Below are 461,373 nucleotides of genomic sequence, written 5' to 3'. Positions count from 1 at the left end.
AGCGCCACCCCACTAGAAGCCCTAAATCAATTATATAAATGGCAAAAAGAAATTAAATGAGTGCTGATTAAGCCGGGAGTCGCTGAGTATAGCCTAAAATCGAGAATTATGGCCGGACTCAGCCATAATTTTTGATTTGTAGCTAGACGGAGGCGGCTGGCTTAGAAGCACGTTAAAGATAGAAGTGCTGATTGAGTTGGTCAGGCTTTGAGGATTAACGGTAGAAAATTAATTATGGTTGGGTTTATAACCATGATTGAGTTTTTATTGTTAACCGGAAAAGGCTACTCAAGAAGCACGTTAAGAATAGAAGTGTTAACTAAGCCGGGTATTCGTTGTCTATCGAATCAAAAAGGAGGACCTGTTGATGGCCAAAATTCATGAACTATCCGAAATATTAAGTAATCAAATTGCCGCTGGTGAAGTGATTGAACGGCCAGCATCGGTCGTCAAAGAATTGGCCGAAAATGCGATTGATGCCAATAGTACTCAGATTGACGTGGTGATTGAACAAGCTGGCTTGCAGTTAATTCAAGTCATCGATAATGGTGACGGGATTGAACCGGAAGACGTCCCGACGGCGTTTAAACGGCATGCGACTAGTAAGATTGCAACGCGTCAAGATTTGTTTAAAATTCAATCACTCGGTTTTCGGGGTGAAGCGTTAGCCAGTATTGCTTCCGTTTCTGATTTAACGATTGAAACGGCTACGGCGGATTCGCTAGGAACGTTTGCTCATTTCAAAGGTGGCGTCTTAGAGAGTCAAAAGACGAACCCGATTCGACCGGGGACAGCGGTAACTGTCCGCGATTTATTTTTTAATACACCAGCACGCTTGAAATACATTAAGACCTTTCAAACTGAATTAGCCAACGTGATTGATATTGTCAATCGCTTGGCGATGAGTCATCCGCAAATTGCGTTTACGTTAACCAACGATGACCATCTATTATTAAAAACGGCCGGCAATAACGATTTACAACAAACGATTGCTGGCATTTACGGTGTTTCAATGGCTAAAAAATTGTTGCCCATCAGTGATCATGATTTAGATTTTAAATTGACGGGTTATGTCTCATTACCTGAATTAACGCGTGCCACCCGCAATTATTTATCAATCCTGATTAACGGGCGCTACATTAAGAATTACCAATTAAATAAAGCGATTATTAAAGGGTATGGTTCGAAATTAATGGTGGGCCGGTATCCCGTCGCGGTCTTAAATATTAAGATGGATCCGTTGTTAATCGACGTCAACGTTCATCCGACTAAGCAGGAAGTCCGGTTAAGTAAAGAACCGGCTTTGATGACCTTGATTGAACGTGCGATTCGCAAACGATTGAGTACCGAAAATTTGATTCCAGATGCGGTCAAGAATCTGAAACAAACGTCAACGGTGGATATCGATCAACTACAATTAAATCTCAACCAAGCCTCTAAAACGCGGCTACCGGTTGATCCGACTGAAAAAACAGTTGAGACAGAGACCGCGACTGCCGCTGAAATTGCGGAAACTGCCGTCGCTTTACCGGTCACCGATAAACTAGCGAATAGTCAGCTGCCGATTTTTGAACATCCGGCGCAATTAGCTGATTGGGATCAGAAGTATACGACTGAAGCGGTTGGGACTCCGTTTGGAGATGACCCCACAACTGAGACCACAACGGCTGATTTACCCCGTTTTCCGACACTACGATTCATTGGGCAACTGCATGATACGTTCCTGTTAGCGGAAGGCGAAGACGGTTTTTACATTGTTGACCAACACGCAGCGCAAGAACGGATTAAATATGAATATTACCGTGAAGCAATCGGTCAAGTCAGCTCGGACGCCCAGAATTTATTGGTGCCCTTAGTGTTGGAATACCCGAATAGTGACGCGGTTAAGATCCAGGCTAAAGCTGATTTATTAGCGCAGGTCGGAATTCAGTTAGAATCGTTCGGTCAGAATAGTTTTGTAGTCCATAGTCATCCGACTTGGATTGAAGTGGGTCAAGAAGAAGTCACGATTCGCAATATGATTGATGATCTTTTAAAAGACGGCCAGATTAAGATTGCTCAGTTCCGTGAAAAAACAGCAATCATGATGAGCTGTAAACAAGCGATTAAAGCGCACCATCATCTAGATGCTGCGCAAGCCAAAGCGTTATTGGTTGATTTGGCGCAAGCTGAAAATCCGTTTAACTGTCCGCATGGCCGTCCAGTTTTAATTCACTACACGCAAAAAGATTTAGAAAAAATGTTTAAACGCATTCAAGAACCACATCATAGTTGGGAGGGTGAATAATGTTCATCTTAGCATCGCAATCACCAAGACGAAAAGCATTATTGAAACAAATTGTGCCAGAATTTATCACGATTCCGGCTCAAATTAATGAACGCGAAACACCGTTTACTAAACCCCCCGACTACGTGCAAACACTAGCACGGCGTAAAGGGGAACAAGTCGCGGCTCAAAATCCAACGGCCACGGTTTTAAGTGCCGATACGGTGGTTAGTTTTCAAGAGACGATTTACGGTAAACCCCAAGATCGCCAAGATGCAGCCGCCGTTTTACGACAACTAAGTGGACAGACGCACCAAGCTTATACGGGTGTTTGGTTAACGAAGGGTGGTCAGGTACAACAAACAGTGGTGAAGACCGATGTCACTTTTTGGTCGTTAAGCGATCAGATGATTGAAACCTATTTAGACCAGAATGAGTATCAGGATAAAGCTGGCGCGTACGGGATTCAAGGAGCCGGTAACTTATTAGTTGAAAAAATTAACGGCGATTTTTACAATGTTGTCGGCTTACCAATTAGTACGATTGCTAGAATGTTGTAGGGGGGATGAACCAATGGTCAATGTGGCAGTTTATTGTGGGGCCAGCATGGGGAACAAACCAATCTATGCTGAAGCAGCCAAAGCGTTAGGGACTTGGTTAGTCCAACGAGGCGACCGGTTAATCTATGGTGGTGGTCAGGTTGGGCTAATGGGCACGATTGCCGATACTGTCTTGCAACAAGGCGGGCAAGTGACCGGCATTATGCCGGCCTTTTTGAATCAACGTGAATTGATGCATACGGGGTTAACCGAAACGCTAATTGTGGCCGATATGGCGACGCGCAAGCATCGCATGATTGAACTTGCCGAGGTGTTTATCGCGTTGCCAGGTGGTCCGGGAACGTTAGAAGAAATGAGCGAAGTGATTTCGTGGGCGCGAATTGGGCAACAAGATGGGCCGTGTATCTTCTATAACGTGGCCGGCTATTACGATTTATTGCAACAATTTTTGGCCAAGATGGTCAGTGAGGGCTTTTTAACCCAAGTTGATTTTGACAAGTATTTATTTACCACGGATTTGACCGAGATGGCGACCTTCATCACGGGGTATCAGCCACCAAAAATTCGCCAATACTAAACCGGTAATTGAGTGCAACACCGGCGCGCTTTTGTGTTACAATTTAAAAAGCAAATATACGTTCTCATAAAGTAGGTAAAAGTATGTATGAATATTTAAAAGGGCTCGTGACGGCCGTCAATCCGTATTACGTGGTCTTGGAGGTTCAAGGCGTCGGGTATCAATTACAGGTCGCCAATCCTTATCGGTACACTGAATCCAACGATGAAATTGTGCAAATCTATGTCTACCAAGCCGTGCGCGATACGGATATCACGCTATTTGGTTTCTATGATTTAGATGAAAAGCAGATTTTTCAAAAGCTAATCAGTGTGTCTGGTATTGGGCCCAAGAGTGGCTTAGCGATTTTAGCCAACAGTGATCATTCTGGTTTGATTCAAGCCATCATGAATGACGACATTAGTTATTTAACGAAGTTCCCAGGCGTGGGTAAGAAGACGGCGCAACAAATTGTTCTTGATTTAAAAAATAAATTAGGCGATTTGGAACAAACCGAGAAATTAACCGGGCAAACCGTGATTGATTTAGGGGTACCAGGTGCTTCACCTGAATTAACCGATGCACTAGAAGCGTTAACGGCGCTCGGTTATTCGGCCCGCGAAGTTAAAAGTATCACTAAAATATTGACGGATTTCAGTGCGCAAACGACTGATCAGTATTTACGTGAAGGGTTACGGTTATTGATGAAAAAATAAAGGAGGACTTTAAATGGCAGAAGAACGAATTGTTTCCGCTGAGAATACTGATTTTGCGGAAGCAAGTATTGAAAAAACGTTGCGGCCACAAGTCCTCGCGCAATACATCGGTCAAGACCGGGTTAAAAATGAATTAACGGTTTATATTGCGGCCGCCAAAAAACGGGAAGAGTCACTGGATCATGTGTTGCTATATGGGCCACCAGGTCTGGGTAAAACAACTTTAGCGATGGTGATTGCCAATGAATTACAAGTCCAAATTCGCACGACCAGTGGGCCCGCAATTGAACGCCCCGGTGATTTAGTGGCCATTTTGAATGAGTTACAACCGGGTGATGTCTTATTTATTGATGAAATTCACCGCTTACCTAAAATTGTGGAAGAATTATTGTATTCTGCGATGGAAGATTTCTACATCGATATCATCGTTGGCCAAGGACCAACGGCGCACCCGGTTCATTTTCCGTTGCCACCGTTTACGTTGATTGGCGCAACAACCCGCGCGGGCTTATTGTCCGCGCCATTGCGTGATCGGTTTGGGATTGTCGAACACATGGCCTATTACGAGGAAGCAGATTTAGTCGACATCGTTGAACGGTCGGCTGGTGTCTTTAACATGGCGATTGTCCCGGACGGCGCGTTAGAAATTGCCCGCCGTTCTCGGGGAACGCCGCGGATTGCCAATCGGTTGTTAAAACGGATTCGAGATTACGCGCAAGTCGCTAATCAAGCAGCGATTGATCAAGCGATTGCTGATCATGCGCTAAAACAATTGCAGATTGATATCCGGGGTCTTGATAGTATTGATCGTAAGATTTTGAAAATGATGATTGACTACTATCAGGGTGGTCCAGTCGGGTTAAAAACCATTGCGGCCAATATCGGTGAAGAAATTGAAACCGTTGAAGAAGTTTATGAACCTTATCTGTTACAAATTGGTTTTTTAAAACGAACACCGCGTGGCCGGGTGGTCACATTGGCCGCCTACACGCATTTAGGTTTACCTTATCCAGAAAATTAGAAAGAAGGCTCCCCATGGTTTCTACAGAAGATTTTGATTATGTATTACCCGAAGAATTAATTGCCCAAACACCGATGACTGAACGGGCCGCATCACGTATGTTAGTGATGGACAGTAAAACTGGCGCGTTAGAAGATAAAGTTTTCTACGATGTGATTGATGAATTAAATCCTGGCGATGCCGTTGTAATGAACAACACCCGCGTCTTGCCTGCCCGGTTATACGGCGTTAAACCCGATACCGGTGGTCATGAAGAAGTATTGTTGTTAAATAACACGCATGACGATGAATGGGAAGTCTTGATGAAACCCGCTAAGCGGGCCAAAGTCGGGACTGAAGTTGTATTTGGCGACGGTCAATTGAAAGCCGTTGTAACGAAAGAATTAGAACATGGTGGCCGGATGATTGAATTCCAATATGATGGGATTTTCATGCAAATTCTTGAAGAATTAGGCGAAATGCCATTGCCACCTTACATCAAAGAAAAATTAGATGATCCAGAAATGTACCAAACAGTCTACGCTAAAGAACCCGGTTCAGCAGCGGCACCAACTGCTGGGTTTCATTGGACGGAAGAATTATTACAAAAAGTCCAAGACAAAGGGATTAAATTAGTTTATTTAACCTTGCACGTTGGCCTGGGCACGTTTAGACCCGTTTCTGAAGACAATGTTGAAGATCACAAAATGCACAGTGAATTCTACCGATTAACCGAAGAAGCCGCTGCGACGTTAAATGAAGTTCATCAAAATGGTGGCCGGGTGATTGCGACTGGGACGACCAGTATTCGGACCCTTGAAACGATTGCGACGAAGTTTAATGGTGAATTAAAAGCGGATAGTGGTTGGACGGAAATCTTTATTAAACCCGGTTATCAATGGAAAGTGGTTGATGGTTTCATCACGAACTTCCATTTACCAAAATCAACTTTAGTGATGTTAGTGGCTTCCTTTACCGGTCGTGAACATATTTTAAATGCTTATAAACATGCGGTCGACGAAAAGTATCGGTTCTTTAGCTTTGGCGATGCGATGTTTATCAAGTAATTGCCTTTTGGGGAGGACGTTCAATGTATTTACGAAAAGCGCATTTTAACGATTTACCCGCAATACTAGCGATTATTGAAGAGGCTAGAGCCACTTTAAAGCAGCATGATATCAATCAATGGCAAGCCACCGAACCGAGTCAGAGCCAATTTGAAAATGAAATTCGACAAGAACTATGTGTTGTTTTAATCGTTGACGGACAAGTCGTGGGGGTCGCGTCAATTGTTGAAACTGAAGATGCTGGCTATGAAGCCATCACTAACGGTCAGTGGCAGACGGTGGACTCACCCTATTATTCAATTCATCGGGTGGCGTTAACCAGTCGATTACACGGCCAGCATTTGGCCAGTCAATTCATGACATTGTTAATCACTGCGGCTAGCCTACGTGGCGCTAAGGACCTCAGAATTGATACGCATCCGGACAACTTAACGATGCAACACGTGATTCAAAAGGCTGGGTTTACGTATTGCGGGGACATTCTGATTGCGAATGATCCTTCCCCTAAACGGTACGCTTATCAGGTGATATTAAAATAGATTAAAAGTATTTATCTCAAATTTTTGAGATAAATACTTTTTTTTTACAAAAAAATAAAACCCTATTAAATCAGCCACCATTGTAAAGTTAAGGGCCTAAATGTGAGAATGATAACATTTAGGCTGTTAAAATCCCCCTGAAAGCGCTTTAAACACGTTGTATAGTTGGTCTTGTAAACAAAGGAGGTTTTTTTGAATGACAAGTCCAATTCATGTAAATTCCGAAATCGGGAAATTAAAAACGGTGCTACTAAAGCGTCCAGGTAAAGAAGTTGAAAATATTACGCCTGATATTATGTACCGGTTATTATTCGATGATATTCCTTATTTGCCAACAATCCAAAAGGAACACGATGCTTTTGCACAAGCTTTGCGCGATAACGGTGTCGAAGTCCTCTATTTAGAAAATCTAGCAGCAGAAGCAATTGATGCTGGAGAGGTTAAAGAGGCTTTCTTAGATCAAATGTTAGCTGAATCAAATATTAAATCAGACCAAGTTAGAACGGCACTCAAAGAATATTTGATTAGCATGGCAACGTTAGACATGGTTGAAAAAATCATGGCCGGCGTCCGCACGAACGAAATTGATGTTCAATCACGAGCGTTAATCGATATCAGTGCGGATGATGAATATCCATTCTATATGGATCCAATGCCTAACCTATATTTCACACGTGATCCAGCAGCTTCAATGGGCGACGGCTTAACCATTAATAAAATGACTTTCGAAGCCCGTCAACGTGAATCAATGTTCATGGAAGTGATTATGCAACACCATCCTCGCTTTGCCAATCAAGGCGCACAAGTTTGGCGTGACCGTAATCAACAAGATCGACTAGAAGGTGGCGACGAATTAATCCTGAGCGATAAGGTATTAGCTATCGGGATTTCACAACGGACATCAGCCCAATCAATCGAAGAATTAGCCGTAGAATTATTTGCTAAACATAGCGGCTTTGAAAAAGTTTTAGCGATTAAGATTCCACATAACCACGCGATGATGCATTTAGATACGGTCTTCACGATGATTGATTATGATAAATTTACCATTCATCCCGGTATTCAAGGCCAAGGCGGCATGGTTGATACTTACATCGTAGAACCAGATGGCCATCAAGGTGTTAAGATGACCCACCAAACTGATTTAGAAAAAGTATTAAGAGAAGCATTAGATGTCCCTGAATTAGCAATGATTCCATGTGGGGGCGGCGATGCAATTGTGGCACCACGTGAACAATGGAACGACGGTTCAAATACATTGGCAATCGCACCAGGTGTGGTGATTACTTATGATCGCAACTATGTATCAAATGAAAATTTACGGAGTTATGGCATTAAAGTGATTGAAGTGCCTTCAAGTGAATTATCACGCGGTCGTGGGGGTCCACGTTGTATGAGTATGCCACTCGTAAGAGAAGATTTGAAAAAATAATAAGTGAGGTTGATTGAGATGACAAATAGCGTATTCCAAGGTAGAAGTTTATTAGCAGAAAAGGACTTTACAAGAGAAGAACTCGAATATTTAATTGATTTTTCATTACATTTAAAGGATTTAAAGAAAAAAGGGATTCCGCATCACTATTTAGAAGGTAAAAACATTGCCTTACTTTTCGAAAAGAATTCAACGCGGACACGTTCTGCATTTACAACGGCCGCTGTTGATTTAGGCGCTCACCCTGAATTCTTAGGCAAAAATGATATTCAATTAGGTAAAAAAGAATCTGTTGAAGATACTGGTAAAGTATTGGGCAGCATGTTCGATGCGATTGAATTCCGCGGGTTCAGCCAAAAAGTGGTTGAAGATTTAGCAAAATATTCAGGCGTACCCGTTTGGAACGGTTTAACAGATGAATGGCATCCAACGCAAATGATTGCCGACTTCATGACAGTTAAAGAAAACTTCGGTAAATTAGCTGGCGTCACTTTGACTTATGTCGGTGATGGTCGCAATAACATGGCGAATAGTTTGTTAGTGACCGGCTCAATGTTAGGCGTTAACATCCATATCGTTGCACCTGATTCATTACAACCTACTCAAGAAGTTCGTGACTTAGCAGCAGGTTATGCGAAAGAAACGGGTAGCCAAAACTTGATCACTTCAGACGTTGCCACTGGTGTTAAAGGATCCGATGTTTTATACACCGATGTTTGGGTATCAATGGGTGAAGAAGACAAGTTTGAAGAACGTGTTAATTTGTTGAAACCATATCAAATTAACATGAACATGATTCAACAAACTGGTAATGAAGACATGATTATCATGCATTGTTTACCAGCATTCCACGATATCGAAACTGAATTTGGCAAGAAGATTTACGACCAATTCGGCATGACTGAAATGGAAATTACGGATGATGCTTTCAGAAGTTCACATGCGCGCCAATTTGAAGAAGCTGAAAATCGGATGCATTCGATTAAAGCTATTATGGCAGCAACTTTAGGCAATCTATTTATTCCGCACGCTTAATCAAGTTGTCAAAAGAGGCCAGCAAGCAAAACATTGTTTTGCCCTGGCCTCTTTTTAATTAAAATGAAGGTAGGTTACATCATGACAAAACGTAAAATCGTCGTTGCATTGGGTGGTAATGCCATTCTTTCAAGCGATGCTTCAGCAGCAGCTCAAATCAAAGCCGTTAAAGAAACGGTTCAACAATTAGTCGCTTTTGTACAACAAGGTGATCAATTGATTATTTCACACGGCAACGGTCCCCAAGTCGGCAACTTGTTAATCCAACAAGCGGCTAGCGATTCAAAACAAACACCAGCGATGCCCCTTGATACGACGGGTGCGATGTCACAAGGTGAAATTGGCTATTGGATGCAAAATGCCTTTAATGAAGTCTTAGCGGAAGCGGGCCTTGATTTAGACGTTGCGACGATTGTGACACAAACGATTGTCGACGCACAAGATCCTGCGTTCAAAACGCCGACTAAACCAATCGGACCATTCTACGCACAAGCTGAAGTTCAACAACAACAAGCTAATAATCCAGAAGCGCAGTTTGTCGAAGATGCTGGTCGCGGCTGGCGGCGAGTGGTGCCATCACCTAAACCAATCGGCATTCAAGAAGCCAATGTGATTAAGAAAATGGTTGAAGCTAACGTGATTACAATTTCAGCTGGTGGCGGTGGGGTCCCAGTTGTCAAGGAAGGTCATCGATTACGTGGGGTTGAAGCCGTCATTGATAAAGACTTCGCTTCTGAAAAATTGGCAGAATTAGTTGATGCCGATATGCTCATTATTTTAACGGCCGTTGATAATGTCTATGTGAATTTCAATCAACCCGATCAAAAGAAATTGACCAACGTGACAACGGCAGAATTAGAACAGTATATTGCAGATGATCAATTTGCTAAAGGGAGTATGTTGCCTAAGATTCAAGCAGCCGTTGAATACGTGAACCAACGTCCGGATAGTAAAGCGGTCATCACGTCATTAGCGAACGTTAAAAACTTGTTGGCGAACGATGCTGGCACAATCATCACAAAATAGAGGTGATTTCAATTGGATATTGCAAATTTTGGTGTTGAAGAATGGCTCAATGTGTATGAGACACAAGCTAAAACAGATATTGCACAGAGTACAATTGCTTCTTTAAGCATGACCGAATTGATGGCCTTTTCAGCTGATCAAGGCCAGGACTTTTATCAAACGCTTAATCAACAAAAAATGAATTACGGTGCCATCGAGGGCTCAGCGGCTTTCAAACAAGCAGTTAGCCAACTATATCAGAACGTCTCAAGTGAGCAGGTACTGCAGACTAATGGCGCAACAGGGGCCAATTTATTGGCCTTGTACGCTTTGGTGAAACCTGATGATCATGTGATTACCATGTTTCCGACGTATCAACAACTGTACGAGATTCCTAAATCACTGGGCGCGGAAGTTTCCTATTGGCATTTAGATAGCACGAATCAATGGTTGCCATCAATTACAGCATTAGAAGCGTTGATTCGCCCTAATACGAAATTAATTTGTTTGAATAACGCCAATAACCCAACCGGGACCGTCATCTCAACTGAATTAATGCAGGCAATCGTAGCCGTTGCTGAATCTGTAGGGGCTTACGTGTTGGTCGATGAAGTTTATCTACCGCTAGACGAGACTGTCGATGTCACTTCGATTGTCGATTTGTACGATCGTGGGATTGCGACAAATAGCTTATCTAAAACGTATTCGATTCCAGGGATTCGGGTTGGTTGGATTGTTGCCAATGAGACGTTGACTAATCTATTTCGAAAGTACCGTGATTATACAATGATTTGTTCGGGTGTCTTTAGCGATCAATTGGCGGTATACGCGTTTGAACATCGTGACCAAATTTTAGCGCGCAATCGACAAATCGTTCAACGGAATTTAACGATTTTAGAACAATGGGCTGCAACAGAACCCTTGGTGGATGTGGTCTTACCGCAATCCGTTTCGACATCGTTTATTCATTTTAAAAAAATTCAGGATGATGAAGCATTTTGTCAATTCTTGTTAACTGAATACGGTGTGCTACTGGTACCAGGCAGTCGGTTTGAAATGCCCGGCTATGCCCGCCTAGGTTACTGTGCACCAGAATCCATCTTACGAACGGGCTTAACCGAACTATCTAAAGCATTGCATGCTTATTGAGATAGTCGATTCAAGAAATCTAGGAGTGGTCTAAATGACAGAAGAAAAACCGGTAAAAAAAATTGGCTTGTTTGCACTAATCGCTTTAGTAATTAGCTCATCAATTGGGAGTGGTGTTTTCGGCTTAACCTCTGATTTAGCGAGTGCTTCGGCGCCCGGCCCCGTTTTAATTGCGTGGGTCATTGTAGGTTTTGGGATTTTAATGTTGGCTCTATCATTGAACAATCTATTGATTAAGGAGCCCGAATTGGAAGGGATCTTCTCATATGCCGAAAAAGGTTTCGGACCGTTTGCCGGCTTTATTAGCGGTTGGGGGTATTGGTTATCCGCCTGGTTAGGTAATGTTGCTTTCGCGACGATTTTGATGAGTGCTTTTGGTTACTTTTTTCCGATTTTTAAATCGGGTCAAAATTTACCGGCAATCTTAGTAGCGAGTGTCTTTTCCTGGGGGTTAACGTATTTTGTTAATCGAGGAATTGAAGGCGCTGCCGTCATTAATATGATTGTCACAGTTTGCAAGTTGATCCCGTTGTTTGTGTTTATCATCTTTGGCATCGTGCTCTTCAAAGGTCATGTTTTCACCCATGCTTTTTGGAATAATATGGGTAACAGTTTTGTTGGCGGCGATGTTTTGGGCCAGATTAAGAACTGTATGATGGTGATGATGTGGGTCTTTGTTGGGATTGAAGGAGCGTCAATGCTCTCAGCTAGAGCTGAAAAGAAATCGGATGCTGGTAAAGCGACAATCTTAGGGCTAATCAGTTTGTTGGTTATTTATATCTTGGCATCGGTTTTACCTTACGGTTATTTAACGCAAGGCGAATTGGCCAGCATTAAACAACCTGCAATGCTTTATATTTTCGAACAAATGGTCGGTACTTGGGGGGGCTATTTCATCGGCGTGGGGTTGATTATTTCGATTTTAGGAGCGTGGCTTTCATGGACCATGCTTCCCGCTGAAACGATGTTATTAATGGCTGAGCAAAAACTGTTACCTGCATATTTTGGCAAAGTAAATGCCAAAAAAGCGCCGACATTTGCATTGGTTGTTACAGCTGCCTTAATTCAAATCTTTTTGTTCACCTTATTATTCACAACTAAAGCGTATAATTTCGCCTATTCATTATGTACGGCTTCAATTATTATTTGTTATATCTTAGTGGCCGCTTATCAAATTAAGTATTCATGGCAACACATTACTGAAAAAGGGAATCGTCGACAATTAATGATTGGTGTTTTGGCGTTAATCTTTGAAGTGGCCGGGATTTTAATGGCCGGTGTTAGCTATCTATTGCTCTGTTTTATTGCCTATATTCCGGGGGTCTACTTTTATGGGCGCGCACGGAAGAATAATGGCGCTAAGAATTTCTTATCAAAAGGTGAGTGGATAACAACATTAATTATCTTGATTGGCGCATTAATTGGTATTGGTCTTGTCGTTAGCGGTAAAATAGCCATTTAGTGTGTTATATTAGAACTTTGGTTACTTTAAATCGAAAGTAATAATCGAGAATAATGTGGGAGCGAATGAGATGATTACCGCAAACGAATATCCAAGATATATTCAATATTTAAAAACACGACCTGAGTTCAGTGATTTTTCGAATGAAGAGATGAATATTTTGATGAACAATATGCGGGTCAAAGATTTTCAAAAGGGCCAGGTATTGTTTGATCAAATAGATGAACGCAATCGTTTTTACTTTGTTGTTAGCGGGCTAGTACGTGCTGAACGAGATGATGAGGAAGATCAGTTTACGTTTTATACGTATATCAAGAAGGATCTGGCATTTCCGTATCGGGGGATGTTTGTGGATCGCTACTATTCATATACGGCACGGGCGTTAACTGATATTGAGATTATTTATTTTCCCATGGCGACCTTTGAACAATTATTGCGGAAAAATACGGCGGCGATTGTTAAAGTGGTCCAGGAAATGGGCAAAATTATCAGTGATTCTGAAAATCAAATTCAGCAAGTTGTCACATCAAGTGCGCGTCAACGCGTTATTCAGTCGTTAAAAATATTTGAAATTAATTTGGGGAATCGACGGCAAAATGGTAGTTCGTACATCCCATATCCATTAACCGTTAAAGAATTAGCAACCATGAGTGGAACGACCCGTGAAACAGCAGGTCAAATTGTCAAACAATTGACGGAACAGAAATTAATTCAATATGAGCATAAAAAATTTGTTTTTGAGAAATCTTTTTTCAAAATACCGTTAGAAGTTTAATGGTTGAAGCGACAAAAAAGCACTTCGCTTAAACGAAGTGCTTTTTTGCTAGTGATAGACATGATTAAGCCACCAGGTCTTCTCGTCAGAACCTGGTGGCTTTGCAGTGCAGAAGGGGAAAATCAAGATTTGTGAATCAACAACTTGTAAAGATCTAGGGAGCTTTTGGTTTTTGAGACACACACTTCTAAAATGGTTCAGTCTTATTTAATGGATGAGCATTTTGGAGGACGAACTCTACAAGTCTCAACGACGAGTAAATGACTAACAAACCCCAACGATTAGCTGGGTCCATACTACGAGAAGTTCACTTGATTTTCTACCTCCCTTCGATAACCTTAATATAACATCTCTGATGAGGTGAACCAAGTTATTTGCTTATCGGCTTTTCTTGCTTAATCGGGGAAGTCTGCTAAAATAAAGCAAGAATAAATACTAGAATTGGAGTCGATTAAATGGAACCAGCGATTAAATATCGTTTAATCAAAAAAGAGAAACACACAGGTGCCCGGTTAGGTGAAATTATCACCCCACATGGTACTTTTAAAACCCCGATGTTTATGCCAGTGGGTACTCAGGCCAGCGTTAAAACGATGGCCCCCGAAGATTTGAAAGAAATGGGCGCCGGCATTATTTTGTCGAATACCTATCATCTTTGGTTGCGACCTGGTGAAGACATCGTTGAAAAAGCGGGTGGCTTGCATAAATTTATGAATTGGGACCGCGGCGTTTTAACCGATTCCGGTGGTTTCCAAGTCTTTTCGTTAGCCAAGTTACGGGATATCAGTGAAGATGGCGTGGCCTTTAGAAGTCATCTAAGTGGTGAAAAATTATTTTTATCCCCTGAAAAAGCGATTCAAGTTGAAAACGCATTGGGTGCGGACATCATGATGAGTTTTGATGAATGTCCACCGTTTTTCGAAAGTTATGATTACGTCAAGAAATCCGTTGAACGGACATCACGTTGGGCAGAACGGGGTTTAATTGCCCATCAAAATCCCGCAACACAAGGCTTATTTGGGATTGTCCAGGGGGCGGGTTTTGAAGATTTACGTAAGCAAAGTGCCCGTGATTTAGTGGGGATGGACTTTCCTGGTTATTCAATCGGTGGTCTATCAGTTGGTGAATCAAAGGGTGAAATGAATCGGGTCTTAGATTTTACAACGCCAATGTTACCAGAAGAAAAACCACGTTATTTAATGGGCGTTGGGTCACCAGATGCTTTAATTGATGGCGTCATTCGCGGAATCGATATGTTCGATTGCGTTTTACCAACCCGGATTGCAAGAAACGGGACAACGATGACGTCGCAAGGCCGCTTAGTCGTTAAAAATGCGAAGTATTCTGAAGATTTCAGACCATTGGATCCAAAATGTAATTGTTATGTTTGCAAAAATTATACGCGGGCGTACATTCGTCATTTGATTAAAGCAGATGAAACATTTGGGATTCATTTAACGAGTTATCATAATCTGTATTTCTTGATTAATTTAATGCACCAAGTCCAAGATGCGATTGAACAGGATAATTTATTAGAGTTCCGCGCAGCCTTTTTTGAAGAATATGGTTACAACGATGACAATGGTCGTAATTTCTAGCGAATAAACTGGAAGTTAGCCGTTAATTTTGCTACAGTTAAAGATAGTTAATAATGAAAAGGGGTATTTTTGATGACAAGTTTAGTATTAGGTGCCGGTGGTGCTTTTGGCGGTTCAAGTTTCTTTATTATTTTAATTTTGATGATGGCGATGATGTATTTCATGGTCATGCGTCCACAAAAGAAACAACAACAAAAACACCAAGAAATGGTTAACCAAATGAAAAAAGGTGATGCCGTTATTACAATTGGTGGCTTACACGGTGTGATTGATTCAGTGAACACTGAAGCTAAAACCGTTGTCTTAGATTGCGATGGCGTTTACTTGAAGTTTAATTTAAGTGCTGTTCGTAACGTAACACCAGAAGCAACGACTGAAGAAACACCCGTTGTTGAAGAAAAAGTCACTGAAGCAACGACTGAAGACGTGACAACTGACGATTCAAAAGACGACACAAAATAGATTATTAAAAAAGTAAGTGTGTTGAGTTGCGGGTAGCAACTGAGCATTAACTAAAAATCCCCCGATTATCTTGAGTTTAAGATAATTGGGGGATTTTTAGTTAAGCGGAAGTTGTTGCAATTCAAAAGCACGTTAAAAATTGAAGTGCCTGATTCAACCGGTTAGCTTCTGAGTATAGCCTAAAATCGGGAATTATGACTGGGTTTGGTCATGATTCCCGATTTGTAGCTAGACGGAAGAAGCTGGTTGAGAAGCACGTTAAAAATTGAGGTGCCTGATTCAACCGGTTAGCTTCTGAGTATAGCCTCTTTTTTTAATGGGTCAAAAGCCAGTAGTGTCTAAGGATAAGTGATTTAATCCACAATGTTATCCGATTAATTACGATATAAACGATATAGCTGAAATGGAATCGTTTTATTTTCTGTTAAAAAAATCACAAAAAGTGTTTACAATGATTCGAATATGCGGTACAATTTCTTTGTTAAATAAATCACAATAATTTTTAAATTAGCGGAGGCAAACAGATGGTCAAGAAAGAAACAGTTAAAGAAGTTGTTAAAACACAATCAAATATTGATAAAATGGTGACTGATTTAGTTGAACGCGCTCATAAAGCATTGGCAATTCTAGAAACATTCGATCAAGCAAAGATTGATCATATCGTGCACCAAATGGCAATTGCGGGCTTAGACCATCATATGGAACTTGCTAAGATGGCTGTCGAAGAAACTGGCCGTGGGATTTATGAAGATAAAGCCATCAAAAATATGTTTGCTACCGAAGAAATTTGGCATGCGATTAAAGATAATAAAACAGTTGGTGTGATTGAAGAAGATCCTGAACACGGGATTACGAAGATTGCGGAACCCGTCGGCGTCATTGCCGGGGTAACACCAGTCACCAACCCAACGTCAACAACGATTTTTAAATCAGAAATTGCGATTAAAACGCGGAATCCAATTATTTTTGCTTTCCATCCAAACGCTCAAAAATGTTCCGTTCGCGCTTTAGAAGTGATTAAAGAGGAAGCCGTTAAAGCTGGTTTACCAGCGGATGCGTTACTTTATATTGAACAACCAAGCATTGAAGCCACGCAAGCTTTGATGAATCATGTTGGCATTGCGACGGTCCTAGCAACTGGTGGACCTGGCATGGTTAAAGCCGCTTATTCAACTGGGAAACCAGCATTAGGCGTCGGGGCCGGTAATGCGCCAGCCTACATCGAAGAATCAGCCAACATCAAACAAGCCGTTAATGATTTGATTTTATCGAAATCATTTGATAACGGGATGATCTGTGCGTCAGAACAAGCAGTGATTGTTGATGCTAAAATTTATGATGACGTTAAAAAAGAATTTAAAGCGCAAGGGGTTTACTTCGCGAAATCAAGTGAATTACCAGCCTTGAATGAAGCTATCATTGATCCTGCTAAGAATGCGGTTCGCCCACCAATCGTTGGTCAATCAGCGGCTAAGATTGCTAAGATGGCTGGAATTGACATTCCAGAAGATACACCCGTTTTAATTGCTGAAATTAAGGGTGTCGGCCATCAATATCCATTGTCACATGAAAAATTATCACCTGTTTTGGCGATGATTAAAGCGAAAGACCGTGAAGACGGTTTGGACTTGTGTGAAGCAATGTTAGATTTAGGTGGCTTAGGTCATACGGCATCATTGCATACGACTGACCAAGAATTACCACTTCAATTTGCCAAACGCATGAAGGCTTGTCGGATTTTGGTTAACACACCATCTGCACAAGGCGGTATTGGTGATTTGTACAACGAAATGATTCCATCATTAACTTTAGGCTGCGGATCATACGGCCATAATTCAATCTCACATAACGTGTCAACGATTGATTTATTGAACGTTAAGACGTTAACGAAACGGCGGAATAATATGCAATGGGTTAAATTACCAAGTAAAATTTATTTTGAAAAGAATTCGATTAACTATCTTGAAAAAATGGACGGTTTAAACAAAGTCTTTATCGTCGCCGATCAAGGGATGGTCAACTTAGGTTATGTTCGGATTGTCGAAGAAGTTCTTGCTAAACGGGCGAATGAAGTTCAAATGCAAGTCTTCTCAGATGTTGAACCCGATCCATCAACCAACACCGTTTACAAGGGTGCCGAAGCAATGCGTAGTTTCGAACCAGACGCGATTATTGCAATTGGTGGGGGCTCCGTCATGGATGCTGCCAAGGGTATGTGGTTATTCTATGATTCAGCCGATGCTAATTTCTTTGGTGCCAAACAAAAATTCTTGGATATCCGGAAACGGACTTACAAGTTCCCTAAATTGAACAAGACTAAGTTAATCTGTGTCCCAACCACTTCTGGGACAGGGTCTGAAGTGACACCATTTGCGGTCATCACGGATAGCGAAACGCACATTAAATACCCATTGGCAGATTATGCATTGACGCCAGACGTTGCGATTGTCGATAGTCAATTCGTTGAAAGTGTCCCACCACGCGTTGTTGCTAATACTGGGATTGATGTTTTATGCCACGCCACTGAAAGTTATGTGTCAACGATGGCTTCGAACTATACAAAGGGCCTTAGTTTACAAGCGATTAAATTAGTGTTTGATAACTTACAAAATAGTTACGCTGGCGACATTGAAGCCAAAGGTAATATGCACGATGCTTCAACGATGGCCGGGATGGCATTTGCCAACGCCTTGTTAGGCATTAACCATTCGATCGCACATAAATTAGGCGGCGCATTCAACTTGCCTCACGGCTTGATGATTGCCATCACGATGCCACACGTGATTCGTTATAACGCGAAAACACCAACCAAACGGGCACTATGGGCTAAGTATAGCTATTTCAGAGCCGATGAAGATTACGCTGAAATCGCGCGTTACCTTGGCTTGAAAGGCAATACAACGGCTGAATTAGTTGAAGCTTACGCACAAGCTGTGACGAAATTGTCTGAAAGTGTCGGTATTCAAATGAGCCTACATGAAAACGGCGTCAAGAAAGCTGATTTCGACAAACATGTCGATGGTTTAGCCGAATTAGCGTACGAAGATAACTGTACGGTAACGAATCCAAAAGAACCGTTAATCAAAGAATTAAAGGCAATATTGGAAGCAGAATTTTAGAGCGCTGACTCAGCCGATTAGCTTTTGAGTATAGCCTAAAATGGCGCATAATGACTGATTTTAGTCATTATGCGCCATTTGTAGCTAGACGGAAGAAGCTGGCTGAGAAGCGCGTTTCAACGAAGAGTGCGACGCCGCACGGTAGATTCTGAGCATTAACAAAAAATAGCGTATTATGACGATTTTCAGTCATGATACGCTATTTAAATTAAGCAGAAGTTGTTGGAATGATGAGCGGTCTCTTGCTCATGATTCCTGTTTTATCGTTAACCGGAAAAGGCTACTTGAGAAGCACGTTTCAGAGCAGAGTGCGTTGGTTGCGGTCAGCAATTGAGTACTAATAAATAATCACCACTTAGCCAGAACTTAGGTTAAGTGGCGATTATTAGATTAGACGGAAATTGTTGCAACCAAAAGCACGTTTCAAGGCAGAGTACGTTGAGTGACGGTCAGCAACTGAGCATTAATAAAAAAGAATCAATAATCTAGGTTTTAAGATTAATGATTCATTTAGATTAAGCGGAAGTTGTTGTCACTCAAAAGTATGTTTCAAAGTAGTTCCCCCTCAAATCGATGTCAGCCATTTCGAAACTGAAATGGCTGGCGTTTTTGATTATTTCGATTCATCAGTGGTTTGAGTAGTCCGTGATTTTGTTCGATAAATTTGACACTTGAGAGTGTTAATATTCGGCAAAATAAGGCATAATAGAAAGTAGACATTCATTTGGTTAAAGGATGACTAAGAAAAGTTTGTCGTCAAATTAAACAAGGATCGGGATTGTTATGACACCAAATAAAGAAGATTATTTAAAAATCATTTTTGAATTGGGTGGCGACACTAAAAAAGTAACGAATAAAGAAATATTGGCGGGGTTGAGCGTTTCGGCAGCTTCTGTAACTGAAATGGTTAATAAGCTGGTTAAGGAAAACTACGTGACCCATACGCCCTATCAAGGCATTCAATTAACGAAAGAAGGCGCTGTGGAAGCGGCTTTATTAGTGCGCAATCATCGGTTGTGGGAAGTCTTTTTAGTGGACAAGTTGGATTATCAATTTAATAATGTTCATCCAGAGGCAGAACAATTGGAACATGTGACGAACCCTGGTTTGGCTGAACGGCTAGCGGATTTCTTGGGTCATCCAACGCGCTGCCCACATGGTGGCATCATTCCTAATGCACGTGGTGAGTTTGAAAAACAAAGTAATCGTGCGCTAGTGGCAATGGAATTGGGCGAGACAGCCGTTTTAGAACGGGTTCTAGACGATAACGAACTGTTGCAATATACGATTGAAATCGGGCTATCCGTTGGCGACAAGGTGACTTTGAAAAAAGTTGGGTTATTCGAAAGCCCATTGACGCTGTACGATGAAACGACTGCAAGTGAAATACAAGTCGGAATCAAAGCGGCCCAACATATTTTTGTGAGATAAACTTAATTAATGAGTGAAAGTGGTGGCAATATGCGTACGGATTTAGCAGCATTATTTATTATTTTTGGTGGTTCAGGGGATTTAGCGCAACGTAAATTGTATCCGGCTTTATTTAATCTCTACCAAAAGGGTTATTTAAAAGAACATTTTGCAGTCATTGGAACGGCACGTCGGCCTTGGAGTGACGAACATTATCACGAGATTATTATGACTTCGTTAGCCGGTTTTGAGGCTGATGAAACGGTTAAACAAACTTTTGCGAGCCATTTCTACTATCAATCACACGATGTGACCGATGCCCAACATTACGAAACGTTGAAACAATTGGCCGCTAAATTGGATGACCAATATCAACTACAACAAAATCGCATTTACTATATGGCGATGTCACCACGTTTCTTCGGAACCATTGCCAGCCATTTAGGGTCAGAGGCGTTGTTGACGGCTGATGGTTTTAACCGTCTAATTATTGAAAAACCATTTGGCCGTGATTACGATAGTGCTAAAATTTTAAATGATGAATTAACGCAAACTTTTGAAGAAGATCAAATTTACCGCATCGATCATTATTTGGGTAAAGAAATGATTCAAAATATTATGGCGCTCCGTTTTGGTAATGGGTTATTGGGGGCCGTTTGGAATAAACAATTTATCGACAACGTCCAAATTACCCTTGCTGAATCAGTGGGTGTTGAAGATCGGGCTGGTTATTACGAAACATCCGGTGCTTTGCGTGATATGCTGCAAAATCATATTATGCAAGTGATTGGGATGCTAGCAATGGAAATGCCAGTTAGTTTCTCAGCGGAAGATGTTCAACGAGAAAAGACCCGCCTATTCAAGAGTATTCAACCCTACACGCCGGCCGAAATTAAAGCTAATTTTGTCCGGGCCCAATATGGCGAAACGCCGGTTGAGGGTCAAACGCAACCCGGGTATCGGCAAGAAACGAACGTCGCACCGGAGTCGCAAACCGAAACGTTTGTCGCTGGTAAAGTCTTGATTGACAACGAACGTTGGTGTGGTGTGCCATTTTACGTTCGGACCGGGAAACGATTAGCCCGTAAAGAAACGCAAATTAATATCGTCTTCAAAAAGACGGGCGTTAATATTTTTGCACCTGATAAAAATGATCAATCAGCAGTCGCACCCGATGTTTTAACGATTTTTGTCGAACCTGAACAAGGTTTTGCGTTAACGTTAAACGGTAAAAAAGTGGGACAAGGTTTTGAATTAGTCCCTAATCAACTGGCTTATCAATATAATCAACAAATGTTAGCTGACAGTCCGGAAGCTTACGAACGTTTAATTTTGGAAGCTTTGAACGGCGATGGCACTAACTTTACTCACTGGCGTGAATTAGCGGCTTCATGGCAGTTCGTTGATGCGATTCGGAAAGTTTGGGATGCTGATCAAACGGCTTTACCAACCTATCCAATCGGTTCAATGGGCCCCAAAGAAGCGACTGAGCTTGTCCAATCAACGGGTGCGGAATGGATTTTCGATCCAACGCAATCTAAATAAGTGAATTTTATCGAGCCTGCGTGTGAAGCGTAGGCTTTTCTTTTTGAGGGGAGGGACCACTATGGCGGAATTGTTTAAAATACCATTGCGCAATGATACGAGTCGCAAGATTGTGCATATCGATATGGACGCTTTTTATGCGTCGATTGAGGAACGTGAACAACCCGAATTACGCCGACAGCCATTGATTATCGCCCGTAATCCAAGCGATACGGGGGGCAAAGGGGTCGTGACGACTGCCAATTATGTGGCGCGTCAATACGGTGTTCATTCGGCGATGAGCGCGCAAAAGGCCGCCGAGTTGATTCCGAAACATCAGGCGGTGTTCAAAACGCCTAATTTTCCATTATACCGGTCCGTCTCAGAACAAATTCATGAAATATTTCACACGGTCACCGATAAAATTGAACCGATTGCGTTCGATGAAGCGTATCTAGATGTCACTGAGAACAAGTTGGGTTTTACGCATACGATTGAAGTTGTCGCCTACTTGCAAAAGGCAATTCTGGAAGAAACCCAACTGGTCAGTTCTGCTGGGATTTCCTATAATAAATTTCTGGCGAAGATGGCGTCTGATTACCGTAAACCGGCGGGTCGAACGATAGTCTTACCGGAACAAGCCGTTCCGTTTCTAACGCGCTTACCGATTGAAAAATTTCGCGGGGTTGGTCAAAAAACGGCCGTCAAAATGCAAGAGTTGGGCATCGAAACGGGCGCCGATCTATTGGCACAATCCGAAATGATGTTGATGCAAAATTTCGGCAAACTTGGTTATGGGCTTTATCGTCATGTGCGTGGCGTCGATAATCGGCCTGTTGAATATCAACGTGAACGTAAATCAATTGGCAACGAGCACACCTACGGGCAACCATTGATTAGCGAAGAACAAGTTCAAACCCAATTGAAAATGATTGCCGAAGAGGTCGCCGTCCGAATGCGTAAAAATCAAAAACACGGCCAAACGGTGGTCGTTAAAGTTCGTAATCGCCAGTTTGAAACGATTACGAAACGCAAAACGTTGGGTGAATACGTTGGCAGTGCACAAGAATTGGAGGCTGTTGCTTGGCAAATTTGGTCGAGCATCGGACACGCTGAAGTCGGGATTCGTCTGTTAGGGATTACCGTCACAAACTTGGCACCGCAAACTTTTGAAAATATCACGCTGCCACTTTATGATTGGGAAAATGATTGACGAGTTTACTTTGTTTTTAGTGATGAAAACCGATATACTATAAATAAGTATGCCGATTATTAAATAATTGAAAGGCGGTGGCTTTTGAGTGACAACTAAACATGATCAGATCTTAACGTACATCGATAATTTACCAATTGGGGATAAGATCTCGGTGCGCTCAATTGCCAAAACGCTGGATGTTAGTGAGGGCACGGCTTATCGGGCGATTAAGGCGGCTGAAAACAACGGATTAGTCAGCACGATTGAACGGGTTGGGACTATTCGGATTGAACAGAAATTAAAAGGCAAGATTGAAAATCTAACCTTCGCTGAAATTGTGCAAGTGATTGATGGTGAAGTGTTAGGTGGCAAAGCTGGCCTGAATAAATTATTGGATAAATTTGTGATTGGTGCGATGCAACTTGAAGCGATGAAACGCTACATCACCCCTAAATCGTTGATGATTGTCGGTGATCGCGAGGACGTTCAACGACTAGCGCTTGAAAATGGCGCGGCCGTGTTGATTACCGGTGGGTTACAAACATCGCCGGAGGTTGTCGCGCTAGCTGATGAATTGGCTTTGCCGATTCTACTGACAACGTATGATACTTATACCGTCGGAACGTTAATTAATCGGGCTTTGACCGATCAATTAATTAAAAAGGAAATCACGACAGTTGCTGACATCTACCATCCCTTGGCGGATACTTATTCGTTATTGGCGACCGAAACCGTGGGCGATTATAAGCAGTTGAGCGCAGCCGTCAACATGTCGCGTTTTCCAGTCGTCAATGAACATGGCCGGTTAGTTGGGATTGTCACGATTAAGGATATCTTGGACAAACCAACGACGATGCAACTGGATAAGGTCATGACGAAGAATCCGTCGAGTGTTAAGAAGTATATGAGCGTCGCCAGTGTCGGGCATTCAATGACTTGGAATAGTTTAGAAATGATGCCGGTAGTGGCTGACAATCTTGAATTAGAAGGGATTATCACCCGGCAAGACGTGATGGCCAATATGCAGACGGCGCAACGCCAACCGCAAGTGGCTGAAACCTTTTATGATCAAATTGTCGAATTAATCCAACCAGATGATCTTGATTCCGAATTTTATTCGGCGGCGTACCAGTTTGAAGTCAGTCCACAAATGACTAATAATTTAGGGACGATTTCGTTTGGTGTTTTAAGCGAAACCGTCTCGGCTGCCTGTCAACGGATGTTACAGACTCAGTATAAACGCCACTCGATGATTGAACAGGTTAATTTACATTATTTACGTTTAATTCAAATTGAAAGTCAAATCAAAATTTTGCCCCGATTATTAGACATTGGGCGTCGTTCAGCTAAAGTAGATGTGGACATTTATGCGAACCATGTTATGGTTGCTAAAGCGATTGTGACTTGTCAGATTTTAGAAAGAGGTTAACCATGACAATTCCAGAACAAATTATGGCCAAAATTGAAGCCTATGACACGATTATTATTCATCGGCATGTTCATCCGGATCCCGATGCGATTGGGTCACAAGTTGGATTGGCGGAAGTCATTCGGAATAGTTTTCCAACTAAAAAAGTCTATCAAGTGGGTAGTGATACCGGCGATTTGGCTTGGTTGGCAAACGTTCAAAGTATCGATGAAGCGACCTATCAAGGCGCTTTAGTGATTACGACCGATGCAGCCAATTCACCGCGGATTAGCGGTGATCATTATCAAGATGGCGCGTACCTGATTAAGATTGACCACCATCCAAATGATGATCCGTATGGTGATTTGAATTGGGTCTTACCCGAGGCCTCCAGTACTTCCGAAATTATCATCGACATCGTTAATGATAGTCAGGGTCGTTTGCAATTCAACGATGCTGCCGCTCGTGTTCTATACGCCGGTATGGTCGGTGATACGGGGCGTTTCATGTTTGATTCAACCAGCCCGCATACGATGAATTGTGCCGCTCAAATGATGACGTTTGATATCCAACATGCTAAGATTAATCAACGCATGAATGAAATCACGTTGGAACAGGCCAAGTTGCAAGGCTACTTGTTTGACCAATTACAGGTCAATCAACACCACGTTGCCTATCTCGTTGTTAGCCAAGCGACTCAAGCACGGCTACACGTGTCAGCCCAACAGGTCCATTCGATTGTCGGGACACCCGGCCGGTTACGGGGGGTCTTAACTTGGGTGACGTTTGTCGAACAAGACGACGGCGCTTATCGCGTTCATTTTCGGTCAAAAGGACCGGTCATTAACGAATTAGCGAAACAACATGCTGGCGGGGGTCATCCAATGGCCAGTGGCGCCAATGCAGCGGATCAAGCCGAAATTGAACAGATTATTGCAGAATTATCAGCGCTTGCGGATGCGTACCAAGCAGCCCAGTAGCGCGGTTAAAATAGAAAGTAGGATTTTATGGAAAATCAATTTATCCAATTTAATTTAAAGCCAGAAATTATTGAAGCTTTAGATGAAATTCATTTCACCAAACCAACAGCGGTTCAACGGCGCGTCATGCCCGTCATCAATGCTGGTAAAAGTGTGATTGGTCAATCACAAACTGGGAGTGGTAAAACCCACGCCTTCTTATTACCAATCTTCAACAAAATTGTCGCTGAAAAAGATGAAGTACAAGCCGTCATCACAGCGCCTAGTCGTGAATTAGCGTACCAAATTTACACGGCGGCTGAACAAATTGCCAAACATAGTTCAGTTGAAATTCGGATTGGTCGCTATGTCGGTGGGACCGATAAACACCGCCAAATCGAAAAACTAAAACAACACCAACCCCAAATTATTATCGGGACGCCTGGTCGGATTTTAGATTTAATCGAAAGCAAAGCCTTAAAGATTTACACGGCTAAGATTCTAGTCGTCGATGAAGCGGATATGACGCTTGATATGGGCTTCTTGAAACCCGTCGATCAAATTGCTAGTCGTTTACCAGAAGACCTACAAATGATGGTCTTTTCAGCGACGATTCCTGATAAGTTACAACCATTTTTACAAAAATACATGCACAATCCGGTGATCGAAGAAGTTAAGAACGAATCTGTGATTAGCCCCACGATTGAAAACTGGTTATTGCCAACTAAGGGCAAGGCTGTTAATCAAACAATCTATACGTTGATTACGATGGGCCATCCATTCTTAGTGTTGATCTTTGCTAATACGAAGAGTCGCGTTGATGATATTCACCATTACTTACAATCACAAGGGTTGAAAGTTGCTAAGATTCATGGCGATTTACCACCACGTCAACGTAAGCGCGTTATGAAAGAAGTTCATAATTTAGATTATCAATACGTCGTGGCCACTGATTTAGCAGCCCGGGGGATTGATATCGAAGGGGTCAGCATGGTCATTAATGCTGAAATTCCAACCGAAGATTTAGAATTCTTTATTCATCGAGTGGGTCGGACGGGCCGGAACGGTTTAGCCGGAACAGCCATCACGTTATACGGTCCAGAAGATGAAAATGCCGTTGCGCAGATTGAAAATATGGGCATCAAGTTTACACCGAAAGTATTAAAAGATGGCGAATTAGTCACTTCTTACGATCGTAATCGTCGGAAGAAACGGACGGCTAGCACCCATGAATTAGACGTTGGTTTAAAAGGGATGGTCAAAAAGGCCAAACTAAAACGTAAACCAGGTTATAAGAAAAAGATTAAAGAAGCAATCCAAAAAGACGCGCGTCAAAAACGGCGGGTTGAACAACGGGTTGAACTCCGTGAGAAAAAACGGGAAACCAAAGCTCGTAACAAACGCTAGTCAAATTATGATTGGGGTGGCATAAATGCATGAATTCGATTTGCAATTAAGTCAATGGCAACAATTATCGGAAGCCGATCGGCGGGCTAATTTTGGCCAAGTTTTACGCTATTTTGTTAGTCCGCTAGTGGCGGTCGATTGGATTGAACCGGTAAAAGTTGACTACCAACAGACGGTTTTGAAGACCTATAGTGTCTGGTTGTTGGGCGAACAGTTTTTGTTTATTCCAGGGCAACCCGCTGTCCAATTAGGTTGGTCCTCGGGGGCGACGAAACTAACGCCCAACGAATGGTTTGCACAATCAAATCGACCACTTAAAGCCGATGAGGGGATTGTGTTAACGAACCAAGAGGCGGTTTCTGATTACGTTAATGAACTGACTTCAGACAACCGGACGGTTAACATGCCCGCGTTATTGGTCGCACAAGCTGCCCAACCGATTGACTGGTTAGCGCAAGGCATTTATACCTTGGTTAATGGTCAGTTTAGCGGGAATCAATTGTTTTATCGGCAGTATCAAGCCGAACTCCAAAATTTGCTTTACCGCCAATCAGAAAGTCAGACGGCCTATTTTGAGAGTCGCCATTTAATTGTTAAACCATTAATGCAGCACCAAGCCTATCAAGTGTTTGAAAAGATTAGTTTGTCAGAATTAGCGCTTAAACAGACGTTGCATCAACAAGGATTCGATTTTGTGAGTCCGGATCAATATGAATGGCTTAAAGGTGCGGGCACAACTAGTTTGTGGGTTGCGGGGAATCATTTGCCAACCGCCAATCAATTGATGCACCAGTCATTTGGCCTTGATTTTGGTGGTCAACGACGCTACGAATTGACCAATGATCCGTTAGTCTATAAGGGTGGCCCGTGTGTCACCGGTGGCCGGTACCAACTGGAGCAGGTGTTGCCGACGTCGCCATTTTATGAATCGGGACTGGCAACGCAAGTCATTGAAGACGTACAAGTGCCTCGTCAATATCGACGGACGATTCCAATCGTGCTCGAGTAGTTGACAATCTCGTGATTATTTTTTATACTTTGGAGGTGTTGGGATATACCTCATCAGCAATGTAGACAGGGATGCTTTGGATTAATTGAGAGAAAGCAACGGCGTCGATGAGCGTGCTCCCCAACCGTCAACAATTCAATAAACTCATAAAGAGGTTAACGACTAACATCGTTGCAATCAAGGTGGTACCGCGCTTATGCGTCCTTGAATTTGCAGCGGTGTTTTATTATTTTGAAGGAGAATTTAGATGAAAAAATTAACGAGCGCCCAAGTACGCCAAATGTTTTTAGAGTTCTTTAAGGAAAAAGGGCATGATGTTGAACCGAGTGCACCATTAATTCCGGACGATGATCCAACACTATTGTGGATTAATTCTGGGGTCGCAACGCTTAAAAAGTATTTTGATGGCCGCGTGGTACCCGAAAATCCTCGGATTACCAACGCCCAAAAGAGTATCCGGACTAACGATATTGAAAATGTTGGGAAGACTGCGCGTCACCATACTTTCTTTGAAATGTTAGGCAATTTCTCAGTCGGTGATTACTTTAAGGAAGACGCGATTCCTTGGGCTTGGGAATTCTTAACGAGCGATAAGTGGATTGGTTTAGATCCCGCCAAATTATACGTGACGGTTTACCCTAAAGATCAAGAAGCGCACCGCATTTGGCTTGAAAAAGTCGGGTTGTCGGCTGAGCACGTCATCGAAGTTGAAGATAATTTCTGGGATATCGGTGAAGGCCCCTGTGGTCCCGACTCAGAAATCTTTTACGATCGTGGCCAATCATTCAACAATGTGGCTGAAGACGATCCAGAGAACTATCCTGGCGGCGAGAACGAACGTTACTTGGAAGTCTGGAACATTGTCTTCTCAGAATTCAATCATTTACCAAATGGCGAATATGTTGAACAACCCCATAAAAATATTGATACGGGGATGGGTCTTGAACGCCTGGTTTCAGTTATCCAAGAAGCCCCAACGAACTTTGAAACAGATCTATTTATGCCACTGATTGAAGCCACAGCGAAATTGAGTGATCATAAACAATACGGCAAAAACGCAGCTGACGATATTTCGTTCAAAATTATTGCCGATCACGCCCGTGCAGTGACGTTTGCGATTGGTGACGGTGCGATGCCATCTAATGAAGGTCGCGGTTATGTGTTACGGCGCTTAATTCGGCGGGCGATTTTGAATGGTAAGAAGTTAGGGATTAACGACGCGTTTATGTATCAATTAGTGCCAATCGTGGGTGACATCATGGTTAGCTATTATCCTGATGTTTTAGCGCAAAAAGACTTTATCGAAAAAGTCATTCGTTCAGAAGAAGATCGTTTCCGCGAAACGTTAAATGATGGGTTGCGGTTATTGAACGAAACGATTGCGGACGTTAAAGCCGCTGGTCAAACTGAAATTACGGGTGCCGCAGCGTTTAAATTATTCGATACGTTTGGCTTCCCAATCGAATTAACAACTGAATATGCGCAAGATGAAGGTCTAACGATTGACCAAGCCGGTTTTGAAGCCGAAATGGCGCAACAAAAAGCCCGGGCGCGGAATGCGCGTAGCGACGAACAATCAATGGGGACTCAAAATGAATTGCTATTGGACATTAAGGTCGCTAGTGAATTTACGGGTTATACTGAATTGACAACCGACAGTAAATTGGCCGTTATCATTCAAGATAACGCGAAACAAACGATGATTAGCGAAGGCCAAGCGCAACTGATTTTTGACCAAACGCCATTTTATGCTGAAATGGGTGGGCAAGTCGCAGACCAAGGGATTGTTAAAAACTTGGCAGGCCAAGTGGTCGCTAAAGTCACTGATGTGCAATACGCACCAAACGGCCAACCATTGCATACCGTCACAGTCCTAGATGAAATGTTAAGTGGCGTGCATTATACGCTAGCGGTTGATCCAACTTTCCGGGGTGGGATCATCAAGAATCATACGGCCACTCATTTATTGGATCAAGCTTTACGCGACGTCTTGGGCGAACATACACATCAAGCTGGTTCATTAGTTGAACCTGACTATTTACGGTTTGATTTTACTAACCTGGGTCAAGTAACCACTGAACAATTGGCTGAGGTCGAACAAATCGTCAACGACCAAATTTGGGCAGCACTGCCCGTTAACACGGTTGAAACGGATATCGAATCCGCTAAAGCGATGGGGGCGATTGCCCTCTTTACCGAAAAATATGGTAAGACCGTGCGTGTGGTTAAAATCGGTGACTATTCAATGGAACTTTGTGGTGGGACGCATGCCCGCAACACGTCTGATTTAGGCCTCTTCAAGATTACAAGTGAATCTGGGATTGGTGCTGGTACTCGACGGATTGAAGCCGTGACGTCGAAAGCTGCGTTTGCTTATCTCAATGACAAACAAGCGTTATTGAATCAATTAGCGAGTGGTTTAAAGGTCGCTCAAGTCAAAGATTTGCCAAAGAAAATTCAACAATTACAAAGTGATTTAAAAGCAGAACAAAAAGAAAATGAACATTTAAAAGCGAAGTTTGCACAACAACAAGCCAGCAACGTCTTTGAAAACGTGGTTGAAGCGGGTCAATGGCGCATAGTGGCTGCTGACGCTAAAGTGGCGGGGATGAATGAACTCCGTCAATTGGCCGATCAATGGCAACAAAAGGCCATCTCAGACGTCTTAGTTTTGGCAACGGTAGCGGGCGACAAGGTCAGCTTAATCGTCGCTGTTGCTCCGGCTGCAATTAAAGCCGGCATCAAAGCGGGCGATTTAATCAAACACATTGCACCCCTTGTTGGTGGCGGTGGCGGTGGTCGGCCAGATATGGCCCAAGCCGGTGGTAAGAACCCAGCCGGGATTCCAGCCGCATTGACAGCTGCGCAAGAATTTTTAACGAAATAGGTCAAAAATTGAGGCCAGCATTATTTTAAAGGGATCTAAATTAAATGACGGTTGTGCTTCAACGCGCGCCATAACGCATCAATTTCCGTTCAAATCGAAAAATGGTCTATCCTTGAAGGTCAGGATAGGCCATTTTTCTGACTTGATACTCGATTGATAACCGTGTTCTGTCACAGCTTACTTTTTTTATGGTATAGTAACTCTTTACAAAGTTGTTACAGGATAATCGTGTTGGTTGTACTTTAGGCTATTTTCGAGTAGAATATGGTTGTATAAGTAGCGAAAAGTTGAGGTGTTGAGAGATGAATCTAGATAAGACAGTCCATTTTGATTTCGGTAAGAATAGCCCGAAAAATGTGCATGAAACATTAGAAACGGTCTATCAGACGTTAGAAGAAAAGGGCTATAATCCAATTAACCAGATTGTTGGATACCTGTTATCAGGGGATCCAGCATACATTCCACGCTATAACGATGCGCGTAATTTGATTCGCAAACATGAACGCGATGAAATTATTGAAGAACTGGTCAAAAATTACCTTGATAAAGGAAATACGAAATAATGCGGTTAATGGGATTTGATGTTGGTTCACGTACGGTGGGAATTGCCGTCAGTGATTTGTTCGGTTGGACAGCACAGGGCGTTGAAATTATTCGAATTAACGAAGATGAAGCTGAATTTGGGTTAGACCGGGTTAAAGAACTGGTCAAAGAACACCAAGTCACCGGCTTTGTTTTGGGTTTACCCAAGAACATGAATAATTCAATTGGTCCGCGGGCGATTAAAGCCCAAGAGTACGGCGAAATGCTCCAACAACTTTTTCCAGAAATACCGGTTGACTTTATTGATGAACGATTGACGACGGTTCAAGCCGAACGAATGTTAGTTGAACAAGCCGATACCTCACGCAAAAAGCGCAAAAAAGTCATTGATAAGCTCGCAGCTGTCATGATTTTACAAAATTATTTGGATGCGCATGGTCGCTTAACGAAATTGTAAACACTAAATGGTCGACGAGACGCATTTAAATATAATCACTAGGGAGTTTTGATGAATGACTGACGAAAATAAGAACATCCACCAAGATGCAGAACAAGAAATTACATTAATTGATGATCAAGGTAACGAAGAATTATACCAAGTGCTCTTCACATTTGATTCAGAAGATTACGGTAAGTCATACGTGTTACTATACCCAGCAAGCGCACAAGATGATGAAGAAGTTGATATCCAAGCTTTTGCATTCACTTCTGATGGCGAAGGTGACGCAAGCCAAGGCGACTTATTCCCAATCGAAGACGATGAAGAATGGGAAATGGTTGAAGAAGTCCTAAACACATTCTTAGCAGACGATAACATGCAATAGAGTGCTGACTCAAGCGGGTTAGCCTTGAGCATAACCTAAGAAGGGCAATTATGGTGAACTGACCATGATTGTCCTTCTGTCGTTAGGCGGAGAGGCTTGCTTGAGAAGCACATTTTGGATAGAGTGCTCAACCCCACGGGAGCTTTCGAGCATTAGCCTAGTCTAGTGAATAAAGATCGTTTTTTGGTCTTTGTTTGCTAGACGTCGCTAGGCTAATGCTCGGAATCAAAGCGTGGGTTCCAGCACTTCTGCCATAACGTGCTTCTCAGCCAACTTCTTCCGTTTAGCTACGAATCGCAAATCATGACTAAAACCAGTCATAATTCACAATTCTAGGCTATACTCAGAAGTTCCCGGCCGAGTCAGCACTCAGATCATAACGTGCTTCTCGAGCAATCTTCTCCGCTTAACTACGAAATGCCAATCATGGTTAAGTTCGACCATAATTGGCATTTCTAGGTTATGCTCGAAGATTAACCGCTCGAGTCAGCACTTATATGATAACGTGCTTGCACCCACTGATTCTTGTGCTTAGCTACGTTTCGTAAACAAAGTCCAAAAGGCGGCCTTTATTCACGAAACTAGGCTAATGTTCGGAATCAAGCCGTGGGTTCCAACACTCATTTTAATAACGTGCTTCTCAAGTAGCCTTTTCTGGTTAACTACAAAATCAGCGTTATGATTCAGAATACAAATCATAACGCTGATTTTTAGGTTAATCCTCAAAGCCTGACCAACTTGAGTCAGCACTCATTTTAATAATCCTTGTGCTTTTTTTGTGTTGCTGAAATGCAACTTGGCGAATTGGCCTAGATAGTCGAGGCCACCTTGGGCGAGTAAATCGGCGGCGATTTGGTCCACGACTTTATGGCTACCGACCGGGATTGTCCGGCCCGCTAATTGTGAGAGTTCTTGCATCGCAACGTTGGCGCGGTGGCGGGCGATGATTGATGCTGCCGCAACCGCTAGATGGAATTGTTCCGCTTTAGTTGAGAAATAAACATTTTCGCGGACGACTAAGGGTTCTTTTTGCAAGTAGCGGTAATAAATATCGCGTGGTTCAAATTGATCAATCAAAATCCCGGCTGGTTTGTCTGGTTGAATCTGTTTTAAAACTTTTAATAAGGCAAAATTATGACTGATCGCCTTCATTTTTTCGATGTTCATCTTTTCGTGAACTTCGTTGTATTTGGCCGGCATAATATTGACGATGTGGTGGGGCAGGCGGTCCATCATCTGGATGGCCATTCGATCAATTTGCTGATCGGTTAATGTTTTAGAATCGGCGACGCCTAAACCTCTGACGAAATCGAGGTTGGCTTGACTGACGTAAACCGCGGCAATCGTTAGGGGACCGAAATAACTACCGTTGCCGACTTCATCAGAACCGAGCACGGCCCAACTGGCAAAATCGGGTGGAAGTTGATCGCCTTTGGCCTTTTTAGTTTTTGGGGTGGTTGTCCCTGATTTAGCCGGGGCAACTGAGCCCCACTGTTGAGCGGCTTGTTGGGCACCAGTCCCTTGAAAAAGGACTTTGCCGGAACGATAGCCGGTCACACTGAGACTGCCAGCCTTGTGGGCAAAAACCGCACCAGGGGGTAATTGACGATTAGTCGGATATTGTGCTTGAATTGCTTTTAATTGGGTGGGACTCACTTGAATCACAGCTTGCATAATGGCCTCCAGGTCTGAATAATGACAGATAAATGGGTAAGATTGTCACTTTTGCTTATTTCATGATAAAATAGTTCAGTTGAACTAGCAAATTTTTATTGTGCTAGATAGTCGGTAATTAAAAATGATGAATGTCTTTAAGGGGATCATATGTTAAGTTTAATAATTATTTTAATGATGTTATATGCCGTTTATACGGGGGTTCGCCGGGGCTTTGTATTACAAATGGTCTACACGGTCGGGTATTTTATCGTCTTTTGGATTGCCCAAACACTTAGTCATACACTGGGCCCTCAGCTCAGTTTGTTAGTGCCGTACCCTTCTGCAACGGAAGATAGTTACTTTGCCTTTTTCCAAAAGAGCACGGGATTATCGTTGGATAAAGCTTTTTACGTCGGGGTTGCCTTTTTAATCGTGATGTTTATTGGTGGCTTATTGGTTCGCTTAGTCGGATTATTAGCCAACTCGTTGACCTATTTACCGCTATTAAAACAGTTTAACAAATTGTTGGGTGGTTTATTGAGTTTAGTGGTCGTTTACATCGGTATTTTTCTATTCTTATACGTATTAGCATTGGTCCCAATCGATGGCTTGCAAAATACATTAGCCCACTCGTGGGTGGCTAAAACGATGGTCTTGAAGACCCCGATTTTAACCTCACAGATTACGCAGTGGTGGGTCGCTGGTTAGTAAACGAGTCTGACGATTAAGGTCAGACTTTTTTTAAAGGAGTTGGATTAGAATGAATCAAAAAATATTAAAAACATTAGAATATCAGCAAATCAAAAAAATGTTACAGGAACACGTTTTGACCGCTTTTGGTCAGGAAAAAGTGGCGCAACTCGCGCCAATCAATGATGCCGAATTGATTCAAGTCATGTTGAATCAAACCAAAGACGGTGTCGATATTGAACGGTTAAAGGGTGGCATTCCGTTACCTCAACTGGAAAACGTGCGGCCCCATTTAAAACGAATCGAAATTGGAGCGATGTTAAATGGTCGCGAACTGGCTCAACTGGGTCGGATCTTGCGCGCAACCTCCGCAACGGTCCGCTTTTTTGAAGAGCTCGCTAAAAGTGAAATGCCCTTACAGGCACTGCCCGAATTGGTCGATCAATTAGTCACACTACCGCAGTTGACGGAACGTATTCGGAGTTCAGTCGCTGATGATGGCGCGGTCTTAGATACCGCTTCAACGAAGTTACGGGGCTTGCGGTCTGGCTTGAAACAATTGGAAGGTCAAATTCGCAGCCGGATGGATAGCTATACGCACGGTAGCAAGGCGAAGTATTTGAGTGATCCGATTGTGACGATTCGTAACGACCGCTACGTGATCCCGGTTAAACAAGAATACCGCGGTCAATTTGGTGGGGTTGTCCATGATCAAAGTGCCAGTGGTCAGACGTTATTTATGGAACCACAAGCGATTATGGATTTAAATAACCGTCTACGTCAATTACAGATTGAAGAACAACAAGAAATTGAACGGATTTTAGCTGAATTATCTGAAGCGATTATGCCAGAACGCCACCAAATTTTGGCGAATGCTGAATTATTAGGTGAACTGGATTTCGTCAACGCCAAAGCGCAATTAGCCAAAACGCTCAAAGCGACTGAACCGTTGATTAATCTTGAGAACCACGTTGATTTAAAACAAGCACGCCATCCACTAATTGCGGCGGAGAAAATTGTGGCTAATGACATTACCATTGGAGCGGACTATCAAGCGATTGTGGTAACGGGTCCGAATACCGGTGGGAAAACCATCACGTTAAAAACGTTAGGCCTACTCCAAATTATGGCGCAGTCCGGCTTATTTATCCCGGCGCGCGAAGAAAGTCAAGTTGGCGTTTTCTCGGATATTTTTGCCGATATCGGTGATGAACAATCGATTGAACAAAACTTGAGTACCTTCTCGGCACACATGGAAAATATTATTCAGATTCTGGATCAAATTGATGACCATAGTTTAGTCCTATTGGATGAATTGGGGGCCGGCACTGATCCGCAAGAAGGGGCCGCTTTAGCGATTGCCATCTTGGATCAAATCGGGATTGTCGGGGCCAATGTGGTCGCTTCAACCCATTATCCAGAATTAAAAATTTACGGGTATAATCGGCCTCAAACCATTAATGCGAGTATGGAATTCGACGTGGCCACCTTGCAACCAACTTACCGGTTGTTAATCGGGGTACCAGGCCGCAGTAATGCGTTTGATATTTCAACGCGTCTTGGGTTGCCAGAAAGCATCGTCGATCAGGCCAAACAGTTGATGACTGATGACAGCCAAGATTTGAATAACATGATTACCGATTTGGAAAATCAACGTAAAGCCGCTGAAACGGAGTACCAAGCATTGCGGTATGAAGTCACAGAAGCGACCGATTTACACCAACAGTTAAGCACCGCTTATCAACAGTTCTTTGAAGATCGGGAAACCGAAATGACGAAGGCTAAAGAAAAAGCCAACCAAATTGTGGAAAAGGCTGAAGAAAAGGCCGATAAGGTGATTACTAATTTACGCCAGATGCAGTTGAATCAGGGCGCACAAATCAAAGAAAACCAATTGATTGATGCTAAAACAACCTTGAATGAGTTGCACCAAGAAACAGCCTTGAAGAAAAATAAGGTCTTACAACGCGCTAAACGCCAGCAGACGCTCAAAGAAGGCGATGAAGTCTTAGTCACATCATACGGTCAACGCGGGACACTATTGCGTCAAATTGATGCGCACAATTGGGAAGTCCAAATGGGCATCATTAAGATGAAGATTGATAGTGCCGATATTGAGAAACAAAAAGTGGTCGAAGATCAACGGCCACAACGCCAAGTCACAACCGTCAATAGTGGCGGTATGCGCCACATTAAAGCGCAACTTGACCTACGAGGCAAACGGTATGAAGAAGCAATGGGTGAAGTTGATCAATACATCGATGCCGCTTTGTTAGCCAATTATCAACAAGTGACGATTGTTCATGGTAAAGGGACGGGTGCGATTCGTCAAGGTGTTCAAGAGTATCTACAGGGCAACCGTCAAGTTAAAAAATACGAATATGCACCGTCTAATGCGGGCGGCAACGGGGCCACGATTGTCACTTTCAAATAATGCTGATTTTTTGTAAGCACATTAGTTGTTATTCAGAACTACAACGTGTAGACTAGCATTATGTGATAATAGGTTTTGAACAATCTAAATGAGGTGATCGTATGGTTGAAGCATTAACAGATAAGAATTTTGAAGCTGAAACAAATGAAGGGGTTGTTTTAACTGACTTTTGGGCAACTTGGTGTGGTCCTTGTCGGATGCAATCCCCAGTCATCGAAGAATTAGCGCAAACCAACGACAAAGTAAAATTTGTTAAGATGGATGTTGACGCTAATCCAGAAACACCCGCTAAGTTTGGCATTATGGCCATTCCAACGTTGATTGTTAAAAAAGATGGCAAAGTCGTTGAAACAATTACCGGCTTCCATAATAAAGAACAATTGAACCAAACTTTAGCACAATATATCGATTAATTTTAAAGTAGCCTTTTCGAAATGAGTTCATTTTGAAAAGGCTGCTTTTTTGCTATATTACATTCGTGTGACAAAACTGTTAGTGGTTGTTGATAATGGGTTGTGGTAACTTTATCTACATAGTAATAGTAATGAAAACAGCACAATTAGAGAAGGAAATGGTGAAAATGGGACAAAAACTTCTTAATTTTTGGCAGAAGCCAATTGTCAATTTTATCGGTAGGACAATCATTTATTTTGTGATTTTTTTAATCCTACTCTATTTATACGACTATAGCGGTATCGGTAGTCCTAAATTTATCTATAACGAATTTTAGTCTGATCAAGGAGGCCTTAAATGATGAGGACACATATTATTGAACAAATCGACACAATTGCAATTAATCAACCACAAACCGTGGCTTATCAATATGGCGCAGAACAACACACGTATGCGGATTTAAAAACCGCATCTGATCGCATTGCGCATTTCATCCAAGCCCAAGCATTACCAGCGGGGGCACCCGTGATTGTCTTTGGCGGACAACAATTCGAGATGGTCGCGACTTTCTTAGGGGCCGTTAAAGCCGGTCACGCTTATATTCCGGTTGAACAGCATTCGGATGCCGAACGGATTCAACAGATTGAATCGGTCGCGCAACCAGCCGCCGTTTTATCTTGGGTCCCAGAAGCCCAATTGACCGTTAAGGGGCCGGTTTATTCGGCAACAACCTTAGCCGAGACCATCACGACTGGTGCCACTGATTACGATCAGAGCCAACAGGTCAGCGGGGATGCCAATTTCTACATCATCTTTACATCGGGTACAACTGGCTTGCCAAAAGGGGTTCAAATCAGTGAAAACAACCTTTTGAGCTTCGTTCAATGGGCGAACCCGACTTTCGGAGTCGCTGATAATAGCCGAGTGTTAATTCAAGCGCCGTATTCATTTGATTTATCGGTCATGGATTTATACCCCGGTTTGTGCTCAGGTGCAACCTTAGTCATTCTTGAAAAAGAAGTCACCAATAACTTTAAGCAATTATTTGAAGTCTTACCGACTTTGAAAGTCAACGAATGGGTGTCAACACCATCGTTTGTTGAGATTTGTTTATTAGCACCGACTTTCGATAGTCAACACTATCCAGAATTAACGCAATTCGTCTTCTGTGGTGAAGAGTTGACGCACCAAACCGCGCTGAAGTTATTAGAACGATTCCCAGAAACGAAGATTTTTAATACCTATGGCCCCACAGAAGCGACGGTCGCAATGACCAGCATCGAAATCACAGCGGATATCTTGGCGCAATATGACCGATTACCAATCGGTTACACTAAGTCTGATACGAAGACGTTAGTGGTTGACGAACAAAACCAAGTGGTCGCAGCTGACCAACCCGGCGAATTGTTAATCAGTGGGCTAAGTGTCTCGAAAGGGTATTTAAACAACCCAGACAAGACAACGGCGGCTTTCTTTGAAAAAGACGGCCAACGCTTCTACCATTCCGGCGATTTGGTCACGCAAGATCAATCAGGTTTAATCTTCTACAAAGGCCGGACCGACTTCCAAGTTAAAATGCACGGTTACCGGATTGAACTGGAAGAAATTGATCATCATCTTGGACAACTCCCACAAGTCAAACAAGCTTGCACGGTACCGCGTTACAACAAAGCACATCAAGTCACGCAATTGATTGCGTATGTCGTGCCCAATGCAGATCAAACTGGGGATGCGACTTTAACGAAGACGTTAAAAGCAGCCTTAGCTGAAAACACAATGGATTACATGATTCCCCAACGGTTTGTTTATCAAACGCAATTACCATTATCCGTCAATGGTAAGGTTGATCGGAAAGCTTTGATCACCGAGGTTAACGGCAATGCCTAATTTACAGCCGTACGCGAATCCGACTTATTTCTTAATTTTAGGAGCAGCTTTAATCCCGTTGATCATTGGTTTTTTGAATGGTAAACGGTGGCACTTCTACGAAACACTTGTTTCATTAATCTTTTTAATCTTAATTTTTGACGGAGATAAGATTGAACAAGGTTACGCACTGATTGGTTATGTCTTGTTCGAAGGGGCATTGATCTGGGGATACACTGTTTATCGCCAGAAGAAAAACAGCACGTTACTCTTTAACTTAGCCGTTGTATTGGCGATTATGCCGTTAGTGATTGTTAAGTTTGTGCCGTTCCTCAATCCGGGCAGTAATTCAATCATCGGTTTCTTGGGGATTAGTTATCTGACCTTCAAAGCGGTCGGGATGATTATGGAAACGCGGGATGGCAGTATTAAAAAATTTGAACCTTGGTTGTTCTTACAATTTATGCTATTCTTTCCAACGATTTCATCCGGTCCGATTGATCGTTACCGACGCTTTAAGAAAGACTATCTGAAGATTCCGGATCGGGATCATTATATCGAAATGCTCGGTAAAGCGGTCCACAATCTAATGCTTGGGTTTGTGTATAAGTTTATTTTAGGCTATTTCTTCGGCACATTGCTCTTGCCAAGACTGGCGCATTTAGCGCTGGCTAGTCGTGGAGGCTTCTTAGACCTTTCGTGGGGCGTTGTGGGCTACATGTACGTCTACAGCCTGTATCTCTTCTTTGATTTTGCGGGTTATAGTTTATTCGCTATCGGGACCAGTTACATCATGGGCGTCGAAACACCAATTAACTTTAATAAACCATTTGCATCACCGAACATTAAGGAATTCTGGAATCGTTGGCACATGACGTTATCATTCTGGTTCCGCGATTACATCTACATGCGCTTAGTCTTCTTCTTGATGAAACATAAGGTCACCAAGAATCGCGTGTTAATCGCTAATCTCGGTTACTTAACCCTATTCCTATTGATGGGCTTCTGGCACGGCTTAACGTGGTATTACATCGCTTACGGGCTATTCCACGCCATCTGGATCATTTTAACCGATGTCTGGTTACGGTTTAAGAAGAAGCACAAAGATCAGATTATCAGCAATCGTTGGACCAACTACCTAGCGATTTTCGCAACGTTCAATACCGTTTGCTTTAGTTTCTTGATTTTCTCAGGATTCTTAGACAAACTCTGGTTCCACTAAAACTAATTTAATATAAAAGGGGTAATCATCATGGATATCGAAAACACAGTATTAGACATTTTAACGGACTTAACGGGTAATGACGATTTAAAAGACACGATGGATTTAGATTTATTTGAAACTGGCATATTAGATTCAATGGCAACGGTCCAAATGTTGTTGGAATTACAAGGTCAATTAGACATCGAAGTCCCCGTTTCTGAATTTGAACGGACTGAATGGGCAACACCCAATAAAATTATCGCTAAAGTAAAGGAACTTCAATAACATGTTTAAAAAGTTATGGCACATATTTGGACCAGTACTGGTTGCTGCGTTAGGTTTAATGGTTTTATTATTATCACCATTGCGTTTTGGCCGTCCAAGTGCCAAAACGTTATCAACGGCGGCGACTTCGATGTCGGCCAACGTGATTAAAGGTGAAGCGATTAAGGATGCCGCTTTTGATGCGAATTATATTCCGGTGATTGGTTCATCAGAATTATCGCGGATGGATCCTTTGCATCCGTCAGTCATGGCTACTAAATATAATTGGCAGAACAAGCCCTTTTTAATTGGCGCGCCGGGTACGCAATCCTTAACGCATTTCTTATCACTCCAAGCCAGCGGCAATCATTTGAATGGTAAGAAAGCCGTGGTGATTGTTTCGCCACAATGGTTTGTCCCTAAAGGGGTCAAAGCCAATATGTTCGATTTCTTCTATTCACCGTTGCAAACATCGTATTTCTTGTTGCACGCCAAGAACACGGCGGCCACACGTTATACGGCGACACGAATCTTACAATTAACGAGTGACACCACGAGTGGCGTTGTGCGGGATGCGTTGAAGAATAAGGCGTTGGGTTTACCATTAACGCAACCCCAAAAAGTCTACATCGCTAACGTTAAACGACCAGCACTCCAACATCAAGATCAATTATTTAGTCAATTATTCATTCACGGTCGGGAAAAATTTGTCCAAAAGGGCATTCAAAAATTACCGGCACAAGCGGATGATGTGCAGCTGAATACGGTGGCAACGACGCTGGGTCAACAAGCAACTGGCGATAATCCGTTTGGCATTAAAGATGATTTCTACAAAAAACGGGTATTACCACACGAAGCCCAATTAAAGGGTGTTCAACGGAATTTTAATTACGAAAGTTCACCAGAATTTGCGGATTTCCAATTAATGTTGACCTATTTTGCAGAACATAAAATGGACGTCCAATTCGTGATTCCACCAGTCAATGCACGCTGGGCTTCTTACACTGGGTTGTCACAAGGGATGTTGAATCGTTTTGATCAGAAAGTTCGTTACCAACTGCAGTCGCAAGGCTTTAATCATATTACAGATATGACAAATGATGGTAATCAACCTTACTTCATGCAAGATACCATTCATTTAGGCTGGCGTGGTTGGTTAAAAGTCGATCAAGCTTTGAAACCATTCATGGCAACGAAAAAAGCCGGTAAAGTGAAGTACGATATCAATAACGACTTCCTAAGCCGAGCATGGCAAAATGTAGGCGGAGACCAAGTAGAAGACTTTGATTAGAGTGCTTATGGTTGCGGTTAGCAACTGAGCATTAATTAAAAATAACGAATGATGATTGGTTTTGAATCATCATTCGTTATTTTAGATTAAGCGGAAGTTGTTGCAACCAGAAGCACGTTTTGACCAGAGTGCTGACTTGAGCGTTTAAACTTTGAGCATAACCTAAAAATATCCCGGATGGTTGTTTTTTAACCATTCGGGATATTTTGTAGCTAAACGGAAAAGTTTGCTCAAGAAGCACGTTTTAAAAACCAGAGTCTTTGTTGCCGTGGTCAGTTTCTAACCTCAAACTAAAAAGGGCTGTGACATAAGTCGTAGTATTCTAATATTAAACGAACATTATTTATTAACGCGCGCCAGAACTCATCAATTTCCGTTCAAATCAAAAATGCTGGTTATCCTTAGTTCGGGATAACCAGCATTTTCAACTTGATACTCAATTGATAACCGAGTTCTGTCACAGCTTGATTTTATATTATTGAATGTCCTTAAGCACTGATTTCGTCATTTCGGTATAGGCAATTGGGCCTTTGTACATCCAACTTGTTTTGGGACCGTAGCTGAAGAGTTTTTGATTCTTAACGGCCTTTAAATTTTGCCAGATGGGTTCATTGAACATCGCGGCACTCTTGTCACTGTTGACGAGGAAAATGTAATCGGCATCGAGTTCCGTTAATTTTTCAAGTGAGATTGGCGACCAGTCAGCGGTTGCTTTTTTAGAAATGGATTGGACTAGTGCGGGTTCTTTTAAGCCTAATTCTTGGTATAACAAGGCACCACTCGCGGCGTGGTCGTTGACGATGAAGGCTGAATTGTTAGTCACCCACAAGACAGCAGCCGATTGATTGGGCGCTTTTTGTTGGACCGTTTTACGGGCTTTAGCGCGTTGTTGATCGTATTTCTTGAGCACTTGTTTCGCCTTAGCCGTCTTGTTGACCGCCTTAGCGACGTCCATTAATTGGGTACGCCAGCTGACGGTATCGCCATTTTTAACGACGTAAGTAGGGGCTAACTTGTTGTATTGGGCGTATTTGCCACCTTGCACGGTGCTGCTAGTGCCGACTAGTACTAAATCAGGTTTGGCCTTAGCGATTGATTCGTAAGGTAAATCGTAATTGATCAATGGCACATCTTTTAGGTATTTAGCGAGATAGTCTTGGCGGCTCGTGCCGTTTTTAACGGACCATTGGCGGACTGGTTGAATATCGAGTGAGACTAAGTAATCCTCGAGATACGAACCAATCACGCGTTTCGGATGCGTTGGCACTTTAACCTTGTGTTGCATGCTATCGGTTAAAGTCCGGGTCGTCGCCGTTTTGGTCGCGGCTTTATTTTGACAACCAGCTAATAATAAGCCGGTGAAGGTAATCGTTAATAGACTGAAGAAGCGCGTACTTTTTTTCATAAACCCTCCAAAGGTAAAAAAATATTTATTGAGAACAATTCTCATTATCAATGGTGATAGACCTTGTTGTCAAGGGCTTTTTACCAAATTGAGAGCGCTAACGGGTTAATGGCGAGGGATTGTCAACGCGCGCGCCATTTCTTATAATGAATTAGTACCGTTAAAAAACGGAAAGCGAGTCTTCAGCATGTCGATATTAAAGACTGAACAAGTCAGTGTGGGTTACCAACAACACTTAATTTTAAAAGCATTATCCATTCAAATTCCCAAAGGTCAAATCACGACGTTAATTGGTCCCAACGGCAGCGGCAAATCGACGTTAATTCGGACGATTGCCCGCTTATTGAAGCCCGCCAGTGGCACGGTCTTGCTCAACGACCAAAATTTGGCCGAACAAAATCCTAAAGCCCTCGCCCAATCAATGGCGGTCTTACCGCAAACGGGGGAATTAATGAGCGACCTAACCGTGACGGATTTAGTGGCGTTTGGCCGGATTCCATACCGCAAACCACTGATGCCGCTGTCGGCCAACGATCAACGTAAAATTGATTGGGCGATTGAACGGACGGGGTTAGTCGGTTTTGAGAACCGGTTCATCAGTACCTTATCAGGCGGTCAACGTCAACGGGCCTGGATTGCGATGGCGCTTGCACAAGATACCGAAATTTTAATCTTAGATGAACCAACGACTTATTTAGATTTAACGCACCAATTAGAAATCATGTTATTGATTCAAGATTTGAATCAAAACGAAGGCCGGACGATTATCATGGCGCTCCACGATTTGAACCACGCCGCCCGCTTTTCAGATCAACTGATTGCCTTAAAAGACGGTCAATTACAAGTCAGTGGCAGCGTTCAAGAGGTCATGACGCAGACCAACTTACGGCAGATTTTTAACATTGATGCGACTTTAGTTGAACACGATGGTCGGCCGTTAATTCTGACGTATGATCGCTGGAACGGGGCCGAAACAGATGAATAAACGCCATTTTAAAATTATTTTGCTAGGTAGTTTGCTTTTGTTAGGCGTTACTTTAGTGTTAGGCATTTGTTTGGGCGCGGCAACCGTACCGTTACAAACGGTCTGGCAAACGTTAGTCGATTATCACGCCAGTTCCTTAACTCAAGCAATCGTGCACACCATTCGGTTACCACGCGTGCTCGGCGCGGCGTTGATTGGGGCCAGTTTAGCGGGGAGTGGGGTCATTATGCAGGATTTAACGCATAATCCGTTAGCTGATTCTGGCTTACTCGGTATCAACGCTGGTGCGGGGTTATTGTTAACGGTCAGTTTTATTTTCTTCCCGAAGATGGGTCCGGTTGGCACGGCGTTATTCTCGTTCACCGGAGCATTATTCGCGGCGTTATTAGTCGTGGCCATTAGTCGGACTAAAAAAGGCAGTCAAACGACGACGGTGGTGTTAGCCGGAATGGCCATTAGTAGTTGCTTAGTCGCATTGAGTGAAGGCCTCGCGCTAGTGATGCAACTCAAACAGGATTTAGCCTTCTGGCATTTTGGTGGCGTAGCGGCGATTAACTGGGCACAACTCAGCGGATTAGGCCCATGGCTAGTCTGTGGCTTGTTAATCAGTCTCTTATTAGCCCCACAGCTACACTTATTACAATTGGGGGATGAATTAGTCCTCAGTTTAGGCCGGAAGACCGGTTGGATTCGCTTAATCGGGTTTGGTTGTGTTGTGATTCTAGCGGGCGCATCGGTGGCTCTAGTCGGCTCAGTCGGGTTTATCGGGTTAATGATTCCGCACATTGCGCGCTTTTTAATTGGGCCGGATACGCGTAAAGTTATGCCGATTAGCTTATTATTGGGCGCGAGCCTAGTCGTCTTAGCCGATTTAGTCGCGCGGACGATTAACGCGCCACAAGAGATACCATTCGGGATTATCATCGCGATTATCGGGGTGCCGTTCTTTATTTATTTAGCACGACGGGAGGGACGCCAACATGGTTAAACAACAGACGAAACGCTTTACTGGTTGGTTAATCGGTCTCAGTCTATTGATCGTCGTCGTTAGTCTGATTAGTTTGCAAACGGGCGAATTAACGATTGGCTGGCAAGCGATTGGACAACTAATCCGCGGTCAAGGTAGCGCGCAAGACGCCTTAATCTTGGTCGATTTTCGCTTACCGCGAATTGTGGTCGCGATTCTAGTCGGCTTTGCCTTAGCGCTAGCCGGTGAAGTGTTACAAAGTACCACGCAAAACGCGTTGGCTGATACCGGCTTCTTAGGGATTAATGCCGGCGCGGGGATTGCGGTCATGTTATTCATCGCTTTTGCGGCCAATCAGAGCAGTCAGCTATTTCTACTACCGATTCTGGCATTAGGTGGCGCGCTCATCAGTGCGGCGATTATCTTTCTGGGTGCGTATCAAAAAGGACGGGGGATTACGCCTAATCGGTTATTGCTAACCGGGGTCGCACTGTCCACCTGTTTTTCGGCATTAATGGTCTTGTTGACCTTGAAGTTATCACCGGATAATTATCAATTCGTGATGACCTGGTTGGCCGGCAGTATCTGGGGCACGAGTTGGCCGTTTGTCTGGGCGCTATTACCGTGGTTACTGTTATTAATCCCGTTCATCATGAGCAAACAACGGCTCTTAGACGTCTTAGTCCTGGGTGATGATAGCGTGCAATCGCTCGGGATCCAACTCCAAAAAGAACGACTATTATTAATTGGCGCCGCTGTGATGTTAGCGGGTGCGAGTGTGTCAATCAGTGGTGGAATTGGTTTTATCGGCTTAATCACCCCCCACATTGCGCGGCGGATTATCGGCCCACAACATCGCTATCAGCTGTGGTTAACCGGTTTATTAGGGAGTAGCTTCTTATTGATTGCCGATACACTCGGTAAGGTGCTCAGTCCAACGACTGAATTACCCGCCGGCGTGTTAGTCGCGTTGATTGGTGCCCCGTATTTTATTTATCTATTAATTAAAACCGACAGATGAGGAGACTTTAGATGGTATACGATGTAACGATTATCGGGGGCGGGCCCGCCGGCTTATATGCGGCGTTTCAAGCTGGTTTATATGGGTTAAAAGCGCAATTACTAGAAGCGAGTCCCGCTTTGGGCGGTAAAGTTGTGACCTACTCAGAACGTGTGATTCACGATATCGGGGGTCAGCCGAGCATCAGTGGGCACCAGTTGATTCAAAATCTACAAGAACAAGCGCAACTTTATCCGCTGCCATTGCGGACCGCAACCCTCGTGACGGATGTCAGTTATGATGCGACTGCGGCGATTTACAACGTGCAGACTGCCGAAAACACGTATCAAACGAAAGCGTTGGTGCTCGCGATTGGTGGCGGGATGGTCCGCCATAAACCTTGGCCGTTATTAGCAGAACAGACTTACACCAACGTTAGTTATGTACCACAGAATCCAGTTGCTTATCGTGATCAGTCGGTTTTATTAGTTGGACCGGGCTATAATTTGATGGCTTTAGCGCCCCATTTGATCGCAACTGCCAAAGCAGTGCATTGGATTGTCGCCAAGCGACCGTTTGCAACCGAAGCAGAGGAACAAGACTTCTTAACAACTTATCCACAAATCGATTACCAAGTCCAACCGATTCTAAGTTATCAACAGGCTAATGGGCAATTGACGGCCGTTACTTTAGCTAATCAACAAACCGTGGCCGTCGATACAGTCGTGGCGAGCTTTGGTTACCGGCGCTCATTGGACACGCACACCGATTGGCAATTAACACCAGACCAACTAGCGACGCCTTTAGTCCAACCAATTGGGCAGCAAGTCGGCGCTAAGATTGGGGTTAGTTTAATTGTCAATGCCTTCCAAGAAGGCACAGTGGCGATGGCGACGATTGCCCAACAACTGCACCCCACCGCGAAAGCCCCGATGGTCACCACCCATAATCAGGACTTTGACCAGATTAATGCGGCTTATTGGACGGCGGATTAAAGGTCAAGGAATCTTTTAAAAACAAAAACAGCCTCTCCTAATTTTCAGGAGAGGTTGTTTTTGTTTTATTTGAATTAAGGAATGCTTCATTCGCCAAGACGATAAATCTAAACTATCGAAATATCAGATTCTTAATTATTTGGTTTCGTTATAAATCATATCTTTTTTAAAGAGCGTTGAGGCAATCGTCAGTAGGCCGACTATTATAAATAGTAAATCAAACCACCAACTCCAAGAAGTGACGTTAAATTTAAAAAAAGAAAGACTGGGGACTAACAAAAGAATCCCTGAATAAAAGGCAATTGATTTATAAAAATTGGGGTTAAAGTGGCGGCTTTGATGATCCGTGGGTCGACCTGTTGATGCGTTATTTGTCATAATGCTGACCTCCAAAAGTAAGTTATGCTACAAATCAATTGTGAGACAAACGATACGGTAATCTAGAATTTTCAAAATAAAAAAATAGCTATTAAATTGTTGAAGATATGCAAGATAATCGGTACGCTGATTTTTTTGTAATAAATAAAATTAATTGAAAAAATAACCGACATGATCATATAGGGGAATATTTCTAAAGAAAAAGTTTGAAGATGTGGTAGCGTAAAAATAAGTGTGTTGATAACAATCATTAGTATCAATGATTGCCATCTAATCTGCCTAGGATTGAGGTTTACCAACAATGATTTGTAAAAAAGGCCTCTAAAGATGAGTTCTTCTAAAATTGGTGCAATTACAAGACCAAAAGCTAACATAAAAGTCGGATTATGATTAAGCGCCGTTAAGTTTTCAGATTGGTTTTGCGTGCTTGAAAGAATACCGTGGGCGATTAAAGAAGAATTGCCCCACTGGAATAATAACAATAATAGTATCGAAACCGTAAAAACGACATAATTGGATTTACTTTTAACGAAGGCACCTTGCCAATAAGCAATTTTATTAACATATTTAAAAGTATAGCTAATAAACATAATTACAAGGACTAGTGTAATCAATGTTAATAATGAGGTTACTATCTTATTATTTAACGCCATTAACAGAATTTCTGGCATCAAAAGTAATTGATAAATAATAAAAAATCCAATGACTGTCCAGATGATTGAATAGTCTAGTTTTACTTTCATATAAAATTCGCCAACCTTATGCTTATTATGGGAGTCTGTCAAAACTAATACTAGTTGGCCTAATTCAACGGTCCAAAAGTAAAGTGGGTCGCAATTAAACCGTAACCTAGATTTAAATCCCGTAACCGTTTTTGATCAGTGTTTTTTAAAGTTTGTTCAATGAATTGATACAGACTGCGATTGGCAGCTGGGAGGCTCATGGGCACAATAAAGGTGTTGTGGCAGACCTGATAGAGATCAGCGCAGACTGTAACTTCATCAGTACCGGCCATCAATGCCTCGGCGCTTTTTAGGAGTGCTTGACGATACGCTGCCGGTTGATTCGATAATTCTTCTTGATAAGCACTGTCGATTAAAGCGAATAATTGATTGTTTTCCAATGATTAACACCACCTTTATTTAGTAGCCGTATCTAATATTTGAGAGCGCCTGTAGTTGGTTTAACTTTTCGGTTTGTTGTGCATTCAAAGTCATTTGATTGCTTCGAATCGTATTGGCAATTGAAATATTCATACGACTTAAAATAAAAGGCACCGCTGATTCTTGCTTGATTAATTCGTGTTCGTATTTATTAAGAACAACTAATAATGGCGCGTTTTGTGCGTCAGTCCCCAAGGCGTTTAATAGTGCCGCAATCAATTTAATTGCTTCCGCAGAACGGTCAGTACCGCCTGAAAACCATTTTAATAATCCCATTGCTTGATACTCCTTTTTAGTGATTAATCAGCTATCCGCCTGAAGTTTAACCGAATCCATCAGTCGCAAGTTTTTATCTGGAGATAACGTGCTAACGCCCACTGATTCCTATGCTTAGCGCTCAATATTTGATCTTTAGCTTAATCAGGATCACCGTGGTCACAATGATTAATGCATCTATCGTTTTAGGATACCAATGGTTGCCTTTAAGAAATACCAGAATAATACAGCCGATTAATACCGGAAAGGCGACAAATGGTAGCATTTTTTTGAGGGTTAGCATAATGAATTATCCTTTCATATAAAATAATGACTGCCAGCAATTTTTAGTGATTTAATAAAAGTAAATATTTTTCATATTGATTGGCTTGCGGCACTAGAAAAACAAAATACAGTTTATTGTGCTTGGCGTGCATCATTTCTGTAGGAATATTAAATAAAAGGTTGGTCGAAATCGTTTGCCCCTGAGCGAAATTTTGAATGTCTTTTTTCAATTCGGTAATATTTGAGCCATTACTGACTGTCGGCATATTCCCTAAGTAGGGACAATCAACCCACATATTATCGGTGAAGAAATCATTATTTTTTTTAAAGCCATAATTGCTGACACCGGTTTTGGTTAGTTGAACGGTGATCTTTGCCTGAAAATCATTGCCATGGGGGACTAACGCGTATTTTTCGATTTTAAAGTTAACGTTAGATGTATGAACCAGTTGGTTTTTCTGAATGATGATTTCTTGCTTAACACCGGCATTAGTGACGTGCTGATTGACCTGGATATATCTAAACATCATCAAAACACAAACAACGACGATAATCGGGATTAGAAACAAGCGGCGTTTAGCATTCATGAACGACACCTTCCTTTACTGAAAAACGTTTATTCGATACGCGTTTGACAAAGGATTGATCGTGAGATGCAATGATAAACGTTGTGCCTTGCTGATTAACGGATTGAATTAACTGGACTAAATCATCAATACTCGTTTCATCTAAGGCGTTAGTGGGTTCATCCAAAACAATCAAGGGGGTGTTTGCCTAAAAAGGCTTGGGCAATACCCAATTTTTGACGCATACCCAGCGAGAAGTTTTTAACTTTTTGTTTGGGAAAACGGTCTATTTTGAAAAAGGCTAACAGTTCATCAATCTCTTGTTCAGGGACTTCTGGTTCCAATTGGCGCAAAACTTCTAAATTATGATGAGCCGTAAAGTTTTCAATCAAACTAGGGTTCTCAATCATGATGCCGGCTTTAATGGGATAAGCATTTAATGGATCAACAATTTGATTATTGATGGTAATCTGACCCGAAGTTTTTATTAAGCCTAAGAGTGCTTCGAGAACCAACGTTTTTCCTGAGCCATTAATGCCCTCCAAGGTGGCAATACTTCCTTTGGAAATTTGAATGGCAACCTGATTGAGTAATTGGCGTTGCTTGACCTGTTTAGAAACATTTTTTAATTCAATGAATGGCATACAAGTTACTCCTTACTAACGATTAGTTAAGATCTTGGTGTCTGTAGATATGAATGTAGAGGCTGACGAGCAAACTGATAAGCAATAAAAAGATAAAAGTATCCTGTCTAAAGGTATGCGGCAGAATTCGGGATAGCATCGTGCTGTTGATGGGATTGTAGCGCCAATTCTTAAAAACAGTGATGATTAAAATCAGAACGGGGAGGGTAATACCGATTATCGGATGTATCAAATTAAGAATGGCCTGTAATAATAATAAAGAGGCGATACATAGTAATAAGGTGGTTAGAAAGGGTAGTGATAGTTTTGCCAAATGACCGGATATGCTGGTCATTTCTTTGGCGATTTGTATTTTTGAAGTAGCCATTAACGCCAGTACCGAAATGAATTCATATAATAAACTGATTAAAAGGATGAGCAGACAATGCGTTGAAGCGAGTTTAATTTTTGAAAATTGTAATCCCCATAATTGCTGACTGTGGTACTTTGTTAATTCTTGCAAAGCATTTAACAGAATCAGATGGGGCACTAATAAATAAAAAAACCAGAGTGGCGGGATACTGACGTGACCAGCACTAATTTCTGATGCGCTAACCCCGTAAAAGAAAAGGGTATTGAGATTAACCCGCGGATTATACCGATATTGGAGACCGGTCAGCGCCATAATCAGAATGAGCAGTAATAACCAAAAGAAAAATCGTTTACGAATAATTTGCCAAAAATACCGACTTTGATTCAGTAATAAAATCATAGGATATCCTTTCGCAATATGACATTTTCAATGATTACGCCGACCAAAACAATCATCCCGAATAACATTAGCATGTGAGCACTATACTGGCCGATAGGTTCTAAAAGGACAAAATCATAAATCAGAGTGGGATAGTGTGAGATGGCTAAATAAAATAGCAGCGTATTCGCCATAAAAAAGCCTAGAAAAGCAATTATTTTATTTTGAAATAAGGTAAATAGTAGTACGGCTAGGGCGGCTAATCCGATTAAATCGAATAAGATATTGATTGTGGCTATTAATACGAGCGGCAATAAGAAGATTAGCTTCAGCCTGATTAATAAAAGAATCGAGGCAAGTAACCATGAAGTACCGAGCATTGTCGAAATCAATATGATTTGAATCGATAATTGGAGCGTTACGATATGTCTGGTTCGAGCGATTAGAATATCTAGAGTCCGGTATTTAAGGACGGATAAGCCAACAATCACATTAATCGGGAACAAGGTTAGAAAGATGATATAGCGGTTGAATATCGTGCCCCATGCGACTTGAGGTTCGACGTTAGCGCCGGTAAAAAGACTTTCTTTCAATAAACCAATCAAAAAGGCAAGCCCCATACCGAGTAAGATGATTCTCTTTTGCGACAATAATAGTAAAGATTGTTGTCGAATCGTTTTACGCAACAATTTTCTTGAACCCTCCCCAATAAATCAATAGGCTACTAATAACGAACAAGGCAATTGAGCTGAGGCCTAAGACGGCGAGATTAATATTGGCAGAAGCCGATTCTCTTAAGAAATCCATTGGCGATAAACTAATCTGATTGGGTAACCGAATAAAGCTATTCAAAATAAAAAGAATGATTTGTAGAAATAAACTACTACAAAGGGCAACAAAATTATTTTTAATTAATAACGAGGCTGCAAAGGTAAATAGTGCAAATAAGCCACCCCACAAGCTGGTGACGACAATCGACAGCAGTGCGTGTATGAATGGATGCTGGTAGTATAGTGCGACCAATAGGGTGTTCCGACTAGTAATCAACAGATTATTATTAATGATATCGTCGGGTTTAACGTTCGGTAAAATTAAAAAGAGGCTTAGAAAATTGGCCAATAAAATGATGGCAATCGTAAGCGCTCCGGTTAAAAAAGCGGTCAACGCATATTGCTTCAAAATTGTCGGTAAAGCTTTTCTAATCGTTAATTGTTTGAAAAAATGGTTGTTGATGTCCTGACGTAGTAAAGTCGCGGCTGGAATACTGGCAATTAGTGGGATTAGAATAAATAAAGAAACCGATGTGAAGGAGAATGGATCGATGCTAATCCACTTCGTATAAGGGGATTCAGCAAAAATATTATCGCGAGTCATTGGATTTAAGAAGACTTGCGTCAGATGACAGATACTGATTAAAAAACCGATTGACAGTGCTAGTAGGATCATTTTCTTTGATAAACGTGCTTTAAAAAAGGCCATATTAATTTCTCCAATTCTATATCAGAAAGTTGCGGGTCGACGGACTAGGTAATTGACTGTTAGTGCCTAGGAATTTGCTCATTCCAATTATAAAATTGTGATTTATCGGAAGTATCGCCGTATTCATTACCATTCCAACTAGCTTTTTGGCCAATCGCAGATAGGTTGATGATTAAGGTTTCCTGATCTTTAGGGAAATTAAGACGGCCTTTAATCGCCGTACTTCTAATGAAATTGACCAACCGGTTGACGAGTGCTTCGGGATGTTTAGAATCGTCTATATTTTGGTAGACTTGACCAAGAACGTCTAATATATCTAATAACTCCGGAGATTGATCGTCACGGTTATTTAACAGTGAATATAATTCATGAATATCTGATTTAATTGAATCATAAACTGCTTTATTTTCTGATTGATTGAAAAACAAAAAAAGACCTCATTTCGTAAATTCGTATTATTATTTAAGTGAAGTGTAACCTAAGTGAGTGGCTTGTGGTTAAAGGCTTCTTGAATGCTAGCGAAACCATTCTTGAACGTGTAATTTATTAAACTAACTATTTATAATATTTTTTACTTTTCAAAAAATGTGCGACGTTTCTTTATCTGCTATACTGCTAGTGGGAGGGGGAGTAATGTGATTACAATCGATACAAAAGCATACATATTAAGATTTTTTGTCGATATTATTTTATTCTACTTACTATTTTTTGCGTTAAATAAACAAGGGACTAAAATGAGGCGGTTAGTATTAGCGCTGTTTTTTATACCAATCACATTTTTTGTCGGGTTATACACAAGTGTTTCGGATGTCATTCCGATAATAGCCAGCTATCTCTTGTTAAAAAGAAAAGGGGAAAAGGACTACTTTCTTTTAAGTAACCTGATATTATGTGAGCTAGTGATCGACAGTGTTAATATTTTAAGTTCAACCGTGATGGTTTCAGTTTTGTCTAAAGAGCATGTTATTGGCTTTTTGGAGATTTCGTTGCAAATTGGTTTAAAAATAATACTCCTTAGTCTTTTTATCTGGGGTTATAAAAAATATCGGATTCAGCGTTTATTTGAAAAGCTTAATGCAGAATGGCTGGCATTGTTACTAATGTACTTATTTCTGATAATCTCAATAGTGACCTACGCTGCGCATTATTATCAAGTTTTTGATCAGTTTGTCGTTGGGATTATTGTGTTTATCGTTATTCAAATGTTATTTGTCATTTTTTTGTTCAGCCGAGCACTCAAGCAACAAAAAACAAGGTTTGAGGAAAAAATGGTCGAGCAAGAGATGGTGCATTTGAAAAAATACACGACAACTTTAGAGCAACAGGAACAACAAATGATTAAATTTAAAAGCGACTATCAAAAACGATTATGTGATTTTAAAGAGGCCAGTAACACTGAACAGAACAGTCAATTAACCGAACAAATTCAAGCACTTGAATACTATTCAGACAAGTGCCTCTTGAAGGATAAATTTGATGACCAAGTGAAACAAGGAGGTGTTTGATTGTTAATCGACACAAAAGCGTACATTTTAAGATCATTTATTGATGACACTTTTTTTTACGTTTTATTTTTTTTAATCAGTCAACGGGGCACGAAAAAACGGCGGGCAGCATTTATCTCAATTTTTTTGATAATGACCTTTTTAGTTGAATTATATAGTGGCTTATCAGACATTATTCCAATTCTAGCCGGTTACTTTATTTTAAAAGTCAAAGGGAAAAAAGATTATGTCTTATTAAATGAGTTACTTTTAAGCATACTGATTCTTTACGACGTTACTATTTTTAGTTCGACGATTATGATGCAAATTCTGCCTAAAAAACAAATTGTTGGGTTTTCAGGCGTGTTTTTACAATTATTGATTGAAGTCGTTGTCATTAGTAGCATTCTTTTTTACTACAAACGAAAGAATCTGCATAGACTGATTGAAAAATATAGTTCCGAAGTGACCGCATTTTTGTTGGTGTATCTAGCATTAGTCACTATGCTGATTGCATATACCGCTCACTATTATGATGCCTATGATCAATTTGTCGTGGGGATTGTTGGGTTTGTTACTATCCAGACTTTATTTGTCACCTTTTTATTTACCCGAGCACTTAATCAACAAAAAGTAAGATATGAGGAAAAAATGGCCAAGCAAGAGATGGCTTATTTAAAAAAATACACGGCAACTTTAGAGCAACAGGAACAACAAATGATTAAATTTAAAAGCGACTATCAAAAACGATTATGTGATTTTAAAGAGGCCAGTAGCACTGAACAGAACAGTCACTTAACTGAACAAATTGAGGCACTTGAACATTACTCAGACGAGTACCTTATGAAAGATAAATTTGATGATCAGTTGAAATAGGGAGGATATTATTGTTAGTCGATACAAAGGCATTTATTCTAAAGGCGCTGATAGACGAGATATTATTTTATGTATTATTTTTTATGATTAATAAGCAAGGAACAAAAAAAAGACGATTAATATTAATCGTTGTTTTTTTGCCGATTACATTTTTTGCCGATTTATATAGCAACTTATCAGATATTATCCCAATTCTGGCAGGTTATATGATGTTAAAAACAAAAAAGAAAAAAGATTATCTACTTTTTAGTGAATTGCTACTTTGTGTATTAATCATCAATGGGGTCATTGTTTTCAGCTCAACTGTCATGCTGCAAATACTACCTAGAAATCAGGTGATTGGCTTTACTCAAATTTTTATACAATTACTGATTGAAATGCTGGTCATTAGTATTATTCTTTTTTATTATCAAAAAAAGAATCTGCATATATTAAGTGAAAGATATAGTTCTGAAGCGACTTCGTTTTTAATGATGTATTTATTCCTGGTCATGTTGTTGATTACATACGCCGCTCATTATTACAATGCCTATGATCATTTTGTGATTGGGATTGATGTTTTCTTGATTATTCAAACCCTATTTGTTATCTTCCTATTTACGCGAGTCCTCAATCAACAAAAAGAAAAATATGAAACACAAATCGCTAAAAAAGAACTCGATCATTTAAAGGCGTATACGGAAGTTTTAGAAAAAAATCAACAACAAATTGCTAAATTTAGACACGATTATAAAAACCTGTTATTGAGTTTTAAGGAAGCGAGTAGCACCGGCCAAAACGCTAAGTTGACCGAACAAATTGAAACACTTGAAGACTATTCGAATCAAAGTCTGCCGCAAGATGAGTTTGATTACAAAGCGCTCTATAATGTCCAAAATAGTTTTATCAAAAGTCTCTTAATTGCGAAGCTCCATCGAGCAAAGGGATTGAAAATTCAATGTCATTTTGAATGTCAAAAACCAATCGATACGTTGCCAATGCCGATTTTTGACGGTGTCCGAATGCTGGGAATTCTATTGGATAATGCGCTAGAAGCCGCTGCCGAAAGTCGGGATAAAGTGATTGATATTATGATTTATCAAGATGACTCGCAAATTGAATTTCTAATTAAGAATACTTATGAAGATGCCAGTCTGGCACTTGATCAGTTACAACAAAAGGGCCACTCAACTAAAGCGGGCCATTCAGGACTTGGCCTGAATACGGTTCAGGAATTCAAACAAAAATACACTAATCTATTCGTTCAATATCAACGATTAGGTTTAGTATTCTCAACCCAAGTTATCTTAATGAAAGATTGAAGGCGAACAGATGTCCTATCCCATTATTCTTTGCGAAGACCAAATTGTGCAATTGAATCAATTAGAAACCATTATTCAGAACTATATCCTTTTTCATACAGATTTATTTAAAATCCAATTAAAAACGCAGAGCCCATTGGAAGTCCTTAAATATCTAGAAAAATTTAATCCGAAACAGGGGACTTATTTCTTAGATATTGATTTGGCGAGCTCACTGGATGGCATCGACTTGGCTGAACGGATTCGAGCAAGTGATGTCCAGGCCAAGATTATCTTTGTGACCACCCACGATGAAATGATGCCGTTGACGCTACGACGGCGGGTTGAAGCACTGGGGTTTGTGACCAAGGATCAACCACTAGATGATTATCGAGCTGAAATTGTTGAATTGTTAACATTGGCGCAACAGCGAATTGATGCGACTAGAGAGAGTCAATCACAGGCCTTTACGTTTTCGATTGGTTCTCAAACTTTTTCAATTGATAAACAGGAGATTGAGCTAATCGAACCGTCAGACTTACCGCATCGGGTGCTGTTGAATACCAAGAATGGGCATTACGAATTCTACGGTAATTTAAATGAACTAGGGGAGAAATATCCCTATTTATTTAGAATCAATCGGAATTGTCTAGTGAATCTGAACAACATGACAGAGATTGATTTTAAGTCACGTGAGATTCATTTTGGCGCTGAGTTATCAAGACAGTTTTCGATTGGCAAGGCTAAAAAGATTAAGGCACAGTTAAAGCTGTAGTTGGTGACTACGTTGTGCTAGAGCATATAAAAAATAAAAAGCCCACAAATTGTGGGCTTTTTACATGGTGTCAATTATGACACGTCAGATTTCGTTGTAAATTCCAGATAACAATGCTATTACTGATAACCATTAATAAAAGCAACCAGTAAATAAGTCCGGTATATTCTTGAGTAGAAAAGGCCGGTAGGAATAACAGAATGACTAATAAGGCATTGGTGATTTGAGCGGTAATTAAGGTGATTCGTTTAGGGATTAAAGGCACTACTGACACACTCCTAAATATAATTTAAAGTATTGTTCAATTATACTTTAACAATGATTATTTGATTGCGGTTCAAGTCTTCCTGCACCATATTAAAAATCTTCTTGAACTTGATAATTTGTAGGTTTTACCATTCATGAAGTTTTTGGGTAGGGTTCAGGAATGGTTTTACTAGCGGGTTGCAAAATATGGCATATTGGATTTATCAAAAAAGGAGTTGGAATCATCAAAAATTTAGAACAAATCAAGCCGACACAATATCTTAGCGGGTTAGCAATTACGATCTTAGGTTATTTTATAAGTTTGCTGAATTTAAACTTTAGCGATTTTAATCTATCGATATTAATCACCTTAGCGTGTGCAGTGATGGGGGTATTTATCATTTTTGGTTCAAAAAAATTGAAAATATTATTGGCCCCAATGTCTGGTCATAAAGGATTAATATTAGTCACTTCAATTAGTATTACCTTTTTGATTACCGTTATTGTAGGGCTATTAATCACCATTTTTACTAAAAATAGCTATTTTGGTTCGAATGGTAATGTTGTACTTTTAAAGTCGTTACACCACGGTGATGAGCTAGCACTGTTTCTGTTATTGGCAGTGGCTGCAATTATTTTTGAAGAACTATTGATGGCCAACATCATATTACCATTACAAATCTATTTGAAACGATTTCGGGCCCATTGGTTAATCGCTAATTTGGTTGGTTGTATCGTGTTCAGCTTGCTCCATTTACAGGTCTATAACTATCATATTTGGCCGTGTATCATGGTTGGATTCAGTCGATACGGTTTTTCAGTCGCTTGGCGGCAGTCAAATTCACTAAGAGGCGGGATATACGCGCATCTATTGTATGACGGCTTATTATTAGGCGTCAATTTGCTCCCCTGATAGGCTGTAAAATAGTTGGTGTCAAAAAGGACTACAATTATGCAACATTAAGTTGCTGATAATCGTGGCCCTTTTTAGGTGTTTATTTAATGTTTCTTGCGGTGCAATTCACGTCGACTTGGTAGGTCACTGACGCTTTGCGTGGGTGTTGTTTCGGGTTCGGCCGGTTGCGTCGTGGTTGGTGTTGGTTGTTCAACGGGTGGTTCAGGTTGGACTGGTGTGGGTGTTTCGTCAACGGGCTGGTTGGCAGCGACCGTTGGTGGTGCGGGTGCGTCAGTGATCGTAATCGGCTCGGGTGTTACTTCCGTTTCAATCGGGGCTTTTGAATCAGTTTGGACAAAGATTGTCACGTTTTTGTGATTATCAATCGTTGCTTTGGCTTCGGTCACCACTTGGAGTTGGGTTTCGACTGTTTGGGCAATAAAGCCGGCTTCCAATTGGAAATCGGGTTCATCGAAATCGTTGAGGCGATCAGTTACGATTTGACCGGTTAGTGTAAAGAAGTAAGTTTCTTTTTTATGTTTGGTTAATGTTAATTGACCGAAGTTAATCTGTGCGAAAAATGTGCATAAGTCGTCAACCGAGGCGAGCGGGAATTGGGTTGCGAGTTGTTTACCGGCCCAATAACTGATTTCCGAATTTTCGTTGCCCAGAATTGCGGGTAATAGGACGTCGCGTAAGGTGGCTTGGTTTAAATAAGCAGCTGGTTGGTCGTTGTGCGTTAGTTGTGAATAAAGTGAATGAGTCACGGTGGCACTCCTTTAAGGAACAATTTTTTAATAAGTTATGGTCATTATACCGCGAAATGCAATTATTTTTTAGTATTTAAAGGCTAGTCGGTTGAATTTTAATGAAAAAAAAGAGAAAATAGAGTTTACGAATGAATTCTGAGATGAAAAGAGATTTGCGGCATGAAAAAACAACCGATTGGTTTTATGGATTCAGGGGTTGGCGGGCTGACTGTGTTAAAAGAAGCCAAGCGCCAACTCCCCAATGAAGATCTCATTTTTATTGGCGACCAAGCGCGCCTACCATATGGTGAAAAGCCTGCAGAAATCGTTAAAGGTTTTGCTTGGCAGATGACCAACTTTTTAGTGCGCCATGAAATCAAGGCATTGGTCGTAGCTTGCAATACAGCGACGGCTGCGGCTTTGCCCGATTTACAAGCGCAATTAGCCATTCCAGTGATTGGTGTGATTGCGCCGGGCAGTCAGTTGGCTAGTACGGTCACCAAGAATCAACAAGTGGGCGTGATTGCGACGACCGGTACGATTCAAAGCGGAGCTTATTCGCAACAGTTAAAAGCGCTAGTGCCAGAAATAATAGTCAACGGGTTGGCCGTTCCTGATTTTGTGATGATGATTGAAGCCAATCAGCGTTACGGGGCTGCGGTCCAACAAAAGGTTAATCAGTTATTGGCACCGTTAAAGACGCGTCAAATTGATACGTTAATCTTGGGTTGTACCCATTTTCCATTATTAGCAACGGCGATCCAAACGGCAGTCGGTCCAGATGTGACGTTAGTCGACCCAGCGAAAGCGGCGGTTGCCGATTTAGTGCAGGTGCTGACGGACAGACAAGCATTGGCCGACACGCAACAAGCTGGTCGACTTCAAACATTTACGACGGGGCAAGTCACCGATTTCACACCGATTGCCCGTCAATGGTTGGACTTACCTGATTTAAACGCCCAACAAGCCACAATTCAAGGAGAAAAAAATGATGGTCCGAACTGATAATCGAGCAGTCAATGATGTCCGACCGCTGCAAGTGCAGTGGCGTTATTTAACGCAACAACCGGCTTCTGTTTTATGGCAACGGGGAATTACTAAAATAATGGTTGCTGCTTATTGGCAAACTAAGGCTGCCGGTTTAGTGGTCACGGGGACAGGCCTGACTGCTGGCCAAATAGACTGGTTACAAGCGGCGCTATTACCGTTAGTCTCTGCGGAGGCTTTGACGCAACAACAATTAGTGGTCACTATCACAACTTTAGAAAACGATGGCGGTCAATTGGCTGAAGCCTTTAATGCCACGCTTGGTGCCTTACGATTGTTACCAGATGCGTTGATGGACCAACAAGTGCCGTGTGCGGTCAGTGTTGGCGTGACGGCGGATCAAACGACACTGGTTGATTTAACCTTAGCCGAAGAAGAAATTGCCATCAGTCAAATGACGATGGTCGCCACAGCGCAGGAACAAGTTGGCGCGTTGACGTTAAGTGGACAACCTGTGGATAGCAGTCTGTTTAATGAATTAATTCTACGCGCGAGTCAAGGTTGTACGCGGACGACCGCCCAATTCCAAGCTAGTTTTCAACAAGCCGTTCAACCGGTTATGGCAGCGGGCACGCCGGATGTCGGGACGATTGTGATTGCGACTAAGAATCCAGGGAAAGCGCGCGAATTCGAAGCGGTCTTTGCAAAGGATGGGCTCAAGGTTAAAACTTTGTTGGATTATCCTGAATTACCCGAGATTGATGAAACCGGTCAGACTTTTGAAGCCAATGCGCGCTTAAAAGCCGATCAAATCGCCGCCATTTTGAAATTGCCAGTGCTGGCGGATGATTCTGGCTTAATGGTCGATGCCCTTGATGGTCGGCCCGGGATTTATTCGGCCCGCTTTGCCGGTGACCATAACGATGCGGGCAATAATGCGAAGTTATTGTTTGAATTAACCGGTGTCCCAACTGAGAAACGGACCGCCACGTTCCATTCAACTTTGGTCTTTGCTAAACCGGATCGACCGAACGAAGATTTGGTTGTTAAAGGCAATGTTGTCGGGCGAATACTTGGGATTCCCCGGGGCGATAATGGCTTTGGTTATGACCCGTTGTTTTACGTTCCTGAATTAGACGCCAGTATGGCGGAATTATCGTTAGCTCAAAAAAATCAAGTCAGTCATCGGGCGCGGGCCATTGCGAATTTGGAACCCGTTTGGCGCGATTGGTTAGCAGATTAATTAAAGGAGGCTTTTTGATGCGTTTAGTAGTCGTTAGTGATAGTCATGGTGATCGGGATATTTTGGTGCAGCTACAAGCCCATTATCAAGGCCAAGACGTGACCTTTTTACATTGTGGCGATTCAGAATTAAGACAAGATGATGCGGTCTTCGAACGGATGGCCGGTGTTGAAGGTAATATGGATTGGCACGATCAGTTTCCGGATAAAGTGATGTTATCAATTGAACAACAACGGATTCTAATGACGCATGGCCATTTATATGGCGTTAATTTCGGCTTAACCAACTTATTATTGGCGGGTCAAGCCGAAGACGCTAATCTGATTTTTTACGGCCACACGCATCAATTAGCGTGCGCTACCCATGAAGGTATTTTGATATTAAACCCGGGGAGCATTTCGCAGCCACGCGGTCAATTCCAGAAAATCGGCGGGACATACGCCGTGGTTGACGTTTCCGCGCAAGCGTATCAAGTGCAATATTATAACCGCGACTTTGAAGCGGTCGAACGTCTAAAATTTAAATTTAACCGTTAAAGGTAAAGACTATCCAAAGATTATAGCAAATGGATAGTCTTTTTTTGATTCAGTTTGATACAATAACAAGGTAAAGTGGTCCAATGGAGGTTAGTGATGATAGCAGATGCATTTCAAAATTTATTATTAGAAAACAAAGAACATTTCTTGATTCCCGGTGAAGTGGTTGCCAGCGTTCAAGAAAACAATTCACTAGAACACGCGTTTATTCTATTAACGACGGTTAAATATTCGAGTATTCCGGTGCTCGATAATCATTCGAAGTTCAAAGGGATGTTGACGATGCCGCTGATTACCGAAACGATGTTGGGACTCGATCATCTGAGTTTTGATAATCTACGCAAAATGACCGTCAAAGACGTCATGCAAACCGACGTCGTAACGATTAAAGATCCCTACGATATCGAAGAAACTTTGCACCTATTAGTCGATCACCCGTATTTACCGGTTATCTCAGACGAAGGCGACTTCACCGGCATCGTCACCCGCCGCGAAATGATGAAAAGTTTTAATCGGGTGGCTCACAATATCGAAAAAGAATACAAAATAGAAGAGCGCTAACTCGAGCGGTTAATCTTCGAGCATAACCTAAAAATGCCAATTATGGTTGAACTTAACCATGGTTGGCATTTTGTAGTTAGGCGGAGAAGATTGCTCGAGAAGCGCGTTTAAAAGAAGAGCTCTGATTCGAGTTGGTCAGGCTTCGAGGATTAACCTAAGGATACGGATTATGGTCGGGTTTAACCATAATTTGTATCCTGTAGTTAACCGGAGAAGGCTACTCGAGAAGCGCGTTTAAAGCGCTGAGTGCGTTGGGTTGCGGTCAGCAACTGAGCATTAATAAAAAATGCTAATTATAATCGAATCCGCTAAAAAAGGTCTATTAGCTGTCTCATGTGAGACTAACTAATAGACCTTTTTTTATGGCATGTTAGATAATGTGTTTCCCAGTCAGCGCTCACTTCAAGTAACGTTTACGTAGTTTGACCGAGATAAATTCTAAGCAGGCGGTGACGGCTAAGCAGAGGTAGATAATGACGCCGATTTCGTGGAAGTCGAAGTAGAAGCTGCTGGCCGTGAAGAGTTGGTAACCAATCCCACCGGCACCGGCTGCTGCGCCGACCGCAATCGCGTTGGTAAAGTTAATCTCGAAACGAATGAAGGTCCAAGATAACAACATCGGTAAGCTACTTGGCAAGACCGCTTGGAAGACGATTTGCCACCAGTTGGCACCAGTCGCCTTCAAGGCTTCGATGGCTTCTGGATTGAGATCTTCAAAACTTTCAGCGTAGGCTTTCGTCAGATAGGCGATGCTGTGAAAGCTCAAGCCAATCACAGCGGCGTCTGCGCCAAGGCCAATTACGATGGAAAAAATGAGCACCCACAGAATGGTAGGAATGGCGCGAATCATTGCCATCACGGTTTTAATCAGGAGGCCAATTTTGCGATTTGCGAGGTTGCTCGCGGCGAAGAGGGCGATAAAGAAGGAAACAATTGCGCCTAACAGCGTAGTTAACGTCGCCAAAGCGGCACTAGTAGCGAGTGCACTCAACAGTGAACCAAAGCTATCAGTCCCCGATAATCCCGGTTGGAGAAAAATCAATTGCGCGTTTTTGAAAAAGGCGATAGTCGCCGGCCAGAAATGGACGTTCGCGGATGAAATCGTGGCTAATTGATAGACGGTTACCAGGCCAAGGACTGCAAAGGTGGCGGTCATCGTTTTCTGACGACGATTCCATAGATGGACGCGAATTGGGGGCTTTTTGGCGGTATTGGTCAGGTCAGTGATCGGTTCAATCATCGGATTAACCTCCTAATTTGATTGGCTAATAATTCGAGACAAACGACGGCGACAATAATCGTTACGGTGGTCATGCCGGCTAAGTCGAACCGGAAACTTTTGTAATACAGATCGAATAAGAAACCAATCCCAGTCCCGGTTAGAATCCCAACTAAGGTCGCATCGCGGATGTTATTTTCAATCATGTATAACAACCAACTGAGTAATGGCGCTGAAATACTGGGGATAATCCCGCGTAAGACGACTTGTAAATAACTAGCGCCGGTTGTACTGAGTGCTTCGTAAATCGCGGTGGCATCGGATTCAATCAGTTCCATGAACGAACGGGTCAGATAACCAAATGAACCGAAGAAAAGGGCTAGAAAACCGGTGAAGTCACTTTGTTTAAACGAGAGCAATAAGATCATCGCCCAAGCGACCAATGGAATATTGCGACAAATCGATGCGATGACCCGCGCTAACAATTGGGTCGCACGATTCAGACCGGTGGTGCTCGAACCGACAATCGCTAACGCCAGCGCGAGAATTGCCGCAATGACGGTCGCGGTGATTGATAAGATGATGGTTTGTCCGAGTTTGGTCAGAATCAAAGGTAAGAAGGCCATCGAGCGGGTGGTTGGCATAAAGTTGGTGGCTAACCAAGCAAAGGCCGCTGGAATCGCTTGAAAGGAGTTTAACAGATGATAATCGACTAAGGTTGCCGCCCCGTAATATAAGGCGCTAAAGAAGAGCAAGCCGAATAAAAAACGACTGCGGCGCCGGTGAAAGAAGGTTTGAACGGTCATGAGTGTTGGACCTCCCGCTTACCTTGATAAAGTTGTTCCAAAGCATCGTCGGATAATTGATCCGGGGTGCCTTCGAAAACCACTTGGCCTTGATTAATCCCTAAAATCCGATCAGCGTATTCACGGGCGGCGTCAACTTGGTGCAGGTTGACGATGCAGGTGATGTGGCGTTGTTTGGCCAGAAAGTGGAGGTAATCCATGACGACTTTCGCCGATTTCGGATCGAGTGAAGCAATCGGTTCGTCACACAAGAGGATTTTGGGGTCTTGCATTAAGGCCCGGGCAATCCCGACCCGTTGCATTTGACCGCCACTGAGTTCATCGCAACGGTGATACATAAAATCGGCTAAACCGACTTGGGTTAATAAATCAACGGCGGTTTCTTTTTCGGCGGTCGTGTAACGGCCGAGAATTCCGGCTAGAGTGGATTGATACCCTAGGCGACCGTGTAAGACGTTTTCGAGGACGGTTAGATGGCCCACTAAATTAGCATTTTGAAAAATCATCCCAATCTGTCGGCGAATATGACGTAATTGTGATTTAGAAGCGTGGCGAATATCTTGGTCGGCTAGGGTGATTTCACCAGAATCATCGGTGATTAATTGGTTGATACTTCTGAGAATGGTGGATTTACCGGCACCCGATGGCCCGATAATCACTAGGAATTCGCCAGCTTGGGCGTCAAAAGAAACGTCGGTTAGGGCTTGTTGTCCCGTCGCAAAAGTTTTATTGAGATGTTTAACGGATAGCATAATGGACCGCCTTTCAAATTTAGTTATCTTGAACGAGTTGGTGCGTTGGTTTGTACCAGTCATCAGTGACTTTCAATAATTTGGTTTTAGTCGATTCTTTTTTCCAGATAGCGGGGACTTTAGCGTTAACTGGCGATAGAATCTTCGTATTCGCCGTCATTTCTTTGCTGGTAAAGGCGGCCGTGATTTTCTTTTGATCAGCAGCACTCAAGACTTTCGTGTTAGCGACAAAGGGCCCATTTTGGACGGGGTTAACGGCAATCGAAACACTTTCAAGACCGCGAACATCGGTGAACGGTGCTGTGGCGTTGGCTTTGACCTTGAAGGTTGAACCGACTTTAGACCAGCTGCCTTGTTCGACATCGATGTAAGCACTCGTATCGATATCATCGAAGACGGCGACATCGGCATCGCCTTTAAAGAGGTTGACGGCCGAACCTTGGTGCGAATTACCGAATAAAACGGATTTGAAGAAATGGCCGCTTTGCGATAATTCATCGGTCGATTTGAGTTTGAATTGTTGTTTGATGGTCGCGACCGGAATCATGTAACCTGATGTGGAGCTGACGGAGACAAACGAAATTTTTTTGCCTTTAATATTGTCAATTGAATACTGGCCGTCCTTTTGATAATCAGCGGCCTTGTCTTTCGGCACCATGAAATACGAACGGTAACTAGCATCTTTGAGCGTGCCAGATGCGCCAGAGAGGGCGACTAAGGGTTGAACGGCCTTGTTGCGGTTATTAGCTTGGACATAGCCTTCAGGTCCCATAAAAGCGAGTTGGGCTTTGCCAGAAGTAATCGCTTCGATGGCGACGTTATAATCGGTCGTCGTTTGAATTTTGACTTTTTTGCCGGTTGCTTTTTCGATTTGGTGTTGAATTTCGGCCCGTGAGGCGTTGAAATTCTTAGCGGATTCGTTCGGATAGAAAACCATGGTTAACGTTTTTTGACTCGTCGATTGGGCGTTTTGCTTGGCACAACCGATTAAACCGGCTGAAATCGCCAATAGACAAAATAGGCTGGTTAGAATTGTTTTCTTTTTCACGAGATGAAACTCCTTAGTGGGTTAATTTTTGGGTGCTTTCAATTGCGGCTAATAATGCTGAAATTTCAGGTTGATCGACGACGCCAATCGTGCCGATCCGAAACGAAGGTGCGACGGTTGTTTTACCGGGATAAATTACGAACTGTCGGTCTTTTAATGCTTGGTAGAAACGGTTGAAATCAAAATCGGGATTCGGGGTTTTAAACGTAGTAATAATCGGTGATTGCACCGCAGTCGGCAACAACGCTTGGTAACCAAGGGCTTGCATGCCATTAACCAGTTGACGTTGATTGGCAGTGTAACGTTGGTAACGTTGCGCCACGCCACCTTCAGCGATTAGTTCACTTAAGGCTTGATCGAACGCCAAGACGGTATGGGTTGGGGAAGTGAAGCGCCATTTACCGGGATGCATTTTGAAACTCATGTGTTGGTCATAAAGGTCGAGCGATAGAGAGGTCGACCGACCTTGGCAAGTTTCGAGAATCGCACAATTGGCCATCACGAAGGCGAATCCGGGCACCCCTTGAATACATTTATTGGCGCTACTGATTAGAAAATCAATTTTTAAATCAAGTAAGTTGATGGGGATGCCGCCGAAACTACTCATTGCATCGACAATCGTGATAATCCCACGGTCTTTCACTTGGGGTAGAATCGTTTCAATCGGATTTAAAATGCCGGTCGTTGTCTCACAATGAATCATTGCAAAATGGGTGACTTCGGGGTGTTGGTCTAAAAAGGCGGTGACTAATGCCGCGGTGACGGGTTTTGTTTCAGGGACGATTAAATCGACGTGGTTAATTTGGAGTCGATCGGCCATCTCCGCAATGCGAGCACCGTAAGCGCCGTTGCTAGCGACCATCAGGCAGGCGTCTTTTGATTGTTTGGGTAAGAGGGTATTCAAGACGGCTTCGACGCCGTAACTGCCACTACCTTGCAATAAAACGGCTGAGTAATCGGGCGCACTCACACCGGCTAAGGTTAAGAGTTGGCTGCGAATCCGTTCGGTAATCGCCAGATAATCGCTATCCCAAGTGCTGAGATCGACTTGCATGGCGGCTTTGACGGTGTCGGAGGTGCTCAGTGGTCCGGGCGTTAATAGTAAGTAAGGTTGTGGCATTTTATTGGACCTCCCGAACGGCTGTGTTTTGGTAGCTGGCAATCAGTGGTGCTAATTCGCTGAGATTGAGAATCACAGCGTCTGCGCCGTTAGCTAATAAGGTTTGTTTGGCTTGGTCGAGTAAGACGGTTCGTTGGTCAGGGGATAAGGCCGCTAATTCGTCTACCGAAAGGCCAACTAAACTACTACTTTCGAGTACGCCGACCGTAATGACACCGGCATTTTGACCTTCAAGCATGTCAACGACGGTATCGCCGACTTTAATGACTGATTGCGGATCGGGCAGTTGCAAGGTTTGGCGAATGTGGTTAATCATGGCGGGACTAGGCCGGCCTTGTGCGACATCTTCTTTAGAGCACATTAAGTCTGGTTGGTAACCTAATTTAGCCGCTTGTTGTGCGACTAAGGTTAACATCGGCCGTGTGTAACCGGTGGTCGTCGCTATTTGAATGTGTTGTTGGCGTAAATTAGCCTGCGTTTCTAAAACGAAGGGGGTTAATTGGGTTTGTTCTGAGAGGCGTTTCAATAAAGCCGTTTCGAAATCGTTGAAGAGGGTTTGTTGATCCTCAATTGTCGGCAAACGGTGGTAACGTGTTTGCCAAGCGGTTTGGATGGCTGGTTGTTGGCAGAGTTGCGCGATGTGTTCGTGTTTTTCAATCCCCATATCTTGGCGAATCGCGGCACTACTAACCGGGATACCCGCTTTTTCAAACGCTGCTTGGAAAGCCATGACGGGATCTAGGCTACCGAAATCGACAGTCGTTCCGGCCCAATCGAATATGACGCATTTAATCTGTGACATTGAATGATCTCCTTTTAAGTCAGTCTCATCGAACAATTTCTAGTATGCAATAGCATTGTAAAAACCGTGGGTAATTTGCGTAAAGCTTTTGTAATGTTATTGAAAATACTAGTTAAGGGCATCAAAAAAGACCAATCCGTTATGAACGAATTGGTCTTTGGGGCTGTTATTACCGTTTGTCAGAATTACCGTGAATGCCAGCACCTAAGCCCGATCAAAGTAAATCGTTGCGATCGCGCCTACGATAATCATTACTAAGATTAACAAAATGATTCCGATGAGTGACAATATTGTTAAGCCGATGGGCCATGCAGGTGCGACGCCAGTTTCAGCGAGAATCCAGATGGCCGCTAATACGACGCCTAAGACGCCTGCATAAACGTGTTCCGCATAATGCGCTAATAAGTAGTGCATGAGCTTAGCGACGATGATGGTCCCGATTAAGGCCCCAATCATGAATGGTAACAATAACAAGACACTTTGACCGGCTTGTTGTGCTTGCGCCCACCGTCCGGTCACGAGGTACACCAGTAGATCGAGCAATTGACTGACCGCGTGGTAAACGGTCCCGTATTGTTTAATAATCATCAACATGATAGAACCTGAAATACCGGGAATCAGCATTAATGATACGGAGAAGAAACCGGCGAAGAGTAAGGTGCCAAAATCGGCGAGTGAACTTAATTGGCGAATCGCGATGTCGGATTCACTTTGATGACCACCGATTTTAGTCAGGAGCAACATAATTAGTGCCGCACCGATTAGAATCGCAATTTTTGAAAAATTGAAACCGTGAATTTTGCGCCAGATGAATGGTAGGCTGCCAATCACGAGACCGATAAAGAAACTATAAGCGGCCAGTGGATAAGCGGTGCATAACCATAAAACAATCTTGGTCGATAATAAAATCCCGATGCCGGCACCGATGCCGATTGGGCCTAAGAAGATGATTGCCTTGTGCCAATCCTTTTTGAATTGGGCAATGGCGGCTAGTAATGGTTCATAGAGACCGACGATCACGGCGAAGATACTACCAGATAAACCAGGAATGACGAGGGCGACGCCGATTAGCGCGCCTTTAATTAGATTAATGATGGGCATAAGTGTTGCTCCTTTTTTTGAGTGTTAGTTCGTTAGTGTTAGCGGACTAGCAGGCAAAGTAACACCGGCTGCTTGCAAAGCTTCGAGGTACGCTTGTAAAAAGAGACGTTGAATCGTTGTTTGCGATCCGTTGAGGGTGTGCATGACCACTTGATAGGTTAAGAGCCCGTTTTTCAAAGTGGTGACGCCCAGATTGGTGGGACCATCCTTGATTTCGGGATGTTCGGGGACTAAACGCTCGTTGACTGTTTGCATCACCTCAACGAGTTGTTGTAAATCAGTTTCGGGCGTAATTCGAATTTCGATTAACACGCGCATGTTGTAACGGGAGAGATTGCTGACAATCGAAATGTTGCGGTTAGGGATAAAATTTAAGGTACCGTCTAAACTTTGGACTTGCGTGGTTCGCAAGCCAATCGCAGTCACGGTGCCTTCGACCAAACCGATTTTAACAATATCACCGACATCGAATTGTTGTTCGGCTAAGATGAAGAAGCCGGTCACGATATCGTTGACGAAGCCTTGGGCCCCCAAGCCAATCGCTAAACTGAAAATCCCGGCCCCGGCAATTAACGTACCAACGGGAACGCCAAGAACGCTGAGTAGCGCATACAGATAAAAGAAAATCAGTAAGTAGGAAAATGCGTTAATCGTCAACGTGAAAATAGTGTTCATCCGGTTACTGGCCAAATTATCTGATTGGCGGTATTTACGAAAAGTCCGGCGAATCGCAAATTTACCAATCCGGTTAATTAAATAAAATAAAACCGATAAGAAGATAATTTGTAAAAGCCCGGTGACAAAAGTGCTTAACAGATGATCCCAATCGATACTGGTCATGTAGCGAATCAGAATATTCGATTGCCGTTGAACAGCGGCTACCGGTGTCGCAGTTAATAAATAGATGGGCATTTTGTGCAGACTCCTTTATTGAACATAGTTCTAGTTTAGCAAATGTTTTAAAATAATGACATCAAAATAAGGTCGATAATTGAAGGTTGTTTTAATTAATGCTATTCTATAGATTGAGAACCGAGATAATAGATGACAAAAATAGGAGGAACAAATCAATGACGGGTGGTCAAATTGCTGCGTTAATCGCAGCAGGGGCTTTTGCAGTTTTAGTTGTTTTTCTCATTGTGATGTTATTAAAAATCACAAAGGTCCTGACGCAGGTAACGCAAACTGTGGCAGAAGCCAATAAAAGTGTCACAGTTATTACTGAAGACGTGGATATATTAGCAAAAGAAGTTGAAGGCTTATTAAACAAAGCCAATGTATTGTTAGATGATGTGAACGGCAAAGTGGCTAACTTAGATCCTGTTTTTAAAGCGGCCGGTGATTTAGGCGAAAGTGTCGCAGATTTAAACGCGGCTAGTCGGAATTTAACCACGAAGGTCTCTAGCGTGGGCAAGACCGCTGCTAAAGCGACCATGGCTTCTAAAATTAGTGCGAGCGCGTTAAAGTTTTATCAAAATAAAAAACAAACAACGGATAAGGAGTCATAATTATGGCAAAAAAAGGACATTTTCTATTAGGTGTTTTAGTAGGTGGCGCAGCAGCCATTGGTGCAACATTATTGTTAACGCCCAAGACTGGCAAGGAATTACAAGCTAAGTTAGCCGATTTAGGTGACGACTTAGCCGACCGTGCCCAAGATTACTATTATTTAATGAGTGAGACTGCCGAAGATTTAAAAAACGGGGCCAAGGTTCACGTAAACCGCGCGCAAGATTACGCAAATGACTGGCAAGATAATGCCATCGACATTAAGGAACAAGCCAAAGCGCATTTCGATGAAAAAACGGCTGATTTAAAATCACAATTTGGGAGTAGTTTAGACCCAACTAAAGATGATTTTGATGACATCGTAATCGACGGTAAGAGTGCTTTTGGACAGGCCAAAGATGATTTAGTGGAAACTGCTGAAACAGTGGCAGAAGAAGCAACTCAACCAGCTGAAGCAACCGAAACAGTTGAACCAACAGATAAATAAGCGATATGTTAAAAAGCCGAATCAAATTTTGATTAGGCTTTTTTTGCTGTCTAGCCTAAAAAATAGCGAATCATGACTAAAAATCAGTCATAATTCGCTATTTTAGGCTAATGCTCAGAACCTACCATGAGGTCCAAGCACTCTAGTCAGCACTCCTCCCAAAACGTGCTTCTTGAGCAGACTTTTCCGCCTAACTACAAAATATCCCAGATGGTTAAAAAGCAACCATCCGGGATATTTTTAGGTTATGCTCAAAGTTTAAGCGCTCAAGTCAGCACTCTAGTCGAAACGTGCTTCTCAAGTAGTCTTTTCCGGTTAACTACAAAACAGGCATCATGAGCAAAAAACCGCTCATAATGCCTGTTTTTAGGTTAATCCTCAAAGCCTAACCAACTTGAGTCAGCGCTCTTTCAAAACGTGCATGGGCTCACAGGTTCCTGCGCCTAGCTACAAATAGCGAATCATGACTAAAAATCAGTCATAATTCGCTATTTTAGGCTAATGCTCAGAACCTACCGTGAGGCCCAAGCACTCTTAGAATGTTTGTAGTTCTTTTGTCATGTGGGTGAATGATTCTGAGCCTGTTTCTGTGACGTGGATGCAGTCTTCAATTCGGACGCCAGCGACACCTGGGATGTAGATACCAGGTTCAACTGAGAAGCACATGCCAGGTTTGATCAGCATGTCGTTGCCTTCCATGATTGATGGGAATTCATGTTCTGAAGTCCCAATCCCGTGGCCTAAACGGTGAATGAAGTATTCGCCGTAGCCGGCTTTGGCAATCACGTCACGGGCAATTTTATCCAATTGAGCGGCTGTGACGCCGGGTTTAATCGCTGCTTGGGCGGTTAAGTTGGCCTCAAGACAAACCTTATGGATTTCCAATGATTTTGCATCTGGTTTGCCAAAAGCGACAGTCCGAGAAGCGTCACTCATGTAACCTTTATGCAATGTCCCAAGATCGAATAAGACGAGGGCGTCAGGGGTTAAGATGTTGGCTTCAGGGCCACCATGTGGGTTAGCGGCGTTAATGCCTGATTGAACGATGGTGTCAAAACTCATGTGCATGACGCCTTTACGCATCATCGCATATTCGATTTCAGCAACAATGTCTTGTTCCGTTCTACCAGCTTTTAAGGCGTTAAAGCCGACTTCAAAAGCATAATCGGCTTCACGGCCGGCTGCTTCCATTAAAGCAATTTCTGCCGGCGTTTTAATTAATTTTAAGTTTTCTAAGAAGCGTGAGGCGTTGCCAGGGAAAGTGGCATCTGGGAATTGGCCTAAAATCGCTTCATAGCGTTGAACGGGTAGGTCATCTTTTTCAAGTGCCCAACGAGTGGGATTTGCCACGCGTTTTTTAATTTGGTCGGCAATGATGGCGTATGGGTCTTCATGATCGAGATAACCATAGACGTCCATGGTCCAACCCGCTTTTTTAGCGGATTCAACTTCAAGTTGTGGTGTAAATAGGAATGGGTCTTTGTCCGCGAATACGAATAACGCTAAAACACGTTCGGCCGGGTCGCTTTCAAAACCTGTGAAATAGAGGATGTCGGTCGGATTACTGATGTAAGCGACATCTAAGTTCTGTTCGACAACCCAATTTTGTAATTGAGCTAATTGATTGTTCATCTAAAGCACGTCCTTTACAATTGATAAAATTAGTATATCACAGTTAATGTAAACGGTAATGTAAACGTCAAATGAAAACAAAAATGTAAATTTCATGAAAAAAGTTGTTAACCGCTTGCATTTGCTTTAAAACTTTGTTAAGTTAGTCAAGAAGAATAATGAAAACAATGAAAATATTATATTTTTTAATTTCATCAAATGAAAGGAATCATTTATCATGGAAAAACAAACAATTACAATCTACGACGTCGCTCGTGAAGCCGACGTTTCAATGGCAACCGTCTCTCGTGTTGTCAATGGCAATCCAAATGTGAAACCAGCAACGCGTAAAAAAGTTTTAGAGGTTATCGACCGTTTAGATTACCGTCCAAATGCCGTTGCCCGAGGCTTGGCTAGTAAGAAAACAACGACAGTCGGGGTCATTATCCCGGATGTTAGTGATATTTATTTTGCATCTCTTGCTCGTGGGATTGACGATGTGGCAACGATGTACAAATACAACATCATTTTAGCGAACTCAGACGAAAACAACCAAAAAGAAGTGCAAGTGTTAAATACGCTATTGGCAAAACAAGTTGATGGTTTAATTTACATGGGCCACAGTATTTCAGATGAAATCCGGGCCGAATTCTCACGTTCTAAAACACCAATCGTCCTTGCTGGTTCAATCGATCCAGACGAACAAGTTGGTAGTGTGAATATTGATTACGTTGATGCTGTTAAGGATGCAACGTTGAAATTAATCAATAACGGTAATAAGAAGGTCGCCTTCATTTGTGGTAACCTCCAATTCCCAATCAACAGTAAATATCGTTTACATGGCTATAAAGAAGCTTTGAACGAAGCTGGGATTGCCTATGACGAAAGTTTAATCTTCGAAACGGAATACAGCTACAATGCTGGCGAAGCATTATTTGCTAAAGTTCAAGCGGCTGGCGCAACTGCAGCGGTCGTTAGTGATGACGAATTAGCCGTTGGTGTGCTTGACGGCGCCGTTGATGCGGGCGTTCAAATTCCAGCTGATTTCGAATTAATTACCAGTAACAATACGAAGTTAACTGAAATGTTACGGCCACAAATGACGTCAATTTCACAACCATTATATGATATGGGTGCGGTAGCGATGCGTCTCTTAACGAAGATGATGAACAAAGAAGAAATTACGGATAAGACGATTCTATTGCCATACAGCATTGTTGATCGTCAATCAACGAAACATTAAGCAACTTAAAAAGAACATCCCTGATAGCCAGTATTGGTTATCAGGGATGTTCTTTTTTTCTGTCTTAATTTGATTAATCAGAAGTTGAACTGCTTGAGCTAGCGGTTGTCTTATTATCCGCCGTTGGATCGAGTTCATCTGCGGTACTATAAGTAATTGAACCGTAGCCGTTGTTATAGCCTAAATAGTGGTTCCAGAACGTTTGATAATTCTTAGTCGAACCGCCAACTCCGAACTCATAAGTTGTTGCCGGTGGTGTCCAATTATTATAAAGCGAAGTTGTCGTGGTGCCATCTAGGGCTTTAGTTGTGCCGTTGAGTGAAACTGATCCCGGTAATTGACCGGTTAATTTGAGGACCTTACTTGAAATCACGGTACTAGGTTTTTCACGGTCGTTTTCGAGTTTCATTGAATCTGGATCGAGTTGATAAACGCTATTGGCTAATTTAGCCCAATATTGTTCGTTGATGCTGCTGGCACTATCGGTTAAATTCCGACCAGTACTGTCATAGCCCATCCAAGACGCGAGCGTAATCCCTGGGGTGCTCCCGATAAACCAAATATCACGGTTATCGTTAGAAGTCCCGGTTTTACCAACCAAATTATTTGTGTTGAAGTAGAGTTGATCAGACAACGTTGAGGCCGTCCCATCGGTCAATACGCCAGATAACATTTGATTCATGATATATGAAGTGGCCTTTGAAAAGACTTTCGTTTTCTTGGTCTTGTGTTGATAAACAACGTTACCAGCGGGATCGGTAATTTTATCAATGACGTAAGCGTCGACGTGTTGGCCTTGATCAGCAAACGTTGAAAAGGCGCTGGCTTGGTCTAAGACGCTGACCCCGTCGCTTGTGCCACCAAGGGCAAGTCCGAGTTGTGTATAGTCATTAGCGGGCAAGTTGAGGCCCATCTTACTCATATATTCAGACGGATCACTTGTTTTACGAAGTTCGTTGTACAAATTAACGGTCGGAATATTGAGTGATTGGGCTAATGCCGTATCGGCTGGGATGAATTTATTCTGAATTGTGCCACCGTAATCGGTCGGCGCATAAGTTTTAAAGTTGGTTTTAAAATCGGCGAGCATGGTTTTAGAACCAATCAATTTTTGATCAATTGCAGGACCATAAACCAATAATGGTTTAATGGTTGATCCAGGGGAGCGCTTCGTTAACATGTAATTAGTTTGTTTCAATGAGAAATCACGACCACCGACAAACGAGATGACTTTCCCAGTTTGATTGTCCAACAAGACACTCCCATTTTGAACGGGGGAGGAGACTTGTTGTTGCAAACCAGTTACGGCGTCAGTTTCAGTATCGGTATAGGTATAGCCAAAAGTACTACTTTGCTCTTTAACAATATTTTGCATTGAATCATAAATATCTTTGTCGATCGTACTATGGATTTGATACCCCTTGGTACTTAATAGTTCCGTTGCTTGTGTTTGATATTGTTGGTATAACGTATTGTCGCTGTTAAGTTTCTGCGTTGAAATATTAGCTTCTTTAGCTAATTGTTTCGTCATAATATCAGTCGCTTGTGATTCAAGTAAATTATAGACGTAGCCGTAACGCTTCGAAGTTGATTCGGGTTCCGTTTTTGCTTGGAACTCTGAGGTTAAATCAACTTTTTTAGCAGCTTTGTATTCGGTGTTGGTAATTCGGTGATCACGATACATCCGGAATAAAACAGTGTCTTTCCGGTCTAGTCCGTATTTTAAATATTCGGGATCTTTTAAAGTCCCATCTTGATCATAAGGGGTGTAAACTGAAGGACTTTGGGGTAAGCCAGCGATAAACGCTGATTCTGCTAACGATAAGTCTTTAGCATTTTTACCGAATAAGCCTTGCGCTGCCTCTTGGACGCCGGCAATATTTTGGCCTTTATTATTGCGACCTAAAGTAGCGACGTTTAAATAATCTTGTAAAATTTCTTTTTTAGTGAAATATTTGTCCACACGTAGCGCAAGGAGAACTTCAGTCGCTTTTCGTTTGAAAGTCACCTGTGAGGTTAAGACTTGCATCTTAATCAATTGTTGCGTTAGCGTCGACCCGCCGGTTTGTGAACCAAAGCCAGTGACTTCGGAAATAACCGCACGTAAGAGGGCTTTAGGCACGACTCCGGAATGTTGATAGAAGTCTTCATCTTCCGTTGCGACAATCGCATCGGTTAAATAAGGGGACATCTGATCAATTTTAACGGGTGTCCGAACTAAATCGGTTTTAATCGAACCGAATTTAACGTTTTGGTCGAAGTATAGGCCAGCCGCCTGATCGGTGTTATCGAGTTGTTGTTTCAAGACTTGATAACTGGGGATTGGTTCAGATTTCATCAATGCTGCGAAGTAACCAGAACCGATTCCGGCGACTAAGGCAAATAGAATTAAGCCGATTGAAATCCCATAAAGGATGATACTTTTAATGGCTGCCAGACCGACGTTAATCTTAAATAACCAACTGGATTGGCTAAGTGATTGAATATAGTCTCTTTTTTGCGCTTTGGTTTGTTGACTGCGACTTGGTTTAGACGGTACATGAAAAATTCGCTGTAATTTAGCTTTAGCCTTCTGGCTGAAGTGATTGACTTTAGTGCGGCTCACTGCGAGAAACTTGCGTGCTCGTTGCTGCCATTGGTCAGAACGCTGCTTTGGCTCTTTCAAATAATACGCCACCTTTTTCTCATACTGTCCAATATTATATAATAGTTCATCTCATTATCATACCCGATTTTCAATTTGTAAGATAAATGAAAAATTTGACGAGGCATCAGTTGCCAAAAATTGGGGATTATTGAGAAAACGCTAACTCCCAGGTATACCAATTTATCCGCCGTTTTTTAGTATAAAAAAGCTTGCATTTTAAAATAGGGGCGTTTATAATTGGACTATACCAATGGTTCTTTGAATTCAGAACAAAGGGAGAATATAATGATGAAAATTATTAAAGTAAAAGATCAAGTTGAAGGCGCTCAAAAAGGCTTTGAAATTTTTAAAGCAGGTTTGGCTAACGATGCCAAAGTTTTCGGTTTAGCAACAGGGAGTTCACCAATTGCTTTCTACCAAAAAGTGGTTGCTAGCGATTTAGATTTCACAGAATGTACATCAGTTAACTTAGATGAATATGTTGGCTTGCCAGCTGAAAATGATCAAAGTTATCATTATTTCATGAAAGAAAACTTATTTAACAAGAAACCATTTGCTAAATCATACGTACCAAACGGTCTTGCAAGTGATATTCCTGCCGAATTAAAACGTTATGATCAAGTGATTGCTGATAACCCAGTTGACATCCAAATCTTGGGTATTGGTCAAAATGGGCATATCGGTTTTAACGAACCCGGCTCATCATTTGATAGCAACACACAAGAAGTTCAATTAACAGAATCAACGATTAAAGCTAACGCACGTTTCTTCGAAAACGAAGCTGACGTACCCACTAAAGCAATTTCAATGGGCATTGGCTCAATCTTAAAAGCTAAGAAAATTGTCCTATTCGCTTACGGCGAATCTAAAGCTGAAGCCATCAAAGGCACAGTCGAAGGCCCACAAACAACAGACGTACCAGCAAGTGCCCTTCAATTACACGATGACGTTACAATCATCGTAGACGAAGCGGCAGCAAGCTTATTAAGCAAATAAGAGTGCTTTTGGAAAGAGTGCTTGGGCCTCGCGGTAGGTTCTGAGCATTAGCCTAAAATAGCGAATTATGACTGATTTTTAGTCATGATTCGCTATTTGTAGCTAGGCGCAGGAACCTGCGAGCCCATGCACGTTTCGGTTAGAGTGTGATTTTTCATAATCAGCCTCTGAGCATTAACCTAAAATAAAAAACGATCTTGACTAGTCCTTTTAGTCAGGGTCGTTTTTTATTACTGATTTTTGTAGTGATTAAGCTAAATAAGATGTTTATAGAAATGAGATATAAATAAAAACTAGTAAATTAAGCATTGATAGGATCCAGCTAATATAGCTAATCCAAATTCGAACTTTATATTGTTTCGTGCTGACAACTGGATAATCAGGATGTTGTTTCATAAAATCGACGAGTTGTTCAGTTTTTGCAACGGCGGTATTTTTAGTCAAAAGAAAGTAGTTTAATGCGGTATAAAGAACAATTGCCAACAAACAAACGATTGCATAAATATTGGCTTCAGGAGGATAAGAGAACTGGTAAACACTACCAGCACCAAGCGTTAGACAGAATAATCCCAGAATGACTACCCGCATTATTGTTGAAATGGTGTATAACCGAGAGTAATTTGGTACATGATTATTAAGTAGGGCTAAATAGTCAATCGTCATGATTTGTCTTTTTAGTTTAGGGATGATTCTTAGCTGCTTTTGTTGTTCTCGTTCAGTAAAAAATATAATGTAGCGGAGAATAAACGGGACTGAAATCATAATATAAAATAGATTGAAAACAATTGTTTGAGACATAGGAACTCCTTTTACGCTTAAATGATTAACTAATTTTAACATATAAAAATTGATATAAAGATTCAGCAACTTAGGTTATTTAAAATTGTTCAGCGTCGCGTCGTGGCTAGGCAATAAACTTGTCGCTGCTTTTAGCAATTTTGTACACTGAAGATAGTACAACGGATTTTGATATTGATTAAAGGAGGGGATTCAATTGCCAAAAATTGCCATCTTATCAGCAGCCAATCAGGAATATGTACCTTTTTTAAGAGTCATGCTAACTTCGACAATCACAACGATTGCGCCGAAGACCCAGATTGTTTTTTACATTATTGATGATCATTTAACGCCAGTTGCTAAACAACAATTGCAATCTTTAGTTGAAAACGCAGGCCACCAATTGACGTTTATCAACGTAGATGCCGAATTATTTGTCAATTGCCCCGAAAGTGATCATATTAATCAAACGGCTTATTACCGGATTGTCGCCCCTAAGATTTTAGCAAAACAGGATTGGCACCGGGTATTATACTTAGATGCGGATACGTTCATTCAAACTGATGTGACCCCATTAGCGCTAAGTTCGCTACACCGCAACATTATTGGTGCGGTGATTGATCCGGGTCAGGCGTTGACATTGGAAAGGCTCGGGTATTCTAAAACTGAAGCGCGGCAAGCACTGTATTTTAATTCTGGCGTGATGGTGATTGATATTGATCGGTGGGAGGATGCACAAGTCAGTGAGCGGACATTAGATTACATTAATCAATTTCCAGAACGGATTGTCTACCATGATCAAGACGCCTTGAATGCGATTTTAGCCAGCAGTACTGCGATGCTTGAACCCCGATGGAACGTCCAAACATCGTTAATATTTCAACGCCATCAACCGATTAATCAACAGTATGCGCAGTGGTATCAAGCGGCCATTCAGCAACCGGCGATTGTCCATTTTACCGGACACGATAAACCGTGGAATACGCTTAAAGGTCATCCCTATACCAGTCGTTATTTAGCGGTATTAAATCAAGATGATAGTCAGCCAAAAATTCAAATGAATCCGACGATTCGAGTAATTTCAGCGACTAATTCTGAATTTGTGCCCCATCTAGCGACCCTGTGGTGTTCGATTATGACTCACAATACTGGACGACACCAATACCAATTTTATGTGATGGAAGATCATTTGACGATGGCTGATCGACAACTGTTAGAACGAGTGGCGCGTCGTTATCAAGTGCCGGTGACGTTTGTCCAAGTTGATGAACAATTATTGGCACAAGCCGTTGAAAGTGCGCGGATTACGAAAACGGCTTATTATCGGATCTTAATTCCGACAATCATCACTGATCCGGCGATTGACCGGATTTTGTATCTGGACTGTGACTTCTTATGTCAGACGGATTTAGGTGCGTTATGGCAAACGGCGTTAGGCGACCATTATTTGGCGGCCGTCGAGGATGCCGGTTTCCATAATCGCTTGGCGCAGATGCAAGTCGATTATCAAAGCGATCGGTATTTTAATTCCGGAATGTTATTGATTGATTTAGCGAAGTGGCGGGCGGCTAATATTAGCCAGCAAGTAATCGATTATATTAATCAAAATCCTGAAAAATTACGATTCCACGATCAAGACGCGTTAAATGCCGTATTGCACGATCGCTGGTTGGCGGTACATCCTAAATGGAATGCCCAGACCTATATGATGCTTAACGAAGTGCCGCATCCTGAAGTGGCAGGGGCCCAAGCCTATATTGAAGCGCGTCAATCCCCAGGGTTAATTCATTTCTGTGGTCATGCCAAGCCGTGGCAAGGTCAGTCGAATCATCCGTTTGCACCGGCGTATCGCTATACGCAACAGTTATGGCAACAACAAAATTATCCACGGTATCGCGCAATGCGCCACCGTGAAAATCAAGGTGAATAACGAAAAAAGCTGAGTGTGTTGAGTTGCAACAACTTCCGCTTAACCTAAGAGCCCCAATTATCTTAAGTTCAAGATAACTGGGGCTCTTCTGTTAATGCTCAGTTGCTACCCGCAACTCAACGCACTTAGTTTTTTAACGTTGCGACTGCTTTGGCAATCACTTGTTGTTGATATTGTTGGGCGGCCTTTTTAGCCACCGCTTGTTGTTGCGCAGTCGTCATGGTTGGTGTTTGTTGCATAGCGGCCAGCACTGCTTTTTGAGCATAGGCGGTCGCCGCTGTTTTAAGACTTGCTTGTTGGTTCTTAAGTGTTTTAGCTAACTTTTTAGATTGAACATCACTGAGTGTTAACCAGTTTTGGCCAATGTCGAATTGATTGTGCCGGCTGACGAATTGATGATTATTGCCAGCTAAGCCAAACCAGAATTTTGCTTGGCTATTTTTGTAGACCCGGTATTTCGTTGTTGTGACTAATTTAGGACTGGTGCTGACCACTTTGACCGTATTGGTGGTTTTAGTCGTCTGCGTTGTTTTCGGTTGGCTTTGGTGAATGTCAGTCCGATAAAGATAGACTTTTTCAGTGCCGTTACCAAGTGGATGGTAGAGGAGCATTGAAGGACCTTGGCTGTCGGCGGTGGAGACTAGCGACGTTGTTTTCGTTTCGGTGACGGTTTTCATGCCGAAATGATTGTAATCGTTTTGCACGATGAAAAAGATTGAAGCGATGAACCCTAAACCGAAGACGGTCATTAAAACCCCGCGGGAAAGGCCGTTACTAAAGACGGAAGCCAGAAATAAACCGAGGGTACAAAGAATTAAGGTGATGATAATCATGCTTGAGTCCCCCCTTGAATAGTTGATTTTTTAGACGTTAAGAAGAACGTGATGATGAAGCCGATGACACAGAAAATTACGGCAACGATGAACGCCGCGTGGTAACCTGAAAGTGTGGCATCAATCGCTTTATCGCGGAACGCCAATGGTAATGTTTTAAGCATGTGATTTGATGGCACGTTATTCTTCGTCACACTTGAAAGCACACTGATTAAAACGGCGGTCCCAATTGAGCTTGCGACTTGACGGAACGTATTGTTGACGGCGGTTCCGTGACTGATTAAGTTCATTGGTAAAGCGTTCATCCCAGAAGTCGTAACCGGCATCATGACCATTGAAATCCCAAACATCCGGACGGCGTATAAAACGACGATGTAGATGATTGGTGTTTGGGCGGTTAAGAAGATGAACGGTGCAGTTGCGGTCATTAACAGGAACATCCCGGTCATGGCTAAACGTTTAGCCCCGTATTTATCGAAAATTCGACCGGTGATGGGCATCATAATCCCCATCATTAATGAACCGGCTAACAAGGTTAAACCGGAATGGAAAGCCGATTCGCCCCGGATATTTTGGATGTATAAAGGTAAGACCATTTCAGCGCCGACCATCGCCATATTGGTGACACCACTTAAGATGGTTGCAATCGTGAAGACGGGTGATTTGAATACCCGCAGTTCTAAGAACGGATTGGTCATGGTTAATTGACGCCAAATGAATAAGCCAATTACGATAACCCCGATGGCTAAAGTGGCCAAGACGAGCGGATCACCCCAACCTTTATCGCCGACTGCTGAGAATCCGTAGAGTAAACTCCCGAATCCGATGGTCGAAAGAATAATCGATAACATATCAATCTTAGGTTTAGATAATTCGATGACACTCTTCATTTGGAAACTAGCAAGGATTAAGACCAAGATGACGATTGGAATAATCATCCCGAATAGCACGCGCCAGTTGTAAGAATCGATGATCCAACCAGAGAGGGTGGGTCCTAGGGCGGGTGCTAGTCCGATGACAATCCCGGACATCCCCATGGCAGTGCCCCGTTTTTCGGGTGGGAAAATCGTTAACATAATCGTTTGCAAGATTGGCATCGAAATCCCGACACCAGCAGCTTGGATTAAACGGCCGATTAAGAGGACCGCAAATGAACTCGTTGGTGCGATGTAGCAGATGATGGTCCCTAATAAGAACACACTCATGGCTGACATGTAGAGAATTTTAGAATTGAAACGGTTGATTAACCAAGCGCTGATCGGAATCATAATCCCGTTGACCAGTAAGAACCCGGTTGTTAACCACTGAACGGAAGACGTCGAAACATCGAAAGCTTTCATTAAAGTGGGAAAAGCGGTGGATAAAATAGTTTGATTAAGGACTGTACAGAAAGTCCCAATTAATAAGACTAAGACTAGGACGGTCCGATTATACGGTTTACCGTGGATGTCTAATGGTTGCGAATTAGCCAAGATAAAAATCTCCTTTACGTTTAGTGATTCGATTTTAAAGTTTAGACTTTTCAGAAAACATTGTCAAGTAAGTTGACAAGAATGTCATAAGACTTGACAAAAGTAATCAGTTTCATATAATGTGTTTAGAAGTAAGAACGGAGCTGGTGATGTGCAAAAAGATTTCTTTCTCAAATTAATAAGTACCGAACAATTGATATTTGGGATTAGCGAAGTTTGTAAGATGGCAAAGGTGACGCCCCGCCAATTGCGCTATTGGGAACAAAAAGGTTATTTACAATCACGCGAAACGGCTAATCAAAAGGCGCGTGAATACGATGCGCACGCAACGATTAAAGCAATTCTAATTAAACATTTTTTGGATGAAGGGTATACGTTAGCGGTTGCGGTCCAAAAAATTCAAAAACATATGACGAATATGGAATTGGTGAAATCCGTCGTGCGGGACCATTTTGAAGGAATTGAAGAAATCGACGGAGACACTGCCGTTAATTTGGGTTATTTCGATGATACGAAACGCCAAATTTTATACGCAATCGTCAAAGACGGGCAATCGACTTTTAAATTAGTCGACGTTGTGCAAGATTAAGGTGCAAATAAAAAGCGGTGCTGACTTCCTAAGATTAGGAAATCAACACCGCTTATTTTTTAAAGTTAAATTAACGTGTTAAACGGTAGAATGCATCTGCATAGATGGCAATTGCGTTCATGATATCTTCGATGTACATGTATTCGTTAGCTTGGTGCATCACGTTTTCACGTTCTTCAGGAAGGGCACCAAAGGCAACCCCGCGTTCAAGAATCCGACCGTATGTGCCGCCACCGATTACTTGTTCATGACCTTTAAGACCCGTTTGATCTTCAAAGACTTGGAGTAAAGTTTTGACCAATGGATCATCGCCAGCCACGTAATGAGGTTCTTCAGCATGACCGTCAATTGTAACGGTAGCAAGGTTGGCTAATGATGTTGCCAATGATTCGCAAGTACTTTCAGCAGTCACACCTTGTGGATAACGAACGTTCAATAGAACGGTTGAAACACCACCTTGTGTATAATCGAAAACAGCGGGGCAAATGGTTAAATCGCCCATTAAATCATCAGTGTAGTTGACGTTCAACAAGTGACCACGTGAATCTTTGTGCATTAAGCGGGCGATGGTGCCAACATAGTTGCCACCTTGCGTGTCGAATGCAAAGTCAGCTAAGAAAGTTGCTAGATAAGTAGCCGCATTCACGCCAGCTTTTGGTTCTTGGGCGTGTGAGCCTTTACCGATTAAGTTAATCTTAGTATTGGCACCTTCAGCAGTGATTGAACCTTGGAGCTTGTGTTCTGCCAAGTAAGCGTCAAATTGTGCTTCGAAGTCGGCAGGTAATGTTCCAGCAACAACTGCTTGAGCTGTTTGAGGTACCATGTTAGCGCGTAAACCAGATTTGAAACTGATTAATGTGATGTCGCCATCCGCACCAGCAACTGGATTGAAGGTTGCAATATATGACACAATTCCTTTTTCGCCATTGATGATTGGGAAGTTAGCGTCTGGAGAAATTGCGAAATCAGGTTTTGGTTCAACTTCTAGATAACGGTCGATACCAACCCATTCGCTTTCTTCATCAGTCCCAATAATGAAATGGACGGTTTTATTTAATTCGATATTGTTGTCTTTTAATAATTTAAGGGCATAGTAAGCTGCAATTGAAGGGCCTTTGTCATCTGATGATCCGCGGGCGTAAATTTTACCATCTTTAATCACGGGTTCAAATGGGTTTGTTTCCCAGCCTTCACCGGCAGGAACAACATCCATGTGGCCTAAAATACCGAAGATTTCGTCGCCATGACCAGCTTCAATGCGGCCAGCAACATTTTCAATATTCTTAGTGGTAAAACCATCACGATCTGCGATTGCAAGTATTTGTAATAGGGCATCACGTGGTCCAGGGCCTAGTGGTGCATCGTCAGTTTTATGTTCAACGTCGCGCGCACTATCAATCTTTAATAAAGTGGTTAGGTCAGCTAGCATTTGGTCTTTATACTTAGCTGCTTCTTGTTGCCAATTCAATGTCATTGGAGTCCCAGCTTTCTTTGATAGAATTTAACCATGGTTTGGTTAATATAAAATGAAACTACCTTAATTTTAGCATATCAAACCGAATATAAACAGTCCTTTGAAATGAAAATAAGTATGAAAAAAGCCTAATTTAATAGGCTTTTTTTACTTATTTTTTCATAATTCGGAGGGCGTTTAAAATCGCAATTAATGTCACACCGACATCGGCAAAAACGGCTTCCCACATCGTTGCAATCCCCAAGGCACCTAATAATAGGAAGAGTCCTTTGACGGCAAGGGCGAAGATAATGTTTTGCCAAACGATTTTACGGGTAAAACGGGCGATTGAAATCGCGGTGGCGAGTTTAGTTGGTTCATCCGACATTAAAACAATATCGGCGGCTTCGATTGCGGCGTCTGAACCTAAACCGCCCATTGCGACCCCAACATCGGCGCGGGCTAGTACTGGTGTGTCGTTAATCCCATCGCCAACGAAGGCAATTTTGCCGTTGGTGGCGCGGTCGTCGGTGAGCGCAGCGACGGTAGCAACCTTATCTTGTGGGAGCAGTTCACTTTCGACGTGATCAATCCCTAGTTGTTGGCTGACCGTCGTTGCAACGACCTGGTTGTCACCGGTCAACATGATGGTTTGGCGAATGCCAGCTGTTTTTAATTGTTGAATCGCAGTTTTGGCATCGGGTTTCAGCGTGTCGGCGATCACTAAGTAACCTAAGTATTGTCCGGCGTAGGCTAAATGGATACTCGTGCCAACCTCAGCTGGTTCAAGTGGTGTTAAACCACTTTCAGTTAACCAACTGGCTTTACCGGCTTGTAATAATTGGTCGTCAAGTTGACCTTGAACTCCGTGGCCGGCAATTTCGCGAACCGCACTGATTGATTCTGTCAGTGGGGACTGATTAGCCGCCAGGATTGATTGGGCAATCGGATGGTTCGAATTTTGTTCGACCAAGGCTGCTAAATGCAATAAATGATCGCTAGTCACGCCAATCGGATGGATTGCGGTGACCGTAAACGTCCCCTTTGTTAACGTGCCGGTTTTATCAAAGACGACGGTTTGAACGTCGTTTAAGGCTTCAAGGTAGTTACTGCCTTTGACCAGAATCCCATTTTTAGAAGCCGTGCCAATCCCGGCGAAGAAACCTAACGGGATTGAAATCACTAATGCACAAGGACACGAGATAACTAAGAAAATGAGTGCGCGGTATAACCAATCAGCGAAAACCCCACCGAAAAATAGGGGTGGGACAATGGCAAGTAGGAGTGCGAAACCGACGACAATTGGCGTATAAACTTTAGCAAACCGCGTAATGAAGTTTTCGGTAGGCGCTTTTTGACTGCTAGCATTTTCAACGAGATCTAAGATTTTAGCGACGGTTGAATCCGCGTAAGGTTTAGTGACCTCGATACTGAGTAAACCAGACTGATTAATGCCACCGCTTAAGATGTCATCGCCGGCTTTGAAAGCGCGTGGCACTGATTCGCCAGTAATCGCGGCTGTATTGACGAAGCTAGTGCCATCAATGACAATCCCGTCTAAGGGCACCTTTTCACCGGGTTTGACCACGATTGTGTCCCCAACTTGAACGGATTCTGGGGCGACGCGTTGTAGACCGGTGGTTGTTTTTTGATTGGCAAAGGCCGGTTTGATGGCTACTAGGCTAGCGATTGATTGACGCGAATGGTTAATCGCCAACGTTTGGAAATATTCACCAACTTGATAGAAAAGCATGACGCCGACCGCTTCAGCGTATTGACCAATTCCGAAGGCCCCGATGGTTGCAACTGACATTAAAAAGTTTTCATCGAACCATTGGCCGTGGAAAATATTAAAAATGGCTTTCCAGATAATATCGTAGCCGATGATTAAAAAGGCGCTTAGTAGCAATAAAACCTGTCCAGTTGTGTGGACTGCTGGCAGATAAGAAAGACCAAGGAGCAGTGCACTAGCGATTATTCGGATTAAATTAGTATTAAACGACCATTTTTGAGGTGTCGGTTCGGGTTGATTAGCCGATTGGACCGTCACATCGGGTTCCGTTTTTTTGAGTAAGTCCGCTAGCTCGGTTTCAAAAGTGGTTGCCGCTTGCTTACCGGTTAATTCATAATTTAATTTCTGGGTGGCGAAGTTGACTGAACAACTTTTAACGTTAGGCAATCGTTTGACGTTACTTTCGATCTTAATGGCACAGGCTGCGCAATCGATGCCCGTTAATTGAACTTGTTTCATAATAGAAACCTCCTTATTGGTTTAAGACAACCGTTAATTCGGATGAATGTTTTAAATGGACATATGAGCATATATTCATACGTTACCTAAAAGATAACACCAAAATGCTTAGAATGCAAGACTAATGTCGATTAATTATAACGTTGATTGCCACCAAAAGAAAAGCACCCAGCGCAAGCCTTTGAGAGGCTTACGCTGGGTGCTTTTTGACGCTTAATGTTCATTAACGTGGGCGATGACTTGCGAGAAGATATTGATCACGTGATTATCCGCTAAAGAATAGTAGACTTCTTTACCCTCTTTACGACTTTTAACTAATTTCGCTTGTTTTAAGACGCGTAACTGGTGAGAAATAGAGGATTGCGACATTTCTAATACGTTGACGATATCGTAGACCCGTAATTCTGATTGAAATAGTGCGTAGAGAATTTTCGCGCGGGTTTTATCACCAAGTATTTTGAAAAGGGTTGAGATGTGATCCAACGTGTCTTCTTTAGGAAGTGTCTTTTGGACAGAGCGAATCAGTTGATCGTGATCAATTGTCATAGGGAGAGCCTCCGTTAGGATTTAATAGTAGGATTTGACCAAGCGGTTGCAAATTGAAGCAACGGTTTGGGAGTCAGATCTGATTTAACCGGGTTTAAAAAGGTCAGGGGTGTCGGCAGGATGGTTAAGTTTGTTTGCCGTAATTGTGCGGGCAGTTGTCGATAGAAATACCAAACAAGTTGGCTTTGATCAGTACTGGGCGCTAAATTAATTTGCGTTTGTTGGCTCTTAATCCAGCCGTCTTTAACCTTAAACCAAACACGGTTGCCGACGTAGCGGACTGCCAGAATTTGATGGTGACTGTTGGCGATTAAATGGCCGGTCATTTGAGTGGGATGAATCGGGCTATTCCAAGTTGGAATGCTTAGGGGTTGATTTTTAACTTGAATTGATTTACCCACTAAAAGTGCTGCTGCTTGTGCAGTTTGTCCAACGTTAATTGTATCACTTAAAACGAAACGATTGGTACCAATCCGATAGTAAGTTTGATCGTCAATCGTAATGGTTTGGGTGATTTGATAGGTATGCCCCGCTTTCGCCGGGTTTTTAGCGGTGGTTAATTCGTAAGGGTTTTCGATGGTCGGGAGACTCGTTAAACTATTAACTTGCCCCGTTGTATCGAGATTTTTAATATCGGCTTGATCCTGGGCGGCTTGGTAATGGCGGCCAAGCGCAGGATAATTGGTGACGACCCCATCAACGTTTAGATTGACCAACCAATTCCAAGTCGTTTGATTTTCGGCCATTTCATTCCAAACATAAACTTTTTGATGAAGATAGTGGAGTTGTTTAATGATGGTGGGGGTGACTAATTCAGATGAGATATTAATACCGTCGGCGTATTTAAAACTTTCAAATGAAATTCGTTTAAGACTGCCGACGATAAAAATACGCGGAATCTGCGGCATTAATTTTTGCATGTTCATCAGACTCTTAATTGAGAAAGAATGAACCATAATTCGGTCTTGCATATGATATTGTTGAATCAATCTAACCAATTCGGCTTCCATATTTTTCGGATTGCCTTTTTTAGTTTTTTTAGTTTCAATTAAGAATTTAGCATTCGGATTATTTTGATAATGTTCAAAAAGTTGTCCGACACTATGGACAGATTCGCCGTTACTCATTTTAAGCGTGCTGAGTTTGGTGAATGTATTTTGCGAAACAATCGTATCAACGCCGGTTACCCGTTGTAAATTGCGGTCATGAGAGATAACTAAGACACCATCTTGGGATTCATGTAAGTCGAGTTCGACGTAATTAGCACCTTGCGAAAAGGCCATGTCAATACTCTGAAACGTTTCTTCGGGCGCATTGATGGGATCGCCACGATGGCCGATGACGGTAAAACCTGATAATAAGAAAAAACAAGTGAAACAGAAGGCTAATAGCCAACGATGCTGATTATTTTTAAGCAAATCAGCAACCTCCTAACATTTTAAAGCTAGTTAATAAGATACCATTATTCTGAAAAAAAGCCCAGATGAGGAGATTAATTTAAGTGAAAGGTAAAAAATTGAAAATATATTTGACAACGCTTACATTAAGCGGTATATTATGTTCGTAAGGTACTTATGCAATTACCTTTTTATCAATTCTCTTTCTCTCTTATGCCAACCACTGTCTACGGATAGTGGTTTTTTTGTGTACATATTGGTAAAATAAACATAGTTTAAGACGGATAAGAATAGGAAGTAATGATATGGCGGAGAAGTACCAGGTATTTGACATCATCGAAGAAATCACACGGATAGATGGGTCAACGTATTATGAATTGGCTAATATTTTCATGAATGGTCGGGGCGAATTGGCTGCTAATCGGGGTTTGATTAAAGAAGTTCGCATTCTACAATTGAATATTCCTCATTCAAATGCGGTTCAGACTTATGAACGGTATATTAATGACACTTACACGATGCCGACCGTTGATTTTGATCGGTGGGAAGAATGGCTTAAGACGGACGGATTGATTCAACAGGCGTTTAATGAGATATTAAAAGCAAACCATATTGGCTAGGGGGTATGTCTGGTGCTTTATTTCACGGCGGATACGCATTTTTTTCACGAAGCGTTATTAGGCGATAATGATTTTGCACCACGCCTGTTTACGTCAGTTGATCAAATGAATCAGACTATCATTACGAATTGGAATCAGCGGGTGCAAGCGACTGATCGGGTTTATTTATTGGGAGATATTGCATTTGTGCCGAACAAACCGACAGCGTTTGCGCAGGTCAATCAATTGTTGACGCAACTTAACGGACAATTGATTATGATTAAAGGTAACCATGATAATCGGGCATTTCTGAAATATTTAGCGCAACATAATCAACCGTTACCGGATGGTCGATGGCATTACCAGTTTGAATCAGTGGGAGCGTTAATAAAGGTCAATCATCATCAGTATTTTTTAACGCATTATCCGTTATTATTAGGGCGTGTTAAGCAAACATTTAATTTACACGGTCACATTCATCATTCGATGTTACCAATTGCGGAAAATATTAATGTCGGGTTAGATGCGCCTGAACGGGATCTATTACCGAAGTCACCCGCTTTTGGGACGCCGTTATCAGTTGCTGAGATTGAATTGATTTTTGAACGGAAACAAGCGGTATTAGCACAAGACGAGCAGCGTTAAACACTAAGAGGGTAATCAGATGGAAACAATTCATATTCTACACACGAATGATTTACATTCACATTTTGAAAACTGGCCGAGAATGCGCCGTTTCCTATTAGAAAAGCAACAAACCTATCGTCAACAAAACGAGACTGTCTATACGTTTGATATTGGGGATGCGATGGATCGCAGTCATCCTTTAACGGAAGCGACTAATGGTCAAATCAATACCGAATTGTTGAATCAGATTGGTTACGATGGGGTCACCATCGGTAATAACGAAGGCATTGGCAACAGTCATGCTGATTTAGAACATCTGTATGATCACGCAAACTTTCCAGTCTTGTTGGCTAATTTATTCGAACAATCCGATGAACAATTAGCTGAATTTGCGCAACCATATCAAATTATGACGACGGAAGCTGGGACGCGAGTGGCCGTGATTGGGCTGACCGCACCGTTTTTCTTAACGTATCGGCCGAACGGTTGGGATCCCGTGACGATTAGTGAAGAAATGCCCAAGTTATTGGCGACTTTAGAAGGCCAATATGATATCTTGATTTTATTGTCGCATTTAGGGATTACGACGGATAATTGGTTAGCCCAACAGTTTCCAGAAATCGACGTCATTTGTGGCGCACACACCCATCATCTATTGAAAGACGGCTTGGTGGTCAATCAGACTTTGTTAACTGCGGCTGAAAAGTACGGCCATTACATCGGCGACATTACGTTGACGCTAGAAGACCATCGGATTATCGACCAAGTGGCCCGCACCGTTTTAACCGCGGATTTACCAGTTGAAAAGACTGATAAAGCTGAAATCGAAGGTTATCTGACGCGGGGCCATGCGTTGCTGAAGGCCCAGACAGTGGCTGATTTACCAGAAATTTTACCGATCAAAGCGGTCGGGGAATCGCCGATGATGACGACTGGACTTAAAGCGTTGGAAACAGCGACCGAGACGGATGCGGCCATCTTAAACACCGGGTTATTTTTAACGGATTTGCCGGCGGGCGTCATCACCAAAGATGACGTCCAAACGCAGTTGCCCCATCCGATGCACCTGATTAAAGTCACGCTCAAAGGTTATGATTTATGGCGAATGGTGCTCGAAATGGAAAAGAATCGGTTGTTTTTACGTAAGTTTCCGATTAAAGGGATGAGTTTTCGTGGTAAAATATTTGGAGACGTTGTTTATGACGGGATTGCAGTTGATCTGAATTTACGCCGGGTCTTTTGGCACGGTCAAGAAGTGCAACCCGATCAGACGTACACGTTTGCAACGGTCGATCACTATTTATTCATTCCGTTTTTCCCGACGATTGAGATTGTCGGCGAAACTGAATTTGTCTTTCCTGATTTTTTAAGAAACGCAGTTGCTCATTATTTAGCACAAGAATACCCCGTACAACGGGAAAAGGAGGACCAAGGTGACAGAAACCAAACCAAATCCTAAATTGACTAAAAAAGTCACACAAGCGTTGGCCAAGGAAACGGAAAGTGCGCCAGTCGAAAAACAACCAGAAGTCCCACAACATGTCGTGGTTAAAAGTGAAACGACGTTAGAAATTGATAAATGTGCCTATGAAGTGGTGGTTGATTACCGCGACGGTTACCAACCAGATAAATTAAATGAACGCTATAACGATGTGTTAGCCAAATATGATTATATTGTGGCTGATTGGGGTTTTGAACAACTCCGGTTACGCGGATTCTATAAGACAACAAACCGGCGGGCTAATAAAGATCAATTGATTGATACGTTGGAAGACTATCTTTATGAATATTGTAATTTTGGCTGTCCCTACTTCGTCATTGAACGCCAAGGTAAACCAATCATTAAAAATGAAAACCGGCGCCACAACAACCGCCAACGGAATTCACAAAAGCGGCGGCGTCAACAGAAACCAGCTTTCACGGAACGCCAAGTCGTTGACAGCCAAAAGGTGGTTAAAGAAGAACCTAAAAAGGCCGTCACCACGAATAAAAAATCCGTTAATAAGCGCCATTTTAAGATTCGACCACTAGAAAGTGACACTAAAAAGTAAATTGGAGCGTTTAAAAACAGATGACAGATAATAAATATGCAGGTTATTTAATTGATTTAGATGGCACGATGTACCGTGGCAAAGAACGGATTCCAGAAGCGAAGGCCTTTATTGAACAATTGCAGGCGAAGCATTTAGATTTCATGTTCTTAACCAATAACACGACTAAGTCACCAGAAGCAGTCGTTCAAAATTTGGCAGACAACCACGATATTCACGCAACCGCTGACCAAGTTTACACACCATCGTTAGCGACTGCCCGCTATTTATTGAACTTAAACGGCGGTCAAGCTAACGGCAAAACAGCGTATGTGATTGGTGAAATTGGGTTGAAACAAGCGATTTTAGATGCTGGGTTTAGAACCAATGAATACGATCCTGACTATGTGATTGTTGGCTTAGACTATGACGTGACCTACCATAAGTTTGAATTAGCGACACTGGCGATTAAACGCGGCGCACTTTTCATCGGGACCAATGCTGATACCAATTTACCGAACGAACGCGGTTTAGTGCCAGGCGCGGGTTCAGTGATTGCCTTAGTGGAACGTTCGACACAACGTTCAGCCTTATACATTGGTAAACCCGAAACGATTATTATGGATATGGCGTTAGAACAGTTCGGCTTAACCAAAGAACAAGTCGTGATGGTCGGGGATAACTATAATACGGATATTAAAGCCGGCATTAATTCTGGGATGGCCACTTTATTGGTTTACACGGGGGTTTCAACACCAGCCGACGTGGCTAAAGAAGCAGCCCAACCGACGCACATTATTAATAGTCTAGCTGAATGGCAAGCTTAAAACGGCGCGTTGTTTCAGTGAGCGGTTGGCTCGTGACTTGGTTAGCGTTACTGAGCGGGGCGGTCGTCTTGACGTGTTTATTGAGTTGGCTGATTTATCCACTAGTCAGTAGTAGTGGTCATTTAGCGGCCAATCAACAGCTTAGTCAACCGCAATTGCTCAAGAATTTTAATCAATTAATGCGTTATCTATTATTACCGGGTGGTCAGTTGCGACTACCTGATTTTCCGATGTCAGCCAACGGTTACCAACATTTTGTTGAGGTGAAACGGCTCTTTTTATTGGCGGAAGTTGTCTGGCTTGTGACGATTGGACCGGCGATTTGGCAATGGCGACGGCGACAACAACAGGCAAAATTATGGCAATACATCGCACCGATGCAAATCGCGTTAGTGTTACCACTCGTACTCGGCTTTATCGCGAGTATGAATTTTGAACGCTTTTTTATTGCCTTTCATCAATTGCTATTCCGTAATTTGGATTGGCAGTTTGATCCGGCGGTCGACCCGATCATCCTCGTGTTACCCGCGAGCTATTTTGCCATCTGTTTTGGGCTGTTTTTTATCCTGATTGAAGGTAGCTTTGGCTGGTTATTATGGCGGGGCAAACGGTCGTTGCGTTAAACCAACTTTTTTATTAAGAAAGCCTAAAAAAGATTGCTTTGGCTGGCCGATTCGGTATGCTAGAGAAGTTAGTGTTAAATGAAAAAGAGTATAGGAGTGTCAACATGACGCAGTTAATTGATTTTGTTTTACATATTGATGCGCATCTGGTCAATATCGTCAACCAATTTGGCAATTGGACATATGTCATTTTGTTTGCCATTATCTTCATTGAAACCGGGGCGGTCATTTTGCCGTTTCTACCGGGCGATTCATTATTATTTGCCGCAGCAGCATTAGCGGCGCGGACCGATAATGATTTGAATATTTGGTTGTTTGCCGCGTTATTCTTAATTGCGGCGATTGCGGGCGATTCATTAAATGAACAAATCGGTCAACGTTTAGGACTGGCCGCTACGAAAAATCGGTTCTTTGGTAAATTTATCAACACTGAGAAAATTGCAGAGGCCCAGGTCTTCTTCGACAAATACGGTGGCAAGACGATTACGATTGGTCGGTTTATGCCGATTATCAGAACGTTTGTCCCGTTTGTGGCTGGTGGGAGTCAAATGCCATTTAAACGGTTCTTCCGTTACGATGTAATGGGTAGTGTGCTCTGGGTAGTGCTCTGTTGCGGCGCGGGTTACTTCTTTGGTAATATCGCAGTCGTTAAGGAACATTTTTCATTAGTCGTGCTCGGGATTATCGCAGTGTCATTGATTCCGATGGTTGTCACGGCCGTTAAAGGGCAACTGAATAAAAGAAAAGTGAATTCTTAAATAAGTGCGTTGAGTTGCGGGTAGCAACCGAGCATTAACAGAAAATCCCCCAATTATCTTGATTTTAAGATAACTGGGGGATTTTAGGTTAAGCGGAGATTATTGCGACTAAAAAGCACGTTTCAGAAAAGAGTGTTGACTGAACTGGTCAGCTTCTGAGTATAGCCTAGATTAGTGAATTATGACCGGATTTTGGGCATAGTTTGCTAATCGTAGCTAGACGGAAGAGGCTAGTTCAAAAGCACGTTTCAGAAAAGCGTGTACTTCTTTGACGCGCACCAGAAGACATCAATTTCTGTCACAGCTTGTTTAAATTACATGATTGACGTACTGTGCAACGGTTGACGCTTTTCAGGGAACAGACTGGTTAATAATTCGGTGACTGCAATTGGGGCTTCACCAAAACCGCTGGCGATTAGTTTAACTTTACCAGGATAAGTGACAATGTCGCCAATTGCATAGATGTTCGGGATGTTAGTCGCCATCTGTTGGTTAACGCTGACTTGATGGTGGTCCAAGGTTAAGTTCCAATCACGTAGAATTTTAGTGTCGGAGATGAAGCCGTAGTTGACGAGTAGCTTATCAACGGTCAAGGTTTCTTGGTCAGTTGATTTCATCTTTTTAAGATTTAACGTTAATTGTTGCTCAGTTTCGGTTAAAGCATCAATTAAAAATGGGGTTTTAATCTTAATTGATGAGGTTTTGAGGGCGTCGACACTGCTTTCTAAACCGCGAAACTGATCACGTCGATGGACTAAATAGACTTGCTTTGCGACTTTTTCGAGCATTAAGGCCCATTCAATCGCGGAATCACCACCACCAGCAACGGCAACGACTTGGTCTTTGAATTGGTCCATCTGTTTGGCGAAATAGTGGACATAATGATTATCCCAATTAGGGTTATAGTCGACTGCCAGTTTGCGTGGAGTGAAGGCGCCGTTACCGATGGCGACAATCACACCGCGAGTGTGCGTCTTGCCGTTAGTGGTTTCAAGGATAAAAGTGCCATCAGCTTGGGGCTGAATATTTTTGACGGCAGTTGATAGTTGAATTGTGGGTTTGAACAGGTTTAATTGCTCGATTAAATTAGCGGTCAGTTGGGCACCGGTGATGCCGGTGAAACCAGCGACGTCGAAAATTTGTTTTTCCGGATACAGGGTTGCGACTTGCCCCCCCAATTCTGGGAGACTTTCAATAATTTGGACATCGGCTTTACGCATGCCGGCGTAATAGGCGGCAAAGATGCCAACGGGGCCGCCACCAATAATGGTGATATCAAATAAATGGTTTGAATCGAGCATATTATAACTTCCTTACTCTTATATAGTAGACTTCCTAAGCTAGTATACTAAAAAGAAATTAGGAAAGCACAATAAAAGCAATAAATATTAATAGTAATTTAAGGCACAATTCGCTATGATATAAATTGAATTAAAAACTTGGAGGTAGATTAATATGGCATATCCACAATTAGATTTAGAAAACTATGCAGGTCCAACGGCAACTTTTGATACTAACCACGGTGAATTTACAGTCGCATTATTCCCAGAACAAGCCCCTAAAACCGTTGAAAACTTTATCGGTTTAGCTGAAAAAGATTATTATGACGGGATTGTTTTTCATCGGGTCATCAATGATTTCATGATTCAAGGTGGTGATCCAACTGGGACTGGGATGGGTGGCGAAAGTCTCTGGGGTCAAGCATTTGCTGATGAATTCAACCCAGAAGTATTCAATTTGAACGGGGCATTATCAATGGCTAATGCCGGTCCTAACACGAATGGTAGCCAATTCTTCATCGTGACTAATGAACATATTAACCAAAACATGTTGTCACAATTATCAGGTGCTGGCTATCCTGAAGAAGTCATCACGGCTTATCAAAAGGGTGGTACACCTTGGTTAGACTTTAAACATACTGTTTTTGGTCAAGTAATGAGCGGCATGGCAATCGTTAATGAAATTAACGCGACTGAAACAGGGATGCAAGACAAACCGGTTGAACCAGTAGTCATCAATCACATTACAATCAAACATTAAATTTAGTAACTAGCTGTGACAGAACTCGGTTATTAATTGAGTATCAAGTTGGAAATGCTGGTTATCCCAAACTAAGGATAACCAGCATTTTTGATTTGAACGGAAATTGATGAGTTCTGGCGCGCGTCAAAAAATAATGTCCGTTTAATATCAGAGTACGACGACTTATGTCATAACCTTTTTTTGATAACATAGAAGTCTTGCCTTTTAGGATCGATAAGGCTTAAAATAGATAGGATAATAATATGTGGAGGACAGTATGGACTATCGAATTGGACAAAAAGTGACTGGCGTTGTGACTGGGATTCAACCTTACGGCGTCTTTGTTTCATTAGACGAAACAGTACAAGGCTTAATTCACATTTCTGAGTGTGGGCATGGCTTTGTAAAGAACCTAGAAGAACAATTTACGCTAGGCCAACCAATTAAAGTGATTATTTTAGATGTTGATGAATATACACATAAGGTTAGTTTGTCTTTGCGGGCATTAGCACCAGAGCCTAACTTGTTAGTACAACGGGCTAAAAAACATTATTGGACCAACCGGCGAGTGCAAACGGGTTTTCAACCTATCGCAGATCGATTAGCAGATTGGACGCAAGCGGCATTAGATGATTTAGATAAGGGTGAGTATTGATGAGTGCAAAAGTAGCGGGAACAATCATGTACAAAACTGAAGCGGGCCAATACGTCTTTTTGGTCGAACCACAAACAAAAGAAACGTTTCAAATGTTATCCACTGAAAAAAATGAGCAACAAACACCACTTGCGGCGGTTTTAATTGCGTTGCAAGCAAAGCTGAATATTGATGTTAACCAGTTGCGATTAACGAATTTAGCCAATATTAAGTTAGATTCTGAGAATGTTTCCTTTTTTGTTTTCCAATGGAGTGAACATACGCCTGAATTTTATACCGAACAATTGGCTTTAATTAGTGAAGCGGGTTTCCAATTCAAGACCCCCAGTGAGTTCACGGCATTATTGGATAAATTAGAGGTGACCAGTGTTCCGCATTTAAATTAATTCGGACGATTGATGTATATCTATTCAATATTGTCCGCGTTTTAAATTATTTTAAGATTAATTAAAAAAAATATGAATAATTGCTTGACGGTCTAAGCTAATGTTGGTATAGTAGTCTATGTTGTCAGCGAGACAAACGGTTATCAATTTTAAAAATGTATAAGCAATCCATAAGTTGAATATTTATTCAAAAAATATTTAAAAAAAGGATTGACAAGCATTTTGGAAACATGATATACTAATCTAGCTGTTTCAACAACAGTAGATCTTTGAAAACTGAACAAAGTTTCGACAAATCAAATGTGTAGGGTCGCCCTTCGGGGCACAACATATTTGCGAAGTCAATTCGCTAGCAAATAAATTAAGTAACAAAAACAAGAGCTACAAACTTTTAATTGAGAGTTTGATCCTGGCTCAGGACGAACGCTGGCGGCGTGCCTAATACATGCAAGTCGAACGCACTCTGGAACTGATTGAAGAAGCTTGCTTCTGATTGAAGCTCATTTGAGTGAGTGGCGGACGGGTGAGTAACACGTGGGTAACCTGCCCTAAAGTGGGGGATAACATTTGGAAACAGATGCTAATACCGCATAAAACCTAGCACCGCATGGTGCAAGGTTGAAAGATGGTTTCGGCTATCACTTTAGGATGGACCCGCGGTGCATTAGTTAGTTGGTGAGGTAAAGGCCCACCAAGACTGTGATGCATAGCCGACCTGAGAGGGTAATCGGCCACACTGGGACTGAGACACGGCCCAGACTCCTACGGGAGGCAGCAGTAGGGAATCTTCCACAATGGACGAAAGTCTGATGGAGCAACGCCGCGTGAGTGAAGAAGGTTTTCGGATCGTAAAACTCTGTTGTTGGAGAAGAATGTATCTGATAGTAACTGATCAGGTAGTGACGGTATCCAACCAGAAAGCCACGGCTAACTACGTGCCAGCAGCCGCGGTAATACGTAGGTGGCAAGCGTTGTCCGGATTTATTGGGCGTAAAGCGAGCGCAGGCGGTTTTTTAAGTCTGATGTGAAAGCCTTCGGCTCAACCGAAGAAGTGCATCGGAAACTGGGAAACTTGAGTGCAGAAGAGGACAGTGGAACTCCATGTGTAGCGGTGAAATGCGTAGATATATGGAAGAACACCAGTGGCGAAGGCGGCTGTCTGGTCTGTAACTGACGCTGAGGCTCGAAAGCATGGGTAGCAAACAGGATTAGATACCCTGGTAGTCCATGCCGTAAACGATGAGTGCTAGGTGTTGGAGGGTTTCCGCCCTTCAGTGCCGCAGCTAACGCATTAAGCACTCCGCCTGGGGAGTACGATCGCAAGATTGAAACTCAAAGGAATTGACGGGGGCCCGCACAAGCGGTGGAGCATGTGGTTTAATTCGAAGCAACGCGAAGAACCTTACCAGGTCTTGACATCTTCTGAAAATCTTAGAGATAAGACGTTCCCTTCGGGGACAGAATGACAGGTGGTGCATGGTTGTCGTCAGCTCGTGTCGTGAGATGTTGGGTTAAGTCCCGCAACGAGCGCAACCCTTATTACTAGTTGCCAGCATTTAGTTGGGCACTCTAGTGAGACTGCCGGTGACAAACCGGAGGAAGGTGGGGACGACGTCAAATCATCATGCCCCTTATGACCTGGGCTACACACGTGCTACAATGGATGGTACAACGAGTCGCAAAACCGCGAGGTTAAGCTAATCTCTTAAAACCATTCTCAGTTCGGATTGTAGGCTGCAACTCGCCTACATGAAGCCGGAATCGCTAGTAATCGCGGATCAGCATGCCGCGGTGAATACGTTCCCGGGCCTTGTACACACCGCCCGTCACACCATGAGAGTTTGTAACACCCAAAGCCGGTGAGGTAACCTTCTGGAGCCAGCCGTCTAAGGTGGGACAGATGATTAGGGTGAAGTCGTAACAAGGTAGCCGTAGGAGAACCTGCGGCTGGATCACCTCCTTTCTAAGGAATAATACGGAAAACCTTGTACATTTGTTAGCGTCGAAACTTTGTTTAGTTTTGAGAGGTCTACTCTCAATAAACACGTTTTTTGGGCCTATAGCTCAGCTGGTTAGAGCGCACGCCTGATAAGCGTGAGGTCGATGGTTCGAGTCCATTTAGGCCCATTGTACCAAGAATTAGATAGTTACAACACGGGGGATTAGCTCAGCTGGGAGAGCGCCTGCTTTGCACGCAGGAGGTCATCGGTTCGATCCCGTTATCCTCCATAGATGGCAATAGTCATCGAAACTTTGTTCTTTGAAAACTGGATAATAAGTAATATTAGATTTAAAAGCCGAGAAAAACATTGCGTTTTAAAGAGTTTTTTAATAGAAGTATGAATTAGTTCATATCGCTAAACTCAAATAATAACCCTTTACCGTAGGTAAAGATAGGTTAAGTTATAAAGGGCGCACGGTGGATGCCTTGGCACTAGGAGCCGATGAAGGACGGTACTAACACCGATATGCTTCGGGGAGCTGTAAGTAAGCTTTGATCCGGAGATTTCCGAATGGGGGAACCCAATACCTTTAGTCGGGTATTATCATTAAGTGAATACATAGCTTAATGAAGGTAGACGCGGGGAACTGAAACATCTAAGTACCTGCAGGAAGAGAAAGAAAAATCGATTCCCTAAGTAGCGGCGAGCGAACGGGGAAAAGCCCAAACCAAGAAGCTTGCTTCTTGGGGTTGTAGGACAGAACATTGGAGTTACCAAGTTAAGTTGTAATCGAATCAGCTGGGAAGCTGAGTCAAAGAGTGTGATAACCACGTAGATTAAACAACTTAACCTCCGTTCTGGATCCTGAGTACGGCGGAACACGTGAAATTCCGTCGGAATCCGGGAGGACCATCTCCCAAGGCTAAATACTCCCTAGTGACCGATAGTGAACAAGTACCGTGAGGGAAAGGTGAAAAGCACCCCGGAAGGGGAGTGAAATAGATCCTGAAACCGTGTGCCTACAATTAGTCAAAGCTCGTTAATGAGTGATGGCGTGCCTTTTGTAGAATGAACCGGCGAGTTACGTTTATATGCGAGGTTAAAGTGAAAAGCTGGAGCCGTAGCGAAAGCGAGTCTGAAATGGGCGAGTGAGTATATAGATGTAGACCCGAAACCAAGTGACCTACCCATGTCCAGGTTGAAGGTGTGGTAAAACACACTGGAGGACCGAACCCACGTCAGTTGAAAATGGCGGGGATGAGGTGTGGGTAGCGGTGAAATTCCAAACGAACTTGGAGATAGCTGGTTCTCTCCGAAATAGCTTTAGGGCTAGCCTCGGAATATTGGATCATGGAGGTAGAGCACTGTTTGGACTAGGGGCCCGTCTTGGGTTACTGAATTCAGATAAACTCCGAATACCATTGATTTAGTTCCGGGAGTCAGACTGCGAGTGATAAGATCCGTAGTCGAAAGGGAAACAGCCCAGATCACCAGTTAAGGTCCCAAAATTTATGTTAAGTGGAAAAGGATGTGGCGGTGCACAGACAACTAGGATGTTGGCTCAGAAGCAGCCACCATTTAAAGAGTGCGTAATAGCTCACTAGTCGAGTGCCGCTGCGCCGAAAATGTACCGGGGCTAAACATAATACCGAAACTGTGGGTGGACACGTAAGTGTCCGCGGTAGGAGAGCGTTCTAAGGGCAATGAAGCTAGATCGTAAGGACTAGTGGAGCGCTTAGAAGTGAGAATGCCGGCATGAGTAGCGAAAGATCAGTGAGAATCTGATCCACCGTATGACTAAGGTTTCCTGGGGAAGGCTCGTCCTCCCAGGGTTAGTCGGGACCTAAGGCGAGGCCGAGAGGCGTAGTCGATGGCCAACAGGTTGATATTCCTGTACTAGTTTATTTTGTTTGAACGATGGAGGGACGCAGGAAGCTAAGGAAAGCACACGACTGGAAATGTGTGTCCAAGCAACGAGTCTTGAGTTGAGTGAAATGCTTGATTCTTTAAGGACAAGTTGTGATGGGGAGCGAAATTAAGTAGCGAAGTTCCTGATGTTACACTGCCGAGAAAAGCTTCTAGTGAGAAATAAACTACCCGTACCGTAAACCGACACAGGTGGTCGAGGAGAATATCCTAAGGTGAGCGAGTGAACTCTCGTTAAGGAACTCGGCAAAATGACCCCGTAACTTCGGGAGAAGGGGTGCTGACCGTCAGGTCAGCCGCAGTGAATAGGCCCAAACAACTGTTTATCAAAAACACAGGTCTCTGCAAAATCGTAAGATGACGTATAGGGGCTGACGCCTGCCCGGTGCTGGAAGGTTAAGAGGATGAGTTAGCGCAAGCGAAGCCCAGAATTGAAGCCCCAGTAAACGGCGGCCGTAACTATAACGGTCCTAAGGTAGCGAAATTCCTTGTCGGGTAAGTTCCGACCCGCACGAAAGGCGTAATGATTTGGGCACTGTCTCAACGAGAGACTCGGTGAAATTATAATACCCGTGAAGATGCGGGTTACCCGCGACAGGACGGAAAGACCCCATGGAGCTTTACTGTAGCTTGATATTGAGTGTTTGTATAGTTTGTACAGGATAGGTAGGAGCCGTAGAGATCGGAACGCTAGTTTCGATGGAGGCGTTGGTGGGATACTACCCCAACTGTATGACCACTCTAACCCGCGTCACTTAGCGTGACGGGAGACAGTGTCAGGTGGGCAGTTTGACTGGGGCGGTCGCCTCCTAAAGTGTAACGGAGGCGCTCAAAGGTTCTCTCAGAATGGTTGGAAATCATTCGTAGAGTGTAAAGGTATAAGAGAGCTTGACTGTGAGATTGACAAATCGAGCAGGGACGAAAGTCGGACTTAGTGATCCGGTGGTTCCGTATGGAAGGGCCATCGCTCAACGGATAAAAGCTACCCTGGGGATAACAGGCTTATCTCCCCCAAGAGTCCACATCGACGGGGAGGTTTGGCACCTCGATGTCGGCTCATCGCATCCTGGGGCTGTAGTCGGTCCCAAGGGTTGGGCTGTTCGCCCATTAAAGCGGTACGCGAGCTGGGTTCAGAACGTCGTGAGACAGTTCGGTCCCTATCCGTCGCGGGCGCAGGAAATTTGAGAGGAGCTGTCCTTAGTACGAGAGGACCGGGATGGACATACCTCTGGTGTACCAGTTGTTCCGCCAGGAGCATCGCTGGGTAGCTATGTATGGAAGGGATAAACGCTGAAAGCATCTAAGTGTGAAGCCCCCCTCGAGATGAGATTTCCCATTCCTTTATGGAAGTAAGACCCCTGAAAGATGATCAGGTAGATAGGCTAGGAGTGGAAGTACAGCGATGTATGGAGCGGACTAGTACTAATCGGTCGAGGACTTAACCAAAGGTGCAATGTTTTAGGCTTTTGAGATGATATTACTTATTATGCAGTTTTGAGAGAACGAAGTTCTTCTCAGTGCGAATAGCACAAATAGTGTGGTGGCGATAGCAAGAAGGATACACCTGTTCCCATGTCGAACACAGAAGTTAAGCTTCTTAGCGCCGATAGTAGTTGGTGGGAAACTACCTGCGAGGATAGGACGTTGCCACGCTATATTTGATGGAGGTTTAGCTCAGCTGGGAGAGCATCTGCCTTACAAGCAGAGGGTCACAGGTTCGAGCCCTGTAACCTCCATTGAGTCGTTAGCTCAGTTGGTAGAGCATCTGACTTTTAATCAGAGGGTCGACAGTTCGAGCCTGTCACGACTCATCGGCCAAAGTTACACGCCAAGAAAATGCGGGTGTGGCGGAATTGGCAGACGCGCTAGATTTAGGTTCTAGTGTCTATATAGACGTGGGGGTTCAAGTCCCTTCACCCGCATACAATTGAATAGTTTTTTTAATGAAAGCAATTTTTTTTGCCGACTTAGCTCAGTTGGTAGAGCATCTGATTTGTAATCAGAGGGTCGGGCGTTCGAATCGTCTAGTCGGCATTAAGATGCGGAAGTAGTTCAGTGGTAGAACATCACCTTGCCATGGTGGGGGTCGCGAGTTCGAATCTCGTCTTCCGCTTTCATTATGATATCGCCGGGGTGGCGGAACTGGCAGACGCACAGGACTTAAAATCCTGCGGTAGGTGACTACCGTACCGGTTCGATTCCGGTCCTCGGCATCATAATGAAAAATGCACCCATAGCGCAACTGGATAGAGTGTCTGACTACGAATCAGAAGGTTGTAGGTTCGACTCCTACTGGGTGCATAGAACGGGAAATAGCTCAGCTTGGTAGAGCACCTGGTTTGGGACCAGGGGGTCGCAGGTTCGAATCCTGTTTTCCCGATTGCAACAATATATATTTTTTGGCGGTGTAGCTCAGCTGGCTAGAGCGTCCGGTTCATACCCGGGAGGTCGGGGGTTCGATCCCCTTCGCCGCTATTGTTTTAAAGTGCTTGGACCTTTAGCTCAGTTGGTTAGAGCAGACGGCTCATAACCGTCCGGTCGTAGGTTCGAGTCCTACAAGGTCCATCATCACATTTGGTGAGATTTTGTAGTTGTATTATCTTATATATATTATCGCGGGATGGAGCAGTCTGGTAGCTCGTCGGGCTCATAACCCGAAGGTCGTAGGTTCAAACCCTACTCCCGCAATTTGGTCGCATGGTCTAGCTGGTTAGGACGCCTGCCTGTCACGCAGGAGATCACGGGTTCGAGTCCCGTTGTGACCGTTTAAATGGCTCAGTAGCTCAGTTGGTAGAGCAATGGATTGAAGCTCCATGTGTCGGCAGTTCGATTCTGTCCTGCGCCATATCATCATGAATATGCGGGTGTAGTTTAGTGGTAAAACCACAGCCTTCCAAGCTGTTGTCGCGAGTCCGATTCTCGTCACCCGCTTTTCATGGGCCTATAGCTCAGCTGGTTAGAGCGCACGCCTGATAAGCGTGAGGTCGATGGTTCGAGTCCATTTAGGCCCATTATCTAAATATTGGAGAAGTACTCAAGTGGCTGAAGAGGCGCCCCTGCTAAGGGTGTAGGTCGGGAAACTGGCGCGAGGGTTCAAATCCCTCCTTCTCCGTTTTGTATGGCCCGTTGGTCAAGTGGTTAAGACACCGCCCTTTCACGGCGGTATCATGGGTTCAAATCCCGTACGGGTCATTGTAACAGGTATTACTTTTTTATAGCTTATGGAGAATTACCCAAGTCTGGCTGAAGGGAACGGTCTTGAAAACCGTCAGGTGGGTCAAACCACGCGAGAGTTCGAATCTCTCATTCTCCTTTATATTATCGCGGGATGGAGCAGTCTGGTAGCTCGTCGGGCTCATAACCCGAAGGTCGTAGGTTCAAACCCTACTCCCGCAATTTGGTCGCATGGTCTAGCTGGTTAGGACGCCTGCCTGTCACGCAGGAGATCACGGGTTCGAGTCCCGTTGTGACCGTTTAAATGGCTCAGTAGCTCAGTTGGTAGAGCAATGGATTGAAGCTCCATGTGTCGGCAGTTCGATTCTGTCCTGCGCCATTTATGGAGGAGTAGCGAAGAGGCTAAACGCGGCGGACTGTAAATCCGCTCCTTCGGGTTCGGTGGTTCGAATCCACTCTCCTCCATTTTTTATAGGGATATAGTTTAAAGGTAGAACTACGGTCTCCAAAACCGTCAGTGTGGGTTCAATTCCTACTATCCCTGTTTATATGATATCTTGCATGAATATGCAGAATATGGTATAATATTACATGTTATGGCGGTATTGGTGAAGTGGTTAACACATCGGTTTGTGGATCCGACACACATGGGTTCGATTCCCATATACCGCCCTTTCATTGGGCTATGGCCAAGCGGTAAGGCAACAGGTTTTGATCCTGTCATGCGCTGGTTCGAATCCAGCTAGCCCAATTTTTTAATTTAGAACAGGATTTGTTCTTGTATGGCGGTATAGCCAAGTGGTAAGGCAGAGGTCTGCAAAACCTTCATCACCGGTTCAAATCCGGTTACCGCCTTTGCGTTTAGGCGCTAACTAAATGTTCATCAATATGCCGGTGTGGCGGAATTGGCAGACGCGCGGGATTCAAAATCCCGTTTCCTCACGGAAGTATCGGTTCGACCCCGATCACCGGTATTAATTATTATAACGGTAACTCAGTAATCATAAAGATTACTGAGTTTTTTTGTGGTTTCTAACTAAAATTGAATATATATACATAATATAATGGCATCATGGGCTATAATGACTTTAATGTGCAAAAACATTCAAGAATAAGTATAACAAATTTGGGTTTCCGTGTTAGAATAGTGCTTATACACGAACAATCTTTTTGGTCGGATGATAAGGAGTGGTATCGATGAAGAAAAAAATGAGTTCTTGCACAACGGTATTAGTCGGGAAAAAGGCATCATATGATGGTTCAACGATGATTGCGCGTAATGAGGATGGCTACGGGCGACCTAATCCGCAGAAGTTTGTGGTAGTTCAACCTGAGGCACAACCGGCAGTCTTTCGGTCAGAAGCGAGTGGTGTTGAGGTTCCTTTACCAACTTCATCATTACGATGTACATTAACACCGGACGTTGATCCAGCCTATGGCATCTGGGGTGGTTCTGGGATTAACAGCCAAAATGTCGCCATGACAGCTTGTGAGACGATTACGACTAATCCGGAAATTCTGGCAATTGATCCGTTTGTAGATGAGGGGATTGGCGAAGCTGACTTTTTAAGCATTACATTACCATATTGTCAGACTGCGCGCGAAGGGGTTAGTCGGTTAGGACAGCTATTAGAGACTTATGGGACCTATGAACCGAATGGGATTGCCTTTGCCGATCACGACGAGGTGTGGTATCTTGAAACGATTGGGGGCCATCATTGGGCCGCGATTCGGATTCCTGATGATGCGTATGTGATTGCACCGAATCGTTTTAACATTGATTACTTTGATTTTGAATCAGGGGATACGTTATTTGCTGCCGATTTACCCGCGATGATTGATCAGTTCCATTTGAATCCAGACAGCGACCAAGTTAATCTACGTCATATTTTTGGGAGTGCAACTGAAAAAGATTGTGCCTATAATAATCCGCGGGCATGGTACATCCAACAACACTTCAGTCTTAACCCTAGTGGACAGCCGACAGATCAGGATTTGCCATTTATCTGTCAGCCGAATAAGCAATTAACGATTGCCGACGTTAAATGGATGTTAAGTGCTCATTATCAAAACACGCCGTTTGATCCGTACGGTCAGGGGACGCCAGAAGAACAGCACCGTTACCGGCCAATTGGGTTGAATCGGAATGAAGAAGTCCATATTTTGCAGATTCGAAACGATGTGCCGGCTGAATTAGCGGGTATTCATTGGTTGGCGTATGGACCGAATCCGTTTAATGGCTTGGTACCATTTTATGCGGCGGTTGATCAGACGCCAACGGTTTATCGGCAAACGACAGTTGATTTTGATCCGAATAATATTTATTGGCTAAGCCGGTTAGTCGCCGTGTTAGGGGATACTAACTATAATCATTATCGGGAATTAACGACTAACTTTGAAGCTGATTTATTGGCACAATGTCGCCAACAACAAATTAATTTTGAACAAAAGCAGGTTCTTGCTTCCGCTGACTTAGCCCTTTATAATGAAACAGTAGCACAATTAGCTTTTAAGTTGACCAATCAATTATTAGGACAGATGGTGGCTTTGGGGCGTTAAATACTGGAGACTAGTATGCAACCACGTTTTCTAAACACCTATCGCATGAGTATCCTGGCGATATTAACAGCATTATTATTGATTCAAGGTTTCGTCCCGATGGTCGGGAATTTAACGTTGATTCCGGGGCTGCCGGCCATTACGACGATTCATTTAACGGTCATTATCGGTGCGATTATCCTGGGACCACGAGATGGTGCGATTTTAGGTACAATTTGGGGAATCACCTCACTAATTCGGGCCTATGTGATGCCGACCGATCCGTTAGCAATTCTGATTTTTCGTAATCCAATCATTGCGATTTTACCGCGGTTATTGGTCGGACTGATTGCGGGCAGCTTAGCGGTCAAATTACCTAAGGCGCCGACTAAAAAGACGCTTACCATGAGTCTGATCGCCATCATCAGTACGATGGTCAATACCGTCTTAGTAATTGGTTTGACGTGGTTGTTCTATCAACACCAAGCAGCCGGATTGTACCACACATCGGCCAATCAGTTAATCTGGGTGATGTTATCAGCCTTTACGATCAATGCGACGTTGGAAATTATCGCTGCGGCGATTCTAGTGCCCGCCATCGCAACCCCGTTATTAAGATTCAAACGAACGACTTCAAAATAAAAACTAGCCTAAGGCGGACAATTGTCTGCCTTTAGGCTAGTTTTTTTAGTGGGTTGAATCGAGGCGGTAGTCCCGCGCGATTTGAATGAAACTGTCTAATAAAGCTTGTTGGGTTTCAGAGAAACGCTGGCTTTTCCGGTAGGCCAATGAGATGTAGAAGGTTGGCTGTGGTTCATCAGTTAAATCGAGGCTAACGAGGTCATCGGCGGTGGTGACCCCGGTTTCGGTTAGAAAGCCAATCCCAGCACCCGCATGGACCATACTTTTAAGAATACTGGCATCAGACGTTCGATAAACGACCTTGGGGTGAATCCGATTGACTTTGGAAAGGGCTTTGAAGACGTGTGGATGGACAAAACCTTCAGCGAGCATGATGAATTGTTGATCCTTGAGTTCGGCAAATCCGATTTGTCGGCGGTCAGCCAACGGTGAATTCGGACTGACGATAATCTTAAAGCGGTGTTGTTCGATAATGTCCGCTTGAATGGTATCCGTACTAAGTGGGCTCGCCGATCCAAGTAAAGCCGCATCAATCCGACCGGCTTCCAAATCCGCCAATAATTCTGAAGAACCGGCTTCAATCGTTTCGAATTGATTAATAACCCCCGTTTGAACGAGTTTGGGGGCTAATTTTGAGAAATAGTATGTGCCAATAATCGGGGGTAAGCCGAATTTAAGTTTAGTCGCCGCAATTCGAGCCATATCTTTATCAGTTAAGGCGATTTCCTTGAGGATCGTTTGGGCGTGTCGATAGAGCTGTTCACCACTGGGTGTGATGATAATCCCTTGGTGTGATTGATCGCGGACAATCAGCTCAGTCTCAAATTCCGCCTCAAGTCGTTTAATGGCATAAGTAATCGTTGGTTGACTCACCGAAAAATGATTAGCGACCGCTGTAAAATTTTTTAAATTAATTAATTGCGTAAAATAGTCTAAATCTTTAATTTTCATGAAAAGCTCCTAGTATCATTGACTTTTAACCGGTCATATAAATCTATTTTATCATAGATCGAGGTTTTGACTATCAAATATGGGCTGCTCTATACTAAGCAATATTAACAAAGACAAAGGGGATTTTTGATATGAAGGAAACCGCACAACAAATTTTAAATGACCCATTTTTAAACAAAGGCACGGCTTTTACTAAGGCAGAACGCGCCCAATTTGGTTTAACGGGGATGTTACCACCCCACGTTCAAACATTGGCTGATCAAGTTAAACAAGCTTACGCCCAATATCAAACTAAAATGACTATGTTAGAACAACGCATTTTCCTGATGACTTTATTTAACGAAAATCGGATTTTATTCTACAAACTATTCAGTCAACACGTTGCTGAATTCATGCCAGTCGTTTACGATCCAACGATTGCCGATACAATTGAAAACTACAGTGCGTTATACGTGAACCCACAAAATGCGGCTTTCTTATCCATCGACGACCCAGATTCAATGAAGACGACTTTAACGAACGCTGCTGATGGGCGTGAAATTAAGTTAATCGTTGTGACGGATGGTGAAGGAATCTTGGGCATTGGCGACTGGGGGACACAAGGTGTGGATATCTCAGTTGGAAAGTTGATGGTTTATACGGCCGCTGCAGGGATTGATCCTAGCCAAGTTTTACCCGTTGTTTTAGACGCTGGGACCAACCGCGATAGTTTACTGAATGATGACCTTTATTTAGGTAATCGTCATGAACGGGTTCGTGGGGATCGTTATTATGCTTTCGTAGATCAATTCGTCCAAACTGCTGAAGCATTATTCCCTAATCTGTATTTACATTTTGAAGATTTTGGTCGGAGCAATGCGGCTAACCTCTTAAACAAATATAAGGATCAAATCGTGACTTTCAACGATGACATTCAAGGGACTGGGATTATCACATTAGCCGGGATTATGGGTGCGCTAAATATTTCAGGGGCTAAGATGACCAATCAAGTTTATATGAGTTTTGGTGCTGGGACCGCTGGTGCCGGGATTACACATCGGATTTTTGAAGAAATGCAACAAGCTGGTTTGTCAGAAGCCGAAGCACGTAGCCGTTTTTACATGGTTGATAAACAAGGGTTGTTGTTTGATGACGATCCAGAATTAACACCTGAACAAAAACCATTTGCCCGTAAACGCAGTGAATTCGCGAATGCTGCTGAATTAACGACATTAGAAGCGGCTGTTAAAGCGATCCACCCAACTATTTTAGTGGGGACTTCAACGCAACCAGGGGCTTTCACTGAAAACATTGTCAAAGAAATGGCCGCCCATACTGAACGGCCAATTATCTTCCCATTGTCTAATCCCACTAAGTTAGCTGAAGCGACTGCGGAAGATTTGATTAAATGGACTGACGGTCAAGCACTAGTAGCGACTGGGATTCCGGCTGCACCAGTTGACTATCAAGGTGTCACATATGAAATTGGTCAAGCGAACAACGCGTTAGTTTACCCCGGTTTAGGTTTAGGCACGATCGCATCAACCGCGAAAGTTTTAAATGATGAAATGATTAGTGCCGCTGCCCATTCATTGGGTGGGATTGTAGATCCAACTGAAGCAGGGGCTGCTGTCTTGCCACCAGTGACTAAACTAGATATTTTCTCACAAACGGTTGCGAACGCTGTTGCCGAAAGTGCAATGGCACAAGGCATCAACAAAGAACCAATTGCGGATATTAAACAAGCCGTTGCTGATTTAAAATGGGTACCAGAATACAAAACGGTTCAGTAAATTTGGGCATAAATAATCAATAGGAGTGTGAAAGAGTTGGACGCATTTTTAACATCTTTATCAAGCGTGATCGAAATTGTGGTCGTGATCGCATTGGGGTTCTGGTTACGGAGTTCGAAGAAATTTGATGACAATTTTAAGGGTAGCATTTCATTTTTAATTATGAACGTCGCGTTACCGTTATCGATTTTCGTTTCGGTTTTGGATAACTTAACCCGTGAAAAATTAGTCGGTTTATCCGGCGGTTTAATCTATGTCTTAATCAGTTTTGCTTTAGGTTACTTAGTCGCATGGCTTTTAACCAAAATCTTCCGGATTCGTCCGGGCCGGCGGGGAACGTTTATCAATATGTTTGTTAATGCCAATACAATCTTTATTGGATTACCATTGAACCTCGCTTTGTTTGGCGATAAGAGTTTACCTTATTTCTTGATTTATTACGTGGCCAATACGGTTTCAACTTGGGCGATTGGGGTCTTCTTCATTTCAAGTGATGATCCTACTAAAGAAAAGGGCGCTGCTAAAGGCAAGTTTAACTGGCGTAAATTATTACCCGCACCCCTCATTGGCTTCCTAGCAGCCTTAATCTATCTATTAACCGGTCTGCCATTACCAAACTTGGTTGATAAAACATTCTCAATGGTAGGTGGCATTGTGACACCCATGTCATTAATCTACATTGGGATTATCTTGGCTGACGCTGGGTTGAAGTCGATTCACTTCGACCGCGATACAGTGCTCGCTTTATTGGGGCGCTTTGTCGTGGCGCCAGCCATTATGATGGGCATCATGCTCTTCTTCAAGAATACGGCGACAATCCCGACGGTTGAACAAAGTACATTAATCATTCAAGCCGCAACACCAGGATTAGCCGTCTTACCAATTCTTGTGGGTCAAGCGCATGGCGATGTTGAATACGCGACCAATGTGGTGACGACCAGTACAGTTCTATTCGTAGTCGTCGTGCCAATCTTGATGCAAATTATCCAACATATCTAATTAATTATTATGAAAAGACGTTGGCCAATCGACAACGTCTTTTTTGTGCAATAAAAGAATAGTGGATACAGTAATTTTGCGGATGAATATTTCCCGGGTTACTTTAACGATTAATCAGGTTGAATGAGCATAATCATTGTAATTTCCGGTAAGCGCAGTAGAATTAGGTTGTACAAAATCTTTTTTCGGGAAGTGGCGACGATGACGGAACACTTAACAACCAATGAAGGCCAACCTTGGTCGGACAACCAACATTCACAAACAGCCGGCCAACGCGGACCGGTTTTAATTCAAGACTATCAATTATTGGAAAAATTAGCGCATTTTAACCGGGAACGAATTCCTGAACGGGTGGTCCACGCTAAAGGCGCTGGCGCCAAGGGTTATTTCAAAGTGACGCGCGATATGAGTGCTTATACTAAAGCCGCGGTCTTTAGTGGTGTTGGCAAACAAACGCCGTTAATCACCCGGTTTTCACAGGTGGCGGGTGAAGCCGGTTATCCAGATACTTATCGGGATGTGCGGGGGTTTGCGGTCAAGTTTTATACTGAAGCAGGTAACTACGATATTGTTGGGAATAATACGCCCGTCTTTTTTGTGAATGATCCGTTGAAGTTTCCCGATTTCATTCATTCCCAAAAAAGAGATCCACGGACCCACGCTCGCAGTCAGGATATGCAATGGGATTTCTGGTCATTATCGCCAGAATCAGTCCATCAAGTGACGATTTTGATGAGTGACCGTGGGATTCCAGCCAGTTATCGGATGATGCATGGCTATGGGAGTCATACCTTTAAATGGGTCAATGCCGCCGGCGAACAATTTTGGGTCAAGTATCATTTTAAGACGAATCAGGGTGTGCATAATTTAAGCAATGAATTGGCCGCTAAACTGGCTGGTCAAGATACCGATTATTTACAAAATGATTTGTTCAACGCCATCGAGCAAAAGGATAATCCTAGTTGGACGGTGGCCGTTCAAATCGTGCCATACGATGAAGGCCTTAATTATAAGTACGATATTTTTGACGTGACGAAGGTCATCTCACAAAAAGATTATCCGTTGATTGAAATTGGTCAGATGGTGCTCGATGAGAATCCAACGAATAATTTTGAAGACATTGAAGAATTGGCGTTTTCACCCGCTAATCTAGTACCTGGAATTGAAGCTTCACCCGATAAATTGTTGCAAGGTCGGTTATTCGGGTATAAAGATGCTGAACGTTATCGGTTAGGCGCCAACTATGAACAACTACCCGTTAATCGGCCGCAGGTGGCGGTGCATAATTACGCACGCGATGGCGCGATGGCCCAAAATCAAGATGGCAGTATCAATTATGAACCCAATAGTAGTGACGGCCCAACAGAAGTACCGACCGCTCAAATCCATGGCGATCAATTAACGGGTAAAACGGGTCATTATGCGGTTAATGATGATTACTACACGGCAGCGGGACGTCTTTATCGGTTGTTGTCGGCGGAGGAACAAACGCGGTTGATTGACAATATTGTCATGAATTTAGGCCAAGTGACTAAACCGGCCATTCAAATCCGAGAAGTTCGTCAGTTCTATCAAGCAGATCCAGAATATGGGCAACGGGTTGCAAGTGGCCTTGGATTGGCTTTAGAGCAGATTAAAATTTAATGAGTTGATTGGGTTAGGATGACGCAATCGACGAGTCATTAACTGATTAGTTTTCTGAAAATGAAAAAGCTTGGGCAACCAAGCTTTTTTTGTGCTTTCAAGCAATTAAAGTTCGTGTTTTTTGCTTTTAATTAATAATTTACTGGAAATTACAAAGCAAATCACGTATAATTATTTGAAATAAGTGAGAAAAGGGGCGAATAAATTGATTTCAACTAAAACAACGTTAGCAGGTTTTGAATTTGATAACTGTTTGATGAATGCAGCCGGTGTTTATTGTTATGACGTAGCTGAATTAGATCAAATGCAAGCATCGAAAGCGGGCACGTTTGTCACCAAAAGTGCGACATTACAAGCACGAACGGGGAATCCAGAACCGCGCTATTTGGCAACACCATTGGGCAGCATCAATTCGATGGGGTTACCTAATCACGGTTTACCTTATTATTTAGATTATGTCAGTCAGCAACAAATTGCAGTTCCGAACAAAATCTATTTTCAATCGATTACTGGTTTTAATATTGATGAAGATGAACAGCTATTAGCGCAGATTACCGCTTCCGATTTTAAAGGCATTGTTGAATTAAATTTATCGTGTCCCAACGTACCAGGTAAACCACAAACCGGTTATGATTTTGAAACGGTTGAACGGATTTTAACGCGCGTATTTGAAGTCTATCAAGGCCCATTAGGCATTAAATTGCCACCTTATTTTGACATCGTGCATTTTGACCAAATGGCCGCTATTTTAAACCAATTCCCATTAGCGTTTGTCAATTGTGTCAACAGTATTGGCAACGGGTTATTCATTGATGCGGCGACTGAGACGGTTACGATTAAACCTAAAAATGGTTTTGGCGGAATTGGTGGCGATTATCTAAAACCGACGGCACTAGCCAATGTGCACGCTTTTTACCAACGCTTGAAACCTGAAATTCAAATTATCGGTACCGGTGGGGTCAAATCCGGCCAAGACGTCTTTGAACACCTATTATGCGGGGCCAGCATGGTCCAGGTCGGAACGGCACTTCAAAAAGAAGGTCCGCTGATTTTCGACCGGTTAACGGCAGAATTAAAAACAATTATGCAACAAAAAGGTTATACACAAATAGCCGATTTCCAAGGACAATTAAAACATTTAGATTAGGATGGCGTTTTAACATGAAATACCGGTATTTATTTTTTGACATGGACAATACATTATTTGATTTTGATGCCGATGAAGATCAGGCATTAACGCAATTATTTGAAAAGCAACAGGTAGCTTTGACACCCACGCTCAAAGCTGATTACCAAGCGTTTAACCAGACGTTGTGGGTGCAATACGAACAAGGGACGCTTAAACGGGAAGCATTATTGAATACCCGCTTCGCGACTTTTTTTAAACAAGCTTTGAATTTAACCGTGGATGGGCCTACTTTATCGCACCAGTATTTAGCGAGTCTGGCACTCGGTCACGATTTAATGCCACAATCGCAACAGTTGATGACGGCCTTGGCGCAAACGGATGCTGAATTGTACGTGACGACTAATGGTGTGGCGCATACGCAATATCAACGGTTAATTGATTCGCAATTTAAATCTTATTTTAAAGGTATTTTCATCTCAGAGGAATTAGGTTATCAGAAACCCGATCCCGCCTATTTTGAGAAGGTCTTCCAACAAATTGAGGACATTGATTTAACCCAAGCATTAATTGTCGGAGATTCGTTGACTTCCGATGTTCAAGGGGGGCAAAACGTGGGCGTGGACACAGCTTGGTACAATCCGAACGGTGCCGTTAACACGAGCTCGACGATTAAACCCACGCATGAAATTAAGGAACTACTCGCACTATTGGCAATGTAAGCTTAAAAATTGGAGTGATAGACTGTGCAACATTATCGGTATTTTAGAATTAGTTTAGGTTGGCGGATTTTATTTGGGATTGCCTTGGGGTTAGTGGTAGGTGGCATTTTCTATCAGAATAAGGTCGCCATTGCAACGCTACAATCAATTGGCACGATTTTTATTAACTTAATCAAGATGATTGTCTTACCGATTGTTGTTTCGTGTTTGGTTGTCGGTATTGCGAAGATGGGGGACATTAAGAAGTTAGGCCGAATCGGTGGTAAAACGTTATTGTATTTTGAAATGATGACGACCATTGCGATTGCCCTAGGCCTATTAGTCGGTAATTTGACCAAACCGGGTCGGTTGATTGATATCCATAGTTTGAGTAAAGGTTCAATCGGTCAATATACAGCGGCCGCTAAGAGCGTTGGTAATCACGGCCTCGGGGATGTGGTGATGGGGATTGTGCCCACCAACATCTTCAAAGCGTTGACGGATGGCGAAATGATTCCGATTATCTTTTTCGTTGTTTTGTTCGGTCTGGGTTTAGCAACCTTTGGTAAACGCGCAGAACCGTTAATCAACGCGTTCGAAATGATTTCACAAGTCATGTTTAAACTGACCAACTGGATCATGCAACTGGCACCGATTGGGGTTTTCGCTTTAATTGGGGTCACGATTGCGCAGTTTGGCTTCAGTGCTTTAAAACCACTCGTTTTCTTCTTGGTGGTCTGTTACGCAACGATGATTTTCTTCGTCGTGGTGGTCGCGGGGCTAGTTGCCCGGATCTGGCACGTTAATATTCTCGAACTATTGAAGGTCTTTAAGGAAGAATTAGTTTTGGCCTTTTCAACGGCTAGTTCTGAAGCAGCGTTACCAAAAGTGATGGAAAAAATCCAAGATTACGGGGTGAGCCAAGGGATTGCCTCGTTTGTGATTCCAACTGGTTATTCGTTTAATCTGGATGGTTCGGCAATTTATCAATCACTAGCCGCACTATTTCTGGCGCAGGCTTACCACATTCATTTAAGCTTGGCACAACAGTTAACCTTATTGGTAGTCTTGATGATTACTTCTAAAGGGATGGCAGGCGTTCCCGGCGCGTCGTTCATTGTGTTACTCGCAACGATTACGACAATTGGGGTGCCCGCATCAGGGGTCGCCTTCATTGCCGGAATTGACCGGTTAGTCGATATGGGGCGGACCGCTGTTAACGTCATGGGCAATTCATTGGCGGCAGTGATCATTGCCAAATCAGAAAAAGAATTTGATGAAGCCAAACGTGATCAATATTTGGCTCAAATGAAATCATAAGCGTGACGACGATTAAATAAAAGCTAGGTTAGCCAATTATTGGGGGCTAACCTAGCTTTTTTGATTGGTTTAAAACGGGGGTGATAGTGTACACCGTTAAGCGTTAGCATCGGGTATATTTAGACTAATTCAATTTAATTGTTCAGTTACTTTTAGACTGCATTTTATGTGAAAAGAACAACAAAATGCGATGACCGCTGCTATCAAGACAATCTAGACCAATTTTAACAATAATGTAAAAATAATTAGACAGATTAGAAATTTGTGGTAAAATATATTCAGTAAAGCGTTTTAAGTGAAACGCTTTTAGCGTCAAGTTGATGATTAAAACGGCTAATGCCATTATATTTTTATTTTAAGTTGATAGCGTTTTATTATTAGCTCAACGCAACTATTTCTTATAAGGAGGTTTTGTTAATGGTTGGAATCGTTATTGCGAGCCATGGTGAGTTTGCCAAGGGCATCATGCAATCTGGTTCAATGATTTTTGGCGAACAAGAAAAGGTCCAAGCAGTTACTTTTATGCCGAGCGAAGGTCCCGATGATCTGAAAGCGCATTTAGAAGCAGCTGTTGCCAGTTTTGGTGAAGATGATGAAGTCTTGTTCTTAGTTGATTTATGGGGTGGGTCACCATTCAATCAAGCCAATGGTTTGTTTGAAGCTCATCAAGATAAGTGGGCAATTGTCACTGGTTTGAATTTACCAATGTTAATCGAAGCTTATGCCTCACGTTTATCAATGACTTCTGCTCATGAAATTGCTGCTCATATTCTTGGGGAAGCAAAAGCAGGCGTTCGGGTTAGACCTGAAGCATTGGAACCAGAAGAAGCACCAAAAGCGGCGGCTAAACCAGCCGTTTCAAATGCTGGGACACCTGGCAAAATGGAATACGCTTTAGCACGGATTGATTCACGTTTATTACATGGTCAAGTGGCAACCGCTTGGTCTAAATCAGTTAATCCTAGTCGGATCATCGTTGTTTCTGACGCCGTTGCTAAAGATGATTTACGGAAAAAATTAATCGAACAAGCGGCACCCGTTGGGATTAAAGCTCACGTTGTGCCAATCGATCAAATGATTAAATTAGCTAAAGATGATCAACATTTTGGTGGTCAAAAAGCATTGTTATTGTTTGAATCACCACAAGATGCGTTACGCGCAATCAAGGGTGGCGTGCCATTGAAGAGCTTGAACGTTGGTTCAATGGCTCATTCAACTGGTAAGGTTCAACCGAATAAAGTGCTTGCTTTTGATCAAGATGATATTGATACGTTCGAAGCTTTGAAAGAAGTTGGCGTTGAATTTGACGTTCGTAAAGTACCAACGGATTCAAAAGGCAACATGGCAGATATTCTTAAAAAAGCACAAAATGAATTAAACGGTAAATAAGACGTTTACTAAACGTCACTATCAGAAGAAAATGGAGGATTAATCATCATGGAATTGAATTTTATTCAAGTGATATTGGTCATGTTAATTGCATTTTTAGCTGGTGTTGAAGGTATTTTGGATCAATTCCATTTCCATCAACCCGTTATTGCATGTACATTAATCGGCCTTGTAACAGGTAACCTAATCCCATGCCTAATTTTAGGTGGGACACTTCAAATGATTGCTTTAGGTTGGGCAAATATTGGTGCCGCTGTTGCACCCGATGCCGCTTTAGCATCAATCGCATCTGCAATTATTTTAGTATTAGGTGGTCAAGGTAAAGCCGGCGTTTCTTCAGCAATCGCCATTGCCGTACCTTTGGCTGTCGCTGGTTTATTATTAACAATCATCGTTCGGACATTGGCAACAGGGATCGTTCATATTATGGATGCTGCTGCTAAAGAAGGTAACTTCCGCAAGATTGAATTGTGGCAATGGATTGCAATCGGTATGCAAGGTTTACGGATTGCCATTCCTGCAGGTTTAATCTTAGCTGTCGGTGCTGGCCCCGTTAAAGATATGTTGACAGCAATGCCAGCATGGTTAACAGACGGTTTAGCAATCGGTGGTGGTATGGTTGTTGCCGTTGGTTATGCAATGGTTATCAACATGATGGCGACTAAAGAAGTATGGCCTTTCTTCGCGATTGGTTTTGTTTTAGCAACTATTACTCAAATCACATTAATCGGACTTGGTGCAATTGGTTTAGCGCTTGCTCTTATCTATCTTGCTTTATCAAAACAAGGCAATTCAGGTAACGGCAATGGCGGCGGTGGTAACACTGGCGATCCAGTTGGCGACATCATAGACAACTACTAAGAAGGAGGTTCACAAAAATGGCAGAACAAATTAAATTAACTAAAAAAGATCGTATTTCTGTTTGGTGGCGTTCAACTTTCCTTCAAGGTTCTTGGAATTATGAACGTATGCAAAATGGTGGCTGGGCTTATTCAATGATTCCAGCAATTAAGAAATTATACAAAACTAAAGAAGACCGTTCGGCAGCACTTGTTCGTCACATGGAATTCTTTAATACTCATCCTTACGTGGCTTCACCAATCATCGGGGTTACTTTAGCACTTGAAGAAGAACGTGCTAATGGTGCACCCGTTGATGATGTGACTATCCAAGGGGTTAAAGTTGGGATGATGGGACCTTTAGCTGGTATCGGCGATCCCGTCTTCTGGTTTACTGTTAAACCAATTATCGGGGCATTGGCCGCTTCATTAGCCATGACTGGTAATATTCTTGGACCAATCATTTACTTCCTTGCATGGAACATCATCCGGATGTTATTCATGTGGTACACACAAGAACTTGGTTATAAAGCCGGTTCTAAGATTACTGAAGATTTATCTGGTGGGATCTTACAAGATATCACTAAGGGTGCTTCAATCCTTGGGATGTTCATCTTAGGGTCATTAGTTAACCGTTGGGTATCTGTTAAATTTACACCAACCGTTTCATCAGTTAAGTTAGACAAAGGTGCTTTCATTGAATGGGCTAAATTACCTGGTGGTGCTAAAGGCATCCAATCTGCTTTACAACAACAAGCTCAAGGTTTGTCTTTGACACCTGAAAAAGTAACGACTTTACAAGATAACTTAGATAGCTTAATTCCTGGTTTAGCAGGTTTGGCTTTAACATTATTCTGTATGTGGTTATTGAAGAAAAAGGTATCACCAATCGTTATTATTCTTGGCTTATTCGTAGTCGGAATTGTCTTCCATTTATTACAATTAATGTAAGCGAGTTTCGCTTTGACGACGCAGGAGACTGCGTCGTTTTTAATTAGGTAGAAATGCGAATTCGGCGTATAATAATGGCTGATACAGTATGGGAGAGGTGATCAAGTGGTAGAATCAATCAATAAAAAAGTGGAACTCGTTATTAAAGCCACGGCCTTTACGGGGTTAACCGATTATGGTCAAATTATGATCGGGGACCAAGGTTTTGAATTTTACAACGAACGGGATGCACGTAAATTTATTCAGATTCCGTGGAAAGATGTCGATTACGTGATTGCTTCAATCATGTTTAAAGGCAGGTGGATTCCGCGCTATGCGCTTAAAACAAAACAGAATGGTACGTTTACCTTTGCTTCTAAAGAACCTAAAAAGGTGCTACGGGCGGTTCGTGAACACGTACCAGCGGACCACATTGTCCAATCGTTAAGTTTTATGGACGTGGTTAAACGGGCGTTACATTTTAAACGAAAAAATAAATAAGTGTGTTGAGTTGCGGGTAGCAACTGAGCATTAATGATAAATAACCGATAATCTTGGTCTTAAGATTATCGGTTGTTTTAGATTAAGCGGAGGTTGTTGCAACTCAAAAGCACGTTAAGATCGAAGTGTGTTGAGTTGCGGGTAGCAACTGAGCATTAATGATAAATAACCGGTAATCTTGGTCTTAAGATTATCGGTTGTTTTAGATTAAGCGGAAGTTGTTGTAACTCAAAAGCTAATTTGTGACCGATAGTCTGACATGCTACAATAAAGCCAATATACGGGTTAGTTGATTGTAGACTGATTTGAGCTTGAATCAAGGTTAGAGGGGATTGGAATAAAATGCAACAGATTATATTATTATTGGCAGTGGGCGTGATTGCCGGGATTTTAGGGGCCATCTTAGGGATTGGTGGCGGGATTATTCTGACACCGGTTTTAACGTTGGCGATTGGGTTAGACATTAAATACGCGATTGGCGCCAGTATCATTTCGGTGATTGCGACGAGTTCGGGTGCGACGATTGCCTATTTGAAAGATGACATGTTGAATCTGCGGGTCGCGATGTTTCTAGAAATTGCGACCACGGTTGGGGCGATTGTCGGGGCTTTATTGACCGGCGTCGTGCCAACCGGGTTCTTATTTATTTTATTTGGAGCCTTCCTACTTTTTTCAACGTACAATATGGTTCAAAAATTACGGGGTAGAGCGGCTGAGAGTCAAAAAGGGACCACCGATCAATGGGCTAAAAAGCTGAATTTAAATGGCACTTATTACGATAAAGCCAACCAAGCACAAGTTGATTACGAAGTTGAAAAAGTCCCTGCCGGTTTTGCGATGATGTTTGGCGCCGGTATTGCATCGGGTTTGTTGGGCATTGGGAGTGGCGTGTTTAAAGTCACCGCGATGGATACGATTATGAAGATGCCCCTCAAACCATCGAGTGCCACCAGCAATTTAATGATGGGCGTTACGGCCGCCGCCTCAGCAACGGTTTATTTCTTTAGTGGGGCGATTTTACCGAATATTGCGGCACCGCTCGCGTTAGGGATTTTAGCCGGCGCAACGGTTGGTTCACGAATTATGCAATACTTACAACCGAAGTGGATTCGACTCATCTTTATTCCAATTCTCTTCTACATGGGCTTACAAATGGTCTTAAAAGGATTCGGGGTGCAAATCTAATGACGGATAGAAAAGCCGAAATGGCTGAAATTGAATTAGTGATTGGTAAAATTCTACGAATTGGCGTAATTGTTTCAGCGACGATTTTAATCATTGGGTTAGGTTTAATGATGGTTCACGGTGGGACGGGTTACGGTGAATATCAATTTCCAACAACCTTTACTGCGATTTTTCAAGGAATCGGGGCGTTAAAAGCCGGGGCCGTCATCATGCTAGGGTTATTTTGTTTAATCTTAACACCGGTGTTACGGGTCGTGGTGTCAATTTACGCCTTCGCCAAGGAACAAGATTATCTGTACGTTTGGATTACGGTCGTCGTCTTGGTGATTCTATTAATCGGGATGGCCATTGGGTTCATTAAACGCTAAATAGGTCAAAAAAGACGAATCAACCTTATTTTTTAGGCTGACTCGTCTTTTTTAATCTTCTAATTTTAAAATGCGTCGCTTCTTTTCTTCGAATTCTTCTTCGGTCATTAGTCCTTCATCGCGCATCTTGAGGTAGGCCATAATCAGTTCACCGGTTTTAACGTAACTCAAATCTTCTTCCGCAGGGCGTTCAAGGTAGTCGGCTAAAACCGTATAAATCCGGCGCAATTCGAGATTATCGTCAGTGTCAAAATCAATCACCACTTTTTCGAGGGCGTGATTCGGTTTTTGATAGAGGACTTGTAGATGACCGTGACGATAGGTCGCTTCGAAAAAACGGACCGATTTAATTTTGCTAAACGGAATTTCACGGTCTTCATTCTGCTTTTTCTTAAAAAGACTCGGGTAATGTAGGGCTAATATTTGTTCATCGTAAGTAATTTCTAGTTTTTGTGGTTTTTTAATCAGATAGGTCTGCATCAGCAAGCTCCTTTTAATAAAACTTAAGTAAAAGCAAGTCAGTTCTTAACAATCATCGACTAAACTTGTCTCTATCATAGTAGAGAAGGTCAGTAAATGGCAAGCGATTAAGCTAATTTACTGAAATTGGTGAGCAAATGAAATTTTTTACGGGCGTCCGTAACGGCCTATTATTGGCGTTACCACTGTGGAGTCTATTAGGATTATTGGTATATTACGGATTGCATTAAGTGGTTTAAGGTCAGAAAAGGTGATTTGCAATCGCCTTTTCTGATTTTTGTGGTGTTTATCGGTCTAAAGTCGGTTTTTTATGCTAGTATGAATAGACTACAATAAAGGACGATAATTGCATCTATCCGGTTAAATTATTATAATATAAACAACTGTCCAAAGATAAGGAGGAGGAACATTTGAATATTGGGATATTCACGGACACCTACTTTCCACAAGTGAGCGGTGTCGCAACCTCCATTAAAACGTTGAAAATGGCACTGGAAGAAAAGGGTCATTCAGTTTACATATTTACAACAACCGATCCACACGTCGATAAAGACGCGGTGGAACCAAATATTTTCCGCTTTGCGAGTGTGCCGTTTGTGTCATTTACTGATCGGCGAATTGCCGTGCGGGGTTTATTTCACGCGTACCAAGTTGCTAAGGAATTAGATTTAGATATCGTCCACACGCAGACTGAATTTTCGATGGGCTATATTGGTAAATTCGTGGCGAAGAATCTAAAAATTCCGTGTCTCCACACTTACCACACAATGTATGAAGATTATTTGCATTACGTGCTAAACGGTAAATTACTACGGCCTTACCACGTTAAACAGATGAGCAAAGCTTTTCTATACCACATGTCTGGGATTGTGGCGCCTTCGGAACGGGTATCGGGGACGTTGAATCGCTATGGGGTTAAAGCGCCGATTCGGATTATTCCGACGGGTGTTGATATTAGCCGTTATGAACAACAGGTGACCGTCGATGTTCGGGCGGCGCTCGGGATTAGACCGGAACAACCCGTCTTATTATCACTCAGTCGGGTCGCTTACGAAAAACGGATTGATATTTTAATCGATGCCTTACCAAAATTAGTCGCACAAAAGCCAAACTTGATGTTGGTCATTGTCGGTGAAGGGCCAGCGCGTGAAGATTTAGAAGCGCAAGTCGCTAGACTGCAGATGACCGATCACGTGATTTTCACTGGGATGGTTGATAATGATGACGTCACGAATTATTACCACATGGCTGATTTATTTGTATCGGCGAGTGATTCTGAATCACAAGGTCTTACGTATATCGAAGCGATGGCGGCGCAACGTAAGATTGTGGTCATGACGAGTCCGTATGCCGGTGATTTATTAACGGATCCATCGATTGGGACGACGTTTACGACGGAAACGGAAATGATTCATCAAGTGCTTAATTATTTGAACCATCCAACGGCTTTTGATGATCCAGCGCCGCGCCAGCAGAAGCTTTATACAATTTCTGCGGATTATTTTGCCCAACAGATGATTGCTTTTTATAAGCAATCCCAAGTGATGTATGATGAATTTCATTTGGACCAGGATGATTTGATGGAATTAGAAGATTTAGATTCTAAGAAATAAAGCCGGTTGTGGCTAAACTGTTGATTGTGGAATCAGCAGTTTTTTATTGAGTTAATCTGGCCAACAATCAGAAAAAAGGGTCGTTTATGAGTAGAGTAAATAAAATTGTGTTTGTCGTGATGTTAGCAATTGGCTGTGGCATCTTTGCTTACGAAAGTCGTAGTCTCAATTTCAACCAGTTGGTGGGGGATGTTAGCCGGTTAAAATGGGGTTGGTTATTGGTGGCGTTAGCCTGCATGTTAATTTCGTGGGGCTTTGAAGCGGTTGTTCTGCGGGTCTTCTTAAAGGGGCGGACGGAACAGTTTAATGTCCATAACGCGGTACGGATTCCGTTGATTGAACAGTTATTTAACGCAATTACGCCGTTTTCAACCGGTGGCCAACCCGCACAATTAGTGGCGTTGATGCAATCGAAGGTCGAAGCCGGTCAAGCCAGCTCGGTATTATTGATGAAATTTATCGTGTACCAATTCATGGTGCTCGTCAATTTTCTATTGAGTATGATTGTCGGTTTTTCGCAAGTCTCGAAACATTTTGGGACGTTGTCGATTCTAATCAGTTTCGGCCTAATCATCCACGTGGTGGTGTTAGCCGCTTTGTTGTTGATTATGTATTACAACCGGTTCACGAAACAATTGGTGCGGTTATTATTAATTCCGGTCGGCTGGTTCGTCTCGCAAAAACGGGTGGCAACTTGGCACGCGTTGTTATTGGTCAAAATCGATACTTTTTACGCCGAGAGTCTCCATTTGAAACGAGAACCGGTTAAATTATTGAAGGGTTGCCTATTAACCCTCGGGCAATTGGGATTCTATTACAGTGTGCCGTATTTTGTATTGTTAGCGCTCGGTGCACAAAATGTGAATTACTTACAAGTTATGGTTTTACACATCATGATTGTCATGATTGTCTCGTTATTTCCCATTCCAGGTGGTTCGGGCGGTGCGGAATACAGTTTCAAGACCTTATTTGCCACTTTTTCACTCAGTTCCAGTAAACTGGTGTTAGCGATGTTACTTTGGCGATTATTCACTTACTATCTCGGGATGTTTATGGGGATTATAGCGTTAGCGGTGAAGCCCAAGTTAACCACCAAAAAATAGGAGGTTTTTCAAGATGCAACCAACAATTGGTTTTATTGGTACCGGTGTGATGGGCAGTAGTATGGTTAAGAATTTACTGAAGGCGGATTATGCGGTCACGGTCTACAATCGAACGAAGCATAAAACGGATGCGTTGGTCGCACTGGGGGCAAAATGGGCGGATAGTCCAGCCGCAGTCGCCCAACAAAGCGACGTCATTTTATCAATTGTTGGTTATCCACAGGATGTGGAAGCCATCTATTATGGTGAACAAGGCCTATTTAGTGTCGCCCAACCAGGTCAAATCTTAGTTGACATGACGACTAGTACACCGACGCTTGCCCAGAAAATTGCGGTTAGCGCAACTGAAAAAGGCATTCAAACGCTGGATGCGCCAGTTTCCGGTGGCGACATTGGCGCGCAAAAAGGGACTTTAACGATTATGGTCGGCGGCGATCAAGCGGCTTATGACCAAGTTTTGCCAATTTTTGAAGCGATGGGGCAAAGCGTCCATTATTTCGGTGCGGCCGGTAGCGGTCAACACACGAAGATGGCCAACCAAATTATGATTGCGGGCACGATGACCGGTATGACCGAAATGTTGGTTTATGCTAAAGCGGCCGGTTTGGATTTAGAAGCGGTGTTAAAGACCGTCAACGGTGGCAGTGCGCAAAATTGGAGTTTGGCGAATTATGGTCCGCGGATTCTGGCGAACGATTACACACCCGGCTTTTTTGCCAAGCATTTTCTGAAAGATTTAAAGATTGCTTTAACGGAATCTGAAAAGATGGGCTTGACCTTGCCAGCGACCCACCAAGCCAAGAAACTATACGCACGGCTAGTCAATGAAGAGCAACTCGGTGACGATGGCACGCAAGCTTTAATTAAGTTATGGTGGACATCTGTAAAATAATTGCATATAAACGGTGCAGACGAGCCTGTTTTCTGATAAACTGTAAGTTAGTTATTAAAGGAGGCTTCGCCATGCAATCATCACAGTTAGTTGCGATTATCAAACGTCTGGTAGCAATGCAAGAAGATCAAAGCGCTGAGGTTCAAGAAAGACGTTTTGAAAAGGCCGGCGATTTAAAGGCTACCGTTAGCTATGATCCACAAACGCTAGCATTTGAATTTGAAGATAGCAACACACATCAGAAATTTCAATTTGACAATATTGATTTAGTTGCAATGGAACTTTACGATTTATTAGCAGACTAAGTAATTAACCATTGAGTAAGCCAATACTTGGTGGTTTTTTTTTGATTTAAATTGGTAGTAACGGTCGGTTGGATTTCTTAAAAATGGGTAAACATTTCTGATGAAACACGGTTATACATTGATTTTTAAGTGTGAGATGTGTAAACTAACTGTCAGATTGTCAACGGCTTTTATAAGCTTAAACGACCTTTAACGGAGGCTATTGTATCGATGAAACAAGTTAGTCAAAAAATTCAAGCTGGACTGAGTACACGTTGGGGCTTTTTCCTCTTCGCGGTCGGATTGTTCTGGCTCAAAACAATTTATGCGTATCAAACGAAGTTTAATTTAGGTGTCAAAGGTGGTATGCAAGCCTTTCTCATGACGATTAATCCAATCCCAACAACCCTATTGTTGTTTGGGATTGCGTTGTTCATGAACGGCCGTAAATCATATATCACCTTGATCGTCGTGGATTTGATCACGTCGGCGTGGCTATTTGCCAATATTTTATACTATCGTGAATTCTCAGATTTCTTAACCTTCACGTTGATGAAGGGTTCTAGTTCAGTTTCCAATAACCTGGGTAAGAGTATTGCGGGAATTATTGAATATTCAGATTTCTTAGTTTTTGCGGATGTCGTGATTCTGATCATCCTGTTAGCGACGAAACTGATTAAGATTGACCGCAGTATTTTCATGAAACGGAACGCTTTTGCAATTACCGGTTTATCCGTCGTTTTATTCGGCGCAAACCTCGGGATGGCCGAAGCGGATCGTTCAGGGTTATTAACGCGGACGTTTGATAATAACTACATCGTTAAGTATCTAGGGATGAACGCCTATACGGTATATGATGGGGTTAAAACGACCAAGAATAACGCGATTAAAGCCAATGCGGATAGCAGTAGCATGAGTAGCGTTTTGAAATACTTAAAAGAAAATCGCGTGTCACCGAACGTGGAATACACGGGTGTCGCTAAAGGCAAAAACGTCTTTGTGATTCATCTTGAAAGTTTCCAACAATTTTTAATTGATTATAAGTGGGATGGCCAAGAAGTCACGCCGAATATCAACAAGTTGTACCATGAATCGGATACGTTGAGTTTTGATAACTTCTTTAATCAAGTGGGTCAAGGTAAAACGGCCGATGCTGAATTAATGCTTGAAAACTCATTGTTTGGGCTTCAAGAAGGGGCTGCCATGGTGACGCAAGGGACGACCAACACGTTCCAAGCTGCACCAGCGATTCTAGATCAACAAGGGTATACAACCGCCTCTTTCCATGGGGATGTGCCAAGTTTCTGGAACCGGGATAACACTTATAAGTCATGGGGCTATGATTATTTCTTTAGTTCTCAATACTTTAAAGAAGGTAAAGGCTACAATGTCGGTTATGGTTTGAAGGATAAGATCTTCATGCAGGATTCAGCGCAATACGTCGAACAGTTACCGCAACCGTTTTATGCGAAGCTGATTACCGTGACCAACCATTATCCATACCTATTGGATAAACAGAATCAATCGATTGCTAAGACGGATACCGGCGACGATACCGTTGATGGCTATGTTCAAACCGCAAAATATTTGGATCAAGCTTTAGGTGAATTCATGACTTGGATGGAAAAGACCGGTCTTGATAAGAATAGTATGGTCGTCCTTTATGGTGATCATTACGGTATCTCGGGGAATCATAAGAAGGCCGTTGCGAAGTTATTGGGTCAAGATAAGTTTACCGATTTCGATAACGCGCAGTTCCAACGCGTGCCATTCATGATTCATATGCCAGGGCTTAAAGGGGGCGTCAACCACACTTATGGTGGTGAAATTGACGTCTTACCAACCTTATTAAACCTCTTAGGGGTTAAAAACGACGATACAATTCAGTTTGGTTCGGATTTGTTAGCGGCCAATCGGAATCAAACCGTCGCCTTTCGAAATGGGGACTTTGTCGCACCGGATTATACGAAGGTCGGCAGTACCTACTATGATACGAAGACGGGTAAAGCTCTCACGAAATTAACCACGAAACAAAAACAACGGGTCTTAGTGTTGAGTGAACACGTCACGGAGGAACTCTCATTATCCGATAAGGTTATCTCCGGTGATTTATTACGTTTCTACACGCCAGTTGGGTTTGAAGATCCAGATAAATCGCAGATTAGTTATAAGGTAACGGACGCTAAAGCACAATTGAAAGCGGCCAATAAGAAGAGCAAGACTAGTGTCATTCAACAAAATGGTGGCAAATCGACGATGAACCTTTATCAGACGGATGCACCAGAATTGAAATAAGATTGAGAACTCACTGAGAAGTGGGTTCTTTTTTTATTGTTCTTTTTACTTGTCAGAACGGCTAAAAAAAGGTACGATAACAACATAAATACGCACATGAGAATGATTATCATTAAAAGGAGGGGTTTTAGATGAGTCAAGAAATTGTGCAACGGACACTACGCAAGTTAAAAGAAAATAACGTCCGGATTACACCCCAACGTCAAGCCGTCTTGGAATTTATGATTGGCACTCACGCACACCCAACAGCCGATGATGTCTATCAAGCTTTAGCGGGTCGCTTTCCGAATATGAGTGTGGCGACGATTTACAATAATTTACGCTTGTTCACCGAGCTAGGGCTAATCGAAGAGATGGCTTACGGGGATGCGTCTAGTCATTTTGATTTTGCACAGACGAAACATTACCATGCAATCTGCGATCGTTGTGGTAAGGTCGTTGATATCTTTTATCCGGGATTAGACGATGTCGAAGTGGTTGCGCACCATTTAACGGGTTTTAACGTCACTGGTCACCGGATGGAAGTCCATGGTATCTGTCCAGAATGTCAATTGAAACAAACGTCGCTAATTGATTAAATGTATATTTAAAAAAAATCAAAAAAATTAGCAATATTTACTTGACGATGTCGTTAGATGTTGGTATAGTATTATTTGTTGTCAGCAAGACAAACGTTAAACACTGATGGAAATGCATAAGCAATCTCGATAATGAATATTTATTCAAATAATATTTATAAAAAGATTGACAAATATTTTTAAAACGTGCTATACTAATCTAGCTGTTTCAACAACAGTAGATCTTTGAAAACTGAACAAAGTTTCGACAAATCAAATGTGTAGGGTCGCCCTTCGGGGCACAACATATTTGCGAAGTCAATTCGCTAGCAAATAAATTAAGTAACAAAAACAAGAGCTACAAACTTTTAATTGAGAGTTTGATCCTGGCTCAGGACGAACGCTGGCGGCGTGCCTAATACATGCAAGTCGAACGCACTCTGGAACTGATTGAAGAAGCTTGCTTCTGATTGAAGCTCATTTGAGTGAGTGGCGGACGGGTGAGTAACACGTGGGTAACCTGCCCTAAAGTGGGGGATAACATTTGGAAACAGATGCTAATACCGCATAAAACCTAGCACCGCATGGTGCAAGGTTGAAAGATGGTTTCGGCTATCACTTTAGGATGGACCCGCGGTGCATTAGTTAGTTGGTGAGGTAAAGGCCCACCAAGACTGTGATGCATAGCCGACCTGAGAGGGTAATCGGCCACACTGGGACTGAGACACGGCCCAGACTCCTACGGGAGGCAGCAGTAGGGAATCTTCCACAATGGACGAAAGTCTGATGGAGCAACGCCGCGTGAGTGAAGAAGGTTTTCGGATCGTAAAACTCTGTTGTTGGAGAAGAATGTATCTGATAGTAACTGATCAGGTAGTGACGGTATCCAACCAGAAAGCCACGGCTAACTACGTGCCAGCAGCCGCGGTAATACGTAGGTGGCAAGCGTTGTCCGGATTTATTGGGCGTAAAGCGAGCGCAGGCGGTTTTTTAAGTCTGATGTGAAAGCCTTCGGCTCAACCGAAGAAGTGCATCGGAAACTGGGAAACTTGAGTGCAGAAGAGGACAGTGGAACTCCATGTGTAGCGGTGAAATGCGTAGATATATGGAAGAACACCAGTGGCGAAGGCGGCTGTCTGGTCTGTAACTGACGCTGAGGCTCGAAAGCATGGGTAGCAAACAGGATTAGATACCCTGGTAGTCCATGCCGTAAACGATGAGTGCTAGGTGTTGGAGGGTTTCCGCCCTTCAGTGCCGCAGCTAACGCATTAAGCACTCCGCCTGGGGAGTACGATCGCAAGATTGAAACTCAAAGGAATTGACGGGGGCCCGCACAAGCGGTGGAGCATGTGGTTTAATTCGAAGCAACGCGAAGAACCTTACCAGGTCTTGACATCTTCTGAAAATCTTAGAGATAAGACGTTCCCTTCGGGGACAGAATGACAGGTGGTGCATGGTTGTCGTCAGCTCGTGTCGTGAGATGTTGGGTTAAGTCCCGCAACGAGCGCAACCCTTATTACTAGTTGCCAGCATTTAGTTGGGCACTCTAGTGAGACTGCCGGTGACAAACCGGAGGAAGGTGGGGACGACGTCAAATCATCATGCCCCTTATGACCTGGGCTACACACGTGCTACAATGGATGGTACAACGAGTCGCAAAACCGCGAGGTTAAGCTAATCTCTTAAAACCATTCTCAGTTCGGATTGTAGGCTGCAACTCGCCTACATGAAGCCGGAATCGCTAGTAATCGCGGATCAGCATGCCGCGGTGAATACGTTCCCGGGCCTTGTACACACCGCCCGTCACACCATGAGAGTTTGTAACACCCAAAGCCGGTGAGGTAACCTTCGGGAGCCAGCCGTCTAAGGTGGGACAGATGATTAGGGTGAAGTCGTAACAAGGTAGCCGTAGGAGAACCTGCGGCTGGATCACCTCCTTTCTAAGGAATAATACGGAAAACCTTGTACATTTGTTAGCGTCGAAACTTTGTTTAGTTTTGAGAGGTCTACTCTCAAACTTTGTTCTTTGAAAACTGGATAATAAGTAATATTAGATTTAAAAGCCGAGAAAAACATTGCGTTTTAAAGAGTTTTTTAATAGAAGTATGAATTAGTTCATATCGCTAAACTCAAATAATAACCCTTTACCGTAGGTAAAGATAGGTTAAGTTATAAAGGGCGCACGGTGGATGCCTTGGCACTAGGAGCCGATGAAGGACGGTACTAACACCGATATGCTTCGGGGAGCTGTAAGTAAGCTTTGATCCGGAGATTTCCGAATGGGGGAACCCAATACCTTTAGTCGGGTATTATCATTAAGTGAATACATAGCTTAATGAAGGTAGACGCGGGGAACTGAAACATCTAAGTACCTGCAGGAAGAGAAAGAAAAATCGATTCCCTAAGTAGCGGCGAGCGAACGGGGAAAAGCCCAAACCAAGAAGCTTGCTTCTTGGGGTTGTAGGACAGAACATTGGAGTTACCAAGTTAAGTTGTAATCGAATCAGCTGGGAAGCTGAGTCAAAGAGTGTGATAACCACGTAGATTAAACAACTTAACCTCCGTTCTGGATCCTGAGTACGGCGGAACACGTGAAATTCCGTCGGAATCCGGGAGGACCATCTCCCAAGGCTAAATACTCCCTAGTGACCGATAGTGAACAAGTACCGTGAGGGAAAGGTGAAAAGCACCCCGGAAGGGGAGTGAAATAGATCCTGAAACCGTGTGCCTACAATTAGTCAAAGCTCGTTAATGAGTGATGGCGTGCCTTTTGTAGAATGAACCGGCGAGTTACGTTTATATGCGAGGTTAAAGTGAAAAGCTGGAGCCGTAGCGAAAGCGAGTCTGAAATGGGCGAGTGAGTATATAGATGTAGACCCGAAACCAAGTGACCTACCCATGTCCAGGTTGAAGGTGTGGTAAAACACACTGGAGGACCGAACCCACGTCAGTTGAAAATGGCGGGGATGAGGTGTGGGTAGCGGTGAAATTCCAAACGAACTTGGAGATAGCTGGTTCTCTCCGAAATAGCTTTAGGGCTAGCCTCGGAATATTGGATCATGGAGGTAGAGCACTGTTTGGACTAGGGGCCCGTCTTGGGTTACTGAATTCAGATAAACTCCGAATACCATTGATTTAGTTCCGGGAGTCAGACTGCGAGTGATAAGATCCGTAGTCGAAAGGGAAACAGCCCAGATCACCAGTTAAGGTCCCAAAATTTATGTTAAGTGGAAAAGGATGTGGCGGTGCACAGACAACTAGGATGTTGGCTCAGAAGCAGCCACCATTTAAAGAGTGCGTAATAGCTCACTAGTCGAGTGCCGCTGCGCCGAAAATGTACCGGGGCTAAACATAATACCGAAACTGTGGGTGGACACGTAAGTGTCCGCGGTAGGAGAGCGTTCTAAGGGCAATGAAGCTAGATCGTAAGGACTAGTGGAGCGCTTAGAAGTGAGAATGCCGGCATGAGTAGCGAAAGATCAGTGAGAATCTGATCCACCGTATGACTAAGGTTTCCTGGGGAAGGCTCGTCCTCCCAGGGTTAGTCGGGACCTAAGGCGAGGCCGAGAGGCGTAGTCGATGGCCAACAGGTTGATATTCCTGTACTAGTTTATTTTGTTTGAACGATGGAGGGACGCAGGAAGCTAAGGAAAGCACACGACTGGAAATGTGTGTCCAAGCAACGAGTCTTGAGTTGAGTGAAATGCTTGATTCTATAAGGACAAGTTGTGATGGGGAGCGAAATTAAGTAGCGAAGTTCCTGATGTTACACTGCCGAGAAAAGCTTCTAGTGAGAAATAAACTACCCGTACCGTAAACCGACACAGGTGGTCGAGGAGAATATCCTAAGGTGAGCGAGTGAACTCTCGTTAAGGAACTCGGCAAAATGACCCCGTAACTTCGGGAGAAGGGGTGCTGACCGTCAGGTCAGCCGCAGTGAATAGGCCCAAACAACTGTTTATCAAAAACACAGGTCTCTGCAAAATCGTAAGATGACGTATAGGGGCTGACGCCTGCCCGGTGCTGGAAGGTTAAGAGGATGAGTTAGCGCAAGCGAAGCCCAGAATTGAAGCCCCAGTAAACGGCGGCCGTAACTATAACGGTCCTAAGGTAGCGAAATTCCTTGTCGGGTAAGTTCCGACCCGCACGAAAGGCGTAATGATTTGGGCACTGTCTCAACGAGAGACTCGGTGAAATTATAATACCCGTGAAGATGCGGGTTACCCGCGACAGGACGGAAAGACCCCATGGAGCTTTACTGTAGCTTGATATTGAGTGTTTGTATAGTTTGTACAGGATAGGTAGGAGCCGTAGAGATCGGAACGCTAGTTTCGATGGAGGCGTTGGTGGGATACTACCCCAACTGTATGACCACTCTAACCCGCGTCACTTAGCGTGACGGGAGACAGTGTCAGGTGGGCAGTTTGACTGGGGCGGTCGCCTCCTAAAGTGTAACGGAGGCGCTCAAAGGTTCTCTCAGAATGGTTGGAAATCATTCGTAGAGTGTAAAGGTATAAGAGAGCTTGACTGTGAGATTGACAAATCGAGCAGGGACGAAAGTCGGACTTAGTGATCCGGTGGTTCCGTATGGAAGGGCCATCGCTCAACGGATAAAAGCTACCCTGGGGATAACAGGCTTATCTCCCCCAAGAGTCCACATCGACGGGGAGGTTTGGCACCTCGATGTCGGCTCATCGCATCCTGGGGCTGTAGTCGGTCCCAAGGGTTGGGCTGTTCGCCCATTAAAGCGGTACGCGAGCTGGGTTCAGAACGTCGTGAGACAGTTCGGTCCCTATCCGTCGCGGGCGCAGGAAATTTGAGAGGAGCTGTCCTTAGTACGAGAGGACCGGGATGGACATACCTCTGGTGTACCAGTTGTTCCGCCAGGAGCATCGCTGGGTAGCTATGTATGGAAGGGATAAACGCTGAAAGCATCTAAGTGTGAAGCCCCCCTCGAGATGAGATTTCCCATTCCTTTATGGAAGTAAGACCCCTGAAAGATGATCAGGTAGATAGGCTAGGAGTGGAAGTACAGCGATGTATGGAGCGGACTAGTACTAATCGGTCGAGGACTTAACCAAAGGTGCAATGTTTTGGGCTTTTGAGATGATATTACTTATTATGCAGTTTTGAGAGAACGAAGTTCTTCTCAGTGCGAATAGCACAAATAGTGTGGTGGCGATAGCAAGAAGGATACACCTGTTCCCATGTCGAACACAGAAGTTAAGCTTCTTAGCGCCGATAGTAGTTGGTGGGAAACTACCTGCGAGGATAGGACGTTGCCACGCTGTTATTCCGGTTTAGCTCAGTTGGTAGAGCGCATGACTGTTAATCATGATGTCGTCAGTTCGAGCCTGACAACCGGAGTTATAATCATTTGGAGAGTTGTCCGAGCGGCCGAAGGAGCATGGTTGGAAACCATGTAAATGGGTTTTACCTGTTTCGAGGGTTCGAATCCCTCACTCTCCGTTAGAGAATGATAATATGGCCCGTTGGTCAAGTGGTTAAGACACCGCCCTTTCACGGCGGTATCATGGGTTCAAATCCCGTACGGGTCATTTGGAGGTTTAGCTCAGCTGGGAGAGCATCTGCCTTACAAGCAGAGGGTCACAGGTTCGAGCCCTGTAACCTCCATTTTTTTATCCGGTCGCATGGTCTAGCTGGTTAGGACGCCTGCCTGTCACGCAGGAGATCACGGGTTCGAGTCCCGTTGTGACCGTCAATTTATTAATCGTTATCAAAAGACATTGTTTCTACAATGTCTTTTTTTGTGCATTCTAATAGATAATAAGATAGTAAAAGTAACAAGCCTGTGAAATTATATTTCTGAATATAAATATAAATATTGAAATTATTATTTATTAAGTTATAATTAAATTGTAGTTTAGAAAGCGCTTTCTGAATGAGCAAGTGTTGGTTAGAATTGATAATGGATTTACTGGCTGATTTTTGGGAACTCATTTTTCAAGGAGGTAGAAAATGAAAAAATTGACATCTTTTATTGAAAGACGTATTGCGCCATCATTAATTCGCTTTGCAAATTTGCGTTATATTCAAGTCATTCAACGTAATGGTTTAGGTATCATGAGTTTGCTCGTGATTGGGTCAATGTTTTTATTGGTAGCATCATTTCCTTACCAACCGTATTTGGATTTATTAGGTGAATTTCGTTGGAAGATTGCGGCTGCTTCCGGTGTAGGGACAGCCTATATTGCGCTGTACACCGTTATCACAACGGCCTATGCAACGGTTGAATGGTACAATAAAAATAAGAATGAGAATACCGATATTATGCAACCGATGATTCTAGCCGTAGCTTCTTGGTTTTTATTGAATCCTGCACAAAATGTACAAACTCTGGCAGGTGTCACACCAAAAGAAATTGCTAAAAGTGCTCAGTCAATTGCGGATGGCACAACGACCGCGACGCTATTTTCCGGTGTACCAACAATGTACCAAGGGGCATTGGGCGTTTTTGCCGCAATTGTTGTCGCGATTACAACCATTGAATTATATCGGTTCTTTGTTCGTCGTAATTGGACGATTAAACTGCCTGAAAACGTCCCACCAATGGTTTCAAACGCGTTTAGTGCATTAATCCCCAGTTTTTTAGTTGTGACATTCTGGTGGTTGATTGGATCAGTCTTTACTATCAATATTCCTGAGTTGATTATGAATCTATTTCAACCGCTTGTGGCCGTTGGGGATACACCGATTGCAATGTTAATTGCAACGACGTTGAATCGGATTCTCTGGTCCGTTGGTATTCATGGTGGCAACATTGTTAGTGGGGTTGCTGGCACCTTTTGGACACAGATGGTTGCAGAAAATCAGACAGCATTTCAGCTTGGAAAGGCAATTCCTCATATTTATACGAGTGTCTTCCAAGATAATTACATCATGATTGGGTTAGCGCCATTATGTTTAGCGTTACTATTGGCAAAATCAAAACGGTATAAATCAATGGGGGGCTTGGCTGTTGCGCCAGCACTATTTAATATTGGTGAACCATTAATCTTTGGTTTACCAATTATGTTAAATCCCTTAATGATGATTCCCTTTGTTTTAGGCCCCATTATTATGAATATACTAGCGATTATATTTGTAACAATCAAATGGATTCCTATTCCGGTTTTATCAATACCGTGGATAACGCCAGCCCCAATTAAAGCCTTTTTATCAACTGGTGGTGATTGGCGGGCTTTAATTTTTGTTCTGGCAGGTTGGGTCCTTAATTTCTTTATTTTCTATCCATTCGTGGTGGCTTTAGACCGACAGGAAGCTATATCTGAAAAGGCACAATCAAAAACACAGGAATAATTCATTGCGAGGTGAAGAGGATGTTAGGCGTTTCAGCATATTTAAAAGATTTGGATACTGTGTACTTAGAAAAAGCAGCTCAAATAGGTGTGAAATACGTTTTTACATCATTGCATATTCCAGAAGAAGATTTTTCGAATATTGATCAGCAATTGCCTTTATTACTGGCGACGTGTCGCCAAAATAATTTAATGCTCGTTCCAGATATTTCACCAGTTACTTTTGAAAAACTTGGGCTTAAAAATGGTGATATGGGCGCTTTAAAGAAACTGGGTATCAATGCGGTCCGGCTGGATTACGGGTTTGACGATCCAAAAGAATTGGTTGATCTGCAAGCTAATTTTACATTGTTTTTGAATGCGAGTGTCGTCAATCAGCAATTTATGGATGATGCAATTAAAGCGGGATTGAATCTTGCTGAAATTCAGATGACGCATAATTTTTACCCAAAGCCGGATACCGGATTAACCGAGACTCTCTTTAGAGATGCAAATGCAATCTTTCAAGAAAAAGAATTAAGAATTTTAGCTTTTGTTCCAGGCGATCGATTGAAGCGTTTTCCGTTTTATCAGGGATTACCAACACTCGAAAAGCATCGCGGTGTGCAACCGTACGTTGCTGCTGTTGAGTTATTGAAAGCGTTTGGGGTGACCGATATTTTGGTTGGCGATAGTTTTGCACAATTGGCGACGCTAGAGATGATTCAAAAATATATGACAACTAAAATTATGACCCTACCCGTAAAACTAACTGAAGAAGCTAATCATAATTTGTACCATCAAGTGATTAAGGTCCGTCGGGATATTCCGGGTAGTCTAGTGCGACTTTCAACACCAAGATTAAGTAATGTACCAATTCAAAAAACGTTGAGTCGATCAATTGGCATGATTACAATGGAAAATGAGCTCGGTGGCAGGTACAGTGGCGAAATTAACTTATGTAAGGCGCCCTTACCGTTTTCGGCCTCGACGAATTGCATTGGTTTTGTACATCCAGAGTATGTGGATTTATTGCAATACATTGATTCTGAAACAAGCCTTGAACTGATACCATTAGATGAAAAGTAAAGAAAGCTAACTAGTATAGAAGGGTGTTGTACAATGGTAGCAGACAATGTAATTGTTGATTTTTTAGAAAAAGGGATTTCAGAGCAAATATATTCTTGTGGGTTTCTGCTGGTTCTTAAGGGGCAAGAGGTTCTTTGTAGTCAAGGCGTTGGGGAGGTTCCCGTAACTGGTGAACGACCAAATGCAGCCACTCGATTTGACTTGGCTTCTTTGACAAAAGTGGTGGCAACATTACCAGCCGTGCTAGCTTTAATTGAGACCAAGCAGTTATCTTTAGACCAAACGGTGGGTGAAGTGTTAGTGACTTTACAAACCAGTGAAGTTGGTCAGTTAACAATTAAACAATTATTGACACACACCTCAGGATTACCGGCGCATATCCGCTTTTATGAGCAGGCACAAAGCGATATATTGTTAGCCATCAAGACGGTGACGTTACAAACAGTGCCTGGAACAACTGTGAGTTATAGTGATCTCGGGTTTATGTTGCTTGGAAAAATCGTTGAAAGAATCAGTGGTCAATCCTTAGGTGCTTTTTCAAAGGCGGTTGTATTTCAAAATCTTGGCATGACTGCAACGAGTTTTGGGGCTCAAGATGCGGTCGCTACCAGAACGGTCAATCAACCTGATGATAAAAATGCCCGTTATCTAGTCGGAGATTCAGGACATGCCGGCCTTTTTAGTACAGCAACTGATTTAAGCCAGTATCTCCTTTTCTGGCAACGGATAATTAAGCAATCTGCTTTATACCAAGCCGCCGTTACTTGTCAGGTTAAAAAAGCGGATGACCCCAGAGGCTTGGGGTGGGTCTTAAAAAATAGCTCATTTAGTTTTTTTGATGACTTTTCTGAATTATCTTTTGGCCACACCGGTTACACGGGGACGAGTATTATGGTTGACCCAACAGCGACTATCTCGGTAGTTTTTTTAACCAATCGTGTTTATTATGCAACGGATATGCGCTTCATCAGGTTTCGGAAGCAATTGCATACCTTAATTAAGGACCGGTTATCTTGAAGTCCATCCAAGTGTGGTTATTGAATAAATAGGGTTTTAATAAATCGATTGGATAGAAATAACCCGGTGCAGAAGCACCGGGTTATTTCTTTGGATTAAACGGTGAGAAATAGAGCAATAATCAATATAATGATATAAGCTTCTTGAAATAGCACATTATTTTTTAGCCAATGCAGGTGGGTTGCCAGTAACAGTAACTGTGCACCGGCAAACAGAATTAATTGCCAACTACCGATTAAGTGGGTCACGACGGTTAGAACGATTAGTAACAACCAAAGGATATAACTAATCTGTGCTAAGCGACCAGTGATACTCGTTAATTCCATTAAAAAGATAATCAATAAGAATAACGCGACTTTGATGAGCAATGATTCTGGTAGAAAATGGATCACACTGAATAGTTGAGCGGTTAAGAAGAAAAAAGGGGCAAGCAACAATTGACAGATTAATTTTAAGAGCCGTGATTGAAATTGTTCCGGGAAAATAAAGGGAAATAACACCAATAGGCTAGTTACGCCGAGTAATAAGCCAATCCATTGTTCGGATTGGTGGCCTATGAGCCCACTGAGCAATAGTGTTAGCATTAATAAACCAATGGCCACACTGCGTTTAGGCTTGCTCTGAGGCGAAATGACTAGCAATAAAATTAAGATAAGCCCCAATAAGCTAGTCAGGCCTAAATCAAGACTATAGTGTTTTGGAAAAGGCCAGCTCGCAAAGAGGATAATTAAGCCGAAATTAATGACATTGAATAAAACGAGTTGCCACACTGTGCCGGTCGTTGGCAAATGTTTCTGATTAAGATAAAACATAGCAACACCCTTTTCTTGGAATTAGAATATCTGTTATATCTTAACTTTTTTAATGAAGAAGGTCAATGACTTTTGAAATGAGGTCTCTTTTGTGCTAAAGTAGTAGAGTTATAAGATGTTCCCGATAGGATTCACACATAGTGAAGAGGCCTTGTAACCACACATATTCAGGGGGAAGAAAGACATGCAAGAGAAACATTTATTTACTTCGGAATCCGTTTCTGAAGGCCATCCAGATAAGATTGCTGATCAAATTAGTGACGCGATTTTAGATGCGATGTTGGCACAAGATCCACAAGCCCGAGTTGCTTGTGAGACAACCGTCACAACTGGTTTAGTATTGGTGGTTGGCGAAATATCAACGACGGCTTATGTTGATATCCAAAAAGTCGTTCGTGAAACGATTAAGAAGATTGGTTATCGTGATGGTCATTACGGCTTTGATGGTGATAATTGTGCGGTGATTGTGGCGTTAGATGAACAATCACCCGATATTGCTCAAGGCGTCGATGATTCGGTTGAATCCCGTCAAAAGGACGAAGATCCACTCGATAAAATTGGGGCTGGCGATCAAGGTTTGATGTTCGGATTTGCCGTTGATCAAACACCAGAACTCATGCCATTACCAATCGCTTTATCACACCGTTTAATGCAAAAGGTTGCGGCATTACGTAAAGAAGGCACCATTCCTTATTTACGGCCCGATGCTAAAGCCCAAGTGACTGTTGAATACGATGAAAACGAACAACCAATTCGCGTTGATACCGTCGTGATTAGTACCCAACATGATGCGGATGTTGATTTAGAAACTATCCAAAAGGATATGTTGGAACAGGTCATCAAGGCCGTTATTCCAGCTCAATATTTGGACGATCAAACGAAATACTTCATTAATCCAACCGGTCGTTTTGTGATTGGCGGTCCTCAAGGGGATTCAGGTTTAACGGGTCGTAAGATTATTGTTGATACCTACGGCGGTTATGCGCGTCATGGTGGCGGGGCCTTTTCTGGTAAAGATGCCACTAAGGTCGACCGTTCAGCCAGTTATGCAGCGCGGTATATCGCTAAGAATATTGTCGCGGCTGGTTTGGCTCATAAATGTGAAGTTCAATTGGCTTATGCAATTGGCGTGGCACAACCCGTTTCAGTTTCCGTTAATACGTTTGAAACTGGAAATGTCAGTGAAGAAGCGATTCAAACAGCAATCCGTGAGAATTTTGATTTGCGGCCAGCTGGGATTATTAAAATGTTAGATTTACAAAGACCCATTTACGAGCAGACAGCTGCTTATGGGCACTTTGGGCGTACAGATGTTGAATTATCATGGGAACGTTTAGATAAAGTGGCTGCGCTTAAAGCCAGTATTGCCAAAATAAACGCCTAGTGAGATGATTTAGACGAGTAAAAGAGGCGGCCTTTCCTTAACTTATTTGAGTTAAGCCAAGGTCTCTTTTTATGCTCATTATTCAAGAAAGGGTTTTTAAATAATGGAGAAGCAAAATCAAAGAAATGTGTTACTAGTCACGATTGCCATATTTGTCGCGACTTTCATGACTGCAATCGAAGGGACGATTGTGTCCACCGCGATGCCGACGATTATCAGTAACTTGCACGGCATGCGATTAATGAACTGGGTCTTTTCGATTTACTTATTAACAAATGCGATGATGACGCCGATTTATGGCAAGATGGCGGATCGGATTGGTCGCAAACCAATTTTTATTTTTGGGTTAGTGTTATTTGTAATTGGTTCAACACTTTGTGGGTTATCAAATCACATGGAGACGTTAATTATTTCCCGGGCAATTCAAGGAATCGGGGCCGGGGCGATTATGCCGGTTTCGTTTACGATTATTGCGGATATCTATCCGATTGAAAAGCGGGCTAAAGTATTGGGCTTCAATGGTTCGGCTTGGGGGATTGCATCGATCATCGCGCCTTTATTGGGCGGCTTTATCGTTGATAAATTGACGTGGCATTGGATTTTCTTCATCAACGTGCCAATTGGCATTATTACGATTGGTTTAATCTGTTACTGTCTACATGAAGAAAAACGTTCAAGCAAGGCACCTGTCGATTATTGGGGGAGCTTATGGTTGATGTTAGCTTTATTGGGACTCTTATATGGCTTCCAATTATTGGGTGAGACTAACGCTTCTTACGGATTAATGGCGCTTGTCTTAATCGGAGCAGTGGTTGCGTTTGGGTTGTTTATGCGGACTGAAAAACGGGCTGAAGATCCAATCATCGCACTCGATTTATTCAAGAACCGAACTTTCGTCGTTCAAAATGCGGTTGCGGCTTTAGTCAGTGGTTTTCTGATTGGCTTTGAAGTTTACATGCCAATGTGGATGCAAGGTATCTTGGGCTTAAAGGCGTCGATGGGGGGCTTTGTTGTCACCCCTAGTTCAATCATGTGGATTTTTGCGTCATTATGGGCGGGACAATTACTCGTTAAGCATGCGCCACGCACGATTTTGACGGGGAGTTTATTGATTCTACTCGTTGGGAGCTTCATCTTAGCTTTAGTCCCACAGTCGACACCATTTTGGTTCTTCTTGGTCGTTGCAGCTGGATTAGGGGTTGGTTTTGGGGCAATCATCACGACCACGACGGTTACCGCACAAAGTGTTGCTGGTGACGACAAAGTCGGCGTGGCGACCTCCTTTAATACCTTAAGTCGGACTTTAGGCCAGACATTGATGGTCTCGATTTATGGGATTATCGTCAACGTTCAGTTGGCGAAGGGGATTGCAAATGACCCCCGGTTAGGCTCGAATATGTTAAATAAATTAATCAATCCAGAGACAGCAGTCGAATTACCAAAAGCGTTATTGCCAGTGTTACGACACATTCTATATAACGGCTTACATCATATCTATTTCGCTTCGATTGTTCTGATTATCATTGCCCTCGGGATTAATTGGTTAGATCACAAAAAGAAGGCTTAAGGCATACTGGATTCGTCAAAAAAAGGCGTCCAATCTAAAATTAATTAGATTGGACGCCTTTTTTGTTGCTCATTTAATTTTGGAATAGAACACAAACACCTTCAGGAGTGCTCAAGTCTTTTTCACAAAGGGTTAATAAACCAGTTTGGGCATCTCGTTGGTAAAGGGTACCATTGTCACTGTTCTGATTAACGGCTAATAGGAGCGATTGATCCGCATTGAGATTGAAATCGCGGGGGAAATCCCCTTCAGTTGAAATGTGTTGAATCACTTTTAAGGTTTGACCTGCCGATTCAATGGCGTAGACGACGATTGAATTATGACCGCGGTTGGAAGCGTATAGGAAACGACCATCTGCGGAGATTCGAATGGCAGCGCCCCCGTTAGCTGCGTGCCAATCGCTAGGTAACATGGCATAAGTGTCACGCGCGGTGAAGGTCCCGGTTGAGGCTTGATAATCAAGCACCGTGATTTCACTGGCTAATTCGCCGAGTAAATAGGCAATTGGTTGTGTTGGATGGAAGACAAGATGACGCGTGCCAAAACCAGGGGCACTATGATAAGTCGCCACTTTGGTTAATTGACCAGCAGCATCGACATCGTAAGTCACCAGTTGATCGATGCCTAAATCACAAGCGACCAAGCGACCATCCGGTGTTAAATCGGTATAGTGAACGTGCGCGCTCGTTTGTTCTGGTTTGGGACCATGACCGGTATGGGTCGTCGTACTAGCGAGCTTTAATTGACCATCTGCTAGTATTTGATAAACTAGGATTTGGCCTTTATGATAATTAGCGGCGTAGACTAATTGACGGTCTTCATCAATGGCCACGTATGCGGGTGGTGCACCGGCTGCTAAGATGGCGTTCAAGCGGGTGGGTGTCGGCGTTGTTAAATCAAAGGCGGCAATTCCACCTTGATTGCCTTCTTTAATCACCGTATAAAGGATATTGCGTTTTGAAATCGCTAAGTAAGTTGGATTTTCAATATTAATCAATGGTTGAATGTTGCTGATTGCATGGGTAGTTTGATCTAAAATACCTTGATAGATACCCTTGCCAATTCGACGGGTGTAACCCCCGATAAGTACTTTTTCTGTCATTATTAGACCCCTTTCATCAATTACTATCTGAGTATAGCATATTCATGCGAAAACGGTTTAATTTATTGATAGGATTAATTAGCAAAAGCTGAGTCTGATGTAGGAATATGCTACAATAACAATATATTAAGTGAAAGAGGCGCCATTATGAAAATTCAAGCAGAAATTAAAGCCATCGGGGCTAATGCCATTGATTCCACAGAACCAATGGTGATTCTATTTAATGAACAGGCGACACCCGTACTTAAAAAAATTGCTTTAATTCAGCAGTTCGCAGACTTGCATCCGGTGTTTAACTTAACGACTGGCGCAACTGTGACGATTGATCAACATGTCTATCAGGTGACTTACGTTGGGGCATTGACCAATGAGAATCTCAATAGTATCGGACACGTCACTTTGATTTTTGATCAAGTCCCAGACGGTGATCGATTGCAAGGCGGCCTCTATTTAGCACCTATGACATCCGAAACACCAAAGATGCCCACTTTTAAAGTGGGCACTCAATTGAGTTATCAAATTAATGAATAGGAATTAGGTGTGGTTGATGGCACAGAGAGAATTAAATGAAACGAAACAGTCGTGGTTTTTTAAATGGTTTTTAAATAAGAAGTTGCCAGTTGTTTTGTTAAATGTTTTATTGACGTTACTGATAATATTATTGATGACCAAATTAGCGTGGCTATTGCAACCGATTCAATCATTGTTAACGATTATCGGGTTACCTGTGATTATTGCGGCGGTCTTGTATTATTTAACCAATCCGCTGATCGATTGGTTGGAAAATAAATGGCATTTAAATCGCGTGTTAGCCATCACGATACTATTCATTGCGATTATTGGTTTGATTGCCTGGGGAATCGCGACTTTAATTCCGGTGATTCAATCGCAAACAACCAGTTTGATTAAATACTGGCCGGATTATTGGCAGAATATTCAGAAACAGACGATGCAATGGTTTAACGATCCTAGTTTTAAATCGATTCAAAAACAGTTAAATGAGATAAATACCGATGTTTTGGGTAGTTTGTCGGATAAATTGAATAAGATGGTTAGCTCAACGGTCAGTCATATTGGGACGGCAGTTGGCGTAGTCACCAACATCGTGATTGCGATTGTCACGATGCCGTTTATTCTTTTTTTCATGTTAAAAGACGGGCACCGATTAAAAGCGTACTTAATGCACTTTTTCCCGAATCGAGTCCGTGCAACGACCGGCCAAGTGTTGCATGAAATCAATGGTCAAGTCAGTCAGTATATTCGTGGGCAATTGACGGTCGCCTTTTGGGTGGCCATCATGTTTACGGCGGGCTATTGGATTGTTGGGATGAAATACGCGTTAACGCTTGGTATTTTAGCTGGGATTTTAAATTTGATTCCTTATCTAGGCTCATTTTTAGCGATGGTCCCGTCCGTGATTATTGCCTTGTTTATTTCACCGTTGATGTTAGTCAAAGTTTTAATCGTCTTTGCGATTGAACAGACATTGGAAGGTCGCTTGGTTTCACCTTTGGTACTTGGCAGCAAGATGGCGATGTATCCGGTCACGACGATTATTGTATTGTTAGCATCGGGTAAGTTATTCGGTTTAGCCGGGGTTATTTTAGGCATTCCAGTCTATGCGATTATCAAAATTCTAGTCAGTCATTTATTCGACTGGTTTAGAGCCGTTTCAGGATTATATAATGATTAATCAAAAAAAGCTTGAACCCGTGATGGGGTCCAAGCTATTTTTTATTGCGCTAATTGTTCTGTTTGGCTAAAGGTTAATTTCATGTAGTGGTGCGGAATATTGGCTTCCATTTCGCCTTCGCTGATAACCGTGAAACCCAGTTTTTCATAAAAACCGATGGCGTGGTCTTGCGCGAATAACAGGATATAAGGGGTATTCGTCCGTTTGGCGTCTTCGATAATGGCTTCAATCAGTTGAAAACCTAATCCTTGGCCGCGGAAGGCTTTAATGGTGGCAACACGTTGAATTCTAAAACCACCATCTTTTAAGACGTGGACCCGAGCCGTAACGGCGGGGTCTTGTTCGAGGTAACCTACATAGTGAATTGTGTGATCTTCATGTGCATCAATTTCTTGGGTTTCCGGCATATTTTGTTCTCGGACAAATACCGTTCTCCTAATGTAAGTCGCATCACGGAAGATAACACTGTTATCGCCAAGTGTATGTTTAATTTCCATTTGTTTCACACTCTTTTCTGATCAATGTAGACGCCAAATATCGACGACACGGGTCATTATACCGTTATTTAATTATCGTTTCAATAGTTTACAAAAAGTTTTTAGGTACCTAACTAATTATAATATTGGTTTCAGCGTAGCGTGCCAAACAAAAAGACCAACCGCTGGTTAGCAGTTGGTCTTTTTGTTAAAGGACGTCGCCATTAAAAATGGAATGACGGACTAACACGTAATCGACTTTCCGTAGTGAGGAGAGTCGTTTACCACCGGCGTAAGAAATCGATGACTGGAGATCTTGGCGCATTTCAGTTAGTGTGTCACTAATTGCGCCTTTATAAGGGGCTAAAATCCGTTTGCCTTCGACGTTTTGGTGTGTACCTTTTTGGAATTCAGAGGCGGAGCCAAAGTATTCTTTATATTGTTGGCCATCTTCTTCGACTAATTGACCAGGCGATTCGGTATGACCGGCAAATAAGGAACCAATCATGACCATGCTAGCACCAAAGCGAATTGATTTGGCGATGTCGCCGTTGGTCCGAATGCCACCATCGGCAATAATCGGTTTAGTCGCGGCTTTGGCGCACCAACGTAGTGCGCCTAGTTGCCAACCACCGGTCCCAAAACCGGTTTTAATTTTAGTGATGCAGACTTTACCGGGACCAATCCCAACTTTAGTCGCATCGGCACCCGCGCGTTCTAAATCACGGACCGCTTCAGGAGTCCCAACGTTGCCCGCAATCACGAAACTCTTTGGCAAGGTCTTTTTGATGTGTTGAATCATATCGATGACGACTTGAGAATGGCCGTGGGCGATATCGATGGTAATGTATTCAGGAATCAGATCTTGTTGGGCGAGTTGGTTGATAAAATCAAATTCATCGGTCTTAACACCGACACTGATTGACGCAAATAAGTTTTTAGCATGCATTTTTTCAATAAAAGCGACCCGTTTTTCGGGTTGGAAACGGTGCATGACGTAGAAATAGTGGTTTTCAGCTAACCAAAGGGCTAGTGGTTCATCGATAATTGTTTGCATATTAGCAGGGACAACCGGAATTTTGAACGTTTCATTGCCGAAGCGGACCGTGGTATCAATCTCACTGCGGCTTTTAACGATACACTTATTAGGAATAAGTTGCACATCTTCATAATCAAATACGTCCATTGGAATTCTCCTTAAACACGAACATTTATTTTTAATCATACGAATAAATTCGTACATTACGTATATTAACGGGATTCAAAGGGAAAGTCAACTTAAAAAGCCCATTTTAACCGATATCTCGATTAAAATGGGCTTTCGCAACATTAGAAATAGCGTTTGCGCCAGAAGCGGTAGATGAGTCCCGCTGCAACAATCAGTGAAATGATGAGGGTAATCACCCAACTTAATTTAAAATCAGCTAAGGGGAGGGCGACGTTCATTCCGTAGAAACTAAAGACGAGACCGGGGATGGTCAGAATAATGGAATACGATGCGAGAAACTTCATGACGCCATTCATGTTATTATTAATAATGGACGAATAGGTGTCGGCCGTTTCATTGATGATTGAGTTCGAAATCTCGGCCATTTCGATGGCCTGTTGATTTTCGATTTGGATATCATCGAGTAAATCCAATTCATCTTCAGTCAGTTTCAAAAAGTTGGTGCGGACTAACGTGGCTAAGACCATTTTATCAGTTTTAAGCGACATCATAAAATAAACTAAGCCCCGTTGAATCGCCATTAAATCGAAAAGTTCTTCGTTGCGCAGAGAATTTTGTAGGCGGGCTTCAATTCGTTCGCGGGAACGATTGATGTCGCGTAAGTATTGCAGGTAAATGGTGGAAATCCGGTACATAATTTGTAAGACGCTCCGGCGTTGGTTTTGAGGATTAAAATGTTTAATTTGATTGTCGACAAAACTTTGTAAGAAATTGACCGGCGTTTTATTGATGGTCAGAATCACAGAATCTGTTACAATTAATCCTAAAGGACTGGTCTTGTAACGGAATTTATCGGGTTTTTGTTGATCTTTTTCTAAATTAGGCATATCGAAAATAATTAAAGTTGCGTTATAATCCGGATCATGTTCCACCCGGGCACTTTCATCGGCATCTAAACTATAATAAATAAAATCAGCCGGCAAGTGTAGTTTCTTGGTTAGTAGCTCGATTTCTGCTGGTGTTGGATCCATTACGTTAATCCAGCTATTCGGTTGGATTTTATCAAATTTAGCGATTTTTTGTTTTGTTTCGTCGAACCGGTAAGTTGCAAACATCATGTCACTTCCTTTAAAAAAATTATCTAATGTTAAGTCTACTGAATATTCTTAGAATGTAAAGTAGCAGGTCAGGAGAATTAGAATTTGAAAAAAATTGAATTAGCAAAACAATTTTTACAACAGCATCTAGCAGCACTGCAATGCCCCCTTTGTCAGGCGGCATTAGTGACGTTAGCGGGGAATAGTTTAACGTGCCAGAGTGGCCACAGTTTTGATCTAGCGAAGAACGGCACCCTTTATTTCCTACAAAAACAAATGAAATCTGAATACACGAAGGAAATGCTAGAACACCGGCGGGCTTTTTTGCAAGCCGGTTTCTTCCAGCCGTTTCTGACGGCGATTGCGCAACATTTAACGCCTGACAGTCTGATTTTGGATGTCGGCTGTGGGGAAGGGACACCGATTCAACAATTGAATCAACAAGTCGTAGCGGACTATATCGGTTTTGATATCTCGAAACCGGCCATCCAATTAGCGAGTGATTATAATGCAGACGGTTGGTTTTGTGTCGCCGATTTGGCGCGAATGCCATTTGCTAATCAGCAGTTGGATACGGTGTTAAATATCTTTTCACCTTCGCAATATCAAGAATTTAAACGGGTGTTGAAACCCGGTGGCCAACTGATTAAAGTCATTCCGAACGCGGGTTATCTACACGAGTTACGTGAATTATTATACCAAGGCCAAGCTAAAGAAAGCTATGACCACGGTCCGGTGTTGACGTTATTTGAACAACACTTTGAGACGTTTGAGGCCTATCAAGTCCAACAAACGATGACGTTAACTGAAACGACTTTAACGGATTTATTGGCGATGACCCCACTGACTTGGACGGCGACAAAAGCCCAATTAGCGGCGATTACGTTGACTCAATTACCAGAGATTTCGTTGGATGTCACGATTTTAGTGGGGAAACAATGAGAAATTAAAGTAATTTTAATAAATCTGATTGCAAGTCCAAATAAAGGGCGTTATAATGAATGCAAGGAATTTTTTCCCTAACTTTTATCAGAATTATTTTTGATAAAAGCTAGTGATGAAATGACACTAACGTAGTTTCTCGCCGTGAATAACCGAGGAGCTACGTTTTTTTATGGTTCAAGCAACAGTAGAGCTTTGATCGTAAATGTTGTATACTTAAGCTACTGAATCTTTTTTAAGGGAAGTAAAATTGTGACTAATCATATTGTTCTATACGAACCACTAATCCCCGCTAATACGGGAAACATCGCCCGGACTTGTGCTGGTACTAACACGGTCTTGGATTTAATTGAACCTTTAGGTTTTGAAACGGATGATAAGCATCTGAAACGGGCCGGTCTTGATTATTGGGATAAGGTCAACATTCATTATCATAAAAATTTAGAAGCCTTTTTAGCCACCGTTCCGGATCAACAATACCTCTATTTAATTACGAAATTCGCCAAGGAAGCTTATTCGGATCGGGATGTGACCGACACGAGTGTTGATCATTATTTTATGTTCGGCAAGGAAACAACCGGCTTACCTGAAACGTTTATGCGCGATAATGAGGATAAATGTTTGCGTATTCCAATGTCCGAAAATATTCGGGCGTTGAACTTATCGAATTGTGCGGCATTAGTGATTTTTGATGCGTTACGTCAACAAGATTTCCCTGGTTTAGAAAAGAGTCATTTATACGATCACGATAAATTAAAATAGGGAGAATTATGATACAAACAAAAAAAGACCCCATCAGCGTTGATGCGTTTCATTTTGACCGCGTTGCGTTAGAAACCGAACCCCAACAAAACATTCAAGTCAGCTTATTGGCGATTGAAGCGGATGATCAATATTTGCAAGAAGCTGATTTAGCAGCTGGCAATATTTATCAAATTGTGACGCCTTTCCAAGTGGTGCCTGAAAAGAGTGGTTTTGCCGTCTCTGGTCAGATATCCCGAGTCGTTCAACTATTAGATTTCTTCGGTAAACCGGAAGAAATTGATCAAAAAGAACTTAAAAAATTATCACGACCATTAATTGAATACATCGAAACTTTGACTTATCAAGTCACGACGGTCGCATTAAACCGTGGCGTCCAATTACAATTTACCGCCGCATTAACTGAAGACTAGTCAAACGGGTTAGTCACCGTTTAAACGTTATAGACGCTTAATCCGTTGTTGGGATTAGGCGTTTATTTATTAAGCCAGACTTTTTAGTTAAATGACGGTCACCCGGAACAAAAGTTCGTGTATAATGAAGGTCAGACAGTTTTGAAGGAGATTTTATGGCAACTCAACGAAAAAAAAGTAAACCACGTGCCAAAACAACGAAAAAGAAACAAGCGACCGTTGACTACACCGTAAATATTATCGGTTTTATCTTTATTTTAATTAGCCTTTTTGCTGGTTTAAAATTAGGGTTTATCGGGGCTTTATTTGCGAATGTTTTCCGCTTATTTATTGGGGATACCTACGTGCTAGGCGCGATTCTTTTTGCCCTACTCGGTTTTTACCTAATGATTTACGGCAAACAACCGCCATTATTTCAACGTAAAACGCTTGGTTTTAGCGTGGCCTATGTTGGTGTTTTGATTTGGTTATCCGCGTTTGTACTGCATCAACAAGCGATTAATAATCATTTTATATCGGCCACCTGGCAACAATTATTTGAAGATTTTCAGAAGATGGCCGTTACCACGGATGTCGGTGGTGGCTTAGTTGGCGCGACGTTATACAGCGGTGCCCATTTTCTGTTTGCGCAATTAGGGACCTACATCATTGCCGTCTTGGTGATGATTGTCGGCGTCTTTATCTTTCTGGATATCTCATTTAGTGTGGTGATTAAGAGCTGTCAGCATTTCATTCAAGGAATTCTGAAAGTCAGCGGTTATACCAAACGCGGTTTCCAACACGTTTCGGATAAGAGTCGTCAACAACTGGCCGCTCTAAAAGAACAAGCCCAAGCCCAAACGGACGAAGATTCCGGTGAATCAGCCACTAAGCAGACCCCTAAAGCACCGGTTGCAACGCCGCCGAAGGTCAAAGTGCCGGATGAAGGCTTTACGATTAATGGGCCCAAACAACTGCCTAAACCAATTGCGAGTCGGACGGCTGAAGCAACTAAAGCAGCCAAAGCTGAGACTGAGACCAAAGAACAAGTACCGGATATGGCCGAATTGGCGAGTCAGAATGCAACGGATGATGATTATGAATTACCGACACCAGAATTGTTAACCCAGATTCCGCAGTCGGATCAAAGTGAAGAATATCAGACGATTGAAAAGAATCAACAAGTACTCAAACAAACGTTTGATTCCTTTGGCGTCGATGTGGTGGTTAAAAGCGCCAGTCTAGGGCCAGCCGTGACGAAATATGAAATTCAACCCGCAGTCGGCGTTAAAGTCTCGAAGATTGTTAATTTAGCGGATGACTTGGCACTCGCACTTGCGGCCAAGGACATCCGGATTGAAGCGCCGATTCCGGGCAAACCGTATGTCGGGATTGAAGTGCCGAACAAGACGGTCTCAACCGTTTCCTTCCGTGAAATGATTGAACAAGAACCCCCTCATCCGGGTAAACCGTTAGCCGTGCCATTGGGGAAAGATATCTCCGGTAAAGTCATCATGTCTGATTTGTCGAAGATGCCGCATTTGTTAATTGCCGGTTCAACCGGTAGTGGGAAATCAGTCGCAATCAACGGGATTATTACGAGTATCTTAATGACGGCTAAACCGCACGAAGTTAAACTGATGTTGATTGATCCGAAAATGGTCGAATTAAACGTCTACAACGGCGTGCCCCATTTATTGATTCCGGTGGTCACAAACGCTAAAAAAGCGGCTAACGCGTTAAATAAAGTTGTTAAAGAAATGGAACGACGCTACCAATTATTCGCCGATACCGGTCAGCGGAATATGGTGGAATATAATCAATATATTCAAGGTCATAATGAAGACGGTGAGATTAAAGGCACACCGTTACCGTACATTGTTGTGATTGTCGATGAATTATCTGATTTGATGATGGTCGCCAGTAACGAAGTCGAAAGCGCGATTATTCGACTCGCACAAATGGCGCGGGCTGCCGGGATTCACATGATTGTCGCGACCCAACGGCCTTCCGTCGATGTCATTACCGGTTTAATTAAAGCCAATATTCCATCGCGGATTGCTTTTGCCGTGTCGAGTGGGATTGATTCGCGTACTATTTTAGACAGTAGTGGGGCTGAAAAACTATTGGGTCGGGGCGATATGTTGTACATGCCAATCGGGGTCAGCAAACCAACCCGGGTCCAAGGCGCCTTTATTTCGAGTCAAGACGTTGAAAGCATTGTGTCCTTTATCAAAGCCCAACAAACAGCGGAATACGATGAAGAGATGATTCCGACGACTGCTGAAGAACAGGGGCCAAGTGAAGCACCCGAAGATGAATACTATCAAGACGCGGTCGATTTAGTAGTGCAACAACAAACGGCGAGTGTCTCGATGCTGCAACGCCGCTTTAGAATCGGTTATAATCGGGCCGCGCGTCTGGTCGATGAACTGGAGAGCCGTGGGATTATTGGCCCATCAGAAGGTAGCAAACCACGTAAAGTATTAATCCAAAGTGCGCCGGAAGATGAAAATCCACCAGAATAAATTGAATCAATCATTGATTAGAAGTCAGATTGTGTTGTCAGTCACTCGGGCAGCACTATCTGGCTTTTTGAGTTTACCTTATTTTTTTGGTATGATAGAATGCGTGTGATTACGATTAAAATAGCCGGGATTTAAAAACGGTATTTTAGCTGTTAAACCGGTGAGGAGCGTCATGATGAATCAAAAAATAACAGATGGTGTTTATTTAAATATCTTACAAACCCAACAATTTAAAACAATTCGATTATCAATTCAATTTATCGCACCAGCGACTAAAGTGGGCTTAACTAAACGCTCACTTTTGGCGAGTGTCTTATCGGCCAGTAGTCAGGATTATCGGGATCAAGTCGCAATCGCAAATGAGTTACAAGCGATGTATGGGGCTGGTTTTAACATGAACGCTTACCGACAAGGCCAGTTAGCCATTTTTAACGTCTCAATGCGCATTGTGAGTCCACAATATCTACGCGACCCTCAAGACTTACAACAACAGGCGATTGCGTTCATCGGTCGGTTATTATTTAAACCGGATTTGGTGGACCAACAGTTTAACCCCGTCGTTTTTGAACGGGAAAAAGAAAACATGGCCCGCTATATTGCCAGCATTGCTGATGATAAACAGACGATGGCGTCGTTGGCGTTACGCGACTTGTATTTCACGGATGAGACGCAACAAACGCCTAATTTCGGGGATGCAACGGATTTAGCAGCCGTCACTGCGACGGATTTATACGAAACGTATAAGGCGATGTTAAACAATGATCGCGTCCAAATGACCTTGGTAGGCAATATTGATGAAGCTAAAGCCCACGCTGATTTGGCGCAATTAACGTTTGCGCCCCGTGACAGCCAACTACCCGCTATTTTTTATCAACAACCGTTGAGTGCAACGGTTCGTGAAGCGACTGATGAACAACCCGTTCAACAGGGTAAGTTGAATTTAGCCTATCAAATTCCCACTTATTTTTATCAACAGAATTATTACGCAATGCTAGTCACCAACGCCTTATTTGGTGGCACACCGTTGTCATTGCTATTTACCAATGTTCGCGAAAAAGCGAGCTTGGCCTATTATGCATCGAGTGGTTTAGATCCTTTTCGGGGTGTGATTACGGTCCAAACCGGGATTGAAAGTCAACAAAAAGACCGGGTATTGGCGATTATTGAAGAGCAACGCCAAGCCATCATCGAGGGGCAGTTTGAACAAGCTGTTTTTGAACAAACGAAATTAGCCTTAATTAACCAATTTAAATCAAGTTTAGATAACGCGGCTTATTTGGGCCAACAACAACTGAATCAACTTTTTGTGCCCGAAACCGAGATTGATGCTGACCAATTTACCGACCAAGTTTTAGCGGTCACGAAACAAGCCGTCCAAGAACAAGCTGCGAACATGCGGTTACAAGCAATTTACTTCCTGAAAGGGGTCGATACAAATGAAGCTTAGACAAAATCCCCGCTTAGGTGAGACGCTCTATGAAGAAACATTAGACAACGGGTTAACGGTTAAGTTATACCCTAAAAGTGGTTATCATAAAACGTATGCCATCTTGACGACTAATTATGGATCGATTGATAATACGTTTATGCCGATTGGTGAAAATGAATATGTGACGTTACCGGACGGAATCGCCCATTTCTTAGAACATAAATTATTCGAAAAAGCGGAATATGATGCTTTTGAAAAATTCGGAATTTACGGTGCGAGTGCCAACGCCTTCACGAGTTTTACGCGGACCAGCTATCTATTTTCAACAACGAGTCATTTACAGGCTAATTTAGAAATCTTATTGGATTTTGTCCAAGAACCGTATTTTACACCGGCAACGGTTAATAAGGAAAAAGGGATTATTGGTCAAGAAATCCAAATGTATAATGATGAACCTGATTGGCGTTTATTTTATACGGTTGTTGGTAATTTATACCCACAACATCCGGTGCGGATTGATATCGCCGGAACAGTCGATAGTATCGCTAAAATTACGGCGGATGACTTGTATCAAGCCCAAAAAACATTCTACCAACCTAGTAATATGAGCTTGTTTATTGTCGGTCAAATCGATGATCCGCAAGAAGTTCTCGATTGGGTGAGTGCTAATCAAGCGGCGAAACAGTTTGACCAGCCCCAACCGATTGTCCGGTCATTGCCGGCTGAAGCAGAAGATGGTAGTGATATCATTCCATATCGTTCGATGACGATGCCAGTGGTTCGTAGCAAGAGCATGGTTGGTGTCAAAGGCTTAACCGACTTTGGAACGGGTGAAGCTGGATTGGTCGCTAAGTTAAAGATGAATTTATTATTGGAAGTTCTATTTGGCGATTCATCAACCCAGGTTCAACGCCTCTATGAACAGGGATTATTGGACGATAGTTTCGGTTATGAATACGCGATTCAACGTTCCTTTAATTTTGTGACTTTAGGTGGCGATACGGACGATCCTAAAGGCCTATCGGATCAATTGATTGCGATTTTAGAACATTATCAAGACAGCCCCGACTTTACGGAAGCTAATTTGGCGTTGGTCAAAAAAGCGGCGTTGGGCGAATACTTACAAGCCTTCAATTCACTAGAAGCGATTGCGAATCAGTACAGTGATGAATTCTTTAACGAGGTTAGTCCGTTTGATGTGCTTGGTTTGATTGAACAGGTGACGCTAGCCGATTTGGCACAAGTCGCGGCCGATTTCTTTAAGATTGAAGCCATGACGGTTTGCCATATTTTACCGGAGGAACAAGCTTAATGAGACACTCAGCCTTGGTGATTGGCGCTTCCGGCGATATCGGCATGCGATGTGCCCAACGGCTGGCTAAAGCGGGTTGGTCACTATACTTACATTATTATCAAAATAGTGAACGGATTAGCCAACTGCAACAACAACTGAGTCAAGAATATCCACAACAGGATTTTTTGACGTGTCAATTAGATTTAACGGCGGAACCAGCGGTGATCCAAACGGCGATTGACCAGTTATTCCAAGTGGACGCGGTGATTTTTGCGGCGGGGATGACGACTTACGGTTTATTGGATGAAATTCCGGTTGAAGCGATTAATCGCTTGTGGCTGGTCCACGTTCAGACGCCAATTCAAATTTTGCAACAGTTACAGACGAAACTGGCCCAAAGTGATTTAGGTCGGATTGTCTTTATTGGCTCAATCTATGGCGGTCGGGGGAGCGCGATGGAAGTCCCTTATAGCACGGTTAAAGGGGCGCAGTCGGCCTTTGTGAACGCCTACGCTCAAGAAGTCGGCACCTTAGGGATGACGGTCAACGTGGTTGCGCCTGGCGCGGTTGCGACCAAGATGAACCAACAATTTACGTCGGAAGAACAACAAGCAATTACCGCGGATATTCCTAACGGGGCTTTTGCGACGACGGACCAGATTGCGTATTGGGTCCAGAGTTTGTTGGCGCCTGAAGCGGATTACTTAACGGGTCAGACGTTATACGTTAACGGTGGTTGGTTAAAATAAACAAATCTTAAAGATTGCCGATAGGGGCAATATGCTATAATATTGAATAATGATAATGGGATAATAGTGGGTGGATTAATATGAATGAAATTGGTCAAAAATTACGTGAAGCACGAATTGAAAAAGGTTATACGCTGGATGATTTACAACAAATTACTAAGATTCAAAAGCGTTATTTAATCGCGATTGAAGAGGGTAATTTTGATGCCTTACCTGGCAGCTTTTACGTGCGTGCGTTTATCAAACAATACGCCCAAACGGTTGGCCTTGATAGCGAAGCTTTATTAGCGGAATATCAAGATACCTTACCCAATACAAAACCAGAAGAATACGTTGAAAAATCAGTTGAAAATCAAACACGTTTAACGCGTGAGACGACTGATTCCAAATGGTCGAAATGGCGTAATATGGTGCCACAAATTTCGATTGTCGCAGTTGTGATTGTGATTATCGGGATTGTTTATGGGATTGCTTTGAGCCACCGGGGGACGGATAAACAACCACTAAATGAATCGAGTTCTTCAGTAACTGTTTCAGGTGATAAGGCTGATACAAAGGCTCAAGATAGCAGCAGCTCAACTTCAACCGCTAAGAATGATAGCAGCAAGAAAGCAGCGAGTGAAAGTACAAAAGCGAAAAAGGCGAGTGAAAAAGCGGCTAAAAAAGCAAAATCACAAAAATTATCCGCTTCAATGACTAGTATTAGTGGTTCGCAACAAGCCTTTACCGTTAAAAATTTACCTAATAAAGCCAACACATTAACGTTCTCTGCCGAAAATTCAGCAGCTTGGGTCAGTTTAACGGTTAATGGTTCAACAATTTGGCAAGGATCAGTTGCGGTTGGCGCAAGTCAATCAACGGAATTACCAGCTGGAACGACCGCCTTTTCAATCCAAACTGGGAATGCACCTGCTACTAAGATGAAGATTAATGATACTGAAATTAATTTAAGTCCTAATAACGAAACCACTTTTGTACGGACGATTAGTTTTACAGCAACATTAGCGAAGTAGTAATTAACCTTTGGAGGTCTTTTTGTTATGAATTTACCGAATAAATTAACGATGTTCCGGATTATTTTAATTCCGGTTTTTACGATTATTTTAGCGTTTAACTTGCCAAGTAGTATGGTCTCAGTTGCGGGCACTGAGATTGCAGTTAGTTCAATCATTGCGACTGTTATTTTTATCATCGCCTCTTTGACCGATTTATTGGATGGTAAAATTGCGCGGTCACAGCATTTAGTGACTAACTTTGGGAAGTTTGCTGATCCATTAGCCGACAAACTATTGGTGATGACTGCGTTTATTTTCTTAGTGACGTTAGGCCAAGCACCCGCTTGGGTCGTTGCCATCATTATTTGGCGCGAATTAGCGGTCACTGGTTTACGGTTATTGTTGAGCCAAGGTGGCGAAGTGATGGCCGCAGCAATGCCTGGTAAAATCAAAACAACGACACAGATGTTAGCCATTATCTTGTTATTGCTAAACAACGTCTTCTTCGCCAATATCGGTTTGCCATTGGCGCAAATCATGTTATACGTCTGCCTATTCTTCACCATCTACTCAGGTGTTGATTATTTCTGGAAAAACAGAACAGTCTTCGCAGACTCATTCAAACAATAGAGCGCTAACTCAGCCGTTTAACTTCTGAGTATAGCCTAAAAACGGGAATTATGACGGATTTTTGTCATGATTCCCGTTTTGTAGCTAGACGGAAGAAGTTGGCTGAGAAGCGCGTTTCAGCCTAACGCATTAATCAAAATAGCGAATTATGACGGTCTTTAGTCATGGTTCGCTATTTGATTTCGGCAATAATTTGAAGTAGCTCAAAAAAATAAGTGTCGGTTGGGTATCTTAATATGAGCGGGAAAATAATTGAGAACGTTTGTTCGATTTGTGCTTGCAATTTGACGCTTAAGTCTGTAAACTAAAGAGGTAATGAAATGAACTCTTTTAAGGAGGGTCACTTAAATTGACTAAAGATGATCGACAAGCAGCCTTGGATGCTGCGTTAAAAAAGATTGAAAAGAATTTCGGTAAAGGTTCCATTATGCGGATGGGCGAAAAGGTTGATACTCAAATTTCAACCGTTTCTTCTGGTTCATTAGCATTGGATGAAGCACTCGGGGTAGGTGGTTATCCACGAGGCCGAATTGTTGAAATTTACGGCCCTGAAAGTTCAGGTAAAACGACGGTTGCCTTACACGCAGTCGCTGAAGTTCAAAGACAAGGTGGCACGGCCGCTTATATCGATGCTGAAAATGCGATGGATCCTAAATACGCAACAGCATTGGGCGTTAATATTGATGAATTACTCTTATCACAACCGGATACGGGTGAACAAGGGTTAGAAATTGCCGACGCATTAGTCTCAAGTGGGGCTGTTGATATTTTAGTGGTCGATTCAGTGGCCGCTTTAGTACCACGGGCTGAAATTGAAGGCGAAATGGGTGATGCCCATGTCGGTTTGCAAGCCCGTTTAATGTCACAAGCGCTACGTAAACTATCAGGGACGATTAATAAGACCAAAACAATTGCGTTATTTATTAATCAAATCCGTGAAAAAGTCGGCGTCATGTTTGGTAACCCCGAAATCACACCAGGTGGACGTGCGTTGAAGTTTTATTCAACCGTTCGACTAGAAGTGCGGCGTGCTGAAACGATTAAAAACGGCACCGAAATGATCGGGAACCGGGCTCGGATTAAGGTTGTTAAGAACAAGGTGGCCCCACCATTTAAGGTTGCTGAAGTTGATATTATGTACGGTCACGGGATTTCACAAACTGGTGAAATTGTCGACATGGCTGCTGAAAAGGACATTATCGATAAGAGTGGTTCTTGGTATTCTTACGGTGAAGAACGGATTGGTCAAGGGCGTGAAAACGCGAAGAAATATTTGACGGATCATCCAGAAATTCAAGACGAAATTCGCCTGAAAGTCCGTGCAGCCTACGGTATGCCGGATGAAGATGTCCCTGAAGTCAAAGATGAAACAAAACTTGATGTCTAAAGAGCAGTTAGATTAATTCTGAATTCAACAGGATTGCCAGCAACGCCCGTTTTTGGGATAAGCTGGCTTTTTTTGTTGAAATCGGTTAGTGATTTATTTAATTAATAGGATAAAGTGGGTCGCTTTAAATGAGAAAGCGGTTTTAAAGCTGATAGTTTAAGTTGACAGGCGGTTTACGAAACTATAAAATAACTATGTGTTGATAAACTAAAACATAATAACATCCTTAAAAATTTGCAGCTAACACTGCAATTCAAAATTTTTGATGATGCGGAGGTGAGAAAATGATCTTAGGTATTTCATTAATCCTCGCAGTCATCATGTTAATCGTTGGTTTACTGGTTGGTTCCGTTCTGCAAAAGAAGGCATACAAACGTGAAATTGATGGTTCAAATAAGACTGCCACAGGAATAATTGAAGCAGCCGAAAAAGAAGCGGCAACGCGGAAGAAAGAAATTCTTTTAGAAGCGAAGGACGAAAATCATCGCTACCGTTCAGAAATTGAAGCTGAATTGAAAGATCGGCGTGGTGAAGTCCAAAAACAAGAAAATCGTTTGATGCAAAGAGAAGAAACGATGGATCGCAAAGATGTAACGTTAGATAAAAAAGAACGTTCATTGGAACAACGCGAAAGTCGATTGGCTAATCAGACCCAACAATTAACTGAAAAGCAAGCAGAAATCTCAGCTTTAATCGAGCAACAACAAGCAAAACTGCAAGAGATCGCAGAACTTTCTCATGATGACGCGCAAAAGATTATTCTAGATGATACGAAACAAGATTTAGAACATGAAAGAGCCGTCTTAATTAAGGAAAGTGAAGAGTCCGCTAAGCGCAATGCTGACCGAACAGCGAAAACGTTAGTAGCAGAAGCGATTCAACGGAGTGCGGCCGATATGGTTACCGAGACAACGGTCACGGTTGTGACGTTGCCAAATGACGATATGAAGGGTCGGATTATTGGGCGTGAAGGTCGGAATATCCGGACGCTTGAAACGTTGACTGGGATTGATTTAATTATTGATGATACCCCTGAAGCGGTTGTTTTAAGTGGCTTTGATCCAATCAGACGTGAAATTGCACGGATGACCTTGGAAAAATTAATTCAAGATGGTCGGATTCATCCGGCACGAATTGAAGAGATGGTTGATAAGTCACGTAAAGAGATGGATGAACAAATTCGTCAAATCGGGGAACAAGCTATTTTTGATGTTGGGATTCATACGATGCACCCTGACCTGATTAAGGTCTTAGGTCGTTTACATTTCAGAACAAGTTATGGTCAAAATGTCTTGAACCATTCGATTGAAGTCGCTAAGTTAACGGGTATTTTAGCGGCCGAATTAGGCGAAGATGTGACGCTTGCTAAGCGAGCAGGTTTATTACATGATATTGGTAAGGCGTTGGATCATGAAGTTGATGGTTCCCACGTTGAAATCGGGGTTGAATTAGCAACCCGCTACAAAGAACCAGCAACGGTAATCAATGCCATTGGGTCCCATCATGGTGATATTGAAGCTACTTCAATTATCTCCGTCTTGGTTGCGGCCGCTGATGCGATTTCAGCTGCTCGACCAGGTGCACGTTCAGAATCACTTGAAAATTATATTCATCGTCTAGAAAAACTAGAAAGCATTACCAATAGTTTTGACGGCGTTGATCATAGTTTTGCGATTCAAGCGGGCCGAGAAGTGCGTGTGATTGTCAAACCAGAACAAGTCACTGACGATCAGGCAACGGTCTTAGCACGGGACGTTAAGAATCAAATTGAAAATCAACTTGAATATCCAGGACATATTAAAGTCACGGTTATTCGTGAAACGCGTACAATTGAATACGCCAAATAATCGTTAAAACACTAACTGATTCTGTTGAATTCGGTTAGTGTTTTTCTTTGGTTTTATTTAAGCTACGAAGTCTGTATTGTGTTTGCGCCGTTTGATTTGTATAATATAGAGAATGTTAGTTAGAGAAAGTGGGCAATTTGAATGATGACCATGTTTAAAATTATAGTGGGGTTATTTGCAACGATGTTAGTGTCAGCTGCCATCACACCACTAGTCCGTCGGTTAGCGTTTGTTTTAGGAGCTGTTGATAAGCCCAACGCACGCCGGGTCAATAAAAAAGCCATGCCATCAATGGGCGGGTTAGCCATTTTTATCGCCTTTACCTTTGGGACCTTCGTCCTATTGCGTGGTCAATTTCCAACGCATGAATTATTCAGTCTTTTTTTGGCGGAATGCGTGATTATCATTACCGGGATGATTGATGATATTAAAGAATTAAGTCCTAAGCAAAAAATGCTCGGGATTTTAATTGCGGCGTTAGTCGTTTATTTCTTAGCCGGGATTCGAATGAATATTTTAACGATTCCGTTAGTCGGGACGTTTGAACTTGGTTGGCTCAGTTTTCCAATCACCGTCTTTTGGATTTTGGCGATTACCAACGCAGTCAATCTGATTGATGGTCTTGATGGGTTAGCCACGGGCGTTTCAATCATCGCGTTGTTTACGATGGGCGTCATTGCGTATTTCTTCTTAGCGATTACCAACGTCAGCGTTTCAATCATGATTTTCTGTTTGGCAGCGGCTTTAATCGGGTTTCTACCACACAATTTCCACCCCGCTAAAATCTTTTTGGGCGATACTGGCGCGTTGTTTATCGGGTTCATGATCGCCGTCTTATCCCTTAAAGGGTTAAAAAATGTAACGTTTGTGACCTTATTAATTCCAGTGATTATCTTAGGGGTGCCGATTACGGATACCGTCTATGCGATGTTACGGCGAATTTTAAATAAAAAACCAATCTCACAAGCCGATAAACACCATTTGCATCACCGGTTGATGCAACTCGGTTTGTCACATCGACAAACCGTCTTAGTGATTTATGGTTTGGCGTTAGTTTTCTCATTGATTTCGTTACTCTACCCATTATCAACATTGTGGGGGAGCGTCGCTTTGACGGTCGCCGTCTTGTTCGGCTTAGAGCTGTTCGTGGAATCAATCGGGTTAGTCGGCGATAACCGCCAGCCACTACTGCATTTGTTAAAACGGTTATTAAAACCTAAAAAAGACTCACAAAAAAAGGAGTAGCCACGGCTACTCCTTTTTTATTTGGTTAACGCATGTAGGTCTTGAGGACTGATTGGGACTTCGTTAAACTGTTCCGGTCCTTCAACGAATGTCAGGCGGCCGTTCAATTGTTCCGTAATCGCGACTTTAAACCAATCGAGTTTAGTCGTATCGAGCCAAACAGTCAATTGAATATCGGCTGCGTACTGAATATCAGTGGCGTTTAACTGGACTTGCGCCAACCAATTTTGTAAGGCGTCAAATTGGGAATAGTCGAGTGTGACGAGACAGGCGGTCTGAGCAACACCTTGAACGAGGCCGATTTCGGTTAAGGCGCTTGACGTAGCGTGACTGTATGCCCGGATTAACCCACCAGTCCCGAGTTTAATGCCGCCGAAGTAACGGGTCACCACCACAACTAAGTTGGTCAACTGCATTTGGCGTAAGACCTCAAGCATTGGGACACCGGCAGTGCCACTGGGTTCGCCGTCATCGCTTTGTTTTTGGATAGGTGGTTGTTGACCGAGTTGATAGGCAAAACAGTTGTGGTTAGCCTTAGGGTGGCTTTTACGAACTTGTTCAATAAAAGCTTGCGCGCTATTTTCGTCAGTTACGCGAGCAACTTGGCAAATGAACCGCGATTTTTTAACGATTAATTCAAATTGGCCGTCCGTTTTGACGGTAAAATAAGTTTCCATAGGACACCTCGAGAGAATTCAATTTAAAGTGGTAGTTGTTAATTGAGGGGGGATTAGATGACGAGTCAACCAACCGGCGTCGGTCGTCAATGGGCAGAACAGTTGCTGTCCCAGATTAAAGCTGATTATAGTTTACCACAACTCAAACACCGACCAGCGTTTGAGAACCGTAACGGGGTGCTAGTCTGCCAACGGTGTCAACAGGTGGCGACGGCGCAATTACCAGATGGTCGCCATTATTGCCGGCAATGTTTGGTTTTCGGCCGTTTGGTCGAAGGCGATCAGCTTTTTTACGTACCCGCGCAAGCAGTGACGCTAAATGGGGCTAAAACGGCGAAGTTAACTTGGACGGGGCAGCTAACCGACTTACAAACCGAAGCGGCTCAACAGATTTGTGACGTGATTCAAACTCAGCAAACTCACGTTTTAACGGCTGTCACGGGGGCCGGGAAGACGGAAATGCTGTTTCAGGGAATTGCATTAGCAATGCAAAATGGGCAACGGGTGTGCATTGCTGCGCCTCGGATTGATGTGTGTTTAGAGCTGTATCCACGGATTCAAGCGGCCTTTGAACACCAGACCATCATGTTATTGTATGGTGGCCAACCGGCGCCTTACCAGGATTCAGCTTTGGTGATTTGTACGACGCATCAGTTGTTAAACTTTTATCAGGCCTTCGATGTGTTGATTGTCGATGAGGTTGACGCGTTCCCGTTTCAGGATAATCCGGTCTTAGCGGCTGGGGTTAAACAAGCGGTTAGGCCACAATCAGCCTTGATTTATTTAACCGCGACACCCACTAAAGCAATTCAACAGGCCGTCCAAGCGGGAGCGATGACGACTAGCGAATTACCATTGCGCTATCACGGCTATTTACTGCCGGAACCGAATTGTCGACCGTTACGCGGTTGGCGTCAGCAACTGAGTCGACAGCGGTTACCGAAACGGTTTTTGCAAGATTGTCGAAGGTGTTTAGCACAGCAGCGGTTATTGATATTTGTGCCACGAGTGGCTGATTTACAACCGGTTCAACAAGTACTGACCGCGTGGTTACCAGACGTCGCGCTGTTGACCGTCCACGCCCAAGACCCCGACCGACTTGCGAAAGTAGCCGCATTTCGGGCAGAATCGGTTCAAGTGTTGATTACAACGACGATCATGGAACGCGGGGTCACCTTTCAAAACGTGGGAGTCTTAGTGTTAGGCGCGGATCATCGTATTTTTAAAACGGCGACGCTGGTTCAGATTGCGGGGCGGGCTGGTCGGCAAAAAGCGCATCCCGATAACCCAGTCTATTTTTATTATCAAGATTACACGTTAGCGATTCAGCGCGCTTGTCGGCAAATTCGACGCCAAAATCAAAAAGGACGGCGATTACAATGCGGTGTTTAATGTGTCAACAACCGATTATTCAAGTGCCGAGCTTATGGTCGTTAATTGGTGTTCAACGCTGTTATCCACCATTTATTTGTGAAACTTGTTTGCGGACTTTCGAGCGGATTGGGCCACAACGTTGTCAGGGGTGTGGTCGCTCCCTGATTAAGTCGAGGGTCTGTCCAGATTGTCAGAAGTGGCAAGCGTTGTATCCCCAGCAAACGTTTCAAAATCAGGCTTTATTTACTTATAACGAGGCGATGCGGTTGTATTTTCAACGCTATAAAGGCCAAGGCGATTATCAACTCCGGTACTTGTTGCAAAGTGAGATTCAAAACCAGTGGCCGGTGCAAGCTAATACTTGGTACGTACCGATACCGACAGCGCGTGCCCATTATGAACAACGCGGGTTTGATCCGGTGTTGGGGTTGTATCAAGATTGTTTTCCGTTGACGCCTCTATTGACTAAACGACCAACGCAACAGGGACAATCACAAAAAACACGCGCCGAGCGGTTAGCGAGCCCCCAGTTCTTTGATTATCAAGCGACTACTGAATGCCAATTACCACGTGAGATTGTGCTATTAGACGATATCTACACGACGGGCCGGACGCTTTGGCACGCCCAACAATGTTTACGGGCTCATTTTCTTAAGATTCCAATAAAATCAATCACATTAGCACGTTAGAAACCGTTTTATTTGTTTGTCTGCCGGATATTATATATAATGAGTTTAGTAACAAAAGCCTTGGCCATTTTTAACAGTCGAGGACAAGTATCCACAGTGGATATTTGTGAAAGGGGAGAAGTCATATGCTAAGTTTTAATGTTCGTGGAGAAAATATCGAGGTTACAGAAGCCATTCGTAATTATGTTGAGAAGAAAATCAGTAAACTTGAGAAATATTTCGACAAGTCGGCCACTGCAACTGCCCATGTTAATTTGAAAGTCTACCCAGATAAAACCGCTAAGGTCGAAGTCACCATTCCATTACCTTATCTCGTACTAAGAGCTGAAGAAACCTCATCAGATATGTACGGTAGTATTGATCTTGTGACTGATAAACTAGAACGTCAGATTCGTAAATTTAAAACTAAGATTAACCGTAAATCACGTGAACGGGGCATTAAAGATATCGAACTAATTGTATCAGCTGAAGAAGCATTACCAGAAGATTCAATGCAAGTGGTTCGGACAAAACGTCTCTCATTGAAACCAATGGACAGTGAGGAAGCGATATTACAAATGAATATGTTAGGCCATCAATTCTTTATCTTTGAAGATTCAGAAACCAACGGAACAAGCATTGTTTATAAGCGTCAAGATGGACGCTATGGTTTGATTGAAACTGACGAATAATTAATTTATTCGTAAACGTTTGGACATGATTATTGTCCAAACGTTTTTTTTTAGCTTAATTAAAAATAAACAACAATATTAACTATTAATCGAAGGGTTGGCCATTTGTGGCTCTGACGGGGTTTTATTTGATTGTAATAAATGTTAGAATGAATTGTTAAGAACCACGATTAGCACCATAATTTAGATTAAAAAATGACTGATTAAGATTTCTAGAGGAGAATTATAAATCGATGGCAAACTTTCTAAAAACATGGGTAGAAAGCGATAAACGCGAAGTTACCCGCATGGGCAAAATTGCCGATAAGGTACAACAATACGAAGATGAATACAGCAATTTATCAGATGAAGCATTGCAAGCAAAAACACCTGAACTTAAAACCAGAGTTGCTAATGGCGAAACCTTAGATGATCTTTTACCAGAGGCTTTTGCGGTCGCTCGTGAAGGTGCTAAGCGTGTCTTGGGCTTATTCCCATTCCGCGTTCAAATTATTGGTGGGATTACGTTACACGAAGGTAATATCGCCGAAATGAAAACCGGTGAAGGGAAAACCTTGACGGCTACAATGCCCGTTTATTTAAACGCATTGGCTGGTAAAGGGGTTCACGTTGTCACGGTCAATGAATACTTATCAAGTCGTGATGCGACTGAAATGGGTGAATTATATAATTGGCTCGGTTTATCAGTTGGCTTAAACTTAAATGCTAAAACCGCTGAAGAAAAACGGGATGCTTATAATTCCGATATTACGTATTCAACCAATAGTGAACTCGGGTTTGATTATTTACGGGATAACATGGTGGTTTACAAAGAAGAAATGGTACAACGTCCCTTAAACTTTGCAATCGTCGATGAAGTCGATTCAATTTTAATTGATGAAGCGCGGACACCATTGATTATTTCGGGACAAGCTGAAAAATCAACTGCACTTTACGTGCGCGCTGATCGTTTCGTCAAGACCTTAAAAGAAGAGACCGATTATAAGATTGATTGGCCAACTAAAACAATCAGTTTAACTGAAGAGGGTATCGGAAAAGCTGAAGAAAACTTTGGCTTAGATAACTTATACGATACTGAAAACACGGCGTTAACGCATCATTTGGACGAATCATTACGGGCCAACTTCATCATGTTGAAAGACATTGATTACGTAGTCCAAGACGGTGAAGTCTTAATCGTCGATCAATTTACGGGTCGGGTCATGGATGGCCGTCGTTATTCAGATGGGTTACATCAAGCAATCGAAGCCAAAGAAGGCGTTGAGATTCAAGATGAAACTAAAACCATGGCCAATATTACCTACCAAAATTATTTCAGAATGTACAATAAACTTTCTGGGATGACTGGGACGGCTAAGACCGAAGAAGAAGAATTCCGCGAAATTTACAACATGGAAGTTATCTCAATTCCAACCAATAAACCAATTGCGCGTTTGGATAAACCGGATGTGTTGTACCCAACACTTGAAAGTAAGTTCAATGCGGTCGTTGAAGACATTAAAGAACGTTACACTAAAGGCCAACCAATCTTGGTCGGGACAGTGGCCGTTGAATCGTCAGAATTATTGTCACGCTTATTGGATGAAAATAACGTACCCCATGCTGTCTTGAATGCGAAAAACCATTTTAAAGAAGCCGAAATTATTATGAATGCCGGTCAACGCGGTGCCGTAACGATTGCCACCAATATGGCCGGTCGTGGGACCGATATTAAATTAGGACCTGGCGTTGTTGAATTAGGCGGCCTTTCTGTCATTGGGACTGAACGTCATGAATCACGCCGGATTGATAATCAATTACGGGGTCGTTCAGGTCGTCAAGGGGACCAAGGGGTGACGCAATTCTACATGTCACTTGAAGATGATTTGATGAAACGTTTTGGTTCAGAACGTATTAAAGCATTCTTGGACCGGATGAAGATTTCAGATGACGATGCCGTCATCCAAAGTAGTATGATTACCCGTCAAGTCGAAGCCGCTCAAAAACGGGTCGAAGGGAATAACTACGATACCCGGAAACAAACCTTGCAATATGATGATGTGATGCGTGAACAACGTGAAGTCATCTATAAACAACGGATGCAAGTCATCATGGCTGAAGAAGATTTGAAATCAGTCATTATGCCAATGATTTCACGGACCGTTAAACGAATCGTGCAATTACACACCCAAGGTGAAATGGCGGATTGGAAATTAGAAGCCATCCATGATTTTGCAACAACTTCGATGGTGAGTGAAGAACAATTACCATTAGAAAAATTACAAGGCAAAGATGCCGCAGAAATTGAATCATTATTGATGGACTTTGCTGAAAAGAATTACGCCACGAAACAAAAACAATTGTCTGATACGGATCAGATGCTAGAATTTGAAAAAGTGGTTATTTTACGAGTAGTTGATGAACGCTGGACCGATCATATCGATGCCATGGATCAATTACGCAATTCAATCGGTTTACGGGGCTACGGTCAAATGAACCCATTGGTTGAATATCAAGAAGAAGGCTACAGAATGTTTGAAGAGATGATCAGTAGTATCGATTATGATACGACACGTCTATTCATGAAGGCTGAAATTCGCCAAAATATTCGTCGCTAATTTAGAAAATGGCCGGGGTAGTTCGTTATCTGGGCCATTTTTTAATGGCATTAAATCGTGAAGGGGTCTTATCAAATGGAATTAAGTGTCGCTAAACACCAACTAGAAAATATTGAACAAAAAATTACGCATTTTAGGGGGTCGCTTTGACTTAGAAGGCCTGCAAGAAAGCATTGCGCAAAATGAAGCGCAAATGGCTGAACCTGACTTCTGGAATCACCAAAAAGCAGCCCAAGTCGTAATTGACCAAAATAACGCGTTAAAGGCGCAATACGATTCATTTAATCAATTAAAAGCGCAATACGAGGACCTCAGTGTGGCCTTAGAGTTGTTGCAAGAAGAACCGGATGCAGAGATGCAAGTTAGTTTTGAAGCCGATCTCGCAGCGCTTAACGCGCAGATGCAACAGTATGAACTTGGCCAATTATTGTCGGGCGAATATGATGGCAATAATGCGATTGTCGAACTGCATCCGGGTGCTGGTGGCACGGAATCCCAAGATTGGGGGGCCATGTTGTTACGGATGTATTTGCGGTGGGCCGATTCACACGGCTTTTCGGTCGAAACGGAAGATTACCAAGCCGGTGAAGAAGCCGGTATTAAGAGTGTCACGTTGATGATTAAAGGCCATAACGCATACGGCTTGTTACGTTCCGAAAAAGGCGTACACCGTCTAGTCCGAATCTCACCATTTGATTCAGCAGGTCGCCGTCACACCTCATTTTGTTCAGTTGACGTGATGCCTGAATTAGATGGCTCAATTGATATTGAAGTCCGGACCGAAGATTTACGGGTCGACGTTTTTCGTTCAAGTGGTGCTGGTGGTCAACATATTAATAAGACCTCTTCAGCTGTCCGCTTGACCCATTTACCAACTGGGATTGTGGTCAGTTCACAAGCACAACGCTCACAACTCCAAAATCGCGAAACGGCGATGGGCATGTTGAAAGCTAAACTATATCAACGCGAACAAGAAGAACAAGCGAAAAAAGCGGCCGCGATTAAGGGTGAACAACTCGAAATTGGTTGGGGTTCACAGATTCGTTCGTACGTCTTCCATCCCTATACAATGGTCAAAGATCATCGCACCAATTACGAAACGGGTAATGGTCAAGCGGTGATGGACGGTGATTTAGATCCATTTATGGATGCTTATTTACAATGGCAACTCAGCCAACGTAATCCCGATTAGTTGCAAAGGAATTGACATGTAATTGTAATCAAATTGTGATTATTCGGTTATTAAGCATGCTATAATATAATAGATTGTGATTTCCACAGTAGAAATTAATTGACAAATATTAAAGGAGTGTCCCCCAGTGATTCAAATGACGCATGTGTCAAAGAAATACGCAAACGGTGTGACGGCGATTAAAGATCTATCAGTAACCATTGAACCCGGCGAATTTACTTACATTGTCGGCCCAAGTGGTGCGGGTAAATCAACATTCATTAAGATGCTGTACCATCAGTTAAGAGCAACTAGCGGTGAAATTAGTGTCGCCGGTTTCGATTTGATTGCTATGAAGGATCGTGATGTTCCCTATCTTCGTCGGAAGATGGGTGTCGTTTTCCAAGATTTTAAATTGTTACCACGTTTAACGGTTTTTGAAAATGTTGCTTACGCCATGGAAGTAATTGAAGTGGAACCTCAAGAAATTAAAGAACGGGTTTTAGAAGTGCTTGAAATGGTCGGCCTGAAGGGTGAAATTCGGCGTTTTCCGAATGAATTATCCGGTGGTGAACAACAACGGGTGGCCGTTGCGCGCGCAATCGTCAATCGGCCAGAAGTCTTGATTGCCGATGAACCAACCGGTAATTTAGATCCCGAAACATCTGAAGGTATTATGGATATCTTAGAAGCCATCAACAAAAAAGGGACTATTGTCTTAATGGCAACCCATAATAAACAAATGGTCAATGAACGGACGCATCGGGTGCTTGCAATCGAAGATGGTCGTTTAGTTCGTGATGAAAAAGAAGGTGAATATGGCTATGAAGACTAGAACAATTAAGCGCCATTTAGATGATAGTTTTAAAAGTTTAAGACGAAATGGTTGGATGTCAGTTGCCGCAGTTAGTGCGGTCACGGTCACATTATTATTGGTCGGGATTTTCTTTGCCATGATTTTCAACTTCAATAAAATTTCTAAAGATATTGAAAATGACGTTCACGTGCGGGTCATGATTGAACGTGGTACGACGACGAAACAAAAAGATCAATTGCAAAAGAAACTTGAAAAGATGGCTTCCGTCAAAGACGTGACCTATTCAAGTCGTAAAAAAGAATTAAACAAAGTGGTTGGCAGCTACGGTCAATCGTTCAAGATGTTCACCGGTGACGACAATCCGTTGTACGATGTCTACACGGTTAGCACGACTAAACCAACACAAACAATTAAAGTCGCTAAGAAAGCGAAACAGTTAAAACACGTTTACGATGCGACGTATGGTGGCAATAACGCGAAGAAACTCTTTAGCGTCATGTCTGGTGTTCGTCGTTGGGGGATTGGATTTACAATTCTCTTATTGTTTGTCGCAGTCTTCTTAATTTCCAATACGATTCGGATCACGATTTTGTCACGACGTGATGAAATTGGAATCATGCGCTTGGTTGGGGCAACTAACAGCTATATTCGCTGGCCTTTCCTTTTGGAAGGGGCTTGGACTGGTTTATTAGGGGTCGTTATTCCGATTCTAGTGGTCGATATTGGTTACGGTTGGGTTTACCGGCATATGGCGATTAGCATGGCTTCAGCCGGCTATTCGTTGTTGAAACCAGGGATGTTCCTATTCGAACTTGATTTGACGATGGCTGTGATTGGGATTGTGATTGGGGCCTTAGGTTCTGTCATCTCAATGCGTCGATTCCTTAAAATATAAGTGCTGACTGAGCTGGTCAGCTTCTGAGTATAGCCTAAAATCAGGGATTATGACGATTTCAGTCATGATTCATGATTTGTAGCTAGACGGAAGAAGCTAACTCAGAAGCACGTTAAAGAAGAAGTGTGTTGAGTTGCGGTAGCAACTGAGCATTAACAGAAAATCCCCCAATTATCTTGATTTTAAGATAGTTGGGGGATTTTAGGTTAAGCGGAAGTTGTTGCAACTCAAAAGCACGTTAGCAAGTGGAAAAAGGTGGCTATCCCGAAAAACTCAGGATAGCCACCTTTTTTGATTTGAACAGCAATTGATGTCTTTATTGCGCGTGTCGAAGAAGACTATTTCTTTTTAATCCGAAGATTTCAGCGAGCACTAGGCAGTTAAGGGGGCAAAATGCTATACTAATGAAGAATAGCAACTTAAATGGCACCAAATGACCGGTTGGAGGTTTAGAGGGTATGGAGACACTAAGTGAAATTGGATGGGTATTACTCACATCGCCGTTGTTATGGTTGACGATTATCATGGCGATTGGCTTGGCCCACTATCGGGTGCGTGCTGAACGACGTGTATTCAGAATGGCGATTAATCCGCGGTGGTCGGAAGTCCGTTATTTCGTAGGGCACGGCTTGCTAGCGGGATTAGGGATTAGCTGTATCACGCTGTTATTGGGAGTGACGGTTAATCTAGACTGGTGGTTAGTTTATCAAATTATCGCCATTCTAGCCTTGCTGGGCATTGGTCATCGCTTGAACGCCACGACAATTTTATTGGTGAGTGCGGTGGTTTATTGGGGGTTGCCACTGGTTTGGCCCCAATACCAATCAGACGATACCAACCAACTATTAGCCGAATTATTAATCGTGATTGGATTAGTCGCTTTTGCTACCGGTTGGTTACAACAAAAAGACGCCGGCAAATTGACGACCCCCAACGTGATTGAGAGTCAACGGGGTCGACTGACGGCGATTTTTACCAGTCGGCAAGTTTATTTAGCCCCCGTCTTCTTTCTCGTCCCAGGGACCTTAAATTTACCAGATTGGACTTTCTGGCCGGTTTTACATATTGGACAAACGACTTATAGTATTGTGATTTTGCCGTTATTATTGGGCTTTTCGTTTAAAGCGGTCCAAGTCTTAATGTCTGTTTTAGTCCAACGTTCGGTTAAACGCCAAATCCAATTGGGCGTGCTGAGTCTCACACTAGGCCTAATCAGTGTCGTCGTACCGCAGTTTGCAATCTGGGCCGTCATGATTGCATTGTTAGGTAGTTTTGTTTTACAATGGCGTTTAGGTAAACTAAAACCAGGCGAAAAACGGTTATATTTCACCAAACCGTATCAAGGCGTTCGGGTTTTAGGGGTTCAAACAGCAACCCCCGCTGCTAAAATGCAATTGACGGTTGGTGATGTGATTGTTGAATGTAATGGGTTACCGGTTTCAAATAACGAAAATTTTTATCAAGCAATTCAAAGTCAACCAACCTATTGTCATTTGAAGGTTCAAGACTTGCAAGGTGAGTACCGAATTACGGAGAGTGCGGTCTTTGCAGATGCGCCACACGAATTAGGTGTTATTTTATTCCCAGAGAATTAAGTAGATAAAGGGTGGACTTGATGAAAAATATTTTAGTCGTAGATGATGAACCGGCAATCTTGACGTTATTAAGATATAATTTGGAACAGGAGCATTTTAAGGTGATGACGGCAACCGACGGCGCAATGGCGCTTGAGATGGCGTTGCAACAACCGTTTGATTTCATTATTTTGGATTTAATGTTACCTAAATTAGACGGGATTGCCGTCACCAAAAAGATTCGGGAAGCTAAACTAGCGACCCCAATTATGATTTTGACGGCCAAAGACAGTGAAACGGACAAGATTGTTGGCCTAGAAATTGGTGCTGATGATTACGTCACTAAACCGTTTAGCCCCCGGGAAATTATCGCGCGGATTCGAGCGATTGAACGGCGGACGCAAACTACGGCGCAACCGACCGATGAACCGGTTGCGACTATTTTACAAGTCGGCACCTTAACGGTCGATGAAACTGAAGTGATTGCCAAAAAGAATAATCATAAATTACATTTAACCCCGAAAGAATTTGAATTATTGGCATATTTTATGCACCGGGTCAATAAGGTTCAAAGTCGGGAGAAGCTTTTAAATGCGGTTTGGGGGTTCGATTATCCAGCAGAAACGCGCATGGTCGATATTCAAGTCAGTCATTTACGTGAAAAAATAGAAGATGATCCGCGCCATCCCGGTTACTTAAAAACAGTCCGCGGTTTTGGTTATCAATTGGAGGATCCCAACCATGACTAAGCATGATCAAATCAGATTTTACAGAATAGCCACGATTTTAGTGGCTATTTACATAGCTTTAATGATGACGTTTAATTCGGTGGTCAAACGCCAACAGATGGCCACTCTAGCGGCACGAGGGGCGGATTATGCCCTGTTACATAAACAACCAAGGTTTCAGACTAAGAAATGGTTGGCTCAAAACCAGTTAGAAGTGGTGACGGAACAATCCGCACAAAAAACAAAACTGCAAAAAACTGCCAATGACATTTTAAATCGGGAGCGATCGACCGAGGATACCCAAATGGTTCAAAAAGTCAGTGGGCAATCTTACCTATTCTACCGGTATCAAACTAAAAAGACGGCCTTTGTCCTAGTGACCGCACAACACCGCTTTTGGCAGACTTGGCCCACTTTTTCGTTGACGCTGACGAGTTTGTATCTCATCATTTGCGGTTTAATCTTATTGAAGTTTTGGCAACATCGACGCCGATTTGCAACGCATTTGAAAATTCTGGTGGCCAATATTCACCATATTCGGCATGAGGAGTTACCAGAACCGATTATTTTCCAGCGAGACGCCTCGTTATATGTTTTAGCGGACGAGATTAATAAATTAAACGGTGATATGCGCCATATGCGCCAAAAAATTGCGATTCAACAGGGCAGTTTTGACCGGTTAATCGACCATCTGCCGGTTGGCGTCATGGTGATTAATGAAGCGCGGCAGGTCGTCTTACACAACGAAGCGATTGGCGAACTGCTAGAAACGCAGATTGAGGATCGGAAACACCCGTATATTGATGATATTAAAACGTATGAATTAACGCGGATGATTGAACATACTTTCAGACATCGGCGTAGCCATCATCAAGAAATCCAGTTGATTCAAAATCAGGAACGGTTTGTTGACGCGAATGTGGTCCAACTGAATACCGTTAAGTCTAAATTTCAAGCGTTGGTCATCCTGTACGATTTAACCGATATCCGGCGGGTCGAACAGATGCAACTCGATTTTGTCAGCAATGTGAGTCATGAATTGAAAACACCGGTGACCGCGATTACTGGTTTTGCGGAGACTTTGTTAGCGGGGGCCAAGGATGATCCAGCCACCTTACAACAATTTTTGCAGATTATTTATGACGAAAGTACGCGTCTAACGGCGTTGATTCAGGATATTTTAGCGTTGTCGCATTTAGATCAAAAAGAACAGATTAAGGCGCAACCGCTATTGATTAAACCAGTGATTGAACAAAACCTACTATTGCTCCAACAAAAGATTCAGAAAAAGGCGTTACACGTCTCGGTTGAAATACCGGCCGATTTACAAATTCGGATTCAGAAAATGAAATTTAACCAGATTATGAAGAATTTAATTGCGAACGGCATTACGTACAATAAACCAGCCGGTTCGCTCGTGATCACTGCTGAACAAAATGCCATGCAGCAAATTGAGATTCGGGTGGTCGATTCTGGTCAGGGGATTCCGAGTGATTTACAAGATCGAATCTTTGAACGCTTCTACCGAGTCGATCAAGCTCGTGCGACTCATAAGGGTGGGACCGGTCTAGGGTTAGCGATTGCCAAAGAACTAACGGAAAGTTTAGGCGGTCAGTTGACTGTTGAAAGCCAACTAGGCGTCGGTAGTGAATTTATTTTAACGTTACCCAATCAGTGATTTACACAAAATTTACATTGAGCGGTATTAGATTTTACAATCATTTTTTATAATAAAGATATCGATGTTTTAAATGGAATTCGTGGAGGATTTATGATGCGCAAACGTGGAGTCATTGGATTTTTAGTAGCTTGCAGTTTGATGCTACTGGCGGGATGCCAATCAAAGCAAAATGGCCAATCAGTTACGGCGGTTGGTTCATCAGCGTTGCAGCCTTTAATAGAAGCACTAGCTGAACAATATAGTGCGCAACACTCAGGTCAATTTATTAATGTCCAAGGCGGTGGTTCTGGGACTGGCTTGAGCCAGATTCAAGAAGGCGCCGTTCAAATGGGCAATTCAGATTTATTTGCAGAAGAAAAGGCCGGGATTAAGGCCGATCAATTAGTCGATCACAAAGTGGCGGTTGTGGGAATTACCCCCGTCGTCAATAAGCAATTAGGGGTTAAGAACCTAACGTTAACCCAACTTGCTCAAATCTTTAGCGGTGAAATTACCAACTGGAAACAAGTTGGCGGCCCTGATCAAGCGGTCGTGATTATTAACCGGGCACAGGGTAGTGGCACGCGGACGACGTTTGAACAATGGGTCATGAAAAAACGTAAAACTAAACCAGCTCAGGAACAAGATTCAACTGGGATGGTGCGCTCAATTGTGGCCAATACGCCAGGGGCAATCAGTTACTTAGCCTTTTCTTACGTGGATAAGACGGTCGCGACTCTTAAGTTAGACGGGGTGGCACCAACTGATGCCAACGTGGTTAAGAATGCTTGGCCAATTTGGTCGTACGAACACGTCTATACGAAGGGCCAACCCACTGGATTGACGAAGAAGTTCTTAGCATACGTCTTGTCGGATGAGGTTCAAAATAAACAAGTCGGTAAGATGGGTTATATTCCTGTTTCACAGATGCAAGTTGAACGGTCAGTGACTGGCACAATTACGAAGGTTAAGTAGGTGGTCGAAGATGGATCCAATTAAAGCAAGTTTATTAAAAAAATCAAGAGCGGCTAAGAGCGAAACACGCGGGAAACTATTGAGTTTATTTTGCATTAGCTTGATCGTCTTTATCGTATTAGCCATTTTCTATTTTGTGGCGTCTAAAGGGTTAGCAACGTTCTTTCATGACAAGGTCAACCTAGGCCGATTCTTAACCCAAAGTAGTTGGAATCCAAGTCTGAAAGATAGTCACGGTCGGCCAGAAGTTGGCGCATTACCCATGATTTTAGGTTCATTTGGGGTCACTTTCTTAGCGGCATTATTAGCGACACCGTTTGCAATCGGGGCCGGAATCTTCATGACTGAAATTTCACCTAAACGGGGCGAAAAAATCTTACAACCCGTCATGGAATTATTAGTCGGAATTCCATCCGTTGTTTACGGGTTTATTGGATTATCAGTGATTGTTCCTGCCGTCCGGACGGTTTTTGGGGGCAGTGGTTTTGGGATTTTAGCCGGAACCTGCGTCTTATTCGTGATGATTTTACCAACGGTCACGTCGATGACTGTCGATGCGCTCAAGAGCGTGCCACGTTATTATCGTGAAGCATCGTTGGCCTTAGGTGCAACGCGTTGGCAAACAACGTGGAAAGTCGTCTTACGTGCAGCGACACCTGGGATTTTAACCGGGGTTGTTTTCGGGATGGCGCGGGCCTTTGGTGAAGCGTTAGCGGTTCAAATGGTGATTGGGAATGCGGCCTTGTTACCGCACAACTTAATCACACCAGCCTCGACGTTAACCAGTGTCTTAACCATGGGTATTGGGAACACGGTTATGGGCTCGTTGGCCAATAACGCCTTATGGTCATTAGCCTTACTCTTGTTATTAATGTCACTTATGTTTAACTTACTGGTTCGTTTAATCGGTCGGAAGGGAGCAATTAATCGCTAATGGATGCTAAAAAATGGGATAAAATTGCAACGGGCGTATTGACGGCAATTGCCGGATTAATCGTCTTATTATTGGCTAGTCTACTCGGATACATCTTAGTTCGGGGCTTGCCACATGTGACCTGGGGCTTTTTGACCAAACCATCACAAACCTTTACCAAGGGCGGTGGGATTGGGATTCAACTCTTTAATTCATTTTATTTATTGCTCTTATCAATGATTATTTCAGTACCGTTATCAATTGGTGCCGGGATTTATTTAGCGGAATACGCACCTAAAAATTGGGTCACCAACGTGATTCGGACGGCGATTGAAGTATTGAGTTCATTGCCATCAGTCGTGGTTGGGTTATTCGGTTTCTTAGTCTTTGTCATCCAATTTAAATTTGGCTTTTCAATTTTAGCGGGAGCTTTAGTGTTGACGGTCTTCAATTTACCGTTATTAACTCGGAACGTCGAAGATGCCTTAAAATCAATTCATTTCACACAACGAGAAGCGGGTCTTGCTTTAGGGTTATCCCGTTACGAAACGGTGAAACACGTCATTATTCCAGAAGCTTTACCAAATATTATTACGGGGATGATTCTGGGCGCGGGTCGGGTTTTCGGTGAAGCCGCCGCTTTGATCTATACCGCTGGTCAAAGTGCCCCGGTTTTAGATTTTACGAACTGGAATCCGGCGAACATTTCGAGTCCACTGAATCCAATGCGACCAGCTGAAACCTTGGCGGTCCATATCTGGAAGATTAATTCAGAAGGGATTATGCCCGATGCTTCGGCCGTTTCAGCCGGCGCTTCAGCGGTCTTAATCATCGCAGTACTCCTTTTCAATTGGTTGGCGCGGGTGATTGGCAGACGTGTTTACCGTAAAATGACAGCAGCATAGGAGAAATAAATGGCAGATTATGATTTAACTAAAACACATATTAAACAATTTTCGGAAACGAAACACGAAATTGCGTTATCAACTGAAAATTTAAACGTCTACTATGGCGATAAACAGGCGATGTTTGACGCATCTTTACAATTCGAACGTTACCGGATTACAGCGTTAATCGGTGCTTCTGGTTCGGGTAAGTCGACTTACTTGCGTAGTTTGAACCGCATGAATGATAATATTGCTAACACGAGAGTGACCGGAAAGATTATGTATCGTGACGTGGATATCAATAGTGATGAAGTGGATGTCTATAAAATGCGCGAACATATCGGGATGGTTTTCCAACGCCCCAATCCGTTCGCTAAATCAATTTACGATAACATCACGTTTGCCCTCAAGCAACACGGTCAAAAAGATAAAAAGTATCTAGATGAAATCGTCGAAACATCTTTGAAACAAGCGGCATTATGGGATCAAGTTAAAGATTCATTGGGTAAAAGTGCCTTAGCATTATCCGGTGGGCAACAACAACGATTGTGTATTGCTCGCGCCATTGCGATGAAACCTGATATTCTATTAATGGATGAACCCGCATCCGCTTTAGATCCTATTTCAACGAATACCGTTGAAGAGACCTTAATTCGATTGAAAGAAAAATTTACAATCGTAATTGTCACGCATAATATGCAACAGGCGGCGCGGATTAGTGATTACACGGCCTTTTTCCATTCAGGACATGCGTTAGAATTTGATGAAACCCGTAAGATCTTTACGCGGCCCAAGATTAAAGCAGCAGAAGATTATGTTTCTGGTCATTTTGGTTAGAAACCAGGGAGGTTTACCTAGTGGTAAATAAGATTATTGAATCCTCAGATGTTCATCTTTTTTATGGTAAGAACGAGGCGCTTAAAGACATTAACATTGATTTTAATGAAAATGAAATCACGGCGTTAATTGGACCGTCTGGGTGTGGTAAATCAACTTACTTGCGGTGCTTAAATCGCATGAATGATTTGATTGATTCAGCAAAAGTGACCGGTAAATTTTTATTAAACGGTCAAGATATTTACGCACCAGAAATGGATACCGTTAAACTACGGAAGGACGTCGGCATGGTCTTTCAACAACCCAATCCCTTTCCGTTTTCAATCTATGACAACGTTGTGTACGGGTTACGCTTAGCCGGTGTTAAAGATCATCGCATCTTGGACGAAGCGGTTGAAAGTAGTTTGAAACAAGCCGCTGTTTGGGATGACGTGAAGGATAAGTTACACGAAAGTGCATTATCACTTTCAGGTGGCCAACAACAGCGGGTGTGTATCGCGCGCGTCTTGGCGGTTAAGCCCAAAGTGATCTTAATGGATGAACCCACTTCGGCGTTAGATCCAATTTCGAGTGCTAAAATTGAAAATATGTTGCTAGAATTGCGCCAACAGTATACCATTATAATGGTGACGCATAATATGCATCAGGCTTCCCGAATTTCGGATAAGACGGCTTTCTTTTTACAAGGGGAATTAATTGAATACGCCCCAACTAAAAAGATTTTTTTAAACCCATCCGAAAAACAAACGGAAGATTACATCAGTGGCCGATTCGGCTAAGAAAGAAGGGAAACATTATGAGAAGACTTTTTGAAGATGAATTAAATGATCTCCATGTCCGTTTTTCTGAAATGGGGATGATGGTCAACGAAGCCATCTATAAATCTGTTAAGGCGTTTATTAATCATGATAAGCAATTGGCCCGTGAGGTGATTGATGATGATTACAAGATTAATGAACGTGAAACGGATTTAGAACGTAAAAGTTTTGAGTTAATTGCTTTACAACAACCAGTCTCAACGGATTTACGGATTATTGTAACGATCATGAAAGCAAGTTCTGATTTGGAACGAATGGGCGATCACGCGGTATCCATCGCGAAATCAACCATCCGGGTCAAAGGCAATACGCGGGTCCCAGATATCGAAAAGGATATCGCGGACATGGCCGAAAAAGTGAAGACGATGGTTGAAGAAGTGTTGGACGCCTACGTTAAAGAAGACCGTAAACGGGCTTTAACGATTGCTAAAGAAGATATCGCCATTAATGCCTATTCAGACAATATTTATGACGATTGTATTCAAGAAATGCAACGTGATTCAGAAACGGTTGTCGGCAGTATGGATTACATGCTAGTCGCTAGTTATCTAGAACGAATTGGTGATTACGTGACGAACATCTGTGAATGGATTATTTACTTACGTACGGGTAAAGTGGTCGAATTAAATTCAAACGCTAAAGAAGACGACTTTTAGGAAGTGCTCACACAAGCGGTTTGACCTTGAGCATAACCTAAGAATTGCCCATATGATTTGAACTTTAATCGTATGGGTAATTTTGTAGTTAGGCGGAAAGGTCTGCTTGGGTTAGCACGTTATGATCGAAGTGCTAAACTCAGCCGATTAACTTCTGAGTATAGCCTAGAATTGTGAATTATGACTGGTTTTAGTCATGATTTGCGATTCGTAGCTAGACGGAAGAAGTTGGCTGAGAAGCACGTTATGCTTTGAGTGCTAACTACCGATGAACAAGTTTCGAGCATTATCCTAGTCTGGTGAATAAAGGCCGGTCTATGGGCTTTGTTTGCCAGACGTCGCTAAGCGCAAAAACTTATCGGTAGAAGCACGTTATCATTGCCTATTAAGTTTGAAAATCCGATTATCCTGAATTTAGGGATAATCGGATTTTTTTGTTGGCTTTTTTATACCGCTGGATACCTAATTAAAAATCAACCTTTGGACCTATGACATTTCGTTGGAAACTGGGCATAATAGAACCATAGTCAAGTGCAACAAAAATGTTGGCAGTTTTTAGATCAATGGAGGTCAAAACAATGAATGAACGTCAAAGAATATTAGACTTAGTGAATCAAGGGATTATTACTTCAGAAGAAGCGTTAGTTTTATTAGAAAATTTAGCCAAAAACGATCAAGGTCAAGCGACAACCACATCAACGCAGGACCAACCAACGGAAACTGACACGTCAGAAGAGACGCAAGATGCTCGGGACGAACAAAAAGAAGCGGTTGAAGAACAAGCGCACGAATTAACGGTCGCTTTATCGGGTGTTAACCGCCAATTACAAGATTTAAAACAAGGCTTACACGCTGATCAAGAACAAGTAACGGTGCTGGATACGATGGAAGATTTAGACAGTTTAACGGCCGAAAAAGCTGGCGAACGTCAAACCTTAAAAGCGACCATTCTACAAAAGCAAGTTAAGATTGATGAATTAGAAGAACAACGTAAGACGTTGACGGATGAATTGAACCAGTTAGAAAAAGAACGCCGTCAGATGGCTAAAAATCAATGGTCCGAAAAGCTTGGCTTATCGGATGACTGGAAAGAAAATGCCAGTGAAACGTTTGATGAATTGAGTGATAAACTCGGCGAAGCCGGCAATCAATTCGGCAAATTCATGAAGAATACCGCTAAAACGGTGATGGATAATGTCGATTGGAAAGACGTTAACTTCCGCGTACCGGGATTAGCAACTGAAAAATTCACGCATGATTTTGTTTATCCCAACGTGCACCCAGATATGATTAACGTCAAGGTTGCTAACGGGAGTGTTAACTTTAGAATCTGGGATCAACCCGAAATTAAAGTGACGGCGCAAATCAAACTATATGGTAAGATGGCCGAAGAAACGGCCATTGACGCCTTTGAAGCACGGAGTCAAATCAGTGTGACTGATGATGAATTAGTGTTCCAAGTACCCAATAAACGCATCCAAGCCGATTTAATTTTCTACTTACCAGCGAATAATTATCAACAAACCAACGTTAAAGTTTTAAACGGGGATATTGAATTAGACGGTTTTACAGGCCGTGATATCTACGTCAAGACGACTAACGGGCAATTAACGCTAATGAGCACCAATGCGGTGATGGTTGAAGCTGAGAACGTCAACGGGGGCATTACGATGACCCAAGGCCGTTATGATGATATCTTAGCAACCACCGTTAATGGCAATATCGTATTAAAAGCACAGCTCTTAAATGCGAGTGTTTCGACCGTTAATGGCGATGTTAAGGCGACATTAACTGAAAATAGTTTACAACATTTGAAGGCGAAGTCGGTTAATGGTAATGTTAAATTAGGTTTACCGGCAACCCTCGGCTTAACGGCTGAGTCTCGGACCCGTTTTGGGGCGATTAAAAATCGTTTGACGAATACTCAAACGGTTGATCAACGTCAAAGTACCGGTAGTCAGATGTTACAACTAACGCGCTTTGAAGCGCCAGAAGTTGCACAATTGACCTTAAGTACCACGACAGGGAATATTTTATTAAAAGATAACGATAATTAATTAAAAGAGAGTGAATGGTGACATTATGGCAAACAGAAGACTATATAAATCCAAAAATAACAGAATGATTTCTGGGGTAATGGGTGGGATTGCTGAATATTTTAACGTTGATCCAACGTTGGTTCGGGTGATTTACTTCCTATTCTCATTTTTCTCAGCCGCATTCCCAGGGATTATTGTGTACATTATCTTGGCGTTAGTCATTCCTGAAAAGCCAAGTCGATCCGATTATGATTCTCATGATGAATGGAGTGAGTTCTAATGCCATTTCTATTACTACTATGGCCGTTAATTATCCTGATTATCGGGATTGCCCTGATTGGTTTATTAATCGGTTCCGTATTTCTAGTTTTTAAATTAGCCGTGCCGTTGTTAATAATCTGGGTCATTTACCGCGTGATTGCAGGACCAAGACATCACCACCGTCAGGATCAATCAAGTGATTGGTACGCGCATACGCAAAGAACAGCAACGCATCCAACGCGCGGTCGGCAACGTAAAGAAGCACGCGACGTCAAGGTGGATGATGATGACTGGAGTGATTTCTAGTGCGTTATTGGACACGTGTTTTAGTCGATACCTTATTGTTTATTGCCATTTCAGGACTACTACCAAACTTATTCTTTGTTAGTAGTATCTGGGTTGCATTAATTGCGAGCATTGTCTTATCAGTGCTCAACGTTTTGATCAAACCGATTTTAAGTTTGTTGTCATTTCCCATCACCTTTTTAACCCTCGGGTTGTTTAGCGTCGTGATTAATGGCATCATGCTTCAACTCACATCGATTTTTGTCACAGGGTTTGTTTTCCCCAGTTTTGGGGCGTCGGTTATCGTGGCGATTATTTTATCACTCGCTAATACGATTATTACCAATCAATTTGCAAGAGAACGCTATTAAGTGCAAATAAGTGCTGACTTGATTGCGTTTAGCAATTGAGTACTAATAAAAATTTCCAATTAATCAGAATTTAGATTAATTGGAAATTTTAGATTAGACGGAAGTTGTTGCAATTCAAAAGCATGTTAAACAAAATAAGTGCGTTGAGTTGCGGTCAGCAACTGAGCATTAACAGAAAATTCCCAGTTATCTTGGTTTTTAAGATAATTGGGAATTTTAGGTTAAGCGGAAGTTGTTGCAGCCCAAAAGCACGTTATAGTCTGAGTGCTCACTCAAGTTGGTCAGGCTTTGAGGATTAACCTAGAAATCAGCATTATGATTTGTACTTTGAATCATAACGCTGATTTTGTAGTTAACCGGAAAAGGTTACTTGAGAAGCACGTTATCAATTACATTTTAGATTGGACTGGCATTTAATACCAGATGAGATAGACACTTTAAAACAACTTTTAGAAAACGCCTACATTAATGTTGAAAAACGGACCTAAAAGCAATATGATAGTAGGTATAAGTGAAAGAGAAGGACGGTACATCATGGCTGATAGTGTTTCAATTGAAAAATTAGTAAAGGATCTTAAACTGCAGGTTTATTCAGGTGAAGATCATTTAAAAGACCGCGCTGTGACTCTGAGTGATATCTCGCGTCCAGGGCTAGAATTAACGGGTTATTTCAATTATTACCCACATGAACGGGTGCAATTATTTGGCCGGACTGAAGTCTCATTTACAAAGAATATGACACCGGAAGAACGGTTAATGATTATGCGGCGGATGTCAGTTGAAGACACGCCTTGTTTTCTAATTTCTCGGGGCTTAGAAGCGCCTGCTGAAATGTTAACAGCAGCGGCTGAAGTTGGGATTCCAGTTTTAGGGTCGTCATTACCAACCACCCGGTTATCGAGTTTAATCACGGATTATTTAGATGGTCAATTGGCTGAACGGCGCTCAATGCACGGGGTTTTAGTCGATATTTATGGCCTTGGCGTTTTGATTACGGGTGACTCTGGTGTTGGTAAGAGTGAAACCGCTTTGGAACTCGTTAAACGGGGCCACCGATTGATTGCTGATGATCGTGTTGATGTTTACCAACAAGATGAACAAACGGTCGTCGGCGAAGCACCTGCGATTTTACGCCACTTATTAGAGATTCGTGGGATTGGGATTATCGATGTGATGAACCTCTTCGGTGCGGGTGCGGTGCGTGCCGAAACGTCCATTTCATTGATTGTTAATCTTCAAAACTGGGATCAAGATAAGAAATATGATCGTTTAGGTTCGGATACCGAAGAACAATTGATTTTCGACGTCCCAGTGCCTAAGATTACCGTTCCTGTTAAAGTGGGTCGGAACTTGGCAATCATCATTGAAGTGGCTGCGATGAACTTCCGGGCACGTTCAATGGGCTATGATGCGACGAAGACCTTTGAAGCGAATTTAGGGAAGTTAATTGAATCCAATTCTGATGAAGATTAGACTTTAAAAAATAGAAAAAATGACCTATTTTGGTAGGTCAATTGGCTAGATTGAGCTATACTGTTAAAAGAAACAGTAATCAATCTAGTTTTTTTGTGGATTAAGGAGCGATGACTTTGAATTTATTAGTAGGCGCATTGAACCCCATTGCGCTTCAATTAGGACCATTGGAAATCCATTGGTATGGCGTGATTATTGCGACTGCGGTTGTTTTGGCAGTCGCATTAGCCCTACGTGAAGCTAAGCGACGTCATGTGAGTGAGGATGATATTTTAAATTTGATTTTATGGGCGTTACCCTTTTCGCTAATCGGGGCACGTTTGTATTACGTTGTTTTTGAATGGCCCTATTACCAAGCTAATCCGGGTGAAATTATTAAGATTTGGCACGGTGGGATTGCGATTTATGGTGGTTTAATTGCGGCGTCAATTGTCTTTATTATTTATTGTCAAAGGCACTTGTTATCAGCGTGGTTGATATTGGATATCGCGGCACCAACGGTTATGTTGGCCCAAGCAATCGGACGTTGGGGTAATTTTATGAATCAGGAAGCCTATGGTGGCGTGACGTCATTACACTTCTTACAACAACTACATTTACCGAATTGGTTGATTCAACAGATGTTAATCGACGGTAGTTACCGGCAACCAACTTTCTTATACGAATCGATCTGGAATCTGATTGGATTTGCGATTTTAATGAGTGTTCGTCACCGGAGCGGTTGGTTTAAACAAGGTGAAATTCTACTCAGCTACATTATGTGGTACGCTTTTGGTCGCTTCTTTGTTGAAGGCATGCGGACCGATAGTTTATACTTAGGACCATTAAGAGTTTCTCAAATTGTGTCGATTGTCTTATTAATTGGCGCGATGGCGGTTTGGATTTGGCGGCGCCGTCAAAAACAAGTGCCTGACTATTTAGCCGGCAATTTAACGCAGAGATACTAAAAAGGAGAAAATTAAATTATGACAGTCAATATTGCAGTTTTAGGTGCCGGTTCATGGGGCACAATCTTAGCCAACTTATTAGTCGAAAATGGCCACCACGTTGAATTGTGGGGCAACGACGCTGAAAAAGTGGCTGAAATTAATGAACAACATACGAATAAACATTATTTACCCGATTTTAAAATTAATCCCCAACTACACGCCACTTTAGATTTGAATGAAGCGTTTGAACAAGTCGATGTCGTTTTATTCGTCATTCCAACGCAAGTCATCCGACAAGTGGCCGAACAAATTGCCCCCGTCTTAGCCGCTAAACAAGTTAAACCAGTAATTGTGACGGCTTCAAAAGGGTTAGAACAGGGAACCCATAAACGGATTTCTGAAGTCTTGACGGAAACAATTCCGGTAGATGTTCGTAACGGGATTGTCGTCTTATCGGGTCCAAGCCACGCTGAAGACGTTGCGATGAAAGATATTACGACGTTAACGGCGGCTTCAACCGATGTTGCGCAAGCTGAATGGGTGCAAGAAATTTTTATGAACGATTATTTCCGGTTGTACACCAATACCGATGTTGTTGGCGTCGAAATGGGTGCGGCCTTGAAGAACGTCATCGCACTAGGCGCTGGTGCTTTACACGGCCTAGGTTATGGCGATAATACGAAAGCGGCATTAATGACGCGGGGCTTAGCTGAAATTTCACGTCTGGGTGTTGCGATGGGCGCTAATCCGTTAACCTTTATCGGTTTATCCGGAGTTGGTGATTTAATCGTCACTGGGACTAGTGTGCATTCTCGAAACTGGCGAGCTGGTAACGCGTTAGGCCAGGGCCAAAAATTACCAGAAGTTCTTGAAAATATGGGCATGGTCGTTGAAGGGGTTGCAACCTGTAAAGCGGCTTACGAATTAGCGCAACAACGTTCAGTTGAAATGCCAATCACAACGGCGATTTATAACGTTTTGTATCGCGATTGTGACATTAAAACTGAAATTGGTAATTTAATGCAACGCTCAGGCAAACCAGAAATAGACTTTAACTAAGTGTGTTGAGTTGCGGTCAGCAACTGAGCATTAGCCTAGTTCCGTGAATGAAGTCCGAGTTATGGACTTTGTTTGCGAAACGTAGCTAAGCACAAGAAGCTGTGAGTGCAAGCACGTTAAAATCGAAGTGCTAACTCAAGTTGATTAGGCTTTGAGGATTAACCTAGAACTGGGTGTTATGAGTGGTTTTTACTCATAATGCCCAGTTCGTAGTTAACCGGAAAAGGCTACTTGAGAAGCACGTTAAAGAAGTGCCAACTCAAGTTGATTAGCTTTTGGACATTAATTTAGAACTGGACGTTATGAGTGTTCGTTATTCATAACGTCCAGTTTATTTTTTAGCATATGAGAATTAGAAAACGGCATCACCTTAAATCGGTATCGCGCCCGTTAAAAATCTGTGTTATTATAGCTTTAGTTGAACGAAATGGACTAAAGGAGAACCGATTACTTTATGGGTGATTTGGTAACAATCAGACCAACTTGTGAATTTTATTTTGACCGCGGCATGCAGGCGTTTGAACGGTTTCAGTACTCGAAAGCCTTAAATTGTTTGCAACAAGCCAAAACGTTAGCAAAAACGAAAGATGATTATATCTTTGTTATTTGTCAGCTAGCGATTTGTTTGGAGTCGGTCGGCCAATATCAGAATGCGGTGGCGGCACTGGAAGAAATTCCAGTCGCCAACTACCAAAGTCATCCGGAGATTCAATATTTTCTGGCGACGGCTTATGCGTTTTTAGATCAGATGCAGGCCAGTTTTCAACTCGCAACGGCCTATCTGCAGAGTGGAGATTTAGATTTTGCAACTGAAGCAACTGACTTGTTGCAAGAGTTGAAAAAGACGAGTCCGTCAAACTGGTAAACAGTTTGGTGGACTTTTTTTTTAAGAGCGGGTAAGATTAGCTTAGAGTAAATAAGCACTTCTTAAAAGTAAGGGGATTATTAAAATGACTAAAAGTTACGATGTAATTGTGATTGGGGCGGGCCCTGGTGGGATGACTGCCGCGCTATACGCGTCACGTTCGAATTTATCAGTATTGATGTTAGACCGCGGGATTTATGGCGGTCAAATGAATAACACCGCTGAGGTTGAAAATTATCCTGGCTTTAAATCAATTTTAGGTCCTGAATTAGGTGAGAAAATGTACGCTAGTGCCACGCAATTTGGTGCTGAATATGGTTACGGTACGGTGACGAGTATTGAAGACCAAGGTGAAACTAAGTTAATCCACACCGATGAAGGTGATTTTGAGGGGCGTGCAATCATCATTGCGACGGGTTCAGAACACAAAAAATTAGGGGTGACTGGCGAAGAAACATACAGTGGCCGTGGCGTTTCATACTGTGCGGTTTGTGATGGCGCCTTTTTCAAGAATAAAGAAGTGGTGGTCATCGGCGGTGGAGATTCAGCCATCGAAGAAGGCATCTACCTAACACAATTGGCAAGCAAAGTCACTGTGATTCATCGGCGTGATCAATTACGTGCGCAAGAAATTCTCCAACAACGGGCTTTTGACAATGATAAGATGCATTTTATCTGGAACGCTCAAATGCAAACCATTGAAGGTGACGATAAAAAAGTTAGTGGCGTTACTTATACGGATAAAGAAACGGGCGAAGCGCGTCAAATCGATGCTAGCGGTGTTTTCATCTATGTTGGTATCGAACCAATGACGTCCGCTTTTAAAGATTTAGGCATTTTAACGGATGCGGGTTGGATTAAAACGGATGATCACATGGCTACGAAAGTACCTGGCATCTACGCAATCGGTGATGTCCGCGAAAAAGACCTCCGCCAAATTACAACAGCAGTCGGCGATGGCGGCATAGCAGGCCAAGAAGTCTTTAAATATATTCAAAGTATCTAATAAAATGAGTGCGTTGAGTTGCGGGTAGCAACTGAGCATTAACAGAAAATTCTCCAGTTATCTTGATTTTAAGATAATTGGGGAATTTTTGGTTAAGCGGAAGTTGTTGCAACACAAAAGCACGTTAAAAAATGAGTGCGTTGAGTTGCGGTTAGCAACTGAGCATTAACAAAAAACAGCAAGTCTCTTAACATTAAGAGGCTTGCTGTTTTTTTGATTGGTCTAGGTGTTCAGAAAGTAAAAGTTCGATTAAATTAGACCCAATGGCAGAGGAAAGCGGTTGATTATGGTATAATTAATTCGATATTTTAGATTACATTCGGGGGTTACAACATGAGTTGGCAAGATAATTATGCAGTTTGGCAGCAACAACCTGTCATGGATTTAGCGTTGCAAAAAACATTAACTGAAATGGCGAATGACCAAGAAGCGCTCGAACGTGCTTTTAGTGTGCCAATGGAATTCGGAACAGCCGGCATGCGGGGACTCTTAGGCCCTGGGATTAATTGTATGAACATCTACACTGTCCGCCAAGCCACTGAAGGTTTAGCGCAGTTTATGGAAACTTTACCTGATGCGACTAAAAAACGTGGGGTGGCGATTAGTTTCGATTCACGTTACCAATCAGAAACCTTTGCACATGAAGCAGCTCGCGTGTTAGGCCAACATCAAATTCCTTCGTTTGTCTTTGATGCGCTTCGTCCAACACCAGAACTATCATTTACCGTTCGGCATTTAAACACCTATGCGGGCATCATGATTACGGCGAGTCATAATCCAAAACAATATAATGGTTACAAGATTTACGGCGAAGATGGCGCTCAAATGCCACCTAAAGAATCCGATATGATTACGGATTATATTCGTAAGGTGACCGACTTATTCGCAATTGAAGTGGCGGATGAATCACCACTACGCGAAGCCGGGTTAATGACGTTAATCGGCGAAAATGTTGATCAAGCCTATCTAGCCGAAGTCAAGAAAGTCACGATTAACCAAGAATTAGTCGACACCGTTGGCAAAACGATGTCTTTAATCTACACACCACTTCACGGAACTGGGAAAGTTTTAGGCGAACGGGCTTTACGCCAAGCTGGTTTTGAACAATTCACAATGGTGCCTGAACAAGCAATTGCCGATCCTGAATTTTCAACCACGCCATTTCCTAATCCTGAATTTGCGCAAACCTTTGATATGGCGATTGCACTTGGCCAGAAACAACAAGCTGATTTATTGATTGCCACGGATCCCGATGCTGACCGCCTGGGTGCCGCCGTGCGCCAACCAGATGGTAGCTATCAATTGATGACTGGGAATCAAATCGCTTCAGTCCTATTGCGGTATATTTTACAAGCCAGCAAAGATGCGGGGACACTACCTGCTAACGCGGCCGCGGTTAAATCAATCGTTTCAACGGAATTAGCGACTAAAATTGCCGCTAGTTACAACGTCAAGATGATTGATGTCTTAACCGGCTTCAAATTTATTGCGGAACAAATTCAACATTTTGAAGATACAGATGAAAATACGTTCATGTTTGGCTTTGAAGAAAGCTATGGATACTTAGTTAAACCGTTCGTACGGGATAAAGATGCGATTCAAACGTTGGTCTTGTTAGCCGAAGTCGCAGCTTATTATAAATCAAACGGTAAGACGTTGTATGACGGCATTCAAGAATTATATGCTGAATATGGCTACTATGCGGAACAAACGACTGCGATTGATTTTGAAGGCGTTGATGGCCCACAACAAATGGCCAACTTGATGGTTAAATGCCGTCAAGAAAGTCCGGTCGAATTTGCTGGGATTAAAGTCGCTTCGGCTGAAGATTTCCAAGCACAAACGCAGACCTTTGCGGATGGGCATAGCGAGCCAATCGATTTACCAAGTTCAAACGTTTTAAAATACCATTTAGTTGATGGAACTTGGATTGCGATCCGCCCTAGTGGGACTGAACCGAAAGTGAAGTTCTACGTTGGCACGCAAGCCGATGATCAAGCAACGGCTGATTTAAAATTAGCCAATTTTGAACAAGCGATTCAAACTTTAGTTAAATAGTTTTTAATCTTGAATGGTAACTGATTTACTTTTAAAGTCAGATTACCTATAATAGATTCAACGAATAGGCGGACTGCGTAATGAGTCGGTCTATTTTTGTAAGAATGGAGGAATTTCAGAATGGGCATGCATCAGTATTTACAAGGGTTAAATAGTTTAGAGACCATCGGACGGGCACCAGGGTTGTTTAAGTACCAAGAACATTCGGTTGCATCGCATTCTTTTAAAGTCGCTGAAATTGCGCAATTGTTAGGGGATATCGAAGAAGAAAGCGGCCAAGACGTTAATTGGCAGACGCTTTACGAACGAGCTTTGAATCACGATTACACGGAACGGTTCATCGGCGATATTAAAACACCGGTTAAATACGCGACCCAAGAATTGCGACAAATGTTAGCGAACGTTGAAAGTTCGTTAACCGATAACTTTATCAATAATGAAATTCCAGATTTTTTACAAGAACGGTATCGCCGACGTTTAAGCGAAGGTAAAGATGAAACCTTAGAAGGCCAACTCCTATCAGTTGCTGATAAAATTGATCTTTTATATGAATCATTCGGCGAAATTGAAAAAGGTAATCCGGAAAATGCGTTTCTCGAAATTTTTGCGGAAAGTCTTAAAACGATTATGCAGTATCAACAGCTGGCAAGTGCCCGCTATTTCATTCAGGAAATGCTACCGGATCTCTTAAGCGAGGATTTTGCCGACCGTGGGAAGTTAACCCAACTGGTCCGCCAAACCCTATCAAATTAGGCTTAATCGTAAGTGTGGCGAAAATATGTTCGGTATGTTAGAATAGTGAATGACTTAAAGAACATCAGACGATTTAAGGAGAGTTTGGGCAATTTATTGTCCAAACTTCTTTTGTCGCGAGCATAATTGGACTGGAGGCTTTTGATGATTGATCGACAAGAGAATAACCAATTTAAATTAGTGGCCCCGTATGAGCCGGCCGGGGATCAACCAGCCGCTATTGAGACCCTGACTAAGAATTTTGAAGCGGGTGCTAAGGCGCAAGTGTTGATGGGCGCGACTGGGACTGGTAAGACTTTTACAATGTCGAACGTGATTAAGAATTTAAACAAGCCAACGCTGATTATCTCGCATAATAAAACTTTGGCCGGCCAACTATACGGTGAATTTAAACAATTCTTCCCCGATAATGCCGTCGAATATTTCGTGAGTTATTATGATTATTATCAACCGGAAGCCTATGTGCCTTCCAGTGATACCTATATCGAAAAGGATTCGAGCATCAATGATGAAATTGATAAATTGCGCCATTCAGCCACGAGTTCATTGTTGGAACGCAACGATGTGATTGTGATTGCGTCGGTTTCATGTATCTTTGGTTTGGGTGATCCTAAAGAATATCAAGATCATGTTTTATCGATTCGGCCGGGGATGACGATTGAACGCAATGATTTATTGCGCCAATTAGTTGATATTCAGTTTGAACGCAATGATATTGATTTCCAACGGGGCCGTTTCCGAGTCCGGGGCGATGTCGTTGAAATTTTCCCGGCTTCACGCGATGATCACGCGATGCGGGTTGAATTTTTTGGCGATGAGATTGATCGGATTGTCGAAGTGGATGCTTTGACCGGTGAAGTATTAGGTGAGCGCCAACACGTGGCGATTTTCCCGGCGACGCATTTTATGACCAATGATGAGAAGATGGAACGGGCAATTGAGAGTATTAAGGCGGAGCTAGCTGATCGTTTGAAAGAGTTGAATGCTGAAAATAAATTATTGGAAGCCCAACGTCTTGAACAACGAACCAATTATGATTTAGAAATGATGCAAGAGATGGGGTATTGTTCCGGAATTGAAAATTATTCACGCCATATGGAAGATCGCCAAGCTGGCGAACCACCGTATACTTTGATCGATTTCTTCCCCAAAGATTTCATCATGATGATTGATGAATCGCATGTGACGATGCCGCAGATTCGTGGGATGTATAACGGCGATCGCGCACGGAAACAGATGTTGATTGATTACGGTTTCCGTTTACCAAGTGCGTTGGATAATCGGCCACTAACCTTGCCTGAATTTGAGAAACACGTCAATCAGATTATGTACGTCTCCGCAACGCCAGGACCTTACGAAGCGGAACAAACCGATTTGCAAATCGATCAGATTATTCGACCAACCGGCTTATTAGATCCGAATATCGAGGTCCGGCCAATTATGGGCCAGATTGACGATTTAGTCGGCGAGATTAATCAGCGGGTTGAAAAAGATGAACGGGTCTTTATCACCACGTTAACCAAGAAGATGGCCGAAGATTTAACCGACTATCTGAAAGAGTTAGGCGTTAAAGTCCGTTATCTACACAGTGATATTAAAACCTTAGAACGAACTGAAATTATCCGCGATTTACGTTTAGGCAAGTTTGACGTCTTAATCGGGATTAACTTGTTGCGTGAAGGGATTGACGTACCCGAAGTGTCGTTAGTCGCGATTCTAGATGCGGATAAAGAAGGTTTCTTACGCAGTGATCGTTCCTTGATTCAAACCATTGGGCGGGCGTCTCGAAATGCGCATGGTGAAGTGATTATGTACGCGGATAAAGTGACAGATTCAATGAAACGAGCGATTAGTGAAACCAAACGGCGCCGTGAAATTCAAGAAGCTTATAATCTGAAACATGACGTGACACCAACCACGATCATTAAACCGGTTCGTGATGCGATTTCAGTTGTGCAATCAGTCGATCATCCTGAAGATATTAAGATGACCAATGAGGTTGATTTCGATAGTATGTCGAAGGCTGAAAAACGGGAAATGGTTGAACGCTTGACGGAACAAATGAGAACGGCCGCTAAGAAACTCGACTTTGAACAAGCCGCTACTTTGCGGGATACGATTCTAGAATTAAAGAGTGAAATTGATTAAAAGAGGTAGAATATGGCAAACGATAAGATCGTTATTCACGGCGCGCGGGCGCATAATTTAAAAGATATTGATGTCACAATTCCGCGGGACAAACTGGTTGTCATTACCGGTTTATCAGGTTCGGGGAAGAGTTCCTTGGCGTTTGATACCTTATACGCGGAAGGACAACGGCGCTACGTTGAAAGTTTGTCAGCGTATGCGCGTCAATTTTTAGGTCAGATGGATAAACCGGACGTCGATTCGATTGATGGGTTGAGTCCAGCGATTTCAATTGATCAAAAAACGACCTCCAAAAATCCACGTTCAACGGTCGGCACAGTGACCGAAATCAATGATTATTTGCGTTTGTTGTGGGCGCGGGTCGGTCATCCAATCTGTCCCAACGATGGCACTGAAATTAGCAGTCAATCGGTTGAACAGATGGTTGATCGGGTTTTAGCATTGCCTGAACGGACGAAGTTACAGATTATGTCGCCGATTATTCGCGCTAAAAAAGGTCAACATAAAAAAGTTTTTGAAAAGATTCAACGCGAAGGGTATGTGCGGGTGCAAGTTGACGGTGAAGTCATGGACGTCAGCACCGAGATTGAATTAGATAAGAATAAAAAACATGATATTAATATTGTCGTGGATCGGATTGTCGTTAAAGAGGGCATTCGTTCTCGTTTATTTGATTCGTTCGAAGCGGCTTTACGGTTATCTGAAGGTTATGCGACCGCGGATGTGATTGATGGCGAACAACTGTTATTCTCTGAACATTATGCGTGTCCAGTCTGTGGCTTTACGGTAGGCGAACTAGAACCAAGACTCTTCTCATTTAACGCACCGTTTGGGGCGTGTCCCGAATGTGACGGGTTGGGCCTAAAGCTAGAAGTCGATACTGATTTAGTGATTCCAGATACCACTAAGACGTTGCGAGAAGGCGCGATTGCACCGTGGAATCCGATTAGTTCCCAATATTATCCACAGATGTTGGAACAGGCGTGCACCTCGTTTAAAATCGATATGGATCGGCCATTTAGCAAGTTAACGCCCAAACAAAAAGAGCTCATTTTAAACGGCTCGCAAGGCAAAGAATTCCATTTCCATTATGAGAATGATTTTGGTGGCGTCCGCGATGTGGATGTACCATTTGAAGGGGTCATCAGTAATATTAATCGGCGTTATCGCGAAACTAACAGTGATTTCACGCGGACTCAGATGCGGACCTACATGACTGAATTAACCTGTCAAACCTGTCACGGCGCGCGTTTAAATCGCCAGGCCTTATCGGTTAAGGTTGGAGGACAAGATATTGCGGCCGTGTCTGCGAATGCGATTAAAGAGGCGTTACCATTCTTTGAAGCTTTAACATTATCCGAAAAAGATAGTATGATTGCGAAACCAATTTTGAAGGAGGTCCACGATCGCTTGACTTTCTTGATGAATGTCGGTTTGGATTACTTAACGCTCAGTCGTTCGGCTGGGACGTTATCCGGTGGGGAAGCTCAACGGATTCGTTTGGCGACTCAAATCGGTTCTAACTTATCCGGTGTACTCTACATCTTAGATGAACCGTCGATTGGTTTACATCAACGCGACAATGACCGATTAATTGGTTCATTAAAGAAGATGCGTGATTTAGGGAATACGTTAATCGTCGTTGAACATGATGAGGATACGATGCGCGCGGCTGATTATCTGATTGATATCGGACCCGGCGCCGGTGAATTGGGCGGTCACGTGATGGCTGCGGGGACCCCAACTGAAGTTGAACAAAATCCGAAGTCGTTAACGGGTCGGTATTTAGCGGGTAAGGAATACGTACCAGTGCCGTTGAAGCGCCGTAAAGGCAACGGTAAGAAATTGCGGGTGACCGGTGCGGCTGAAAATAACCTGAAAGACTTAACCGTTGATTTTCCGTTAGGTGATTTTATTGCGGTGACTGGGGTTTCCGGTTCTGGTAAATCAACGTTAGTGAATACAATTTTAAAGAAAGCCTTAGCGCAAAAGATTAATCGCAATTCGGCGAAACCGGGTCAATATAAAACACTGACCGGTTATCAAAACATTGAGAAGCTTGTTGATATCGATCAAAGTCCAATTGGTCGCACACCGCGGAGTAATCCGGCGACCTATACGAGTGTCTTCGATAACATGCGAGATTTATTTGCCCAAACTAATGAAGCAAAGTTACGCGGTTACAAGAAGGGCCGCTTTAGTTTTAACGTTAAAGGCGGTCGCTGTGAAGCTTGTAAGGGTGACGGGATTATTAAGATCGAGATGAATTTCTTGCCAGACGTGTACGTGCCTTGTGAAGTTTGTCATGGAAGTCGTTATAATTCTGAAACGTTGGAAGTCGTTTACAAAGGTAAAAACATCGCGCAGATTTTAGCGATGACCGTTGAAGAAGCTACGACCTTCTTCGAAAACATTCCGAAGATTGCGCGTAAATTACAAACCATTGTCGATGTCGGTTTAGGGTACGTGACGTTAGGTCAATCGGCCACGACACTTTCCGGTGGGGAAGCCCAACGGATGAAGTTAGCAGCGGAACTCCAAAAACAATCAACCGGTAAAAATTTATACATCTTGGATGAACCGACCACTGGTTTGCATACTGATGATATCAAACGCTTATTAGTTGTTTTGGAACGGTTAGTTGATGAAGGCAATACGATTTTAGTGATTGAACATAACCTTGACGTGATCAAGACTGCCGATTATGTGATTGACTTAGGGCCTGAAGGTGGCGACAAAGGTGGAACAATCGTCGCGACTGGGACACCGGAAGAAATTGCCGCAGTAGCCGATAGTTATACGGGGCAATATTTAAAGCCAATTCTAAAACGCGACATGCAACGAACATTAGCAGATCAATAAATTAACACTCTGACTTGAGCATTTGCGTTAAAAAAAGTATGATAAGGGTATCAATTTGTATGGGGTGAAGTGTATGTTTAGAAAGAATGATTGGGAATTTGATTGGTCAGAACTGATGACTGGTGTGATTTTTCTAGTAGTGGCTTATTTCTTATTTAAGAAACCCGGCGTTGCTTTATCTGGTTTTGTGATGGTGATTGCACTTGCTGCGATTATTCGTGGGATTGCCAAGTTGAGCGCGTATCGTCATTTACGTGAAGATACCGGCATTCGGGCAACCTTGATGTTGATTAATGCCATTTTGGATATTATTCTAGGGTTCCTGTTCATCTTCAACGTGCCGGTCGGTATTATTAGCATTAGCTACGTCTTTGCGGCTTGGTTCCTAGTGGATGCGATTGTTGGTTTATTAAACGTCGGTCATTTAAAACAGTTCAATCTGTTTTTATACGTCGTTTCAATAATCTTAGATATTTTAGGGATTGTCGTCGGCTTATTGCTCTTGATGAATCCAGTTGTGACAGCGGTCACGTTAGCGACTTTAGTTGGTTTCTATTTTGCCATTCTAGGGGTTAACGCTATCGTCATTGCTTTTGCGCGACGGATGTAAATTTAAAATCGGTCTATCCCTAAGTTGCGGGATAGACCGATTTTTTTAAATGATTTTTAATTGAAAACGTCAACTCATTAAAACGGAGGAAAAACAAATATGATCATTGAAACAAAACGGTTAATTTTAAGACCGTTTACCCCAGATGATGCGTCAGCCATCTATCAATATGCGAAAGATCCTAAGATTGGGCCGATCGCGGGTTGGCCGGTGCACACCAGCGTGGCCAATAGCCGTCAGTTGATTGAACAATATCTAATGAAACCAGAGGTCTATGCTGTTACGTTAAAAGCCAATCCAACCGAAGCTATTGGCAGTGTCGGGCTAGAACTGATTAGCGCCGGCGATGGACAACTTTTTATGGGCGCCGATGATGCTGAAATTGGTTATTGGATCGGCGTGCCATTCTGGGGTCAGGGCTTAATCCCAGAAGCGATGGCGGCCTTAATTGAACATGGTTTCGAGGCTTTGAACTTGGCCAATATTTGGTGTGGTTACTATGACGGTAATCACCAATCAGAACGGGCTCAAGCTAAACTCGGCTTTCAACCAGCCCTGACGGTTGATGAAATGTATAATCCAATCTTGGACGATACCAGACAAGAACATTTTACGAAACTAACCAAGAAACAATGGTTAACACAGAAAAATTAAATTGAAAAGTTAGTCAATGGTCTACCTGTTGGCTAACTTTTTTTATTGATTAACATGGCTAAATAAGGTGTGTTCGCTTTCAAAGACACACCAGGAATGTTACAATGAGCAAAGCGATAAATGAGGAGTGGTAGGATGACAGATACATTGAACTTAGTCGTGATTACAGGAATGAGCGGCGCCGGTAAAACCGTTGCCATGCAAAGTTTTGAAGATTTAGGTTATTTCTGTGTGGATAATATGCCACCCACCTTGTTACCCAAGTTTTGGGAACTGGTTAAAGAATCGGGTAAGGTCACTAAAATTGCGCTCGTCATTGATTTACGGTCGCGTGCTTTTTATGATGAAATTATTGAAATGTTAGCTAATCTGGACAATACCCAGTTTGTCACCACTAAAATTCTCTTCTTAGATGCGTCAGACGAAGAATTGGTCTCACGGTATAAAGAAACGCGTCGGTCTCATCCGTTAGCGATGGAAGGCCGGTTGATGGACGGGATTCGCAAAGAACGCGCCTTATTGACTGAAATTCGAAACCGTGCGCAGATGGTGGTCGATACGTCAGCGATGTCACCACGTCAATTACGCGAACAAATTTTTCACGTTTTTAAAACCAGTGACAATCCCTCATTCCATATTGAAGTCATGTCGTTTGGCTTTAAATATGGGTTACCGATTGATGCCGATATCGTGATGGATGTCCGGTTCTTACCCAATCCCTATTATGTGCCTGAATTTAAAGAATTAAACGGCTTAGATGCGCCAGTGCGTGATTATGTGATGGCGCAACCCGCAACCGAGAAGTTTTATCAACAACTGAGCGGGATGTTGAAAGATATCATGCCCGGCTATTTAGAAGAAGGTAAAACCAGCGTGACCATCGCGATTGGTTGTACGGGTGGGCAACACCGCTCTGTCGCGTTAGCACAACGGTTGGCCGATGATTTAGCTGTCGACTACCCAGTTGATGTGACCCATCGGGATATGAAGAAACGAAAGGAAACGGTGAATCGGTCATGACAGCCGCAAATCGCATTATTCGGGTGATTAAAGGTCGTCAGCCTAAAGTGGTTGTGATTGGTGGTGGGACCGGACTCCCCGTTATCTTGAAGAGTTTACGGGAACAAAACGCGGATGCGACTGCGATTGTGACGGTCGCTGATGATGGCGGTTCGTCTGGCGTCATTCGGGATTACATCAACGTCGTGCCACCGGGTGATATTCGGAATGTTTTAGTCGCTTTATCAGATTTACCACAATTAACCTTGGATATTTTTCAATATCGGTTTAAATCACACGATGCCTTTTTCTCGGGCCATGCGATTGGCAATCTGATTATTGCGGCGTTATCTGAAATGGAATCCGGCATATTCGATGCGGTACAACGGTTATCCGAAATGATGGAAGTTGATGGGCACGTTTATCCGGCCGCCAATGTGGCATTATCGTTGAATGCCCGGTTTACAGATGGCACGCAATTAGTGGGCGAATCTGAAATTTCAGCCGCGCGCAAACAGATTGAACACGTTTGGGTGACGAAGACCGCTGATGACGGTGAAGGCCAACCAACGGCGATGCCCGAAGTTATTGAATCGATCATGGCTGCTGATGTGGTTGTTTTAGGTCCGGGGAGTCTATTTACGAGTATCTTACCGAATTTGATGATTGAAAACTTAGGACAAGCCGTTACCCAAACAAAGGCAGAAGTTATTTATATTTGTAATATCATGACCCAAAAGGGTGAAACCGAACGTTTTACGGATGCTGATCATGTTCGGATATTAAATGAACATTTGCAACAAAATTTTGTGGATACCGTGTTAGTCAATACCGGCCGCGTGCCAGAAAACTATTTAGATCATCAGAAATATGATGAAATTTTATGGCCGGTTGAACATGATTTTAAAGGATTACGTCAATTGGGTTGTCGGGTCATTTCCGATAATTTTTTGGAATTACGCAACCATGGCGTTTTTCATAATGGTCAAAAAGTCGTTCAAGAAATTATGAACTTGGCTTTTCAGGTGAATACAGCTAAACGAGGTGAATAAGGATGGCTTCTTACGCTAGTGAGGTCAAGAAGGAATTAACCCAGTTAGAAGTTCATCCAGAACACGCGCGGGCAGAATTAGCGGCTTTGATTCGGATGAATGGTTCGTTAAGTTTGATGAATCATCAATTTGTTTTAAATGTTCAGACTGAAAATCCGGCGATTGCTCGTCGAATTTATAGTTTGTTACGGCAAAATTATCAGATTGAATCAGAACTATTAGTGCGTCGTAAGATGAAGTTAAAGAAAAATAATCAATATATCGTACGATTAAAATACGGAACGAACAAAGTGCTCAACGATTTAAACATTGTTGAAGCTGATGGCTTTACGATTCATACCCAGGTTTCGGAGGATGTCATTAACGAGGATCAACGGGTCCGCTCTTATTTACGGGGAGCTTTTTTGGCTGGTGGTTCGGTCAATAATCCTGAAACCAGTCGTTATCATTTGGAAATTTATTCTTTATATGAAGAACATAATCAAGATATTGCACAGATGATGAATCGCTTTGGCTTGAACGCCAAAACCACGGAACGTCGGAGTGGTTACATTACTTATCTGAAAGAGGCCGAAAAAATTGCGGATTTCTTACAGGTAGTGGGCGCGACGAATGCAATGTTGAAGTTTGAAGATATCCGGATTGTCCGAGATATGCGGAATTCGGTGAATCGCCTGGTTAATTGTGAAACGGCCAATTTAAATAAAACAATCGATGCGGCGACGAAACAAATCGAAAATATCGAATATTTAAGAGACACTATCGGTTTGGATAATCTACCGGTTAAACTCCGCGAGATTGCGTTATTACGTTTGGAATTCCCAGATATTACGCTCAAAGAACTTGGCGAACGGATGCCAAGCGGGGCGATTTCTAAATCTGGCATTAATCACCGCTTAAGAAAATTAAATCAATTAGCAGAAAATTATCAGCAAGGCGTCATATAAAGGTGTACAATTTAATTGTTGGTCCAGTTTGACTTATGCAATTTAATTCTATATGATATGCTTACCAGTGGACACTATTAATTGGAGGAAGAAATATGGTTGAACCAGTTTTATTAGATGAACAATTATGCTTTTCAATTTATCGTGCGCAAAAGGCGTACAATCACTTTTACGGAAAGGTTTTAAAACCGTTTAGGTTAACGTACCCACAATTTATCGCGATGCTAGCGTTATGGGAACATGGCACGATGTCGGTTAAAGAGTTGGGACATCATCTAGAACTTGATAGTGGCACCTTAACACCGCTATTGAAACGTCTAGAAGCTGATGGTTGGGTTAATCGTAACCGAGCAGCTGATGATGAACGCCGCGTTGATGTCTCATTAACGCAAAAAGCTGAAGATCAAAAAGATGAAATCTACGAACGCGTTGGTGGTTGTACCAACTATTTAGATTTTTCAAGCGATAAATATCATGAATTACGCCAAAGTATGAATGAAGTCGAACGTCATTTAAATGCGATTCAGGTTGAAGAAGGCCGTTTCTAATAGGTCGCTATAAAAAGGGTCTAACCAGATCAGTAGTTGACTACTCTGGTTAGACCCTTTTTTGGTGCTTATTGCGAAATTAATTGTTCTAATTCGGTCAGATCAATTGATTCATCAAAAATATGTTGACCGAGAATAATCGTAGGGACAAATTGAATATTAGCCGTTTGTGCTTCGTGTTCAATCGCAGCTAAGACCGCTTGATTATTTTGAGGGGTCAATTTTAGATTCTGTTTAAGATACAAATCAAGTTCATTGGGCGCTAAGTCGGGGCGCCAAGTGGGTTGGTGTGTGTATAGGAAACGAATCGCGTTGACGGCCGTTTCCGGTTGGTCAAACGGTAAATAGGTGTGGGCTAAATTACCCAGTTGTAAATCATCTTTATCCTTGTTTAAGGGTTTAATAATCCGCCGGACGCGACCTGCTTTAACGGCTTGGGTTAAGAGTTGATCCGAACGATAAAACCATTTACGACAATAAGGACAAGCCAAATTTAGAAATTCGACGGTCGTAATCGGCGCTGATTCGGCCCCCAGTACAATGCCGCCGTCGATCGTGACTTTGTCTGCTTTAATGACACTAATATCCATCTTAAAAGCCTCCTTTGATTCCTAACCAAGTATAGCAAAAATGGGGATCGTCTTAAAAAATTATGAACTAAAAAAGCCAATTCCGCGAAGAATTGGCTTTTTTAGTAGTGGTTATTTAGGTTGGTTAATCATGATATCGTCAATCAAACCATAATCTTTGGCTTCTTGGGCCGTCATGTAGTTATCACGATCAGTATCTTGTTGTAGTTTTTCAAACGTTTGACCAGAATTGTCGGCTAAAATTTGATTTAAACGTTTCCGAGTTTTCAAAATTTCGCGCGCAGCAATTTCGATTTCAGTTTGTTGGCCTTGGGCGCCACCTAAAGGTTGGTGAATCAAGACGGTTGAGTTAGGTAAGGCAAAACGTTTGCCTTTGGTCCCAGCTGATAATAAGACACTCGCCATTGATGCAGCCATGCCCATTGCGATGGTTTGAACATCAGATTTGATGAAGTTCATCGTATCCATAATCGCTAAACCAGCGGTGACAGAACCACCGGGTGAGTTGATGTAAATTGAAATGTCTTTGTCAGAATCTTGGGCATCCAAGAAAAGTAATTGTGCAATAATGGTGTTTGCCATTTGATCGTTGACTTCACCAGATAGCATAATAATCCGGTCTTTTAATAGACGTGAATAAATATCGTATGAACGTTCGCCACGTGACGTTTGTTCAATAACTGTAGGTACTAACATTGAATTGCCTCCTTATATGAACCAGAGTTTAAGCACTCTGAAATCTATAAATCAAATTTTACAGCAAAGGTCAATTTTGGTCAAATGGAAAGCCTCTTTTCTGAAAATATTTAGTGATTTTGCGTCAAACTTTAAAATATGTTATACTGTTAACAGTTAATCAGCACTTATCACTGTAGAATCAAGTATTATTTGAAGACTTTAATCAAACTGGAGTAACCCTGGAGTTACAAGTAGTGTAAAGAGGCGGCTTACGCTGTTTAAACGAGAAAATATTTAGAACCACAAGAATTAAACATAATCGAATTAAATTAAAATCATGCAACTCTAGTGAAGTTGCCCCGAACATTAAACCAACGTGTTTAATGGTGGTATCAGCAAGCTTGATACCCAGAATATTATGTTACAATTTAATATGCGAAATTAATTAGAAAGCCACCCAGCAATGGGTGGCTTTCGTCAATTAGAGCGTCAAAAAAGTTGGCTGAGAAGCACGTTAAAAAACTAAGTGTGTTGAGTTGCGGTTAGCAACTGAGCATTAATTATAAATAACCGATAATCTCGTTCTTAAGATTATCGGTTATTTTAGATTAAGCGGAAGTTGTTGCAACTCAAAAGCACGTTAAAAAACTAAGTGCGTTGAGTTGCGTTCAGCAACTGAGCATTAATTATAAATAACCGGTAATCTTGGTCTTAAGATTATCGGTTATTTTAGATTAAGCGGAAGTTGTTGCAACTCGAAAGCACGTTATCAATTGCCTATCGTTTTTTAAATCTAAATCAGAATCCCTTCACAATGGTCAACTTCGTGTTGGATAATTTGGGCAATCCACTCGGTAAAAGTTTGTTCTTGGACTTTAAACTGACGGTCTTGATAACGAACAGTAATGGTTTCGTAGCGGGTGGTTGCGCGTTGACCGGTTAAAGATAGACAGCCTTCCTCAGTTTTGTAGGGGGTACTTTTTTTGATAATCGTTGGATTGACCAAAGGTAGCGCAATCGGACCCATTTGGCACACGATAATGCGCTGATTGACACCAATCATATTGGCCGCCATTCCGACACAGCGTTCAGTATTAGCGGCTAATGTATCGAGCAGGTCGGTGATGACTTGTGAGTCGTTGATAGTGGCTAGTTTCGCTGGTTGTGCCAGAAAAGTTGGGTCGTGCATAATGGGTTTAATCATGGGAACTCCTTCAAGAAAATTAATAATTCCATCATAGCACAATCGTTACGAATCGTACTTCGCCAATTTATAAATTTTGATGGTTTGAATTAATTTGGCGGCGTAGTCCGGATCGGTTGCGTAGCCCGCTTGTTGGAGGGTTTGCGCCTGGGTCGCGTAATCCGTTTGCTGTTTGAGAGTGGCGTAAGTGCCAGCGCTGAGAAATTGACTATGATCTTCGATGGCAATTTGTAGATTAGGGTAAATTTTAAAATAGTCTTTAATCGTCACGCGTTTTTGATTTTCAAATTCGTCAGTCGTCATTAGAATTTTTTGACCTTGGTAATCGCCTTTGACCCCGAATAGATTGTGGGCTTTCACTGCTAAATCACTACGGCCCCAATCCGATTCAATAATCGCTTGCGCAATCACGATACTAGGTAAAACTTGTTGTTGGGTTTGATAAACGGTTTTGGCAGTCGTCCCAATTTTTTGAATAAAACGGTCTTGACGTTGTGTTTCTTCCGTCGGGGTTTCCCAGGTGCGCTTAGTGGGGGTGGCTGTTTTTTTGAAGCAGCCGGTCAGTAATAGGCAAGCGATAATTGGGACTAATAGGACGTAATGGTGTTGTTTAATGGTCATTGAGGAACTCCTTAATTGAATTGATAAGCAAGTTTTAATATACCAGAAAATAACCATTTAGCGGTTATTCGTAAATTAAATAAAGGACTTCTTAATCAATATCAGTAAAAATTAATGATTAACGCTCTGGTTAAAATTTACGAAAGGGTTTTTATGCGGTAAACTGAATGAGTACGACTAATCGTTTGAACTAAGGGAGGCTTTTGGAATGCAACATAAGATGATTTTAGATTTAGATACGGGGATTGACGATGCGCTCGCCATTGCGTATGCACTCGGTTCACCCGAAATTGAATTAATCGGCATCACTTCCGAATACGGTAACGTGTTAACTGAACGAAGTGTGGTCAATAGTCAACAAATATTGAATTTATTACAGCATCCAGCAGTCCCAGTTTACCAAGGTGCCGGCCACGCATTGAATCAAACTGATTTTTCAGTTTTACCGATTAGCGCCGAGATTCACGGCCAAGATGGGGTTGGCGATATTCATCTCCAACAAGCAGTTCCCACCGGTGAAACCGAATCAGCCGTTGATTTCTTATTAACAGCTTGTCAACAATACGGTTCTGATTTAACGATTGTCGCGACCGGCCCAATGACCAACTTGGCCTTAGCGATTCAAAAAGATTTACCAACGTTACAAAAAGTCGGTCAAATCGTGATTATGGGTGGCGCATTAACGGTGGCCGGCAACGTGTCACCATTTGCCGAAGCCAATATTAATCAAGATCCAGAAGCTGCTGATTTGTTATTCAAGAGTGGGCTTCCCGTGACGATGGTCGGCCTGGATGTCACTTTACGGACGTTATTCACGAAAGCCGATACGGCTGAATGGCGGGCGATTGGGACTGAAGCCGCGATTAAATATGCGGATATGGTCGATTATTACATCAAGGCTTATGAAGTCACGTCTCCCCACCTCCACGGTTGCGCGCTCCACGATCCATTAGCGGTCGCCGTGGCCATTGACCCCAGTCTCGTCACGACTTTCCCCTTAAACTTAACGACTGAGACAACCGGACCTTCTCGTGGTCGAACGATTGGTGATAATCTTCGCTTGGAAGATTCGACGACGCGGACGCAAGTGTGTGTGCAAGTCGATACGCCACGCTTCTTAAATGAATTTAAAACGAGAATTGGCCAACTATTATAAATATAAAAGGGAAAAGACTAGCTAAAATAAAGTTAGTCTTTTTTATTTTACAATTACATTGCATTTATGTTACAAACATATTACAATGTATTTGTTGAAACGATTACATTATATTTGGGAGGTTTTTTTGATGAGTAAAAATGGGTTAGGATTGTTGACGATGGTGGTTGGTACGCTATTAATCGGGATTAATACGCAAACGGTTTTGGCAGCGGATGCACAAGCTAGCACATCAACGGCAAGCATCTCCCAAAAGGTGGACTTAGAAAGTCAACAAACATCGAAAGAATCTAGTGTGATAAATGAAAAGACGGGGCAAGTGGTTGTCCATTATGTTGATGAGAGCGGACAAGTGATTGCGCCAGCTAAGACCTATTCAGATCGTATTGGTTATCCTTTTACAATGCAGCCAATCGATATCGAGGGCTATATGTACAGTCATTATAGTGGTAATATCCCTGCAGGATCAATGAAACAACAACTTCAAGAATTTACATTTGTCTATCAAAAGAAAACGGCTGATAGTCAACGCAATGTTGTGATTCAATTTGTAGATGAATCTGGTTATCAATTAAAGGCTAATCGTGTTCAAGTGGGTCAGCTGAATGAAAAATATAGTGTTGTTCCAGACCAAATAGCAGGGTACACTTTATTAGATGAACAAAACGAATTAAATGGTATCTATCAGAATTATTACAATATTTTAACATTGGTTTATCGGAAAACAGTGGATCAAGGGTCATTGACGACGCAATATGTTGATCAAAATGGACAAGCAATTATTGAATCGACAATCACTTCTGGTGAAGTAGGATCGGCGTACGCAGTAACGGCAAAACAAATTAATGGTTATCAAGTGACTGGACAAAAAGTAATCAATGGTCAATATCGGAATGATCAGCAAACAATTCAGTTTGTTTATCAGAAAATTGCTAAACAAGTGACGACAGTAACCCCTAACAACAATCAGATTGTGAAGACGGCAACGTCGGACGCTAAATTGACATCTGATAAGCAAGTACCTACTAAAACAGCTAAGTTGCCACAAACTGGTCTGACTTCTAATGACAAGTTGGTTGGTATTGGGTTAACGGTCTCGATGTTTGGATTGTTAGGCTTTATTGTTAAACGTTTCTAAATTGAACTAATTGGAAAAGCATCTTTTATTGAGGTGCTTTTTTAATTTGCACAAAAAAGGCCCGCTTTTCAGCGGGTCGAGTGTGTGTGTGAAAAAAGAGTAGGTGCTTGCTGGGGGTAGCAGCAAATCGAGTTAGCGGGGGTTGAACCCGCATCGACCAGCATTGAATTTTCTTGGGAGGAATTTCAAATGAGGGAGGTCTGTCCTACCTGTTGGACGATAACTCATTGGTGGTACTAGTCAAGTTCTCTAGGGAAGGACTCGACTTAATCGCTCAGATGATTTCTTGGGGGAATTTATCTGATGTCTAAAGAATAACAACAAGTTATGAATTAAATATGAACAAACTATTGAAAATCTGCTAAGAATTATGGGTCAAAAAATGTTTTATGGACAACGAGTGTCTTTGTTTGCTTATTAAAAGTAAGACGCTTACACTTTAGTTATTCATTAATCAAAGGGGACTTAATCATGACAACTGTATTAATTTTAGGGGCACACGGCCAGATTGCGCAACTCGCACGCGAACAATTATTGACGCAGACCGATAGCCAATTGACGCTATTTTTACGCAAGGCCAACCGCCTTTCAATTCGCGATGCCCAGCGCGAACAAATCATTGAAGGCAACACGACCAATCAAACTGCCTTGGTAGCCGCTATGGCGGGTGTTGATGTCGTCTACGCCAATTTAGCCGGCAGCAATATTGAACAACAGGCCCAGAGTGTGGTGACCGCGATGCAATCAGCTGGCGTTAAACGGTTGATTTGGATCTCGACACTCGGTATTTATGACGAAGTGCCGGGCCGTTATGGCAATGGAACCATCAAATGTTGGATAACGGTTATTTACCAACCTACGCTGCCGCGGCTAAAGTCATCGAAGAATCCGATTTAGACTATACAATTATTCGCCCAGCTTGGTTAGACAACCATGATGAAATTGATTACGAAATCACGCATCGTCACGATCAATTTAAGGGGACGGAAGTGTCACGCAAGAGTATCGCCGCCTTAGTGACCCACCTGATTCAAAACCCAACGGAAGCCAACCGCGATTCGCTAGGCGTCAACAAACCCAATACAGAAGGCGACAAACCGAAATGGTATTAATGCAGAGTGCGAGTTCTCACGGGTAGCTTCTGAGCATTAGCCTAGTTCCGTGAACAGAGTGCGTTGCGTGACGGTCAGCACCTGAGCATTAATAAGGATAACTCAATAATCTAGATTTTAAGATTAATGGGTTATTTAGATTAAGCGGAGGGTGTTGTCACGCAAAAGCAAGTTTCAAAAAAAGAGTGTGACTCAGCCGGTTAGCTTCTGAGTATAGCCTAGAGTAGTAAATTATGACCGGTTTTAGTCATGATTTACTACTCGTAGCTAAACGGAAGAAGTTGGCTGAGGAACACGTCTCCATCAAAAAAACCATCAATCCTTTCAAAGGGTTGATGGTTTTTACGTTAAAGCTTAAACCGTGTAGTCTGGATCGATGATTAGAACGGGTTTAATCGTTTTACCATCTCTTGAATCTTGATTGGCTTGGTTAATGTCTTCAAAGGCGTAGAATTTTTCAGTCTTATCGAAAGCGAATTGACCTTGACGGTAGAATTCGATTAGACGAGGCACGTCGATTTGTGGAATTGAATCGCCCATGTTCACGCCGACGACTTTTTTATCGTTGACACATAAGTCGTTCCAAGTGTCTAAATCAATGTGGTTAGGCGTGACTGCGATGGTTGCAGAAGTCCCACCTTGGCAAAGCGCTTGAATTGAGGCTTCCATGACACTCGTAATCCCAGTCGTATCCACACAGAAGTTAACGCCCCGGCCGTTCGTTAAGGCCCGAATCGCTTCAACAGCATCGGTATTGCGACTGTTAATGACGTCAGTTGCGCCTAATTCCTTGGCTAAGGTTAAGCGATCATCAATGATATCGACGGCGATGACTTTGGTACAGCCGGAAATTTTACCAGCCATCATCGCTGCTAAACCAACTGCACCAGTTCCGAAGACGGCAATCGTGTCACCAGGTTTTGGTTTCAAGGTATTGAGGACGGTCCCACTACCAGTCACGTAACCGCAACCTAAAGGTCCGAGTTGGCGTAAGTCTAAATCATCGTCGACTTTAACGGCGTTGCGTTCACGGACAACCGTCGTGGTTGTGAAAGAAGATTGGTCGAACATATCAGCGACTTGATGACCTTCTTCAGTAAAGTGGGCACTGCCATCGGGACGAACGCCGGATAAATTATTATCAGCGTAGTTCAAACATTGGGTAGGAATCCCTTTCAAACAATTGTCGCAAATCCCGCAAGCGTAGAATGAGAGGACGACGTGATCGCCGACTTTTAAATTTTGAACGTTGGAACCGACTTTTTCAATAATCCCAGAACCTTCGTGGCCTAAGACGATTGGATAACCAATGATGGCGTCGCCTTTACGGAGGGCTTCGTCAGAATGGCAAATCCCACTAGCGACCATGTGGACTTGGACATCGTCGGGATGGAGTGGTGCTAATTCAATATTATCTTTAATCACAAATGGGGCACCTTGGGTTTCAACAACTGCTGCTTTAATTTTCATATTCGTAACCTTCCTAATTTTAGATATTTATTTCACAAGGTTATTATGACACTTATTGTAATCGGTTTCAATGAAAAACATAATCTTTAATAGGATAGGTTAAAAAATGGGACAAATCACCTGTATATTTGTTATTAATGACACGATTGGCCACAAAGATGACATTTGTCACCCGCAAATCATGACAAAAACGACTGCCAACGAACCGAGATTCCTCGTATACTAAACTTATTCAAACGAGGTGATCATAATGATTGAGATGCAACAGATAACAATGCAATTTGGATCTAAAGTGGTTTTAAAAAAGGTGTCACTAAAAGTGCAACCCGGTGAAATTATCGGATTGGTTGGGGCCAATGGTGCGGGTAAAACGACGCTGATTAATTTAATATTAGGACGGCTGCAACCGACAAGTGGTCAGATTGAAGTTTTGCAAGCAGCCCCCAGTGAAAAACGCCATTTTAATCGGATTGGGGCGATGTTGCAAGACGATAGTCGGATTGCACGGTTAAAAGTCAGTGAAGAATTAACGATGGTCGGTCAGTATTATCAACAACCATTACCAGTAGCCACTTTATTGAAGATGGCGGATTTAACCGAACAGGCCAATCAAATGGTTAACCAACTATCGGGCGGTCAGTTGCGGCGGATGACGTTTGCCTTAGCGATGGCCGGTGATCCAGATTTAATTTTTCTCGATGAACCGACGGTCGGGATGGACGTGACGAGTCGCCAACATTTCTGGCAACAAATCGATCAATTGAAACAAGCCGGCAAGACGATTATTTTAACCTCCCATTATTTAGAGGAAATTGAAAAAGTGGCCACCCGAATTTTAATTTTGAAGGACGGTCAATTCCAATACGACGGTGATTTTCAAACGTTGCAACAACAATACCGCAGTAGTCAGATACAATTCAAAGCCGATCAATCGATGGCCAATTTGCAAGACTGGCCAGAAGTGCTGGCCTATCAAGAACACGCACACCGAATTAGTTTACAAGTGACAAATAGTGATGTCGTTTTGGCACGGTTGAGTCCACAGATTGGCCAAACGATTCATCAAGTGCAGGTTCAAGCTGGTTCGTTGACCGATATCTATAATGAAATCATGGGGGCAGATACTGATGCAATTATTAATGGTTCAAAGTAAACTCGATTTTAAACGCGCTTATTTAAGAAATCCACGCTTTTTTATCTTTTCATTATTGATGCCGATTGGTTTCTATCTACTCTTCACCAAAGTGATGATGACTGGCGAAATGCCGGCTAGTTTTGCGGTGCAATATATGTTGAGCATGACCACTTATAGTTTAATTCTTAGTAACGTCTTTACGTTATCAACGCTATTAGCGGACGATCAAAAAGAGGGTGTGCTCGATTTGATTGACCTGTCGCCCGCCAGTCGCGGTTACTATTATGGCGCTAAATTAATCAATATCATGCTGATTAATGGCTTATCGGTGCTGGTGATTTTTATAACGGCCGCCTTTAGCAATCAGATCGTCCTTGATTGGACGGTTTGGTTAGAGACTGCTAGTTGGCTGTGGTTGGCGAGTGCGCCATTGTGTTTAATTGGCCTCAGTATTTCGTTTTTGAACGATAGCAACTTAATTCAATTGGCGGCTAATCTAATCAGCTTTCCGTTAGCGATTCTGAGTGGGCTGTGGTGGCCGATTTCGATGTTACCGAAGAATGTGCAATGGGTTGGCAAACACTTGCCGGTCTATCCAATCAATCAAATTGGCCAAGCCTTGGGCACCGGTCAGAGCGTTGCATGGGGTAGTTATGGCGTCACCTTGATTTGGACGCTCGTTTTAGGGGGGCTTGTAGTATACTTAAGTTACCATAAACGAGGAGTCCGGGCTTGATGAATTTTTTTAAAAAATATATCGCACTACCAGAGCGATTCGGTTATTTTCCGTATGTCTGGTTACTGTTTTTATTCTTTCCAATCAGCTACGCCTATCCGTATCGAACACTAAAACAACAAATGATGATGCTAATCATCCTGATTTTTGTGGTAGCCTATCGCAACAGTTACGCCTCAACTAAGTGGCGATTTGGTTGGATTTGGGTCCAAATCATCACCAGTATGGTTTTAGCGATGATGATTCAGGCGTTATATTTGAACATCTACGTGGCGTGGGTTTTCGGATCAATTCCGATGCACCGCCGGCAATTTCGCTGGTTTTACGGGGCTTACATGGGGTCGATTTTAATTCCAACCATTTATTTTTATTTCTATTACGGTCAACAGATGGGGCAGGTCGAATGGGTCGGGATTACTGTCTACGGACTATTCTGCGCATTATCGCCTTTTGCGGCCCGTTCAATTCAAGATTTTAACCGTAAGAATCGCCAATTAATGCAGACAAATGAACGACTAACTACGATGATTCAACAAAATGAACGGCAACGAATTGCTCGTGATTTACATGATAATTTAGGCCAATCCTTTTCAATGATTACCTTAAAGGCTGAATACGCCCGGCGGTTGTTGGCCAAGGCACCGGAGAAAGTACCCGAACAGCTGTTGGAAATTGAACAGGCTTCTCGTCAGAATTTACAGATGGTCCGCGATATTGTGACAGATTTACGCCAAGTCACAATTGCTGAAGAACTGATTCAACAAGAACAAAACTTACGCGTCGCTAGCATGTTATTGTTTACGAAGAACGAAGCGCTATCGGAACAGTTACCCCAAGCTAGTCAACAAGTGCTCGCTCAATGTATTCACGAAGCAGTCACCAATATGATTCGCTACAGTCGGGCCACTGAATGTGATATCCAATTTGAACAGCTGGCGACCCGCTTTCAGATGAAAATCAGTGACAATGGCCGTGGATTGCGGGATAGCGATCAGGTTAAAAGTAACGGGATTCCGGGGATGCGGGAACGGTTAGCGACTTTAAACGGGGAACTGATGATAACGAGCAATCGGAGTGGGACCTGTTTGACCATTGAAATTCCGGCAGAAGGAGTACAAGCATGATTAAGGTTTATTTAGCAGAAGACCAACAATTATTGAATACCGCCTTAGCGGGGATTCTGGATTTGGAAGATGATCTGACAGTTTGTGGAACAGCAACGGACGGTCAAACGGCTTGGACGGAAATTCAAGCTTACCAACCCGATGTCGTCTTACTCGACATTGAGATGCCACAGTTAACGGGATTAGACGTTGCGGAAAAAATTCAGGCAGCTCAATTACCACTGAAGGTCATCATCTTAACGACGTTTGCCCAACCAGCGTATTTTAAACGGGCGATTGGCGCGGAAGTCGCGGCTTATCTGTTAAAAGATGGGCCGAGTGATGCGCTCATTCAAGCGATTCATAACGTGATGATTGGCCAAACCATTTACGCGCCCGAATTGGTGGTGGGGTTAACGCAACAAGTTCAAAATCCGTTATCCGAACGCGAATTGACAGTCTTAACGGCAATTGCAGCCGGGCTCAGTTCCAAAGCGGTTGCCCAAAAACTATTTCTGAGTGACGGCACCGTCCGCAATTACGTGTCGACGATTCTCAGCAAATTAGACGCGACGAACCGGATTGAAGCGATCCAAATTGCCCGCCATCATGGCTGGTTAAATTAAGTAAGTGCTGATACTCACGGTAGGTTCTGAGCATTAGCCTAGTCTGGTGAATGAAGTCTGGTTTTTAGACTTCGTTTACCAGACGTAGCTAAGCACAAGAATCTGTGAGTAGAAGCACGTTATAGTCGGAGTGCTCACACAAGCGGTTTGACCTTGAGCATAACCTAAGAATTGTCCATATGATTTGAATTTTAATCATATGGACAATTTTGTAGTTAAGCGGAAAGGTCAGCTTGGGTTAGCTCGTTATAATCTGAGTGCCTGGCTGAGAAGCACGTTATGATCGAAGTGCTCACTCAAGTTGGTCAGGCTTTGAGGATTAACCTAGAAATCAGCGTTATGATTTGTGCTTGAATCATAACGCTGATTTTGTAGTTAACCGGAAAAAGCTACTTGAGAAGCACGCTATGCTCTAATTGCTCACATCCATGGTCTAATTTATTATGTTGAGCGTTTTAGTTTACTTTTTATAATATTTTTTATATAATTCACTTACAAATTATAAGGAGTGATTAGATGGTTAAGCATAATGCGCGGTTAAAATTGGGGTTAAGTGGTTTAGTGATTTTAGCCGCAGTGGTATTTTTACATATCTCGACGGTTCAAGCCAAACAGGTTTTGAATTTGGGGGCAACCGCACCACTCGATACGATTGATATCTCAACCTCGACGGGGTACGGTCAAACGGGAAATATCTATGAAAGTCTGTACCGGTTGGGGAACAAAGGTAAAATTGAACCAGGGTTAGCGAAAAGTAGTCAGGTTTCGGCTGATGGTAAAACGTGGACGTTTAAATTAAGGACGGCTAAGTTTAGTAATGGTGATCCGATTCATGCGCAGGATTTTGTTTATTCGTGGCAACGGACGGTAACGCCGGAGACTAAATCACCGTATACCAACCTCTTTAGCAGTATTGTTAATGCCCCAGCGATTGCTGACGGTAAAATGGCCCCAACTAAGTTAGGGGTTAAGGCGCTAGATAAACAAACGTTACAAGTTAGCTTGACGACACCAGTTGCTTACATGAAAACGTTGATGGCCTATCCGTTATTCGCACCGCAGGATCAAAAAGTCGTTGAAAAATATGGTAAAAAATATGCGACTAAAGCAAAATACATGGTTTATTCCGGTCCGTTTAAATTAGTCAATTGGACGGGGACTAATGATAAGTGGCAATTCAAGAAAAATTCGGAATATTGGGATCACAAAAAGGTTAAATTACAAAAAATTAACTATACCGTCCTAGAAAATACAAGTACCGCATTGTATCTCTACCAAGAAGGTAAATTAGATTTAACGCAACTCGACAACCAACAAATTGATAATTATCGAGACGATGCCGGCTTCCATCGGTATCCGTATGCGTTGACGAACTATTTGAAATATAATTTTAAGAGTACCGATGCCAAAACGAAGCAAGTTCTGAACAATCAAGATGTCCGGTTAGCCATTTCCTTAGCAATTAATCGCAAGACGTTAAATAATCGGTTGTTCGGTTCAAAAACGAATCCGATTACCGGGTTTGTCCCAACTGGATTAGCCAGTTCACCGGTTAAGAAAGTTGATTTCGCCAAATCACAGGCCGTTGCGGACACCGTCGATTATGAACCTAAACAGGCGACTGAATATTGGCAAAGGGCGTTAAAAACCTTGGACACTAAGAAGGTTTCATTGACGTTGACGCTCAATTCTGATGATGCCAACGGTTCTTACGTGGGTCAGTATTTGAAAGGCCAACTCGAAAAAGCATTACCGGGTTTCAAATTAACGTTAAAGACTGTTCCAAGCCAAGTCGCTAGTAGTCGTGATAAGAAAGGTGATTATGATCTGTTATTAGCGGGTTGGGGGGCTGATTTTAAAGATCCAACCTCGTTTTTAGAAGTGATGTTACCTGGCAGTGCTAGCAATACGGGTGGTTTTGAAAATGCTGAGTATTCAGCAGCGATGGCTAAAGCGATGACCACGGATGCCAATAACCCGAGTCAACGTTGGGCCGATTTAGTCACGGCCAGTCAAGTCCTGAGTAAAACTCAAGGCATTACGCCGTTGTATCAAAATGACACAGCTTACCTAAAGAAAACGAACGTCAAAGGCATCGTGCACAACACAGCCGGTGCGCAGTGGAGTTATAAGACGGCTTATATTAAATAATGGTCAAGAAAAAGGTGTTTCCAAAAGGAAACGCCTTTTTACTTGGCATTATTATCCTAATAATGTTCAGGGGAGCAGAATATTATTATAATTTATGAAGACGACCGGAATTTTAACGAGGTCATTTGGACCGCTTATTGCCTTTTTCAAACCACTTAACCTCGTTATTGAGACAAAATAAACTGACTTACGATAGACTAATGGCTATTCAGTGAGGAGGCTTATTAATGGCATTGTTAGAAGTAACGGCGTTGACCAAAGTTTATAAGCAAAAAATTGCGGTTAATCATATCGATTTAAAGGTTGAAGCAGGGCAATTGATTGCTTTTTTAGGGCCTAATGGTGCTGGAAAATCAACAACAATTAATATGTTGACAGGAATAATTGATGCAACAACTGGGCAAATTAGCCTAGCTAATCGTCATCCCAATCAGCGCGATTACCAACATAATATTGGTGTCGTATTTCAAAGTAGTGTGTTAGATGGTCATTTGACAGTTTGGCAGAATTTAAAAAGTCGTGCGGAGATGTATCGGGGGTGCCAATTAACAATTAAAAACCCCTTATTGGCGGACTTAGGGTTATTACCAATACTACAACAGAAATATAATACGTTGTCAGGTGGACAAAGACGGCGAGTTGATATTGCACGAGCATTACTACAGCAACCAGCTATTTTATTTTTAGATGAGCCCTCAACGGGGTTAGATCTCCAAACACGTACTGTTATTTGGCGAATTCTAAACCGATTGAGGAAGGCGAGTGGACTAACGATTATTCTAACAACGCATTATTTAGAAGAAGCAGAAACGGCAGACTTTGTATACGTGATTGATCATGGTCAAATTATTGCTAGTGATACGTTGCCACACTTGAAACAGCAGTATGCGCCTTATAAAATAACTGTGGCGACAGATCAGCCAGATCAGATTCTAGCACAGGTGCCAACAAATTGGGCGGTTAGACAATTTGCAAAGTCAATTGAAATCGGTGTGCCAGATGAAACGGCAGTCTTACCATTTTTAAACCAAATACAAGGATTAACGAACCATTTTGAATGTCGCCAAGGTAACTTGGATGATATTTTCATGACACTAACTGGAAAGGAGATTCGCTAAAATGATGACCTTAATTCAACGAAACCTACGCTTATATTTTAATAATTTAAGTGGTGTTTTCTTTTCATTAATGGGGGCTTTAATTTCTTTTGGGCTCTATCTTCTCTTTTTACGACAAAATATGCTATCGAGTTGGGCACAAGTACCTGATACGAAACTATTATTAGATCTTTGGTTGATAGGGGGGACCTTGACGGTTACGGCAGTTACAACGACGGCTAATGGCTTGGGGCAAATGATTCGTGATCGTGAAACTGGCGCCTTGGCAGATTTAACAATGACCGACGTATCATTTACTGGAATTCAGTTAAGCTACCTGATTAGCACCATGATAATTGGTATCGTCATGCAACTGATCATGTTAGTTGCTATGGTTGGCTATTTTGGATTAATGGATCAAGTTCGGTTTTCCTTGGATTTAGTGGTACCACTGTTTGGTATTGTGCTACTGAGTAGTTTAGTTTGGACGTCTTTTAATTTACTCGTGCTATCCTTCATTACTAATGTAGATTCATTAGGGAAAGTCGGGACTATTTTGGGAACTTCTGCAGGCTTTTTTGCAGGTGTTTATTTACCAATTGGGTCGGTACCAACCGTTGCCCAAAAGTTAATGAAATTAACGCCGGCACCGTATAATGCGGCCTTGTATCGAAAGCTTTTGATGCAGACACAATTAGAGACGAGTTTTCAAAAGATACCGAGAGAGGTTTTACAGCAGTTCAAAATACAAATGGGTATTGAGTTGCAGCGCCGGCAATTAACGTCTAATTTACAAAATAGTCTAATCCTGTTAGCCTTTAGTTTGGGATTTATTGGGTTGACGCTTATATTAGCGAAAATCAGTCGTCGTCTAGTGGTTAGTCGCGTATAATGTAAATTAATCAAGATTAGGTGGGTGTTAGCATGCAGGTTCGTTTTGAACAAGATAATCAACTAGCGAAAGATGAATTGCAAGTAACACTACGAGCAGCTAGGCTTTCGCCGGAAGTGATAGGCTTATTACAACAATTAGAACAATGGCCACAAACCAGTGCGGTTCTACCCATAAATGTTGAAGATAGAATTGTGATGGTGCCACTTGACGAAATTATTGCAATTGAAATATATGATAGCGAATTGACCATCCATACTGAAAAAACAATCTATCAGCAACGTGGTGTGTTAAAGAAATTATTAACGCGCTTAGAAGGACATGATTTTATTCAGGTCGCTAAAGGCGCAGTCATCAATTTGAACCACTTAAGTTCTTTAGAGGCGGAGTTTTCAGGAAATATGACGGCCCAATTGACGAATCAATTAAAAATTAGTGTGAGCCGTAAATATTTGCCAGCGTTAAAACAAAAATTAGGGATGTGACACTAATATGGGACAACGGATTTTAAAACATGCAGTAATCGGGTTATTGATTGGCTCGTTTGTTTTTTTAGCGGCTTTATTAATGGTTGGTCATCCAGTTCAAGTTTCTGCAACCAATATTATAAGTAATTTTGGACTTAGTCTGCTAATAGGGATACTCTCAATGATTTTTGATAGTGAGCGTCTTAATTTCAGCGTCGCACTTTTTGTTCATTATATTGGCGTATTGCTATTAGTAGGAATGGCAGCAACGTATAATGGAGGGCAACTATTAATACAACATCATCCGGTTCAATTCGTTGGCGAGGTTACGATTATTTATGGCCTTGTTTGGATTGGCTTGCAAGTGATGACAGTGATTGATGCTAAACGAATTAATCAACGTATTAAAGATAGAAAACGAAATACGTTATAAGTATACAAAAGGACCTGTTCCAAAAACGAACCACTTATTCTGAAATAATAGAGTAAATAGAGAATTTTAACCATGCTTAGTCGATTGGGGTCTCTGAGAGCTTTTAGAATATTGCAAATGTGGTTTGTTTTGATTAGAATAGGAGGGAAAAATGAAATCGAACGGTCGTAATAATGATTACGATTCAATTGATTTAAGGAGGAAGTCACATGACTAAACTAGGGGTATTCGTTTATCAAGGATTACCATTCTTAATTGATAATGTCGTTGTTTTTACTCAAAAAGAACAGGATTATGTTAAGATCTTAAACGACCAACTTAAGGCTCAGAATTTAGATTGGGAGATTCGCTTAGATGATTCTGAGGGTGATATTCAGGCCATCGAAAAGTTAAACCCACAAGTATTGATTCTAAAAAATGGCTTACAACGCCGTTTCAATGCTAGCAACTTTGACCAACAGCGGATTTATCAACTGGGTGCATTAGAATTTTCAACAAACGAGACGACTAAGTTAATGACTTATTTAAAACAACAATCAGAGCTTTAAAATGACTAAACAACTTTATTTTAAGTTAGGACTGGCTGGAATTTAAACAGTAAGCATAAAATAACAAATTAAAGACGACAATCGGGTAACAATGATTGTCGTTTTTAGTTGAATTAGATAACAAGTGAAATTCATATGAGAGATTATTAACGGTTAAATGAAAGCGCTATAATAAAAAACTTATTAATTTTGACAAGCCGTCTAAATAGGATTACAGTTATTGTGAAGTTAAATACAAGGAGACGTTGAGTGATGAAAGTGATGCTTAATAATGACTTAAAACGAAGCGAATGGCAATCATCACTCATACTCCAAAAATAACAAAGTAACACCCAATTGATTTTAATTAGGAAGAGGCGGATTGAAATGGCAACTAATGACTTAGTTTCAAAAACAGCAGATATTTGTAATATTCAAGATATTGAAGAGGCTCGTGCAACCATTAAACCTTATGCTCGCGAAACACCATTAATTCAATCAATGTTTTTAAGTCGGAATGTGACTAAAGGCAATGTTTTCTTAAAAATGGAAAATATGCAACTCACAGGGTCTTTTAAATTCAGAGGGGCTAACAATAAGATTAATCATTTAACGGCTGAACAACGCCAACGTGGGATTGTCACCGCTTCAGCGGGCAACCATGCCCAAGGGGTGGCGTTAACGGCTAAGATTTTAGGGATTGATGCGACCGTTATTATGCCCGAAGAAGCACCACTGGCTAAACAACAAGCGACAGCTGGTTACGGGGCTAATGTCGTTTTGCATGGGGCAACTTTTAACGATGCACGACTCTACATGGAACAACTGGCTGAAGAAAAAGGCTTAACAATTGTGCATCCTTACGATGACCGTGAAGTGATGGCGGGTCAAGGGACGATTGGTTTGGAAATCTTGGATAAGATTTGGAATGTTGACACGGTGATTGTGCCCGTTGGTGGTGGTGGTTTAATTTCAGGGATTGCAACCGCTTTGAAATCCTTTAACCCTTCGATTCACATTGTTGGTGTGCAATCTGAAAACGTGCATGGGATGGAAGCTTCTTACGAATTAGGCGAGATTACAAGTCATCATCAAGATTTCACACTAGCAGATGGGACCGACGTGGCGATTCCAGGCAACCTCACATTCCCAGTTGTTCAAAATTTAGTGGATGAATTTGTCCTTGTGACTGAAGATGAAATTGCGACGGCCATGACGGATTTAATGCAACGGGCCAAAATCGTGACCGAAGGCGCTGGTGCCTTACCAACCGCTGCTTTAATCAGTGGCAAAATTGATTCAAAATGGCTTGAAGGTAAAAATATCGTCGCACTTGTTTCTGGCGGTAATGTTGATTTAACGCGTGTTTCTGGCATTATTGATCACCTCTTCAAACCTGCTGATACGAGTAAAGGGGTCGTTGGCTAGTTAAGTAAGCTAATGCGAATCTGATTTATACCGGGTTTTGATTGTTTTTAGAACAGCATGAACGTTGTCATCCAAAAAGCACAACGTGAATTAAATTAATTCAAATGAAATATTAAATAAGTGTGCCCCAAACGAATTCGTTTGGGGTATTTTTATGTATTTTTAGAATAAAAAATTGACGTTTGTGTCAAATTTAGAGACGTTTAAGGACAAAGCGTTAAATAGATAAATTGGCGTGATACAATGCGCTTAACGAATCTGGAAGAATTCATTTAGCTAAATTAATTTAGGAGACTGTTCATGAAAACCAGTATGAAGTTCGCTTTAAGCGGCATAGTATTTGTACTATTACTAGTAGGTGGAGGTGTCTGGTATCATATGGACCAAAATAAAAAAGAGCTAGCTGCAAAAGAAAAGTTGGTTGAAATAATTGCGCCCCAGGTTGATGAATTTTATAAATGGAACTATCTTGGCGTTAAAACAACGAAGGTGACGGCTTTAGAACGTAATCCGGCTGATGGTAGTCCTTATGCCGAAGCGGAACTAACTTTAGAGAATGGAAAAAAGATACCCGTAATGATAGATATGACGAAAACTGCTTTATCTTTTGGAACATTTAGTGAGAGGTCTACTCTAAGGCCAAACTTTAAGGTGGTGGAAGCCGGAAAGGACGAAATAAATCACAATGATTATATACTTCAAATAAATGACATTAAGAAATTGAAAAAAAACGGCTATACTGAAAAAATTGTAGGACAAGAAATCAAGCATTATTTATTTAAGGAGTATCCAGAAAAATTCAAAGGAGTTTCGTGATCAACGATGTTTTCATTAAAAAATGTGGATAGTGGTAACGACTAAATAAAATTACTACTGGAGGTAATAATGAGAATCAGTATGAAGCTCGCTTTAAGTGGCATAATATTTGTACTATTACTAGTAGGTGGAGGTGTCTGGTATCATATGGACCAAAATAAAAAAGAGCTAGCTGCAAAAGAAAAGTTGGTTGAAATAGTTGCACCACAGGTTGATGAATTTTATAAGTGGAACTATCTTGGCGTTAAAACAACGAAGGTGACGGCTTTAGAACGTAATCCGGCTGATGGTAGTCCTTACGCCGAAGCGGAACTCACTTTAGAGAATAAGAAAAAGGTATTAGTGACGGTTGATATTTCTAGTAACCAATTCATATTTGATGGTTTTGGTAAGAATCAGGTCTTACGTCCCGGATTAAAAGTGCCAGAGTCAGGTAAATATGATATAGATCACGAGGCTTACTTATTACAAATAAAAGATATTAAAAAATTAAAAAAAGATGGCTACACTAAAAAAGTTAGCGGACAAGAAATCAAGCATTATTTATTTAAGGAGTATCCAGAAAAATTTAAAGGAGTTCATAAATAGTGAGTATTTCTAGTAAGAAATTATGGATAATTACTAAGTATGTATATAAAACGAAATATTCCGATATTGGCAATTATATTCCGAGTGTAGAAAATTCGGAAATTATCGATTCAACTGCTAAGAGTCAAGTGCATGCTGACTTTGAATCGCACGGGCTTCAAGCGAGTCTAATTCAGATTGATGGTCAATACGTTGTTGCGACTCGCGGCACTACTGATAAGACGGATTTTAAACAGGATGCCAATTTGAACGACCCAGAAGCGTATCAAAAAGCATCTCAGTTTAAGGATTTGGCGTGTTTTCTCACAGAGATGCAAAAGGAACATCCGGATTTTAAACCTAATGAAGCCACTTATACGGGCCATTCATTAGGGGCGGCGTTGGCTAGTTTTGCGGCTGTTCATTATCGGGCAGAGGCTACCGTATTTTCAGCCCCAAGTGCCTATAATATGCTGACACCTGAAGAACGAAGCTTAGTTAAAGCAGGCCGGTTTAATCAAAGTATACATAATATTAAACACGTTGATGATATTGTCCCGGATGTTCCTAAAGGCGTTCCAACAATTGGAAAGCAATCGTATACGCCAGATTTAAAGAGTCCAAAATCAACGGGATCATTTTGGGTGAGTGTTGTGTATCGCCTCACTAATGTTAGTGGGCATATGACCGACTCATTCAATGATGATGCAAATTTTGATCAATCTGGGCAGGCAATACTGTTGGCAGATGGTGTTGGTCAGTCCTTACATCAACAATTTAATCGGAATACGGCGGGCGGGTTATTAAATCAGTTGGCAACAGTTGCGGCCATCGGTGCTCAAACGGTTAATTTTGCGGAGCACACGCTTGATAGTGGTCAAATAGCGATTGAAAAAGGGGCGATTGAGGTGGGGATTGCAACCTTGGAAGAGGCCAAAGCACCCTTGCGAGCCATTAAGAAAATCAATCAAACAATCTATTCGGATATGAAAGTAGATTTTCAACGAATTGCAGAGCAAGCGACTCAATTGCCCTATATTACGGCTAAGGATGTTGAAGACGTTATTCAACGGTATAGGCTTAAACCAAAATATAACGTTGATTTAAAAGCCGTTGAACGGGTGCATCAGTTGATTGATACACAGATCGTAGTCATCAATGGTTTGGAAAAAGCGTTAAAGATGACCGCTAGCCACGTCGAACAACAAGATAGTCAGTGGGTAAAAAAATTCAAAGATTTGGAGAATGTCTAATGTCAGTTAACGATGTGATTAAAGAGGCTGAAGATAGCTTAAAACGACTAGAAGAAGCTAAGCAAACAGCCTTAAAATTAGCAGCTCGGATAATGTTAGAGGCGACTTTACCAGTTGAAATTAAGGCGCAGTATCGTTTAAAAAAACTTGCAAAGCAGTTTAATATAAATGAACAAAAAATAACTGAGAAGGCAACTATTCGATCAGGAAAAATGATGGTTGATATTGGTCTGACGGGTAAGGTTCAAAAAGCAGCGGATACAAAAATGAATCAATTAGAGACGCATACAAATTATCTTGAAGGCGTGGATAGTGTTAAATGACTGATTGGCATAAACAAAGAAGTGAACTTGAAAAGCAAGAAGAAGTGGCCTTAAAACGAATTGATCAGCTGATTCAACAACAAGAACAAGTTGTGATGGATTATCGACAGTCGTTTGATGCTTTATTAGACCAATTTAATGCGATGCATGAAACCCATGACGAAGAGGGGCAAACTGCGTGGCAACGGGGTTATCAACAAGTTGTGGAGGGCTTTGGGATTAATACACGGCAAATGATGCAGCAAATTGTGGATACGCGGTTTGCAAAGAATGAAATTAGAAACAATTATCAACGACAATACGATGAATTGGGAGAAAATAGCCATTAGTTAGATTATTATAGAATTGGTAATAGTCAATTGATCACGGTTAGTCAACTTTAGGTAAATAAAAAATACGATGAGGTTCATCGTATTTTTTATTTCGCGCTATAGGATAGTCATGAATACAAACTTGTGTAGTTAGTCCGTCGTCAACCGCTCTGATTGATTGGCAAAGAAATGTTGCCAAACATAAAAACCAATCGTGACAACGGTATAAGCATCAAACAGTATTAAGAAACTTGTGAGGTTGGTGATGTGGCCAAATAAATGGACGTGCCACCAAATCAAACCAATCGCCACAAAATTGAAACGGTGAATCCAAACCGATACTTGATGGTTAAAGACAAGTTGCAGTTTTTGTTTTAAACGGGCGACAAGTGGCCAGCGATTAAAAACACCTGATAGGAAGAAAACCGCAAACAAGAGTTCAAATACCGATAAATGCCAAGCGATGTTGCCGATATTTTTGACCCATAAATCAACCGTCGCCATCGAAAGTGAGATGATGGCGTGAAAGCAGATTAATAGGGATGCCAAAACACCGAGCATGCCGTGGACAAAATGCATGGCGGGTAACCCAATCCGTCGATCCAGCCATTGCGGTTTTGTTGATAGCAAAACAATACTTAACCACCAAACGTAAGCGATGATGCCAAAATCATAACCTAACAAGGTACGTGTGGGTTCAAGCAAGGTTAGATTGAGCAACAAAACGAGTGGTAGCGGCAGAACTAGTAAAATCATAAACCAAGTGCTATATAAAGCTAGGGGATATTTCCTTAGCATATCAATTTCCTCCATCCGTGATACGGGTAGTATTATACAGATGATTTGAGAAAAGACCTATGTTATATCGGTAAGATTCAAATTAACTTACTATAGTAAGAAGTCGAATACGGATATTCCGACAGTCACATATAAATGTTGACTACTATTTAGTAGGATTATTGATATACTAATGAGGGTTAACTAATTTTGGGGTGGTTTATAATGGTAAAAAAATATTTGAGTCAAAACACAAGAACAAAACATACATATGAATTTTATAAGGAACGACGAGATAATCCACAGTGGCGTGATGATTTTTTGAAAGTTAGATCAAAACGTAGAAAAGAGATGGCTATTAAAGCGATTATCATATGTATAATTATTATTGGAGGAACTTTTTATTTCTTAAAGAAAAGTAAGCTGCAAAGTGATATCAAACTAAAAGAGTCAACTATGAGTAATAGTTTAGTTAATAGTTCATTGAAAACCGCATCTGTTAGCGAAACGAGTCAAGATGATATGACTGTTAATGAAGATAATTCACAAGTGAATTCAAGTAATGAACAACAAGATAATAGTAGCGGTACGGTGAATGTTGAAGAAGTACCTAGTGAAAATAGTAGTTCAGAAAGTACAACTCACTATAGCGGTAATCAATTATTAATTAAAGAATATATTGAAGCTGGCTTTATTGTTTACCCAGCGACATATAACGGGGAAGATGCTGCTAAAGCCATGGATGAGAATAAAGCTCCGCAAAACTTAATCCATGACGGCTATACGGATGGATATATTAAGGATGATTCAACCATGCGTTTGTCGCGTATGGGATCTGCATCCGATGCTAGTTACAATATATCTGACGAAATATTAAGCATACAGATGGGAGCTGCGCGCTACGATTTTAAATATACTGTGGCTAATGGACAGGTTGCTTTTGAGAACAAAATTTCTAAAAGCCCTGATGGCACAGAAATAGCCTTTCAGATAAGGCCGGAAGCTAGTGCAAAAGGAACTGTTGATTCTCAACGTATGCAAAATTAAAATCTCACTGTTAAATTATTATAATAAAGAGACAAGCACATCAGCCTGTAACAACAAGGACTTACTAAATAACTTGTATCAATCATTTGAAACCATAAAAAAGCCGTCGTAGCAAATGCTACAACGGCTTTTCAATGATTATTGATGCGCCACCCGGGAGTCGAACCCGGATCTCAAGAACCGGAATCTTGGGTGCTATCCATTACACTAGCGGCGCAACTGTTTGAAACAAGCGTACTTAACAGTACAATATATTATTTTAGCGGAAGTTTGCCATAATATCAAGCCCAATTTGATAAAAAGCGCGATAAATCAATCTTTAAAAAAATATTCGGAAAGAAAACGTATTCATTAGTTTCAAAGCGTTGCACTTATTTTCCACAGTTGTTATAATGGTTTTGTTCGAAAGGTAAGTTACTAGCTTTAGTAGGTTCCCTTTTTATTTTTTGCCAACCATGGGTCGCTTAATGACATAGATGGACATATTATGTCCCACTAGAAAGTAGGCGTTAGTAATGCGCGATGAGTTATCTGCAATAGAGGCTGTTGCGCCCGATTTCGTTGAAATTATTAAGAAACGCTACCAGGTTTTACAACATATCGATTGGGCAGCACCAGTTGGACGACGAACACTTGCTTTGCAACTACAAATGAGTGAACGCGTTGTCCGGACCGAGACGGATTTTTTGAAGGCACAAGGTTTGCTAAATTCGTCGAAATCAGGTATGGTTTTAACTGTCAAAGGTAGTGAGACTCTGGAACAATTAAGACAGGTTATGGATCAATTCTTAGGCTTACGCCAAACTGAACGTGAGTTAAGTCGGGTGTTAGGAATTGAACATTGTCTAATTGTTTCTGGTAACAGTGATGAACAACCCAAAGTCCTTACCGAAATGGGTAAATTCGTGAATAGTACGTTGCAGTTGTTATTACCACAAGGTCAAAGTGTTGTGGCGGTAATGGGTGGCACGACGATGGCGAAAGCAGCTCAGGAACTTTCTGCTGATTTATCGAAAGAGCGTAATTTGATTTTTGTCCCGGCTCGGGGTGGTATCGGGGAAAGTGTTGATATTCAGGCGAATGCAGTTTGTGCTGAAATGGCCAAACGAACTGGTGGTAAACACCGGGCATTATACGTCCCTGAACAGGTAAGTGAGAAGACTTATGCCCCACTGTTAGAGGAACCAAGCGTTCAAGAAGTACTACAATTAATTGAACGTAGTCGTGGTGTTTTGCACAGTATCGGTGAAGCCGTTACGATGGCGGAACGACGAGACATGTCAGCTGACACCATTGCGATGTTGAAAGAACGTCGGGCGGTTGGTGAAGCATTTGGTTATTTCTTTAACGAGCACGGTGAAGTGGTGTACAAGATTCCGCGAATTGGTTTACAGATTCGGGACTTATTAAAAATTCCGTGTGTCTTAGCGGTTGCTGGGGGTCAATCCAAAGCAATGGCGATTAAGGCATACATGCATCTCGCACCTAAACAGACGTGGTTAATCACGGATGAGGGTGCTGCCAACATGATTTTACAAGGGGCGACCCTTTAAAATAAATTTTTATTTCCTAGAGGAGGAAATCTTTATTATGACTACAAAAGTAGGTATTAATGGTTTCGGACGTATTGGTCGTTTAGCATTACGTCGTATTTATGAATTAAGCAACACTGACTTGGAAGTTGTTGCAATCAATGATTTAACATCACCAGACATGTTAGCTCATTTATTAAAATATGATACAGCTCATGGTCAATTTAACCATGAAGTATCAGCAACAGAAAACAGCTTGGTTATCGACGGCAAAAACATCCCAGTTTATGCTGAAGCAGATGCTAACAATATCTCTTGGGTTAAAAATGACGGCGTAGACTTAGTACTTGAAAGTACTGGTTTCTACACATCAGCAGAAAAAGCACAAGCTCATCTTAATGCTGGTGCTAAAAAAGTTCTTATCTCAGCTCCTGCTGGCCAAATGAAGACAGTTGTTTATGGTGTTAATGATGACACTATCACAGCTGAAGATAACATCATTTCTGCAGCATCATGTACTACTAACTGTTTAGCACCTTTAGCTAAAGCTGTTAATGATGCTTTCGGCATCAAAGCTGGTACTATGACAACAGTTCATGCTTATACTGCTACTCAAAAATTACAAGATGGTCCTGATCGTGGTGGAAACGTACGTGCTGCACGCGCTGCTGCTGCTAACATCATCCCTCATTCAACTGGTGCTGCTAAAGCTCTTGGCTTAGTTGTTCCTGCTTTGAAGGGTAAATTAGATGGCCATGCACAACGTGTACCAGTTATCACTGGTTCATTAACAGAATTAGTTGTAACATTAGAAAAGAATGTTACTGCTGACGAACTTAACGCTGCCGTTAAGAAAGTTACAGAAGGTAACGCATCATTTGGTTACAACGCTGACGAAATCGTTTCTTCAGATATCATCGGTACTGAATTTGGTTCAGTATTTGATCCTACACAAACACAAGTTGTTGGTGAAGGTTCAGGACAAGTTGTTAAAGCTGTTGCTTGGTATGACAACGAATCAGGTTTTACTGCTCAAATGATCCGTACATTAGAAAAATTTGCTAAATTAATCTAATTCACTTTTAGTGAACACTGATTACTATCGCAATTAATAAGGCGGGAGGGGGTAAACTCCTCCTGCCTTTTTTTATGAAAATTTAGGAGGTCTTGTTCAATGGCTAAACAAACAATCGAAGACTTAAAAGATGTTCAAGGTAAAAAAGTATTAATGCGTGTTGACTTTAATGTCCCTATTAAAGGTGGCGTTATTGGCGACGATAACCGGATTGCTGCTGCTTTACCAACAATTCAATATTTAAACGAAAAAGGTGGCAAGTTAATCTTACTATCACATTTAGGTCGTATTAAGAGCGATGCTGATAAGAAAGAATTAACACTTGCACCAGTTGCTAAACGTTTAGGTGAATTATTAAACAAAGACGTTAAATTCGTTGCTTCAAACGAAGGCGCAGAACTAGAAACTGCTATCAACGCTATGGTTGACGGCGATATCTTAGTAATGGAAAACACTCGTTTCCAAGACATCGATAACGACTTTGGCAAACGCGAAAGTAAAAACGATCCTAAGTTGGGCGAATACTGGGCTTCATTAGGCGACATGTTCGTCAACGATGCTTTTGGGACTGCTCATCGTGCCCATGCTTCAAACGTTGGGATTGCTGAAGCAATGAAAGCAAACAACAAACCTGCTGTTGCTGGTTACTTATTAGAAAAAGAAATCAAATTCTTGGGCGAAGCTGTTGATACACCAAAACGTCCTTTTGTTGCTATCTTAGGTGGCGCAAAGGTTTCTGATAAGATCGGCGTTATCGAACATTTATTAGCAAAAGCTGATAAAGTAATCGTTGGTGGTGGGATGACTTATACATTCTACGCTGCTAAAGGTTTATCAATCGGTAACTCATTAGTTGAAGCTGATAAAGTTGAATTAGCTAAAGAATTAATCGAAAAAGCTGGCGACAAATTAGTATTGCCTGTTGACAACATTGTTGCTGACAAGTTTGCTAACGACGCTAAGACAGAAACTGTTGAAGGTAACATTCCTGATGGCTACATGGCATTAGATATCGGACCTAAAGCAATTGCTGACTTTAAAGATGTTCTTAAAGATGCTAAGACAGTCGTTTGGAACGGCCCAATGGGTGTGTTCGAAATGGAAAAATTTGCTAATGGGACATTGGCAATTGGCGAATTCTTAGGTAACTTATCAGGCGCGACAACCATCGTTGGTGGTGGCGATTCAACTGCAGCCGTTAAGAAATTAGGCGTTGGCGACAAGCTAACACATATTTCTACCGGTGGTGGCGCATCACTTGAATACCTAGAAGGTAAGACATTACCTGGTATCGCTGCTATTTCAGACAAATAATTCATCATTAAAGGAGATTTTCTCATGCGTAAACCAATCATTGCTGGTAACTGGAAAATGAACATGAACCCTACTCAAACAACTGAGTTCGTTAATGCTATCAAAGCCAACTTACCTAAAATTGCTCAAACTGAATCAGTAATCGGTGCACCTGCCGTTGACCTACCTGCTTTATTAGCAGCTGCAAAGGGAACTGACTTGAAAGTTGCTGCAGAAAATTGTTACTTTGAAGACAACGGTGCCTTCACTGGTGAAACGTCACCAAAGACACTTGCTGAAATGGGTGTTGATTACGTTATTATCGGCCATTCAGAACGTCGCGAATATTTCCACGAAACTGATGAAGATATTAACAAAAAAGCACACGCTATCTTCAATAATGGTTTAACACCAATTTTCTGTTGTGGCGAAACTTTAGAAACTCGCGAAGCTGGCAAAGCTGAAGCATGGGTTTCTAACCAAGTTACTGAAGGTCTTAAAGGCCTTTCAGCTGACCAAGTTAGCTCAATGGTTATTGCTTACGAACCAATCTGGGCAATCGGTACTGGTAAAACTGCTTCTGCTGATCAAGCACAAGAAATCTGTGCTGTTGTTCGTCAAACAGTTGCTAAGTTATACGACCAAACAGTTGCTGACAAAGTTCGTATCCAATACGGTGGTTCAGTTAAACCTGCTAACGTTAAAGAAATCATGGGTAAAGATGATATCGATGGTGGCTTAGTTGGCGGCGCAAGTATGGACCCAGCTTCATTCTTAGAATTAGTTCATTTTAACGACTAATTTTTAGCGAATTCTTATTTACGAATGGCTAAAAATTGGCTAAAATAGAGATGTGGGCTTTGTCCGACATCAAACAAGCGCTAATCAGACGATTAGCCAAAAAGGAGAAAATTACATGTCAATTATTACTGATATTTTAGGCCGCGAAGTTTTAGATTCACGTGGCAATCCTACTGTCGAAGTTGAAGTTTACACTGAAGAAGGCGGCTTTGGTCGCGCAATCGTTCCTTCAGGTGCTTCAACTGGTGAACATGAAGCCGTTGAATTACGTGATGGCGACAAATCTCGTTTTGGTGGCAAAGGTGTTTTAAAAGCCGTTGCTAACGTTAACGACATTCTTGCTAAAGAAATCATGGGCTTTGATGTTACAGACCAACGCGGTATCGATCAAACAATGATCGAATTAGATGGTACTGAAAACAAAGGCAAATTAGGCGCTAACGCAATCTTAGGTATTTCACTTGCTGTTGCTCGTGCTGCTGCTGATGAATTAGGTTTACCATTGTACGAATATTTAGGTGGACCAAATGCCCACGTTTTACCAACGCCTATGATGAACGTTATCAATGGTGGTGCTCATTCAGACAACAAAGTGGATTTCCAAGAATTCATGATCATGCCTGTTGGTGCTAAATCTGTACGCGAAGCTATCCGTATGGGTTCAGAAACTTTCCAAGCATTGAAGAGCCTATTATCTGCTGACGGTAAAGTTACTTCAGTTGGTGATGAAGGTGGTTTTGCACCTGATTTCGCTAACAACGAAGAACCTTTACAATACTTGATCAAAGCTATCGAAAAAGCTGGTTACAAACCTGGCGAAGATATCTCAATCGCTATCGATGTTGCTTCTTCAGAATTATGGAACAACGAAGATAAGACTTACAAATTACGTTGGTCAACTGGTGAAGAATTCACAACTGCTGAATTCGTTAAATACCTTGAAGGCTTAGTTGCTAAATACCCAATCATTTCAATCGAAGATCCTATCGATGAAAACAACTGGGAAGACTGGGCATCAATCACTAAAGTACTTGGCGAAAAAGTACAACTTGTTGGTGATGACTTCTTCGTTACAAACACTGATTACTTACGTAAGGGTATCAAGATGGGCGCTGCTAACTCAATCCTTGTTAAAGTTAACCAAATCGGTACTTTAACAGAATCATTAGAAGCAATCGAAATGGCTAAAGAAGCTGGCTACACAGCTGTCGTTTCTCATCGTTCAGGTGAAACTGAAGATACAACAATCGCTGACTTAGTTGTTGCTACAAACGCTGGCCAAATCAAGACTGGTTCAATGAGCCGTACTGATCGTTTAGCTAAATACAACCAATTAATGCGTATTGAAGAACAATTAGGCGATACTGCTGAATACAAAGGTATCAAATCATTCTACAACATCAAAAAATAATTGATTTTTTGAAAGGCTGGTCATTTGACCAGTCTTTTTTTGTGGCGTTGATTTCATTTGTAATCGCTACCGAAAATTGGCATAATGAGTTTAGATTAATTAGAGGAGCGAATCATTATGCAAATTGAACATGTCGGTTTATGGGTTCATGATTTAGAAGCGATGAAACAATTTTATCAAGCCGTATTTCAAGCTCAAGCGGGTGAGTTGTACGAAAATCAGACAAAAGGGTTTCAATCCTACTTCTTAACGTTTGAGAAGGGCGCCCGGTTAGAAATCATGCATCAAGTGAGTGAATTAACTGATTTAGCAGTTAGCGGTCAATATGCACACTTGGCGTTATCGGTTGGGAGTCGGGAATCCGTTGATCACCTGGTAGCACAATTCCAGACACAAGGATTACCGCTATTGAATGGGCCACGAGTAACTGGCGACGGCTACTATGAGGCGGTTGTTGAAGATCCAGAGCATAATCGGATTGAACTAACAGTCTAAGTATCAATTGGAACGACTATTCGCATAGAATAGCCGTTTTTTAGATAGTCAATATAAATTGCAAGATTAATCTGGCAAAAAGTTGAATTTGCAAGCGGATACAAAAAGACTAAACTAAATTTAACGTAAAGGGGTCGAAACAAGGAGTTGCTAGAAGGTATGAACAAACGCAAGCAAGCTATTATTCGATATATATTAGCAGAACACAAAACCCATTATATTGACATTGCTGCTCATCTGCAGTTGTCAGAACGTACGATTGCGACTTATCTTGATCAGATTGACCAAGATATCGCTGGCAGTGATGTGCAACTGATACGTAAACCCAATGACGGTATTTATTTCATTGGAAACACGGATCGGTTGTTAGAAAGAAATGAATCATCGGAAACTGAGGTGCCACAAACTAAAGAAGAACGTTGTCACTATCTCTTAGCAAAGCTATTACTCGGTTTTGAATCGGTGACTGTCCAATCGCTAGCTGAGACCCTTTACGTCAGTCGAAGTACGATTGAAAATGATTTAAAGCAAGTTAAGCAGTATTTACAACGTTTTGATTTAGGCATTGGTGTGACGCACGCGGGGTTAAAATTGATGGGGACGGAGGTTAATCGGCGTCAAGCGACGACAGAATTAATCAGTCAGTACTGGGGCAAACGAACGCAAGCGCAGGAACTGGATGGTCAGTTAATTCAGAATAGTCAATTACCCGAAAAGTTGAACCATCTATTTGATTCACAAGTCATCGAATCGGTTTTGGCTGCGCTAAGTGAATTGTTAGAGAAAACGCAATTGGTGTTAACCGATTATGAGTTTCAATCCTTAGCTATTCACCTGATGATTACATTTGAACGGTTATTTAAAGGGCAACTGGTTGTCAATCAACCCACCGTTGCAGCACCAATAGTCCCTGAAACGACTATTTTAGTTACTATACTAGAACGTCGTTTCAATCGGACATTGCCGTTAGTGGAACAAGCCAATCTGAATTTACATTTAGTGGCGATCAAGTCACGAAATTTAAATCCACAATTATTAGTGGCCACCGAACAAGAGACAGTTGGGTTACCACAATTCCTGCGACAACAATTGGTGCAATTGCAGGTCGATGATGAACTGATTCACGGTCTCGTATTGCATTTGAATTCCGCATTAAGACGGTTGAAAGTTGGCTTAAGTATTCGCAATGCGTATACTGAAGAAATTCGTTTGAATTTTCCGCAAGCTTTTGACCAAGCGGTGTTATTAAGACCAGCCATTCAGCAACACTATCAGGTGCAGTTGAATGATGATGAATTGGCCTTTATGACCTTACATTTTGAAGCATTCTTCGAACGGCATGCGGTCGATCAACGCTTGAGCGTCGTTGTGGTCTGCAGTAGTGGTATCGGGACCTCACAACTATTGGGTCAACGGTTAGAGAAACGATTTGCTCAAGAATTAAGAATCACCCGGATTATCGCGTTAGGGGAATTAATGGCGACCCCAATTAGCGAAGATTTAGTAATTAGTACGATTGCGATTAAGGGGCTCTCAGTCCCAATAATCGAGGTCAGTCCGCTGTTGAATAAACATGATGTCAGCTTAATTCAGCAACGGCTCAAAGGAAAGGCAACGGCGAATAATGAATTAACGCAATTATTACAACCAGCGCATATCTTAATTAGTGATGAACTGGGTGATTATCAAACGGCGATTACTCAATTAGGCCAATTATTAGTGCAATCACACAACGTTGTACCAGCAATGATTGAAGCGGCAATTGCGCGCGAATCATTAGATAGTACTGCTTTAGGGCCAGTTGCGATTCCCCATGCGAGTCCTGATTTGGTGACGACACCAGGAATCGCCCTATTGATTGCTAAAAACGGATTAAAGTGGAAGAATCATGAGACGGTTCAACTGGTCTTCTTAATGGGTTTAAATGAAAGCGTTCAACCAAAAATGCGCGCGATTTACGGGATATTAAATCAATTAATTGATGATCCACGGTTGATTAAAGCGATTAGTCAAGCGACAGATGTTACAACGGTATTAGCACTTATTAATCAAATTTCAGAATAAGGATGGCATAAAATAATGCAAGAATTTGATGTTCAAAATATTTTTACAGATGAAGTCGTGACTGGTGATAAAATAGTTGCTTTAAATCAGATGGCCCAACTACTAGCGACACAAAACGGTTTAGATACAGCGGATTTAGCGGCTGGCTTTCAAGCACGGGAAGCTGAAAGTACGACTGGTTTTGGGAATGGTGTGGCCATTCCGCACGCCAAAATAGCGGGTCTTAGTCAACCAGTTGTCGGTTTAGTCACTTTTAAAGAAGCGGTTGATTGGGATTCATTAGATGAACAACCGGTCAATATTGCGATTGCGTTAATTATGCCACTCGATGATCCGAATAAAACCCATTTGAAAGTATTATCTAAATTTGCGCGTAAATTAATGGACGATGCCTTTATTGATGGGTTACAAGATAGTCGACATGATGCACAAGCGTTGTACACACTGATTAATAATACAATCGATTTTAATTAGAAGGAGTGAGTGAAATGAAGAAATTTGTCGGGATTACGAAATGTCCAGTCGGCATTGCCCATACCTATATGGCGGCTGAAAAATTACAAAAAGCGGGGGAAGCACAGGGGTACGAAGTTAAAATTGAAACTCAAGGTGCTTCAGGGGTTGAAGATGAATTAAACGCACAAGATGTTGCCGATGCTGATTTCGTGATCATCGCAGCCGATGTAGCGGTTGATGGCGAAGAACGCTTTAATGGTAAAAAAGTATTGTACGCTAAAACAGCGGATGCCATTAAAGATTCAGAGACGTTAATTGCTCAAGCTTTGGTTGCCGGGGTTCACGGTCAAAAAGGTGCTGCGGCAACTCAGGTTGAAGGTGAAGAAAGTCACGAACAAAGTCCGATTATTAAACAATTATTAAACGGGGTGTCACACATGATTCCGTTCGTTGTCGTTGGCGGGTTATTCATCGCTTTATCGATCGCAATCGGTGGTCATCCAACCAAAGCCGGAATGGTGATTCCCCCCAATACGATTTGGAGTAGTATGAATCAAATTGGGAGTATTGGTTTCACGTTAATGATTCCAATCTTGGCGGGTTACATTGCTTACGCGATTTCAGGACGTGCTGCTTTAGCACCTGCTATGATTGGTGCGATGGTTGCAAATAACACTGATATTTTAGGCACGAAAGCTGGGACCGGTTTCATTGGCGCGATTATCGTCGGGTTTGCGGCTGGTTATTTAGTTAAATGGTTTAATTCTTGGCCCGTTCCTAAAGATTTACGGCCAGTCATGCCAATTTTTGTGATTCCGCTATTAGGGGTCGGCATTATCTCAGCGGTCTTGATTTTAGTATTAGGTGCACCGATTTCATGGTTAATGACGGCCTTACAAGATATGTTAACGGCGCTATCGAAGAATCCGGAAACAAGTATTGTCTTAGGGTTAGTGATTGGTGCGATGGTCGCCATCGATATGGGCGGTCCAGTGAATAAGGTTGCATTCTTATTCGGGGTTGCTTCGATTACAGCTGGTCATCCACAAATCATGGGCGCTGTTGCCTGTGCCGTAGCCGTACCACCATTGGCCTTAGGTGTTGCGACCTTTGTTCGTCGGGATTTATACACCGAAGAAGAAAAATCAGCCGGGATTCCAGCGATTTTAATGGGCTTAATCGGGATAACTGAAGGGGCAATTCCGTTTGCCACTGCCAATCCAAAACAAGTTTTCCCAAGTATCATCGCAGGTTCGGCTGTTGCGAGTGCGGTTGGTATGATTTTCAAAATTACCGATGCTGTCCCTCATGGTGGCCCAATTGTCGGTGTTTTAGGGGCAACGAATAATATTTGGTTATTCTTTATCTCAATTCTATCTGGTGTTGCAGTAGCAGTAGCGCTGTTAACAATCTTTAAAGTTCGTAAAGCACGTAAAACAGCTTAAAGTGGTTTAAAATAGGGATGACTTCTTAAACGAGGTCGTCGCTATTTTTTTATAGGTGAATGATTGAAATTCAGTAAAACTGAAATTTAAGGGTAATTCTGGTATAATTATCCTTGTTCATTAATATACAATTCTCAAATAGTCATTAATGATGCCGTAAAACTGGTATAATCAAGGTAATTAATTAAAGATGTGAGGTGGCAATCGTGAAGAAAGCGGACCGTCAAATACGAATTGAACAGATTATTAATCAACAGGTGATTGCAACACAAGAAGAGCTATTAGAGACTTTAAAAAAAGAGAATATTGAAGCGACTCAGGCCACTATTTCACGAGATATTCGTGAAATGCAAATCGTTAAGGCCCGTGATGTGAATGGTGAACTGCGTTATACCGTTTTTCACGCGGATGAACGGACGCAGGTCCAAAAATTAAAAGATAAATTACGCGAAGTGGCGTTATCAGTGACACAAGTTCAGATGATGAATGTCATTAAAACATTGCCTAGTAATGGCAATTTATTAGCCGTTTTGATTGACGAAATTAATTATCAAGAAGTTGTTGGCACATTGGCGGGCCATGATACAATCGTTGTGATTAGTCCGGATGAAGCCAGTGCGACGAGATTGAACCAACAGTTATCAGAAAATTTAGCAACACGTGTTAATATTAATTTGTAAGTAGTCAGATAGAAATCAATAAAAAAACCAGACGAGTAATCGTCTGGTTTTTTTATTGGGTTTGATTAAGATACGGATCAAATGCGGTTGGTAATGGGGCAATGACGGTTCGCTGATGGTCCGTGAAGGGTTCGGTATAGCGTAACGTCTGACCGTGTAATAATAGCCGGCTCGTGGTATCTGACGGGTTGTAGAGTGGATCACCGAGAATCGGGTGATCAATCCCCGCTAGATGAACGCGAATTTGGTGTGTTCGACCGGTTTCGAGATTAACCGCCAAAGTGGCCGTGTCATTCTGCCGGGTTAATAACTGGTAATGGGTGATGGCGGATAGGCCGTTGATGTAATCGGCCTGCCGTTTTCGTTGATTATCGGGATCAATCCCGATGGGGAAGTTGATGGTGTCGTGGTCGAGTAATAATTGTTGGGGATCATTGACGACAGCGATGTATTGGCGCGCCATTGTTTTTTGACTCAATTGTCGGTTTAAAATACCAATTACGATTGGCGTTTTACCAATCATGACGGCCCCGCTGGTCGCTAAATCAATGCGGTGAACCATGTAGGCGTGTTTACCTTGTGCGGCTAAGTATGTAGCAACTTGATTCATGAGCGTCCCGTTTTCGTGTGGTCGATTCGGATGGGTTTTAATACCGGCTGGTTTATTGACGACTAATAGGTCGTCATCTTCGTAAAGAACGGTAAATAGTTGGGCTTGATCTAAATCATAGTCTTGAGTCTTGACTGAAACATCAGAGAAAGTCATGTCAATCTGGTCGCCGGGTTCAACAAAGCGGTTGAAGGCGCGATATTGACCATTGACTAAGATATTGTGATCGACGCGTAAGAAATGTTGCATTTTTTGGGGAATCAGCCAATGATTCAGTAAGCCGCGGACTGACATCGGGCTAAAGTCTGTTTCTAAAGTTACTTTTTTTTGATAAATTGTCATTGGGGAAACCACCTTTAAGCTTCCAGTTTAGCGAATTTAGCGATGAATGTAAATTTTAAAAGATTATAAATGTTAACGGTAGCTACTAGTTGTGATTCAGGAATATGCTACAATTAATAACATCAAGCGAATTTGATCAGAAGAGGGATTGTATGAATAAGCAAGCAGCACCGATAAAATCGGCGGTTAAACGTTTTTTTAAACGCGTATGGCGCATGATTAAGTTTGTCTGGTATCGTCTACAACTGACCCGCTGGTTAATTCTGGGGGTTTTACTACTAATCTTTGCGATGAGTAGTTTTCTAACTTTTAAAGCTAAAACGGCCAATGTCGGTGACATTAAAGCGAATTTACAATCACCAACGGTTGTGTATGATATTAAAGATAGTCGGGCGGGCTCCTTGTATTCGCAAAAAGGGACCTATGTTGAGTTAGACCAGATTTCAACGCCGATTCAAGATGCGGTGATTTCGACGGAAGATCGAACCTTCTACAGTAATCTTGGCTTTAGTATCAAGGGCATGGCCCGGGCCGCGGTCAACTTGGTGATTCATCACGGGGAGATTTCCGGTGGTGGGAGTACGTTGACCCAGCAATTAGCCAAGAATGCGAAATTAAGTCAGAAGCAAACTTTTTCACGGAAGTTCGAAGAATTATTTTTAGCGATTCAAATTACGAAAACGTACACTAAAAAAGATATTTTAACCATGTATTTGAACAATGCCTATTTCGGCAATGGGGTGTGGGGTGTCCAAGACGCCTCTAAACGCTACTTTGGTAAGAACGCCAGTGAATTAGACGCTAGCGAAGGGGCCGTGATTGCGGCGATGTTGCGGAGTCCTAGTTACTATAATCCGGCGGACCATTTGGATAATGCGACTTCGCGCCGTAATCTGATTTTAGGTCTGATGGTGGATAATAATAAATTAACCCAGACCCAAGCAGACGCTGCTAAGAAAGAAACCTTAGTGGTTAAAAATACTTATGAGCAATCAGATAGTTATAAATATCCCTATTATTTTGACGAGGTTGTTAATGAAGCGGTCAACCGTTTTGGGATTAAAGAAGAAGATTTAGTTAAAAATGGTTATAAGATTTATACGGCGTTAGATCAGACGCAACAAAGTAAAATGGAAACGACTTTTGAACAAAGTTATCTGTTCCCAGCTAACGCTACCGATGGGACCGTTGTTCAAGGAAGTTCGATTGCGATTAATCCGAAGACCGGTGGGGTGTCCGCCGTCGTTGGTGGTCGGGGTGATTACACGATTCGTGGTTACAGTCGCATCACGCAGATGAAACGTCAACCGGGATCAACGATTAAACCGTTGGCGGTCTATACGCCGGCGATCGAAGATGGTTACCATTACGATTCATCCTTAGAAGATAAGAAGCAGAGTTACGGGACGAATAAATATACACCGACTAATCCGGACAATGTTTACAGCGGTTCAATTCCGATGTACCAAGCGATTGCCAATAGTACCAATGCACCGGCGGTTTGGTTGTTAAATCAAATCGGGTTGAAACGTGGGATTAAATCAGTTGAAAAATTTGGGATTTCGGTACCGAAAAGTGATCAAAACTTAGCGATGGCTCTAGGTGGCTGGGAAGGTGGGGTTTCACCTTACCAAATGGCCAGTGCCTACACGGCGTTTGCCAATGATGGCGAACTATCTGAGACCCATTTTATTCGCAAGATTGTTGATGCCAGTGGTGCAGTGGTTGTTGATAATACGGACAATTCGAAAACTCGAATTATGACCAAAAAGACGGCCAAAGAAATGACGAGTATGATGCTCGGTGTTTACAACAACGGGACGGGGAAATACGCGAAACCGGACGGCTATCAAGTCGCTGGTAAATCCGGGAGTACTGAAGTCCCCGCTAGTTACGGTTTTGGGACTAAGGATCAATGGTTGATCGGTTATACACCGGATATCGTTGTGGCGACTTGGATGGGTTATGATAAAACCGATCAAAGTCATTTTATGACCAACACCAGTATCGACGGTTTAGCACCGATTTTTAAATACGAAATGCAGGCTTTATTACCGACGACTGCTCAAACCAGTTTTGATACAGAGGATGCGCAAACCCTTGCTAAGAAAGAATCGACCAAAGATTCGAATCAATTAGTTGATTCGATTCAATCTGGATTTAAAAATGGGGTAAATAAAGCGAAAGATACGGCTAATCAATGGTATAATACCGTGAAAGGGTTTTTTAATTAAATAAAGTAGCTAAAGGAGTCAGTTCAAATGACAATTAATATTCATGATGATGCCAACCAAATGGCAGTCCATTTACAAGAATTACCCCAATTTTTAGGGTTACAAAATGCTTTTGCAAGTTTGAAAAAAGATGAGATTGCTTTTGCAATGTTCAAAAAATTTCAAACACAACAAATGACATTACAACAAAAACAAATGCAAGGTCAAGATTTAACGGATGACGAAATCAAAGAAATCCAAGAACTTGCTCAAAAAATTGGTGACATCGATGCCATCAAACAATTAATGGAACAAGAACGTCAATTAAGCCAATTAATGGACGAATTAAACCAAATCATCTCAAAACCAATCGCAGATATCTATCAAGGATAGAGTGCTGTGAGTTGCGGTAGCAACTGAGCATTAACAGAAAAGTACCAGTTATCTTTGATTTTTAAGATAATTGGTACTTTTAGGTTAAGCGGAAGTTGTTGCAACTCAAAAGCACGTTTAAAATAACCTAAGACTAGTTCCGCTAAAAGTAGGGTTAAGATCGTGCATACTCTAGCATGCCTTTCCTCGCAATTGCTCCTGTGCACTCATCAAAAAATCCGCCCGTCACCCAATCTAGGTTATGGACGGATTTTTTTGATGATATCATTAAGAACGCTTGTTCGATGATGCTTTCTAAAGACCTATTGCAATGGTATAATGAGCCTATTAATAAAATCGATTTCTAAGAATTGAGGCGTTATTCAAAATGAAATTTATCCATGCTGCAGATGCCCATATCGATAGTCCGTTTATGGGGCTCAAACAAGCGCCAGCGACTTTGTGGGAAACCATTCATCAATCAACCTTTACGGCTTTTAAAACACTGATTCAAACCGCAATTGATGAACAGGTTGATTTTGTACTGTTGGTCGGTGATTCATTTGATCAAGAAGCGCAGAGCTTACCAGTTCAACGATTTCTACAACAACAATTTGAACGCTTAGCGGCCGTCGAGATTCCGGTTTATTTAAGTTATGGGAATCACGATTATTGGGATGAACAACAGGTTCATTTTGAATTTCCGTCAAATGTGCACGTTTTTAAAACGACTGTCGAAACGATGACGTTAACGACTAAGACCCAAGAAACGGTGACGATTGTTGGTTTTAGTTACGGACAACGTTGGTTAACGACCAATCAAGTCGATCAATTTCCACCACGTGCCGCCACTGATTATATGATTGGAACGATTCACGGTAGCCAACAAGCCAATCCTGATGAGGATCATTATGCACCGTTTACGTTAAGTCAGTTGAACCAATTGCAATACGATTATTGGGCGTTGGGGCATATTCACAAACGCCAAATTCTACAAGAACGGCCATACGTTGTTTATCCGGGTAATTTACAGGGACGCCACAAAAATGAACCCGGTCAAAAAGGGTTTTACGTGGTGAACGCGGATGCGGGTCAATTCAAGTTAGATTTCCGGCCAACGACCGTGATTGAATGGCAACGACAACAATTTGAGATTCAACCCGAAATGTCATTGAATCAATTACAAACCCAAATTAGTGCGCAATTACAGCAAAGTGAGCAAGCCAGTTTAGTCAGTTTGGAATTAACGCACGCTCAGAATTTATCGGCCGACTTATTGCAACGGATTAATCACGATGAATTGTTGCTGATTCTACAAGAACAATTGACCAACAGTCAACCGCTGCATTGGCCGTACGTGTTAACCTTAAAATTTAATCAACAACAACAGTTTAGCCAAATCGATCAAACGTATTGGCAAGCTGCCGCCGCTGAAATTTTCACGCCAGAGTATATTCGGGATAAAGCGCAACCGCTGATGAAAGAAGGCTTTATTAGAGATGCTGTGACGGATGAGCAATATCAAGCCGATTTAAAAGCCTTGGTTGAGACGATTCTACAAGAAAAGAAGTTGGGGGAATAAGTCATGCGAATTAAAACAGTTACCATCTTCGGTTTTGGCAAATGGCATGACCAGGTCATCGATTTAGCGACCGATTATCAAGTTCTTTTTGGGCAAAACGAAGCTGGTAAATCAACGTTAACGGCACTGATTAAAGGCATTTTGTTTGGCTTTGCATCTGGTAAACAACGTTACGAACAATATAAACCCAAAAATGGCGCTCAATACGGCGGTGAATTATTAGTTCAATATAAAGAACGAGAACTAGTGATCCGGCGGATTGATGGCAAGTTTGGCGGTGATGTGACGGTCATTGATCAGGGCAATGAATTTGGCGCCGATTATTTAGCGACCTTATTGGCCCCAGCTGATGAAGCGTTGTTCACCCAAATTTTCGAAACCAATCAACAGGATCTTAACCAGATATTCGGTTTAAAACAGGCCGATTTTTTACAACATCTGTTGACGATTGGGGCGGTTGGTAGTCACGAATGGTTGAATTTTGCTAAAGCACTGGATAAAGAAGGTCAAAAAATTTATAAACCCTCTGGGCGGAAATGGCCATTGAATCAAGCTTTGAAAAGTTATCCAGATTTAGTCCAGACCGTCAAAGAAGCCAGCACTGGCTATCAAGCGTATGAGCAGAATACGCAGATCTTACAGCAAGCCACGGCTAAACGGCAAAGTTTAACGGCTCAGATTGAACAGTTACAAGCGACAATTAACCAACAACAACGGTTGATTGAACGTTGGCCGCATTATCAGGAATGGCAAGGACTCCAAACTGAATTAGCACAAACGACGGCCTTTGACGCAACCATTTATACCCAATATCAAGCTTTAGTCGAACAGCAACGGGCGCTTGAAACAGAATTAAAAAGCGCGCAAGCGACGATTGCAGAGGTCCAAGAAACCTTAGATCAAACCGGTGAATTTCGTTTTTATCAAGCTAATCAAGCCACCATCACACCCTTGTTTGACCAACTGGCGACGCAACAGCAACAACTTGAAGTTTTAAAACTCAAACAAGCGCAACTCACGAAGTTGATGGCAGAAAAAACGCAATTGGTGGCTCAACATCAATGGGGGGCGCAAGTGCCCGCCATATTGACGGCCGACCAAGTTGAACAACTGCAAGAAGCTTCCGACCAACAACAACGATTAGCGACTGAACAACAAGTCTTATTGTCTAAAACCGAAGGGCTGCAAACACAAGTGGCTACCCAAGAACAGTTGGTCAATCAATTAGAAGCCACAACGGTGCGAACAACGACTCAGAACCAAACCATTTTCTGGGGCGTTGGCGGGGTCTTGTTATTGACCATTTTCTTACCAGGTGCGTTTAAAGTAGGCGCAATTATTGGCTTACTCGTGTTGGGTTACGGTTGGTATCAACGACAACAAGCCCAACAACAACTGACTCAGGGTGTTGAACAAAAAGCGCAGTGGCAGCAAGCCTTAGCCCAATTAGACACACTGAAAGATGAACAACAAGCGCAAGCAACGGCGTTAAGCGCTAGTCAAGCGCAGTTACTGACGTCTCAACAACAAACAATCACTATTCTGACTGAAGCCGGTTATGGAACTGAAACATCGGTGTCGGCTGTGTTGAATCAGCAAAATGATTTGAAACGGGTCGCACAATTGACGACCGAAATTAAGCAACAAACGATGGCGGTTGAGACACTGCAAAATCAATTAACGACTTATTACCAACAATGGCAGTTTGCACAAGAATGGGTCGGCGCGCTCCAAGGTAGCGATGCGGTTAACTTAACCCAGATTGATCAGTTTAAGAGCCGGGTTGCACAATTACAACAATCACTGGCTCAAAGTAATGAAAGTTATCACTATTATCAACAACAAGTGATCCGATTAACGGCTAAACAAACGACATTACTCGAGGCCCAAAAGCAATTACTAGCCAGTGCCCAATTGAAAACAGCGGCCGAATTAGAGGCGTGTTACAAAGCGGAAAAACAACGGCAAGTCGCCCAACAACGCTGTTCAGATTTAGCGGCTGAATTAGATCAAGCGTTACCTGAATTACAAGCCGTTACCGATTTAGCGCAGTTAGAAAATGATTATAAACAACATCAAGCGCAATTGGCAATTGCTAATCAGGCACTGCAAGAACAACAACAAGTCATTGCGGAACTGAGTGTGACCCAACAAAAGCTAGTCGATGACGATCAATATCAACTGTTACGGCAAGAACAACTACAAGCAGAAGCCAATATTACGGATTTAGCGCAAGCTTGGTTGGCTAACCAATTGGCGATTGATTGGATTCAAGCCACCTTAAAAGCGGCTTCGCAAGAACGTTTTCCGCGAATATTGGTTAAGGCAACGACTTACTTTGCCTTATTAACGCAAAATCGGTATCAGCAAATTAATTTTGAAGAAGAGGTGATGACGGTCTTGCGCGCCGATCAAGTGTTGTTTGAAGTCGGTGAGTTGTCACAAGGGACCGCCGAACAACTCTACATCGCATTACGGTTCGCATTTGCAGAAGAGATTGCCGATGTGGTATCGTTACCTTTATTAATTGATGATGGTTTTGTTAATTTCGATGACCAACGTCAAGCGGCCATCTGGGAATTATTACAGCGTTTGAGCGAACATCATCAGGTGATATATTTAACGGCTAATCCCCGAACAGAAACCGTCTTCGGAGCGGCACATTGGTTAAATTTAGAGAAAGTAGGTCAGATAGATGCCCACTAAAAAAATATTTGATTATCAAAATGACGAACCCATTGATTTGTTTGTCTTAATTAAAACGGCAGATGTACGGGTTGCCAAGAATGGTAAACAGTTCATTGCGTTCACTTTCCAAGATCAATCGGGTCAAATCAGTGGTAAATATTGGGATGCTTCCGATGCGGACGTTACCAAATTTACCGCGGGCCAAGTGATTCATTTACAGGGTAAACGGGAATTGTACCAAAGTAATCCGCAAGTTAAAATCTATAAGTTGCGGGAGACCACGGCAGATGAACCGCAATCAGTTGAACAGTTCGTGCCCAAAGCACCGGTTCAAGTCGAAGAGATGCAAGAAGAAATCAGCCAAGTGTTATTTGAGATTAAAAATCCGAATTGGCAACGACTTGTTCGTCATTTGTTACAAAAACACCAACCAGAATTCTTTAGTTATCCAGCGGCTAAAACCAACCACCATGCTTTTGCAGGTGGTTTGGCTTATCATACCTTATCGATGTTACGCCTAGCGAAGACCATTGCGGCTCAGTATCCGCAAATCAATGACTCTTTATTATTTGCGGGCGTGTTGTTACATGATCTAGGAAAGACATTAGAATTATCAGGTCCAATTTCGACCGAATACACAGTCCGCGGTAACTTAATTGGCCATATCGTCTTGGTCGACGAAGAAATTGTCCGTGCTTGCGATACGCTCAAGATTGATACCAATAGTGAAGATATGTTGCTCTTACGGCATGTTGTGTTAGCCCACCACGGTTTGTTGGAATACGGTTCACCCGTTAAACCGCAAGTCTTGGAAGCTGATGTGTTACATCAAATTGATGAACTAGATGCGAGTATCACGATGATGACTCAGTCTTTGAAACACGCGGAACCCGGTCATTATACGGAGCGGATGTTTGCCATGGATGGTCGCCAATTTTATCGACCAGAACACGACGAAGCGTTAGAAGAATAGCACAAAAAAGGCGTCCGACAATTTGTCGGACGCCTTTTTCAATATGCTTATTTTGAAGATGAAGATGATGCTTTACTATTCACGCCGTAGCTTGAAAGTAAGTCAGATAAATCTTTATCTTTGATTGAAACGTTAGCTTTCTTAAGCACCTTAGTGATCACTTTGTTCATAACAGTTGTATCAGACATCCATTTAGCATAAACTTGGCTCGTTAATTCCTTCTTGTGATCAGCCATCTTACCCTTACCAGGGTTCTTGATCATGCGGATAACGTGGTAGCCATAGCTTGTCTTAATAGGTGTTGTTGTGTATTGGTTAGTCTTCAACTTGAAGGCAGCAGTCTTGAAAGTTGAATCTAATGAGGTATCAGTACTATCAAATGTTGGTAATTTACCGCCATCTTTCTTAGTACCGGTATCAGTTGAATACTTCTTAGCTAATGCCGTGAAGTTCTTAGTTGAATTATCTTTAGCAAGTTCTGCAATGACTGTTTCTGCAGTTGCTTTCTTAGCAACTAAGATATGTTGAACTTGAACTTTGGGTTCGTATGATTTCCATTGTGTCTTCAAGTTAGCGTTAGTCACTTTTTTGTTAGCTTTTAAAGCTGCTTCAGTTAACATTTGAGTCTTGATTTGTTTCTTGAATGATGATGTTGTTAACCCACTTTGTGAGAGAACAGAGCTGAATGATGAACCATATTGTTTCTTGTAAGTGTTATAAGTTGATGTGACCTTCTTATCAGACACTTTGCTGCCGTATTGTTCTTCAAGGGCTTTTTCTAAGATCATGGTTTGCAATTGTTGCTTACCAGTCGTTGTTTCCTTAGTTTCCTTGTAGTATTCGGCTTGAGTGACTTTACCACCCTTTAAAGTTGCGATTGTTGTGCTACCACAACCTGCTAGTGAGACTACCATTAATAAACTGGCAGCGGCTAATAGCCATTTTTTCATTATCTGACACATCCTTATCAAGTATTATGAATAAATTCGAACTGAATTATGAATTCAACAATTAATATAACACATAAACTAATTAAATTAAATCAATGCCCTGAATCTTCACAAAACTTTCAAATTTAGGTTTTTCGTGAAGATGGCTGCAATCCGTTGAGGGGCTTAATGATTTTTGAGTTAATTAAATAACAATTACTGGGGTAAATTTTTTTCGAGACGTTCTAATGATTCGTTGATTTGAGTCATTCGAGGGGCCGCTTCAAATGAAAATGATTGGAGGGCCTCACTGATGCCAGCGACAGAATCGACAGCAGTCGTCTTTAATTCGGTGGCTAAGTTGTCAGACGCTTCTTTTAATTGCGTGGCACTGGTTTGAACGTCTTGCGCACCGGTTGTGATGTCGTTTAAATAATCAACCAACGCTTGTTGCCGTTGGGGACCCGTTTTTTGAGCGGTGAGCAGTGCATAAGTGGTCCCCAACAGACCACCGATTAATAACCCTTTTGAAAATCCCATTAGTTAACCTCCAGTTGGGCCTGAATGCGGTCTGCAATCGTTTTGAGTTGTGCCGGTGTGTAATCGGCCGAATGATCTACAAACTGCATTGAAAAGCCGTCTTGTGCGCTGTAGCGCGGAATCAGATGAATATGTGAATGGAAAACGGATTGGTAAGCGACTTCGCCGTTGTTATTACAGATGTTAAGACCTTTTATCGCCGGGTCGCTGGCTTTAATCGCGTTGGCGATTTTGGGCAACCGACTAAAGACCGTTGCGGCCAATTCAGAATCATAGTCAAAAATATCAGCGACGTGTTTTTTAGGGATTAACAATGTGTGTCCGGGCGTCGCTTGGGTTAAGTCTAGGAAGGCCTTCACTTGGTCATCTTCGTAAACAACCGTGCTAGGAATTTCGTTACGAACAATTTTACAAAAAATACAATTATCCATGATGAGTCACTCACTTTCATATCGTCTAAATCTAGGTTCATGCTATCATAAAGTGCCTGTTTGCGCTACTGTTAGCTTGCTAGCGACACACCTTAAAAAAATCGTTAAGATGATACACAGTATGTAGTGTTCATGGTAAGATATGGTTGCAGACCTAAAGCGATAAAAATGAACGAGGTAATTAAAATGAGTTTAGAAATCAAACAATTAACCGGGGGTTACGCTCACGTACCGGTTTTAAAAGACGTTAGTTTTACCGTGCCAGATCAACAAGTGGTTGGCCTGATTGGATTAAACGGGGCGGGGAAGTCGACGACTATTAAACACGTTATCGGGTTATTGACGCCACAAGCCGGGACAATTACGTTGAACGGTGTCACGTTACAATCGAATCCGAATCAATACCGACAAAAAATGGCGTATGTTCCAGAAACGCCGATTTTATACCCTGAGTTAACATTAAAAGAACATCTCGATTTAACGATCATGGCGTACCAATTAGATCCCGAGAAAACTTGGGAGAAGGCGAACCAATTATTAAAACAATTCCGATTGGATAATAAGCTTGATTGGTTCCCAGTCCATTTTTCAAAAGGGATGCGCCAAAAAGTGATGATCGTCAACGCGTTTATGACCGATGCCGATTTATTTATCATTGACGAACCATTCACTGGTTTAGACCCGTTAGCGATTCATGATTTATTGGACATCATCGCGGATAAGAAAGCGCAAGGGGCAGCAATTTTAATGTCGACCCATATTTTAGCGACTGCTCAACAATATGCTGATTCATTCGTTTTATTGAATCAGGGACGAGTACGTGCAACGGGGACATTGGCCGAATTAAAAACTGAATTTAAGATGGCGGACGCTAACTTAGATGATATTTATTTACAGATGACGAAAGAAGGCTAAACATGCAATCATTATGGCAAGAACGCGTGCGACGCCACGTCAATCAACAAGTTAAATATTTACGGTTGGTCTTTAATGATCATTTTGTGCTTGCAATTATCTTCTTATTAGGCGCTTTGGGTTACACTTATGCCAATGCGATTAAAGCAATTGATCCGACGAGTTGGTGGTTAAAACCGGTGATTAGTTTGGTGTTACTGGCCAGTCTTAGTTTTGGTCGGTTAGCCACGCTACTACATGAAGCGGACAGTGTTTTCTTGCTGCCTCAAGAATCGCAATTACCGAGTTATTTGAAGGCGGCGCAACGCTACAGCATGTGGTTACCGTTTAGTTGGTTAGCCATGATCACGTTATTAGTTGCGCCAACACTCTTAATCACTAAGACGGTCCCGGCTTGGATGTTACTCGGTTTATTAGCCACACTTTGGTTGATTAAAAGTCGACGCTTTTCAAGCCAAATTGGTCAGTGGTATCAAGGAACCGGTACGCAACAAACTGGTTTATGGTTACTGATTGATTGGGTATTAGTGGCGAGTCAATTGTGGTTGGGTTGGTCAATCGCCGGCTTAGTGATTGCGGCGGGGCTTTTGTATTGGCAACAGCAACAACAAACTAAGATTCAAGCTACGCACTTATTCAATTGGTTGACCGCAGTCAGTGCTGAAGATTCACGCATGGGTCGAATTTATCGCCTGTATAATCTCTTCACCGATGTGCCCGGCTTAAACAGTCAGGTTAAACGCCGTCGCTATTTAGATGGTCTGATTCAGCGGTTGAGTGCTAACAATCCCAATCCATTCTATTTCCTATATCTACGGGGCTTTTTACGGGGAACGGAATTTAGCGGTTTATACTTAAGATTAGTCATTATTGGTGGCATTATTATTTGGTTTAGCCAAATTTGGTGGTTAGCATTATTGCTAGGACTATTATTAATCTATCTCGTTGGTTTTCAACTATTGCCGTTCTATCAACAATACGATCAAAATATTTTTACGCACCTTTACCCAGTCGCGCAAACGACCAAATTACAGGCCTTTAAACAACTCATTTTGCGGTTAATGGCGATCGAAATTATTTTATTGAGTCTTTTAATTTTGATTCGTTTTGGCTTAAATGGGCAGAGTTTGGTCAGTATCGTTGCTTTCGGGGGCTTAGGGTATTGCTTTGTTCAATTCTATCTGCCACGGCGCTTAACAAAATAAATGTTAGAAACAACGGTTAGTGACTTGACGTAAGGCGTTTGACTATTATATGATTATCCTGGTTATCGTCAGTTGAAGTGTTACAGCACGTGGGAAAGTGCTTGATCTTAATGTAAAGGAGTCGAGGCCGATGAATTTCGACTTGGAGACTGGTTGGCAAGTTCAACCAGCTGGTGGGGACACTGGCACCGCCTTTTTGGGTGTCCGTGCGTCGGAAAAAATCTTTTTAAAACGAAATACATCGCCATTTTTAGCGGCTCTTTCGGCAGAAGCGATTACGCCTAAGCTGATTTGGACCAAGCGAATTGCAACGGGGGATGTGCTGACCGCCCAAGAATGGTTGAACGGTCGGACCTTGAAACGGGCTGAAATGAACAGTCCACAAGTGGCCAAGTTATTGGCACGGGTTCACCAATCATTATTGTTGAAGCGGATGCTCAACAAAGTGGGCGGTCAAACGTGGCACGCACCAGAAATGTTGCAAACCTACTTTTACGATCTACCTCAAGATTTACGGCAACATCCGTTATTGGAGCAGGTCGCCCAAACATTAAAACAAACAATGGCTGATTTGAAGACCCCTTCAATGGAAGTCTGTCATGGCGATTTGAATCATAAGAATTGGTTGTTATCAGATATTAATCGCTTGTATTTAGTCGATTGGGATTCAGCGATGCTCGCTGATCCAGCAGTCGATTTCGGAATGATTTTATTTCAATATGTTCCACGTCAAGAATGGCAGAAGTGGCTTGAAACTTACGGCTTGGACGTGACCCCAGAATTAATGGCGCGCGTGTTCTGGTACGGTAGTTTGAACTTACTTCAAAGCATTAAGCACCATTATCAACGTGGTCGTTTTACTGAAATGAACCATGACATATTGCGTTTGAAAGAATTAGTTTCTGAAATAAATTAAAACATGAATGCCAAAAGTTGGGCGCTGGTCCAACTTTTTTAATTGGTATCAAATAAGGAGTGCGTTATGCGTTTAAGAAATAAACCCTGGGCTAAGGATTTAATTGAAGCCAATCCCGAAAAGATTTTAGTGAGTCCCGAAACGATTGCCGGACACTGGCAATCTCGTTTTGCGCAAGAACAACCCATTTATATTGAAGTTGGTTCCGGTAAAGGTCAATTTATCACTCAGATGGCGCAAAAATATCCGGACCGGAATTTTATCGCCGTTGAAATTCAAGAATCAGCGATTGCCGTCATTCTCCAGAAACAAGTTGAATTGCAATTGCCTAATCTTCAATTGTTATTGGGGACTGGCGCGTCATTAACGACTTTCTTTGCGGATAATGAAGTCGCCGGTGTCTATCTCAACTTCTCCGATCCATGGCCTAAAACCCGTCATGAAAAGCGGCGGTTAACCTTCAAGACGTTCCTCGCTGAGTATCAACAAATTATGCAAGCGGATGGTTATCTGCGGTTTAAGACGGATAATCAAGGGTTGTTTGAATATTCGTTGTGTAGTTTGAATGCTTACGGGATGCTGTTGGATGACGTGTCACTTGATTTACACAAGAGCGACTTAGCGATTGAAAATGTCCAAACTGAATATGAAGAAAAATTCAGCAAACGGGGCGATCGGATTTATCGCTTAGAAGCCCATTTTAAATCGGATAAAGCATAAAAAAATAAACGAAGCATCCTCAATCCAGGATGCTTCGTTTATTTTTTAGGGTTGTAATTGTGAAAATTCGATGACGACACCGGTTTTAGCATCGACCTTAAAGTGGAACTGATTGGTGCCGTTCGATTGTTCGGTAATCACACCACCTTGATAAACGGGAAAAGTCCGTTTATTTTGCGAAAAGAGGTGGGGACTTTCTTCAATCCAAGCACCGACGATTTGGCCTTCGTGTTTCAAACCAGCCTTAACGTCTTCTAGAATCTGATTTAATTTAATGGCTTTTTGTTGGTTTTTGTATTGACGAGCGCTGATGGTTGTTGCTAGCGCAAGGCCAAAACCAGTTAAAAGATATTTGACAACTGAACTATGTTTTTTCAAAGAAAAACTCCTCAATAATTTTATCTTTGTTTAGTATAGCATAATTTTTAGTCAACAAGAGTGGACTTTTATTGACAAACCGCTTATATTAAAATGAGAAGTTAATTTGAAGGGGTGCATAATGAAAGATTTTGCCACGATGGATGATACTAATTTAACCCATCTCATTACCAAAGGAAAACACGTCCTATTCTTTACCGCAACATGGTGTAGCGATTGCCGGTTTATTAAACCAGCAATGCCAGAAATTGAAGCTGAATTTCCAGATTATCAATTTATTCAAATTGATCGCGATCAAAACATTGATGTTTGTGAAGAATGGGAAATTTTTGGAATTCCTAGTTTTGTCGTGATTGCGGACGGTCGTGAAATTGGGCGTTTCGTCAACAAGGATCGGAAAACAAAACGGGAAATTACTGAATTTATCAAGTCATTGAATTAGTCTAAAGGAGTTTTTAAATGTTAATCGCCAGTATGAATCAAAAAGCCTTTCAAAATATTTTAGTGGTCATGGTTCAACCCGATGTTGAACAACAAGTCTCAACCGAAAAACAGGGGATTGTCCGAATCAGTAATCAAAATGACCAAACAATTGGTTATAATTTTTTAGCGATTGATCAAATTTTACCCGAATTACAGTTTAACGGGACGCAAATGTTAACGATTGCGGAAGTAGCGGCTTTGAATACGGCGCTATCTGCAGCAGGCTTTCCAGCTGATTTAGTCGCTGATGAAACACCCCACATTGTCGTGGGTTATGTTCAATCATGTGACGTGCATCCCGATTCAGATCACATGCACATCACCCAAACCGAGATTGCACCGGGTCAAACGGTCCAAATCGTTTGTGGTGCTAGCAATATCGCACAGGGTCAAAAAGTCATTGTGGCAACCGTTGGGGCGGTCATGCCAGAAGGTAAAATTATCTGGCCAGGTCAATTACGGGGCGTTCAAAGTGATGGTATGATTTGCGCAGCACGTGAAATTGGCGTGGTCAACGCACCGGATAAAGGCATCATGGTCTTGCCTGATGACTGGCAAGTTGGTCAAGCAGTCACACCAGAAGCGGTCGCGACTTTATTGAAATAAACACGAACTTACGAATTTGTTAGGTCAATTTCGAAACAAAATATAGTATGATATACAATAGCAATTAATCGGTTAGAGTGCCTGTTAATTGTTATTTAGTTTTGATATAAACGGGTGTGAACCAAGAGGATAAGAGGGGCTAAACATATGTGTGGGATTGTCGGATTTGCGGGCGGACTATTTGATTTGCCAAAGAAAAAAGAAGTATTGAACCATCAAATGGACATCATCAAGCATCGTGGCCCTAGTGGCGCTGGTGAATTTATTGATGACCAAGTGGCTTTAGGATTTCGGCGCTTATCAATTATCGATTTAACCAAGGGCGATCAACCGATTTATAATGAAGATCACAGCAAATTGATTTTCTTTAATGGTGAAATCTATAATTATCGTGAAATTCGGACTGAATTAGTGAGCTTAGGCCATGAATTTACAACGGATTCTGATACTGAAACAATCTTACATTCTTATGAAGAATGGGGTAAAGACGTACTGACTAAGATTCGCGGGATGTTTGTGTTTGTCATCTACGATCTTAAAGAACAATCGATTTTTGGTGCCCGCGATTTCTTCGGGATTAAACCACTGTATTACACAACGTTAGACGATGGGACTTTCATGTTCAGTAGTGAATTGAAAACCTTTATGGCCCATCCAGATTTCAAACCAACCTTGAATCAAAAGGCGTTGAAATCATTCATGATGAACCAATATAATGATTTAACTGAAACTTTCTTCAAAGGTGTTTATCGTTTTCCAGCGGGTCATTACTTTACTTATAAAGACGGTCAACTCGATATTGAAAAATATTGGGATATGCAGTTTGCGCCTTCTCAATTATCATTTGAAGAAGAAGTTCAAAAAATTGATGCGTCAATTGATGAATCCATTAAAATGCACAACGTGGCTGACGTGCCCGTTGGCGCCTTCTTATCTGAAGGGGTTGATAGTAGTTACGTCACCAGTATTTTAAAACCACAGGAAGTCTTCAGTGTTGGTTTTGATGATCAAACTTATAACGAAGTGACGGCCGCTCGCGCTTTAGCGGAAGAGCTGGGTTTAAACTTCAATGAGACACGGGTTAATGCGGACGACGCTTTTGCCGAATTTGATAAGATTCAATACTATTTGGACGAACCAGATGGTAATCCATCATGTGTGCCATTGTGGTTCTTATCCCGTTTTGCGCGTGAAAAAGTGACGGTTGCGCTATCGGGTGAAGGGGCTGATGAATTATTTGCTGGGTATGTCAATTACGGCATGCATTCGCATAATTCAACGATCAAAGCTTTCACGTCTACTCTGAAGAAATTGCCAAAAGGTGCGCGGGCCCATTTAGCCAAGACGGTTAAAAAGATGCCAGCGTTCCCAGGTCGCGTTCATTTATACACGAATTTGGCCAACCCCAAAGAATTTTATGCGGGTCAATCCGTAATCTATGATATCGAAAATCCCAGTATCTTTGGGGCCGATGAAGCGAACAGTTATTTGAAACCAGCTTATCAAAATGCTGAAACGATTCAAGGTAACTATCAAGCCGATTTTGAAAACGTCAAAGAGGCCGATCCCGTTTCACAAATGCAATACATTGATTTACATCACTTTATGTTGAACGATATTTTACAAAAAGCGGATAAGATTTCAATGGCGCATAGTTTGGAATTACGGGTGCCGTTCTTGGATCCCGAAGTCGCTAAGACGGCGGGCCAAGTACCAACGGATTATTTATTGAATAGCAAAGATACGAAATATGCTTACCGCCAAGCAGCCGCTAAACATTTGCCAGCTGCTTGGGCGAACCGGCCTAAGTTAGGGTTCCCAGTGCCAATCAAACAATGGTTGGAAACCGATAAATATTATGAACAAGTTAAAACGCTTTTCAGTGAAGCGTTTGTGGCTGAATTCTTCGATCAACCGAAGTTATTGGCCTTGTTAGACGCGAATAAAGAACAACGGATTAATGGTCGTCGTAAAATTTGGACGATTTTCACGTTCTTAACTTGGTATAAAGTGTATTTCATGAATATTGAAGACTATTTAGTGTTAGGTTAAGGTCTTAAAAACAGGAATAAGCCGTCAAAGCGGGTTGTTCCTGTTTTATTTTGTGAAAAAAAGTTTAAAAACGGTATTTTTTAGAGGATCAGCATTTAGGATTAGAAGGCAATATGGTAAACTAAAAGGGATTACTTTTTAACACACAACGACAATTGATTTTCTGAAAAGAGGATATTTAAAAAGATGATAACAAAAGACACAGTTTACCATTTTGTTGGAATTAAAGGCTCAGGAATGAGCGCACTAGCACTAGTATTGAACGATTTAGGTTATAAAGTTCAAGGCTCAGATATCGATCAATATACATTCACACAACGTGAACTTGAAAAAGCGAACCTTAAAATTTTGCCATTTTCTGCCGATAATTTACATGATGGGTTAACCGTCATTGCCGGCAATGCGTTCCAAGACGACCAAATTGAAATTAAAACCGCCCTTGAAATGGGCTTACCAGTGGTTCGCTATCACCAATTCTTAGGCGAATTATTAAAAGGTTATACGAGTATCGGGGTGGCCGGTGCCCACGGTAAAACGAGTACCAGTGGTTTACTAGCACATGTTTTAAGTGGTGTGGCTCAAACGAGTTACTTAGTGGGTGATGGCACGGGGAAAGGGATTAAGGATGCCAAATTCTTTGCCTTTGAAGCCGATGAATATCGTCGTCATTTCTTGGCGTATTCACCTGATTATTTAATTATGACTAACATTGATTTTGATCATCCCGATTACTATACCGGTATCGATGACGTTTTTGATGCGTTCCAATCGGAAGCCTATAAGGTTCAAAAAGGCATCTTCGCTTGGGGTGATGATCCTGAATTACGCAAATTGAAAGCGAACGTTCCCATTTATTATTACGGCACAAAAGAAACCGATGATTTCCAAGCCCGTAATATTCAACGGACCGTTGAAGGCTCTGAATTCGATGCCTACTATCACGATGAAAGCATCGGCCATTATCACGTGCCACTCTATGGTGAACATAATGTCTTGAACAGTTTGGCCGTCGTTGCGGTCAGTCATCTTGAAAAGATTGACGCTGCTGAAGTCGCACGTGAATTAGCCGATTTTAAAGGCGTGAAACGCCGCTTTACTGAAAAGAAAGTAGCGGATGTGACGATTATTGATGATTATGCGCATCATCCATCAGAAATCAAAGCCACACTAGATGCCGCTCGTCAAAAATATCCTAACAAACAAATCATTGCGGTTTTCCAACCCCATACGTTTACGCGGACGATTGCATTGATGGACGATTTTGCGGCTAGTTTAAACTTAGCTGACGAAGTTTTCTTAACGGATATTTTTGGTTCAGTTCGTGAAAAAGTCGGGAAAGTTTCGAGTGCTGATTTAGGCGCTAAAATCACCAAGGGCGGTCGTGTCTTGAAAGTCGATAATATGTCACCACTACTCGATTTTGACCAACCGGTTGTCGTGTTTATGGGTGCTGGTGATGTTCAAAAATATGAATATGCTTATGAAGAACTTTTGAGCAATTTAAGTCCAAAAGATAATTAAGTTTTAGGCATTTTGGTTGTCTTTTTCAGTCTATTTGTTACAATATGGCTAATCGAGGGATTGCAACTCGTTAGAAATATTTAAGAGGTGACTATTGATGGAAAGACGAATGGTAAATGTCGATAGCGAAGCTAAATTTTTTAGCCGCGTTTACGGCTTGATGGCAGCTGGTGTCGGAATTTCGGCACTTGTTGCGGTATTACTTGTCACAGTTTTTAAGAATCAAACAGCGGCCGTTTTATACGGCGGTAGTTCATGGCTCGTTTGGGGATTGATGATTGTTGAAATGTTGCTGGTTGTTCAGATCAGTCGGCGTTCAACTAAGAATCCAACCGCATCGTTGTTCATGTTTATCGCGTACGCCGCGTTAAACGGGTTAACGTTCACAGCCATTTTATTGGCTTACAATATTGGGAGTATTGCTTCAGCATTCATTTCCAGTGCGTTAGTCTTTATCGCCATGTCGGTTTATGGCCGTATGACTAAGAATAACCTGAGTGGTTTTGGTAAGTATGCGATGATGGGCTTAATTGGCGTGATTATTGTCAGCCTAGTTAATTTCTTCATGGCATCGGCCGCCGTCAGCTATTTCTTATCTTACGCAATGTTGATTATCTTTATCGTTTTAACAGCGTGGGATAATCAGAAGTTAGGGCTGATGTATCGCCAATACGGTGCGACTGGGGAAGTCTCAATCTCTGGGCTAGCCGTCATGGGTGCATTAACGTTATACCTTGATTTCGTCAACTTATTTATCACGATGCTCCAGATCTTTGGTAATCGGGATTAACCAGGCAAAAATACAACACGTTCAACCAAGTCGGTTGAACGTGTTTTTTTGTAGTTTAATATAACACTTGACACAATACTATGCATCGTATAGTATTGTGTTTTGAAAGGGTGATGGCATGAATGCACAATTGAAAAAAGGGTTGTTAGAATTTTGTGTTCTCGCAACACTACGTACCGAAGATTCCTATGGCTATCAAATTATTAAAGACACATCGAATGTGATTGGAATTTCGGATTCAACGTTATATCCAATTTTAAAAAGACTCGAAAAACAGCAACAAATCGAAAGTTACAGCGTTGAACATAACGGGCGGCTACGGAAATATTTCCATTTAACGCCGGTTGGCCAAGAAGCGATTGCCCAATTTTTAGCAGAATGGCCAGAAGTCATGCAAGTTTATGATTATATCAAAGGAGTGATTTGATGAATAAAATCCAGTTTATAAAAACGTTAGCGACGGAATTAACGCAAGCGCAAGTCAGCGACACCGCCAACACCTTAGATTACTATGAAGAATTAATTGATGATCGCCTAGAAGACGGCGAATCAGAATTGACGATTATTGCCAGTTTAGAATCACCACGCCAGATTGCGGCCCGGTTGAGCGATGAACGGCCGATCATTCGACAGCGCAAAACGGCGCCAATGACGTTAGCCCTAATCATCATGGTAGTCGTTCTTGGATCACCACTCTGGGGCAGTTTATTATTGACGGCCATTCTTTTAATCGCTGTCGGCTATTTCTTAATCTGGTTAGTGCCAGTATTAGCCGCGATTTTTGCAATCAGTGGGATTGTCGGCGGTGGGGTTAGCTTCTGTTTAGCCTTTATCGCGGGGGTCCGCCAAGGTTGGTTGATTGGGTCGATGCAATTTGGTGTGAGTATCACAATGCTCGGTGTGGGACTATTATGTGCTGGGCTGGCTTGGTATTCTGGCTGTTATTTAGTGAAATGGTCAGTCAGTTTAACGCGCTGGTTACTGTCAAAATTTAAAGCACATGACAAGGAGGTCGCATAGATGTTAATGCAATTAAAAGAGAATTGGTTGAAAGTGAGCTTGATTCTAATCGTGCTAGGCCTCGTCATCATGGTGGCTAGCTATTGGGCTAGCGGTGATAACACGCAATTGTTTAAATATCATGGTGTCCATGACTGGTTCCGGACTTTTTATTTATAGTGTCGTTAACAATCTATAAGTGGCGAGATTGGTTAACGATTATTCTTAGAATGAAAGGGATGGTCCAAGGTGCATAAACAAACATTCGTCTTAGAAGTCGATCAGGTAACGAAAACAATTGGTAAAAAGCAAGTTCTGAATGACGTATCACTTACGATTCGTGAAGGTGAAATATACGCGCTTTTAGGGAAAAATGGTGCGGGAAAAACGACTTTAATGAAAACTATTTTTAATATCTTAAAACAGGATACGGGCACCATAAAAATTGATGGTCAGGAAATCAGTCGAAATCAAGATAATAGGGTCTTCAAAAATATTGGATCGATTATTGAAACGCCGATTTTTTATTATCAGCTTTCTGCAATTAGTAATTTGGAAATTTACTGTGATTATATTGGAAAAGAATTCAAAGCCAATATTCCCGAAGTCTTAAAAATGGTGGGATTAAATACAGATGATGTTTCGACTAAAAAGGTCAGAGACTTTTCCTTAGGCATGAAACAACGGTTAGGGTTAGCGAGAGCCTTTCTAACCAAGCCCCAATTATTGATTTTAGATGAGCCAATTAATGGTCTTGATCCGATTGGGATAAAAGATATGCGAGAATTAATGCTTAAAATGAACCATGATTATGGCACCAGCATACTAATTTCCAGCCATATTATTAGTGAAATTGATAAAATTGCATCAGTCGTCGGCATTATTGATAACGGTACGCTGATTGAAGAAACCACAATTGACAAAATGAGAGCTAAAACGGATGGAAATATTGAAAATTATTTTTATCAATTAATCAACGGAGGTATTTCATGATTAATTTAATGACCATCGAGTGGCAGAAAAATAATTTTAGATGGCAGGTTATATATGTATTTTTAACGATTTTAGCAATTGGTTCTTTGACCTATCTTTTTTCAACCGATGCCATTGATGCTGATCAAACCCCTGTTTTTATTGACCTACTTGTGAAATTATTTTTCATCATTTGGGAAGGCGTTTGGATTTCTAAAGTCATCATTGAAGAGTACAAGTCAAAAAGTATGCTAGTTTTGTTCACAACGCCGATTAGGATGACTAAAATTTTAATGGCTAAGGTGCTATTTGTTTTTATGATTGCCACTAGCGCGATGGTTTTTGCACAACTATTATTAAATGGTGTTTTTTGGGGTTTAAGCAATCAATTGACCACTGTCCATTATGATATTCAGGTAACCAATCTGGTTGTCTACGTATTTTCATCAATCATGGTTGCACTTTTTGGCTTATTACCTTTATCAATTGGGCTAATTCGTTATTCCACGACCGCAACGTTAGTGACGTCGATTATATTGTTATTTATGACAAGTAATTCTGGTATGGGTTTTGGCGCATTAGTCAGTCAACTGCCTTTCACGGTTCCCTTTGGTATTATTGGTCTATGTGTGGTTGGGATTACTTTGAAAATTCAATCCAAACGGGATATTATCGTATAATTCAAATCAACTAACAAATTAGTTATAGCTAATCAAAAAAGACGGGCCATCATTCTAGTTTTCAGAATGGTGGCCCGTCTTTTTTGATGGTTAAAATTGATGATCCCAAGGATATTCAAGATTGATTTGCGCGTTGAATTCTTTTTGGGTTTGGAAGGTCGCCAAGCGGTTCGCTTTACGTTGTGCGTAGCCTTGGCAGATGAATTTTTCTTCTGCTGTGAGGGGTTCAATTGAAGGCAACACGACGCTTTTATCAATCGTGACGAAGGTTAAAAATGCGGTCAATCCTAAGAAACGTTCGCCCGTCTTGAGGTGTTCACCGATAATCTTGGTGAAAATTTCGACTGACCGGTGCCCCGCACCCGAGACGTAACTTTCGATGCACAGTGAATCTTGCATCTTAAAAGGGGCGATGAAATTGAGCTGATCGATACTAGCAGTGACGGTTTCAACGCGGGCTAACCGGCTAGCGGCAATTGAGGCTGAACCATCTAGTAATTCGAGTAACCGACCGCCATAAACGGTTTCGTGTTCGTTTAAATCGTTGACGAACACCCGGTGATTACTGATGGATAACGTTTGACGACAAGTGACGGACATAAAAATAAAAACTCCTTCTTAATTCAGATTAATGGTTCAGCGGGATGGTTAAATGACTAGTACTTAAATCAATCCGATATTGGGCTGATTGTTCTTCTCGTAAGGTCATCCCCATATCAGTTGCGTAGAGGACTAGCCCTAATTGATGACCGGGTAATAAGTGGTAATGAGTTGGCTGTAAATCAAGCGTAATCGGGTAGAATTCACCCGGCGTGACTGTTTCAGTTTGATAGCTATTCTGACGATTTTGTAAATTAATGTGTCCTTTAGTAATCAGTTGATAATCGCTTAAATTACCAAGTTTAAATTCTTTCAAATCATCAAATTGCCAACGATAGCCCAGTTGTTGGCCCTTAGCGCTCAATACAGTAGGCTGCGGGTTAAGACGACTAAAGACACCCAGGTCGACTAACATGACGCTCAGCAAGCCGTGATTAGTGTTAACAGCCACTTGGGTGGTCAATTGTACGCGACCATCGATTCGGTATTCCTGTGTGAACGCCGGTGATTGTAACAATAAGCGATTGTTGGCGAAAGCGGACTGCGGTTGTAAAAGTTGATTTTGCCAAGCGTGTTCACTGAGATGGCTGGTTTTGAAAGTCGCTACGCCGTCATCGATGAAAGTCGCGACTGGCGCCTTGGCCGGTTGGATCAGACTCAGGGTTTCGGGACTATTCAAATAGTAAGTTGTTTGGGGATTATCAGGATTAAGCCAATCTTCTTGGGTTTGCCACGTACTTTCTTGCACGTTATCTTGGATGACGACGTTCGGTAAAATAGCGGCCGCTTGATTGTCGACGTCCAATAAATGATTGGTTAACCACAGATTCATCATATCGGTGAAATCAATTGATTGGATATTGTTCATATAAACGTGGGGTCCTTGGTGTAAAAAGACCTTCTTTTCAACGGGTTGTGTCCGTAGGGCATCCCACAAAGCGCCCGCATTTTGGGGTTTAACGTTCCAATCGTTTAAACCGTGAACAATCACGACATCGCAGTTGACGTTTTCGATATTGTCGCGGTAATTGCGTTCAGCCCAAAAGGCGTTGTAGTTACCGGTAATTCGATCTTGTCCTTTTTGGAGATCAGCCATCTGTTGTTGGAAGAAAGCCCCTGATTTGGCTTGGTCGGCCGCGTCTTTTTGGCGGGTTTGACAGAGTTTTGCCAAAACGTCAGCGTCTTCGCCTTGGCAATCAACGGGTGCGACGACTAAGCCGTTCTCGCGATAATAATCATACCAACTCGAAATTGCCGCTTCAGCAATGATCGTTTTTAAACCCGCCACACCGGTCGTGGCCGCGGCGGTTGCTAAGGTTCCTAGATAGGATTTGCCAGTCATCGCAACGTTGTGGTTGCACCACCAAGCTTTAATTTCAACGTGGTCGGTGCGGTTGGTGAAAGCCCGACGATTGCCAGCTAGCCATTCAATAATCGCCGTTGTCGATTGGGTTTCTGCCGGTGAACCACAAGTCCGGACACCGTCTGAACCGCGGGTACCAATGCCACCAGCATAGATGGTGGCAAAACCGCGTGCCAGAAAGTAATCATTTAATGAATAAGAACTATCGCCGGTAGCTGTGACTTCAGTTGACTCAGTCTGACCATTAACGTCGCGTGGATTTGGTAAATCACTTTGTGATTTTGAAGCTTTCAAAACCGCCAAGGTTGGTTGAATAGCTTCTTTAGCGTCGATTGGGACATCGACGTTATGTAAATCATGATCAACATTATTGGTACCTTTGTAGTAAGGGCTAGCGGTATACAACGCGGGCACTTTCAGGCCCTGGTTAGTCTCGACTGGTCTAAAAATCGTGGTTTCTAATAAATCACGATGACCATCTAAATCGGTATCGAGTGACGATTCGACGTAAACAATTTCTTTAATGAAGTTTTGGGTATTAAAAACGGGTTGGGTTTTACCATTGAAAATTAAGAAATTCGGTTGCGCAGTTGTTTGCCAATCCGCGAAAAAGCCCCGATTAGCGAGTTGGTCAATCAACAATAAACCGTTTTGACTACGCGTGTTTAATAATAAATAGATGGCTTCAAGAAATTGATCGCGGTTAAAAGTGGGTTGATCAATGTAGGGGATTTTAACCGCGGCCATGAAGCGCCGGGGATGATTGAGTTTGAAATCTTCTTCGACTTCAAAACCTAACAATTGCAACGCGACGTTATAGAAAGTGCGTTCATCAATCGTAGTGGTCATCGTCGTTAAATAAGTTGCTAAATCGAGTTTAGCAGTTGCTTGAATCTGACTCAGTGCTTCGTGTCGGCTCGTTTTTGAATGGGCTTCTGGGAAAAAGCGGCCTAAAATCGTGGTTGCTAAGTCTTGGAAGGAAATATCGGTATAATTAGCCGGTAATAGCTGAATCCGCTTTAATTCATTGATTTGTGCCATAAGTGGCATGGTGAGACGTCCAAATTGATTTAATTTCATCTTTTTTACCTCAATTCTATGAATTTCAATTGACAGCAGGGCCTTCAATTGCTTATAATATAGCATGTTGTGCAATATTCTTACAGTAATATCCACTACAAAATGTCGCAGTAGCTCAGCTGGATAGAGCAACGGTCTTCTAAACCGTAGGTCATGAGTTCGAATCTCATCTGCGGCACTCATATAACACCAACTATCAAGGAATCCTTGATAGTTGGTGTTTTTATTTTGGCTTAAATTTAGGAAAATGATGTTTATTTACGGAATAAATTGTTAAATTAAAGTAGGTTGAATCAAAAACGAAGGGGAGATGACGATGATTCGTTTTAAAAGTTGTTTAAAAAAGAGTGCCTTAGTGGTTGGAGGATTGATGTTGTTAAGGAGTCTTGAAAAGGTTATATTTCAATTTGATCAAGTTCAAGATTTGGGTCAAGAATTGATGGCTACCGATCAAGCACCATTAATGGGAATCGTGTTTTTAGGAACGGTGGTCGGCTTGTGGCTAGTTTTCTCGCTACTAGGGGGTCTCATTTATTACGGTTACCGGAAGTTAACGGTTAAATAAAATAGCGTAAAATAATTAATTTAAAAATAAAATCAGGCGCACATTTGCTAAAAGTATGTGCTTTTTAATATTTGAACGCAACAAAATAGGCATTCGCTAATTTGACTTAGTGAATACCTACGGATACGATACAGCGCTCATAGAATATAATGCTCCTTATTCTTTATAGAATAGATTCAAATTTCTGTAAAGCTTCTTCAATCGTTGCGCCAGTAGCTTCTTGTCCAGCAGTTAAACCGGAAACGATAAATAAATTTTTGTTCGTATCGAGTAATACGCGGTATTGCGTACCATTATTATCAAATGTCATATCTAAATCTCCTTTCTCAATAATTCGGAAAGGCCCTAATCAAAATGATAACGAAATTCCTTTAACTAGTATAGGGTGTTGATTAGGTAATGTCAACGCTTTTATCTTAATTAATTAAGTGGGCGTATTAGTTGTGGTCGACCGGGGTAAGTCGATATAATGAAGTTAGGCGTTAAAGTATTGGCCGTAAGTTGTGCCAACCAGTGGCAATTGATCATATGGAAGGATGATGACTCATGACAGAAAAATACCAACGGATTTTAGTGGGGGTCGACGGGTCCGATTTGGCCCAAAAAGCATTTACCGAAGCGGTGGAAGTCGCTAAACGGAATCAAGCCGCATTGTTTGTGGCCCACATTATTCCGAATAGTACGTTTGTCTCACCAGACGCGAGTGTTTATGCGAAGGTGACTGCGATGGAAAAGGACCGGGTAAAGGAACAGTTAGCGGCTTGTGTCCGCTACGCCCACAATCATGGTTTAGAAAATGTGACGCCGATTATGACGGTCGCTTCTCCGCGCAAAGAAATTGCGATTCGAATTCCGGAAGAATACGACATTGATTTGATCATGTTAGGGATTACCGGGAAGGGCGCCATTGAACGGATGTTGATGGGGTCGGTGGCCCAATACGTCAGCGTGCACGCCAAAGCCAATGTGCTATTAGTTAAATAAGAAAGTTATAAGTTGTTGGTCAAGTTTAAGACGAACAACTTTTTTGCATGGGCTAACAATACTGTCACTTCTAATCTATTCAAGGATGTTGTACATTGAAAATAAACAACTGATAGCGATTTAGAATAGAGGAGAATGACGGATGATTAAAGGGTTAGGTAAATGGGTGATTGCAATTGTGGGAGTCGGGATTGTGTTATATGGATTAGTTGGCATCGCACAACGAAAAACGACCGTTAAAACGCAGACAACCAGTCATAGCAGTCGGCCACAATCACAAAAAAATCGGCCAGCCAAAGCGCAAGTTGAAGCTGCAACACCTGAGGTAACCAAACAACCAACAATTAATCAGGATTCGGAATTGGACAATTATTTCAAGAATCTAGGTTTTTCAGGGACCGTTTTAATTGTCAAAGATCAAAAAGTAATCTTGAATAAAGGCTACGGTGTCGCAAACCAAACGACCCAGCAGCTGAATAATCCGAATACGTTGTATCCAATCGGGTCAACTGAAAAAGCGATGATTGCGACCGGAATTTTACAGTTGCAAGAAAAAGGCCGTTTAGCCGTCAGTGATTCGGTTGCTAAGTATCTACCCAGTTTTCCGAATGGCCAGCAGATTACGTTGGCCGATTTAATGCACCATACTTCGGGAATCGTTGGCCGCAATCAGGACAATCAAACGAAAACGAGTCAACAATTGTTACAAGAAATTATGACTAACGGTGTTCAAAGCCAACCCGGCCAATGGCACTATTTAGATGCGAATTACATTGTCTTGACTAAAATTTTAGAAAAAGTTAGCCACCAATCTTATCAAGCCTATCTTAAACAACATATTTTTAAACCTAGTCAAATGACAACGACTGGGTTTATGACGGCTAAGTATGGGGAATTGGCGAACGCATCGATTGGTTATGAAGGGGTTGGTAATCAACTTAAACCAGGGGCCTTACCGAATTTTTCACAACTATACGGTGTCGGGGATCTCTATATGAGTGCGACCGACTTATACCAGTTTGATCAAGCATTATTTGAGCATCATTTATTGACCAAAGCCAGTACGGATTTAATGTTCCAACCGGGTAGTCAATCACATTACGGGATGGGATTTTATAATGATCCGGCGTTAATCGTTAATCGCGGCTATTTATCGGGTTGGAGTGTTTCGAATGGGTTTAGCCATGGTGGTCGAATTTATATCGTTTTATGTCAAAATGTTAAAAAATCAACCATTTCTTTAGGTCAAATTAATGGTGACATCTACACTAAACTCGTGGCGTAGTAAGTGCCATGAAGGGTGATAATGATTGCGGGTATCGTTGATTAAGCAAGTCATTCGATTGTGCAAAATTTAATTTGGTTAAACGCTTTCATTTTGGATAATAATCATCTATAATACATTTTAAGGAAACGTTTTCTAATCTTTTTAGATAAAGGAGGATTAAAATGACTGAACAATATATTTTAGCCATTGATGAAGGCACGACGAGTACCCGTTCGATTATTTTTGATCATCAAGGTCAAAAAGTCGCGGATGCGCAACGTGAATTTCCACAGTATTTTCCAGAACCAGGTTGGGTTGAACATAATGCCAATGAAATTTGGAACGCTGTTTTATCAACTATTGCTAATGCGTTTATCTCATCAAGCATTCAACCCCATCAAATTGTGGGAATTGGTATTACCAACCAACGTGAAACAACGGTGGTTTGGGATAAAGAAACGGGGTTACCCATCTATAATGCGGTTGTTTGGCAATCACGACAAACGAGCGATATTGCGGATCAATTAAAGGCGGATGGTTATGGTGAAATGCTCCACCAAAAGACGGGGTTAATCGTCGATGCGTATTTCTCAGCCACTAAGATTCGTTGGATTTTAGACCATGTCCCAGGTGCCCAAGAACGGGCTGAAAAAGGTGAATTATTATTTGGCACAATCGATACTTGGATTGCTTGGAAGTTAACGGGTGGTGCATCACACGTCACGGATTACACCAATGCGAGTCGGACAATGCTCTTTAACATTCACGATCTTGATTGGGATGATGATATTCTTGAATTGTTGAATATCCCACGCCAAATGTTACCCGACGTGCGTTCTAACTCAGAAATTTATGGACAAACGGCGCCTTACCATTTTTATGGGAGTACGGTGCCAATTTCCGGAATGGCTGGGGATCAACAAGCTGCTTTATTCGGCCAATTAGCGTTGCAACCCGGGATGGTTAAAAACACATATGGAACGGGTTCGTTCATCGTGATGAATACCGGCGAAGAACCAACCATGTCGGAAAATAACTTATTGACGACCATCGGTTATTCAATTAACGGTAAAGTCAATTACGCCTTAGAAGGATCCGTCTTCGTAGCCGGTTCTGCGATTCAATGGTTGCGCGATAGTATGCAACTCGTTGAGAAATCGTCTGATTCAGAAGCAGCCGCTAAAGCGTCAACCAGTTTAAACGAAGTCTACGTGGTACCAGCATTTACCGGCTTAGGGGCCCCATATTGGGACTCAGAAGCACGGGGTTCAATTCTCGGAATTACTCGTGGGACCAATCGACAAGATATTATTAAAGCAACTTTGCAATCATTAGCCTATCAAACACGAGATGTCGTTTCGACGATGCAAAAAGATACCGGGATTGATATTAAAACGCTACGTGTAGATGGTGGCGCTGCCAATAATAATTATTTGATGCAGTTCCAAGCTGATATTTTAAACAGTACAATTGAAAAAGCCGGCAACTTAGAAACAACCGCGATGGGCGCTGCTTTTCTGGCCGGTCTAGCAGTTGGTTTCTGGCAAGATACGGATGAATTGGCTGATATCTTCACAGTTGGCCAACGGTTTGAACCAGCAATGCCGGAAGAAGAACGTGAAGATTTATACGCTGGTTGGCAACAAGCAGTTGAAGCAACTAAAGTTTTCAAACATCGCCCATATAAAATGCGTGAATGAGGAGGATTATTATGACATTTTCAAAAACATCACGGCAACAAACAATTCAAGATTTAAAGAATGAACCATTAGATCTATTAATTATCGGTGGTGGGATTACCGGTGCTGGGGTGGCGATTCAAGCCGCTGCTTCAGGGATTAAAACTGGTTTGATTGAAATGCAAGATTTTGCTGAAGGGACGTCATCCCGTTCAACGAAGTTAGTCCACGGTGGGATTCGTTATTTGAAGACTTTCGATGTCGGCGTTGTGGCTGATACTGTTAGTGAACGCGCAGTGGTTCAAGGAATCGCTCCCCATATTCCACGGCCGACACCAATGTTATTACCAATTTATGACGAACCAGAAGCCACTTATGATATGTTTAGTGTCAAAATTGCGATGGATTTATACGATCGTTTAGCTGGTGTGACTGGCACGCAATATGCGAATTACACCATCGATCGTAATGAAGTGCTTCAAAGAGAACCTGGTTTGAAAGCTGACAAATTAAAGGGTGCTGGTGTGTATCTTGATTTCGTCAATAACGATGCGCGATTAGTCATCGAAAATATTAAAGAAGCGGATGAATTAGGCGCTCACGTTGCCAGCCACGTTAAAGCGGTTGGTATGACGTATGATGGCCAAGGTCGGGTCAACGGTTTAGAAGCCCACGATGAATTAACGGATGAAACGTTCACGATTAACGCTAAATTAGTCATTAATACGGCCGGTCCTTGGGTGGATAAAGTTAACGCTTTAAATACCAAAGCACCTAAACATGATACGTTACGCCCAACTAAAGGGATTCATCTCGTCGTTGATGACAGTCGTTTATCAGTGCCACAACCAACGTATTTTGATTCAGGTTTACATGATGGTCGGATGATCTTCGTTGTCCCACGTGAAGGTAAAACTTATTTTGGGACGACAGATACGGATTATACTGGTGATTTCACCCATCCACGGGTTGAACAACCTGATGTTGATTACCTATTAAAAGCCATCAACAACCGTTTCCCAGATGTTCAAATTAAGTTAGCTGATATTGAAGCTAGTTGGGCCGGCTTACGACCATTAATCGCTAATAACGGGAGTTCAGATTATAACGGTGGTGGTGCAAATGCTGGGAAGGTCTCGGAAGAATCTTTCAACCATTTAATTGATACTGTCAATAATTTTGAAAATAAAACGGCAGCACGGGGTGATGTTGAAAAGGCGATTAGTCAATTGAAAACAGCCCATGCTGAAGAGACCACTAATCCGTCACAAGTTTCTCGTGGGAGTGATTTGAAAGTTTCTGAAAATGGCTTGTTAACCCTTTCAGGTGGTAAGATTACTGACTACCGGAAGATGGCTGCTGGGGCCCTTGATTTAATTCGTGAAACATTAAAGGCTAATTTTAAACAATCAGTCCGCGAAGTTGATTCTAAGAAGTTACAAGTTTCAGGCGGCCATTTTGATCCGAATAACGTTGAAGAGACGTTGAAATTCTACGCACAAGTGGCCATCAATAAAGGGATTGCTGAAGATGATGCGCGTGATTTAGCGAGTCGTTTTGGTTCCAACGTTAGCCGAGTCGTTTCATACGCTGATCAAGGGGTTGCAGAAGGCCTAAACTTGAAAGAAACAATTAGTCTACGGTATTCAGTTAACGAAGAAATGACCTTAACACCAGTTGATTATTTACTACGTCGGACGAACTTTGTCTTATTCCATAATGATCAATTAGCAACAATCAAACAACCAGTGATTGATGAAATGGCTAAATTATTAAACTGGGATGCTGCTCAAAAAGAGGCCCAAACAGCGCAATTAAACGCAGCAATTGCTGAAGCACAACTTGATTATTTGAAATAGTTAATTAACTGGGAGGAAAACTGATGGACAATTCAATTATGGTTCAGGCATTAGGTGAACTCGTCGGGACCTTTATCTTAGTTCTCTTAGGCGACGGGGTCGTTGCTGGTGTTAGTTTAGCGAAAACGAAAGCCAACGGTGCTGGTTGGATTGCAATTACCCTCGGTTGGGGGTTTGCAGTCACACTTGGGGTGTATGCCTCAGCCTTTATGGGGCCCGCACATTTAAACCCAGCAGTTACAGTAGCCTTTGCGATTATCGGTAAAACACCGTGGGCGGCCGTCTTACCATTTATCATCGCCCAAATGATTGGGGCGTTCTTAGGGGCCGTTGTGGTCTGGATTCAATACTATCCACACTGGGCAGCGACTAAGGATCAAGCCGCAATTTTAGGGACTTTTGCAACGGGACCTGCCATTCGCAGTCCGTTTGCCAACTTGATGAGTGAATTAATCGGCACCTTTGTCTTAATCTTTTCACTATTAGCTTTGACCCGCGGACAATTCACAGATGGGTTAAACCCATTAGTGGTTGGGGTGATTATCACGGCTATCGGCCTGTCACTTGGTGGGACGACTGGATACGCGATTAATCCAGCTCGGGATTTAGGACCACGGATTGCACACGCGGTCTTACCAATTGCCAATAAGGGTGATTCAGATTGGTCATACGCCTGGATTCCAGTCGTTGGCCCAATTATCGGTGGTATCTTAGGCGCACTTTGCTTCGTGATGTTACCATAAAATGATCATGGGTAATTAGGTATTACTTCAATAACAAACTAAAAGAAGGTGTTATCCCGAACTTGGGGGTGACATCTTCTTTTAATTTGTTCGGAAAAGCTTAATTGTTTGAATGCTTTTTAAATCGCTAAAAGACGCCGAATAAAAGTTAACGTTCGTGTTTTGATGGTTATTAAGATTAAAATTAGCTAATAATGCGGTAATTACTTTGACTTATCCGAACGTTATTGTTAAAATCAAAGCATAATCTAGATAAGAAAGCGGGCAGATTGAATGACGGATGTAGCGATTGTAATGGGGTCGATTTCGGATTGGTCAACCATGAAAGCGACAGCGGATATGTTGACTGAATTAGGGGTTAGTTACGAGACACAGATTATTTCAGCCCACCGGATGCCGATGGAGATGGTTGCCTTTGCGCAACAGGCACAAGCCAAAGGTTATCGCGTGATTATTGCGGGCGCGGGTGGTGCAGCGCATTTACCTGGAATGCTAGCGGCGAATACAATCTTGCCGGTCATCGGTGTGCCAATTCAAAGCAAAGCCCTAAACGGGATGGATTCGTTATTATCAATTGTCCAAATGCCAAGCGGTGTACCCGTTGCAACGGTCGCGATTGGTCAGGCGGGTGCCATTAATGCGGGCATCTTAGCGACTCAAATCTGTGGGTTGCAAATACCAGCTTATCAAACCGCGTTGACGGCTTACCAACAGACGCTTCATCAAAAGGCGGTGGCTAGTAATGACCAACTTAAATAAGCCCGCCATTATGCCGGGTGAAACGATTGGGATTATTGGTGGCGGACAGTTAGGTCAAATGATGACGATGGCGGCTAAATCAATGGGCTATCGGGTTTTGATTCTAGACCCGCAAGCGGATTGTCCGGCTGGGCAAGTCGCTGACGGTCAGATCATTGCGGCTTATGATAGCGAAGCACAAATTATTGAATTAGCACAAAAAAGTGATGTTGTGACATACGAATTCGAAAACGTTGACGCGGCAACCATCGAAAAGGCGCAAGCGTTTAGCCAATTTCCACAGGGGACAAAAGCCTTACGGATTTCACAGGACCGGGTTTTAGAAAAACAATTTTTAGCGGCACAAAAATTACCACACGCCGCGTTTGAAATTGTGACAACTGAAGTTGAATTAACCATGGCAGTCGCTAAAATTGGGTTACCGGCTGTTTTAAAAACGACCCGTGGTGGTTATGACGGTAAGGGTCAGTTGGTGTTAAATAAAGCAATCGATTTAACCCAAGCCAGACCGTTATTACAATCGGGGCCTTGTGTATTGGAAGCGATGGTTGATTTCAACCGCGAAATTTCAGTGATGATTAGTCAGAATTGGGACGGACAACAGAGTGTTTTCCCGGTGATTGAAAATCAACATCGGCATAATATTCTACATATCAGTATCAGTCCCGCCCGCATTACAGCTGCGTTAGCCCAGCAAGCGCAAGCGATTGCCACTAAGATTGCGACCGAGATTGAATTGGTGGGGACGTTAGGTATTGAATTTTTCGTTACAGCGCAAGGTGAATTGTACGTCAACGAAATTGCACCCAGACCCCATAACTCGGGGCATCTAACGATTGAAGCTTGCGACTGGTCCCAATTTGCCACGCACATTCGTGGTGTTTGTAATTGGCCGCTAGCAACTCCACAACAATGGCAACCCGCAATTATGGTGAACGTTTTGGGCCAAGATGTTGCAGCAGCCCTTAAAGTCAGTCAACGACAAGCCACTTGGCATTATCACGATTACGGGAAAGCTGAACGCAAGGTTAATCGTAAGATGGGTCACATCACGATTTTAACGGATCAACCTGAAACAACCCTAGCACAAATTAAAGCGACCCAAATTTGGGACTAACTAAAGGAGCTCAACAACATGATTGAACGTTATACGAATCCCGAAATGGGTGCAATCTGGACTGACGAAAATAAATATCAAGCGTGGTTGGATGTTGAAATTCTAGCCGATGAAGCTTGGGCCGAATTGGGCCATATTCCGGCTGAAGATGCCGCCAAGATTCGCGCTAATGCGCGCTTTTCAGTCCCCCGTATTCTAGAAATTGAACAAACAACTCGTCACGATGTTGTCGCATTCACGCGGACCGTTTCAGAATCATTAGGCGCAGAACGTAAATGGGTTCATTACGGTTTAACTTCAACCGACGTGGTTGATACGGCTTACGGTCATTTATTGAAACAAGCCAACGCTATTTTGCGAGCTGACATTGATGAATTGATGGCGGTCGTTGCGAAACAAGCAGTTCGTTATAAAAAGACGGTCATGATGGGCCGGACACATGGGGTCCACGCTGAACCGACGACGTTCGGTTTAAAATTAGCATTGTGGTACTCAGAATTAAAACGGCACAAAGCGCGTTTTGACGAAGCGGCTAAAGGTGTTGAAGCTGGTAAAATCAGTGGGGCAGTCGGCACGTTTGCCAATATTCCACCATTTGTCGAAGCCTACGTCTGTGAACATCTCGGGATTCGGGCCCAAGAAATTTCAACGCAAGTCCTACCGCGTGATTTACACGCAGCGTATGTCGCTGAAATGGCTTTGTTAGCAACTTCGATTGAAAAATTTGCGACTGAAATTCGCGGATTACAAAAATCAGAAACCCGTGAAGTTGAAGAACATTTCGCCAAAGGCCAAAAAGGGTCTTCAGCCATGCCCCATAAACGGAATCCGATTGGTTCCGAAAACATCACGGGCTTGACGCGGGTGATTCGTGGCCATATGGTGACGGCTTATGAAGACGTCGCTCTCTGGCACGAACGGGATATTTCCCACAGCTCAGCCGAACGGATTATTTTACCGGATACGACGATTTTACTCGATTATATCTTAAAACGATTCACTAAAATTATCGGAGAATTAACTGTTTTCCCCGAAAACATGAAACGCAACATGGGCCGGACATTCGGTTTGATTTATAGTCAACGAGTGTTGCTGAAGTTGATTGATCAAGGGTTATCCCGCGAAGCAGCGTACGATTTGATTCAACCAAAGACGGCCCAATCATGGGACGAACAAATTGATTTCAGACCATTGTTAGAGGCGGATCCTAAAATTATGACCGTTTTATCAACTGCTGATTTAGATGATGCCTTTGATTATCATTATCATATTCGCCGCGTTGACGAAATTTTTGAACGGGTCGGTTTATAGACCATTAAAACTTTGAAATCCACTGTGTTTTCAAAGTTTTTTTACACAAAAAAGTGAAACGAACAATTATTATAATACAACGGATATTGTCCGCTAATTGGAGGAGAAAGATGACTAACGAACTCGTTTATTCAGGTAAAGCGAAGGATTTGATGACGACCGATAATCCCGAAATCTTAAAAATGGTCTACAAAGATCAGGCGACCGCGTTAAACGGCAAACGTAAAGAACAGATTGTCGGTAAAGGCCGCGTTAACCATCAGATTTCGAATTTAATTTTTGATTATTTAAAACAAAAGGGGATTGAAACCCATTTGGTTCAAAATTTATCAGAAACCGAACAACTGGTTAAAAAAGTTGAGATTATCCCATTAGAAGTGGTCTTGCGTAACGTTGTGGCGGGTAGTTTTGCCCGGAAGTTCGGGCAACGGGTCGGTCAAACCTTACAGACCCCGATTATTGAATACTATTTTAAAAACGATGCGCTGGATGACCCGGCGATTAATATCTCACAAGCGACAGCTTTGAAACTGGTTAGTTTAGCCGAGATTCAAACGATTGAAGCGATGACCAACACGGTTAATCAATTACTAACTGAGTTATTTAATCAAATTGGGATTGATTTGGTTGATTTCAAATTAGAATTTGGCCGTTATCAAGGTCGGTTAATCTTAGCGGACGAATTTTCGCCGGATAATTGTCGTTTGTGGGATCAAAAGAGTCACGCATCGCTCGATAAGGATGTTTTCCGTCAAAATCAAGGCGATTTAGTGACGGTTTATCAAGAAGTATTACAACGCTTAGACCAAACAATTGGAGGACAACAACATGTATAACGTTCAAGTACACGTCACTTATAAAGATTCAGTACTCGATCCACAAGGCCAAGCCGTTCAAGGGGCCGTTGCTCGTTTAGGTTTTGAAGGCGTCGATCATATGCGGATTGGTAAATTCTTCGAGATGCAAGTTGCTGGTCGTGATCAAGCCGCCGTCACTGAAAAAGTGGAAGCCATCTGTGATCAATTATTAGCCAACCCCAACATGGAACAATATCGGTATGACATTCAAAGTATGGAGGCTGAATAATGAAATTTGCCGTCTTGGTGTTTCCGGGTTCTAATTGTGATGCCGATTTATACCACGCGATTGTTGATGCGTGTCACGAAGAAGCAGCTTATGTGCCTTATACGGCAACCAGTTTAGCTGGTTTTGACGCTGTTTTAATCCCAGGTGGTTTTTCATACGGTGATTATTTACGGAGTGGCGCGATTGCCAAACTAGCACCGATCATGGCGGCCGTTATTGAATTTGCGGAAGCGGGCAAACCAGTTTTAGGGATTTGCAATGGTTTCCAAATTTTAACTGAAGCCGGATTATTGCCAGGAACGTTAATGCCCAATCGGCAAACTCATTTCCTATGCGACACGGTTGCACTCCAAGTGACCAACAATCAAACGATGTTTACCAATCAATATGCAAGTGGCGCTGAAATTGCGTTGCCAATTGCGCATGGTGAAGGCAATTACTATTGTGACGCCCAAACCTTGGCTACATTAAAAGCCAATCAGCAAATTGCGTTTACGTACCAAGCAGACGTCAATGGGAGTTTGGCCAACATTGCCGGTATCACCAATCAACAGGGCAATGTCTTAGGCATGATGCCCCATCCCGAACGGGCGGTTGAAGCTTTATTAGGCAGTACCGATGGGTTAAACGTGTTTAAATCAATTTTAACGACTTTTAAAGGGGTGAGCCAAGTATGATGACCATGCCAACACCAAATGAAATCCAAACGACCAAGCTTTATCAAGAATGGGGTTTATTGGATAGTGAATATCAATTAATTTGTGATCAAATCTTGAATCGTTTACCGAATTACACCGAAACCGGCTTGTTCTCCGTAATGTGGAGTGAACATTGTTCTTATAAGAATTCGAAACCCGTTTTGAAAAAATTCCCCAATGATGGGCCCCACGTCTTACAAGGGCCTGGTGAAGGCGCCGGTATTTTAGACATCGGTGACGGTCAAGCGGTTGTCTTTAAAGCTGAAAGCCATAATCATCCGTCGGCCGTTGAACCGTATGAAGGCGCAGCGACAGGGGTTGGTGGCATCATCCGCGATATTTTTTCGATGGGTGCGACGCCGATTGCGATTTTGGATAGCCTCCGTTTTGGCGAATTAAACGATAATCAAACGAAATATTTGGTCCAAGAAGTGGTCGCTGGGATTGCCGGTTACGGCAATTGTATCGGGATTCCAACGGTCGGTGGCGAAATTGAATTTGATCCTTGTTATCAAGCCAACCCGTTGGTCAACGCCATGTGTGTCGGTTTGATTGATCAAAAAGATATTCAACAAGGCAAGGCGCAAGGCGCCGGTAACAGCGTTTTATACGTGGGCGCCAAAACTGGTCGTGATGGGATTCACGGGGCCACTTTTGCCTCAGATGAATTTGCGGATGGCAAAGCCACCCAACGGTCAGCGGTGCAAGTGGGCGATCCGTTTATGGAAAAACTATTGATGGATGCCTGTCTGGAATTAATTTTAGACCATCCGGATTGGTTAGTCGGGATTCAAGATATGGGTGCAGCTGGCTTGGTTTCATCAACTGCTGAAATGGCGTCGAAAGCCGGGACCGGCATGATTTTAGACCTCGATCAAGTGCCACAACGCGAGACCGAAATGTCGGCTTATGAAATTATGTTGTCCGAATCACAAGAACGGATGGCACTCTGTGTGAAAGCGGGCTTTGAAGAACAAGTCATCACCCTTTTCAAAAAATATGATTTAGATGCCGTTCGGATTGGTGAAGTCACGACGGCCCAACAATACCAACTCTGGCATCAAGGTCAACTAGTGGCTGACTTACCGGTCGATGCGCTCGCTAGTTCTGCACCGGTTTACCATAAAGCACAAGCCAAACCACAACGCTTAATCGATTTTGAACAACAAGCCGCTTATCAACCGGAATTGACAGATACGAAACAAACTTGGTTGGACTTGTTAAAACAACCCACGATTGCGGATAAGAGTTCATTCTACAAACATTATGATGCCCAAGTTAAAACCAATACGGTTGTTTTACCCGGTAGTGATGCTGCGGTAGTCCGGGTACGGGGCACTAAAAAAGCGTTAGCGATGACCACCGATTGTAATGGTCGCTATCTCTATTTAAATCCGAAAGTTGGCGGTCAAATTGCCGTTGCTGAAGCGGCCCGGAACATCGTCGCAGCCGGTGGGCAACCGCTCGGGATTACCGATTGTTTAAATTATGGCAGTCCTGAAAAACCAGAAGTTTTCTGGGAATTCGATCAAAGTGCACAAGGGATTGCAGAAGCGTGTCGCCAGTTTGGCACACCGGTCATTTCAGGAAATGTCTCACTCTATAACGAATTTAACGGTGAAGCGATTTATCCAACGCCGATGATTGGGATGGTCGGGTTGATTAAAGATACCGACCACATCACGACCCAAGATTTTAAAGCAACCGATGATCTGATTTACTTAGTCGGTGACACCGATGACGACTATGCCGGTAGTGAATTGCAAAAAATGTTAATCGGCAGCATCAGTGGTCAACTGGGCGCCTTTTCATTAACGACTGAAGCTCATAATCAAGACTTAGTTCTAAAAGCGATTCAAGCCGGTTTAATCACTAGCGCTCATGATTTAGCGGAAGGTGGGCTCGCGATTGCATTAGCGGAAGCGACCTTTAAAAATCAGTTAGGTTACGCCGTGAAGGTCGATTTAACCAGCGCGCAATTGTTCTCCGAAACGCAATCACGCTTTATTTTAACGGTTAAACCGGATCAACAAGCGGCCTTTGAAACGGTAGCGGGTTCAACGGCCCAATTGATTGGTCGGGTGACTGATAATGGTCAAATGACAATTCAAACCAATGATGAAAGTCTGATATTAGCGGTTGATACGGCTAAATCAGCTTGGGAGGCGGCGATTCCATGCCTAATGAAATAAAGAGTTTAAATGAAGAATGTGGCATCTTTGGCGTCTGGGGTCATCCCGATGCGAATCAACTGACATACTTTGGTTTGCATAGTTTACAACATCGAGGTCAAGAAGGCGCCGGGATTGTCACCAATGATCGCGGTCGGTTAAAAGGGTACCGCGATCGCGGTTTGTTGGCCGATGTCTTTCGAAATCCAGAAAATCTGGCGCAATTAACCGGGCTAGACGCGATTGGCCACGTGCGCTACGCAACGGCCGGCAGTCACGGTTTAGAAAATATTCAACCGTTCTTGTTTGATTTTGCAGATGGTCAATTCGCACTAGCGCATAACGGTAATTTAACCAATGCGGTCAGTCTCCGGCGAGAATTAGAAGCGGCTGGATCAATTTTAAAATCAAGTTCAGATTCTGAAATCTTGATGCATCTGATTCGCCGGGCGCCGGGTCCTGATTTACATCAACAAATTAAACGCGCTTTACAACAAATTCACGGCGGTTTTGCCTACTTATTATTGACACAAGATTCGATGATTGCCATGTTGGATCCGAATGGTTTTCGACCGTTATCGATTGGTCAAATGCAAAACGGGGCTTATGTGGTTGCCAGTGAAACGTGTGCGTTAAACGCGGTGGAAGCAACTTTTATTCGCGATGTTCAACCGGGTGAAATTGTGACCATCGATGACGAAGGGCTTCATTCCGATTTCTTTACAACTGACACAACCTTATCAATTTGTTCGATGGAATATATCTATTTTGCCCGACCTGATTCTGACATCTGCGGCGTCAACGTGCATGCTGCCCGTAAACGAATGGGTCAGCGGTTAGCACAAGAAGCGCCGGTTGAAGCGGATATGGTAATTGGGGTGCCGAACTCTTCATTATCGGCGGCCAGTGGTTATGCTGAAGCCAGCCAATTACCGTACGAAATGGGGTTGGTGAAGAATCAATACGTTGGTCGGACCTTTATCCAACCAACGCAGGCCTTGCGTGAACAAGGCGTCAATCGTAAATTGGCCGCGGTTAAAAGTGTGGTGGCCGGCAAACGGGTGATTTTAGTCGATGATTCAATCGTGCGTGGCACAACCAGTAAACACATTGTCAAACGGTTAAAGGCGGCCGGTGCGCTAGAAGTTCATTTACGAATTGCTTCGCCACCGTTGAAATACCCGTGCTTTTACGGGATTGATATTCAAACCCGCGAAGAATTGATTGCCGCTCACCAAAGTGTCGCCGAAATGTGCGAGACGATTGGTGCTGATTCATTGGCCTTTTTAAGTCAACAAGGATTAATCGATGCAATTGGTCTTAACAAGGATGCGCCTTATACAGGCTTATGTATGGCCTACTTTAATGGTGATTATCCAACGCCACTTTATGATTATGCCGCAAATTATCAAGCGAGTCTAAATGCAGACAAGGAGTAACCTAAATGACAAATGCTTATCAAAAAGCCGGGGTCGACGTAACGGCCGGTTATGAAGTCACCCGCCGGATTCAAAAACAACTTAAAACAGACGATGGCAACATTGGTCGGTTTGGCGGTCAGTTTGCCTTAGCGTTAACCCAATATCAATCACCAGTATTGGTTTCCAGTACGGATGGGGTTGGAACCAAGTTGATGGTCGCTTTTGCAGCGGACCAACATACAACTATCGGAATTGATTGTGTCGCGATGTGCGTCAACGATATTGTCGCTCAAGGGGCCCAACCGCTGTATTTCTTAGATTATTTAGCGGCCGGTCAAACCAACCCTGATAAAATCGAACAGATCATCCAAGGGGTTGTGGCGGGTTGCCAACAGGGGCAAATGGCTTTAGTCGGTGGCGAAACGGCTGAAATGCCGGGGATGTACGCTGAAAAACATTACGATTTAGCTGGTTTTGCGGTTGGGATTGGTGAACAAGCCGACTTATTAACCGGTGATACGATTCAACCCGCTGATGTGCTGATTGGGATTGCATCCAGTGGCCTTCATTCAAACGGCTTTTCACTGGTGCGGCAAATTTTCTTTGAACAAAATCAATTGACGGTTGATAGCCAATTACCAGAATTGCCGGGCCAAACCTTAGGTGAAGTCTTATTAACACCGACTCAGATTTACGTTGACGCCATGCAACCCTTGCTCAAAAAGCATCTAATTAAAGGCGCTGCCCACATTACCGGTGGTGGCTTTATCGAAAACGTTCCCCGGATGTTACCTGAAACAGTGGCGGCCGTGATTGAATTAGACAGTTGGCCAGTGCTACCGATTTTTAAAGCGTTAGCACAATACGGTCAATTGGACGAACTTGAAATGTATAACATCTTCAATATGGGGATTGGCATGGTCTTAGCGGTTGCACCGGACCAAGCGGCAACAGTCTTAGCCGAATTGAATCAAGCGCAGACCCAAGCTTTCCAAATTGGGACGGTTCAAACGCGACAACAAAATGCAGTTGAATTGGTGGGTCGTTAGATGAAAGTCGCCATTTTTGCTTCAGGGACTGGGTCGAATTTTGAAGCGATTGCCGATCATGTGGGTTTGAAATCTGCCGGGCTAGAAATTGTTCAGCTCGTTTGTGACCAACCCAGCGCGCCGGTAATTGCCAAAGCCCAAGACCGCGAAATTCCAGTGACGGTTTTACGACCTAAACAGTTTGCCAACCGGCAAGTTTACGAACAAGCGGTTGTTGATCAATTAGCGCCATTAGCGGTTGATTACATTTTATTAGCGGGTTATATGCGGATTATTACGCCTGTCTTGTTAAAGGCGTATCCGCAACGGATTATTAATATCCATCCGGCGTTGTTGCCGGCTTTTCCTGGGATTCATAGTATTGAAGAAGCGTATCAAGCGCAGGTTGCTGAAACTGGTGTGACGATTCACTACATCGATGAAGGCGTCGATAGTGGTCCGATAATCGCTCAAGCGGTGGTGCCATTACGCGCCGAAGAATCATTGGTGGCTCTTGAAACCCGGATTCACGCCACGGAACATCAATTATATCCAGAAGTGATTCAAACGTTGATTAAATCAAATTCAAAGGAGCATTCGAGCAGATGAAGAGAGCGTTAATTAGTGTTTCAGATAAAACAGGAATTGTTGAATTCGCACAAGGACTAGTCGCAGCCGGTTATGAGGTGATTTCGACGGGTGGCACTTTAAAGAAATTAGCCGAATCCCAAGTACCAGTAATCGCGATTGATGAAGTCACTCATTTTCCAGAAATGCTTGACGGTCGGGTTAAAACCCTACATCCCAACATTCACGGTGGTTTGTTAGCCAAACGGGATAATCCTGAGCATATGGCCGTTTTGGCTGAACACGATATCACGCCAATTGATTTAGTTTGCGTCAATCTCTATCCGTTTAAAGAAACGATTCAAAAAGCAGGAATCACCGAACCCGAAGCGGTTGAACAAATCGATATCGGTGGCCCTTCAATGTTGCGTTCCGCTTCTAAAAATTTTCAATCGGTGTATGTCGTTGTCGATCAACAAGACTACGCCGCTGTTTTAGAGCATGTCCAATCTAGCGAAGATGAATTAGATTACCGTCGTTACTTAGCCGCAAAGGCGTTCCGCCATACGGCTGCTTATGATAGTTTAATCGCTGATTATTTAACCCAAGCCGTTGGAATTGAATTTCCTGAAAAATTAACGCGAACTTATGATTTCAAACAAGCGCTCCGCTATGGCGAAAATGCCCATCAAAAAGCCGCTTTCTACCAAGCGGGGTTACCAAGTGCTTTCTCGATTGCCAGTGCGCAACAATTGCATGGTAAGGAATTGTCATACAATAACATTAAAGATGCCGATGCCGCGGTCAAAGTCGCTGCTGAATTTAGCGAACCATGTGTCGTTGCGATGAAACACATGAATCCGTGTGGCGTTGGTTTAGGCACGACGATTTACGCCGCTTGGCAAAAAGCCTACGCGGCTGATTCAACCTCGATTTTTGGTGGGATTATCGCCTTAAATCGTGAAGTTGATCTGCAAACTGCGACCGAACTTCATGGTCTCTTTTTGGAAATCATTATTGCGCCTAGTTATTCAGATGAAGCGCTAGCGATTTTAGAAAAGAAAAAGAATCTCCGCGTGATGACCCTTGATTTCGATCAAGCCAAAGACGCTGATCGTTTCGAAACCGTTTCGGTCATGGGTGGGTTACTCGTTCAAGAACGTGATCAAGTGGTCGATCAAATGAGCGAATTAGAAACGGTCACGACTAAAGCTCCAACAGAAGACGAAAAAGCGGCGATGCTCTTTGCTCAACGGATTGTTAAACACGTCAAGAGTAACGCCATCGTGATTGCCACTAAGGACCAAACCTTAGGGATTGGTGCGGGCCAAATGAACCGGGTCGGTTCGGTCAAGATTGCGTTAGAACAAGCGTTAGCCAATGGTTTAACGACGCCGTTTGTTTTAGCATCTGACGCGTATTTCCCAATGAATGATAGTGTTGAATTTGCGGCTGAACACGGCATTACCGCGATTATTCAACCGGGTGGTTCGATTAAGGATCAAGATTCAATCGACATGGCCAATCAAAAAGGGGTCAGCATGGTCTTTACCGGCCGGCGCCATTTCAAACATTAATCAAAAAGGACGGAAGACAATGAAAATTTTGGTGATTGGTAGCGGTGCGCGGGAACACGTATTGGCCAGAGAATTGGCGCAAAGTCAGCGCGTTGAAACGGTTTATTGTCTGCCTGGCAATCCAGGGATGGCCTTGGATGCGATTCAAACCGTGGCCGTTGAACTAACCGATTTTGCAGGGATGATTGATTTTGCACGACAAAATGCAATTAGTTACACAATTGTTGGGCCGGAACAACCATTAGTCGCCGGGGTTGTCGATGCTTTTCAAACAGCTGGTCTCGCGATTTTTGGCCCGACGAAAGCGGCCGCTGCCCTTGAAGGTTCGAAGACGTTTGCCAAAGAAATGATGGCCAAAGCGCAAGTGCCGACTGCTAGCTATCAAACTTTCACGACGGGGGCACCGGCTTTAGCCGCTTTAGCAGAACAAACTTATCCAGTCGTGATTAAAGCGGATGGCTTGGCTGCCGGCAAAGGCGTGGTGATTGCACCAGATTTGGCGGTCGCAACGGCTACGATTGAACGCTTCTTTGAACAGGGTGTGACGAGCATTTTAATGGAAGACTATTTAAGCGGCGAGGAGTTCTCGCTGATGGCTTTAGTCGCCGATGGGCAAGTTTACCCGTTACCAGTCGCGCAAGACCACAAACGAGCCTTTGAAGGTGATCAAGGTCCCAATACCGGTGGGATGGGCGCTTATTGCCCCGTACCACAGATTAGTGCAACGGTTGTGCAAGAAGCCGTGGACCAAATTTTGCAACCCATCGTCGCTGCGATGGCAGGTGCCGGTACACCTTTTACGGGTGTGCTATACGCGGGGCTGATTGCCACGAAAACGGACGTTAAGGTAATTGAGTTTAACGTCCGTTTCGGTGATCCCGAGACCCAAGTGGTTTTACCGCGGATGACTGGCGACTGGGCCCAAGTGTTTGAACAATTGGTGAGCCACCAAACACCAACTTTAACGTGGCAAACTGACGGGATGACCCTCGGGGTGGTTGTCGCGGCGGACGGTTATCCGACTAAGGCGACCGTGCCGGTCGCCTTAGCCCGAACGTCACAATTTCAAGCCGCGACGAGTCAATTTAGTTTTGCCGGCGTGGCCGGTACGCAAGACCAATTGATTGGCACGGGTGGACGCCTTTTAACGGCGGTCGTGACGGCGGTCGATCTACCGACTGCGCGCCAACAAGTTTATGCTGATTTAAAAGCTTTAGCACAACCGGGAACCTTCTACCGTCAGGATATTGGACACCAAGGCTTGACCTAAAATGGTTGAACTATGCTATACTAAAGGTCCTTGGCAGGGGCAACTCACAGTTGAGTGCCCACATCCACGGTTTGATTCTGAGTATTAGCCTGGTTTCTTAAATACGGTCCGATTTATGGACTTGTTTACGAAACGTCGTTAAGCACAGGAATCAGTGGGTGTTGGTTAAGTGCTGACTCATCCGATTAGCTTCTGAGTATAGCCTAGAATTGTGAATTATGACTGGTTTTAGTCGTAATTTACGATTCGTAGCTAGACGGAAGAAGTTGGCTGAGAAGCACGTTATCAATTGCGTATCAAGTAAAAAAGCAGTTTATCCCGAAATTGAAGGATAAACTGCTTTTTGAATTTGACCGAAAATTGATGAGTGCTGGCGCACGATGAAGATAAATTAGTCGTTAACGTGGGGTAATTCCGCTAATAAGAGTTCGCTGGCGATCAGCGCTAGCAAACTGATAATGAAATAGGTCCAATGGAGGCCGCTCGACCAACTGAATAGATAAGCGTCCACGCCAACCAAAATAATAAATAAGACGCAATTGGTGACTAAGCCAATTTTAAAGGTCAATTGACTCGCAATTGTCGCAAATAATACAATCGAAAGAAAAATAATTAAAAAAGTTGCAATCAAAATAGTATCCACCTAACATCGTCTGAGTTTAAAGTCTGCTTTCATTCTACTATAAGAAGGCAACGACGACAAATGAATTTAAATCGGTCACTAATTTGTTTTATTAATAAATATTAGTCATTTAGTTACACTTTCTTCAAATTTAGCGTGTAGAGTAGTGCTTGTATTCATAAAATGGGCCAATTAATGGACAATAAATTGATAAACAAGCTATACTATCGACAGATACTGGCTAACAATTGAGGTGATTAAAAATGGTTCGTGAAATGAGCGCAGCAGCCCAAGATCCACGGGTGAAAAGGACGAAACAACAATTAAGACAAGCACTAGTAACCCTGTTGAAAACAGAAACGCCTAAAACGATTTCAATTCAAACGGTGACGAAATTAGCGGGTATCACACGGGGCACTTTTTATTTACATTACGATGATAAACAAGATTTTATGCAAGCGACGGTCCAAGATTTAATCGATGATTTCTATCAAAAGGTCACGATTAGTCAGCCGGCAAAACCGACTTGTGATCAGGTTAATTTACAAGCTTTATTCGAATATGTTGAACAAAAACAACAGACGTTTAAGGTCTTTCATCAGAATGAAGCGACGTTGGCCTTTAAAGACCACTTAACGCAAGAAATGCGCCAATTATTACAAACCTATATTGAGGACCAATTTAAAGAGGCCTCACAAGCAGATCAAATCGAAATGAGTATTACAGCCGACTACTTAGCGGGTGCCAGTCTCGTACTAGTCTTCAAATGGATTGAAGATGGTTTGGTCTATTCGCCGCGTTATATGGCGAAGATATTGTATCAATTAGTCCAAATGCCAAATGCCCATTTTGATTTGGCACAATTTTTTATTGAAACCCAAGAAAGTATTGACTAGGTCTCAAATATTTGGTATCATATGAACGTTGTAATTGTGAGCTCCACAGCTGCAACCGCGCATTCTAAGGCATTAAGTACTACTTTATGTAGGCACCTTAGTTGGCGAGTCTAAGAAAAAATAGGAGGTGCACACATGTACGCAATTATCAAAACAGGTGGCAAACAATATAAGGTAGAAGCTGGTCAAGCTATCTACGTTGAAAAGTTAGCCGCAGAAGCTGGCGAAAAAGTAACTTTTGATCAAGTTATTTTAGTGGGCGGCGAAACAACTAAGGTTGGGACACCAAACATCGACGGTGCTACTGTCAATGGGACTGTTGAAAAACAAGGCCGTGAAAAGAAAGTTGTTACTTTCAAATACAAGCCTAAGAAACACAGTCATCAAAAGAAGGGCCATCGTCAACCATATACTAAAGTAATGATCGACGCTATCAACGCCTAGTTGAGGGAAATAAGATGATTAAGGCTCACTTTGTCGTCAATGCGGATTCGCAAATTATTTCTTTTCAGATAACGGGTCATGCTGACTCGGGTCCTTACGGAAGTGATATCGTTTGTGCAGCTGTTTCAGCTGTTTCAATCGGTACGATTAATAGTTTACAAAAATTGGCTGGTTTTGAACCAGTGGTTGAAGCAGATAACCTCAACGGTGGTTTGTTAAACTGTCAGATTCCGGCAACGGTTGAAGGCCAAGCTTTGGCAACGGCGCAAATTTTGTTACAAAATTTGCAATTAACGTTACAGGATATCACAGAACAATACGGACAGTACATTCAAGTACAAACTACTCGTAAATAAACAAAACAGTTAATAAGCAGGAGGTGCATTTCGATGTTACAAATGAATTTACAATTCTTCTCTCACCATAAGGGTGGCGGTTCAACAACCAATGGCCGTAACTCAGCTGGTCGTCGTTTAGGTTCAAAACGTGCTGATGGTCAAACTGTCACTGCTGGTTCAATCCTATACCGTCAACGCGGTACTAAGATTCATCCCGGTGAAAATGTTGGTCGCGGTGGCGATGATACATTGTTTGCTCTTATCGAAGGTGTCGTTCGTTTCGAACGCTTCGGTAAAAACAAGAAAAAAGTTTCAGTATATACTGCAGAAGCTAAATAATAAAACAAACGAAACACTCGTTCTTGCGGGTGTTTTTTTGTTGGGTAAGATCTGACGAGTCAATTTGAATTAAGCACGAGTTACTGTTATAATAGTGACTTATAGTAATCATCCATTGACAATCTAACAGTGAGTTACTCACGGCTAGCGGACTATTTCGTTAGTGACACTTAGGGTTGGCAATCGCCAACCCTTTTTTACATACCCGCTAAAATCAGGTTTACTTCGGAAAAACTTGCTTTTAGACGTGTTTTCTTGCTATGATTAGTTTAATGAGATACTTTTAAAAAAGTACGGAGGATAATATATGTTATCAGTTAATGAATTTAAGAATGGCTTAACGATCGAATTTGACAATAACTTATGGCGGATTGTTGAATTCCAACATGTTAAACCAGGTAAGGGTGGCGCTTTTGTCCGTTCTAAGTTAAAGAACTTAAGAACTGGTGCTAACCAAGATAAGACATTCCGTTCAACTGAAAAAGTTGAAAAAGCAATCATCGATACAAAATCAATGCAATATCTATATGCTGATGGGGACAACTACGTGTTCATGGATACTGAAACTTATGAACAATTAGAATTACCCGGTACACAAATTGCGGATGAATTGAAGTTTTTGAAAGAAAATATGCAAGTCTCAATCATGATGTACGGTAGTGAAACCTTAGGGGTTGATTTACCTAAGACGGTTGATTTAGTCGTTGCTGCAACTGAACCTGGTATCCGTGGCGATACTTCTTCGGGTGGTACAAAGCCTGCAACTATGGAAACTGATTTAGTGGTTCAAGTCCCATTCTTCGTCAACGAAGGCGATGCTTTAACAATTAACACCACTGATGGGACTTATATTTCACGGGCCTAAGCACCTCGTTTAAAAAAAACGAGCGATTAGGATTTTCGTTTGGAGGGTTATTGATGGCTGAAGAGACAAACATTGTGCTTGATGCGCAAGAAAATTCATTAGGTAAAATTCAAATGGCACCTGAAGTGGTTGAAGTGATTCTTGGAATTGCGGCTGGCCAAATTGAAGGTGTGCACCAAATGCGTGGGACTTTATCATCATCGATTAATGAACTGTTTGGTCGTTCAAATCACGGCAAAGGGGTTACATTAAAAGTTATTGAAGGTAAAGTGAACGCGGATGTTTATGTTTACTTAAATTATGGTGTATCCGTTCCGAAGGTCGCCTTAGCGATGCAAGAGGCTTTGAAAGAACAACTTTTGTTCATGACCGACTTAGAATTAGCTGAAGTCAATGTGCACGTTGTTGGCGTCGTAACCGAAAAACCACAAAATATTATTGATCCAGATGACTTATTTAGCGATGAAACACCTGATCAAGATGGAGAACAAATTTAATGTCAAATTTAAATCGACACCAGATTCGTCAAGCGGCTTTTCAAGTATTATTTGCGATGAATGCAAATCAAACACTGACAGCGGAAGAAGCGTCTCAAGCGGTCCTCACGATGGACCAGTTTGACGCTGAAGAAGTTGAAGCAGTGGCTGTCCCTGACTACTTAACTTTTCTAGTAGCCGGTGTAACGGATAATCAAGCGGCTTTAGATGAAGCTTTAACGCCTTATCTAAAGAAAGGTTGGCAATTATCACGATTGGCCAAACCGGATTTAATTATTCTCCGACTTGGTTTGTTTGAAATGCAAAATTCAACTGAAGCACCTGCTAAAGTTGCGTTGAACGAAGCACTTGAATTAGCAAAACAATTCACTGATGACCAAGCAAAAGGCTTCATCAACGGTGTCTTATCAAAATTTATTGAAAATAAATAGCGACAAAAAAGCCTAGTCAATCATCATTTTGACTAGGCTTTTTTGTAACATTCCTTGCGGACAATTTAATGGGGTACCCGCTTTTTAACAGCTTGATTAAAGATGACCCGAACATCATTTTTGTGAGTTGAATTATGCTAAAATGGAATAATCAAATAAGTGATGAGGGGTTGTTAAGATTGGAATTATTAGATGGTAGAGCACTAGCAAATCAATTGACAGACGAACAAACATTGGCGGTTGATCTGTTGAAACAACAAGGCGTTACACCTAAACTAGTTGTGATTATGGTTGGTGAAGACCCAGCGAGTGCCATTTATACACGTAATAAACAAAAACGTGCGACTAAAATCGGCATGGCTTCTGTTTTGAAAAAGATGTCGGCGGAAACAACGGAAGCTGAATTATTAGCCGTTGTTGAAGCTTACAACCAAGATCAAACGGTTGACGGTATTTTAGTCCAACTCCCATTACCACCCCAAATTAACGAAGATCGTGTCATCCAGACGATTGATTCGAATAAAGATGTGGACGGCTTTAGTCCGGTCAACATCGGTAAACTGTGGATGAACCAACCCGGTTTGGTGGCTTGTACCCCCCAAGGCGTCATGGCGATTCTAGCCGCGCATAAAATTAACGTGGCTGGGAAGAACGTTGTGATTGTCGGCCGGAGTAACATTGTTGGGCGACCATTGGCGGCCTTAATGCTCAATGCCAACGCCACGGTGACGATTGCGCATAGTCGGACGAAGCATTTACAGGATTTAACGAAGACCGCGGATATTTTAGTCGCAGCGGTCGGCGTTGCTCATTTATTTGGAGCGGCTGACGTTAAACCGGGCGCAGTCGTGATCGATGTCGGTATGAATCGTTTGGATGACGGGACAGTGACCGGCGATGTTGATTTCGAAGCCGTTCAAGACCAAGTGAGCGCCATCACCCCAGTCCCTCGCGGGGTGGGCCCGATGACCATCACGATGTTGATGGCCCAAACGATTGAAATTGCTAAAGGACGTGTCAAACGTGGTTAAACCAACCGATTATTTAACGGTGACAGCATTAACGCAGTATTTAAAAGCCAAATTTGAACGGGATCCGTATCTTGATCGCGTTTATTTGACGGGTGAAATTTCCAATTTTCGGCTACGACCGAATACGCATCAATATTTCAGTTTAAAAGATAATAAAGCTAAAATCAGCGCAATCATGTTTAAATCGGCTTTTGAAAAACTAAAGTTTACCCCTGAAGAAGGCATGAAGGTCTTGGTAGTGGGCCGGATTTCATTGTACGAAGCGACTGGTAACTATCAAATCTACGTGGAACGAATGGAACCGGATGGTCTGGGTGCACTCTACCAGGCTTATGAACAATTGAAGGCTAAATTGGCGACGGAAGGTCTTTTTGAATTACCGAAAAAAGTGATTCCTCGCTTTCCAAAGCGCATTGCCGTGATTACGAGTCCCTCGGGGGCCGTGATTCGCGATATCATCACGACGACTAACCGTCGGTATCCAATCGCGCAAATTGTGTTATTCCCCGCCGTCGTGCAAGGTGACGGCGCGGCGGATACGTTGGTCAGCCGCTTAGAACAGATTAATCAACTCGGTCAATTCGATACGATTATCATCGGTCGAGGTGGCGGTTCAATTGAAGATTTATGGCCGTTCAATGAAGAACGGGTCGCGCGGGCCATTGTCGCCAGCCAGATTCCCGTGATTTCATCAGTTGGTCATGAAACCGATACGACGATTGCTGATTTAGTGGCCGATGTGCGGGCGGCAACGCCGACCGCTGCTGCTGAATTAGCGACCCCCGTGTTAACTGATGAATTGTTGAAATTACAACAACAACGACTGCGACTCGCACAAGCGTTCACCCAGCAGTTAGCCCTTCTGAAGAAGCAATTAACGCACCTACAAGGTAGCTATGTGCTGACCCAACCACAACGCCTGTACGACGGTTATTTACAAAACGTTGATCAATTAAAGCGACGGTTATTATTAGCACAACAACAATTATTGAAAAACCAACGCCAACAATGGCAATTACAACAACAGCGATTAATCAGCGATTCACCGCTTAAAACGGTGACCCAGACGCAAACAACTGTTGCCGATTTACAACAACGCTTGAATCGCGCCACTCGTCAGAATTGGTTCAACCAGCGGCAACGGGCTAATCAAGCGATTGCGAGCTTGGATTTAGTCAGTCCATTAAAAGTATTGGGTCGCGGTTTTGCGTATGTGACTGATGAAGAACACCACGTTTTAAAAAAGACAACCGATTTTGAAATCGGTCATGCCATTCAATTACACGTCCAAGACGGGTTAGTTGAAGCGCAAATTACGAAAACAAATCAAGGAGACGTTTAATCATGGCAGAAAAAAAACTAAGCTTTGAAGAAAATTTACAACAATTAGAAGCAATTGTGACTGAATTAGAGACGGGCGATGTGCCACTTGAAAAGGCAATGACCGAATTTCAAAAAGGGGTTAAGCTCAGCCAAACCTTAGAAGAAACCTTAACGAAGGCTGAAAAAACAATGGCGAAAGTGATGGCCGATAGTGGCGAAGAAGTTGCTTTTGATGCTGAGGCGAAGTAGGCATGACTGATTTTAAAACATTTGGTCAACAACAACGCCCACAGTTCGAAGCTTATTTAGAACAGGCGCTAGCGCATCAATTGGAAGAACCGACGTTAAATAAGGCGATGCAATATTCAGTGATGGCCGGTGGCAAACGATTGCGACCATTGTTATTATTTGCCGTTTTAGAGAGTGCAGGATTACCGATTGATTTAAACGCGATGCGCGTGGCGGGCGCGTTAGAGTTGGTGCATAGTTATTCGCTGATTCATGACGATCTACCTGCGATGGATAATGATGATTTACGCCGGGGGCGACCAACGAACCATAAAGTTTTTGGTGAAGCGCAAGCGATTCTAGCCGGTGATGGCTTATTGACGTTAGCCTTTGATTGGTTGACGACCACTAACTTACCAGCTGACAAACAAGTTCAATTAGTCCGGATACTCGCCCAAGCGGCTGGGGCTAATGGCATGGTTGCCGGACAGATTGAAGATATTGAAGGTCAAACAAAACAATTACGATTAGCGCAATTAAAACAATTACACCATTTAAAAACGGGTTGTCTGATTGAAGCGGCCGTTGAGATGGGCACGTTATTAGCGGATTTAAACCCAATTCAAAAAGTAGCTTTATTAACGTTTGCCCAATATTATGGGTTAGCTTTTCAAATTCAAGATGATATTTTGGATGTCACCAGTACGGCAGCCGTCATGGGAAAAGCGGTCCACAAAGATGCGATTGAACAAAAAAATACATTCCCAGGCTTATTGGGGTTGGCGGGTGCGCAGGCTGAACTTAAACAAACTTGCCAACAGGCCCAACAAGCCCTAAAATCATTAATGGGTTTAGATCAAACCTTATTAAATAGCTTTTTGAGTTATTTTGACGAACAGGAGAACAAATGAAAAAAGAACGCGTAGATGTGTTATTAGTCGAACAAGGACTATTCGAATCCAGAGAACAAGCTAAACGGTCGGTCATGGCTGGTGAAGTTTACGATAAAAATGATGAACGGCTCAACAAACCGGGCGAAAAAATTGATGCTGAAGCCATTTTACACGTTAAGGGCCGCAAGATTCCGTACGTCGGTCGGGGTGCTTTAAAATTGGCTAAAGCCGTTGATGTTTTCGGCATTGATTTACAAGACAAAGTGACGCTTGATATTGGTTCATCAACGGGTGGCTTTACCGATGTGGCATTGCGTAATGGCGCAAAATTATGTTACGCATTGGATGTTGGCTATAATCAATTGGCTTGGAAATTACGTGAAAATCCTAAAGTGGTCGTGATGGAACGGGTTAACTTCCGTTACAGCCAACCGGCAGATTTCACGGCGGGCCAACCTGATTTTGCAATGACCGACGTTTCATTCATTTCGTTGCACAAAATTTTAGTTCCTTTAAAACCGATTTTAAAAGAAAACTGTGAAGCGGTCGCTTTAATCAAACCGCAATTCGAAGCGGGACCGGCCAATGTCGGTAAGCACGGCATTGTGCGCGATCCAAAGGTCCATAAAGCGGTTGTGACTGATATTGTCGAATTTAGTTTGGCAAACGGTTATGATGTTTTGAATCTTGATTTTTCACCGATTAAAGGCGGCGAGGGAAATATTGAATTTCTGATTCATTTACGTAACACGACCAAGGAAGTTGGCGAACTAGCACCAATGGTCAATATCGATGCGGTCTTAGAAGCAGCGTACACTGAATTAAAGCGGCCGTCTAATAAATAATGTATAAAACTTTGTATTTTATGCATAAATGCGCTATCATGTGAAGTATCCCAACAACTAACATGAAGAGGAGTTTCCTATGCGTAAAGTAGATCGACAACGACTGTTAAAGAATTTGATTCAAACTCACGAGATTGAGCGTCAAGAAGATTTTGTCAAACTTTTGCAGGCGCAATCAATCGACGTGACGCAAGCCACCATTTCACGTGATATTAAGGAAATGCAACTGATTAAAGTTCCGAATGCGGATGAGGGCTATCATTACAGTTTGCCGCTTGAAAAAAAGATGGATGTCAAAGAAAAATTACGACGACTCTTTAAAGAAGCCTATCTAACGCATCATCAACAAGACTATTTTATTGTCATTAAGGCGTTACCCGGTAATGGCACGGCAATTGCTAATTTAGTAGACTTGTTGCAATCCGAGGCTATTTTTGGCACAATCGGTGATGATGATACAATCTTAATTATCTGTAAATCAGAAACACAAGCCCAAGAATTCTCAATCTTTATCGAAAACTTGCTGAAGTAATTTGGCAAGTTTTTTTAACAATTAACGTATTGGCGAAAGGGGTCCCAATTCATGTTACAAGAATTAGTCATTCATGATTTTGCAATTATTGATCACTTGGCCATTAGTTTTGATCAAGGCATGACCGTCTTATCCGGTGAAACAGGGGCGGGTAAATCGATTATTATCGATGCTGTTGGTTTATTGGCTGGTGGCCGTGGTTCACAAGATTTCATTCGAACCGGTGCTAAGAAAGCGACCCTGGAAGGCTTATTTACGATGACCAAAAATGGGACGACCGCCGACGTATTGACTGAATTTGGCATCGAACACGATGATCAAACGGTTTTATTGCAACGCGATATCGCCGTTAACGGGCATAACGTATGTCGGATTAATGGCCGCTTAGTCAATACGACGACTTTAAAAAGAGTCGGTGAGACCCTAGTTGATATTCATGGTCAAAATGAACATCAAGAGTTAATGCACCCTGACCGTCACTTGGGATTGTTAGATGAATTTGCGCACCAATCAATCGCGCAGACCAAACAAGCCTATCAGGTGGCCTATCAAGCTTATCGGCAGACGCAACAAGCGTTGAAGAAAAAGCAACAAAATGAACAGGAATGGGCGCAGCGTTTAGACATGCTCCAATTTCAAACCAATGAAATTGATGCCGCACAATTACAAGCTGGCGAAGAAACCCAACTGATTGAGGAAAAGACGAAATTGGCGAACTTTCAACGGATTAATCAGGCCCTCCAAGCCAGTCAAATGATATTGGCGGGTGAGGAAGGCAATGCAGTTGATCAGATTGCGATTGCGATGAATCAGATGCAAGAAATTGCACCATTGGATGCCGCTTTCCAACAAATCGCCGAAAGTTTACAAACGGCCTATTATACGTTGCAAGATTGTGGCAGTGATCTTAATCATGAACTGGATTCGTTGGAATGGGATGAAGCCCGGTTAGATGAAATTGAACAACGCTTAGCGACGATTACTGAATTGGAACATAAGTATGGCGATTCAGTGGCTGAAATTTTGGCATACGGTCAACGCATCACTAAAGAATTGCAAGCGATGCAAGCAACTGAGGCGAATGCCACCGAATTGGAAGAACAATTAGCGCAACAAACGAATGCGTTAACGCAATTGGCGACCGAATTAAGTCAGTTACGCCAACAAGCGGCGCAACGTTTAGAAATTGCGGTTCATCAACAGTTGAAAGCCTTATATATGGATAAAACGGTGTTTACCGTGCACTTTACGGAGGGCACGACTCAATTAATGAGTACCGGAATTGATAAGGCTGAATTTTATATCCAACCGAATCCTGGTGAAAAAATGCGACCACTGGCTAAGACAGCTTCGGGTGGGGAATTATCCCGACTGATGTTGGCCCTTAAAACGATTTTTTCTGAATCGCAAGGCGTGACGAGTATCATCTTCGATGAAGTCGATACCGGCGTCAGTGGTCGAGTTGCCCAAGCCATTGCCAATAAAATTTATCAAATTGCCCAACATTCACAAGTTTTATGTATCACTCATTTACCGCAAGTTGCTGCGATGAGTGATCATCAATATCAAATTAAAAAGCAGATTAACCATGACCGAACGGAAACGACCGTTCAAAAAGTGGTGGGTCAACAACGGGTCGCCGAATTGGCCCGGATGTTAGCTGGGACCGAAGTCACTGAACTAACGAGTGAACACGCGCAAGAATTAGTCGAATTAGCGGAAGCTGCTAAAAAGAAGTTGTAATTGATAAAGTTCAAAAAAACGGTCATCGTCCAAAATCTGGACGATGACCGTTTTTGCTATGATTAGTTTTTAAGAATGTAGCGGACTTGATTGGCCGTGACAATTTTATAAAGATTTGAACGACTTTCTTTTAAGAGGTAAGTCGTTGCGTTGATTTGGCGGATCAGTTGACCAGTCACTTGTTGGACGTGGTCTTGCACGTTGAATTGAACGGTTAATTGATAATGGTGTTGGAAAGCTTGCGTCAAATAAAGGGCAATCTGCTTGGATTGCATCTGTGGTTGATCAACGAAATCATGATTAAGCGGGGCAAGTTCAAAGAACTGTTGGTACCGCTTGATGAGTGTCTGACTAAACCCGACGACCTGTGCTTGTTTGAATTCCATATTAATTATCCCCCGAACATTTGTTTGTATTTCCATTATACGAACAAACGTTCTAATTTGCAAGTCGCAATTTTTATTTTTTTTCGGGTATAATTAAGTAAACAGAAAAAGGGTGATAAGATGGCTAATATTGAATATGAGATTAAAGCAGAAATCGGTGTGTTGAGTCAAAATAAGGCAGGCTGGCAAAAAGAACTGAATTTAATTGCTTGGAATGGTCGGGAACCAAAGTTTGATTTACGGGATTGGGCCCCCAATCATGAAAAGATGGGCAAGGGTGTCACCCTGACAAATGATGAAATCGCACAACTTCGTTTAATTTTAGATGAAATGAACGTAAAGTAGACTTGATATTAAGCGGAAAATAGTGCAAAATAGAATATAACTATTTTATGAAGAAGAGGGAATTGCGCAGATGTCCAATCGAGGAATGTTGATCGTTTTATCGGGTCCATCAGGTGTAGGTAAAGGGACCGTTCGTCAAGCGATGCTAGAAGATGAATTTCGTGACTTTCATTATTCAGTTTCAATGACGACTCGGAAACCAAGACCAGGCGAACAAGATGGTGTTGATTATTATTTTGTCAGTAAAGAAGAATTCGAGCAAGAAATTGCAAATGATGGTATGCTAGAGTATGCGCAATATGTCGATAACTATTACGGTACACCGATGAAGTACGTCAACCAAACGTTGGACGCTGGTCGGGACGTTTTATTAGAGATTGAAGTCCAAGGGGCCATGCAAGTTCGGGCCAAATGTCCGGATGGCGTTTTTATTTTCTTAACACCGCCTGATTTGTTGGAACTCCGCAATCGGATTCAAAAACGCGGCACTGACGATCAAGCAACGATTGATAAGCGAATGCATAAAGCTGCTGATGAAATCAAGATGATGGAAAACTACGACTACGCAGTGGTCAACGACGAAATTCCCAATGCGGTTAAACGGATTGAAAAGATTATCGAAGGCGAACATCTACGTGTGCCACGGGTCATCGATTTATATAAAAAAATGATAGGGGACTAAAACATGATTGTATATCCTTCAATTGATAAATTATTAGAAAATGTTAACTCACGTTATTCATTAGCGGTTTTAGCTAGTAAACGAGCTCACCAAATCGAAGCAGGTGATATGAAGATGTTATCTGAATACCAATCACCAAAATCGGTTGGGATGGCAATGGAAGAAATTGCTGCTGGAAATGTCATTATCGATCCTGATTCATTGATGCTTGAAAAAGATGCTGAAAAAATGGATAAGCTCGCTCAAAAAGATGGCGAATAAGAATAATTAGAGAAAACCTGCATTTTTAGTTTATTCATCGATGGATGTTGAACTTGAAATGCGGTTTTTTTAATTTTAGGGGGTTTTAGAATGGCGTTAGCTAATAAAAAGATTGCTGTCTATGTGACCGGTGGGATTGCGGTCTATAAAGTGGCCGGTTTAGTCCGCCAACTGATTAAAGCGGGGGCGACGGTCCAAGTCGCGATGACCCAATCAGCCACAGAGTTCGTGACGCCGTTAACATTTGCGACGCTCACCAAACGACCGGTGTTAACGGATTTATTTGCCGTTGACCAACCCGATCAAGTGGCTCATATTCATTTAGCCGATTGGTCAGATTTGGCCATCGTGGCACCCGCAACGGCCAACGTGATGGCCAAGCTGGCCAACGGACTTGCCGATGATTTTGTGACGACCGCGTTACTAGCGACGACCGCCCCTAAATTAATCGTGCCAGCGATGAATGAACATATGTGGTTAAATCCAGCGACCCAACGTAATGTGCAACAGTTAGTCACCGATGGGTTAACCGTGATGCAACCGGCGACTGGTTTTTTAGCGGAAGGCTACAATGGTCAAGGTCGCTTTCCAGAAGAAGCGCAGATTGTGGTGCAAGCAACGCGTTTGCTAACGCTACAACTGTTGAAAGACCAAGTGGTGGTTGTCACCGCTGGCGGCACGACTGAACCGTTAGATCCGGTTCGTTTTATTGGGAACCGGTCTTCTGGTAAAATGGGGTATGCAGTCGCGCAAGTGGCCGCAATGCTAGGGGCCAAAGTGATTTTAATTAGCACGCGTCCTGAATTAGCCGTGCCAGCGCAATTGGAACGGGTGGTTTACGTGCAAACGGCGGCCGAACTCCAAGGTGCGGTTCAAGCGGTTTACGACCAAGCGAACATCGTGGTGATGGCGGCGGCCGTCGCTGACTTTAAACCCGTTGAATATGCGACGCAAAAGATTAAAAAGCAGGCCAATCAAACTGATTTTCAATTAAATCTGACTAAAAATCCGGATATACTAGCAGCACTCGGCCAACAAAAGATGACCCAATTTTTAGTCGGGTTTGCGGCTGAGACCAATGACTTACTCAGTAACGCGCAAGTTAAATTAGCGGCTAAACAAGTTGATTTACTCGTGGCTAACGACGTCAGTCAAACTGATCGTGGGTTTAATGCCGACGATAATGAAGTTACCTTACTGTGGGCGGATGGGACAACTGAAAAGTTGCCATTAACCACGAAAGTGACGATTGCGACCCAGATTTTAACCCGGATCGCACAAGTTCAAAAATAAAGGAGTGGTGATATGCCACAAATTGCGAAGGTGATTGTTGATGTGCCAACGTTACAAACCAATCGCCCGTATGATTATCAAGTGCCAGATCAATTAGTTGATACGATTAAACCGGGGATGCGCGTGGTTGTGCCTTTTGGTAAAGGCGATCGTAAAATTCAGGGCTTTGTCGTCTCAATCGTCGATCAACCCGAATTTACGGGACAACTTAAAACCTTAGAAGCACTAGTTGATTTACAACCAGTCGTCAATCCGGAGTTATTGCAATTAGCGGGTTGGATGGCAACCAATACGTACGCCTTTTTAATTACCTGTTTGCAAACGATGTTACCGAGTGTGATGCGCGCTAAATACACGAAGACCGTCACCTTAATTGATGAAATTGAGCCGGCGCTTAAGGCGAGTTTATTTAACGATAACGATGAATTGACGTTCGATCAAAATCTCGATCCAGATAAAATGAAACAATTAATGACGTTACAACGCCAAGATAAGGTCAGTGTGACTTACCACGTGGGTAATCGCGCCCAAGTCAAAGAATTAACGGCCATCAAACCGGCCTTAACGTTTGAACAATTTGAAGAAGCCCGTACCGGCTTACGCCAATCAGCCAAGAAACAACAACAGTTGATTAGTTATTTGCAAAGTTTAATCGGGCAAAGACCACCGTTATTAAAGGATGTCCTAAATCAAACGACTTTTACCCGGGAAAATATTCGAGTCGGCCATCAAAAAGGCTGGTTGCAGCAAATTAAGGTCGAAACCTATCGGAATCCGTACCAACAAGCCGTTGCGGCGACGCATAAAATGGCGTTAACGGCGCAACAAGCCACCGCAGTTGAACAAGTTACGCAAGCTGCAACCGCCGATTCGAATCAAGTTTTCTTACTTGAAGGGGTCACCGGTAGTGGTAAGACGGAAGTTTATTTACAAACAATCGAAGCCGTTTTAAAACAAGCCAAGACGGCGCTAATGTTAGTCCCTGAAATCGCGTTGACCCCCCAGATGGTGCAACGGGTCAAAGGACGGTTTGGCGAATTGGTGGCGGTTTTACACAGTGGCCTTTCAGAAGGCGAGAAGTATGATGAATGGCGTCGAATTGAACGTCAAGAAGCTAAAGTCGTCGTGGGCGCACGCTCAGCCGTTTTCGCGCCTTTATCCGATATTGGCGTTATCATTATGGATGAAGAACACGAAGCCAGTTATAAACAAGACGAAAGTCCCCGTTACCATGCGCGCGAAGTCGCTTTGTGGCGGAGTCGGCATCACCATTGTCCGGTGATTTTAGGCAGTGCGACACCTTCACTAGAATCACGGGCACGGGCGCAGAAACACGTTTATCAGTTAATCCAGTTAACACAACGGATTAATCAACAACCGATGCCCAAAGTTGAATTGATTGATATGCGTGAAGCGCTCAAGCAACAACAAACGACTAATTTTTCGGCACCCTTATTGACGGCCCTTAAGGCGCGTATAGCCAAGGGTGAACAAAGTGTTTTATTGTTAAACCGCCGGGGCTTTTCATCGTTTGTGATGTGCCGGGATTGTGGCTTTGTCTTACAATGTCCCAATTGTGATATTTCGTTGACGTTGCATATGGATTCGCATTCGATGAAATGCCATTACTGTGGTCATGAAGAAGCGATTCCAAAGATTTGTTCTAACTGTCAGAGTCATCAAATTCGCTATTTTGGAACTGGTACGCAAAAGGTAGAAACAGAATTACAAGAATTATTACCAGAAGCGCGGATTATCCGAATGGATGTCGATACGACCCGTAAAAAAGGCGCGCACGCTAAATTATTAAAACAGTTCGGCGACCACCAAGCGGATATCTTACTTGGGACGCAGATGATTGCCAAAGGGTTGGATTTTCCTGATGTGACGTTAGTGGGCGTGATCAACGCTGATACGGCACTCGGCTTACCCGATTTTCGGGCGAGCGAACGAACTTTTCAACTATTAACGCAAGTTAGTGGCCGAGCTGGTCGGGCGGACAAACCCGGTCAGGTTTTAGTGCAGACGTTTAATCCGGAGAATTATGCGATTCAATTTGCGCAAAAGCACGATTATGAAGGCTTTTTCCGCTATGAAATGGCGGTTCGCCATCGGGGCAATTATCCGCCGTATTATTTTACGGTCCAGTTGACGGTTAGTCACCCGGAAGAAGTTCAAGCCGCCAAGAAGAGTTTCCAAATTGCGAAACAATTACGGCCGATTTTATCCGAGCAAGCCATTGTGTTAGGCCCGACGCCGAAATCAATCGCGCGGATTAATAATCGTTATTTTTACCAAATTGTGATTAAATATAAACAAGAACCCCAATTAGCGGCTAAATTAGCCGAAATCTTAGAAACAACTCAAGTTGATACCCGCAATGGCTTTAAAATCGGGTTAGACAACGAACCATTACAATTTACTTAGAAGTGAGAGTGATTTTAAATGACAGCCATCGTTTTTATGGGAACCCCCCAATTTTCAGTACCAATTCTAGAAGCCTTAGTGGACCAAGCAGATTACGAGGTCTTAGCAGTCGTGACCCAACCAGATCGTAAGGTCGGTCGTAAACAAGTATTGCAACAAACACCCGTTAAAGAAGCCGCGGTTCGCTTGAACTTGCCGGTCTATCAACCCGAAAAATTAAGTGGTAGTCCGGAGCTTGCAACGATCATTGACTTACAACCCGATTTAATCGTGACCGCCGCTTACGGCCAATTTTTACCCAGCAAATTATTAGCGGCTGCGCAAATTGCCGCGATTAATGTTCATGGATCATTATTGCCTAAATACCGGGGTGGGGCACCTATTCAGTACGCTGTATTGAATGGTGATTCTGAAATCGGGATTACGATTATGCACATGGCTAAGAAAATGGACGCCGGTGACATGATTGAACAAGCTAGTATTCCAATCGAAGCCACGGACGATACAGGGTCGTTATTTGACAAGCTCAGTTTCGTTGGGCGCGATTTATTGTTAAAAACGCTCCCCGCGATTATTGATCAAACAGCACCACGGACCGTGCAAGATGAAAGTCAAGTGACGTTTGCGTATAACATTACTAAAGAAGAAGAAGCACTCGACATTACTAAACCCGCGCAAACGTTAGTCAATCAGATTCGGGCTTTACGGCCACAACCAGGGGCGTGGTTACCAATCAACGATCAACGGACGAAAGTTTGGCAGGCCACGGTGGCGGAAACGACGACCGACGTTGCGCCCGGTACGATTGTCGCCATTCATAAAAAAGATTTTGAAATCGCGGCCGGCAACCAGACCGTGCTCAAAATCACTGAAATTCAACCCGCTGGTAAAGCTAAGATGCCAGTGCAATCATATCTTAACGGCGTCGGCAAACAATTAGCAGCCGGTCAACAAGTGGTGGTGCAAGATGCCTAAAAAGACCCCGCGTTATTTAGCCGTTGAAATTTTAACGACGATTACCAAACAGAAAAGTTATTCAAACTTGGCATTAGACCAAGTGATTAAAAAAGAACATTTAAATCCCCAGGATGCGGGCTTTTTAACGCAACTGGTCTATGGCGTGATTCAACATGAATATACGTTGGATTACTATTTAAAACCGTTCATTCAAAAACCGACTAAAATGGCTGTTTGGGTCCGCCAAGTTTTACGGACAGCCGTTTACCAACTGGTTTATTTAGATCGGGTACCGGAACACGCCATTTTTTATGAAGCGACCGAAATCGCCAAACAAATGGGCCATGTCGGGACCGCTAAATTAGTGACGGCAATTCTACGGAATCTGCAACGGACTGGTTTAGCCGATTTAAACCAAATCGAATCACCATTAGAACGCTTGAGTATTACTTACAGTGTGCCTGAATGGCTAGTTGAAAAACTACAAGCCGATTTGGGTACCGAGAAGTTAACGCAGTTATTGACGACGATTAATCAACCGGCGAATGCGTCGATTCGGGTCAATACCCGTTTAAATTCGGTGGCGGATTTATTGCCGCAATTACAAACCCAGTTTGAAGATCTTGTGCCTAGTCAGATTGCGTCGGTCGGTTTAGTCGCTCAAGGCGGCCATCTAGCCAGTGGAGCGGCCTTTGAAGCCGGTGCTTACACGATTCAAGATGAAAGTTCAATGTTGGTCGCACCAAGTCTCCAAATTCAACCGACGGATCAAGTCTTGGACGCGTGTGCAGCGCCTGGTGGTAAATCAACGCACATGGCGACATATCTAGATGCGCAACAAGGTGGGCGCTTAGTCGCTTTGGATATTCATGACCACAAAGTCCGTTTGATCGAACAAAATGCCAAACGGTTACATGTCGAAGATGTGATTGAAGCCCAAGCGCTAGATGCCCGCAAAATTAGCACACAATTTGCTGTGGAGACGTTTGATAAAATTCTAGTGGATGCGCCTTGTTCCGGCCTTGGATTAATGCGACGGAAACCCGAAATTAAATATAGTCGGCAACCAGCGGATTTGATCAATCTACAAAAGATTCAAATTGCGCTTTTAAACGCGGTAGCACCGACTTTAAAAGTGGGTGGGCAATTAACCTATAGTACCTGTACAATTGTTCCTGAGGAAAACCAACAGGTGATAACGGCCTTTCTGGCGCAACATCCAGAATTTACGGTCGTCCCCGTGCCACTTGAATTACCATTAACGCAAAATCAAGCAACGCCATTTGTCCAGATTTATCCAGATGATTATCAAACAGACGGCTTTTTTATTGCTTGTTTGCAACGGAAAGCTTAAATTTTAATTGAGGTGATTTCTATGGAAGTAGCATACCGAACGGATGTTGGTCAACAACGTCAAAACAATCAAGATTATGTCGGATTTTATACGAATAAAAAAGGCGCTCAGTTTGCGATTGTCGCTGACGGAATGGGCGGTCATCTAGGTGGCGATGTGGCTTCTGAAATGGCAGTCTCACACATTGGTTACGAATTCGAACGGACGAATGATACCGATATCGAAGCGATGGTTAAGTGGTTGATTTTTGAACTTCAAAAAGAAAACCAACATATTTTAACCAAGGCGAATCAATACGATGATTTAACCGGGATGGGCACGACCTTAGTGGCGGTCCTAATTTCGGGACGGAATTATCTAGTGGCCAATATTGGTGATAGTCGGGTTTATCGGTTGCGTCACCAGCAGTTGCAACAGTTGACGGAAGATCATTCGTTAGTTAATGAATTAGTTAAACAAGGTGAATTAACCGAAGAAGCGGCGCGACATCATCCACAAAAAAATATTATTACGCGCACATTAGGTGTTTCACAAGATGTCGATGCCGATGTGACGATTTATGAATTCGAACCAGATGATTATTTATTACTTTGTACCGACGGTTTAACCAATATGGTGGACGATCAACAACTTAAAACGACTTTGTTGGCGGATACGACGTTAGACGAAAAGTGTCAATCATTGATCGAACAAGCCAATCAAGCGGGTGGTTTAGATAACATCACTGCGTTGATTTTACACCGTGATCGCGAGGTGCAACCGATATGATGGAACCAGGTTATGCGGTGAGCGGTCGCTACCAAATTATTCGACCAATCGGTGAAGGTGGGATGGCGAATGTTTATTTAGCCCAGGATCTGATTTTAGATCGGCAGGTTGCCGTCAAAGTCTTGCGGTTAGATTTGCGCAATGATCCGAATACGGTCCGGCGTTTTAAACGCGAGGCCCTTTCGACCACTGAATTAAATCATCCGAACATCGTCAGTATTTACGATGTAGGTGAAGAAAATAGTATGCAATACATTGTCATGGAATACGTCCAAGGCACGGATCTGAAGAAATACATCGTTGAAAATTTTCCAATTCCTTACCAAAGAGTGACGGATATCATGGCGCAGATTTTATCCGCCGTTCAAAATGCCCACGATCACAATATTATTCATCGTGACTTAAAGCCCCAAAATATTTTGGTGGATGAAGCCGGTAATGTGAAGATTAGTGATTTTGGCATTGCGATTGCGCTAAGTGAAACCGCAATGACCCAAACCAACACTTTATTAGGGTCAGTTCATTATTTATCACCGGAACAAGCGCGTGGCTCAATGGCGACCAAACGTTCTGATATTTATTCGTTAGGGATTATTCTATACGAATTATTGACTGGAATGGTGCCGTTTGAAGGGGAATCGGCCGTTTCGATTGCGATTAAGCATTTTCAAAATGAAGTTCCACCGGTTCGCAATTATGATCCACGAATCCCGCAAGCACTGGAAAACGTGGTCTTAAAGGCAACTGCCAAAGATCCAGATGAACGCTACAGTGAGGTCAAGATGATGGCGGCAGATTTAGCGACATCGCTATCTGCCAGCCGGGCGCACGAACCAAAATTTGTGCCGAATAAAGCTGGCGATTTGGGTGAAACCAAAGTGATTCCGGCGCTGGACCCAGAAGGCATTACGCAAACCGATCAATCGGAACAAGTGACTGAAGCAACGCCGGCTAAGGCTGCTGAATCAGCTGCCAAGCAACCGAAGAAGTCTAAAATGACTAAGAAGAAAAAATGGTGGCTGATTGGTATCGGCATTGCTGTTTTAGTCTTACTGGGGACAATCGGGGCTTACGCGATTCAAGGTAGTGAAGTCAGTGTGCCTGATTTGACTGACATGACGCAGCAAAATGCTGAAGATGTTTTGACTGATAAAAAATTAAAGGTCGGCACGATTCAAAAAACGGCTAGTAATCAATATAATAGTGGCCATGTGATTCGCTCCACGCCGGTCAAGGGCTTACGGGTTAAATCGGGGAGTACTGTCGATTTGACGGTCAGCACAGGACAGAAAAAATATCGCATTAAAGATTACACGGATCAGGAATATAGCGATGTTAGTCGGCAATTACGTAAAACCGGATTAACGGTTAAACGTAAGTATCAAAGTTCGACAACCATCGATGAGGGCACCATTATGAATCAAAGTATTGATGCCGGCAAAAATGTGGTACCTAGTAAAACGACCATTACGTTAACGGTCAGCAGTGGGAAACCGACCTTTGCGCTACGTGATTTAAGTGATTATACGCAACAAGCGGTTCAAGATTATGCAACCGAAGTTGGGTTAATGGTGACTTTCTCAGAGGAATATTCGACAAGCATTCAAACTGGCTTAGTGATTCGTCAATCGCCTGCAAGTGAGACGATGGTGCAAGCAGGCGACCGTCTCACAATTGTGTTATCTAAGGGGCAACGAGCACCGGTTGAACAACCTTCAGAATCAGTTAGCGAATCACCGTCTGCTAGCAGCAGTAACAGCGAGACGAGCAGTAGTGAATCGAGTAGCAGCAGTGAATCGGAACCAAGCGAAACAAGCAGTAGTCCGGCTACCAGTACTGAATCTAGTTCGAGCAGTCAAACACAGCAAAAAAGTAGATAGCGATTAATATTTGGGAGGTGGTCTATTGCAGACCGGACAAATTATTAAAGCCCTCAGTGGTTTTTATGAAGTACAAAGTGAGCAACAGATTTATCGAACGCGGGCACGTGGCAATTTTCGGAAACGTAAAATTACACCACTAGTCGGGGATTTCGTTGAATTCGAAAGTAAGGAACAAAGTGAAGGCTACATTCTTGAAATTTTGGACCGCCAGAATGAAATGATTCGTCCCCCGATTGCCAACATCAATCAGGTGGTGGTGATCATGTCGGCGATTGAACCGGCGTTTTCATTAAATCTTTTGGATCGATTTTTGATTTATTTAGAAAGTTTAAACGTTCAAGGGACTATTTATTTAACCAAAACCGATTTAATTTCGGATGAATTGTACCAACAGATTAAAGTGTCGTTGGATTACTACGAGGCAATTGGTTACCGGGTATTTGCGCCACGGGCCGCTTTTACAGCTGAAACGATTACCGCAATTGAAGCGACTTTTGCCAACCAAACGACCGTTTTTACAGGTCAAACGGGGGCGGGTAAATCGACCTTGTTAAACCATATTGAACCTAAATTAAATTTGGCAACGGCTGAAATTTCCAAAAGTCTGAATCGTGGGAAACATACGACGCGCCATATTGAATTGATTCCAATTAATGGCGGGTTAGTCGGCGATACACCTGGTTTTTCATCGTTAGGCTTGTTAGACGTCACCAGTGAGACGTTGGTTGATCGTTTTCCAGAATTTCGTGAAATTGGTCAAGGTTGCAAGTTTAGAACGTGTCAACACGTGATGGAACCGAAATGTGCCGTTAAAGAAGCGTTAGACGCTGGCCAAATTTTAAGAAGCCGTTACGATAATTATTTACAATTTAGAGCTGAATTAAAGGATTTACGGCCGGTTTACAAAAAATCAAAATCATAAAAGAATGGAAGTTAAACAGATGACACAAATTGCACCGTCAATTTTAAGCGCAGATTTTATGAATTTACAACGGGATGTTCAAAACTTGGAAGCGGCTGGTGCAGATTTATTACACGTCGACATTATGGATGGCATGTTTGTACCGAATATGTCGTTTGGCGCACAAGTTGTTTCCGGGATCCGACCACTGACAAAGTTGGTCTTAGATGTCCATTTGATGGTTGAACAACCAGAACGCTACATCGAGCAATTCGCGCAAGCGGGTTCGGATTTGATTATGATTCATGCGGAAGCCACGAAGCACCTATACCGGGGGTTACAAATGATTAAAGATGCTGGGGTTAAAGCCGGCGTGGTCATCAACCCAGGGACACCGGTTAGTTATATTGAAGCGGTTTTACCATTAGTTGATCAAGTCTTAGTCATGACAGTTAATCCTGGTTTTGGGGGGCAAAAATTTATTCCAGCAATGTTGGCCAAAGTGAGCGAACTGGCGGATTATCGTGACCAACATGCTGATGCGACTTATCAAATCGAAGTCGACGGTGGGGTCAACGACCAAACAATCGCCGCTTGCGCGCAAGCGGGGGCCGATATCTTCGTCGCCGGTTCATACACGTTTGCGGGTGATTTAACGGAACGGATTGCGCTTTTAAAGAAGACGGCCAATGAAGCGCGTTAATTTATTAGCGGGTGGGCCAATCGAACAATGGGCACCAGAGTTACAAAAACCAACTCAAATTGCCGGTCAGTGGGTGACTGCTGATCGGGGGACTTGGCGTCTATTACAAAAGGGGATTGTGCCGACAGTTGCCGTGGGTGATTTTGATTCATTAACACCAGCTGAACGTCAACAGGTGCAGGCACAAGTTGGGGACATTCGAGCGGTTCAAGCTGAAAAAGATGAAACAGATACGCAATTGGCGTTATCAATTGCCCTCGAAGAACTTATGGCTGATCAAGTCGTGATTTACGGTGCGACTGGTGGCCGTTTAGACCACTTCCTAGCGAATCTATTCATGCCGTTGGAAGAACGCTTTAAACCGTTCTTAGATCGCTTAGAGATGCGTGATAGTCAAAATACGATTCGGTTTTATTTACCAGGCGAGTATCAAATTGCTAAAGAGGCTGATAAAAAGTATTTAGCGTTTATTCCGTTAACGCCGACCACTGATTTAAATTTAATTGATGAGAAGTATCCGTTGCACCATTTTGATACGGAAGTGCCGATTTCTTGGGCTAGCAATGAATTTATTGGTGTGACCGGCCGCTTTAATTTTAAAACCGGGATTGTCGCGGTGATTCAAAGTACGGATTAGCCGAACAACTCAAAATACCCCAGCAGCCTAAAAATGGCCGTTGGGGTATTTTAATGCAAAAAGGGTCTGTGATATCAGTCGCAGTATCTTGATATTAAGCGAACGTTTTTTGACGCGCGCCAGAACTATCAATCTCCGTTCAAATCAAAAAATCGGATTATCCTTAGTTCTGGATAATCCGATTCTGTCACAGTTTGCAAAAAAATAGACTGTCAATTGACAGTCTAAACAAACGAAATTAAACGCGAGTTACTTTGCCTGATTTCAAAGCACGGGCAGAAACCCAAACACGTTTAGGTTTGCCATCAACTAAGATACGTACTTTTTGTAAATTTGGCTTCCAAGAACGACGAGATGAGTTCAAAGCGTGTGAACGCTTGTTGCCAAATGATGTTTTACGGCCGGTAATAACGTCTTTTGCCATGGTCTTATTCCTCCTTTTAGTAAAGCCGGTAGAATTAACGAGAAACATAATATGATTTTCAGTTAGTCTTAATAGTTGCATGCATGCACACCGGCTTATACAATTCACTTAAATAATTTACCATAACGGTTGATAGATTGCAAGAGTTCTTTCAAGGAAAATTACTTGACAGGGTAAAAAAAGGGCGATTTTACTTGCAGAATTGTGTTGATTGTAAGATACTAGCGTAAGCCAAATGAAACGGAATTTATTGGCGAGTTACTTTGCAACGCCAGTCTGCTATGCTAAAATGATAATAAGTACGTCACAAGGAGGCTATTTTAATGGCTGTTAAAATTAAAACACAATATGGCGATATCGATATTACTAATAATGTCATTGCCACTATCGTTGGTGGTGCCGCTACTGATATCTATGGCATCGTCGGCATGGCGAGTAAAAACCAGATTCGTGATAATTTAAATGAAATATTAAATCGTGAACATTATAACCGCGGTGTTGTTGTCCGCCAAGAAGATAACGGGGTCGCAATTGACGTCTATATCATTCTTGGTTATGGCATTAAGATTTCAGAAGTTTGTCGTAACGTTCAAAGTAAAGTGAAGTATAATCTTGAAACGATGTTGGGTGTTAGCGCCAACTCCGTTAATATTTATGTTCAAGGTGTACGGGTATTAGAAGACTAAAATCAATCAGGAGCTGGTGAGTTGACCCAGTTCTATTTGTTTTTGTTCGAGGAGGAACATTCGTGAAAGTCACTGAAATTACAGCAACAGAGTTTCAAGCAATGATGCGGGTTGCTGCCCATCGATTAACTAAAAATGCAGAATTTGTCAATTCTTTAAACGTCTTTCCAGTGCCAGATGGCGATACTGGGACTAATATGAGTTTAACGTTCCAAAGCGGTGCGAAGGCTGTTAATGAAAATAGCAATCAAGCAGTTGGTGAACTTTCAAAGAGTTTAGCGAAGGGCCTTTTAATGGGCGCGCGGGGCAACTCAGGGGTCATTAGTTCACAAATCTTCCGTGGTTTTTCAAAGAGTATGGAAGAAAAAACGACATTGTCAGCTCAGGATTTATCTGAAGCGTTCACCAGTGGGGTTCAAACAGCGTATAAAGCGGTGATGAAACCCGTTGAAGGGACAATTCTAACCGTTGCTCGTGAAGGCGCCAAAGCGGGGGCCAAAGTGGCTAGTCAAACCGATGATATCGGTGAAGTAGTTGCTGCCGTCGTTGAAGGCTCTAAAAAAGCCCTCCTAAAAACGCCTGAATTATTGCCAGTCTTAAAAGAAGTCGGTGTCGTGGATTCTGGTGGTCAAGGGTTAGTCTTCATCTATGAAGGCTTCTTGGAAGGGTTAACCGGCCAAGCCCCTGAAAAAGATTTATACACGCCTGATGAAGCTGAGATGGATGAAATGGTCAATGCCAATCATCATCAAACGGCTCAAATGGGGACCGAAGATATCGAAAATGGTTATTGTACCGAAATCATGGTCGCTTTAGGCGATGGGACAACCGTTGACCGCGAGTTTGATTATGATGAATTCCGGAACCATTTAGACGGCGTTGGTGATTCACTGCTCGTGGTGGCCGATGAAGAAGTCGTCAAAGTCCATGTGCATACGGAACATCCGGGCACAGTGATGGCTTATGGGCAACATTTCGGTTCATTGATGAAGATTAAAGTCGACAATATGCGGCTTCAACACGCAACCATTGTGGACAATGATCAACAAGCCGCCGTGGCTCAAAAATCAGCACCCGTCGATTATGGGATTATTGCGATTGCCGCTGGGTCTGGTATTTCTGAATTATTTAGAAGTCTAGGCGCAACTTACATCTTAAGTGGTGGTCAAACCATGAATCCAAGTACCCAAGATATTTTAGATGCGATTGACGCGGCCAATGCCAAACGGGTCATTTTACTGCCTAATAATAAAAATATTTTCTTAGCGGCTGAACAAGCCGCCGAAGTGGCTGAAATTCCGGTCGAAATTGTCAAGAGTCGGACGATTGCACAAGGGATGACCGCGTTGTTGTCGTTTGACCCGTCTGCTGAAATCGAAGATAACCAAGCGGCGATGACCGAAGCCTTAGATACGGTCATTAGTGGTCAGGTCACGCAATCGATTCGGGACACAACGTTAGACGGTCTTGAAATTAAAAAAGATGATTACATGGGCATTATCGATGGTAAAATCAAAGTTTCAACAACCGAACGACTCGATGCAGCCATTCAAATGGTTGAAGCCATGTTGGATGACGATAGTGAAATTGTCACGATTATTGTGGGTGCCGATGGCGATCAAACTGAAGCTGAACAAATTAGTGATGCGATTATGGCGATTGACGATGAATTGGAAGTTGAAATTCATGAAGGTCATCAACCCGTTTATCCATACCTAATCTCAGTTGAATAACTTAATCTAAATAAAAACAGGAATGAGGATGATGACCTGATTCCTGTTTTTTGCTAAAAAGGAGGGAATGACATGTTGCAGTTAACCGATTCAGTCACTGAGTTAACTGGGGTTGGCCCCAAACGCTTAACCGCGCTTGGTCAACTGGGTATCCAGAATATGAGTGATTTACTGTACTATTTTCCCTTCCGTTATGAGGATTTAAAGGTCAAAGATTTGTCCGAAGCTGCCGATCAGGAAAAAGTGACTTTAAAAGGGACCGTTGTTGCCGAACCAGTGATTAGTCGCTGGGGACCCGGTAAAACGCGTCTAAACGTCCGGATCTTAGTTGAACACGATGTCGTGATGGTGACGTTTTTCAATCAACCCTATTTGAAAGATAAATTTGAAACCGGCGTCGATGTTGCCATTTATGGCAAATGGGATGCGAAACGACATACGTTAACTGGGATGAAGGTCTTAGCGGTCCAATCGGCCGATAACCCGTCGTTTGCGGCGATTTATTCGGTGAATAAAAGTGTCCAACAAGGCACATTGGTTAAATTGATTAAAGAAGCCTACGAGAAGTATCAAGCGGTTATTCCGGAATTAATTCCCGAGGCATTACGCCAGCAGTACAAGTTAGTCAACGAACAAGCCTTAATTGCGGGGATGCACTTTCCGGAAACTTATCCGGAAGCTAAACAAGCGCGACGAACAGCCATTTTTCACGAGTTCTTCTTATATCAATTACAATTACAAGCGATTAAACAATCAGAACGCCATGTCGCTAACGGCTTGGCACTGCATTACCAGAACGCAGCGTTAAAAGAATTTATCCAGACGTTACCATTTGAATTAACTGCGGCCCAAAAACGGGTGGTTAACGAAATTTGTTTAGATTTAAAATCGCCCGCCCACATGAACCGTTTACTACAAGGCGATGTTGGTTCTGGGAAAACAATCGTCGCAGCCATTACGATGTTTGCGGCGGTCACGGCCGGTTACCAAGCGGCGTTAATGGTGCCCACTGAAATCTTAGCGGAACAGCATTATCAAAAATTAAAGCAATTATTTGAACCGATGAACGTCACAGTCGGTTTATTGACCGGTTCAATCACGGCTAAAGAACGTCGGCCATTATTAGCCGATATTGAGAATGGTCGAATCAACATCATCGTCGGCACCCACGCGTTGATACAAGATGCGGTTAATTATCAACGGCTGGGTTTTGCGGTGATTGATGAACAACACCGTTTTGGTGTCAACCAACGCCGAATTCTGCGTGAAAAAGGCTTGCAACCGGACGTCTTAGCGATGACCGCCACGCCAATTCCACGGACTTTGGCAATTACCGCGTACGGTGAGATGGATGTTTCAACAATCGATGAATTACCGAAGGGCCGAATTCCAATTGAAACGAGTTGGGTGCGGAGTAACCAAGTTGAACAGGCGTTGAGCTTTGTTGGCACGCAATTAGCCCAACATTCCCAAGTCTTTGCGATTACGCCGTTAATTGCTGAATCAGAACAGATGGATCTCAAAAATGCGGAAGAAATTTACGCCAAACTATCCGAACGGTTTGCGCCGGACTATCAAGTTGCTTTGCTCCACGGCAAGTTGAAAGATGATGAAAAGAACCGGATTATGACGGCTTTTTCAGAGAATCAGATTCAATTATTGGTCTCGACGACCGTCGTCGAAGTCGGGGTCGATGTGCCGAATGCGACGGTCATGTTGATTTTTGATGCCGACCGCTTTGGTTTGGCACAGCTCCATCAGTTGCGTGGTCGGGTTGGACGGGGCAAGCAACAAGCCTATTGTTTACTGGTTGCCGATCCTAAAAATCAACAGGGCATCGATCGCATGACGATTATGACCGAAACCAATGACGGGTTCGTCGTGGCTCAAAAAGATTTAGAATTGCGGGGACCAGGAGAAGTCTTTGGTCATCAACAATCAGGCGTACCGACGTTTAAGGTCGGCGATCCGATTGCTGATTTCGCGAGTCTACAAGTGGCCCAACAAGCGGTTCAAAAGATTTTTACCACCGATCCGGATTTGACCAACTACCCAATTTTGAAGCAATACTTAGCGCAACAACAACAAAATTATTTAACATTAGATTAGTGATGAAAAGAGGAATTGATATGAAAATTGCAGTTGATGCAATGGGCGGCGATTTTGCGCCACAAGCAGTGATTGAAGGGGTTTTACAGGCGCGTTCAGAATTTAAAGACCTTGATTTTATTTTATACGGTGATGAAGCCCAGATTAAACCACTACTACCTGATATGGCGCAACTGTCAATCGTTCACACGACTGAAAAGATTGCCGGCGACGATGAACCAGTGCGTGCGATTCGCCGTAAGAAACAAGCCTCAATGGTCCTAGCCGCCCAAGCGGTTAAAGCTGGCGAAGCCGACGCGTTATTCTCATTAGGCAATACCGGGGCGTTGTTGGCAGCTGGATTATTCATCATTGGTCGGGTCAAAGGCATTGATCGGCCAGGGTTGATGCCCACGCTGCCTTCGATTAATTCAGAAGATGGCTTTAACATGTTAGACGTTGGTGCGAATGCCGAAGCGAAACCAGAACATTTACATCAATACGGTTTGATGGGTAATTTCTACGCGCAAGATGTCCGTGGAATTGCGAATCCGCGGATTGCGTTATTGAACAACGGAACTGAAGCGAGCAAGGGCGACGAGTTACATAAAGCGGCTCATCAATTGCTAGCGGAGGATCCTGATTTGAACTTCATCGGGAATATTGAAGCCAATGATCTATTAAAAGGTTTAGCGGATGTCGTCGTGACTGACGGGTTTACCGGTAATGCGACTTTAAAGGCAATTGAAGGAACTGCAACCATCGTGATGTCGCAAGTCAAACACGCGATTATGGATGCGGGCGTTAAAGAAAAAATCGGCGGACTCTTATTAAAAGGCAGCGTCGGTCAAATTAAAACTAAGTTCGATACCTCGATTTACGGTGGCGCTGTTTTATTAGGTTTAAAAGCCCCCGTCATCAAGGCCCACGGGGCGGCGGACGCACAAACCGTCTATTATACGGTCAAACAGATTCATACGATGTTGGCCAATCAAACGGTCCAAAAAGTGATTGATTATTTTGATCAAAAAAAGGTCGCAGACGAAACTAAATAATTTGCTAGACAAGCTGAGTCAAAGGGACTACAATGGACTTCGCGGGCTAAAACAGTTTACTTGAAACGGCCTAGAAAGTTAGGTATAATCACTGAATACCGATAATGCTTAGGTACGAAAGTGTTTCAATTTTTGGAGGTTTTAACATGAATGAACAAGAAATCTTTGATAAGATTGCGGATATTATTGTCGATCGTTTTGAATTAAATAAAGATCAAATTACTAATGAATTAAATTTTAAAAAAGACCTAGACGCTGATTCAATTGATGTTGTTGAATTCGTTTTGGAATTGGAAGACACATTTGGTGCCGAAATCCCAGATGAAGAAGCTGAAAAAATCGCAACAGTTGCGGATGCCGTCGCTTATATCAAAACAAAGACAAAATAAGCTAATCGAAAAAAGAGCTTAACGCTAGAAATCTAATGATTCTAGCGTTAAGCTTTTTTTGTACTTATTTCTAAATGAGCAAACGATGATATAAAATGAGCGCATTCACATAATAATCGTTATTATAACGGCCTTTTTCTGATTATCTAAACACGAACGTTGATTTGATAGCGAAAATAAATTAGAGAAATTTAATCTTTCTTATTTACTTTTCATTTTTATTCAGGTATTATTATTTTTAACAACTGAAGGGAGTGTCCATATGAGACGAGAAAAGAGTTTGGTGTTAGGGGTAACAACATTGGCCATTACGGTCTTATTAGCAGCGTGTGGTTCATCAGGAAGTAAAGAGGCATCAACCGATACGGTGACGTTTACGACAACCGATGTAATTTCCACAATGGATTCAGCATTAAATACCGATGTGATCGGTGCTCAAACTTTAACGGACACGATGGAAGGTCTTTACCGTTATGAAGGTAAGACGGTTAAACCAGCGATTGCGACTAAGGTGGTTAAACCAACCAACAATGGTTTAACGTACACGATTCCGCTCCGTAAAGATGCGAAATGGAGTAACGGCAAAGCCGTGACGGCCGCAGATTTCGTTTATGCTTGGCAACGGGTCGTTAATCCGAAAGTCGGTTCACAATACGCTTATATCTATGAAGGTATCAAGAATGCAGCGGATATCACAGCCGGTAAAAAAGCGGTTGATACATTAGGGATTGAAGCCAAGGATGCCCATACCTTAGTTGTCACTTTAGACAAACCAATTCCATACTTCAGTCAATTAATGACCAGCTCAACTTTCTTCCCAGTTTATAAAGCAGCCGTCGAAAAAGCGGGTAAAGCTTACGGAACAAATTCTAAGACGTTAGTTTTCAATGGCCCTTATAAGTTATCTAACTGGAATGGTCCGGATAGCTCTTGGAAAGAAGTCAAGAATACTAATTACTGGAATGCCAAAAATGTTAAAGTCAAGAACTTGAAATACCAAGTGGTTAAAGATCCATCAACGGCTTTAAACTTATTCCAAAGTAAAAAAGTTGATCGGACTGTGATTACTGGTGACACGGCTAAACAAATGAAGAATGATCCTGATTATTCAACAAAATCATTATCATCAACTTTCTATATTCAAATGAATCAAGAAAAAAATCCAATCTTCAAAAATGCTAAGATTAGAAAAGCAATTTCGATGACGATTGATCGTGAAGAACTTGCTTCACAAGTCTTAGGCGATGGTTCTAAAGCGATTAGTTCGATAACGCCTAAAAACATGGCTTATAACCCAACAACTGATAAAGATTTTACCAGTGAATTGAGTGCAGCCGGGCTTAAGAATGCGACTTATAATCCGAAGGAAGCTGCTAAACTTTGGAAAGAAGGTTTGGCTGAATTAGGTCAAACTGGTAAAACATTTAATTACACAATGCTCAGTGATGATACGGATATCGCTAAGAAACGTTCTGAATATTTACAAAATACGCTTGAAAAGAATTTATCAGGCTTGAAAGTCACATTAGCAAATGTGCCATTTAAGACACGTCTTTCTCGTTCAGATAGTGGTGATTTCGATTTAGCGGTCAGCGCTTGGAATGCTGATTTCCCAGATCCAATCACGTTCCTAGACCTCTTTGTGACTGATAGTTCTAATAACAACGGTCACTGGAGTAATGCTGAATACGATGCACAAATCAAAGCAAGTAAGACAATTAATGCCAATAATCCAACGGCTAGATGGCAAAACCTATTAAAAGCACAAGATATTATGAATACTGAATCAGGGGTCATCCCATTGTATCAAGTTGGTACAGCGTACTTAACGAACGCCAACGTCAAAGGGTTAGATTACGGCCCATCTGGTAATTACAATAATGTCTCACTTTATTTAAAAAAATAAAACGACTTTATAAAATGGGTTTCGGCGTTGAAAAACAATGAAGCCCGTTTTTGTTAGGAGCAATCATATGAGTAAATATCTAATTAAAAGAATATTCTATCTGGTTTTAACCCTGTTCATTGTTGCTTCGGTCACGTTCTTCATGATGAAGTTAATGCCAGGGACACCCTACACGAATCAAGAAAAATTAAGCGCGGATCAATTACGGATTATGAATGAACAATATGGATTAAATAAACCAATTCTAGAACAATATTGGATCTACATCGTTGGTTTATTACATGGTGATTTTGGGACTTCCTTCCAATTTAATAATCAACCCGTCTTGAGTTTAATCATGTCACGGCTAGCACCTTCCTTACAAATCGGGGCCCAAGCGATGATTCTGGGTTCTGTTTTAGGGGTTTTATTAGGGGCTGTCGCAGCTATTCGGAAGAATACCTGGGTGGATGGGGTCGCAACGTTCTTTTCAATCTTAGGGATTTCAATTCCTAACTTCGTCTTGGCCGTTTTACTTCAATTCTTCTTAGCTTTCAAATTACAAATGTTTCCTATCGCTTTATGGGATGGGTTCTCATCAAGTATTTTACCGACGTTGGCCTTAGCGGTCGCGCCACTGGCCAATACGGCCCGGTTCATGCGGACTGAAATGGTGGATGTTTTGAGCAGTGATTACATCGAATTAGCCAAAGCCAAAGGAAATTCTAAATGGCAAACAGTGGCTAAACACGCCCTACGGAATTCAATGATTCCGGTCGTGACGATTATCGGGCCAATGGCTGTCAACCTCATGACAGGGTCATTGGTTGTTGAAAATATCTTCTCAATTCCTGGGATTGGGGAACAATTCGTGAAATCAATTATGACTAACGATTATCCAACCATCATGGGCTTGACGATTTTCTATTCATTCTTATTAATGTTAATTATCTTAGTGGTTGATATTCTATACGGTATTATCGATCCAAGAATTCGATTAAGTGAAAAGGGGGCCAACTAACATGTCAGATACAAAAATAACAGCTGGTTCTTTTAAACCACTCAAAGCCGACAATCATGAAGAACAAGAAAAAATTAGTGCACCTTCATTGACGTTTACGCAAGATGCGATTCGGCGTCTGAAGCAAAATAAAGTGGCTGTTGTGTCACTCTTTGTCCTATTGGCGATTGTTCTTGCAGCATTTCTAGCGCCCGTGATTGCGCCGCAGAATCCCAATACGCAAAACGTGGCGTATGCTAACTTACCGCCTAAAATCGGTAATGGTCATTTACCCGGATTCAAAGGGACGGCCACGGTTTCTGGCGTGACAGTTGATAAGTATCAACAGGCCGGCGTTCCTAAGGGCAAGAGCTTTATCTTAGGGACTGATTATCTCGGTCGTGATTTATTATCCCGGATTCTATACGGGACACGTTTATCCCTATTAATCGGAATTTTAGCAACCTTAGTCGATTTATTGATTGGGATTCCGTACGGGATTATTTCCGGTTGGAAAGGTGGTCGAGTTGATACCTTCATGCAACGGATCATCGAAATCATTTCATCGATTCCGAACTTAATCGTCGTGGTTTTAATGATGTTAATTCTCCGGCCAGGTTTATTATCAATCGTTCTGGCGATTGGCTTTACCGGGTGGGTGACGATGGCCCGGCTGATTCGAGCCCAGACCTTCCAGTTGAAGGAACAGGAATTTGTTTTAGCGGCGCGGACTTTGGGTGAAACCCCAACTCGGATTGCTTTGAAACATTTGATTCCCAACTTATCCTCAACCATTATTATTCAAACCATGTTTACGATTCCGAGTGCGATTTTCTTCGAAGCCTTCTTAAGCTTCATCGGAATCGGGATTCCAGCACCAAGCGCCTCATTAGGGACGTTATTATCGGATGGTCAAAAAGCCTTCCGGTTCTTACCGTACCAAATGTGGTATCCAGCAGCGGTCCTATGTCTCATCATGGTCGCAGTCAATTTATTAGCAGATGGCTTACGGGATGCTTTTGATCCTAAGTCATAGTCGGAGGTTTTCAAATGGCAAATATTTTAGAAGTTAAAAATTTAAGCATCGATTTTAAAACCTACGCAGGCGACGTTCACGCGATTCGTGATGTGAGTTTTGAATTGAAAAAAGGCGAGACCCTCGCAATTGTCGGCGAATCTGGTTCAGGTAAATCCGTGACGGTTCGGAGTATCATGGGTCTATTGGCCAGCAATGCGCAAATTAAAGGCGGCACGGTTAAATACCATGGTGACGATTTATTGCAGAAGCCTGAAAAGGCAATGAACCAAATTCGGGGCAACGAAATTTCGATGATTTTCCAAGATCCGATGACCTCATTAGATCCCACCATGCCGATTGGCAAACAAGTCGCTGAACCTTTATTGATTCATAAAGCGATGAATAAAGAAGATGCGATGAAACGGGCGCTAACGGTTTTAGAATTAGTCGGGATTCCAAACGCCAAAGAGCGTATGAAAGATTATCCGCATCAATTCTCCGGCGGTCAACGTCAACGGATCGTGATTGCGATTGCGATTGTTGATTATCCGCAAGTCTTAATTGCTGATGAACCAACGACCGCCTTGGACGTAACCGTCCAAGCACAAATCATCGATTTGATGAAGGAACTCCAACGTAAGATTGAAACCTCAATCATCTTTATCACCCATGATTTAGGCGTGGTGGCTGGGATTGCTGATCGGGTCGCCGTGATGTACGCGGGTAAGATTATTGAATACGGTTTGGTCGATGAAATCTTCTATCAACCGAAACACCCCTACACATGGGGCCTATTAAACTCAATGCCGACGTTAGATACTTCGGGTAAACTAGAAGCAATTCCGGGCACACCACCTGATCTACTTGATCCGCCTAAGGGGGACGCGTTTGCACCGCGTAATCCGTACGCACTACAAATCGATGCAGAAGAGATGCCACCGTTCTTCAAGGTTTCTAAAACCCATTATGCGGCGACCTGGTTATTGCATCCAGATGCACCGCACGTTGATCCGCCAGCAGCGATTAAGTCGTTGATGACAAAATATGAACAGGTTGAAACACAGAAGGTAGGTCAGATAGATGGAAAAGGATAAACCGAAAGTATTAGTCAGTGTCAAACATTTAAAACAATACTTTAATAAAGGTAAAAAATCCGAAGTCAAAGCGATTGATGATATTTCATTTGAAATCTACGAAGGCGAAACGTTTGGCCTTGTTGGAGAATCTGGTTCGGGGAAGAGTACGACTGGTCGGAGTATCATTCGTCTCTACAATCCAACGAGTGGTGAAATTTTATTTGACGGTCAGGATATCAGTAAAATTAAGAATCATAGTCGACAAATGAAAGAATTCCGGAAAGAGATTCAAATGATTTTCCAAGATCCGTACGCTTCTTTGAACCCGCGGATGAAAGTCAAAGACATCATTGCTGAAGGCCTTCACATTCATAAATTGGTGAAAACCGAAGCTGAATCTGATGCGCGGGTCAATGAATTGTTGGACCTCGTCGGGTTAAACAAGGATCACGCGACACGTTATCCTCATGAGTTCTCTGGTGGTCAACGGCAACGGATTGGGATTGCGCGCGCATTGGCGGTTAAACCGAAATTCATCATCGCTGATGAACCGATTTCGGCGTTAGATGTGTCGATTCAAGCACAGGTCGTCAATTTATTGAAGGATATTCAAGCGCAACAAAATTTAACGTATTTATTCATTGCGCATGATTTATCAATGGTTAAATACATTAGTGACCGGATTGCCGTCATGCATAATGGTCAGATTATGGAATTGGCATCCGCCGATGATATCTATGACCGAGCATTGCATCCGTATACCCAAAGTCTATTGTCAGCCGTGCCCCAACCAGATCCTAAGTTGGAACGGAAGCAACGACGGGTGGCTTACGATGCTTCGATTGAAGCTAATAATGAAGGTCGTCAATTACGTGAAGTGGGGCCTGAACATTTTGTCTATGCCACCGAGGCTGAAGTGCCAGCTTATCAAGCGGCTTTAGCTAAAATGACACAAGCAACGACGATTGCGCAATAACATTTCAAATAGACTAACGCCGATTAAACGGTGTTAGTCTATTTTATTAACGGACAAAATTAGATGAGAATTAAAGGGTCTAACTCAGACCAACGCTGTTTTTTTATCAGTATAAACGGTATAATAGTGAAAGATTATAATCAGGTGAAATGGGGTATTTTATTTTGGATGCAGCACTAGTCAGCGAGCTTCGTGCGCGCTACGGCATTGAATTTCAAAACTTAGCAATCTTAGACGAGGCGTTTACGCACTCTTCTTACGTCAACGAACACCGCGAACTCGGTTTGCGCGATAATGAACGTTTAGAATTTTTAGGTGATGCGGTGATGGAAATTACCGTTTCCGAATACCTCTTTCAAAAATATCCAGACTGGCCAGAGGGTAAATTAACCCGATTACGGGCCGCAATTGTTTGTACCAAGAGTTTTAGTAGCTTCTCTAAAGAAGCCCATTTTGACCGTTACATTCGTTTAGGTAAGGGTGAAGAGAAGAACGGTGCCCGGGCCCGCGCAACTTTATTAGAAGATTTATTCGAAGCGTTTAACGGGGCCTTATTCTTAGATCAAGGTCGTGGAGCGGTCGTTAAATTCGTCGAACAACTGGTTTTCCCCAAGATTGAAGCCGGTGAATTTTCAGATCAAACCGATTATAAAACTAACTTGCAAGAATTTTTACAACAAGATGGTGAAATCGAAATTGATTATCAATTATTAGCCGAAGTGGGGCCATCACACGATCGCCAATTCGAAGTTAACGTGATTGTCGATCACAAGGTATTAGGCTCAGGGGTTGGTCGCAATAAAAAAGCGGCGGAACAAGCGGCCGCTAAAAAAGCATTATCACAATTAAAATAGTGTTCATCAGTCACACGGTGTAGGGAGTTTAGTGCATGCAGTTAAAATCATTAGTGCTATCGGGGTTTAAATCATTCGCCGATAAAACAGAAATCAATTTTTCAGACGGTTTGACCGGAATTGTGGGTCCTAACGGGAGCGGTAAAAGTAATATCACAGAAGCCATTCGCTGGGCGATGGGTGAGCAATCAGCCAAAAGTCTACGGGGCGAAAGAATGCCAGATATTATTTTTGCCGGGACCGATTTACGGCCCCAATTGAATCGGGCTGAAGTGACGTTAAACTTTGATAATAGTGATCAATATTTACCGCAAGAGCCGGCCAACGTCAAGATTACGCGACGTTTATTTCGGAATGGTGATAGCGAATTTTATTTGAATCAAAAAAGTTGCCGATTGAAAGATATCGTCAACTTATTTATGGATTCCGGCCTGGGGCGGGAATCCTTTTCAATTATTTCGCAAGGCCGGGTTGAAGCCATTTTTAACAGTAAACCGGAAGATCGGCGGAATATCATCGAAGAAGCCGCCGGTGTTTTGAAATACAAACAACAAAAGAAAAAGGCGCAATCGGAATTAGACCAAACCGATGATAATTTAAACCGGGTCGCCGATATTGTGCACGAATTACAAGGTCAGGTTGAACCCTTAAAGGAACAAAGCAGCATTGCCCAAGATTATTTAGATCAAAAAGCGCAGTTTGACCAAATTCATCAACAATTATTAGTGGTTGAAATTGATCAATTGGCAATCGATCAGGCGAGTCATCAAAAGACGGCTGAAACTTTGGCCCAAACGCTAGCAACTGTTGAAGCCGATAATCAACAAACTAACGCTGATTTAGCCGCTAATCAAGCGACGTTAACTGAATTGGAACAGACACTAGAACAAAATAATCAGCAATTACTTGAAAAAAGTCGGTTAGCTGAAAACTTAGTCGGACAAGAGAACGTTTCAAAAGAACGGGCCAATTTTACCGATGAAAGTCGTAAAACACTGCAGAAATCGGTTGAGCGACTAACGGTTCAATTAACGGCGGCTCAGCAACAACGAGCGCAATTACAAACGGCCTTTGATCAACAAACACAAACGGTTGCGACCCTTAAAACCGAATTAAAGGCCTTACAAAAACAAACGGCCGGCAGTGAAGCGGAGTTAAAAGAACGAATTGAACAAATTCGTCAGGATTATATTGATCAGATGCAAGCGCAGACCACCAACCATAATGATCAACAATATTTAGCGAAGAGTTTATTACAAGTTAAAACTCAATTGGCGCATCAAGATAGTACGATCAGTGAAGCGAGTGCGCAATTAACCCAACAGACAACCCAGCAGGCCAATCAAGCGGCCAAAGTCCAAGCGTTAACGGAACAGGTTGCCCAATTACAAGCCCAGTCGACGCAGATGCAACAACAATTGGCGCAAGACCAAAAGGACTATCAAAAAGCACAAACTAATTGGTTCCAAGCATCCGGTATTTTGCAACAGGCGAAAGCTAAAAAAGCAAGCTTGGCTGAGTTGGACGATGATTATGCCGGATTCTACCAAGGGGTTAAAGCGGTCCTCAAACAAAAGCAACAATTACCAGGTTTACTGGGGGCGGTCGCTGAATTGATGACCGTTCCGAGTCAATACCAACAAGCGATTGAACTGGCGTTAGGGGCACAACTCCAACAAGTGGTCACACGCGATGAAGCAACGGCTAAACAAGCGATTGATTATTTGAAAACCAATCGGATTGGGCGGGCAACATTCCTGCCTAATAATGTCGTGAAACCACGGACGTTACCGAATTCGTTACTGAACCAATTGCAACAACAACCCGGTTTTGTCGGTATTGCGAGTGAATTGGTCCAATATGACGCGCAAGTCGCACCGGTCATGACCCATTTAATGGGCAATTTAATTATTGCGACCGAACTTGATTTAGCGATTAAACTCGGTCAATTGACGGGTCATCGCTATCGAATTGTGACGTTAGCGGGCGATATTTTGAGCCCCGGGGGTTCGATGACGGGGGGCCACGCCAGTCGTCAGGGTAGCGGTCTTTTAGCCCGGAAACAATCGTTGGCTGATTTGACCGTTCAGATTGATAAAATGCAAGTAGCATTGGATCAAAAACAACACGGCGTTCAACAATTGAAACAAACGCTAACGGACCATCAAGCGCAATTGACGAGTCACCAAGCAACTTTTGAACAGGTCAAAGCGACGTCTCAAACGGAAAATAATACGTTAACGTTATTGACCGAAAAACTGACCCAAGTTAAACGACAACAACAAGCGACTGATTACCAATTACAGCAACAGCAAACGGCTTATCAAGCGGACCAACAACGCCAAAGTGAGTTGCAGGTGGCCGAAAAGACGATTGCTGCAGCGATTGATCAGCTTAAGGCTGAATTGGACCAAGCAAACCAACAATTACAACATTTTGATGATAGTCAAAAAGTGATTGTCCAACAACAAACCGCATTAGAAACTAAATTAGCCGTTGCCAACACTGAATATAAAAACGGGCAAGAAAAATTAGCGACGATCACGCAGTCCGTTGAAGAATTAAGCCAACAGTTGACGACTAATCAAAACCGATTGGCGGCGCTCCAAAAAACGGATTCTGAGGATGTGCTCGATCAAAAAGCGCGTCAAGAACTGTTAGAGGCGACGAATCAAACGATTAAACAATTAGAACAACAACTAAAAGGTCAAAAAGAACAACGGACGACTTTAAAAGCGACCCAAGAGCGACTACAAGCCGATGCGACCCGTGTTTATCAATTACAAAAAAATGCGTTGGCGGAACAAGAAGCTAATGCAGTGGCGTTAAATCAAGCGAAGATGCATATTGATCAACGTTTAACGACATTGAGCGAAGATTATCAACTCAGTTATGAAGCGGCTAAGTCGGCCTTACAGGCGTCTGATTTAACCAACGATCAATTACGGTCGAAATTAAAACTGATTAAACTAGGGTTGGCCGATTTAGGCACCGTTAATTTAGCGTCGATTGAGGATTATCAACGGGTTAAAGAACGGTATGATTTCCTCATGCAACAGGAAAATGATTTGCTAGATGCCAAACGCCAACTATTAGCGTCGATGGCCGAGATGGATACGGAAGTTGAGAAACGTTTTAAAACAACGTTTGAACAGACGGCCGTTGCGTTTGAGGCCATCTTCCCAATGATGTTTGGTGGCGGGCACGCATCGCTAACGTTAACCGATCCGACCGCGCTTCTAACCAGTGGGATTGATATTATCGCGCAGCCACCTGGTAAAAAACTACAACGGTTGAGTTTATTGTCCGGTGGCGAACGTGCACTAACCGCCATTGCGTTATTATTCTCAATTTTAAAAGTGCGACCAGTGCCGTTTTGTATCCTCGATGAAGTTGAAGCGTCATTAGACGATGCTAATGTTGAACGTTTTGGCCGCTTCATGAAACGATATGAAAGTGCAACCCAGTTTATTGTGATTACCCATCGTAAAGGGACGATGACCCAAGCGAATCGCTTGTATGGCGTCACCATGGCCGAGTCAGGCGTTTCTAAGATTGTATCGGTTTCACTAGAAGAACATCAAACAGCCTAGGAGGCATTCAATATGGGATTATTTGACCGCATTAAAAAGGCTTTTACAGGCGAAGAAGAACCTGAAAAGAAAGTCACACCACCGATCACCGAAGAACCAACAGAACCAACAGAACCAACAGAACCAACAGAACCAACAGAACCAACAGAACCAACAGAACCATCTGACCAACCAAGCGATGCAGAATCAGAAACACCACCAACTGAAGTTGTTCAGCCGGCAGCAACTGTGACACCCGATACGGCCGATAGTGAACCGAAAACCGAAATGGTGGTCATCGCAAATGATGATTCTGAAACGCAAATTGAGACGGAACCTGAAGTTGCAACACCGTCAGTCCCTGAAGAAGTTGCAACTCCAGTAGAATCAGAAGAAGCACCAGTTACTGAAGTCGAAGCAGCCACCGATGAAGAAGCCACCGTGGACGTTGATCAACCAATTCAGGCCGCTGAAACGCAGAAATATGATCAAGGTTTAGCGAAATCGCGCCAAACTTTTGGGCAACGCTTAAACGCGTTATTTGCTAACTTTAGAACGGTTGATGAATCGTTTTTTGACGATGTCGAAGAAATGTTGATTGAAGCCGATGTTGGTTATGAAACGGCAATGAAAATTGCCGATGAGTTGCGTGAAGAAGTTAAATTACGGAATGTTAAAAAGCCGGAAGCCGTTTCACAAGCGATTGTTGAAAAATTAGTTGATCTATACGGTCAAGAAGGTCAAGCCGAAGATAATGCGTTGCACTTTGCACCAGCCGGTGAAACGACGGTCTTCTTATTTGTTGGGGTCAACGGCGCGGGTAAAACGACTTCAATTGGTAAGTTTGCCCATCAACTCGAAAAAGCGGGTAAGAAGGTCTTGTTAGCCGCTGGTGATACGTTTAGAGCGGGGGCTATCGAACAACTACAAGAATGGGGCCGGCGAGTGTCGGTACCAGTTGTCGCAAGTCCAGCGGGCAGCGACCCCGCTTCCGTCGTGTTCGATGCGGTGCATAAAGCTAAGACGGAACATTATGATGTTTTATTGGTCGATACTGCGGGTCGTTTACAAAACAACGTCAACTTAATGAACGAATTAGAAAAAATTAAACGAATTATTACTCGTGAAATTCCGAATGCACCGCAAGAAGTATTGCTGGTTTTGGATGCGACAACGGGCCAAAACGCCTTAGTCCAAGCGAAACAATTTAAAGCGACCACGGATGTGACCGGAATTGTCCTAACCAAATTAGATGGTTCCGCTAAAGGCGGGATTGTTTTAGCGGTGCGGACAGAATTACACTTGCCAGTTAAGATGGTCGGATTAGGCGAACAAATGAATGATTTACAATTATTTGATCCTAATCGCTTTGTATACGGCTTGTTTAAGGATATTATTACCGGAGACGGTCCAGAAGCGACGATTGATACCGACGTCAGCAAGGCAATTAAATAAACGAATACAGTTGTTAGAAACACAATTATCCAAGTGGGTAGTTGTGTTTTTTAGCATGATAGTTCTGTAATCTTAGGAGGGCTTAAGATGGAAATTGAACAACAGTTGGCTCAAAAAATTGTGGCGCGGTTACAACGAGAGATTCCGTATAATATTAACGTGATGAATAAACAGGGCGTGATTATTGCCAGTGGTGAACCAACTCGGGTTGGGCAATTGCATGATGGGGCGGTTGAAGCTATTCGACTGAAACGAAATAATCAGATTTTAACCGATCAACTAAATGGTGTTTTACAAGGGTATAATATGCCAATTGTTGTTCAAAATGACGTGATTGGGGTCGTCGGGATTACCGGTGATCCCAAACAGTTAACCTACATCGCACCGCTAGTCAAAGTGACAACTGAATTATTGACGGAGCAAGCCTTACGCGCTAAAGAAGAGGCGCGTGAAAAACGGCGTCTAGAACGCTTTTTATTGATGTGGGTCGGGTTGAAACAAGAAAGCGAACAAACCAGTGATTTTATCAATGAAGCGTATGCTTTTGGAATCAATCTAAAACAAGAATACCAACTCGTTTTAATTAATACGACTGTCCTGATTCAACAACCGGTAGGGCCTAACAGTTATAAAATTAGGTTGAATCCGGATGAATTAGTGATTATTACGCGCCAACCGCTGGAACGGCAACGGTGGTTAGACTTCGCTCAAAAGCAACAGTATATTGTTGGTATTAGTACAGCACAATGCTTTTTAGGGATTGGTTTGGCTCAAGCGCGACAGGTGGTGGATTATAATCGGTTGACCCATACTACAAATCCGTATTATCGATTAGAAATTGCGCATATTCAGCGGTTGTTGGCTGCTAAAGTGGATGTGAATGATTATCGGCAACGGTTGATTGAACTCAATCATCAAGCAGCGGGGCACGACTTAATTACAACGCTGCAAACCTACGTTGAATTAAACGGTAATATGCAACAGACTGCCAACCAATTACACATTCACCGGAACACGTTGCACTATCGATTAAATCAGATAAAAAATAAAATTGGGTTAGATCCTAAGGTCTATCATGAATTAGTCATGTTATACATCGCTTTGATTGATTATCAATTAAGTTAATTGTGCATTCGCACAAATAATATCGGAAATCCGCCAGTGTTATATATCAGATGAAACGATTACAATTATTCTGTAATATAACACAGAGGAGGTTTTTGGAATGACAATTGTTTGGTGGGCCGCCTTGATCGGTCTTGCAGTTGCGATTATTCTGATTTTATGTAAGTTAAATGCTGTTTATTCACTTTTGCTCGGGACGATAGCGGGGGCTTTAATTGGCGGGGCTAGTTTAGCACAAACCGTCGATATTATCGTGACCGGATCGCAAAGTGTCATGGGAACCGTCATTCGGGTCTTGGCCGCTGGGGTTTTAGCCGGGGTCATGATGGAATCGGGTGCGGCCGACACGATTGCGCGGACAATCGTCGATCGACTAGGTGATCGATTAGCCATTTTTGCGTTGGCGTTGGCGACGATGATTATTACCGGTGTCGGGGTCTTTATCCCCGTGGCCGTCTTAATCGTCGCACCAATCGCTCTTGAGGTTGGTCAACGGATGCACATCTCTAAATTAGCGTTATTAGTCGCTTTGTCGGGTGGCGGGAAAGCGGGCAATATCATTTCGCCGAATCCGAACACGATTGCAGCGGCCAAAGGGTTTAACGTTGAATTGAGTCAGGTAATGATTGCTGATTTTATTCCAGCAGTTTGTGGGTTAATCATGACCATCATTTTAGCGACTTTATTGAAAAATAAAGGAACTCAAGTCCAAGAAAGTGATGTTGAAGGTCGCCAAGCAGCCCAAACTCAAACGGGTCCGTCTTTAAAGTCGGCGGTTGTGACGCCATTATTGGCGGTCGTATTATTATTAATTAATCCAATCGGTAATATTTTCCAAATTAAATTATTACAAAGTTTTCAAGTTGATGCGATGTATATCCTGCCAATTGCCGGGATTGTTGGGACGTTGGCGATGGGGCAAGGTCGTCAATTATTAGCCTATACCAAAGCGGGCATGGCGCGGATGACCGATGTCGTGCTAATCTTAATCGGCGCGGGCGCGATTGCTGGGTTGATTGGGGTTTCGAATTTACCAGCGGAAGTTGTTCGTTTAGTGCAAGCTGGTGGGATTTCTGGGACTTTCTTAGCGCCAATTGCTGGGATTTTAATGGCAGCAGCGACGGCTTCGACCTCCACTGGGGTGATTTTAGCAGCCGGCTCGTTTAGCAAACCAATCTTAGCGTTTGGGATACCAGCCTTAAGTGCAGCCGTGATGGTCCACACCGGGGCGACCGTGATTGATCATTTACCGCATGGCAATTACTTCCACGTGACGGCCAATGCGATGAAGATGACTTTTAAAGAACGGATGCAAGCTGTTGTTTGGGAAACCGGTGTTGGTTTAACGATGGCGGTGACGGCCGTTATCATGTATGGGATATTGTGAGGTGGATGAAATGAAAATTGTATTAGCACCCGATTCATTCAAAAATTCAGTGACGGCGATTGAAGCTAGTCACGCAATGCGCGCCGGGTTTGCCAGTGTCTTTCCAGAGGCTGAAATTGTTGAAGTGCCGATGGCTGACGGTGGCGAAGGGACGGTCCAATCCTTAGTCGATGCCACGAGTGGCCAGTTTAAAACCGCAGTGGTTAAAAATCCGTTAGGGATTGATGTTGAAGCGCAATACGGCTTGTTAGGCGACCAACAAACGGCCGTCATCGAGATGGCTGCGGCCAGTGGCATTCAATTTATCAATGCAACGACGCAAAATCCGTTAATCACGACGACTTACGGAACCGGACAATTAATGTGCGCGGCGATTGAAGCCGGGGCCCGTAAAATCATTATTGGGATTGGTGGCAGTGCGACTAATGACGGTGGCGCTGGGATGGCGCAAGCCTTGGGTGTGCAACTATTGGATGCACAACAACAACCAATCGGTTTTGGTGGTGGTGCGTTAGCCCAGTTAGCCTCAATCGACATGACCACGATTTTACCGGCATTACAAACTGTTGAATTAGTTATTGCTTCCGACGTCACGAATCCATTAACGGGGCCAACGGGTGCATCAGCCGTTTTTGGTCCGCAAAAGGGTGCAACACCGGCGATGGTCGCACAACTTGATCAGAATTTGACGCATTACGCGCAGATTATTCAACGGGATGTCGGGTTAGACGTTGCACCAATCGCTGGCGCTGGGGCGGCTGGTGGTTTGGGAGCCGGTTTATTGGCTTTTACGAACGCACAAATGCAAGCGGGAGTCGAAATCGTTGTCGAACAAACGCATTTGATTCAGATTGCCCGCGATGCAGAGCTTGTTGTGACGGGCGAAGGTGGGATTGATTTTCAAACCCAATATGGCAAAACGCCGATTGGAGTTGCTAAGGCGGTTAAACGGGTTAATCCAGCCGCTACGGTGATTGCAATTGCCGGTAATATCGGTCAGGGAACTGACGTATTATATGACTTAGGGATTGATGCTATTTTTTGTTCAACTCCCGGTGTCATGACTCTGGACAAAGCGTTGGCAGACACTAAAGCCAATTTGACGTTGACGAGCACTAATATTGCCCGATTGATTAAACAAAATCGGCATAATGATTAAATGAAAACGGCGAAGCGGTCTTGAATTTAAGACTGATTCGTCGTTTTTAATCGGGCAAAATTACGGGAAATAATGGCAATAAACGTTGACTCAAGCCGATAAAATCGGTACTCTAATAGTTAGGTCAATCTAACCTAGGAGGCGTCAAATGGAACTGGCACAAAATGCACGGATGAATTCACTGTTTGAATTTTATGGTGCGCTGTTAACGGCGAAACAACACAGTTACATTTCGCTGTATTATGGGGATGATTTCTCACTAGGTGAAATTGCTGAAGAGTATGCGGTGAGCCGCCAAGCCGTCTACGACAATATCCGTCGGACTGAAAAAATATTAGAAGGTTATGAAGCAAAATTGCATTTGTTCCAGAATTACGAACAACAAAATGCGAGTGCGGATCGACTGCAAAAATATATTCAAGCCCATTATCCAGAGGATCAACAATTAGCGCGGTTATTAACGGATTTGTTGGATCTAACCGAACAATAAAAACAATTAAAGGAATGATAATCAGTGGCATTTGAAGGCTTAACAGAACGATTACAAGGGGCATTAAGTAAATTACGACGTAAAGGGAAAGTGACTGAGGCCGATGTCAATCAAGCCATGCGTGAGATTCGTCTTGCATTATTGGAAGCCGATGTTAACTTTAGAGTCGTTAAAGACTTTATTAAAGTTGTTAAGGAACGGGCAATCGGGGCCGAAGTGCTCGATAGTTTGTCACCCGCCCAACAAATTGTCAAAATCGTCGATGAAGAATTAACGAAGATGATGGGTGAAACCGCCGTACCATTGAATAAATCGCCACACGTCCCAACCATTATTATGATGGTCGGGCTACAAGGGGCCGGGAAAACTACGACGGCTGGGAAATTGGCCAACTACTTAGTTCAAAATGAAAAAGCCCGGCCATTGATGATTGCGGCCGATATCTACCGGCCCGCGGCCATTGACCAATTAAAGACGGTCGGCGCCCAAATTAACGTCCCTGTTTTTGACATGGGGACCGATGTCAGTCCAGTTGAAATCGTTCGTCAAGGGTTAGCCCAGGCCAACTTACAAAAGAACGATTACGTCTTAATTGATACTGCCGGTCGACTTCAAATTGATGAAGCTTTGATGCAAGAATTAGCGGATATTAGCGAATTAGCGCATCCGAATGAAATCTTGTTGACGGTCGATGCGATGACTGGTCAAGCTGCCGTAGACGTGGCTGAAGGCTTTAATAACCGCCTAGAAGTTACCGGGGTCGTTTTAACTAAGTTAGATGGCGATACGCGTGGTGGGGCTGCCCTTTCAATCCGCGCCGTTACGGGCAAACCGATTAAGTTTACCGGTCAAGGTGAAAAACTAACGCAATTAGATATCTTCTATCCTGATCGGATGAGTAGCCGAATCCTGGGCATGGGTGATATGCTGAGCTTGATTGAAAAAGCCCAACAGGATTACGACGAACAAAAAGCCGTCGATATGGCGGAAAAGATTAAAGAAAATAGTTTTGATTTTAACGATTTCCTCGATCAGATGGATCAATTGCAAAACATGGGACCTTTGGAAGATATTATGAAGATGATTCCGGGGATGGCCAATAATCCGCAATTGAAGAACGTTAAAATGGATCCGAAGGACATGACGCACATGAAGGCGATTGTCCAATCAATGACACCTAAAGAACGTGAAGATCCGGATCTATTGAACCCGAGTCGCCGGCGTCGTTTAGCCGCCGGTGCTGGTCGGCCTGTCCAAGAAGTCAATCGGATGATTAAACAATTTAATCAATCGAAGAAGATGATGAACCAAATGTCGAAGGGTAATTTTAACGGCATGGAAGGTTTAATGGGCAATGGCGTTCAAGGTCGCATGGGTAAGATGGCGATGAACTCAATGGTTCGCAAGAATAAGAAGAATAAGAAGAAACGCCTTAAAAATGCGCGTCGGTTTAAATCATAATCAAGTTAAATTAAAAAAAAACAGCCTGTAAAGAAAAAACACTTTACACGGCCTGTAATTTTTGGTATATTATGTCTTGTTAAAGAATTAATAGGAGGTGGCATTAATGTCAGTTAAAATTCGTATGAAACGCATGGGTTCTAAGAAACGCCCATTCTACCGTATTGTTGTAGCAGATTCACGTTCACCACGTGATGGCCGCTTTATCCAAGAAGTTGGTTACTACAATCCATTAACAGAACCAATTGACTTGAACTTACAAGAAGAAGTCATCATGGACTGGTTACAAAAAGGCGCACAACCTTCTGATACTGTTCGTAATCTTTTATCAAAACAAGGGATTATGCAAAAATATCACGAAGCGCGTTTCGCTAAGAAATAGGGACTCGTTATGACAGATGTGAAAGAACTAATTATTGCAATTGTTCAGCCACTTGTCGAACATCCCCAAGACGTCAAATTGACTGAACATGAAACTGAACGTTTTATGGAATTTGACTTAAAGGTGAATCCTGCTGATATCGGTCGCGTCATTGGCAAGCAGGGTCGGGTTGCGCAATCAATCCGCACCATTGTTTATAGTGTGAAAGCACCATATGCTAAGCGCGTCCGCTTAAATATTGTAGATGCCTAAAAAAACGTTTAGATGAAACAGCAATGTTTTGTTTAGGCGTTTTTTGTTGAATAAGGAGAAAATTGCATGCCAGAAAAATATTATCAAGTCGGTAAAATCGTCAATACACACGGCATTCGGGGTGAAGTCCGGGTAATTGCCACCACCGATTTTGCGGAAGACCGTTTTAAAAAGGGAACACGACTCACCGTTGAAATGCCTAACGGTTTAACTGACGTGACCGTTTCAGCAATGCGTCAACACAAACAATTCTATCTATTGCAATTTGAGGGGTATCCGAACATCAATGATGTGGAACCCTTCAAAGGCCATAATTTAAAAATTGCGGCGAATCAACGGGATAATGAATTGGATGATGGTGAATATTATTACGATGATATCATCGGCATTGAAGTTGTTGAAGAAGCTGACGGAACCAGTTATGGGACCGTCAACGAAATTATTAATCCCGGTCCGAACGATGTCTGGGTCATTAAAAAACGGGGTCATCAGGATTTATTATTACCGTTCTTAAAAACAGTCATTAAACGGATTGATTTAGAGGCCGGTAAAGCCTATGTTGAAGTGCCAGAAGGGCTGATTGAATGAAAATAGATGTCTTAAGTTTATTTCCAGATATGGTTCAAAACGGGTTATCCCAATCCATTATTGGTAAAGCAATTGATCGGGAATTGGTCGATTTAGAAGTCACGGATTTTCGTGATTTTTCAGTCAACAAACACCATTCAGTTGATGATGCCCCCTATGGTGGTGGTGCGGGGATGTTGTTGCGGCCCCAACCCATTTTTGAAGCGATGGATCAAGTCAATGCGAAGAATCCGGGCCATAAACGCGTGATTCTTTTAGATCCAGCGGGGGTCACCTTTAATCAAAGCGTGGCTGAAGAATTTGCGCAAGAAGATCATCTAGTGTTTATCTGTGGTCATTACGAAGGTTATGACGAACGAATCCGCACCCTGGTCACCGATGAAGTTTCCTTAGGTGATTTCGTCTTAACGGGTGGTGAATTAGGCGCGATGGTCATGATTGACGCGATTGCACGGCTAATTCCCGGTGTGCTAGGCAACCAACAATCCGCAATCACTGATTCATTTTCAACCGGCTTACTGGAACATCCACAATATACGCGGCCACCGGAATACCGAGGCTTAACCGTTCCAGAAGTATTGATGAACGGTAACCACAAGTTGATTAATGAATGGCGCGAAAAGATGTCGCTTAAACGCACATTGGAACGGCGACCCGATTTGTTAAAGAAACTCGATTTAACCAAGGATCAAATCAAATGGATCCGTGAATTAAAACAAGAAGCAACTTCAGAAAATTAGTCTTTTAATTGTCGGCTAATTATGGTAAAATTTAACATTGTGATGTAAAGTCACAAAACAACGGTATTCCGCTGGCGATTCAACGTTAATGAATATCTGTGAAAAAGGAGAGATTCTAATGAATCTATTAATTCAAGAACTTACAAAATCACAACTACGTTCAGACATGCCTGAATTCCGTCCTGGTGACAGTGTTCGAGTTCACGTTCGAGTTGTCGAAGGTACGCGCGAACGTATCCAATTATTCGAAGGCGTTGTTATCAAACGTCACGGTGTTGGCGTGAGCGAAACTTATACTGTTCGTAAGATCAGTAGCGGTGTTGGTGTGGAAAGAACATTCCCATTACATTCACCACGTGTTGCTAAACTTGAAGTTATCCGTCATGGCCGTGTTCGTCGTGCTAAGTTATACTACTTACGCGCATTACATGGTAAGGCAGCTCGTATTAAAGAAGCTCGTCGTTAAGATAACCAATAAAAAGGCCGACTCATTACGAGGCGGCCTTTCTTTATGCGATAATTAAAAGTTAGGTGATAATGATGAATCAATGGATCTACGTTGTATTGTACCAAGCGAACCCACTGTATGTTGAAAAAAGTAAAATGATTCGTGCGTTCAGCTCCGAACAACGCGCTCAAGAATACGTCTCGTTGCTCAATGAAACGCCTTATGCGAATCAATCGTTAAAAGAGGGGCATTATACGTATCGTAAATTAAACCTCAACTAACCTAATAAGTGGTGTTTGTAAGCAGCAATCTTTGGACGTGCTTTGTCTGAAGCGGGCTGCTTTTTTGGTGTGGTCTGATGGCAAGTCCCCAGGTAAGCCAAGAGCGGTTGGGAGAGCATGGCTAAAATTGATAGTGTAAAAACGGTAATCAGCGCAATCAGCGCGTTCTTAGAAAGCGTGAGTTGATCAAAATAATGTTCAAAGCGTTGATTAAAAGCGGTTAAATGGGCCTCGCTTTGATCAGAAGGGGCCTTGTGCTGAACTTTTGGTTGTTGATGTACATCGAATTGAATAGCACTGGTTGGATGATTTTTGGCAAAAGCAGTCCCTTTATCGAATAAGTAAGGGCTTACAAAAGGCAACGCAAAAAGACAAATCAAACTAAAAACTGCAATTATTCGTTTCATAAAAAATAATCCCCTTAGTTTTATAATTAAACTAATTATAGCATAAATAAGCAGTTATTAAAAATACCGTTCAAGCAACTCGCAAAATGCGGGTAGTTGCTTGAACGGTCATAATTAATTGATATGAAATTGATAGGATTTGAAAGAGGCAATCAAACCAATGAGTAATAAAATCAATGCGCCAATGAAGTACCCCGGCAGTAGAATGAAGATAATGTAGGCAATAATCGCCACCAGGTTAGCAAAGAGCGCGGTGTTCCGGCTCAGAGAGGTTAGATAGGAAATAACATGGAGTATGATGGCGATTAGACTAAGCCACCAGACTTTACCCATCGAGTCACTATAGATGGTCATGAAGTTCGTCAAATGGGGATTAACCACTAAAATAATAATGGATTGGATCACGGTGACGACTAAAAAGATTAAATCATATAGAAATGGTAATTTACGAATCGAAATTTTCATCGCGATGAACCTCTAGGTCTTATAGTTTAAGTTAGTATCAGTATAACGAATTTTAGTCTAAAAGGAAATATGGAATTTAGAAGACACAAATTATATCAATTCCAATTGAGCTTACTGAAAATTATTTTGGTGGGTCAGCCGCAATCCAGTCATCCAAAATCGCCATTTTAGTTTGGACGTAATCGATACTAGCGGTTAGTTTTTGTTGACGTTCGTGTAATGTGATTAATTGTTTGGCTAAATAGTCGCGGCGTTGTTGAAAAGTCCCGTGGTGACTGCGTAACTCAAGATATTTTTGAATCTCAGCAATTGAGAAACCACCGCCTTTCAAGCGCCGGATTAGGGCAATCCGTTCTTGATGTTGGTTAGAATAGTAGCGCAAGTTGCGTGTCCCGCGCAGCGGTGTTAGTAGGTGTTGGCGTTCATAATAGCGCAATGTATCTGGTGATAAGCCGGTTAATTTGGAAAATTGGCCAATTGAATATTGATTATCGGTTGACATGGACTTCACTCCATTATTTATAATATTAAAGTTGTGTAAAAACAGGAGGGATCAAGTTTGTGAGAAAAGAAAAAATATTTACCCGTGATTTTTGGTTAATTGCGAGTGTCAATCTATTGGTGATGACAACCTATTATAGTTTAATGGTGACCACCGCTAAATTTACGACGGACCAATTTCACACGAGTACCAGCATTGCCGGATTAGTGATTGGGATTACCGTGATTGGGATTTTAATCGCGCGGTTTAGTTCAGGTTATTTAACCCAACATTTTACGACTAAAAAATTGTTAATGACCGGGACGATTCTATTAGTGCCCGCGATGATTTTATACCATTTTACAACCAGTTTAGCGATTTTAATGGCGGTTCGCTTACTCCACGGTTTAGCGATTGGATTAATTAGTACCGTGACGAATACGGCGGTGGTGTTGCTTTTTCCAGTCGAACGCCGTGGTGAAGGGATTAGTTATTTCAGTTTAAGCACCGTTTTAGGAACAGCAGTTGGGCCCTTTTTAGGGTTAAAACTGATGCAGACGGTTGGTTTTCCAACGTTATTTAATGTTGAAATTGGTTTTGCAATCGCGGCCCTCGTCATTGCCACACTGATTAATGCCGAAAAAATTCGGTTTAAGAAGGTTCAACATAACGAACCACTAACCTTAGCGCATTTTATTGAAATCAAGGCGATGCCAATCGCACTATTGATGTTCGTTGTTGGGCTAGGTTATGCGGCGATTCAAGCTTACCTCTCATTTTACGCCGGTCAATTAGATTTGGCGACCTATGCAAGCTATTTCTTTTTGGCCTACGCATTTGCGGCCTTATTGTCACGACCCTTTACCGGCCGCTTATTGGACGCTGTTGGCGCCAAAGCCGTTGTTGTCCCAACCTTATTAATTAACGCGGTTGGGCTAGCAGGGGTTGCTTGGACGCATAGTGGTTGGGGGTTATTAGTCTCAGCTTTTCTAATTGGGTTAGGTTTCGGTAATTTCCAATCAGTTGCGCAATCAATTGTGGCTAAGAAAGTCCCCGTTAAACGTTTAAGTCAAGCGACCGCGACGTTCTTTATTTTCTTTGATCTGAGTCTCGGTATCGGACCATTCCTATTAGGGTTGATTGAACCCGCAGTCGGCTACAGCAATTTATATTTATTGACAGCAATCATGGTACTCGCGTGTGCCATCGGTTATTGGCTAGTCAGTCATTTTTCAAAGCAAGCGACGAATTAAATTAATATAAGCTGTGACAGAACTCGGTTATCAATTGAGTATCAAGTTGAAAAATCGCCTATCCCGAACTAAGGATAGACGATTTTTTGATTTGAACGGAAATTGATGAGTTCTGGCGCGCGTCAAAAAATAATGTTCGTTTAATATCAGAATATGACGGCTTCTGTCACAGCTTGTTTTGTGTATTGTGCGGGAAACGCAATAAAATAAGCACAATCAATGTCAATATAGCGACATTGATTGTACTTATTTTAAGAAATCTGATTTAGATAACTGAAGGAGAGTACAGGAATTGAACCTGCGCGCCGGTATAAGCCGGTTCGACGGATTTCGAGTCCGTTGCATTACCACTCTGCCAACTCTCCACAATGGTATTATTATAGCAGATTTTATGGATTCTGAAAAGTAAATCACAAAAAAGATTGAGCTTTGGCAACGGATTCGGTATCATTGAGAATGAATATCAATTAGAATTGATGAAGAGGGGCTTTTCAATGATAAAAAATGGGGTATTACTCATTAATTTAGGCACACCGGCGGAACCGACAACCAAAGCCGTGCGCAGCTATTTAAAATTATTTTTAGGTGATCCACGTGTGATTCAAATACCACGATTATTCTGGTGGCCAATTTTAAATTTGATGATTTTACCCGCACGTCCTAAGAAATCGGCAAAACTGTACCAATCGATTTGGACCGAGAATGGCTCACCGTTGTTATATTATACGCAACAACAAACCGAAGCGTTGCAAGCTCATTTTCCGGATAAAATGGTCCGTTTTGCGATGAGTTATAGCAATCCGCGCATTGGGACGGTTTTAACCGAATTTGAGGCCGCTGGGGTGACGGATTTAACCGTCATTCCACTTTATCCGCAATATTCAACGACAACGGTTGGGGCAGTCTACGATGAGGTCGCGCGTTTTTATGTGGGTCATCCACAAATGCCGACGTTGCATTTTATTCAAGATTTTAGCGATAACCCACAATATGTGCAAGCGATGACTGCCAAAATTCAAGCACAATTAGCCGATGCTGATTATGATCAGATTCTATTGTCCTATCATGGTATTCCTAAGAGTTATGCGGCTAAAGGGGATCCCTATCCACAACGTTGTGAGAATTGCACGGCCTTGATTGCCGCCCAGTTAAAAACAGCGGTCCCAGTTACCATGACCTATCAATCGAAGTTTGGACCGAACGAATGGTTAACGCCGGCGACCGATGCAACATTAAAAGCCTTACCAAGGCAAGGTGTCCGTAAGATATTAGTCGTGACGCCTAGTTTTGTGGCGGATTGTTTAGAAACGGTTGAAGAAATCGAAGATGAAAATCGCGGTTATTTCATGGAAAATGGCGGTCAACAATTTGATGTGGTGCAACCCTTTAATGCGGACCCAGAATTTACGACAGTCCTTGCGAGCCTAGTGAGATAGCTTGTTAACGAACAATATTAGTTTTCGTTTATCCTATAATTAGGTACTTAATTTTTAAGGGACAGTGTGTTATTCTATTCTCAAGGAGATGAGCGAATGGCACAGAAACATTTTTATGGTAAATATGAAATTACAGAAGAACAGAGTGCTGATCAATATTTGGCGACCGTTAAGTTGCGTAACGCGGTTACTCAGATTGTGATTGAGGATGATGTTTTAGCGGAGTTGACGGCCCAATCAATTTTGCCGCAAACTGTCATTCATAATATTATCAAAGATCCCACACAACTCAGAAAACCAATGACGATTTCGAAACATAATATCGATCAATATTTAGACTAAAAAACGTTAGAATCAACTGATTCTAACGTTTTTTAGTGGGTACTGATATCGCAAAAAGTAGCTGAGACCGCTTTTTGTAAATCTTGAGGATTGATTTGAATCGAACGACCAATTTTACCCGATGAAACGAAGATTAAAGGCTCTTCAGCGGCTTGCTGATCGATATAAATCGGGAAATGGGCCTTCTCCCAAATGCCGACGGGGGTATTGGCACCATGTTCGTAACCGGTTGTCGCCACTAAGTCTTTAAGGGGTAGCATGGCAATTTTTTTATTACCTGAAATTTGGCTGAGTTTTTTTTCGTCTAAATGACCATCAATCGGGACAACACCTACAATCGGACCGGTTTGTTTGCCAGTTAGGACCAGTGTTTTGTAAATCAAATGTTCATTAATGCCGAGATGCTCAACTTGCATTTGAGCAACATGGTGTTCTTCATGGGTTGGAAAAGCAAACTGCGTGTAACTAATTTTTTGCTTATCAAGAATTTTTTCAACGAGGGTTTTAGGTAGTTGATCCTTTTTTTTCTTACTCAAAATGACGACACTCCTTACTATCAATATGCTTAGTTTACGGTATCTGCTCAAAATTGCAAATATTAAAGGGGTTAGCTGACGCCAATTAATGGATTTCGTTGTATAATCATTGTAAGCAAGGAGAGGATTTAGATGAGTTGGTTTAAACATAGTTATGAAGATGATATTAAGGTTGAGTCGCACGATTTCAACCAACTACTTAATCGAGCCAGAGCCGATAATGGTCATTATCAGAAAGTTCAGGCGACTTTTGCTGATTTAACGAAATCGTATCAGACAACACAATCTGAATTAAGCACCAAGGGAAATAAGTGAGTTAAATAAGGGGTAATCCAGGGATTCTAGCGCTCAATTCATTTAAGCTAGCCGGGGTCTTTTTTTATATTTAAGAAGCATAAAATTCGCTTGAATACAATTAAATTGTTAAATTGATATAAAGTTATTTATTGACGGCTGTTATAATATTCTATATTCTTATTATAACGATTAGCAAAACTAAAGGAGGAACCACCATGTCAATTCAAGCAACCACTGTCCCGACAACCGAATACGTGATTAAACTAAACCGATTACTCGAGAAATTTGTCGTTTTTGAGACTGTCTTTGATGAATATGCGCAGACGTGTCGTAACATTAGTTTGGGTAAATGTTTGGTGAATGAAAATTTGGAAACGCTTAAACTGTATTTTGAACAAAATCTAACAGTGTTGCGTCAATTTGTGGCACAGGCGGGGAGCGTTGAACCGCCAATCGTCTTTGAACAAATTAATCAAGAACTGCAAAGTGCGTTGGCCGATTACGTGGTTGCGACGGAAATGATGGTTGATTCACTTGAGGGTGATGAACTGACCGTTTATCAACGGATTATTCTAGGTCGGTCTGAGCAGACTATTCAACGGCAACGAATTAATCAAGTGTTACAAGCAATTTCGAAAGTTGGCTTTTAGACCTGACGAATCCGACCGGTTATGGCATAATAAGAGTAATCAATAACGATAACTAACTTGGATGGGTGACATAATGGAACGACAAACCTGGCATTTTCTCTTCTATAAATCAGCGTTTACAAAAGTTCAGATTGACCGGTTATTAGTTTATTTGCGACAACAACGTAATTTTGGCGGGTTTCCAATTGTCGAACTTGCTCAAGATGGAAATAGTAGTGACATTCGCTTTGTCACGATGACCTTTGATCCACTGGCTCAAATTGAGACCCCGTTGCAATCCGAGATGGCGAAGTTTATCTTGATGCATGCGATTCGACCGGACGATAATTCAGCTGAAGCGGATATGCGGTTATACGGGCGTGTCATGAGTCATTCATTAGAGGCGTTGGGAATCGAATTTCAACGGTACGATCAACAAACGATGGACGTCATTTATTGGGGGCAAGGTGCGACCCAAGCTTAGGCTTAAAACCAAGTTGGCTTAGACTAACTTGGTTTTTTTATTTGTTATGCCTTTAGATTCAGGCCATAATCAGGTATGATATTATCAGACCAGCTATTTACAGAAAAGATAGAATAATAATAAGGAAATGGTGATTAATGATGGCAGACCAAAATATGCTTGAATTCTTTGAAACCGAATTAGATGACTTACAATTTAGTGGCGATGTTAACTTGAACTGGGATAAACAATCGCGCGCAATTGAACTTGAATTTACGTTAAATGTTGCAAAGAGCCAAGAATTAGCAGTCGAAGATCAAGATGGCGAATTAAATGAATCGGATGAAATTAGTTATGAAGATGCCATTTTATTTTTTGATGAAAGTAAGTTAGACGGGTTTGAATATGCTGATAACTATTTGGCTGTAATTCCTTTCTCAGGTCGCCAAGGGTTAAATGCACAAGTTGCCCGTGGGCTTTTCAATTATCTACAAGATCTATTAGATGATGGCGAAGACCAATTGGCCGCGTTTGCCAATGATGAATCTGAAGAAGAAACGTTTATTCTAAATTGGGATGACACGGTCTTCCAAGCAACTGTTGCACAAGCAGACGCTCAATTAGCAAAAAAATATTACGCTTATCCTAAGTATTAAGGAGCCTTTAAAATGGAATGGACAAAAGTAACCGTCACAACCCTCAATGAATCCGTTGAAGCAATCGCTAATATTCTAACTGATGCGGGGGCGGAAGGGATTCAGATTGAAGATGAGACTGATGTTCAAATTAGTGCCTTTTTTCCTGAATCTATTTTTGTCCCCGAACGGTTACCAATCATTAAACACCGAATTGGCCAGTTGGCTGAATTTGGGTTAGATGCAGGCGCTGGCACCGTGGCGTTACACCAAGTCGCGGATGATGATTGGGCGACGGCTTGGAAGAAATATTATCGGCCAACCCGTTTAACGCGCTTTTTAACGGTTGTCCCTAGTTGGACCGATTATCAACCAGAAGATCCGCGTGAAGCGTTAATCAAGATGGATCCAGGGATGGCGTTTGGGACTGGAACACATCCGACGACGCATCTTTCGGTACAAATGTTAGAAATGATTTTACGCGGCGGTGAACAGCTGATTGATGTCGGGACGGGTTCCGGTGTCTTGAGTATTGCAGCGGCCCATCTTGGGGTCAGTGATATTCGTGCGTACGATGTCGATCAAGTCGCCGTCGATTCGGCTAAAGAGAACTTTGCTTTAAACCCAGTGACTAAGGGGATTGACGCCCAACCGAATGATTTGTTAAACGGGATTACGGTCCCTGCAGATGTGATTGTGGCCAATATGTTAACGGAAGTTTTAGTGCCGATGATTCCGCAAGCTAAACCACTCTTAAAACCGAACGGGCATTTATTGTTAGCCGGTATTATTAACGATAAAGAAGCGGTCATTCGCCAAACGTTAGCGGCTAATGAACTGATAGTTCAAGAAACCTTATATATGGGTGACTGGGTCGGGATTATCGCCCGTTTGAAAACTGATGAAGATTAAGAGGAATTGAGATGCAACGTTATTTTTTAGAGCAACCTTTAGCCCTCGAACAAGCCGTTGAATTAACGGGGGAAACCGCCCACCATATGTTGAAGGTGATGCGAATGCAAGTGGGTACCCAAGTTGAGTTGGTGTCGGTTGATGAACAAGCCTTCGTGGCCGAAATCATGGTCACCGATGTCCTCAATAAAGTGGTGCAACTGACGGTTCAAACCGCGTTAACCACGACGGTCGAATTACCAGTGGCCACCACGATTGTTTGTGGGTTGTCCAAAGGGGATAAAACCGATTGGATCGTTCAAAAGGGTACCCAACTCGGGGCGCATCGGTTTATTTTTTGTAACAGTCAATTTTCAATTGCGAAATGGGATGCTAAAAAGCAAACTAAGAAGTTACAACGATTGCAAAAGATTGCCCAAGAAGCGGCCGAACAAGCCCATCGAACACATGTCCCAACGATTGAATGGCGTGCAAGTTTAACCTCGATCGCAACTGAAGCGGCGACCGTTAAACTAGTGGCGTATGAAGAATCGGCGAAAGCCGGCGAAACTGCACAACTAGTGAAGAGTTTACAAACATTGACGGCTGGGCAAAACTTGTTGTGTGTCTTTGGGCCAGAAGGCGGCTTAGCACCGGCTGAAGTAGCGCAATTAGAGGCGGCGGATTTTCAGTTAGTCGGACTAGGCCCTCGGATTTTACGGGCGGAAACCGCGCCATTATATTTATTAAGTGCGCTGTCATATGTGACAGAGTTAGCCACTTTATAGTATGATAGGGAATAACAATTTGATAGAGGGCTTATAGAGATGAATAAAATAAAACAAAATCGTTTTTTACAACAAGCTTGGGTACGGTATTTCCTAGTCGCCTTAGTATTAGCGGTCCTATTGCCACTTATTTTTGGTTGGCTTGGCATCAGTAAAACTTGGCGGGTGGGACTACTCTTCATGTTAATTAATGGTTGCGCGGCGTTTATGATTGGTTATCGCATTCAGAAAACACGTGCGCCTTGGTATCATATTTTATATTTACCAGTTTTATTTGCCTTAATGGTGGTTGTTCGCTATGCAGATTATAATTACTGGTTTGTTCCTATTTATTTCTTGTTAAGTTACTTAGGGATTAACACCGCGTATGAACGTCGCAAATAGAACTGACTCGACAAAATTGTTGAGTCAGTTTTGTTGTTTAAAAAGCAATTTTAATTGAGTATGAGAGAGTGAGTGGAGCAAGATGTCAGAAGAAAAGGTGATTTCGCAACAAGAGGTTTTACAATTATGCCAGAAATACATGAACGCTGAGCATCTTGCTTTCGTCCAAAAGGCTTACGATTTTGCGGCCTATGTCCATCAAGAACAGATTCGCCAATCCGGTGAACCGTATATTATTCATCCGATTCAAGTCGCTGGAATTTTAGCCGAATTGAAGATGGATCCTGAAACGGTTGCTTCCGGTTATTTGCACGACGTGGTTGAAGATACCAACATTACCTTAGGCGACGTTGAAGAGATGTTTGGTCATGATGTGGCGATTATTGTCGATGGTGTCACCAAATTAGGGAAGATTAAATATAAATCGCATCAGGAACAATTGGCCGAAAATCACCGTAAAATGTTGTTGGCGATGGCTAAAGATTTACGGGTGATCATGGTAAAACTCGCCGATCGTCTCCATAATATGCGGACTCTCAAACATTTAAAACCCGAAAAGCAACGACGGATTGCGAACGAAACGCTTGAAATCTACGCACCATTAGCGGATCGTTTAGGGATTAGTAAGATTAAATGGGAATTAGAAGATATTTCACTGCGCTATTTAAACCCACAACAGTATTATCGAATTGTCCATTTAATGAATTCGAAACGGACGCAGCGGGAACTCTATATTCAAGGTGCGATTGAAGAGATTAAAGATTCGGTCGCTGATTTGGACATGAACTACGAAATCTATGGTCGGCCCAAACATCTCTATTCAATTTATCGCAAGATGCGCGATCAGCATAAACGCTTTGAAGAACTCTATGATTTATTAGCGATTCGGGTTGTGGTCGATTCAATTAAGGATTGTTACGCCGTTTTAGGGGCGATTCATACCAAATGGAAACCGATGCCAGGCCGGTTTAAAGACTATATTGCGATGCCCAAGGCCAACATGTATCAATCAATTCATACGACGGTGATTGGGCCAAAAGGTAAACCTTTAGAAGTTCAAATTCGGACCCAAGAGATGCACGATGTGGCTGAATATGGGGTGGCCGCACATTGGGCGTATAAAGAAGGCGTCAAAGAACAGATTAAAATCGATGAATCGGGTCGTAAGTTGGATTTATTCCGTGAAATTCTGGAAATTCAGGATGCTTCGGAAGATGCGGCTGAATTTATGGAAAGTGTTAAAGGCGATATCTTTAGCGATCGGGTTTACGTCTTCACGCCTAAAGGGGATGTTTATGAATTGCCCAAGGGCTCAGTCCCACTCGATTTTGCTTATTTAGTCCATACCGAAGTCGGTAATCACGCAGTTGGGGCGAAAATTAACGGTAAGATTGTGCCGTTGAATTATCAATTACGCAACGGTGACATTGTTGAAATGTTGACGTCAACCAGCGCGACGCCAAGTCGTGATTGGACGAAGCTCGCGTTTACCGCACGGGCACGTAATAAGATTAAACGTTACTTTAAAAAAGAAGACCGGGATGAAAACGTCGATAAAGGGCGGACGTCGTTGGAACGTCTTTTGACTGAACAAGGTTACTTGCCAAAAGATTATCTGAATAAAACGGCGATTGGTGTGATTCTACCCCATTTCAACTTTAATGCCGATGAAGAATTGTACGCGGCGATTGGATTTGGTGAAATTTCGCCACAATCAGTGGTAAATCGCTTAACGGTCAAAGAACGCCGGGAAAAAGAAGAAAATGACCAAAAAGTATTAGAAGCTAAAATTTTATCAGCCAAGGATTCACAACAGCCAGGCCCTAAAGCAAACGGTAATCATATCACGATTAAACATGAAGATGGTGTGATTATTGAAGGGGTCGATAACGTATTGGTGCGCTTAAGTAAATGTTGTAATCCCGTGCCTGGTGACGATATCGTTGGTTACGTGACTAAAGGGCGTGGTGTCTCGGTCCATCGACGGGATTGTCCGAATATCATCGACCGCGCGGACATGAACAGCCGCTTAACGGAAGTTAGCTGGGAAAATACGTCTGATAAATCACAACAATTGTACGATGCGAATCTGGAAGTTTATGGCTACAATCGTGGTGGGTTGCTAAACGATGTGTTGCAAGCGTTAAACGCGCATTCTAAACAGTTGAACAATATCATGGGTCGGATTGACCATGATCAAATGGCTGATATTCACGTGACCGTTGGGATTCGTAATATTGAACATTTAGAAACCATTATGGAAGCTGTTAAAAATATTCCGGATATTTATGAAGTCAAACGGGTACAAGGATAAAAGGGGGATTCGCTAATGCGAGTGGTACTACAACGAGTGAGTCATGCGAGTGTGACCATTGAACAGACGGTTGTCGGTCAGATTGACAAAGGCTTTTTATTATTAGTCGGGATTTGCGACGAAGATACCGATGCCGATTTAGATCATTTGGTCAAAAAAATTAGTTTGTTACGGGTTTTTGAAGACGAAGCCGGCAAGATGAATTTGGCGTTAAACCAAGTTGACGGATCAATTCTATCGGTTTCACAATTCACGTTATATGCTTCAACTAAAAAAGGTAACCGGCCAAGCTTTACAGCAGCCGGTGCACCTGATTACGCTGAAAAGATGTACAATCGCTTTAATCAGAAGTTAGCGGCGACTGGTTTAACCGTTGCGACTGGTGAATTTGGGGCGGATATGCAAGTCGGACTCGAAAACGATGGTCCAGTGACGATTTTATTTGATACGCAGGAATCGCGATGAGTTATCGAAATGCAATCTGGGATTTTGATGGCACGCTTTATGATACTTATCCAGTGATGTTAGAAGCGTTGCTGGCGGTCTACGCACACCATCAAGTGCCCGTTCAAGCAGCAGCGCTCTACCGATTAATTAAGCAACAATCAATAAAAGTGGCGTTGCGGCAATTAGCACAGACGACCGGCGTTGGGTTTGAAACGTTGGACCGGCAATACCATGAACTCGAGCAGCAAACGCAACTAACACCGCAACCCTACGTGGGGGCGGCGGCGATTCTTGCTAAAGTTAGTCAGCGCGGCCAGAACTTCTTATTGACGCATCGCGATCAAGCCGCGCAACGCTATTTAGCGCAACAAGGATTAAGTCAGTATTTTACGGAAATTGTCACGAGTCAACAGGCCTTTGCCCGTAAACCAGCGCCGGATAGTTTATTGTATTTATGTCAAAAATACGATTTAAAACCGACAGAAACGGTGATGATTGGTGATCGTGCATTGGATGTTGAAGCTGGCATCAACGCGGAAGTACAATCCGTTTATTTTGATGTCGATCATCTGCCAATCACGGCACAACCAACCGTCACGGTGCATCAGTTGTCGGAATTGTTACCACTATTTGGATAGTGCAACAGTCAATTAAAAAGCATCATCGGTCTGAAACCAGGCCGATGACGCTTTTTTAGATTAATGTAATAATCAAGAACGTTAAATACCAAGCAGCCGACATGATTAAGACGAAACGCCACCAACTCTGTAAAAATTTCTTAAGAAATAATTCGTGATCGTAATAAAAACGAGTTAGCACCCAAATGATACCCCAGAGACATAGCGCTAGTAGGATGAACCAACCGGCCTTATTGAAATAGGGATAGCTGAGCATAATGGTACTTAGAATTAGGGGAATGGGTAAAATTCGGCTGACTAGCGCGCGTTTGCGGTGAAAGTAGTGTTGAATCAAACGCTGGCTTATGTAGGCTATGCCGCCACACAGTAGTGGTAAAAGAATCCAGAAGAGTTGCATCATGATAGTCACCTCAAAAGTTAATAGTTCTATTGTAACGTCTTTTTTATGAGATAAAAAGTCTGAGTTGCACTTTTAGGCTATTCGGTGTAAACTGCTGTTAAGAAATGACTAGGTGGTGGAATAGTTGAAGAAAAAGACGAGTACGTTTAGTCGGGTTACCAAAGTGTTTGTTTGGGTTATGTTAATTGCCACGGTCGGTTCAGTCGTTTTTGGGGCATTAGCAGGTACTGGCATTTTAAACTTTTAAAAAATGATAATGATAACGACCAATAATGGTCAAAGAAAGGTGATCTCTGCGGAGATGGCCTTTTTTATTTGGCTTTTTGGACTTGTTCATTAAAATCAAAAAAATGTTAAAAACCGCGAACAGCTTTTTTTAGGCAAAATGTGGTAGAAAGTGGGGGATTGTGGTAGACTAAAATCAGTTGAGGTGGGCAAAGGGGTGAAGTATATGTTCATGGGCGAATTTCGGCATACAATCGATGCGAAGGGACGGCTAATTATGCCGGCCAAGTTTCGTGAGGATTTAGGCACAGAATTTGTATTAACCCGCGGCATGGATAACTGCATCTTTGGCTACCCACTCGATGAATGGCAACAATTAGAAGAAAAATTAAAAAAATTACCACTTGCTAAAAAAGATGCGCGGGCCTTTGTCCGTTTCTTTTATTCAGCAGCCGTGGAATGTGTTCCTGATAAACAAGGCCGGATTAATATTCCGCAAACATTGGTAACCCATGCCGGTTTAGAGAAAGATTGTGTCCTAATCGGTGTTTCTAACCGGATTGAAATTTGGAGCCAAGCAAAATGGGACAGCTTTAGTGAAGAAGCAGAAGAAAACTTTGACGAAATTGCAGAAAATATGTTGGATTTCGACTTTTAAAAGGATGGTAATCAGATGTCAGAAACATTTAAACATCAAAGTGTTTTATTAAAAGAAACGGTTGATGCCTTAAATGTTCAACCTGATGGGATTTACGTGGACGCCACACTGGGTGGTGGCGGTCATAGTGAATATTTATTGTCACAATTAACGACGGGTCATCTTTATTCGTTCGATCAAGACGATCACGCTTTGGCAAGTAGCAAGGAACGCCTTGCTAAGTATGCTGAAGCCGGTCAAATCACTTTTGTGAAGCGTAATTTCCGTTATTTAAAACAAGCACTTGCAGAGCATGGCGTAACTAAGATTGATGGTATTTTATACGATTTAGGCGTCTCATCACCACAATTTGACGACGCACAACGGGGGTTCAGTTATAAAAAAGAAGCCCCACTTGATATGCGAATGGACCAAGGTGCCGAATTGACAGCCTATACGATCGTCAATGAATGGACCTATCAACAACTGATTAAAATTTTCTTCCGGTATGGTGAAGAAAAATTTTCCAAACAAGTGGCGCGTAAAATCGAACAGCAACGTGAAATTGCACCGATTGAAACAACGATTGAATTAGCGGACTTAATTAAGGATGCGATTCCCGCACCAGCACGCCGAACGGGTGGTCATCCGGCTAAACGGATTTTCCAAGCGATTCGAATTGCAGTCAATGATGAATTAGGTGCGATTGAAGACTCAATCGAACAAGCGATTCCGCTTGTAAACATCGGTGGCCGCATCAGCGTTATTACGTTCCAATCGTTAGAAGATCGGTTAGTGAAGACCATGTTTAAAGAACAGGCCACTCCGAAAGAAATTCCGCGTGGTTTACCGGTTTTACCGGAGACGCAAGTGACGGTTTTGAAGCTAGTGAATCGTAAACCGATTTTACCAACGGATGAAGAACTAGAAGATAATCACCGCTCGCACAGTGCTAAATTGCGGGTTGCAGAAAAACAAAAAGAATTTGACGACTAAAAAAAGGACTGATGAAAATGGCATCTAATACGGCGAGACAACTTGTAGCTCCTGAATTAATACCAAACCAACAACCAACAATACATACAGCCCCTAATGAACAGCCTAATCGGAAAGTCGCTTTATCGGCGATGGAGAAGATGACGTTAGCCATTATCGGTATCGCTTTTTTTGGAATGTTGGTGGGCTTATTGACGACTAAAATTGCGGTGGTTAATGCGCAACGCGACTTACAAACCACATCGCGGTCAATGACTCAAGTGCACGCTAGAAATAGTGATTTAAAACAGGAGATTGGTGAATTGACGAGTTCAGATCGCTTAGATGCCTTTGCCCAAAAAAATGGTCTGACGTTAAATGAAAATAATATTCGGAATGTGTCTAAATGAAGTTAGTTAAAAAGACACGTAAGAGTCCACAATGGAATCGACGCGTATTTGGCAGGCTTTTAGTGCTAATTATTGCGGCGATTTTTGTGGTTTTTGCCGGACGCTTCATCTATATCGCTGCAACCGGGCAGATTGCAGGGGTTGATTTGACCAAGCGTTCTCACAAAAAATATGAAGAAGACACGGTCGTGCGGGCGCAGCGCGGGACAATCTATGATTCATTGGGTAATGTCTTAGCACAAGATACGAACGCCTATTCAGTGTATGCCGTCTTGAGTCACGATTATGTCGGGACCAATAAAAAACCACTTTATGTCACAAATAAGAAAAAAGTGGCCAAAATATTAAGTCAGTATTTACCATTAAGTGAAGCTAAAATTTATAAACAGTTAACGCCAACCAATCAGGCGGTCTATCAAGTTGAATTTGGGAGCGCGGGTCAGAACTTATCGTTGAGCATCAAACGCAAGATTGAAGCCCAAAAGTTAACTGGGATTTATTTTAAAGAATCACCCACGCGGTTGTATCCAAACGGGACTTTTGCCTCACACGTTATCGGTTTAGCCCAAACGTCAAAAAGTGCCACGGCTGATGGCAGTCAAGATTTAGTCGGGGTGATGGGAATTGAAAAATATTTCAATCAACAGTTAACCGGTGAAGATGGTTATAAGAATTTAATGCAAGATTCTTACGGCTATGCGTTAAGTCAAAAACAAAACAAGGTGAAAGCCGCTAAAAACGGTCAAGATGTTTATTTGACCTTAGATTCACGGCTGCAATCTTATCTCGAAAGTCTATTAACGACGGTCAATAAGAAATATAAACCGGTTAGCATGAACGCTGTTTTGATGAATGCTAAGACGGGTGAAATTCTAGCAGCCTCTCAACGACCAACGTTTAATGCCAGCACCAAAAAGGGCATTGGCGACATCTGGCGCGATACATTGGTCGAAGATGGTTATGAACCAGGGTCGGTCCTAAAGATTGCGACCCTCTCAGCGGCCATCGATTCTGGCCATTATAATCCCAATGAATATTATAAATCCGGTTCGGTTCAAGTCGGTGATAAAAAAATTAGCGATTGGCAAACGAGTGGTTGGGGCACGATTCCGCTCAGCCAGGCCTTCGCCCGTTCCAGTAATGTTGGGATGGTTAAGTTAGAACAGGAAATGGGCTCCGATGTTTGGAAGTCATACCTGACCAAGTTTGGCTTCATGAAGAAAACCGGTATTGAGTTACCTGGTGAAGTGGCAGGATCACTTCAATATACGCGGCCGTTGGATCAAGCAACGACTTCATTTGGTCAAGGGATTAACGTCAATGTGATGCAAATGTTACAAATGACGAGTGCGATTGCCAATAATGGCACGATGATTCAACCACAAATTTTAGCGGGCGTTGGTAAACGTAAAACGATTGAACCGATTAAAGTCGGTCAACCGATTAAGGCTAGCACGGCTAAAGAAGTTCTTCAGAATATGGAAGATGTTGTTTATCAGGATTATGGGACGGGCCAGGTTTATCAGATTCCGAACTATAAGGTTGCGGTTAAAACCGGGACAGCCCAAATTACTGCGCCAACCGGTGGTTATTTAACCGGTGCGAATAATTATATTTTCTCAGTGGGGGGCATTGCACCAGCTGATGATCCAAAATATATTTTATATATCACGATGAAACAACCGCAACAGATGACGGATAGTGCTGAAAAGATTCTGTCACAAATTTTTAATCCGATGATGCAACGGGCATTGGAATACACTAAAAAAGCCGAGAAAGATAAACAGCAACAAGTTAAATTGCCTTCCGTTTTAACCAAAGCGACTAAGACGGCGCAAAGTGAGTTGACCGAGGCTGGTCTAAAAACGGCGCTGGTCGGTAGTGGTAATTTAGTCGTCCAACAAGTGCCGAGTGCCGGCAGTATTATTTTGCCGAATCAACGAGTTTTGTTGATGACTAATGGGGCGATGACGATGCCGGATGTCACGGGCTGGTCCAAAAATGATTTATTGAAGTTATCTCAATTAACGGGAATTCAAGTTGAAATTAAGGGCAGTGGTTATGCTTATCAGCAAAGTTTAGCAACTAACGGGTTGCTAGATGGTGTTAAAAAAGTTAAAGTACAATTAAAATAAGTGAGTGTCGATTAAAGGAGTTTATCAAATGGCAACAGGACAATTTTTAGTACCCTTGATGAGTAGTTTCGTGATTACGGTGATTTTTATGCCGCTATTCATTGGTTATTTACGGATGAAAAAAGAGGGCCAAACGATTCGCGAAGAAGGCCCTAAGTGGCACGCTAAGAAAAACGGTACACCAACGATGGGTGGTTTATTATTTATTATCGCCGCCGTTATTTCGAGCCTCTGGGTTGGCCTTTATTTAGATCAACTAACGAATAGTCTATGGATCGTGTTATTTATCCTAGTGCTATATGGGTTACTCGGTTTTGCAGATGATTTCATTAAAGTCTTTAAAAAGCAAAATATGGGGTTGAAAGCTTGGCAAAAACTAGCCGGTCAAATATTGGGTGGAGTGGTTTTTGTTTGGGTTTATCAACATGAAGGTTTTAGTCATGCACTACAAATACCATTGATTGGTTCGATTTCGAGTCTTTGGTTATTTGTGCCCTTTGTTTTATTCTGGTTAGTCGGCTTTTCAAACGCGGTTAACTTAACCGATGGGATTGACGGGTTAGTGGCCGGTTTAGCAACGGTTTCATTTGCCACTTATACGTGGATTGCGTTCCAACAAAATCAAATCGATGTGGCGATTTTTGGCCTCAGCATGGTTGGTGGGCTAGTTGGGTTTTTACTCTTTAACCGCAAACCAGCGCAAATTTTCATGGGTGATGTCGGGTCATTAGCACTCGGTGGTGCACTAGCCGCGATGTCGATTCTATTGCATCGTGAATTCTCATTGCTATTAATTGGGTTAGTCTACGTGATTGAAACGGCCAGCGTCATGTTGCAGGTCGCGTCATTCAAGTTATTCCATAAACGAATCTTTAAGATGAGTCCGATTCATCACCATTTCGAAATGTCAGGGTGGAGTGAATGGCGGATCGATATCAGTTTCTGGCTTTTCAGTATTATTTGTTCAGCTATTTATTTGTTAATTTTCTAGAAGAGGGCGTAATTGATGAGAACAGTCGCAACGTATCAAAATCAAGCAGTATTAGTGTTAGGGTTAGGTAAAAGTGGGATTAACGCCGCGCAACTATTGTTAAAATTAGGGGCAACGGTCGTCGTCAATGACGGAAAAGATCAAGAAGCGTCAGAGGCCGTTGCCAAACTGCGGACTTTAGGAGCGACCGTTATTACGGGGAGTCATCCAGTTAGTCTGTTTGACGAACACGCTTTTAGCTACCTCTTCAAAAATCCGGGGATTCGTTATGATAATCCGATGGTCGAAGCAGCGATTAACCGCCAGATTCCGGTTTTAACGGAACCTGAATTGGCTTATGAAGTGTCAGAAGCGCAGTGGGTCAGTGTCACGGGGTCAAACGGTAAGACGACGACCACCACGCTGATTCAATTGATGCTCGATTATAAGCGTGCGCAAGGTCACGCCTATGCTGCCGGTAATATCGGGATTCCATTGAGTCAAGTCGCACAAAAAGTGACTGGTCAAGACGTCATGGTCACGGAATTATCGAGTTTCCAATTAATGGGAACGACCACGGTTAAACCTAAAATTGCTGTTTTGACTAATATTTATGAAGCTCATTTGGATTTTCATGGTTCTCGAGCAAATTACGTGCAAGCGAAGATGCGGATTGTTCAAAATCAAACGGCTGATGATTATTTCGTTGTCAATTGGGACCTACCAGAACTACGCGAATTAAGTCAACAAACGAAAGCTCAAGTGGTGCCTTTTTCACGTTTAGGGGCTAGTCAAGCTGGCGCTTATGTCGAAGCCGGTCAATTGTGCTTTAAAGGCGAAACGATTATGCCGGTCGAAGCGATTAATATCCCCGGCGCTCACAATGTTGAAAACGCCTTGGCCGCTTTGGCGGTGGCTAAATTAATGGGTCAATCGAATGAAGCGATTATCGAAGTCCTAACGACTTTCACCGGCGTTAAACACCGGATGCAATTTGTGACGGAATACCAACAACGGCGTTTCTATAACGATTCGAAAGCCACTAACATGGAAGCTACCGAAGTCGCTTTGAAGAGCTTCCAACAACCGATTGTCTTAATTGCCGGTGGACTAGATCGCGGCTTTACGTTTGAACCGTTATTACCATTACTGAAAGCCCACGTTAAGGCCGTTATTTTATATGGCGAAACTAAGCAATTATTAGCGCAAACTGCGAAAGAAGCGGGTATTCAAGACATCGAAATTGTCGATTATTTAACGGAAGCCGTTCCTGCAGCGTACGCCGCTAGTGCTGCTGGTGATATTGTTTTATTATCGCCGGCCTGTGCTAGTTGGGATCAATTTAAAACATTTGAAGAACGCGGTGATGTCTATTTAGACGCCGTCGACAAAATCATAGCAGAGTAAATTGGAGATTTTATAATGAGAGTAATGATATCTGGTGGTGGCACGGGTGGCCACATTTACCCAGCATTAGCGTTAATCCAACGACTGAAGGAACGTGGCTTATTAGACGACGTGTTATACGTTGGGACCCAACGTGGTCTTGAAAGTCGCATCGTCCCTGAACAGGGAATCGCGTTCAAAACGTTGGAGATTCAAGGGTTTAAACGATCGATGAATGTTGATGGGTTTAAAACGAATTTTAAAACAATTCAATTATTTATCAATAGTATTAAAGAAGCGAAACAAATGATTCGCGAATTCAAACCAGATATCGTGATTGGCACGGGTGGCTATGTATCGGGGTCATTGCTATACGCTGCTAGTCGCTTAAAAGTCCCAACGCTCGTGCATGAACAAAATTCAGCGGCCGGTGTTACCAATAAATTTTTAGCCCGGTTTGTTGATAAAGTGGCGATTTCATTTGAATCCGTCAGTGATCAATTTCCCATGCACAAAGTGGTTCTAACGGGTAATCCGCGGGCACAACAAGTGGCTGGGATGGTGCCTAATCAACGGTTGAGCGAATTTGGTTTAAAAACAGATAGCCCAACAGTCTTAATATTCGGTGGTAGTCGTGGGGCACCCAGCATTAACCAAGCCTTTATTGATGCTGTTGGTCAATTGAATCAACGGCCCTATCAGGTCTTATTTGTTTCAGGTCAAGTGCACTACGAACACGTTCAAGCTGAACTAGCCGGTAAACAAGTTAATCCAAACCTAGCAATCGTGCCTTATATCAGTAATATGCCTGAGATTCTACCTGATTTAAAGGCGATTGTCGGCCGTGCTGGCGCAACTAGTTTAGCTGAAATTACGGCTTTAGGGATTCCCTCAATCTTGATTCCAAGCCCGTACGTGACGAATGATCATCAAACTAAGAATGCGCAAAGTTTAGTCGAACAAGACGCGGCGATTATGATTCCAGAAGCTCAATTAACGGGGGACCGCTTAGTCGTTGCACTCGATCAAATGTTAGAAAATCCAGAAGACCAACATGCAATGGCCCAAGCGGCTAAGAAAATCGGGATTCCGGACGCCGCTGATCGAATTATCGAAGTGATTGAAACCATCATTTAATGAAAGTAAGGAGCGTGTGACTTGAAAAAAGAACAAAAACCCGGGGCACATGACCCGTTACAATTATTAAATATTTGGCGTTCCTATCAACTAAAACGTTGGAAAAAAGAACGTCGTCAACGGTTGAAACCGGGACGACCAACGATTAGTAATCAATTACCACAGTTCAAGGAACAACGCTCAGCTAAGACCAAATGGCGCTTAGTCGTTTTATTGGGATTGTTCACGGTGGGGACGGTCGTCTCGCTTTACTTTATTGCGCCAATCAGCGATATTCAACAGTTGGCCGTCAGTGGGACGAAGTCGGTACCAGATCAGCAAGTGATTAATGCGAGTCAAATTAGCTTAGGGGATAATGTGGTTTGGCAGGTGATGCACCAAAAAGAGACCAAACAGCGGATTCAAACTAAACTACCTAAGATTAAACGGGTTAATATTCAAGTGGTCCAATATAATCAAATCAATTTATCGGTTTCTGAATATCAAACGGTTGGTTATCTAGTTCGTGAAAAACAATACTATCCAATTTTGGAGAATGGTCAAATCTTAAAAACGAAGATGACACAATCCTTAGGAAGTAGTCCGGTTTATAGTGGCTTTAAGAATGATAAGTATCTTAAACAGGGGTTAAAACTCTATCGTGAATTTCCGAAGAGTATTCAAAGTGCTGTTTCTGAAATTCGGTTGACGGCTGGTAATAATAATCCCTATCAAATCCACCTTTACATGAATGATGGCAATGAAGTGATTGGTGATTTACGGACGTTAGCGACCAAAATAAAGTACTATCCAGTTCTTGTGAAGCAGATGAAGGGCAAGGGTCAATTTGATCTAGAAGTAGGCGCTTACTCTAAATTATTTAAAACTTCAAAATAGGTTAATTTAAATAGTAGTTAATAGTATTAAAATAACGGTATTCACTTTCTAAATAGAGTGGATATGTGGTACTATTTATCATAGGAGTCATTTTATTCTAATTGAATGTCAGGAGGTTCCACATATTTAATGGAGAATTCAAAAATTTATGTCGGTCTTGATGTTGGAACGACTTCAATTAAAGTAATTGTTGCTGAGTCAATGAATAAGCAGTTAAACGTCATTGGCGTTGGATCAGCTCGATCTAACGGCTTAAGCCGAGGCACAATTGTTGATATTGATCAGGCGGTTAACGCAATCCAACAAGCCGTTCAACAAGCAGAGCAAAAAGCAAATATTGAAATTAAACGAGTTGTTGCCGGGATTCCAGCCAACCTATTACAAATTGAAGAATGCCAAGGCATGATTGCTGTTGCGGATCAGTCTAAAGAAATCACGAGCCAAGATGTTCAAAATGTGGCGAGTGCCGCTTTAGTCCGTAACCTACCACCAGAACGCGAAATTTTAACGGTGCTACCAACCGAATTTACGGTTGATGGTTTTGATGAAATTAAGGATCCACGCGGGATGATGGGCGTCCGTCTCGAAATGTCCGGTGTTTTATTCACCGCCCCTAAGACGATGATTCACAATCTCAAGAAGTGTATTGAAAAAGCGGGCTTAGAATTGTCACAGCTAGTGGTTAATCCCCTTGCGCTTGGCAAGCTAGCCTTATCAGATGGTGAACAAGACTTTGGTTCAATCATTATTGATTTGGGTGGTGGTCAAAGTACCGCTGCAGTCATTCATGATCATCAATTGAAATTTTCAGTGATTGATCAAGAAGGTGGTGACCACATTACCAAAGATATTTCGGTCGTTTTAAATACCTCGATTGAAAATGCTGAAAAAGCCAAACGTGATTATGGTAACGCCGATTCATTGGCGGCTTCTGAAGAAGAAGAAATTCCAATCGAAGTCGTTGGTCAATCGGTACCAGTGCAAGTCACTGAAAAGAAACTGGCTGAGATTATCGAAGCCCGTTTGATGCAAGTCTTTGATCGTTTAAAGACAAGTCTAGATAAAGTTGACGCGTTCGACTTACCAGGTGGGGTCATTATGACCGGCGGCGTCACTGCGCTACCTGGGATTGTCGATCTCGCCAAAGAAATCTTCGATTGTCCGGTTAAATTATACATTCCAGATCAAATGGGGTTAAGACATCCTTCATTCGCACAGGGATTAGGTTTGATTAACTACATAGCTAACTTATCAGAAGTTGATTGGTTGGTTCAAAGTGCGCTGGGTAATGTAGAACAACCAACGACTGAAACACAACATTCAACTCAAATGGGGAAGACCCAAAATACAGTTGAAGAAGTACCTGTTAAAAAAACAAAAAAACAATCAAAAAATGGATTCGAAGGCCTCAAAAATTTCTTTAGTAACTTTTTTGAATAGGCGAGTCGTAATAGGAGGAAACAGCACATGGAAAATTCATTAGACGAATCACAAGCAAATAACGGTGCAGTCATTAAAGTGATTGGTGTCGGTGGTGCCGGTGGTAACGCGGTTAACCGGATGATTAACGAAGGCGTTAAAGGTGTCGAATTTATTGCGGCCAACACGGATGTGCAAGCCTTGGCAGATTCACAAGCTTCTACTAAGATTCAATTAGGCCCTAAATTGACTCGTGGCTTAGGTGCTGGTGCAACTGCTGATATCGGCCAAAAAGCAGCTGAAGAAAGTGAAGAAGTGATTGCTGAAGCCCTTAAAGGCGCTGACATGATTTTCGTGACAGCCGGCATGGGCGGTGGTACCGGGACTGGTGCTGCGCCAGTAGTGGCTAAAGTCGCTAAAGACATGGGTGCTTTAACGGTTGGGGTTGTCACACGACCATTTACCTTTGAAGGCCCTAAACGAGGCAAGAACGCGGCTTCAGGGATTGCCGAATTAAAACAACACGTTGATACAATGGTGATCATCGCCAACAACCGTTTATTGGAAATTGTTGACAAGAAGACACCAATGATGGAAGCCTTCAAGGAAGCTGATAATGTGTTACGTCAAGGGGTCCAAGGGATTTCTGATTTAATCACATCACCTGGCTTTGTCAATTTGGATTTTGCGGATGTTAAAACCGTGATGGCCAACCAGGGTTCTGCTTTGATGGGGATTGGTTCAGCAACTGGTGAAAACCGGACAACTGAAGCGACTAAGAAAGCTATCTCATCACCCTTGTTAGAAATTTCAATCGATGGTGCGGAACAAGTGCTCTTGAACATCACCGGTGGGCTTGATTTATCACTTTACGAAGCACAAGAAGCGGCTGAGATTGTCCAATCTGCGGCCACAAGCGAAGTTAACTTAATCTTCGGGACATCCATTAATGAAGATTTAGGCGATGAAGTCGTCGTGACCGTAATCGCAACGGGGATTAATGATGGCCCTAGTCATGCACGGCGGACAACAACCAACACAACTTCAGCACCCACTAAAAAAGTTGAAAATAATGACGATCCTTTTGGTAATTGGGATGTTCGTCGCGAACCAAGTGCGCGTGAACAAGCCCAAACAACCGAAAATTTTGATGACGTTGAAAAAAAGGAATTCGATATCTTTAAACGGACGGAACAAGTTGATGGCGACAGCTCTGAGACAAAACCGGATACGCAAAGTAACGATGATGTGCCACCCTTTTTCAAACGTCGGCGCAAATAGTTAATTCAATGAGGAGGCCTGACTAATGGCTGGTAAATTTAGTTTTAGTAATTTATTTGGAATGAATGATGAAGACGACTATTTAGCTGAAAATCAAGCCAATGAATCAGTTGAAGAACAAGCAGCTACACGGCCCAATAATATTGTGTCAATGCAAGGGGCGGCTTCAGCCAAACTTAACAAAATCGTTTTATGTGAACCACGGATTTATTCCGATGCTAAAAAAGTGAGTAAAAACTTGCTCGAAAATAAAGCGGTGATTGTGAACTTCACGCGAATCAGCGCTGAACAAGCAACGCGGATTGTTGATTTTCTAACCGGGACCGTCTTTGCGGTCAATGGTGAAATTCAACGGGTTGGCGAACAGATTTTCTTATGTACGCCGCCTAATTTTGAAATCGATGGAAATTTATCGGATATCGTTGACCAAAACGATTTTGATACTGAGGTGAATTAAGTGGTATCCTTTTTGATTCTGGTTTTAACACTTTTGTTATACGCTGTTAAAATCTATTTAGGTGTGATTGCGGTCTATTGTTTACTCACTTGGTTACCAGGTGGCATGCAATCTGGACTAGGTCGCTTTTTAGCGCGACTGACAGAACCATTTCTAGGAATCTTTGATCGGGTATTGCCATCAATCGCGGGGATCGGTTTTTCACCAATCGTTGCGGGGTTTGTGCTATACCTTGTCGAACGTGGCTTGGTCACGATCATGAATTTAATCATAATGGGGGCTTAATCGATGGCTGATCAGACAGATCTTTATCAACATTTTAGAAAGTCTGAAGCGCCGTTTGTTGCCCAAGTTTTGAGCTGGTTAAATCAAGCTGCGACTGAGTATCGACCGATTTTGACTGACTTCCTGGATCCACGGCAAGCGTATATTTTACAAAGTTTGGCTGGTGAAAATGGGGACTTAGCCGTTCATTTAAGTGGGGGCTACGTCGATGCTGAACGGCAACGAGCACTGATTGCACCCACTTACTTTGAACCGCAAGAGGCTGATTTTGAATTACAATTATTTGAAATTCGCTACCCCGTTAAGTTTGCCCAACTGTCACACGGTAAAGTCTTAGGGACTTTGGTGAACGCGGGAATCGATCGCGACGTCTTCGGCGATATCATGACGGATGAGGTGCATTGGCAATTTTTTGTTACGCAGTCGATGGCTAGTTACGTTAATAGTCAAATTACGAAAATTGGCCGGGTCACGGTTCGTTTGGAAGAATTGAATTATACGCAACTGATTGTACCGAAGGATACGTGGCAATTTGAACAAACAACGGTTAGCTCTTTTAGATTAGATACCATCATTGCGTCGGTTTATAATTTGTCACGACAACGCGCCAAAGAACTGGTTCAAGGTCATAAAGTTAAATTAAATTGGCAAGAATTTGATAAGCCAGATTTCGATTTAGCACTGCTCGATATTGTATCCGTTCGTGGTTTTGGCCGTATTCAACTCAAATCGATTGACGGACAAACGCGTAAAGAAAAATACCGAGTGACGTTGGGTATTTTACGGAAATAGTAGCAATTATTGGAAAGATGGAGGAATTTCAAAATGGTTTTAACACCTTTAGATATTCATAACAAAGAGTTTAATAATAAAATGCGTGGTTATAATCCTGATCAAGTCAATGACTTTTTAGATCAAGTGATTAAAGACTATGAAACAGTTTTGAAAGAAAACGATGCCTTAAAAGCTGATTTGAAATCAAGTGACGAAAAGGTGACTTATTTCAACGAATTAAAAGATGCATTGAACCAATCAATTATTGTGGCGCAAGAAGCAGCGGATAAAGTCAAAGAAAACTCAAAACGTGAATCTGAAATTATCCAAACTGAATCTGAAAAGAATGCTAAATCAATGTTGGATGATGCGACCGAAAAATCAAATCACATCATTGAAGATGCGACTGAACGTGCCAAGAAGATTGCCATTGAAACCGATGATTTGAAGAAACAAACTCGGATCTTCAAACAAAGATTACAAGTGATGCTTGAATCACAATTGGAAGTTGTTAAGAGCCCTGAATGGACTGATTTGTTGGCGAAAGACGAATTGGCTGATCATCAAACTTTGTCTGAAGAAATTGATATTACTGAACTTGACAACAAGGGTGATAATCAAGTAAACTCTACAACAGAAGCAGTTAAGCCTTGGGGCGAAATAGCTGAAGATCAAGTTGAAACGACGCAAACGATTGTTTTCCCTGATGATGATGTCATGTCAGATTCAGAAGAAACTGAAGATGCTGAAGTAACGACTGATCAAGCTTACGACCCAATCGAATCATCAACTGATCAAGTTGATACCGACGAAAACAAGAACTAACAGATTAAATATCATGATAGCGAGCCAACGACTGGTGGAAGGTTGGTAATGCTCTATTTAATTATGGATCACCTTGTTGTTTTTTAGATGAAATGAGTAGTCTAGAACGAATGATGCCCGTTAAAGCATTTTTGAGGAGTGTTTTTAACGCTCAAAATTAGGTGGTACCACGAAGATTTCGTCCTATAGACGGAATCTTTTTTGTTTGGCAAAAAATAAGAGGAGTGATTTGATGCGTATTAAAGAAACATTAAACCTAGGCAAAACAGCTTTTCCAATGCGTGCCGGTTTACCTAACCGCGAAATCGATTGGCAAAAGGGTTGGGCAGATAATAATCTATACCAACAACGACAAAAATTAAATGAAGGCAAACCAACCTTTGTCTTGCATGATGGCCCCCCATTTGCAAACGGCAATATCCATATGGGTCACGCTTTAAATAAAACCAGTAAAGACATTATCGTGCGCTATAAATCAATGAACGGCTTCCGGTCACCATTTGTGCCCGGTTGGGATACGCATGGTTTACCGATTGAACAAGCTTTGGCTAAAAAGGGTATCAAGCGTAAGGAAATGAGCTTAGTTGACTATCGTAAATTGTGTTACGATTACGCGATGGAACAAGTTAACAAACAACGGCTTGATTTCAAACGTTTAGGGATTTCAGCTGATTGGGACAACCCATACATCACGTTGACGGCTGATTTTGAAGCTGAAGAAGTCCGTGTCTTTGGTGAAATGGCTAAAAAAGGGTATATCTATAAAGGTAAAAAACCGGTTTATTGGTCACCATCATCTGAATCAACTTTGGCGGAAGCTGAAATTGAATACAAGGATATCAAATCACCATCGATGTACGTCGCTTTTGACGTGGTTGACGGTAAAGGTTTATTAGACACTGACACGAAGTTTATTATCTGGACGACCACGCCATGGACGATTCCAGCCAACTTAGGGATTGCAGTTAATCCAGCCTTTGATTATGTTCAAGTCCTAGCTGACGGTCAAAAATACGTCGTTGCTGCTGAACGTTTGAACCAAATGACTGAATTATTAGACTGGCAATCAGTTGAAATCTTGAAGACTTTCAAGGGGGCTGATATGGAACGCATGACGGCGCGCCATCCATTGTATGATCGTGAATCATTAGTCATCCTAGGCAACCACGTCACGCTAGAAACCGGGACTGGTTTAGTGCATACCGCACCTGGTCACGGTGAAGATGATTATAATGCCGGAATGAAATACAAGTTGCCCGTTTTATCAGTCGTTGATAGCAAAGGGATTATGACCGAAGATGCGCCTGGTTTCGAAGGTGTTTATTACGATAAAGCTAATCCAATGGTGACTGAAGCGCTTGAAAAGAACGGTTCATTATTGAAATTAGACTTCTTTACGCATAGTTACCCTCATGATTGGCGGACTAAAAAGCCCGTTATCTTCCGGGCAACTGCGCAATGGTTTGCATCGATTGATGCCTTCCGTGATCAATTATTAAATGAAATCAACAAAGTCGCTTTTATGCCTGACTGGGGTAAGACGCGTCTTTATAACATGATTCGTGATCGTGGCGATTGGGTGATTTCTCGTCAACGTGCTTGGGGTGTACCATTACCAATTTTCTACGCTGAAGATGGGACGGCGATTATCACGCCTGAAACCAATGAACGTGTCGCACAATTGTTTGCTGAACACGGTTCAAATGTTTGGTTTGAATGGGATGCTAAAGATCTATTACCAGCTGGCTTTACCCATCCAGGTAGTCCCAATGGTGAATTTACCAAAGAAAAAGACATCATGGATGTTTGGTTCGATTCTGGTTCATCACATCAAGCTGTATTAGCTGCTCGTGACGAGTTAACTTATCCAGCTGATCTGGTCCTAGAAGGCTCTGATCAATATCGTGGGTGGTTTAACTCAAGTTTAATCACGAGTGTTGCCTTTAGCGGTCACGCACCATATAAAGCAGTCATTTCACAAGGCTTTGTTTTAGATGGTAATGGTCGTAAGATGAGTAAATCATTAGGCAATACAATTTTACCTGAGAAGATCATCAAACAAATGGGCGCCGATATTGTCCGCCTCTGGGTCGCGTCAGTTGATGCTAGCTCCGACGTGAAGGTCACGATGGAAAACTTCCAACAAGTCAGTGAAGCTTACCGTAAGATTCGTAATACGATGCGTTTCATGATTGCCAACACGAGTGATTTCAATCCAGAAGCCAATACAGTGGCTTATGATGCCTTGGGTTCAGTTGATCAATACCTATTAGTGCGTCTGAACAAAATTATTGCTGATTGTAAGGCCGCTTATGACGTTTACGATTTTGCAACGGTTTATAAGACGATTAACATGTTCTTAACGAACGAATTATCAGCGTTCTATTTAGACTTTGCCAAGGATGTCGTTTATATCGATGGTGAAGATGATCCTAAACGGCGTAATATGCAAACGGTCTTCTATGCGGTCTTGGTCGCTTTAACGAAGTTATTGACACCAATCTTGCCACATACAGCTGAAGAAATCTGGAGCTACTTGAGTGAAGCTGAAGACTATGTTCAATTAGCTGAAATGCCAACGGTTGAACATTTTGCTGGCGAAGACGATTTATTGAAGACTTGGGCAGGCTTTATGACTATCAGAACGGACGTCTTAAAAGCCCTTGAAACGGCTCGGACGGATAAAGTGATTGGCAAATCATTGGAAGCCGCTGTGACGTTGTATCCCAATGCCGCTAATCAAGCATTGTTAGCCAATTTAGATGCGGATCTCAAACAATTATTGATTGTGTCACAATTAACGATTGCTGAAGAAACGGCACCTGAAACCGCTAGTCAATTTGATGGTTTAGCAGTCGTTGTTACCCATGCAGAAGGTGACGTTTGTGACCGTTGTCGGATGATTAAGACTGACGTTGGTTCAAACGAGAAGTTACCAATGATGTGCGCGCGTTGTGCTGCGATTGTCGAAGCCAACTATCCAGAAGCACTCTCTGAAGGTTTAGAAAAATAAGCAAATAATTTTAAAAAGTATGTTCACTCTAGAGAAGAGTGGCATACTTTTTTATTAGGCAAAGCTAACGATTACATGATGGCTAAATTAGGATTTGCTCATACTGATGTTCAAGATTGGCCTAGTTTGATAAGCTTGAATGAGTGCAAGAAAGGGTGGGTAAATGGTACAACCACAGGTGACAAAATATTATATGGGGATGGCGTTGATGACCGCGTTGAGTCGTCAACGAAAATCAAAATTAACGGTAACCGCATTTTTAAAAGAGGCTGAAATCTGTCGAACGACATTTTATAATCACTTTCCAGATGGGATATGTGGATTATATCGGTGGCTGTTAGAGGATCGCATTTTAAAAGAGGCGCGCGAAACTTTTGAAGTGGGACAGTGGCAAGCCGGCTGTCAGGTGATTATTGATTTTATTGCAAGCAATGCAACCGTCTGTTTAAATTTATACCGGTTCTCCGACGAAACGGAACGTCGGCGGTTCTTTAAACGATTTGCTATGGATATTTTGGACAGCTTCCTGTTGAAACACCGAGGACAATTGACCCAAATGGAACGCGACTGTTTTATTGATTTCTATAGCGACGCCCTGATTGGCCAGTTAGAACATTGGTTTGAATCAGGTTTGAAATTACCGAAGGAACAATTGAATGAACGGGTGACGTTTAATTTGGTGCACCTCCAGCAGTTGTTAGCCGTTAATCAGTGAACAGTTTGGCGATTCTGTTCAGGATATAAACAGATTGATGAATCTGTCACTGGTTTAAATGGGTAGGTCAGCTATACTAGGGGTGTACCAAAAATTAGCAACAACCACAAAAAAAGCCAGCGGTTTACGCCGCTGGCTTTTTTTGTGATGGTTATTGCTTAAGTAGATTTATTGATAATTAATTTTTAGATTTATTGCAGTTAGTGGTATATTAAAATAAAGTGATTAATAATGATCTATTTAAGAAAAGGAGCAGATGAAATGGTGAAGTCTCAAACTTTAGTGACTCAGACTACTGAAGCTATTATCGATTATATTAAAGCTCATAATATTCAACCTGGCGAGAAATTACCCAATGAGTATGAGCTTTCTAATTTACTGGATGTTGGCCGTAGTACCTTTCGAGAAGCAATTAGAATCCTAGTTTCTCGTAATATTTTAGAGGTGCGTCAGGGATCAGGAACCTATCTTAGTGCAAAACGTGGGCAATCGACTGATCCGTTTGGAATGGCTATGATTAAAGACAAAAGAAAAATGATTTTTGATCTTTATGATATGCGGTATATCTTGGAGCCCGAGGTGGCAATGCTTGCAGCTGAGCATGCAACACCGGTCCAAATAGATAGGTTGGAAGAACTCGTCAGTGAGATAGAAGACTCTTTTGAATCAGGCAATAAGGACCATGTCGGCTTAGATATTCAGTTTCACTCGTTAATTGGTGAAGCTAGTGGTAACAGTGCGTATTCCTATATTTTGCCGATTATTAATGAGTCAATTGCCCTTTTTAACAGTGCTTATAATGATTTTGAGGCGAAGCTGTTTACTAAAAGTATTCATAGACAAATTGTGCATAGTATTGCGACTCGAAATCAGCGAGAAGCGTACGATACGATGTTAATTCATATGGCTAATAATCGACTGGCGTTGAGAAACTTGATTGAAAGAGAGAACGATGATAAATTGAAACAACCCTAAAGTTGGGCTAATTGCCGTCAATTGGCCAATAAAAAGGGTATAAAAAATAATGCTTACTTTGAATGTTCTGATGGAGTCTCGCTTAACAGACGCGAAGGAATCAAGTGTGGTTGGAGAGGTTTATTTGGGATAAATTGTTAAGGTAAGCTATTTATATAGGCTCTTAGTCGGGTTCTTTTTGTAGATGACATTATGGTGACGTCATTATACAGGACCTAGACTATCAGTCTTTTTTATTTGTCTATTGGGATTTCGATTATAAATTCGTCATCTATAAAATTTATTTTGGGCCGCTCAGAAAATTGGTTGAAGTTTATCCAACGATAAAACCTTTAAATAATATTTTAGAATACATCTGATGACTAATTGGGATTTTAGCGATTTTTAACATTGTGTTTGATAATTAATTAGATTATAAATTATGAAAATAAAGCTATGTAAGCTTTGATAACCTGATATTTAAAATTTTTTATATTATTATTAATTAATTTGTTTACAAATTAATTCGATGGTGATACACTTTAAACGTCAGATGAATTGTTGAACATGATTTTTTTGCAAGCGCTTGCTATGATGGTGAATGACATTCATAACGACAAAAATATGGAATGATTATTGAATTGAAAAGAGGACAACTCGATGAAAAAAAGGAAATTTATCCTGCTAGATGCTAGTGTGTTACTTCTCGCGTTGGGACTAATTTATGCGTATACCATTGTGATGGTACCACTAACTAAAGCATTTTCTTGGTCACCATCGCAACTCTCGATGATTTATGTATTGTCAATTATTAGCTTTACTGTTGGGAATATAATTGCTGGCCAAATGCTGAAACACATGAAAGTACAACAGGTTTTCTTATTTGGAGCAGTTATGATTGCCGGTGGGTTCATCGGGTCAGCTTTTGCAAATCAGCCTTATGATTTGATGTTAATTTATATTTTATATGGGGTTGTTACTAGTATGGGGATCGGCTTTGTCTACAATGGCATTTTACCCACATTAACCGCTTGGTATCCAGATAAAATAGGATTAGCACAAGGAACGCTTCTAATGAGTTACGGAATGGGGGCATTTATTTTTGGGCCACTCGTCACACGGATATACACAGTCGTACAGTGGCGCGTTGTGTTCGTTGCGATTGGCATTATTTTCGGGCTTTTGGTGATACTATCAACACTATTGATACGTGATCCGCTACCGGAAGACCACGTCATAGATATGAGCGATAATGGCGATGGTAATGGTGGCAGTGTGGAAGATAAAGATTTACATGATATGTTTCGTGATCCCACATTCTATATGTTTTATATATGGATGATTCTACTTGGGATTGTTGGACAAGGTATCCTTGGGATTGGTAAAAGCTTGCCAGATCAACATCATGTAACAGCCACGTTGGCAGCCGTGATTGTCGGATTGGTTTCACTTGGTAATGGTGGTGGCAGATTACTGGGTGGCTGGATTCTTGGCCGTATCGGCCGTGAAAAAACGATGATTGCTTCCAACTGTTTATTCTTTGTTGCAATTGGCTTACTACTAATTGCAGAAACTACAGATAATTTGACAGCGTTATCACTGGGCTGTCTACTCTGTGGGATGAGTTTTGGCTCAATTTTGATTATAATGACTTATTTTACGAAGACGGTCTGGGGACTCAAAAACATGGCATTGAATTTTGGGATTATTAATTCATATGGCATTCCCGCCGTATTTATCGGCTCTTGGGGCTCAAGCAAAGTTTATGAATCTGTCGGTTCGTATGTTCCAGTTTTTGTGATTATGATGTTCTTATCGGCAATCGCATTTTTAGATTTAATTTTATTGAGTAAGTATTTACGTAAGACGAGTGTCAAAGCAACAAAAATAACACATCAAACTAATTAATATATAGGAGGAATTTAGTTATGAATTTAAATAATTTAACTGGTAAAAAAGCAATTGTTACAGGTGCGGCACAAGGGTTAAGCTTTGGGATGGCAGAAGGATTGCTTGAAGCAGGCGCTGAAGTTGCAATTCTTGACGTGAATCCTAAGGCTGTACAAACAGCGAAGGATTTAACGGCTAAAGGTTACAAGGCTTATGCCGTTATCGCTGATTTAAGTGATGATAAGGTTCGAGAAGAGGCTTTTAATAAAGCGGTTTCAGCATTGGGCGGCCATTTAGATATTCTAATCAATGGTGCCGGTGTTCAACGTCGACATGCCTCTGAAGAATTTCCAATGGAAGACTGGGATTTTGTTATTAATGTCAACTTACGTGCAGTTTGGGCACTTTGCCAATTAGCAGGAAAAACGTTCATCAAACAACAAAGCAAAGGGAAAATTATTAATATTGCCTCTATGCTATCTTTCTTTGGTGGTTATACAGTGCCAGCGTATGCCGCATCTAAGGGCGGTGTCATGCAATTAACCAAGGCTTTGTGTAATGAATGGGCCAAAAAAGGCATCAACGTTAACGCTTTAGCACCAGGCTACATGGCAACCACTATGAATACGGCTTTATTAGATCCTGAGAATCCACGTAATGCTGCAATTACGAATCGGATTCCAGCGGCAGCTTGGGGCACACCAGATGATATGAAGGGACCTGCTGTCTGGTTGGCTTCTGATGCATCTAATTATATTAATGGCGCAATTATTCCAGTCGACGGTGGCTATTTAGTTAAATAATTTTTGGAGGAATGGACATGAAAATTTATATTACAGATTGTGATCATGATAGTATTGAAATCGAAAAAAATGTTTTTGCTAAAGCCGGGATGGATGTGACTTTAACAAACGCTAAAACTGAAGATGAAGTCATTGCACAATGTGGTGACGGCGACGTCTTTATCGTACAGTATGCACAAATTACTCGAAAAGTAATGGATGCAATTCCAACATTAAAATTTATCGTTCGGTATGGTGTCGGTGTTGATAGTATCGATCTTAAAGCAGCGACTGAAAAAAATATTCAGGTTGGTAATGTCCCAGATTACGGGATGAATGAAGTGGCTGATCACGCACTAGCGTTACTGTTGGATCTTAAACGTAAGATTAGTAGCATGAGCACCTACACCAAGAATACGAAGTGGGATTATGTTAAAGCAATTCCAATTCACCGTTTTTCGTCAGAAACAATTGGCGTTATTGGGTTAGGCCGGATTGGTAGAAATTTTGCAACTAAAGCAAATGCGTTAGGGTTTAAGGTTATTGGTTACGATCCTTATTTTAAAGCGACTGATGAAACTAGCTTTATTAAATCAGTGAGTCTAGAAGAATTAGTTAAACAATCAGATGGTATTTCAATCCATATTCCAGCAGAAGGGAATAAGAATCTCTTTAACGCAGAAACTTTCAAATCAATGAAAGACACAGCCGTCATTATTAACGTTGCTCGTGGTGGGATTATCAATGAAGCCGATTTAGATCAAGCTTTGACTGATGGTGAAATCGCAGGCGCAGGGCTTGACTGTATGGCGACTGAACCGATGCAACCTAATGCATCGTTGTTTAAACATGAAAACTTAATTGTAACCCCTCACATGGCTTGGTATTCAGAAGAAGCTGCTGCAGAATTGAAACGTAAAGTTGCAGAAGAATCTGTTCGATTTGCTAAAGGGGAACCAGTTCATTACCCGGTTAATCATTTAAAATAGGGAGGTCCTTACTATGAAAAAAGTAATTCTATTTGGTGAACCAATGGCACTGCTGATTGCCGATACCACTGGTAAACTTGAAGATGTTGCCCACTTTACACGTAGTCTCTCAGGTGCCGAGGTCAACGTATCAATCGGATTAGCCCGACTTGGCCATTCAGTTAGTTATTTGACTCGCCTAGGAGAAGATCCATTTGGGCATTACGTTGAAAAAAAGCTACATGATAATAAGATTGGTACGGAGTGGATTACTTATGATCCTGTTTACCGAACCGGGATTCAACTTAAGAACAGAGTAACGGATGGCAGTGATCCATATGCGCCATATTATCGTAAAGGGTCCGCTGCATCACATATTACACCCGAACAGATAGAGGCAATTGATTTTACCGATGTCGATTTAGTGCACATCACCGGGATTCCACCAGCATTGTCTGAGGATGCTAAAAAGGCAACTTATCGCTTAATGGATCGTGCAAAGGCTGCTGGTGTTTATATCTCTTTTGATCCAAATTTACGGCCCGCATTGTGGTCCAGTCAAGAAACAATGATTAAAACAATCAATGACTTGGCGACGCGTGCAGATATGATTTTACCAGGTATCGGAGAGTGCAAAATATTGGCTGGAACAGATGACTTAGCCAAAGCCGCTGATTTTTATCAGCGTTTAGGGGTCAAAACAGTCATTATCAAAGATGGTGTTAATGGGGCTTATGCCCGTGATGGTTCAGAAAGTATGCTGGTAGCAGGCTATAAAGTTGATCACGTGGTGGATACTGTTGGTGCTGGAGACGGTTTTGCAGTTGGCGTTCTTTCAGGTAAACTTGAAGGTCTCAGTTTGCATGATATCGTTCGTCGAGGAACCGCAATTGGTGCCATTCAAGTGACCAATGTTAGTGACAATGAAGGGTTACCGACAGCCAAAGAATTGAAGACGTTTATGGCTAGTCAGACTGAGAGCGTATAAATGATGCAAACTATCGAAAATGATCTATTAAAAGTAGAAATTAATGAACTTGGCGCAGAGTTGACGTCAATTATTGATAAATCAACGGGTTTTAACTATATTTGGGAAGATAATCCTAAAATATGGCCGAAACATGCCCCTAACTTATTTCCAGCAATTGGGCGTTCAGTCAATGAACATTATTTGGTGAATGGTCAACGTTATGAAATGCCACAACATGGTGTCGGCTTTTTTCATCGCTATGAAGCTAAGAAACTTGCTGCAAACTGTGTGAAATTTACGATGCACTCGGATGAAGAAACACATCAGTATTATCCGTTTGATTTTACATTCACCATCCAGTTTGAGCTCCATGGTAAGTCGATTAGGATGATTGATACTGTCGAAAATCCGAATGATGAAACGTTAAGCTTTGCAGTAGGGACACATCCTGCGTGGAATATCCCGATGAAGTCGAACGAGCGTTTTGAGGATTATTACCTAACGTTTGGCCTCAAGCCTAAAAAACTAACATATCATGAATTTATGTTTGATAACGGGGCCCCATTGCGTACGGGCAAGATTTTACAATTACCGCAATATGACGGTGAACGGTTACCGTTAACGCGTGATTTATTCAAAAATGGATTGATAGTATTTAATGAAACCAATAAGTTAAATCGTTTAGAACTCCATTCTACTAAGGGCAGCCACGGTATTACCGTCCATTTCCGTGATTTTCCGCAATTGTGTATCTGGACGCAATCTGATGAAAAAGCTAATTTTCTATGCTTAGAACCATTTTATGGGGTTTCAGATCAATGTGGACAAGAAGTTGAACTAATGGATAAAGTTGGTAACTATCATATGGCTGCTCACGAGTTACGGACGTTTACAATTGATTATGATATTAATGATTAGGAGAAAATAGGATGACATTAATTTTAAATACATTAATTTATGCTGACAAGCGTGCGAAGGGCGAAAAACAGATTGATATGGTTGCGCCAATCGCAGATTTAGGTGCTGATGGGATTGAATTGCGACGTGAATATTTTGATGACGTCGCTGTAGAATTGCCAGAAACCGCTAAAAAGGCTAAAGATTGTGGCTTATTAATTAATTACAGTGTCCCCGATGTCCTTTTTTGTGAAGACGGCAGTTTTAATCCTAAAATTGCAGGGTATTACGAAGAAGGCAAACAGGCTGGCATTAATAAAATTAAATTTAATATCGGCAATTTTGATCAATTTAAAGGTAGTTTGAAGACAGTACTCGGTGATTTAACACAATCAATTGAGACAAATATCGAAAATGACCAGAGTCAACAATCCGGAACAATTAAACCATTGATCACTTTTTTGGAAGCGGCCAAATCAAATGGCATTGATATTAAGTATGTTTATGATATGGGGAATTGGGCATTTGTTAATGAAGATGCCACTGTTGCCGCTCAAAAACTTGCACCCTATACGCGTTACATTCATTTAAAGAACACGGTTAACACTGCAGGTAAGTTGACAACGCCAGATAATATTGAACTTGGCCTCTATGATTGGCGTCGATTATTGCAAATTTTACCGAATGATGTTCAGTTTGCCATCGAATATCCAATGGCTGATGATTTAGCGGTCAATAAACAAATGACATTAGTTAAATCCGTCATCAATAAGGCATAATATTTTTAATAGGTTGCGTTAATAAAATGATGGTTAGTTTAAAAGTAGATTTATTATATGGAAATCGGAGTGATTATTTTTGCAAAAAATATCAATTCTACAAAAAGTCTTAGATACGGGCGTCGTCGCAGTCGTTCGTGGCGCTTCTAAAGAAGAAGCTTTCAAAGCAGCTGAAGCTTGTATCGAAGGTGGCGTCAAAGGAATTGAATTAACGTTCACAGCCCCACAAGCCGACCAAATTATCGCTGAATTAAAGGCCCAATATCAAGATGATGCTGCCGTTTGTATCGGTGCCGGAACGGTTCTCGAACCAACGACCGCCCGCATTGCTATCATGGCCGGTGCTGAATTTATCGTCAGTCCTTCCTTTAATAAAGAAGTGGCTTTGCTATGTAATCTTTATCAAATTCCATATATGCCTGGTTGCATGACGATTACTGAAATCCAAACAGCCATGACATATGGTTCTGAAATTGTTAAAGTCTTCCCAGGTAGTGTTGTTGGTCAAGGGTTTATCTCAGCTGTTAAAGCACCCTTTCCACAAGTTAACATCATGCCAACTGGCGGAGTCAATCTTGAAAATATGTCAGATTGGTTCGACAAAGGCGTCGTTGTTGTCGGTGCCGGTGGCAATTTAGTGGGACCCGCTGAAAAAGGGGATTTTGCCCAAGTCACAGAAAATGCGAAAGCTTACCACGCAAGATTTGAAGAAATCAAACAGGGATTAAATCGTTAAAAAAATTAATTTTTTGAGCGTATTTTGGAAGTATCTGCCGATTAGACAGATACTTCTTTTTTTTGCGAAAAATACAAAAAAAGATGTCGGTAGAAATTATCTACCAACACCCAATAGTATAAATTTATTTTGTGATGCTTTATGAATAGTTTAAGCCATCTGATCAGTATTATAAGTTGCCCGAGGGCCACCGACGTATTTTGGCCGTGACCGAAGTGCGGTGACGTGGGCAGCCCCTAATGTTTCACAAGTAGGCCGAACGGGCACTTGGACAAACTTAACGTGCATGCCGATTGCAGTGTCACCAATGTCAATACCAGCTTGTGCGGTAATGTGTTCAACTTCAACCGGGTGTTCAAATTGGTCAAAGGCCGCTACGGAACAAGCACCACCCGCGTGCATGGCTGGGACGACCGAAACAATTTCCAGTTGGCGTTGTTGGGCGACCGTATTTTCAACGACTAGACTGCGGTTAATGTGTTCACAACCTTGAACCGCTAATTGAATTTGGCGTGGTTTTAAAATAGTTAATAAAGTTTCGATAATAACCGCACCCGTTTCTTTGCTGGATGCTTGACCAATATGGCCACCAACGACTTCACTGGTCGAACAACCTAAGATGAATAGATCGCCAGGTTGCAGATGAGCTGCGTCTAAAACTTCAAGCGTCATGTTGGTTAAATCTGTTTTGATTTGCGTTAATTGAATTGACATGCTAAACACTCCTAAGAATTAAATAATTGTGGTCGAGCTTTGTAAAGACTAGCGGTTAATGGGATTGTAACCGCAATTCCGAAACCGTTTTGAATGATGTTCCCGATTATTGAGGCAAAACCAGCGGTCCAACCAAACAACCAACTCGTCGCTAAAAAATAGCCGATAACCATCACCAGACTACCGCATAGAAGCGCTCGCAGACTGGCAACCGGTTTTGACTGTTTGTTGGTTAGATAACCAACAATGAAGCCTTGTGAGCCATGAATAATTAATGAAAAGAGACACCATTCAGGATACCCTGATAGTAAATCAATCAATAAGCCACTGAGCGCACCAACGGCCAGACCGCCAGGATTTTTTAATAAAATCGCGGTCGTATAGATACCAACTTCGCAAAGGGTGACAAAGCCTTTAGTCGCTGGGATTGGAATGATGAATAATAATGATAGCGCAACGGTTAACGCGGTCAGCATAGCAATTAAGGTGATTTGACGAGGTTTAAAAACCATCATTGATGCCTCTTTTCTGATAATGATTGACTTGCCAAACATTACCTAGTTGGTGGCGCAAGCTTAGACCGTTTTGTAAGGATTGATAAACAAAATCTTTAGCAGTTGCGACGGCATTTTCAAGCGACTGGTTTAGGGCTAGTTCAGCGGTGATGGCCGCCGAAAAAGTGCAACCAGCACCATCGATACTGGTGGTCTTCAAGCGGGGCCCTTCAAAATAAGTTTGTTCTGTGGGCGTTTTTAAAAAATCAAGTGCCGTCGATCCCGGTAGACGCTGTCCGCCTTTAATCACGACGTTTTTAGGTCCGAGTGATTGGATGATTGTGGCGGCCTGTTCCAATTCAGTCCGATTTGTAATGCGTGTCATACCACTCAATTGGCGGGCTTCAATTAGATTGGGTGTCACAACCAGTGCCTGTGGTAATAATTGAGTGCGCATCACTTTTAGGTACGAATCTGAAGGTGTTAATGTGCCTTCTTTAAATGCTAAAACTGGATCAACAATTAATTTAATTTGCGGGTAGGCCAACAATCGAGAGATTATTTGTTCAAGTGTTGTGCCATCGTTAACCAAACCAATTTTGACATAGGTGATGGGGACGTGCGCTAGAATAGCGTCTAACTGGGTCAATACGGCTGCCGAATCAATATTGTAAACTGTAAACTGCTGATTAGCTTGAACCGTGGCTAAACAAGTAACGACACTGAGGCCAAAAGTCCCCAACGCTTCAAAGGTTTTTAGATCAGCCTGGAGACCACCGCCGGCTAAAGTATCAGAGCCGGCGATTGTTAAGACGTTGGTCATTGGAATTCCTCCTAGAATTAGATAGGTTTAGTTTAACCCCAATAAAAATGAATTAAAACAGCCAATTGGCTTGTTTTTTAACCAACCAATTTATACACTGTAAGTAGAGGTGATTAGATGATTGATTGGGCAAGCTACGGGTTAGATGAGAAGCCAAAATACCAAGCTTTACAACGGTTAATTGAACAGTTGATTCAACAAGGCGGTTTGTTGCCGGGGGAACGATTACCGGCAGAACGACAATTAGCAATTGACTTGAAAGTTAACCGCTCGACGATTACGCGAGCGTTAGACGAATTAGCCACGAATGGTTTTTTAGAACGTGCAGTTGGACGAGGAACCTACGTTAGCGAAGCGATATTAGTGCAATTAACGCATAAGCGGGTTAATTGGCATACGTATTTAACGACGCAACGTTTACCGAAGGGACAACGCATTAAGCAGCAATACCAGGCCTTAATTCAACAAGCATCACCGACCCTGATTGATGGTTTTTCCAGCGATTTACCGCCCGATTTAGTACCAGCTTTTCAATTACCAACGTTGAGGTGGCACGATTTTGTGCAAGCACAACAGTTAGAACAATCAAATGGTTATCAACCACTATTAATGGCCGTTCACCGACATTATTCACCCCAATTAAAAGTTTCACAACTATTGATAACGGCCGGCGCCCAACAGTCGCTTTTATTGGTATTGCAAGGGTTATTGGTGCCAGGAGATGCAGTGGCAATCGAACGGCCCTCTTTCTTTCATGAAGCGGCTCTTTTTAAAGTGGCGGGTGTGCGGACTTATGAAACGCACGTCGATGCTGACGGGCTCATTTTAACCGAACTAGAACAGTTGATTAAACAACATCGACTTAAATTAGTGATTGTGAATCCTAACTATCAAAATCCGACGGGCCAAGTGATGAGTTTAAAACGGCGTCAAGCGCTGATTGCACTCTGTCAACAATATCAAATTCCAATCGTAGAAGATGATGTATTTGGTTGGCTAAATTTTGATCAACAACCATTGCCAACGCTCAAACAGTTGGATCCAGAAAATGTCATTTATATCAGCTCTTTGTCGAAAATCATGGGCAGTAGCACGCGAATTGGTTGGTTAGCGGCGACCCCGCAAGTCATCCAACAGTTAGCGCAAATCCAGGCCGAAATGGATTTAGTGCCCAGTATCATGGCCCAACAAATGGTGAGCTTAGCGATGGTCGAACCCCAGTTTCAGGAACAGTTACAACAATTAAACGCATTGTTAGAAAAACGGGCAAAAGCGACTTATCAAACCTTGTCGAAGGCGTTTCCCAACTGGAAGATAGAACAACCGCGTGGTGGCTATTATCTTTGGGTTGTGTACGGGGAGCACGCAATTTCATTTGACCGTTTTTTGGCACAAGAAGTCGCCGTCGCACCGGGTGAATTATTTGGCAGCCGGATTGGGGCTTTTCGGTTAAATTTTGCCCGGTTGGATCACACGGCTTTAACGCAATTAGTGGCACGACTACGACATATTTTTGAAATTTAAGGAGGTAGAAGCGATGACTGAACCCTTTATTCCCGAAATCTATACGCCACTTAAAACGAGTGTGATTGGCCCGCCGGCAGTTGCTAGGCAAGTCGGTGGTTTAAAGATATTAGGTAAAAAGATTAAGACGATTATTTTTACGACCGATGTGGCGATTGTTAATAATACGAATGCGGATGCGGTACTGGCCGTTTATCCGTTTACACCTCATCCGGCCGTGATGAATGCAATCAATGCTGTCGCCAATATTCCGGTTTTTAACGGGATTGGGGGTGGTTTAACGGGCGGCCAACGCTCGGCTTATATGGGATTGTTGGCCGAAGCGGCGGGCTCAATTGGTGTCGTCGTGAACGCACCGACTTCAATTGAAACGATTCAACGGATTAACGCGGTGGTCGATGTGCCGATTGTTGGCACGGTTGTTTCAGCCCAGCAGGATTATGCGAGCCAAATTGCAGCGGGTGTGTCGATTTTAAACGTCAGCGGGGCGGCTAAAACCCCAGCGATTATCCGGCAAATTCGCCAAGATTATCCAACCATTCCAATTATGGCAACGGCGGGTAAACAAGAAACTGATATTCTGGCGACGATTGCGGCCGGCGCCAATGCGTTGACTTATACGCCACCCACTAACGGTGAATTGTTCGCTAAAAAGATGAATGATTATCGGTTAGCTTTAGAATAGTTGACGAATCATGTGATTCTCGCTAGACTGAATCTATTGACTAAGGAGGAATTTTTAGATGATTCGACAAGCAACTGTTGCTGATGCCAAAAATGTATTACCGATTATTAATATCGTATTTGAAGAAATGGAAATGCCACTCTTTCAGGAAATTCCAATTGAAAATCTTTTTAAAATATTAAAACAAGCTTTTGAGATGCCAGAATATCGGTATAGCTATGCCAATACGTTGGTTTATGAAGAAGCAGGCGAGATTCTTGGAATCGCGGTTGGTTTTCCAGAGGCTAAAGAAGCCACAATCGATGATGTTTTAGCGCCATTATTTCCACAAATTGGGTTGCCAACCTCAACGCGCTTTTTTACGGATAAGGAAGTGCAAGCCGGTGAATGGTATCTGGATACGTTAGCCGTCAGTGAAATGGCCCAAGGCAAAGGGGTTGGAACGGCACTTTTGAAAGCATTACCTGACTATTTAAAAGCGCAAGGTGAAAGCTTAATGAGTTTGAGTGTCGATTTACAAAATCCGGGCGCTAAAAAGTTATACGAACGAATGGGTTTTAATAAAACCGATGAGTTAATGATTGGTGATCATCGATATGAACATATGATTAAAGAAATTTAGAGGTGCTGATTCGAACGGGTTAGGCTTTGAGGATTAACCTAAGGATACGAATTATGGTTGGGTTTAACCATAATTTGAATCCTGTAGTTAACCGGAAAAGGCTGTTCGAGAAGCACGTTATCAAAGAGGTGCTGTGGGTTGCGGTTAACTTCTAAGGTATTAACCACTAAAAAAGCGTCGATTTTCCAATTCGGAAAATCGACGCTTTTTTAGCTATTAGGGCGCAGGGTTAAACCAACTTTGCGCAGAAAAGCTTTCGGTTGACTGTAAGCCCACCGATTGAGCACCGCTGCAATCAGAATACACGGAATCAGATCAGCATCATCACTGATTGTCAGTTGAAAAGCAGTTCCGGTACTAATCATGACCGGTTTAACTTGCATAATGGTTTGGGTGTGGTAGACAATTCGGTATTGATTCTGGGTTAAATCACCAATAATTAACCAATTAAAGTGGGTGACATACACGAACTCGTGCCAAACGCCCCAGATTTTTTTGAGGTCAGCGATTGGTTCTTGATTCTGGAAAAGTTGATAGCTAGGTGAAAGGCCTAACGACATTTGTTTAATCTCCCCTAGCACATCGCCGGAGAGGGTGTACAACACAAAACTATCTTGGCGTAAGCCGTGTTTACCGTCTAGAATATACAGTGGCTTTTGGTGGTCGTCGACAACTGTCGAGACGCCGCGTAAAGCGTTAGCCGTTTTTTGAATGTATAACGTCGGCATTTAATCACATCTTTTCAGCTTGTTGATTGATATCCTGAGCGTGATGGATGGCGCGCGCAACCCCATCTAAGACGTTGGTATTGGTTTGATAGTTGGCAATCCCTTTAATCGTTGGCACGGCATTGGCCATCGCCACGCCAATCCCGGCGACTTTAATCATCGAAAAATCATTTAAGTTATCACCAATTGACATGGTGGCTTCGACGGGCACGTTTTGACTGTCGGCATAAGCGGCTAAGGCAATCCCTTTTTGCGCATCAACGTGGTTAATTTCGATGTTGTTACTTGAAGAAGAGGTGACAATTAGTTGACTTTGTTGATCACAGAGTTCTTTAACGGGGGTTAAGTCGGGGGTTGTCGCGTTACTAAAGGCAATCAGTTTATAGATTTTGATGTCGGAATCAGTTAATAATTCGGCATAACCATCCGTTACATAATTAATATTCATCAATTCAAGTCGTGAAGCGGATAGCGCAACGGCAATTTTGTAGCTCGTATCAGGATTGAGATTGACTAATAAATCAGCGACGTTTTGGATATGATGGACTTTACTGTCAGAAAAGTTTCCTTGGCTGGTGGCTAATTCGAAATAGATGCCGTGAGCGTGTAAATAATCGATTAAAATGCGGACGATGTTTTTATCGATGGCGACGTCGAAAACTGATTCGCCAGCTTGATTGAAAACTTGGGCACCATTCATGGTAATCATGGCTGGTATTTGTTCGAGTCCGGTTAACAAAGGTAGGACTTCGTGGCGACTACGACCAGTCGCAATCACGAATTCGATATTGGCCGATTGTGCCGCTTTAATCGCAGTTAAATTACCATCAGAAATTTGCATTTTATCATTTAATAGGGTGCCATCCATGTCGGATGCAATAATTGAAATCAAAATAATTCCTCCTGTCACCGTAATAGGCGATACTTAACTACATATTAGCATGCAAGTGCGGATTCTTCTAGCAACTTGCGTTAAAACACGATAAACTATTCTGTGAGGTGAGATGATGAAAACAATTATTCACAATGATTGGCAGACGGTATTAGCACCTGAATTTGAGAAACCATACTACGGTCAATTACATGCATTTTTAAAACAAGAATATCAAACAACAACGGTATATCCGGAGATGCACCATATTTTCCAAGCATTTGAATGGACGCCATTTAAAGACGTTAAAGTCGTCATTTTAGGGCAAGATCCTTATCATGGTCCACACCAAGCACATGGTTGCAGCTTTTCGGTTTTACCAGGGGTTAAAGTGCCACCGTCATTACGCAATATTTATCAAGAATTAACAACGGACGTGGGTTTTCAACCCGTCAACCACGGTTATTTAAAAGCGTGGGCGACTCAAGGCGTCTTTTTATTAAATGCGGTCCTAACGGTTCGTGACGGACAAGCCAATTCGCATCGCAATCATGGTTGGGAACAGCTGACTGATGCGGCGATTACGGCTTTATCCAAGCGTGGTGGCGTGGTCTTTATATTGTGGGGCAATGCGGCCAAGGCTAAGCGAACTTTGATTGATGAACAAACCAATGCCGTTTTAACGGCGGTTCATCCGAGTCCTTTATCCGCGTATCATGGCTTTTTCGGGACAAAACCATTTTCACAAACGAATCAGTTTTTACAGAGTTGGCATCAAACACCGATTGATTGGCAATTGCCAATCGATGTTCAAAAAGATGAAGCGCTATCATAATTTACTTGTGGCAGCATTAGAAACGTTGTATGATTGAGTAGTATTCTTAAATAAAACGCTTTTATGGAGGTCACTGTTTTGGATTTATTTGAAAGTTTAACTGCAAAAATTGCTAATAAAAATTATAAAATTGTCTTTCCCGAAGGAACTGAACCCCGGATCATTGGTGCGGCAGCGCGTTTGAATGCTGATCGTGTTTTAAAGCCAATTTTATTAGGGAACGAAGCTGATATTCATCAAATTGCATCCGCAAAAGGGTTTAATCTAGCGGGGATTACCATTATTGATCCAGCAACCTATTCGAGTGAGGGCTTCACCGCAATGGTGACGGCTTTTGTTGAACGGCGTAAGGGTAAAGCCACTGAAGAACAAGCGCAAACAATCTTACGGGATCCTAATTATTTTGGGACCATGTTGGTTTACATGGACCTTGCAGATGGCATGGTTTCGGGTGCCGTTCATTCAACGGGTGATACGGTTCGACCAGCACTTCAAATTATTAAAACCAAACCGGGTGTTCACCGGACGAGTGGTGCGTTCATTATGCAACGCGGCCGCGACAACGAACGTTACCTATTCTCTGATTGTGCGATTAATATCAACCCGAATGCCCAAGAATTAGCTGAAATTGCGGTTGAATCAGCCAAAACAGCTGAATTATTTGATATCGATCCTAAAGTTGCGTTGTTAAGTTTCTCAACGATGGGTTCAGCACGCGGGGATGAAGTCACGAAAGTTCAAGAAGCCACTAAGATTGCGCATGAATTAGCCCCTGATTTAGCAATTGATGGTGAATTACAATTTGATGCCGCATACGTACCAGTGGTTGCGAACCAAAAGGCCCCTGATTCTAAAGTCGCCGGCCAAGCAACCGTCTTCGTCTTCCCTGAATTACAATCTGGGAACATCGGTTACAAGATTGCCCAACGTTTCGGTAATTTCGAAGCGATTGGGCCCATTTTACAAGGGTTAAACAAACCAATCTCTGATTTATCACGTGGGAGTAATGAAGAAGACGTGTATAAATTAGCGATTATTACGGCAGCTCAAGCCTTACAAACGAAATAAAAACGATGTGATTATAGAGACACAATTCGCTTAGAATAAAGCCGATTGTGTCTTTTTTGCGTGATGTGGTATTGGTAGTCGACGTAACTTTCTGTATAATGGATACAGGATGTCAGGGACAAGGAGCTGTTCAAATAAATGCAAACTAAATTTAAAACGAATACACCAGAAGCGACAATTGAAATCGCTGCGCAACTCGGTAAAAATCTACAAGCGGGGGACGTTATCCTACTAGATGGCGATCTTGGAGCGGGCAAAACGACTTTTACGAAAGGGTTAGCGCAGGGTTTAGGGATTAAACGCTACATTAAAAGTCCCACGTTTACGTTAATTCGTGAATACCAAGAAGGTCGGTTACCGTTATATCACATGGACGTTTACCGGTTAGAAGAAACCGGGGCTAGTGATTTAGGTTTAGAGGAATATTTCGATGGCGATGGGGTTAGTGTGATTGAATGGAGTCAATTCATTGCCGATGAATTACCGGCTGATTATTTGGTGATTCATTTTAATAAGGTCGATCAAGTCGATAATGATCGCAACTTGGTCTTAGAACCACGCGGACCACGTTATTTAGCGTTAGTTCAAACTAGTTTTGGCGATTAATGGGGTGATTATTCGGCGAATTGCCGTCAGCGATGCGGCGCGCTATCGTGAATTTCTACGCCGGATTCAACAAGAAACGAACTTAGTGCCGGTTGCCGTCGAGGAAACGGAATGGACCGTTGCACTATGGCAGTTAACGATTGCGTCGATTTTAGAACAACCGCGAGACCAATGTTGGGTGGCCACTAACGACCAACAAATCATCGGGGCGGCCCGGTTAGTTAGTGCACCAGAACCGGGGTTGCAGCACATCGGTGAATTGAGCATTGCGGTCGTTCAAGACTATTGGCATCAATCGATTGGCACGCAGTTAATGACCGAATTAATGGACGCGGTGCAACAAACCGCAATGCCGCGTCGTCTGGAATTGACCGTCCAAGCGCGGAATACGCACGCCATTGCGTTGTACCGTCAGTTTGGCTTTACTGTCGAAGCAGAATTAACGGCTGGGTATCAAGAGCCACAACTCGGCTGGCTGCCGGTTTTACAAATGGTTAAATTAATCAATATTGGATAGAGCAAGGGGATTTTTGAGTTGGTACAAAATAGAATTAAAGGGATTTATTTGGCGATTATCGGCTCCATTTTTTGGGGCGTTCAAGGGCCAGTCTCACAATGGTTATTCACGGATACGCAAATTGCACCAGAATGGTTGATGGGCGTCAAAATGGGGCTTTCCGGGATTTTCTTGATTGGTTATGCGCTGATTAAACAACCGCGAGAAGTCTTTACCATTTGGCGACAACCAAAAGATTTAGGGCGATTATTCGCTTTTGCTTTGTTGGGATTATCGGCTGTTCAATACTTTTATTTTTTAACGATCCAAGCCAGTAACGCACCAACCACCACGATCTTACAACAACTTGGCACGATTATGATCATCATCTTGAGTCTGGTTTTATATCGTCGGGCACCGAGTCGCGCGGAATTAATCGCCGTCGTCATCGCATTATTGGGGACGTGGTTGCTAGTCACCAAAGGCCAGCTGACCCATTTAGCGATTTCCGGGAGCGCACTAGGCTTAGGGCTATATCTAGCTTTTTCAGGGGCTCTCAACACGTTGATTCCGGTCAAACTATTTCAAAAATACGCGACGTTAATTGTTGTCGGGTGGGCAATGCTGATTGGCGGCGTTGCTTTTACGATCATTCATCCGTTTTGGCGCGCAGTGCCACCGTTGAATTTTGCGACGGTCGCGAGCGTCTTATTCATCGCCATCTTTGGGACGGCACTGGCCAATGTTTGTTTTTTAGGCAGTTTACGCTACTTAACGCCAACCACGGCCGGGTTATTAAATACGTTTGAACCATTGGCAGCGACGATTGGCACGGTCCTTTTCTTGAAGACCAGTTTGAATGTCTGGGAAATATTGGGCGGTTTATTAGTCATCAGTACCGTTTTTATTTTAAGTTGGTCACCTAAAAAGAAGATAAGTTAATATAGTGAACTGATTTATGGTACACTAATAGATGGAGATAGAAGCGTATTTCATTGATTGAAATATCAAATTGTTACAGCTTGTTTACTAAAAAATCAATTTTTGCTTTAATCTACCATTCGCTAAAAAGGCGGCCCTCAATTGAGGGCCGCCTTTTGTCATGTTCAATTAACCAATTAACTTAGTCGCTTGTTTCAATGGTTCAACGCCAAAGTCGTTGGCTTCTTTAATCAGGATTTGCGCACAGGCGATGCTATCGGCGAGTGCGTTATGATGATTTTCGAGTGGAATGGCTAAATTGGCACAGAGGGTGTTTAATTTGTGGTTCTCAAATTGCGGATAGAGCCGCCGACTGGTTTTTAACGTGTCAAGCGCTAAATAATGGGGTTCAGGAATATCATAATGTTGGAGCGTGCTCCGTAAGACTCCAATGTCGAAGTTCGCATTGTGAGCGACGACTAATCGGTTGGGCGTAAAGAAGGGGGCGATGTGCGGCCAAACTTGGTTGAACTTAGGCGCTTGGGCGACATCGGCTTCATAAATCCCGTGAATCTGGCTATTCCGGGGACTAAAATAGGTTTCCGGTTTAATTAAGGTATAAAATTGATCGACGATTTGGTTGTTACGGACGACCACTAAGGCCAATGAACAAGCACTGTGGCGTTGGCCATTGGCGGTTTCAAAATCCATTGCAATAAAATTCATAAAAACGCCTCACTTTGATAATCGGTTTGCTTAGTTTAAGCGAATAAATCCTGGGTGTCAAGTTCGATGGGACAGTGATCGGAACCAAAAATGTCGTTGTGAATCTTGGCGTCGATTAAACGGGATTGGAGATCGTTAGAGGTGATGAAATAGTCAATCCGCCAACCAGCATTGTTATCACGTGCGTGGAATCGGTAGCTCCACCAAGAATAGCTGTCGGCTTGGTCGGGATAGAAATAACGGAAACTATCCGTGAAACCACTAGCGAGTAGCGTTGAGAAGGCTTGCCGTTCTTCATCTGAGAAACCGGCGCTGTGGTGATTTGTGCGATCATTTTTTAAATCAATCGCTTCATGGGCCACGTTTAAATCGCCACAGAAGATGACGGCTTTTTGAGTCGCTAATTGGTTGACATAGTCTTTAAAAGCGGCTTCCCAAGTCAAACGGTAAGGGAGTCGTTTCAATTCACCTTGCGAGTTGGGGGTGTAACAAGTGATGACGTAAAAGTTGGGGTATTCAAGGGTAATCACGCGCCCTTCTTGATCATGTTCGGGGTGATTGATACCGTAAGTCACCTGTAAGGGTTCGTGTTTGGTGAAAATAGCGGTGCCTGAATAGCCCTTTTTTTCGGCATAGTTGAAATATTGATAATAACCGGGTAAATCGAGTTCGACTTGGCCGGCTTGCATCTTGGTTTCTTGTAGACAGAACCAATCAGCGTCTAATTGATTAAAAGTCGCTAGGAAATCCTTTTTTAAGACTGCCCGCAGACCGTTGACGTTCCAAGAGATTAATTTCATAGTCTCGCCTCATTTCTAATCCCTATTTTACCGATATTTCGTGTAATACGCAAAAAGTGTTGACTGTTCAATTGCCGTTTCGTTTGTTAAACTAGAGTAAGATTATTTTTGAGAGGAACGACAGCCGTGTCAAGTCAAAATCAGACGTTTTTAGAAGCCAATCAAACCATTAATATTAAAGTCAACGAACCATTAAGTCATTATACATTTACCAAAACGGGTGGCCCAGCCGATGTGCTCGCCTTACCAAGTTCAGTGGCAGAAGTCCAACAGTTAGTGACCACTGCTCATCAATTTGAATTACCGATTACGATTATTGGGAACGCTAGTAATTTAATTGTGCGTGATGCGGGGATTGCCGGGTTAGTAATTATTTTAACGGCGATGAATCAAATTACGGTCAATCAACACGTGATTGTCGCCCAAGCCGGGGCTGAGATTATTCAAACGGCCGAAGCTGCTTATCAAGCGAGCTTGACCGGCTTAGAATTTGCCGCCGGAATTCCGGGGAGTGTCGGTGGGGCCGTCTTCATGAACGCCGGTGCGTATGAAGGCGAAATCAGTGATGTTTTAACGTCGGCAGAAGTGTTGACACCGGACAATCAGGTCATCACGATGACTGCTGCTGAATTAGAATTCAGTTATCGTCACAGTTTAATTCAAGAAAACGGCAGCATTGTCTTGGCTGCTCGATTCGATTTACCAAACGGGGTAGCGCCAATCATTCGTGAGAAAATGGATGAATTAAACGCGAAACGGGCCGCTAAACAACCATTAGAATACCCATCGTGTGGCAGTGTCTTCAAACGGCCAAAGGGTTACTATGTGGGGCCTTTAATTCAAGAAGCGGGTTTACAAGGGTACCAAATTGGTGGGGCGCAAGTTTCACAAAAACACGCGGGTTTTATCGTCAACATTGATGGCGCAACAGCCACCGATTATTTGACGTTGATTGCCCACATTCAAGCCGTAATCTGGGAGCAGTTCGAAGTTCGCTTAGAACCGGAAGTCCGGATTATTGGTCGAACGGTCTAAAAATTAAAAAGAAGCGGTCGGATTTAGCGACGGCTTCTTTTTTAGAAATCAAGGGAGTGATTGGATGGCCATTATCGAAGCCATTATATTATTAATTTCTTTGGTGATTATTGCCAACATTATTGGTCATTATATCCCCAAATTACCGGTGAGTTTGATCGAGATTGTCTTAGGTTTAGCGGTTGCGGTCTTATTTTCCTTTAAGATTCCGTTGAAGACGGATTGGTTCATGTTAGTATTCGTCGCACCGTTATTATTTAATGACGGTCGACGTTTCCCGAAAAAAGAATTGTGGGCACTCCGGGGGCCGATTATCGGCAACGCCATCTTTTTAGTGTTTATAACGACCTTGGTCGGCGGATTAGCGATTCACGGGCTAGTGCCCAAGCTACCACTAGCGGCTAGTTTTGCGTTAGCCGCGATTTTATCACCAACCGATCCAATGGCGGTGCAATCAATTTCGGAACAAGCCGCTTTGCCACCAAAAGTGTTACATCTAGTCAGCGGTGAAAGTTTAATCAACGACGCCAGTGGTTTGATTAGTTTTAAATACGGGATTGCCGCCGCAGTGACGGGGTATTTCTCATTACAAAATGCGGCTGGCGATTTTATCTATATCAGTATTGTCGGCGCAATCGCGGGGGCCGCTATGATGTATCTGATCCATTTGGTGCGTCTGTTCATGTTGCAACAGGGGATTGACGACGTTGTCTTTCATACCGTATTGCAGTTGCTCACCCCGTTGTTGATCTATCTAATTGTCGAAGATGGGTTACACGCGTCAGGGGTCATCGCGGTCGTCGTTGCCGGGATTGTCAGCCATTCTAGTCGCAACGTCTTTTTAGATTTTTTACCGGAATTAAAATTAGTCACCGAACAAACTTGGTCGATCAGTGTTTATCTATTAAACGGCATTGTCTTTTTGATTCTCGGTATTGAATTACCGGTGGCGATGGGCAGTACCGTGCGTAATCCGTTGATTGCTACGAGTGAAGCAATCTTGCTAGTTTTTGCCGTTTGGTTAATTCTGGTGTTGGTCCGGACGTTATGGACTTTTTCTTATTTGATGTATACCAATAAGAGTAATCCAAGAACGTTGCGGGCTAACGTCAAAATTTCAGTTTTATCAGGTCTATCTGGGGTTCGCGGGGCGATTACGATGGCCGGGGTCCTCTCAGTGCCGACCGTCTTAGCGGACGGCTCCGCCTTTCCCGAACGGGGTTTAATGTTGTTCATCGCTGCCGGTGTGATTATCGTCAGTTTAGTGATGGCGATTATCTTGATTCCTAAATTAACCAAGGTCAACACACCAATTGAGTTACGGGGAACACAACTCGATAGTGAGGTTGACGTCGAGGATGAAGCGACTGATGAACCCCAGTTTTTGAGTGAAACGGAAGCTAAAATTTACATTTACCGGGTGGCCGTTGGTTTGATTGAAGCGCAACGGCATATCGATAATAACCGAGTAGCGCTGGATTTAATCGCGGAATATCAAGTGATGATTCATCGTTTAGAGAGTCAACAAAACGATGCGACTGAAGGCACCGAGTTACCACCGCTCATCACGGAAGAATTAATTTTGCGTCAAGTCGCCTTGGCTGGTGAACGTCAAGCATTAGACGGGATGTGGCAGGCCAAAGAAATTAGCGCGAAAACGTACCGGCACGGTCAACGAAAATTGAAACAAAAACAGGTCCGTCTAGCAGTGATCGGCTCCAACTTTAATTGGCATCACGTTCAGCTCCTATTTTACCGACTGGTAGGGGCAGTGAAACATTTTGGTTGGTGGTTAGTACCACACAAGCAAACGGTCAAAGTCGCGACCGAATGGCAATTAACGGAACGTGAGATGGCGAAGGCGGGGATTAAGGCGTTATCGGCTTTCTTGAAACAACCAGAAAATCGGCAACAACATTATAATCGGCAAGTCATTTATCAAATTATTATGCGTTATCGTAATCAGATTGAAAATATGAAGAGTCTCGGTCACCGCAAGACCGATATCTATGAACGCCAATTGCAAAAATTGCGGATTAAGGCGTTGACCGGTGAACGAACGGCGATTCAGAATTTATTAGAGCAGCATCAGATTTCGTGGGCGCTGGCCGATGAATTACGCAAGAATATCAATTATTCAGAAAATGCGTTGATTCTAGCCAATAGTGATGCGGAAGAATAGAATAAGTGCTGACTCAAGTTGGTCAGACTTTGAGGATTAACCTAAAAATTAGCGGTATGATTTGTACTTTGAATCATACCGCTAATTTTGTAGTTAACCGGAAAAGGCTACTTGAGAAGCACGTTACCAATTGCCTATTAAGTTAAAAAAAAGAGTATCCTGAATTTAGGATACTCTTTTTTGATTTGAACGGAAATTGATGAGTTATGGCGCGCGTTAAAGAAAAACGTAAACTTACTAATAGGTTGTTAGCTTTTATCACAGCTTGTTTTTAAATTAGAATAAGCGACGGTGGCGGTAGAAACGCCAACCAAAATGACCAATCAGACTCGCCAGAATGGTCAGCCCGGAAATTAACAAGCCGAGTTTTAAATAAGGCGGGGTATAGGTGAACTGGATCTTGTGCTGACCTTTTTTGAGGGGCACAGCTAAGAAATTCTTTAAAGCTTTTTTGGGTTTGACCGTTTGGCCATCCACTTTGACTTGCCAGCCGGACGAATACGGAATGGTGGTCATCAAGACTTGCTTTTGTTTGGTAATCTTAATGGTCCCCGTAATCTTTCGATTTGAGAAGTGTGTGATTTTGAGCGGATTAGCCTGCAGTTTTTGGATGGTTTGTTGGAAGTTTTGCGTATTTAAACGATAGAGATTAATATTCTGCAACCAAATCTCAGATTTTGAAAAGGCGAAATCAAGGGTTTGGGTTTGGCCCTTAACGTGATTCGCTAAGTTGACGACGACTGGATCTCGGAAAGTGTCATATTGTTGGACGGTTTGTCCGTTGATCGTAATCCGGACGGCATTTTTTTCAAGACTCGAACCAAGCGTCAGATAATAAGCGTCGTTGGTGGTTGGCGTGAAGGTGTAGACGACGTGCCCATCTTTTTTAGAATCAATTTTCAAAAACGTTTCGTTCAGTTTCGGTTTTTGTTTCACGTTTTGATAAGTGACCGTGTTGAAAAATTCGAGGTTGAATAACTGCTGATTGACGCCAGTTTGTCCGGATAGTTCAGCAGCAATATTATTCTGTTCAATTAACGGATAATCGGCCGTCTTTTTATGTTTCAGAATTTGGTCGGAAGCGGCAAAACCGAGCGCCAATGCATTCGGATTGTGATAAATCTCAATATCGCCCGCCTTTTTAATCGGTGTGTAATCGACTAAATCGGGTTTGTAACTCGTTTTGGGAACCGTCGCTTGGACCGTCTGACTATTTAAATAATAGCGATAGCTTAAAAAGGCATCGGTGAATTCAGTTTGATTGGTGTCCGCGACGAACCCATCGCCAGCTGGTTCGCCAATCTGGCCCATAAAATTGGGATAGCTCGGTTCCAGCATTGAATTGAAATGGGAACCACCAAAGTAATTGGCTTGCATCGGATCATTTTTGGTCCGCATAAAGGTCTTACCAATCCGCTGGAACGCCGTTTTTTGGGGAGTGGTCTGGATTGCTTTTTGGAGTTGTTCCGTATAATCGGCGTAATCTTTCTGGGAGACGTAGCTGATCTGGTTCAAACTGATATAAGCGTTGGCGGTCATTTCGAGCGTGACGGTGACTAAAATCAAACAACCCACCGGTAACTTAAAGTGACGCGGAATCAGTAAGATGGCTAAACTGGCTAGAATTAAAAAACCAATACTGAGATACACTTGGTAGTTATCCAGTGCGGTGAAGGATTTGAGATGTTTCGCGGTATAACCGATACCGCTGATTAATAATAGGAAGGTCCACAGGAGTAACGGCCAGTTCATCCGGGGTTGGTAGTGGAGTCGTTGAACCGCTAAGACGATTAGCCAGAAACTAATGACATATGAGAAACGGTAAGGATACCAAACCGGGAATTGCATGCCGTGCCACAATAAGTCTAACGGTTCGAAACAAAGCGAAAGCCCCAAGAATCCGGTGACTAGCAAGGCAGCAAGTCGCTCTTTTAGTGGAATATTTTTGGTGAAGAAGTAGGCTAAAAAGAGAATCAGCACTAAACTACCGACAAAAATATTCGGTTCGCCTTTGGGCATTTGATCGAAATTAAAGTTACCGACAATTAGTTTCGATAAAATTTTGAGAGGATTATATTCAAGTTTCCAATGAATCTTTTGAATCGTATATTGCCCTTTACTCTGCGTTAATTGATAGAAGGTGGGTAATAATAACCAGGCGGCCAATAAACCAGCCCCGAGTGAACCGCCGATGAATTTTAGAATTGAACGGCCAGTTTGTCGCCAAGTGGTATGATGGCAAACGAGTGTCCAAGCAAAATAAGCAACGACGAATAGACAAACCATGTAGCCCATGTAATAATTGACGACCAGTAAAATAGCGAGGCTGATCGGGTATAACCAAAAATGGCGGGGTTTAAAGAGTTGTTCGATACCTAAGACGATTAGGGGTAACCAGATTAAAGCGTCGAGCCACATGATATTAAATTGATTGGCAATTGCAAAACCGGATAGTGCAAAGGCAATCCCGAAAGTCGGGAGCCACCAGCCAGTGGCCAGTCGGGTTTTCTTTAAATAGTAAGCCATGCTGAGACTCGTACAGCCGGTTTTTAAGAGAACGATTAACCAGACCCCGAAACTGAGCCATTTGCCCGGGGTTAAGAGGACAATCAGATTGAAAGGACTCATTAGATAATAAGCCCAAACACCGAGCATATCGCCGCCTAAACCTTTGGCAAAGGAATATAGGAAAGTGCTGGGATGTTGAAGTAAGGTGGTTCTGAAATAGGCAAAAAAGTCAATGTATTGCTGGCCTAAATCGACGGTCATAATGGTTTGACCACCGAAGGGAAAGACGTGGCGCATGATGCCGTAAATAAAGAGTAGGATGACGGGAAGTAGAAAACTAAGGGTTAAAAACCCATGCCGATGCCAATAATTGTATAATCGAGTCACAAGAATCCTCCAATTAATAAAAAAATCTAAAAATTAGTTTACAAATCAGCTTTTCCATATTAAAAGCTGTAAACTAGCAATGTAGTGTTTAGTGTCCCTAGCATACCATAATCTTGGGATCATTTAGTGATTTACCATAGCTTGTTCTGGATTATTTTGCTAAACTTAAACAATGAGAATTCTAAAATAGAATCAACTGGATAGGAGCAACTGAACATCCGTGAATATTATTAATCGAAAACCTAAGAAAAAACAAAATCGGGAGAAATCACACATCCCGTTTCGCTTAAACTTCTTGTTCTTTATTGTCTTTGCTTTATTTGCTGCGTTGATTATTCAACTAGCACGTTTGCAGGTGCTTGGTGGTGCGAAATATCAAGCCATGGTCGATAGTACGGATAAGACGATTGTGACCGGCAACGTTCCGCGCGGTATGATTTTAGATTCGAAGGGCCGCGTATTGGTTGGTAATAGTGCTAAATCGGCCATCTCATATACGAAAAATATGAATGTTTTATCTGATAAAATGTATAAAGAGGCCAACGAATTAACCCAATATTTGACGGTCAAAACCGATACGCTATCAAAGCGTGATCAAATTGATTACTACTTGAGTAATCCTGCTAATCTGAAAAAATGGAATGCTAAGTTGCCAAAATCCCAAAAGATCGCGGCTGATGGGTCTGAATTATCGACGAAAAAAATCTATCAATCAACCATCGATTTGGTCGAAAAGACCTTTACCGAATTATCAGATGAGCAGAAACAAGCGGCCGCCATCTTTAAGATTATGAGTGGCGCTTACCAGTTATCGACGGTCTACATTAAGAATTCGGATGTGACTGATAAAGAAATTGCTGAAATTAGTGAACATTTAACCAGTTTACCGGGGATTAGTGTCGGGACGGATTGGGAACGGGCTTATCCGAACGGCTCATCGATGCGCAGTATCATTGGGAGTGTTTCAACCGAGTCTCAAGGATTACCTGAAGATAGCTTGAAATCCTTATTAGCGCAAGGCTATTCACGAAACGACCGGGTCGGGACCAGTTATTTAGAGAAGCAATATGAAACGGTCTTGCATGGCTCGAAATCACAATCTGAAGTTGAAGTCAGCGCGAATAATCAAATTCTATCCAGCAGTGTGCTTTTCAAAGGTCAAAAGGGGAGTAATTTGAATTTAACGATTGACCAGACTTACCAAACCCAAGTCGAAGCGGCGTTGAAGAAGATTTATAACCAAGCCAAGACTGCAGGGGCGACGACCTATTCGGACGGGGCTTACGCGGTGGCGATGAATCCGAAGACCGGTGCGATTTTAGCAATGGCCGGTGAATCCAACGACCGAACGACCACGGAAGTTTCTGATGATGCGCTTGGCGTGATTAACCATACGTTTGTCATGGGGTCCGCGGTCAAGGGCGCGACCGTTATGGGTGGTTTGATGGACGGTGTCATTACGCCAACCAATAATACCTTGCCAGATACACCGATTTATTTAGTCGGGACACCGGTCAAGAAATCCGTTTATCCAGTTGGCACGTTCGGCTCGTTAACGGCGCAATCAGCCTTAGAAGTCTCTTCCAATATTTACATGATGCATTTAATCATGAAGGAAGCCAATGCTGACTATGTGGCCAATTCAAAAATGACTATGAGTCCGGATATCTTCACTAAAATGCGCGGTTATTTCAATCAATTCGGATTAGGTCAAAAAACCGGCATTGATTTGCCGGGTGAAGCCAAAGGAATTGAAGGGGCAACGTTAGACTCAGGTGGCAGTACTTTAGTCGGTTCGGCACTTGATTTATCTTACGGAAACTACGATGCCTATACCTTAATTCAACTCGCGCAATATATTTCAACGATTGCTAATGGTGGCAAACGGATGAAACCTTACTTGGTTGATTCGATTCAACAAACGGGTACCGATGGGTCATTAGGCAAGATTGAAGCCAAAACGGCACCAACCGTCTTGAATACCATTGATGCGCCGCAATCTTACTTTAACGTGGTTAAAGAAGGGATGTATAACGTCGTCAATGGTTCCAACGCTTGGGGCACAGCGCATACGTTGAAAGATATTAAACCAACGTTAGCCGCCAAGACCGGGACAGCACAATCTTTTGCCCGGACGGATCCGAACGATTCAACGAGTAAACAAGTTGAAACGGTCACCTCAAGTCTCGTTGGTTTTGCACCGTATGACGATCCGCAGATTGCGATTGCGGTCGTTTTCCCGAACCTCACATCGGATGATGGCCATTACAATACCTTACTAGCACGCGAGATGATTACGGATTATTACAAACTAAATAATATTAAAGAATGAAATATTTAGAAATAACCTTTTCAGATACTATAAAAAATGGTATGATATTATGAGTCTAAGACTTAAACACTAGAAATTAATTAACAGCTTGGAGGCTATATCAATGCGCGTACACATTACAATGGAATGTACAGAATGTCACGAACGTAGTTACTTATCAAACAAAAATAAGCGTAACAACCCAGATCGCTTGGAATTAAAGAAATATTGCCCACGCGACCGTAAAGTGACTTTACACCGTGAAACTAAATAATTAGTTATAAGAGTTAGGGCAACTGCCCCGGCTCTTTTTTTGTTAATTATTAAGGAGGCCTATCAAATGTTGACTAAGGAAGCACAGCGCCAACAACAGATTCAACAATTAGTTGAATTGTCCCAACAACCAGCGCTTAAACAGGCTCAAGAAGCGACGATTTTAAAACAGTTGGCCGCATCAAGCGCGTTTCAAGCAGCCACGGTCATCGGAATCACGTTGAGTCAATCAATTGAATATCAAACGCAACCGGTGATTGAATTAGCCCGGCAGCTCGGTAAGACAGTGGTCGTGCCTAAAACCTTACCAAAACGGCAAATGGCTTTCTATGAATTAACCCCGACAACCGAACTGATTAAAAGTAATTTTGGGGTGCTCGAACCGGTCGCCACGGTGGTTCGTGTTCCGGATTTAATGATTGTCCCCGGGCTCGCTTTTACGGATGACGGTTGGCGTTTAGGGTTTGGCGGCGGTTATTACGATCGCTATCTGGCTCAAAATCCGATGCTGACCATCGCATTGGCTTTAAAACCACAACAAAAAGCGGCGTCGGACTGGACAGTTGACCCATTTGATATTAGAATCAATCAAGTAATCAAAGGTTGAAAAGGAGAAGAGATGAACATTAAAAGAAAATTGAATCAATGGCGAGATCAACCATTCGTGGCTTACGGCTTAGTGGTTATTGCGATTTTGATGTTTTGTATCAGATTTGTGTTACCTGCCGTAACGTTCCATGGTTTTGTCTCGGTTAATACTTTATTAACGGGCCAGATTGGCTCATTTATCTTATCCGCCTTTAATGAACTAAGTGTTTCAGGCTTGGTGATGGACGGCTTAATTTTATATTTTGTGGGTGGCCAATTGGAACAATTAGTGGGGCATTGGCGAATATTAGCGATTTACTTATTGAGTGGGCTAGCTGGTCTAGTGACACAAGGGCTTTTCTTAGGGACGGATTCGATGACCACGACCATCAGTATGGCCGTTTTAGGTATTTTTGGTGGCTTTTTGATGCTCGGGGATGCGTTTAAAGAAAGCGCGGTTCTCGGTCAAGTCGCCCGGCAATATTGGCTCTTTTTAATTTTGTCAGTCGGCTTACAAGTGATTTTTAACCGAAATGCCGTCTATGGAATGCTTGGCGGGATTCTCGGTGGTTTTTTAAGTGCGATGGCGCTTGGTGCACCAAAAGTGGGTAAAATTAACCCGGTAAACCGGATAATCAGTGGTGTGGTTTACGTGGTTGCAATCATTTTATTCGCATATTTGGGTATGAATCGTTAACAATTTTAGGTATACTATTAAAGGTGAAGTTGATGAAAACTCTTTATGATGTGCAACAACTTTTAAAACAATTTGGCGTTTATGTCCATGTTGGCAAGCGACTTTGGGATATTGAATTAACCAGTATTGAATTACGCCACATCTATGATGCGGGGTTAATTGATGGCAAAGTGTATCGTGATGCCAAGATGGTGCTTGTTCATGAACACCGGTTGGAAGAAAAAGAAACATTTAATCATGAATTATTGGAGGAAAAGTTTAAATGACAGATAAAAAATTAATCGGCGTAGATTTAGGTGGCACAACTGCTAAGTTTGCAATTATGACCACGGATGGTGAAATCCAACAACGCTGGAGTATTGAGACTGATATTTTAGATGAAGGTAGTCATATCACACCTGATATCATCGAATCGATTAATCATCATTTAGATTTATATAACATGGTCCCTGCTGACTTTATCGGGATTGGCATGGGAACGCCTGGTAGTGTCGACATCGAAGCCGGCACGGTCATCGGGGCTTATAATTTAAATTGGAAGACAACCCAATATCTAAAGCGTGATATCGAAGCGGGTACTAAAATGAAATTTGCAATTGATAACGATGCCAACGTGGCTGCCTTAGGCGAACGTTGGAAGGGTGCTGGTGAAAACCAACCCGACGTTGCGTTTGTCACATTAGGCACCGGTGTCGGTGGCGGGATTGTCGCTGACGGTCATTTATTGCATGGTGTTGCGGGTTCCGCTGGTGAATTAGGCCACGTGACTGTTCAACCAAATGGTTATGAATGTACTTGTGGTAAAAAAGGCTGTCTTGAAACTTACGCATCAGCAACCGGGGTTGTCCGGGTTGCGCGTGACATGGCTGAAGAATACGCTGGTAACTCTAAATTGAAAACAATGTTAGACGATGGCGAAGAAATCAGTTCGAAATTGGTTTTCGATATGGCAAAAGAATCAGATGCTTTGGCTGTTAAAGTCGTCGATCGCGTTTGTTTCTATCTTGGTTTAGCGTTGGCGAATGTCGGTAATATGTTGAACCCTTCTTACATCGTAATCGGTGGTGGTGTTTCAGCAGCTGGTGAATTCTTACGCAAGCAAGTCCAAGCTTACTTTGAAGAATTTACATTCCCTAACGTTAAGAACACGACTAAGATCCGTTTGGCTAACTTAGGCAACGTGGCTGGTGTCATTGGGGCTGCTTCGTTAGCATTGCAACTTGATCAACAATAATTAAGTTAAAGGAAGTTATGTAGATGTTTGTCTTAGGATCAATTACAACGTGGACCATTAATATTATCTTATTACTCGTTTTACTTTGGTTAGTCGGCGATTGGGCTTACTACAAGATTCAACGCAAACGTTTAGGCGGCGAATTAACGGCCGAAGACTTTGAATCAACGATGCGTAAAGCGCAAATTGTTGATTTACGCGATAAAAAAGATTTTGATGCCAACCATATTTTAGGGGCGCGGAGTATGCCGTATCCAATGTTAAAACAAAATATGGGCGAATTGCGTCAAGATTTACCCGTTTATTTATACGATACTGGGATTACATTGAGTATCCGAGCAACGTTAAAATTACGTAAAGCCGGTTTTACAGAAATTAAGTGGCTTCAAAAAGGTTATGCGGGTTGGACCGGTAAGACGAAACGTAAAAAATCATTAAACTAAAAAAGAACCCAAAAGTCAGTTGAGTATTAGCGACTTTTGGGTTTTTCATTTCAAATAAAAAAGGACCGTGGCATAAATTTCAGTATCTCGATGTTAATGGATATGTTTCGTTGACGCGTGTCAGAACTCATCAATCTCCGTTCAAATCAAAAAAGCTGATTATCCTTAGTTCGGAATAATCAACTTCTTCAACTTGATACTCAATTGATGACCAAGTTCTGTCACAGCTAGTACTATATTAACCTTGGTGAGCAGCGTGGCTCTTACGGTTAGCGCGACGACGATTATCTTCAATTTGGGATTCTTTTTCTTCGATTGGATCAACAACGGTTTTCTTGAAAGCCAATAATGAACCAGCAATCGCCCCAACTGTTGAAATTGTACCGATAACGAAACCTTTAGCAAATTTATGTTTCATGATAAAACCTCCTAAGATCTAATTGATTCAAGCTATAAACTTATTATCGCGTATTTAGGCTTGAATAGCCAGTAAAATCCATTAATTAGTGGGGTGAAATAATGATAAAAGAAAAAGTATTAGTCATCGTGGGGCCGACGGGGGTTGGTAAAACAGCCCTTAGCCTAACCTTGGCGCAACAGTTGAACGGTGAAATCATCTCCGGAGATTCTATGCAGGTCTACCGCCAATTAGATATTGGGACCGCTAAAGCGACACCGGCGGAACAAGCGCAAGTACCACACCATTTAATTGATATTGTCGATGTGCAAGAACGCTTTACCGCGTATGATTTTCAACAGCAAGGGCAAGCGTTGGTGCAGCAGATTCGCCAACGGAACGCGTTGCCGATGATTGTTGGTGGGACCGGTCTGTATTTACAAGCATTATTGTATGATATGACGTTAGGCACAGCGGAAGAAGCTGAAGCTAATTTTAAGGTTCGCCAAAAATGGCAAGCTTATTTAACCGATCACACGCCGGCCGAACTGTGGCAAACACTTCAGCAAATTGATCCGCAAGCGGCGGCTAAGATTCCGCCGGCCAATACACGCCGAGTCATTCGCGCGCTTGAAGTCTATGAAACGACGGGTGTGAAATTTTCTGATCAAAAACCCAATCAATTACGCTACGATACGTACGTGATTGGGTTGAATTGTGATCGACCGGTTTTGTATGAACGGATTGATCAACGCGTGGATCAGATGCTAGCGACTGGGTTATTGGATGAAGCTAAATGGGCGTACCAGCAACAGGCTGATAGTCCCCAAGCGGTCCGGGGTATTGGTTATAAAGAGTTTTACCCCTATTTTGATGGTCAGTATTCATTCGCGCGCGCCGTTGAACTCGTCAAACAAAATTCACGGCATTACGCCAAACGCCAATTAACGTGGTTTAGAAATCAAATTCCGGTTCATTGGTATAATTTAGTGGAAAATCAGGCTGAAGATCTTGTCCGTATTCAACAGGATGTTCAAGCTTGGTTAGAAAAGTGAGGAAGAATATAAATGAGTTGGCAAACCGATTTAGCACCCGAATTACAAACTAAAATTCAAGCCGTTGACGCCCAAATTGCTCCCCGATTGACGGCGTTAGACGACCAGATTATCAATAACCAAGCTAAAGTGCTACAGGCTTTTCAAGATCAATCAATTTCGGAAACGCATTTAAATGGAACAACCGGTTATGGGAATGACGATCAAGGACGCGACAAACTGGAAGCGGTCTATAGTCAAGTCTTTGGGACTGAAGACGCACTCGTCCGACCCCAACTGGTTTCAGGAACGCACGCAATTGGGACGGCCCTGTTAGGGATGCTACGCCCAGGGGATGATTTACTTTATTTAACGGGTGAACCCTACGATACCCTGCAAGAAGTCATCGGCATCGCCGGTAACGGGATTGGTTCGTTGAAGGAATACCAAATTGGCTTTGATTACGTGCCGTTATTGGCAGATGGGAGTGTCGATTTCGAATTAGCGAAAACGATGATTACTGCTAAAACAAAGGTCATTGCGATTCAACGTTCACGCGGCTATGCCGTTCGCGATAGTTTTACGGTCGCTAAAATTGCGGAAATGGTTCGTTTCATCAAAACGGTTAATCCGGACAGTATCATCTTCGTCGATAATGCTTATGGTGAATTTTCAGAAGTGATTGAACCCACGGATGTCGGCGTCGATGTCATGGCCGGTTCGTTGATTAAAAATGCCGGCGGTGGGATTGCCCAAACAGGCGGCTACATTGTCGGGACGCAACGTTTGATTGAAATGATTGGTTATCGCTTAACCGTGCCGGGTGTCGGTGCGAGTGAGGGTGCAACCCAAGGTAATTTACAATTAATGTTTGAAGGCTTTTTCTTGGCACCAAGTGTGACCGGTAATGCCATTAAAGGGGCGATTTATGAAGCGGCATTGCTTGAAAAAATGGGCTTGTCGGCTTCGCCTAAATGGGACGCGCCGCGGACCGATTTAATTCAAACCGTCAACTTCGGTAATCCGGATGACATGGTTAAATTTGCCGGTTGTGTGCAAGCCCAATCGCCAATTGATTCGTTTGTGACCCCGATTCCCAGTGACTTTGCCGGTTATGAAGATCAAATCGTCATGGCAGCAGGCACCTTTATTCAGGGGGCTAGTATTGAATTCTCCGCTGACGGCCCCATTCGGGCACCGTACACGCTTTATTTACAAGGTGGGTTAACTTACGCCCACATTAAGCTGGCGATCAGTCGTGCCGTACAGACGACGTATTACGCTTAAATAATCGAATTGAATTCAAGTGTTTTGTTATTGGAAATTTCAATAATGAAGCGCTTTTTTTGATGTAGAAAGCGTGCTATGATGGGATTGCAACGAATCGTAGCAACGCTTTTCCTAAAAGCACCGAACCGTTGCTAGTGAATTGATGCCTTAGATGGGCAAGCTAGAGTTGGAGGTGGTTAGGATGTTAATTGGTGAACGGTTGCAAGCGTTACGGGTACAAGCGAATTATTCACAACAAACGTTGGCTGAGAGGTTAAATGTTTCGCGCCAAACGATTTCAAAATGGGAGACGGATCGTAGCCAACCAGAATTAAGTTTATTAATTCAATTGGCGCAGATTTATCAGGTAAGTCTCAATGAGTTGGTCCAAGTTGAAACAGTGTCAGGTAGAACTGCGTGGTGGACGCGTCTAAAGCAGAAATTAAGCGATCGGCCAACAACAAAGCCGACTGATTTTCAATTAGTATTAGCCAACCAGCAACGATTCTATCCTGATTTAACCGCTCAATTTGGCTTAACGTTGACGGATGTTGTCTTTGGGATTGGCCAACAACGGTATCCGCAGTTGTGGCGCCAAGTCCGGTCACCGTACTTGATAGAATTAACCGCAGATTCGGTTCTGATTAAGCGGACTGATGAGTTGAAATTAGGGGCATATCAAACTTTAAAAACGATTGATGACACGCAGATACAAACGGTGACCTATACGATTATTCGAACGTTAGGCGCTTTTGCTGGTGGTGGGGTGCCGGCGCCAGGTTTTGGCTATAGTTACCGGGCCCTATTGACGGTGCAAACCAAGTATCAAACAGCCCCTTTTTATCTGATTAATCAAGATTATCAGCAATTAGCAAAAGTTCTCAAGCGAGTTGCAGGTCAAAAGGGGATTCATATTTATGATCCGATGACAATTTTGCCAATGATTCAAGAACAGTCCAGTGCGACTTGTTTTGATTATTTTGAAAATAACTATCAACGGCTTGCAGAACAAGCGGCTTATCCAAAACCTTATCAAGAACAGGGAGTCATGTAATGGTTGAGTTATCAGCGCAACAACAATTTGAAACGAATCCAGATGGGGTGCAAGCTTATCAAGCCTATTTTGGAACGCTGACGGATGATGATCATCTCTGGTTTGAATTATTAACAGTCGGCGTCTTTCAAGTCGGCTTGAGTTGGCAAGCAGCGGCCAGTAAGTTACCCGTTTATCGCGCTGTTTTTGCGGGGATGTCAATTGAAGAAGTCGCGCAGTTCGATGAAGGCGATGTCGAACGACTGCAGCAAGACGAACGGCTGATTCGCAATCCACGTAAGATTCGAGCGGTGATTCAAAATGCGCAGGCGATTTTAGCCATTCAGGCGACCGGCGTTAGTTTCTCCGAATTTCTATGGGATTTTGTTGGTGGACAACCGCAACTGTTACTCATGAGTGATCCTGGAGTGACTGAGCGGTCAGCGCCAATCAGTACGCAATTAGCGAAGGCATTAAAAAAACGCGGGTTCAAGTTTGTCGGACCAGTTGTGACGCACATGATGATGCTTGCCGGCGGCTTGTTACAAGTTGCGGACGACTAAGGGTTATTAGTTGTGGGTTAATTTAGATTGCGCGATAATCAAGCTAGTAGATGAAAGGTGGTTTTTAAATGACAGCAAAAACATTTCAATTTGATTCAGAATTAGTCGTCAACCGTTTGGGATATGGTACGATGCAATTGCCTGGTAGAGGGGTTTGGGGACCTTCTGAAGATCCGCAACAAGCGGTGGCTGTGATGCAAGCGGTCTTAGCGAGCGATGTTAATTTTATCGATACGGCGGATTCTTACGGCCCGTTTTTTGCAAATCTATATTTAAAAGAAGCCCTTAAAACCTATCAAGGACCACATAAGCTGATTGCGACCAAGGTTGGTTTTACCCGCCAAGGACCCGAAGAATGGACGGTTGTCGGTCGGCCCGAATATCTACGCCAACAAGTAGAGTTGAATTTATGGTCATTAGGTTTAAAATCAATCGATTTATTGCAATTGCACCGGATTGATCCCGCGGTCTCATTGGAAGCACAAATCGGTGTTTTAGCTGATATGCAACAAGAAGGCAAGATTAAACATATCGGGCTATCACAAGTGTCGGTTGCTGAATTGAAACAAGCCCAAGCAATCACGCCGATTGTCTCGGTTCAAAATCGTTACAATTTAATTGATCGCCAGGATGAAGACGTTTTGAATTATGCTGACGAACAAGGGATTGCGTTTATTCCGTGGTACCCACTAGCAACCGGTAAGTTAGCAACTGATGAAAATGGCATCTTGATGCAAATCGCTAAGGCCCACCAAGCCCAACCGGCTCAAATTGCGTTGGCTTGGTTATTACAGCGTTCCGACGTCATTTTGCCGATTCCAGGCACACGTAATATTGCGCATTTAAAGGCCAACATTGCCGCGCAAGAAATTGTTTTAACGCCTGCTGAATTTGATCAATTAAGTCGATTAGCAGATTAGAAGCCAAAAGAATTTGAACCTTAAAGGGGTTCGAATTCTTTTTTATTTTAAACTGATGTTAGAAAACCTAACATCAAATGTTGACCGGATTAAAAGTGACTGTTATGATAAAACGCAAGTGAGGTGAAATCAATGGCTGAAAAACAACTCAGACGTAATTTAGCGGTGTTACCAATCGGGACCGTGATGAAATTAACGGGTCAAACGGCGCGCCAAATTCGGTATTACGAAGCACAACAACTCGTTTTACCGGAACGGACCGCGGGACACCAACGACTCTTTTCATTAAACGATGTCGATCGTTTGTTAGAACTTAAAGATTATTTAGCGGAAGGGGCGACTATCGCCCAAATTCAACAAATCTATCAGAAACAAGCGCAAAAACGGCAGCAACCTGAATTGTCAGACACACAAACCCGTCAGCTACTGGCCCAAGAATTATTGTCGGTTAGCGGTTTAGTTGGACAACGGTCAGCGATTTCACAATCATCTAAATTATATTAAGGGGCGATCGGATTAATGGCACGTAAAGTATTGGCAGCAGCCACTATCAAGCAATTAGTAGAAACAGAAAACGTTAAATTTTTGAGATTAATGTTCACGGATATCAACGGCATTATTAAGAATGTGGAAGTTCCGATTAGTCAATTAGATAAAGTGTTGAGCAACAAAATGATGTTTGATGGTTCTTCAATCGACGGTTTTGTGCGAATCGAAGAAAGTGATATGTATTTACGGCCAGATTTAAGTACTTGGTTAATTTTCCCATGGGAAGCTGAACACGGCAAAGTTGCCCGATTAATTTGTTCAGTTTACACCGCAGCTGGTGAACCATTCTTAGGCGATCCCCGCAACAATTTAAAAAAATTAGTCCGCGATATGCAAGCAAAGGGCTTTAAAGATTTCAACATTGGACCCGAACCTGAATTTTTCTTATTCAAATTAGATGAATTTGGCAAACCAACGTTAAAATTAAACGATCAAGGGGGCTATTTCGATTTTGCCCCAGTTGATTTAGGCGAAAACTGTCGCCGTGATATTGTTTTGGAACTTGAAAAAATGGGCTTTGAAGTTGAAGCCAGCCATCATGAAGTCGCACCTGGTCAACATGAAATTGATTTCAAATATGCCGATGCCGTCGATGCGGCCGATAACATTCAAACCTTTAAGTTAGTCGTTAAAACGATTGCTCGTAAACACGGGTTGCACGCGACGTTCATGCCCAAGCCACTCCATGGGGTCAACGGTTCTGGGATGCACATCAACATGTCGCTCTTTACTGAAGAGGGTCAAAATGCGTTCTTTGATGAAAATGGCAAGGAACAACTTTCTGAAACGGCTTATTATTTCTTAGCCGGTTTATTACACCACGCGCGCGCGATTACCGCCATCAACAATCCAACGGTTAATTCGTACAAACGATTAGTCCCTGGTTTTGAAGCGCCCGTTTACGTCGCTTGGTCAGGTCATAACCGTTCACCATTGATTCGAGTACCCCAATCACGCGGTTTATCAACCCGTTTGGAACTCCGGAGTGTTGATCCAAGCGCTAACCCATACTTAGCTATCAGTGCAATCTTAGCGGCTGGCTTGTCAGGCTTGGAACAGAAATTATCACCTGATGCGGGTGTTGACCGCAACATCTACAGCATGGACGAAACGGAACGGAAACAAAGCCACATCACCGATTTACCTTCGACCTTGCACAATGCGTTGAAAGAATTAGCGAGTGATCAAATCATTAAGGATTCAATGGGGCCTTATCTCTATCAAAGTTTCATGGATTCTAAATCACTCGAATGGGCGGCTTACCGCCAACAAGTGTCTGAATGGGAACGTGAACAATACCTAGAGCTTTATTAGTCGCAATTTGTGAGTGTTTTTTGTACAATGAACTTTTAAGTAAAGGAAGTTTATTCAATGAAAACATTAGTGCTTGTCAGTCACCCAGAAATTGAAAATTCAATGGTTCAAAACTTTTTAAAAGCCAGTTGTACCGGACTGGAAGAGGTCACTTGGCACGTTTTGCCAGCAACCTTAGACGTGGCTTTCGAACAAGCCCAACTCAAGGCGCACGACCGGATTATCCTCCAATTCCCGCTTTATTGGTACGCGGCGCCGGCCAGTTTAAAAAATTGGTTGGATAGCGTCTTAACCGGCGAGTTTGCGTTTAACGGGAGCCAACCGTTAGCAGGTAAAGAATGTGGGCTGGTCGTGTCAACGGGCATCGCCGCGAAACATTTTCAAGCTGGTGGGAGCGAACAAGCGACCATGTCAGAAATTTTACGACCCTATGAGCTGGTTGCACGGAAACTAGGGATGACTTATTTAACGCCACTCGTGATTCACCAACTGGGTTATTGGTCTGAAACGGCTAAACAGTTATTGGTCGTTGACTACCAACGTTATCTCAGTCAGAATACCTTTACGCTAACGGATAAAGTCGCTTGGTTTCAAACACAATTAGCCCAACGACAAGCGGCGACTGAAGATGAAACGCAACGACAACAGTTGGCTTTAATCGGGGAACAATTAATGGAACAAAGTGAGTTGTTAACCGATTTGAACTGGCAAGTTCAAATGATTCGGCAAGAAGAGGGTGAAGGCTAATGACTGAAGAAAATTGGTTACAACAACAGATTCAGCAATTACAACGCCAAGCCACCACTTATGAAGATCAAGCTTTTTATCAGGCACTCGGTCAAGTCAGTCATGAACTAGCACAACGAATTGAACAACGCCAAGGTGAATTAGACGGCCGCATTTGGAACGCAACAAAATGGTAATCATCGTAAAAATAGCCATAGTAAGATCGAATTTCGATTTTACTATGGCTATTTTTGAATGGTACAAAATTTATTATTGCAGTAAAGATGAAATTGGATGCTCTTCTTGGTATTGTTTTTGTTCAGCTTCTTTATGAGCACCAATAGCCGCTAGTATGAAGATAAGCAGTAATAAAGTAGTTACAACGATTCCGGTAATCGCTAATTTTCTATGGTCCTTCTTAACCGTTCCGATGATCGATAGAACAAATCCTGCTATTTCAAGTAGCAATGGGATAATAAGGCCTAATCCAGTTTCTATTGGAAGAGAAAAAAGAAAACCTAATACTGCTAAACCGAGGCCAATTAAAGTTAGTGAATATTGTTTCTTTGCCATAATAAAAATTCCTCCAAAAAATAATATAGTCTGTTTTTATATCTATCCTGACATAAAATGATTATAAATATATCTAAATGGACATAAACACGTTGGTTAGTATACCATATGAATCGTTTGAATTAAAATTAAATTTAATTTGTATGCACAAAAAAACCGTCGAATGTTAATCGACGGTTGGATTAATAATTATTTAATCAGTATAGCGTTTGATTAAAGCGACAAAGGCATCCACGATAGCTTGGAAGAAACCAATCGTGTCTGGGTTAGTTACATCACCGTTGTCGTCTAATAAATTCATGACGTTACCGATATAAGCTTCTGGTTGTTGAACCGTTGGCATGTTCAAGAAAACAAGTGATTGACGTAAGTGATGGTTGGCACCAAAGCCACTGATGGCACCAGGTGAGACGCTGACGATTTCAGCGGGTTTGTTATCCCAAACACTGGCACCATAAGGGCGTGAACCAACGTCTAAAGCGTTTTTCAAAACGGCGGGGACTGAACGATTATATTCTGGTGTGACGAACAAAACGGCGTCCATCGTCTTCATCTTATTTCTAAACGTGGTGTAAGCTGCGGGGACTTGGTCAAGATCGTCGTAATCTTGATTATATAAAGGGAGATCGCCAATTTCGATCACTTCTAAATTGAAATCAGCGGGGAAAAGTTTGCTTAAATTCTTAGCAACAGCCTTACTAAATGAGCCTTTGCGTAAACTTCCGACTAAAACAGCGATATTTTTTGACATATAAAAACCTCCAGTAATTTAACTTATTTTTTGTAAGTACCTTTAGTATAGCACGCAACTTTTTAGATGCAACTAATGATACTTATACTTTCAGCATATAAAGGTGAAGGGACTTATGCAAATAAAACGACTTTTAAGCGAACAGATTTGAATTGTGAGTGAGACTACCCGTATAATAAAGCTAATCGATCAATTAATTATTGGAGCTGACAACATGAAAATCAAATGGCAAGTGCAAGCCGGGCAACAGCGGAGTTTTAAACAGTTTTTATTGGGCCAGGGTATCAGTCAGCGACTATACACTAAAATTAAAGCGTTACAGTTACCGCTTTATTTGAATCAAAAAAAAGTGACGCCTGACAGTGTCGTTCAAGTTGGGGATTGGGTTAGTTTGCAGCTACCTGCAGAACCGGCAGACGAGTCCGTCATCATCAGCCATGGCCCACTGAGCGTAATCTATGAAGATGAGTACTGGTTAGTGGTCGATAAACCAGCCGGACTCTCGACGATTCCAGGGCCGACTAACCAGACTGATACGTTGTTGAACCGGATTAAAGGTTATTGGCAACAACAAGGTGCCCAAAATTTAGTGCCGCATATTATCACCCGTTTAGATTACGACACAAGTGGGGTGGTCTTAGTTGGGAAACACCAAGTTGCCCAGAGTTTATTGCAACCGCAAATTGAAAATCATCAATTACAGAAACTTTATTTAGCGGTGGTCGCGGGCAACGGATTAGCCACACAAGGTGAAATCAACGCACCAATTGGCCGAGTGGCTACTGAAATTCGGCGCCAAGTATTGGCAACTGGTCAATCGGCGCGGACGAGTTATTGGTTGTTAGGAGAAAGTAATGATCGTACCGCTGTCAAAGTTCAAATTCATACGGGCCGGACGCACCAAATTCGGGTCCATTTCAGCGATTTAGGGCATCCGCTATTAGGCGATCAATTATATGGCGGACCGCTTGATTTAGGGATTGAGCGTCAAGCGTTACACGCGTATCAATTAAGTTTCCTAGATCCATTTACACAACAAACCAAGTGTTTTAACGCACCAATTCCAGAAGTGATTCAAGCCGTATTGCCAGCTACGGTACAACTAGCAGATTTAGTAAATTAGTAGCAGCAAGGGGCGATTGGATGAAACATTGGAAAATAATAGTAGTGGGTCTGATTTGTCTGCTGATTGGTGGGGTGATTGGGAACGTCTGGCCCGTCAAGCAGTTAACAGTGGCTTCCGAAAAGACGACGAATCGGCCGAATCGGCCACTGATTTTTGTGCCGGGTTCTAGCGGGACGCAAGAAAGTTATAATCGGATGTTGCAGACGTTGAATCGGAATAGACAACACAGTATTTTAAAAATAACGGTCGCCGATAATGGTGATTTGAAGGTGACCGGAAAACTGAAATCAGGTGATAAAAAACCGCTGATGGTGGTTGCGTTTGTCAATAATGCCGATGGTGATCAGAATATTGCGCTTCAAACGGCGTTGTTTAAGACGACCTTGCGGCAACTTGAGAAACGGTATCATTTTAAACAATTTGATGGTGTTGGTTATTCCAATGGGGGATTAGTGTTAACGCAGTTCGCCGAACAGGACAGTCACCGGACAGCTCTTAAGCGGCTGATGACGATTGGCACACCATATAATGATTTAAATCCAAAGGCGAGTCAAAAAAGTGCGATGTTAAAAAGCTTATTGGCAGATCGGCAAAAATTATCGAAGCAGTTGACCGTTTTTTCGTTAGGCAATATTGTTGAGGCGGATAGCGATGGCATTGTACCAATTGGTAGTGTTTTAGCGGGGCGCCAAATATTTACGAATCAGGTCGCTCATTTTACGACGTTAATGACCAATGACCCACAAGCGGCCCATACGGAACTCATCGATAATCAGACGATTATCTGGTTCGTCAAGCGGGTGATGATTAACCGCGAGACACCAATTTAAGCTAATGCAAAGGGGATTAGTGAGATGAAAGCATTCCAATTATTTAAACACCAGAACACCCATTTTTGGCATCATTGGTGGCAATACGGCAAGGTCGTTTTGACGATTGAATTATTGATCGGTTTAATCTGTGTGCCAGTGCTTAATCTGTTAGCGAATACGATTTTAAATTTAGGTCGGGTTAAATACGTCTCTTACACTAATTTGGGTCAGTTATTAAAACAACAACCGTGGGTGATGTTAGCTTTATTAGTCATTTTGGGGCTTATCTTAGCGTTGATTTTCACCCAATTTACGTTGTTATTATTGGGCTTTTATCATGTTCGTCATCGACAGACGGTAACGTTTGGGACCGAAATGAAGATGGCGGTTGGCCAAATCAGACAATTGCCAATTAGCGCAATCGGGTTTTTTAGCTTATATTTTTTAATCATTTTACCGTTTAGTCAAATTGGCTTTAACAGTCAATTATTAAGTAAGGTCAAAATTCCCCGCTTCATTTTGGATTGGTTAATTAGTGAACATCCGGTGTTGGCCGGATTAGTGGCCATCTTGTATCTGCTCATTTTATATTTGGGTTTACGGTGGTTATTTGTCCTACCGTTAATGATTCTGGAACAACAACCGATTCGCCAAGCCATGCGCTTGAGCTGGGCTAAGACGACACACCACAGTTGGGGTTATGCGCGCTACATTATGACGGTTGGTTTAGCGGTATTGGTCGTCGTTGGGCTATCGTTCGGTGGTTTGTTAGCGATTCAATCGGGATTGGATCATTATTGGCACGCCGGTGCGCTTAGTGGGGCCATCATTAATTTGAGTTTAACCCAAGTGATTAGTGTCTTAGCCAGTATTTACGGAACGAGCATGATTGCGTTGTTAATGTTATCGGAAGTTGAACAACAATCTCCTAATTTTGCCATTGTTAATCGGGGGCATTATCGCTTAAAACAAGGCCTTTGGGTCGGATTTTTCGTCGTCACAGGTTTTTTGTTTATTGGATATAGTGTTCTTTATTTTCAAGGCTTCTTAGCCCAACAACCGATGACCATTTCTCACCGTGGGGTTGATAACGGCAATGGGGTCCAAAATTCGATTCCGGCATTACAAAAGACGGCCCGGAAAAAACCGGATTACGTTGAAATGGATGTTCAAGAAACAAAAGACCACCAATTCGTCGTATTGCATGATGAAAATTTAAAACATCTAGCGGGAATCAATCAGTCGCCCAGCAACTTAACGCTAGCGCAACTTCAAAAAATAACGGTGCACGAAAATGGCTATTCGGCTAAAATCGTTAGTTTTGATGACTATTATCAAGCGGCTCGGCAAGCTCATCAGAAATTATTAATTGAATTTAAAAAAACGCCAGCGATGACCAAGGGATTCGTTAAGCGATTTGCAATCCAGTATGGGACCGACATTCTTAAAAATGGCGATTTGATCCATTCGTTGGATTATGACTTAGTTCAACAGAGTCGGCATTATATGCCTAAAGTCGGGGCGAGTTATATTCTGTCGTTTAATCTCGTTGGCGTGCCAAAAACCACGGCTAATTATTTCACGATGGAATATACAACTTTGAATGATACGTTTATCGATGATGTACACGCCCAACATAAAAAGGTGCTGGCTTGGACGGTCAACGATACAGATGATATGGATCAATTAATGCTGAAAAACGTGGACGGGATTATTACCGACCAATTAGGGACGTTGAACACTGAAATTAAAGCGAATTTTAAAGCCAATACGTATACGATGCGCTTATTTAATTACATGATTGATATGCCGGCTAGTCAAATCTAAAAAAATAGCGTACTAAAAAGCGGCTAATCCGATGACGGATTAGCCGCTTTTGCTTTGTTATTTAGGCGGTTAAATTATTGAGGAGACTATGACTAATCAATCCGCCGATGATTAGAATTAAGAATTCAGTTAGTGGAACACTAAGCCAGACACCGGTTAAACCGAATAAACTAGCGAGAATCAAGACGCTACTGATTAAGACGATATAGCCCCGCATAATGGCGACGAAGAATGACAGTCGCGGTTGTGCGATGGCGGTCATGAAGAGGTTATTGACGATATTGAGACTCGAGAAAAAGAAACTGATAAAGATTAACGGAATCCCGGCTGAAGCGAATTTAACCAATAATTGATTTTGTTCGTGATTAAAGAGGGCAATAATCGGTTGTTTGAAGAGGATTAAAACTAGGTATAAGCAAATTGCAATGCCAAAGGCTGAAGCGAGACCAATCCGCAGACTCGTCCGGACGTTAGAATAATTCCGTTTACCAAACTCACGACTGACAATCGGTTGAACACCAACCGCAACGCCGTTAAATAAGGATAACCCGACAATCAAGATGTTCGCGATAATCCCGTAAGCCGCGACCGCATAATTGCCGGCTAAATGTAAAATCACGAGGTTAAAGACAAAGATGCTGACGCCAGTACTCATTTCAGTTAGAAATGACGGGAAGCCCAAATGAATGGCGGTGAAGGTTGGTTTTAGATTTAAGTCTAATTTTTTTAAGGTTAATAAGCGTTCGGGATGATGACGGTGGTGCGTTAGAATTAGCAGACTAACCAATGGGGAACAGATTGTCGCTAAAGCCGCGCCTAACATGCCCATGTGTAATGGAAACATCAAAATGTAATCAAAGACAATCACGAATAAACTTTGTGAAAGGGTCGCAATCATCGTGAGATGTGGATTGCTGTCATTTCGAATAAAACTTAAAACCAGATTATTGATGATGAATAGGGGACTACCAATTAGAATAATCCGTAAATAAGTCAGTGCGGGGGCCATCGTTTCATGATTGGCGCCTAGCAAATGTAATAGCGGTCGAATAAAGACTAAGCCAATGATCATAATAAGTAGGCCTAACAAGATACCAAAGGTTAGGACTTCAGTGAAAATTTTTTGACTTCTTTCAGGATGACGGACTTTGTTAATGGAGAAAATCGTTGCGCCCCCGATGCCGAGCATTAAACCAAGGCCATTGAATAAGTTGAAGACGGGTAAATCAATGTTCAATGCGGCTAAACCAATCGGCCCAACCGCAAAGGCGATGAAATAGGTATCGGCTAAGATATAGATCGATAAGCCAAGTGAACTAAACACATCGCGGACGATGTAACCCGTTAGTTCTTTTTTAATTGTTGGTGAATTTGTCAAAAGTAACACTCCTATTCAATTGGTAGTGGGGTTGCCTGCAACCGTGTAATGAGGTGCTGGATTGGCGTTGGCAGTTCTTTGCGGGCAACTAGGTAGAACTGACGTTGATACTGTTTGGAAAGTGGCTGGTAAGCAATTTCTGGATAATCAAGGAGTGCTGTACTGGAAATCAGTGATTGACCAACACCTTGTCGTAATAATTGTACGATGATTGCGTTACTTTTAACAGTCATCGTTTGCGTTAATGTTAAATTATTTTCTTTTAAGTAGTTCATCGTGTAATGATAAACTCCGGAACCTTCCTCACGTAATAACCAAGGTTGGTCAGGTTGGCCCGCTAAAACGAGTTGGTCGGATTGCAGCGTGGTCCGAATTAAATGATTCTCAGTTAATGGTTTTTCGATAAAACCAAAATCTAATTTATGTTGGGTCAGTTGTTCGACAATTTGGGAAGAATTTAAAGTGCTGATTTCGAGTGCGAGGCCGGTTAAATCAGTTTGATGGCGTTGTAATAGTGCGGGTAGCAGGTACATACCGGTGGTGTGTGAAGCCGCAATCCGACAAGGAATCGGTTGATGGGTCAGGGGTGCTTGCAGGGCTTGTAAGTCTTGTTGCCACAAATCCAATAGGTGTTGTGCTTGTTGGTAGAATAAATCAGCGCTCGGCGTCGGACTAATTTGTTGGCGCCCATTGCGTTCAAAGAGCGTGACCCCTAAAGTCGCCTCAAGTTGTTTGATTTGAACCGAAACAGTTGGTTGGGATAAAAATAAGAGTTGGGCGGCAGTGGTGAAGTTTTTGGTTTCATAAACGGTTTTAAAAATTTCGAGGGCTTTCAGCATTTAACCACTTCCATTAATTATTTTAATAACAACTATTATAAAGATTTATTTTATTAATTGAAAGCTTTTCGGTATAGTTAAGTTATTGATTAACAGAGGAGTTTGAACAGATGAAAAAAGTGTTGCAGAATTTACCAGGATTTGCGCTATCATTAGCGATTGCGATTATCAGTTATGTAATTGCTAAATGGTGGTTACCGATGTTAGGCGGCGCGACAGTTGCGTTATTTATCGGGATTATTTTAGGCAATACTTGCCTCAAACAACCGGTCTTAGCGGCTGGCACTAAGTTTTCTGAAAAGAAATTATTGGAATATTCCGTGTTCTTATTAGGTGCGACGATTACGTTTCAGAGTATTCAACAAATCGGTTGGAACGGGGTGTTGTTCACCGCAATCCAAATGAGTTGTACGATTGGTTTTGCGATTTGGTTTGGTAAAAGACTGCAATTCAGCGAAGGGACCTATCTATTGATGGCCGGGGGCAACGCGGTCTGTGGTTCGTCAGCAATTGGTGCAATTGCCCCGGTCGTTGAAGCCGACAACGAAGAAACTGGAATTGCCATCACGATGGTCAATTTGATGGGGACCGTTCTGATGTTAATTTTGCCAGTCATCGGAACACTTTTATGGCACGGGAATGACCAGTTACGCGGGATTTTAATCGGTGGCACCGTGCAATCTGTTGGGCAAGTCGTCGCCAGTGCCACGATGGTCAACCAATCGACCGTCGTGACCGCGACTTTATTTAAGATTCTACGGATTATTTGTTTAGTTTTTGTCGTCAGTACGTTTGGTTATTTACATCAGAAACAACAAACCAAAACGAGTGATGTTAAATTGAGTCAACAATTATTAGCGAAGAAGAGTAGTTTAGTGCCTTGGTACGTCTTAGGATTCCTTGCGTTTTGTATTTTAAATAGCTTGCGTTTCTTGCCAAATGGTTTTGGTGATTTTTGCCACTTCTTGAGTACTTGGTGTGAAACAACCGCTTTGGCAGCGATTGGCTTGCGCTTAAACTTGAAGAAATTATTCAGCCAAGGCAAACAATTGATGGCTTACGCTGGCGGAATTGTTGGTGTCCAAGTTGTCTTAGCGATTATCTTAATTACCGTTTTATTCTAAATTGAAAAAAAGCAACGGCGCCTCCCGTATGAATTAGGAGACGCCGTTGCTTTTTTGATTAATCATGATTGATTAGGCTTGATAGGTCCCGACCTGTGGCACGCTCTTCAATGTCTTGGGCGTGTGATGTGAATTTGCAAAAAAGTCAGTTAAATCCTGACCCGCTTTTAAACCTTTATAGTGTTTACCGCCGGCCCAGGGACCAATTGCAGATAAGTCATAGACGATTCCGTCAACTGCAACGTAGGCCGGTTGACCATCTTGCCCGTTAAATTGGGCGAGCGTTTCTTGATTAAAAATAGTGTCGTTCATCCTAAAAACCTCCTGTTGGAAACTGTTGCTATTAATATAGCGCTTTTATAATTAATTAACAACAATTAAGTTGTGTGTGGAGTAATTGTTTTTTTGTATCAGCTAGTCGTAAATCTGTGGCATCAAAAAAGCTTTTCCAGTTGTTGCCGACTTAAAAATCCGCTATACTACAAGTCGAAAGAAGGTTGTTTAATGTCAGAACAAGATCGTTTTTATCAACCCCAAAACGTTAAAGACGCCATGCGTTTCGTTCAAAAATTATTTAATCAATATAATCAAGCAAATTTAACGGATGAATTGATTGCCTATCACCAAAAACTAACCCTTTATTTAACCGATGACGTGTTAGCTGAAGTGCAAAAAAGCGACAATCCAGAACAACTCAAAAAATTACAGGTGATGATTACTGTCATGCAGGACTGGCTTAAAATTCGTTTGAGCGGCAAACCATATGCGGGTAAAATGCAACATTTTGAATACATTGCCAATCAAGAACATACGAGTTTTAAACATCGGACGATTAAGGGTGGCAAGCGCCCCGGTAATCTCCGAACATCCCACCATTAAAATTTCTCTTGTTATTTTATCAAAAAGTGCTAAACTATTTCTGTAAGCACTTGGGTCCATAGCTCAGTTGGGAGAGCGCCTGCTCCGCAAGTAGGAGGTCGCCAGTTCGAATCTGGTTGGATCCATCACAGTTTTCGAAAAGCCAGCAAATTAATTTGCTGACTTTTTTATTTGCAGTTCAATTGTAAATTCGGCATACTAACGATAACGTATTTTAGAGGATAAGGTGGCAAAATAATTGTTTAAACGAAAAAGCGATTGGTTTTTAATATTAGCGTTCGTGATGATGGCTGTTTTATTTTACAGTTCATCAATGACGTATCATGAACAAACGTCGGTACCGCTACTAGAACGATTATTGCACGCACAACCGTTAAAAAGTTGGTTGAGTCAATTTTCATTTCAGTATGCGGGTAGTGAACAAAGTATCAAAGTCAGTGGTTATTTTAAATTTGTTGAATTTTTTGTCCGTAAAGGGGCCCATTTTGGGACTTATTTCCTATTAGGCTTGTTTAGTTATCTGGGACTGCGACCACGATTGACGGGTGCCGGTTTAGCGGTGATTTTCAGTTGGTTAGCCACGACTGGTTATGCGGCCACTGACGAATTTCACCAAATGTTAACCGGCGATCGGACACCACTATTTCAAGATGTGATGTTAGACAGTGTCGGCGCATTGACCGGTATCGTGTTATTTTTAATCATCGAACGGTTATGCCACTTGAAAAAAAGGCGATAACCTTAGTGTGATTGCTTTTAGCGTGTGAATTTGCTATCATAGTATTCGTCTAAAAGAGTCAAGTAATTCAATCTATAAACGAAAAGGGGAGTTAGATATGTCAGGACATTCAAAATGGCATAATATTCAAGGCCGCAAAAATGCACAAGATGCAAAACGGGGCAAAATTTTCCAAAAATTATCTCGTGAGCTTTTCATGGCCGCGAGAAGTGGTGGTCCTGACCCAAGTTCTAACGCTTCATTACGTTTAATTATGGATAAGGCCCGCGCAGCAAACATGCCTAAGGATAATATTAAACGGGCATTGGACAAAGCTGAAGGTAGCGATGGCGCTCATTATGATGAAATTACTTATGAAGGTTACGCACCAGGTGGCGTGGCTGTCTTAGTTCACGCGTTAACTGATAATAAAAACCGGACCAGTTCTGAAGTTCGTATTGCCTTTACCCGTAATGGTGGGACGATGGGCGCTTCTGGTTCAGTAGCTTACATGTTTGACCGTCTTGGGTACATTGCCATTGCCCGCGAAGGCTTAGATGTTGATGAAGATCAAATGTTTGATGATATTCTTGAAGCCGGTGCTGATGATTTACAAACATCAGCAGATGTTTTTGAAATCTATACAGATGCTAAAGAATTAGCCAAAGTGCGTGATATCTTAGAAAAGAAATATACATTAGCAAATGCTGAATTAACGATGATTCCACAAAATACGACACCCGTTGCCGAAGATAAAGTGGAACAATTCGAACACATGATTGATGCGTTAGAAGACAATGATGATGTTCAAGATGTTTATACGGCTGGTGAACTACCAGACGCTGAATAATAGTATTGATGAAAGATTAACGGTTAATTTCGTTAATCTTTTTTTGTTGTCGAAATTTTTGAAGCGATTGCGTAATTGAAGATAGGAGGGAGGTTACAAAATGGCAATTCAAGATGTTTTACAATCGCTGTTGATTGATTGTTGCCAGCAGCGAGCTCAAGATTTGTATTTTCGACCGACTGTTGACGGTTGGCAATTGGCGGAACGGCGGGCAACCGGACTCGTAAAGCGAGAGCCGGTTGATAAAGTGGTGGGTGAAAAGCTGATCAACCGCTTGAAGTACCTTGCGGGGATGGACATTAGTGAAAATCGACGGCCACAAACTGGTCGAACTGAAATAACGGTGGACCAAGAGGTAGTTTATTTAAGGTTAGCGACGATTGGCGATTTTTTGAATCGAGAGAGTCTAGTGGTTCGCTTTATTTACCCATTGTTAACGACTTATCGGTGTGTACAGGCCAGTCAGTTACAACAATTGGAAAAAGCCGTTCAACAATCGGGGCTCATTTTATTTGCCGGACCGACTGGTTCAGGTAAAACAACGAGTCTTTACTATCTTGCCGAAAAGGTAATGGCTGAACGAATGGTCGTGACGATTGAAGATCCGATTGAAATTAAACAACCTGAATTTTTACAATTACAAGTTAATCCGGAGGCGGGATTGAGTTATGAGACGCTGTTAAAGATTAGTTTACGCCTACGACCTGACATATTGATTATCGGGGAGATTCGTGATTTATCAACGGCTCAACACGCGGTGACCGCTGCGTTAAGTGGTCATTTGGTATTAAGTACGATTCATGCGCGAGATGCGCAAGGGGTGGTTCAACGATTGCTCAATCTAGGCGTTGAATATACACAATTGGCGGCTTGTTTAACCAGTGTTGCTTACCAATCATTACAGTTTAATCAACAGCATCAACTGGCAGCGCAATATGAGATATTAACGGCTAATGATTTGGGGATTAGCAATGAGAATTAAGCAGCGTTACCAACTAGCCAATTTTCAATCCGAATTATTAACAATGCTGGGTCAATTATTACAGAATGGTTTCTCATTAAAACAAGCCTTTCAGTTTTTACCAGCGGTTTTCCCCAAACAGACGAGTCTCTTAAAGCAGATTAGCCAACAATTAGAGGCGGGGAATAACTTGGCACAAAGTTTAAAAGGGGTGGGATTTAGTGCCAATGTGACTGCTCAAATTGAATTGACCGAATTACAAGGTCAGATGGGGCTTTGTTTAAGCCATTTAGGCCACTTGCAGCAAATTCGGCAAAAACGTCGTCAGGAATTATTAGGATTATTAGCCTATCCGGTTTTTCTATTGCTCTTTTTATTGAGTTTAATCAGTCTATTGCGTTTTTACTTATTACCAGAAATTAAAGCATTAAACCAAACAGCAACGGGTGTTTTACCAGTCACATATCTTTTTTTGAGCTGTATTTTTGTGGTTGTGATTGGTCTTTTGATTTACTTCGCAGGTCATTTTTATTGTCGGCATTTATCAATATTGGGCCAAATCGAATGGCGCTTTAAACTACCATTTATCGGGCCGGTGTTGCAACAATATTATCAATACTATCTCATATTTGATTTGGCGACCTGTTTGCGTAATGGACTGACGTTAAATGAAATGGGCCGGCTCATGCAAAAATTAGAGACCAAATCATGGTTAGTCGCGTTAATGAACCGTCTGGAGATTGACTTAGCAGCTGGAAATTCTTTACTCACTCATTTAGCACAATCTCGTTTTTATCCAGTGGAACTACGGTTGCTCTTAACTAAAGGAAACCCACCTGCACAATTAGCGAAGGAAGTTGAAGTTTTAGCGAATATTAAATATGAGGGGTTGCAAACGCATTTAAAGCGCCAGTTGAGTTGGCTACAACCAATCTTATTTATACTAATCGGTTTAATTATTATCTGTACGTATTTAAGTATTTTATTACCGTTATATCAAACAATGGAGGGTATTACATGATTCGTCAAAAGAAAGCGTTTACTTTGATTGAAATGGAACTCCATGAATATTTTTAGAAATTCCATTTAATAGTGATCTTATCATGTTTTAGAGTTACTTTCTGAATAAGTGCGTGGACCAATCTTTTTTGAGCGTCGTAATCTTTGCTTTCAATTACGTCTGTTGCATTAGAAAGCATCTTTAATATTTTGTCGGAAGAACTTTTATTCAATTTTTCTGATTCAAGTTTTTTTAGCTGCTCATTTAGTGAATCTTTTTGAGAGTTTAGTTGCTCAATTCGTTTTTCGATTTTTGTATAAGTTATTGCGCCGTTTTGATATAGATCAAGCAGCCTTTCAATTTGTTCTTCGGTATCTTTAATTTGCGATTTTGTGCCCGCTGGTGAAACGATAGCTTTTTTGCTCTCACTTATTCTATTCAAAGTTTTAGGGTTCATAGAGAGCTTCTTGATGCGTTGTAGTACATATGATTCAAGTTCTAATCCATCGTACTTGTCATTATCGCAGTTTGGATCTTTAATCATGTGTTCAACAGATGATTGCGAGTAGCATCCGTATTTACGTATATATTTTCTATTTTTAGTCGAATAGGATTTAATCGTAAACATTCGAGCGCCACAAACTGCGCAGTAGCAGATTCCAGTTAGCATATATTTTGATTTAAAAGGTTGTTGATTTACTTTAACAGCCATGGTTTTACGCTTAGCCATTAATTCCTGCGCTTTATAAAATTTATCATCAGAAATAATAGGGGCATGTAGCCCGTCGTAAGTTTCATTTTTCCACTTAATTTTACCGATATATAAATTATTACATAGAATTTCAAGTATGACTTTATGCGACCATTTAACGGCTCTTTTGGCAGTAATATGCTTCTCGTTAAGTTGTTTAGCAATTGATTGAACTCCCCAGCCGCTTAAATATTGATCGTAGATATAATTAATTATTTTTGATTCTTTTTCATCAGCAATGAGTTGACCGTCGGAATAAATGTAGCCATGGGGAATAACACCGCCGCCGTGGAAATATCCGGCCTTAGCACGTCCAACTTTACCCATCTGCATACGCTCAGTAATCTGTTCACGTTCGAGTTGTGCGAAAACGGACATCATACCGATAGATGCCCGTCCAAATGGCGTGGATGTATCAAAATTTTCATTTAACGATACAAAGTGAACGTTGTACTCTAAAAATACGTCTTCGATTAAATAGAGAGTATCTTTTTGAGACCGAGACAACCGATCTAGCTTATAGACTAAAACAGCATCAATTTTCTGCTGCTCAACATCGCCAATAAGCTTCTGCATGCCCGGTCGATTTAAGCTTGAACCTGAAAAACCCGGGTCTGTGTAAACCTCGCCGACTGACCATTCCTTAACATCACAATACTTTTTCAATTTATCCGTCTGTTCTTGAATAGAATAGCCCTCAGTAGCCTGTTCTAACGTTGAGACACGTACATAGATACCAACTTTCATAAAGTTATAATCCTCCATAATTCACTAAAACTAGTTGCAATTGAATAGACAATATGCAAACGTATGTTCTTTTGCTGCTGTAAAAAAACTTGCTAACATGATATTAACAAGTTTTATCTGGTATAAATAGTTAGATCTTTATTTGAAAAAGTGTAATAATCCCGATCGTGAGTTGCGATATTTAGATTATTATCAATAGCTGTTCGAATAATTGTTTCGTCATTGAAATCTAGCATATGAGGGTTATCTAAGGAAGAAACTGTAATTGAGTTTGTTGGGATTAATAGATTACTATCAGTTAGTATTTCATCTTTAACAACGTCTAATGACTTTTTATAGATTTCATTATATCTGTCTGTTGGTCTAAAATCCCTTTTATAGGATATGTCCGAAGAGTCAGTATCAGAATCAGCAAGAAATTCAGCAAATTCAAGACGAACGGTACGATTTATAAATTCTGAAATAATAAAAGGGGTTAGGTAAAGATTAATTCCATGGTCTAACGAATATTGTAAAAACTCTCCATAACCATGATCGTTATCCCCATTTTTAGGACCGAATAAGTAGAGCCAAATATTTGTATCTACTAGTATTCCTTTTTTTGTTTCAGGATATCCTTTTTTTAAATCTACAATTTTACCCATGCAAGGTTACCTCGTCTATTTTATCTTGAGATAATTTAGATTTAGTATTCTTCATGACTTCTGTTATTTTAGAACGTTGTGTTTCTGTTAACTCGTTAGCGTTGAACAAAATGTATTCATTAAGGACGGATTTTGCATATTTTGTATAGAGCTGTCCGATAGCAACATTTACAAAAGCCGTTGTCAATGTTTTAATATTTGAAAAATCGATAATTACTTTTTCTTTTTGATCTATAGATTCTGATATAAGTTGGTAAACCTTTGGAGCTAATTCTTTACTAGAAGCGTTTGGAGTACCTATGACATCTTTTACTGGGATAATTTTCATAGTAATTTCCTCCTTAAAAAATAAATTCAGTTGTTGTAGTTTCATTATACACTTGACTCTCAGCAAAGTCTTTTAAATTAAACTCGAGATACGTGATGGTTCCTTCATACTTATTTGTTAATTGAATTTTCTCTATATCTCCAAAACTGTTCATCTGCCAAAAACCATCCCCTGAAATAATAATAACCTTTCCTTTTTTTAACAGGCTACTAGTCAGATCAAAGAGGCCTAATCCGCCATAAGGAACATGTTTTGTAGAAGTGCCTTCCTTAACTGACCAAGCAATACAGTCGACATCGGAGGGTTTTGTTTTTGTTAAAAATTTTTTAACATTACTAGGAATTGAGATACCCCTATCTGCCATGGTGAAAGTAAGAAGTTCTTTTCTTGGATAATACTGGCCGCACATAAACAACTCATTACTCTTAGAGTGTTCAAGAACATTATGAGCTACTTCTAGTATATCTTCTTCGATAGTTTTAATTGAATCCAGATGGATTAAGTCTTCTATTTTGGAAAAAAAGTTTTCTCCTAAGTAAGAGTCGATATCTTCTACCATTACACTACCGTCATCGATTAAGAACTTTCTGAAAGGAATAGTGGTTTCAAAGTTATCTGTTAGTTTTGTATCTAGTCCATAGTACTCATAGAATCCATTTTTCTGTAGTATTTTTTTAACTTTTGGTGCGGGATCTTGTAGCATAACTATTTTTTTTGAAGATAGTAGGATGCTAATAACAGCTCCGATAAACGTACATAACTCCGCTGTTATCCATACAGTTGAGGAAAGATCTAGAATAACCTCATCCGATTTTTCAACATCTAAAGAATTAAGCTGCTCAATAATTTTATTAAAAGTAAGATAATCGGCAGTTATTTCTTTTGGGAAAACTATTGTCGCTTGCAAATTATGTCACATCCTTTCATTGATACAATTCCCCAGCCACGAATCGAACGCAGCTGAACTCACCAGAGTGGGGAAGATACTTAATTTCCGGTTTGATAATGGTACCCAGCAGGAAGAGGTTCGCCAGGGGATAATCTACGGGAATGTCCTTTTCGTGTTTGCCAAGTATAACCGTCTTCAACGGCCCAACGGATACCAGTGGTGTTGTTAGTAGATGCAGGGGCATTGTTGGTAGCAGCGGCAGTTTGAGCAGATGCGGCCTGAGCAGCAGCGTTTGCGCTTGCTTGTCGGGTACTTTCTGCAGCAGCTTGAGCAGCGGCGTTGCTTTCTGCAATTGAATTCGACTCAGCAACACGTTGTGCAGATTCCGAACTAGCCTTTGCAGCCGATTCGCTTGCGGCTAAAGATTCTGATGTTTTTTTTGCTTCTTCAGCTTTACTTGATTCAGCAGCTTTTTCGCGACTTTCACTAGCTGATTTTGAAGACGCACTAGCCGATTCACGTTTTCTCTTTTCTTTAAGAGCAACCCATAGCTTTTCAGCTTTCAAAACATCTTTTTTAAGTTTATCTTTGGCTTTTGAATCTTTGAGCGCATCAACATCCTTAGAGACGCTTTTAATATCTTTGTGTGATATACCCTTGATCAATTTAGTGTGCTTTGAATCAGAGAAAAGCCCATCAACGTTTAATCGTGCGTCATCAAGTTTCTTTGATGCCTCTGATTTTTTGGGATGAGTTACTTTAGCGCTCTGACTGTGTTTAGTGGTAGCTTTTGTTGGCGATTGTGTTGCAGAGACCCCAATGAAACTGACAACAAGTATAGCAGTAGCATACCAAATCCTTTTTTTAATCTTCAAGTAAACATCAGGTTTACTCTTTTTTGTTAAAGTTCTTCGAATGCCATAATAGGGAATGGCAAAAAAAGAAAAAACCATAATGATTCCGAAAAGTGTATTCATATAAACCCCTCCAAAGTTATGTACAGCTTTTATTGTCATCAGTATTTGGACGAAATACATAGTAAATCCCTAACTGTGAATCGATCCTAGCGTCTCACCAGAGTGGGTTATTTCTTTTTAAATACATTGCCGCAATCCAAACAATGGTATCGCTTAGTTTTATTACTTTTTAAACCACCTGTAACCATCATTGACGTACCGCCGGTCATAACGGCGGCAGCTATCTTTGCGCCAGATTTCTTTTTCTTAACTTTAGTAGTGGTTTTATATTTAGTTTTAGTATTTGCAATTGTTAGTGGGTGCAAAGGATTTAAATTTGGAGTAATTCTTGTTTTTGAAGTTGTTTTACTCTTAGTTGATTTAACGTTTACTTGTTCGCCAATTAGTTGAATGTTAGAAGATTTACAGCGCGGACAGTATAGATCACCCCAATGATGTTTTATTTTAGGTTCAGAACTGTACTGTTTTGAATCTACGGCTGAAAAACTAGATGTGTTGGGTTTCGAATTAGTGCTAAGCCATTTTGATATAGTAGTTCCAGCACTGGGATTGGTACCGACGAAAAGCCAAATACATATAAAGAGTATGCTCCCCATAAAGGGGATGTGAATAAAAATCATATTAATTAAACCGACAATTACACCGACGAAAAGACCAAGTGTAAAACCAGAAGTGGAATCGCCTTTCCAAAATTTATTGGGGGCCTTTTTGTATTTGAATTCAGTTAGGTCATCTTGTTCATTCTCTGGATAACGCATAAATATATTTGAATCATTTTCTTTATATTTATTCTTTAGGTAGAGAAATGCAAGGTCATTTATTTCATTTCTTTTTATGTTTAAGTCATTAGAAATATCCTGAGTGCAATTTTGGCAAATTAAAATATCATCGACTAATCTTGTTTTGCTTTTTGATATTAAGTCGTTATGGCAGATGGCACATTTGTTAATCACTTTAAGAACTCCTTTATGTACATCTACGGCTTTTAAAGTCATCAGTATTTGGACCTTAAGCTTTTTGCTAACCCACGCCAACTATTTGTATGCCATTGGCAAAGTTAATTAATTGATTATCGAATTCAATAACACCATCAAATTTAGATTTGTAATAATTTAATGCATCCTCCAAGAACTCGTTAGTAACGTCTAAATTATCTGCCAACTCATATTCATTGGTTGATTGCCAATATGCCTTGATTAAGGACTTCAACGGAATAATGGATTCATAAGAGATTCTTCGAGCTTTGCATTCTTGTTTGCTGTTTTCCAGAGCGTTTAAATTAATAATATTACCAATAGATGTTTCCTGATGAGCAAATTCTTCCGCCAATGCTTGGGCTTGTATTTGGCCAGGTTTATTTGCGTTGATGAAAATTGTTCTCCCGACGCATAGTCCATCTAATTTATCAGGCATATCTTTTTTATATTCTATAGAATATTTATTTTCAATATCAGCTGCTAGTGTATCGAGCTTGTCCATAAGAATTCACATCACTTATTTTTTGATTTCTTGACCATTTCGATATAATCCAATATTTTGGCCATATCTTCCTCAGTAGCATCATCTTCGATATGAGCTGCGATTAAAGTTGCATTGTCATTAGGCTTAGCCAACTTGCTATCTGAGTTTCCCAGTAAATAGTCTGTTGTAACATTAAAAAATTCTGCAAGTGATATTAGATCGTTGTCTTTAATAGCTCTTTGGTCGGTTTCCCACATTCCGATTGTACTAGGGCTAACGTGCACCGCCTTCGAAAGTTCACTTTGGCTGATATTCTTTTGCTTACGCAATTCAGCTATACGTTGACCTTTAGTCATATAATCACTCCTTGTATGTAAATTTAGTGTATTACCACTTTTAGTGAAAGTAAATGAATTTAGATGATTTTCACTAAAAGTGTTGACTTTCACTCCTAGTGGGTATAATATAATCACATAGAGTGAAAGGAGGCGCCAAGATGGGGAATTTGAGCGTTGAGCGTAATAAGAAGGGGCTAACTCAGGTGAAAGCCGCTAAACTCATTGGAGTTAGTTATTCCACTTTAACAAAGTTAGAAACCAATCAGAAGAATGCATCACAAGAAACTATGCAAAAATTTGCTGAATTCTATGGTAAATCTGTAGACTACCTTTTTTTTGCTCAATTCAATCACTAAGAGTGAAAAAAATTAACAAGGAGGTAACCACATGCCAGATGAAACACGGGCAAAGAAAATTGAACGGGCTAATGTATATCCTAATAAATTAGAAGATGTCCTAGATGACATAGAAAAAATCGAGAGAAAGTATTCACTTCGCCCTCGACAGTTTGAATCAGTTGTTCAATTTAGCCATCGATATCTTCAAAAGAAAGATGAACTTCATCGGTAAACACGTTTAAAGAAAAACGAGATTCGTCGCTTTCGGCGTTGTATTTATCAAAGTCACGGTTTAAATCAGCAACGTAACCCCAAGCTTCTCTAATTCTATTAATCATAGAACTTGATACTTCTTCGTCACAATATGGACATCTTATTTCGGAGATAGGACGGTACATATTTAAAGAAAAAGTATGATTACATTGATGACACTTCAACTGAGCTAGAGTCATTTCGGCCATTATTATCACCTCACTTTCTACATCAGTATAACAGTGAAGCGTTAATAAATTAAGATTTCAAAGAACAAATAAAGGAGGTGATTACATGACACATAAAGAAATTTCATACGAAAAAATTATAACTGATTTTTATGGCATGAAGTATGAAGAATGGCTTGCTGTTAGAGCAGCTGTTGATGGTTTATTTAAAGAAAAAGCCATCGAAAAGAAAGTTGTTCTCGATGACTTAAATCGATTAAAAAATTATCTGACATTTAAATAACCTTTAGATCTTCTAGAAGTTCAACAACAGCACTTAATGTTTTCTTGGCAGATTGTTCGGTGTACTGTTGAATGAATTTTTCAAAGGATTCTTCTTGCATACTATTACTGTTGTGATAATTGAAATCTTTGAATAATGACTTAAAAGAATCTAGTTGTTGATTTTTGAAGTCATCAGACCAGATTGATTTAGTTTTTTGTTCAATCAACTGCTGTAATTGTTCGTCATTCATTATAATCACCTCACTTTCGAGGTAATTATATCAAAAACGATACATAAGGAGGTAACCACATGCAAAAAGGAAATCATTTAGATGTTAAAACAACAATCGAGGAAGTTGATGAACTAATCAGCAAATTAAAATTAGCCAACTCATTGGCAGATGAGCTGACCCCTATTTTAAAAATTGACTCTAAGACTATTTCGAGAGTTGTTCAACGAGCCATTCATGATAACGACTTAAAAGATGAGTAGAAATCATAAGTGAAATAGAAGCTATCTGAGTTCCAAGCGCTTCACTGCTTGATGCGGTTTCAGTAATTTCAGAAAGCATATCAGGATTAACATCACCGATTTCTGCATAATCGTCTGGGGTCAAAGTTTTTAAAAATTCTGAATAACTAGGAATTTCCATTTTGTATCACCTCACTTTCTACTCAATTATAGCAGTGAAGTGATAACAAATTAAGATTTCAAAGAATAAATTAAGGAGTATATAAATGAAGTTTATACCAGAATATTCGAAAAATAATCCAATTTTTCCATCAACTATTAAAGCCGTCGAAGGTAATCTAACTGTTGATTTAGAAATAGGAGATATCAGTTATGGAACGAATACGTTGAATAAAGAGAATTTCAATGAAGAACTGGCAGCTTCCTACAGGGGATTTCTACTGGGACTTGGGATTACTGATTTGAATCCCGTATTGGACATCGAAAAATGAAATGAAGCACGGGTTAAAACTAATGAGATAGCTAAGCGTTCAGGTTCATTAAGAGATGCAATCAGTACATTAATTAGATTCAATGTGGATTGTCGTAATGTTGCCTCTATAGACGATGAGCAAGCTGATAAAGCGCGTGAATTGTTTGAATCAATCAAAGGATTTATTTAGATTTCAAAGAACAATTTAAGGAGGTGATTACATGTCAATTCGTGAGAAGAATAAAATAATTGATTTTATCGCACATGCAACTAGTGAGAAAAAAGGATTTATCACAGTAGTAGCTGAAGGAATGACAGATGGAGAATTAAAAGACTGGTATTCAAATACACGCGATGAAGTAAAGAATTTGGTTGCTGATCATTATCAAACTGTTAGGTCGATTAATTGCTCCATGAATTAATTATGTAGCAGGAGCCATTAAATAAATAGTCATGGAAGTGAAAGAATGCAAAGGACAGTAGTTAAACCACGTATTAAGGTCAGGTATCTAGGCGATGCCTTGGAAAAGCAGAAACTTAGCGTAAAAGATTACGCTGCATTGGTCGGTTACACATCAGGCATGATATCAAAAATAAAAAATAGTAAAACGCCGTTATCATTTGATACGGCGGTAAATTTTTTAAAAAATTTAGATCCTAAGGCGAGCGCAAAGGTAGCTATCGAAATTGCTAATAAAGTTACAGGCGTTACACCGCCGGTAGTCGATGGTAAGCGAATTAAGCAAGATAACTTAGCGCTGGCGATTAGAACTAAAAGGGAAGTATTTGAAGCCCTGACGGCTATTGAGAATTCGGAAGATGAGTTGACTGTTCCGACATCACAATGGACCAAAGAGGACAAAGTAGACCCTATGCAAGTGTTGATTGAATGGCTAGACGTTTTGATAATCGGCGAATCATTCGTTGAATCATTGTGCGAAAGCTTGGACGTATCACTACAAGATGCTTATAGCGATAGAACAAAATATTTAATTAAAGAAGGAGTTGTTAGCGGTGAGAGGTAAAAAAGCTTTGGTAGCCAGCCAATTAAAATGCGTAAATATTCGACTTGATGGGACTGTTCAAGATTCAATGGCCGGTGTAAAAGTTCCGGAAGATAACCGCGCTTATGAAATTTTAGCAGCGGTACAAAGGGGTGACTATTAATGATTATATTGAACAACGTTGACCTATTCGGATTGATTCTAGTCGTTAGCACGTTAATGGCAGCTAGCTTTGGGATTGGTTATATTGGGCCTAAAAATTTATGGGGGTATGACGACGATGACAAGCCTAGTGACAACACTATTAAGTTTGACGGTAATCGGTATGTACGACCTGATCGAAAGGCACAATAAAAAAGCCGCTGATGTTGGCGCATCAACGGCGAATCAATAACTTAACAAATTATTTATACGAGAATTATACCACAAACGAAACGAGGTAGAAATAATGGACGCAAATTTAATGACCATACAACGTCAGAATTGGCAGTACCACGAACCGGAAGAACAGATTATCACAGAAGACTACAAAGGTGATCCAATCTACAGCGCAGACAGTTATTTAGAGCTTGATGGCGAGCTATTCATGCCAGGCGATGTGCTAGATTTCGTCAAATACTTAGGCGCAACGGAGGTAGAACAATAATGGCAAACGAAGTAATGGATAAAGAAGTTTCATTTGAGGTCAACGGCGAGAGCGTTCGCTTAACACCTAATATGATCCAGCAATTCTTAACAAACGGCAACGGCAAGATTACACCGCAAGAAACGATGATGTTTTTAAATCTATGCAAATACCAACATTTAAATCCTTTCTTGAAGGAAGCATACATTATCAAATTCGGCGATAAGCCAGCGCAAATTATTACATCGAAAGAAGCGTTTATGAAGCGTGCAGAATCGTCACCTAACTATGACGGTGTTTCAGCCGGTTGCATCGTCTTAAGAAATAACGAGATAGTTTATACCAAAGGGGCATTTATATTGCCTACGGATAATCTAGTGGGTGCGTGGGCTGACGTTAAGCGTAAGGATCGCTCACAACCACATCACGTTGAAATCGGTTTGAAAGAGTTCAGCAAAGGGCAATCAACTTGGAATGCGATGCCTGCGACAATGATCCGCAAGACTGCAATTGTTAATGCTTTACGTGAAGCATTCCCAGAATCATTAGGAGCTATGTATACAGAAGATGACAAGAACTCTAATGAAACAGCAACAAAGGCTATTCAAAAGCAAGCAGAGCCAAGCAAAACTCAAAACAAACTAGCGGACATTATCGGAGGTGAAAATGATGCAACAAACAACGCTGGAGAATCTGAAACAGAGCCAGAACCTGAAATTATTGAGCCAATTAAGCAAGATGACACAGAAGAAATTGAAGGAACCTTTGAACGGCCAGAACTACTATGATAATGCTGCTGATTGGCGTTATATGAGTCCTACATTGTTCAAACGATTTATGGCATGCGAATTTAGTGCTTTGCATGATTTGGAAAATCCTACAGAGAACAACACCGAAGCGTTAGTTGTTGGCAACTATGTTCATTCATATTTCGAGTCGGTAAAAGCTCATGCAACTTTTGTTAAGGATCACGAACAAGTAATTAACGGTCGCGGTGGAAAACCTAAAGCGGCTTTCGTAAAAGCTCAAAAGATGATAGACAGACTAGACAATTGGCACGCCTTTAAAGCCGCATATAAAGGTGAAAAAGAAGCAATCGTGACAGGAAATATTTTCGGTGTTGATTGGAAAGGAAAAATAGACTGTTTGAACGTTGAAGCTGGAATTTTCTTCGACATTAAAACAACACGTTCAATTCGTGATCACATCTGGAACGAGGAGACACGGACAAAGGAAAACTTCGTCGTTAGATACAACTACACACTTCAAATGGCAGCTTATAAAACAATGCTTGAACAGATGTATGGGCAAGAATTTACTCCGGTAATTGTCGCTGTTAGCAAAGAAGATCACCCAGACATTCAGATGATTAGTTTTGACGGCTATGATTTTGAACAAGACTTACAACTTATCAAAGACAATCAAGAACATATTATGAACGTTATTTACGGGAAAGCAGAGCCGTTCAAATGTGGCCACTGCGATTACTGCAAGGATACAAAACAACCAACCGATGTTATTTCAGTATTAGACCTATAGGAGGGCATCAAATGAATTCAGTAAACTTAATCGGCAACTTAACAGCTGATATTAAATTGGAGACAAGCAGCAATCAAACACACTATGCAAGATTTTCATTAGCGGTAAGACGTGACGCTAATCACACAGATTTCATTAACTGCGTTGCGTTTGGTAAGACAGCAGAAATGCTAAGTAATCAGATAAAAGGTTCAAATATTGGTGTTAGTGGCAGCTGGCAAACAGGCAGTTATCAAAACCAACAAGGACAAAAGGTTTACACCAACGATTGTAGCGTTTATCGGGTTTATTTCTTATCACCGCTAAATAAAGATGCTGACACGCGCAATACAGCGCCAAGTTCAGCAGCAACAGCTAATAACTATGTTGATCCATTCGCAAATAATGGACAGCCAATCGATATTTCGGACAACGATTTGCCATTCTAGGAGGTAGCTCATGGCTATATACAGACAGATTCATACAACAATTTGGCAAGATAACTTCGTTGGCGACGTGTTGACAGACCCCCCAGAAAAGCTTTTCTGGGCTTACCTGTTAACTAATAGCCAAACTACCCAATGCGGTGTTTATCCGTTCAGAATGCGACAAGCGCAGTTTGACACTGGGTTAACCGGAGACGAAATTAAAAGCATCATCAACAAGCTAGTGCAGTACGAAAAGATTAAATATAGCACAGAAAACAACGAAATTATGATTGTCAATTGGCTGAAATATAATTCGGCTAGATCACCTAAAGTGGCTGCGGTAATCGACAAAGAACTTTTAAGCATCAAAACACTTGAATTTGAATCAGAAGTCATCAAGAAGTGTTTGGAACTTAAATACCCTATCAAAACTAAATTACCTGATGAAAATACAGTATCGATACCATATGGATACCCTATCGATACGATATCGCAACCAGAACCAGAACCAACACAGAACCAGAATATAACCAACACAGCAACAGCAACAGAACCAACAGACGAGGACCAGGCTTCTGCTGCTGCTGACGTTTATCAGTATTACCAAGAATCTTTTGGTGTGCTGAACAGCTTTGTTAGTGAGAACTTAACTCAGTGGGTTGCTGACATTGGTTCAGAACTGGTTACCGAAGCGATGAAGCGTGCTGCGTTAGATCAAAAAGGATTTAGATACGCAGAGGGAATCATGAAACAGTGGGCCAAACGAAATATTAAGACAATGGCTGATGTTGAAGCTGACGATGTTAAATTTAACGGCGCACAGAAATCATTTAATAAACCGATTAAACAGGAAGTCACACCTAAATGGGCACAACCTGATTACGTTGCTCCTAAGCAAACACCAGAGGAAGTAGCAGCTGGACAGGCACAGATTGACGAGATGCTTAAAAAGATTCGTGAAGGACGAGAGGAGGCTTAATTATGCCAGCTAAAACAGGCGACATAGTTGATTGCCCGGAACAAATAGTATTGGGCCAAATGCTTAATAAAGCATTTAAAGGGAGCGTTGTAGCCGTTGAACAGTGGCAAAACGGCAAGGCTTCTAAGCAAATAAATGTTGTGCAAGACAAAAAGGGTCGAAGATCAATTTACTTTGATACTGACTGCATACCGGCAGGTGACGATCAATGACTAAAGGGATGCATGTTAGACTTCGCAATTACGCCGTTAGCGGTGTGATCATGGCCGTTTTGGAAGATGGCTACACCGTTCGGGATGTATTGGGCCAGAAATATTTCTGCCTTGAGTCTGAGTTAGTTGCGATGATCCAGTAAATGTAAAGGAGACGTTGATATGTATTATTTAGTTGGAATGAAAACGAATAAGATATACGGCCAAGATATGCATAGAAATGCATTAAGCAGAATGATGTACGAGAGATGGCCAACGAAGGGGAAAGCAGTTCATCTTATCAACCCAATGCCAGAATCCATGATTATTACAGACAATCCTAGCAGTTTAGAACCTTCAATTTTTGAAGACTTTACAAAATTAGCCGATGATTCTGAGGCATTAAAAGTTGTTAGAAGTATATACGCTAACAAAGAAAGACTTGAATTAGAAAAGGTTAATGCAGAAAAAGAGCTTGCGGATCGAATGAAATACTTACAATCAAAGGGATATAGCAAAGATGAATGTCGGGATAAATTGCAGCTTAGCACCTCAAAAATGGCGGCTATTCAACAGGGATACGGAATCTTTTTTAGAAAAACTTATCAAAAATCTACTCAGGTAGTTAAACGTGATGAGATGATTGTTCAATTAATTAGTAGCGGAAAAACCGGAAAGAAAACCGCTATTGAAACGGAAACCTCTATTGACGTAGTTTACAGAATAGCTAGGGTTAATCATTTAAGCCTCACTAAGCCACCAAAATTTAACTCTAAGCCATTACGCGTAACGAACGCCGATGAATCCAAAGTATTCCAATCTGCCCGTCAAACAATTAAATATTTGAAAGTTGGTTATCCCAAAATACGAGAAGCTATTGATACCGGATGTGAAGTTAATGGCTACAAAGTAGAAATGATTTAACTATCAAGAGGAATAGAAATGACAAAATTACCACAATTTGCAATCACGTATTTAGAGGCCGCTTGAAGTTCGAAAATGGGGGGGTAGCGAGCCAACCGGCACCATTCCCAAGTGCATTGATTACCTACGGTAAAACATTTAAAGATTAATTCATAATCGTCAAACATGAACGAATAATCAAATGTAAGTGGTTGTTACATTATCCGTAATAACCAGTGGTTATTTCCAATTTGGAAAGTACCACAAATCGAACTGTTGCAAAAAATGCAACAGTTGCCATTTTGGAAATAGTTCAAAATAAAAAAACCACGTCAGGAGGAAATAGAATAATGAAAATTAAAGAATTACTAATTACAAATGAAGAACAGGACGGTAACAACGTAATACTAACGTTAGAATCAGGGGAAAAAGTTACAATGTCAAACGACGAATATGAATCCATGATTACCTCTGGTTTAGATGAAATGCTAGGTGATATGTTTCCTGAGTCACATGCGAAATGATGGTTGCAACTTAGGACAGATATGGTAGAAGAGGTGACTGACGATGGAAAAGATTGAGATTACACTATGCTCGTTCATAATATTTTTTTGATATTACTGGCAATTGAACTTTTAGGAGGAAACGATGACAATTAAGCATGAGTGCCAAGATATGTTTTCACACGAGATCATCGCGACGTTCGACACCTATGATGAAGCCGACAACTTCATGGACGCAGCGTATGACATGTCCGATTGGTGGACTGTTCCTGTAATGAATATTGTGGAGGTGACTGACGATGAGCAGTAAAATAATCAGGCTAGAAAGCATATATTTGATGGACTACGATCATAATCTTAATACAAGGATGATTGAAGTAGGGCACCCGTACGATGAACCACATTTCAAAATGGCTTGGGATGGGCAACATAATAACCCAGTTGAATTTCATTCAGACCGTGACGTTGTTAGCATTGAATGCATTAGAAGCCTATGTGACAGTGACGGGTACTGCTATATCGTCATGCTAAAGGACGGCAACGAATTATCCTTGCCTATACACGCGTTCATTGCTGAAACTAAAGAGGTGACTGACGATGAGCAATGAGACGAAGTGGGACGTGTTCGAAACTAAGTTTATGAAAGTTAGAATCACAACAGTTGATGACGACCAAGGCTGGTTAGATGCCGCCGGAATAAATTATAGAGTCAACGATATCGTAGAAATGACCAGAGATGAGTTTGATCAATTAAATTGCTATGCCAATAGCGTTAACAATGAAGTTTGCGGTCCAGCAATCAGCGTAGAAGATGTTACCGCATCACAAAAAAATGATGCCGAAGCAATTGAGATAATGACAGGTTTTGATAATAAAAGTTAAATTTATGGCGGTGAAGTTAATGGACAACTACGAGCAACTCAAAGCTGATAACAAGCGGCTTAAAAAGCGAAATGAATGGTTACAACAAGCTAACTGCGATTTAAACAAAGAAATAGAAGCAGCTTACGAAAGGATCCACCGGCTTACAATTAAGATTGAAGAGATGTTTTAGGCACAAAAAAGTCGCCCGGCAAGACGACTTCGCTGATGTACTGACTGACTAAATTATATCATAAAGGGGTAAACAGATGTATAAGATGGACGAGCTATTCCCACAAGTAGACGAAAAGAAAACCGTAGCTAAGGTTAAACACTTTTTAAAACACTCACTCCCCCAAATGCAACGATACAGTCATAAAGACATTAGCGGTATTAAGTCGCCTATTATCACAGACATGCCTAAGGGTGGTTCGGTGGGCAATCAAGCAGAAGAGACAATCACACAGCGTGTTTATGCTGAGCAAGTAATCAATAGTGTAGTTGCGGCGTTAAAGAGCTGTGATGTGGTTAGTCGTAAGTTGCTAATTGATGTTTATGTTTCATGTTCTAAGACGCCTGACTATCTGGAAATGGAAGCATTAGGTTATGAGAAGACACGGTATCAGTTTTATAAGAATCGGGCGTGTTTACAGTTTGCCGATTCGTTTATGATCGCGGACTTACATGTTTTCAAAAAGTGAACTTTTAGTGAACCAAATGGCCCTAAACACGTGTTATAGTAGTATTATCAAATAATCAAATACAGCTAGCGTATTTTTCGATTTCAGCGTTGTTTTTTTCATTTCGATAGTGCAATATTATGGGTGAAGTCATAATTAATTGGAGGCATTATGAAAAAAAGCAAACTAAATAACATATTGAATAAAGAAGAACAGTTTAGCAAAGTGCAGGAGTGGTCTAACACTACCAAAAGCATTATGGAAACTGCAGATACAAACATTGATTTAGCCATTGATCAATTTAGAAAACTTCGAGATGATATGAAACACGAGGAAGAAGCTATTTCGCAATATGAAGCTAAACAAGAAGTTATTGATATTGCTTCTATCGGAACATACCATAGCGCTGCTCAGGAAATCTATAGAGCAAACGGAAGAATTACTAAAAATAATATCAAAGACTATTTATATGATTTGTCATCTGAATTAGATTGGTATTTGATTAAAATGAAATATTAATAATTTGACAGCTTAGGCTGTCTTTTTTAGTGCAACAAAAAACGACCACCATAAGGCAGTCGAAATTTGGAAGTATAATCCAATATGTGCCAGGTGTTTGGGGGTGCCTGACAGCTTCATTATAGGACAGTTAACGTTTACAATCAATGGGAGAACTAAAAAAGTCATAGCCAATCGGTTATGGCTTTTTTATTGACTTACTAGCTGGGGAGATTTACACTTGAATTACCTTTTAGGTAATATGTAAATCGGAGAGCATAATGGAAATTATCTATAAGAATAATAAAGTCAAAGAGCAATGCACAGCATTAAGACGTGCAAAACGAGATTTTTCGGAAAAAGTTGCTAAAAAAATCATGATGCGTATTAACTTTATTACAGCGGCTGAGAATTTAGATTCAATCATAAATAATCCAGTATTACATTTTCATAAACTAAAAGGAAATTTAGATGGGAAATTTGCCATAGATGTGGATGGTAGAAGAACTTCATATAGATTAATTGTTCAGTTTGATGAAACCGAAGTTTTTGAAAACGCAAAATATATTGAAATAATCGAGGTTACGGAGGTTAGTAATCATTATGAGTAACGAAATTGAATATAAAGATTTGATTGCTTTTCATCCAGGTTCTTACGTTGAAGAAATAGTAGAAGAATTAAATATAACTCAAGCGGAATTTGCGGTCCGCCTCGGAACGACTAGTAAAACAATTAGCAAAATTATTAATGGTGAAGAAAGAATAAGCAAAGATATTGCTAATAAGTTGGCTAAATTAACAGGTGTTTCAGTTCAGACCTGGTTAAACTTACAGGCTAATTATGATGCAAAGTTAGTTGAAATTGAGAATAAAATGGATAACGATGAACATGAGATATGTGATTTAATTGATCTTAGTTCGTTAAAGAATAATTCTTTCATTGCAAAGAAGAGATATTCGTCCATTGAAAAAATACAAGAACTCAGGAAACTTTTAAATGTTTCAAATTTAGCAAGGCTATCAGAATTTAACTCGTCAGTTAGTTATAGGCGTGCTAAAAATATTAATGATAAGTCAATTGTTAATTCTAATGTTATGCTGGAACTAGCAATGAATGAGGCTAGAAATAAAACATCTAATAAATACAGTAGAACTAAGTTAGAAAAAATTCTTCCCGATATAAAGAGAATGAACACAGAAGATCCTAATATTTTTTATCCAGATCTAACTAAAAAATTACTGGATTGTGGGATAGTGTTGGTTGCATTACCCATTATTAAGGGTGCTGGGCTTAATGGAGCAACAAAGAAATTTAAAAATGGCAGTGTTCTATTAATGATTACTGATAGAAATAAAGGTTCAGATATATTCTGGTTCTCACTGGTACATGAATTAGGACATATTTATTATGAAGATTTTTATTCTAATCTCGAAGGTGACGAGGAATACAGTAGAAATGAAGAGCGAGCTGACGAGTTTGCTGCTAATTTTTTTATTCCGAGCGATAAGTACGATTACTTTGTAGCAAATAGAGTATTTACTGAACAATCCATTACTGACTTTGCAAAACAGTTAGGTATTCATCCAGGCATAGTGGTTGGACGATTGCAGAGAGAGAATTTAATAGAGTATTATGACTTTAATAACTTGAAAGAGAAGTATAGAATCAGTATTACTTAGGCAGCCTAGGCTGTCTTTTTTAGTCCCGAATATTTGTAGTACTGTAAGATTGAGTCTACAATTAAAGTAAGAAAGAAGGGATATCATGGTAGTTTATGTATTTGGGCTTCCTAGTCCCAAAGATGTTTATAAGCGCGCAAAGGATAAAATTCGGAAACAGAAGAAAGATAAAGAAAAGAAAGCAGAAAAAGGACCAGTTGCAACAACTGCTTAAGATAGTGAAGGATGTCAATACGACGTCCTTTTTAGTTAGGAGGATACATAGATAAATCTTTTTAACTAGTACAAATCATACTAGACTCTGATTATTCGCCAACTATTAAATTAGTAGAAATACAACGTGTAATTGATGTGATGATGCATCACGAAAATCAATAAAGAGATATTTGAAAACTTTTTTAATAAAGTGAAATGCAATTACAATCATTAGGAAAGTAGCGACATAAACATGAAGTTGTGGTATATTCTGGTTAACGGAAGGTGATATAATGTCAAAGACTATTAATGAGCAAGTTTTCGAAATAATTGATGAAATGTATAATGATTTGGCCCACAAAGAAATTGATCAGCATATTAAGGATATTCTTTTAATTGCAGCAAAACATTTATCTACAGAAGATATGCCAGCTCAAGTGGTAGCAGCTAAAACCGTAAATGGAATTACAATTTGGACCATGAATGGTAAGAACTTATTGGGTGATGAAAACGCTGAACGAATCCGAAAATTGATGCGGATTGCTCGCTCCGAGGGATACAAATGGAATGCGACTGGCTTAGGTTCATTAGGCGTACAATTTTAAAAGAGTTTATCTTGAGACAGCTTAGGCTGTCTTTTTTAGTGCAACAAAAAACGACCACCATAAGGCAGTCGAAATTTGGAAGTATAATCCAATATGTGCCAGGTGTTTGGGGGGGGGGCGCCTGACAGCTTCATTATAGGACAGTTAACATTTACAATCAATGGCAGAACTAAATAAGTCATAGCCAAATGGTTATGGCTTTTTTAATACATAAAGTAAAGGTGGTGAAATAATGCTAACCAATGAAAAAATTGACGAATTGTTGGGCGTCGGTGAAAGCTTTGAAGCTTCATATAAATTGATGGATATCTTAAAGAGTGATTCAATTCGAAATGGTGTATTCAAGCAGTTTTTACAGATAGAAAATGATTTAACTTTTGATTGGTTTACTAATTATTTTCAAGAGGAGCATTCTAATCGAAAAAATATGAAGCAAGATTTCACGCCAGATGGGGTAGTGAAACTTGCTAGTGCAGTTTTGCCGAATACTAAAGCTAACATCGACATCTGTGCGGGTACTGGTGGATTAACAATTAAACGTTATTCTCAAAATCCTGACGCTGTGTTTTATTGCGAAGAGTTTTCGGATCGTGCTATTCCATTTTTACTTTTCAATCTAGCAATCAGAAATCTAAATGCCTATGTATTTCATGGGGATTCGTTAAGCCGAAAATCGAAGGCAATCTATAAGCTAGATTGTGGTGATGAATTTAGCTCAATTGAAAAAATTGATGAAGAATGGCCCGCCAATTTGAATGCAGAAACAGCGATTATGAATCCGCCGTATTCATTGAAGTGGAATCGCGATGAAAAGTATTTAACGGAGAAAAGGTTTTCAGATTACGGTGTTCTAGCGCCTAAAAGCAAAGCCGATTTTGCCTTTCTGTTGCAAGGGTTAGACGAATTAGACGAAACGGGGACGATGTCAATCGTTCTACCACATGGTGTTTTATTCCGTGGGGCTGCTGAAGGTGAGATTCGTCAAAAATTAATTGAAAAGAATTATTTGGACACAATCATCGGGTTGCCTGAAAAACTCTTCTATAACACTGATATTCCAACCGTTATCTTAATTTTAAAAAAGAATCGGAAAAGTAAAGATATCTTATTCATTGATGCGAGCAAAGAGTTCGTAAAGATCAAAAGCCACAATGAACTACAACAAAACGGCATCAATAAGATATTAAATGCGGTAGGCGAAAGACGTGATATTGATAAGTTCGCTCACGTCGCAAACATCGCTGAAATTAAAGAAAATGAATTTAATCTTAATATCCCACGTTATGTTGATACGTTTGAACCAGAACCGATTGTGCCATTGGCTGAAATAACCGATGAGCTTACTAAAATTGATGCTGAGATTGAAAAAAGTGAATTAGAGTTTGCCAAAATGCTAAAACAGTTAGTGGGTTCAACCCCAGAGTCTAATCGAGAGATAAAAGAATTCAGTCAGTATTTTAATAGGCGAATTAAGAAAAGAACGACAAATTTTAAAGAAACGGAGCAGTTGAATCTATTATGATTGATTTTGAAAGTTACGAAGAAGTTAAGCTTGAAGATATTGCTGAGTTCGGAAGAGCTAAGGCAGATATGATTTATCCAGCAGGAACGTCAACGCTCCAAATTTCTGCGAGTCGTGGGCAAGTGGGGTTTTTGAGTGAAGAAGGTTGTGTTGCAAGTAAAGATGTTGCGATTATTCCACAAGCGGGTATTAATCCAAAATATTTTAACGTTGTTTTAAAGAAGAACGTTGAAGCTTTCATGAGTAAGTATGCGACTGGGATTAATATATAAGAACATGAGATAGGTAATTTTCCCATTCAGATTCACAATCAGGAGACTCAGCACGCCGTTGTGCTAATGATGAAGCGTATCGATGATGAAGAACAGAATATCAATGACACTATTAATGTCTATCAGAAAATGAAACAGACTTTTTTAAATCAGATGATGGTATAAATGCATAAAGTAAAGGTGGTGATTGCCGATTGTATTATATGAATCAAGGCAGCTACAAGAAAGAACCTGATTGGCAATCTAAAGCCGATGCCAGGTTAGAGAAGTGGCTTAAACAGAAGAAGAAAGATGAGAAACGTCGTTCGGATGAGCGGCGTATTTTTGTACAGAAAAACAATAAGAAGGAGGGCGGTGCTATGTAATGCAAGATGAGGCAAAAAAAGACTATTTAGCGGGGATGAAGTATAAAGACATTGCCGAAAAGTATGATGTTTCGATTAATACGGTTAAATCGTGGAAGCAACGCAATAACTGGCAACGAGGCCCAACTCAAAAAGGGGTGCACACAAAAAATAAAAAGGGTGCACACAAAGTTGATAAGGTTGCGCCCAAAATAGTGAAGGAATTATCTGCTAATGATGGGTTAAGCGATCAACAGAAAATGTTCTGCTTGTACTATCTGCAACGATTCAATGCCACGTGGGCTTATATGCAAGCTTATGACGTTGATTATCGAACAGCTAATGTAAATGGTTCAAGGCTGCTAGGAAATGCTAGTGTGCGTGAGCAACTCGATAAGCTGCGTGGTGAGATTGCTAATGACCTCTTTATCACTGCCGATGACATCGCTAAAGAGTACGCCAAGCAAGCATTCACTGATATTGGCGATTACGTAGAGTTCGGCGGGCAAGAGTCAACTATTTTTGACGAAGATGAACGAGAGCTACTAGACGACAACGGTAATCCGATTAAATCACATAGGTCGTATGTCATGTTTAAAGACAAAGATAAGGTCGATACCTCTTTGATTAAGACAATTAAGTCTGGTAAAGATGGACCTGTTATCGAATTATACGATAAGCAAAAAGCTTTAGGCTTTCTAGTGAACTATGTAGGTGAGAAACAGACCCTTAAAGGGCAACTTATGCAGGCTCAAATTGACCGTTTGAAGATTCAGAATGGTGATAATGATCCTGATGAAGATGACGACGATGGTTTCTTAGAGGCCATTGACAAGTCAGCGAAGGATGTGTGGTCTGATGAGTAATGTATTTAAGTTTACGCCGTTTTCCAAGAAGCAGATGCAAGTTTTGACGTGGTGGCGTTATGAGAAAACACGTGTTAAAGATGCAATCATATGCGATGGTTCCGTTCGTGCTGGTAAGACGTTGATTATGTCATTATCGTACGTGTTGTGGGCGATGACTGAGTTTGAAGAAGAACAATTTGGTATGGCCGGAAAGACAATTGGATCATTCCGCCGTAATGTTGTGCGTCCGCTGAAACGAATTCTAAAAGCTAGGGGTTACCGAGTTAAAGATAAACGTTCGGATAACATCTTAGAGATTAGCAAGGGTGGCGTTACCAACAGCTTCTTTATATTTGGTGGTAAAGATGAAGCGTCTCAAGATCTGGTTCAGGGGTTAACAGCAGCGGGTTTCTTTTTTGATGAAGTTGCCTTGATGCCTGAATCATTTGTTAATCAAGCTACGGCACGTTGTTCCGTTGAAGGCTCAAAGCTTTGGTTCAATATGAATCCTGAGGGTCCGTATCACTGGTTCAAAACAGATTGGATTGACAAAATTGCTGAGAAGAATGCTATTCATATTCACTTTACAATGAATGACAATCCTTCACTGAGTGCCAAGATTAAAGAGGGTTACGAGCGAAGGTATTCCGGCGTGTTTTATCAGCGTTATATCCTTGGGCTATGGGTGCTGTCCGAAGGCGTTATTTATGACAACTTTGATAGGCAAACAATGTCTGAAGACATCCCCGACGATATGCATTTCAGTAAGTATTATGTGTCTTGTGATTATGGGACGCTTAATCCAACTGTATTCTTGCTGTGGGGATTGAATAACGGTGTTTGGTATTGTATCAAGGAGTATTACTACTCGGGACGTGAGACCAAGCACCAACGCACTGATGAACAATATGCTAATGAACTAATTAAGTTCTTAGATGGTATCAAGGCGCAGATTATCATTGATCCGTCTGCAGCATCGTTTATCACTAAGCTAAGAAGCATGGGATTCACGGTTATTAAGGCACAGAATGATGTGCTTGACGGTATTCGTGCTACTCAAACAGCGTTGAACCTTGGGCAGATTAAGTTTAGTAATAAATGTTCAAACGTGTTTAAAGAGTTTGCATCTTATATCTGGGATATCAAAGCGGAGCAACGTGGCGAAGATAAACCAGTCAAAGAACATGATCACAGCATGGATGCAATGCGGTACTTTGTATTTATGGTTATTTACAAGAATAGAACAGCTAAAGTGTCAGCCAAACCGGCTGGCCTTTTTGGTTAGGAGGGATATTTTGGGATTTCCAATTGATAGAGAACTGGCTGGGGACGTTAATAATCCTAGCCTTGAACTCTTGGATTATGTGTTACGGAAACAAACTAAGAATAAGCAGCGATTTGACAAGTTAGACCGCTATTACAATGGTAAACATGATGTGTTAAATCGTCAGCTAAATGAAAACAGCAAGAATACCAAGATAGTTATCAATCATGCTAAATACGTCACTGATATGGCTGTTGGTTTCGTTACAGGTAACCCATTTAGTTATACTGCTGCACCTGATAAGAATATCAAAGCAATTCAGGACTCATTTGATGCAATGGACATCGTTTCACACGACACTGAATTGGAGAAAGACTTATCTGTATTCGGAGTAGCCTACGAATTGTTGTACTTGAAGGCAATCGACGATACGACAACTGAAGAGCGGATTGAATCAATTGATCCGCGTGGTGTTGTATTAGTCACCGATGACTCAGTAGAAAAGAATCCCTTATTTGGTATTCATTATCAAAAGAAGTTCGACTTGAACGGTCGTGAGAATGGCTATCTAGTTAAGGTATACACTGCCAAAGGCATGTTTAGTTATCGAACTGTTTCTGGGCTAAGAATGATTACTGGTAATGTTGGTAAGCCTAAGTATAAGGAGCACTATTTTGGCGGTGTTCCGATTATTGAGTATCGTAATAACGAAGAGAAGCAAGGCGACTTTGAACAAGCTATCTCATTAATTGATGCATATAACGTACTTCAATCTGATCGTGTTTCGGACAAAGAAGCGTTCATTGATGCTTTGCTGGTTGTATATGGATTCAAGATTGAAGGTGAACTAAAGAACGGAATGATTGAAGCTCCGGGTAAAGGAAATGATGGTGCTTCTGTTGAGTGGCTAACTAAGCAGTTTGATGAATCTCAGTTACAAGTGTTGATCAAGTCATTGCAAGATGACATTCACAAAATTACGTACGTCCCCAATCTAAATGATGAACAGTTTGCCGGTAACATCTCGGGTGAAGCTATGAAGTATAAGTTGTTTGGCTTGCTGAACCTCATGAGTATGAAGTCTCGCTACCTAGTCAAAGGGTTGAGACGACGCTTAGAGTTGATGCAAAACATTATGATTGTTAAGTCCCAAGACGTTGATGTGAAAGGCACGAAGATTGATATCACGCCTAACATCCCAGTTAACTTAACGGATATTATTAACAACATTCGTAATGCAGACGGCTTTATTCCGCGTGAAATCACAGTAAGCTGGTTGCCTGGAGTTGATGACCCTGCTGAAGTAGTAAGAATGCTTGAGAAACAAAAAGCAGCTGATATTGCTCAAAATCAAAAAGCATTGGGCCAGCCAAGTAACAGCGATTTAGATGATAAGCCAGACGACAAAGGAGGTTATCGTGATGATCAAGGCGACGTTTCAACTAAACAAAAACAACCAGATAACGAGTTATCGGATTAGCGGTCACGCTTTGTTCTTACCAAAAGGGATGGACATTGTTTGTGCGGGCGTTTCAGCGCTCACGATTGCTATTACTAATGAGTTACGAAACGATGTTAGCGTCGATCATGATAACGGCTTTATCTCAGTTGGCGATATTCAATCCAGTTTAGTCAACACAACGCTCACTCATACGCTACTATCGGGGCTACAAAGTATTGCGGAACAATATCCAGATAACTTAACTGTAGAACAGTTAACTAGCTTAGAGGCGTAAATATGGCCGATAAGGACAAGCTTACTTATTGGGAGTTACGGTCAGCACTTGAGGAACAGAAGCTGTTAAAACGTGGTGACGAGTACGAGCGAAAAGTTATTAACGTTTATAACCAAGCTAGACAGTACCTCACTAATGCGGTCGATGAGTTATACAAGCGATACGATGGGCAAACTTCATTAACTGAAGCTCAAGCAAAGGCGGCTCTAAACAATACGGTACCAGCTGCGGACTTAGTAGCTTTGCAGAATGTTGTTAAAACAATCGATGATAAAGAAACTAAGATTAAAGTACAAGAATATCTTGATTGGGTGGCTGCTAAGTCACGAATCACCAAAATGGAAGAACTGAAAGCTAAAGCTTACATCGTGGCTAAGCAATTAGCAGACGTTCAATTAGAACAATCAACTGATTATTACGTCAATGCGGTGAGAGATGCATACGCTAGTGCTTCGAGAGAAGCGATTATAGGCAATGCTCAAGCAAAGGCAGGTGTCTATCAGGGGGACACAATCCCGAAGGTTAACCATGAAACCAATCAGATTGAGTTTGTTAAGCCTGAAAAGACTACGCCAATAAAGGCTGAGAATGCTGATGCATTCAGCGAGTTATCGACTCATGAAGTTAAACAGATACTTGATAAACCGTGGTTGGGTAGCAACTATTCTAAGCGAATCTGGAATGATACTGATTTGTTAGCCAAGAAGTTACAAGAATTGTTTGCTGTATCTGAAATGACTGGTATGAGCCAACGTGAAATGGCTGATAAGATTGCTAAAGAATTTAATACTGGTATCGGTGTTGCTAGACGTTTAATCCGGACTGAAGCTAATCATGTACACAATCAGGCTAAATTAGCCGGGTGGAAAGCGCATGGCGTTGAAAAGTATTCTTTAGTAGCTGTACTAGATTTTCGGACTTCTCAAAAGTGTCGGGATATCGACGGAAAGGTTTTTGATGTTGATAAAGCTATTGTTAATGTTAACTTTCCACCATTGCATCCCTGGTGTCGAACGGTTGCGGTCGCTTGGTTTAGTTACGCCAAGTATGGCGGTAATCGAACCGCTAATGATCCTATAACGGGTGAGACTTTTAAATTAAGTACGGATGATACTTACAGAGATTGGGAACAAATGTTAATTAATAAATATGGCAATAAAAAGGTAATGAATGCCATGAAAAATGCGAAAAAATAGTAATTGACCTGTCAAATGTCTTTAAACTGGGCAAATTAACAGCGTGTGTGGGCTAAGTGTTTCACATCTAGAGATAAGCATTGTGTGTGGGTCAGAAATGATGTTCATGGGATGCTTATTTTTTGTGGAATGAATTGGTGTGCATGAGCTGCTTAGGAGGATTTTTAAATGAAACATGTCAAATTATTTTCAAGTGTCTTACCAATGAAGTTACAACTATTTGCTGATGGTGGAGAAGGTGGACCCGGTGCTGGAGAAGGTGGTGCTGGCGGTAATGGCGCGGGTGAAGGTGGGCAAGACCCAAATCCAAACCAAATTACTTTTACCGACCAATCTGAACTAGATAGCTGGTATGACAAGAAGTTTGCTAAGTCTGCTGAAAAGTTAAAGGAAGGTTGGAAACAAGAACAATCGCAACAAAAGGCGTATGAAGATATGACGCCGGATGAACAACGCGAACATGAATTGGAACAACAACAATCCGAATTGGCAGATCGTGAACAGAAGGTAACGATTGCTGAAAATCGTGCCAATCTCACACAAAAGCTAGCTGCTGATGGGTTACCGGTTGGATTAGTTGCAGCTTTTGAGCCGGCCTTGTCCAACACGGATAATCTAGAAGCTGTTTATGGTGATGTTACTAAAGGCTATCGAGACGCTGTTAAGGAAGCCGTTGATAAGAAATTGGCAGGTTCGTCTGAAGTACCTGGTTCAACCGGCGGCGGTGGCGGTGGTAGTCAATCGGCTGGCGAATCACTAGCCGAACAACGCAACGCTAGTCAACAGACCCAAAAATCTATTTGGGATAAAAAATATTAGGAGGAACTAATTATGTACGTAGGAAAGAAAGTTACAATGTCAGGCATCAACTTTTTAGCAAGTGAACACTTTATTTCGTTCACTGAACAAGTTGATGAAAATACAGTGGGTGTTATTACTGATGATTTAGGCCACAAAGTTGTGCCTGCTGGCACAGTATTCCCTTCAAACGATACTAAAGCAAAAGGAATTACGATCCATGAAGTTAATGTATCAAACGGGCCACAACCAGTTGGTTTAATTGTTGAAGGCTGGTTATTGGCACAACGCTTACCAGTGATGCCAACTGATGAAGCTATGAAAGCTATGGCTTCAATCAAGTGGCGTGACGTCGAAAAGAAAGATGAACCATCTGAAACAGGTAAATAATTAGAATACTGGAGGAATAGACATGAAAAAACAATTAATTATGAATTTGCAACATTTTGCGGACATTTTAGAAGTGTTTACTAAGAAAGATATTTTAGATTACACGCGGAATCGCGCGTACCCTGAAATGCTCGGTGACACTTTATTCCCATCTCGTAAGACTCAATCGTTAGAACTAGATCAGATTAATGCTGGTAGTATGACACCGGTTATTGCATCAGTATCAGCATTTGATAGTGAAGCAGAAATTGGTAGCCGTGAAGCTAGTGCTCAAACGCTTGAACTAGCGTTGATCAAACGTAAAATGCAAATCAAAGAAAAAGATTTGATCGCACTACAAAATCCACGGACACCACAAGAAGGCGAGTACCTTCAAGGACGTGTTTATAATGACATTGATACTTTAGTTCAAGGTGTCCAAGCTCGTACTGAAAAGATGACAATGGAAATGCTATCCACTGGTAAAATCACTATCAAAGGTAATGGTTTAGATGCAAACCTAGATTATTCAGTCAACAAGAAACATCAGGCTGCTTTGACTGGAACTGAATCGTGGACTAATGATGCAAGTGATCCAATCAAAAACTTAGAAGACTGGTCAGATAGCTTAGACGTTGCGCCAACTCGTGTTCTAACATCGAATAAAATTTTGCGTATCTTTATGCGTCACCCTAAAGTGATTGCTGCCATCTTCGGTAAAGATTCAGGCAGAACAATTGGGATGGCTGATTTGGATTCCTTCATGCAAGCCCATGGATTACCTGTTATTCGTACGTATGACAATAAATATAAGAATCAAGATGCTAATGGTAAATATATCTCTGAACGCTACTTACCAGAAAATAGCTTTGTAATGATGAATGATGACTTGCTTGGCGAAAAAGTATGGGGACCAACACCTGAAGAAATCGCATTAACAGGTGCCGGTGATATTGAATCATCGATGATTGGCAATGTTTATACTGGTATTTATCGTTCAACAATCGATCCTGTTGGGACATGGACCAAAGCATCAGGCTTAATGATTCCATCTTTTGCAGCAGTTGATGAAGTATTCCAAGCAACAATTGATTTAACTAAATAATTGGAGTGATCAATGTGAGCAACGAGAAGAGTAATCAACTTGAAGCATTGAAACGTTTAATTGGTGTCACAGGCAGCGATGACAATGAATTAATTTCTGACTTATTCAACGATGCTATTGTTGAAATACTTGATTATACTAATCGGGATAAGATGCAAGATAGCATGTACGTCTATGCTAAAAAGATTGCTAAGATTGCTTATAACCAATTAGATGTTGAGGGTGAGACCGCTAGAACTGAAGGTGGAATCGTTCAAAACTTTGAGGTTGGTATTCCGTCGAGTATTCGCGCTAAATTAAACCGTTATCGAATCGCAAAAGTGAGGTCTTTATATTGAGACTTAAACGAAGTGATTTAGTAGCGGTTTTTTTACGGGGAAGAATCGTTACAAAAGATGACGAATTAAACGACATTGTTACGTACGATACTCCACAACGTTTGATGATGAATGTTCAACCCGCCTCAGGCCAGATTGCCGCTGAACTATACGGTGAGAAGCTACGGTATTTCAAAGCCGCTAAGTATACCGGTTCTTTAATCAAGGAAGATCGCAATGAATTAGATGGAATATGTCTTAACGTATCCGCTGAAAGCAATCCTGATTACAGAATTACTGCAATTAGCACTTTCGGTAATCACGTGAATATTACATTAGAAAGGATTAAACAGGATGGTGAAAGTCGAAGTAAGAGGAATGGGCCGGTTAAAAGCGAAGCTAGCTAAACTTCCGAAGGTAATCGAGGACGCTACTTGGGATGCTAATTTTGACATTGTTGAACTTGTCCGTGCTGATACAGTTCGAGAAATTCAATCATCTGTTAAACATGGTAATGGTGAAACGGCCGGTTCTTATAAGGATGAAGTTGTCATCAATGGTAATGGACATGTCGTTGGTCGAGTCTGGTCAGATAATCCAACAGCATTATTTAGAGAATTGGGTACTGGACAGGTTGGACAGGCATCACCCAAGGAATTGCCAGAAGGTGTAACACCGGTCTACCGACAGACGCCGTGGTTTATTCCTGCTGAAGGACTGCCTGATTTAAATGCGTTGTATGGTATGCCATTGATTAAGATTAAGGGCAAAACGTTTTATCGAACAAATGGGCAGCCGGCCAGACAAGCGTTGATGCCTGCAATTAAGTCAGCTAAGAAGCAGGCACCTGAAATTTATAAGGCTAATGTAAAGAAACAATTGAAGAGCTTAGGAGGTTAGCGATGGAGATTATTAATATTAAGCAGCTTGTTGCTAACGTTTTGGGGAATGAGAGTGACCTGCAGTTCTGCGGGACAACTTATCCAGATGAATTCCCTGCATTTCCTGCTGCAGTTTATCAAACTTCGCACGCTCCGAGATTTATCGATGCAGATAAAAATGAGTTGGAAACTGACTGGATAGTATCGATTGATTTATTTAATGACCAAGGGTCTCTGACCGTAATTACAAATAAGCTGGTTTCTACATTTGTAGAAATCGGCTTTTCTTATACATCGGGTGATCAGAATATGGCAGGCGTTAAACGCACTGCTCTAGTGTTCAAAGCAACCGTTGATAATCAAAGACACATGGTATTTCAAAATTAGGAGGAATTAAAATGAAACAAAGATTAAAGAGCGACTTGCAAAAATTTGCAGATACATTTGTAGACCCTAAATTGGGTCTTTTAACCAAGGGGACAAAGCTTAGCTTTAAAAGCGAAAGTGATACTGATTTTACTGAAGTGGCAGCTGTCAAAACGATTCCAGATATTGGTTCTGATCCAGAAAAAGTTGATGTTACTTCGCTTGATGATGACAAAAAGAAATCTATTGCCGGTCTACAAGATTCGACTAATCTTGCCTTTGGCGTTGTGTACAAAGGGGCTAACTTCTATGAATTATTAGATAAGCAAGGTACTGATAAACAATACGATTGGAAGATTGTCTATCCTGATGGGTTAACAGTTACGTTTAAAGGTGCGTTCTCGCTTAAATTGGGCAATGCCGAAGTTAATAAGAGTATGGATTACACAATTACGGTCGTTGTTTCTGACGGGCCAGATATTGCGGCACCAGCTAACCCAAAACCGTAACGGGAGTGACACTCAATAAGACGACTCTAAATCTTAAGGTTGGCGCAACTGAAACGCTAACCGCATCTGTAGCTCCCACAGATGCCACGAACAAAGCAGGTAAATGGTCAACTGATAAAGCTGAACTAGCCACGGTTGATGTGAATGGTAAGGTAAAAGCTATTGCGGTCGGCGTTGTAAAGATAACCTTTACGACTGATGACGGTTCATTTGTAGCAACATGTACACTCACGATTACTGCAGTAGAATAATAAAATTATTTGGAGGAAACAAACATGATGAATGGGAAACAATTTAAATTAGGTGGGCTAACATTGGATTTACGATTGAGTGGGAAGGCGATTCTAAACATTGAAAAACGTTTAGGAACTTCAATTATGTCGCTTTACATGGGTGGTAACGGTGGTGTGGTATTGCCTGCCACTAATAAGCTGTTGATCGTATTACAGGGCGCAAATCAAACGCATGGTGTTACTGACAAAGATATGATCAATGGTTTTGAAAAGTATCTCGAAGCAGGCAACACACCAATGGATTTAAATAATGTCATTCAAGAATTATTGGATGAAGCTGGTTTTTTCGGCAAGAAGAAGGACGATACCAAGACAGATGGGGAATCAGCAGAAATGACTCTAGACGGGGAGCCAACGGAAGTTACGGATCCAGAAGAAACACTATAACCCAACCTGAATTTAAAACTGTGACCGAATTACTCTATGGTATTTATCCATATGCTGTAGAAAATGGCATCAAGGCTGACGAGTTTTGGCAGATGACGTTTGATGAAATTATGATTCACATTACTGCGACAATTAAACATCACAGAACCATGCTTAAAGAGCGTGCGGTAATGGACCATAAGACAGCAGAACTCATGGCGTTTGCCGTCAATGACCCAAGCAAGATGCCATCTGTTGAAAAGCACTACAGCTTTATGGATGACAATGCAGAACGTCAACCGGTCACATTAAATAATGAGCCTGATCAAACTGAGCCAGAAGAATGGCAAAGTGATCAGGCTCTTTTAGTACAACAGGCTATGGCTGTTAGAGCTACTAATGAAAGGAAGAAAAAATGTTAAACGGGATAATTTATTATAAAAAAAATAGTGACAATGTATTTATGCTAAGTAGATCGGCATCAACTATACAGTCACTTTTTTCTTTTGAGAAAGGTTCGTTAGAGAAAATTTATTCTAGATGGCCAAGCTCTAAAGATAATCTATATATTTTATTTGAAGGCAAAGAATTCAAACTAGAGTCCTAAAGATGACTCAATAAATTTTGCTGCTACTGATGAGAGGATTGTTAATGAAGCACTGCCGATTTTTTTAGAAATACTTGTTGATACCTCTGACCACACTTTGGGGCTTCTAATGTTATCTAGAAATTTATTGCCTTCCCAGGTAATTGTATCAATAACAATTATGTATTCGCCTGAAAAGTCACCATCACATGTTCCTTCAATGTATTTAGCACTAAGTAGTTGTTGCACAGAATATATGAGGTCGTCAGATGAGTATTTATTACTTACGTTCACAAGGTTAGGTCCCTGAAGTGGGAATGTATCTAATGGGAATGATTCAATTTCTAACAATAAATCTCTTACACAATCATGATTAAGTTTCATCGGTGTTCCTTCTTTCAATTTAATGTCTAAATTATAACAAAAAATGGAGGTGAGTAAATGGAGTTAGAAACGCTTGAGGTCTATATTGATGCCAATTTAAGCCGGATTAATGAACAGCTTGAAAAAATCTATCCAGCTTTTGAAAAGGCATTTAGCAAAGTCGAACAAATTACTGGTGCTTCAATGGATAAGACTGAAAAGTCCATGGATATTAGCAAGGGTAGTAATAAGTTAATTGATGAAGTCAAAAAAATTAACGACAATATGTCGAAACAATTTGATAGCATGACTAAAAATGCTGAATCATCGATGAATAAAACGGGCGATGGTTTAGTAAAAGGTATGTCGAATTCAAGAGTTAGAGTTGGCAAAGAAGCTGATCAATTAGTCAACAACGTAAACTCTAAGATGGAACAGGCTAGGGCAATTCAACAAAAAGCAACGTTTTTGAAGAATAAGCAAGCTACCGTTGCTTCAAGTGGTAATCCGCTAGATGCACAAAAGTTTGATTCTCAAATTGCGTCGGCCGAAGCACGTATGACACGTTATCAGAATCAAGCTAAAGCTCTTGCTGCAGAAATGCAGTCGGAGTTTGATGCAGTCCCAGCATCTTTAGCTAAGATTGCTCAAACGATGGATCAAAATGAAGCTTCAATTAATCGATTAAAGGCTAGTATTAAATCACTTAAGGCTGACCAAGCAAATGCTGAGGCGCCAGTTGGTAACTTTACAGACGGTTTTACTTCTAAACCAACAGCAAAGTCTTCAAAAATTGGCGATCAAGCAGCGCAACAGGAAGCTAAAGTAGCTAAGTTAATCTCACAAAATGATTCTTTAGGCGCTACTTACGCTAAGGTTGAGGACAGAAGTGCAGCGCTAAAGGGAGCAATCGGTAAGCTGAATACCGAGCTAGATAAGTCAGCAGTGGTGACTAAACGAACAAATGGTAATTTTAGTTCGATGAAAGGTCATTTAAGTGAGCTGTCTAGTAAATTCTCGATGTTTGGAAATGGTGCTAATAATCTAAATAAGGTTTCTTCTGCTGCTAACAAAAGTAAGGGTGCGATGTCTGGTTTAAGCGGAACAATGCGTATGTTGGCTTCACAATTAATTGTCTTTACGTTGCTTTTCCAAGGTGTGATGATGTTGGCATCTGGATTAGGTAGTGCGTTAATGACAAATGCACAATTTGCTGCATCGTTTAATCAGATTAAAGTTAATCTGTTGACGGCGTTTTACCCGATTTACACTGCAGCATTACCGGCAATTAATTCGTTAATGAGCGCCCTATCAAAAGCGACAAGTTGGATTGCTCAGTTCACATCGTCCTTATTCGGGATGAGTTATGGCGCTGCTAAACAAGGTGCGTCAGGGCTATACAATCAGGTTAGAGCAATTAACGATACGACAAGCGCTTCTAAGACAGCCGCTAGTCAAGTTAAAGAAACTAACAAGCAAATCACCGCGGCTAATAAAAAAGCTGCTGAATCCGCTTCTGCAGCCAACGAAGCCGCACGGAAGCAAATGCAAGAAACCAAAAAGAAAGCTCAAGAATTAAAGGGCGCTTTAATGGGTTTCGATGAAATCAATACTTTGTCGTCCGCAGATGATGATCAGGATTACTCTTACGATAAGCAAAAGGCGGATAAACAACCACTACAATCCGCTGATTCATTAGATGATAATCCGGGAACTAACTTTAATATTCCTGACGGTACGCAATTTGGTGGTGCGATTGCAGCTGCTAATGAGTTTAAAAAGATTCTTGCTGGCCTATTTAAACCAGTCCAAGAGGCATGGGATAAATATGGTAAATCTGTTATTGATGCTTGGAAATATGCTTTGCGCGAAGTAGACGGATTGATTAAATCAATCGGTAAATCGTTCATGGAAGTATGGACGAACGGTACCGGTGCAGTATTTATTGGAAACATCCTTAAACTATTATCCGATGTGTTCAATATTATTGGCGATGTCGCTAAAGCATTTAAAGACGCTTGGAATGACGGTGGTCGCGGCACTAACTTAATTCAAACATTGTTTAATATGTTTAATTCTATTCTTAATCTATTACATTCAATTGCAACCTCATTCCGTGCAGCATGGAATGATGGTACAGGACAAGCAATAGCGGCGAACCTGTTAGATATTTTCACTAATATCTTTAGGACAATTGGTAATTTAGCTGATCAATTTAATAAAGCGTGGAATGCTGGCAATGTTGGAAAATCAATATTCTCGGGTATTTTAGGCATTATCAATATTGTTCTTGGGACAATTAATAAGTTGGCCGGCGCGACTGCTGATTGGGCAAAGACGTTAGATTTTAGACCACTTCTAAACTCAATTGATGGTTTATTAAAGGCACTCCAGCCATTGACCAAGAATATCGGCGACGGGCTACTTTGGTTCTATAAAAACGTATTGCTTCCTTTAGCCGGGTTTACGATAACTCAGTTAATACCTGCTTTTTTAGACGCCTTATCAGGTGCTATAAAGTTAATCAACTCGGTAATCAACGCTCTTAAACCTTTAGGGGCATGGTTATTTAACAGTTTTCTAAAACCACTTGCACAATGGACTGGTGGGGCAGTTGTTGGAATAATCAAGGATTTAGGTAATGTTTTTTCAACACTTGGCGATTTAATCAATAAACACTCTAAAGGTTTCGCGGATTTCGTGATTATTCTTGGTTCATTTGTAACAGCTTTTGTAGCTGCGAAAAAAGCGTTAGATATCGTGAAAACTTTAAAGAATATTGTTGAATTCATTAAAGTATTTAAAGAGTTGTCATCGGCTGTCGGACTAGTACAAACAGCAATTACGTTTTTAGCGCCTATAATCGGCGGAATATCACTTCCGTTTATTGCGGTTGTTGCTGTTATTGGTACTGTAATAGCTGCCGGTGTTCTTCTTTGGAAAAACTGGGATACAGTTAAAGAGAAGGCTGGTCAACTTGGCAAGTGGATTGGCGAGAAATGGGATGGCATTAAAGTTGCAACCGAAAAGGTATGGGGTGCTATAACAACGTTCCTTAAAAAATGGGGCGTTGACATATTAATTCTTATGTTTACAGGACCTGCAGCACCATTTATTCTGTTCGCTAAATATGTAGCTACTCATTGGGATTCCATATCTAGCTCGACATCAAAAATATGGGGGAACGTTAAAGATGCTATAAGCGATAAAGCCAAAGAGGCTTTTACAAAAGCTAAAAAGCATTTCGGAGATTTAAAAGATTCCGCAGGAACTCATTTTGAAAATATTAGAAAATCAGCTGCAGATAAGTTTGAAAGTATTAAGTCTTCAGTATCAGACAAAGCAAAATTAGCCAAGGACAAAGCTTTGGATGCTTGGTCTATCATGAAACAACATACAGGCCCCTATTTCGATGCTGTAAAAACTACTGCTAGTGACGCTTTTGATAAAGTCTCTGGATGGGCTGGTGGTTTAGGCGGCCGAATGGCTACAGGGTTAAAGAATGGTATTCGAGGAGTTAAAGATGCAGCTGGAGGAATAGCCAATGCAATTTTAAATACAATTGGATCAGCGGTTAATGGTGTCATTGACGGTGTTAAGTGGATACTTAAACATGTTGGGGCTTCTGGTGCAGCAAAAGAATTGCATCATTGGTCAGTACCGAATTTTGCAACGGGTGGTACTCATAGAGGTGGACCAGCTTTGGTTAATGATCAACAAGGTTCTTTATACCGAGAGGCTTATCAACTTCCTAATGGTAAAACGGGATTATTCCCACAACAAAGAAACTTCATTGCCGATATGCCAGCTGGTACTAAAATTATGAACGCTTCTAACACGGCTAAGTTAACGCAAAGTAACATACCTCATTACGCTTTTGGTATCGGTGATTTTAGCTTCCCTGAAATTCATATACCTGATATGAGTAACCTTTTCAGCGGTCTTGGCGGCGCTTGGAGTTCCGTTGTTGATACTGCTGAAAGTATATTTGACGATGTGACTCATCCTAGTAGGGTGATCGATTATGCTGTTAATAAATTTACAAAATACACCGGTTTGGAACATCCTGCATTAGATGTTGCAACTGGCAGTGTGGGCAAGATTAAAGATGGTGCTTTAAACATGGTCAAAAAGGCCCTAGAAGAGTTTTCTCCTGAACCCAGTGGTAGTGGTATCAAGAGATGGGCAGGTGTAATTCGTAAGTCACTATCCAAGAACGGCTTGCCTACTAACGGAGCTTATACTAACGCTTGGTTACGCCAAGTTCAAACTGAATCAGGCGGTAACGAGCATGCTATTCAAGGTGATATCGGAGATATTAATAACAAGACGGGTAACCTTGCTCAAGGTCTATTGCAGGTTATTCCGCCAACCTTTAGAGCTAATAAGTTCCCTGGTCACGGGAATATCCTAAAAGGTTACGATAATGCACTAGCGGCAATTCATTACGCTAAGGGTCGCTATGGCTCTGATATGCTAGGCGTTATTGGACGCGGCCACGGCTATGCTAATGGCGGACCAATTTTTAAACATGGGCTTTATGAAATGGGCGAAGGCAATAATCAAGAAATGGTGTTGCCTTTAACCAATAGATCTCGTGCTTGGGAATTGATGCAACAAGCATCAGAGATGATGGGCTTTGGTCAACTTCAATTGCCTGAAGTGTTATCGAAAGAGGACAACTTTTCAAATAATTTTGATTTATCAAACAATAGTAATAGTCAATCTGGTGGTGTGGGCGCTAGCAATGCGCTATCAATTATTGCATCGTTATTAACTAATAATGATAGTGGTAACCAGCAGGCAACTGTTGAACAACCGCTTATTCTAGAACTTAATGACGATGTTTTGGGTAGAACTGTTATTAAGGTGATTAATAAAGAAATTAAGCGGACTGGTAAGATTCCGTTAAATATTTAGGAGGGATTGATATTCGTGTCATATTTAAAAATTGGTGGGACAGCGGTTAAAGCGCCGCAGTCTTTTCAGGTAGCAATTCAGGATATTGATGGCAATACAACAAGAAATGCAAAGGGTAATATGAACCGAGATAGGGTCGCTGTGAAACGAAAGCTACAAGTTTCATGGGGGCCTTGTTCTATGGCTGAATCTGCTGCTATTTTTCAAGCTGTGTCCCCGGTATTCGTTTCTGTAACCTATCCTGATCCACAAGATGGAAAAATAGCTACACGAACCTTTTATGTTGGCGACCGAACGGCGCCGACTTATTCATGGAACGCTCAGTTTTCACGGATTGAATGGAAGGGGTTGTCTTTTGATTTTGTTGAGAAGTAAGGAGGGATTATATGCTGAAAGTAAGTGACGCGTTTAATTCAGCGTTTGCAGCGCCGGATAGAGAGCTTCGTGCACGTGTCACGATTGGAAAGACCGTTTACGATAGTGATGATTTAACTAGTATTAATTACGATTCGGGCGCAATGACCGGTGAGCAGTTTTCTATTGGCTCAACCTATATGAACTCGGCAAAAATTACTTTTAGTCACTTAGTTGAAGGTTTGAAACAACTAGATGAAGTATTGCTAGAGTTCGGCATTGTTAAAGCTGATGGGACAACTGAATACGTCAAGATGGGCACATTCATTATTGATGATAAGATTCAGATGGACCGCAACAACAACTCAACAACCATTGAATGTATGGATCGAATGGTGATGCTCGGCGGAGCGTATAAATCAAAGCTGAGTTATCCGGCTACTATTAAATCAGTTGCCGTAGAAATTGCTAATATGGCTGGCGTTAGAGTTAACGATACAAGTTTTGCAAGATTGCCTAACCAATCTATCAATGAACCGATTGGTTATTCCTACCGTGATGCGATTGGGATTATTGCACAATTTGCAATGGGATTTGCATTGTTTGATCGTGATGGCTACCTTGATATTAGAACGCTTGTTGATAGCGAATTTAAAATTGACCCAAGTCAATACTTCCTAAAAGGCCTTGTTAAAAACGAGACCTTTTTTAAGTTGAACGGGATTAGTTGTACGGTTGTGACAACAAGCAAAGATGAGAACGGTAATGAGACATCTAAAACAACAGTATTACAGAGTGGCTCAAGCTCCGGATCTCAAATAAAGTTGGCCAACAATGTTATGACCCAGGATGTTCTTGATCGGATGTATGAATCGCTCAAGTTTACTAACTACTATCCGTTCACATTGAATTGGAATGGAAATCCCGCCGTTGAAGCAGGTGATTGGTTAACGCTAGAAGACATGCAGGGCAATGAGTTTAAGGTGCCGAACATGTCTTACACGCTCACTTTTAACGGTGGGTTAACCGCTAGTTCAAAAGCTGAAACGTCTACTAATTCATCTGTAACCTATAGTTATGGTGGATCTATGAGCAATATTGTTAACGAAATTGGTGGTCGTGAAGGCGCTGAGGGTAATCATATCTATGAAGGAACTGAAGACCAGAAACCACTCTTTCCTAAAGAGGGAGACCTTTGGTATAAGCATGTTGGGCCTGATACTGAGGAGTGGATTTATAAGGATGGCAAATGGGAGTTTCTAACGTCTACCAAACCTGCTACTGATGCTCAAAAGGCTGCCGATGCTGCTCAAAAAGAAGCCGAAGAATCCAAAAAAACGGCTAACGAATCAGTAGCCGCTGCCAATGATGCTGTGGCCAAAGCTGGGTTTGCCAACGACACGGCGACACAAGCTAAATCAGATGCGGCGGCAGCTCAAAAAGATGCTACGGGTGCTTTAAATAGTGCACTTGATGCTCAAAGTGACGCTAGTGCTGCAGTAATCCAAGCATCGTCCGCCGCAGCTGACTCTAAAGATGCTAAGCAAATTGCTGGAGCAGTTAGCCAGAGTTATAAGACGTTAACAGATGGTTCGACTATGACCATTGCTGAGTTAGAGAGTGGATTGGCTGTTAAGTTGACCAAGACTGATTTAGATGGATACGCCACCCAGACATGGACTCAAAATCAGATTAAAATGACTGCTGACGGAATTAACGGCACCATGTCCAGTATCAAGAGTACTGTCGACGGTCAGACAACCAGTATTAATGACCTGAAAGTTGATTCCAGTGGGTTTAAGAGTCAGTTTACAACAGTTAACAATACTCTCGGTAAGCAAACCACTGATATTGGTACCTTGCAAGCCACCTCTAAAGAATTGACTACCGGGTTTAATACGTTAACAACTGATAATACGACTAATAAGAACGACATTAGTCAACTTAAACAGACTGCCACCGAACTTAACAGCACCATGACGACTGTTCAAACACAGGTTCAAAACAGTGCTGTGGGTACAAACCTATTAACAGGTACTAGTAGTGATTTAATTATAGATGACTCGTCTAATACCTCTCAAGGTTGGAAATATTGGCCTGTATATGATGGTCTAATTGCGGGATATGTATACACCTTTAGTTCCGAGGTATCTGTTGTGGGAACAGCTACTTCTATTGATGTTCGTTCGTATAATCCAACTACTGGAATAGCTGATATTGACTCTTATACCACGTTTCCTATTGTTGAGGGCAAAATATCAGGATTGGTAAAGCCTAAAGATGGATATACTGATTTATTAGTTTATGCAGGTAATTCTGGAAATACGCACGGAAACAAAGTAACGTTCCATCACATGAAGTTGGAAAAAGGAAGTATAGCTACTGATTGGTGCCCTAATCCAGCTGATAATGCTACGGTTACTGCTCTCTCCAAGCTTTCTCAAACTGTTGACGGTATGCAATTTGATATTTCCAAGAAAATTGAGCAGAAGGATCTTAATGGCTATGCCACGCAAACGTGGACACAGTCGCAGATTAAGTCCACTGCTGACCAGATTAATCTGAGCGTGTCGAAGGTACAGACCAATCTGGATAATACGCAAATTGGTTCACGGAATTATATAAAAGGCTCCAATGTGCCAATTCATATTACGGGTATCTGGCATACTGAAAGCAACGGCATTTCCGTGCCTAGCTGGTACGCTTCGATACCTAGCTTGATTGGCAAAGCCGACGGTGATTGGGTTGTAAGTTTTGATATTAGTGGACTAGAAGGTCATGTCCCAACATCGGTTACAGTTGGTTTTGCTGACCCAAAATCAACTGCAAATAATAGAGCTATGGGTGATTTTACCGTATCGAAAACTGGGCGCGTAGTCGCAAAAGTTAACTTGGATTCCATAAATAATGACTGGACTTCAGTTTTAATTTATTCAAACTCAGGTCAATGGTTTGGGTCACAGGATAAAAAAGCCGATATTAGTCGTTATCAGATTGAAAAAGGCAAGGTTGTAAGTGATTGGAAGCAGGCTAACGAAGACAACGCTAGCGAAGTTGAATTTAGTCAACTGCAATTAACCGTAAACGGCATCCAAGGCACAGTACAGAATAAGGCTGACCAGTCGCAAGTCACGCAACTGGCTAATCAAATCACTAGTACGGTTAGCCAACTGGGGACCCCTAACTACGTCTATAATCCGGGCTTTGCTGGAAGCAGTGCAGACGGGTGGTGGCTTAGTGAAGTCTATTATATGTCGAACAATGACGTCTCAGCCAAAGATGGTGTGACAGCCTTGGGTATTAATTTAAACAACGTAGGTACGTCCGGAACAACAACGTTTAAAACGGCCATCAGCAAACGCATGCCTTATAGCGGCGACTTATCACAACCAATTTCGGCAAGTGTTAATATTCGTACGTATGAGGTTACGGGAGATGTTCGATTCTTTTTCACGATTGAAACATTTGCGGACTTAACCAGTGGTCGTGTTGAATACTTTAGTTCAAACGAGATAACAGGAGCTCAAAGCGGTTGGCGCACCTTAGCCAACTTAAATGCTAAACCAACTAAGCCGTTTAAATATGTTTCTATTGCATATCAAGTCGCTTTTTATGGCGTTGCATCAGCCCATGCCATGTATTCAAAACCAATGATGAACTTTGGGCCTACGGTTGCGCCATACACAGATAGTGGTATATCTGCATCTCAAATCACGCAACTGTCCAATGACATTAACTTACGTGTTCAAAAAGGCGACGTAGTCAACCAAATCAACATCAGCCCTGAAAGCATCTTAATTGCTGGTCAAAAAGTCCACATCACGGGGCAAACGTCAATTGATAACGCGGTGATTAAAGATGCGATGATTGCAGACATTAAAGCCGATAAGATTACAGCCGGCACGCTTAATGCTGCTAACGTTAATGTGATTAACCTCAATGCTAATAACATCACGACTGGGACTATTAAGGGCGCCAATCTATCCATTAATTTGAACAGCGGTGAGATTTTATTTCAAAAAGGCGCTATTAGGTCAACCAATGGCAATCTAAACATCGATATCAGCCAGGGTACAATGGCGGTTACCAACCAGTACAAAAGTGGTTTTTATTTTGAAGATGGCAAGCTTGTTTTAAATAACGGCTGGTTGAACGGCATTCGCAACCCGCCTAAATATGGGTCGCTTGAATACAACGCCAATATCTTCACTGTTAACGGCTTAGCTATTAAAGGAACAGAAGGCGTGACGATTGGGACACCAGGTTACAATCCATTAGCAATGTTCTCGTCAGTTAATGAATCTGGGATTGCAATTGACAAAAAACATCTAGAAATAGGAAGTGTTGGCCCAACAATAATTAGTTCTGGCAATAGATTCTTTATGAATCTATTGACGCAGTCGCCTTTTATTGCCGTTGGGACAACAACGGATGGTAGTTATATGACTACTAGTGATCCTGGATCTCGAATTTCTTTATACGCAGAGTATGTACACATACCATCTGCTTACTGGCAGACGGCCAGTGCTTCAGCAAATTTACGCATTTCCGCAGACGGCGCGCTAGTCCGGTCTACATCAGCATCTAAATATAAGACTGACATCGTACGTACGAATAAATCAGATTACGGCGATAAGCTGTTAAATCTACCAACAGCAACATGGACTGATATTGCCGAGACTAAACGTTATCGAGATGATCCAGTTAATCAGATTAAACCGACGCGCAATTTTGGTATGATCGCCGAAGATTTGGCTGATGCTGGGCTTGAAATGCTGGTTGTCCGTGGGGCAGATGGCGAACTTGAAGGGATTAATTATGACCGTATCGGGCCGGCTTTAATCCCAGTAATTGCTAAATTAAAAAATGAAGTTGAAACACTAAAACAACAATTGGAGGCAGAAACAGCATGACAAAAACACTTACATTTAAAAACGGAGAACTAGCAGCAATCGGCAACTTTTTAGGGACTTTAAGTCTTAAAAATAAGGCTAGTCGCGGTCGCACTAAACTAATCAAGTTGATTTCAGCAAAAAATGATGAATATGTCGAAGAGCGAAAGGATGTGCTTGAACCGTTCATCAAGAAAGATGAAGCTGGCAACAGCGTAGAAGGCGACACTCCGGGGTCGGTTGTTCTGATTGAGGAGAAAACTGGTGAAGCAAATGCTGCTATCAATGAAATTGATAATGAGTCTGCGGTTATTGAGTTTACAGAATACAACGAAAAAATGAAGGCACTCTATGATGACATCGCTGACTATCCAACCGAATTTAGCAATCAAGATGCGGCGGCGTATGATTTATTAATGGACCAACTAGAATCAGCATTCGAAAATGAAACGGAGGAAACAAAATAATGAATATTAAAAAGACAGCTTTAACTTATAATTTCGACGGGGAGGGAAATACCACATCTATTACGGTTAGTTTGTCGGGCAATGAAGGTGCGGACTATTTAAACGCCAACATTCAAGTAACGCCTGAAGACTTAACTAGTGGGCAAACCTTTGATAATTTAACTATGAAGGACATTACAACGATTGCGCGGAAGAAACTGGCTAAGGCTACGGCGGTTAAAGAATAGAAGGAGGAATAGCATGGTTTGAGCAACGATAAGGATGATTTAAACGTAACAGAGATGCTAATTGACATTCGGGAGCGGTTAGCCCGCGTCGAAGAAAACACTAGCAATCTTGATTCAACGGCAATCAAAGCTAGTAAGGCCTATTCGATTGCTAAAGAAAATCAAAAAGATATTGAAGATTTAAATGATAGATCTAAGTGGACTCAAAGGACAGCTATTACAGCTATCTTGATCCCGATTGGTCTTTTTTTATTTGAAAAATTAATAGGAGGGTAATTAATGATTAAAAAAGTAGATTGGCATTCAAAAGTTTTATGGACATCACTCACAGCGCTGTTGATTGTACTGATTCAGCAGATTGCTAAAGTGTTCGGCTTTGAATTCAGCAACGACATGGCCGGCCAGATTCAGGGCATCGTCAACACGGTGCTCACAATCTTAGGCTTAGTCGGCGTCATCTACGACACCACGAAGGGAGATTCAAATGAAAAAATTAAATAAACTAGTGGTCGCCTTTGGGGCGGCTATTTTATTTGCATCAACAACTATGATTGGCGGGGCGCAAGCCTATTCGATCGACAACACATATCAATTAGGTGCCAATGAAGGATCGTCGTATAAAACGACTAATAACTATGTAATTCTGCATGATGTCGGTACCGAATCAAAAGCGTGGGAAAACGCCAGTTATTTAAAACGTGCTTGGCTGTCTACACAATCCTATGTGCAGTATTATGTTGGTGACGGCGGTAAGGTTTATTCTGGTGGTGCAGAAGGCTATCAGGCATGGGGTGCCGGATCAGTTGCTAATGCCAGTTCGCCGGTTCAAATTGAATTAGCCCATACATGGGACGCGAATCAGTTTGCCAAAGATTATGCAGCTTATGTTAATCTAGCCCGCAACAGCGCGTTGAAATACGGTATCCCACTAACGCTTGATGGTTCAGGCAACGGCATCAAAACGCATCTTTGGGTGACGAATAATCTATGGGGTAACCACAGTGATCCTTACGGTTATCTAGCACGGTTCGGCGTTACAAAAGCTAAGTTAGCGCAAGATTTGAAGACAGGATTGCCAGAAAATGGCAGTGGCAGCTCGGTAACCACACCAGTTAAACCAACCGAACCGACTAAGCCATCAACGTCAAACATTCCTGCCGGTTTCACACCTGAAATTGGCACGTTTATTAATGGCGATACCGAAATCATGGATCGTGTTGGTGGTGCTTCTGTTTACAACACTCGTGGCGAATATTTGAAACCTTATGGTGCTTGGAAATACGATAGCTATAAACGTATCGGTAACTTGGTTTGGATTCATCAAACATTTAAAGGCATGCAAGTTTACATTCCAGTACGCCAAGGCTCAGTCGCTTGGGGGACATTTAGATAACACTTATAAAAATGCTGGTAAAGTTGTAAGTTACCTATAACGCCGTCGAAGTGTTGCTTTGTCGGCATTTGCTTAAAAATAAGTATGTATTTTGTAATATTTAGGAATCATACAAAAAGCCCTCGTTTGAGGGCAGTAGATAATATTATTGATGAGTTCCGATATTAATATTGCCGAATAACTTAATACAGTAAATTGCGCTAAGCCCAACAAGGACGTATACAATACGAGAAATAATAGCTGCTTGTCCGCCGAATAACATAGCGACTAAATCGAATTTGAATAGGCCGACTAGTAACCAGTTTAAACCGCCAACGATTAACAAAGTAAGAGCAATGTTGTCTATAGTTTTCATACTTAACACCTCCTTTACTAACTTTAAAATAACATCCTCAGAGAGATGGAACAATATAATTGCTTATAGTGATTGTTTCTAGAATATGAATGATTTTGAGTGGAAAATTTAACGTACGTATATTGTTGTTTAATTAGCAATAAGGTACAATTAAGGTATTCCAATAAACTCCCCCAAAAGTTTAATGGTTAGCCTTCATCCTTACGGATGGGGGCTTTTTTTGAATTTAAATTAAGAATAAATTGACAGAATTACACAAAAAACAAGACGTTAACAATTATCGGACCACGTTAAAATAAAAAGCCCTAACTCACTTAATCGGTGGGTTAGAGCTGTTTTTTTATTATCCACTTATATTACCGAGTAAACTCTTCAAGAGATTCCATTTGAGTAACGAGGCTATCGAACCAAAAATTCGCTAGTATCTCATTCTTGAATTCTAAAGTGAATTTATTTGTTCCTTCTATATTAATAGACGGTCCAGATAACTCAATAAATAATCCGAGCGATTCAATCTGCAAAACTTCCATTTCTATCACCTCAAATAATATTACGTTAATCAATCTGTTTCCCATCAACAAACAAACGATTTTCGATTTTAGCCTCCGTTAGGACGTTGTCCCATGATCCAAATAGTTTAATAGCCTTTGCCCACCTTGGATAATCCATCCGGGTGGGTATTTTTTTATTTTTAATTGCTATTTGTTGAATCTCGTGTATAACGTATTGTCGAACGATAGGCGTATCACCTTTAAGTTGAACAGGTTCAAGTCCGGCCATTATTATTGCATCGGTCCAACTTCCAAACAAATAGTAGCTTGCATGTGTGTTAAACGATCTTTGAGTGGGGATAATTCCAGTTTCTGCATATCGTTTTTTTATTTCTTCTATAAAAGTTTGTTGGGTATATTTCCCCTTAATCATCCAGTTGTTGAAGCCTTTTGTACTTTCGGACATTATTGACCATTCCAATCGTTTAATAATGAAAATATTCGTGGACTGCCATTGAAATGGTGATTGTCTTAGCGATTATTGCATTGCTGATATTGTTGATTGCCCCTAATTTAATGCAACAAAAAAATCGGGCGGAACAAAAAACGGATACGGCTTTGGTCACGACCATTCAAACCCAGGTCGAACTTGCGAAGGAGGAGGGCAAAGGTAATCCAACGATGGCCGATTTACGTGAGAAGGATTTTTTATCAGATGCGCAAGTGGAACATGCCAAAGATCGGGGGATTGTCATCAAAAATGGGATTGTTAGTCAATCTAAACCATAAGAATAGGGCGTTTACCTTAATTGAAACGTGTGTCGTACTCACGATAGTCGTTGGTTTAACCTGGTTGCCGGTTCAACAGTATCAGCAATTTCAAGCGCGGCAAGCGGAACGTTTGTTTTTTCAAGAATTTGAAACAACTTGGCAATCGATGCGTCAATATTTAGCGACTGAATCAGATAGTGTCGTGATTAAAATGGATCCAGAACATTATTGGATTCGTTTTAGTGTGACCCGTCAAAAACAATATAGTTGCCAGTTAACGATTCCGAAGACGTTAAAATTAAACGCTGGTCAATGGCATAAATTAAAACTAGATCATAATCGGGGTGTCAAACCGCACACTTTGACGTTTAATTCGCTAATTGATCAGCATCGATATGAGTATAAAATTCAAATGATGTGGGGGATGCTACACGTTTAAAAAGCAGAGAGCCTTTATTTTATTAGAACATATCGTGGCGTTGACACTTTTACTGGTCAATAGTGTGGTTTTAACGACCTGTTTACAACAACAGCGCCAAAGCTTACTGCAACGGCGCAATCAAGCTGATCTTAATGCCGTGTTAAAACTAGCGACCGTTCAATTGGCATCCGGACAAAGCGTTGCTACGGATTGGCAATATCATTCAAAATGGTATCAATGTGCACGAGAAAATGATTGGATTCGTATTCAAGAGAAGAAGACAGGTGACGTAATTGAAATACATTGGACAAGTGACTAAGACTAGGCCGGCTTTTACACTAATTGAAATGATTGTTTCATTAGTCGTTTTGATTCTTTGTACAGAATTATTATTGGTCAGTACACGGTTATTAGGTCAGATGACAAAGTTGGCCAACAGCGAACAACAAAATATTAACTGGCAAATTGGGATGGTCCAGCTGGATCGTTTTTTAGAGCAATCCCAGTTTGTTAAATTTAAAACGGATGAAGATCAAATCAAAATGATCTTTAAAAAGCAGGAACCGGATAATATCTATCACCTAAAAAAAGTGAAACAGGAACTAGTTGTTGTCAGTCAAGCCGAAGGGTATATGCCGTTAATCGGGCAACTTAAGCAGATTCAATTTGACTACGATGAACCTAATTTGAAGTTGAAAGGCACGTTTCAAAACGGGAAGGTTTATCAACACCGCTGTTATTTAGAGAAGGCCTATGCGCAATAAACGGCCGGCAATCGCCTTATTAAATGCGGTTTTGCTTTTGAGTGTGACGGCAGCCTTATTATTAATCGTTACGCGTAGTTATCGTCAGCAAGTATTGACATACACCCGGCTAACGCATTATTATCAAGCGCAGAGCTTAGCAAATTTAACGCAATCAATGGCGAAAAAAAAGCGGATAAAAGGGTTAAAGACAACGCTTGGGACAACTCGAATTAATTGGCAAACCCGACAAATTACCGTCCTGTTAGACAGTGGTTATCAAAAACAGTTTCGATTGAGGGGTGAAACAGAGTCGAAATAAAAATACTATTTGATAAAGCGCTTACTATCGACTATACTACTTAATATAACCATCTGTATTACTTGCTTTGCCGTTGGATTACCGCTAAAATATAACAGGAATCTAATGAATAGAGGTGGCTATTTTGCCTAAGAGTGCTGTAGAAAGTTTGTTTGATCAATTGGATCAGACAACAACATTAATTGAACAGAATTTGGAAACAACTTATTTGGATGCA

472 protein-coding genes, 39 tRNA genes, 6 rRNA genes, 3 pseudogenes, 1 riboswitch and 2 other annotated features (1 of these 523 only partly in view) are annotated in these 461,373 nt (G+C 42.0%); of the genes and pseudogenes, 429 read left to right on the top strand and 91 right to left on the bottom strand.

Going from position 1 to position 461,373, the window contains the following annotated elements; genetic code table 11:
- From mutS to adhE, 17 genes and pseudogenes are all read left to right on the top strand, one after another.
- Positions 1-60: pseudogene (mutS, locus tag ACVPPQ_RS02600) on the top strand (DNA mismatch repair protein MutS) (it extends 2,558 nt beyond the left edge of the window).
- Positions 61-367: 307 nt separating this feature from the next.
- On the top strand, positions 368-2,287 hold the full coding sequence (gene mutL, locus ACVPPQ_RS02595) for a DNA mismatch repair endonuclease MutL (RefSeq protein WP_463495511.1): 1,920 nt from the start codon (positions 368-370) through the stop codon (positions 2,285-2,287).
- Positions 2,287-2,826 (top strand): Maf family protein, encoded by a 540-nt coding sequence (locus ACVPPQ_RS02590; RefSeq protein WP_463495509.1) that lies wholly within the window; start codon positions 2,287-2,289, stop codon positions 2,824-2,826. Before mutL ends, ACVPPQ_RS02590 begins: the two co-directional genes overlap by 1 nt.
- Before the next feature lie 13 nt (positions 2,827-2,839).
- Positions 2,840-3,403, top strand: a complete 564-nt coding sequence (locus tag ACVPPQ_RS02585; protein ID WP_463495508.1) for an LOG family protein — start codon at positions 2,840-2,842, stop codon at positions 3,401-3,403.
- A gap of 83 nt (positions 3,404-3,486) precedes the next feature.
- Positions 3,487-4,098: a Holliday junction branch migration protein RuvA gene (gene ruvA / locus ACVPPQ_RS02580; protein ID WP_056950774.1), complete on the top strand. Its 612-nt coding sequence runs from the start codon at positions 3,487-3,489 to the stop codon at positions 4,096-4,098.
- A 13-nt stretch (positions 4,099-4,111) separates the two neighbouring features.
- On the top strand, positions 4,112-5,119 hold the full coding sequence (gene ruvB / locus ACVPPQ_RS02575) for a Holliday junction branch migration DNA helicase RuvB (protein WP_463495506.1): 1,008 nt from the start codon (positions 4,112-4,114) through the stop codon (positions 5,117-5,119).
- A gap of 14 nt (positions 5,120-5,133) precedes the next feature.
- Positions 5,134-6,165 (top strand): tRNA preQ1(34) S-adenosylmethionine ribosyltransferase-isomerase QueA, encoded by a 1,032-nt coding sequence (queA, locus tag ACVPPQ_RS02570; RefSeq protein WP_056950779.1) that lies wholly within the window; start codon positions 5,134-5,136, stop codon positions 6,163-6,165.
- A 23-nt stretch (positions 6,166-6,188) separates the two neighbouring features.
- Positions 6,189-6,704 carry an N-acetyltransferase family protein gene (locus ACVPPQ_RS02565; protein ID WP_463495504.1) on the top strand — a complete coding sequence of 172 codons (516 nt, stop codon included), beginning with the start codon at positions 6,189-6,191 and terminating at the stop codon, positions 6,702-6,704.
- A 196-nt stretch (positions 6,705-6,900) separates the two neighbouring features.
- Positions 6,901-8,136: an arginine deiminase gene (arcA, locus tag ACVPPQ_RS02560; protein ID WP_463495502.1), complete on the top strand. Its 1,236-nt coding sequence runs from the start codon at positions 6,901-6,903 to the stop codon at positions 8,134-8,136.
- A gap of 18 nt (positions 8,137-8,154) precedes the next feature.
- Complete coding sequence (gene argF / locus ACVPPQ_RS02555; RefSeq protein ID WP_463495501.1) at positions 8,155-9,171, top strand: ornithine carbamoyltransferase; 1,017 nt, start codon at positions 8,155-8,157, stop codon at positions 9,169-9,171.
- 81 nt (positions 9,172-9,252) lie between these two features.
- Positions 9,253-10,197, top strand: coding sequence for a carbamate kinase (arcC, locus tag ACVPPQ_RS02550; RefSeq protein ID WP_463495499.1), 945 nt, complete (start codon positions 9,253-9,255; stop codon positions 10,195-10,197).
- A gap of 12 nt (positions 10,198-10,209) precedes the next feature.
- Positions 10,210-11,325 carry an aminotransferase gene (locus tag ACVPPQ_RS02545; protein WP_463495497.1) on the top strand — a complete coding sequence of 372 codons (1,116 nt, stop codon included), beginning with the start codon at positions 10,210-10,212 and terminating at the stop codon, positions 11,323-11,325.
- 34 nt (positions 11,326-11,359) lie between these two features.
- On the top strand, positions 11,360-12,787 hold the full coding sequence (gene arcD / locus ACVPPQ_RS02540) for an arginine-ornithine antiporter (RefSeq protein ID WP_463495496.1): 1,428 nt from the start codon (positions 11,360-11,362) through the stop codon (positions 12,785-12,787).
- A gap of 70 nt (positions 12,788-12,857) precedes the next feature.
- Positions 12,858-13,562 carry a Crp/Fnr family transcriptional regulator gene (locus ACVPPQ_RS02535; protein ID WP_463495494.1) on the top strand — a complete coding sequence of 235 codons (705 nt, stop codon included), beginning with the start codon at positions 12,858-12,860 and terminating at the stop codon, positions 13,560-13,562.
- Between the two features lie 455 nt (positions 13,563-14,017).
- Positions 14,018-15,160 (top strand): tRNA guanosine(34) transglycosylase Tgt, encoded by a 1,143-nt coding sequence (gene tgt / locus ACVPPQ_RS02530; protein ID WP_463495493.1) that lies wholly within the window; start codon positions 14,018-14,020, stop codon positions 15,158-15,160.
- A gap of 72 nt (positions 15,161-15,232) precedes the next feature.
- Complete coding sequence (gene yajC / locus ACVPPQ_RS02525; RefSeq protein ID WP_463495491.1) at positions 15,233-15,622, top strand: preprotein translocase subunit YajC; 390 nt, start codon at positions 15,233-15,235, stop codon at positions 15,620-15,622.
- Positions 15,623-16,146: 524 nt separating this feature from the next.
- Positions 16,147-18,741, top strand: a complete 2,595-nt coding sequence (adhE, locus tag ACVPPQ_RS02520) for a bifunctional acetaldehyde-CoA/alcohol dehydrogenase (RefSeq protein WP_463495490.1) — start codon at positions 16,147-16,149, stop codon at positions 18,739-18,741.
- 67 nt (positions 18,742-18,808) lie between these two features.
- On the opposite strand, the gene ACVPPQ_RS02515 is transcribed toward adhE, so the two are convergent.
- Positions 18,809-18,934 carry a hypothetical protein gene (locus ACVPPQ_RS02515; RefSeq protein ID WP_463495488.1) on the bottom strand — a complete coding sequence of 42 codons (126 nt, stop codon included), beginning with the start codon at positions 18,932-18,934 and terminating at the stop codon, positions 18,809-18,811.
- A 590-nt stretch (positions 18,935-19,524) separates the two neighbouring features.
- On the opposite strand from ACVPPQ_RS02515, the gene ACVPPQ_RS02510 reads away from it, so the two are divergent.
- The 11 genes from ACVPPQ_RS02510 (at position 19,525) to ACVPPQ_RS02460 (ending at position 31,907) form a co-directional block, all read left to right on the top strand.
- Positions 19,525-20,172 carry a metal-dependent transcriptional regulator gene (locus ACVPPQ_RS02510; protein WP_463495487.1) on the top strand — a complete coding sequence of 216 codons (648 nt, stop codon included), beginning with the start codon at positions 19,525-19,527 and terminating at the stop codon, positions 20,170-20,172.
- 30 nt (positions 20,173-20,202) lie between these two features.
- A complete protein-coding gene (zwf, locus tag ACVPPQ_RS02505; RefSeq protein ID WP_463496322.1) occupies positions 20,203-21,696 on the top strand; it encodes a glucose-6-phosphate dehydrogenase in 1,494 nt (497 codons plus the stop codon).
- 61 nt (positions 21,697-21,757) lie between these two features.
- On the top strand, positions 21,758-22,888 hold the full coding sequence (gene dinB, locus ACVPPQ_RS02500; protein ID WP_463495485.1) for a DNA polymerase IV: 1,131 nt from the start codon (positions 21,758-21,760) through the stop codon (positions 22,886-22,888).
- An 88-nt stretch (positions 22,889-22,976) separates the two neighbouring features.
- Positions 22,977-24,299, top strand: a complete 1,323-nt coding sequence (locus ACVPPQ_RS02495; RefSeq protein WP_056950790.1) for a DRTGG domain-containing protein — start codon at positions 22,977-22,979, stop codon at positions 24,297-24,299.
- A gap of 2 nt (positions 24,300-24,301) precedes the next feature.
- Positions 24,302-25,258 (top strand): DHH family phosphoesterase, encoded by a 957-nt coding sequence (locus ACVPPQ_RS02490; protein WP_463495483.1) that lies wholly within the window; start codon positions 24,302-24,304, stop codon positions 25,256-25,258.
- A gap of 27 nt (positions 25,259-25,285) precedes the next feature.
- Complete coding sequence (locus ACVPPQ_RS02485) at positions 25,286-26,644, top strand: DEAD/DEAH box helicase (protein WP_025083432.1); 1,359 nt, start codon at positions 25,286-25,288, stop codon at positions 26,642-26,644.
- Between the two features lie 25 nt (positions 26,645-26,669).
- Positions 26,670-27,653 (top strand): hypothetical protein, encoded by a 984-nt coding sequence (locus ACVPPQ_RS02480; RefSeq protein WP_463495481.1) that lies wholly within the window; start codon positions 26,670-26,672, stop codon positions 27,651-27,653.
- A gap of 247 nt (positions 27,654-27,900) precedes the next feature.
- On the top strand, positions 27,901-30,540 hold the full coding sequence (gene alaS / locus ACVPPQ_RS02475) for an alanine--tRNA ligase (RefSeq protein ID WP_463495479.1): 2,640 nt from the start codon (positions 27,901-27,903) through the stop codon (positions 30,538-30,540).
- 302 nt (positions 30,541-30,842) lie between these two features.
- Complete coding sequence (locus tag ACVPPQ_RS02470; protein WP_025083429.1) at positions 30,843-31,103, top strand: IreB family regulatory phosphoprotein; 261 nt, start codon at positions 30,843-30,845, stop codon at positions 31,101-31,103.
- On the top strand, positions 31,103-31,540 hold the full coding sequence (ruvX, locus tag ACVPPQ_RS02465; RefSeq protein ID WP_025083428.1) for a Holliday junction resolvase RuvX: 438 nt from the start codon (positions 31,103-31,105) through the stop codon (positions 31,538-31,540). Before ACVPPQ_RS02470 ends, ruvX begins: the two co-directional genes overlap by 1 nt.
- A 55-nt stretch (positions 31,541-31,595) precedes the next feature.
- Entirely contained in the window at positions 31,596-31,907 is a 312-nt protein-coding gene (locus ACVPPQ_RS02460; RefSeq protein WP_463495476.1) for a DUF1292 domain-containing protein, read from the top strand.
- A gap of 750 nt (positions 31,908-32,657) precedes the next feature.
- Here the strand turns inward: ACVPPQ_RS02460 and rnhC are convergent.
- Positions 32,658-33,581, bottom strand: coding sequence for a ribonuclease HIII (gene rnhC, locus ACVPPQ_RS02455; protein WP_463495474.1), 924 nt, complete (start codon positions 33,579-33,581; stop codon positions 32,658-32,660).
- Positions 33,582-33,731: 150 nt separating this feature from the next.
- Here rnhC and ACVPPQ_RS02450 point away from each other — a divergent pair, with 150 nt between their 5' ends.
- The 8 genes from ACVPPQ_RS02450 to dltD all read left to right on the top strand — a co-directional run bounded on the left by ACVPPQ_RS02450 (position 33,732) and on the right by dltD (position 41,705).
- The gene (locus ACVPPQ_RS02450) at positions 33,732-34,271 is read left to right on the top strand and encodes a CvpA family protein (protein ID WP_025083426.1); all 540 of its coding nucleotides are present in this window, start codon (positions 33,732-33,734) and stop codon (positions 34,269-34,271) included.
- A gap of 52 nt (positions 34,272-34,323) precedes the next feature.
- On the top strand, positions 34,324-36,687 hold the full coding sequence (locus tag ACVPPQ_RS02445; protein WP_463495472.1) for an endonuclease MutS2: 2,364 nt from the start codon (positions 34,324-34,326) through the stop codon (positions 36,685-36,687).
- A 101-nt stretch (positions 36,688-36,788) separates the two neighbouring features.
- Positions 36,789-37,100 carry a thioredoxin gene (trxA, locus tag ACVPPQ_RS02440; protein ID WP_025083425.1) on the top strand — a complete coding sequence of 104 codons (312 nt, stop codon included), beginning with the start codon at positions 36,789-36,791 and terminating at the stop codon, positions 37,098-37,100.
- A 95-nt stretch (positions 37,101-37,195) separates the two neighbouring features.
- On the top strand, positions 37,196-37,417 hold the full coding sequence (locus tag ACVPPQ_RS02435; protein ID WP_463495470.1) for a teichoic acid D-Ala incorporation-associated protein DltX: 222 nt from the start codon (positions 37,196-37,198) through the stop codon (positions 37,415-37,417).
- 23 nt (positions 37,418-37,440) lie between these two features.
- Positions 37,441-38,967 (top strand): D-alanine--poly(phosphoribitol) ligase subunit DltA, encoded by a 1,527-nt coding sequence (gene dltA / locus ACVPPQ_RS02430; RefSeq protein WP_463496321.1) that lies wholly within the window; start codon positions 37,441-37,443, stop codon positions 38,965-38,967.
- Positions 38,960-40,168: a D-alanyl-lipoteichoic acid biosynthesis protein DltB gene (gene dltB / locus ACVPPQ_RS02425; protein ID WP_413476483.1), complete on the top strand. Its 1,209-nt coding sequence runs from the start codon at positions 38,960-38,962 to the stop codon at positions 40,166-40,168. The genes dltA and dltB overlap by 8 nt, the downstream gene beginning before the upstream one ends.
- 30 nt (positions 40,169-40,198) lie before the next feature.
- Positions 40,199-40,435: a D-alanine--poly(phosphoribitol) ligase subunit DltC gene (dltC, locus tag ACVPPQ_RS02420; RefSeq protein ID WP_035439317.1), complete on the top strand. Its 237-nt coding sequence runs from the start codon at positions 40,199-40,201 to the stop codon at positions 40,433-40,435.
- Position 40,436: 1 nt separating this feature from the next.
- Positions 40,437-41,705 (top strand): D-alanyl-lipoteichoic acid biosynthesis protein DltD, encoded by a 1,269-nt coding sequence (gene dltD, locus ACVPPQ_RS02415; protein WP_463495468.1) that lies wholly within the window; start codon positions 40,437-40,439, stop codon positions 41,703-41,705.
- Positions 41,706-42,180: 475 nt separating this feature from the next.
- Here the strand turns inward: dltD and ACVPPQ_RS02410 are convergent, their stop codons facing one another.
- Entirely contained in the window at positions 42,181-43,110 is a 930-nt protein-coding gene (locus ACVPPQ_RS02410; protein WP_463495466.1) for an ABC transporter substrate-binding protein, read from the bottom strand.
- Between the two features lie 187 nt (positions 43,111-43,297).
- On the opposite strand from ACVPPQ_RS02410, the gene ACVPPQ_RS02405 reads away from it, so the two are divergent.
- From ACVPPQ_RS02405 to ACVPPQ_RS02390, 4 genes are read left to right on the top strand one after another with little or no spacing between them, the layout of a single operon-like run.
- The gene (locus ACVPPQ_RS02405; protein WP_463495464.1) at positions 43,298-44,095 is read left to right on the top strand and encodes an ABC transporter ATP-binding protein; all 798 of its coding nucleotides are present in this window, start codon (positions 43,298-43,300) and stop codon (positions 44,093-44,095) included.
- Positions 44,088-45,083: a FecCD family ABC transporter permease gene (locus tag ACVPPQ_RS02400; protein WP_463495463.1), complete on the top strand. Its 996-nt coding sequence runs from the start codon at positions 44,088-44,090 to the stop codon at positions 45,081-45,083. The genes ACVPPQ_RS02405 and ACVPPQ_RS02400 overlap by 8 nt, the downstream gene beginning before the upstream one ends.
- Positions 45,076-46,083, top strand: coding sequence for a FecCD family ABC transporter permease (locus ACVPPQ_RS02395; RefSeq protein ID WP_463495461.1), 1,008 nt, complete (start codon positions 45,076-45,078; stop codon positions 46,081-46,083). The genes ACVPPQ_RS02400 and ACVPPQ_RS02395 overlap by 8 nt, the downstream gene beginning before the upstream one ends.
- 11 nt (positions 46,084-46,094) lie before the next feature.
- Positions 46,095-47,057, top strand: coding sequence for an NAD(P)/FAD-dependent oxidoreductase (locus tag ACVPPQ_RS02390; protein ID WP_463495459.1), 963 nt, complete (start codon positions 46,095-46,097; stop codon positions 47,055-47,057).
- A 135-nt stretch (positions 47,058-47,192) separates the two neighbouring features.
- Here the strand turns inward: ACVPPQ_RS02390 and ACVPPQ_RS02385 are convergent, their stop codons facing one another.
- The 10 genes and pseudogenes from ACVPPQ_RS02385 to ACVPPQ_RS02340 all read right to left on the bottom strand — a co-directional run bounded on the left by ACVPPQ_RS02385 (position 47,193) and on the right by ACVPPQ_RS02340 (position 52,985).
- Positions 47,193-47,435 (bottom strand): hypothetical protein, encoded by a 243-nt coding sequence (locus tag ACVPPQ_RS02385; protein ID WP_463495457.1) that lies wholly within the window; start codon positions 47,433-47,435, stop codon positions 47,193-47,195.
- Positions 47,436-47,506: 71 nt separating this feature from the next.
- Positions 47,507-48,178, bottom strand: a complete 672-nt coding sequence (locus ACVPPQ_RS02380) for a lysostaphin resistance A-like protein (RefSeq protein WP_463495455.1) — start codon at positions 48,176-48,178, stop codon at positions 47,507-47,509.
- 59 nt (positions 48,179-48,237) lie between these two features.
- Complete coding sequence (locus tag ACVPPQ_RS02375; protein ID WP_463495454.1) at positions 48,238-48,558, bottom strand: bacteriocin immunity family protein; 321 nt, start codon at positions 48,556-48,558, stop codon at positions 48,238-48,240.
- A 19-nt stretch (positions 48,559-48,577) separates the two neighbouring features.
- On the bottom strand, positions 48,578-48,874 hold the full coding sequence (locus ACVPPQ_RS02370; protein ID WP_463495452.1) for a bacteriocin immunity family protein: 297 nt from the start codon (positions 48,872-48,874) through the stop codon (positions 48,578-48,580).
- A gap of 326 nt (positions 48,875-49,200) precedes the next feature.
- Positions 49,201-49,725 (bottom strand): hypothetical protein, encoded by a 525-nt coding sequence (locus ACVPPQ_RS02365; RefSeq protein WP_463495451.1) that lies wholly within the window; start codon positions 49,723-49,725, stop codon positions 49,201-49,203.
- Positions 49,715-50,348, bottom strand: a pseudogene (locus tag ACVPPQ_RS02360) (ATP-binding cassette domain-containing protein). Before ACVPPQ_RS02360 ends, ACVPPQ_RS02365 begins: the two are co-directional and overlap by 11 nt.
- 22 nt (positions 50,349-50,370) lie before the next feature.
- Positions 50,371-51,099: a hypothetical protein gene (locus tag ACVPPQ_RS02355; protein ID WP_463495449.1), complete on the bottom strand. Its 729-nt coding sequence runs from the start codon at positions 51,097-51,099 to the stop codon at positions 50,371-50,373.
- Positions 51,096-51,767: a hypothetical protein gene (locus ACVPPQ_RS02350; protein ID WP_463495447.1), complete on the bottom strand. Its 672-nt coding sequence runs from the start codon at positions 51,765-51,767 to the stop codon at positions 51,096-51,098. Before ACVPPQ_RS02350 ends, ACVPPQ_RS02355 begins: the two co-directional genes overlap by 4 nt.
- Complete coding sequence (locus ACVPPQ_RS02345) at positions 51,757-52,557, bottom strand: hypothetical protein (RefSeq protein WP_463495445.1); 801 nt, start codon at positions 52,555-52,557, stop codon at positions 51,757-51,759. Before ACVPPQ_RS02345 ends, ACVPPQ_RS02350 begins: the two co-directional genes overlap by 11 nt.
- Positions 52,558-52,616: 59 nt before the next feature.
- Positions 52,617-52,985 carry a bacteriocin immunity protein gene (locus ACVPPQ_RS02340; RefSeq protein WP_463495444.1) on the bottom strand — a complete coding sequence of 123 codons (369 nt, stop codon included), beginning with the start codon at positions 52,983-52,985 and terminating at the stop codon, positions 52,617-52,619.
- Positions 52,986-53,192: 207 nt separating this feature from the next.
- On the opposite strand from ACVPPQ_RS02340, the gene ACVPPQ_RS02335 reads away from it, so the two are divergent.
- From ACVPPQ_RS02335 to ACVPPQ_RS02315, 5 genes are all read left to right on the top strand, one after another.
- Positions 53,193-54,062, top strand: a complete 870-nt coding sequence (locus ACVPPQ_RS02335; RefSeq protein ID WP_463495442.1) for an ATP-binding protein — start codon at positions 53,193-53,195, stop codon at positions 54,060-54,062.
- Positions 54,063-54,917 carry a hypothetical protein gene (locus tag ACVPPQ_RS02330; RefSeq protein ID WP_463495440.1) on the top strand — a complete coding sequence of 285 codons (855 nt, stop codon included), beginning with the start codon at positions 54,063-54,065 and terminating at the stop codon, positions 54,915-54,917.
- A 209-nt stretch (positions 54,918-55,126) separates the two neighbouring features.
- Positions 55,127-56,218, top strand: coding sequence for a sensor histidine kinase (locus ACVPPQ_RS02325; RefSeq protein WP_463495438.1), 1,092 nt, complete (start codon positions 55,127-55,129; stop codon positions 56,216-56,218).
- Positions 56,219-56,228: 10 nt separating this feature from the next.
- Positions 56,229-56,972, top strand: a complete 744-nt coding sequence (locus ACVPPQ_RS02320) for a response regulator transcription factor (protein WP_463495436.1) — start codon at positions 56,229-56,231, stop codon at positions 56,970-56,972.
- A 631-nt stretch (positions 56,973-57,603) separates the two neighbouring features.
- Positions 57,604-58,131: a CPBP family glutamic-type intramembrane protease gene (locus ACVPPQ_RS02315; RefSeq protein WP_463495434.1), complete on the top strand. Its 528-nt coding sequence runs from the start codon at positions 57,604-57,606 to the stop codon at positions 58,129-58,131.
- Between the two features lie 86 nt (positions 58,132-58,217).
- Here ACVPPQ_RS02315 and ACVPPQ_RS02310 read toward each other — a convergent pair whose 3' ends face one another.
- Positions 58,218-58,880, bottom strand: coding sequence for a YslB family protein (locus tag ACVPPQ_RS02310; RefSeq protein ID WP_463495432.1), 663 nt, complete (start codon positions 58,878-58,880; stop codon positions 58,218-58,220).
- 162 nt (positions 58,881-59,042) lie between these two features.
- Here ACVPPQ_RS02310 and murI point away from each other — a divergent pair, with 162 nt between their 5' ends.
- The 4 genes from murI to cbpB all read left to right on the top strand — a co-directional run bounded on the left by murI (position 59,043) and on the right by cbpB (position 62,189).
- Positions 59,043-59,867: a glutamate racemase gene (murI, locus tag ACVPPQ_RS02305; protein ID WP_463495431.1), complete on the top strand. Its 825-nt coding sequence runs from the start codon at positions 59,043-59,045 to the stop codon at positions 59,865-59,867.
- Positions 59,854-61,092: an XTP/dITP diphosphatase gene (locus ACVPPQ_RS02300; RefSeq protein WP_463495429.1), complete on the top strand. Its 1,239-nt coding sequence runs from the start codon at positions 59,854-59,856 to the stop codon at positions 61,090-61,092. Before murI ends, ACVPPQ_RS02300 begins: the two co-directional genes overlap by 14 nt.
- A 17-nt stretch (positions 61,093-61,109) precedes the next feature.
- Positions 61,110-61,628, top strand: coding sequence for a YfcE family phosphodiesterase (locus ACVPPQ_RS02295; protein ID WP_463495427.1), 519 nt, complete (start codon positions 61,110-61,112; stop codon positions 61,626-61,628).
- A gap of 96 nt (positions 61,629-61,724) precedes the next feature.
- Positions 61,725-62,189: a cyclic-di-AMP-binding protein CbpB gene (cbpB, locus tag ACVPPQ_RS02290; RefSeq protein ID WP_463495425.1), complete on the top strand. Its 465-nt coding sequence runs from the start codon at positions 61,725-61,727 to the stop codon at positions 62,187-62,189.
- Between the two features lie 397 nt (positions 62,190-62,586).
- Here the strand turns inward: cbpB and ACVPPQ_RS02285 are convergent, their stop codons facing one another.
- The 8 genes from ACVPPQ_RS02285 to ACVPPQ_RS02250 all read right to left on the bottom strand — a co-directional run bounded on the left by ACVPPQ_RS02285 (position 62,587) and on the right by ACVPPQ_RS02250 (position 69,949).
- A complete protein-coding gene (locus ACVPPQ_RS02285) occupies positions 62,587-63,429 on the bottom strand; it encodes a PhnE/PtxC family ABC transporter permease (RefSeq protein ID WP_463495423.1) in 843 nt (280 codons plus the stop codon).
- On the bottom strand, positions 63,426-64,214 hold the full coding sequence (locus tag ACVPPQ_RS02280; RefSeq protein ID WP_463495421.1) for an ABC transporter permease subunit: 789 nt from the start codon (positions 64,212-64,214) through the stop codon (positions 63,426-63,428). The genes ACVPPQ_RS02285 and ACVPPQ_RS02280 overlap by 4 nt, the downstream gene beginning before the upstream one ends.
- Positions 64,211-64,966 (bottom strand): phosphonate ABC transporter ATP-binding protein, encoded by a 756-nt coding sequence (gene phnC / locus ACVPPQ_RS02275; RefSeq protein WP_056950260.1) that lies wholly within the window; start codon positions 64,964-64,966, stop codon positions 64,211-64,213. Before phnC ends, ACVPPQ_RS02280 begins: the two co-directional genes overlap by 4 nt.
- Positions 64,967-64,985: 19 nt before the next feature.
- Positions 64,986-66,014: a phosphate/phosphite/phosphonate ABC transporter substrate-binding protein gene (locus ACVPPQ_RS02270; protein ID WP_463495419.1), complete on the bottom strand. Its 1,029-nt coding sequence runs from the start codon at positions 66,012-66,014 to the stop codon at positions 64,986-64,988.
- 13 nt (positions 66,015-66,027) lie between these two features.
- Positions 66,028-67,134, bottom strand: coding sequence for a 2-aminoethylphosphonate--pyruvate transaminase (gene phnW, locus ACVPPQ_RS02265; protein ID WP_463495417.1), 1,107 nt, complete (start codon positions 67,132-67,134; stop codon positions 66,028-66,030).
- A gap of 1 nt (position 67,135) precedes the next feature.
- Positions 67,136-67,936, bottom strand: a complete 801-nt coding sequence (gene phnX, locus ACVPPQ_RS02260; protein WP_463495415.1) for a phosphonoacetaldehyde hydrolase — start codon at positions 67,934-67,936, stop codon at positions 67,136-67,138.
- A gap of 204 nt (positions 67,937-68,140) precedes the next feature.
- Positions 68,141-69,031, bottom strand: coding sequence for a DUF368 domain-containing protein (locus tag ACVPPQ_RS02255; protein WP_463496320.1), 891 nt, complete (start codon positions 69,029-69,031; stop codon positions 68,141-68,143).
- A 30-nt stretch (positions 69,032-69,061) separates the two neighbouring features.
- Entirely contained in the window at positions 69,062-69,949 is an 888-nt protein-coding gene (locus ACVPPQ_RS02250) for a mechanosensitive ion channel family protein (RefSeq protein WP_463495413.1), read from the bottom strand.
- A 158-nt stretch (positions 69,950-70,107) separates the two neighbouring features.
- Between ACVPPQ_RS02250 and ACVPPQ_RS02245 the strand changes: the two genes are divergently transcribed.
- A complete protein-coding gene (locus ACVPPQ_RS02245; RefSeq protein ID WP_025083465.1) occupies positions 70,108-70,545 on the top strand; it encodes a DUF948 domain-containing protein in 438 nt (145 codons plus the stop codon).
- A gap of 2 nt (positions 70,546-70,547) precedes the next feature.
- Positions 70,548-71,033: a YtxH domain-containing protein gene (locus tag ACVPPQ_RS02240; protein WP_025083466.1), complete on the top strand. Its 486-nt coding sequence runs from the start codon at positions 70,548-70,550 to the stop codon at positions 71,031-71,033.
- A 534-nt stretch (positions 71,034-71,567) separates the two neighbouring features.
- On the opposite strand, the gene ACVPPQ_RS02235 is transcribed toward ACVPPQ_RS02240, so the two are convergent.
- Positions 71,568-72,665 (bottom strand): M24 family metallopeptidase, encoded by a 1,098-nt coding sequence (locus ACVPPQ_RS02235; RefSeq protein WP_463495410.1) that lies wholly within the window; start codon positions 72,663-72,665, stop codon positions 71,568-71,570.
- Between the two features lie 217 nt (positions 72,666-72,882).
- Between ACVPPQ_RS02235 and ccpA the strand changes: the two genes are divergently transcribed.
- Positions 72,883-73,887: a catabolite control protein A gene (ccpA, locus tag ACVPPQ_RS02230; protein WP_025083468.1), complete on the top strand. Its 1,005-nt coding sequence runs from the start codon at positions 72,883-72,885 to the stop codon at positions 73,885-73,887.
- 73 nt (positions 73,888-73,960) lie between these two features.
- On the opposite strand, the gene ACVPPQ_RS02225 is transcribed toward ccpA, so the two are convergent.
- Positions 73,961-76,552 (bottom strand): transglycosylase domain-containing protein, encoded by a 2,592-nt coding sequence (locus tag ACVPPQ_RS02225; RefSeq protein WP_463495408.1) that lies wholly within the window; start codon positions 76,550-76,552, stop codon positions 73,961-73,963.
- Positions 76,553-76,822: 270 nt separating this feature from the next.
- Here ACVPPQ_RS02225 and ACVPPQ_RS02220 point away from each other — a divergent pair, with 270 nt between their 5' ends.
- Positions 76,823-77,530, top strand: coding sequence for a glucosamine-6-phosphate deaminase (locus tag ACVPPQ_RS02220; protein ID WP_463495406.1), 708 nt, complete (start codon positions 76,823-76,825; stop codon positions 77,528-77,530).
- A gap of 267 nt (positions 77,531-77,797) precedes the next feature.
- On the opposite strand, the gene ACVPPQ_RS02215 is transcribed toward ACVPPQ_RS02220, so the two are convergent.
- Positions 77,798-78,118, bottom strand: coding sequence for a hypothetical protein (locus ACVPPQ_RS02215; protein ID WP_463495404.1), 321 nt, complete (start codon positions 78,116-78,118; stop codon positions 77,798-77,800).
- A 406-nt stretch (positions 78,119-78,524) separates the two neighbouring features.
- On the opposite strand from ACVPPQ_RS02215, the gene ACVPPQ_RS02210 reads away from it, so the two are divergent.
- Positions 78,525-80,237, top strand: coding sequence for a glycosyltransferase family 8 protein (locus ACVPPQ_RS02210; RefSeq protein WP_463495402.1), 1,713 nt, complete (start codon positions 78,525-78,527; stop codon positions 80,235-80,237).
- Positions 80,238-80,362: 125 nt separating this feature from the next.
- Here ACVPPQ_RS02210 and ACVPPQ_RS02205 read toward each other — a convergent pair whose 3' ends face one another.
- Positions 80,363-81,070, bottom strand: coding sequence for a DUF4811 domain-containing protein (locus ACVPPQ_RS02205; protein ID WP_463495400.1), 708 nt, complete (start codon positions 81,068-81,070; stop codon positions 80,363-80,365).
- Positions 81,067-82,542 (bottom strand): MDR family MFS transporter, encoded by a 1,476-nt coding sequence (locus tag ACVPPQ_RS02200; RefSeq protein ID WP_463495398.1) that lies wholly within the window; start codon positions 82,540-82,542, stop codon positions 81,067-81,069. Before ACVPPQ_RS02200 ends, ACVPPQ_RS02205 begins: the two co-directional genes overlap by 4 nt.
- A 151-nt stretch (positions 82,543-82,693) precedes the next feature.
- Here ACVPPQ_RS02200 and ACVPPQ_RS02195 point away from each other — a divergent pair, with 151 nt between their 5' ends.
- A complete protein-coding gene (locus ACVPPQ_RS02195) occupies positions 82,694-83,131 on the top strand; it encodes a MerR family transcriptional regulator (RefSeq protein WP_463495396.1) in 438 nt (145 codons plus the stop codon).
- A gap of 70 nt (positions 83,132-83,201) precedes the next feature.
- Here the strand turns inward: ACVPPQ_RS02195 and pepV are convergent, their stop codons facing one another.
- The 4 genes from pepV to ACVPPQ_RS02175 form a co-directional block, all read right to left on the bottom strand.
- The gene (gene pepV / locus ACVPPQ_RS02190; RefSeq protein ID WP_463495394.1) at positions 83,202-84,605 is read right to left on the bottom strand and encodes a dipeptidase PepV; all 1,404 of its coding nucleotides are present in this window, start codon (positions 84,603-84,605) and stop codon (positions 83,202-83,204) included.
- Between the two features lie 151 nt (positions 84,606-84,756).
- A complete protein-coding gene (locus ACVPPQ_RS02185; RefSeq protein ID WP_463496319.1) occupies positions 84,757-86,838 on the bottom strand; it encodes a heavy metal translocating P-type ATPase in 2,082 nt (693 codons plus the stop codon).
- 210 nt (positions 86,839-87,048) lie between these two features.
- Entirely contained in the window at positions 87,049-87,381 is a 333-nt protein-coding gene (locus tag ACVPPQ_RS02180) for an ArsR/SmtB family transcription factor (protein WP_106483044.1), read from the bottom strand.
- Positions 87,382-87,395: 14 nt separating this feature from the next.
- Positions 87,396-88,799, bottom strand: coding sequence for a glycerophosphodiester phosphodiesterase (locus tag ACVPPQ_RS02175; RefSeq protein ID WP_463495392.1), 1,404 nt, complete (start codon positions 88,797-88,799; stop codon positions 87,396-87,398).
- Between the two features lie 284 nt (positions 88,800-89,083).
- Here ACVPPQ_RS02175 and ACVPPQ_RS02170 point away from each other — a divergent pair, with 284 nt between their 5' ends.
- From ACVPPQ_RS02170 to ACVPPQ_RS02140, 7 genes are all read left to right on the top strand, one after another.
- Positions 89,084-89,398: a hypothetical protein gene (locus ACVPPQ_RS02170; protein ID WP_106483046.1), complete on the top strand. Its 315-nt coding sequence runs from the start codon at positions 89,084-89,086 to the stop codon at positions 89,396-89,398.
- A gap of 12 nt (positions 89,399-89,410) precedes the next feature.
- On the top strand, positions 89,411-90,022 hold the full coding sequence (locus ACVPPQ_RS02165; RefSeq protein WP_463495390.1) for a metallophosphoesterase: 612 nt from the start codon (positions 89,411-89,413) through the stop codon (positions 90,020-90,022).
- 19 nt (positions 90,023-90,041) lie between these two features.
- A complete protein-coding gene (locus tag ACVPPQ_RS02160) occupies positions 90,042-91,463 on the top strand; it encodes a bifunctional metallophosphatase/5'-nucleotidase (RefSeq protein WP_463495388.1) in 1,422 nt (473 codons plus the stop codon).
- A complete protein-coding gene (locus tag ACVPPQ_RS02155; RefSeq protein ID WP_106483049.1) occupies positions 91,438-92,055 on the top strand; it encodes a YutD family protein in 618 nt (205 codons plus the stop codon). The genes ACVPPQ_RS02160 and ACVPPQ_RS02155 overlap by 26 nt, the downstream gene beginning before the upstream one ends.
- 20 nt (positions 92,056-92,075) lie before the next feature.
- On the top strand, positions 92,076-92,861 hold the full coding sequence (locus ACVPPQ_RS02150; protein WP_025083480.1) for a TIGR01457 family HAD-type hydrolase: 786 nt from the start codon (positions 92,076-92,078) through the stop codon (positions 92,859-92,861).
- Positions 92,849-93,484 carry a TIGR01906 family membrane protein gene (locus ACVPPQ_RS02145; RefSeq protein ID WP_463495386.1) on the top strand — a complete coding sequence of 212 codons (636 nt, stop codon included), beginning with the start codon at positions 92,849-92,851 and terminating at the stop codon, positions 93,482-93,484. The genes ACVPPQ_RS02150 and ACVPPQ_RS02145 overlap by 13 nt, the downstream gene beginning before the upstream one ends.
- Before the next feature lie 104 nt (positions 93,485-93,588).
- Entirely contained in the window at positions 93,589-94,242 is a 654-nt protein-coding gene (locus tag ACVPPQ_RS02140) for a VTT domain-containing protein (RefSeq protein WP_106483052.1), read from the top strand.
- Between the two features lie 314 nt (positions 94,243-94,556).
- Here the strand turns inward: ACVPPQ_RS02140 and ACVPPQ_RS02135 are convergent, their stop codons facing one another.
- Complete coding sequence (locus ACVPPQ_RS02135; RefSeq protein WP_106483053.1) at positions 94,557-95,543, bottom strand: NAD(P)/FAD-dependent oxidoreductase; 987 nt, start codon at positions 95,541-95,543, stop codon at positions 94,557-94,559.
- A gap of 154 nt (positions 95,544-95,697) precedes the next feature.
- Between ACVPPQ_RS02135 and ACVPPQ_RS02130 the strand changes: the two genes are divergently transcribed.
- The 37 genes from ACVPPQ_RS02130 (at position 95,698) to ACVPPQ_RS01950 (ending at position 107,528) form a co-directional block, all read left to right on the top strand.
- The gene (locus ACVPPQ_RS02130; protein WP_463495384.1) at positions 95,698-96,282 is read left to right on the top strand and encodes a peptidylprolyl isomerase; all 585 of its coding nucleotides are present in this window, start codon (positions 95,698-95,700) and stop codon (positions 96,280-96,282) included.
- A gap of 259 nt (positions 96,283-96,541) precedes the next feature.
- Positions 96,542-96,919, top strand: a complete 378-nt coding sequence (locus ACVPPQ_RS02125; protein WP_463495382.1) for a CvfD/Ygs/GSP13 family RNA-binding post-transcriptional regulator — start codon at positions 96,542-96,544, stop codon at positions 96,917-96,919.
- On the top strand, positions 96,919-97,305 hold the full coding sequence (locus ACVPPQ_RS02120) for a hypothetical protein (protein ID WP_463495380.1): 387 nt from the start codon (positions 96,919-96,921) through the stop codon (positions 97,303-97,305). The genes ACVPPQ_RS02125 and ACVPPQ_RS02120 overlap by 1 nt, the downstream gene beginning before the upstream one ends.
- Before the next feature lie 391 nt (positions 97,306-97,696).
- Positions 97,697-99,268 (top strand): 16S ribosomal RNA (locus ACVPPQ_RS02115).
- 90 nt (positions 99,269-99,358) lie between these two features.
- Positions 99,359-99,432, top strand: a tRNA-Ile gene (locus ACVPPQ_RS02110).
- Between the two features lie 29 nt (positions 99,433-99,461).
- Positions 99,462-99,534, top strand: a tRNA-Ala gene (locus tag ACVPPQ_RS02105).
- A 167-nt stretch (positions 99,535-99,701) separates the two neighbouring features.
- Positions 99,702-102,620 (top strand): 23S ribosomal RNA (locus ACVPPQ_RS02100).
- 90 nt (positions 102,621-102,710) lie between these two features.
- Positions 102,711-102,827: ribosomal RNA gene (gene rrf / locus ACVPPQ_RS02095) — 5S ribosomal RNA — on the top strand.
- Together the 16S, 23S and 5S rRNA genes with 29 tRNA genes alongside form the textbook arrangement of a ribosomal RNA operon.
- Before the next feature lie 10 nt (positions 102,828-102,837).
- Positions 102,838-102,910, top strand: a tRNA-Val gene (locus tag ACVPPQ_RS02090).
- A gap of 2 nt (positions 102,911-102,912) precedes the next feature.
- Positions 102,913-102,985: transfer RNA gene (locus ACVPPQ_RS02085), tRNA-Lys, on the top strand.
- A gap of 27 nt (positions 102,986-103,012) precedes the next feature.
- Positions 103,013-103,096: transfer RNA gene (locus tag ACVPPQ_RS02080), tRNA-Leu, on the top strand.
- 39 nt (positions 103,097-103,135) lie between these two features.
- Positions 103,136-103,208: transfer RNA gene (locus ACVPPQ_RS02075), tRNA-Thr, on the top strand.
- 7 nt (positions 103,209-103,215) lie between these two features.
- Positions 103,216-103,287 (top strand) — tRNA-Gly (locus ACVPPQ_RS02070).
- Positions 103,288-103,301: 14 nt separating this feature from the next.
- Positions 103,302-103,387: transfer RNA gene (locus ACVPPQ_RS02065), tRNA-Leu, on the top strand.
- Between the two features lie 14 nt (positions 103,388-103,401).
- Positions 103,402-103,475, top strand: a tRNA-Arg gene (locus ACVPPQ_RS02060).
- A gap of 5 nt (positions 103,476-103,480) precedes the next feature.
- Positions 103,481-103,554 (top strand) — tRNA-Pro (locus ACVPPQ_RS02055).
- 21 nt (positions 103,555-103,575) lie between these two features.
- Positions 103,576-103,649: transfer RNA gene (locus ACVPPQ_RS02050), tRNA-Met, on the top strand.
- Between the two features lie 16 nt (positions 103,650-103,665).
- Positions 103,666-103,739, top strand: a tRNA-Ile gene (locus ACVPPQ_RS02045).
- 49 nt (positions 103,740-103,788) lie between these two features.
- A tRNA-Met gene (locus ACVPPQ_RS02040) sits at positions 103,789-103,862 on the top strand.
- A 3-nt stretch (positions 103,863-103,865) separates the two neighbouring features.
- Positions 103,866-103,939 (top strand) — tRNA-Asp (locus ACVPPQ_RS02035).
- A gap of 7 nt (positions 103,940-103,946) precedes the next feature.
- Positions 103,947-104,019 (top strand) — tRNA-Phe (locus ACVPPQ_RS02030).
- Positions 104,020-104,034: 15 nt separating this feature from the next.
- Positions 104,035-104,105 (top strand) — tRNA-Gly (locus tag ACVPPQ_RS02025).
- Between the two features lie 6 nt (positions 104,106-104,111).
- A tRNA-Ile gene (locus ACVPPQ_RS02020) sits at positions 104,112-104,185 on the top strand.
- A gap of 13 nt (positions 104,186-104,198) precedes the next feature.
- Positions 104,199-104,286 (top strand) — tRNA-Ser (locus ACVPPQ_RS02015).
- 8 nt (positions 104,287-104,294) lie between these two features.
- A tRNA-Glu gene (locus tag ACVPPQ_RS02010) sits at positions 104,295-104,366 on the top strand.
- A gap of 31 nt (positions 104,367-104,397) precedes the next feature.
- Positions 104,398-104,487: transfer RNA gene (locus tag ACVPPQ_RS02005), tRNA-Ser, on the top strand.
- Between the two features lie 9 nt (positions 104,488-104,496).
- Positions 104,497-104,570: transfer RNA gene (locus ACVPPQ_RS02000), tRNA-Met, on the top strand.
- A 3-nt stretch (positions 104,571-104,573) separates the two neighbouring features.
- Positions 104,574-104,647: transfer RNA gene (locus ACVPPQ_RS01995), tRNA-Asp, on the top strand.
- A gap of 7 nt (positions 104,648-104,654) precedes the next feature.
- A tRNA-Phe gene (locus ACVPPQ_RS01990) sits at positions 104,655-104,727 on the top strand.
- A gap of 5 nt (positions 104,728-104,732) precedes the next feature.
- A tRNA-Tyr gene (locus ACVPPQ_RS01985) sits at positions 104,733-104,813 on the top strand.
- 8 nt (positions 104,814-104,821) lie between these two features.
- Positions 104,822-104,892 (top strand) — tRNA-Trp (locus ACVPPQ_RS01980).
- A 55-nt stretch (positions 104,893-104,947) separates the two neighbouring features.
- A tRNA-His gene (locus ACVPPQ_RS01975) sits at positions 104,948-105,020 on the top strand.
- 7 nt (positions 105,021-105,027) lie between these two features.
- Positions 105,028-105,099: transfer RNA gene (locus ACVPPQ_RS01970), tRNA-Gln, on the top strand.
- A gap of 33 nt (positions 105,100-105,132) precedes the next feature.
- Positions 105,133-105,203, top strand: a tRNA-Cys gene (locus ACVPPQ_RS01965).
- A 35-nt stretch (positions 105,204-105,238) separates the two neighbouring features.
- Positions 105,239-105,322: transfer RNA gene (locus ACVPPQ_RS01960), tRNA-Leu, on the top strand.
- Positions 105,323-105,545: 223 nt separating this feature from the next.
- On the top strand, positions 105,546-106,907 hold the full coding sequence (locus tag ACVPPQ_RS01955) for a C69 family dipeptidase (RefSeq protein WP_463495379.1): 1,362 nt from the start codon (positions 105,546-105,548) through the stop codon (positions 106,905-106,907).
- Between the two features lie 15 nt (positions 106,908-106,922).
- Positions 106,923-107,528: an ECF transporter S component gene (locus ACVPPQ_RS01950; protein WP_463495377.1), complete on the top strand. Its 606-nt coding sequence runs from the start codon at positions 106,923-106,925 to the stop codon at positions 107,526-107,528.
- Positions 107,529-107,573: 45 nt separating this feature from the next.
- Here ACVPPQ_RS01950 and ACVPPQ_RS01945 read toward each other — a convergent pair whose 3' ends face one another.
- A complete protein-coding gene (locus ACVPPQ_RS01945; RefSeq protein WP_463495375.1) occupies positions 107,574-108,479 on the bottom strand; it encodes a LysR family transcriptional regulator in 906 nt (301 codons plus the stop codon).
- A gap of 131 nt (positions 108,480-108,610) precedes the next feature.
- Between ACVPPQ_RS01945 and ACVPPQ_RS01940 the strand changes: the two genes are divergently transcribed.
- From ACVPPQ_RS01940 to ACVPPQ_RS01885, 12 genes are all read left to right on the top strand, one after another.
- On the top strand, positions 108,611-110,251 hold the full coding sequence (locus tag ACVPPQ_RS01940) for a malolactic enzyme (protein WP_463495373.1): 1,641 nt from the start codon (positions 108,611-108,613) through the stop codon (positions 110,249-110,251).
- Between the two features lie 36 nt (positions 110,252-110,287).
- Positions 110,288-111,250 (top strand): AEC family transporter, encoded by a 963-nt coding sequence (locus ACVPPQ_RS01935; protein ID WP_463495371.1) that lies wholly within the window; start codon positions 110,288-110,290, stop codon positions 111,248-111,250.
- Positions 111,251-111,451: 201 nt separating this feature from the next.
- Positions 111,452-112,894, top strand: coding sequence for a catalase (locus tag ACVPPQ_RS01930; RefSeq protein ID WP_463495369.1), 1,443 nt, complete (start codon positions 111,452-111,454; stop codon positions 112,892-112,894).
- 205 nt (positions 112,895-113,099) lie between these two features.
- Complete coding sequence (locus ACVPPQ_RS01925; RefSeq protein WP_463496318.1) at positions 113,100-114,041, top strand: dihydroorotate oxidase; 942 nt, start codon at positions 113,100-113,102, stop codon at positions 114,039-114,041.
- 41 nt (positions 114,042-114,082) lie between these two features.
- Positions 114,083-114,742, top strand: coding sequence for a YjjG family noncanonical pyrimidine nucleotidase (locus tag ACVPPQ_RS01920; RefSeq protein WP_463495367.1), 660 nt, complete (start codon positions 114,083-114,085; stop codon positions 114,740-114,742).
- Positions 114,743-114,766: 24 nt separating this feature from the next.
- Positions 114,767-116,041 carry a dicarboxylate/amino acid:cation symporter gene (locus tag ACVPPQ_RS01915; protein WP_463495365.1) on the top strand — a complete coding sequence of 425 codons (1,275 nt, stop codon included), beginning with the start codon at positions 114,767-114,769 and terminating at the stop codon, positions 116,039-116,041.
- A 417-nt stretch (positions 116,042-116,458) separates the two neighbouring features.
- The gene (locus ACVPPQ_RS01910) at positions 116,459-117,430 is read left to right on the top strand and encodes a mannose/fructose/sorbose PTS transporter subunit IIA (protein ID WP_463495363.1); all 972 of its coding nucleotides are present in this window, start codon (positions 116,459-116,461) and stop codon (positions 117,428-117,430) included.
- Between the two features lie 48 nt (positions 117,431-117,478).
- A complete protein-coding gene (locus ACVPPQ_RS01905) occupies positions 117,479-118,291 on the top strand; it encodes a PTS mannose/fructose/sorbose transporter subunit IIC (protein WP_025083740.1) in 813 nt (270 codons plus the stop codon).
- 17 nt (positions 118,292-118,308) lie between these two features.
- Positions 118,309-119,220, top strand: coding sequence for a PTS system mannose/fructose/sorbose family transporter subunit IID (locus ACVPPQ_RS01900; protein WP_463495361.1), 912 nt, complete (start codon positions 118,309-118,311; stop codon positions 119,218-119,220).
- Between the two features lie 105 nt (positions 119,221-119,325).
- The gene (locus tag ACVPPQ_RS01895) at positions 119,326-119,700 is read left to right on the top strand and encodes a DUF956 family protein (RefSeq protein ID WP_463495359.1); all 375 of its coding nucleotides are present in this window, start codon (positions 119,326-119,328) and stop codon (positions 119,698-119,700) included.
- A gap of 342 nt (positions 119,701-120,042) precedes the next feature.
- The gene (locus ACVPPQ_RS01890; RefSeq protein WP_463495357.1) at positions 120,043-120,885 is read left to right on the top strand and encodes a sulfite exporter TauE/SafE family protein; all 843 of its coding nucleotides are present in this window, start codon (positions 120,043-120,045) and stop codon (positions 120,883-120,885) included.
- Positions 120,885-121,253 carry a DUF1634 domain-containing protein gene (locus ACVPPQ_RS01885; RefSeq protein ID WP_463495355.1) on the top strand — a complete coding sequence of 123 codons (369 nt, stop codon included), beginning with the start codon at positions 120,885-120,887 and terminating at the stop codon, positions 121,251-121,253. Before ACVPPQ_RS01890 ends, ACVPPQ_RS01885 begins: the two co-directional genes overlap by 1 nt.
- A 51-nt stretch (positions 121,254-121,304) precedes the next feature.
- Here the strand turns inward: ACVPPQ_RS01885 and ACVPPQ_RS01880 are convergent, their stop codons facing one another.
- Positions 121,305-121,733, bottom strand: coding sequence for an SHOCT domain-containing protein (locus ACVPPQ_RS01880; RefSeq protein WP_463495353.1), 429 nt, complete (start codon positions 121,731-121,733; stop codon positions 121,305-121,307).
- Positions 121,734-122,143: 410 nt separating this feature from the next.
- Between ACVPPQ_RS01880 and ACVPPQ_RS01875 the strand changes: the two genes are divergently transcribed.
- The 17 genes from ACVPPQ_RS01875 (at position 122,144) to ACVPPQ_RS01795 (ending at position 137,881) form a co-directional block, all read left to right on the top strand.
- Entirely contained in the window at positions 122,144-123,346 is a 1,203-nt protein-coding gene (locus ACVPPQ_RS01875; RefSeq protein ID WP_025083745.1) for a glycosyltransferase family 4 protein, read from the top strand.
- Between the two features lie 86 nt (positions 123,347-123,432).
- Entirely contained in the window at positions 123,433-124,449 is a 1,017-nt protein-coding gene (locus ACVPPQ_RS01870; RefSeq protein ID WP_463495352.1) for a lysylphosphatidylglycerol synthase transmembrane domain-containing protein, read from the top strand.
- A gap of 13 nt (positions 124,450-124,462) precedes the next feature.
- Positions 124,463-125,341 carry an NAD(P)-dependent oxidoreductase gene (locus ACVPPQ_RS01865; protein WP_463495350.1) on the top strand — a complete coding sequence of 293 codons (879 nt, stop codon included), beginning with the start codon at positions 124,463-124,465 and terminating at the stop codon, positions 125,339-125,341.
- Positions 125,342-125,412: 71 nt separating this feature from the next.
- The gene (locus tag ACVPPQ_RS01860; protein ID WP_025083747.1) at positions 125,413-125,646 is read left to right on the top strand and encodes a YkuJ family protein; all 234 of its coding nucleotides are present in this window, start codon (positions 125,413-125,415) and stop codon (positions 125,644-125,646) included.
- A gap of 210 nt (positions 125,647-125,856) precedes the next feature.
- Complete coding sequence (locus ACVPPQ_RS01855; RefSeq protein WP_106483065.1) at positions 125,857-127,920, top strand: LTA synthase family protein; 2,064 nt, start codon at positions 125,857-125,859, stop codon at positions 127,918-127,920.
- Positions 127,921-128,051: 131 nt separating this feature from the next.
- On the top strand, positions 128,052-128,498 hold the full coding sequence (locus tag ACVPPQ_RS01850) for a Fur family transcriptional regulator (protein WP_463495349.1): 447 nt from the start codon (positions 128,052-128,054) through the stop codon (positions 128,496-128,498).
- A 347-nt stretch (positions 128,499-128,845) separates the two neighbouring features.
- A 16S ribosomal RNA gene (locus ACVPPQ_RS01845) occupies positions 128,846-130,417 on the top strand.
- A 222-nt stretch (positions 130,418-130,639) separates the two neighbouring features.
- Positions 130,640-133,558, top strand: a 23S ribosomal RNA gene (locus tag ACVPPQ_RS01840).
- A gap of 90 nt (positions 133,559-133,648) precedes the next feature.
- Positions 133,649-133,765: ribosomal RNA gene (gene rrf / locus ACVPPQ_RS01835) — 5S ribosomal RNA — on the top strand.
- Positions 133,766-133,771: 6 nt separating this feature from the next.
- Positions 133,772-133,844 (top strand) — tRNA-Asn (locus tag ACVPPQ_RS01830).
- 12 nt (positions 133,845-133,856) lie between these two features.
- Positions 133,857-133,946: transfer RNA gene (locus tag ACVPPQ_RS01825), tRNA-Ser, on the top strand.
- Positions 133,947-133,963: 17 nt separating this feature from the next.
- Positions 133,964-134,035 (top strand) — tRNA-Glu (locus tag ACVPPQ_RS01820).
- A 3-nt stretch (positions 134,036-134,038) separates the two neighbouring features.
- Positions 134,039-134,111: transfer RNA gene (locus tag ACVPPQ_RS01815), tRNA-Val, on the top strand.
- A gap of 11 nt (positions 134,112-134,122) precedes the next feature.
- Positions 134,123-134,196 (top strand) — tRNA-Asp (locus tag ACVPPQ_RS01810).
- 260 nt (positions 134,197-134,456) lie between these two features.
- The gene (locus tag ACVPPQ_RS01805) at positions 134,457-135,797 is read left to right on the top strand and encodes a PTS sugar transporter subunit IIC (RefSeq protein ID WP_463495347.1); all 1,341 of its coding nucleotides are present in this window, start codon (positions 134,457-134,459) and stop codon (positions 135,795-135,797) included.
- Positions 135,798-135,817: 20 nt separating this feature from the next.
- A complete protein-coding gene (locus ACVPPQ_RS01800) occupies positions 135,818-136,864 on the top strand; it encodes a MupG family TIM beta-alpha barrel fold protein (protein ID WP_463496317.1) in 1,047 nt (348 codons plus the stop codon).
- Between the two features lie 33 nt (positions 136,865-136,897).
- Positions 136,898-137,881 (top strand): serine hydrolase domain-containing protein, encoded by a 984-nt coding sequence (locus tag ACVPPQ_RS01795; protein WP_463495346.1) that lies wholly within the window; start codon positions 136,898-136,900, stop codon positions 137,879-137,881.
- 95 nt (positions 137,882-137,976) lie between these two features.
- Here ACVPPQ_RS01795 and ACVPPQ_RS01790 read toward each other — a convergent pair whose 3' ends face one another.
- Complete coding sequence (locus tag ACVPPQ_RS01790) at positions 137,977-138,693, bottom strand: hypothetical protein (RefSeq protein ID WP_463495344.1); 717 nt, start codon at positions 138,691-138,693, stop codon at positions 137,977-137,979.
- 103 nt (positions 138,694-138,796) lie between these two features.
- Positions 138,797-138,880, top strand: a riboswitch (SMK box riboswitch).
- Here ACVPPQ_RS01790 and metK point away from each other — a divergent pair.
- Positions 138,878-140,077 carry a methionine adenosyltransferase gene (gene metK / locus ACVPPQ_RS01785; protein ID WP_463495343.1) on the top strand — a complete coding sequence of 400 codons (1,200 nt, stop codon included), beginning with the start codon at positions 138,878-138,880 and terminating at the stop codon, positions 140,075-140,077. (Overlaps the previous riboswitch by 3 nt.)
- Before the next feature lie 103 nt (positions 140,078-140,180).
- Positions 140,181-141,644 (top strand): MDR family MFS transporter, encoded by a 1,464-nt coding sequence (locus ACVPPQ_RS01780; protein ID WP_463495341.1) that lies wholly within the window; start codon positions 140,181-140,183, stop codon positions 141,642-141,644.
- Between the two features lie 73 nt (positions 141,645-141,717).
- On the opposite strand, the gene ACVPPQ_RS01775 is transcribed toward ACVPPQ_RS01780, so the two are convergent.
- Positions 141,718-142,746 (bottom strand): lactonase family protein, encoded by a 1,029-nt coding sequence (locus ACVPPQ_RS01775; RefSeq protein ID WP_463495339.1) that lies wholly within the window; start codon positions 142,744-142,746, stop codon positions 141,718-141,720.
- 147 nt (positions 142,747-142,893) lie between these two features.
- Between ACVPPQ_RS01775 and ACVPPQ_RS01770 the strand changes: the two genes are divergently transcribed.
- Entirely contained in the window at positions 142,894-143,277 is a 384-nt protein-coding gene (locus ACVPPQ_RS01770; RefSeq protein WP_463495337.1) for a PTS glucitol/sorbitol transporter subunit IIA, read from the top strand.
- Positions 143,278-143,293: 16 nt separating this feature from the next.
- On the top strand, positions 143,294-144,439 hold the full coding sequence (locus ACVPPQ_RS01765; protein WP_463495335.1) for an AI-2E family transporter: 1,146 nt from the start codon (positions 143,294-143,296) through the stop codon (positions 144,437-144,439).
- A gap of 41 nt (positions 144,440-144,480) precedes the next feature.
- Here the strand turns inward: ACVPPQ_RS01765 and ACVPPQ_RS01760 are convergent, their stop codons facing one another.
- From ACVPPQ_RS01760 to ACVPPQ_RS01750, 3 genes are all read right to left on the bottom strand, one after another.
- Entirely contained in the window at positions 144,481-144,936 is a 456-nt protein-coding gene (locus ACVPPQ_RS01760; RefSeq protein WP_025083838.1) for a GNAT family N-acetyltransferase, read from the bottom strand.
- A 187-nt stretch (positions 144,937-145,123) separates the two neighbouring features.
- On the bottom strand, positions 145,124-146,101 hold the full coding sequence (locus ACVPPQ_RS01755) for a GMP reductase (RefSeq protein WP_463495333.1): 978 nt from the start codon (positions 146,099-146,101) through the stop codon (positions 145,124-145,126).
- A 143-nt stretch (positions 146,102-146,244) separates the two neighbouring features.
- Positions 146,245-147,198, bottom strand: a complete 954-nt coding sequence (locus ACVPPQ_RS01750) for a magnesium transporter CorA family protein (RefSeq protein ID WP_463495332.1) — start codon at positions 147,196-147,198, stop codon at positions 146,245-146,247.
- 87 nt (positions 147,199-147,285) lie between these two features.
- Between ACVPPQ_RS01750 and ACVPPQ_RS01745 the strand changes: the two genes are divergently transcribed.
- The 12 genes from ACVPPQ_RS01745 (at position 147,286) to ACVPPQ_RS01690 (ending at position 161,380) form a co-directional block, all read left to right on the top strand.
- On the top strand, positions 147,286-148,122 hold the full coding sequence (locus ACVPPQ_RS01745) for a methyltransferase domain-containing protein (protein ID WP_463495330.1): 837 nt from the start codon (positions 147,286-147,288) through the stop codon (positions 148,120-148,122).
- Positions 148,123-148,374: 252 nt separating this feature from the next.
- Positions 148,375-148,884 carry a tRNA (uridine(34)/cytosine(34)/5-carboxymethylaminomethyluridine(34)-2'-O)-methyltransferase TrmL gene (trmL, locus tag ACVPPQ_RS01740; RefSeq protein WP_025083835.1) on the top strand — a complete coding sequence of 170 codons (510 nt, stop codon included), beginning with the start codon at positions 148,375-148,377 and terminating at the stop codon, positions 148,882-148,884.
- Positions 148,885-148,892: 8 nt separating this feature from the next.
- A complete protein-coding gene (locus ACVPPQ_RS01735; protein ID WP_463495328.1) occupies positions 148,893-149,297 on the top strand; it encodes a DUF1149 family protein in 405 nt (134 codons plus the stop codon).
- A 155-nt stretch (positions 149,298-149,452) separates the two neighbouring features.
- Positions 149,453-151,804 (top strand): FtsK/SpoIIIE family DNA translocase, encoded by a 2,352-nt coding sequence (locus ACVPPQ_RS01730; protein WP_463495326.1) that lies wholly within the window; start codon positions 149,453-149,455, stop codon positions 151,802-151,804.
- Positions 151,805-151,979: 175 nt separating this feature from the next.
- The gene (gene yfmF / locus ACVPPQ_RS01725) at positions 151,980-153,251 is read left to right on the top strand and encodes an EF-P 5-aminopentanol modification-associated protein YfmF (protein WP_463495324.1); all 1,272 of its coding nucleotides are present in this window, start codon (positions 151,980-151,982) and stop codon (positions 153,249-153,251) included.
- Positions 153,241-154,545, top strand: a complete 1,305-nt coding sequence (gene yfmH, locus ACVPPQ_RS01720; protein WP_025083831.1) for an EF-P 5-aminopentanol modification-associated protein YfmH — start codon at positions 153,241-153,243, stop codon at positions 154,543-154,545. Before yfmF ends, yfmH begins: the two co-directional genes overlap by 11 nt.
- Entirely contained in the window at positions 154,545-155,276 is a 732-nt protein-coding gene (gene ymfI / locus ACVPPQ_RS01715) for an elongation factor P 5-aminopentanone reductase (protein ID WP_463495322.1), read from the top strand. The genes yfmH and ymfI overlap by 1 nt, the downstream gene beginning before the upstream one ends.
- Before the next feature lie 80 nt (positions 155,277-155,356).
- Positions 155,357-156,289, top strand: a complete 933-nt coding sequence (locus tag ACVPPQ_RS01710; protein ID WP_463495320.1) for a RodZ domain-containing protein — start codon at positions 155,357-155,359, stop codon at positions 156,287-156,289.
- A 27-nt stretch (positions 156,290-156,316) separates the two neighbouring features.
- On the top strand, positions 156,317-156,901 hold the full coding sequence (gene pgsA / locus ACVPPQ_RS01705; protein ID WP_254680241.1) for a CDP-diacylglycerol--glycerol-3-phosphate 3-phosphatidyltransferase: 585 nt from the start codon (positions 156,317-156,319) through the stop codon (positions 156,899-156,901).
- A 349-nt stretch (positions 156,902-157,250) separates the two neighbouring features.
- The gene (recA, locus tag ACVPPQ_RS01700; RefSeq protein WP_463495317.1) at positions 157,251-158,288 is read left to right on the top strand and encodes a recombinase RecA; all 1,038 of its coding nucleotides are present in this window, start codon (positions 157,251-157,253) and stop codon (positions 158,286-158,288) included.
- Positions 158,289-158,572: 284 nt separating this feature from the next.
- Positions 158,573-160,135 carry a ribonuclease Y gene (rny, locus tag ACVPPQ_RS01695; protein WP_025084002.1) on the top strand — a complete coding sequence of 521 codons (1,563 nt, stop codon included), beginning with the start codon at positions 158,573-158,575 and terminating at the stop codon, positions 160,133-160,135.
- A gap of 150 nt (positions 160,136-160,285) precedes the next feature.
- Positions 160,286-161,380 carry a glycosyltransferase family 4 protein gene (locus tag ACVPPQ_RS01690; RefSeq protein WP_025084003.1) on the top strand — a complete coding sequence of 365 codons (1,095 nt, stop codon included), beginning with the start codon at positions 160,286-160,288 and terminating at the stop codon, positions 161,378-161,380.
- Between the two features lie 17 nt (positions 161,381-161,397).
- Here ACVPPQ_RS01690 and ACVPPQ_RS01685 read toward each other — a convergent pair whose 3' ends face one another.
- Positions 161,398-162,057, bottom strand: coding sequence for a YigZ family protein (locus ACVPPQ_RS01685; protein ID WP_463495314.1), 660 nt, complete (start codon positions 162,055-162,057; stop codon positions 161,398-161,400).
- Positions 162,058-162,114: 57 nt separating this feature from the next.
- Here ACVPPQ_RS01685 and ACVPPQ_RS01680 point away from each other — a divergent pair, with 57 nt between their 5' ends.
- The 35 genes from ACVPPQ_RS01680 (at position 162,115) to ACVPPQ_RS01510 (ending at position 200,238) form a co-directional block, all read left to right on the top strand.
- A complete protein-coding gene (locus ACVPPQ_RS01680) occupies positions 162,115-163,449 on the top strand; it encodes a DEAD/DEAH box helicase (RefSeq protein ID WP_463495312.1) in 1,335 nt (444 codons plus the stop codon).
- On the top strand, positions 163,437-164,120 hold the full coding sequence (locus tag ACVPPQ_RS01675; RefSeq protein WP_463495310.1) for a ComF family protein: 684 nt from the start codon (positions 163,437-163,439) through the stop codon (positions 164,118-164,120). The genes ACVPPQ_RS01680 and ACVPPQ_RS01675 overlap by 13 nt, the downstream gene beginning before the upstream one ends.
- A gap of 125 nt (positions 164,121-164,245) precedes the next feature.
- Positions 164,246-164,791 (top strand): ribosome hibernation-promoting factor, HPF/YfiA family, encoded by a 546-nt coding sequence (hpf, locus tag ACVPPQ_RS01670; protein WP_463495308.1) that lies wholly within the window; start codon positions 164,246-164,248, stop codon positions 164,789-164,791.
- A 233-nt stretch (positions 164,792-165,024) separates the two neighbouring features.
- The gene (gene secA / locus ACVPPQ_RS01665; RefSeq protein WP_463495306.1) at positions 165,025-167,388 is read left to right on the top strand and encodes a preprotein translocase subunit SecA; all 2,364 of its coding nucleotides are present in this window, start codon (positions 165,025-165,027) and stop codon (positions 167,386-167,388) included.
- Positions 167,389-167,463: 75 nt separating this feature from the next.
- Positions 167,464-168,580 (top strand): peptide chain release factor 2 gene (gene prfB, locus ACVPPQ_RS01660; RefSeq protein WP_463495304.1). Its coding sequence is split into 2 segments (ribosomal slippage): positions 167,464-167,535 and positions 167,537-168,580, totalling 1,116 coding nucleotides; the frame shifts between segments, so codons are not numbered across the junction.
- A 136-nt stretch (positions 168,581-168,716) separates the two neighbouring features.
- Positions 168,717-169,394, top strand: coding sequence for a cell division ATP-binding protein FtsE (gene ftsE, locus ACVPPQ_RS01655; protein WP_463496315.1), 678 nt, complete (start codon positions 168,717-168,719; stop codon positions 169,392-169,394).
- The gene (ftsX, locus tag ACVPPQ_RS01650; RefSeq protein WP_025083390.1) at positions 169,384-170,271 is read left to right on the top strand and encodes a permease-like cell division protein FtsX; all 888 of its coding nucleotides are present in this window, start codon (positions 169,384-169,386) and stop codon (positions 170,269-170,271) included. Before ftsE ends, ftsX begins: the two co-directional genes overlap by 11 nt.
- Before the next feature lie 458 nt (positions 170,272-170,729).
- Entirely contained in the window at positions 170,730-171,866 is a 1,137-nt protein-coding gene (locus tag ACVPPQ_RS01645; protein WP_463495301.1) for a PDZ domain-containing protein, read from the top strand.
- 20 nt (positions 171,867-171,886) lie between these two features.
- The gene (locus ACVPPQ_RS01640) at positions 171,887-172,594 is read left to right on the top strand and encodes a response regulator transcription factor (RefSeq protein ID WP_025083392.1); all 708 of its coding nucleotides are present in this window, start codon (positions 171,887-171,889) and stop codon (positions 172,592-172,594) included.
- On the top strand, positions 172,587-174,251 hold the full coding sequence (gene pnpS / locus ACVPPQ_RS01635; protein WP_463495299.1) for a two-component system histidine kinase PnpS: 1,665 nt from the start codon (positions 172,587-172,589) through the stop codon (positions 174,249-174,251). The genes ACVPPQ_RS01640 and pnpS overlap by 8 nt, the downstream gene beginning before the upstream one ends.
- Before the next feature lie 96 nt (positions 174,252-174,347).
- Positions 174,348-175,208 carry a phosphate ABC transporter substrate-binding protein PstS family protein gene (locus ACVPPQ_RS01630; RefSeq protein ID WP_463495297.1) on the top strand — a complete coding sequence of 287 codons (861 nt, stop codon included), beginning with the start codon at positions 174,348-174,350 and terminating at the stop codon, positions 175,206-175,208.
- Positions 175,209-175,218: 10 nt separating this feature from the next.
- Positions 175,219-176,142, top strand: coding sequence for a phosphate ABC transporter permease subunit PstC (pstC, locus tag ACVPPQ_RS01625; RefSeq protein ID WP_463495295.1), 924 nt, complete (start codon positions 175,219-175,221; stop codon positions 176,140-176,142).
- Positions 176,142-177,026, top strand: coding sequence for a phosphate ABC transporter permease PstA (gene pstA / locus ACVPPQ_RS01620; RefSeq protein ID WP_463495293.1), 885 nt, complete (start codon positions 176,142-176,144; stop codon positions 177,024-177,026). The genes pstC and pstA overlap by 1 nt, the downstream gene beginning before the upstream one ends.
- Before the next feature lie 9 nt (positions 177,027-177,035).
- Positions 177,036-177,845 carry a phosphate ABC transporter ATP-binding protein PstB gene (pstB, locus tag ACVPPQ_RS01615; protein ID WP_025083396.1) on the top strand — a complete coding sequence of 270 codons (810 nt, stop codon included), beginning with the start codon at positions 177,036-177,038 and terminating at the stop codon, positions 177,843-177,845.
- A gap of 20 nt (positions 177,846-177,865) precedes the next feature.
- The gene (gene pstB / locus ACVPPQ_RS01610; RefSeq protein ID WP_463495291.1) at positions 177,866-178,624 is read left to right on the top strand and encodes a phosphate ABC transporter ATP-binding protein PstB; all 759 of its coding nucleotides are present in this window, start codon (positions 177,866-177,868) and stop codon (positions 178,622-178,624) included.
- A gap of 17 nt (positions 178,625-178,641) precedes the next feature.
- A complete protein-coding gene (phoU, locus tag ACVPPQ_RS01605) occupies positions 178,642-179,319 on the top strand; it encodes a phosphate signaling complex protein PhoU (protein WP_463495289.1) in 678 nt (225 codons plus the stop codon).
- A gap of 578 nt (positions 179,320-179,897) precedes the next feature.
- Complete coding sequence (liaX, locus tag ACVPPQ_RS01600) at positions 179,898-181,376, top strand: daptomycin-sensing surface protein LiaX (protein ID WP_463495287.1); 1,479 nt, start codon at positions 179,898-179,900, stop codon at positions 181,374-181,376.
- A 64-nt stretch (positions 181,377-181,440) separates the two neighbouring features.
- Positions 181,441-181,638 carry a PspC domain-containing protein gene (locus ACVPPQ_RS01595; protein WP_233210619.1) on the top strand — a complete coding sequence of 66 codons (198 nt, stop codon included), beginning with the start codon at positions 181,441-181,443 and terminating at the stop codon, positions 181,636-181,638.
- Positions 181,638-181,925 (top strand): hypothetical protein, encoded by a 288-nt coding sequence (locus ACVPPQ_RS01590; protein ID WP_463495285.1) that lies wholly within the window; start codon positions 181,638-181,640, stop codon positions 181,923-181,925. The genes ACVPPQ_RS01595 and ACVPPQ_RS01590 overlap by 1 nt, the downstream gene beginning before the upstream one ends.
- The gene (locus tag ACVPPQ_RS01585) at positions 181,925-182,275 is read left to right on the top strand and encodes a phage holin family protein (protein ID WP_463495283.1); all 351 of its coding nucleotides are present in this window, start codon (positions 181,925-181,927) and stop codon (positions 182,273-182,275) included. Before ACVPPQ_RS01590 ends, ACVPPQ_RS01585 begins: the two co-directional genes overlap by 1 nt.
- A gap of 534 nt (positions 182,276-182,809) precedes the next feature.
- Positions 182,810-183,748 carry an HPr(Ser) kinase/phosphatase gene (hprK, locus tag ACVPPQ_RS01580; RefSeq protein WP_463496314.1) on the top strand — a complete coding sequence of 313 codons (939 nt, stop codon included), beginning with the start codon at positions 182,810-182,812 and terminating at the stop codon, positions 183,746-183,748.
- 116 nt (positions 183,749-183,864) lie between these two features.
- Entirely contained in the window at positions 183,865-184,695 is an 831-nt protein-coding gene (gene lgt, locus ACVPPQ_RS01575) for a prolipoprotein diacylglyceryl transferase (RefSeq protein WP_463495281.1), read from the top strand.
- 18 nt (positions 184,696-184,713) lie between these two features.
- Positions 184,714-185,736 carry an NAD(P)H-dependent glycerol-3-phosphate dehydrogenase gene (locus ACVPPQ_RS01570; RefSeq protein WP_463495279.1) on the top strand — a complete coding sequence of 341 codons (1,023 nt, stop codon included), beginning with the start codon at positions 184,714-184,716 and terminating at the stop codon, positions 185,734-185,736.
- Between the two features lie 454 nt (positions 185,737-186,190).
- Positions 186,191-186,601: a hypothetical protein gene (locus tag ACVPPQ_RS01565; RefSeq protein ID WP_463495277.1), complete on the top strand. Its 411-nt coding sequence runs from the start codon at positions 186,191-186,193 to the stop codon at positions 186,599-186,601.
- 85 nt (positions 186,602-186,686) lie between these two features.
- Entirely contained in the window at positions 186,687-187,607 is a 921-nt protein-coding gene (gene trxB / locus ACVPPQ_RS01560; RefSeq protein ID WP_463495275.1) for a thioredoxin-disulfide reductase, read from the top strand.
- 333 nt (positions 187,608-187,940) lie between these two features.
- Positions 187,941-189,665 carry a phospho-sugar mutase gene (locus ACVPPQ_RS01555; protein ID WP_463495273.1) on the top strand — a complete coding sequence of 575 codons (1,725 nt, stop codon included), beginning with the start codon at positions 187,941-187,943 and terminating at the stop codon, positions 189,663-189,665.
- A 120-nt stretch (positions 189,666-189,785) separates the two neighbouring features.
- Positions 189,786-190,418: a YfbR-like 5'-deoxynucleotidase gene (locus ACVPPQ_RS01550; protein ID WP_463495271.1), complete on the top strand. Its 633-nt coding sequence runs from the start codon at positions 189,786-189,788 to the stop codon at positions 190,416-190,418.
- A gap of 144 nt (positions 190,419-190,562) precedes the next feature.
- The gene (uvrB, locus tag ACVPPQ_RS01545; RefSeq protein WP_463495269.1) at positions 190,563-192,566 is read left to right on the top strand and encodes an excinuclease ABC subunit UvrB; all 2,004 of its coding nucleotides are present in this window, start codon (positions 190,563-190,565) and stop codon (positions 192,564-192,566) included.
- A 12-nt stretch (positions 192,567-192,578) separates the two neighbouring features.
- Entirely contained in the window at positions 192,579-195,428 is a 2,850-nt protein-coding gene (uvrA, locus tag ACVPPQ_RS01540) for an excinuclease ABC subunit UvrA (protein ID WP_463495267.1), read from the top strand.
- Positions 195,429-195,501: 73 nt separating this feature from the next.
- On the top strand, positions 195,502-196,038 hold the full coding sequence (locus ACVPPQ_RS01535; protein WP_025083412.1) for an HdeD family acid-resistance protein: 537 nt from the start codon (positions 195,502-195,504) through the stop codon (positions 196,036-196,038).
- A gap of 99 nt (positions 196,039-196,137) precedes the next feature.
- Positions 196,138-196,692: a GNAT family N-acetyltransferase gene (locus tag ACVPPQ_RS01530; protein WP_463495264.1), complete on the top strand. Its 555-nt coding sequence runs from the start codon at positions 196,138-196,140 to the stop codon at positions 196,690-196,692.
- Between the two features lie 135 nt (positions 196,693-196,827).
- On the top strand, positions 196,828-197,712 hold the full coding sequence (gene rapZ, locus ACVPPQ_RS01525; RefSeq protein WP_025083414.1) for an RNase adapter RapZ: 885 nt from the start codon (positions 196,828-196,830) through the stop codon (positions 197,710-197,712).
- Positions 197,709-198,743, top strand: coding sequence for a gluconeogenesis factor YvcK family protein (locus tag ACVPPQ_RS01520; RefSeq protein ID WP_025083415.1), 1,035 nt, complete (start codon positions 197,709-197,711; stop codon positions 198,741-198,743). Before rapZ ends, ACVPPQ_RS01520 begins: the two co-directional genes overlap by 4 nt.
- A 2-nt stretch (positions 198,744-198,745) precedes the next feature.
- Positions 198,746-199,690: a DNA-binding protein WhiA gene (gene whiA, locus ACVPPQ_RS01515; RefSeq protein WP_025083416.1), complete on the top strand. Its 945-nt coding sequence runs from the start codon at positions 198,746-198,748 to the stop codon at positions 199,688-199,690.
- 95 nt (positions 199,691-199,785) lie between these two features.
- Entirely contained in the window at positions 199,786-200,238 is a 453-nt protein-coding gene (locus ACVPPQ_RS01510) for a MarR family winged helix-turn-helix transcriptional regulator (protein WP_254680221.1), read from the top strand.
- Between the two features lie 68 nt (positions 200,239-200,306).
- Here the strand turns inward: ACVPPQ_RS01510 and ACVPPQ_RS01505 are convergent, their stop codons facing one another.
- The 4 genes from ACVPPQ_RS01505 to ACVPPQ_RS01490 form a co-directional block, all read right to left on the bottom strand.
- Complete coding sequence (locus ACVPPQ_RS01505) at positions 200,307-200,828, bottom strand: DsbA family protein (RefSeq protein WP_463495261.1); 522 nt, start codon at positions 200,826-200,828, stop codon at positions 200,307-200,309.
- Between the two features lie 111 nt (positions 200,829-200,939).
- Positions 200,940-201,524, bottom strand: a complete 585-nt coding sequence (gene clpP, locus ACVPPQ_RS01500) for an ATP-dependent Clp endopeptidase proteolytic subunit ClpP (protein WP_463495259.1) — start codon at positions 201,522-201,524, stop codon at positions 200,940-200,942.
- Between the two features lie 775 nt (positions 201,525-202,299).
- Positions 202,300-202,710: a peptide deformylase gene (locus ACVPPQ_RS01495; RefSeq protein WP_463495257.1), complete on the bottom strand. Its 411-nt coding sequence runs from the start codon at positions 202,708-202,710 to the stop codon at positions 202,300-202,302.
- Positions 202,711-202,755: 45 nt separating this feature from the next.
- Positions 202,756-203,331 (bottom strand): glycoside hydrolase family 73 protein, encoded by a 576-nt coding sequence (locus tag ACVPPQ_RS01490; RefSeq protein ID WP_463495255.1) that lies wholly within the window; start codon positions 203,329-203,331, stop codon positions 202,756-202,758.
- A gap of 208 nt (positions 203,332-203,539) precedes the next feature.
- Here ACVPPQ_RS01490 and ACVPPQ_RS01485 point away from each other — a divergent pair, with 208 nt between their 5' ends.
- Both ACVPPQ_RS01485 and ACVPPQ_RS01480 read left to right on the top strand, forming a co-directional pair.
- Entirely contained in the window at positions 203,540-204,487 is a 948-nt protein-coding gene (locus tag ACVPPQ_RS01485) for a nucleoside hydrolase (RefSeq protein WP_463495253.1), read from the top strand.
- Positions 204,488-204,617: 130 nt separating this feature from the next.
- Positions 204,618-205,625 (top strand): MucBP domain-containing protein, encoded by a 1,008-nt coding sequence (locus ACVPPQ_RS01480; protein WP_463495251.1) that lies wholly within the window; start codon positions 204,618-204,620, stop codon positions 205,623-205,625.
- 127 nt (positions 205,626-205,752) lie between these two features.
- On the opposite strand, the gene ACVPPQ_RS01475 is transcribed toward ACVPPQ_RS01480, so the two are convergent.
- Positions 205,753-205,852, bottom strand: a tRNA-OTHER gene (locus ACVPPQ_RS01475).
- Positions 205,853-206,096: 244 nt separating this feature from the next.
- Here ACVPPQ_RS01475 and ACVPPQ_RS01470 point away from each other — a divergent pair.
- Positions 206,097-206,737 (top strand): annotated as a pseudogene (locus tag ACVPPQ_RS01470) (SDR family oxidoreductase).
- Positions 206,738-207,091: 354 nt separating this feature from the next.
- Here ACVPPQ_RS01470 and ACVPPQ_RS01465 read toward each other — a convergent pair.
- Positions 207,092-208,207 carry an NAD(P)-dependent alcohol dehydrogenase gene (locus ACVPPQ_RS01465; protein ID WP_463495249.1) on the bottom strand — a complete coding sequence of 372 codons (1,116 nt, stop codon included), beginning with the start codon at positions 208,205-208,207 and terminating at the stop codon, positions 207,092-207,094.
- A 250-nt stretch (positions 208,208-208,457) separates the two neighbouring features.
- Between ACVPPQ_RS01465 and ACVPPQ_RS01460 the strand changes: the two genes are divergently transcribed.
- The 16 genes from ACVPPQ_RS01460 to ACVPPQ_RS01385 all read left to right on the top strand — a co-directional run bounded on the left by ACVPPQ_RS01460 (position 208,458) and on the right by ACVPPQ_RS01385 (position 222,090).
- Entirely contained in the window at positions 208,458-209,360 is a 903-nt protein-coding gene (locus ACVPPQ_RS01460) for an ABC transporter ATP-binding protein (protein WP_463495247.1), read from the top strand.
- Entirely contained in the window at positions 209,335-210,078 is a 744-nt protein-coding gene (locus tag ACVPPQ_RS01455; protein WP_463495245.1) for an ABC transporter permease, read from the top strand. Before ACVPPQ_RS01460 ends, ACVPPQ_RS01455 begins: the two co-directional genes overlap by 26 nt.
- The gene (locus tag ACVPPQ_RS01450) at positions 210,078-211,202 is read left to right on the top strand and encodes a sensor histidine kinase (protein ID WP_463495243.1); all 1,125 of its coding nucleotides are present in this window, start codon (positions 210,078-210,080) and stop codon (positions 211,200-211,202) included. The genes ACVPPQ_RS01455 and ACVPPQ_RS01450 overlap by 1 nt, the downstream gene beginning before the upstream one ends.
- On the top strand, positions 211,199-211,807 hold the full coding sequence (locus ACVPPQ_RS01445) for a response regulator (RefSeq protein WP_463495241.1): 609 nt from the start codon (positions 211,199-211,201) through the stop codon (positions 211,805-211,807). The genes ACVPPQ_RS01450 and ACVPPQ_RS01445 overlap by 4 nt, the downstream gene beginning before the upstream one ends.
- Before the next feature lie 516 nt (positions 211,808-212,323).
- The gene (locus tag ACVPPQ_RS01440; RefSeq protein WP_463495239.1) at positions 212,324-213,958 is read left to right on the top strand and encodes a peptide ABC transporter substrate-binding protein; all 1,635 of its coding nucleotides are present in this window, start codon (positions 212,324-212,326) and stop codon (positions 213,956-213,958) included.
- A gap of 227 nt (positions 213,959-214,185) precedes the next feature.
- Positions 214,186-215,076, top strand: a complete 891-nt coding sequence (locus ACVPPQ_RS01435; protein ID WP_463495237.1) for an ABC transporter ATP-binding protein — start codon at positions 214,186-214,188, stop codon at positions 215,074-215,076.
- 1 nt (position 215,077) lies between these two features.
- A complete protein-coding gene (locus tag ACVPPQ_RS01430; RefSeq protein ID WP_463495235.1) occupies positions 215,078-215,947 on the top strand; it encodes an ABC transporter permease in 870 nt (289 codons plus the stop codon).
- 32 nt (positions 215,948-215,979) lie between these two features.
- Positions 215,980-216,432 carry a LytTR family DNA-binding domain-containing protein gene (locus ACVPPQ_RS01425; RefSeq protein ID WP_463495233.1) on the top strand — a complete coding sequence of 151 codons (453 nt, stop codon included), beginning with the start codon at positions 215,980-215,982 and terminating at the stop codon, positions 216,430-216,432.
- Between the two features lie 7 nt (positions 216,433-216,439).
- Positions 216,440-216,847 carry a DUF3021 domain-containing protein gene (locus ACVPPQ_RS01420; protein WP_463495231.1) on the top strand — a complete coding sequence of 136 codons (408 nt, stop codon included), beginning with the start codon at positions 216,440-216,442 and terminating at the stop codon, positions 216,845-216,847.
- Between the two features lie 209 nt (positions 216,848-217,056).
- Positions 217,057-217,395 (top strand): hypothetical protein, encoded by a 339-nt coding sequence (locus ACVPPQ_RS01415; RefSeq protein WP_463495229.1) that lies wholly within the window; start codon positions 217,057-217,059, stop codon positions 217,393-217,395.
- A 366-nt stretch (positions 217,396-217,761) separates the two neighbouring features.
- Positions 217,762-218,802, top strand: coding sequence for a bifunctional threonine ammonia-lyase/L-serine ammonia-lyase TdcB (tdcB, locus tag ACVPPQ_RS01410; RefSeq protein WP_463495227.1), 1,041 nt, complete (start codon positions 217,762-217,764; stop codon positions 218,800-218,802).
- Positions 218,803-219,102: 300 nt separating this feature from the next.
- Entirely contained in the window at positions 219,103-219,618 is a 516-nt protein-coding gene (locus ACVPPQ_RS01405; protein ID WP_463495225.1) for a hypothetical protein, read from the top strand.
- Between the two features lie 69 nt (positions 219,619-219,687).
- Complete coding sequence (locus ACVPPQ_RS01400) at positions 219,688-220,206, top strand: hypothetical protein (RefSeq protein ID WP_463495223.1); 519 nt, start codon at positions 219,688-219,690, stop codon at positions 220,204-220,206.
- A complete protein-coding gene (locus ACVPPQ_RS01395) occupies positions 220,206-221,438 on the top strand; it encodes a lipase family protein (protein WP_463495221.1) in 1,233 nt (410 codons plus the stop codon). Before ACVPPQ_RS01400 ends, ACVPPQ_RS01395 begins: the two co-directional genes overlap by 1 nt.
- Positions 221,438-221,761: a hypothetical protein gene (locus tag ACVPPQ_RS01390; protein WP_463495219.1), complete on the top strand. Its 324-nt coding sequence runs from the start codon at positions 221,438-221,440 to the stop codon at positions 221,759-221,761. The genes ACVPPQ_RS01395 and ACVPPQ_RS01390 overlap by 1 nt, the downstream gene beginning before the upstream one ends.
- Positions 221,758-222,090: a hypothetical protein gene (locus ACVPPQ_RS01385; RefSeq protein WP_463495217.1), complete on the top strand. Its 333-nt coding sequence runs from the start codon at positions 221,758-221,760 to the stop codon at positions 222,088-222,090. Before ACVPPQ_RS01390 ends, ACVPPQ_RS01385 begins: the two co-directional genes overlap by 4 nt.
- A gap of 132 nt (positions 222,091-222,222) precedes the next feature.
- On the opposite strand, the gene ACVPPQ_RS01380 is transcribed toward ACVPPQ_RS01385, so the two are convergent.
- Complete coding sequence (locus ACVPPQ_RS01380) at positions 222,223-222,828, bottom strand: hypothetical protein (protein WP_463495215.1); 606 nt, start codon at positions 222,826-222,828, stop codon at positions 222,223-222,225.
- A gap of 246 nt (positions 222,829-223,074) precedes the next feature.
- Here ACVPPQ_RS01380 and ACVPPQ_RS01375 point away from each other — a divergent pair, with 246 nt between their 5' ends.
- A complete protein-coding gene (locus ACVPPQ_RS01375; RefSeq protein ID WP_463495213.1) occupies positions 223,075-223,896 on the top strand; it encodes a hypothetical protein in 822 nt (273 codons plus the stop codon).
- Between the two features lie 145 nt (positions 223,897-224,041).
- Here the strand turns inward: ACVPPQ_RS01375 and ACVPPQ_RS01370 are convergent.
- Positions 224,042-224,113, bottom strand: a tRNA-Arg gene (locus tag ACVPPQ_RS01370).
- A 298-nt stretch (positions 224,114-224,411) separates the two neighbouring features.
- Between ACVPPQ_RS01370 and ACVPPQ_RS01365 the strand changes: the two genes are divergently transcribed.
- The 10 genes from ACVPPQ_RS01365 to ACVPPQ_RS01320 all read left to right on the top strand — a co-directional run bounded on the left by ACVPPQ_RS01365 (position 224,412) and on the right by ACVPPQ_RS01320 (position 235,148).
- Positions 224,412-225,449 carry a sugar-binding transcriptional regulator gene (locus ACVPPQ_RS01365; RefSeq protein WP_463495211.1) on the top strand — a complete coding sequence of 346 codons (1,038 nt, stop codon included), beginning with the start codon at positions 224,412-224,414 and terminating at the stop codon, positions 225,447-225,449.
- Between the two features lie 37 nt (positions 225,450-225,486).
- Positions 225,487-226,503, top strand: coding sequence for a type I glyceraldehyde-3-phosphate dehydrogenase (gene gap, locus ACVPPQ_RS01360; protein WP_025083049.1), 1,017 nt, complete (start codon positions 225,487-225,489; stop codon positions 226,501-226,503).
- A 99-nt stretch (positions 226,504-226,602) separates the two neighbouring features.
- On the top strand, positions 226,603-227,817 hold the full coding sequence (locus tag ACVPPQ_RS01355) for a phosphoglycerate kinase (protein WP_463495208.1): 1,215 nt from the start codon (positions 226,603-226,605) through the stop codon (positions 227,815-227,817).
- A gap of 24 nt (positions 227,818-227,841) precedes the next feature.
- Positions 227,842-228,597, top strand: coding sequence for a triose-phosphate isomerase (tpiA, locus tag ACVPPQ_RS01350; RefSeq protein WP_025083051.1), 756 nt, complete (start codon positions 227,842-227,844; stop codon positions 228,595-228,597).
- Between the two features lie 115 nt (positions 228,598-228,712).
- Positions 228,713-230,008, top strand: coding sequence for a phosphopyruvate hydratase (eno, locus tag ACVPPQ_RS01345; RefSeq protein ID WP_025083052.1), 1,296 nt, complete (start codon positions 228,713-228,715; stop codon positions 230,006-230,008).
- A gap of 117 nt (positions 230,009-230,125) precedes the next feature.
- Entirely contained in the window at positions 230,126-230,503 is a 378-nt protein-coding gene (locus tag ACVPPQ_RS01340) for a VOC family protein (RefSeq protein ID WP_463495206.1), read from the top strand.
- Positions 230,504-230,662: 159 nt separating this feature from the next.
- Positions 230,663-232,567 (top strand): BglG family transcription antiterminator, encoded by a 1,905-nt coding sequence (locus ACVPPQ_RS01335; protein WP_463495204.1) that lies wholly within the window; start codon positions 230,663-230,665, stop codon positions 232,565-232,567.
- A 15-nt stretch (positions 232,568-232,582) separates the two neighbouring features.
- The gene (locus tag ACVPPQ_RS01330; protein WP_463495202.1) at positions 232,583-233,041 is read left to right on the top strand and encodes a PTS sugar transporter subunit IIA; all 459 of its coding nucleotides are present in this window, start codon (positions 232,583-232,585) and stop codon (positions 233,039-233,041) included.
- Positions 233,042-233,055: 14 nt separating this feature from the next.
- A complete protein-coding gene (locus ACVPPQ_RS01325; RefSeq protein ID WP_463495200.1) occupies positions 233,056-234,468 on the top strand; it encodes a PTS fructose transporter subunit IIC in 1,413 nt (470 codons plus the stop codon).
- Between the two features lie 206 nt (positions 234,469-234,674).
- A complete protein-coding gene (locus ACVPPQ_RS01320) occupies positions 234,675-235,148 on the top strand; it encodes an arginine repressor (RefSeq protein WP_463495198.1) in 474 nt (157 codons plus the stop codon).
- Between the two features lie 52 nt (positions 235,149-235,200).
- Here ACVPPQ_RS01320 and ACVPPQ_RS01315 read toward each other — a convergent pair whose 3' ends face one another.
- A complete protein-coding gene (locus tag ACVPPQ_RS01315) occupies positions 235,201-236,100 on the bottom strand; it encodes an RluA family pseudouridine synthase (protein ID WP_463495196.1) in 900 nt (299 codons plus the stop codon).
- 152 nt (positions 236,101-236,252) lie between these two features.
- On the opposite strand from ACVPPQ_RS01315, the gene ACVPPQ_RS01310 reads away from it, so the two are divergent.
- The 5 genes from ACVPPQ_RS01310 (at position 236,253) to ACVPPQ_RS01290 (ending at position 243,928) form a co-directional block, all read left to right on the top strand.
- Positions 236,253-238,334 carry a PBP1A family penicillin-binding protein gene (locus ACVPPQ_RS01310; protein ID WP_463495194.1) on the top strand — a complete coding sequence of 694 codons (2,082 nt, stop codon included), beginning with the start codon at positions 236,253-236,255 and terminating at the stop codon, positions 238,332-238,334.
- Between the two features lie 27 nt (positions 238,335-238,361).
- Positions 238,362-238,706, top strand: a complete 345-nt coding sequence (locus ACVPPQ_RS01305) for a YlbF family regulator (protein WP_463495192.1) — start codon at positions 238,362-238,364, stop codon at positions 238,704-238,706.
- A 367-nt stretch (positions 238,707-239,073) separates the two neighbouring features.
- A complete protein-coding gene (locus tag ACVPPQ_RS01300; protein WP_463495190.1) occupies positions 239,074-240,267 on the top strand; it encodes a metallophosphoesterase family protein in 1,194 nt (397 codons plus the stop codon).
- A 3-nt stretch (positions 240,268-240,270) separates the two neighbouring features.
- On the top strand, positions 240,271-242,973 hold the full coding sequence (locus ACVPPQ_RS01295; RefSeq protein ID WP_463495188.1) for an ATP-binding protein: 2,703 nt from the start codon (positions 240,271-240,273) through the stop codon (positions 242,971-242,973).
- Entirely contained in the window at positions 242,963-243,928 is a 966-nt protein-coding gene (locus ACVPPQ_RS01290) for a 3'-5' exoribonuclease YhaM family protein (RefSeq protein ID WP_463495186.1), read from the top strand. The genes ACVPPQ_RS01295 and ACVPPQ_RS01290 overlap by 11 nt, the downstream gene beginning before the upstream one ends.
- Before the next feature lie 47 nt (positions 243,929-243,975).
- On the opposite strand, the gene ACVPPQ_RS01285 is transcribed toward ACVPPQ_RS01290, so the two are convergent.
- The 3 genes from ACVPPQ_RS01285 to ACVPPQ_RS01275 form a co-directional block, all read right to left on the bottom strand.
- The gene (locus ACVPPQ_RS01285; protein ID WP_463495185.1) at positions 243,976-244,878 is read right to left on the bottom strand and encodes a peptidylprolyl isomerase PrsA; all 903 of its coding nucleotides are present in this window, start codon (positions 244,876-244,878) and stop codon (positions 243,976-243,978) included.
- A 195-nt stretch (positions 244,879-245,073) separates the two neighbouring features.
- Entirely contained in the window at positions 245,074-245,397 is a 324-nt protein-coding gene (locus ACVPPQ_RS01280; RefSeq protein WP_463495184.1) for a YtxH domain-containing protein, read from the bottom strand.
- Entirely contained in the window at positions 245,397-245,828 is a 432-nt protein-coding gene (locus ACVPPQ_RS01275; protein ID WP_463495182.1) for an HIT family protein, read from the bottom strand. The genes ACVPPQ_RS01280 and ACVPPQ_RS01275 overlap by 1 nt, the downstream gene beginning before the upstream one ends.
- Before the next feature lie 186 nt (positions 245,829-246,014).
- On the opposite strand from ACVPPQ_RS01275, the gene ACVPPQ_RS01270 reads away from it, so the two are divergent.
- From ACVPPQ_RS01270 to trmB, 4 genes are all read left to right on the top strand, one after another.
- Positions 246,015-246,743, top strand: coding sequence for an ABC transporter ATP-binding protein (locus tag ACVPPQ_RS01270; RefSeq protein WP_463495181.1), 729 nt, complete (start codon positions 246,015-246,017; stop codon positions 246,741-246,743).
- A gap of 2 nt (positions 246,744-246,745) precedes the next feature.
- Positions 246,746-247,948, top strand: coding sequence for an ABC transporter permease (locus tag ACVPPQ_RS01265; RefSeq protein ID WP_463495180.1), 1,203 nt, complete (start codon positions 246,746-246,748; stop codon positions 247,946-247,948).
- A 130-nt stretch (positions 247,949-248,078) separates the two neighbouring features.
- Positions 248,079-248,864, top strand: a complete 786-nt coding sequence (locus ACVPPQ_RS01260; protein ID WP_463495179.1) for a phosphotransferase family protein — start codon at positions 248,079-248,081, stop codon at positions 248,862-248,864.
- A 66-nt stretch (positions 248,865-248,930) separates the two neighbouring features.
- Positions 248,931-249,584: a tRNA (guanosine(46)-N7)-methyltransferase TrmB gene (trmB, locus tag ACVPPQ_RS01255; RefSeq protein ID WP_463495178.1), complete on the top strand. Its 654-nt coding sequence runs from the start codon at positions 248,931-248,933 to the stop codon at positions 249,582-249,584.
- Between the two features lie 45 nt (positions 249,585-249,629).
- Here the strand turns inward: trmB and ACVPPQ_RS01250 are convergent, their stop codons facing one another.
- Positions 249,630-249,962 (bottom strand): hypothetical protein, encoded by a 333-nt coding sequence (locus ACVPPQ_RS01250; protein WP_025083070.1) that lies wholly within the window; start codon positions 249,960-249,962, stop codon positions 249,630-249,632.
- 121 nt (positions 249,963-250,083) lie between these two features.
- On the opposite strand from ACVPPQ_RS01250, the gene ACVPPQ_RS01245 reads away from it, so the two are divergent.
- From ACVPPQ_RS01245 to ACVPPQ_RS01200, 10 genes are all read left to right on the top strand, one after another.
- Positions 250,084-250,404: a thioredoxin family protein gene (locus tag ACVPPQ_RS01245; RefSeq protein WP_025083071.1), complete on the top strand. Its 321-nt coding sequence runs from the start codon at positions 250,084-250,086 to the stop codon at positions 250,402-250,404.
- Positions 250,405-250,421: 17 nt separating this feature from the next.
- Positions 250,422-251,051, top strand: coding sequence for a YtpR family tRNA-binding protein (gene ytpR, locus ACVPPQ_RS01240; RefSeq protein WP_463495176.1), 630 nt, complete (start codon positions 250,422-250,424; stop codon positions 251,049-251,051).
- 147 nt (positions 251,052-251,198) lie between these two features.
- Positions 251,199-253,103: an asparagine synthase (glutamine-hydrolyzing) gene (asnB, locus tag ACVPPQ_RS01235; RefSeq protein WP_025083073.1), complete on the top strand. Its 1,905-nt coding sequence runs from the start codon at positions 251,199-251,201 to the stop codon at positions 253,101-253,103.
- Positions 253,104-253,289: 186 nt separating this feature from the next.
- On the top strand, positions 253,290-254,624 hold the full coding sequence (murC, locus tag ACVPPQ_RS01230; protein ID WP_463495175.1) for a UDP-N-acetylmuramate--L-alanine ligase: 1,335 nt from the start codon (positions 253,290-253,292) through the stop codon (positions 254,622-254,624).
- Positions 254,625-254,721: 97 nt separating this feature from the next.
- Positions 254,722-255,414 carry a Bax inhibitor-1/YccA family protein gene (locus ACVPPQ_RS01225; RefSeq protein ID WP_463495173.1) on the top strand — a complete coding sequence of 231 codons (693 nt, stop codon included), beginning with the start codon at positions 254,722-254,724 and terminating at the stop codon, positions 255,412-255,414.
- Between the two features lie 118 nt (positions 255,415-255,532).
- Entirely contained in the window at positions 255,533-255,841 is a 309-nt protein-coding gene (locus ACVPPQ_RS01220; protein ID WP_025082455.1) for a PadR family transcriptional regulator, read from the top strand.
- Positions 255,841-256,434, top strand: a complete 594-nt coding sequence (locus tag ACVPPQ_RS01215; protein WP_463495172.1) for a DUF1700 domain-containing protein — start codon at positions 255,841-255,843, stop codon at positions 256,432-256,434. Before ACVPPQ_RS01220 ends, ACVPPQ_RS01215 begins: the two co-directional genes overlap by 1 nt.
- Positions 256,435-256,593, top strand: a complete 159-nt coding sequence (locus ACVPPQ_RS01210) for a hypothetical protein (RefSeq protein WP_463495170.1) — start codon at positions 256,435-256,437, stop codon at positions 256,591-256,593.
- Positions 256,594-256,662: 69 nt separating this feature from the next.
- Positions 256,663-257,406 (top strand): ATP-binding cassette domain-containing protein, encoded by a 744-nt coding sequence (locus tag ACVPPQ_RS01205; RefSeq protein ID WP_463495169.1) that lies wholly within the window; start codon positions 256,663-256,665, stop codon positions 257,404-257,406.
- Positions 257,403-258,065 (top strand): hypothetical protein, encoded by a 663-nt coding sequence (locus ACVPPQ_RS01200; protein ID WP_463495168.1) that lies wholly within the window; start codon positions 257,403-257,405, stop codon positions 258,063-258,065. The genes ACVPPQ_RS01205 and ACVPPQ_RS01200 overlap by 4 nt, the downstream gene beginning before the upstream one ends.
- A gap of 90 nt (positions 258,066-258,155) precedes the next feature.
- Here ACVPPQ_RS01200 and ACVPPQ_RS01195 read toward each other — a convergent pair whose 3' ends face one another.
- The gene (locus ACVPPQ_RS01195) at positions 258,156-258,665 is read right to left on the bottom strand and encodes an acyl-CoA thioesterase (RefSeq protein WP_463495166.1); all 510 of its coding nucleotides are present in this window, start codon (positions 258,663-258,665) and stop codon (positions 258,156-258,158) included.
- Between the two features lie 28 nt (positions 258,666-258,693).
- Positions 258,694-261,108: a Xaa-Pro dipeptidyl-peptidase gene (locus ACVPPQ_RS01190; RefSeq protein ID WP_463495165.1), complete on the bottom strand. Its 2,415-nt coding sequence runs from the start codon at positions 261,106-261,108 to the stop codon at positions 258,694-258,696.
- A gap of 104 nt (positions 261,109-261,212) precedes the next feature.
- Between ACVPPQ_RS01190 and ACVPPQ_RS01185 the strand changes: the two genes are divergently transcribed.
- Together ACVPPQ_RS01185 and ACVPPQ_RS01180 are read left to right on the top strand one after the other, a co-directional pair.
- Positions 261,213-261,286: transfer RNA gene (locus ACVPPQ_RS01185), tRNA-Arg, on the top strand.
- A gap of 138 nt (positions 261,287-261,424) precedes the next feature.
- Positions 261,425-261,673, top strand: coding sequence for a hypothetical protein (locus ACVPPQ_RS01180; protein WP_463495164.1), 249 nt, complete (start codon positions 261,425-261,427; stop codon positions 261,671-261,673).
- Between the two features lie 163 nt (positions 261,674-261,836).
- On the opposite strand, the gene ACVPPQ_RS01175 is transcribed toward ACVPPQ_RS01180, so the two are convergent.
- Positions 261,837-261,983, bottom strand: a complete 147-nt coding sequence (locus ACVPPQ_RS01175) for a hypothetical protein (RefSeq protein WP_463495162.1) — start codon at positions 261,981-261,983, stop codon at positions 261,837-261,839.
- A gap of 236 nt (positions 261,984-262,219) precedes the next feature.
- On the opposite strand from ACVPPQ_RS01175, the gene ACVPPQ_RS01170 reads away from it, so the two are divergent.
- The 17 genes from ACVPPQ_RS01170 to purD all read left to right on the top strand — a co-directional run bounded on the left by ACVPPQ_RS01170 (position 262,220) and on the right by purD (position 281,210).
- Positions 262,220-262,657, top strand: coding sequence for a universal stress protein (locus ACVPPQ_RS01170; protein WP_463495160.1), 438 nt, complete (start codon positions 262,220-262,222; stop codon positions 262,655-262,657).
- 142 nt (positions 262,658-262,799) lie between these two features.
- A complete protein-coding gene (locus ACVPPQ_RS01165; RefSeq protein ID WP_463495158.1) occupies positions 262,800-263,942 on the top strand; it encodes a serine hydrolase domain-containing protein in 1,143 nt (380 codons plus the stop codon).
- Between the two features lie 164 nt (positions 263,943-264,106).
- Complete coding sequence (gene glpK, locus ACVPPQ_RS01160; protein ID WP_463495157.1) at positions 264,107-265,624, top strand: glycerol kinase GlpK; 1,518 nt, start codon at positions 264,107-264,109, stop codon at positions 265,622-265,624.
- An 11-nt stretch (positions 265,625-265,635) separates the two neighbouring features.
- A complete protein-coding gene (gene glpO, locus ACVPPQ_RS01155; protein WP_463495155.1) occupies positions 265,636-267,462 on the top strand; it encodes a type 1 glycerol-3-phosphate oxidase in 1,827 nt (608 codons plus the stop codon).
- Between the two features lie 23 nt (positions 267,463-267,485).
- On the top strand, positions 267,486-268,205 hold the full coding sequence (locus ACVPPQ_RS01150) for an MIP/aquaporin family protein (protein ID WP_463495154.1): 720 nt from the start codon (positions 267,486-267,488) through the stop codon (positions 268,203-268,205).
- 273 nt (positions 268,206-268,478) lie between these two features.
- A complete protein-coding gene (purE, locus tag ACVPPQ_RS01145; protein ID WP_463495153.1) occupies positions 268,479-268,964 on the top strand; it encodes a 5-(carboxyamino)imidazole ribonucleotide mutase in 486 nt (161 codons plus the stop codon).
- The gene (gene purK / locus ACVPPQ_RS01140) at positions 268,948-270,081 is read left to right on the top strand and encodes a 5-(carboxyamino)imidazole ribonucleotide synthase (RefSeq protein ID WP_463495151.1); all 1,134 of its coding nucleotides are present in this window, start codon (positions 268,948-268,950) and stop codon (positions 270,079-270,081) included. Before purE ends, purK begins: the two co-directional genes overlap by 17 nt.
- Positions 270,082-270,099: 18 nt before the next feature.
- Positions 270,100-271,392, top strand: coding sequence for an adenylosuccinate lyase (purB, locus tag ACVPPQ_RS01135; protein WP_463495149.1), 1,293 nt, complete (start codon positions 270,100-270,102; stop codon positions 271,390-271,392).
- Between the two features lie 110 nt (positions 271,393-271,502).
- Positions 271,503-272,228 carry a phosphoribosylaminoimidazolesuccinocarboxamide synthase gene (gene purC, locus ACVPPQ_RS01130; RefSeq protein ID WP_463495147.1) on the top strand — a complete coding sequence of 242 codons (726 nt, stop codon included), beginning with the start codon at positions 271,503-271,505 and terminating at the stop codon, positions 272,226-272,228.
- Positions 272,221-272,478, top strand: coding sequence for a phosphoribosylformylglycinamidine synthase subunit PurS (gene purS, locus ACVPPQ_RS01125; protein ID WP_463495146.1), 258 nt, complete (start codon positions 272,221-272,223; stop codon positions 272,476-272,478). The genes purC and purS overlap by 8 nt, the downstream gene beginning before the upstream one ends.
- Positions 272,475-273,155 (top strand): phosphoribosylformylglycinamidine synthase subunit PurQ, encoded by a 681-nt coding sequence (gene purQ, locus ACVPPQ_RS01120; protein WP_463496313.1) that lies wholly within the window; start codon positions 272,475-272,477, stop codon positions 273,153-273,155. Before purS ends, purQ begins: the two co-directional genes overlap by 4 nt.
- Positions 273,152-275,368, top strand: a complete 2,217-nt coding sequence (gene purL, locus ACVPPQ_RS01115; protein WP_463495145.1) for a phosphoribosylformylglycinamidine synthase subunit PurL — start codon at positions 273,152-273,154, stop codon at positions 275,366-275,368. Before purQ ends, purL begins: the two co-directional genes overlap by 4 nt.
- Positions 275,353-276,786 carry an amidophosphoribosyltransferase gene (gene purF / locus ACVPPQ_RS01110; protein WP_463495143.1) on the top strand — a complete coding sequence of 478 codons (1,434 nt, stop codon included), beginning with the start codon at positions 275,353-275,355 and terminating at the stop codon, positions 276,784-276,786. The genes purL and purF overlap by 16 nt, the downstream gene beginning before the upstream one ends.
- A gap of 5 nt (positions 276,787-276,791) precedes the next feature.
- Positions 276,792-277,817: a phosphoribosylformylglycinamidine cyclo-ligase gene (purM, locus tag ACVPPQ_RS01105; protein ID WP_463495141.1), complete on the top strand. Its 1,026-nt coding sequence runs from the start codon at positions 276,792-276,794 to the stop codon at positions 277,815-277,817.
- Entirely contained in the window at positions 277,818-278,405 is a 588-nt protein-coding gene (purN, locus tag ACVPPQ_RS01100; RefSeq protein ID WP_463495140.1) for a phosphoribosylglycinamide formyltransferase, read from the top strand.
- Positions 278,402-279,940 (top strand): bifunctional phosphoribosylaminoimidazolecarboxamide formyltransferase/IMP cyclohydrolase, encoded by a 1,539-nt coding sequence (gene purH / locus ACVPPQ_RS01095; RefSeq protein WP_463495139.1) that lies wholly within the window; start codon positions 278,402-278,404, stop codon positions 279,938-279,940. The genes purN and purH overlap by 4 nt, the downstream gene beginning before the upstream one ends.
- Before the next feature lie 19 nt (positions 279,941-279,959).
- Positions 279,960-281,210, top strand: coding sequence for a phosphoribosylamine--glycine ligase (gene purD / locus ACVPPQ_RS01090; protein WP_463495137.1), 1,251 nt, complete (start codon positions 279,960-279,962; stop codon positions 281,208-281,210).
- A gap of 391 nt (positions 281,211-281,601) precedes the next feature.
- On the opposite strand, the gene ACVPPQ_RS01085 is transcribed toward purD, so the two are convergent.
- Positions 281,602-281,841 carry a hypothetical protein gene (locus ACVPPQ_RS01085; protein WP_413476511.1) on the bottom strand — a complete coding sequence of 80 codons (240 nt, stop codon included), beginning with the start codon at positions 281,839-281,841 and terminating at the stop codon, positions 281,602-281,604.
- 254 nt (positions 281,842-282,095) lie between these two features.
- On the opposite strand from ACVPPQ_RS01085, the gene ACVPPQ_RS01080 reads away from it, so the two are divergent.
- The 14 genes from ACVPPQ_RS01080 (at position 282,096) to recN (ending at position 292,237) form a co-directional block, all read left to right on the top strand.
- Positions 282,096-282,728 carry a TetR/AcrR family transcriptional regulator gene (locus tag ACVPPQ_RS01080; protein WP_463495136.1) on the top strand — a complete coding sequence of 211 codons (633 nt, stop codon included), beginning with the start codon at positions 282,096-282,098 and terminating at the stop codon, positions 282,726-282,728.
- A gap of 43 nt (positions 282,729-282,771) precedes the next feature.
- Positions 282,772-282,850, top strand: a sequence feature (ribosomal protein L21 leader region).
- Positions 282,851-282,863: 13 nt separating this feature from the next.
- Complete coding sequence (gene rplU, locus ACVPPQ_RS01075; protein ID WP_025082473.1) at positions 282,864-283,172, top strand: 50S ribosomal protein L21; 309 nt, start codon at positions 282,864-282,866, stop codon at positions 283,170-283,172.
- Between the two features lie 14 nt (positions 283,173-283,186).
- Entirely contained in the window at positions 283,187-283,528 is a 342-nt protein-coding gene (locus ACVPPQ_RS01070) for a ribosomal-processing cysteine protease Prp (RefSeq protein ID WP_463495134.1), read from the top strand.
- 33 nt (positions 283,529-283,561) lie between these two features.
- On the top strand, positions 283,562-283,849 hold the full coding sequence (gene rpmA, locus ACVPPQ_RS01065; RefSeq protein ID WP_025082475.1) for a 50S ribosomal protein L27: 288 nt from the start codon (positions 283,562-283,564) through the stop codon (positions 283,847-283,849).
- A 307-nt stretch (positions 283,850-284,156) separates the two neighbouring features.
- On the top strand, positions 284,157-284,714 hold the full coding sequence (gene efp, locus ACVPPQ_RS01060) for an elongation factor P (protein ID WP_463495133.1): 558 nt from the start codon (positions 284,157-284,159) through the stop codon (positions 284,712-284,714).
- Positions 284,715-284,767: 53 nt separating this feature from the next.
- Positions 284,768-285,211 carry an Asp23/Gls24 family envelope stress response protein gene (locus tag ACVPPQ_RS01055; protein ID WP_463495131.1) on the top strand — a complete coding sequence of 148 codons (444 nt, stop codon included), beginning with the start codon at positions 284,768-284,770 and terminating at the stop codon, positions 285,209-285,211.
- A complete protein-coding gene (gene nusB / locus ACVPPQ_RS01050) occupies positions 285,211-285,642 on the top strand; it encodes a transcription antitermination factor NusB (protein WP_463495130.1) in 432 nt (143 codons plus the stop codon). The genes ACVPPQ_RS01055 and nusB overlap by 1 nt, the downstream gene beginning before the upstream one ends.
- Positions 285,643-285,776: 134 nt before the next feature.
- Positions 285,777-286,673, top strand: a complete 897-nt coding sequence (gene folD / locus ACVPPQ_RS01045; protein WP_463495129.1) for a bifunctional methylenetetrahydrofolate dehydrogenase/methenyltetrahydrofolate cyclohydrolase FolD — start codon at positions 285,777-285,779, stop codon at positions 286,671-286,673.
- Positions 286,666-288,015, top strand: coding sequence for an exodeoxyribonuclease VII large subunit (xseA, locus tag ACVPPQ_RS01040; protein WP_463495127.1), 1,350 nt, complete (start codon positions 286,666-286,668; stop codon positions 288,013-288,015). Before folD ends, xseA begins: the two co-directional genes overlap by 8 nt.
- 2 nt (positions 288,016-288,017) lie before the next feature.
- Positions 288,018-288,245 carry an exodeoxyribonuclease VII small subunit gene (locus tag ACVPPQ_RS01035; protein ID WP_025082481.1) on the top strand — a complete coding sequence of 76 codons (228 nt, stop codon included), beginning with the start codon at positions 288,018-288,020 and terminating at the stop codon, positions 288,243-288,245.
- A 2-nt stretch (positions 288,246-288,247) separates the two neighbouring features.
- Positions 288,248-289,135 (top strand): polyprenyl synthetase family protein, encoded by an 888-nt coding sequence (locus ACVPPQ_RS01030; protein WP_463495126.1) that lies wholly within the window; start codon positions 288,248-288,250, stop codon positions 289,133-289,135.
- Positions 289,132-289,962 (top strand): TlyA family RNA methyltransferase, encoded by an 831-nt coding sequence (locus ACVPPQ_RS01025; protein ID WP_463495124.1) that lies wholly within the window; start codon positions 289,132-289,134, stop codon positions 289,960-289,962. The genes ACVPPQ_RS01030 and ACVPPQ_RS01025 overlap by 4 nt, the downstream gene beginning before the upstream one ends.
- Positions 289,963-290,041: 79 nt before the next feature.
- On the top strand, positions 290,042-290,494 hold the full coding sequence (gene argR, locus ACVPPQ_RS01020) for an arginine repressor (protein ID WP_463495122.1): 453 nt from the start codon (positions 290,042-290,044) through the stop codon (positions 290,492-290,494).
- A gap of 51 nt (positions 290,495-290,545) precedes the next feature.
- Complete coding sequence (gene recN, locus ACVPPQ_RS01015; protein ID WP_463495120.1) at positions 290,546-292,237, top strand: DNA repair protein RecN; 1,692 nt, start codon at positions 290,546-290,548, stop codon at positions 292,235-292,237.
- A gap of 62 nt (positions 292,238-292,299) precedes the next feature.
- Here the strand turns inward: recN and ACVPPQ_RS01010 are convergent, their stop codons facing one another.
- Positions 292,300-292,623: a hypothetical protein gene (locus ACVPPQ_RS01010; protein WP_025082486.1), complete on the bottom strand. Its 324-nt coding sequence runs from the start codon at positions 292,621-292,623 to the stop codon at positions 292,300-292,302.
- Between the two features lie 120 nt (positions 292,624-292,743).
- Here ACVPPQ_RS01010 and ACVPPQ_RS01005 point away from each other — a divergent pair, with 120 nt between their 5' ends.
- From ACVPPQ_RS01005 to ACVPPQ_RS00950, 12 genes are all read left to right on the top strand, one after another.
- A complete protein-coding gene (locus ACVPPQ_RS01005) occupies positions 292,744-292,968 on the top strand; it encodes a YdbC family protein (protein WP_025082487.1) in 225 nt (74 codons plus the stop codon).
- A gap of 70 nt (positions 292,969-293,038) precedes the next feature.
- On the top strand, positions 293,039-293,650 hold the full coding sequence (gene gmk, locus ACVPPQ_RS01000; protein WP_463495117.1) for a guanylate kinase: 612 nt from the start codon (positions 293,039-293,041) through the stop codon (positions 293,648-293,650).
- A 3-nt stretch (positions 293,651-293,653) separates the two neighbouring features.
- Positions 293,654-293,911, top strand: coding sequence for a DNA-directed RNA polymerase subunit omega (rpoZ, locus tag ACVPPQ_RS00995; RefSeq protein WP_463495115.1), 258 nt, complete (start codon positions 293,654-293,656; stop codon positions 293,909-293,911).
- A 90-nt stretch (positions 293,912-294,001) separates the two neighbouring features.
- Entirely contained in the window at positions 294,002-295,204 is a 1,203-nt protein-coding gene (gene coaBC / locus ACVPPQ_RS00990; protein ID WP_463495113.1) for a bifunctional phosphopantothenoylcysteine decarboxylase/phosphopantothenate--cysteine ligase CoaBC, read from the top strand.
- 12 nt (positions 295,205-295,216) lie between these two features.
- Positions 295,217-297,631: a primosomal protein N' gene (gene priA, locus ACVPPQ_RS00985; protein WP_463495111.1), complete on the top strand. Its 2,415-nt coding sequence runs from the start codon at positions 295,217-295,219 to the stop codon at positions 297,629-297,631.
- 18 nt (positions 297,632-297,649) lie between these two features.
- Positions 297,650-298,606, top strand: a complete 957-nt coding sequence (gene fmt / locus ACVPPQ_RS00980) for a methionyl-tRNA formyltransferase (RefSeq protein WP_463495109.1) — start codon at positions 297,650-297,652, stop codon at positions 298,604-298,606.
- On the top strand, positions 298,599-299,942 hold the full coding sequence (rsmB, locus tag ACVPPQ_RS00975; protein WP_463495107.1) for a 16S rRNA (cytosine(967)-C(5))-methyltransferase RsmB: 1,344 nt from the start codon (positions 298,599-298,601) through the stop codon (positions 299,940-299,942). The genes fmt and rsmB overlap by 8 nt, the downstream gene beginning before the upstream one ends.
- Positions 299,943-299,963: 21 nt before the next feature.
- Positions 299,964-300,710 (top strand): Stp1/IreP family PP2C-type Ser/Thr phosphatase, encoded by a 747-nt coding sequence (locus ACVPPQ_RS00970; protein WP_025082492.1) that lies wholly within the window; start codon positions 299,964-299,966, stop codon positions 300,708-300,710.
- Positions 300,707-302,590 (top strand): Stk1 family PASTA domain-containing Ser/Thr kinase, encoded by a 1,884-nt coding sequence (pknB, locus tag ACVPPQ_RS00965; protein ID WP_463495105.1) that lies wholly within the window; start codon positions 300,707-300,709, stop codon positions 302,588-302,590. Before ACVPPQ_RS00970 ends, pknB begins: the two co-directional genes overlap by 4 nt.
- Positions 302,591-302,615: 25 nt before the next feature.
- Entirely contained in the window at positions 302,616-303,515 is a 900-nt protein-coding gene (gene rsgA / locus ACVPPQ_RS00960) for a ribosome small subunit-dependent GTPase A (RefSeq protein WP_463495103.1), read from the top strand.
- A gap of 19 nt (positions 303,516-303,534) precedes the next feature.
- Positions 303,535-304,197 (top strand): ribulose-phosphate 3-epimerase, encoded by a 663-nt coding sequence (rpe, locus tag ACVPPQ_RS00955; protein ID WP_463495101.1) that lies wholly within the window; start codon positions 303,535-303,537, stop codon positions 304,195-304,197.
- A complete protein-coding gene (locus ACVPPQ_RS00950; protein ID WP_463495099.1) occupies positions 304,184-304,834 on the top strand; it encodes a thiamine diphosphokinase in 651 nt (216 codons plus the stop codon). The genes rpe and ACVPPQ_RS00950 overlap by 14 nt, the downstream gene beginning before the upstream one ends.
- A 238-nt stretch (positions 304,835-305,072) precedes the next feature.
- Here ACVPPQ_RS00950 and rpmB read toward each other — a convergent pair whose 3' ends face one another.
- Positions 305,073-305,258 (bottom strand): 50S ribosomal protein L28, encoded by a 186-nt coding sequence (gene rpmB, locus ACVPPQ_RS00945; protein WP_025082496.1) that lies wholly within the window; start codon positions 305,256-305,258, stop codon positions 305,073-305,075.
- 323 nt (positions 305,259-305,581) lie between these two features.
- Here rpmB and ACVPPQ_RS00940 point away from each other — a divergent pair, with 323 nt between their 5' ends.
- From ACVPPQ_RS00940 to ACVPPQ_RS00825, 24 genes are all read left to right on the top strand, one after another.
- Positions 305,582-305,944, top strand: a complete 363-nt coding sequence (locus ACVPPQ_RS00940; protein ID WP_463495098.1) for an Asp23/Gls24 family envelope stress response protein — start codon at positions 305,582-305,584, stop codon at positions 305,942-305,944.
- 62 nt (positions 305,945-306,006) lie between these two features.
- Positions 306,007-307,677, top strand: coding sequence for a DAK2 domain-containing protein (locus tag ACVPPQ_RS00935; protein WP_463495096.1), 1,671 nt, complete (start codon positions 306,007-306,009; stop codon positions 307,675-307,677).
- Between the two features lie 72 nt (positions 307,678-307,749).
- Complete coding sequence (gene recG / locus ACVPPQ_RS00930; RefSeq protein WP_463495094.1) at positions 307,750-309,786, top strand: ATP-dependent DNA helicase RecG; 2,037 nt, start codon at positions 307,750-307,752, stop codon at positions 309,784-309,786.
- 20 nt (positions 309,787-309,806) lie between these two features.
- A complete protein-coding gene (gene plsX, locus ACVPPQ_RS00925; RefSeq protein WP_463495092.1) occupies positions 309,807-310,820 on the top strand; it encodes a phosphate acyltransferase PlsX in 1,014 nt (337 codons plus the stop codon).
- Between the two features lie 146 nt (positions 310,821-310,966).
- On the top strand, positions 310,967-311,209 hold the full coding sequence (acpP, locus tag ACVPPQ_RS00920; RefSeq protein WP_025082499.1) for an acyl carrier protein: 243 nt from the start codon (positions 310,967-310,969) through the stop codon (positions 311,207-311,209).
- Between the two features lie 262 nt (positions 311,210-311,471).
- A complete protein-coding gene (locus ACVPPQ_RS00915; RefSeq protein ID WP_463495090.1) occupies positions 311,472-313,115 on the top strand; it encodes a peptide ABC transporter substrate-binding protein in 1,644 nt (547 codons plus the stop codon).
- A gap of 67 nt (positions 313,116-313,182) precedes the next feature.
- Positions 313,183-314,115: an oligopeptide ABC transporter permease gene (gene opp3b / locus ACVPPQ_RS00910; protein ID WP_463495089.1), complete on the top strand. Its 933-nt coding sequence runs from the start codon at positions 313,183-313,185 to the stop codon at positions 314,113-314,115.
- A gap of 1 nt (position 314,116) precedes the next feature.
- Positions 314,117-315,130 (top strand): ABC transporter permease, encoded by a 1,014-nt coding sequence (locus ACVPPQ_RS00905; protein WP_463495087.1) that lies wholly within the window; start codon positions 314,117-314,119, stop codon positions 315,128-315,130.
- 14 nt (positions 315,131-315,144) lie between these two features.
- Complete coding sequence (locus ACVPPQ_RS00900) at positions 315,145-316,206, top strand: ABC transporter ATP-binding protein (protein WP_463495086.1); 1,062 nt, start codon at positions 315,145-315,147, stop codon at positions 316,204-316,206.
- A complete protein-coding gene (locus tag ACVPPQ_RS00895; protein WP_463495084.1) occupies positions 316,193-317,164 on the top strand; it encodes an ABC transporter ATP-binding protein in 972 nt (323 codons plus the stop codon). Before ACVPPQ_RS00900 ends, ACVPPQ_RS00895 begins: the two co-directional genes overlap by 14 nt.
- 149 nt (positions 317,165-317,313) lie before the next feature.
- Complete coding sequence (gene rnc, locus ACVPPQ_RS00890; RefSeq protein ID WP_463495082.1) at positions 317,314-318,018, top strand: ribonuclease III; 705 nt, start codon at positions 317,314-317,316, stop codon at positions 318,016-318,018.
- Between the two features lie 35 nt (positions 318,019-318,053).
- The gene (smc, locus tag ACVPPQ_RS00885) at positions 318,054-321,611 is read left to right on the top strand and encodes a chromosome segregation protein SMC (RefSeq protein ID WP_463495080.1); all 3,558 of its coding nucleotides are present in this window, start codon (positions 318,054-318,056) and stop codon (positions 321,609-321,611) included.
- Positions 321,612-321,623: 12 nt separating this feature from the next.
- Entirely contained in the window at positions 321,624-323,045 is a 1,422-nt protein-coding gene (gene ftsY / locus ACVPPQ_RS00880) for a signal recognition particle-docking protein FtsY (protein ID WP_463495078.1), read from the top strand.
- Positions 323,046-323,132: 87 nt separating this feature from the next.
- Entirely contained in the window at positions 323,133-324,170 is a 1,038-nt protein-coding gene (locus ACVPPQ_RS00875) for a CdaR family transcriptional regulator (protein ID WP_463495076.1), read from the top strand.
- A gap of 100 nt (positions 324,171-324,270) precedes the next feature.
- Positions 324,271-325,557: a GntP family permease gene (locus ACVPPQ_RS00870; protein ID WP_463495074.1), complete on the top strand. Its 1,287-nt coding sequence runs from the start codon at positions 324,271-324,273 to the stop codon at positions 325,555-325,557.
- A gap of 10 nt (positions 325,558-325,567) precedes the next feature.
- Positions 325,568-326,716, top strand: coding sequence for a glycerate kinase family protein (locus ACVPPQ_RS00865; protein ID WP_463495072.1), 1,149 nt, complete (start codon positions 325,568-325,570; stop codon positions 326,714-326,716).
- A 148-nt stretch (positions 326,717-326,864) separates the two neighbouring features.
- Positions 326,865-327,206, top strand: coding sequence for a putative DNA-binding protein (locus ACVPPQ_RS00860; protein WP_463495070.1), 342 nt, complete (start codon positions 326,865-326,867; stop codon positions 327,204-327,206).
- A gap of 24 nt (positions 327,207-327,230) precedes the next feature.
- A complete protein-coding gene (gene ffh, locus ACVPPQ_RS00855; protein ID WP_463495068.1) occupies positions 327,231-328,667 on the top strand; it encodes a signal recognition particle protein in 1,437 nt (478 codons plus the stop codon).
- 106 nt (positions 328,668-328,773) lie between these two features.
- Positions 328,774-329,049 (top strand): 30S ribosomal protein S16, encoded by a 276-nt coding sequence (gene rpsP / locus ACVPPQ_RS00850; protein WP_025082510.1) that lies wholly within the window; start codon positions 328,774-328,776, stop codon positions 329,047-329,049.
- A gap of 9 nt (positions 329,050-329,058) precedes the next feature.
- Entirely contained in the window at positions 329,059-329,301 is a 243-nt protein-coding gene (locus tag ACVPPQ_RS00845; protein WP_254680449.1) for a KH domain-containing protein, read from the top strand.
- 66 nt (positions 329,302-329,367) lie between these two features.
- Positions 329,368-329,889, top strand: coding sequence for a ribosome maturation factor RimM (gene rimM, locus ACVPPQ_RS00840; protein ID WP_025082512.1), 522 nt, complete (start codon positions 329,368-329,370; stop codon positions 329,887-329,889).
- Positions 329,886-330,629 (top strand): tRNA (guanosine(37)-N1)-methyltransferase TrmD, encoded by a 744-nt coding sequence (trmD, locus tag ACVPPQ_RS00835; protein ID WP_463495065.1) that lies wholly within the window; start codon positions 329,886-329,888, stop codon positions 330,627-330,629. The genes rimM and trmD overlap by 4 nt, the downstream gene beginning before the upstream one ends.
- Before the next feature lie 118 nt (positions 330,630-330,747).
- Positions 330,748-331,095, top strand: a complete 348-nt coding sequence (gene rplS / locus ACVPPQ_RS00830) for a 50S ribosomal protein L19 (RefSeq protein WP_254680451.1) — start codon at positions 330,748-330,750, stop codon at positions 331,093-331,095.
- Between the two features lie 74 nt (positions 331,096-331,169).
- Positions 331,170-331,358, top strand: a complete 189-nt coding sequence (locus ACVPPQ_RS00825) for a hypothetical protein (protein WP_106483105.1) — start codon at positions 331,170-331,172, stop codon at positions 331,356-331,358.
- Here ACVPPQ_RS00825 and ACVPPQ_RS00820 read toward each other — a convergent pair.
- The 3 genes from ACVPPQ_RS00820 to ACVPPQ_RS00810 form a co-directional block, all read right to left on the bottom strand.
- Complete coding sequence (locus tag ACVPPQ_RS00820; protein WP_463495063.1) at positions 331,355-331,765, bottom strand: hypothetical protein; 411 nt, start codon at positions 331,763-331,765, stop codon at positions 331,355-331,357. The two genes, ACVPPQ_RS00825 and ACVPPQ_RS00820, sit on opposite strands and share 4 nt — an antisense overlap.
- A gap of 114 nt (positions 331,766-331,879) precedes the next feature.
- Positions 331,880-332,230, bottom strand: coding sequence for a hypothetical protein (locus tag ACVPPQ_RS00815; RefSeq protein ID WP_463495061.1), 351 nt, complete (start codon positions 332,228-332,230; stop codon positions 331,880-331,882).
- Between the two features lie 121 nt (positions 332,231-332,351).
- On the bottom strand, positions 332,352-332,732 hold the full coding sequence (locus ACVPPQ_RS00810) for a MerR family transcriptional regulator (protein ID WP_463495059.1): 381 nt from the start codon (positions 332,730-332,732) through the stop codon (positions 332,352-332,354).
- 59 nt (positions 332,733-332,791) lie between these two features.
- On the opposite strand from ACVPPQ_RS00810, the gene ACVPPQ_RS00805 reads away from it, so the two are divergent.
- Positions 332,792-333,964 (top strand): MFS transporter, encoded by a 1,173-nt coding sequence (locus tag ACVPPQ_RS00805; RefSeq protein WP_463495057.1) that lies wholly within the window; start codon positions 332,792-332,794, stop codon positions 333,962-333,964.
- A gap of 277 nt (positions 333,965-334,241) precedes the next feature.
- On the opposite strand, the gene ACVPPQ_RS00800 is transcribed toward ACVPPQ_RS00805, so the two are convergent.
- Positions 334,242-334,329 (bottom strand) — tRNA-Ser (locus ACVPPQ_RS00800).
- A gap of 129 nt (positions 334,330-334,458) precedes the next feature.
- On the opposite strand from ACVPPQ_RS00800, the gene hemH reads away from it, so the two are divergent.
- Positions 334,459-335,400, top strand: a complete 942-nt coding sequence (gene hemH, locus ACVPPQ_RS00795; RefSeq protein ID WP_463495055.1) for a ferrochelatase — start codon at positions 334,459-334,461, stop codon at positions 335,398-335,400.
- A gap of 96 nt (positions 335,401-335,496) precedes the next feature.
- Positions 335,497-335,742: a hypothetical protein gene (locus ACVPPQ_RS00790; protein ID WP_025082520.1), complete on the top strand. Its 246-nt coding sequence runs from the start codon at positions 335,497-335,499 to the stop codon at positions 335,740-335,742.
- 32 nt (positions 335,743-335,774) lie between these two features.
- Here the strand turns inward: ACVPPQ_RS00790 and ybaK are convergent, their stop codons facing one another.
- Positions 335,775-336,278: a Cys-tRNA(Pro) deacylase gene (ybaK, locus tag ACVPPQ_RS00785; protein WP_463495052.1), complete on the bottom strand. Its 504-nt coding sequence runs from the start codon at positions 336,276-336,278 to the stop codon at positions 335,775-335,777.
- A gap of 132 nt (positions 336,279-336,410) precedes the next feature.
- On the opposite strand from ybaK, the gene ACVPPQ_RS00780 reads away from it, so the two are divergent.
- From ACVPPQ_RS00780 to ACVPPQ_RS00735, 10 genes are all read left to right on the top strand, one after another.
- Positions 336,411-336,593, top strand: a complete 183-nt coding sequence (locus ACVPPQ_RS00780) for a hypothetical protein (RefSeq protein ID WP_463495050.1) — start codon at positions 336,411-336,413, stop codon at positions 336,591-336,593.
- 197 nt (positions 336,594-336,790) lie between these two features.
- Positions 336,791-337,225 (top strand): hypothetical protein, encoded by a 435-nt coding sequence (locus tag ACVPPQ_RS00775; RefSeq protein WP_463495048.1) that lies wholly within the window; start codon positions 336,791-336,793, stop codon positions 337,223-337,225.
- A 73-nt stretch (positions 337,226-337,298) separates the two neighbouring features.
- A complete protein-coding gene (locus tag ACVPPQ_RS00770; RefSeq protein ID WP_463495046.1) occupies positions 337,299-337,688 on the top strand; it encodes a hypothetical protein in 390 nt (129 codons plus the stop codon).
- 140 nt (positions 337,689-337,828) lie between these two features.
- The gene (locus ACVPPQ_RS00765; RefSeq protein ID WP_025082525.1) at positions 337,829-338,323 is read left to right on the top strand and encodes a DUF3013 family protein; all 495 of its coding nucleotides are present in this window, start codon (positions 337,829-337,831) and stop codon (positions 338,321-338,323) included.
- A gap of 12 nt (positions 338,324-338,335) precedes the next feature.
- Positions 338,336-339,214 (top strand): 50S ribosomal protein L11 methyltransferase, encoded by an 879-nt coding sequence (gene prmA / locus ACVPPQ_RS00760; RefSeq protein ID WP_463495044.1) that lies wholly within the window; start codon positions 338,336-338,338, stop codon positions 339,212-339,214.
- An 11-nt stretch (positions 339,215-339,225) separates the two neighbouring features.
- Positions 339,226-339,981 (top strand): 16S rRNA (uracil(1498)-N(3))-methyltransferase, encoded by a 756-nt coding sequence (locus tag ACVPPQ_RS00755; RefSeq protein ID WP_463495042.1) that lies wholly within the window; start codon positions 339,226-339,228, stop codon positions 339,979-339,981.
- A 39-nt stretch (positions 339,982-340,020) separates the two neighbouring features.
- Positions 340,021-340,365 (top strand): hypothetical protein, encoded by a 345-nt coding sequence (locus ACVPPQ_RS00750; protein WP_254680461.1) that lies wholly within the window; start codon positions 340,021-340,023, stop codon positions 340,363-340,365.
- An 82-nt stretch (positions 340,366-340,447) separates the two neighbouring features.
- Positions 340,448-342,679 (top strand): RelA/SpoT family protein, encoded by a 2,232-nt coding sequence (locus tag ACVPPQ_RS00745; RefSeq protein ID WP_463495040.1) that lies wholly within the window; start codon positions 340,448-340,450, stop codon positions 342,677-342,679.
- 15 nt (positions 342,680-342,694) lie between these two features.
- Positions 342,695-343,144, top strand: coding sequence for a D-aminoacyl-tRNA deacylase (dtd, locus tag ACVPPQ_RS00740; protein WP_463495038.1), 450 nt, complete (start codon positions 342,695-342,697; stop codon positions 343,142-343,144).
- Positions 343,141-343,764 (top strand): HAD-IA family hydrolase, encoded by a 624-nt coding sequence (locus ACVPPQ_RS00735; RefSeq protein WP_463495036.1) that lies wholly within the window; start codon positions 343,141-343,143, stop codon positions 343,762-343,764. The genes dtd and ACVPPQ_RS00735 overlap by 4 nt, the downstream gene beginning before the upstream one ends.
- A 55-nt stretch (positions 343,765-343,819) precedes the next feature.
- Here ACVPPQ_RS00735 and ACVPPQ_RS00730 read toward each other — a convergent pair whose 3' ends face one another.
- The gene (locus tag ACVPPQ_RS00730) at positions 343,820-344,164 is read right to left on the bottom strand and encodes a DUF3397 family protein (protein WP_463496311.1); all 345 of its coding nucleotides are present in this window, start codon (positions 344,162-344,164) and stop codon (positions 343,820-343,822) included.
- A gap of 124 nt (positions 344,165-344,288) precedes the next feature.
- Between ACVPPQ_RS00730 and ACVPPQ_RS00725 the strand changes: the two genes are divergently transcribed.
- The 25 genes from ACVPPQ_RS00725 to ACVPPQ_RS00605 all read left to right on the top strand — a co-directional run bounded on the left by ACVPPQ_RS00725 (position 344,289) and on the right by ACVPPQ_RS00605 (position 369,660).
- Positions 344,289-344,411: a DUF4044 domain-containing protein gene (locus tag ACVPPQ_RS00725; protein WP_025082533.1), complete on the top strand. Its 123-nt coding sequence runs from the start codon at positions 344,289-344,291 to the stop codon at positions 344,409-344,411.
- A 204-nt stretch (positions 344,412-344,615) separates the two neighbouring features.
- On the top strand, positions 344,616-345,047 hold the full coding sequence (gene mraZ / locus ACVPPQ_RS00720) for a division/cell wall cluster transcriptional repressor MraZ (RefSeq protein ID WP_025082534.1): 432 nt from the start codon (positions 344,616-344,618) through the stop codon (positions 345,045-345,047).
- Between the two features lie 15 nt (positions 345,048-345,062).
- Positions 345,063-346,022, top strand: coding sequence for a 16S rRNA (cytosine(1402)-N(4))-methyltransferase RsmH (rsmH, locus tag ACVPPQ_RS00715; RefSeq protein WP_463495034.1), 960 nt, complete (start codon positions 345,063-345,065; stop codon positions 346,020-346,022).
- 17 nt (positions 346,023-346,039) lie between these two features.
- Positions 346,040-346,411, top strand: a complete 372-nt coding sequence (gene ftsL / locus ACVPPQ_RS00710) for a cell division protein FtsL (RefSeq protein ID WP_463495032.1) — start codon at positions 346,040-346,042, stop codon at positions 346,409-346,411.
- Positions 346,408-348,546 carry a penicillin-binding transpeptidase domain-containing protein gene (locus tag ACVPPQ_RS00705; protein ID WP_463495030.1) on the top strand — a complete coding sequence of 713 codons (2,139 nt, stop codon included), beginning with the start codon at positions 346,408-346,410 and terminating at the stop codon, positions 348,544-348,546. Before ftsL ends, ACVPPQ_RS00705 begins: the two co-directional genes overlap by 4 nt.
- Before the next feature lie 28 nt (positions 348,547-348,574).
- Positions 348,575-349,537 carry a phospho-N-acetylmuramoyl-pentapeptide-transferase gene (mraY, locus tag ACVPPQ_RS00700; RefSeq protein ID WP_463495028.1) on the top strand — a complete coding sequence of 321 codons (963 nt, stop codon included), beginning with the start codon at positions 348,575-348,577 and terminating at the stop codon, positions 349,535-349,537.
- Positions 349,538-349,552: 15 nt separating this feature from the next.
- The gene (gene murD, locus ACVPPQ_RS00695; protein ID WP_463495026.1) at positions 349,553-350,923 is read left to right on the top strand and encodes a UDP-N-acetylmuramoyl-L-alanine--D-glutamate ligase; all 1,371 of its coding nucleotides are present in this window, start codon (positions 349,553-349,555) and stop codon (positions 350,921-350,923) included.
- 15 nt (positions 350,924-350,938) lie between these two features.
- Positions 350,939-352,039, top strand: coding sequence for an undecaprenyldiphospho-muramoylpentapeptide beta-N-acetylglucosaminyltransferase (murG, locus tag ACVPPQ_RS00690; protein ID WP_463495024.1), 1,101 nt, complete (start codon positions 350,939-350,941; stop codon positions 352,037-352,039).
- Between the two features lie 21 nt (positions 352,040-352,060).
- Positions 352,061-352,915 carry a cell division protein FtsQ/DivIB gene (locus ACVPPQ_RS00685; RefSeq protein ID WP_463495022.1) on the top strand — a complete coding sequence of 285 codons (855 nt, stop codon included), beginning with the start codon at positions 352,061-352,063 and terminating at the stop codon, positions 352,913-352,915.
- A gap of 129 nt (positions 352,916-353,044) precedes the next feature.
- Positions 353,045-354,355, top strand: coding sequence for a cell division protein FtsA (ftsA, locus tag ACVPPQ_RS00680; protein WP_463495020.1), 1,311 nt, complete (start codon positions 353,045-353,047; stop codon positions 354,353-354,355).
- A 27-nt stretch (positions 354,356-354,382) separates the two neighbouring features.
- Positions 354,383-355,615, top strand: coding sequence for a cell division protein FtsZ (gene ftsZ, locus ACVPPQ_RS00675; RefSeq protein ID WP_463495018.1), 1,233 nt, complete (start codon positions 354,383-354,385; stop codon positions 355,613-355,615).
- 25 nt (positions 355,616-355,640) lie between these two features.
- Positions 355,641-356,072 (top strand): cell division protein SepF, encoded by a 432-nt coding sequence (locus ACVPPQ_RS00670; protein WP_463495016.1) that lies wholly within the window; start codon positions 355,641-355,643, stop codon positions 356,070-356,072.
- A 12-nt stretch (positions 356,073-356,084) separates the two neighbouring features.
- On the top strand, positions 356,085-356,357 hold the full coding sequence (locus tag ACVPPQ_RS00665; RefSeq protein ID WP_463495014.1) for a YggT family protein: 273 nt from the start codon (positions 356,085-356,087) through the stop codon (positions 356,355-356,357).
- 3 nt (positions 356,358-356,360) lie between these two features.
- Positions 356,361-357,149: a YlmH family RNA-binding protein gene (locus tag ACVPPQ_RS00660; protein ID WP_463495012.1), complete on the top strand. Its 789-nt coding sequence runs from the start codon at positions 356,361-356,363 to the stop codon at positions 357,147-357,149.
- 33 nt (positions 357,150-357,182) lie between these two features.
- Positions 357,183-357,956: a DivIVA domain-containing protein gene (locus ACVPPQ_RS00655; protein ID WP_463495010.1), complete on the top strand. Its 774-nt coding sequence runs from the start codon at positions 357,183-357,185 to the stop codon at positions 357,954-357,956.
- Positions 357,934-358,145: a binding site (T-box leader), on the top strand. Its footprint overlaps the gene before it by 23 nt.
- A gap of 43 nt (positions 358,146-358,188) precedes the next feature.
- The gene (ileS, locus tag ACVPPQ_RS00650; RefSeq protein ID WP_463495008.1) at positions 358,189-360,969 is read left to right on the top strand and encodes an isoleucine--tRNA ligase; all 2,781 of its coding nucleotides are present in this window, start codon (positions 358,189-358,191) and stop codon (positions 360,967-360,969) included.
- Positions 360,970-361,132: 163 nt separating this feature from the next.
- Positions 361,133-361,684 (top strand): TetR-like C-terminal domain-containing protein, encoded by a 552-nt coding sequence (locus tag ACVPPQ_RS00645; protein ID WP_463495006.1) that lies wholly within the window; start codon positions 361,133-361,135, stop codon positions 361,682-361,684.
- A gap of 231 nt (positions 361,685-361,915) precedes the next feature.
- Complete coding sequence (locus ACVPPQ_RS00640) at positions 361,916-362,659, top strand: FadR/GntR family transcriptional regulator (protein ID WP_463495004.1); 744 nt, start codon at positions 361,916-361,918, stop codon at positions 362,657-362,659.
- Between the two features lie 639 nt (positions 362,660-363,298).
- On the top strand, positions 363,299-364,546 hold the full coding sequence (locus ACVPPQ_RS00635; protein WP_463495003.1) for an MFS transporter: 1,248 nt from the start codon (positions 363,299-363,301) through the stop codon (positions 364,544-364,546).
- 20 nt (positions 364,547-364,566) lie between these two features.
- The gene (locus tag ACVPPQ_RS00630) at positions 364,567-365,331 is read left to right on the top strand and encodes an SDR family oxidoreductase (protein ID WP_463495001.1); all 765 of its coding nucleotides are present in this window, start codon (positions 364,567-364,569) and stop codon (positions 365,329-365,331) included.
- 17 nt (positions 365,332-365,348) lie between these two features.
- On the top strand, positions 365,349-366,299 hold the full coding sequence (locus ACVPPQ_RS00625; protein WP_463494999.1) for a C-terminal binding protein: 951 nt from the start codon (positions 365,349-365,351) through the stop codon (positions 366,297-366,299).
- A 13-nt stretch (positions 366,300-366,312) separates the two neighbouring features.
- Positions 366,313-367,266, top strand: a complete 954-nt coding sequence (locus tag ACVPPQ_RS00620; RefSeq protein WP_463494997.1) for a sugar kinase — start codon at positions 366,313-366,315, stop codon at positions 367,264-367,266.
- 3 nt (positions 367,267-367,269) lie between these two features.
- Positions 367,270-368,166 carry an aldose 1-epimerase family protein gene (locus ACVPPQ_RS00615; RefSeq protein WP_463494996.1) on the top strand — a complete coding sequence of 299 codons (897 nt, stop codon included), beginning with the start codon at positions 367,270-367,272 and terminating at the stop codon, positions 368,164-368,166.
- Between the two features lie 11 nt (positions 368,167-368,177).
- The gene (locus ACVPPQ_RS00610; RefSeq protein ID WP_463494994.1) at positions 368,178-368,924 is read left to right on the top strand and encodes a sugar phosphate isomerase/epimerase family protein; all 747 of its coding nucleotides are present in this window, start codon (positions 368,178-368,180) and stop codon (positions 368,922-368,924) included.
- Positions 368,925-369,003: 79 nt separating this feature from the next.
- Complete coding sequence (locus ACVPPQ_RS00605; protein WP_463494992.1) at positions 369,004-369,660, top strand: bifunctional 4-hydroxy-2-oxoglutarate aldolase/2-dehydro-3-deoxy-phosphogluconate aldolase; 657 nt, start codon at positions 369,004-369,006, stop codon at positions 369,658-369,660.
- Positions 369,661-369,810: 150 nt separating this feature from the next.
- Here the strand turns inward: ACVPPQ_RS00605 and ACVPPQ_RS00600 are convergent, their stop codons facing one another.
- The 3 genes from ACVPPQ_RS00600 to thiD are packed head-to-tail and all read right to left on the bottom strand — an operon-like array spanning position 369,811 to position 371,691.
- A complete protein-coding gene (locus ACVPPQ_RS00600; protein WP_463494990.1) occupies positions 369,811-370,374 on the bottom strand; it encodes a TIGR01440 family protein in 564 nt (187 codons plus the stop codon).
- 11 nt (positions 370,375-370,385) lie between these two features.
- On the bottom strand, positions 370,386-370,886 hold the full coding sequence (locus ACVPPQ_RS00595) for an ECF transporter S component (RefSeq protein WP_463494988.1): 501 nt from the start codon (positions 370,884-370,886) through the stop codon (positions 370,386-370,388).
- A complete protein-coding gene (gene thiD / locus ACVPPQ_RS00590; RefSeq protein ID WP_463494987.1) occupies positions 370,876-371,691 on the bottom strand; it encodes a bifunctional hydroxymethylpyrimidine kinase/phosphomethylpyrimidine kinase in 816 nt (271 codons plus the stop codon). Before thiD ends, ACVPPQ_RS00595 begins: the two co-directional genes overlap by 11 nt.
- A gap of 117 nt (positions 371,692-371,808) precedes the next feature.
- Here thiD and ACVPPQ_RS00585 point away from each other — a divergent pair, with 117 nt between their 5' ends.
- The 3 genes from ACVPPQ_RS00585 to ACVPPQ_RS00575 are packed head-to-tail and all read left to right on the top strand — an operon-like array spanning position 371,809 to position 374,522.
- Positions 371,809-373,215 (top strand): aminotransferase-like domain-containing protein, encoded by a 1,407-nt coding sequence (locus tag ACVPPQ_RS00585; protein ID WP_463494985.1) that lies wholly within the window; start codon positions 371,809-371,811, stop codon positions 373,213-373,215.
- Between the two features lie 13 nt (positions 373,216-373,228).
- The gene (locus tag ACVPPQ_RS00580; RefSeq protein WP_463494983.1) at positions 373,229-373,900 is read left to right on the top strand and encodes a beta/alpha barrel domain-containing protein; all 672 of its coding nucleotides are present in this window, start codon (positions 373,229-373,231) and stop codon (positions 373,898-373,900) included.
- Between the two features lie 58 nt (positions 373,901-373,958).
- On the top strand, positions 373,959-374,522 hold the full coding sequence (locus tag ACVPPQ_RS00575; RefSeq protein ID WP_463494981.1) for a GNAT family N-acetyltransferase: 564 nt from the start codon (positions 373,959-373,961) through the stop codon (positions 374,520-374,522).
- 209 nt (positions 374,523-374,731) lie between these two features.
- Here ACVPPQ_RS00575 and ACVPPQ_RS00570 read toward each other — a convergent pair whose 3' ends face one another.
- Positions 374,732-375,250, bottom strand: a complete 519-nt coding sequence (locus tag ACVPPQ_RS00570) for an LURP-one-related/scramblase family protein (protein WP_056950305.1) — start codon at positions 375,248-375,250, stop codon at positions 374,732-374,734.
- 4 nt (positions 375,251-375,254) lie between these two features.
- A complete protein-coding gene (locus tag ACVPPQ_RS00565; protein ID WP_463494979.1) occupies positions 375,255-376,142 on the bottom strand; it encodes a Cof-type HAD-IIB family hydrolase in 888 nt (295 codons plus the stop codon).
- 115 nt (positions 376,143-376,257) lie between these two features.
- Between ACVPPQ_RS00565 and ACVPPQ_RS00560 the strand changes: the two genes are divergently transcribed.
- The 5 genes from ACVPPQ_RS00560 (at position 376,258) to ACVPPQ_RS00540 (ending at position 380,068) form a co-directional block, all read left to right on the top strand.
- On the top strand, positions 376,258-376,956 hold the full coding sequence (locus ACVPPQ_RS00560) for a uracil-DNA glycosylase (RefSeq protein ID WP_463494977.1): 699 nt from the start codon (positions 376,258-376,260) through the stop codon (positions 376,954-376,956).
- Between the two features lie 78 nt (positions 376,957-377,034).
- Entirely contained in the window at positions 377,035-378,024 is a 990-nt protein-coding gene (gene pta, locus ACVPPQ_RS00555) for a phosphate acetyltransferase (RefSeq protein WP_463494975.1), read from the top strand.
- A 138-nt stretch (positions 378,025-378,162) separates the two neighbouring features.
- Positions 378,163-378,630, top strand: coding sequence for a tRNA (adenosine(37)-N6)-threonylcarbamoyltransferase complex ATPase subunit type 1 TsaE (gene tsaE, locus ACVPPQ_RS00550; protein ID WP_463494973.1), 468 nt, complete (start codon positions 378,163-378,165; stop codon positions 378,628-378,630).
- Complete coding sequence (locus tag ACVPPQ_RS00545) at positions 378,620-379,147, top strand: N-acetyltransferase family protein (protein ID WP_463494971.1); 528 nt, start codon at positions 378,620-378,622, stop codon at positions 379,145-379,147. The genes tsaE and ACVPPQ_RS00545 overlap by 11 nt, the downstream gene beginning before the upstream one ends.
- 18 nt (positions 379,148-379,165) lie before the next feature.
- Positions 379,166-380,068: a DMT family transporter gene (locus tag ACVPPQ_RS00540; protein WP_463494969.1), complete on the top strand. Its 903-nt coding sequence runs from the start codon at positions 379,166-379,168 to the stop codon at positions 380,066-380,068.
- A 168-nt stretch (positions 380,069-380,236) separates the two neighbouring features.
- Here the strand turns inward: ACVPPQ_RS00540 and ACVPPQ_RS00535 are convergent, their stop codons facing one another.
- Positions 380,237-380,773, bottom strand: a complete 537-nt coding sequence (locus tag ACVPPQ_RS00535; RefSeq protein WP_463494967.1) for a 3'-5' exonuclease — start codon at positions 380,771-380,773, stop codon at positions 380,237-380,239.
- Between the two features lie 35 nt (positions 380,774-380,808).
- Positions 380,809-381,573 (bottom strand): exodeoxyribonuclease III, encoded by a 765-nt coding sequence (locus tag ACVPPQ_RS00530; protein WP_463494965.1) that lies wholly within the window; start codon positions 381,571-381,573, stop codon positions 380,809-380,811.
- Between the two features lie 126 nt (positions 381,574-381,699).
- On the opposite strand from ACVPPQ_RS00530, the gene murB reads away from it, so the two are divergent.
- On the top strand, positions 381,700-382,608 hold the full coding sequence (gene murB, locus ACVPPQ_RS00525) for a UDP-N-acetylmuramate dehydrogenase (RefSeq protein WP_463494963.1): 909 nt from the start codon (positions 381,700-381,702) through the stop codon (positions 382,606-382,608).
- Positions 382,609-382,672: 64 nt separating this feature from the next.
- The gene (locus ACVPPQ_RS00520; protein WP_463494961.1) at positions 382,673-384,790 is read left to right on the top strand and encodes a cation:proton antiporter; all 2,118 of its coding nucleotides are present in this window, start codon (positions 382,673-382,675) and stop codon (positions 384,788-384,790) included.
- Positions 384,791-385,066: 276 nt separating this feature from the next.
- Here the strand turns inward: ACVPPQ_RS00520 and ACVPPQ_RS00515 are convergent, their stop codons facing one another.
- The gene (locus tag ACVPPQ_RS00515) at positions 385,067-387,685 is read right to left on the bottom strand and encodes a YfhO family protein (RefSeq protein ID WP_463494959.1); all 2,619 of its coding nucleotides are present in this window, start codon (positions 387,683-387,685) and stop codon (positions 385,067-385,069) included.
- Positions 387,686-387,905: 220 nt separating this feature from the next.
- Between ACVPPQ_RS00515 and ACVPPQ_RS00510 the strand changes: the two genes are divergently transcribed.
- The 7 genes from ACVPPQ_RS00510 (at position 387,906) to ACVPPQ_RS00480 (ending at position 393,231) form a co-directional block, all read left to right on the top strand.
- The gene (locus tag ACVPPQ_RS00510) at positions 387,906-390,017 is read left to right on the top strand and encodes a peptidoglycan D,D-transpeptidase FtsI family protein (RefSeq protein ID WP_463494957.1); all 2,112 of its coding nucleotides are present in this window, start codon (positions 387,906-387,908) and stop codon (positions 390,015-390,017) included.
- 103 nt (positions 390,018-390,120) lie between these two features.
- Positions 390,121-390,270, top strand: coding sequence for a 50S ribosomal protein L33 (rpmG, locus tag ACVPPQ_RS00505; RefSeq protein ID WP_081779567.1), 150 nt, complete (start codon positions 390,121-390,123; stop codon positions 390,268-390,270).
- A 66-nt stretch (positions 390,271-390,336) separates the two neighbouring features.
- Positions 390,337-390,876, top strand: coding sequence for a 5-formyltetrahydrofolate cyclo-ligase (locus tag ACVPPQ_RS00500; RefSeq protein ID WP_463494954.1), 540 nt, complete (start codon positions 390,337-390,339; stop codon positions 390,874-390,876).
- Positions 390,877-390,888: 12 nt separating this feature from the next.
- Positions 390,889-391,554: a rhomboid family intramembrane serine protease gene (locus tag ACVPPQ_RS00495; protein ID WP_025083952.1), complete on the top strand. Its 666-nt coding sequence runs from the start codon at positions 390,889-390,891 to the stop codon at positions 391,552-391,554.
- A 32-nt stretch (positions 391,555-391,586) separates the two neighbouring features.
- Positions 391,587-391,820 (top strand): YqgQ family protein, encoded by a 234-nt coding sequence (locus ACVPPQ_RS00490; protein WP_025083953.1) that lies wholly within the window; start codon positions 391,587-391,589, stop codon positions 391,818-391,820.
- Positions 391,817-392,788 (top strand): ROK family glucokinase, encoded by a 972-nt coding sequence (locus ACVPPQ_RS00485; protein ID WP_463494951.1) that lies wholly within the window; start codon positions 391,817-391,819, stop codon positions 392,786-392,788. Before ACVPPQ_RS00490 ends, ACVPPQ_RS00485 begins: the two co-directional genes overlap by 4 nt.
- A 23-nt stretch (positions 392,789-392,811) precedes the next feature.
- The gene (locus ACVPPQ_RS00480) at positions 392,812-393,231 is read left to right on the top strand and encodes a rhodanese-like domain-containing protein (RefSeq protein ID WP_463494949.1); all 420 of its coding nucleotides are present in this window, start codon (positions 392,812-392,814) and stop codon (positions 393,229-393,231) included.
- Positions 393,232-393,469: 238 nt separating this feature from the next.
- On the opposite strand, the gene ACVPPQ_RS00475 is transcribed toward ACVPPQ_RS00480, so the two are convergent.
- Positions 393,470-393,649 carry a DUF3042 family protein gene (locus tag ACVPPQ_RS00475; protein WP_025083956.1) on the bottom strand — a complete coding sequence of 60 codons (180 nt, stop codon included), beginning with the start codon at positions 393,647-393,649 and terminating at the stop codon, positions 393,470-393,472.
- Positions 393,650-393,750: 101 nt separating this feature from the next.
- Here ACVPPQ_RS00475 and miaA point away from each other — a divergent pair, with 101 nt between their 5' ends.
- From miaA to ACVPPQ_RS00430, 9 genes are all read left to right on the top strand, one after another.
- Positions 393,751-394,683: a tRNA (adenosine(37)-N6)-dimethylallyltransferase MiaA gene (gene miaA, locus ACVPPQ_RS00470; RefSeq protein WP_463494947.1), complete on the top strand. Its 933-nt coding sequence runs from the start codon at positions 393,751-393,753 to the stop codon at positions 394,681-394,683.
- Positions 394,684-394,695: 12 nt separating this feature from the next.
- On the top strand, positions 394,696-395,949 hold the full coding sequence (locus ACVPPQ_RS00465; protein ID WP_463494945.1) for a methionine gamma-lyase family protein: 1,254 nt from the start codon (positions 394,696-394,698) through the stop codon (positions 395,947-395,949).
- A 184-nt stretch (positions 395,950-396,133) separates the two neighbouring features.
- Entirely contained in the window at positions 396,134-396,985 is an 852-nt protein-coding gene (locus tag ACVPPQ_RS00460) for a helix-turn-helix transcriptional regulator (protein WP_463494943.1), read from the top strand.
- Complete coding sequence (locus tag ACVPPQ_RS00455; protein ID WP_463494941.1) at positions 396,985-397,527, top strand: DNA-3-methyladenine glycosylase I; 543 nt, start codon at positions 396,985-396,987, stop codon at positions 397,525-397,527. The genes ACVPPQ_RS00460 and ACVPPQ_RS00455 overlap by 1 nt, the downstream gene beginning before the upstream one ends.
- Before the next feature lie 68 nt (positions 397,528-397,595).
- Positions 397,596-398,447 (top strand): aldo/keto reductase, encoded by an 852-nt coding sequence (locus ACVPPQ_RS00450; protein WP_463494939.1) that lies wholly within the window; start codon positions 397,596-397,598, stop codon positions 398,445-398,447.
- Between the two features lie 132 nt (positions 398,448-398,579).
- A complete protein-coding gene (locus ACVPPQ_RS00445; RefSeq protein WP_463494937.1) occupies positions 398,580-398,951 on the top strand; it encodes a MerR family transcriptional regulator in 372 nt (123 codons plus the stop codon).
- A gap of 15 nt (positions 398,952-398,966) precedes the next feature.
- The gene (gene glnA, locus ACVPPQ_RS00440) at positions 398,967-400,310 is read left to right on the top strand and encodes a type I glutamate--ammonia ligase (protein WP_463494935.1); all 1,344 of its coding nucleotides are present in this window, start codon (positions 398,967-398,969) and stop codon (positions 400,308-400,310) included.
- Positions 400,311-400,367: 57 nt separating this feature from the next.
- Positions 400,368-401,057, top strand: a complete 690-nt coding sequence (locus ACVPPQ_RS00435; protein ID WP_463494933.1) for an NAD(P)H-dependent oxidoreductase — start codon at positions 400,368-400,370, stop codon at positions 401,055-401,057.
- Positions 401,057-401,233 carry a hypothetical protein gene (locus ACVPPQ_RS00430; protein WP_463494931.1) on the top strand — a complete coding sequence of 59 codons (177 nt, stop codon included), beginning with the start codon at positions 401,057-401,059 and terminating at the stop codon, positions 401,231-401,233. The genes ACVPPQ_RS00435 and ACVPPQ_RS00430 overlap by 1 nt, the downstream gene beginning before the upstream one ends.
- A 73-nt stretch (positions 401,234-401,306) precedes the next feature.
- Here ACVPPQ_RS00430 and ACVPPQ_RS00425 read toward each other — a convergent pair whose 3' ends face one another.
- Entirely contained in the window at positions 401,307-401,609 is a 303-nt protein-coding gene (locus ACVPPQ_RS00425; RefSeq protein ID WP_463494929.1) for a hypothetical protein, read from the bottom strand.
- A 193-nt stretch (positions 401,610-401,802) separates the two neighbouring features.
- Positions 401,803-402,360: an NADPH-dependent FMN reductase gene (locus ACVPPQ_RS00420; RefSeq protein WP_463494928.1), complete on the bottom strand. Its 558-nt coding sequence runs from the start codon at positions 402,358-402,360 to the stop codon at positions 401,803-401,805.
- 214 nt (positions 402,361-402,574) lie between these two features.
- On the opposite strand from ACVPPQ_RS00420, the gene ACVPPQ_RS00415 reads away from it, so the two are divergent.
- From ACVPPQ_RS00415 to ACVPPQ_RS00405, 3 genes are read left to right on the top strand one after another with little or no spacing between them, the layout of a single operon-like run.
- Positions 402,575-403,483 (top strand): RluA family pseudouridine synthase, encoded by a 909-nt coding sequence (locus ACVPPQ_RS00415; protein WP_463494926.1) that lies wholly within the window; start codon positions 402,575-402,577, stop codon positions 403,481-403,483.
- Between the two features lie 20 nt (positions 403,484-403,503).
- Complete coding sequence (locus ACVPPQ_RS00410; RefSeq protein WP_463494924.1) at positions 403,504-404,316, top strand: alpha/beta hydrolase; 813 nt, start codon at positions 403,504-403,506, stop codon at positions 404,314-404,316.
- Between the two features lie 24 nt (positions 404,317-404,340).
- Positions 404,341-406,125 (top strand): glycerophosphoryl diester phosphodiesterase membrane domain-containing protein, encoded by a 1,785-nt coding sequence (locus ACVPPQ_RS00405; protein WP_463494922.1) that lies wholly within the window; start codon positions 404,341-404,343, stop codon positions 406,123-406,125.
- A 61-nt stretch (positions 406,126-406,186) separates the two neighbouring features.
- On the opposite strand, the gene ACVPPQ_RS00400 is transcribed toward ACVPPQ_RS00405, so the two are convergent.
- Both ACVPPQ_RS00400 and ACVPPQ_RS00395 read right to left on the bottom strand, forming a co-directional pair.
- Positions 406,187-407,503 carry an MATE family efflux transporter gene (locus ACVPPQ_RS00400; protein WP_463494920.1) on the bottom strand — a complete coding sequence of 439 codons (1,317 nt, stop codon included), beginning with the start codon at positions 407,501-407,503 and terminating at the stop codon, positions 406,187-406,189.
- An 11-nt stretch (positions 407,504-407,514) separates the two neighbouring features.
- Positions 407,515-408,342 (bottom strand): LysR substrate-binding domain-containing protein, encoded by an 828-nt coding sequence (locus tag ACVPPQ_RS00395; protein WP_463494918.1) that lies wholly within the window; start codon positions 408,340-408,342, stop codon positions 407,515-407,517.
- Positions 408,343-408,452: 110 nt separating this feature from the next.
- On the opposite strand from ACVPPQ_RS00395, the gene ACVPPQ_RS00390 reads away from it, so the two are divergent.
- Entirely contained in the window at positions 408,453-409,466 is a 1,014-nt protein-coding gene (locus tag ACVPPQ_RS00390) for a YeiH family protein (RefSeq protein WP_463494916.1), read from the top strand.
- A 72-nt stretch (positions 409,467-409,538) separates the two neighbouring features.
- On the opposite strand, the gene ACVPPQ_RS00385 is transcribed toward ACVPPQ_RS00390, so the two are convergent.
- On the bottom strand, positions 409,539-409,778 hold the full coding sequence (locus tag ACVPPQ_RS00385; protein ID WP_463494914.1) for a cytochrome b5 domain-containing protein: 240 nt from the start codon (positions 409,776-409,778) through the stop codon (positions 409,539-409,541).
- Between the two features lie 192 nt (positions 409,779-409,970).
- On the opposite strand from ACVPPQ_RS00385, the gene ACVPPQ_RS00380 reads away from it, so the two are divergent.
- The 6 genes from ACVPPQ_RS00380 to ACVPPQ_RS00355 all read left to right on the top strand — a co-directional run bounded on the left by ACVPPQ_RS00380 (position 409,971) and on the right by ACVPPQ_RS00355 (position 413,895).
- Positions 409,971-410,345 (top strand): hypothetical protein, encoded by a 375-nt coding sequence (locus ACVPPQ_RS00380; protein WP_463494912.1) that lies wholly within the window; start codon positions 409,971-409,973, stop codon positions 410,343-410,345.
- A 52-nt stretch (positions 410,346-410,397) separates the two neighbouring features.
- Positions 410,398-410,470: transfer RNA gene (locus ACVPPQ_RS00375), tRNA-Ala, on the top strand.
- Positions 410,471-410,583: 113 nt separating this feature from the next.
- Positions 410,584-411,084 (top strand): VanZ family protein, encoded by a 501-nt coding sequence (locus ACVPPQ_RS00370; protein ID WP_463494910.1) that lies wholly within the window; start codon positions 410,584-410,586, stop codon positions 411,082-411,084.
- 97 nt (positions 411,085-411,181) lie between these two features.
- Positions 411,182-411,913: a YebC/PmpR family DNA-binding transcriptional regulator gene (locus ACVPPQ_RS00365; protein ID WP_463494908.1), complete on the top strand. Its 732-nt coding sequence runs from the start codon at positions 411,182-411,184 to the stop codon at positions 411,911-411,913.
- A 100-nt stretch (positions 411,914-412,013) separates the two neighbouring features.
- Positions 412,014-412,895: a competence type IV pilus ATPase ComGA gene (gene comGA, locus ACVPPQ_RS00360; protein ID WP_463494906.1), complete on the top strand. Its 882-nt coding sequence runs from the start codon at positions 412,014-412,016 to the stop codon at positions 412,893-412,895.
- Positions 412,885-413,895, top strand: a complete 1,011-nt coding sequence (locus tag ACVPPQ_RS00355) for a type II secretion system F family protein (protein ID WP_463494904.1) — start codon at positions 412,885-412,887, stop codon at positions 413,893-413,895. Before comGA ends, ACVPPQ_RS00355 begins: the two co-directional genes overlap by 11 nt.
- 52 nt (positions 413,896-413,947) lie before the next feature.
- Here the strand turns inward: ACVPPQ_RS00355 and ACVPPQ_RS00350 are convergent, their stop codons facing one another.
- The 8 genes from ACVPPQ_RS00350 to ACVPPQ_RS00315 all read right to left on the bottom strand — a co-directional run bounded on the left by ACVPPQ_RS00350 (position 413,948) and on the right by ACVPPQ_RS00315 (position 420,027).
- Positions 413,948-415,372: a recombinase family protein gene (locus ACVPPQ_RS00350; protein ID WP_463494902.1), complete on the bottom strand. Its 1,425-nt coding sequence runs from the start codon at positions 415,370-415,372 to the stop codon at positions 413,948-413,950.
- Positions 415,373-415,485: 113 nt separating this feature from the next.
- Complete coding sequence (locus ACVPPQ_RS00345; protein ID WP_463494900.1) at positions 415,486-416,016, bottom strand: PIN domain-containing protein; 531 nt, start codon at positions 416,014-416,016, stop codon at positions 415,486-415,488.
- Positions 416,009-416,344, bottom strand: coding sequence for an STAS-like domain-containing protein (locus ACVPPQ_RS00340; RefSeq protein WP_463494898.1), 336 nt, complete (start codon positions 416,342-416,344; stop codon positions 416,009-416,011). Before ACVPPQ_RS00340 ends, ACVPPQ_RS00345 begins: the two co-directional genes overlap by 8 nt.
- A gap of 13 nt (positions 416,345-416,357) precedes the next feature.
- A complete protein-coding gene (locus ACVPPQ_RS00335; protein WP_463494896.1) occupies positions 416,358-417,251 on the bottom strand; it encodes a hypothetical protein in 894 nt (297 codons plus the stop codon).
- Between the two features lie 80 nt (positions 417,252-417,331).
- Positions 417,332-418,249: a toxin Cry1Ac domain D-VI-related protein gene (locus ACVPPQ_RS00330; protein ID WP_463494894.1), complete on the bottom strand. Its 918-nt coding sequence runs from the start codon at positions 418,247-418,249 to the stop codon at positions 417,332-417,334.
- Positions 418,250-418,317: 68 nt separating this feature from the next.
- Entirely contained in the window at positions 418,318-419,205 is an 888-nt protein-coding gene (locus ACVPPQ_RS00325; protein ID WP_463494892.1) for a hypothetical protein, read from the bottom strand.
- Between the two features lie 25 nt (positions 419,206-419,230).
- Entirely contained in the window at positions 419,231-419,689 is a 459-nt protein-coding gene (locus ACVPPQ_RS00320) for an ImmA/IrrE family metallo-endopeptidase (protein ID WP_463494890.1), read from the bottom strand.
- A gap of 11 nt (positions 419,690-419,700) precedes the next feature.
- Complete coding sequence (locus ACVPPQ_RS00315; protein ID WP_463494888.1) at positions 419,701-420,027, bottom strand: helix-turn-helix domain-containing protein; 327 nt, start codon at positions 420,025-420,027, stop codon at positions 419,701-419,703.
- 140 nt (positions 420,028-420,167) lie between these two features.
- On the opposite strand from ACVPPQ_RS00315, the gene ACVPPQ_RS00310 reads away from it, so the two are divergent.
- From ACVPPQ_RS00310 to ACVPPQ_RS00300, 3 genes are all read left to right on the top strand, one after another.
- Positions 420,168-420,365 (top strand): helix-turn-helix transcriptional regulator, encoded by a 198-nt coding sequence (locus ACVPPQ_RS00310; protein ID WP_463494886.1) that lies wholly within the window; start codon positions 420,168-420,170, stop codon positions 420,363-420,365.
- 31 nt (positions 420,366-420,396) lie between these two features.
- Positions 420,397-420,579, top strand: a complete 183-nt coding sequence (locus tag ACVPPQ_RS00305) for a hypothetical protein (RefSeq protein ID WP_463494884.1) — start codon at positions 420,397-420,399, stop codon at positions 420,577-420,579.
- Between the two features lie 314 nt (positions 420,580-420,893).
- Positions 420,894-421,070, top strand: a complete 177-nt coding sequence (locus tag ACVPPQ_RS00300) for a hypothetical protein (protein ID WP_463494882.1) — start codon at positions 420,894-420,896, stop codon at positions 421,068-421,070.
- On the opposite strand, the gene ACVPPQ_RS00295 is transcribed toward ACVPPQ_RS00300, so the two are convergent.
- A complete protein-coding gene (locus ACVPPQ_RS00295; RefSeq protein WP_463494880.1) occupies positions 421,063-421,302 on the bottom strand; it encodes a hypothetical protein in 240 nt (79 codons plus the stop codon). The two genes, ACVPPQ_RS00300 and ACVPPQ_RS00295, sit on opposite strands and share 8 nt — an antisense overlap.
- 59 nt (positions 421,303-421,361) lie before the next feature.
- Here ACVPPQ_RS00295 and ACVPPQ_RS00290 point away from each other — a divergent pair, with 59 nt between their 5' ends.
- The 42 genes from ACVPPQ_RS00290 to ACVPPQ_RS00085 all read left to right on the top strand — a co-directional run bounded on the left by ACVPPQ_RS00290 (position 421,362) and on the right by ACVPPQ_RS00085 (position 445,273).
- Positions 421,362-421,544 (top strand): hypothetical protein, encoded by a 183-nt coding sequence (locus ACVPPQ_RS00290; protein WP_463494879.1) that lies wholly within the window; start codon positions 421,362-421,364, stop codon positions 421,542-421,544.
- 245 nt (positions 421,545-421,789) lie between these two features.
- On the top strand, positions 421,790-422,014 hold the full coding sequence (locus ACVPPQ_RS00285; protein ID WP_463494877.1) for a hypothetical protein: 225 nt from the start codon (positions 421,790-421,792) through the stop codon (positions 422,012-422,014).
- 202 nt (positions 422,015-422,216) lie between these two features.
- A complete protein-coding gene (locus ACVPPQ_RS00280; RefSeq protein ID WP_463494875.1) occupies positions 422,217-422,417 on the top strand; it encodes a hypothetical protein in 201 nt (66 codons plus the stop codon).
- A gap of 45 nt (positions 422,418-422,462) precedes the next feature.
- The gene (locus ACVPPQ_RS00275) at positions 422,463-423,020 is read left to right on the top strand and encodes a hypothetical protein (RefSeq protein ID WP_413476573.1); all 558 of its coding nucleotides are present in this window, start codon (positions 422,463-422,465) and stop codon (positions 423,018-423,020) included.
- The gene (locus tag ACVPPQ_RS00270) at positions 423,010-423,162 is read left to right on the top strand and encodes a BOW99_gp33 family protein (RefSeq protein ID WP_413476574.1); all 153 of its coding nucleotides are present in this window, start codon (positions 423,010-423,012) and stop codon (positions 423,160-423,162) included. Before ACVPPQ_RS00275 ends, ACVPPQ_RS00270 begins: the two co-directional genes overlap by 11 nt.
- Entirely contained in the window at positions 423,162-423,353 is a 192-nt protein-coding gene (locus ACVPPQ_RS00265) for a hypothetical protein (RefSeq protein WP_413476575.1), read from the top strand. The genes ACVPPQ_RS00270 and ACVPPQ_RS00265 overlap by 1 nt, the downstream gene beginning before the upstream one ends.
- Positions 423,354-423,447: 94 nt before the next feature.
- A complete protein-coding gene (locus ACVPPQ_RS00260) occupies positions 423,448-423,645 on the top strand; it encodes a hypothetical protein (protein ID WP_463494872.1) in 198 nt (65 codons plus the stop codon).
- Positions 423,645-424,412 (top strand): phage recombination protein Bet, encoded by a 768-nt coding sequence (bet, locus tag ACVPPQ_RS00255; RefSeq protein ID WP_463494870.1) that lies wholly within the window; start codon positions 423,645-423,647, stop codon positions 424,410-424,412. The genes ACVPPQ_RS00260 and bet overlap by 1 nt, the downstream gene beginning before the upstream one ends.
- Complete coding sequence (locus tag ACVPPQ_RS00250; protein WP_463494868.1) at positions 424,294-425,163, top strand: PD-(D/E)XK nuclease-like domain-containing protein; 870 nt, start codon at positions 424,294-424,296, stop codon at positions 425,161-425,163. Before bet ends, ACVPPQ_RS00250 begins: the two co-directional genes overlap by 119 nt.
- An 11-nt stretch (positions 425,164-425,174) precedes the next feature.
- Positions 425,175-425,591, top strand: coding sequence for a single-stranded DNA-binding protein (locus ACVPPQ_RS00245; RefSeq protein WP_463494866.1), 417 nt, complete (start codon positions 425,175-425,177; stop codon positions 425,589-425,591).
- Between the two features lie 10 nt (positions 425,592-425,601).
- The gene (locus ACVPPQ_RS00240) at positions 425,602-426,549 is read left to right on the top strand and encodes a DnaD domain-containing protein (protein ID WP_463494864.1); all 948 of its coding nucleotides are present in this window, start codon (positions 425,602-425,604) and stop codon (positions 426,547-426,549) included.
- Positions 426,550-426,551: 2 nt separating this feature from the next.
- The gene (locus ACVPPQ_RS00235; protein WP_463494862.1) at positions 426,552-426,761 is read left to right on the top strand and encodes a hypothetical protein; all 210 of its coding nucleotides are present in this window, start codon (positions 426,552-426,554) and stop codon (positions 426,759-426,761) included.
- Positions 426,762-426,769: 8 nt separating this feature from the next.
- A complete protein-coding gene (locus ACVPPQ_RS00230) occupies positions 426,770-426,904 on the top strand; it encodes a hypothetical protein (protein ID WP_413476582.1) in 135 nt (44 codons plus the stop codon).
- A gap of 19 nt (positions 426,905-426,923) precedes the next feature.
- The gene (locus ACVPPQ_RS00225) at positions 426,924-427,664 is read left to right on the top strand and encodes a hypothetical protein (RefSeq protein WP_463494860.1); all 741 of its coding nucleotides are present in this window, start codon (positions 426,924-426,926) and stop codon (positions 427,662-427,664) included.
- A 329-nt stretch (positions 427,665-427,993) separates the two neighbouring features.
- On the top strand, positions 427,994-428,167 hold the full coding sequence (locus ACVPPQ_RS00220) for a hypothetical protein (RefSeq protein ID WP_413476585.1): 174 nt from the start codon (positions 427,994-427,996) through the stop codon (positions 428,165-428,167).
- Between the two features lie 124 nt (positions 428,168-428,291).
- Positions 428,292-428,456 (top strand): hypothetical protein, encoded by a 165-nt coding sequence (locus ACVPPQ_RS00215; protein WP_463494858.1) that lies wholly within the window; start codon positions 428,292-428,294, stop codon positions 428,454-428,456.
- Positions 428,457-428,743: 287 nt separating this feature from the next.
- Positions 428,744-429,028, top strand: a complete 285-nt coding sequence (locus ACVPPQ_RS00210; RefSeq protein ID WP_463494856.1) for a hypothetical protein — start codon at positions 428,744-428,746, stop codon at positions 429,026-429,028.
- A 248-nt stretch (positions 429,029-429,276) separates the two neighbouring features.
- Positions 429,277-429,708: an ArpU family phage packaging/lysis transcriptional regulator gene (locus ACVPPQ_RS00205; RefSeq protein WP_463494854.1), complete on the top strand. Its 432-nt coding sequence runs from the start codon at positions 429,277-429,279 to the stop codon at positions 429,706-429,708.
- A 177-nt stretch (positions 429,709-429,885) separates the two neighbouring features.
- A complete protein-coding gene (locus ACVPPQ_RS00200; protein ID WP_463494852.1) occupies positions 429,886-430,206 on the top strand; it encodes a hypothetical protein in 321 nt (106 codons plus the stop codon).
- Between the two features lie 260 nt (positions 430,207-430,466).
- Positions 430,467-430,796: a type II toxin-antitoxin system RelE/ParE family toxin gene (locus ACVPPQ_RS00195; protein WP_463494850.1), complete on the top strand. Its 330-nt coding sequence runs from the start codon at positions 430,467-430,469 to the stop codon at positions 430,794-430,796.
- Positions 430,789-431,865, top strand: a complete 1,077-nt coding sequence (locus tag ACVPPQ_RS00190) for a HigA family addiction module antitoxin (RefSeq protein ID WP_463494848.1) — start codon at positions 430,789-430,791, stop codon at positions 431,863-431,865. The genes ACVPPQ_RS00195 and ACVPPQ_RS00190 overlap by 8 nt, the downstream gene beginning before the upstream one ends.
- 85 nt (positions 431,866-431,950) lie before the next feature.
- On the top strand, positions 431,951-432,079 hold the full coding sequence (locus tag ACVPPQ_RS00185; protein ID WP_260332653.1) for a hypothetical protein: 129 nt from the start codon (positions 431,951-431,953) through the stop codon (positions 432,077-432,079).
- A 274-nt stretch (positions 432,080-432,353) separates the two neighbouring features.
- Entirely contained in the window at positions 432,354-432,665 is a 312-nt protein-coding gene (locus tag ACVPPQ_RS00180) for a bacteriocin immunity protein (RefSeq protein WP_076632024.1), read from the top strand.
- A gap of 232 nt (positions 432,666-432,897) precedes the next feature.
- Positions 432,898-434,187, top strand: coding sequence for an N-6 DNA methylase (locus ACVPPQ_RS00175; RefSeq protein ID WP_463494845.1), 1,290 nt, complete (start codon positions 432,898-432,900; stop codon positions 434,185-434,187).
- Positions 434,184-434,459, top strand: a complete 276-nt coding sequence (locus ACVPPQ_RS00170) for a hypothetical protein (RefSeq protein ID WP_463494843.1) — start codon at positions 434,184-434,186, stop codon at positions 434,457-434,459. The genes ACVPPQ_RS00175 and ACVPPQ_RS00170 overlap by 4 nt, the downstream gene beginning before the upstream one ends.
- A gap of 194 nt (positions 434,460-434,653) precedes the next feature.
- Entirely contained in the window at positions 434,654-434,824 is a 171-nt protein-coding gene (locus tag ACVPPQ_RS00165; protein WP_155760091.1) for a hypothetical protein, read from the top strand.
- Positions 434,824-435,669: a terminase small subunit gene (locus tag ACVPPQ_RS00160; RefSeq protein WP_463494841.1), complete on the top strand. Its 846-nt coding sequence runs from the start codon at positions 434,824-434,826 to the stop codon at positions 435,667-435,669. Before ACVPPQ_RS00165 ends, ACVPPQ_RS00160 begins: the two co-directional genes overlap by 1 nt.
- Positions 435,662-436,936, top strand: coding sequence for a PBSX family phage terminase large subunit (locus ACVPPQ_RS00155; RefSeq protein ID WP_463494840.1), 1,275 nt, complete (start codon positions 435,662-435,664; stop codon positions 436,934-436,936). Before ACVPPQ_RS00160 ends, ACVPPQ_RS00155 begins: the two co-directional genes overlap by 8 nt.
- Before the next feature lie 10 nt (positions 436,937-436,946).
- Positions 436,947-438,395 (top strand): phage portal protein, encoded by a 1,449-nt coding sequence (locus ACVPPQ_RS00150; RefSeq protein ID WP_463494838.1) that lies wholly within the window; start codon positions 436,947-436,949, stop codon positions 438,393-438,395.
- Entirely contained in the window at positions 438,337-438,651 is a 315-nt protein-coding gene (locus ACVPPQ_RS00145) for a ribosomal-processing cysteine protease Prp (protein WP_463494836.1), read from the top strand. Before ACVPPQ_RS00150 ends, ACVPPQ_RS00145 begins: the two co-directional genes overlap by 59 nt.
- Before the next feature lie 2 nt (positions 438,652-438,653).
- Positions 438,654-439,847, top strand: coding sequence for a minor capsid protein (locus ACVPPQ_RS00140; protein ID WP_463494834.1), 1,194 nt, complete (start codon positions 438,654-438,656; stop codon positions 439,845-439,847).
- 168 nt (positions 439,848-440,015) lie between these two features.
- Positions 440,016-440,666: a capsid assembly scaffolding protein Gp46 family protein gene (locus ACVPPQ_RS00135; RefSeq protein WP_463494832.1), complete on the top strand. Its 651-nt coding sequence runs from the start codon at positions 440,016-440,018 to the stop codon at positions 440,664-440,666.
- 12 nt (positions 440,667-440,678) lie between these two features.
- Entirely contained in the window at positions 440,679-441,035 is a 357-nt protein-coding gene (locus ACVPPQ_RS00130) for a hypothetical protein (protein WP_463494830.1), read from the top strand.
- Positions 441,036-441,057: 22 nt separating this feature from the next.
- Positions 441,058-442,119 (top strand): major capsid protein, encoded by a 1,062-nt coding sequence (locus tag ACVPPQ_RS00125; protein WP_463494829.1) that lies wholly within the window; start codon positions 441,058-441,060, stop codon positions 442,117-442,119.
- A 14-nt stretch (positions 442,120-442,133) separates the two neighbouring features.
- Positions 442,134-442,457 carry a phage head-tail connector protein gene (locus tag ACVPPQ_RS00120; protein WP_463494827.1) on the top strand — a complete coding sequence of 108 codons (324 nt, stop codon included), beginning with the start codon at positions 442,134-442,136 and terminating at the stop codon, positions 442,455-442,457.
- Positions 442,454-442,843 carry a hypothetical protein gene (locus tag ACVPPQ_RS00115; protein WP_463494825.1) on the top strand — a complete coding sequence of 130 codons (390 nt, stop codon included), beginning with the start codon at positions 442,454-442,456 and terminating at the stop codon, positions 442,841-442,843. The genes ACVPPQ_RS00120 and ACVPPQ_RS00115 overlap by 4 nt, the downstream gene beginning before the upstream one ends.
- Positions 442,791-443,336, top strand: coding sequence for an HK97 gp10 family phage protein (locus ACVPPQ_RS00110; RefSeq protein ID WP_463494823.1), 546 nt, complete (start codon positions 442,791-442,793; stop codon positions 443,334-443,336). The genes ACVPPQ_RS00115 and ACVPPQ_RS00110 overlap by 53 nt, the downstream gene beginning before the upstream one ends.
- Positions 443,337-443,338: 2 nt before the next feature.
- Positions 443,339-443,704, top strand: coding sequence for a hypothetical protein (locus tag ACVPPQ_RS00105; RefSeq protein WP_463494821.1), 366 nt, complete (start codon positions 443,339-443,341; stop codon positions 443,702-443,704).
- An 11-nt stretch (positions 443,705-443,715) separates the two neighbouring features.
- A complete protein-coding gene (locus tag ACVPPQ_RS00100) occupies positions 443,716-444,192 on the top strand; it encodes a phage tail tube protein (protein ID WP_463494819.1) in 477 nt (158 codons plus the stop codon).
- A 5-nt stretch (positions 444,193-444,197) separates the two neighbouring features.
- Positions 444,198-444,443, top strand: a complete 246-nt coding sequence (locus ACVPPQ_RS00095; protein ID WP_463494817.1) for an Ig-like domain-containing protein — start codon at positions 444,198-444,200, stop codon at positions 444,441-444,443.
- A 24-nt stretch (positions 444,444-444,467) separates the two neighbouring features.
- Positions 444,468-444,872 (top strand): DUF6096 family protein, encoded by a 405-nt coding sequence (locus ACVPPQ_RS00090; protein WP_463494815.1) that lies wholly within the window; start codon positions 444,468-444,470, stop codon positions 444,870-444,872.
- 20 nt (positions 444,873-444,892) lie between these two features.
- Positions 444,893-445,273, top strand: coding sequence for a hypothetical protein (locus ACVPPQ_RS00085; RefSeq protein WP_250130354.1), 381 nt, complete (start codon positions 444,893-444,895; stop codon positions 445,271-445,273).
- 173 nt (positions 445,274-445,446) lie between these two features.
- On the opposite strand, the gene ACVPPQ_RS00080 is transcribed toward ACVPPQ_RS00085, so the two are convergent.
- Positions 445,447-445,839: a DUF2513 domain-containing protein gene (locus tag ACVPPQ_RS00080; RefSeq protein ID WP_463494813.1), complete on the bottom strand. Its 393-nt coding sequence runs from the start codon at positions 445,837-445,839 to the stop codon at positions 445,447-445,449.
- Between the two features lie 39 nt (positions 445,840-445,878).
- Here ACVPPQ_RS00080 and ACVPPQ_RS00075 point away from each other — a divergent pair, with 39 nt between their 5' ends.
- Genes ACVPPQ_RS00075 through ACVPPQ_RS00040 form a run of 8 tightly spaced genes read left to right on the top strand, consistent with a single transcriptional unit; the run spans position 445,879 to position 458,053 of the window.
- Positions 445,879-450,720 (top strand): phage tail protein, encoded by a 4,842-nt coding sequence (locus tag ACVPPQ_RS00075; protein ID WP_463494812.1) that lies wholly within the window; start codon positions 445,879-445,881, stop codon positions 450,718-450,720.
- 15 nt (positions 450,721-450,735) lie between these two features.
- Complete coding sequence (locus tag ACVPPQ_RS00070; RefSeq protein WP_463494810.1) at positions 450,736-451,095, top strand: DUF6711 family protein; 360 nt, start codon at positions 450,736-450,738, stop codon at positions 451,093-451,095.
- 11 nt (positions 451,096-451,106) lie between these two features.
- Positions 451,107-455,987 carry a gp58-like family protein gene (locus ACVPPQ_RS00065; RefSeq protein ID WP_463494808.1) on the top strand — a complete coding sequence of 1,627 codons (4,881 nt, stop codon included), beginning with the start codon at positions 451,107-451,109 and terminating at the stop codon, positions 455,985-455,987.
- Positions 455,984-456,433 (top strand): DUF1617 family protein, encoded by a 450-nt coding sequence (locus tag ACVPPQ_RS00060; RefSeq protein WP_463494806.1) that lies wholly within the window; start codon positions 455,984-455,986, stop codon positions 456,431-456,433. Before ACVPPQ_RS00065 ends, ACVPPQ_RS00060 begins: the two co-directional genes overlap by 4 nt.
- Positions 456,433-456,660: a hypothetical protein gene (locus ACVPPQ_RS00055; RefSeq protein WP_463494804.1), complete on the top strand. Its 228-nt coding sequence runs from the start codon at positions 456,433-456,435 to the stop codon at positions 456,658-456,660. Before ACVPPQ_RS00060 ends, ACVPPQ_RS00055 begins: the two co-directional genes overlap by 1 nt.
- Positions 456,661-456,678: 18 nt before the next feature.
- Entirely contained in the window at positions 456,679-456,936 is a 258-nt protein-coding gene (locus tag ACVPPQ_RS00050) for a hemolysin XhlA family protein (protein WP_101377852.1), read from the top strand.
- Positions 456,937-456,939: 3 nt separating this feature from the next.
- Positions 456,940-457,161: a phage holin gene (locus ACVPPQ_RS00045; RefSeq protein ID WP_463494802.1), complete on the top strand. Its 222-nt coding sequence runs from the start codon at positions 456,940-456,942 to the stop codon at positions 457,159-457,161.
- On the top strand, positions 457,145-458,053 hold the full coding sequence (locus ACVPPQ_RS00040; RefSeq protein ID WP_463494800.1) for an N-acetylmuramoyl-L-alanine amidase: 909 nt from the start codon (positions 457,145-457,147) through the stop codon (positions 458,051-458,053). Before ACVPPQ_RS00045 ends, ACVPPQ_RS00040 begins: the two co-directional genes overlap by 17 nt.
- 145 nt (positions 458,054-458,198) lie before the next feature.
- Here the strand turns inward: ACVPPQ_RS00040 and ACVPPQ_RS00035 are convergent, their stop codons facing one another.
- Complete coding sequence (locus ACVPPQ_RS00035) at positions 458,199-458,408, bottom strand: DUF378 domain-containing protein (protein ID WP_463494798.1); 210 nt, start codon at positions 458,406-458,408, stop codon at positions 458,199-458,201.
- Between the two features lie 555 nt (positions 458,409-458,963).
- Positions 458,964-459,365: a homing endonuclease associated repeat-containing protein gene (locus ACVPPQ_RS00030; RefSeq protein WP_463494796.1), complete on the bottom strand. Its 402-nt coding sequence runs from the start codon at positions 459,363-459,365 to the stop codon at positions 458,964-458,966.
- Positions 459,366-459,418: 53 nt separating this feature from the next.
- Between ACVPPQ_RS00030 and ACVPPQ_RS00025 the strand changes: the two genes are divergently transcribed.
- From ACVPPQ_RS00025 to ACVPPQ_RS00005, 5 genes are read left to right on the top strand one after another with little or no spacing between them, the layout of a single operon-like run.
- The gene (locus ACVPPQ_RS00025) at positions 459,419-459,688 is read left to right on the top strand and encodes a competence protein ComGC (protein WP_463494794.1); all 270 of its coding nucleotides are present in this window, start codon (positions 459,419-459,421) and stop codon (positions 459,686-459,688) included.
- The gene (locus tag ACVPPQ_RS00020; RefSeq protein ID WP_463494792.1) at positions 459,660-460,109 is read left to right on the top strand and encodes a hypothetical protein; all 450 of its coding nucleotides are present in this window, start codon (positions 459,660-459,662) and stop codon (positions 460,107-460,109) included. Before ACVPPQ_RS00025 ends, ACVPPQ_RS00020 begins: the two co-directional genes overlap by 29 nt.
- A 34-nt stretch (positions 460,110-460,143) precedes the next feature.
- On the top strand, positions 460,144-460,410 hold the full coding sequence (locus ACVPPQ_RS00015) for a hypothetical protein (protein WP_463494790.1): 267 nt from the start codon (positions 460,144-460,146) through the stop codon (positions 460,408-460,410).
- Positions 460,385-460,855 (top strand): competence type IV pilus minor pilin ComGF, encoded by a 471-nt coding sequence (gene comGF / locus ACVPPQ_RS00010; RefSeq protein ID WP_463494788.1) that lies wholly within the window; start codon positions 460,385-460,387, stop codon positions 460,853-460,855. The genes ACVPPQ_RS00015 and comGF overlap by 26 nt, the downstream gene beginning before the upstream one ends.
- A complete protein-coding gene (locus tag ACVPPQ_RS00005; protein ID WP_463494786.1) occupies positions 460,845-461,156 on the top strand; it encodes a hypothetical protein in 312 nt (103 codons plus the stop codon). Before comGF ends, ACVPPQ_RS00005 begins: the two co-directional genes overlap by 11 nt.
- Positions 461,157-461,373: the final 217 nt, after the last annotated feature.

Source organism: Latilactobacillus parafuchuensis, from assembly GCF_055271665.1.
The sequence above is the reverse complement of the archived record's forward strand: the minus strand, read 5'-3'. Positions and strand labels throughout refer to the sequence as shown.

Bases quoted from the DNA above. Each gene is read 5' to 3' on its own strand.
- mutL (WP_463495511.1), top strand. From the start codon at position 368: ATGGCCAAAATTCATGAACTATCCGAAATATTAAGTAATCAAATTGCC.
- ACVPPQ_RS02590 (WP_463495509.1), top strand. From the start codon at position 2,287: ATGTTCATCTTAGCATCGCAATCACCAAGACGAAAAGCATTATTGAAA.
- ACVPPQ_RS02585 (WP_463495508.1), top strand. From the start codon at position 2,840: ATGGTCAATGTGGCAGTTTATTGTGGGGCCAGCATGGGGAACAAACCA.
- ruvA (WP_056950774.1), top strand. From the start codon at position 3,487: ATGTATGAATATTTAAAAGGGCTCGTGACGGCCGTCAATCCGTATTAC.
- ruvB (WP_463495506.1), top strand. From the start codon at position 4,112: ATGGCAGAAGAACGAATTGTTTCCGCTGAGAATACTGATTTTGCGGAA.
- queA (WP_056950779.1), top strand. From the start codon at position 5,134: ATGGTTTCTACAGAAGATTTTGATTATGTATTACCCGAAGAATTAATT.
- ACVPPQ_RS02565 (WP_463495504.1), top strand. From the start codon at position 6,189: ATGTATTTACGAAAAGCGCATTTTAACGATTTACCCGCAATACTAGCG.
- arcA (WP_463495502.1), top strand. From the start codon at position 6,901: ATGACAAGTCCAATTCATGTAAATTCCGAAATCGGGAAATTAAAAACG.
- argF (WP_463495501.1), top strand. From the start codon at position 8,155: ATGACAAATAGCGTATTCCAAGGTAGAAGTTTATTAGCAGAAAAGGAC.
- arcC (WP_463495499.1), top strand. From the start codon at position 9,253: ATGACAAAACGTAAAATCGTCGTTGCATTGGGTGGTAATGCCATTCTT.
- arcD (WP_463495496.1), top strand. From the start codon at position 11,360: ATGACAGAAGAAAAACCGGTAAAAAAAATTGGCTTGTTTGCACTAATC.
- ACVPPQ_RS02535 (WP_463495494.1), top strand. From the start codon at position 12,858: ATGATTACCGCAAACGAATATCCAAGATATATTCAATATTTAAAAACA.
- tgt (WP_463495493.1), top strand. From the start codon at position 14,018: ATGGAACCAGCGATTAAATATCGTTTAATCAAAAAAGAGAAACACACA.
- yajC (WP_463495491.1), top strand. From the start codon at position 15,233: ATGACAAGTTTAGTATTAGGTGCCGGTGGTGCTTTTGGCGGTTCAAGT.
- adhE (WP_463495490.1), top strand. From the start codon at position 16,147: ATGGTCAAGAAAGAAACAGTTAAAGAAGTTGTTAAAACACAATCAAAT.
- ACVPPQ_RS02515 (WP_463495488.1), bottom strand. From the start codon at position 18,934: ATGACTGAAAATCGTCATAATACGCTATTTTTTGTTAATGCTCAGAAT.
- ACVPPQ_RS02510 (WP_463495487.1), top strand. From the start codon at position 19,525: ATGACACCAAATAAAGAAGATTATTTAAAAATCATTTTTGAATTGGGT.
- zwf (WP_463496322.1), top strand. From the start codon at position 20,203: ATGCGTACGGATTTAGCAGCATTATTTATTATTTTTGGTGGTTCAGGG.
- dinB (WP_463495485.1), top strand. From the start codon at position 21,758: ATGGCGGAATTGTTTAAAATACCATTGCGCAATGATACGAGTCGCAAG.
- ACVPPQ_RS02490 (WP_463495483.1), top strand. From the start codon at position 24,302: ATGACAATTCCAGAACAAATTATGGCCAAAATTGAAGCCTATGACACG.
- ACVPPQ_RS02485 (WP_025083432.1), top strand. From the start codon at position 25,286: ATGGAAAATCAATTTATCCAATTTAATTTAAAGCCAGAAATTATTGAA.
- ACVPPQ_RS02480 (WP_463495481.1), top strand. From the start codon at position 26,670: ATGCATGAATTCGATTTGCAATTAAGTCAATGGCAACAATTATCGGAA.
- alaS (WP_463495479.1), top strand. From the start codon at position 27,901: ATGAAAAAATTAACGAGCGCCCAAGTACGCCAAATGTTTTTAGAGTTC.
- ACVPPQ_RS02470 (WP_025083429.1), top strand. From the start codon at position 30,843: ATGAATCTAGATAAGACAGTCCATTTTGATTTCGGTAAGAATAGCCCG.
- ruvX (WP_025083428.1), top strand. From the start codon at position 31,103: ATGCGGTTAATGGGATTTGATGTTGGTTCACGTACGGTGGGAATTGCC.
- ACVPPQ_RS02460 (WP_463495476.1), top strand. From the start codon at position 31,596: ATGACTGACGAAAATAAGAACATCCACCAAGATGCAGAACAAGAAATT.
- rnhC (WP_463495474.1), bottom strand. From the start codon at position 33,581: ATGCAAGCTGTGATTCAAGTGAGTCCCACCCAATTAAAAGCAATTCAA.
- ACVPPQ_RS02450 (WP_025083426.1), top strand. From the start codon at position 33,732: ATGTTAAGTTTAATAATTATTTTAATGATGTTATATGCCGTTTATACG.
- ACVPPQ_RS02445 (WP_463495472.1), top strand. From the start codon at position 34,324: ATGAATCAAAAAATATTAAAAACATTAGAATATCAGCAAATCAAAAAA.
- trxA (WP_025083425.1), top strand. From the start codon at position 36,789: ATGGTTGAAGCATTAACAGATAAGAATTTTGAAGCTGAAACAAATGAA.
- ACVPPQ_RS02435 (WP_463495470.1), top strand. From the start codon at position 37,196: ATGGGTTGTGGTAACTTTATCTACATAGTAATAGTAATGAAAACAGCA.
- dltA (WP_463496321.1), top strand. From the start codon at position 37,441: ATGAGGACACATATTATTGAACAAATCGACACAATTGCAATTAATCAA.
- dltB (WP_413476483.1), top strand. From the start codon at position 38,960: ATGCCTAATTTACAGCCGTACGCGAATCCGACTTATTTCTTAATTTTA.
- dltC (WP_035439317.1), top strand. From the start codon at position 40,199: ATGGATATCGAAAACACAGTATTAGACATTTTAACGGACTTAACGGGT.
- dltD (WP_463495468.1), top strand. From the start codon at position 40,437: ATGTTTAAAAAGTTATGGCACATATTTGGACCAGTACTGGTTGCTGCG.
- ACVPPQ_RS02410 (WP_463495466.1), bottom strand. From the start codon at position 43,110: ATGAAAAAAAGTACGCGCTTCTTCAGTCTATTAACGATTACCTTCACC.
- ACVPPQ_RS02405 (WP_463495464.1), top strand. From the start codon at position 43,298: ATGTCGATATTAAAGACTGAACAAGTCAGTGTGGGTTACCAACAACAC.
- ACVPPQ_RS02400 (WP_463495463.1), top strand. From the start codon at position 44,088: ATGAATAAACGCCATTTTAAAATTATTTTGCTAGGTAGTTTGCTTTTG.
- ACVPPQ_RS02395 (WP_463495461.1), top strand. From the start codon at position 45,076: ATGGTTAAACAACAGACGAAACGCTTTACTGGTTGGTTAATCGGTCTC.
- ACVPPQ_RS02390 (WP_463495459.1), top strand. From the start codon at position 46,095: ATGGTATACGATGTAACGATTATCGGGGGCGGGCCCGCCGGCTTATAT.
- ACVPPQ_RS02385 (WP_463495457.1), bottom strand. From the start codon at position 47,435: ATGACAAATAACGCATCAACAGGTCGACCCACGGATCATCAAAGCCGC.
- ACVPPQ_RS02380 (WP_463495455.1), bottom strand. From the start codon at position 48,178: ATGAAAGTAAAACTAGACTATTCAATCATCTGGACAGTCATTGGATTT.
- ACVPPQ_RS02370 (WP_463495452.1), bottom strand. From the start codon at position 48,874: ATGGGATTATTAAAATGGTTTTCAGGCGGTACTGACCGTTCTGCGGAA.
- ACVPPQ_RS02365 (WP_463495451.1), bottom strand. From the start codon at position 49,725: ATGAATGCTAAACGCCGCTTGTTTCTAATCCCGATTATCGTCGTTGTT.
- ACVPPQ_RS02355 (WP_463495449.1), bottom strand. From the start codon at position 51,099: ATGATTTTATTACTGAATCAAAGTCGGTATTTTTGGCAAATTATTCGT.
- ACVPPQ_RS02345 (WP_463495445.1), bottom strand. From the start codon at position 52,557: ATGGCCTTTTTTAAAGCACGTTTATCAAAGAAAATGATCCTACTAGCA.
- ACVPPQ_RS02325 (WP_463495438.1), top strand. From the start codon at position 55,127: ATGTTAAAAACAAAAAAGAAAAAAGATTATCTACTTTTTAGTGAATTG.
- ACVPPQ_RS02320 (WP_463495436.1), top strand. From the start codon at position 56,229: ATGTCCTATCCCATTATTCTTTGCGAAGACCAAATTGTGCAATTGAAT.
- ACVPPQ_RS02315 (WP_463495434.1), top strand. From the start codon at position 57,604: ATGGGGGTATTTATCATTTTTGGTTCAAAAAAATTGAAAATATTATTG.
- murI (WP_463495431.1), top strand. From the start codon at position 59,043: ATGAAAAAACAACCGATTGGTTTTATGGATTCAGGGGTTGGCGGGCTG.
- ACVPPQ_RS02300 (WP_463495429.1), top strand. From the start codon at position 59,854: ATGGTCCGAACTGATAATCGAGCAGTCAATGATGTCCGACCGCTGCAA.
- ACVPPQ_RS02295 (WP_463495427.1), top strand. From the start codon at position 61,110: ATGCGTTTAGTAGTCGTTAGTGATAGTCATGGTGATCGGGATATTTTG.
- cbpB (WP_463495425.1), top strand. From the start codon at position 61,725: ATGATAGCAGATGCATTTCAAAATTTATTATTAGAAAACAAAGAACAT.
- ACVPPQ_RS02285 (WP_463495423.1), bottom strand. From the start codon at position 63,429: ATGATTGAACCGATCACTGACCTGACCAATACCGCCAAAAAGCCCCCA.
- ACVPPQ_RS02280 (WP_463495421.1), bottom strand. From the start codon at position 64,214: ATGACCGTTCAAACCTTCTTTCACCGGCGCCGCAGTCGTTTTTTATTC.
- phnC (WP_056950260.1), bottom strand. From the start codon at position 64,966: ATGCTATCCGTTAAACATCTCAATAAAACTTTTGCGACGGGACAACAA.
- phnW (WP_463495417.1), bottom strand. From the start codon at position 67,134: ATGCCACAACCTTACTTACTATTAACGCCCGGACCACTGAGCACCTCC.
- phnX (WP_463495415.1), bottom strand. From the start codon at position 67,936: ATGTCACAGATTAAATGCGTCATATTCGATTGGGCCGGAACGACTGTC.
- ACVPPQ_RS02250 (WP_463495413.1), bottom strand. From the start codon at position 69,949: ATGCCCATCTATTTATTAACTGCGACACCGGTAGCCGCTGTTCAACGG.
- ACVPPQ_RS02245 (WP_025083465.1), top strand. From the start codon at position 70,108: ATGACGGGTGGTCAAATTGCTGCGTTAATCGCAGCAGGGGCTTTTGCA.
- ACVPPQ_RS02240 (WP_025083466.1), top strand. From the start codon at position 70,548: ATGGCAAAAAAAGGACATTTTCTATTAGGTGTTTTAGTAGGTGGCGCA.
- ACVPPQ_RS02235 (WP_463495410.1), bottom strand. From the start codon at position 72,665: ATGAACAATCAATTAGCTCAATTACAAAATTGGGTTGTCGAACAGAAC.
- ccpA (WP_025083468.1), top strand. From the start codon at position 72,883: ATGGAAAAACAAACAATTACAATCTACGACGTCGCTCGTGAAGCCGAC.
- ACVPPQ_RS02220 (WP_463495406.1), top strand. From the start codon at position 76,823: ATGAAAATTATTAAAGTAAAAGATCAAGTTGAAGGCGCTCAAAAAGGC.
- ACVPPQ_RS02215 (WP_463495404.1), bottom strand. From the start codon at position 78,118: ATGCGGGTAGTCATTCTGGGATTATTCTGTCTAACGCTTGGTGCTGGT.
- ACVPPQ_RS02205 (WP_463495400.1), bottom strand. From the start codon at position 81,070: ATGATTATCATCACCTTAATTCTTTGTACCCTCGGTTTATTTCTGGCT.
- pepV (WP_463495394.1), bottom strand. From the start codon at position 84,605: ATGACATTGAATTGGCAACAAGAAGCAGCTAAGTATAAAGACCAAATG.
- ACVPPQ_RS02180 (WP_106483044.1), bottom strand. From the start codon at position 87,381: ATGACAATTGATCACGATCAACTGATTCGCTCTGTCCAAAAGACACTT.
- ACVPPQ_RS02170 (WP_106483046.1), top strand. From the start codon at position 89,084: ATGGCGGAGAAGTACCAGGTATTTGACATCATCGAAGAAATCACACGG.
- ACVPPQ_RS02160 (WP_463495388.1), top strand. From the start codon at position 90,042: ATGGAAACAATTCATATTCTACACACGAATGATTTACATTCACATTTT.
- ACVPPQ_RS02150 (WP_025083480.1), top strand. From the start codon at position 92,076: ATGACAGATAATAAATATGCAGGTTATTTAATTGATTTAGATGGCACG.
- ACVPPQ_RS02145 (WP_463495386.1), top strand. From the start codon at position 92,849: ATGGCAAGCTTAAAACGGCGCGTTGTTTCAGTGAGCGGTTGGCTCGTG.
- ACVPPQ_RS02140 (WP_106483052.1), top strand. From the start codon at position 93,589: ATGACGCAGTTAATTGATTTTGTTTTACATATTGATGCGCATCTGGTC.
- ACVPPQ_RS02135 (WP_106483053.1), bottom strand. From the start codon at position 95,543: ATGCTCGATTCAAACCATTTATTTGATATCACCATTATTGGTGGCGGC.
- ACVPPQ_RS02130 (WP_463495384.1), top strand. From the start codon at position 95,698: ATGGCATATCCACAATTAGATTTAGAAAACTATGCAGGTCCAACGGCA.
- ACVPPQ_RS02125 (WP_463495382.1), top strand. From the start codon at position 96,542: ATGGACTATCGAATTGGACAAAAAGTGACTGGCGTTGTGACTGGGATT.
- ACVPPQ_RS02120 (WP_463495380.1), top strand. From the start codon at position 96,919: ATGAGTGCAAAAGTAGCGGGAACAATCATGTACAAAACTGAAGCGGGC.
- ACVPPQ_RS01955 (WP_463495379.1), top strand. From the start codon at position 105,546: ATGAAGAAAAAAATGAGTTCTTGCACAACGGTATTAGTCGGGAAAAAG.
- ACVPPQ_RS01950 (WP_463495377.1), top strand. From the start codon at position 106,923: ATGCAACCACGTTTTCTAAACACCTATCGCATGAGTATCCTGGCGATA.
- ACVPPQ_RS01945 (WP_463495375.1), bottom strand. From the start codon at position 108,479: ATGAAAATTAAAGATTTAGACTATTTTACGCAATTAATTAATTTAAAA.
- ACVPPQ_RS01940 (WP_463495373.1), top strand. From the start codon at position 108,611: ATGAAGGAAACCGCACAACAAATTTTAAATGACCCATTTTTAAACAAA.
- ACVPPQ_RS01930 (WP_463495369.1), top strand. From the start codon at position 111,452: ATGACGGAACACTTAACAACCAATGAAGGCCAACCTTGGTCGGACAAC.
- ACVPPQ_RS01920 (WP_463495367.1), top strand. From the start codon at position 114,083: ATGGACAATACATTATTTGATTTTGATGCCGATGAAGATCAGGCATTA.
- ACVPPQ_RS01910 (WP_463495363.1), top strand. From the start codon at position 116,459: ATGGTTGGAATCGTTATTGCGAGCCATGGTGAGTTTGCCAAGGGCATC.
- ACVPPQ_RS01905 (WP_025083740.1), top strand. From the start codon at position 117,479: ATGGAATTGAATTTTATTCAAGTGATATTGGTCATGTTAATTGCATTT.
- ACVPPQ_RS01900 (WP_463495361.1), top strand. From the start codon at position 118,309: ATGGCAGAACAAATTAAATTAACTAAAAAAGATCGTATTTCTGTTTGG.
- ACVPPQ_RS01890 (WP_463495357.1), top strand. From the start codon at position 120,043: ATGCAACAGATTATATTATTATTGGCAGTGGGCGTGATTGCCGGGATT.
- ACVPPQ_RS01885 (WP_463495355.1), top strand. From the start codon at position 120,885: ATGACGGATAGAAAAGCCGAAATGGCTGAAATTGAATTAGTGATTGGT.
- ACVPPQ_RS01880 (WP_463495353.1), bottom strand. From the start codon at position 121,733: ATGCAGACCTATCTGATTAAAAAACCACAAAAACTAGAAATTACTTAC.
- ACVPPQ_RS01870 (WP_463495352.1), top strand. From the start codon at position 123,433: ATGAGTAGAGTAAATAAAATTGTGTTTGTCGTGATGTTAGCAATTGGC.
- ACVPPQ_RS01865 (WP_463495350.1), top strand. From the start codon at position 124,463: ATGCAACCAACAATTGGTTTTATTGGTACCGGTGTGATGGGCAGTAGT.
- ACVPPQ_RS01860 (WP_025083747.1), top strand. From the start codon at position 125,413: ATGCAATCATCACAGTTAGTTGCGATTATCAAACGTCTGGTAGCAATG.
- ACVPPQ_RS01855 (WP_106483065.1), top strand. From the start codon at position 125,857: ATGAAACAAGTTAGTCAAAAAATTCAAGCTGGACTGAGTACACGTTGG.
- ACVPPQ_RS01850 (WP_463495349.1), top strand. From the start codon at position 128,052: ATGAGTCAAGAAATTGTGCAACGGACACTACGCAAGTTAAAAGAAAAT.
- ACVPPQ_RS01805 (WP_463495347.1), top strand. From the start codon at position 134,457: ATGAAAAAATTGACATCTTTTATTGAAAGACGTATTGCGCCATCATTA.
- ACVPPQ_RS01800 (WP_463496317.1), top strand. From the start codon at position 135,818: ATGTTAGGCGTTTCAGCATATTTAAAAGATTTGGATACTGTGTACTTA.
- ACVPPQ_RS01795 (WP_463495346.1), top strand. From the start codon at position 136,898: ATGGTAGCAGACAATGTAATTGTTGATTTTTTAGAAAAAGGGATTTCA.
- ACVPPQ_RS01790 (WP_463495344.1), bottom strand. From the start codon at position 138,693: ATGTTTTATCTTAATCAGAAACATTTGCCAACGACCGGCACAGTGTGG.
- metK (WP_463495343.1), top strand. From the start codon at position 138,878: ATGCAAGAGAAACATTTATTTACTTCGGAATCCGTTTCTGAAGGCCAT.
- ACVPPQ_RS01780 (WP_463495341.1), top strand. From the start codon at position 140,181: ATGGAGAAGCAAAATCAAAGAAATGTGTTACTAGTCACGATTGCCATA.
- ACVPPQ_RS01775 (WP_463495339.1), bottom strand. From the start codon at position 142,746: ATGACAGAAAAAGTACTTATCGGGGGTTACACCCGTCGAATTGGCAAG.
- ACVPPQ_RS01770 (WP_463495337.1), top strand. From the start codon at position 142,894: ATGAAAATTCAAGCAGAAATTAAAGCCATCGGGGCTAATGCCATTGAT.
- ACVPPQ_RS01765 (WP_463495335.1), top strand. From the start codon at position 143,294: ATGGCACAGAGAGAATTAAATGAAACGAAACAGTCGTGGTTTTTTAAA.
- ACVPPQ_RS01760 (WP_025083838.1), bottom strand. From the start codon at position 144,936: ATGGAAATTAAACATACACTTGGCGATAACAGTGTTATCTTCCGTGAT.
- ACVPPQ_RS01755 (WP_463495333.1), bottom strand. From the start codon at position 146,101: ATGGACGTATTTGATTATGAAGATGTGCAACTTATTCCTAATAAGTGT.
- ACVPPQ_RS01750 (WP_463495332.1), bottom strand. From the start codon at position 147,198: ATGTTTGCAACTTACCGGTTCGACGAAACAAAACAAAAAATCGCTAAA.
- ACVPPQ_RS01735 (WP_463495328.1), top strand. From the start codon at position 148,893: ATGATACAAACAAAAAAAGACCCCATCAGCGTTGATGCGTTTCATTTT.
- ACVPPQ_RS01730 (WP_463495326.1), top strand. From the start codon at position 149,453: ATGGCAACTCAACGAAAAAAAAGTAAACCACGTGCCAAAACAACGAAA.
- yfmF (WP_463495324.1), top strand. From the start codon at position 151,980: ATGAATCAAAAAATAACAGATGGTGTTTATTTAAATATCTTACAAACC.
- yfmH (WP_025083831.1), top strand. From the start codon at position 153,241: ATGAAGCTTAGACAAAATCCCCGCTTAGGTGAGACGCTCTATGAAGAA.
- ymfI (WP_463495322.1), top strand. From the start codon at position 154,545: ATGAGACACTCAGCCTTGGTGATTGGCGCTTCCGGCGATATCGGCATG.
- ACVPPQ_RS01710 (WP_463495320.1), top strand. From the start codon at position 155,357: ATGAATGAAATTGGTCAAAAATTACGTGAAGCACGAATTGAAAAAGGT.
- pgsA (WP_254680241.1), top strand. From the start codon at position 156,317: ATGAATTTACCGAATAAATTAACGATGTTCCGGATTATTTTAATTCCG.
- rny (WP_025084002.1), top strand. From the start codon at position 158,573: ATGATCTTAGGTATTTCATTAATCCTCGCAGTCATCATGTTAATCGTT.
- ACVPPQ_RS01690 (WP_025084003.1), top strand. From the start codon at position 160,286: ATGTTTAAAATTATAGTGGGGTTATTTGCAACGATGTTAGTGTCAGCT.
- ACVPPQ_RS01685 (WP_463495314.1), bottom strand. From the start codon at position 162,057: ATGGAAACTTATTTTACCGTCAAAACGGACGGCCAATTTGAATTAATC.
- ACVPPQ_RS01680 (WP_463495312.1), top strand. From the start codon at position 162,115: ATGACGAGTCAACCAACCGGCGTCGGTCGTCAATGGGCAGAACAGTTG.
- ACVPPQ_RS01675 (WP_463495310.1), top strand. From the start codon at position 163,437: ATGCGGTGTTTAATGTGTCAACAACCGATTATTCAAGTGCCGAGCTTA.
- hpf (WP_463495308.1), top strand. From the start codon at position 164,246: ATGCTAAGTTTTAATGTTCGTGGAGAAAATATCGAGGTTACAGAAGCC.
- secA (WP_463495306.1), top strand. From the start codon at position 165,025: ATGGCAAACTTTCTAAAAACATGGGTAGAAAGCGATAAACGCGAAGTT.
- ftsE (WP_463496315.1), top strand. From the start codon at position 168,717: ATGACGCATGTGTCAAAGAAATACGCAAACGGTGTGACGGCGATTAAA.
- ftsX (WP_025083390.1), top strand. From the start codon at position 169,384: ATGAAGACTAGAACAATTAAGCGCCATTTAGATGATAGTTTTAAAAGT.
- ACVPPQ_RS01645 (WP_463495301.1), top strand. From the start codon at position 170,730: ATGGAGACACTAAGTGAAATTGGATGGGTATTACTCACATCGCCGTTG.
- ACVPPQ_RS01640 (WP_025083392.1), top strand. From the start codon at position 171,887: ATGAAAAATATTTTAGTCGTAGATGATGAACCGGCAATCTTGACGTTA.
- pnpS (WP_463495299.1), top strand. From the start codon at position 172,587: ATGACTAAGCATGATCAAATCAGATTTTACAGAATAGCCACGATTTTA.
- ACVPPQ_RS01630 (WP_463495297.1), top strand. From the start codon at position 174,348: ATGCGCAAACGTGGAGTCATTGGATTTTTAGTAGCTTGCAGTTTGATG.
- pstC (WP_463495295.1), top strand. From the start codon at position 175,219: ATGGATCCAATTAAAGCAAGTTTATTAAAAAAATCAAGAGCGGCTAAG.
- pstA (WP_463495293.1), top strand. From the start codon at position 176,142: ATGGATGCTAAAAAATGGGATAAAATTGCAACGGGCGTATTGACGGCA.
- pstB (WP_025083396.1), top strand. From the start codon at position 177,036: ATGGCAGATTATGATTTAACTAAAACACATATTAAACAATTTTCGGAA.
- phoU (WP_463495289.1), top strand. From the start codon at position 178,642: ATGAGAAGACTTTTTGAAGATGAATTAAATGATCTCCATGTCCGTTTT.
- liaX (WP_463495287.1), top strand. From the start codon at position 179,898: ATGAATGAACGTCAAAGAATATTAGACTTAGTGAATCAAGGGATTATT.
- ACVPPQ_RS01595 (WP_233210619.1), top strand. From the start codon at position 181,441: ATGATTTCTGGGGTAATGGGTGGGATTGCTGAATATTTTAACGTTGAT.
- ACVPPQ_RS01590 (WP_463495285.1), top strand. From the start codon at position 181,638: ATGCCATTTCTATTACTACTATGGCCGTTAATTATCCTGATTATCGGG.
- hprK (WP_463496314.1), top strand. From the start codon at position 182,810: ATGGCTGATAGTGTTTCAATTGAAAAATTAGTAAAGGATCTTAAACTG.
- ACVPPQ_RS01570 (WP_463495279.1), top strand. From the start codon at position 184,714: ATGACAGTCAATATTGCAGTTTTAGGTGCCGGTTCATGGGGCACAATC.
- ACVPPQ_RS01565 (WP_463495277.1), top strand. From the start codon at position 186,191: ATGGGTGATTTGGTAACAATCAGACCAACTTGTGAATTTTATTTTGAC.
- trxB (WP_463495275.1), top strand. From the start codon at position 186,687: ATGACTAAAAGTTACGATGTAATTGTGATTGGGGCGGGCCCTGGTGGG.
- ACVPPQ_RS01555 (WP_463495273.1), top strand. From the start codon at position 187,941: ATGAGTTGGCAAGATAATTATGCAGTTTGGCAGCAACAACCTGTCATG.
- ACVPPQ_RS01550 (WP_463495271.1), top strand. From the start codon at position 189,786: ATGGGCATGCATCAGTATTTACAAGGGTTAAATAGTTTAGAGACCATC.
- uvrB (WP_463495269.1), top strand. From the start codon at position 190,563: ATGATTGATCGACAAGAGAATAACCAATTTAAATTAGTGGCCCCGTAT.
- uvrA (WP_463495267.1), top strand. From the start codon at position 192,579: ATGGCAAACGATAAGATCGTTATTCACGGCGCGCGGGCGCATAATTTA.
- ACVPPQ_RS01535 (WP_025083412.1), top strand. From the start codon at position 195,502: ATGTTTAGAAAGAATGATTGGGAATTTGATTGGTCAGAACTGATGACT.
- ACVPPQ_RS01530 (WP_463495264.1), top strand. From the start codon at position 196,138: ATGATCATTGAAACAAAACGGTTAATTTTAAGACCGTTTACCCCAGAT.
- rapZ (WP_025083414.1), top strand. From the start codon at position 196,828: ATGACAGATACATTGAACTTAGTCGTGATTACAGGAATGAGCGGCGCC.
- ACVPPQ_RS01520 (WP_025083415.1), top strand. From the start codon at position 197,709: ATGACAGCCGCAAATCGCATTATTCGGGTGATTAAAGGTCGTCAGCCT.
- whiA (WP_025083416.1), top strand. From the start codon at position 198,746: ATGGCTTCTTACGCTAGTGAGGTCAAGAAGGAATTAACCCAGTTAGAA.
- ACVPPQ_RS01510 (WP_254680221.1), top strand. From the start codon at position 199,786: ATGGTTGAACCAGTTTTATTAGATGAACAATTATGCTTTTCAATTTAT.
- ACVPPQ_RS01505 (WP_463495261.1), bottom strand. From the start codon at position 200,828: ATGGATATTAGTGTCATTAAAGCAGACAAAGTCACGATCGACGGCGGC.
- clpP (WP_463495259.1), bottom strand. From the start codon at position 201,524: ATGTTAGTACCTACAGTTATTGAACAAACGTCACGTGGCGAACGTTCA.
- ACVPPQ_RS01495 (WP_463495257.1), bottom strand. From the start codon at position 202,710: ATGATTAAACCCATTATGCACGACCCAACTTTTCTGGCACAACCAGCG.
- ACVPPQ_RS01490 (WP_463495255.1), bottom strand. From the start codon at position 203,331: ATGACCATTAAACAACACCATTACGTCCTATTAGTCCCAATTATCGCT.
- ACVPPQ_RS01485 (WP_463495253.1), top strand. From the start codon at position 203,540: ATGCAACATAAGATGATTTTAGATTTAGATACGGGGATTGACGATGCG.
- ACVPPQ_RS01480 (WP_463495251.1), top strand. From the start codon at position 204,618: ATGAGTAAAAATGGGTTAGGATTGTTGACGATGGTGGTTGGTACGCTA.
- ACVPPQ_RS01465 (WP_463495249.1), bottom strand. From the start codon at position 208,207: ATGAAAATTAAAGCAGCAGTTGTTGAAACCCAAGGTGCCCCATTTGTG.
- ACVPPQ_RS01460 (WP_463495247.1), top strand. From the start codon at position 208,458: ATGATTGAGATGCAACAGATAACAATGCAATTTGGATCTAAAGTGGTT.
- ACVPPQ_RS01455 (WP_463495245.1), top strand. From the start codon at position 209,335: ATGCAATTATTAATGGTTCAAAGTAAACTCGATTTTAAACGCGCTTAT.
- ACVPPQ_RS01450 (WP_463495243.1), top strand. From the start codon at position 210,078: ATGAATTTTTTTAAAAAATATATCGCACTACCAGAGCGATTCGGTTAT.
- ACVPPQ_RS01445 (WP_463495241.1), top strand. From the start codon at position 211,199: ATGATTAAGGTTTATTTAGCAGAAGACCAACAATTATTGAATACCGCC.
- ACVPPQ_RS01440 (WP_463495239.1), top strand. From the start codon at position 212,324: ATGGTTAAGCATAATGCGCGGTTAAAATTGGGGTTAAGTGGTTTAGTG.
- ACVPPQ_RS01435 (WP_463495237.1), top strand. From the start codon at position 214,186: ATGGCATTGTTAGAAGTAACGGCGTTGACCAAAGTTTATAAGCAAAAA.
- ACVPPQ_RS01430 (WP_463495235.1), top strand. From the start codon at position 215,078: ATGATGACCTTAATTCAACGAAACCTACGCTTATATTTTAATAATTTA.
- ACVPPQ_RS01425 (WP_463495233.1), top strand. From the start codon at position 215,980: ATGCAGGTTCGTTTTGAACAAGATAATCAACTAGCGAAAGATGAATTG.
- ACVPPQ_RS01420 (WP_463495231.1), top strand. From the start codon at position 216,440: ATGGGACAACGGATTTTAAAACATGCAGTAATCGGGTTATTGATTGGC.
- ACVPPQ_RS01415 (WP_463495229.1), top strand. From the start codon at position 217,057: ATGACTAAACTAGGGGTATTCGTTTATCAAGGATTACCATTCTTAATT.
- tdcB (WP_463495227.1), top strand. From the start codon at position 217,762: ATGGCAACTAATGACTTAGTTTCAAAAACAGCAGATATTTGTAATATT.
- ACVPPQ_RS01405 (WP_463495225.1), top strand. From the start codon at position 219,103: ATGAAAACCAGTATGAAGTTCGCTTTAAGCGGCATAGTATTTGTACTA.
- ACVPPQ_RS01400 (WP_463495223.1), top strand. From the start codon at position 219,688: ATGAGAATCAGTATGAAGCTCGCTTTAAGTGGCATAATATTTGTACTA.
- ACVPPQ_RS01390 (WP_463495219.1), top strand. From the start codon at position 221,438: ATGTCAGTTAACGATGTGATTAAAGAGGCTGAAGATAGCTTAAAACGA.
- ACVPPQ_RS01385 (WP_463495217.1), top strand. From the start codon at position 221,758: ATGACTGATTGGCATAAACAAAGAAGTGAACTTGAAAAGCAAGAAGAA.
- ACVPPQ_RS01380 (WP_463495215.1), bottom strand. From the start codon at position 222,828: ATGATTTTACTAGTTCTGCCGCTACCACTCGTTTTGTTGCTCAATCTA.
- ACVPPQ_RS01375 (WP_463495213.1), top strand. From the start codon at position 223,075: ATGGTAAAAAAATATTTGAGTCAAAACACAAGAACAAAACATACATAT.
- ACVPPQ_RS01365 (WP_463495211.1), top strand. From the start codon at position 224,412: ATGCGCGATGAGTTATCTGCAATAGAGGCTGTTGCGCCCGATTTCGTT.
- gap (WP_025083049.1), top strand. From the start codon at position 225,487: ATGACTACAAAAGTAGGTATTAATGGTTTCGGACGTATTGGTCGTTTA.
- ACVPPQ_RS01355 (WP_463495208.1), top strand. From the start codon at position 226,603: ATGGCTAAACAAACAATCGAAGACTTAAAAGATGTTCAAGGTAAAAAA.
- tpiA (WP_025083051.1), top strand. From the start codon at position 227,842: ATGCGTAAACCAATCATTGCTGGTAACTGGAAAATGAACATGAACCCT.
- eno (WP_025083052.1), top strand. From the start codon at position 228,713: ATGTCAATTATTACTGATATTTTAGGCCGCGAAGTTTTAGATTCACGT.
- ACVPPQ_RS01340 (WP_463495206.1), top strand. From the start codon at position 230,126: ATGCAAATTGAACATGTCGGTTTATGGGTTCATGATTTAGAAGCGATG.
- ACVPPQ_RS01335 (WP_463495204.1), top strand. From the start codon at position 230,663: ATGAACAAACGCAAGCAAGCTATTATTCGATATATATTAGCAGAACAC.
- ACVPPQ_RS01330 (WP_463495202.1), top strand. From the start codon at position 232,583: ATGCAAGAATTTGATGTTCAAAATATTTTTACAGATGAAGTCGTGACT.
- ACVPPQ_RS01325 (WP_463495200.1), top strand. From the start codon at position 233,056: ATGAAGAAATTTGTCGGGATTACGAAATGTCCAGTCGGCATTGCCCAT.
- ACVPPQ_RS01315 (WP_463495196.1), bottom strand. From the start codon at position 236,100: ATGACAATTTATCAAAAAAAAGTAACTTTAGAAACAGACTTTAGCCCG.
- ACVPPQ_RS01310 (WP_463495194.1), top strand. From the start codon at position 236,253: ATGAATAAGCAAGCAGCACCGATAAAATCGGCGGTTAAACGTTTTTTT.
- ACVPPQ_RS01305 (WP_463495192.1), top strand. From the start codon at position 238,362: ATGACAATTAATATTCATGATGATGCCAACCAAATGGCAGTCCATTTA.
- ACVPPQ_RS01300 (WP_463495190.1), top strand. From the start codon at position 239,074: ATGAAATTTATCCATGCTGCAGATGCCCATATCGATAGTCCGTTTATG.
- ACVPPQ_RS01295 (WP_463495188.1), top strand. From the start codon at position 240,271: ATGCGAATTAAAACAGTTACCATCTTCGGTTTTGGCAAATGGCATGAC.
- ACVPPQ_RS01290 (WP_463495186.1), top strand. From the start codon at position 242,963: ATGCCCACTAAAAAAATATTTGATTATCAAAATGACGAACCCATTGAT.
- ACVPPQ_RS01285 (WP_463495185.1), bottom strand. From the start codon at position 244,878: ATGAAAAAATGGCTATTAGCCGCTGCCAGTTTATTAATGGTAGTCTCA.
- ACVPPQ_RS01280 (WP_463495184.1), bottom strand. From the start codon at position 245,397: ATGGGATTTTCAAAAGGGTTATTAATCGGTGGTCTGTTGGGGACCACT.
- ACVPPQ_RS01275 (WP_463495182.1), bottom strand. From the start codon at position 245,828: ATGGATAATTGTATTTTTTGTAAAATTGTTCGTAACGAAATTCCTAGC.
- ACVPPQ_RS01270 (WP_463495181.1), top strand. From the start codon at position 246,015: ATGAGTTTAGAAATCAAACAATTAACCGGGGGTTACGCTCACGTACCG.
- ACVPPQ_RS01265 (WP_463495180.1), top strand. From the start codon at position 246,746: ATGCAATCATTATGGCAAGAACGCGTGCGACGCCACGTCAATCAACAA.
- ACVPPQ_RS01260 (WP_463495179.1), top strand. From the start codon at position 248,079: ATGAATTTCGACTTGGAGACTGGTTGGCAAGTTCAACCAGCTGGTGGG.
- trmB (WP_463495178.1), top strand. From the start codon at position 248,931: ATGCGTTTAAGAAATAAACCCTGGGCTAAGGATTTAATTGAAGCCAAT.
- ACVPPQ_RS01245 (WP_025083071.1), top strand. From the start codon at position 250,084: ATGAAAGATTTTGCCACGATGGATGATACTAATTTAACCCATCTCATT.
- ytpR (WP_463495176.1), top strand. From the start codon at position 250,422: ATGTTAATCGCCAGTATGAATCAAAAAGCCTTTCAAAATATTTTAGTG.
- asnB (WP_025083073.1), top strand. From the start codon at position 251,199: ATGTGTGGGATTGTCGGATTTGCGGGCGGACTATTTGATTTGCCAAAG.
- murC (WP_463495175.1), top strand. From the start codon at position 253,290: ATGATAACAAAAGACACAGTTTACCATTTTGTTGGAATTAAAGGCTCA.
- ACVPPQ_RS01225 (WP_463495173.1), top strand. From the start codon at position 254,722: ATGGAAAGACGAATGGTAAATGTCGATAGCGAAGCTAAATTTTTTAGC.
- ACVPPQ_RS01220 (WP_025082455.1), top strand. From the start codon at position 255,533: ATGAATGCACAATTGAAAAAAGGGTTGTTAGAATTTTGTGTTCTCGCA.
- ACVPPQ_RS01215 (WP_463495172.1), top strand. From the start codon at position 255,841: ATGAATAAAATCCAGTTTATAAAAACGTTAGCGACGGAATTAACGCAA.
- ACVPPQ_RS01210 (WP_463495170.1), top strand. From the start codon at position 256,435: ATGTTAATGCAATTAAAAGAGAATTGGTTGAAAGTGAGCTTGATTCTA.
- ACVPPQ_RS01200 (WP_463495168.1), top strand. From the start codon at position 257,403: ATGATTAATTTAATGACCATCGAGTGGCAGAAAAATAATTTTAGATGG.
- ACVPPQ_RS01195 (WP_463495166.1), bottom strand. From the start codon at position 258,665: ATGTCCGTCACTTGTCGTCAAACGTTATCCATCAGTAATCACCGGGTG.
- ACVPPQ_RS01190 (WP_463495165.1), bottom strand. From the start codon at position 261,108: ATGAAATTAAATCAATTTGGACGTCTCACCATGCCACTTATGGCACAA.
- ACVPPQ_RS01180 (WP_463495164.1), top strand. From the start codon at position 261,425: ATGATTCGTTTTAAAAGTTGTTTAAAAAAGAGTGCCTTAGTGGTTGGA.
- ACVPPQ_RS01175 (WP_463495162.1), bottom strand. From the start codon at position 261,983: ATGACATTTGATAATAATGGTACGCAATACCGCGTATTACTCGATACG.
- ACVPPQ_RS01170 (WP_463495160.1), top strand. From the start codon at position 262,220: ATGACAGAAAAATACCAACGGATTTTAGTGGGGGTCGACGGGTCCGAT.
- ACVPPQ_RS01165 (WP_463495158.1), top strand. From the start codon at position 262,800: ATGATTAAAGGGTTAGGTAAATGGGTGATTGCAATTGTGGGAGTCGGG.
- glpK (WP_463495157.1), top strand. From the start codon at position 264,107: ATGACTGAACAATATATTTTAGCCATTGATGAAGGCACGACGAGTACC.
- glpO (WP_463495155.1), top strand. From the start codon at position 265,636: ATGACATTTTCAAAAACATCACGGCAACAAACAATTCAAGATTTAAAG.
- ACVPPQ_RS01150 (WP_463495154.1), top strand. From the start codon at position 267,486: ATGGACAATTCAATTATGGTTCAGGCATTAGGTGAACTCGTCGGGACC.
- purE (WP_463495153.1), top strand. From the start codon at position 268,479: ATGACGGATGTAGCGATTGTAATGGGGTCGATTTCGGATTGGTCAACC.
- purK (WP_463495151.1), top strand. From the start codon at position 268,948: ATGACCAACTTAAATAAGCCCGCCATTATGCCGGGTGAAACGATTGGG.
- purB (WP_463495149.1), top strand. From the start codon at position 270,100: ATGATTGAACGTTATACGAATCCCGAAATGGGTGCAATCTGGACTGAC.
- purC (WP_463495147.1), top strand. From the start codon at position 271,503: ATGACTAACGAACTCGTTTATTCAGGTAAAGCGAAGGATTTGATGACG.
- purS (WP_463495146.1), top strand. From the start codon at position 272,221: ATGTATAACGTTCAAGTACACGTCACTTATAAAGATTCAGTACTCGAT.
- purL (WP_463495145.1), top strand. From the start codon at position 273,152: ATGATGACCATGCCAACACCAAATGAAATCCAAACGACCAAGCTTTAT.
- purF (WP_463495143.1), top strand. From the start codon at position 275,353: ATGCCTAATGAAATAAAGAGTTTAAATGAAGAATGTGGCATCTTTGGC.
- purM (WP_463495141.1), top strand. From the start codon at position 276,792: ATGACAAATGCTTATCAAAAAGCCGGGGTCGACGTAACGGCCGGTTAT.
- purN (WP_463495140.1), top strand. From the start codon at position 277,818: ATGAAAGTCGCCATTTTTGCTTCAGGGACTGGGTCGAATTTTGAAGCG.
- purH (WP_463495139.1), top strand. From the start codon at position 278,402: ATGAAGAGAGCGTTAATTAGTGTTTCAGATAAAACAGGAATTGTTGAA.
- purD (WP_463495137.1), top strand. From the start codon at position 279,960: ATGAAAATTTTGGTGATTGGTAGCGGTGCGCGGGAACACGTATTGGCC.
- ACVPPQ_RS01080 (WP_463495136.1), top strand. From the start codon at position 282,096: ATGGTTCGTGAAATGAGCGCAGCAGCCCAAGATCCACGGGTGAAAAGG.
- rplU (WP_025082473.1), top strand. From the start codon at position 282,864: ATGTACGCAATTATCAAAACAGGTGGCAAACAATATAAGGTAGAAGCT.
- ACVPPQ_RS01070 (WP_463495134.1), top strand. From the start codon at position 283,187: ATGATTAAGGCTCACTTTGTCGTCAATGCGGATTCGCAAATTATTTCT.
- rpmA (WP_025082475.1), top strand. From the start codon at position 283,562: ATGTTACAAATGAATTTACAATTCTTCTCTCACCATAAGGGTGGCGGT.
- efp (WP_463495133.1), top strand. From the start codon at position 284,157: ATGTTATCAGTTAATGAATTTAAGAATGGCTTAACGATCGAATTTGAC.
- ACVPPQ_RS01055 (WP_463495131.1), top strand. From the start codon at position 284,768: ATGGCTGAAGAGACAAACATTGTGCTTGATGCGCAAGAAAATTCATTA.
- nusB (WP_463495130.1), top strand. From the start codon at position 285,211: ATGTCAAATTTAAATCGACACCAGATTCGTCAAGCGGCTTTTCAAGTA.
- folD (WP_463495129.1), top strand. From the start codon at position 285,777: ATGCTAAAATGGAATAATCAAATAAGTGATGAGGGGTTGTTAAGATTG.
- ACVPPQ_RS01035 (WP_025082481.1), top strand. From the start codon at position 288,018: ATGGCAGAAAAAAAACTAAGCTTTGAAGAAAATTTACAACAATTAGAA.
- ACVPPQ_RS01030 (WP_463495126.1), top strand. From the start codon at position 288,248: ATGACTGATTTTAAAACATTTGGTCAACAACAACGCCCACAGTTCGAA.
- ACVPPQ_RS01025 (WP_463495124.1), top strand. From the start codon at position 289,132: ATGAAAAAAGAACGCGTAGATGTGTTATTAGTCGAACAAGGACTATTC.
- argR (WP_463495122.1), top strand. From the start codon at position 290,042: ATGCGTAAAGTAGATCGACAACGACTGTTAAAGAATTTGATTCAAACT.
- recN (WP_463495120.1), top strand. From the start codon at position 290,546: ATGTTACAAGAATTAGTCATTCATGATTTTGCAATTATTGATCACTTG.
- ACVPPQ_RS01010 (WP_025082486.1), bottom strand. From the start codon at position 292,623: ATGGAATTCAAACAAGCACAGGTCGTCGGGTTTAGTCAGACACTCATC.
- ACVPPQ_RS01005 (WP_025082487.1), top strand. From the start codon at position 292,744: ATGGCTAATATTGAATATGAGATTAAAGCAGAAATCGGTGTGTTGAGT.
- gmk (WP_463495117.1), top strand. From the start codon at position 293,039: ATGTCCAATCGAGGAATGTTGATCGTTTTATCGGGTCCATCAGGTGTA.
- rpoZ (WP_463495115.1), top strand. From the start codon at position 293,654: ATGATTGTATATCCTTCAATTGATAAATTATTAGAAAATGTTAACTCA.
- coaBC (WP_463495113.1), top strand. From the start codon at position 294,002: ATGGCGTTAGCTAATAAAAAGATTGCTGTCTATGTGACCGGTGGGATT.
- priA (WP_463495111.1), top strand. From the start codon at position 295,217: ATGCCACAAATTGCGAAGGTGATTGTTGATGTGCCAACGTTACAAACC.
- fmt (WP_463495109.1), top strand. From the start codon at position 297,650: ATGACAGCCATCGTTTTTATGGGAACCCCCCAATTTTCAGTACCAATT.
- rsmB (WP_463495107.1), top strand. From the start codon at position 298,599: ATGCCTAAAAAGACCCCGCGTTATTTAGCCGTTGAAATTTTAACGACG.
- ACVPPQ_RS00970 (WP_025082492.1), top strand. From the start codon at position 299,964: ATGGAAGTAGCATACCGAACGGATGTTGGTCAACAACGTCAAAACAAT.
- pknB (WP_463495105.1), top strand. From the start codon at position 300,707: ATGATGGAACCAGGTTATGCGGTGAGCGGTCGCTACCAAATTATTCGA.
- rpe (WP_463495101.1), top strand. From the start codon at position 303,535: ATGACACAAATTGCACCGTCAATTTTAAGCGCAGATTTTATGAATTTA.
- ACVPPQ_RS00950 (WP_463495099.1), top strand. From the start codon at position 304,184: ATGAAGCGCGTTAATTTATTAGCGGGTGGGCCAATCGAACAATGGGCA.
- rpmB (WP_025082496.1), bottom strand. From the start codon at position 305,258: ATGGCAAAAGACGTTATTACCGGCCGTAAAACATCATTTGGCAACAAG.
- ACVPPQ_RS00940 (WP_463495098.1), top strand. From the start codon at position 305,582: ATGGCTGTTAAAATTAAAACACAATATGGCGATATCGATATTACTAAT.
- recG (WP_463495094.1), top strand. From the start codon at position 307,750: ATGTTGCAGTTAACCGATTCAGTCACTGAGTTAACTGGGGTTGGCCCC.
- plsX (WP_463495092.1), top strand. From the start codon at position 309,807: ATGAAAATTGCAGTTGATGCAATGGGCGGCGATTTTGCGCCACAAGCA.
- acpP (WP_025082499.1), top strand. From the start codon at position 310,967: ATGAATGAACAAGAAATCTTTGATAAGATTGCGGATATTATTGTCGAT.
- ACVPPQ_RS00915 (WP_463495090.1), top strand. From the start codon at position 311,472: ATGAGACGAGAAAAGAGTTTGGTGTTAGGGGTAACAACATTGGCCATT.
- opp3b (WP_463495089.1), top strand. From the start codon at position 313,183: ATGAGTAAATATCTAATTAAAAGAATATTCTATCTGGTTTTAACCCTG.
- ACVPPQ_RS00905 (WP_463495087.1), top strand. From the start codon at position 314,117: ATGTCAGATACAAAAATAACAGCTGGTTCTTTTAAACCACTCAAAGCC.
- ACVPPQ_RS00900 (WP_463495086.1), top strand. From the start codon at position 315,145: ATGGCAAATATTTTAGAAGTTAAAAATTTAAGCATCGATTTTAAAACC.
- ACVPPQ_RS00895 (WP_463495084.1), top strand. From the start codon at position 316,193: ATGGAAAAGGATAAACCGAAAGTATTAGTCAGTGTCAAACATTTAAAA.
- rnc (WP_463495082.1), top strand. From the start codon at position 317,314: ATGGGGTATTTTATTTTGGATGCAGCACTAGTCAGCGAGCTTCGTGCG.
- smc (WP_463495080.1), top strand. From the start codon at position 318,054: ATGCAGTTAAAATCATTAGTGCTATCGGGGTTTAAATCATTCGCCGAT.
- ftsY (WP_463495078.1), top strand. From the start codon at position 321,624: ATGGGATTATTTGACCGCATTAAAAAGGCTTTTACAGGCGAAGAAGAA.
- ACVPPQ_RS00875 (WP_463495076.1), top strand. From the start codon at position 323,133: ATGGAAATTGAACAACAGTTGGCTCAAAAAATTGTGGCGCGGTTACAA.
- ACVPPQ_RS00870 (WP_463495074.1), top strand. From the start codon at position 324,271: ATGACAATTGTTTGGTGGGCCGCCTTGATCGGTCTTGCAGTTGCGATT.
- ACVPPQ_RS00865 (WP_463495072.1), top strand. From the start codon at position 325,568: ATGAAAATTGTATTAGCACCCGATTCATTCAAAAATTCAGTGACGGCG.
- ACVPPQ_RS00860 (WP_463495070.1), top strand. From the start codon at position 326,865: ATGGAACTGGCACAAAATGCACGGATGAATTCACTGTTTGAATTTTAT.
- rpsP (WP_025082510.1), top strand. From the start codon at position 328,774: ATGTCAGTTAAAATTCGTATGAAACGCATGGGTTCTAAGAAACGCCCA.
- ACVPPQ_RS00845 (WP_254680449.1), top strand. From the start codon at position 329,059: ATGACAGATGTGAAAGAACTAATTATTGCAATTGTTCAGCCACTTGTC.
- rimM (WP_025082512.1), top strand. From the start codon at position 329,368: ATGCCAGAAAAATATTATCAAGTCGGTAAAATCGTCAATACACACGGC.
- trmD (WP_463495065.1), top strand. From the start codon at position 329,886: ATGAAAATAGATGTCTTAAGTTTATTTCCAGATATGGTTCAAAACGGG.
- rplS (WP_254680451.1), top strand. From the start codon at position 330,748: ATGAATCTATTAATTCAAGAACTTACAAAATCACAACTACGTTCAGAC.
- ACVPPQ_RS00825 (WP_106483105.1), top strand. From the start codon at position 331,170: ATGAATCAATGGATCTACGTTGTATTGTACCAAGCGAACCCACTGTAT.
- ACVPPQ_RS00820 (WP_463495063.1), bottom strand. From the start codon at position 331,765: ATGAAACGAATAATTGCAGTTTTTAGTTTGATTTGTCTTTTTGCGTTG.
- ACVPPQ_RS00815 (WP_463495061.1), bottom strand. From the start codon at position 332,230: ATGAAAATTTCGATTCGTAAATTACCATTTCTATATGATTTAATCTTT.
- ACVPPQ_RS00810 (WP_463495059.1), bottom strand. From the start codon at position 332,732: ATGTCAACCGATAATCAATATTCAATTGGCCAATTTTCCAAATTAACC.
- hemH (WP_463495055.1), top strand. From the start codon at position 334,459: ATGATAAAAAATGGGGTATTACTCATTAATTTAGGCACACCGGCGGAA.
- ACVPPQ_RS00790 (WP_025082520.1), top strand. From the start codon at position 335,497: ATGGCACAGAAACATTTTTATGGTAAATATGAAATTACAGAAGAACAG.
- ACVPPQ_RS00780 (WP_463495050.1), top strand. From the start codon at position 336,411: ATGAGTTGGTTTAAACATAGTTATGAAGATGATATTAAGGTTGAGTCG.
- ACVPPQ_RS00775 (WP_463495048.1), top strand. From the start codon at position 336,791: ATGTCAATTCAAGCAACCACTGTCCCGACAACCGAATACGTGATTAAA.
- ACVPPQ_RS00770 (WP_463495046.1), top strand. From the start codon at position 337,299: ATGGAACGACAAACCTGGCATTTTCTCTTCTATAAATCAGCGTTTACA.
- ACVPPQ_RS00765 (WP_025082525.1), top strand. From the start codon at position 337,829: ATGGCAGACCAAAATATGCTTGAATTCTTTGAAACCGAATTAGATGAC.
- prmA (WP_463495044.1), top strand. From the start codon at position 338,336: ATGGAATGGACAAAAGTAACCGTCACAACCCTCAATGAATCCGTTGAA.
- ACVPPQ_RS00755 (WP_463495042.1), top strand. From the start codon at position 339,226: ATGCAACGTTATTTTTTAGAGCAACCTTTAGCCCTCGAACAAGCCGTT.
- ACVPPQ_RS00750 (WP_254680461.1), top strand. From the start codon at position 340,021: ATGAATAAAATAAAACAAAATCGTTTTTTACAACAAGCTTGGGTACGG.
- ACVPPQ_RS00745 (WP_463495040.1), top strand. From the start codon at position 340,448: ATGTCAGAAGAAAAGGTGATTTCGCAACAAGAGGTTTTACAATTATGC.
- dtd (WP_463495038.1), top strand. From the start codon at position 342,695: ATGCGAGTGGTACTACAACGAGTGAGTCATGCGAGTGTGACCATTGAA.
- ACVPPQ_RS00735 (WP_463495036.1), top strand. From the start codon at position 343,141: ATGAGTTATCGAAATGCAATCTGGGATTTTGATGGCACGCTTTATGAT.
- ACVPPQ_RS00730 (WP_463496311.1), bottom strand. From the start codon at position 344,164: ATGATGCAACTCTTCTGGATTCTTTTACCACTACTGTGTGGCGGCATA.
- mraZ (WP_025082534.1), top strand. From the start codon at position 344,616: ATGTTCATGGGCGAATTTCGGCATACAATCGATGCGAAGGGACGGCTA.
- rsmH (WP_463495034.1), top strand. From the start codon at position 345,063: ATGTCAGAAACATTTAAACATCAAAGTGTTTTATTAAAAGAAACGGTT.
- ftsL (WP_463495032.1), top strand. From the start codon at position 346,040: ATGGCATCTAATACGGCGAGACAACTTGTAGCTCCTGAATTAATACCA.
- ACVPPQ_RS00705 (WP_463495030.1), top strand. From the start codon at position 346,408: ATGAAGTTAGTTAAAAAGACACGTAAGAGTCCACAATGGAATCGACGC.
- mraY (WP_463495028.1), top strand. From the start codon at position 348,575: ATGGCAACAGGACAATTTTTAGTACCCTTGATGAGTAGTTTCGTGATT.
- murD (WP_463495026.1), top strand. From the start codon at position 349,553: ATGAGAACAGTCGCAACGTATCAAAATCAAGCAGTATTAGTGTTAGGG.
- murG (WP_463495024.1), top strand. From the start codon at position 350,939: ATGAGAGTAATGATATCTGGTGGTGGCACGGGTGGCCACATTTACCCA.
- ftsA (WP_463495020.1), top strand. From the start codon at position 353,045: ATGGAGAATTCAAAAATTTATGTCGGTCTTGATGTTGGAACGACTTCA.
- ftsZ (WP_463495018.1), top strand. From the start codon at position 354,383: ATGGAAAATTCATTAGACGAATCACAAGCAAATAACGGTGCAGTCATT.
- ACVPPQ_RS00670 (WP_463495016.1), top strand. From the start codon at position 355,641: ATGGCTGGTAAATTTAGTTTTAGTAATTTATTTGGAATGAATGATGAA.
- ACVPPQ_RS00660 (WP_463495012.1), top strand. From the start codon at position 356,361: ATGGCTGATCAGACAGATCTTTATCAACATTTTAGAAAGTCTGAAGCG.
- ACVPPQ_RS00655 (WP_463495010.1), top strand. From the start codon at position 357,183: ATGGTTTTAACACCTTTAGATATTCATAACAAAGAGTTTAATAATAAA.
- ileS (WP_463495008.1), top strand. From the start codon at position 358,189: ATGCGTATTAAAGAAACATTAAACCTAGGCAAAACAGCTTTTCCAATG.
- ACVPPQ_RS00645 (WP_463495006.1), top strand. From the start codon at position 361,133: ATGGTACAACCACAGGTGACAAAATATTATATGGGGATGGCGTTGATG.
- ACVPPQ_RS00640 (WP_463495004.1), top strand. From the start codon at position 361,916: ATGATCTATTTAAGAAAAGGAGCAGATGAAATGGTGAAGTCTCAAACT.
- ACVPPQ_RS00635 (WP_463495003.1), top strand. From the start codon at position 363,299: ATGAAAAAAAGGAAATTTATCCTGCTAGATGCTAGTGTGTTACTTCTC.
- ACVPPQ_RS00630 (WP_463495001.1), top strand. From the start codon at position 364,567: ATGAATTTAAATAATTTAACTGGTAAAAAAGCAATTGTTACAGGTGCG.
- ACVPPQ_RS00625 (WP_463494999.1), top strand. From the start codon at position 365,349: ATGAAAATTTATATTACAGATTGTGATCATGATAGTATTGAAATCGAA.
- ACVPPQ_RS00620 (WP_463494997.1), top strand. From the start codon at position 366,313: ATGAAAAAAGTAATTCTATTTGGTGAACCAATGGCACTGCTGATTGCC.
- ACVPPQ_RS00615 (WP_463494996.1), top strand. From the start codon at position 367,270: ATGCAAACTATCGAAAATGATCTATTAAAAGTAGAAATTAATGAACTT.
- ACVPPQ_RS00610 (WP_463494994.1), top strand. From the start codon at position 368,178: ATGACATTAATTTTAAATACATTAATTTATGCTGACAAGCGTGCGAAG.
- ACVPPQ_RS00600 (WP_463494990.1), bottom strand. From the start codon at position 370,374: ATGTCAATTCAATTAACGCAAATCAAAACAGATTTAACCAACATGACG.
- ACVPPQ_RS00595 (WP_463494988.1), bottom strand. From the start codon at position 370,886: ATGGTTTTTAAACCTCGTCAAATCACCTTAATTGCTATGCTGACCGCG.
- thiD (WP_463494987.1), bottom strand. From the start codon at position 371,691: ATGACCAACGTCTTAACAATCGCCGGCTCTGATACTTTAGCCGGCGGT.
- ACVPPQ_RS00585 (WP_463494985.1), top strand. From the start codon at position 371,809: ATGATTGATTGGGCAAGCTACGGGTTAGATGAGAAGCCAAAATACCAA.
- ACVPPQ_RS00580 (WP_463494983.1), top strand. From the start codon at position 373,229: ATGACTGAACCCTTTATTCCCGAAATCTATACGCCACTTAAAACGAGT.
- ACVPPQ_RS00575 (WP_463494981.1), top strand. From the start codon at position 373,959: ATGATTCGACAAGCAACTGTTGCTGATGCCAAAAATGTATTACCGATT.
- ACVPPQ_RS00570 (WP_056950305.1), bottom strand. From the start codon at position 375,250: ATGCCGACGTTATACATTCAAAAAACGGCTAACGCTTTACGCGGCGTC.
- ACVPPQ_RS00560 (WP_463494977.1), top strand. From the start codon at position 376,258: ATGAAAACAATTATTCACAATGATTGGCAGACGGTATTAGCACCTGAA.
- tsaE (WP_463494973.1), top strand. From the start codon at position 378,163: ATGCAAACTAAATTTAAAACGAATACACCAGAAGCGACAATTGAAATC.
- ACVPPQ_RS00535 (WP_463494967.1), bottom strand. From the start codon at position 380,773: ATGAATTTTATTGCAATGGATTTTGAAACCGCCAATGGCCAACGCCAC.
- ACVPPQ_RS00530 (WP_463494965.1), bottom strand. From the start codon at position 381,573: ATGAAATTAATCTCTTGGAACGTCAACGGTCTGCGGGCAGTCTTAAAA.
- ACVPPQ_RS00520 (WP_463494961.1), top strand. From the start codon at position 382,673: ATGGCCATTATCGAAGCCATTATATTATTAATTTCTTTGGTGATTATT.
- rpmG (WP_081779567.1), top strand. From the start codon at position 390,121: ATGCGCGTACACATTACAATGGAATGTACAGAATGTCACGAACGTAGT.
- ACVPPQ_RS00500 (WP_463494954.1), top strand. From the start codon at position 390,337: ATGTTGACTAAGGAAGCACAGCGCCAACAACAGATTCAACAATTAGTT.
- ACVPPQ_RS00495 (WP_025083952.1), top strand. From the start codon at position 390,889: ATGAACATTAAAAGAAAATTGAATCAATGGCGAGATCAACCATTCGTG.
- ACVPPQ_RS00490 (WP_025083953.1), top strand. From the start codon at position 391,587: ATGAAAACTCTTTATGATGTGCAACAACTTTTAAAACAATTTGGCGTT.
- ACVPPQ_RS00485 (WP_463494951.1), top strand. From the start codon at position 391,817: ATGACAGATAAAAAATTAATCGGCGTAGATTTAGGTGGCACAACTGCT.
- ACVPPQ_RS00480 (WP_463494949.1), top strand. From the start codon at position 392,812: ATGTTTGTCTTAGGATCAATTACAACGTGGACCATTAATATTATCTTA.
- ACVPPQ_RS00475 (WP_025083956.1), bottom strand. From the start codon at position 393,649: ATGAAACATAAATTTGCTAAAGGTTTCGTTATCGGTACAATTTCAACA.
- miaA (WP_463494947.1), top strand. From the start codon at position 393,751: ATGATAAAAGAAAAAGTATTAGTCATCGTGGGGCCGACGGGGGTTGGT.
- ACVPPQ_RS00465 (WP_463494945.1), top strand. From the start codon at position 394,696: ATGAGTTGGCAAACCGATTTAGCACCCGAATTACAAACTAAAATTCAA.
- ACVPPQ_RS00460 (WP_463494943.1), top strand. From the start codon at position 396,134: ATGTTAATTGGTGAACGGTTGCAAGCGTTACGGGTACAAGCGAATTAT.
- ACVPPQ_RS00455 (WP_463494941.1), top strand. From the start codon at position 396,985: ATGGTTGAGTTATCAGCGCAACAACAATTTGAAACGAATCCAGATGGG.
- ACVPPQ_RS00450 (WP_463494939.1), top strand. From the start codon at position 397,596: ATGACAGCAAAAACATTTCAATTTGATTCAGAATTAGTCGTCAACCGT.
- ACVPPQ_RS00445 (WP_463494937.1), top strand. From the start codon at position 398,580: ATGGCTGAAAAACAACTCAGACGTAATTTAGCGGTGTTACCAATCGGG.
- glnA (WP_463494935.1), top strand. From the start codon at position 398,967: ATGGCACGTAAAGTATTGGCAGCAGCCACTATCAAGCAATTAGTAGAA.
- ACVPPQ_RS00435 (WP_463494933.1), top strand. From the start codon at position 400,368: ATGAAAACATTAGTGCTTGTCAGTCACCCAGAAATTGAAAATTCAATG.
- ACVPPQ_RS00430 (WP_463494931.1), top strand. From the start codon at position 401,057: ATGACTGAAGAAAATTGGTTACAACAACAGATTCAGCAATTACAACGC.
- ACVPPQ_RS00425 (WP_463494929.1), bottom strand. From the start codon at position 401,609: ATGGCAAAGAAACAATATTCACTAACTTTAATTGGCCTCGGTTTAGCA.
- ACVPPQ_RS00420 (WP_463494928.1), bottom strand. From the start codon at position 402,360: ATGTCAAAAAATATCGCTGTTTTAGTCGGAAGTTTACGCAAAGGCTCA.
- ACVPPQ_RS00415 (WP_463494926.1), top strand. From the start codon at position 402,575: ATGAAAATCAAATGGCAAGTGCAAGCCGGGCAACAGCGGAGTTTTAAA.
- ACVPPQ_RS00410 (WP_463494924.1), top strand. From the start codon at position 403,504: ATGAAACATTGGAAAATAATAGTAGTGGGTCTGATTTGTCTGCTGATT.
- ACVPPQ_RS00405 (WP_463494922.1), top strand. From the start codon at position 404,341: ATGAAAGCATTCCAATTATTTAAACACCAGAACACCCATTTTTGGCAT.
- ACVPPQ_RS00395 (WP_463494918.1), bottom strand. From the start codon at position 408,342: ATGCTGAAAGCCCTCGAAATTTTTAAAACCGTTTATGAAACCAAAAAC.
- ACVPPQ_RS00390 (WP_463494916.1), top strand. From the start codon at position 408,453: ATGAAAAAAGTGTTGCAGAATTTACCAGGATTTGCGCTATCATTAGCG.
- ACVPPQ_RS00385 (WP_463494914.1), bottom strand. From the start codon at position 409,778: ATGAACGACACTATTTTTAATCAAGAAACGCTCGCCCAATTTAACGGG.
- ACVPPQ_RS00380 (WP_463494912.1), top strand. From the start codon at position 409,971: ATGTCAGAACAAGATCGTTTTTATCAACCCCAAAACGTTAAAGACGCC.
- ACVPPQ_RS00365 (WP_463494908.1), top strand. From the start codon at position 411,182: ATGTCAGGACATTCAAAATGGCATAATATTCAAGGCCGCAAAAATGCA.
- comGA (WP_463494906.1), top strand. From the start codon at position 412,014: ATGGCAATTCAAGATGTTTTACAATCGCTGTTGATTGATTGTTGCCAG.
- ACVPPQ_RS00355 (WP_463494904.1), top strand. From the start codon at position 412,885: ATGAGAATTAAGCAGCGTTACCAACTAGCCAATTTTCAATCCGAATTA.
- ACVPPQ_RS00350 (WP_463494902.1), bottom strand. From the start codon at position 415,372: ATGAAAGTTGGTATCTATGTACGTGTCTCAACGTTAGAACAGGCTACT.
- ACVPPQ_RS00345 (WP_463494900.1), bottom strand. From the start codon at position 416,016: ATGGGTAAAATTGTAGATTTAAAAAAAGGATATCCTGAAACAAAAAAA.
- ACVPPQ_RS00340 (WP_463494898.1), bottom strand. From the start codon at position 416,344: ATGAAAATTATCCCAGTAAAAGATGTCATAGGTACTCCAAACGCTTCT.
- ACVPPQ_RS00330 (WP_463494894.1), bottom strand. From the start codon at position 418,249: ATGACAATAAAAGCTGTACATAACTTTGGAGGGGTTTATATGAATACA.
- ACVPPQ_RS00325 (WP_463494892.1), bottom strand. From the start codon at position 419,205: ATGACTTTAAAAGCCGTAGATGTACATAAAGGAGTTCTTAAAGTGATT.
- ACVPPQ_RS00320 (WP_463494890.1), bottom strand. From the start codon at position 419,689: ATGGACAAGCTCGATACACTAGCAGCTGATATTGAAAATAAATATTCT.
- ACVPPQ_RS00315 (WP_463494888.1), bottom strand. From the start codon at position 420,027: ATGACTAAAGGTCAACGTATAGCTGAATTGCGTAAGCAAAAGAATATC.
- ACVPPQ_RS00310 (WP_463494886.1), top strand. From the start codon at position 420,168: ATGGGGAATTTGAGCGTTGAGCGTAATAAGAAGGGGCTAACTCAGGTG.
- ACVPPQ_RS00305 (WP_463494884.1), top strand. From the start codon at position 420,397: ATGCCAGATGAAACACGGGCAAAGAAAATTGAACGGGCTAATGTATAT.
- ACVPPQ_RS00300 (WP_463494882.1), top strand. From the start codon at position 420,894: ATGACACATAAAGAAATTTCATACGAAAAAATTATAACTGATTTTTAT.
- ACVPPQ_RS00295 (WP_463494880.1), bottom strand. From the start codon at position 421,302: ATGAATGACGAACAATTACAGCAGTTGATTGAACAAAAAACTAAATCA.
- ACVPPQ_RS00290 (WP_463494879.1), top strand. From the start codon at position 421,362: ATGCAAAAAGGAAATCATTTAGATGTTAAAACAACAATCGAGGAAGTT.
- ACVPPQ_RS00285 (WP_463494877.1), top strand. From the start codon at position 421,790: ATGAAGTTTATACCAGAATATTCGAAAAATAATCCAATTTTTCCATCA.
- ACVPPQ_RS00280 (WP_463494875.1), top strand. From the start codon at position 422,217: ATGTCAATTCGTGAGAAGAATAAAATAATTGATTTTATCGCACATGCA.
- ACVPPQ_RS00275 (WP_413476573.1), top strand. From the start codon at position 422,463: ATGCAAAGGACAGTAGTTAAACCACGTATTAAGGTCAGGTATCTAGGC.
- ACVPPQ_RS00265 (WP_413476575.1), top strand. From the start codon at position 423,162: ATGATTATATTGAACAACGTTGACCTATTCGGATTGATTCTAGTCGTT.
- ACVPPQ_RS00260 (WP_463494872.1), top strand. From the start codon at position 423,448: ATGGACGCAAATTTAATGACCATACAACGTCAGAATTGGCAGTACCAC.
- bet (WP_463494870.1), top strand. From the start codon at position 423,645: ATGGCAAACGAAGTAATGGATAAAGAAGTTTCATTTGAGGTCAACGGC.
- ACVPPQ_RS00250 (WP_463494868.1), top strand. From the start codon at position 424,294: ATGCAACAAACAACGCTGGAGAATCTGAAACAGAGCCAGAACCTGAAA.
- ACVPPQ_RS00245 (WP_463494866.1), top strand. From the start codon at position 425,175: ATGAATTCAGTAAACTTAATCGGCAACTTAACAGCTGATATTAAATTG.
- ACVPPQ_RS00240 (WP_463494864.1), top strand. From the start codon at position 425,602: ATGGCTATATACAGACAGATTCATACAACAATTTGGCAAGATAACTTC.
- ACVPPQ_RS00235 (WP_463494862.1), top strand. From the start codon at position 426,552: ATGCCAGCTAAAACAGGCGACATAGTTGATTGCCCGGAACAAATAGTA.
- ACVPPQ_RS00230 (WP_413476582.1), top strand. From the start codon at position 426,770: ATGCATGTTAGACTTCGCAATTACGCCGTTAGCGGTGTGATCATGGCC.
- ACVPPQ_RS00225 (WP_463494860.1), top strand. From the start codon at position 426,924: ATGTATTATTTAGTTGGAATGAAAACGAATAAGATATACGGCCAAGAT.
- ACVPPQ_RS00220 (WP_413476585.1), top strand. From the start codon at position 427,994: ATGAAAATTAAAGAATTACTAATTACAAATGAAGAACAGGACGGTAAC.
- ACVPPQ_RS00215 (WP_463494858.1), top strand. From the start codon at position 428,292: ATGACAATTAAGCATGAGTGCCAAGATATGTTTTCACACGAGATCATC.
- ACVPPQ_RS00210 (WP_463494856.1), top strand. From the start codon at position 428,744: ATGAGCAATGAGACGAAGTGGGACGTGTTCGAAACTAAGTTTATGAAA.
- ACVPPQ_RS00205 (WP_463494854.1), top strand. From the start codon at position 429,277: ATGTATAAGATGGACGAGCTATTCCCACAAGTAGACGAAAAGAAAACC.
- ACVPPQ_RS00195 (WP_463494850.1), top strand. From the start codon at position 430,467: ATGGAAATTATCTATAAGAATAATAAAGTCAAAGAGCAATGCACAGCA.
- ACVPPQ_RS00190 (WP_463494848.1), top strand. From the start codon at position 430,789: ATGAGTAACGAAATTGAATATAAAGATTTGATTGCTTTTCATCCAGGT.
- ACVPPQ_RS00185 (WP_260332653.1), top strand. From the start codon at position 431,951: ATGGTAGTTTATGTATTTGGGCTTCCTAGTCCCAAAGATGTTTATAAG.
- ACVPPQ_RS00180 (WP_076632024.1), top strand. From the start codon at position 432,354: ATGTCAAAGACTATTAATGAGCAAGTTTTCGAAATAATTGATGAAATG.
- ACVPPQ_RS00175 (WP_463494845.1), top strand. From the start codon at position 432,898: ATGCTAACCAATGAAAAAATTGACGAATTGTTGGGCGTCGGTGAAAGC.
- ACVPPQ_RS00170 (WP_463494843.1), top strand. From the start codon at position 434,184: ATGATTGATTTTGAAAGTTACGAAGAAGTTAAGCTTGAAGATATTGCT.
- ACVPPQ_RS00160 (WP_463494841.1), top strand. From the start codon at position 434,824: ATGCAAGATGAGGCAAAAAAAGACTATTTAGCGGGGATGAAGTATAAA.
- ACVPPQ_RS00155 (WP_463494840.1), top strand. From the start codon at position 435,662: ATGAGTAATGTATTTAAGTTTACGCCGTTTTCCAAGAAGCAGATGCAA.
- ACVPPQ_RS00145 (WP_463494836.1), top strand. From the start codon at position 438,337: ATGATCAAGGCGACGTTTCAACTAAACAAAAACAACCAGATAACGAGT.
- ACVPPQ_RS00140 (WP_463494834.1), top strand. From the start codon at position 438,654: ATGGCCGATAAGGACAAGCTTACTTATTGGGAGTTACGGTCAGCACTT.
- ACVPPQ_RS00135 (WP_463494832.1), top strand. From the start codon at position 440,016: ATGAAACATGTCAAATTATTTTCAAGTGTCTTACCAATGAAGTTACAA.
- ACVPPQ_RS00130 (WP_463494830.1), top strand. From the start codon at position 440,679: ATGTACGTAGGAAAGAAAGTTACAATGTCAGGCATCAACTTTTTAGCA.
- ACVPPQ_RS00125 (WP_463494829.1), top strand. From the start codon at position 441,058: ATGAAAAAACAATTAATTATGAATTTGCAACATTTTGCGGACATTTTA.
- ACVPPQ_RS00110 (WP_463494823.1), top strand. From the start codon at position 442,791: ATGGTGAAAGTCGAAGTAAGAGGAATGGGCCGGTTAAAAGCGAAGCTA.
- ACVPPQ_RS00105 (WP_463494821.1), top strand. From the start codon at position 443,339: ATGGAGATTATTAATATTAAGCAGCTTGTTGCTAACGTTTTGGGGAAT.
- ACVPPQ_RS00100 (WP_463494819.1), top strand. From the start codon at position 443,716: ATGAAACAAAGATTAAAGAGCGACTTGCAAAAATTTGCAGATACATTT.
- ACVPPQ_RS00090 (WP_463494815.1), top strand. From the start codon at position 444,468: ATGATGAATGGGAAACAATTTAAATTAGGTGGGCTAACATTGGATTTA.
- ACVPPQ_RS00075 (WP_463494812.1), top strand. From the start codon at position 445,879: ATGGAGTTAGAAACGCTTGAGGTCTATATTGATGCCAATTTAAGCCGG.
- ACVPPQ_RS00065 (WP_463494808.1), top strand. From the start codon at position 451,107: ATGCTGAAAGTAAGTGACGCGTTTAATTCAGCGTTTGCAGCGCCGGAT.
- ACVPPQ_RS00060 (WP_463494806.1), top strand. From the start codon at position 455,984: ATGACAAAAACACTTACATTTAAAAACGGAGAACTAGCAGCAATCGGC.
- ACVPPQ_RS00055 (WP_463494804.1), top strand. From the start codon at position 456,433: ATGAATATTAAAAAGACAGCTTTAACTTATAATTTCGACGGGGAGGGA.
- ACVPPQ_RS00045 (WP_463494802.1), top strand. From the start codon at position 456,940: ATGATTAAAAAAGTAGATTGGCATTCAAAAGTTTTATGGACATCACTC.
- ACVPPQ_RS00040 (WP_463494800.1), top strand. From the start codon at position 457,145: ATGAAAAAATTAAATAAACTAGTGGTCGCCTTTGGGGCGGCTATTTTA.
- ACVPPQ_RS00035 (WP_463494798.1), bottom strand. From the start codon at position 458,408: ATGAAAACTATAGACAACATTGCTCTTACTTTGTTAATCGTTGGCGGT.
- ACVPPQ_RS00030 (WP_463494796.1), bottom strand. From the start codon at position 459,365: ATGTCCGAAAGTACAAAAGGCTTCAACAACTGGATGATTAAGGGGAAA.
- ACVPPQ_RS00025 (WP_463494794.1), top strand. From the start codon at position 459,419: ATGGTGATTGTCTTAGCGATTATTGCATTGCTGATATTGTTGATTGCC.
- ACVPPQ_RS00020 (WP_463494792.1), top strand. From the start codon at position 459,660: ATGGGATTGTTAGTCAATCTAAACCATAAGAATAGGGCGTTTACCTTA.
- ACVPPQ_RS00005 (WP_463494786.1), top strand. From the start codon at position 460,845: ATGCGCAATAAACGGCCGGCAATCGCCTTATTAAATGCGGTTTTGCTT.